This window comes from Variovorax sp. S12S4 (genome assembly GCF_023195515.1).
Taxonomy (GTDB): domain Bacteria; phylum Pseudomonadota; class Gammaproteobacteria; order Burkholderiales; family Burkholderiaceae_C; genus Variovorax.
On the sequence record NZ_JALPKR020000002.1, the window covers coordinates 3,853,684 to 4,305,144 of the forward strand.

Below are 451,461 nucleotides of genomic sequence, written 5' to 3' on the forward strand. Positions count from 1 at the left end.
GCGAAAGTCTGCTTTTGGCCGATGGCCGTCAAATTGCATCTAGAGCCGCGGTTAAATCCCGCGTGCCGTCCTCGCCCCACCAAGGAGCCTCCACCCTGCCGCCGAGGCGCTGAAGCTCGCGCAGCAAATGGAGCAATGATTCGACCTGCGCGTTTGCCCATTCCGCTCCCATCCGGTAATCAATGATGAGCCGGTCGGCAAGAACAAAGATCCCGAGCAAAGGAATTGGGCACTTGAGCCCAACGATGTCTGCAAGGACGACGTGAAATGGCGCTGCGATGCCTGACGCCACCAAGCTTGCGTCACCTGGACCGGTAAACGGCTTCTCCAATTGCGTCTCCGAAATCCGGAGACAGCCGCCACCGTGCGTTACGTTCTTGGCGCCGCGCTCGTACAGATGTCCAAACGCCACTGGGATTGATGATGCGCTGTCAAAGATGACTTCGATCTGAGGAAGCGAGCCGTCATCCGTGTCGAAGTAGTTTGTTAGTACCACGTTTTGAACCAAAGAATTTTGGGAGACAAGCCGTCCGTCAGCCGAGGTGCCCAGGACAGCCGATGACCGCTACTGGCCGAATGTTGCGCTAATCGAAGGGGATGTAGGCACCGTCGTCAGCCTTGTCAAAACGGCTGCCCGGCGCAGCCCCCAGATGAGGGATCACCGCTGGGTCGTAGTTGGCAACCGTGTTCAGGTCGTAAACCCCGTGGTTGCCATCCCTCGCCATGTACGCCTCGTCTTCGTCGCCGGCGAAGAAGCGCCAGCCGCTGTCGCCACCCGCGACAGGCGTCTCCCGGTGCATGTATCCGATGGGGAGCCCGTCGACCATGATTCGGTCCGTCGCCACGCACCAGCCGACCGACTCCACAAGCGGCTTGAGGTCTTCACTTTTGATCCTGAAGTTCTTCGCTGTGCTCGCATTCATCTTCTTCGTGTCCTCATGCCGAAGGTCTGCTCATGGCCGACTGTAGCCGGTCGCGGCCCCGGGCTTTGAGCCTAGGGCGGACGGTGACGCTCTCCCGGAAGCGGACCTACAGGCGCCGCATCACACAACGTCGAAGACGCCCCACCAAGGCTCCATAGTCGGGTCGGGGGCGGGGTTGTGACGCCTGTACTCCCAAGCATCCGCTGAAAGCCGAACCTCAGTCGGCGCGATGTCGCGAAAGGTCACGAACGCATCGCATCCCTGCACCTGCTGTACGAACTCGCCCTGATCACTCGGCGACCACGTGACAAACGACTGACCCACCCCATACGTGGAATGGCGCGAGAGGTATTGAATGACGGTCAGATCCATCTTGTACTGCAACCGGAGCCACAGTCGGATCGCCGGCCATCGATACGCCTCTTCGTCTTCGGGAGGCAAGCGCAACAGGCGATTGATCGCTATCTCAAATCTGGCACCGCGATCCATCGTCCCCAGATGCGCATCGAATGCAAGGCCATCACCGCCGGGCTCAAGCACCGGGTACGCGACGGCCGTAGCGCGAAACTGCGTCGTCGCAGCCAGTGCGCCAGCCAGATTCAAGGTCTTGAGCAGCAGCCGCTGCGCCTTAAGGAATGCGCGGAAGTCCTTCTCGACTTGCGGTGAAGAAATCTGCCCTTGAGCGTTCATCTGGAGGTGGTTGCGTCGAATGTCTGGTCTTGGGAGATTGTTGACCGCCCGATGGTCAGTGCGCACACGCTCTGGATCGCTTCGTTGTGAGGCAGCGACGAAGGTCCGCTCCTGGCCGCATTCTGCCCTTGCTCACTCGCCTGCGGCCAGGCTTCGCAATCGCTCCAGAATCAAGTTGGCAGCCTCGCTCGCGCTGACGAGCGCCGAATCAATGACCAGGCGGGGTGTGGTCCAGGCCTCGTATTCATGGCGAAGGACCGCCTCCCAGGTTGGCAGAGTGTGCTCCGGGATGTCAGCTTTGCGGCTCTCCACACGCCTGCGGTGTTCGGTTGGGTCAGAGCACATGATTTCAACCTCGAGCAAGCCGGAGGATGTGCTGGTTGCCACAGCCCGCCACGCTTCGCGAGTGATCGAGAGCGGATTGACGCAATCGACAACTACTGTCATGCCAAGCGCGAGATTGGACCTCGCAAGCTCGTAGGCAACGATGTAGCCTGCTGGGCCAACCTCCTCGAGAACGCTCACCTTTATGAGCGCTTGCTCAATGGAGTCGATGCGTAGATAGACAGAGGGCGAACGGCCAACAAGCTCGCGCGCTATGGCGGTTTTTCCGGTGCCCGGTAGCCCGCCGAGAACAATCAGCATCGGGTTCTCCGTGATGCGGCCTATTGAACCTGAGTGGCAATGACGAAAGTCCGCCTTTGGCCGACTGTAGCCGGTCGCTGGCTCAGAGCTTCGGGCGAAATATCGTCCGATCTCGCTTTGCACTCGGGAGAGAAGTCGCTTGTCGAGCTGCTAGAGCGACAAAGCGGCGGAGCCTCAGCTCCGGCATGCCTCACCGGAATCTAGATGCAGTCGAAAGGGCTTCCACCCGCCCGGCGGGTCCCACTCGGCATTGCCAAAAATCTGACCATCTCGAACTCTCTGAACAATGACACCATCGACCCCAAGTTCGGACTTCCTCCACAGGAGCTGACCAGTTCCGTCGAAGCGCAACAATTCTGAGGCCGACGCAACCAATACCGAGGAACCAAGTTCCGATGACTCAAGATCACTCGAAGTGAGTAGGTGGCCAAAGTAGCCATCGAGCGAGTGCGACGCCAAGTCGCCTGTCCTGGGAGAGAACACGGCAACTTGCTCGCCATAGCCGATGTAAATCAGTTCGCCAACGCAGCGCACATCCTGAAAGCAGGAATACCCAACGCCTGCGAGTAAATCAACTCGCCATTTAGCCTCTGCCCCTAGGCTGATCCCGACAGCCGCAACGGCAGATGCCGTCGAGCCGGAAAGGCCGCCTAATACAAAGCGATCAACATCTTGCCAGTCGCTAACGTCCTCAGCAGTGATGAAGGTTGCCCGCATGATCATTGCTCCCCAGTCTACCGAGGTGCAATCGATGGGCTGTCAAGGCGGATTGCCCGGACGCTTACGGCGCGGCGAATGGCTGGTTGTGGCCGCGTGCCGCAGTTCACCGTTCAGAGTCGTTCGTCTGTTTCCCAACAACTGCTGAGCCAACGAGCTCAATGACGGTCGACAAACCGAGCATAAAGACGGCGACCCCGGATACGCCGGCAGCGAACAGGCCGAGCGCGACGACGACACAGGCTATCGAAAAGCAATGGATGATTTTCAAGGTCGGCCCTGATTGATGTGTAGCAAATGATTGTCTTGGAATGGAACGTCTGTGCCAACTTCCGCTTTTGGCCGAACTCTGTCAGTCTGGCGCTATCGAGGCTGGGCCTCGAAACGCAACAGTTTGACCCTTGTACCCACCGGCACGTCGGTGTTTGACAGCCCGGCAAATGCAATCACGCCCGGCGCGTGTATGGGGCTGACAAGGGCCACGGACGCGAAGTGCTGGGTAATTGAACCGTCCGGCAACGTCAGTTCGACGCGCAAGCGGGCCGCCTCGCAATGGGGTTTCAGCCTAGGCATTGGCAACGATGAGACAGCGTTCGCCAAGACGAAGTACGGCGAGTCCAACGTCGCCGACAAAGACGAACGGCCTCCGCGCAGCGGCATGGCTTCGGACGCACTGATTCGGAATTGGACGGACATGATGAATGGCTGGTTCTGGCCGACTGTAGCCGTTACAGCGACTGATGCAACGGGCAAAAAGCCGTCATAGGCCCCGCCCAAAGCAGACGCCGCTCAGCCATCAATTTCGAGTACAGCGAGTTCCCCGGTGAACTCAATGGCCTCCCCTATTTGCAAGGAGTGGCTCTTTTCCGTTTCCACACGAATCGCCGGTCCGCCTTTCTGAGATTAGGCAGTGAAAGCTGTAGGCGTCAGGGCTGTCAAGGACCGTGTTTGCGATCGTGCAGCGGGGCGACAAAGCCGTCGGTTGCACAAACGAGGGCCTCACTGGAGAAACTTGCGGACGTATCTCGTTGACAAACTGGATCTTGATCTGAGAGCAGAATCCGCTTCCTTCCACGAAACGCTCAACTTCTCGATTGTTCTCTTGGGACTCGATGGCTCCAATCCAATAAACGGCTCCACCGTCGACCACGACTTCGAGAGTGCGTTCGTATCCGTTGCGAACGATGCGGCTCAGTTTTCCGTTTAACTGCATGTGTTGATCGTAGGGCTGCTTTGGCCGACTGTAGCCGGTCGCGTTGCCGTCGCGAAACGGCCCGAAGCGGCTGTTCATACACCTCCGCATCGAGCCGTCGGAAATCCAAACCCTACAGCTCCAGGACGAACGCGAGACCGTCCCAGGGATACCAGACAAGGTAGCCTGTCGCGACAGCGGCCGCCGCAGCGGAGATTAAACGTCGAGTCGTTGCCCAGTCGATCAGGGACCACGCGAGGCCAGGAAATACAACACACAGCGACCATATCGCCGCCAATTTGATCCTGCGGAGGTCGACTGGCTCAAGGTGGCCGGCAAGGGGATGAGGAATGATCCAAAGGCAGAGCGGCACGAGCCATGGAGCGACGCACAGCAGGATGTGAACTGGGAACCCTCGCTGACTGGACATGTGATTTTCAGTTTCCGCTTCTGGCCGCAAGCCACTGATGCTAGTCGCCGCGAACGCCGACGACGCTACGCAGCCCAACTAGGTCAGGCGGGTCCGATTCGACAAAGAAGAGGTCCTCTGCCACGCCCGTGACGTTATCGGTAATGCCGATGACGAACTCGCGGCCCAAAGCAGAGTGCAGTTTTGCGAGATGCTCGGTGATGCGCGCAACGTCGCCGAACCAACCTTCGGGCTCGTCGCCTGGGTCGGGCAGGACCAAGTTGATGCCAAGCTCCCAGTCAGGCAAATCGTCAGGGTAGCCGCCGATCGCGGTTCTCTTCTGGTTCACCACGGTCGGCCTCGATGCGACCCAGCCTGGCGCTGCGGCAAGCGCCACGAGCGCTTCCTCGATGGGCGCGACGACGTCATCTAGGTCTGAGCCGTCTACGTACGCATACAGAGTGTGTCGTTGCATGGTTCTACTGGAGGCTGAGTGGGAAGATCCGGTTGTGGCCGCCTTCAGAAGTTTACTGAGGTGCGTGGATCGTTTCGTGCTTCGCGACCATTACGCTCTCCTCAAGACGCTCCATTTGCAAGTGGCTCGGGCCGAAGGCAACAGCAGTTATCTTCAATGTTTGCTGGCGCGTCTCCTCGATTGAAACCCGGACCTCGAGCTGAAGTTCTTCGCCTTCCACGTCAACAGTTTTTGAAGTTGGAACGGCGCGGACATGCATCTCAAGGACGTGCCATGGCAGCAGGCGGAACGCCTCTAGCTCAGTTGCAAGTACTGCGTAGGCGCTTGCACGCTTCATGACATTCCTTCAAAAAGTCAGCGACGCTGGAACTGGCAGTACGATGACGGCCGGATTTGGCGCAAGCGGGGGTCCTATTTGGGCAGCCGTCCGGTGTCCATGAGATATCCCACGAAATCATCGTGAAGGCCTTCGCCTACTCTGCTGCCGTGTTCATCAACCACGTAGAGGCGCCCCTTCTCGGCAAGAGCCGTGCCGCCATCCAATGCAACCAGGAATGAATGCCCGAGACCACGAAAGCACTCCGAAAGGACCTTCGCCAGAGTTTCTCTTGGCACCCCAGCGGCGACAAGAGCGTGTTGAATCTCGCGATACGGCTTCTCGTCTTCTACCCAAACAAGGTCGGATTGAGGGTCGGTGAGGGCTTCCGACGCAGCTGTCGACCACGCCTCCAGTGCCCTTGCCATGTCCTCAAAAAGGTCGTTCTTTGTAGCCATAGGATCCATGCGAATTGATGCCGGTGTCGAACGCTCGGTCTCGGCCGATTCTTGCCGCACCGGTGCACCTCGATCATCGATCAAATACGCGTCGCCAATGTGGCGAGCATCTTGGCGAGGCCGGTATCCGCTGAACTGTAGGGATGATCGAAGTGTTCAATTTCCAGCCACTGTGCTTCCTGGCCGGGATGGACGTACTTTTCAAAATCGTCGACCAGCAACACTTGGTGCGGACTTACGCCGGGACAAACTGGAGGTCTTTCGTCGCACCGTGCCACGTGATGTACTCCATCTCCGCAAACCAGGAGGGCGCGATTCTCTCTTCCACCAATAAGCGCGCGATGTTTCTGAATCGCTCTTCCTTGACAGTGGTGAACATGACGATGCGGGGAAAGAGTTCAGCGCAACGATCCAGGAACTCAGCCAAGCCCGGCCGCGGTATCTGGCTCATCGCGTTTGAGATCAAGGTGCCTTCGAGGTCGAGAGCAAGGACGTAGCTGTTCATGAATGGACGTTTGATTGGCCGCGAAGGTCCGGTCTTGGCTGCATTTTGCCTTCGACTGGCGCCCCTCGATCAGGACGCCAACAACCCGTCAGGCTTCCGTCTGCTCGGCCATTTCCAGTGCGTCCTCGACCTCGATGCCGAGGTAACGCACAGTACTCTCGAGCTTGGTGTGGCCGAGCAGGAGCTGCACCGCGCGGAGATTCTTCGTTCGGCGATAGACCAACGACGCCTTGGTCCGGCGCATTGAGTGCGTGCCGTACTCGGCCGAGTCCAGTCCGATCTCCTCCACCCAGCCATCAACAATTCGGGCGTACTGCCTGGTCCCGAGATGCGGCGACGAATGCACCCGGCTCGGGAACAGGAAGTCCTCGGAGCGAAGGTGGGCCAGATTGATCCAGCTGGACACGGCCTCCCGCGTCGGATCGGTGAGCTCAAATTGGACCGGTCGCCCGGTCTTTTGCTGAACCACGTTCGCCCGTGCGGCCGTCCGATCGCCGTTGGCAACATCGCGGACCCGCAGCTTCACCAGGTCGCATGCCCTGAGCTTGCTGTCGATTCCGAGATTGAAAAGTGCAAGGTCTCGCGTACGACGGGACAACTGGAGTCGAGTGCGGATCGCCCAAATTTCCTTGAGCTTGAAAGGCCGCTTCTGTCCCACGAGTTTGTCTTTGTTCCACGGGGGCCGTGGTGCTGAGACGGTGAGAGCGTCCATGTCGATCTCCTATGCAGTTTAGGGATCGAAACTTTGCGCCAGCGGAGGCGCATGGGAGGCGAAGCGGAATTCGAAGGCTCGCGAAAGCAGTCATTGGAGAGAAGCGTCTCGAACGTGCCCCCGCTTCTCCTGCATGGCTCCTTAGGGTCTAATTCCGCCATGATTCAAGATGACGGCCTCGATGATTTCTCTGCGGCTCTAGCGGCTGCGGGAGTGCGGAGCGAACTATTTCATGACTGCATCCACATTCCTTTGTTGGAGGATCAAGGTTTGGTCGAGGTGAAATCTTGGAGCGGCAGAGAGCGCTCCGTGCAGCTCTTCAAAGGAAGAGATTCCCGAGACCTAACGGTGGCGCCAGGGGAATTCGAGTGCGAACCGACTGAGGCGGTAGAGCGCCTACTTCAAAGGCTTACGGAATGCGGGGTGCACGCGCAGCCGATAGGCGAAGAATAGAAGTCCTGCCATGTGTCCGGTCCTGGCCGGCAGCTGGCCTCACACTCGCGCAGCGTCGGAGCGGACGCGCGGCGCGCTGCAAGCGGCGCAGTAGTTCGCGTCGGGAGTGCGAAGCGGCTTCCCGCATTCAGAGCAAGGTGGCCCATAGAGGCTCAGTCGATGATGGTAAAGAGCAAGAGGATTGGTCTCCTTGAAGCCCGTGATGCGCTCATAAATTGCTAGCGCTTTCTCTCCAACGTCGGCCTGTGCCTGAGGTAAGCCAACGCCGGTTTTCTCGCGATATTCCCGTATCTGCTCTATGAAGCTCTTAGGGAAGACCAGTTCATATTCCTCTTCCGTGAGAATCGGGAGATCGATCTTGCATCGCCAGCAATACATGGTGGTGGCCACTGTTCCTCGATCCTTTCTATGAGGGGACAGAACTGCACGTCCGCCCGAACGTCCGGCTCTGCCCGCATTCTGCCTTTCCAGCCGATGCCGAAACGGGGTGCCGAGTTCGAGCACGCTACTTGGAGCTTCCGCCGCCTATAAGGTCCCACGCCAAGCCGACGACCCAGCCGATGCCCACCAACCATGCGCCGGCCTGAACTGTGTCAATGTCGGTGGGCGCGACCCAATGGACGATCATCGCGAGTAGCAACCCGGCAACGGCGCCAAGACAAGACAATGGTGAAACGAGAGCATCAAGCATTTCGGAGGTCTTGGCGAACGTCTGGTTGTGGCCGATTGTGTTGAAAAACTCCGCTGAATTCTAGGAACTGGCTCGCAGTTTGCATGCCCTTCATCATCGATGGAGGTACGCATCATGATGGGTCGGAGCATTGTTCAAGACCAGTTGTTCTACGCATTCAACCTCGAAGACCACGTCCCACACGATCACCTGCGCGGGGCGTTGACCGTTTCCTCGATCTCAGCGAATTGCGCCAACATCTGGCTGCGTTCTACAGCCGCACTGGCCGGCCCTCGATCGATCCCGAACTCATGATCCGCATGCTGGTCATCGGCTACTGCCTGGGCATCCGCTCTGAGCGCCGGCTGTGCGAGGAAGTCCATCTCAATCTGGCCTATCGTTGGTTCTGTCGCCTCGGCCTGGAGGACAGAGTGCCCGATCACTCGACCTTCTCCAAGAACCGCCACGACCGCTTCCGCCAGAGCGACGCGTTGCGCTTCGTCTTCGAGACAGTGCTGCGCCGTTGCATGACCGAAGGCCTGGTTCAAGGCGAAGGATTCGCCGTCGATGCCAGCATCATCAAGGCCGACGCCAACCGCGCGCGCAACGTTCCAGCTTCCGACGTCGCCCAATGGCGCCAGGGCACCCAGTGCAAACGCGCGGTGCGCGAGTACTTGGACGCTCTCGACCGCAGCACCAGGTGGTCCGGCGTTCTACGCCTACTCAACCAACTCCCTTATCGATCTGTCGGCGGGAATCATCATGGACGTGGAGGCCACGCCGGCGCACCGCACGCCGGAGGTCGACTCCACCCGGACGATGATTGAGCGTGTCGAGAAGCGCTTCGACATCAGGCCACGGGGACTCGTCGGTGACACCGCCTATGGCACCGCCCCACTGCTGGGCTGGATGGTCGAAGACAAACAGATCGAACCTCACGTGCCTGTGTGGGACAGGACGGTTCGCAAGGACGGGAGTCTGTCGATCGGCGAGTTCCAGTGGCAACCCGAGCGCAATGAATATGTTTGCCCTGAAGGCCGTGCGTTGCGCAACGACCGGCGGCAGTTCACGACGCCGCGCACCCGCATCACCAAGGCCGACACCGTGATCTATCGGGCGAGCCAGGCAGACTGCGTCGACTGTGAAATGAAGGATCGCTGCTGCCCGAGCACGCCGTTCCGGAAGATCGCCCGCAGCATCCATGAGGGTGCCCGTGAGGTGGCGCGATCCATCGCGAAGACACCGCAGTACAGCCAATCGCGCAGGGAGCGCAAAAAGGTGGAGATGCTGTTCGCCCATCTCAAGCGCATCATGAAGCTGGATCGCCTCCGGCTTCGCGGGCTCAGTGGTGCGCGGGACGAGTTCTTGATGGCTGCCACAGCCCAGAACCTCAGGCGAACGGCGAAGTGGTTGATGCCATCTGAAGCAGTTGCGGCAATGAAGACTGCGTGAGGTGAGCTTGCAGGCTTGCCACGTGCTCTCGCATCGTCAACTCGATCAAGAATTCTGTGTGATCGCCAGCGCAGGCAAGATTCAAGGCGAGTTTTTCAACACAATCGGCCGACTGTAGCCGGTCGCGACCTTGGAGCTTCGGGCCCAGAGCGGCCGTACATGGAGCTCCAGAGCGGTCATTGAAGATCGATCTCGGGCGCTCGCTGCCATAGAGTCTTTCGTCTCAGCCTGACGATCAAACTAATAAGCGGCAACGCGTTTGATGACGGCGTTAGGAAAGTTCCAGGTTGGAATGAGTAGCTGATCCCAATCTATGTCGTCATAGGAATACTTCGCGTCGAACGCGCCATCTCGCGATATTTGAAATTTGCAGCCCGAAAAACGCTGGCGATTGCCGCCTAAAAGATTCTGTCGAAGTTCCCTAAACACTTCATCAAGGCCATCCGGCATAGCTATGCTGACCTCCTCGAGGCCGGCCGGCGCGCGGGTCACGTAGCTACCCACAAAGGAGCTACGCGTCTCATCCACACGGTACTCGATGCAAAGTGCATCCCAGTCGGGCTCCAAAAGATGCGAAATCGAATCGAAGATCGCTCGGAATATGTCAGTTGGGTCTGTCATTGGTGCTACGGTAAATTGCGTTTCTTAGCCAGTCTCGGAGTGTCCGGTTCTGGCCGGATTGTGACCTTTCTCAAGCAGCCTTAGCTACTCCGAGCGAGCCGCTCCCAGATGAATCCAATCCAATAGTTAGTCTCATCAGCCTGCGTGAGGACCGAACTGAGATCGGGAGCCGTTTCGATGAGATGCAGAAGGGACCAAGCCAATCCGAAGCAGTCATCGGGGCCAAACAGCTTTGCGAGCTCCGTTGCCTCGTCTTGAGCAAGGGGACGGGTGATAGCCTCCAACGCAGCTTCAAACCTTTGCAACTGCCCAACTGATGCTCTATCGCTCGCTGGCAGCGGCCTGAGTGCCAGAAGTTCTTTGATCGCGGTTCGCATATTGATGTTGTTCTGAACGACGGCTGTTGGCCGAATTCTGCCCCTCGCGCGAGGGGCCAGCCTCTCGTTGCCAACAGCAGGTGAAGGTCAGGTAAAGCGCTCATAAAACTCGGCGACGTCACTAGTGGCGGTCAGCGCCTGTAGCGGAAAGGCTTCCCAAGGTGCTTCTGTTCTCATCGTGGTCAAGCGGGCTAGGAGCGCGTCACGCATGTCCGGCTTTACCTCCTGACGCCAGTTCAAAACTTGGCCCCAGGTTGAACTGCCGTTCAGATGCAGCGGCACGTCGATTGGTTGAACCGACATCGCATAGGAGCTCGGGAACAGCCTCCTGTAAGCATCGAGGTTGTAGAGCCAGGAGGTGCCGCGAACCGACACAACGCCGCGCTCTGTGCGGAGAACATGGGAGAACAGTTCGCACAGCTCCTGCACTCTGGCACCGATGTTCGCGGAGGCCAGAGGACTTGTGGTTGTCTTCTCTGGAGGGACGAAGTGAATGCAGAGCACGCCGCGGGCGTCGGGCGGATCGAAGGAGAAGCAGCCGAACGACAGCCCCGTGGCGAGGCGTGGACGATCCTCGTACCACTCCATGCATAAGGAAAGCGCATCGCGCCTTCCATTGGTCGAGTGGTCGATCCGAGTGACGAAGTCGTTCCAGCGGTTCGCGCCTGCAGGTCCCCAAAGATTCAGACGCCGCCGCAGGTTTGTGCAGTGTGCGATCGACGCGCCCAAAGGCAAATCCGCAACCGCCGCATAGCGCTCGGCAAAAATCAGCTGCAGGGAAAAATATTCTTCAAGCACTACTATGCCGTCGCGTGGAACGTCTGCTTCTGCCGGATTCTGCAGGACGGGCGAACGACAGGTTCTGACCGACAGATGTCAGTCAGCAATCGACGAGCCCAGCACCAACTCAATCAAAGTCTTAACCTCCGAAGGAGTCGTGATGAACCACTCAGCTCCCGGCGCATCCCTCTTGCGCTTGCCCCGCAGGTTTAGAACAGCGTGGAGAGCGCGTTCGAGGCTTACAACATCGGAGTGCTCATATGTTCCCAGCAGTTCAGGGGGTTCTGGCATCGCCGTCACCTGGTGGGAGATTCGAATGAGGGGGTTATTGCCACGACCGATTTTGATGGGATAGGGACCGTCATCTCGCTTGTATGCGGGGAACGTGTACCAGTAGACCGCAGGAGCGGCCCTGGCTTCAACGTCCTCCGCCTCGTCGTCGAACTCCTCGGCGCTGTCAGCTTCCGTGGCGGCCAAGCCGACGAGGACAACGCCTTCCGTCTTAGTCGCTGTAAACACTCCCGGGCTGCTCTTGACCAAGTTTCCTAGCTGAATCCGCAACTCTTGACGCGCCTTCTTCTCGTTGCCTGAATAGTGCCCTATGAAGTAGGCCTTGTACTGTGGGTATGCAGACCACAGCACGTCCGTAAGGTCGCGATAGCTCAATGCTTCACCGCGTTGCGTCAACACGGCCAGCACCTTCTGCCGGAGGGTTGTCTGTTCTTCTTCCGCCATTTCTATCGCCTCTCTATTGGTAACGCTGAGCATTGTGCGACAACACCAGGCGGCTCCTCTGACGAGGTATGGCGAACCAAGAATGCGGGCCGGGGATAGAGGTGTCAGAGAACAAAGGTCCGCTTGTCGCCGCACCCTGTCATTCAGACGCAGCCGGAGGCGGCCCCAATCAGCCGCTCGCAACCGATCTATATGCGGCGTCCGGAGTCGCTTTAGGTCTGCACATAGCTGTACATCAAGGCATCGTGGGCGATACCCTCAACCCATCGGTACTTTCTCAAGTGACCTTCAAACTCAAACCCTGAACGCTCGAGTACACGCAGGGAAGGTTGGTTACCGCTCAGCACTGTTGCTTGAATTCGAGTGAGCCCCTGCGTCATCGCCCATCCGACGACTGAACGGCACGCAGCCGTGGCAAGTCCCCGGCCCCATTCGTCTGGGTGGAGGTCGTACGCCACCTCGGCGCTTCGATGGGTCATGGAGATCGAGTGAAAACCAACTGATCCAACTATCGTGTCGTCGGCTGTGCGCGCAATCGCGAATCTGACTTGGGGCCCTCTTCTATGCAGGTTTGTTGAATTAACGAACTCGCAAAGTTCCTCTGTGCCCTGAGGGCGCCAGCTGATCCCCGGCGCACCGCGTCTGTTCGCAAGTAGCTTAGCCAGCGAGGGAGATCTGTATCCCGGATGGGGCGTAGATGGGCGATCCCATCTTCAAGTGGAAAATTTAAATCCGGTGCCATGCGATTCGGGGGCATTCCTAGCATCAATGCTCAAGGTCGAATTCTGGCCGCGGACTGTCATCGTGAAGTGAGAGCAATTTCCAATGCCGCTCGCCATTCCTGCGTGATACCAGTGTCTGCCGGGAGGCCATCTGCTAGCAATGACATCGAGCCCACGAGGGCGCCAAGTTCCTCGACTCCAGAGCGATATTGCGCATCAAGAAACGCAAGCATCGCTACGTACGCTTGATGCTCTGAGATTTGCAGCACTGGTTCCCCCTTTCGACGTAGGTCTGCTTCTGGCCGACTGTAGCCTGTCGCAGCCTTGGAGCTTTGGGCCCGAAGTCATCCTACGACTGCTCTGAAGCGGACGCGCGCCACCTATGCCGGAAAGCGCGGCAGTTTCGCGCGCTCAACCGCATCGCGGAAAGCGGAATCCCAAGCGCTCCATTGATGCTCGAAGACTTCACCAAAGATCTGTATGCCAGAAGGCTCGAAAGAGGCCTCGAGGCCTGCGCCCTCGTTCGGGTCACCGAAGTAGTTCATTGAGCCTACTTGCCTCCCCGGCAATTCGAGAAGTATTCGGTCAAGTATCGCCAGCTCGGCGGAGGTCAATCGACCAGTGTAGATCGTATATGTGCCACCAATCTTCAGGAGCGGTCGCGCCGCTACATCGTGTTCGTTCGACTCCTGAAACCAGCCATCTAGACCTTCGATGTGGCTGTCCCACGGCTCCTCCTCAACTCGACTAGCGGCGTCTTGAGCGGCAGCTTTGGGGAGCTTTTTCTTGAAAATTCCCATCATTGCTGATCCTTAAATTCGCGGCAATTCGAACTTCCGCTCTTGGCCGTATTCAGCTTTCCACTGTGTGCGGGCCTCACCCTCTACGCAGCGAGTAGGCGCTGGAAGACAGGCAGCAGTTCCCGATAGCGCTCAAGGTAGTCGTCGTTGTCTCCATGTCGCGAGGCTCGGGCGGCGAGGAAGAGCTCATTGCGAACATCAACCAACGAAGACCGCCGGCGCTCACGGGCCGCGGCAAACGCCGCTTCGCTCGACCCGAAGTGCTCATACCCGTTGAACGTCATTGCGAACGCGAACACCGCCTGTCGGTCCGTCGGGTCTGGGAGCGCCGAAAGCGCCAAAGGAGCGGTTGGGTTCATGTTCTCTAGCGTGCGATGCCAATGGCTGCTTCTGGGCGAATTCTGCCTTGCGGCTGGGTGACTGCTTCTGGCCGAAGGCGGAAGTCTAGCGCTGAGCGACGATAGTCCGCTTCCGCTGCACAGCTGCCGTTCAGCTGGACGGTGTGAGCGGCAGCAACGGGTCGGGACGCCAGTTCCCTCCGAGGGGGAACAACCACCGAGATGGCCCCTGCCCGCTGGCATGAAGGATGCGCTGTCCCGATGGCTTGCCAAGTCCGGCCTATCGAATCAAGTCCTGCGACCGTTCATGCGCTCCGTGATCCACGATTGCACGGCGCTCTCTGGCCATGCTGCGGTGCGCTGTCCGGCTTTCACCGACTGCGGAAAGAAGCCCCTGCGCATTTGTTCGTAGATGGCTGATCTGCGCAGGCCGGTGAGGTGCTCGACTTCAGGCAATCTCAGAAGCCTGTCGGGGGCGCACTTGATCGTTTGCGCCAGCGGCATCGTTGAATCGGAGCAAAGAAGCGTGAGTGCGTCCTGCAGCAGACGAACCGCCAGCATGGCTCGTTGAGCGGTCGGCTCGGCGGCGGTGCACGCACTCAATTCATGGTTGGTTTGGCTTCGCATGGGCATTGCCTTTCGGTTCTTCCGCAGTGCGTTCAGCGCCGTTGCGGGACGTCCATAGATTGCCGGGCATGTCTGCTGAGGCCAACTCGCTGTAGCAATGCGAGGCGTACCGGAGCGGGCAAGTGGAAGTTGAGGAGGGCGTTCAGCGCATGGCAAACGTTCACGGTCGCTGGCCACAGCGGACGTATTGGCTGGTGCCCTTCAACGATCTCCTTTCTTCCTTTGCAGCAGAAACGCCTTGCGCTCGGCTCGCGCTGCGGCCGCTTGCTTCAGTTCGGCATAGGACTTCGCCTCGATAAGTGCTCCGGTGGGATTCTTCACGTTCGGGTTCAAGACGACGCCGTAGTAGGTTGGCGGGGATCTGTGCCCACTATCTCGAAAGATCTGCACCTGCATGCCGCTGTGCATGTACTCTTCGACCACCTGATCATGGTCCGAGGGTTCCGAGTGCGGAATCTGTGCCTTCACACGACGCGCTCCGTCTTCCGCGGCGATAGGGTAGATGTTCAGCTCCAGAACCCGGGCATTCAACCCCACCTGAATGGCCGATCTTGAAGTCGGGAGTCAGGCGGCCGGTAAGCCACATGAGTTCGACGTTGCGTTGGGCTTCGCGCTCCAGTCGGCGACTCGACTGGATGCGATTGAGGTAACCATAGATGTAGAGCTTGAGCAGAACAGACGGGTGATACCTAGGGCGGCCAGTTATTGCAGGGTCGGCGCCTTCGAAGCCGAGAACACTTAGATTCAGTTCGTTGACGAACGCATCGACGATGCGCACCGGGTTGTCTTCGCCGACGTAGTCGTCAAGGCATTCCGGCAACAACGTGACCTGATGTCGGTCTGCGCCTTCGATGAATCGCTTCATGGGCCACCTCGCTGGAAACGGGTGGTCTCATTTTATTTTTGGACCGGCGTTTGAGAAAGGGTTTTCACACGGCCTCGGCCCATAGCCGTCGTCCGATCTTCTCGAAAGCGGTCGCTCGATGCGCGAAGTGGTTGAGCCGGTCGGAGCCACACGGCGCGCTTTTGCCTAAATGCGCGATTGGGATCCGTGCCACTGCAATCGTCCAATCAGGCTGTGGCACCCAGGAAAAGCGCGAATGAAGCCAGATCTACTGCCATCAAACGAGAATCCGCCGAAGAGCTTCTTGGGCACGCAAACCCGATCCTGCCGCCTCACTTTCGCAGCACCGCTGCGCTATTTCGCGCTTAGGCGCTCTGCAATTTTCACGTGCCCAGGGTCCCGCACTAGGCGCAGAGCCGACCGTTGCCGATCGCAGCCGCTTCATGCCTTGAAGAGCGGTTGCTTGCCCGGCTTACACGAGCCCGTCTGCGCAGATCGCATGAGTGGGTATGTGTCATTGCAAGGCATCTATCCAGGCGGTAACTGCCGCATTGAACGCATCCTTTCGGTCAAGCATGATCCAATGGCCTGAGCCTTGCCACAATTCAGTTGTTGATTTCGGCGCCTTGAACCAAGGAGCCACCGTGTCCACACGCGCCTGGGATCGGTGCATGGAGTAGACGGGCATCGTCAGACTGCGGCACAACGCTTCGCTCTTCGGCCCCATGGCAACCTGGTCGGGTCCCAGAAATAGCGGGCCTATGGACTGGCGAAGCACATGAGCCGGCATGCCTTGGATGCGTCGCGTGTGCCAGCGGATTACCGCGCGCTCAGACTCTGACGAGTAGAGCCCGCTGAAAACGGCGGGGATTACCTCCCCAGGGACCCCGGCCTTGATGTCCGAATTTAGCTTCTCGTACGTTGGTTGCGCCCCTGCTGGTACGCCCAAGGTCCCATCGACCGACACGATCGCCTTGACCAGGTCTGGTCGGCTGGCGCCGAGAATCGCGGCGACTTGACCTCCCATTGAGTGACCCACAAGCACGAACTTCTGACCCGCATACTTGTTTTCGATCAGCGCTTCAACATCTGAGGCCAACTCTTGCGGCGTGTATCCCGTTTCAGGCGCGGCTGACCGCCCGTGACCTCGAAAATCGACACAAACAACTCGGTACTTCGACTCGAATACAGGGAGCTGCCAACTCCAGTCATGCGAGTCGCAAGCCCAGCCGTGCAGGAACATGACGTTTTGCCCGGAGCCCACATCGGTATAAAAAAGCTTGGACGACGGAAGCTGTGCTGCACTGCTTGTTCCGCTTGCCGCGAGCGTAGATACAGAGAGAACTCCCGCTGTTCTCATCCAAGCGCGCCGAGAGAGTTGAGCATTGGTGGTCATTGGTACGCTCCTAAAAAGCCGAGCTCGCACGACATGCGCGGGTCATTCTTTCTTCAATTCGATCTGCTGGACCAGCGCCCCGAAGCGCGCGAGATCGCCCCGAGCGCGGGTTGTCGCATCGCTCGGTGAATCGCCTAGAGGCATCCAGCCTGCTTCGATCATCTTCCTGCGCATTTCTGGCTGGGACATGCCCTTGACAATCACTGCGTTGAGTTTGTCGATGATGGCCTGGGAAGTGCCTCTGGGAGCGGCAAGGCCGAACCATCCAGAGGTCACGAAGCCTGGTAGTCCAGCTTCGTCTGCAGTTGGCACGCGCGGCAGCGAGGCGCTGCGTTCCTGGGTCGTGACGAACAACGCGCGGACCTTGCCAGCTTGAACGTTCGCCACTTGGGCGGCTGCGTTGTCGATCATGGCATCAACATGCCCTCCCAAGAGATCGGTGCTGGCCGGCACGCCGCCCTTGTACGGAACGATGTTGGCCGTGATTCCCGCTGCCTTCATGAACATCACCTGTGTCAGATGAGCCTGAGTTCCGATGCCGGCGTTGGCGAAGCTCACCTTGCCAGGATTGGCTTTCGCGTAGGCGATGAACTCCTTCAAGTTCTGCGCAGGAAACGAACTGTTGATGACGACGGTAAACGGAATCTCGGCCAGGATAGTTATCGGGGCGAGGTCTTCGACAGGCTTGTACTTAAGGTTGTAAATGTGCGGATTGACGGCCATGGTGCCACTGGCGGACAGCACCAGCGTGTAGCCGTCGGCAGGTGCCCGCGTGACCATTTCCAAAGCGGTGGATCCCCCTGCGCCAGGTTTGGGATCAACAATCACGGGTTGACCCAGCGACTTTGAGATTACATCGGCGACCTGGCGAGCCAAAGTGTCCGAAGCGCCGCCACTGGCATACGGATAGACGATCGTGATCGGTTTCGTTGGATAGCTGGCTGCGTCATTGGCTTGCGCCCGGGGCGCGAGCGACAGCAGGCCAAGTGCGGCGATGGCCGCGGATGCGGCGTGTCGGCGAGAGATCTTCATGCTTGCACTCCAAAAGAGCGACGAACGAGGAGGGCTGACGCGTAATCCGCGAACAGCATCAGCGGGGAAAGCATTTCGGGGTCGTACCAGCCGCCAACGTGCAGCAGGTTGAGAGAGCCGATGGTGGCTCCTCCTCGGCGCACCGGCACGTTGAGGGCGCATTCGCATCCGAGCGCCTCAATCAGCGCATAGTCTGGAAACGCACGCCGGCATGCCTCGCGGTCGATGCAGATCCGAGCACGGCCTCCAAGGATTACCTCTTGGTAGAACTCGCTGGTTGGAACAAGCGGCTTGGCTCCCCCACAGGGGTAGCTCTCGGGCGCACTGGAGTAGACCCGCTGGTTCTCGTTGCGGGCCCAGTCGATGGCCAGGATGGTGAACAGCCGGTGGCCGGGATAACCTTGCAGCGCCCGGTCCAAAGCGCTTGTCGCAGTCTGCCATCCGGACGTGTCGGGAGGTGCCGCCACATGCAGATCAGCCAGCAATCGCTTGGGATCGACCATGGGAGGCTCAGGAGGAGCTTGCAGCCGACAGACCCAAGGTGCGCCGTGTCAGGTAGCTCGCAATTCGATGACGGAAGTTCTTCTTGCCAATGACCAGTGCCTCGATCCCGGTGGGGACTTGCGTGAGGCAGCGGTAGCCATCGCGCGTTACGAGAACGGTATCGGAATGGCGATAGCCTCCAACGCCGCTGGCATAGATTCCCGGCTCGACGGACACCAGCATGTTCTCGGCCAAGACGTGACTACTGCCAACGGCGATCCACGGCGGCTCATGGTTGCCCAGCCCGAAGCCGTGCCCGCATCGATGCAGCCGAGTCCGAAAATCTCCAAAGCCCTCAGCGTTCAAGAACGCATTGACCGAGGCGTCGATTTCTGCGCAAGCCACGCCGGGGCGAATCATCTTGAAAGCGACCTCTCGGGCGCGAACCATGGTCGCGAAACGCTCGCGCTCCTCCTGCGTCGGGCTGGTAGTGAAGAACGTGCGTTCACACTCGGCCGCGTACCCATTGACCCGCGTCAACACCATCGCCACATGCGGCCCCGCGCCCAGGCGATCATCGATGCGAGGGATCGAGTGGGGCTCGGCGCTCATCGGCGCCGGCCAAGCAGCAGCAATCACTTTGGTGGCAAGCGCGTCCCAGTCTGGGACTTCCCTGATGATCTTGCGCATGAGCGATTGGGTCGGCGCGTAGGTTTCTGCGACGGACCCGCCATTCCAGGCAGCGCGCATGACCTGCCGAACGCCCCAGTCTGCGTATCGGGCGGCGCGCTCGATCTGCTCGATTTCCCACTCGGACTTGACCATTCGAATGTCAGCCAAGACGTCCGATGCGTGGCCGCCGGCCTTGCTCAACACCTGGCCGACCGCAAATGGTGAGCTGTCATCGAACGCGAAGGGTCCGGACAGCAGTTTGCCGTCCAGCAGCCGCTCGGACCATCCTTCGCCACTCGGCGCCGGAAACTCGCGGTAGAAGTGGATGTTTTGCTGATCCAGGCCCCAGGCCTTGCGCATATGGTCCACCTCGAGCACCGGCACCAGCATGTGACGCGATGCATCTGCGCCGACGATCAGGAAAAACGGACGCTCCAGAGGATCGAAAGTGGCGCCGGTGAGATAAAAGATGTTCTCCGAACCGGTGACGACATAGTGCCGCAGGCCCGCTGAGCGCACTGCGTCGACCAACGCCACGTGGCGGCGCCTGAAGTCAGCATCCTGACGCGCATCAAACTTGCGGTCCATCGTCGGTCCTCTTCTACTGCGCGATGCCCAGCCGTTCGATGATGGGCCCCCATGCCGCCGAGTCCCGCTTGGTCATAAGTTGGACGTCTGCGGGCTTCGACTTGATGCCAATCAGCATCTGCCCGTTCAAGCGCTCTTTCATCTCGGCGGTGTCCAACGCCTTGTTGATCTCTGCGTTCAAACGTTCAATCACTTCGGCGGGCACGCCGGTGCGAGTGACGAGCGAGTACCACCCGGGCACTTCCATATCGATACCCAGCTCCTTGAAGGTGGGGACGTCCGGCAGCTGTTGCAGACGCTGGTCACCGGTTACAGCAAGCGCAATCAGCTTGCCGGCCTTGACCTGAGGAACAACGCCTACCGGAACGGTCGTGATCACGGGCGTGTCGCCTGCCATGACGCTGGTCAAAGCATTCGGGCCTCCGGCACCGCTGATCGGGACGTGCTGCATCTGGATGCCCGCGCGGGACTTCAGCAGCTCGGTCGCAAGATGCGTAGAGTTGCCGATGCCTGCGGACGCATAGCTCAGACGGTTCGGCTCGGCCTTGGCCATCTTGATCAGCTCGGGCAGCGTCTTGACGCCCAGGCTGGGCGCGACCGCCGTCACGAAGGGCGTGTTGGCGATCACGGCTATGCCGGCGAAGTCGCGTGCGGGCTGATGAGAGAGCGACTTGTAGAGGTGCGGATTCCACGCCATGTTGGACACGCCCGCCATGAAGAGGGTGTAGCCATCAGCGGGCTGCGAGAGCACGTAGCTTGCAGCGAGCGACCCGTTGGCCCCTGGGCGGTTCTCGACCAAGACGCTCTGGCCAAGGCTTTTCGAAAGCACGTCGCCAAGCGTGCGGGCCAAGGTGTCGGGGCCGGAGCCCGACGGCTGGGGACCACGATTTTGATGGGCTTGGAAGGGAAGCCCTGGGCGAATGCGTTAGTTGCAGACAGCGCAGCTGCTGCGACGAGCCCGAGGAGGACTGTGCGACGAGACGTCATGGCGGGGCCTTGGAGTTGTGTGATCGAGGTGTGCTGACTCAACCAACGGTTGCGTATTCGAGCGATTTCGGGGTCTTCGTGAGCACGCGCGGTGTTGCCCCCACCACGACCGTGTCGTCCAGGCGGAACCCGCCGACGCCGTACATGTACAGACCCGGTTCCGCCGAATAGACCTCGTTGTCCAGCAAGGGCCGTTGGCTGAATGCCATGTCTTCGGGGTATTCGTGGTGCACGATGCCGATGGCATGGCCCGTACGGTGGCGAATGCAGTCGGCGAAACCTGCGCGTTCGATCACCGCCTGAGCGGCAGCATCGATGGAGCACACCGGCCTGCCCGTGACAGCAGCGTCAACGGCCGCTGCCGTGGCGTCTCGGGCTGCGCACCAGAGCGCCTTTTTTCGATCATCCGGGGCACCGCAGAACCACGTGCGCTCGTTCTCGATCGTCAGGCCATTCAGCCGTGGGATAACGATGTTTACCAGCACATCGCCTTCCTTGATCCGGGCACCGCAGGAAGCGCCGTCGCCGTGCGGAGACGCAGAGGCGGGACCGCTCAAGGTCCAGCAACGAATCACTTCGAACTGCTCACCAGGAAAGCGTTCTGCGGCTTCCTGCACGAACAGGCTCGCCATTGCGAAGTCGAGCTCCTGGACCAAGCGGCCGGGCTTGATGTTTTCGCGGTAGCGGTCCTGAACCCAGTCCGAAAGCTCGGCCACTGCCTGCATCACGGCAAGCTCTTCCGCGTGCTTTTGCCAGCGCAAGCTGCGGCATTCCGAAGTCGCCACGCGGACGTGCAGATCTGGAAGCAGGCGCTGGGCGGCCGCCAGAACGCTGCTTCCACCATCGGTCGCGATGCGTGCGCGGTGGAGCCCGGCGCGCTTGAGGCGATCCGCCAACACCTCGGGCAGCTGCGAAATGAGCGGCAAGCGGTTTTGAACCATCGGATGCTCGGCGTAGAACGTCACATCCGTGATCCACACCTTCTGCGCTTCCTTTGAGAACCGCATGTGGTTGGTCGAAAGCTCGTTCATGACCAGGAAACCCTCGCCCTGACGGGGAATGACCGCAAAGATGGGCCGCTCCCAAGGCTGAACGTCCGTGTGGAAGTTGGTCGCGTACTGGAAGAAGTCGGCAGTCGTGAAGACCAGTGCGTCCACAGCAAGCTCGTCCATGAGCTGTGTCATTTTTTCGTACCTGTAGCGCCACACCGCTTGAGTCAACTTTGGCATTCGGTCTCCAAAAGGTTCAGACACGCTGATCGCATCTGGCGCTCTTATTCTATAAACCGACCAGACGGTTTGTAAATGACCTTTGCATATTTTTTCTGCGGTGGGCCGGCGCATTGGCGACCGCTGACAATCCACGTCATGGAAATCACAGAATCCGTCGGAACGCTTCAGAAACCCGGACGGCGCGTGCGGCGCAGTCACGCGGAGCGCAGTGGCGAAACCCGCCAGAAGCTTTGCGAGTCGGCGCTGCAGTTGCTCTCGGATGTGGGCTATGAGCGGGTCACAACCGCATTGATTGCTCAGCACGCGCAAGTCTCGAAGGGCGCGCAGACCCACCACTTTCCCACGAAGGTCGACATTCTGGCCGCTGCATTCGAGCATCTGCTGAATGGCTGGAAAGAGCGCAGAGCCATCCTGATGCATCGAGACGGCAAGCCGACCCTGGACGAAACATTGCGCTACCTGTGGCGCGAGGTTTTCAATCGCCCCGACTACATCGCTGCCATCGAACTCATGCTGGCGGCGCGCCACGACGAGCCGCTGCGCGCCAGACTGCAGGGTTTGCTTGCGACGTGGACGGTCGCGCGTGATGACATGTTCCGGCGCATCGCGGGGTTGGACGGCGACCTCGAAAAGGCTTCGACGTTCTTGAGGCTCAATTTTTGCGTGTTGCGAGGGATGGCGCTCTACGACACCTTGAACATTTCTGATCCCAACGAGCCAGTGCTTGATCTTTGGATATCAATGGCAAAGCGGCACCTGGCGGAGCAAAGCTAGTCGATCGCGATCTCGTTGGCAGAACTATCCAAGTTGGGCGAACCGAAGCGCACGTTGTTCCTTGAACCTGACCCGCGAGTACGCCGCACGGATCAGACCGCCCCGACCGGCGCTAAGCGTTGGCGGCGCCCTGAACTGGCGCGGCAGGCAAGCTCCGCGCATGCGACTTCAGGCAGTCGATGAAATCCATCAGGGTGGCCGAGATGTGCTCGCGATTCCAAACCACGGTGATCGGCCCGAAGCGGATGTGCGAATCAATGGCGATCTTCTTTAGCAGCCCCAGTGAGGCCAGGTGATCGGCCATGGATTCCGCACACACGCCGACATAGTCGCCCTTTTGTAGCAGTGCCTGCATCATGGCCAGCGAGGCGGTTTCTGCCTTGGGCACCAGCCACGATGCTTGTTGCTCGATGAGGTAGGCATCCATCTGGATGCGAGTGAGCGTGCCAAGGGGCGGCATCACCCATTGCTCCCGCAGCACGTCGGCAAAGCACGGCGGCTGCTCGCTGTCCCAGTGCTTGCTGCCTTGGCCGATGACGATGCTCACGTGGTCGTCGAAGAGCACGTGGTGCGCGAGCTGCGGCTGGTGCGCCCTTGCATCCAGAACGCCGATCACGGCGTCCATGGCACGCGTGTCCAGGCCCTTGAGCAGGTCGTCGAACAGCCCATCGTGAATGGACACGGCCACATCGGCATGGCGCTGCTGGAACGCGGTCACGGCTTCGGGCAGGCCGCCGGCGATGCCTGCCCAGACGCTGCCCACGTTCAGACGCGGCACGCGTCCCGCGGCCACCGCATGCATCTCGCGGCCGGTGCGGGCGATGTCGCCCAGCACGGTGATGGCCAGCCGCTTGAGAAGATGCCCCGCAGGTGTCAGCTGCACCTTGCGCCCGCGCACCATCAGCGGCGTGCCGGCCACGCGCTCAAGCTCGGCCAGCCAGTGCGACATGGCTGATTGCGTCATGTGCAGCCGTGCCGCCGCCTCCGTCAGGGTGCCCGCCTCGTCGAGAACCAGGAACGACTCCAGATGCCGCACCTTGATGCCCCGCGCCCAGGAGAGGCCTTCTGCACGCTCGATCATGAGTAAACCTTCATGACTCCATTTTGCATTTTCACTAGGTGGATGGCAGGGTTGTCATGAAAATTACTTCATCTTTTATGTCAGAGTCTCAGAGGAATCACTGTGTCTAGAGCAATCACGAACGTCTACAAGATCCTGATGGGCGTCGCGGTCGCGGCCGCCACGGCCACCACCGTGTACGCGCAGGCCTCCTACCCCAGCCGGCCAGTGCGCCTGGTCGTATCGCAGGCCCCGGGCGGCAGCAGCGACACGATCGCACGCATGTGGGCCGAACACGCAGGCAAGGCCATCGGCGCGACCATCGTGGTGGAGAACAAGCCCGGCGCGGGCGGCATCATTGCCGCGCAGACGGCGCTGAACGCGCCGGCCGATGGCTACACGCTGCTGCTGGGCAGCGTGTCGCTGATGGTGCTCAACCAGTTCACCTACAAGCCGCTGCCCTACAACCCGGAGAAGGACTTCGTGGGCGTGACCATGCTGACCACGGTGCCTTTCGTGCTGTCGGCCAACCCGGCCACGGGCATCAAGACGCTCAAGGACCTGACGGAAAAAGCCAAGGCGGCGCCGGGCAAGCTGAACTTCGCGTCCGCCGGCCTGGGCAACTCCACCCACCTGGCGGTCGAGCTGGTGAGCGATGCCCTGGGCATTTCGATGACCCACATCCCTTACAAGGGCGAGGCGGACGGCATCCTGGCCACCATCGGTGGGCAGACCGAAGTGATGGCACCGGTGTATGGCACGGCGCTGCCCCACATCAAGAACCATAAGCTCAATCCACTGGCCGTGTTGTCGCCGCAGCGCACCCCTGAGCTGCCCGACGTGCCCACGCTGGGCGAACTGGGCGTGAAGGGCTTTGACAACATGGGCTGGAGCGCCGTGGTGGCACGCGCCGGCACGCCGACCGAGATCGTGGAAAAGCTCAACAAGGCGACGGCGGCTTTCCACAACAGCCCCGAGGTGCAGGCCAAGCTCAAGAGCATGGGCGTGATTGCCATGTCGGGGGCTTCCGCGCTCGTCATGGAGACGGCGGCTCGCGATGCCAAGGCCTGGGGGCCCACGCTCGGGTCGCTGAACCTCAGCGCCAAGTAACCCGGCGACCGCGCAACATACCTCATGAAAAAAGAAGCAATGGTGGTCTGCCCGCAGCCGGAGGCAGCCGAATCCGGCATCGACATCCTGCGCGCAGGCGGCAACGCGGTGGATGCCGCCGTGGCTACAGCGCTGGCGCAGACCGTGGTCGATCCGCTGATGTGCGGCATCGCAGGTTTTGGCACCGCCGCCGTGTACCAGCCCGGCGCGCAGGTGCACGAGTATTTCGATTTCCACTCGCCCGCACCACGGGCGGCCAGGGAAGACATGTGGGAGCACCTGCTGGAGGGCGAGACCAAAGACGGCTTCGGTTTCATCCTCAAGGGCCGCGTCAACGACATCGGCCCCCAATCCATCGGCACGCCCGCCACGCTCAAGGGCCTGGAAGCCATGCACCAAGCGCACGGCCGTCTGCCGTGGCGGCAGGTGGTGGAGCCCGCCATCCGCTGGGCGGCCGACGGCTACTTCGTGCGCCCGGGCATGCACGCATTCTGGACCGACGAGCCCACCATGGGCCGCGTCGGCAACCTGGAGCGGCTGCAGTACTGCGAAGACAGCCGCCAGCTGTACTGCCGCCCCGACGGGCGCCCCAAGCCCATTGGTGCGCCGCTGCGCAACGAAGGCATGGCCGCCGTGTTGCGTCAGATTGCCGAGGAAGGCGCGCGCCCGTTCTACGAGGGCGAGCTGGCGCACAAGATGGTGGCGCACCTGCAGTCCCTGGGCGCGTTGATCACGCGCGAGGACCTGGCCCGCTACGAGGTGCAGCGCAACGCGCCGCTGGTGGGCCGCTACCGCGACCGCACCATCACGACCAACCAGCCTCCGGGCGGCGGCGCCATGCTGCTGGAGATGCTCAACATCCTCGAGCACTTCGATCTGGCGAGCCTGGAGCACAACAGTCCCGCCTACCTGCGCACGGTGTGCGAGGCCATGAAGAAGGCCACGATCGACAAGGACCGCTGCATCGGCGATCCGAAGTTCTTCGACGTGCCGCTGGACCACTTGCTGTCCAAGGACATGGCCCGCGACGTGGCCGAGCAAATCCGCACCGGCCGTCGCTTCAACGTGGAGCGCGTGAACCCCGGTGCGGCCGTGCCGCGCGACACCACCCACCTGAGCGTGGTGGACGCCGACGGCAACGCCGTCTCCCTGACCCACTCGCTGGCCATGCCCTCGGGCGTCATCACCCCCGGCATGGGCTTTCTGTACAACGGCTGCATGGGCGTGTTCGACCCGCGGCCGGGCCGCGCCGGCAGCATCCAGCCGGGCAAGAGCCGCTTCACTTCGTCATGCCCCACGATGACCTTCAAGGACGGCGAGCTCGACGTGGTGCTCGGCGCGCCCGGTGGCACGCAGATCGCGATGGGCGTGCTGCAGGTGCTGGTCAACGTGATCGACCACGGCATGGAGATGCAAGCTGCCGTGTCTGCGCCGCGCTTCTCGTCTACCAGCAACTCCATCGACGTGTGCAACCGCATTCCCCGATCCACCACTCGCACGCTGGAAGCACAGGGCTACGCCATCGGCCGCAACCCGTACAACTACACCATCGGCTGGGTGCACGGCGTGCAGGTGCAGGCCGATGGCCTGCATGGCGGCGCCGACCCTGGCCGCGATGGCGTGGCGTACCGGCTGCGCATGGATTCTGCGCGCTGACCGGTTCGGTGCGAATTGCTATTGAGGCGCTGGAGGGAACTGAAAAGCCGCTGATGCTGGCCGATTGTTGTCCGTCGCGTGTCAGTGCGCGCGCGCTTCGGGAACGTCCGGTTCTGGCCGACTGGCCTCAACCCATACGTGCGCCAGCTTCGGCATTTGGGTAGACGACCGCGAAGTCGGCAGGGCGCTCCGCCTCATCAAGCGGTGAAGTTCCGACTGTGGCTGAATCGGCCAACCGGTTCTCATAGATCATTTCGTTCTCTAGGAGTTCGATCACGAAGGGGAGTGCTGCATCCAGGTTTTCGGTGGACAGATAGATGAGCATTGCATCAGTTCCGTCTTCGTAGTCAAAGCCGCTGCCCGTCAGAATTCCGCTCGAAACCTGAGCCAGGCGATTAGGCACAACGTATCGAAGATCAGTATCTGGGTTCTCCATACGGCGGGGGTCAAGACGAATCAAGACTGACGGCATATTCCGCCCTCAAGTGTTTTGGGATGACCGGTTCGTGGCAACTCTGCCCGCATGCGCATTTCCGCTTTTGGCCGATTGTTGTCCTATGGGAGCGGGAGCTTCATCAATCAACTGGTGAAGACTGAAGGCTCTAGCAATTTCACGGCAAGAAGCTCTTGCTCGATTCTTTTGGACAACCCATCTTGCACTGCAATTTGACCAATTTGCGGTAGATATGCCAGCGGCGTAGAGGTTAATGCGTCGGGCTTCAGAACGAGCTTGCTCACATCCCTCATCAAGCCATGTTTGAGCAGCCGCGGATCAAATTTCGACTGAGACAAATCGATTGCCGTTCCCTCCACGGCCAAAACATTGAGCGCGAAGAACTCGCCCGTCAGGCTCGTCTTCTTATAGGTGACTTCTAGAGGAAGAAATTCGCATTGGCACTGATGTGCTTGCAAGAGGAGCGCAAACCGCTGTGAGACGATCCAAAAAGGGACCGTCATGATGAAGTCGGTCAACCCCGCAGGGCCTTCCCGATCATCTCGAAGGGCGACCCTCATCCGCTCCCAGTTCCGTCCGCAAAGCTGACCTTCATTGAGTTCGATGCTCAAGTCGTCAAATATCCTGGCGAGGTCCGCTTGATGAGGAGTCGCTTCTGGTGCCGGGACGTCTCGCCGAAGATTGAGGGTCAGCAGCTTTGTCATTTCGATGTTCGGTGTCTGCTTCTCAAGACAGCTTCGAGATTGGCCGGTTGTACAGCTTGCCGGCAAGGCTCCTGCCGGTGGGCTTGTCACCTGATTCGAATGCTGCAATCATCTTCATCAGATCCGAACCAACCTCCTGAGCCACGTCGCGGTTTCTCAGCCGTGGCTCTGCCAGTGCCCATAGGTCGCGCAAGTCCCTCAAGTGAGTTTCGAATGTCCAACTGCTCCAATCCGGGTATTCGTCAGGCGAGTTGGTCCAGGCGGCCGAGATGGCCCCTTGGAGGTTGTTCAAGGTCTCACGAAGTGACATAGCTTCCCCAAATTCTGCCGTCGACAGCTTCCGGCTCTCGCCAACTGCGGCCTCAACCCATATGCGCGCCCCGCTTTCGGCGCCCCATCATCAGCCCTCTTAGGTAGGATGCAATTTCCGTGTGCCCCTGCGCCTTGGCGAGATCTTCCGGGAGCATTCCTCGGGTCGAACGCAATTCCAAGCTCGCGCCAGCCTTCGTTAGCACGCGCACGATTTCTATCGATCCGGCCCCGGACGCGACGTGCAGCGGTGAGAGCCCACCATACACGCCATCAGCGCAATCAAGATGATTCAGTGAGACGCGATGTTTGACCATGACGCGAATCACGCCTAGGTCTTCTTGAAGAACTGCATGGCATACAGGGCGCAATCCGGCAAGGTCCTTCGCTTCTCCGTCGACGCCATTGGTCAACAGAAAGTCTGCAGCGTCAGCGTGGCCTGAGAAAATTGCAGTGTTCAAGACGGAAGTTTTGGTCAGGGAAGTCACGTTGAAGTTGGTCTTGTAGAGACTCAACAACTTCAGCATCTTCAATGCGTTCTGGCTCGTGTTGGCGTAGTGAGCGACGGCATAGTCGTCGTTCCTGACGCCATTTTGGTAGTTCGGATTTGCACCATGAGCCAGCAGATAGTGAGCTGTTCCCAGATTTCCCGCATCTGCGGCAATCAAGAGTGGCGAATCCCTCCTGATGTCTTGTGTCGGCAAATCGACTGTCGCGCCATGCTCAACGAAAAGCGCAAGCATCTTCGCATCACCGATGCGTGCGGCGACATGCGTTGCCGAAGTACCTGATCCCGAGAATGGCGTGTTTGGAACGAAGCCACGCTGAAGCAGCTTTTCTGCCCGCGAGTAGTTGAGAGTCTCGATGGCCTCCAACATCTCTTGTTCGCTCGCCGATGCTTCGGTCGCTCGTTGTGCAGATGCCGCGCTGGCGTACACCAGCAATACGGAAGCAATAGCGGTGCAGAAAGTTCGTAACAGATTCATTTGCCGTCCAAAATGAACTATCGCGCGAAGCGCCGCAGGATTTCGGGGTCGTTGGCAAGTGCAGTTCGTCCGATCGTTGCCAAAAGCGAATAGATAGCAGCAAGCAGAGAGACTTGAACGCACGGATCTTTTCTCGCGGCCGAAATATTTCGACCCCAGTCCAGAAGCGCGTTCGCATCTTCGAGGCTATGCGTGTACCCATAGAACACCCGAAATCCGCTGATGGTGAGGCCAACATGATCCGGCAGGAGCCTCGCGAATCGCCATCCTTTGCGCTCAACAAAATCGGCAACCTGGTCGAGTCCACGGCGTTCTCCGAAGCAGATCGAACGAAGGCTGATGAGCACGAGCAGCGCCGTACACCGATAGGCGGCCGCATCATCGATTTTTGAGGGCAGATGGCGGCTGACTCCGAGCGAGCCCTGGAATGATTGCTCAGGCAATTCGGCGAGCGCAGCCAAGACTGCAACAAATCCCTCGTTGCCCAGAACCGGATCGAACGCAGATGGCCCTGATTTCCAGCGTGCAAGTATCAGTTGTGCGTCTGACCAGAAGGATTCCTTCCCTTTGAGGGCAGCTTCAGCCATGCCGGCCAAGTACTCGTTGGGATGATCAATGAGTTCGTCTAGATCAAGCGGAGTCGAGCGAACGTTCGCTTGGCGAAGATCGGTCGACTCAAAGGGCAAAAGTTTTTGCACCTTTTGAAAGAGGACCTGCAGTTCACGGTCAGCAAGCAAGGTCATGGCGCTTTGACTTTGGTCTGGTTTTTTTCACCCCGCCAATGTTTGGCGTTGGCGGCATTTTGTCTTCTGCGCCGGCCGACAGTTCATCCACATTAACTTCGCAGGGGCGTAGGAAGCGATTGGGTCGCGGCGGCAAGGACGTAATAGGTAGCCATGGGCTTTCAGTTGCAGCGTATTCAGAGGCGCAGTCGACTGGCCGGTTTTGGCCGCTTGCCGTCCGTTGCTCATTGAGCGCTTTCAAGGGCCGCGATGTATGGCAGGACTTGCGGATGGGCCTGAACCCACTGCTCGCCCAAAAACGTCGATACGGAGCCCAAGCCAGTGACGCTCACGATTGACCCGAACTTCGAAGCGGCCTGCAGCAGGTCGTGCGCAGCATGCATCACGTTCTCACTCGCAGCCGACTCCGGCTCGCCAGCTTCGATGCCCCACTCCTTCTGAATCGCCGCGATGAGCTTGCCGGCGGCGGCCTCGAGAGGTGTTGGTGAACGTGTCATGAGCGCGAATCTAACCTGCTGGTGAAGGTCTGGTTCTGGGCCGGATTCTGCCGTGGACGCTTTGACTTGATCGTGAGCAACCCGGCCAAACTCCGGCATCAAATCAAATGGCCCACATCATTCAACGAAGATCCGAAAGGAGAGGGAGAGCCAGGAGAGCTTGTGGAAGTCGAGCACTAAACGAGTTGTTTTTCATCCACTGGAGGTACGTCTTCCACCCTGGCATAGCGTTTAACTCGCGAAGTTGCTTGCGCTCCTCGATTGACAGCGGGTTCGCGTCACGCGCAGCGAGAATGTCGCCACCATATAGTCGCTGTGAATCAGCGGACATGTAGATGATCTTGTGACCCATGGGGGTCTCAAACGCTTCAGCCATTTCAGTTGCTTCGGTCGGAGAGAGTTCCGCACTAAGCACGTCTACGAAAGCTGGCAGAAGTTCTTCCGGCTTGGCGGCAGCTACTCGCTCCATGAAGAGATGGGTTTGCTCTGCTTCAACACTTGCAGGTGGCCTCTTTGCTACCTTCAGGTAGGCGGCAGCCCGAGCTTGAAACCGCTCTACTGCGCCGAAAGCATGAACAAATCTTTCAATCTCGGGCCGTGGAGTTGGGTCTTCGGCGAACGCCGGTACGTAAGACCCAAAGAAGATGGCAAGCGCAAACAAAGAGATGTAGCGTTTCATTTTTCTAGTACCGAGAAGATCGTTCCATACGGCTGTCTAAGTGCCGGGTCCAACCAACGCCGCCGCAGTCGCCAATGGCCGCTCCTGGCCGACTGTAGCCTCGCGACCGTCCGCGACGAAGGTGAAGCGTTTGCCGACGGCCTCGTCCAGCCTGACCCAACTTGCTCAAGTCCTGGATTGAACCTATTCGTTCCAGTGGATACCCACGGTCGGTCATCGCAACGGCCATCGCTTCGTCACGGCGCTGCAATCTGCGCCAGGTAGCGATCCATCGCCGGCGCCCACAGCGACTGGTCCAAATAAATCGAGTGCCCGTCCAGTCCCGGTGGCGGCGGGTAACTTTCGAAGGTGCCGCGGCCACCGGCCCCGATGAAGGCATCGAAGTTCCTGCGGCTGTGGCGCAACGTGTAGAACGGGTCCTTGTCGCCGTAGAGCCACAGTGTGGGCTGCGCGAAGGCAGCACCGCGTCTGAAGATCACCGGGTTGACCGCATCGGCATGCACGCATCGGTCGCCCACCCAGCCGCCCACGAAGTTCACCACGCCGCGGAACCAGTCCGGATGCGCGCCTGCATAGGCAACGGCGAGAATTCCGCCGCGCGATACGCCGCCGATCAGCATGCGTTGCGGGTTCACGTCGTCGCGCGCACGCACATGCGTCATGACGACATCGAGATCCGCCACCGCACGGTCCAGACCTGGGATCGTGAGTTCGGGCCGGCAGGCGTAGCGTGAGCGGTCGGGCTCAAAGCCCTCGTCGTACAGCCCGTCGGACTGGCCGCGCCCGCGCCGCTGCGCAAACAACACTTGCCAGCCCTTGTCCACGAAATAGCGCGCCACCTCGGGCGCGGTCCACGTGAGCCGGAACCACTCGGGCTTGTCGCCCGTGCCGGTGGAGCCGTGGTTGAAGACCAGGGTCGGGTAGGGTCCCGGCGTGAGCGGCTGGTACACCACCATCTCGAGCGTCTGCTGCCTGCCGTCCTCGGTCCAGGGCGTGGGCACGCGGTCGACGCGGCGGGTGTACGTCGGCTTCAACGGCTTTTGCGTCAGCACGCCGAAGGACAGCAACTGGGTGTCGGGCCGCCACAGGGACATCTCCATGTCACCGCTGCCCTCGCGCAGGCGCAGCACCAGCCTGGCGCCGGTGCGCAGGCGCAGCCGCAGCTCGCCGCCTTCGAATTCGCCGACGGCACGGTCGGTGATCAAGCCCTGCCAGGCATTGGCCCCTGCATAGACCACCGTCGCCTCGCGTTCGCCGACCTGCTCGACCGCAATGCGCACATCGCATTGCGCACGCGGGCAGGCCCAGCCCTGCCACAGCCCGCTGAAACGGGCCTTGTCCGGCACCAGCGCAGGATCGGGCGGCCGCACAGTCACGTCAGTGGGCAGCACCGCGGGAACCGGGCTTTCGGAGACCGAGGGTTTAAAGACGGAAATGGAGGGAGGCCACGCCGTCTGCGCGGGCGCCGTGATGCTCGTGCAAGCCATCCAGCCCCCGCCACCAGCACGCGCCAGAATGCTGCCCTCATTCGTCTCCCTTGTTCGTGAGCGCGCAATGTTACTGCCCGGTGATGCGGGAAAGGGCGCAGGTCCCTGGTGCGGCCCGTTGGCTGGAATGGCGGCGGTTCGCCTTCTTCTTGGCGCGTGGCTGAAGCCGCCGCGTCCCAGCTTTCGATGGACGACATGTCGACGGTGACAAGACATGGCACGTTAGTGAATGTCGGCTTGTGGCCGACCTTAACCGGCGTGCACGCGTGGGCAAGGCCCTACTAGCTGCAAATTGGAGGGGCGTGACGAACTTCCGGTCTTGGCCGACTGTTGTCGCCCGTCTTGAGTAAAGACTAGTTCCGGTGGTCAAGTGCGTTCAGCGTACGTATGGACTGCACGTCGCGCTCTCCTTGAAGACATTGGCGACAGGCTCCTTGTGAATCGAATCATTGATTGACACGAGCCGACTGACAATGGAGAAGCAGCGGCCAGACTCGTACGAGTAGTCAATTTGATATTGTTCACTGGCGCGCGGAGTGAAGGTAACGGGCAGTTTGCAGCTTCGAGCAACTAATGCATCGTGAGGGCCCATCTGCGAGTACAGAACAGTGAATGGTTTGTTCGCATGCGCTCGTACTTCGATGGTTTCAGGCTTTGGCGTTCCGCTACTGCCAAGCATTGCCGGAATAACCCGCTTCGAATCCCCGGCCGCGTTGACGAACCTTGCCCCACCGATGAGTCCGATCGCCCGCGGGCCTTCGCACGCTTCTTTCTCGTATGTGTGAACCATCGCAAAGAGTCTGGCATCAGTGAGGTGCAGGCGGACAAGAGCGCCTCCCTCTTCCGGCTGGATGTATTTGGGTGTGCATGCGGCCAAGGCGAGGCCAGACAGCAACATCGCCGAGGTGGCAGCTGATCGGGAATGGGCAACGTTCATCAAAGTTCTCTTGGTCATTGCAGAAGTGGGATTCAACTGAGGAAATTCTGGCCCCTTTCCCATCGCAGCGACCACAGCCGGGAAATCGGAAGGGCATGTCGAACTTCTGCTTTTGGCCGAATTCAGCCGACGATTCTGTCATCCAGCACGAGCCGCTCGCGAAGCCAAACCGTCGTTTGCCGCCGGCTGAAGCGCTTGCGCGAAACGCCTCGCGGGCGTCCGCGGCCGTCGGGATCTCATCGGTTGCGGTCACCGTCGCGCACGGATTCAATCGCTCCGTTGTAGATGCGAACAACTCCATAGAACGTGCCTGGTCCTCGGTCGTACGTCCACTCCTCCATTGGAACGCATTGATTCGCGAGAATCGCACCAGGACTTCCCGCACGATAGGGCGTCACCACCCAGCCTAGCTGCAGCATTGAGACGCAGACGTTCTGGCGATAGATCGGCTCGCCGCACTTTTGAAGCAGCGAAAGCGGCGAGTCACCCTTGCTCACGAGTGCCCCGTTGCAACCCAAAGATTGAGAAGCTTCAACGGTGGGAATAAATAAGGCTACGAATGCCGCCGTGAGCCAACAAGCCCACCGGGGAGGACGCAATGACTCAGGCGGAGAGGAGAGCTTTTCATGCCGATCATCAAAGGGACGCTTTGCTCGACACTCTATCGCCTCACAGCCGAGGTGTGTTTTCCGATTGCTTTGTGCCGAGCTCGGATGTCCGCTTTCAGCCGCTATCAGACTCGGCCGGCATGTCGCTCGAAGAACAGCTTAGCTTCGGCCAAGGTCGCAGGGTAGTCCACGAGTGATCCACCCGGCTGCTTGTGGATGGATTGAAAGCGAAACCCGTGGCTGACCAGGAACTCGACCTTACGCCACTGCTCAACGTCGGTCATTCTTGGCGCCGAAAATTTCCGACTCAGCATCACCATCGGTCCGTGGCACTGCGGGCAGAGCCGAGCAATCTCCCGCGTTGGTTTCTTGAAGGACTTACGGCACGAGAAGCAGACGTGCGGAAACAGATGCCTCTGCTCCTGGCGCGGCATGGCAAAGTACACGTGGTGTTTGAACTTCTTCATAGCTTCTGGGGCGGCGACCAATAGATGCGAAGGGCAGCTTTTGGCCGAGACCTGCCTGCACATCAGGCTCTGAATTCTCGAATTACCTCGATCAGTCCGACGATGTTTTTGTTGAGTTCCTCGAGTTCTTCCGCGGGAATCCACCATTCAGTGTGGTTCACGCCTCCGACCTTCTGAATCTCGTAACGGTCCATGAACTCCTTTCGGACGTGGAACCGTGTGACACAGCCATACCCACCGGCTTTGACGTTCCAGTCACTGGCAATGTCAACGGCGTACTGCTCGTTGGTCACCGGGTAAAAAATGGGTTGCTCCGGCAGGCGGGGTGGCCACTTGGTAAATCCACTCTCCCGAACAAGGGCGAGTTCTTCTGGCCCGGTCGGGCGATACAAGACAACGGAATCGCTCATGACGTTCGGCCTTCTCTGCTGTGGTGATCACCAGTTGGAGCGAATTCTGACTTAAGTCCAAATGTCCGATCTTGGCCGACTGTAGCCGGCCGTGGGCGAATGCTGACCAAACATCATGCTACCGGTGCGCTCGAGCTTTCCAATGCTACGACGACTCACCTGAGCAACAATCCCAAGTCGCACCAGATTGGGGGAAGTATGAATGTCACTGTTGCAACCCTGCAGGCCTTCGCCGATGCCTGGAACAGGCACGATGTTGAATCGCTCATGAGCTTCATGACGGACGACTGTGTGTTCGAAGCGTCCGCCGGCCCCGAGGTTTGCGGAACCTCGTACATCGGCAGAGAGGCCGTTCAGGCCGGCTTCTCCGACGCCTGGAAGACTTTTCCCGACGCGCGGTGGCTTTACCCTCATCACTTCGTTTGCGGCGACCGCGGGGTGTCCGAATGGACATTCACCGGAACGCGGGCGGACGGCTCGCGCGTCGAGGTCAACGGTTGCGACGTGTTCACTTTCCGGGAGGGAAAGATTGCGGTCAAGAACTCGTACCGCAAGAATCGCCCGCCACTTCCGGCGAGATAGCGCGCACCTTCCACCCTTGCCGGCCGAGTATCCATCGAAGTTGCCTCTAAATTCGAGCAACACCACGCAGGTCCTCCACCGGGCACCTTCTTGGAGAGGCTCATGGACAAACGATGGTGCACCGCTTGCGGCTGCGAATTCCTCCCTCGTGCGCAGGCGCCCCACCAACGCTACTGCGCAGAGCCTGAGTGCCAGCGCGAACGACGACGGCTTTGGCAGCAAACAAAGCGGCGGAGCGATCCCGACTACCTCCAGAACCAGGCGCAGGCCCAGCGCGCATGGTCGAAACGAAATTCCGCCTACTGGTCAGCGTATCGGAAGAATCATCCGGAGTACGCAGCCCGCAATCGCATCGACCAGCGTGGCCGCAACGCCAAGCGCTCCACCGCCGGTATTGCAAAGATGGATGCGTCGAATGGCACGCCATTCTTCGATGATGGCCTCTACGAACTGCGTCCGCTAGAGGGTCTCGGATTTGCAAAGATGGTCGCGTGGACGGTTCAGATCACTGTGCTTTCTCGCCAGCCCGCCTAAGCATGTCGCATTTCGGTGATTGCAAAGAGAGGACTTGATCGATCCCGAGTCACAGGACTGGTACCTTGCCGGTGTGCGGGCACCCGGTGTCGCCAGGCGTTCGCAGCGAAGAATTCGCTTGATCGGACTGGAGGGGTACTCGCATGGACCAGAACCACATCGGGGTTGACGCGGACACAAGTGCCCCCCTGTTTCGCGCCGCGGAATATGTTCGGATGTCGACGGAGCACCAGCAGTACTCCACCCTCAATCAGAACGACAAGATCCGCGAATACGCCGCGCACCGCGGCATCGAGATCGTCAGGACCTACGCCGATGAGGGCAAGAGTGGGCTGAGGATCGACGGGCGGCTCGCGCTGCAGCGCCTGATCCGTGACGTCCAGGCCGGGACGGCCGACTTCACCATCATCCTCGTCTACGACGTGAGCCGGTGGGGGCGCTTCCAGGATGCCGATGAGAGCGCCTACTACGAATACATCTGCCGTCGCGCGGGCATCCAGGTGGCCTACTGCGCGGAACAGTTCGAGAACGACGGCTCTCCCGTCTCCACCATCGTCAAGGGGGTCAAACGGGCGATGGCGGGCGAGTACAGCCGCGAACTGTCGACCAAGGTCTTCGCTGGTCAATGTCGCTTGGTGGAGCTCGGTTTCCGGCAAGGTGGTGCGGCGGGGTTCGGCCTGCGGCGAATGCTGGTGGACCAATCGGGCGCGGTCAAGACCGAACTCCAGCGCGGCGAACAGAAGAGTCTCCAGACCGACCGCGTCATCCTCACGCCCGGGCCGGGAGACCAAGTCAAGACCGTCCAGAAGATCTACGAATGGTTCACCGACGAAGGGCTGGTCGAGTCGGAGATCGCCCGCCGGCTCAACATGATGCACACCCGGACGGACTTGGACCGCGAGTGGACGCGGGCCACGGTCCACCAGGTGCTGATCAACGAAAAATACATCGGCAGCAACGTCTACAACCGCATCTCCTTCAAGCTCAAGAAGCTGCGCGTGGTCAACACGCCGGACATGTGGATCCGCAAGGATGACGCGTTCGAGCCGATCGTCACGCGAGACGTCTTCTACACGGCGCAGGGCATCATCCGTGCCCGCGCACGCCGCTACTCCAATGAGGAGCTGATTGACCGCCTGCTTGGCCTCTACCGGCACCGGGGGTTTCTCTCTGGCCTGGTGATCGACGAAGCGGAAGGCATGCCCTCGTCGGCGGTCTATGCGCACCGGTTTGGCAGCCTGATCAGGGCGTACCAGATGGTGGGCTTCACGCCCGGGCGGGACTACCAGTACCTGGAGGTCAACCGCTTCCTCAGGCGCCTTCACCCGAGAATCGTGGCCGAGGCGGAGTCCGAGATGGAAAGCCTGGGCGGGCGGCTGTACCGGGACCCGGCGACGGACCTTCTGGACGTCAACCACGAGTTCAGCGTCTCCCTGGCTCTGGCACGTTGCCAGACCGGCGAGAACGGCCGTCGTCGCTGGAAGATCCGCTTCGATACAGGACTGCTCCCCGACATCACCGTCGCGGTGCGGCTGGCGCCGGGCAACGACAAGCCCTTTGACTATTACCTGCTCCCGCGGCTCCACTACGCGCAGCCGCGCCTCAGCCTGGCTGAGCACAATGCGGTGGAGCTGGAGAGCTATCGCTTCGACACGCTGGAATACCTCTACGGGATGGCGGCCCAGATTCGCCTGCGGAGAGCGGCATGACCGTCAGGTCCACCGCGGGCGATCTGCGGATGATTCCCATCGATCGCATCGAAGTCCTCAACCCGCGCGATCGCAACGAGGAGGTGTTTGCGGAGATCGTCAGGAACATCGGCGCGATCGGGTTGAAGAAACCGATCACAGTCACGCCGCGGCCGGGCAGCGATGGCGCCGAGCGCTATCTCCTGGTCTGCGGCGAGGGACGGATGAGGGCGTTGCGCAAGCTCGGCGAGACGCGCGTGCCGGCGTTGGTGATACAGATCGACGATGAGGGTGCCTTCATCATGGGCATCGCGGAGAACGTGGCCCGCCGTGTGTACCGGCCTTTGGAGCTTCTGGCGGGCATCACCCAGTTGAAGGTCAAGGGCTACTCTCCGGCCGTGATCGCCCAGAAGACGGGACTCACGCTGCCGTATGTCACAGACATTCTCACGCTGATCGATCAAGGGGAGGAGCGTCTGCTCGTGGCGGTCGAACGCGGCAAAGTCCCCTTGACAATCGCACTTGAGATTTCCCGAGCGGGAGACAGCGACAAGACCGTGCAGGCGGCATTGCAGGAGGCCTACGAAACGGGGCAGTTGCGCGGGAGGCAGCTCATGGACGCTCGACGCCTGGTGCAGAGTCGCCAACACCTGGGCCGTTCGATCGATCGGCATCCGTCGCGCCAGCAATCCGATGTCACATCGTCGAGCCTCGTGCGTACCTATCAGAAAGAGGTCAAGCGGCAGCAATTGATGGTGCGCCGGGCGGCCTTCGCCCAGCAGCGACTTCTCTTTGTCGCCGGCGCCTTGCGGCAGCTCTTTGCCGAAGAGAACTTCGTGACCTTACTGCGGGCAGAGGGTCTGGATGCGCTGCCGAAGTACCTGGCGGATCGCATCGGGTCTCATGGGAGTCTGGGGTGACGACCGTCGAGCTCGGTTTCCTGCCGAAACCCATGATGGTTCCGATCGACAACGTCCTGCCGTCGCGCAAGCCGCCGATCAGACTGCTGGAGACCAAGAAATACCGGATGGTCGTCACTTCAATCCGGGAGATCGGTCTCATCGAGCCGCTTGCCGTCAGCGCGGTCGACCGGAAAACGGGCCAGCACGTACTGCTCGACGGACACATCCGTCTGCTGGCGCTGAAAGAGTTGGGGAACACGGAGGTGCCGTGTCTGGTGGCGACAGACGACGAGTCATACACCTACAACAACCGGATCAACCGCTTGTCGTCTGTGCAGGAGCACTTCATGATGCGCCGCGCCATTGATCGCGGCATCTCCCTGAGCGGTTGTCGAACGCTTTGTGCGTGGATCTGGCCCAGATCAATAAAAAGGTGACCCTGCTCGACGGGGTCTGTCCCGAGGCCGTGGATCTGCTCAAAGATCGCCGATTCTCCCCAGAGATCACGGCGTCGCTTCGGAAGATGAAGCCGACGCGCCAGGTCGAGGCGGTCGAATTGATGATCTCCGCGAACAGCATCACGGTCGCATACGCGCGGGCCTTGGTGATGGCCACCGCCGCAGAAATGCTGGTGAAGGGAAAGGCCGTGCACAAAGGCAGAGGCGTCAGCCAGGAGCAAGTCGATCGGATGGAGCGGGAGATGTCCGGCCTGCAAGACCACTACCGAATGATCGAGCAGACCTTCGGGGAGGACATGCTCAACCTTGTGCTGGCCAGGGGTACATCTCCAAGTTGGTCGACAACAAATCGGTGTTCCGGTACCTGGAGCGCAACCATGGGGCAGTGCTCGAGCAGTTGATGGGGTTGGTCAACGCGACCTCTGCGGATGTTTGAAAGTTGTCGGGGGTAAAACGAGGCCCTCACCCAAGGACGCACTGAGATTTTCCACGCCCACCTTAATCCCTCATCTCTCCGCCAGGGGCCTAATCCCGCCCGGGGGACGCGAGCGCGTACTTGTGCATCGGTTCCGTTAGGCGCCGTCGTCGCTCACATCGAACTTCAATCCGCGGGCTCGCAATGCGGCTTGCAGCGATGTGCCTTCCTCAGGAGTAAATCCATCGAAGTAGATCTGCAGCGTCTTCCCGCAGCTCAGAAACAGATCTCTATCCGGAGCAGCCCAAAGCTGGACACCGTGTCCAACCGCCGCTGTAAGAAAAACGAAGGCCTCCTCTGGAGAAATGAGGCTGATCTCTTCACCTAGATTGCTCCAGCCCGTGATCTCGGCGCTGACGGGATGCTCGAACTCCCACCCCAACGCTTGCAGGGCATCGAGTAGCTGGACGCAGCTTGCCGGGGAAAGGCGAGCAATCTCTTTCGTCATGACCAAATCGTAGCTGCTGCCATCTCACAGAACACGAACGGCGAAATAGGCTTCGTCGGTATCGCCCAGATCGCGAAAGCCCGCAGTCCTGCCCGCGTCGAAAGCTTTGATCCAGCGCTTGGCCAGCGCGATCTCGTCTTTGGTGAGATCGCTCTCGCCCGACTCGCTCGCGTTCTGGAACGCACGCAGCGCCGGCACCACCTCATGGCCCAGTTGCCGGTCGAGCTCGCGCCGGAAGCGCTGCTCCGCCACCTTCACCGCATCGGCCGCCGGATGCGGATAGTCCGCGAGCCGCACGAGGTAGGCCACGCGCGGTTCCGGCTCCACCTCTTCGAACCGGAATGGCACATCGTCATCGCTCGCCTCCTGCGGTGCGACGTCGATCGGTGCCGCAGGCACCGGCCGCGGGAAGAAGAGTTCAGCTTGGTCCATGGTCATCTCCTTGAGCAAGTTCGCAAACGCGCTACGCGCTTCCCCCGACGCTGGAACCGCCGCGGCGCGATGGCCAGCGCTGCAGCGCCTTCGCGATCATTTCCCCGTGGCGCTGCGCCTCCAGTCGGGCCGCCTTCGCATCGGGCGGGGCAGGCCGCGGCACCGGCCGGCAGAACCAGCGCTGCGGGTAGGTGTCCGCCTTGATGTTCTTGAGCGCCCGGCCCCGCGGATTGATCTCGGTGCCTTCGATGAAGAAACCGCCGCGTACCTCGAGCATGGACGCGCGGTTGAGCAACGGGATCACATAGCTCTCCTGGTCGTCGGCCAGCAGCATGGCGATCATCAGGCTGCGCCCTGGGCGCGGATCATGGATGCGGGGCACGTAGAGCAGCTCTCCGATGCGCCGCGTGTGCTTCACCGCCTCCTTGGTGGAAATCGCCTGGCCCTCGAACCGGTATCTAAACACTTCGCAGTACACCTGTATGAATATACAGTAATATGGCGAAATGGAAGACGACATTCCGACCGATCTGTGGATCTACTATTGCGCGCAGCAGCTCAAGCGCCATTGGCGGACGGTGGATCCTGAGCAGCTCGAGGAGCTGGCCACTGACCTGGCTTGCGAGGCGCATCTGCGCGCGCTGTCGCCCAGGGCGGCCGCGCTCAGATGGCTCGAGCCGGTGCTGACGTCAGGAGAGGCCAGATAGCTGGAACGGCACAATGCGCCGATGCCAAACATTGCCTCGATCCTCAAAGCCGAGATCTCCCGCGTCGCTCGCAAAGAAGTGCGCGCCGAGATCGAAACCTTCAAGAAAGCGTCAGTCGCGCATCGCGCCTCGATTGCCGAACTGCGTCGCCAGGTGAGCGCGCTTGAGAAGGAGCTGCGTCGTGTCGCGAAGGGCGCGGCGCGTTCCAGCGCGGTGTCTGGTTCAGACGCTGAAGCGGCAACAGGCACGAAGCGTCGCTTCAGTGCTACCAGGTTGGCAGCACATCGGGCCAAGCTTGGGCTGTCCGCGGCGATCTACGGACAGCTGGTAGGCGTCTCCGGCCAGACGATTTACCACTGGGAACAAGGCAAGGCGCGTCCGCGGACAGCGCAACTCGAAAGCCTTGCGACAGTGCGGGACCTGGGTACACGTGAAGTTGTGGAACGGCTAGCCACGCGATAGCGCGACATGGCGGGGCAGAGTGAGACGTCAGATTCGAAGCTGCGCGCTCCAGTTGCTCATGGGCGGACTCGCATTTGCCGGGCAGCTTTAGGTTCGTTCGCATTTATCGACGTCGCTTACAACGGCACCATCACCATCGCGACTTTTTACTAGGACTTCCAAGCCGACGCTGGCTGAGCGCTCCACGTGAGTGTGTGGATCTGCCGCAGATTGCGCCGCTGTTTCCGCGATTTGGTGGCCTCGATCGCGAGCCAGGTCGCGAGCTTGTCGGCATAGGGATCGAGCTTGCTTGAGCTCGCCCGCTTGGCGTAGCGCGGCGCATCTTCGCCGGCTCGCAAGTACTTCTTTACGGTGTTGCGAGACAGGCCTGTACGCCTGGCTATCTCGCGAATGGACATCTGCTCGCGCAGGGCCCAGCGTCTGATGACACTCAATGTCGCCACGTCTATCACTCCTAGGATCCCCTGCCTTAAAAATGAGCAGGGTAGAGTTTTACGTGGGTCAGTCTTAGACGGAAATTAGTGCGTTAGCCGGGTCAATTTTCGGTGGCAATCAACACAAGAGATGCCTATGAGGGCAAGCGAGTGCGAGATAGGCGCCCTCGAGACCGAGCGCGCCTGATGCGGTTCGTTGGCGTACGCAGCGGCGGTGCGCACCGGGTTGTCTTCACTTACACAGTTCTGGCTTCACCGTGGCGCGGTATCGGTCTGCTGCCGCGAACGATGGATGGATTGCTGCTCTGTCACCGGCGCACAGGCTGCCCGAGTCGCTTGTTCGTGCATCGCAAATGAAATACAATACCTCCGATGAAAACCGCAACGATCCCTTCCGTGCGCGTGGATTCGGAGTTCCGCAAAGAAGTCGAGCAGGTTCTGGGCAAGGACGAATCCCTGTCCCAGTTCGTCGAGGCGGCCGTGCGTGCCTCGGTGCGTCAGCGCAAGGAGCAGCACGAATTCATGGCGCGCGGGTTGCAGTCGCTCGCGGATGCCCGAGAGAGCGGCGAATACTTCGATGCGGGTGAAGTGATGCGGCGGCTTCGGATGAAGCTCAGTGCCGCGAAGGCGCAACGCGCATCGCCTGCCCGGTGACCTACCGCGTCAGGTTCACGAGGGGGCGCTCGAGGATCTGGAGCGCCTGTACGACTTCATTCTCGAGCGCGAGTTGGAGCGAGGGGGCGGCCTGGAACTCGCCGAGCGGGCGTTGGAAGCGATCGAGAACGGCATCGCCACCTTGAGCTTTTCGCCTTTCACGTGCCGCAAGGCAGGTGCCGATCCGTTCATTCGTGAGCTCGTGATTCCGTTCGGGGGCAGCGGCTACGTGGCGCTGTTCGAGATCGAGTCCGCCGACTCGATCGTCGTCGCGGCCGTTAGGCATCAACGCGAAGATGACTACCACTGACCATGGCCAGAGCACCCCTTCAACGACACACTCTCCTGTGAGCCACTGGAGCTTCCGCGGACGCTCTACGCCGGTCCATGCGACCCGAGGAGCAGTGGCCAGAAGGCATTGCCCGTCGGCACCGCTCCACGGTCTTCGCCGTGGTGCGAAAACATCCTTGTAGCCATTCGTCGACCGGCTTGGGGCCGATCTTCAGCACGGGATAGATCGGCCTGTCCGAGTTGTTGTGAATGGCGAGCGTCTTTGGATTGACGATCGTCGGATTGCCGTTGAGGTCTTGACCTCTTCAGGAGGAGGCACCTGCGGAAAGATCAGCGCATTGGGATTCGAGTCGTTGCCGCCTCCGCCTCCGCCGCAGGCGCTCAAAGCGAGCATAAGCAACAATGCACCGGCACATGACGCGGCCGCAGCAGCACGCACTTCTTCTTTTCTGGATGAATGAAGTCGTTGGATGTCATTGAAGTTGATGGGTCACGATCAGCGCGTCAGATCTTTGTGGTGGCCGATGAACCAGTCGAGGTCCATGGCCAGCCTGTTGTCGTTGGGGGCAGGTAGTGATCGGTGCGTTGCCAGAAGCGAAAGCCTCGCTGCGCCCAGGTCGCAGGCAGACGCGGCGCATTGCGTTGCGACCAGTCCGCGATCCATAGCGGGTAGCGCGCGAAACGCTCGTCATCGAGCCACTTCGTCCCCATGTCCCAGTTGGTATAGATCATGGGAACGCGACCTCCCTGCCGCTCCAGCGCTTGCAATGCGCGCAGCAGATCGGCCTGCACCTTCTCCTTTGATGGCGGTGCACCGGGAGGGAAGCTCTCCGCCTCGAAATCGAGCGCGGGGGCGATGTCGCCTTGCTCGGACGCGCCGCCCAGCATGCGAAGGTAGAACTGCGCTTGCTGGTCAGCGTCGATATCGACGCGGTAGAAGTGATAGCTGCCTCGCACCAACCCGTTGCTGCGAACCGCGCTCCAGTGGCGATCGAAGGTGGGATCGGCGGTCAGGCCATCGCTGGCGCGAACGAAGACGAAGCTGATGCCCGCCAGCGATCCTTTCAGCTGGTCCACCCAATTCCCGTTCCATTTGGACACGTCCAGGCCGTACAGAGGGCTCGCAGGTGTCGATGTGGGCGTGACCGTGGAGATGGGGGTCGGCGTGGGCGCGGCAACAGCCGGCGTCGGTGCGCTGATGGAAGCCACCGACGCATGGGTGGCAGGCAAATCTTGTTGCATGGACGGAGGCGCCGTGCGCACTGCGGCGACAGGCGTGGGGCCAGGCCCGGCCGTGCGTTCGCCAGGACGGACTGCGCCACCCAGCTGGATTCCCCCAATGGCGGCGCACACCAACAGGGTCAGCCAGGTCACCACGTTCAGACGAAGCATGGTCCGCGCAACGGCGGCGATGGTGCGAGATCCACCGCTTGGCGCTCTGGCATGCACTGCTTCCACCGGGACGCAAGCAGGGGCCGGTTGCGGTGCTGGACGCACGAGTGCCAGCAGTTCTTCCAGCGCGAGAGACGCATGCAGCGTCCCGCGCGCCCATTCGCGGGCCAGCGTGAAAGCATCGCCTTCAAGGCGCAGCCCCTCATACGCAACTTCGCCGCGGACACTGAGCACCTGGTGCGGCTCGCAGCTGTAGTCGCCTTGCGCGTTGAGCACGACGCGCGAGCGCTCGGGGCGCACGGCGTCGAAGGCCTCGCCGACCACCAGCAGGGGTGGCGCCATGTCGCCCTCGTGGTGTTCGACTGCGAGATAGCCTTCGCGTCGCAGCCACGCCAGCAAGAGCAGCAGCGCCATGAGTGAACGCCGCTCGTCCTGGGCCGCATCGGCCGTGGCCAGATGTGCGGGCCGCACGTAGCAATAGCCGAAGTGTCCGCGTGGCTGAAGGATCAACGCACGTCCCGCGGCGCGGCTGAAATGCAGGCGTGCCAGGAAGGCCGGGGCCGAGATGGGCCCGAGGCGTGCCACCAGCACCAGGCACTCCAGCCAGGCGATTTCCTGTGGCTCGAAGCGGCGCATGGTGTGTCTCCTGTTGCCGAGGCTGCGAGCCGCTCGAGGGAACGCGCAGCGCCCGGCCGATGCGTCATCGGGCCGTGGACGCTGGCCTTCCTGCCGAACTCAGGACAGCACGACGTGGAAATTGAACATGAAGGCGTTCCAGTTGATCAACGTGACGTTGGCCTGGTTCGGATGCGTCGGGTCCGGTCCGCGATAGCCGTACGACCAGTTGCCGTTGGGGCCGCCCGGATGCGTCTGGCACCAGATCCGCAGGTTGTTGGCCTGGGCCGCCGGCATCGAGTAGTTGCCGGTGGGATCCGTTCCGCAGTTGAAGAGCGACTGGCCGGCCTGGATGCTGCAGGTGACCGGCACGACGCCGTTGTTGGTCGTATGGACCTGGATGGTGCCCGCGGTGGGCGGGGTGTGGTCGTACGCGGCGAATGCGGCGTTGATGCAGTCCTGCATGGAGGCGAGGGTGATTTGAGGCATGGCTTGCTTTCGGATGGCTGGTGGAAAGAAAAGGTGGGCGGCTGTCGGCCCACCCGAGGAGCCGCGTGCGCACTCCGCGAATCGCTGCGCTTCACGCGGAAAACTGAAGCGGGTGCGCCTGTGCGGTCGTCTGGTTGCGCCTCACGGGCAGGTGGCCCTGCCGGTGGCTCCCACTCAGAGCGCGCAGCTCTGCGTGCTGGTGGGCCCCGCACCCGGCGGCGCGTCGATGGGACTCGCGCTCCCGCCCAGCAAGTGGTAGTGCTTGCTGCCGAAGTTCCAGTGCGCCCCGTCCCACCAGAGGAAGTTGGTGATCACGCGCTGGTTCATCGGCATCGCCGGCGGCGGCAGTGCGAACGGGTAGTTGTTGGGGTTGTAGTTGCGGACGATGGGCGCTGCGGCCCAGGCGGCTGGTACCGGCCCCGGCTGCACGGCGTCGACATAGGCTGCAAAGTGAATGACGTAGTTGCCCGCGTGCAGCGCCGCCAGGCTGCGGTGCGAGGGGTCGTGCAACACGCGCCAGTGGCCGGCCGCCAAGGCTGGTGCGGCCGGGTCGACGGCGTTGGCCACGAAGAGGGCGCACCCGTTCATGCCGGTGGTGAACAGCAGGTGCGCGTCGGCCGGGCCGGGCGCGATAGGGATGTCCACATAGGGCAACGCGTTCAACGCCACGCCGCCAATGCCGGCATGGCAGTAGTACGCGTCGAGCGTGGCGAGCGGCGCCAGGGGCGGCTGCGGCACCACGCCACCCGGGGGCACGGCGGCCGGCTGCATGCGCAGCCGCGGCAGGCTGCCAGGCGCCGGCGCCACACCGGGTGCGCCGGTGCTCAGGGTGAAACGCGAGCGCTGGTTGTTCACCGGCGGGAAGGCCCCGCCCGGCATGTTCTGTCCGATCTGGTCCAACACGATCGGTGACCCGGCGATGAAGGTCAGGGGTTGGCGAGGAAGGTCGCCGCATTGTCGATGGCCATGGCATTCTCCTGGTTGATGGGGCCGCTCAGGGCACGGAGCCCGTGACGTTCCAGATGGTGCCGCTGTCGAGGCTCTGGTTCAGCGCCGAGATGGCGGCGGCGGCCCCGCCCCTCTGGTTGGCGGCGTCGCCCATCGCCTGGATCGACCCGGCGACGAGTGCGCACGCGGCCGTGCTGTTGCCGATCTGCACCTGCAGGTTCGCGACGCCCGCGGCGTTGTGCCCCTGCATGTCGAGGCGGGCCACGCCCACGGTATGGAGCGTGCCCGGCCCGCGTCCCAGGTCCGCGAACACGAGTTGGGCGATCACGTCCTGGCAGGCATTTCGCTGGGCGGCATTGGGAACGATGATGCCGGCGATGGGGTTGCCGCTGTTGGCTTTGACGATGGGCATGATTTGTCCTTTCTGGTCGACTGATGAAATGGGGGATAGGCGCTCAGGCTGTCGCCGCCTCGGGCGCCGGCGCCGGCGCGGGCGCGGTGCCAGACGCAGCCGGCGTCGAGTCGTCGCCGGCGATCGCGAGGTAGCGGCCGGGGAAGTACTTGGCGACCCACATCTGCGCGAGCTGCACGCGCGTGATCGGCTTGGTGTAGTACATGATCGGCACGCCGATGTTGCCGGCCAGGGCCTTGTTCACGTAGTCCTCGAAGGCGACCATCATCGAGTTGGTGTCGATGATGTTGTTCTGCGAGTTGTCGATGTCGTTCAAGGCCGACAGCGCCGCGGTCACCTTGGCGTTCTGCATCGCCACGAACTGGCCGCCGGTGCGGGCCGCATTGGCCGAGGCATCGACCGAGTCCTGGTCCGCGGCCGTGGCGTTCTGCAGCTTGGCCAGCGCGGCCATGCTGGTGGCGCCGTCGCTGTCGACGAAGCCCTTGACGCTCATCTGCACCTGGTTCGACTTGATCGAAGGGATCGAGCCCATTGCGACCAGGGTGCAATGCGAAGTGATGTTCTGCGCGCTCAGCAGGTTCTTCGCATCGTTGGAGAAGCTGTTCTCCACGCCGAAGCCGCCCTGTTCGTCGGCGAACCAGCCGCCGATCTTGAACGAGGTCTGCAACTTGCTGGCGACCGAGTACATGTCCTCGCTGGAGTCGGTGGTGGTGGTGTTGAGCACGTGCACCATGCCGATGAAGCAGGAGCCGTAGACGGCGCCCGAGAGCAGGGTCAGGCACTTGTCCTGGTCTTTTTCCACCTGCTTGGCGATGGTGGCCAGCGCCGAGGCCGTAGAGGTGTCGATGAAGAGATCCGGGTGGCAGACATTCCAGACCCGGATGGCCTTGTCGACGTCGATGATGAAGGGGGCCAGCAGCTGCGCGTTCTTGTGGGTGCAGGTGGCGCTGATCACCAGCGTGCCGACGATGTCGTGACGCTGGTGCTGGCTGTTGGTCTGGCTCTGCGCGGCCGTGCTCGCGGCGCCGGAGATGGAGTCGCCGAGCCACGATGTTTCGTCGCTGACGAAAGAGGCGATGGTCGCAGCATGGGTCTGGCTGCTCTGCGCATTCTTGTCGAAGGCGAAGTACTGGACGTTCATCTTCATCGAGTCGGCCGAAATCGGCAGCGACTTGATCTGCGTGCGGTTGTAGTCGATCGGGCTCTCGGGCCCCGAGCCCACTGCCTTGATCTTGCGCTTGAGCGGCAGGATGTCCTGCTCGGACTGGATCTTGGCCTTGCTGTATTCCACCGCGGCGGCCGTGATCTGCTTGTTGACCTCGCCGCGCTGCTTGGCCATGTCGGAGGTGTCCACGTCCATGTCCATCAACTCCTGGATGGTCATGTCGAAGCTGCGGCGCAGGGTGATCAGGTCATTGAGGTGATCCTCGGCATCGTCCGCCGGGCTTTGCTTGGCCGCGATCTGCGAAAGCAGATCGAGCCGCTCCTGCGTCACGAGGTTGCCGAGCGCGAGGGTCGGGTCGTAGGGAATGGTGGAAGGCATGGCGTTCTCCTGTTCGTCGAGGTTGGTCGAGCACTGCGCTCGGTGGTTGGGGATCGATGAGCTGTTCGTGAAGTGATCGTAGGAACGGAGTGCTCTAAACGGTTTAAAGTGTTGCTAAACGTTCCTAAAGGGTTCGCACCTGCATGCCGCAAATGCGGCGGTGCTCGTGACGAAACCCATTCGATCGATCAGGCAGGGAGTCGTCTTTCGTTGTCAGCCAGGTCGCCTCGCCAGGGGCGCCAAGGCGCGACCGCACCAGGAGCTTTCAATGGCCGCCTTGCGTCACGTTTGCATTTCCGATTTGCATCTGGGTGCCGACTACAGCCTGCTCACCGGGATCGACGGTGCGGGTCATGTGGAGCCGGGAGCGCGTTGCGAAACCCTGGTCGCGCTGATGGATGCGCTGGCTTCCACGCTGGCGCCGCTTTGCGACGACGAGCATCCAACGCTGGTGTTGCTCGGCGACGTGCTCGACATGGGCCTGTCGCCGATGAACACGGTGTCGCAGGCGTTCCGCATGTTCCTGCGCGAACTGGCGCGCCTGCGCAACCAGGGACTGCGCCTGTCGCCGCGAATACGGGTGGTGCCAGGCAATCACGACCATCACCTGTGGCGCATGGCGCAAGACCAGATCTTCGTAAGCCGTGCGAGATCCGGCGCGAATGCCGACATGCCGCAGATGACGACGCTGATGGATGCGCCGGGTCGCTCGTGGCCGAGCTGCGAGTTGCTCGCCGCGCTGGCGGGCACCGAGCCGGGGCTGGGCGACCTCAGTTTCGAACTGGCCTATCCGAACTTCGGGTTGGTCGATGCGGCCCGGCGCCGTGCGGTGGTGCTGCACCATGGCCACTATGTGGACCCGATGTACCGCGCGATGTCGACCCTGGTCGAGCACCAGACGCCGCGGCCGCCCCATGCGCCGCCGCGGCCGTTGACCGTGGAGCAGATCGAGGCTCGCAACGGCGCGTGGGTGGACTTCCTCTGGTCCGATCTCGGCAACGCCGGTGCCGTGGGACTGGAGTCCGAGAAGCTCTATGAAATCATGCGCGACGCGGGCGCATCGCGGCGCTGGTCGCAGCATCTCGCACGATGGATCACCGAGCGCCTTGGCGACTCCTGGACGTTTCGGCCGTGATGCCGTTGATCCAGGGCGTCACCGTGCAGCAGGCCGTCAGCGGCGTGGTGGACGCCACGCTCGTCCGCGGCGCCGAAGCCCAGCGCGGAGACTACCGACGCTTGGTCACGCTCGACGACGCCGCTCAACTGCGGTGGTACCTCGGGGGCGCGGTGACGACGCAGTTGAAGAGCGAGGGCATCGATCCGCGGGACATGGACCTGCGCTTCGTCTATGGCCACACGCACAAGCCCTTCCAGGACGAGCTGCCCGTGCCCGGGCTGGCGCGTCCGGTGAAGGTCTACAACACGGGCGGCTGGGTGATGGATCAACCCACGATGACGAGCCCGCAGGGCGCGGCCATCGTGCTGATCGATGGCGATCTCAACCTCGCGTCGCTGCGGCTGTTCAATGATCCGGTTCACGGTGCCAGCCCTGCCGTTCACGCTGCTGGCACGGGGACTCCCAGCGACCGTGACAACCCCTTGGTGCTTGCGCTCGATCAGGCCGTGGCGCATCACGCCGGCGATTGGGAGCACTTCACCCGTTGCGCGGTGGCCGCTGCACAGCGCCACGCGCGTGAATTGCTGGACGAGTTCTTCGACCCGTCGGCATGCGGTGGCGATACCGGCCCGTCGCGACAGCACGCTCGGCCACCGGTGGCTGTGAACGGAGGCTCCGCATGAACGGCTACCAGACCATCTCGCGTCCGCTCACCGAGATCGGTGGCAGCTATGACGTGGTCGTCGTGGGCTCCGGCTATGGGGGCGCCATTGCGGCCTCCCGGCTGGCGCGTGCGGGCCAAACCGTCTGTGTCCTGGAGCGCGGACGCGAGATCGCGCCCGGGCACTACCCCAACGACCTGAACAGTGCACAGGCCGATCTGCAGATGGACGGCCCGCGCGGCAGACTGGGGCCGCGCGATGGCCTGTTCGATCTGCGCATGAACGACGACATGCTGGCGATGGTGGGCTGCGGACTGGGGGCACCTCGCTCATCAATGCCAATGTCGCGCTGGAAATGGACCCGCGGCTGTTCGACGACCCGGCATGGCCCGCGCTGTTCCGCACCGAACCTGGCGTGCTGGAGCCCTATGCGCAGCGCGTGCGCTCCGTGCTCGATGTGCAACCCTACCCCGAAGAGGCACCCGTTCTCAACAAGATGCGGGCGTTGCAACAGTCAGCGCAGGCGCTGCGGCGTCCGTTCCGCCGTGCGCCTCTCGCGGTCAATTTCAAGGACCAGCTGAATCCCTTCGGGGTGCCACAGCCGGCGTGCAACAACTGCGGCGACTGCACCAGCGGCTGCAACGTGGGCGCGAAGAACACAACGCTGATGAACTACCTGCCCGATGCGTGCCGTCACGGCGCGCAGGTGTTCACCGGCGCGCTCATCACGCACCTGGAACGGGAGGGCACGCGTTGGCGTGTGCATTTCGAGGCGATCTCGCTGCGTGCGGCACGCGCGGGACTGCCATCCGAGCCCGTCTCGGCCGGCAGCGTCCTGGCCGACATCGTGATGCTGGGCGCGGGGGCGCTGGGTTCGACGGAGATCCTGTTGCGGTCCAAGGCGCGTGGGCTTGCGTTGTCGGATCGCGTCGGCAGCTCTTTCTCGGGCAACGGCGACGTGCTCGCGCTCGGGTACGACAACTTCTGGCGAACCGGCGAACCGGGTCCGAATGGCGAATGCCAACCCGTCCCGGTCTACGGCATCGGCGCGGGCAGCAACAAGCTGCAGCCCGAGCAAATGCCCGGCCCATGCATCACCGGCGTGATCGATGCGCGCCGCGAAAAGAATCCGCGCGAGGGCCTGGTGATCGAGGAAGGGGTGATTCCCGGTGCGCTGGCGTCGCTGATGCCGCCGTTGCTTTTCGCGGCCAGCGCCATGGTCGGGGGCGAGACGCGATACGGCGCCAGCGAGGCCGCCACGCGTCTCGAAAGCGCGCAGGCACTGGGCGACGTGGTGCAGAACCACCCCGACTCCCTCACCGAGCAGTCTTACATCGGCCCGGTCGCCCGCACGCAGACCTACCTGGTGATGAGCGTGGACGACGCCGGTGGCGAGCTCAAGCTGGTCGACGACCGTCTTCGCATCCACTGGCCGGATGCCGGCATGAGTTCCACCATCGCCAACGACCATCGTTGGCTGGCCGAGGCCAACGAAGCGGTGAAGGGTGTGTTCCTGCCCAATCCGCTGTGGAGCCATGCCCTGGGCCACAAGCTCATCACGGTTCACCCGCTGGGTGGCTGTGGAATGGCGGACGATGCGGAGCGTGGCGTGACCAACGCGGACGGGCAGGTCTATGCCGGCACCAGTGGCAGCGGGGTGCACGAGGGGCTTTATGTTTGCGACGGCTCCTTGCTGCCCGCGGCCGCGGGTGTGAACCCGCTGCTGACCATCGGCGCGCTGGCGGAACGCTGCTGCCAGCGCCTGTGCGACACGCGCGGCTGGACGCTGGATCTCACGCTGCCCGCTGCCCGGCCACTGCCTTGCACGACTGATGAAACGGTGGCGCCGGAGAGCGTCACATCCCTGCAGGTGCAAATGGAGGAGGGCGCCGAGGATCTGCTGAAGTCGGCGTTGCAGCACTTGAAAGAAGGTGCGATCGACGCGGCGCGCAAGCTGTTGTCGCACTTGATCTCTGAGCACCCGGAGTACCTCAGCCCGAGCTTTCGGTTCACCGAGCGCATGCAGGGGTTCGTGAGCCTGGAATGCGAAGACGGCCTGGGCGAGGGCCTGTCGCCCAGGCTGGTCAGCCGCTACGAGCTGTCGGCCGCCTGGGGGCGTGCTGCCGGCCACGCGCTGGACTTCGAGCTCACCATTCGCACCGAGGACCTCTACCGCATGATCAGCGATTCTTTGCACGAGGCGCAGATCACCGGACAAGTGACCTGCGCGGCGCTGAGCCCCACGCCCATGCAGGTGCAAAGCGGCCATTTCCGACTGCTGCCTCCTGCGCCGGAAACGGTGGAGACCTGGACCATGCGCTACGAGATGACCCTTGTGCGGCCGGACGCCACACCGCTGCGCTTTGCAGGCTCCAAATGGCTGCACCAGCAGCCCGGGTCCTCGCCGTGGACCGACCTCACCACGCTTTTCGTGGACATCGATGAAGCGGGTCCCACGCCGCGCCGGATCGCGCAGGGCATTCTTTCGCTGGGCCTGGAGGATCTCGTCTGGCAAGCCACCACGCTGTCGACGAGCCCGCCGCACGATCTCGATGGGTACCTCGAGAATCTGCTTCCGGAAGCCAGATCGGCCATCGATCGCGCCTATCTGGCCAAGTTCGCCGGATTCTTCGGCCGCACCGTGTTTCGTGCTTACGGCGGATTGTTGTCGGATCTGGCGGCGGCCACGACAGCATCGACATCGCCCGCACCCCCGATCTCCTCGCGACGCATCCCTAGGCTTCCGGCCGCGCAGGTGTTTCCGCTGGACCTGGCCCATGGCGTGGTGCTGCGGCTCACCCGCTACCAGGCGGGCTCCAAGGGACCGGTGATCCTCGCTGCTGGCGTGGCGATGCGGGCCTCATCCTGGACGGTCACGACGACATCGGAAAGCCTGGCCGAGGCGCTGTGTGCCCAGGGCTACGACGTCTGGCTTTTCGACTACCGTGGCAGCCCCGACGCCGTGGGCTCGCAACAAAGCTTCTGCATCGACGACATCGCGCGCACCGACTGGCCGGCTGCGGTGGACTTCGTGCGCCGTGCGACCCGTGCGGACACGGTGCAGGTGGTGGGGCATTGCGTCGGTTCGATGAGCGTCCTGATGGCGCTGCTGGACGGACTGCGGGGCGTGCGCTCGGTGGTTTCTTCACAAGTCACGCTGCACCCGATGACCTATTGGCTCAACCAGGCCAAGGCCGACATCGGCCTGGAGCGCTTGCTGGAGCACGGTCGGCAGCTTGGCGGCCTCTTCTCCCCGGTGCCGGGCACGACGCAGGCAGACCGCGAGGTGGACGTCATGGCCTGGAGTGTGCCGGTGCCGCGGGGGAGACCTGTAAGAGCCCGGTGTGCAAACGGATCAATGCATTCTTCGGACCGGTGGTCCTGCATGAACATCTGAATGAGGGAACGCATTTCGCCATGGGCGAGATGTTCGGCCCCATCTCCCTGTCCGTCTTCGACCAGCTCGCGCTGATCATGCAGCGCGGACGCGTGGTCGACGCGCAGGGCGGCGACACCTATCTCACGGCCGACAAGGCGCGACGCATGGCCCTGCCCATCAGCTTCATGTCCGGTGGGTTGAATACCTTGTTCAACCCCGAATCGTCGCTTCGCACCGAGGCCTGGCTTGCGCAGCACAACGGGCCGCAGTGGTACCGGCGCCGTGTGATGGAGCGCTACGGCCACCTGGACAATTTCGTCGGGCGCGACGCCGCGCGCGATGTCTACCCCTGGGTGTTGGCGGAGCTGGAGCGAGGAGACGCGTCGCCCTGACGTGCCCGGGCGAGCAACATGCGCAGCGCGTTGCCGGCATCGCCTGCGACTTGCTCGCCGTGTGCCAGCGATGCAATGGCGGCCTCATCCAGTCGCGCGCCATCGGCATACCAGGAAGCCAGCTCGGTCTGGGTGTGGAATTCAAGCACGCGGTCCCGGACAGCCGAAGCCACTTTCTGTTCCAGCCATGGCGTTGCTTCGCCGCGGTGCTTGCGGCCCGCGATATCGGCACCCTGCAGCAAGGCGGCGTCACGCAGGCGCCCCTGTCCCGCCGCGAGGTAGGCCAGGGTGCCGGCGAACTGGCGTGCGCCAGTTGCGCGACGCATGAGCGGCAAGGCTTCTCGCAGGCGCTCCGTCGCGCGCTCCACCGCCTCGCGCTCCACGTCCAGGCGGATCAGGTACGAATGCGCGAAGGCCTCTGAGGCCGCCATCCTGAACTTGGCGCGTGCCTCGCACGAATCCAGGAATGCAAGCAGGCAGCACTCGGCGTCCTCGAGCCGCCCTGCCAGATGAAAGGCGACACCGCGGTTGGTGAGCAGGTAGGCCTCCGTGCGCGAGTCGCCTGCCGCCTGTGCGAGCGGTAGGGCACGTTCGATGCACGCCAACGCCGCGGCCGCATCGCCCTGCCCCAGATGGACGACCGCCGATGGAAAAAGCCAGCGCGCACGCATGGCACCGAGCGCAGGAAACTGGACAAACAAGGGCTCGCATGCATCGAGGTGCTGCTGCGCCTTGGCATATTGCCCGGCGACCGCGCTGATGAAAGCTGTCAGGCAATGCACCGCGACGAGCTTGTCGACCTGGCTGTGCTGCTTGAATACGGCGCCGGCCGAGTTCAGCAGCGCCATGCGCTCGTCGTAGGGCAATGCATAAAGCCCGACGACGGCCAAGCCGAACTCGAAGTTGGCGCGTGTGGCCTCGGGCGTGGCCGGACCGAGCAGCGAGCGCCCGGCCTGGAACCACTGGAGGCATTCGCTGAAGCGGCCGAGCTGGTACATCAGCGGTGCTGCCATTGCCAACAGGTCGAGCGCCAGCGACGGGTCGCCCTCCGGTCCGCTGGTCCATTCGATGGCTGCACGAAGGTTGTCCACTTCGGGGGCGAAGGTCATCGTCCACTCGTCTTGCGTGATGCGCTCGGTCCCCTGTAGCGAGAGGTGGCTCCGAAGGGCCCGTAGCAGGCCTTTCGCGTGCCGAGTGCGCATCGCAGCCAGCTGGTCGTCCTCGGAGAGCTTCTCCAGAGCATAGGCGCGGGCACTTTCGAGCAGATGGAAGCGCGGTCGTGCGTCGCCTTCGACGACCACGAGCGAGCGGTCGACCAGCGCCCCCAGCGCATCGAGCCAGGCGCCAGCGTCCGCCCCCGCCGGCTGCTCGGCAACCTGTTCAGCCAACTCCAGGCCAAAGCCGCCCACCATCACACCCAGTCTCCGGAAGGCACTTTGTTCGCTTTCGGAGAGCAGCGCATAGCTCCAGTCGAGCGTCGCGCGCAGCGTTCGGTGACGCGCGTCGCGGTGGCGTTGTGCGCTCGTCAGTAGGCGAAAGCGCCTCGCAAGCTGGCGATGCACGCCGGCCACCCCCAACAGACCAACGCGACCGGCCGCCAATTCGATGGCCAAAGGCAAGCCGTCCAGTTCGCGGCAGATCTTGATGGCGGTGGCGACGTTGCTGTCATCGATGTCGAAGCGGGAGTTGCTGGCGCGCACGCGATCGCGAAACATGGCGATGGCGCCGGCTCTGCAGGCTTCATCGGCGCCTGTTCCGCTGGCCGGGACCTGAAGTGCGCCGACTCGCAGCACATGCTCGACGTCCAGTCGCAGCGGCTCCTGGCTGGTGGCGAGCAAGTGCACACCGCGCGTGCCGCTCAGCAAGGCCTCCGCGAAGATGGCGGCCTCGTCGATCACATGCTCGCAGTTGTCCAGTACCAGGCAAACCGACTGGTCGCGCAGGCGCTCGGACAGCTCCTCGATGGCCGAACGCGTGCCTGCCAACTGGATGCCCAGCACTTGGGCGGCTTGGCTGGCCAGGTCGGCCGGCGGGCGCAAGCCCACGAGCTCAATGAGCCAAACGCCGTCGGCGAATGAAGCCGACAGCGCGTGGGCAGTCGCGACCGCCAATCGGGTCTTGCCAATACCACCAGGACCCACGACGGTGGTGAGCCGATACTCCGTGGCGACTTGGATCAGCTCAGCCAGTTCCCTGTCGCGGCCCAGCAGCGGCGCGCGAACGTGCGCGATGGCGGCGGAACCGCGCCATGCGGACGGTGGCTTCGGCATGGGTGGGGCTGTTCCGTCCGGCGCGACGACAGGTGCGGGACGGGCGGCGTCAGGCACCGCCACACGATCCACCTGCGCGCTGAGGCGATAACCCCGCCCGGGAATAGTCGCAATCAATTTGGCGCCGAGCACTTTGCGCAGTGCGCTGACCTGAACAGACAAGTTGTTTTCTTCGACCACCAATCCGGGCCAGACGCGATCAAGCAGCTCCTGCTTTGTCAGCAGTTGATCGCGGTGTTGGATAAGTACCAACAGCAGGTCGAAGGCGCGGGCTCCGAGAGCGACCTCCTCACCGTCAAGGAATACCGTGCGTTCGGTAGGGTGCACCTCGGCGAGACCGATTCGATAAATCTCTTGCATGTGAGGGTCGGCTGAGAGTTGAATCCGCGCGCAGTCCTGGCAAGGGCTCCGCGCAGAACGCGGATGACGTTCACGGCGGATCAAGATTGGCACGAATCTTAAGGGAGCCTCTCGCCAACCGCGCATTTTCCGCACGATCCAGACGGACGTAGAAGAGGTCGCCTCGGGAGTACCAGTCTTTTAGGGAAGGTCGTATATGGGCGCCTCCCGATCACAAGCAACTCGTAGCGTGAAGAAGCAGGAGGCAGGGCTGCAGTCTTATATCCGGCCTGTTGTGCAGGCTGATATGCCCGCTGGCCCTGATGGTTTTCGATGACAAGGTTCCCATCTGAACATCGAGCTTGGTGCTCTCATTCCCTATCGGAGTGTCCTCGTCCCGGTACGACCTGTCTGATCCATCATGCGCGTGGTCGCTTGCTCTCCTTCAAACTGGTTGTTGCGTACGCTTTATCGTCCCCGCACAGCCTGCCACGCCTCGCTCCGCCAGGCCTGTCCGCGTGCCAGTACAGCCCAGACCGTTCGCGCCAACTTGTTCGCTACCGCGGCGACAGCCACGCTATACGGCCGACGCTGCAACAGAGCTGCGAGCCATGGCCATGTCGGGCGATCTTTCGACTGATCACGACGGCTCGAGCGCCGTGCATGAGGAGCGTTCGCAGATAGGCATCGCCACGCTTGCTGATCCCGAGCTGCCTGACGCGTCCACCTGTACCGGTCTGACGCGGGACCAATCCGCCCCACGCTGCAAACTCCCGCGCATCCTTGAACGCTGTCGGCGTCCCCATGCTGGCGACCACCGCCGTTGCGGTGAGAAGACCAATGCCGGGGATTTCAGCAACGGCCTTGCACGCTGGCATTTCCCGCATTTGCAGAGAGAGCCTGCGCTCGATGACCCCAATGTCGACCTGCAGCTGCTGGATGGGCGAACTTTTTCTCTCTGCGAAAAGTGGATCAGCCTGGGGCATCGATGAACACCCAGGACGACGGGTGCCGTATGCGCGGCGAGCGAAGGATAGTCGAGCCGTCAATGGCATCCGCGCTCGCAGTCTCTGTCCTTGCGATCCCCAGCCCTTCGGGCTTGGGCGCTGCGCTTGCTCAAAGGCAGGGGAGGGTGGTGGATGGGCTGGCTTGCTGTCCCTTCCATCGTTGCACGCCGTTCTCGCCGTCAAGGTCTGCGCGCAATGGGATTGCGCTTGCGCCCTGGCGGCCGTCTTCGAACCCTGACGGCTGCGCTGCGGCGTGCGCTTTCGGTTTCGGGCAATCCCGCCCGATTCACGGAGCCGACCATGTCGCACGATCTCTTTTCTTCTCTCATTTCCTTCGAGTTTTCCGCTTCCGTTCCCCTGTTCGTCCGCGATGCAGCGGGCGAGTACCGGCCGGCCGAGGCCGACGAGGTGCTGCTCGCGGCCCAGCGGCTGCTGGCCAGGCGGGTGCGCGGCAGAGCCGCGCTGTCTTCGCCTGCGCTCGTGCGGGACTTCCTGCGTCTGCGGCATGGGGCGCTGGAGTGCGAGGTGTTCGCCGTCGTGCACCTGGATGCGCAGAACCGTGTGCTGGACTACGTGGAGATGTTCCGCGGCACGGTGGCACAGACCTCGGTGTATCCGCGCGAGGTGGTGAAGGACGCGCTCGCGCGCAACAGCGCCGCGCTGCTGCTGGTGCATGGGCATCCGTCGGGGTCGACAGAGCCGTCGCCGGCCGATCAGGCGCTCACGCGGACCCTCAAGGCCGCGCTGTCTCTCGTGGACGTGCGGGTGCTGGATCACCTGATCGTCGGCGGCAGCGTCATCTACTCGATGGCGGAGCACGGGCTGATGTAGCCACAGGGGCTTCGGCCCTTTTTTTGATTCCCGTTCATTGCCCGCTCATTGTCCACTTGCATGCGCGCTGCGCGCGTGCACCTGGCCGGCGGCCGCGGTGCCGGCCGATGGCCTCGATGTCCTCTCTCCGGTGGCGGTACCCGCCACCTGCGCGCCGCTGTCTGCGGCTTGCCTGGCCTCTGCGGGCGCTCCTCCCGTCAAGGGCCGCTGCGGCACCCGAGTCCTCGGCTTCGCCTGCGGGCCGCGCCAGCGCCTTCGCTGTTCTCCCTTGACGGCGCACCCGCGCCGGCCCCAGCCGGCCTCCATGGCCGCGAAAGGGCTTCGCGGCCCCTGCGGAGCCCAACACCCAAGGAGAGCGCCTATGCACTTACCCACGCCCTGAATCCAGTTTCGGTTTTCTTTCTTTCCAGTTTTGTTTTCCAACGTCCCGACAGGGACAGGAGTTCGATCATGAATACTGTTGATACGCCAGAAGATTCCACGCTTGAAGCGGCCGTGCCTACGCAGAGCATGGTGCTGGTGCCGCTGTCGCGGCTGCGCGCGCGGCCGTCCAAGCGCAACGTGCGCCGGAAGGCGCGCGCGTCGATTGCTGCGTTGGCTGCAAGCATCCGGCGTCTGGGCCTCCTGCAGAACCTCACGGTGATTTCTTGTGGTGATGACGGGGACTTCGAGGTCGTCGCCGGTGGGCGGCGCCTCGCGGCCTTGAAGCTGCTCGCGAAGAAGCGGCGCATCGCGGAGGATTGGCCGGTGCCTTGCCTGCTCGTGGCCGACGCGCTGGCGCGCACGGCGAGTCTCACCGAGAACGTGCAGAGAGAGGCGATGGGGCCCGTGGAGGAACTGCTCGCATGGAAGTCCCTCGTGGCCGAAGGTCGTTCCGTGGAAGCCATCGCGGCGGACTTCGGCGTGACGCCGCTGGTGGTCAGGCGCCGGCTCAGGCTTGCCAACGTCTCGCCGCGCCTGCTGGCGGACTACCAAGCCGGCACCGCGACCCTCGAACAGTTGATGGCGCTCGCCATCACCGACGACCACGCGGCGCAGGAGGCCGCGTTCTATGACAGCCCGGCGTGGCAGCGCAGCCCCGAGGCGCTGCGCGACCATCTGACCCATGAAGAGATCGATGCGAGCCGCGATGCGCTGGCCCGCTTCGTCGGGCTGGAGGCCTACGAGGCCGCAGGGGGCGGTGTGCGCCGCGACCTGTTCTCGGACGAACGGCAAGGCGGCTATCTCACCGATGCCGGATTGCTGGACACGCTCGCGCGCCGCAAGCTCGCCGCAGTCGTCGAAGAGGTGCAGCTGGAGGGCTGGGGGTGGGTGGAGGTGGCGCCGCGCGCCACGGCGGCCGAACTCCATGTGTTCCAGCGGGTGCGGCGCACGCGCCGCGAGCCGAACAGGACCGAGGCCAAGTGCATCGCGAAACTCGAAGCGAAGCAGAACGCGTTGCAGGACCGGCTCGACGACGAGGATGCGGGCCTGAGCGAGGATGGCGAGCGTGCGCTGCAGGAGGAGCTGGACCGGCTCGGCGACGAGCTGGAAGCCATCGAGCAGACCCTGGTGGTCTATCCACCCGGCGCGATGGCAATGGCCGGTGCCGTGGTGTCGGTGGATCACATGGGCGGCGTGGTGGTGCACCGGGGGCTGCTGCGCGAGGAGGAGGCCAAGGCGCTGCGGGCGCAGGAGCGGCAGGAAGCCGATGCGGCGGGCGAGGAGCGCAGCGGCCACGATGGCGGCTCCGCTGAGACAGGCAAGCCCGGTATCTCGGAGAAGCTGGCAAAGCGGCTGAGCGCCCACCGCACGGCTGCCTTGCAGACCGAGGTCGCCCGACATCCGCAGGTGGCGTTGGTGCATCGGCTCGCGCTGCGCGTGGTCCTGGACAGCTACGGTTCGGGCGGGTCGCCCGTCGACATCGTCGCCACGCCGCAGGATGGGCTCGCGCTGCATGCACCCGATATCGGGGACTCGCCTGCGGCGATGGGCATGGGCAAGGTCCGCGAGGCATGGGCGGCGCGCCTGCCGAAAGAGCCCAAGGCGCTCTTTGCCGAACTGCTGGCCCTGCCGCAGGGCGAGCTGCTGTCGCTGCTGGCGGTGTGCGTGGCCTCCACGGTCGGCGTGCTGGCGTCCCGCGAGGACGAGACGCCTGCCGCCGAACTGGCCGAGGCCGCAGGCCTCGACATGCACGACTGGTGGACGCCGACCGCCGAAGGCTACTTCGCGCATGTCTCCAAGGCGAAGGCGTTGGAGGCGGTGCTGGCCTTTGCACCCGATCACGTGACCCGGCTGTCCAAGCTCAAGAAGGCCGAGATGGCGAGCGAGGCCGAAAGGCTCGCGGCCGGGACCGGGTGGCTGCCGGTGATGTTCAGGGGCAAGGCAGAACCGGGTTCCGAAACACCGAAATCGTCGGGGAGCGAGGCGGTGCTGGCAGCGGATGAAGCCGCTGCCGAAGCCGAAGACCGCGAGGAACTGGCGGCAGTCGCCTAGGCATGAGGCCCCGGTCGGAAGGCCGGGGCCTTGGATGTGCGAGAAGAAACGCGCGCGGCAGGTGTGCCGCGCGCGTTTTCGTTTGCGACGAGGCTAGGGCGATAGACACGCCGTGGCGGCGTTGACCGTCCCAAACCAGCGGAATTTCCTGCGCCGTGGTGCTCCCCGGCATGCCTCGTTAGGTTGGCTGCGCCGACATATCGCGTGAGCATTGTGAGAGTTCCGATGCAGATGCGCAGGCGTCCCTCGGATCCGGAGAGCTCAACGATGTCACCCCTCACATCCTCATGAATCAACAAGGCGTCAGCGAAATCTGCTTTGAAGAAACCTATGCGGTACCGCAGGACCAGACCGCGCGGTCATTGTTTGCGAGGCTGCCGCTCGGCAGCGACTATGCGCAGAGGCTGATCGAATGTCTGGCGACCGGGTACCTTGTGGCGGTTGTCGAATCCGTCTGCATCCGAGAAATCCAGATGTATGTCGACTCGATGGTGGAAGTGGTCGTGGGCCGCGCCGTGCACATCGAGCATCGCGGCCCAGTTCCACCGGCGACACGCCTGCGGCTTCGGGGATGGGTGGAGGGCCTGGGCGAGCGCAGTGCGACGTTCCGTGTCCAGGCCCATGACGACTACGAACTCGTGTTCGACGGCGCGGTCACGCTGGTCGCGGCCCATCGGGCGAGCATCGAGTCGCGCATTGCCGCGAAGTCGATGCGCTTGGGACGGCCCGTGGCGGGCAGCGGGTCTGACAGCCGGGAACGACGGGTCATCCGGCGTCGTGAATAGGCCCATCACCTTGGGTGGCCGATCTCCCCCATGCCGCCGATACCGATCATGTCTTCTACCTCGATGCTGAGGAGCGTTCCGGGGCGCTTTCCTGGCCAGCCGGCTTGGACCTGGACCGCGTCGGGGCCATGCCGGAAGGCCTTTTGCCGCGTCCTCGGGGCCTCGGCCATGCGTCCTTTTCGGGATCAGGTGCACGCCCACGGCCTTGTATGTGCCGTGAATCCTGGCGCGGGCACGGCGGTGCTCTCTTCGTTGCGCTTCGCCTCGGGCTTCCTCGCCGCAACCGTGCGGCCCGACAAATTTCCCCGACCTGCAGTCTTCCTCGCGAGGCAAATTTCTCGGGCCTTCCGGTCCTCCACTCGCGTTGCGGCCTTCGGTGCGACGCGCCCGGACCCGCGCCGTCCGGATCACGCCAAGGCCGCGATGGGCGCGGACCTGGTCAACTTCGAAAGGACTCCATCATGGCCAACATCGGCACCTTCACCGCACAGAACAACGGCTTCACCGGCACGGTTCGCACCCTGACGCTCAACGTCAAGGTCAAGATCGCGCCCAGCGACAAGGAAAGCGAGAACGCTCCGGATTACCGCATCGTGGCGGGCACCGGCTACGAGATCGGCGCGGCGTGGAAGAAGGTCAGCAAGGCGGACCGGCCTTACCTGTCGGTGACGCTGGATGACCCGTCGTTCCCGGCGACCATCTATGCCCGCCTGGTCGAGGGCGATGACGGCGCGCACAACCTGATCTGGTCGCGCAGCAAGGGCGACTGAACGTCGCCCTGGCGCCCCGCCAGCGGGCGGGGCGCTTTGCCTCTGGGTCCATCAACGGCACGCGCTTGTCCCGGGCTGTTTAACTACTGCTGCGAGCCCGTACCGAATTGCGGAAGTACGGATTGTCGTCGGTCCGTACTTCCTGATTTTCTGATCTGTGGATCGCCGCCATTCCGACTTTGCATTTCTACGGAGGCACGGGAAGAAGTGGATGCACGGAAGTGATTCTGCGGATCCGTGGGTTTGTGCAGAGACGCATCGCAGGTTTTGCGAATCGGCGTGCATACGGTCCGGCGGCGAAGACATTCGTGCGTCTCCCGGCGGTGCCGAGCCGGGCTGTCGTGCTGCGCATCGAGCCGCCGGTGGCGTCTCGCCCCTTCGGGTTTCCATCCCTGACGCCTGCGGCCTTCACTGCATTTCCGGCCTGCGCGCTTCGCTTGCCACGGGGCAAGGCAGGGGAGCGGCTGGCTTGCTGTTCCCTTCATCGTTGCACGGCGTTCTCGCCGTCAAGGTCTGCGCGTGCCTTGCACGCTGGCGTCCTGGCGGCCGTCTCTCGAACCCTGACGGCTGCGCTGCGTCGTGCGGCTTCCGGTCTCGGGCAATCCCGCCCGGAATCCTTCCAAGGAGAAAGACCATGACGAAGCTCATCACCGACGAACAACGCGCGCTGCTGCTGGCCAACGGCCGAGAATCGATCGAGAACTCTCACTTCGACCCGCTACCGGTGGTCAAGCTGTTCACGCCCAACGCGGGCGCTACGTGGTTGTTGAGCGAACTCGATTCCGAAGACATCGCGTTTGGACTCTGCGACCTCGGGCAAGGCTTTCCCGAACTCGGCTATGTGAGCCTGACGGAGCTGGAGAGCTTGCGCGGGAGATGGGGTCTGCCGATCGAGCGCGATCTGTACTTCGTTGCTGACAAGCGGCTGAGCGGCTACGCGCGTGAAGCGCGGCTGGCAGGGCGCATCGTGGCGTAGCGTCGAAGGCATCAGCCGCCGATGGCCGGCTGATGCCATTCCTTCGGCAACCTGGCTTCTGTTTCGAGCATCAATTCGCCGGCGCTGCGGCCCAGCGCCCGGGCGATCCTGAGCACCAGAACCAGCGTGGGCATGTGCTCGCCGCGCTCGATCTTGCCCATGTGAGAGCGCTCGATGCCGGCGAGGTGCGCCAGCATTTCCTGGGCGATGCCATCCTCGGTTCTCAGTGCGCGCACCACCGCACCGAACGCCAGCGCCGGCGCGACCTCAAAGGTCGTCGCGCCGGTAGGGCGTCCTCGCTGAATGGCTCGCTTCTGCATGGACAGAAGCGTCTCGTTTCAGCACAATTTAAACCACGTTATCTTTAACTCATATCGTTGTTTTCAGGATCGGGCCGCGCGTAGAAATCCTTCTGCACCTGTCCTTGTGGCATTAGCATTCCGTCATCTTTCGAGGGCCCATGACCTTTCTTACCGAGCAGCAGCGCGCCGAAATGCTGGCCAACGGCGCGGCTCGCGCCCATGGCCGCGCCATCGATCCTCATCCCGTCGTCAAGCTGTACACCTTGGACGCCCCCGCCTGCTGGCTGCTCACCGAGCTCGATGCCGATGGCGATCGCGCCTATGGGCTGACCGATGCCGGCACGGGCTTCCCCGAACTCGGGCATGTGAGCCTTTCGGCGCTCGAGGGCGTGCGCGGCCCCCAGGGCCTGCGCATCGTCGCCGATCCGCATTTCAGGGCGCGGCAGCCGCTGTCCGGCTATGCGGCCGACGCGCAGCGCGACGGGTCGATCAACGACTGAACTTCCTTGGCGGGTCGGGGCGCACGGAATCGTCGCTGCTCGCGCGACAGCGCATCGCCGCAAAAGCCAGCCATGCCGGCCGTGCCTATGGCAGCCTTCGCGCAAGCAAGAAGAAGTGAGTTCTGCCATGACCGACCGCAAGGCCGAAGGCCTGCCGAGCGCGCTCTGGCGCGCGTCGGCGGCCTACCTCTACACGCTCGATCTCGACAGCCCCGCGCTCGCGTGGGAGTACCTGCGCCGCCATCCGCAGTACCAGGCGGACTGGACACGGCGCGCCGCATCGCTTGAACGGTGGGGGTTGCGACAGCGCCGAAGATCCCCGTCTCGATGCGCGCGAAGCGCAGCCGTTCTGGATCACGGCGGCTGACGAGTTGCTGCACGTGCGCGCTTCGCGCGCGCACGATGCGTCGACCCGGCCGACCTTCGACCTCTGGCGCGTGCCCGGCCGCAAGCGCCTGGCGCTCGGCGACTCGGGCCTGGCGTTGCTGATCGACGTATCCGCAAAGCGCCTGCGGATGTCACTGGCCGACGACCTCTCCGATGGCGCGGCCTACATCTGCGCCGTCCCGCTCGGCCCCGGCCTGCGCGGCCAGTTGAATGCGTTCAATGCGCAGGCACAGGTTCTTCAGGGCCATGCGCCTGCAGAGGACTGCATGCGGGCTGTCACCCGGGCCACGCTGCTGCATCTTCGCGCCCTGCAGGCGCTCGATGGCGCGCAGGCCGGCGCCTCGCATCGCGATATCGCCCAAGCGCTGTTCGGTCTCGAAGCCGCGGTGCGCTGGCATGCCGATGGCGAACTGCGCGCCGCAGTCCGGCACCTGCTGCGGCGAGCCGAGGCGTACATGAGCGGTGGCTATCTGAGCCTCGCGGGCATACAGCGCAGTGCAGCCGATGCCCCCGGAGACGAACCGATGCGCTGAATATCTCCCTGCGCAAAAAGGCCCTTGCTCCCGAGACTGCCTCCACTGGGCTGCGAATGGCTCGCGGTCCCGCGACAACGATGGAGGCCCTCATGGCAAGTGCCAGTTCCCCGTTTACCGCCCGCGCTGCAACGGCTGCGCCGCGGCCCCTTTGCGGTGCCCGCCGCGCCGGCCAACCCCGAGTTCTTGACCACCGGCGAGGCCGGCGCCTTTCTGCGCCTGTCGCCGCGCACGCTCGAGAAGCATCGCGTGCTGGGCGGCGGCCCGCGCTTTCGGAAGTTCGGTGCGCGCGTGGTCTACGCGGTCGAGGATCTGCGCGCCTGGGCGAACAGCCGGGCCTATGAAATGACCTCCGATCCCGGTTACGTGCAGCGCGACTCCGTCCGCTGACCGACGCGCAGGGCAGGGGCCTCACCATGTCGAAGCGTCCGAGCGAACGCGAACAGCTGTCGCTGTTTCGCGCGCTGCCGGGAAGTGACATGGCGCTGCGCGATGCGCAGGACCTGATGGCCTATCCGTTCTTCTCGCTCGCCAAGTCGCCGCGCACGGCGCCGATTCGCTTCGAGGCCGGCGGTGTCTCGCTTACCGTCGAGGGCGTGCCGGAGCACGGCATCGCCACGATCTGGGATGCGGACGTGCTGATCTGGGCCGCGAGCCAGATCGTCCAGGCCAAGAAGGAAGGCATCGCGCCTTCGCGCCTGATGGTGGCCACGCCCTACGAGATCCTGCGCTTCGCGCAGCGCGGCACCGGCCGCAGCGACTACCTGGCGCTGCGCGCCGCGCTGGACCGGCTGCAGTCCACCACTGTCGCCACGACCTTGCGCCAGCGGGAGCGTCCGAGCGGCGCGATGCGCGTGCACCGCTTCTCCTGGATCAATGAGTGGAAGGAATACATCCGCTCAGACGGACGCGCCGACGGCATCGAACTGATCCTGGCCGACTGGTTCTTCTCGGGCGTGATGGACGAGGCCTTGGTGCTCACGCTCGATCCCACGTACTTCCGGCTTTCCGGCGGCATCGAGCGCTGGCTGTACCGGCTGGTACGCAAGCACGGCGGGCGGCAGCCCGGCGGTTGGCGCTTCGCCATGCGCCACCTGCACCTGAAGTCCGGAAGCCTGCAGCGCCATTCCGACTTCGCGCTGCAGGTGCGCCATCTGGTGCGGCGTCAGGCGCTGCCGGGCTATCGGCTGTCCATCGAGCGCTGTGGTGGCATGGAATGGTTGGCTTTCCGACCGACGCCGGGCGAACCGTTTCAAAGCGACTTATCCACAGTTTCTGTTGAAGAACCTGTGGATGACGTGGGGACGGGCTCGGTGGATCACCCGCACGACCCTCGGTGGATCACCCGCATAAACATCGGTGGATCGCCCGCACCGATCGGTCCAGAGGCCACGCCCGGCAACGGTTTCGGCACTCCCTAAACATCTAAAGGGATACATAAATGGAAGTCACGCGCGCGCGAGACAGAGCTGCTCAAACAACGGGCAGTGCTTCTGACGAGACAACCCAAGCAGGCCAGACGGCCGAGAACCGCTCGCCAGGCAGCGGGCCCCGGCCGGGCAAGGTGATCGCGCTGCTGAACCAGAAGGGCGGCGCGGGCAAGACGACGCTCGCCACGCATCTGGCCGGCGAGCTGGCGATGCAAGGCGGGCGTGTCACGCTGCTCGATGCCGATCCGCAGGGCTCGGCCTTGGACTGGGCGCAGCGGCGGCTTCAGAACGGGCAGCAGCGGCTGTACGGCGTCTTCGGGCTCGCGAGGGACTCGCTGCACCAGGAGGCGCCGCAGATCGCCTCGCAGGCCGACTACGTGGTCATCGATGGCCCGCCGCGGGTCGCGGCCCTCGCGCGCTCCGCATTGCTGGCCGCTGACCTCGTGCTGATCCCGGTGCAGCCCAGTGCCTACGACGTGTGGGCCAGCCACGAGATGGTACAGCTCGTGATCGAAGCGAGAGTGTTTCGACCGCAACTGCGCGCCGCTTTTGTGATCAACCGGCGTGTGGTGGGGACGGTCATCGGCCGCGACGCGCGTGCGGCGCTGGCCGATCAGCCGTTCGCCGCGCTGCGCGCCGAAATCTCGCAGCGCATCGTGTTCGCCGACAGCGTCGCTGCCGGGCGGCTCGCCTGCGAAGCGGCACCGACGTGCGCCGCGGCGCGCGAGATCGCTGCGCTGGCGCAGGCCGTGCGGGAGATGCTGCGATGACGTCGCGGGCGACTTCCGCGTCGCCGAAGCGCGCGCCGATCGGCCGCAGGCCGGCTGCCGATCCGGCGTCGGCCTGGGTGCGGCGCGCCGACGAACCGGCGGGCGCGGCCACGGCCACGGCGTCGGTTTACACAGCGCGCTTGACCATCGACGTGACGCCGGCGCTGCGCGGAAAGATCAAGGTGATCGCGTTCAAGCGCGACGTCACTGCGGCCGAGATGCTGCGCGAGTTGCTGGAGCGCGAGTACGGTGGAGGTGAACCGTGATGCAGCCGCGGCCGTCTTCTGCGCAGTCCTTGCCCTCAGCCGTCGTATGTCCGGGGACCATGCGCGGGCGTACCCGCATGCGCGTGTCATTGGCGTTCGTCGAGCATCGCGTGAACGTCTGGCTGCGCTTCGGTCGGCCGGCGCGCGAGACCATCCTCGATCGCTGGCGGCGCGTTGCGATCTTCGAGCCGGATGCGCTCTGCTGCCGCGTCAAGTGGATCGGCAATGACTACGGTACGGCGCTGTGGCAGCTGATGGTGCTGCAGGCGCCGATGCCGTCCGACGGCGCGCAGCGCGTTGCCGGTGTACAGCCGGGCGCGCGCATTCTGCTGCGCGCCGATGGTGTGATCCAGGTCAAGGCCGTGCTTGCGGCAATTGACGCGATCGAGGCCTCTGGCATCGACCCGTGCGTGGTGGCCGTCACCTACTGGCGTACGGTCGGCAACCGGCTGGCTGCGCGCCAGCCGCTGCCGGGCTACACCGCCGAGCGGCATGCGGCACATCTGGCGCGCGGGGCGCTGCGATGACGCCGCGCCTGCTCTTCGCTTGCATGGGCGTCGGCCTGGCGGCGCTGTGCGCGCCGGCCGTCATGCCGGTGGGCGCGCGCGACCGCGTGCTCGTGGTCTACAACCCGAGCGACAGCGTGCCGCGCGGCTGGTACCGCATCGGCCGCCTGGACAGCGCAGCCTCGCTGCACATCGGCAGCATCGTGCTGGCACGGCTTCCGGCCGACGTGGCCGCCTTCGCGGCCCAGCGCGGCTACCTGCCGAGCGGCGTGCCGATCCTCAAGCGCATCGGCGCGCTTGCGCCGCAATCGGTGTGTGTTTGCGATCAGCTCGTGCGCATTGGCGGTGCCGTGGTGGCGAGCGTGCGAACGCATGACGGCGCGCATCGCCCGCTGCAAGCTTGGTCGCAATGCCGCCCCCTTGCTGTGGGCGAACTGTTCCTTCTTGGCGACGCAAACCCGGCATCGTTCGACAGCCGCTATTTCGGGCCTATCTCCGTGTCGGCGGTGCTTGGCGTGGCGCGACCTTTGTGGACCTGGGGTGGGCCATGAGGGTCGCCATATCCTGCGACCGAGCATGCAACCGAGCTGCAGCCGGACGTGTGTTCGTGCTGCACCCAGTCGTGCAGAGGGCCCGCCGCCAGCGTGCAGCGCGAGCTGCACCGCCGCTGCCGCTCGGGCAGTGTTGCGCACCTCGTGCGCGGCTGGCGGCAGCTCGGAGCCGGGAGCGGATGCGGGAGGCGAAATCGCCGAGGTGCAGGGAGGGCCAGATAAAAGGGGCGGCACGCCGTCGCCCGCAACGCTCGTCTGCACGTGGGGTGGGCGCGGCACGGCACCTGTCGATGCCGGTGCTGCGCCGATGCGCAACGCCACGTCGCTGCGGCCTTGCGCACGTGCCGCTTTCGATCCCTTGCGCGTCATTGCTCCGGAGTGCCCGCCTTGGCTTCGCGTAAGGAACCGGATGCCGAGCGCTTTCGTATCCGACCGGCGGCACCGAAGTCCCACGCAGGACCGCGCCCGGAGCGCTTCGTGTCCCGGGTGCTCGGGGAAGTCTCGAAGGCCGGCGCTAAAGCGTCCGGCCAGCGGGCAGGGCGGCCCGCCTCGACCTTTGGCCGAGGCCGCGTCGCGGCCGGTATGGCAGTCGATCGCCTGGGCGTGCATGCCCGACGCGTGGTCATCAAGGCCCGCTTCGTGGTGCTCCGGAAAGCCGGCGCGAACTCGGTATCCACGCACCTGCGCTACATCGAGCGCGATGGGGTGACACGTGACGGGCAGCGCGGGCAGGCTTATGGTCCCGAGACCGATGCCGCCGACCTGAAGGCCTTCGAGGAGCGGGGCAGGGGAGATCGCCACCAGTTCCGCTTCATCGTCTCGGCCGAGGACGCGGTCGACCTGGAAGATCTGCGTGGTTTCACGCGGCAACTGATGCAGCGCATGGCGGTGGACTTGGAAACGCCGCTGGACTGGGTGGCCGTCGATCACTGGGACACCGACAACCCGCACACCCACGTCGTCTTGAACGGCCGGACCGCGGGCAAGGAAGACCTCATCATCGCGCCGGACTACATCGCCCGGGGCATGCGTATGCGAGCCAGCGAGATCGCTACCGAATGGTTGGGGCCGCGCACCGAGATCGAGATCCGGCAAAGCCAGCAGCGCGAAGTCGAGCAGCAGCGACTCACCGGCCTGGACCGGGCCTTGATGCGCCAGGCCGTAGCCGATACCGTTGACCTGACTGGCCGGCCCGGGGACCGGCACCGCCAGAACCTGCTGCGGGCGCGCCTGCAGCGGCTCGAAGTCCTGGCGCTGGCCGAGCGGGTCGATGCCAACTGTTGGCGGCTGGCGCCGGACATGGCGCGGACCTTGACCGCGATGGGCGAGCGCGAGGAGGCGCTGGACACCATGCGCCGGGCACTCAAGGGCCAGCAGCGTGAATGCGTGCTGGAGGACGCGTCGACCACCCCCGTCATCGGCCGCATCGCGGGTAAGGGCCTGACCGACGAACTGCACGAGCGAGGCTATCTGGTGGTCGATGGCATTGATGGCCGGGCGCACTATCTGAAACTACCGCCCGGTGCCGATCTGTCGGCGCTGCCGGTGGGCGGCATCGTGGAAGCAAAGCCGCCGGGGCGGGAGCGGGCCGTGGACCGCTCCATTGCGGCCATCGCCCAGGATGGCATCTACAAGACCGCCGATCATCTGGCCCGACTAGAGCAGGCGGCAGACCGCGATCCGCAAGCCACGGTCGATGTCCACGTGCGCCGGCTCAAGGCGCTGCGCCGCAGCGGTTTCGTGGCGCGCGTGGCCGACGGCGTCTGGCAGGTGCCGCCGGACCTGATGCAGAAAGCTCAGCAGTATGACGCGCAGAGAGGCACGGGTCCGACTATCGAATTGCGCTCGCACCTGCCCATCGACCAGCAGGTGCGCGCCATCGGTGCGACCTGGCTGGACAGGCAATTGATCGGGGAGGGCGGCGGGCTGGCGGCGCAGGGCTTCGGCGCGCAGGCACGCGATGCGATGCGCGGCCGCGCGGACTTTCTTGCCGAGCAGGGATTGGCCGAACGCCGAGGCCAACGCATGGTGCTCGCGCGCAACCTGCTTGCCACCTTGCGCGACCGAGAACTGGCGACTGCCGGGAAGTCTTTGCAAGACCAGACCGGCAAGACCTACCGATCGATGCAGGAGGGTGCGCGCGCCAGCGGCGTCTACCGCCGTTCCATCCAACTTACCAGCGGACGCTTCGCCATGCTCGACGACGGGATGGGTTTCAGTTTGGTTCCTTGGCGGCAGGTGATCGAACGTAGCTTGGGCCAACAAGTCTCTGCCGTGGTGCGTGGCCAGTCCGTCACTTGGCAGCTTGGGCGGCAGCGAGGTATGTCCATTTGAGGAGGCCCGATCCCCCGGAGATAAATGCGGCGTTTCCCTGCCGTCAGGGCGGCAAAGAGCGGCTGACTGCAAAGCCGATGCGGGTGCGTCCACTGCCGGAGATCGCCATGGTGTATCCCGAATGCATTCGCGCGATGGCTGCCACGATGGCCAACCCGAGCCCGTGATGAAGGTGCCCGTCCGTGCGCGACTCATCGGTGCGGAAGAACCGATCGAACAGCCGGGGAATATGCAGCGCATCGATGTCCGGCCCTGTGTTTTCAACGGAAATTTCGGCGCCGCCCTCCGCGTTCACACCGATGCGCACCGTAATTGCAGAACCCTTCACCGCGTAGCGTGGCGTTGCCCAGCAGGTTGGACACCGCCCGCTTGAACAGCGGCTGATCGACCGCGATCTCTGCATCGCCCTCGACATGAACACGCAGTTGCGCCTCGCTCAAAGGGCCTTCGTGGAAATCCACGACTTGGCGAACCAGTTCCGCGAGGGGCGAAGCGGCATCGCATCTCGCTGTTGCGCCTCGGTCCGCGCGCGACAGGAAAAGCATGTCATTGACGAGCGCCGCGAGCCGCTGCAACTCTTCGAGGTTGCCGGTCAATGTGTCGCGCAGCGCTTCCACAGGCCGGTCTTCGCGCGACAGTGCGACTTCGGTATGCCCGATGAGTGCGGCCAGCGGTGTCCGCAACTCGTGCGCAACATCGGCGTTGAATGCTTCGAGCTGCACATAGGCCGCCTCCAGCCGGCGCAGCATTGCGTTGAACTGGTCGATCCACGGCTGGAGTTCCGCGACCGGCTCGGCCAAGGACAGCCGCTGCTCCATTCGCCCCGGTGAGATGGCACGCGTCTGGTCTGCCAATGCGCGCAGGGGCTCCATGGTGCGGCGGACCCTCCAGGCGCAGGCGATGCCCGCCGAGATTCCGCCCAAGAGGGTCGCAGTCGCAAGGATCAGTGCCAGCCGTCCGAGCATGCGCGAGTCCTCGGTGATATCGAGCAACAGGGCGCCCTGGACTTCCCCCACCGCGAGAGGCAGTGTGAATTCCATGCGCTGGGCCTTCACATGGTTTGGCAGCACCTCGGGATCTCGATACAGCAGCTCGCCATCCGCCGCACGCAACTCCAGGTAGGTACCGGCTCGACGCGGAATGGCGGCCTGCAGGTGCCTGCGCATTTCCGCCAGGCCGCCAGCACGCTCGGTCGAAATTGCTGCATCGCGCGTCGCGGCCAGTTTTGTCGTCAGCAGCGCACGCTGCTTGTCGATGAACGACCACTCGGTGGCGGCGAAGATGCCGGCGCAGAGCAGGCCCAGTCCCAGCGCCGTTTGCGAGGCGAGCTGGATGGACAAGCGCGTGGCCAATGAATAGCCGGCCTTCTTTTTCATCTGGAGCGTTCCTCCAGCACGTAGCCCATTCCGCGCACCGTGTGCAGCAGGCGTTGCGAGAAGGGGTCGTCCATCTTTGCTCGCAGGCGGCGCACGGCCACCTCGACGACGTTGGTGTCGGAGTCGAAATTCATGTCCCACACCTGCTCGGCCAGCGTGGTGCGAGAAAGTATCTGGCCGCGGCGGCGCAGCAGTACCGTGAGCAGAAGGAACTCCTTGGCCGTCAGCTCCAGGCGACGGCCATCCCTCGTTGCTTTGCGGCCAAGCAAGTCCACCTCGAGTTCGGCCAGCCTGAGCGTGGTGGGATGGTTCGATGCGCCGCCGGAGCCGCGGCGCATCAGTGCGGAGATCCGGGCCAGCAATTCAGAGAACGCGAAGGGCTTGACCAGGTAGTCGTCCGCCCCTTCCTGCAAACCTCGCACGCGGTCCTCTACCTTGTCGCGGGCGGTGAGCATCAGCACGGGGGTGTTGCTGCGCGCGCGCATGGCGCGAAGCACGCCGAAGCCGTCGATGCCCGGCAGCATCACGTCGAGCAGAACGACGGAATAGTCGCCTCCTTCGGCCAGGCGTCTGCCTTCGATGCCGTCGCGCGCCACGTCGACCACATAGCCGTTCTCGGTCAACCCTCTTACGAGGTAGTCGACCAGTCGGCTTTCGTCTTCCACTATCAGCAGCCGCATCGCTTGCCTTCATAAAACACCGCAGACGCGATGATCACAGCAACCCGCCAGGCGGACATTACAAGTTTGTCATCCAACCGGCAACGCCCTGAGGCTTGCAGAAATGTAATGCCATGGTCACTTTCTGGCGTGTTGCCCATCCTCAAATACCTGCAACCCGCCACCGGCGGCAACAGGAGAGATCGCGATGAGCACGCAACTTCAGATCAACGGCCGCCGGGTGCGGGTCGATTCCGCGGCGGACACACCTCTTTTGTGGGTGCTGCGAGACGAGCTGGGCATGACAGGTACCAAATATGGTTGCGGTGTCGGCCTCTGCGGCGCGTGCACGGTCCACGTGGGCAACGATCCCGCGCGCGCATGCATCACGCCCGTCGGCGCACTGGCGCGTCAGCAGGTTCGCACGATCGAAGGCCTTGCGCAGGATCGCATCGGCCGAGCCTTGCAGGCCGCCTGGATCGAGAACGACGTGCCGCAGTGCGGCTACTGCCAATGCGGGCAGCTCATGGGCGCGGCTGTGCTGCTGCGTGCCACGCCGAAGCCGAGCGATACCGACATCACGCAAGCCATGGCAGGCAACATCTGCCGCTGCGGAACCTACGACCGCATCCGGGCGGCCATCCACGAAGCAGCACGCGCGCTGTCTGTCTGAAGGAGCCGCCATGTCGACCACCACCACACCCGCCGCTCGCGCATCCCAAACCTTGCCGCCAGCCGCCCATGGCCTGTCGCGGCGCCAGTTCGGACTGGCCGCAGGCAGCGCCGTGCTGACCGTCGCGATTCCGCTCGGCGCCCAGACACCGCCGCAACCAGCCGCACCTGCGCCGGCCGCCCGGCCGCCGGTGAACCGTGCGCCAGGTTCATTCATCCGCATCGGTACCGATGGCGTCGTCACGTTCCTGCTGCCCACCTGCGAGATGGGCCAGGGCATTCATACGGCGCAGGCCATGATCTTGGCCGAGGAGCTCGGCGCAGACTGGACCCGCGTGCGCACCGCGATGCCCGAACAGGTGACGCCCGATTACCGCCTGCCCATGGGCCAACAACGTTCGGTCGGCTCGTTCGGCGTCCGCTTCTGGCACGACCCATTGCGCCGTGCCGCCGCGCAGACAAGGGAACTGCTGACCTTGGCCGCGGCCGAGCGGCTGTCGGTGCCACCTGCGTCCCTTGCCGCCGAAGACGGCCAAATCATCCATGTGGCGAGCGGCCGGCGTGTGCCATTTGGCGATCTGGTGCAGGCGGCGTCCGCGCTGCCCGTGCCCCAGACGCCGGTCCTGCGGCCGGCGGAACAGCGCAAGCTCGCCGGCAAGACGATGCGCCGGATCGACACCCCCGGCAAGGTCACGGGCCGCGCCCTCTACGCGGTCGACATGAAGGCACCCGGCATGTTGCATGGGGCGGTGCGCCTGTCCCCGGTGTTTCGCGCCGAAGTCGAGTCGATGGATCCGGCCAGCGTGCGCGGCATGCCGGGCGTGGTTGCGGTGGTGCCCGTACCCAACGGCGCGGTCGTCGTCGCACGCAGCTGGTGGCAAGCCAAGCAGGCGGCCGACAAACTCACGATTCGATTCAAGGCCACGCCGAACGACCGCGTCAGCACGCCCGAGCTCGACGAACGCATGCGCGCCGCGCTGGACGGCGGAACGCTGCCGGCTGCCTTGCAGCGCGGCGACATGGACGCAGCCTTTCGTGCGCCGCATCGAATCATGGAAGCCGACTACGCCGTGCCGCTCCTCGCCCATGCGTGCATGGAGCCGATCAACTGCATGGCGCAGGCCGGCCCCGACCGGCTGGACCTCTGGACCGGTACGCAGGCCCAGGACATCCTCCTGCGCGAGTGCGGCGCCGCGGGTGGCTACAAGCCCGAGCAGGTCTACTTCCACAACGCCTATCTCGGCGGTGGCTTCGGTCGCAAGACGCAGGCCGAGTCGGCCATTCAGGCCATGCTCGCGAGCCGCGCCGTGGGCGGCCGGCCGGTGAAGGTACTCTGGTCCCGTGCCGACGACATGCAACAGGGCCAGTACCGCCAGACGATGATGTGCCGCATGCGCGCCGCGCTCGACGCGGACGGCCGCATCCAGGGTCTGCGTGTCCGCGTCGCGGGCCCCCAGATGGGACGTGATAACGGGATACCCCTCACCAACGGCGTGGTCGACGGCATGTCGCTCACGGGCATCATCGACATGCAGTACCAGATCCCGAACATGCTGGTCGACCACGCGGTCGTGCCGATGCCGATGGCGCTGTCGCCATGGCGCTCGATCGCCAACTCCTTCACCGGTTTCTTCGTGGAAGCCTTCATCAACGAATGCGCCGCCGCCGCGGGCAAGGACCCGCTGGAATTCCGCCGCCAGCACCTGCGGGGCCGCCCGCGCATGCTCGCGGTGCTGGACCGCGTCGCGCAAAGTGCGGGCTGGGGAAACCCTGCGCCGGCAGGCGTCGCGCGAGGCCTCGCCGTGGTGGAAAGCTACGGCAGCCCTGTCGCCCAGGTTGTGGAGGCGCGCCTTCGAGACGGCCACGTCAAGGTCGAGAAAGTGCACGTGGCCATCGATTGCGGCCGTGCCATCAACCCCGGCCAGGTCGAATCGCAGATGAGCGGCGGCGTGGTCGATGCCTTGTCCGTTGCGCTGCGCGCCAAGATCACCATCAAGGATGGCCGCGCGGAGCAGTCCAGCTTTGGCGACTACCAGATCCTGCGCATGGGGGAAGAGCCGCAGGTGATCACACATATCGTCGAAATCGGATCGCCGCTCGGCGGCGTGGGCGAGCCTGGCGTGCCGCCTCTGGCGCCTGCGCTCGCAGCCGCGGCCTCGATCCTCTCTGGCAAGCATGTGCGTCGGCTGCCCCTTGCCGACGACGGCCTGGCTTGAGGGGGCTGCCCCCATCTTGCAAGCGGCCATGGCGCCCCCGAGGTGTGCTCGGTACCGGGGTTCTGCGCCAGTTCCAGGGAGGCCGCAACGGCCATTTGGATCGAGGTGCAAATATGCGCGGTGCCCAGAAGCCCACGCACCACGCGGCAATGACCGCGGACGTGATCACGTCACTCGGAAAGTGCTCGAGCGCGAGAACGCGGCAGATGCCTGGGATGGGGGCCAGCGCCCACAAGCATTTGCGCCAGTTCGGCAACACGCGAGCGAGCACGAACGCAACGGCAAATGCCGTGAACGCGTGGCTTGACGGAAACGAATTGAAGGGTGCGCCGGCAAACGGCGCAGCGAAGCCGTAATGTCCGTTCTCCAGAAGCAGGAAAGGGCGCGACCGCGCGACAACATGCTTGAGAACCAGCGTCATGAAGCCGCCTGTCAGCAGAGTCAGGAGCATCAGCAGGCTTGCGCGGACCCAGCGCTCGCAATCGCGTTTCCAGTGCCTTGCCGCCGGTACCGACAATGCAAGAAGACCCGAGGCGTAGATACCCAGCGCAGCGATTCCATAGAAGCGGGCGTCGGCGACATCGCTGACCGTGTCGAAGAGGCCGGAGGACTCCGCTGTCAGAAGCGCGTGGATGACCCGGATCACTGCGGCGTCGAACCAGACCGCCATGACCACGAGGGCGCCAAGCAGCGCGCGGATGGGCTTCAGGATACGAGCAGCCGGAGTGTCATTGCGGGCCCGGTCGCGAGGGCTACCTGTCATTCTGCGAAGCCATCGCTCGGCATCGCTGCTGCGAAGAGGGCGGAGGAGGGCACCGCCGTTTCGGAAAAAAGAACTGAGGACACGCGGGCTCCGGTTGGATCGTGTCCGGATGCTCCGCCCGGTAGCCTTGCTGCATCCTTACCGGATGGGGCCGGCTCGAAGGTGCGATGCCATTCGCCAGGTAAGCCGAGGGTAAGGCTGGCGGGCCGAGCATTCAGGCTTCATCACCATCGGATCTCGTCATGCTGTGTGCCTCTATCGCGCTCGTTCTCTGCGGCCCAGAGGGCTTGCCCACATGAGACCGGCCCCCAAGCTCTTCGCGAAACTCTGCTGGCCCGGACGGCTCGGGACATGGCTGTTTGACACCTGCCTGCTGGACGTCCTGATCGGCCTTGCGCTGATCGCCGCCGTCTTCAAGCTTCAGCTGTTCATTGACCGTGGCGCCATCGCCTTCTGGCTGCTGTTTTGCTTCGAGCACTGAAACCTTGACAGCGCTAAGGCGGTTGTTGCCGTCACGGTGCGAATGCCAGCACAAAGTCCGTTCCGGGCGATGCCGCGTGTGCTGTCAATCGCCAGCCGTGCGCCAGCGCGATCTCCCGGCATATGGCGAGGCCCAGCCCCGCGCCTTCGTCGCGCCGGCCCGCGCCGCGCCAGAAGCGATCGAAAATCATCGGCAGGTCACCAGCCGGAATACCGGCACCTTCGTCGCAAACCGAGATCCGCCGTGCGTCGGCTCTGAGCCGCACCACGCCGTGCGACGGCGAATGCTGGATCGCGTTCTCCAGGAGATTCTTCAACAGCGTGAAGAGTGCACCTCGGTCCGCCTGCCAGGACACCACGTCCGGCGCGACCCGCAAGTCCAGATGAACCTCGCGCCGCGCGGCAAGTCGCCCGAGATAGTCGCCGACTTCGTCCACCAGCGCGGCCGCACCCACTTGGCCGACGTCGTAGTTGCATAACTCCGTCGCCTCGGCCAGGTGCAAAAGCTGGCTCACGTGCCGAGCCATCTGATCCACGTCGCGGATCAGAGCACCGCGATCGAAGGCCGCATCGCTGTCGCCCCCGAGTTCGACCTGGCCGCGGATCAGCGAGAGCGGTGTCTTGAGCTCGTGCGCGGCCGCCGCAAGAAAATCCTGCTGCGCCATGTAGCCGCTTTGCAAACGGTCGAGCGCACGATTGAAGGCCTCGATCAGCGGCAGCATCTCCGAGGGCAGCCCTTGTACGCTCAAGCGCGCACCGAGCGTGCGCGGCGTGATGCGTGCGGCGCTCTCGGAGGCCACACGCAGCGGCCTGAGCATGCGGCCCAGTGTGAAATACATGGCCACGGCGAACACCAGGACCGAGGCGAGGCACGCAACCAGAATGCCCTGTCCGAGCGCCGGCAGCCCGACGCTGCGGTCCATGAGTTCGATGAGGCGTCGGCTCACCGCCACCTGCACATACCACCGGTGCCCCGCATGATCGACGTAATGAGTCGCCGCGCGCACCGGAAGACCGTCTGAAACCGCATCGAAGGTATGCTCGCGCGGCGCGAAGGCCTTGCCCTCTTCGAGCAGTGCTGAAGTGCTCTGCCCGGCGGGCATCACAACGTTGCCGGTCGCATCGAGCACGCGGACGGACGTCTCTTTCCCCATGCCTGAATACAGCCAGGTCGGGAGCTCCGGTTCGTTCAATCCGCTTGGGCGTCCTGTCGCATCGAACTGCAATTGCCGTGCGATCAACCGTGCATGGGTGGATATTCCTTCATTCAAGGTGTCTCCACTCAGAAGCAGCTTGGCGGCACTCACGACTACGATCAGCCCAATGCAGACCAGGATGCCGGCCACGTACGTGGCGAGCAGCCGCGTGCCGAGACTATGTGGCCAGTGGAGCTTCGCAAAGCGCATAGCCACGCCCCCTTACATTGGAAATCTGCAGCTCGGAGCCCACGGCTTGCAGCTTCTTGCGCAAGCGATGCAGCGCGACATCGAGCGCGTTGGGCGTGACAGCCTCCGAAAGGCCCCATGCGGCCGATTCGAGCGCGCTGCGGCGCACGGTCTGGCCGCCGCTGCGCACGAGGCAAAGGGTGATCTGAAGCTCGGCAGGCGCGAGCGTGACGACATCGCAGCCGCAACTCAACGTTCCGCTCTCAGGGTGTACGCAGATGTCGGCATAGGCGGGCGAGAGGCTCTGGAGCTGGGCCGGACGCCGCAGCAGCGCGCGCACGCGCGCGACGAGTTCCTCCATCGGGAACGGTTTGACCAGATAGTCGTCGGCGCCCGACTCCAGGCCACCGACGCGGTCATGCAAGGCATCCCGCGCGGTCAGCATCAGGCACGGCGTGCGCGTGTCCGCTGCGCGCAGCCGCCGTACCAGCTCGAGGCCGTCGCCATCGGGCAGCCCCCGATCGATCACAAGCGCTGCATAGGGCGTGCGTCGCACCGCATGCCAGGCAACATCGAGGCGCCCGAAGACATCGGCCTCGATGCCCGCGCCAACCAACGCCTTGCATATCAAGGTGGCCATCCGGTCATGGTCTTCGATCAGCGCGATGCGGTTCATGTGGCACAGGTTGCGTCAAAAGCGATAGAGATAGCCGACGGAGACCGCTGACTGATTCGAGCGGTCAACCAGCGGGCTGTTCTTGATCTGCTTGCCCAACTGCGTGGCGCTGACATCGACAAACACCGACTGGTGGGGATCGATCGCATAGCCGATGCGAAGTCCGACTTCCGTGTTGACGGTCGAAGCGCCGAGGTATGCCGGACGTCCGGGCCAGCTTTCCTCGGTACGCACGCCGTAGTAGTAGTCGACGTATTTCTTGTCCAGCCAGTGGGCCTCGATGCGCGGTGTCAAGGTGAAGTCGCCCGCGCGAAAATCGCGCTGCACGCCGAGCCGAAACTGCTGGCCCTTGCTCTTGCCCGAGGCGTCGCCGAGCCACTCCGCCGAGACGTCGGCAATCTCGTTGCGCCAAGTGACGCCGGCGCCGAGCCAGACGCTGCTCTTGCGCTCCTGCATGCCTTGCAGAATGGGCGCGTCGCTCGGCTCGTAGCCTCCGAGGCCATACCGGGCGCGCAGGCCGAAGGACAAGGATGAATTGGAGCCCAGCTCAACCTTCGGCAGCTTGAGTTCCGCGCCTGCGCCAAGCACCCGCACATAGCGGTTTTCATAGTAAATGAGGGGAATGCCCTGGCTCTTGGTGCCCGCGCCGGTATATGGCTGCTGCTTGGCACCGGCGGCAATGCCGATGCCCCATCGAGAGGCGTCGGCCGATTGCCCAGGCTGCGACTCCGCGGCAGCCGGGGGTTGATCGAGGCTGCTGTTCTGCGCCCACGCAGCGGGCAAAGCCAGCGCCAGCGAAACACCAAAAAGCAAGGGAGGAAAAACAGGGAAGACAGGAGTCGAAGACGCACGCGGCATGGCGGAGCCAATCAGGGTTGTAAGGGAGGCCCCGATCGTCGACGCGATAGTCTTACCGAACTCTTACCGGCACCGGCGGAGGGCCCCAAGGCCGCTTGCATGCGACTGGCTCGCGAAGCGTGCGAACCCGCAGTTGCACCAGGAATGAGGATCATCCTTGGCCCGAGCCGTAAGCATCGATGTCGTGAATGAGCTTGGCTTCGTACATCCGGTCAAGGTCTTGCTCTTCGTGGCTGAACACGACGCGACTGCGCTCCGATGTCATGTAAGCCATCAGGTACATCACCGTCTTGCCCACATCCTTGCTGACGAGACGTGCAACGCATAGCAGCGGCGAGCCGACCTCTACATGCAAGCTCGCTGCCACATGAGGATCTGCGGCAACAGCAGAAATTTCCTCGGTCACGTATCGAAACCGCACGCCCTCGGACAACAGTATTTCGGTGATCGAACGTCTCTCGAGCGTGTCATTCTTGATGGTGCCCGCGTATTCCGGCATCACCCAGGAGTCGACGAAGAGCAGGGGGACACCGGATATGGAGCGAAGACGGCTGGCGTACATCACCTGCGCATCTTCGGCCAGCCCCATGGCCGCCGCTACCAGGGGTGGTGGCGAGCACTTCGATACCTCCAGAACGGTGACCTTTGTCTGCTTCGACCGTTTCGCCAGCGATTCCGTGAACGTGGAGCCGGTGCGGTTCTGAGGCTTGGCAGCTGTTTGCTTGACGAAGGTGCCTCGTCCGAGGCGCTTCTCCAGCCATCCTTCTTCCACCAGGTCCGCTACCGCGCGCCGCACCGTGATGCGCGAGACACCAAATGACTGGCATAGCTGATCCTCGGTGGGGATCGAGTCGCCTTCCCTGTAGGCGCCGCGCCTGATCTGTTCCCGAAGAGCCAGGAACAGTTGGCGATGCAAGAGGTCACCGCGTTCGCGGCGAAGGATCACTGACATTGTGTCTTCTCGACTCATCTCGTGGCTGAAGGTTGCATTGTCAGGGAGGTCTGCCGCGCGTCTCGATACGCCTCGCAGGCGAGCAGCATGGGCCGTGTGGCCTCGCATCGATCGACGGAGCGGGTTTTTACCAACATGTGATTATGACATCATGCTTGCATAATACCTCCACCGATCTGTGAGCGGCTCAGGCGCTTGGCATTCGGTCCACAAATCCAGATTCGTCCGCCAGAGGAGACACTTTGAAAAACGGAACGATCGGGCGCCGCATGGCGGTCGCGGGGGTGCTACGCTTGCCGTGAGTGGCATTGCATTTGCGCAAATGAGCAGCGTGCAAATCTATGGCCGGATCTCTGCCGGCATCTCGCACACGACCGATCAAACCCGCGCCAGGACCGAGCTCGGCAACTACTTGCTGAATGGGTCCTATCTTGGGTTTCGCGGCAGCGAGGACCTCGGCGGAGGCCTGACAGCGATCTTCCGTCTCGAGACCAATATCGACTCGGACACCGGTGAGGTGGGTTCCCGAGGGAAGTTCTGGCATCGCGAATCGACCGTCGGCCTTGCCAACGAGGCGTTCACGCTCACGCTCGGTCGCCAGTTCCATGCCTCGACGGACCGTGTCACTCGGAGCCTGGATGTCTTCAGTGTCAGCGGGGCGAGCCTGCACGTCACGCCGCTGGCGCTTTTCGGTGTCAACAAGTTCGCAGGCAACGACTCGCGCAGCGACGACGTCATCAAGGTCCGGTGGGCCGGCCCGGCGGGAATCACCGCGGCCTTGAGCGCCGCGCCGAATGAAGGTTCCGGCCGAAGCATGGCTTTCGACCTGGCCCAGATCACCAATGTCTACACCATTGCCCTTTACGGCGTCACCTTCAGGTCGCCGACGCTTGCGGCAACCGGTCGACATCCCGAACACACGGTACTCGGTGCAGGCGGTCAGCTTCGCCTGGGCAGCAGTGCGCGCCTCTACCTGAACGTGGCGCGGGCCACGCTCGACGGTTCTGCGATCGGGCGACCGGAACAGACCAACACGCTGATCACACCAGGCTTCCGATACGACATGGCGCCGTTCATCTTCAAGTTCTCGTACACGCTGGACAACGGCAAGAACGTCAACAACATGGCAGGGCGTGACGGCAAGAAGAAGACCGCGATTGCCGCCGTGGACTATCAACTCTCCCGGCGCACGGCACTGAGCTTTTCGCTCTTCAGCAACTCCTTCTCGGACGGGTACAGGCTCGACCCCGTCAACATTGCCGGACTGAGCCGGGACCCGTCGCGTGCTTCCACTTCCGGCTATGCCATCGGGGTCCGTCACGACTTCTGAGTTCCTTCGTTCGGCCTGAGCGGACAGACCCGCCCAGGGCGAAACGACCTTCCAATCGTTTGAAAAGAAAGACAGTCATGGCCCTGCAAGGCAGTGTGAAAGTAATGGTGCCCTGCGGCTCCCTTTGGGTCAGGGGTCCGCGAGAGCGAAATTGAATACGGGCTTGCCAAGGGCGCCAATGTCATTGCTACGGACGCTGGTTCAACCGACAGTGGCGCAGCCTACCTCGCCCTCGGCAAATCCAAGAACAACCGCGGTGCGGTCAAGCGCGACTTGGGCATCCTGCTGCGCGCGCACGCCAAGACGGGCATCCCGATCATCGTCGGCACGGCGGGCCAGGCGGGCGGAGATCTCAACGTCGACTGGACCCGCGACATTCTTCTGGAGCTCGTGCAGGAGCTCGGCATCTCGCCGAAGATCGCGCTGCTGTACTCCGAACAGGAGAAGGCAAGCCTGAAGGCCTTCAACCGACAAGGCAAGGTGCGGCCATTGCCGCCGCTGGGCCCGCTGGAGGATTCGGCCATCGAAGCCTGCGAGCACATCGTCGGCCTGATGGGCGTGGAGCCTTTCATCGCCGCGCTTGAGGCGGGCGCGGACATCGTCATCGGCGGCAGGTCCACCGACACGGCCGTGCTGGCCAGCTATCCGATCTGGAAGGGCGCGCCGTGGGGAGCCTCGTGGCACGCCGGCAAGATTGCCGAATGCGGCGCGCAGTGCTGTCTCAATCCTGCCGACGGAGCCGGGGTTCTGCTGACCATCGATGGTGGCGGCTTCGAGGTGGAGCCCTTGTCCACGTCCAACCGTTGCACGCCGCACAGCGTGTCCAAGCACATGCTGTATGAAAACAGCGACCCGCACTATCTCCACGAACCCGGTGGGATCCTAGACGTCACCGGAGCGGTGTATGCGCAGCGCGGCGAACGCACGGTCCGCGTGGAAGGTGCCAAGTGGGTGACGCAGCCCTACACGATGAAGCTCGAAGGCGCGGCCGCTGGAAACTACCAGACGCTGATGCTCATCGGCATCCAGGATCCCGACGTTCTCAACAACGTCAACGCATTTCACGACCGCTTGCTGGAGGCGCTTTACGAACGCACCCGCAAGTCGATTCCGGCGGACGAGCTCGGTGAATTCCATATCTCGCTTCGCATGTATGGCTGGAACGCCGTGACTGGCGATGTGCCGGTGAACGTTCCACCGCCACGGGAGATCGGCGTGCTGCTGGTTGCGACGGCCAGGACCCAGGAGCTGGCCAACGCGATCGCTCATGCATGCAACCCCTACTTCTTCCACTATCCGATGGTGATGAACAAGGAACTGCCGAGCTACGGCTTCGCCTTCAGCCCGGCCGACGTTCCTCGCGGCCAGGTCTTCGAATTCAAGCTCAACCATGTTGTCGCCGTCGACGACCCGCTGTCACTGGTCCGCATGGTCTGGCCGGACTACACGGATCGAAAGGCCATTGGGGCCGCAACGGAACCTGGAAGGAACTGAGTCATGCCCAAGCTTCGTGAAGTCTGTCACCACATCCGCTCCAAGGTCGCCGGCCCGTTCTGGGTCACGGTGGACCTGTTCTTCGACGGGGAGGCAAAGTACAGAAAGTACCGCGACTGCGAAGAACTGTCCGCGGACCTCTTCCATCGGCTGTATGGCGTGGACCCGAGCCTGGTCAAGCGCATTCCGGTCGACTCGCTGCATGTCCTGAAGATCTCCTTTCCCCGTGCCAGCCCTCAAGGGGGAATGGTCGAGCGCGACATGCACTCCGGTCAGCAATACGTGCGATTGCTCGACATCGAACTGAACTAGGCGGCAGGCCCGGGAGGCGTGCTGCTCGACGACGTGAGTCCGCGATGACAAGGAAGAAGGAGACAGAGATGAACCAACACCACGCGCAGCAAAGGCGGAAATTCGTTGCGGCTGCGCTTGGCAGCGCGATGCTGGGCACCGCATGGGGTTCAAGCTATCCGGACAAGCCCATCAAGATGGTCCTTCCGGTCTCGCCCGGCTCCGCCATCGACACGACCGCGCGGCGGCTTGGCCCCGTGCTCGAAGGCCCGCTCGGCCAGCCGTTGGTCATCGACAACCGGCCAGGTTCTGCAGGCTTGATCGCGACCGCGCAGTTGGTTCGCAGCCCCGCTGACGGCTACACGCTGGCCATCGTGGCCTCGACCCATTGCATCACGCCGCATCTCTACAAGGCCAGCTTCCATCCTGTTCAGGACGTGCAGCCTGTCGTCGCACTCACCTCGGGTCCGCTGATCTTCGTCGTGCATGCAAGCCTGCCCGCCAAGGACGTCCAGCAGTTCGTCTTGTATGCCCGTTCGCTTCCGGAGAAGCAGTCGGTCGCGATGGGCAACCCCGGCAACGGTACGCCGCTCCACATCGCGGGCGCGCTGATGTCGCTAAAGGGCGGGTTCAAGGCACTCCATGTCGCATACAAAGGCATCGGTGCGTTCTCGACGGATCTGGCTGGCGGCCAGGTCGTGGCGGGGTTCCTTCCGCTGGTGGCCGCGGCGCCGCTGATCAAGTCCGGCCAGATCAGGGCCCTGGGCGTCAGCACGCTCAAGCGGCCGGCGGCATTGCCCGACGTGCCCACGCTGGCGGAGTCCGGGCTTCCAGACTTCGAGGTCGACGGCTGGTTGGCGCTGATTGCGCCGAAGGGAACGCCCTCGGCGATCGTCCAACGCCTCAATGGCGAATTCAACGCCGCACTTCGCACGCCGGAGTTCGAGCGTTTTGTCGCCGACAGCGGTGGTGCCGTCATCGGAGGCACGGTCAAGGACTGCGAGAGCCTGTTCCAGCGCGATTTCGCCGAGTACGGCCGGCTGATCGCCCAAGCCGGCATCAAGGCCGATTGAGCGCTGCGGCATCCGCATCGACCTCGGCAAGTCCACTCGCGACACCATGCCACGCAAGAGAATCCTCCAATGGGCGCTGCTGATGGCGGGCGCGGGCGCGTCTGTCGTGCTGCTGCGCGCATTCCATGTTCCCGGTGCGGTGCTGTTGGGGCCGATGCTCGTGGCCGTCGGTTTTGCGCTGAGCGGGGCGGGCCTGGAGCTGAAGCCCGGCATCTTCCTGCCCGTTCAAGCGGTTCTCGGCTGCATGGTCGCCTCCGTCGTCAGCCGGGACCTGCTGCAGCTGATTGCGGACCACTGGATGGTGGTGTTGGCAGTGAACGTGCTGAGCGTTGTTGCTGCAGGTGTCATTGCCGTGGTGTTCACGCGCAATGGCTGGTTGCCGGGTCAGTCCGCGATATGGGGACTGTCTCCCGGTGCGGCCTCGACCATGATGATGCTGGGAGAAGAGCGAGGGGCAGACCCCGGGTGATCGCCCTGATGCAGCACCTTCGCATCGTCGTCGTGACACTGACGGCCGTCGCGGTTGCGGGGCTTGTCGGGGCGAGTGGCGGACCTGCCGCTTCGCCGCGGGCGACCGTGTTCCTCCCCGGTGCGGTGTCTGCCGATGTGATCGCGATCCTGGCAGCGCTCACCGCCGCAGGCGTTGCCGTCGCCATGGCAACCAAGTGGCGGCAGGCAGCGTTCTGGCTGCCCCTCGTCGTGGGCAGCGGATTGCACCTGGCACACCTGGGCACCGTGCAGATTCCGGTGACCGTCGCGGCCGTCGCGTTCGCCTTCGGCGGCTGCTATGCGGGGCTGCGCTTCAACAGGAAGGTGCTGCTCGACAGCCTTCACCTGATGCCGGCGATGCTCCTCGGAATCCTTTTGATGACCGGCTCGTGCATCGCGCTGATGTGGCCGATTCTTCGCTCGTTCGGAGGCATCGATGCGCTCACGGCCTTCCTCGCCATCATGCCCGGGGGCATCGATGCCGCCGTGGCAGTGGCGCATGGCATGCATGCCTCGGTGCCGGTGATTCTTGCGGTGCAGGTGATGCGGCTCATTGTCGTCACGATCCTCGCGCCCCAGATGGCGCGGCTCGCGTCCAGATGTTGCAAACCCAGGTAACTCGGATGAAGAACAAGAAAAGCGCTCGAGCGTGTCTGGAACTCCCTCTTTGCCACAGGCGCGGCCGCCACCACAACGCTGAAAAGGTATCAAGCAATGGCCACCCGAAATCCTGAAATCAACCGCTTCAACAAGAAGGCTGCGTTCTTCGTGGCACTGGCGATGTTCGCCCAAGAGTCGGTCTGGAACTTCTACGATGCGCAGGTTCCCGCCTCGCTCAGGCAGTACATCAGCAGCGCTGCTGTCATCGGCCTGCTGATGGGCGTGGACAACCTGCTCGGAATCTTCGTCCAGCCCTGGATGGCGCACATGTCCGACCAGCACAAGGTCAAGGGCGGCAACCGCTTTCGCTTCCTGCTCATCGGTGCACCCGTGGCCGCGGTTCTCTTCGCGCTGATTCCCTGGGCCGTCTCCTTCGAGATGCTGCTGGTCGCGATGATCGGCTTCGCATTCGTCGCCAACGGGTTCAAGTCCATCGCGGAGTCGCTCACGGCCGACTACCAGGCACCGAACCATCGAAGCAAGGGCAACGCGGTGGCCCGCATCGGCGTGGCGCTGACGATCCTCGCGTCGGCCGCCATCAGCTTCATCGTGGTGGACAAGGATTTGCGGCTGGCATTCTTCATTCCGGCAGTGCTCCTGGTCATCGGCATGTACATCGCGTGCAGGGGGCTTTCCTCGCAAGTGGCGCACAGCCCGGTGCAGGACGCCGACGATCACGCGCAGCTCAATCTCAAGGAGCTGGTGCTGGATGTCTTCACTTCACCCGACAAGCGCCGGCTGCTGGTCCTGCTTGCCGTGTTCGGCGCGAACGGCACCTGGACCGCGATCCGCTCGCAGCTGACGCCCTATGTGATGGAGGTGCTGGACCTTTCGCGCGGCACCGCGGGCTCCATCGGCTTCCCGGCCGGGATTGCGTTCCTCGTGGCCGCAATACCGGTGGCCATCATTGCCGATCGCACGAGCCGTGCCGTGGTCTGCATGCTCGGCATGATCGTCGTCGCCCTCGGCTGCGTGGCCGTCTTCTTCGCGACGAGCACGGTGCAGGTCGCGGCGGCCATGGCATTGGTCGCGGTCGGATGGGCCGCCTTCGCGATCAATGCGGTCGCGATCCTCTGGAGCATCGTGCCGAACCAGAGATACCTCGGCACCTACACGGGCATGTACTGGACCGCCGCGGCCATCGGCCAGACGCTGATGCCGGCCTTCCTCGGCCTGCTGGTCGACCTGACCGCATGGCGCTACATGATGCTGCATGCCGCCGTGCTGTCTTGCCTGTCCGCATTGCTGATGCTGAAGGTCGTGCGCGGTTCCGCGCCGCGGCCTCGCGAACAGGTGGAGGGCGCCTGAGCCTCGTCATGAAGCAGTTCGAATTCACGACGCTGAAGCTCTTCATGGCGGTCGCCGATGGAGGCAGCCTGACGGCGGCCGCCGACAAGTGCAACATCGCCATTGCCGCGTTGAGCAAGCGGATCTCCGACCTCGAGGCATCGGCCGGCACGCGCTTCTTCGAGCGGCGGGCCCGAGGCATGTCGCTCACGCCGGCCGGCCGGGCGCTGCTGCAGCATGCGCGCGAGATCATCTACGGCGTCGAGCGCATGCAAAGCGACCTGCTGCTCTATTCCCGCGGCATCCACGGACTGCTGCGGATCGCGGCGACCGCATCGGCCGTCGCGGAGTTCCTTCCGCAGGAGCTGCAGTCGTTCTCGCACGCACACCCCGGCGTTGCCATCGACCTGTCGGAAGGCACGAGCCAGAAGGTCGTGGAGGCGGTGCTGGACGGGCGGGCCGACCTCGGGATCTTTCTGGAGCCGGTCGCGGGCAGCGGGTTGGTCACGTTTCCGTACCGCCGCGACGCCCTCTGCATCGTCGTGCCCAGGGGCCACGCGCTCGCGGGGCGGGGACGCGTTCGATTTGCAGACACCCTGGACTACGACCACATCGGCACCCAGACCCAGAGCTCGCTGAGCCAGAAGCTCATGGCCGAGGGCGGTGTGGACTACCGCGTTCGCATCCGTGTCGGCAGCGTCGATGCGGCCTGCAGGATGGTCCATGCGGGGCTGGGAATCTGCATCGCGCCGAGGCTGATCGTCGAGAACTACCAGGACTGCTTCTCGATCGCGCTCATCGAGCTCGACGAGCCCTGGGCCGCGCGCCAGATGCGGGTGGGCGCGCGCTCGAAGCAGGGCCTCAGCGGCGCGGCCCGGGCCTTTCTGCGCTGCTGCGTCGAGGCAGGCGAGGCGGAGCTTTCGCGTAGCGCGAAAGACCTGTCGCACGAAGCTAAACACGCCGGCGCGCCCCATTCCTACGATCCAGTCTTTGCCAATGAAGACCCGGAGACAGCGCATGAATGAGCAAGCAGATGGCATCGATGCCATCACCTTGGAGATCTGGTGGAGCCGGCTCGTGGCGATCGTCGACGAGGGCGCGACCGCGCTTCTTCGCACGGCCTTCTCGACGATCGTTCGGGAGTCCAACGACTTTGCCACCGTGCTGACGAACCTGCGCGGAGAGTCGATCGCCGAGTGCAGCGGCGGCATCCCGGCCTTCGCGGGCATCATCCCGCGGACGGTCCGGGCCATGCTCGAGAAGTTTCCGCTCGGAACATGGCGCGAAGGCGATTGCGTCCTTACCAACAATCCCTGGATCGCCACCGGGCATCTGCCGGACATCACGGTCGTGAGCCCGGTGTTCCACCAGGGGCGCATCGTCGGCTTCGCCGGCTGCGCCGCGCACTCGCCTGACGTCGGCGGCAACCTGTCGGCCACCTGTCGGGATCTTTTCGAGGAAGGCGTGTGCATTCCGCCGATGCATCTGTATAGCGCCGGCGAACGCAACGAGCCCTTCTTGGAGCTGTTCCTGAGCAACGTGCGGCTGCCGGAGCAGGTGCTCGGCGATCTGGAGGCCCAGTGCACGGCGAACCGGGTCTGCTGCGAACGCGCGGCCGACTTCCTGCACGACAGCGGCGAGCCCGACTTCGAACGCCTTGCCGCGGCCGTGCTGGACAAGGCCGACGCGGCGATGCGCAAGGCGATCGCGGCCATTCCCGATGGCCACTATGTCTCGGCCATCAAGGCCGACGGTTTTCCGGGGCATCCGACCCGCATCCAATGCGCGATCACCGTCGCGGGCGACAGCATGGTGGTGGACTACGACGGCACTTCGGCGCAGGTCGACAAGGGCACGAACTGCACGATCAACTACACGCGGGCCTACTCGGTCTACCCGATCAAGTGCGCGGTGGATCCGCTCACGCGCAGGAACGAGGGCTCCTACAGGGCCATCGAGGTACGGGCGCCCGAGCGCAGCATCGTGAACGCGCAATACCCGGCGGCAGTCGCCGCGCGCCACCTGACCGGGCATCTGCTTTCATGCGCGATCTACCAGGCCCTCGGCCAGGTCATTCCGCAACAGGTCATTGCCGACAGCGGCGGCGCACCGGCCTTCCGGCTGGGCTTCGCAGGCGTGAACGATGCGGGCGAGCGCTTCGGCCAGATCCTGTTCGCCAGCGGCGGCATGGGTGCGTCGGTCAGGCAGGATGGCCTCTCCACGACGGCCTTTCCGACCAACTCGGGTGCCGGAAGCATCGAGGCGCTCGAGGCGGTGGTGCCGCTGCTCGTCACGCGCAAGGAGTATCGGCAGGACTCCGGTGGCCCCGGCCGCTTCCGCGGCGGCCTGGGCCAGGAGTGCATCGTCCAGAGCCTTGCGGCGCGGCCCGTGATGATGGGGATGCTCGGCGACCGAGAGTCGCATCCCGCGCTGGGCCTGCACGGCGGCATGCCGGGTGCGGTGGCACAGGTGATCCTGCCCGACGGCTCCTCTGCGAGCCTCAAGTCGCAATTCACGCTGAGGCCCGCGGGCCGCGTGGTGATCCGGTTTGCCGGCGGGGAGGGTTCGGGAATCCGGCGCAGCGGGACATCGCCGCAGTGGTGGCAGACGTGGCGGATGGCTTCGTCTCCGCGGAGCAGGTCCGCGAGGTCTATCCGCAGGCCTCCGGGCAGTTGCATGGAGATGGACGATGAAGCGCAGCACCCGCATCGGGGTCGACATCGGCGGCACTTTCACCGACTTCGTGCTGCACGACGAATCGCGCGGCATCACGCGTATCGGCAAGCGCCTGACCACGCCCGACGCGCCGAGCAGGGCCATCGTGGAGGGCATCGAGCGGCTGCTGGCCGAGACGAACACCGATGCGGCCCAGATCGGCAGCATCATTCACGGGACCACGCTGATTACCAATACCGTGCTGGAGCGCACGGGCGCCAAGGTCGGGCTGCTGTGCACCGAGGGCTTTCGCGATGTTCTCGAAATGGGACGCGAGAGTCGCTACGACGTCGATGACCTCTTCCTGCCCCCGGTGCCCGTCATCGTTGCGCGACGGCTGCGCCGACCGGTGCGCGGCCGGCTGCTGGCCAGCGGCATCGAGCATGAGCCGCTGAACCTCGACGACGTGGTCCGCGAGGTGCGGTGGCTCGTGGAGTCGGAGCGGATCGAAGCGCTGGCAATCGCGTTCATGCACGCGCACCGCAATCCCGTGCACGAGCAGCGCGCGCTTGAGGCGGTCCGCGCGCTCTACCCGCGCCTGCTGGTGACCCTGTCGTCGGAGGTCGCGCCGGAAATCCGCGAGTACGAGCGCACGAACACCGCCTGCGTCAACGCCTACGTGCAGCCTCGCGTCCATGCCTACCTGGGCCGGCTTGCGAGCGACCTGGCAGGCGTCGGTTTCGAGGGCGAGCTCTACATCATGCTGTCCGGTGGTGGCATCACGACGGTCGAGGACGCCCGCCGCTTCCCGGTGCGCCTGATCGAGTCCGGCCCCGCGGCGGGTGCGATGGCCGCGGCGTTCGTCGCGCGCCAGGTCGGCGAAGACCGCATGATTTCCTTCGACATGGGAGGGACCACCGCGAAGATGTGCCTGATCGAGCACGGCAAGCCCAACCTCAAGCATGAGTTCGAAGCCGGCCGCATCCGCAAGTTCAAGCAGGGCTCGGGCCTGCCGCTGAAGCTCACGGTGGTCGATCTGATCGAGATCGGCACCGGAGGCGGTTCCATCGCCGCCATCGATGTCAACGGGCTCATGAAGGTCGGACCGCGAAGCGCAGGCGCGGAGCCGGGGCCGGTCGCCTACGGGCGGGGCGGCACCGAGCCCACGGTCACCGATGCTGATCTGGTGCTCGGCTATCTGAATCCGAAGTTCTTCCTGGGCGGCGAGATGGACCTGTCGCTGGAAGCCGTCAGAAGGGCGATGCAGGAGCGTCTCGGCGACCGTCTCGGCATCGACGCGATGGATGCGGCCCGGGGCATCCAGGCCATCGCCAACGAGACCATGGCTGCGGCAACGCGCATGCACCTCGCCGAGAAGGGCAAGGACCCGCGGGCGCACTCGCTCATTGCGTTTGGCGGTGCGGGCGCCGTGCACGGCTATGCGCTTGCGCGCCTGCTCAAGGTTGCGCGCCTCATCGTGCCGATGGGGGCGGGCGTCATCTCCGCGCTGGGGTTCCTTGTCGCAGCACCTGCCGTGGACGAGGTGCGCGGCTACCTGACACGCCTGGACGGCGCCGACTGGCCGGTGGTGAACGCCTTGTTTGCCCAGATGGAGGCCGCGAGCCGTGATCTGCTGGCCGGCGCCGCGCTCGGCGACGGCGAAATTGCGATCTGCCGGCAGGCCGACATGCGCTATGTCGGCCAGGGCTTCGATGTCACCGTGGACCTTCCCGACGGACCGCTCGATGCCTCCAGGGTCCAGGAGGTCAAGGATGCGTTCAACGCCGCCTACCTCGCGCGCTTTGGCCGTGTGGTCAAGGGCGTGGCCATCGAAGCCGTCAACTGGCGACTCCAGGCATCGCTGCCGGCGCAGGACATCACCTTGGCCTACTCCTGCGTGCAAGGCGAGGCGCTGCGCGGCGAACGGGACGTGTACTTCGACGGTTACGGCTTCAGGAGGGCGCGGGTCTATGACCGCTATGCGCTCGCGCCAGGTGTGCGAATCGCCGGCCCGGCGGTGGTCGAGGAAAGGGAGTCGAGCTGCAGCTTCGGCCCCGACTGCAGCTTCACGGTCGACCGCTTCTTCAACCTGGTCGTCGACATCGACCACGGCCCACGCGCCGCCGCGCAGGCAAAGGCCGAACCGAGCATGGAGGACGCGAGGTGAGCGATCAAGCGAGGCGGACCGTGGTGGTCACGCAGCGGTTCTTCGATGACGAGACCGTTGGCTATCTGAATTCGCACCGATGCGAGGTCCGCCTCGCCGAGCTGCCGCCCGGCGAGGCCGATGGGGAACTCACGGAGGGCGCCCTCGTGCAGATGCTGGCGGATGCCGACGGCTGGATCGTCGGCCATGCGCGGGTCACCCGGCAACTGCTGGGCCGGCTGCCCCGGCTGCAGGTCATTGCACGGCGCGGCGTGGGTCATGAACGGATCGACACCGGGGCCGTGGCCGAGCTCGGCAAGGTCGCCACGATTGCCGTCGGAGGCAACGACGCCTGTGTGGCCGACCATGCGCTGGCCCTGATGCTGGCCCTCAGCCATCGGCTGCGCGAATCGCAGATGCAGATGAACGCGGGCTCCTGGGCCATCCTGACCGGAGCCGACCTCTATCGGAAGACCGTGGGCATCGTCGGGCTCGGCCGCATCGGCCGCGGCGTCGTGCAGCGCCTGCGGGGCTTCGAGGCGCGGATTCTCGCGGTGACGGGAAGCCCCGACGAGGCATGGTCGCGGCAGATGGGCGTCGCGCATGTCGAACTCGACGAGCTGCTGGCCTCGAGCGACATCGTGAGCCTGCATGCGCCGCTCACACGCGCCACGCGCATGCTCATCGATGCCGCGGCGCTCGCGCGCATGAAGCCCACGGCCATCCTCGTCAACACGGCCCGCGGCGGCCTGGTCGACGACGCCGCGCTGCTCGATGCGTTGCAGGCCGGCCGCCTTGCCGGCGCTGGGCTGGATGTGTTCCAGAGCGAGTCCGACCCTTCCTGCATGGGCGTGACCAACGCGCTGATCGCACTGCCCAACGTCGTTGCGACGCCGCATTCGGGCGCATCCACGCGCGAGGGCCTGGTGCGTACGAACCGGATCGCGGCGCAGTGCGTCGTCGCGGTGCTGGAGAGCGGGGCGCCGCCGCCGGGTTGCCTGCTTGCCGACGGGCGCCAGCGCGCGGCAACGACATGAGCCTGCACACCGCTGGAGGCACCGGCAGGCCCGCAACAAGATTCTTCCGAACCAACGATAAGGCCCCTGCATGTCTGACCTGACGCTTGCGCGGCGCATCGCGCGCTATGCCATCGAATTTTCCGCCGACGACATTCCCGAAGCGGTGAATGCCTGTGTGCGCAGGCGGGTCGTCGACAGCCTGGCCTGCATCCTCGGCGCCTATGGCGCCGACCCGGTGAAGACCGCCCTGGCAGTGGCAGCCAGTACGCCGCAGCCGTCGTCCACCGTGTTCGGCACCCGCCTGCGCACGACACCTGAGCTGGCCGCGTTTGCCAACGGTGTCATGGTGCGCTTTCTGGACTACAACGATGGCTACATGGCGCGTGAGCCCGGCCATCCGAGCGACAACATTCCTGCATGCCTAGCAGTGGCGGAGGCCGAAGGAGCGACCGGCAGAGAGCTCATCGCGGCCATCGTGGTTGCCTACGAAATCCAGATGCGGCTGCAGGACGCCGCCAGCCTGAACAAGCGCGGCTGGGACCAGGCGAACTACATCAATGTCGCGATGGCCGCAGCGGCCTCGAGGCTGATGAAGCTCGACGAGGTGCGGACCGAGCAGGCGATCAACATCGCGCTCAGCGCGCACATTGCGATGCGCCAGGTGCGGTCGGGATCGCTGTCCGACTGGAAGGGCTGCTCGGCGGCGAACGCCGCGCGCAATGCGATCTTCGCCGCTACGCTCGCGCGCCACGGCATGACGGGGCCGGCTCCGGTGTTCGAGGGAGAGATGGGGTTCTTCAGGCAGGTGACAGGCGAGTTCGAGCTCGACGTCGGCAACTTCGGCGGCCGCGAGAACGCGCAGTTCGCGATCCTGCGCTCGCTCACCAAGACCTTTCCGACCAACGGTGAACTGCACACCGCGGTATGGGCGGGAATCGATCTGCGACAGAAGATCTCCGACATCGATGCCATTGCTGCGGTTCGCATCGAAACCTCGGAGTTCAACCTGCGGGTGCTCGCCGACACGCCCGAGAAGTGGCGGCCCCGGACACGGGAAACCGCGGACCACAGCCTGCCGTACAACGTGGCACGGGCGCTGCTGGATGGTGATATCACCATCGCGTCCTATTCGGCCGAGCGGATTGCCGATCCGCGCGCGCTTGCGCTCATGAGCAAGACGACGGTCAGCGAGGACGCTGCGCTGACGAAGCTGTTTCCCAAGCACCTAGCGAACCGGGTGACTGTCGAGCTGGCATCGGGTGAGGCATTCACCAGCGAGCGGATCAGCGGCCCCGGATCGCTGGAAACGCCAATGACCGACGAAGACTTCGAGCGGAAGTTTCGCCGCATGGCCGCGCCGCACATCGGCCGTGCCGCGCAGGACCACGTGCTCGAATTCGTCTGCGACCTGGCGAACCAGACGGCCTACGAGCCGCTGTTCGACGCCATGTCCAGCCAGCCCGAGGTGGTCGCTGCGTGGGAACAGGCATGAACGCGAATGCGCCCGACCGAAAGAAGAAAAGTGGTCGCGTCTCTGCGCGGCCGCACGCAATGTCTGCTGCGAGCACGCCTCGTGCCCGCTCGTCTCGTCAGATGATCTTGGGCCTGCTGGCCTTCATGACCGCTGCCGGCGCAGCGCTCGCCCAGGGACGACTGCCCATAGGGCCGGCAGCGGGCGACATGGCGCTGTCTCCCTTCTACCGCGTCGCCGACCTGTTGCCCGAGGCGCCGGGCGTGCTGCTGCGCGAGGAGCCGATGCCCGATCAGCCCGAGATCGATGCGGCCGGTGAAAGCCGGCGCATTCTCTATACGTCCACCGACGTGCGCTGGCAGTCGGGCCGAATTCCGGTCAGCGGCGCGCTCCATCTGCCTGCGGGCGAGGTCCCGGCGGCGGGCTGGCCCGTCGTGGCCTGGGCGCATGGGACCCTGGGCATTGCGGATGTATGTGCGCCCTCGTGGACCGGATTGCGCCCGCGCGACGCCCGGTACATCAACCGATGGCTCAAGGCCGGCTTCGCGGTGGTCGTCACGGACTACCAAGGGCTCGGCGGCCCCGGTCCGCATCCGTATCTGAACTGGCAGGCCGAGGGGCGGTCGGTGCTGGACTCGGTGCGGGCGGCCATCGCCGCGCGTCCTCGCCAGATATCGAACCGCGTCCTTCTCGCAGGCCAGTCCCAGGGCTCCGGGGCTGCCGTAGGGGCGGCGAGGCTCGCGCGGGAATACGCGCCGGAACTGAATGTGCTCGGTGCGGTGGCGACCGGGCTTGTCAGCACGTTCCCCGCCGGGCCGGTTTCGCAGCCGGTACGCAATTCGAGCAACATGTTCCTCGCCTTCGCTGCAGGCGGACTGCGCGACGATGGCCCCCGGATCGACGACATCGTCAGCAACAAGGGGCACCAGCTTCTCGAGGCGGCGCGCAGCGGCTGTACCGGCGACGTCATGAGGCTCGCGCGCAGGCTGCGTGTGGCCGACCTCGGCGAGGCCTTGTCGATCTCCCCGGAGCGCCTCGCAGAACTTCGCCTCCCGCTGACCGACATGCCGATGGGCAACATCGGCGTGCCGCTCTTCGTGGGCACCGGCCTGGCCGATGCCACGATCACCCCGGTGCGGCAGCATGCGGCCGTTGCGGCGCTTTGCGCCGCCGGCAACAACGTGACCTGGAGCCGCTATGAAGGCCACGGGCATGACGGCGCATTGCACGGGTCCTTCGACGACTCGCTGGCGTTCGCGCGTGCAGTTCTGGCGAAGAAGAAAATATCGAGCAACTGCGGGGAGATTGCGCCGCCCGGTGCTCCGGGGAAACGGCGGGAGGATCTCCCATTCAATGACGACTGAAGTCGTGTCAGAGACTCAAGGCGCAGCTGAGAACGGCATCGATGAATGATGCAGGGCGCCCAAGAACGAGAGGCGCGCGGCACGTGCGCTGCACGTCGAGATCAAGGTCGCCGGCTGCGCCGAGGGGTACTCGGAGTCATCAAGCTTGGCATCCGCCGCGGTGAAGACCTCCAGACATTGCTTCTTCAGAATTTTTCCTGATCTTCGAATTCTATGAACGCCTAACAGATTCAAGATGATCGAGTTTCGCCATCTCCGATGCTTCATTGCCGTTGCCGAGGAACTCAACTTTCGCCGTGCAGCTGAGCGGATTCACCTGGACCAGACACCACTCTCACGCACTATCCGCGATTTGGAAAACAAACTGGGCGTGGTGCTGTTCGAGCGGTCGTCGCGCAAGCTGGCTCTGACGCCCTCTGGTGAGAAGTTGCTTGAAGAGGCGAGGAAGCTCTTCATCAGGCTGCAGCGGATCAAGCGCGTTGTGCGCGAAATTGATGCCCGCTACCAAGATCCGCTTCGCATCGGCGTGGCCGATGGCATTGCCCAGCCCAGGCTCGCGGAGTGCTTCGCCAGTTGGCGCGCGCTGGCATCCAATATCCCGCTCGAGATCACGGAGATGCGCGCAGCCGAACTGGTGGCCGCGCTGAGGCGCGAGGAAGTCGATGTCGGGTTTTCTTTCGGCGTTCCGGACGACCACGCAATCGTGCAGGAAGCCGCTTGGTCCTATCCATTAGTGGCGCTGCTGCCGCCGCAGCATGAACTGGCAACGCGCGAGGTGCTTACGGTGTCCGAGCTTCTTGCCTGCCCAATGATCGCATGTGACCTTGGTCGTTTGCCTGGGCTCCGTCTGCAGATGGATGCTGTGCGACGGCAGTACGCAGACAAACCCATCATCGTAGGCGAAGCCCGGACGCTTGCCGGCTATGTCACTCGGGTGGCTACGGGTCTGGGCGTCGGAGTCGCCGACGCCGGCCATATGGCGACCTTGCGCCGCGCCGATATTGTCGTTGTGCCGCTGGCGGAAAGCATACACATCACGACCTGCGTGCTGCACAAGCGTCAGAGCCAGGGAGTGCACGACGCGCTGCAACGCTTCTTAGTGCACGCCAGAACGCTACGCTGATCGATGCGGCGTTCTGCCGCCCGCGAGATGCTGCGTCGCGCCAACGGCGTTGGACAGGCCGTCGATCCTTTGAAATGCTACCCCGCCGCGGGGCGCCGCGATCCTCGCGCATAGCCCTCGACAGGCTCAAGGTCATATCAACACATCCGCCTACGTACGCGGCACCACGCTGCGGTGGGTGTGTGCTGCGGCTAACTGATTTCAGACTTCAGATGGCCGTGCTGCTTCGGCACGCGCACTGGAATGAACACGGAGGTGACTATGCCGAAAGGAGCCAACGGCATCCTGTTTGGACAGATTCTTGTGGTGCTGGGCGTCACGATTGCCGGCGTATGGGTGGCCACGCAGTGGACTGCGCATGCGCTGGACTACCAGCAACAGCTCGGAGCGCCTTGGTCCGTGTCGATTGGCGTGCCGGTCTATGCGCCCTGGAAACTATTCGAGTGGTGGTACTTTTACGACGCCTACGCGCCCCATGTGTTCGAGCGCGGCGGGGCCATTGCCGCATCGAGCGCGATGTCGGCCACAGGCGCGGCCATCGCGATGGCGGTATGGCGCGCTCGGATGGCCAGGCGGGTCACGACTTATGGCTCCGCTCGCTGGGCTGAGCGCGAGGAGATCGCCAAGGCCGGTCTGATGAAGCCGGCAGGCGTATTCCTTGGCAGAACATCGGGCAAGGACGGGGCCTATCTGCGTCACGACGGTCCTGAACATGTGATGGCGTTCGCGCCCACGCGCTCCGGCAAGGGCGTGGGACTTGTGGTGCCCACGCTGCTGTCCTGGCCCGGCTCGGCCGTCATCCACGACATCAAGGGCGAGAACTGGCAACTCACGGCCGGATGGCGCGCTCGCTTCTCGCACTGCCTGCTGTTCAACCCGACCGACGCGCGCTCGGCTGCCTACAACCCACTGCTGGAAGTGCGCCGCGGCGCGCACGAGGTGCGTGACGTGCAGAACATCGCGGACATCCTGGTCGATCCCGAGGGCGCGCTGGAGCGGCGCAACCATTGGGAGAAGACGAGCCACGCGTTGTTGGTCGGTGCGATCCTTCACGTGCTGTATGCGGGCGAGGACAAGACGCTGCGCGGCGTCGCGAACTTCCTGTCCGATCCCGCATGCCCCTTCGAGGTCACGCTGCACCGGATGATGACGACGCGGCACCTGGGCCAGGACATTCATCCGGTCGTTGCCTCGGCTGCGCGCGAGGTGCTCAACAAGAGCGACAACGAGCGGTCCGGGGTGCTGTCCACGGCCATGTCTTTCCTGGGCCTGTACCGCGACCCGACGGTGGCCGAAGTCACCTCGCGCTGCGACTGGCGCATCGCCGACCTGATCTCGGCGAAGTATCCGGTTTCGCTGTACCTGGTCGTGCCGCCCTCAGACATCAGCCGCACCAAGCCGCTGATCCGCTTGATCTTGAACCAGATCGGCCGGCGTCTCACCGAATCGCTCGACGGCTCCGATGGCATCGCGCGCCTTCGTAAGTTGCTGCTGATGCTCGACGAGTTTCCGGCCCTGGGCCGGCTGGACTTCTTCGAATCCGCGCTGGCCTTCATGGCCGGCTACGACCTTCGAGCCTTCCTGATCGCGCAGTCTCTCAATCAGGTCGACAAGGCCTATGGCCCGAATCACTCGATCCTCGACAACTGCCATGTGCGCGTTGCATTCGCCACCAACGACGAGCGCACGGCCAAGCGGATCTCGGAGGCCCTGGGGACGGCTACTGAGCTGCGTGCGCAGCGCAACTACGCGGGGCACCGGCTCGCGCCGTGGCTGGGCCACCTGATGGTCTCGCGCCAGGAGACGGCGCGGCCGTTGCTGACGCCGGGCGAGGTGATGCAGCTGCCACCCGACGAGGCGGTGGTGATGGTCTCGGGCCATCCGCCGATCAAGGTCAGGAAGCTGCGCTACTACCAGGACCGCAACTTCACGCGGCGTGTGCTGCCGCCACCGGCACTGGCTGCGGGCTTTTACGCGGATCGTCCTGCGACACGGCCCGACGATTGGAGCGGACTGGCGCCGCTGATCGCTCCCGAGTCTTTGTCGCCAGTCGATGCGGGTGGCTTTGCCGACGAGGGCGGCCACCAACTCAAGCCCGAGCTGGAGGTCGTGCGCGACACGCAGGTATTGCCGAACGACGACGGGCTGCTGGTGCTCGATGACGAAGACCACGTGCCCCTGCGGCCGCGGGACGTGGACCGTCAGCTCACGCGCACTGCGCGCCTCGCGGCGCTCGACCCTGACGACGGTATCGCGCTATGAGCCGCGCGCGCCTGAACATCTTCATCGAGCCGGAGCACGCCAAGCGGTTGAAGCAGCTGGCGGTGCACAAGGGTGTCTCGAAATCGGCCGTGGTCGCAGCCGCACTGGCTTCGTTCCTGTCGCCCGATGGAGGTGATCAGCGCGAGGCGGCGATCGCGAAGCGTCTGGACCGGCTCTCGCGCCAGTTCGACCGGCTCGAGCGCGACCAGAACGTGCTGATCGAAACGGTGGCGCTCTATGTCCGCTACTTCCTCACCGTCTCGATTCCGGTACCCGAAGGCCAGCAGGACGCCGCCCGGGCGCAGGGGCGCGCCCGCTTTGCTCAATTTATCGAGCAGCTCGGGCGACACCTGCAGCGCGGGCGCAGCCTGGTACGCGGGGTCCATGAGGAGATCGAGCCGGAGGCAGCGCAAACGCAGGCAGGGCAGGGTGAACCGGAGGAGGCCGCCGATGGTCGAGCCATCTGATCGTTCTTCCGGGTCGTCGCCAAGCCCCTCGGACAACGCAGCGGACCGTCGCATTCGCATGCTGCGCACGGCCATGGGGCCGGAGATCGCAGCGGCCCTCGCGGATCCGGAAGTCGTGGAGGTGCTGCTCAACCCCGATGGCTCGCTGTGGGTGGACCGGCTCGGCAGCGGCCGCGCGCCGACCGGCGCGGCGCTGCCGCCACCGGTGGCCGAACGCATCATCCGCCTCGTCGCCACGCACGTGCGTGCCGAGGTGCATGCCGGCACGCCAATCCTCTCGGCGGAGCTGCCCGAGACCGGCGAGCGTTTCCTGGGCGTGCTGCCGCCGGTGGTACGTGCCCCCTCGTTCGCGATCCGCAAGCGGGCGCTGCGCGTCATGAGCCTGGCGCAATACGTGGCCGACGGGATCCTGACGGGGGACCAGGCCGCGTTCCTGCGGCGGGCGGTGCGCGAGCGCCTGAACATCGTGGTGGCGGGCGGCACCAGCACGGGCAAGACCACGCTCGCGAACGCGCTGCTCGACGAGATCGCCGAGACGCGCGATCGCGTGCTGATCCTCGAGGACACGGTGGAGCTGCAATGCCGCTCCGACGACCACGTGGGCATGCGCACCGAACCGGGCGTGACCACGATGGCCGACCTGGTGCGCACCACCTTGCGGCTGCGGCCCGACCGCATCGTGGTCGGCGAGGTGCGCGGCGCCGAGGCGCTGGACCTTCTCAAGGCGTGGGGCACCGGGCATCCGGGCGGGATCGCCACCGTGCACGCAGGCTCCGCGCAGGGCGCGCTCACGCGACTGGAGCAACTGGTGCAGGAAGTCTCCGTGACCGTGCCGCGCGCGCTGATCGCCGAGGCGGTCCACGTCATCGTCTTCATCGCCGGGCGTGGCAGCGCCCGGCGGGTGCGCGAGATCGCGCGCGTCATCGGCCACGACGACAAGGGCTACCAGCTCGATATCTCGGCGGTACCCGGTTTCCCGTTGCTCTCTTCATCCCGTCCTGCCCCGTCAACCCCGTCGTCTTCTGGAGAACCGTCATGACGATTTCACGCAGTTCCGCAAAGCCGCTGCTGCAGGCGGCTGTTGCTGCAATGCTCTTGCTGGCCGCCGCACTGCCCGCGCAGGCGGCCGGCTCGAACATGCCCTGGGAGGCGCCTTTGCAGTCGATCCTCGATTCGATCCAGGGGCCGGTGGCCAAGATCGTCGCGGTGATCATCATCATCGTGACCGGACTGACGCTGGCCTTCGGGGATACCAGCGGCGGCTTCCGCCGGCTGATCCAGATCGTCTTCGGCCTGTCGATCGCGTTCGCCGCGTCCAGCTTCTTCCTGACCTTCTTCAGCTTCTCGGGCGGGGCGGTGCTGGCATGAGTGAGTCGACTGCTTTCTCGCCGGGTGTCGCGCTCGGCTTCGAGATCCCGCTGCACCGCTCGCTGACAGAGCCGATCCTGCTGGGCGGCGCGCCGCGCACCGTGGCGATCGCCAACGGCACGCTGGCCGCTGCGGTCGGTCTCGGGCTGCAGCTCTGGTTGCCCGGTATTTTTCTTTGGCTCGTCGGCCATGCGCTGGCCGTCTGGGGCGCGCGGCTGGACCCGCAGTTCATGCAGGTCTTTGCGCGACACATCAAGCAACGGCCACTGCTGGACGTGTGAGGCAAGCAGGGAGGACACCATGCTGAATCTCGCCGAATACCGCAAGCGCCCGGCGCTGCTGGCCGACTGGCTGCCCTGGGCCGGCCTGGTCGCGCCCGGGGTCGTGCTCAACAAGGACGGCTCGTTCCAGCGCACGGCGCGGTTCCGCGGGCCGGACCTCGACAGCGCCACGCAGGGCGAGCTCGTCGCCACGTCGGCACGGCTGAACAACGCGCTGCGCCGGCTCGGCTCGGGCTGGGCGCTGTTCGTGGAGGCCGAGCGGCGCGAGGCGTCCGGCTATCCCGAGTCGTCGTTCCCGGAGGCGCTGTCCTGGCTGGTCGACGAGGAGCGCCGCGCCGCCTTCGAGGAGGACGCCAGCCATTTCGAGAGCCGCTATCACCTGACCTTGCTGTACCTGCCCCCGAGGAGTCGAAGGCGCGCGCCGCGGGGCTGCTCTATGAGCGTGCCGGGACCGACGTCCAGGATGGATCCGGTGCGACGGACGGGTCGGATTGGAAGGGACGGCTGGAGACCTTCGTCTCCGAGACCGAGCGCTTTTTCGGTCTGCTCGAAGGCGTGATGCCCGAGATCGACTGGCTCGACGATGCGCAGACCTTGACCCACCTGCATGGCTGCGTGTCCACGCGCCGGCATGCGGTCGCGGTGCCCGAGGTGCCGATGCACCTCGATGCGCTGCTGGCCAACGAGCCGCTGACGGGCGGGCTGGCACCGATGCTCGGCAGCCGGCACCTGCGGGTGCTGACGGTGCGCGGCTTTCCGACCGCGACCTGGCCGGGGTTGCTCGACGACCTGAACCGCCTGGGCTTCGCCTACCGCTGGAGCACGCGCTTCCTGTGCATGGACAAGGCCGAGGCGGAAAAGGAGCTCGTGCGCCTGCGCCGCCAGTGGTTCGCCAAGCGCAAGAACATCGTCGCGCTGCTGCGCGAGACCATCTTCCAGCAGGAGAGCGCGCTGGTCGACTCGGACGCCTCGAACAAGGCGGCGGATGCCGATGCCGCGCTGCAGGAACTGGGCAGCGACCAGGTGGCGTTCGGCTATGTGACCGCCACTGTGACGGTGCTCGATGCCAGTGCTGCCGCGGCCGACGAAAAGCTGCGCGCAATCGAGCGGGTCATCCAGGGCCGGGGCTTCGTCACGATCCCCGAGACGCTCAACGCAGTCGAGGCCTGGCTGTCGTCAATCCCGGGCCATGCCTACGCGAACGTGCGCCAGCCGATCGTCTCGACCCTGAACCTCGCGCACATGATGCCAGTGTCGGCCGTCTGGGCAGGTCCCGAGCGCAATGCGCATCTCGATGGCCCGCCGCTGATCGTCACGCGCACCGATGGCGCGACGCCGTTCCGGCTGGTCACGCACATCGGCGACGTCGGGCACACGCTCGTGGTCGGGCCGACCGGCATGGGCAAGTCGGTGCTGCTGGCCACGCTCGCGTTGCAGTTCCGCCGCTATCCCGGCTCGCGCATCCTGGCCTTCGACATGGGGCGCTCGTTGCGGGCCACGATCCTGGGGCTGGGCGGCGAGCACTATGACCTCGGTTCGGATGGCGCCATTGCCTTCCAGCCGCTGGCCCGCATCGACCAGGACGGCTACCGCGCGTGGGCGGCGGAATGGGTGGAAGGACGGCTTCGCCAGGAGGGCCTCGAGGTCGGACCGGCCGAGCGGGAGATGGTGTGGTCGGCGCTGGCCAGCCTCGCCACCGCGCCGCCCGAGCAGCGCACGATGACGGGCTTGGCAGTGCTGCTGCAGTCGAATGCCCTGCGCCAGGCGCTGGCGCCCTATGTGCTCGGCGGTGCGCACGGGCGGCTGCTCGACGCGGACGGGGATCGGCAGGGAGCCTCCTCCATCCAATGCTTCGAGATGGAAGAGCTGATGCACAGCAAGGCGGCCGTGCTGGCCGTGCTGGGCTATCTGTTCGCGCGCTTCGACGAGCGCTTCGACGGCGCGCCCACGCTTCTGATCCTCGACGAGGCCTGGCTGTTCCTCGACGACCCGGTGTTCGCCGCGCGCATCCGCCAGTGGCTCAAGACGCTGCGCAAGAAGAACGTCTCGGTGATCTTCGCGACGCAGTCGCTCGCGGACATCCAGAACTCCAGCATCGCGCCTGCGATCGTCGAGAGCTGCGCGAGCCGGATCTTCCTGCCCAACCCGCAGGCCACTGAGCCGCAGATCCGCGTGATCTACGAGGGCTTCGGGCTCAACCGCCGGCAGATCGAGATCGTCGCCACGGCGCAGCCCAAGCGCGACTACTACTACCAGTCGCGTCTGGGCAACCGGGTCTTCGAGCTCGGGCTCGGGCCGGTGACGCTGGCGTTTGCGGGTGCGGCCTCGCCCGAGGACCAGCGCGAGATCGACCGCGTGCAGGCCTCGGTCGAGGCGTCGCCGTTCGCGCGGATGCCTTCGGTCTTCGCGGCGGCCTGGCTGCGACACCGCGGGCTCGGCTGGGCGGCCGACCTCATTCCGTCGTTTCCATCTGCATCTCCAACTCTTTCTTCCTCAACCCTGCAGGAGCAAATGCCATGAACCTCCCGTCTTCCTTCAAACCCCGGATCGCCGCGCTGGTCGCGATCAGTGCGATCGCCTTCGGCGTGGCGCCGCCGGCGCATGCCATCTTCGGCGTCGGCGACACCGTGTTCGATGCGTCCAACTTCATCCAGAACATGCTGACCGCGGCTCGCGCGCTGGAGCAGATCAACAACCAGGTCGAGCAGCTGCAGAACGAGGCGCAGATGCTGCGCAACCAGGCGAGGAACCTTCAGGGCCTGGACTTCAGTGCGCTGTCCGAGCTCAAGTCGACGCTGGCGGCGACGAACCAGCTGATCCAGCAGGCGCAGGGTCTGGCCTTCAACGTCTCGCGCATGGAGGACGAATTCAAGCGGCTCTACCCCGAGTCGTTTTCTGCGGCGATCTCCGGTGCGCAGATGGCTGGCGATGCGCGCCAGCGCTGGCGCAATTCGCTGGAAGCCCTGCGCACCGCGACGCAGGTGCAGTCGCAGGCGATGCAGAACTTCACCGCCGACGAGCGGGCGCTGACCGATCTCGTGAACCGCAGCCAGTCCGCCACGGGCGCCTTGCAGGCGATGCAGGCGACCAACCAGCTGCTGGCGCTGCAGTCGCGCCAGGCGATCCAGGCGCAGCAGCTGCAGATCACGCAGGACCGGGCCGCGGCGCTGGAGCAGGCGCGGCAGGTGGCGGTTCCAGGAGCGCGCACGCGAGGTGCGCCGGCGCTTCATGGGCAGCGGTACCCCGTACACGCCCTACAACGTGAATTTCTATGGCAGCTGAGGGGACGTCCATGAAGAATCTGTTTCTCATCACCACAGCCGCTTTGGCGCTGGTGCTCGCCGGCTGCGGCAAGTCCGAGCCGGCCCAGCCCGCGATCGAGTCCGTCGAATCCCTCGTTGCCAATCCCGAGCGGCTGAAGGATCTGCGCGCGCAGTGCAAGGCCGACCATGCCCGGATGGGCGACGCGCAGTGCCATGCGGTGGCCGAGGCCACGCGCCAGCGCTTCATGAGCGGGGGCCAGTCGCCGTACGCGAACGACCCGGTGCCGCCGCCGGCCGCACCGGCGTCGCCGCCGGCCGACGCGGGCGCCAAGGACTGACGCGATGGACGATGTCGCGGTCATCGACCGCTTCCTCGACGTCTTCTCGCGCTACATCGATTCGGGCTTCGGGCTGCTGCACGGCGAGGTGGCGTTCCTCACGGCCACGCTGGTCGTGATCGACATGACCTTGGCCGGGCTGTTCTGGGCCATGAGCCAGGCGACGGGGCAGGGCGACGACGTGATCGCTCGGCTGATCCGCAAGGTGCTCTATGTGGGGGCGTTCGCTTTCATCATCGGCCACTTCAACCAGCTCGCCGGGGTCCTGTTCCGCTCCTTTGCCGGGCTCGGCCTGGTGGCGTCGGGCTCCAGCCTGACACAGGCACAGTTCCTGCAGCCGGGCCGGCTTGCGCAGGTCGGCATCGAGGCGGGCCGGCCGATCATGGAGCAGATCGGCGAGATGACGGGCTTTCCCGAGACCTTCGCCCATCTGGACACCATCGCCGTGCTGTTCCTGGCTTGGCTCGTGCTGATTGTGAGCTTCTTCGTGCTCGCGGTGCAGCTCTTCGTCGCCCTGATCGAGTTCAAGCTGACGACGCTGGCGGGCTTCGTGCTCGTGCCCTTCGCGCTGTGGAACAAGACCGCGTTCCTGGCGGAGAAGGTGCTGGGCAATGTGGTGTCTTCGGGCATCAAGGTGCTGGTGCTGGCCGTGATCGTAGGCATCGGCACCGGACTCTTCGCGGAGTTCCGCACGCCGCCCGGCGCCGAGCCGTCCATCGACCATGCGCTGACGATCATGCTGGCGGCGCTCGCGATGCTGGGCCTGGGGATCTTCGGGCCGGGGATCGCGACGGGCCTGGTGTCGGGCGCGCCGCAGCTTGGTGCCGGCGCGGTGGCGGGCACAGCCTTGGGTGCGGTGGGCCTGGCGGTCGCTGGTGGCGCGGCCGTGGCGAGTGCGGGTTCGGCCGTGGCCGCCGGGGCGCGTATGGCGCCCGGCGCGGCGCGTGCGGCCATCGGCGGCGGCGCAGCGGCCGCACGTTCGGCCAGCGGCCTGGCGACCGGTGCGAAGTCGGCCTACCAGGCGGGCGCGGCGGCATCCAGTGGCGGTGGCGTGCGCGCGGCCGGTGCCGGCCTTGCCCATCTCGCGAAAACCGGTGCCGGCACCGTCGGCCAGCGAGTCGCGTCCGGCGCCAGGGCCGTGAAGGAGCGCGTGGCGAACTTCGTGACCGATGCCGCAGCGCCTGCGACTGCGGGGAATGTGGCATCTACCGGTTCGGAAGAGCCTGGCGGACCACCCCCGAACCGGCATGGGCCAAGCAGATGCGCCGCAAGCAGCAGCTGAGCCATGCGGCCTCGACGACGGCGCACGTGCTGCGCTCGGGCGATCACGGTGGCAGCGGCACCGGCCCGAGCCTCCGCGACGACGCCAGCGCCTGATCCGGCTTCCTGAGGAAAACCATCCATGCGATTCAAGCGACCCCAGGTGCGGTACTCGGACACGCCCGAGCCCGTGACCCCTTATCAAGCCGCGGCGCAGGTCTGGGACCAGCGCATCGGCAGCGCGCGCGTGCAGGCGAAGAACTGGCGCTTGATGGCCTTCGGCTGTCTCTCGCTGGCCCTGCTGATGGCCGGCGGGCTGGTCTGGCGCTCGGCACAGTCCATCGTGACGCCCTATGTCGTCGAGGTCGACAGCGCCGGCCAGGTGCGCGCGGTCGGCGAGGCCGCCACGCCCTACAAGCCCAGCGACGCGCAGATCGCGCACCACCTGGCGCGCTTCATCACCGACGTGCGCTCGCTGTCGATCGATCCGATCGTGGTGCGGCAGAACTGGCTCGAGGCCTACGAGTACACGACGGACCGCGGCGCCGCGACGCTGAACGACTACGCACGCGCCAACGATCCGTTCTCGCGCATCGGGGAGAGCTCGGTGGCGGTGCAGATCAACAGCGTGGTGCGCGCGAGCGATTCGTCGTTCCAGGTGCGCTGGACGGAGCGACGCTACGTCAACGGCGAAGCGGCAGGGCTGGAGCGCTGGACTGCGGTGCTGGCGATCGTGCTGCAGGCGCCGCGAACGGAGGAGCGGCTGCGAAGGAACCCGCTGGGCATCTACGTCAACGGTCTGTCCTGGAGTCGCGAGCTCGATGCGACGGACACAGCGAAAGGAACCAAGCCATGAAGACTGATTTCCGTAGAGGCGTATCTGCGCCGATCCTGCTGAGCGTAGTGGCGGTCGTCGCGGGCTGTGCCACGCAGGGCAAGGCACCGCCGGCGATCTCGCTGGACGAGCCGGTGGCCGCCGCCGCGCGGCCGGTGCCCGAGCCGGCCCCGCCCGTCGAGGTGGTGGAGATGCCGAAGCCTTTGCCGCTGCCCGGCCAGATGAAGGCGCTGCCGAGCGCGCAGGAAGCCAAGCCGGCCCCGGAACCCGCCGACGAGAAGGTGCGGGTCTCGCGGGCCAACGAGGAGGCCCGCGTCGTGCCCACGCGCGAGGGCTACGTCAACGCGATCCAGGTCTGGCCGTATGCGGACGGCGCGCTGTATCAGGTCTACACGAGTCCGGGCCGCGTGACCGTCATTGCGTTGCAGGAGGGCGAGGAGCTGGTGGCGGTCTCGGCCGGCGACACGGTGCGTTGGATCGTGGGCGACACGGTCAGCGGCGGTGGAGTGAGCCAGCGTGTCCACGTGCTCGTGAAACCCACGCGCACGGGACTGAAGACGAACCTGGTCGTCACGACGAACCGGCGCACCTACCTGCTCGAACTGTCCTCGACGCCGCAGGCCTGGATGGCGTCGGTGTCCTGGGACTATCCGAAGGACCGGATGCTGGCGTTGCAGAAGCAGGCGAGGGACGCGCAAGTAGCGGCGCCGGTGGATTCGGGCCTGTCGGTGGAGCAGATCCGGTTCCGCTATGCGATCAGCGGCGATGCGCCGTCCTGGAAGCCGCTGCGCGCCTTCGACGACGGGCAGAAGGTCTATATCCAGTTCCCGGGCGGCATCGCGCAGGGTGAGCTGCCGCCGCTGTTCCTGATCGGGCCGCAGGGCGATGGGCAGCTCGTGAACTATCGATTCCGCTCGCCGTACTACGTGGTGGACCGGCTGTTCGGCGCGGCGGAGCTGCGGCTAGGCGGCTTCAAGGACGGCAAGGCCGAGGTGGTGCGTATCGAGCGCACGGATGGCGCGAGCGGCAGCGTTCAGGGTGCACGGAGCGATGGGTCATGAGTGCGGAAGACAGTTTGCCGCCCGAATCGTCCCAGGTCCCGCCCAAGGTTGCGCCGGAGACGGTGGCCCTGCGCGCGCAGCCGCGGCCGGTGGTGCGGCTCAACCGCCGCATGCTGGCCGTCGGCGCCGGCACCCTGGCTGCGGCGGTGCTCGGCGGCACGATGTGGTCGCTGCAGTCGCAGAGACGCGAGCGCAATCCGGCCGCCGAGCTGTACAACGTCGACCGCGTGGCGCGCGCGGATGGGCTGGACCAGTTGCCGAAGGACTATGCCGGGATGCCGCCGGCGTTGCAGCCGGCGCCACCGGTGCTGGGGCCGCCATTGCCGGGAGACCTCGGGTCGGCCATAGCTAAGGCACAGCAGCCGGTGGAGGGGAGGGCGCAGGGCGTCGATCCGGCGCAGGCCGAGCAGTTGGCGGCCGAGGAGGCGGCGCGGTCCTCGGTGTTCTTCCGGCGCAGTGGCGAGGGTGCTGCTGCGAAGCAGGGGGCTGTTGCCGAGCACGCCATGTCCGCAACTGCCGCCAATGTGTCTGGGACGTCGGCGGGTCAGCAGCCGTTCAATCCCTTGGGCGCGATGAGCCCAGCCGTGGCTTCGCCGGCCGATCCTGTGGTGGCGCAGAACCGCCAGGACCGCAAGGAAGCGTTTCTTGCGAAGGCCGGTGACACGGCCACGCGCAATCCCGGGAGCCTGCAATTGCCGGCTTCGCCGTATCAGGTGATGGCGGGCACCGTTATCCCGGCCGCGCTGGTGACGGGTATCAACTCCGACCTGCCGGGGCAGGTGATCGCCACCGTGACCGAGGCGGTCTACGACACAGCCACCGGGCGCCATCTGCTGATTCCGCAGGGGTCGCGGCTGATCGGGCGCTACGACAGCCAGGTGACCTTCGGGCAGCGGCGCGTGCTGCTGGTGTGGACGCGGCTGATTCTGCCGGACACGTCGTCGGTGGCACTGGACCGGTTGCCGGGGATTGATCCCGCTGGCTATGCCGGGCTGGAGGACAGTGTCGACTGGCACTGGAACCGCATCCTCGCCGGTGCGGCGCTGTCGACGCTGCTTGGCGTGGGGGCCGAGTTGGCGGCACCGCAGAGCCGGACGGATCAGGACGGCAATCGCCTCGTGATCGCCGTGCGCGAGGGGGCGCAGGACACGGTGAACCAGGCGGGGCAGGAGATCACGAAGCGCAATGCGAGCATTCAGCCGACACTGACGATCCGGCCGGGGTTTCCGGTGCGGGTAATGGTGAGCAAAGACCTCATCTTGCGGCCGTACCAGCCGCTGTTCTTCCAAAAGGGATCTGGACAATGAGCACGAATAAGCTGCGGCTTGGTCCTTTGCCGAAGGCTGAGACCACCAAGCTCACAGTAACCCTGCCTGCCGACTTGAAGCAGCAACTTGAACGGTACGCGCAGTTGCATAGCCAAGCGCACGGCGAACCGGTTGATGCAGTTGCGTTGATTCCACACATGCTCGCTGCGTTCATCGAACGGGATCGAGCGTTCAAGGCGATGCGGCTCAAGCTTGCGGCTCAATAGAGTTCAAAGGCAGAAGGGAGGTTGTCTCCCAGGATGATTACCTTGGACCACTTGTACCTATCTCGGTGTAGAAGCAAGTTGTTGCGTACCTCGCCCCAATACGCGCTCGTCAGGCCAAAAAACATGGTGTCCACAAGAACCAGCCACCATTCGGGGTGCAGCGATCGATATTGCTCGATTTTTGCCTCTTTCTCGGACATGCAGAGCTGTACGTTCCGAACTGCCTCAGAAACGATAGGTCCGCCTGCGTCGAGGTCACTGATCGACGACAAGCAGAAGAATGCTTCGTATGCTCGCCCGGCAGGATTCAGGCTCAGCTCAAAATTCGGATGAATTTGAAAGCAGGTCGGTTGACCACTGTCGGTTATTTTGAATTCTCGGAGGGCACGAAGAATGGGTTCCCGGAGCTGCTTGAAGTCGGATAGCGGCCTGCGCCACTTTAGTGACACGTACCAGGATTGTCCGTCTCGACCGGGCCCCAACTTGGGAAGCTCCTTGTTGAACCAAGGGACTATCGAGTAGTGAACTTTCTCCATCCCTTGCAGTTTTCCGGTGGCCGTCACGATGTTTTGATTGAGGCGACGTACCTCTACGGCGATGCGTCCATCGATCAGGAAGTCAGGAGGGATATTCCCATGCGGCTCATACTGAACTTGCCCGAGACCGAGCGAAGTCAGATAGTCCATCGCCTGTCTCTCGGTCGAATCCATCTCTCTTCTTGGTCTTTCAGCGGCGCTTGTCTAGGACGTCGTCGATTCTGCTGGAGGTCGCCCCACCGCCGTAGGTACAGTCGGTCAGGATGAACGTCACGTAGCCACTCGGCGACTCGGCAATTGCAAGAGGTAAACGGAAGACCGGACAGCACCGATATTCGCCCCCTTCGGCACGGCGTCACGCCGCTGGCGCATCCCCAGACCGCAGCATTGACATCGCGGCGAGTGCGCTCTTCAAAGAACTCACTGAAGGTCGGGCCCGAGGAATCGAGCTCATAACCGCTAGCCATGCGGAGCAATCGCTCCAGCTTGCGCCGTTCAATAGAAGACATGTCGGCCATGGTTTGTCCGCTGTGCATCAACGGCTCTAGGATGACCGATCATCCCCACGCCTCATGCCGCATTCGCCTTCTCTTGAATCGCGCGGCATTGATGGAGCAGCGCGTCGAACGACTCGACCTCCTCTAGGAACAAACCATCGTCGATCATGTGCTGGTAGTCGGCGGCCAACTTGGCCAAGGCGTCGTCGTCGGGAACGAGGCGAAGACCGCCCGCGACTGCGGTGTGATAGTCGATCAGTCCACCGTCCAGGTTCTTCTCCACGAAGAAGATGCTCTTTTGATCGGCCACAGCCTTCGCCAGCTCCGTATCTGCGATCGCCGAGTCGGCGAAGCCGGCGGCATCGAGCCGCGTCACGTCGTGCCAATGGCGAGCGAATCTATCCCCGCCTCGAAAGGCACCTTGCGCGCAGAAGACGTGAATCGCAGTGGCTTTTTCCCAGAAGGTCCGCTCGGCACGCATCACCTGTGGCGACGCTTCGGGAAACTCGACGCCCCGCAGGTGTGCGGCTGCATCGCAGTGAACGGAGCGCAGTTCGGAAGGCTCGCCGGTGGATCGCGCGCCAAATTCGAGCATGACTGCAGACGGGACATAACTCGTTCCCGAGGTCAAGGGCGTGTAGTCGATGAACACTTTGTCGCCTTCGGTGCGGATCGTGGCGGGCAGGCCATGCTGCCCAAGGTCATGCTGGAGCCGCGGAACGACTTCGGTGGCCACCCATTCAGCCAGACGGGCGCGGATCTCCTTGCTCCACTTCTTCACCTGGCTCTTGCTGGCCGGGAGTGGCGTGCCCGCATCGCCGATCAGATCACCAGCGATGGCGCGGATGTCGTAGGTGAGGTCCACGTCCTCGGAGAAGCGCTGAATGACGCCATAGGCCTTCGAGAGGGATGTGCCGCCCTTGAAGACGAGATGCGGCGCATAGGGCGTGGCGAAGAGATGTTGCAGGGACCACACCACCCAAACGTCTTTTTCCAACAGGTGGGGAGGGCGGCCAGAAGCGTCGGCGGCCTGGACAAGAGCCTCCAAACGCTCATCGGCAGACAGTTCGAAGAACTCAGCCATGCGGTACCAGCGCGCTCACCTCCTGCGCCATCCAAGTCGGCAGGCGCGCACGCGCCGACGCCACTTCCTTCATCTCGGCCGGCGGCAGTTTGGCGCGCAGCGCCCGCAGCGCGGCGCCGGCCTTTTCCGGCCCGAGCCATGCCAGCGCCCGCACCACATCGCCGGCGGCGCGGCCAGGAAAGATCAGCTGCCACACCGGTGCATGCCGCAACTCCACGGTTTGGGCGCCCAGCTTCAGGCTGCGGCTGGGGCCGGACGTCAGGTAGACGGACCGCATCGGCACCTGGGTCGTGAGCCCGAGCGCGTTGGCGGCGGACGCGCCATGCGACACGATGGTTTCCCCGCGCTGACTGGCCAGCCCCTCGACCAACTTGGCGGTCGAGGGCGCACGGGAACCGAAGCGGCTCTCGACCGGCAGGACATAAATGCCGCGGCCCGCGCGAAGCAGGGCGCCCCGCTGCACAAGCCGAGACAGAACCTGGTCCACGGCGGCCCGGTTGCCTAGGTGCAGTAGTTCCTTGGCGACCAAGGGCGAGCCTTCCGGCAATCCGGCGGCGTGCTCCAGAACTTGTTTGGCGAGGGTCTGCATGGCGATAACTTTAGAGGTGGTAGAAGTATGACGTAGTTTCTGACAGTTTTCAAGGCCTCCCTGTTATCGCAGTGATGGGGGCAGTCAGCAGAGCGCTGTTGCTGCCACGGTGAACCGGCCGGCGACGTCAGGCGCCGCCGGCAGGGCCACATCGGTGAGAGCGCCGGAAAAGTGATGCGTAAGGGCCTTCAAGTCTCATGCTTGCCCAAGCATTCAGGCGTCACAGCTGACAAGTACTTACTTTCCGCGTTACATTTGCGGTACATCCTTTGACGAGCTAAGCCATGGAACGAAAGACCGAAACCCTCAACCTCCGGGTTACGCCTGAGCTAAAGGAACTAATTCGGATGGCGGCCGAGCAGGAGCGACGAACGATTGCCAACTTCATCGAAGTGCTGGTCAGACAGCACTGCCGTGCGCAAGGAGTGAACCCAGAAGTCAAGCGGGCTGAGAGCCGCTGAGCCATACAAGGAGCCGACATGGATGTCTTCGAGTTCAGAGAGCACATCGTTAGTGAGTACGAGCAGTTCACTCGTAGCTTCACGCGCATTCGCGCGGATGACATTCGCGACTATGTGGATGGCCAGTACGCCAGTCAAAAATATTGGCCAGAGCCGCTCATCCAAATCAACCCAAACTTCAAATCGGGCGGGACGGTCGATGAGTTCGTTGCAGCTGGTCAGCTAAACGCTCAATGCGCCGACATCTTTCGTCTCGGAAAAACTGCCTCGTCGAAGGGGGTCTCGCTTCCCCTGCACAAGCACCAAGCCGAAGCCATCAGCTTGGCTGCAGCGGGAGAGAGCTATGTGCTGACCACCGGGACGGGCTCCGGCAAGTCCCTGAGCTATTTCATCCCCATCGTTGATGCCTGCCTGAAGGCGAAAGCAGTCGATCCCAAGCCGCGCACGCGGGCCATCGTCATCTACCCGATGAACGCGCTGGCCAATTCGCAGTTGGAAGAATTGAAGAAGTTTTTGGGGTCAGCCCTGGGCGAACGGGCAGTGACCTTCGGGCGCTACACAGGGCAGGAGTCCGACGAAGAGCGGCAGGCCATGGCTGCGAATCCGCCCGACATCCTGCTCACTAACTTCATGATGCTCGAACTGCTGATGACCCGGCAGAACGATATCGACAAGGCGGTGATGCGCAACGCCAAGGGTCTGCGCTTCCTCGTACTCGACGAACTGCACACCTACCGTGGTAGGCAGGGCGCAGACGTTGCGCTGCTCGTTCGCCGCGTAAGGGAGGCGCTGGCCGAAAGCCTCATCTGCATCGGCACATCGGCAACGATGGCCACCGAGGGTACTCAGATGGCGCGCAATGCCGTCGTCGCCGGTGTCGCCTCTCGCCTGTTCGGCACCAGCATCCCAGACCGGAACATCATCACCGAAACGCTGCGCAGGACGACGCCTGAGCAGGATACGCTGACCACTGTTGCGGGAAGGCTTGGAGACGCTATTCGCGCTGGTGTACCCGCAGGATCCGTCTTCCAGACGCTCGCAGCACACCCAGTCTCCGTATGGGTAGAACTGACGCTGGGGTTGACCTATGAAGGCGACAAGCCGCGCCGCGCTCGTCCGCGCACACTCGCAGAAGCCGCCAGGCTTTTGCACGAGGCGTCAGGCGAGACGACGGACACCTGTCTTGACTACCTCCAACGCTTCATGCTGCTGGCCTACGCGGTCACTGACGAGTCGGGCAAGTCGCTGTTCGCGTTCAAGCTGCACCAATTCATCGCTGGTGGCGGCAAGGTTTACGCAACGCTGGAGGCACCGCGTCACCGCGCCATCACGCTCGATGGCCAGCAGTACGTGTCAGGCGACAAGGACCGATTTCGCCGCTACTACCACGTCCATTTCTGCCGAGACTGTGGACAGGAATATTTGCCTGTCTGGGATGCTGAAAGTCCGGAAGGTCGAACTTTCAATGCTCGCAGCATTGAGGAGCGCCAACATGGCGACGATCAAGTCAAGTTCGGCTTCCTGCTCCCCAGTCTGGACGGATGGGACCCTTCTGACCCCGAACGCTACCCAGAGGGCTGGGTGGAAGAGCGCGTGGACGGTGAGTGGCGCGTCAAATCCGACAAACGCAAGTTCATTCCGCAATCCGTCAATGTCCGTGCGGACGGAGTGACAACGACAGAACTCGGGCTCACCGCGTGGTTCATCCCTGGCGCGTTCCGTTTCTGTCTCGCATGTGGCACTGCCCACGCTACCTCTGGCAAGGACGCGCTGCGTCTGACCTCGTTGTCGGGCGAGGGACGCAGCTCTGCCACGACCATGCTGACATTGTCGGCATTGCGCTACTTGTACGAGCAAGACCAGCAGCTCTCGGCAGATGCCAAGAAAGTCTTGGGTTTCTCGGACAACCGCCAGGATGCCGCTCTTCAGGCCGGTCACTTCAACGACTTTCTGCAAGTCCTGTTGACCCGCGCTGCGCTCCTGTCGGCCGTTAACAAGGCCCCGTCCAACGTGCTGAGCGAGAAGGAGGTCGCCAATGCGGTTTTCGAAGCGCTCGGCTTCCACCGCGATGATTTCGCTGTCCGGTCGGAATTCATGCAGCAGCCCGAGGTCAAGGGCAACACTAGACGGCAAGTTCAGGAGGCCATGCGCGGCATCCTTGGTTACCGAAGCTACTTCGATCTGCGTCGTGGTTGGCGATTCAACAACCCCAATCTGGAACAGTTGGGGCTGGTGCGTATCGACTACCAGGACATTGACGACCTAGCCGCCGATGCCGCCGAGTGGGCGAATGCACCGCCGGTGCTGCAAGCCGCCAAGCCGAGCGAACGCGCCTTCGTGTTGCGCGCCTTGTTCGATTTCATGCGGCAGGGGCTGTGTATCGCCACTCGCTACCTTGACCGCACCGAACTGGACCAGCTCCGTACGCAAAGCTACGCCAATCTGTGCGAGCCATGGGGCTTCACGGAGGACGAGCGCCCACAGCCTGCGAAGTGGTTCGTCACGAGCCGGCCCAAGGAAGAAAGCGACCGCAGGGGGCGCCGTGTCAATCTGGATGACTTTCTCGTCATCGGCTCCAGCCGGTCCCGGCTGGGCAGGGACCTGCGCAAGAGTAGCACTTGGGGCGGCGCCAATCCGTATTACAAGCAGGTCAATGACCAAACATACCCGGATGTCATCGCTGCACTGCTGAAGGCCGCCGAATCCTATGGACTGGTCCGCAAAGAAGATACAGATGTCGGTCTCACCGGCTGGCAACTGAATGGCACTGCGTTGGTCTGGGCGCCGGGCTCGGGTGCAAGCCAGCGTCAGGCCAATGACAACACATTCTTCAGAGGCCTCTACAAGAACATCGCAAACCTGCTTGACAGCCCGGTTCACCAGCTCTTCGATTTCGAAGCTCGCGAGCACACCGCTCAAGTCGAGCAGGACGACCGGATGGAGCGCGAGGCCAGGTTCCGTTTCACCGAGAAAGACCGAACGGAATGGCAGAACAAGAACGGCACGCCCCTTGAATGGCTCCCGGTATTGTTTTGCTCGCCCACGATGGAGCTGGGCGTCGACATCTCGTCACTGAACACGGTGTACATGCGCAACGTCCCGCCTACACCGGCGAACTATGCACAGCGTAGTGGCCGAGCTGGCCGGGCAGGGCAGCCAGCGTTGGTCATTACCTACTGTGCCGCCCAGAGCCCACACGATCAGTATTACTTCCGCGACCCCGTCCGGATGGTTCATGGTCAAGTGAACGCGCCGACGCTCGACCTGGCCAACCTGGAACTCATCAAGAGCCACATGCATGCCATCTGGCTGGCAGAAACCGGCAAGAAGCTTGGCAACAGCGTACGCGACTTGCTGGATATGAACCAGCCAGAGTCCCTTCCTGTGACGGAAGAGATGGCGTCGGACTTGGACAAACCCGATGCGAAAAAGCGAGCGCACTCGCGAGGCCTCAAGGTCCTTAGCATGCTCAAGACCGAGCTCACGCCGCAACGTGCACCGTGGTTCAGCGACGCCTGGGCCGAAACCGTCTTCCAGCGTTCATACATCGAGTTCGATGCGGCCCTGCAGCGCTGGCGCGACCTCTATCGTGCCACGGCCCAGGCCATCGACTTGAATTTCAAGATCGAAAACAATCCCGCAGCGAGCGAGCGCGAACGGCGTGAGGCCCAACAACGCCACAACGAAGCCCGCAAGCAGCGTGACCTGCTGCTGGCCGGTGACAGCGCCTTCAACAGCGACTTCTACACCTACCGCTACATGGCCAGCCAGGGCTTCTTGCCCGGCTACAACTTCCCGCGGCTGCCACTGCTGGCTTATCTGCCTGCACGTCGCGGTCATATCGGCCGCGAGAGTTTCCTGTCACGCCCACGCTTCCTGGCACTTGGCGAGTTCGGCCCCTACAGCCTCATCTATCACGAAGGCAGCCAGTACAGGGTCATCAAGGCCCTGCTGACCATTACGGGGCAAGATCAGGTCAGTGACGGCGCACGCCTGCCGACGGATGTTGCCCGCTTGTGCCCCGCGTGCGGCTACGGCCACTTCCGCTCACAGCGCGATGCTGACCGCTGTGTTTCCTGCGGCGCATCGCTGGACGGTGCCCAGGAGGTCAAGAACCTTTACCGAATCGAGAACGTCTCCACCAAGCGGGCCGAGCGCATTACCGCAAACGAGGAAGAACGTGTTCGACAAGGCTACGAGATGCAAACCACGTTGCAGTTCGCCGAATCAGACGGCAAGTTGCAGATGGTGACGACGATCGCGAGTGACGACCAAGGCCCCTTGTTGGAACTGCAATACGGCCCTGCGGCTACGGTGTGGCGCATGAACTTCGGCTGGCGCCGCCGCAAAGAGAAAGCCATTCAAGGCTTCATGATGAACCCAGTCACGGGCCACTGGGTTGGCGGCGTTGACGACGGCAGCGGTGACTCTGAGGCGGAAGGCGATGCCCCACCCGACAAGACACCGCCGCAGCGGATCGTTCCTTACGTTGAAGACCGCCGAAATATCCTCATCGTGCGACCGCACTACCGGCTCGGTGTTCTGTCTGCAGAGACGCTGACCACGCTGCAATATGCCTTGAAACGTGGCATCGAGGCGCTGTACCAGCTCGAAGAGAGCGAGCTGATGGCTGAGCCCCTCCCAACGCGTGACAACCGTCAGTCCATCCTCTTTTTCGAGGCCGCAGAGGGTGGTGCAGGCGTGCTGACGCGTCTGGCAACGGAGCCCACGGCGATGGCTGAAATCGCTGCCAAGGCGCTGGAGGTCATGCACTTCCTGCCACCCGAACCTGGGCAGCCCTGGCTGCGCAAGACCTTGGAAGAGGAGCGTGATACCGACGGTCAGCCGCTGTGCGAGGCAGGTTGCTACCGATGCCTGCTCTCGTACTACAACCAGCCGGACCACACGCTCATCGACCGAAAAGACAAGGATGCCGGCGGCCTGCTGCTGGACATCCTTTGTCGACTGACGTTGGCCAGCACCGAACAAGGTACACAAGGCCGTGCGCCTGAGCAGCACGACGCTGAGCTGTCACGCACGGCTGGCAGCAGCCTGGAGCAGGCATGGCTTGCCCATGTCAGCGACAACGGCCACCGCAAGCCGGACCGCGGCCAACACACGATTGCCACTGCGGGCACTTGCGCGGACTTCTTCTACGACGACCTCCATCTGGCTGTCTTCATCGACGGCCCCCATCATGATGCTGAAGGCCAGAAGCAGAAGGACGCCGACATCAATCGCAAGCTCGATGAACTGGGCTACCTGGTCGTGAGGTTTCCCAAAGAGACCACGGCATGGCCCGACATCTTCAAGAACAACACGGACCTGTTTGGTCCCGGCAAGAACTGAATCGATATGAATGTACCCCTGCCGGAGTTCCTTCCGGGAAGCCTGATTGCCGCTCGTGGCCGCGAGTGGATCGTGCTGCCCGAGTCCGACACCAGCACGCTGCACCTGCGCCCCTTGAGCGGCGGTGAGCGCGACGAAACCCTCATCTTCCTGCCCTTGGAGCGCCTGCCGGTTCAACCGGCAACCTTTCCTTGGCCCACGGTCGGTCAGGCCCGTAATCACTCGGCCAGCCAGCTGCTGCTGGATGCCTTGCAGCTCAAACTGCGCAGTGGTGCGGGCCCGTTCCGAAGCTTCGGCAACATCGCTGTTGAACCACGCGCCTACCAACTCGTGCCGCTGTTGATGGCACTGAAGCTGCCCACGGTGCGTCTTCTGATTGCTGACGACGTCGGTATCGGTAAGACCATCGAGGGAGCTCTCATCGCCCGTGAATTGCTTGACCGCGGCGAGGTCCAGCGTCTTGCCGTGCTCTGCCCGCCTCATCTTTGTGAGCAATGGCAGCGTGAACTGGCCGAGCGCTTCCACATCCACGCGATGGTGGTGCGCTCGAACACCGCCGACCGGCTGGAGCGTGATCTGCCCCCTGGCACGTCTTTGTTCGACGCGCATCCTTTCACCGTGGTGAGCCTGGACTACATCAAGTCCGAACGCCGACGCGAGGCCTTTCAGCGCTTCTGCCCCGAGTTCGTCATCGTGGACGAGGCGCATACCTGCACCCAGGGCGGTCAAGGCCGGCAGCAACGCTATCAGCTCCTCAAGGGGCTGGCCGAGGACGCCGGCCGCCACATGGTGCTGCTGACGGCCACGCCACACAGCGGCGACGAAGAAGCGTTCTTCAATCTCTTGGGTCTGTTGCGTACGGACTTTACGCTGCTGAAGGACCTGCCGAGCACCCAGCGTAGCGACCTGCGCGAGGCGCTGTCGCGCCATTTCGTCCAACGGCGCCGGCCCGACATTGCTGAGTGGCAAGACTCGTCCATGTTCCCGGACCGCAGGACGGCTGAGATAACCTACCGCCTGACCGGTGCCTGGGGACAACTGTTTAATGACGTGCTGGTCTACGCTCGCGAGCTCGTCGAACGCGCCGAGGGGCAGGGCCTGCGTGAGCAGCGCATGAATTGGTGGGCTGCACTGGCCTTGCTGCGCTGCATCTCGTCGTCGCCTGCGGCTGCCGTCAATTCGCTGCGAACACGGCTGCATGGTGTTCAAGCGGACGATGCTGAAGCCGAGACGCTGTCCCTTGAAGAGTTGGAGCTGCAGGCCAGTGATCGGGTGCTGGACGGTGCGGACGACGCACTCTCAATCGACGACATCGAGCCCGGTGCGCAGACCGAAGACTCGCAACGACTCCAGGCACTGATTGCCGCCGCCGCTGCACTGGCCGGCAGTCAAAACGACCCCAAGCTGGCCAAGTTGCAGGAGCACCTGACAGTGCTACTGAAAGATGGCTTTCAGCCGGTCGTGTTCTGTCGCTACATCGCCACGGCACACTACTTAGCAGCCTACCTGTGCAACAAGTTCAAGTCCGCCACGGTCAAGGCTGTGACCGGGGAACTCACACCTGGCGAGCGCGAAGCGGCTGTCGAGCAACTGGGTGAAAGCGAGACCCGCATCCTGGTGGCAACCGACTGTCTCTCCGAAGGTGTCAACCTTCAGAACCTTTTCACGGCAGTCGTTCACTACGACCTAAGTTGGAATCCCACCCGTCACGAACAGCGTGAAGGCCGAGTGGACCGCTTCGGTCAGAAGGCTCGAGAAGTTCGCAGCACCATGCTGTATGGTGAAGACAACCCGGTCGATGGTGCCGTGCTTCAGGTCATCTTGCGCAAGGCCGAGAGCATCCGAAAGGAGTTGGGTGTTCTGGTGCCCATGCCCGATAACGAGGGCAAGCTGACCCAGGCGCTGCTGAACGCTGTGCTGCTGCGCAAGGGCACGGCCATCAATGCACAGTCACAGTTCGATCTGTTTGGCGAACCAGCCAAACAGATCGAACTGGCATGGCAGAGCGCCAAAGAAAAGGCCAAGCTGAATCGCTCTATCTTTGCCCAACGTCGTCTGAAGCCTGAGGACGTGTTGCCTGAGTGGCGCAAATCGGCTGCTGCACTAGGTGGCGAAGATGATGTCGAGCGATTCGTCAGTCGCGCAGCCGTCAAGCTGGGCGCACCGCTGGAAATTGTTCGCGGGCATTTCAAGCTCCTGACCGAGCACCTGCCGCAGCCCATTCGCGAACGCCTTAGTGCGGAGGGCATTGAAGGCACGCTACGCATCGACTTTCATCAACCCGCCGCACAGGGTGCGCTGTTCATTCACCGCACCCACCCGCTGGTGGTGGTGTTGGCGGACACGCTGCTCGAAAGGGCACTCGACGCCACGAACGGCGCGAGTGACGACAGCTCAGTCGCCCGAGCCGGCGCCGCCTTCGTCGGCAACGTCCAGCTCAAGACCACCGTGCTGCTGCTGCGGATGCGCCATCAGCTCAGCGTCACGCACGGCAGCCAGACCCGGCTCATTCTCTGCGAGGAGTCCGTGGCTGTGGCTTCGGCAGGTGCCACCCCGTTTGAGCTGCTGGCCGCCGACCAGGCTCGCGAGCTGTTGGGCTCCGAAGCCACCCGCAACATGCCGCCCCCCTGCGAGACCGTCAATTGCAAACGGCGCTTGATGGATTGCCAGCATGGCAGCCGCAACTGGAAGCCATTGCCAAGGCACGCGCCCAGGATCTCCTGCAAGACCATCGACGTGTGCGCGAAGCGGCTGATGCCAAAGGCACCTACCAAGTGACCGCCAGCCTACCGGTGGATGTGATGGGCGTCTACGTGCTGGTCCCTGCCGCTGCAGCCCATAGCGAGGGAGCCTGACACCATGGCGCGCAAGAAAATCACCACCCTGGCTTACCGCGCGATCCGCATCGAAGGTGGGCTCATCCCCGCAGACGAGCTCGCCCGCCTGACCACCCTCGCCGAGCCGGCTTCAACCGAGCAGACGGAGGCGCAGTACCGGATATCTAAAGGCCTCAAACTGCGCGATGAGATCGGGCGCGACTTCAAGATTGCTCTGAGCCTGTGGAACGACTTCAAGGCGTTGCGCAGACGCACCGACGTCAACGCCCACGATGTGACCGTCCGGGAGTTGCTGCTGCCCTTGATGCGCGAAGTGCTGCACTTCTCAGACATCGGTCGTTGTGCGGCAATCGAAAAAAATGATCATAGCTACGCCATTGGCCATGCCGCCGAGAGCGGCTGCGTGCCCATGTTGTTCGCCGCGCATGACCAGCCGCTGGATACGGCGGCCGAGCGCTTCGGGGAAACCAACCCAGACACGGGCAAGGTTCGCCGGCGCAGCCCCTACATGCTGGCTCAAGAGGCCGTCAATGCCTCCGATGCCTCTTTGTGGGCCATTGTCACCAATGGTTTGACGCTGCGCATCCTGCGCGACAACCCCAGCCTAACCCGGCCGGCCTACATCGAGGTAGATCTGGAAGCGCTCTTCACTGAAGAGCTGCACCCCGACTTCACCGCGTTCTGGCTCCTGGCGCACGCCAGCCGATTTAGCAGCCCCCGGGTGAGCCGACCAATTGCGTGTGGGAACGCTGGCGAGCAACGGGCCAAGCTGCGGGCGTCACCGTGCGAACCAACTTGCGCTTTCAGGTGGCCGATGCTTTGCGTGCTCTTGGAACCGGCTTCCTCTCGCATCCCGCTAACAGTGAGCTACGGGCGGCCCTGCAACGAATGGACGGGGAGGATGGTGCCCTGGGTCGCCAGGCATTCTTTGAAGAACTGCTCCGCTTGGTCTATCGGCTCATTTTTTCTGTCCACGGTCGAAGACCGAACCGATCAGACCAGCGGGCGACGCCTCATCTTCACGCCCGACGCGCCGCCTGAAGTGCAGCAACGCTATCTGTCCGGCTATTCGATGACTTGGCTGCGCGAGCGGGCCTGTGCGGCGCAGCCAGCACGACCGGCACGCCGACCTGTGGCAGGCGCTCGGCATCACCTTCGGCTCATTGGTAAGGGGTGAAGCGCATCTGGGTCTTCCCGCGCTCGGTGGCCTCTTCGATGCGGACCAATGCGCGTGGCTCGATGGCACACAGTTGGAAAACCGTTGGCTACTAACTGCGGTTTTCCAGTTGGGGTGGTTCCGTGCCGACGGCGGCCTGACCCGCGTCAACTACCGAGACATGGGCCCGGAAGAGCTCGGCAGCGTTTACGAAAGCCTGCTGGAACTGGTGCCCGACCTGCAGATGCTGTCACAGCCCTCAGCAGCTCGTCTGGCCTTCGTGGGCGATGGCGACAGCGAAGGCAGCACCAAAGGCAACACTCGCAAGCTGACCGGCAGCTACTACACGCCTGACAGCTTGGTTCAAGAACTCATCAAGACGGCGCTGGAGCCTGTCATTGCGGATACGGTTCGCGCCAACCCTGAGCGGCCTGTAGAAGCCTTGCTTGGCCTGACCATTTGCGACCCGGCTTGCGGCAGCGGCCACTTCTTACTGTCTGCAGCCCGGCGTTTGGCTGACGAAGTGGCCCTGCACCGTGCCGCTGCGGAGCGGGAAGGCGGAGCCCCTGCGCCGGTCGACTACCGCCATGCCCTGCGAGATGTGGTCAGCCACTGCATTTTCGGGGTGGACAAGAACCCCATGGCCATTCAGCTGACCAAGACGGCGCTTTGGCTGGAGGCCTACTCGCCCGACCGACCGTTGAGCTTCATCGACCATCACCTGCGCATAGGTGACGCGCTGCTCGGTGTGCTTGACCCGAAGGTGTTGGAGGATGGTATCCCCGACGAAGCCTATGCCGCGCTTTCCGGCGATGACAAGACAGTGGCTTCGGCACTGAAGAAGCAGAACAAAGCCGACCTAAAGAGCTGGCGTTCAATAGCCAGCGGCGACTTGGTGACTCAAGCTGGCCTAGTCGCCCAGGCCGTGACCGCTGAAACACTGGACGATGACACTACTGAACACTTGGCCGCCAAGCGCCAAGCTTGGCATGAGGTCGATGCCGCAGCTCACCATAGCGGCTTCGCGCGCGTAGCTGATATTTTCGTGGCAGCCTTTCTGACGCCCAAATTGGCGGAGACGAAGGCGACGGTGCCGCTTTCGAGTCATCTATGGAGTGTGCTGAGCAATCAACCCTCCCTGGCTGAGGTGGAAGACGCCGCCCAATCGATATGTCGCCAGCTCGGCGTGTTTCATTGGTGGCTGGCCTTTCCGCAGGTAGCTGCGGCCGGTGGCTTCTCAGTGATGCTGGGGAATCCTCCATGGGAGAGGTTGACTCTCAAAGAAGAAGAGTTTTTCGCGAACCGTAGTCCACTTATCGCGCAAGCCCAAAATAAGGCGGAACGAACGAGGCGCATCAGCTTGCTGGCGCGCGGCATGTTGCTGCATACCGTAGCTCCCGATTTGGAGGCTGCGGAAGGGCTGAGCCCCCTAGCGCGACCGAGCAGGCGCTTTATCACGAGTTCGCATTGGCGCATCGAGCTGCCGATGTGTCGAAGCACTTCTCACGCGAAAGCCGGAGATATGTGCTGACTGGTGCTGGCGATGTCAATACCTATGCACTTTTCGCAGAAACCCTGCTGCAAGCGACGTCTTCGCGCGGCCGTGCCGGGTTCATAGTACCCACCGGAATAGCCACGGACGAGTCGACCTCGGCGTTCTTTTCCCACGTTGCAACGGGTAGCCGGCTGGCGAGTCTGTTCGATTTCGAAAACAGTGATGCGGTGTTTCCCTCCGTCCACCGCAGTTACAAGTTTTCTCTGTTGACGCTTGGCGCCGCGACGCAGTCCGAGTTCGTTTGTTTCGCCACTAAGACGGAACATCTAAACGACGAACGCCGCCGCTTCTTTCTCACCCCGGACGAGTTCGCCCTCATCAACCCGAACAGCCGTACATGCCCGGTCTTCCGCAGCAAGCGCGACGCTGAACTGACCAAGAAGCTATATCGAGCTGCACCTGTTCTCCTTCGAGACGACGAACCGAGCACGAATCCATGGGGCATCGAACTCGGACGGATGCTGCACATGTCCGACGACAGTGATTCGTTTCAGTCGTTGCCGGGAGAAGGATTGGTAGCGCTGTACGAAGCCAAGATGGTTCACCAATTTGACCACCGCTGGGCGACCTACGTCGAGGCGCCCGACAAGCCAGGTGGCCTGGAGACCGTCGACTCGAGCCCTGTACAGAAGGCCGACCCCGCCTTCACCGTGCGTCCGCGCTACTGGGTGCCTGAGCGCGAGGTGCTGGCCCGTGTCGCGCGCGTGCCGACCCGTGTGGCGCGTGCTTGGCTCGCGTGGCATGCAGCGACTGCCCAGGCAGCTACGCAAGACAGCGCGCTGCCCGAGCTGTTGTTGGCCCTCGCGGCCTGGGTGGCTGGAGAGTTGTTCACCCGCGCGACAGGGGAACTCGAGGTAGCAGAGGGCTCGCAAAAGCGTGTTCTTCCCCATATCGCCTCCATCGAAGCGCAGCTCAAAGCCAGTTTCGAGCCCCTCTCCAAAGCTCTGTTGGGTACCGGTCTTACCACCAAGCAGGCCCTGACCGAGTTCCCGAAATGGGCGTTGCAGAACCTCGATGCGCGCATGTCCGATAGCGAACTTGAAGCCATGGGTCAGGTATTCAAGCAGATGCCGATGGAGAAAGCGCTGTTGGACTTAATAGATGAGTGGCTGGATCGACGTAGCCCACAGTGGCTCTTCGGATTCAGAAATATCGCGCGCAGCACCGATGAACGCAGTTTCATCGCCTCGGTGATGCCTAGGCTTGGTGTCGGGCATTCGATGCCGCTTTATCAAGTCTCCACCGCTCCTGAATTGGCCGCCGCACTTCTTGGGATGCTGACATCACTCTCGTTCGACTACGTGGTCCGTCAGAAACTGGGGGGCACCAACATGACTTTTGGCTACGTCGAGCAGTTCCCGACGCTGCTTCCAAAGCACTTTGAGAAAACCGACCTCGATTTCATCGTTCCGCGTGTGCTCGAACTCACTTTTACCGCCCACGACCTGCGGCCTTGGGCTGACGCTCTTGCGGCCTTCGACCCCCGCTCAGCCACCGAACGTGATCAGCCTTTTGCCTGGAATCCCCCACGCCGCGCTCAACTGCGTTCCGAGCTGGACGCCTACTACGCCCGCCTCTACGGCCTGACCCGCGACGAGCTGCGCTACATCCTCGACCCTGCCGACGTGATGGGTCCCGACTATCCCAGCGAAACCTTCCGCGTGCTCAAGAACAGCGAGATGCGAGAGTTCGGCGAGTACCGTACCCAGCGCTTGGTGTTACAGGCCTGGGACAAACTTGGCGCCGCGCCTGTTCAGGTACCGCTGGCTGCTCCAGCCGTCACTTCTCAGTTCTCCGAGCTGGGGATGATTCGCAACGAGGAAGAGGCGTTGCTTGCTGGACTCATCGTTGCGTTGGTCGAGTCCCGACCGGAAGGAAGTTCTGTGTCCGAGCTTCAGTTCCTCGTGGCTCGTTCGGCGAACGCGGCGCAGTACCTGGACCCGTCGGACGCGCGGCGTTTCACGGAGCTTTCCAGCCTTTTGGGCATTTCAAACGCTGCAACGCAGTTGTTGAGCCGCGCTCTCCCTATCGTCCAGCGCCTGGAATCCGTCGGCGTCCTCGCTCGCCAAGCTCGCGCCGGCGAGGCTGCATTCACTCGAGGTGAGGCAGTACCGCCCGGAGACGTCCGTCTGGTTCCGGAGCATGGTGACGTCGCCCGGCTTCTCGTAGCGGCAGAGTCGCGACGTTTGGAATCGGATCGTGCGGGAACGTCGGACAGCGAGCAGCCGTCGAAGTCTTCAGGAACAAGGTGACACATATGACAAAGCAGTGGCTTGAGGGTTACGAACCAGTCCGAAGGCAGCCTCGGATGTGGATCGAGACGCTTTGGCTGGTGGAGTCCCGTGAGCCTTTGTCAGTGACTCGCACGATCGAGCTGCATCCTGGCCTGAACATCGTTTGGGCTCGAGAGTCGACGTCCACGGAGACATCAGGCCTGGCCAGCGCAGGCCACGGGGTTGGGAAGACTTCGCTGTGCCTGCTGATGCGGTACATCCTGGGCGATGATGCGCCAGCCATTTCGACTTTGCGTGAGAAGGCGTCGGCGGGCTTCCCGAAAGGTGGCGTTGCCGCCAAGGTGCATGTGGACGGGACAGCATGGCTGGTGTATCGCCCTTACGGGGCGTACAGCCATTCCCTCGCAGCGCCTTGCGAGGCGTTGGAGTCGCTGGTGCAGGGCGCTGTCCCCAATGAGTTCCAAGAATACCTTGGCGCACTGGAACTGTTTTCGATAGGCCGTCTCGCCGCGCAGTCGCTGCCGGGTACCAACCAACCGCTCCGGTGGCGTCACCTGTTGGCTTGGTGCATCAGAGATCAACGGACGCGCTTTGACGGCTTCTATCACTGGCGAGACGGCGAGGGGCTTGGATTTCTTCGGTCCCGACGTGACCCGCCGCTGTTTGTCGGCTCGGTGCTGGGCTTGGTCGATGCGGGCTTGGACCAACTGCTTCGCGACCTTGAGTCGAAACAGGCGAGGTTCGATAAGTCCAAGGAGCGAATTCCAGAACTGGAACGCGCTCCGATCTATGCTCTTTCACATGCGGAGCGGCAGTTACGTGCCCGTATTCGATCCGGTGAGGACGAGCCTGTGTTCGAAACCATACTGGGTGAATCCATCGAATCTCGTGTTCGAGAAGCTCTCGCTTCAGCAGAGACGTCCGAGGCGGCATGGGAGAGTGATGTCGACCTAGCGGAACAGCTGCTTGCTCAAGAGCAGCTTCATTTGGCGCACCTGAACGATAAGTTGAAGTTGGCCGAAGTTGAGGTGAGTATCGCCAAGGCGCTCGTGGAAGCAAATCAGGCGGACTTTGAGCGCTTGACGAAAGTGCGTGAAAAGTTGGCGTGGCTGGACGGCCGATGTGACCATGGCGACGTTGAATTCTCTGCGTGTCAGCACATTCAAGCTCGCAAGAGCACGGTCAATATGACCTGGTTCCGAGATGGCAAGGAAGTCCAGGCCAACGCGCCCGAACGGGCACGGAATTTTGCCCAGTGCCAGGCAGACCAGGTGCGCGCCGGGTCTGCGGTGACCGCACAGCAGAAGCGGATATCAACTCAACAAGCAGAGCTTCGGCGTCTGCGAGTTCGGGTCGCAACTAGCGACAGTTCTCGTTCGCTCCTCAAGACGTCATGGGCGGAGCTTCAGCTCCTGCACACACAAAAAGAGCAGGGCATCGAGTCCGCAGAATTGGTCAACGCGCGCGGGCTTCTCGCACGGCTGGAAGCTGAACTGAATGGCCTCCGATCAACCTTAGCTAGTCGTCGGTCACAGCAGTCAGCTCGTGCCGACGCCATCAAGGCACTGACAGCACTTGTATCGACAAGGCTTCTTGGGGCGTCGGGCCATGCTCGATTCGTGCAGGATCATGAATATCGACCTTTCGAGGTCGCAAGGGGCGGTGAGGCCTATCAAGTTCTTGAAGTCCTTCTGGGTGACATCGTGTGCTTGCTTGACTCAGCGACATCCGAGGCAAGCAGTCACCCAGGATTTTTGGTGCACGACTGTCCACGTGAAGCCGACATGAGCGATGTGCTCTACCGAGAGTTCTTTCTCGTGGCAGCCGAGGCGGCGGAACAACTCGGTAGAGACAACGGGACGCCATTCCAGTTCATCGTGACAACGACATCGCCACCCCCGAGAAGGTTCGTGGTGGGTCGTATGTCGTGCTCGAACTGGAGCCAGGATCCGACGAGAAGTTGTTGTTCAGGCGCGAGCTTGTGCCGGAGCTCCCAGGCTTCCAGTAATCCGTGAAACGACGCTTTTGCGAAAGCGTGCTTTGAAGAGAAGAATAGCTTGAACAAGAAGAAGGAGGGGGGTACATGTCAGTTATTAAGGATGCGTATCTGGAGCTGGCGCCACACGGTAGCAGCCTTGCCGATGTGGTGGTGCTTTCTCAGGCTTGGAAAAAGTCTCACGCATTCATCCGCCGCCACAACTGGTATGCCGACGTGCTGGAGTTGGATGCATCGACGGTCGATCTCGAGGACCAACTCTTGCGCTGGGGTGCTGATGTCAGTCAAGACAGCTTTCGCCCGCATGAATTGCTTCTGGTGCCCGCCCCGAAGATTGCGAAGTGGGAGTTCAGGCCTACCCCGGTTGTGCAATCACTGGAAGACCTCCTCGACTTCGACATCGACAGCCTCGGCTCTGAGCCCACGTTCGATGACTGGGCGCCCAAGACCAAAGTGACCGAGCCTGGCGCCGATGAGGCCTCAAGCAACCTGACTCAAAAGCTGCGTCCCTTGGCACATCTGTCTATCCGCGACCAGACACTGGCCACGGCCGTGATGATGTGTCTGGCGGAAGCCGTTGAGACGGCTCAGGGCGATACGTCCGTAAAGGACGTACTGACGATGCGCGAGCGGGGCGTGGTGAGCTATGGCAACCGGCTTCAGTGCAATTGGGTCGAGCAGCGCAACGCGCCTTCTCGTGCCAAGTTCTCTTGGGGTAACAGTCGAACCTACCGTCAGTACTTTCAAGACTATCGTGCGTTCCTGGCAAGGCCGCGACGGGTGTGCGCCGAGTTGCTGTCGCAGTTGCCGCCCAGACGCGAGCTGTTTGTGGTTTCTCTCGACATCAAGTCGTTCTTCGACAGGATCGATACGGCGGCACTCTTGCAGGAACTCCGCCTGATTGAAGTGGAGCATCGGCAGGCCTTCGGGCTGCCCGACAGGACGGCGGCGGATGAGGCGTTCTGGCAGCGCGCCGAGCGCATCTTTCGTTGGCAGTGGCGGTCGGAAGATCACAAGCAAGCAGAGCTGATCTACGGGTCTGGTCAAGAAGAGTTGGAACTGGGCCTGCCACAAGGGCTAGTTGCCTCCGGTTTTCTGGCGAATGCGTACCTGCTGAGGCTGGACCGCCAGCTTCAGCAAGCAGCAGCTCAGGCAACCAGCGTCGGTAACGATGTCAAGCTGCTCGACTACTGTCGATATGTGGACGATATGCGCATGGTCGTCGAAGCCCCCAGCGGCACGGGTGGCCTGGGACAAGATGCGATCTTGAGGCTCGCGGTCGCATTTGTCACCGACGCGCTAAAGAGCCACAGCGAACTGCTGAAGGCACAGAAGGTTCTTGAACTGTCGCCCGACAAGTGCGTTGTGACGCCCTACCGCTCGATTTCGGCTCAGAGCAACATGTCTGCCCTCATGGACGTGCTCAATGCGGAACTCAGCGGAACCTTCGACCTGGAGTCGCTGGCCCAGGCTGCTGGCGGGCTCGATGGCCTGTTGTGGATGTCGGACCAGATCGACGATGCTGAGGAGCCCAAGCCCTCGCGCCTGCGTTTAGCCACTGTTGCGGCGCCCAGCACGGACGTACGTGACGACACGGTCAAGCGCTTCGTGGCGACGCGTTTGGCACAGCTGATGCGACATCGTCTGGCGATGACGGATGCCACTGCACACACGTCAGCTGGCAACGTACTCAGCGACCGTGTGACCAATGGCATGGCCCTGGCCCATGAGTTCGAATCCACGGCGCGCAAGCTCATCAAGTGCTGGGCCGAAAACCCATCACTGGCCCTCTTGCTGCGCTGCGGACTGGATCTGTTTCCACATCCCAGATTGTTGTCGCCGGTTGCCGAAGCGCTCAGCGTCAAGTTGTTCTACCCTCAGGTCGGCCTCAATTCAGCTCAGCTGAGGCAGGTTCGGGTCGCCGAGTACGTTCTCGCAGACCTTCTGCGCGCAGGTGCGGTCGAAACTGGCTTTCGTGCAGAGGAGGACTATCCCGAGTCCGTCGATATTGCCGGCTATAGAGAGGATTTGGGCGCACTGGCTCGTCGTGTTGTTCTTGAGCGTGCGGATTCCCCTGGTATCTGCTGCAACAGGCGCATCTGTACCTGTCCTCCATTGGCGATGTCTCGCTGGCGGTGACGGACGAAAGCAGCTTCGCATTGGTCCAGCCTTACAAGGCGCTCAACCGCGCAATGATGTTCGAACCCGCGCATTCCGAAGCGCTGAAGGAGGTGCTTCCGTTGGCGCTTGTCGCCCAGCAGTTGCACCCCAATCCGAGGCGATTCGGCGTCTGGTTGGCGGAAGGCCTGCGGCTGACCAAGGACGACGCCATGCAGGCGGAGGTGGTGACGACTGTCTCGCTTCACCGACCAGATCTCATGTTGGCGGCCTTGAATGGGCGGGGCAGCAGGGCGCCGCGCTGGCGCAGATTTGTGCCACCCGCACTGATAGAGACCAGCAAGCGAACGTCTTCCCGCCGCACCAATGGGGCGCGCCGGAGTGTCCGGCCGCTCCATCACGTCATGATGGAAGCCGACAATGTGTTCGCGCAGGAGAACGGAGTCCTGATGCTTGCCAAGGCACTGCTCGGCGTAGAAGGCATAGAGGCGCACCTGAGTTCAGGCTTGAGCGCGATGGACGTCACGCTCGCGTGCGACGACTGGACACGGGTTCACGCGCTGCCCGACGAGAAGGATTTCTTGTCTGTGCAGCCCTTGGTGCGCACCGAACCGGCAAGTCCTCTGTACGGCAACCCACCTTGGGTCGACGACGATAGTGCGTGGCTATACGGATTGGGCCGGATTCTGCGAGCGGCGCTGACCGGCGAGTTTGACTTCACTAGCCGGCGCTACCTCGTGACTGAGGAGGTAGGTCACTACACCGGTCTTCGGAGCAGCTGGTTCAAGCGCAGATTCGGGCTAATGAACTCTGGGCGCGGACTGCTGGATGAACCGGGGCCTGTGTCTCCGTGGCTGTCGGGGTTGCTTTCCACGTTGCTGCGCTGGCCTGGAGTCGAGTTTCGTGCGCATCACGCAGCCGCGGCAGGGACGGCCCGAACAGCCGATGAGTTGCTTGCTGTATTTGAGGAGCGGATTGCCGTACAGCGGGCCCTGTTCGGAACGCGAAGCAAGACACCCATGTACGTTGTGCCCACCGACGACCACGCGCCGTTACAAGACAGGCCCTTGCGTATCGCCATCGTTCAGCCGATGCGTCCACGCAGGGACGAGTTTGATGTCAAGGACCCGACGCACTGGACCCCCGGTGTCCTCGCTGAACACCGTAGGCATTTGGCGGAGGTTTGCAGGCTGACTTTTCAAAAGCTTAGAACCTGGGCCTCGGCACAGAGCTCAAAGTCGGCCGGCGAAGAAGGGGATGGACCGGTCGTGGATGTCATCTTGTTCCCAGAACTGGCCGTACACCCTGAGCATGTTTTTTTGCTTCGCCGACTGTCCGACAAGCTCGGCGCGAACATCTTCACCGGGCTGACGTTCCAGACGTCCGCCAAGCTGGGCGCACCGATCAACCAGGGGCTGTGGGTGATCCGCACGGAGTCTCCCGGCCACGGACGCAGCATCCAGTACGTCTGGCAAGGCAAGCTTCATCCCATGAAGCTGGAACGGGCCATGGGAGTGAAGGGATATCGGCCACACCTGACGCTGGTCGAGCTGCCGATTGGCTCAAAGACGCGAACACGGATTGCCGCTGCCATTTGCTACGACGCAACAGACCTTGACCTGGTTGCCGATCTTCGGGATCGGTCCGACGTGTTCTTGGTGGCAGCACTCAATCAGGACGTTCAGACCTTTGACAACATGGTTGCGGCGCTTCACTTTCACATGTATCAGCCAGTGGTGTTGGCCAACTCCGGCGAGTTCGGTGGCTCCACTGCCCAGGCGCCGCTTCCGAAGCATGAACGCCTCATTGCACACGTTCATGGCAACAACCAAGTCGCCGTGAGCGTATTCGAGGTTGACCCCGGTCCCTTCAAATCGACCAATCCTGCAAAGACCCCGAAGGAACTCAAAGCACCGCCGGCGGGCTACAAGGGAAGACCTTCATGATGCGACCTTCGGCGGAACGGCTTACCCACTTCCCGCAAAAGCGCGGTGGCGCCTCAGCCTTGGCGCAGATCTGTGCTCAGCGGAGAATGGCCGGCGCGGAGTTCCTGACGACGTGCCGACTGCATGTCGCAGGCGCAGTGCGTGCAGCCAGCCAAAGTTGGAATGGAGGCGCCGCATGACTCCACTAGACCGTCTGCGGTTGGAGAAGGCCGGGGCAGACTGCGGCTTCGAAATGACCCCTCGCGTGACCGGTGATGGTGCGCTGGAGCTGCGGTCGGCGGCATTTCCAGAGACCGTTTGTGTCTCGGTTTCGACCAGTGCGGCTGCTGGTTTCAGGGTGTCGACATCATCCGGTGCGTTGTTGGACCGTGTGGTTGGTGATGCTGTCGAGGTCCATGCATATGGCGAGCTTTACGCCGTCCTGCAACGCGCGTCAGCCGTCGCCAGGACGATGCCAAACCGGGTGGCCGACAAGTTTCGGCAAGAGAAGGCCAAGCTCCCGCAGTCAACCGAGGCAGAGCGCTTCGTTGTTCAACGGGTGGGGCAGGGCTTATTTAGAGACGCTTTGCTCGACTATTGGCAGGGGCGATGCTGCGTTTCGGGTCTGGCGTTTCCCAGCCTGCTGCGTGCTTCCCACATAAAGCCTTGGGGCAAGTGCGTGACCGATGACGAGCGACTGGACGTCTTCAATGGCCTGCTCCTGGCGCCGCACCTGGATGCCCTGTTCGATGGGGGCTGGATTTCGTTTGAAGACGACGGGACACTGTTGACCTCGGCATCACTTCCTGGGGCAGCACGACTGCAACTGGGGCTGTTGGGCGATTGGCGCTTGGATGGCCTGAAGCAAGGGCACGCCGGCTATCTCGCCTTCCATCGGCAACACGAATTCCGGCCGGAGAAAACTGCATCAAGGTCGTCTGACTGGCAATAGAGATTGCCGTGAGCTTGAAGCTCTCCGGCTCGCTGGCTGATCAGGCCATCTGCTAGCCTCGAAAGAACAGCGTCCAGTGCCAAGGAAAGGAAGGCCGAAGATGTGCAGAATGCTGTTACGAGCTTTGGCGATCGTTGACGATTGATGCGCAGGAGTAGCCGCCCCGCAAAACGAGTCCATCTCCCGCGCCAGCAAAAGCGCTCGTTTTTCGACGGTAGAAGTGACGGTAAAGTACCATGTCCCCAACCCACAAAGCTAGCATTCATGCGGGTTTCCGGCCCTCGGAAACCATTGAGTGGGGCCACAGGGGATTTCGGCGCATTCTGGCGAAACAGAGCGTTGTTGGTAACCGCTCATAGAGCCTTTACGCTCGCGACGGCTTTGCGCGGCCTGCGTCCTACGCCGGCTTAGTCGTCGACCGCCTGTTCCGGCGGTGGCAGCACCCAGCCGTCTGATTGCAGGAAGGTGAGTACGTCCTCGTATTTATCGGTGCGACGCATACGATAAACGTGTTGATAAAAGCGATTCCGCGCCTCAGGGGTCGGCTGATCGGCGGGCGTTGCGTTGCGGAGCAACCCGAGAAGGAGCGTATCCGTCTCGGCGGCATCCCAGTTCTGTCCGTTGCTGATGACGGCGTCAAGGACTTGGTCAAGCTGTTGGTTGCTTAGGCGACCGGCGAATGGCGTGATAAGGTCACTAAAGTTCGTCTCTGATCCACGCCAGCTGCCAGATCCTTGATATTCCCCGACTGCCTTGGGCCACAGGTCGGCGAGCGGCTGAGAGGCGATTGCATCGGCCAATTGCTGTCGAGTGAGACCGGTGACTAGGGTCAACAGCGCGGCGCGGAACTGCGGGACTGTCACGCCCGCTAGGATACGGTAGTCAATTGCCGCCGCAGGGCCGGCGTTCTCGATGGTTGCCTGCAAGGCTGTTCGTGTGGGCTCCTGAAGCCGCGGCCAGAAATCCGGAAATGCGGCTATGAACGCGATGGCGCGAGGCCGATTCGGCGGCTCGAGACCGTCCACGAGCCTCACGATCGCCAGAGAGACATCTGCCCAAGCATGAGCAGCGCGGTCGCGCACCGCGACCAGCGATGGGATGATCTTGCGATGCAGTGGTTCCCATTGCGGCGGTACACCCTTGAGAAGAGATTTTGCGAGCACCGTGCCAAAGTTGCGGACGTTCTGAGCTCGGACGCGCGCGAGGTAGCGTTGCTCGACATAGTCGAGTATGCGTTCGTGGGTCGTGGGAAAGCCTGGAGACTGCACGTCGACGTCATAGAGATCGAAGATCGCTTTGCCCTGCAAGGGTTCCTGCGACAGCACGAGATCAACCGCATTGACGAGGTGAAGTCGCACCAGCTCGGGAGATGGTTCGAAGAGATCGGCTTCGGCTGAGAACGCCGGGTGTGCACACAGGTGTCTATCTTCCCGAAGACGGTCTAGATGTGTTCGAGCGATGCGATTGACGACCTGAGTATTGGATGTTGCGTCTTCCAGGATGCTCCCCTCAAGCTGAAGCAGTTTGGGGATGTCTCCTGTGGTGGTCGCGTTATCCCACGACTGAAGAAACCCAGTCGCGGCGGCATCGCCAATAGCGCTCAACTCACGGTACTTGGCGATCAGATCGTAGACCAGAGCAACCCAGGCAGAGGTGAGGGCGCCACGTAACGCTCCCGCCTTGTACGCCTTTACGGCGTCCAGAAAGTACACCTTCGACTGGGGGTGTCGAATTCGTGTGAGGAGTATGTCGAGATCTATGAATCCAGTGTCCACGGTTCAATGTTCTGAGAGTGCGGTGTAGGGAGACAATATCACCTTGGCTCATAACCTCGCGCTCACCACAGCGCATGGACCTGCTCTAAGCTCGGGCGCCAGGCCAGCGGGTAGAGAGCTTTCGAACTCCGAGTACGGGTGCCGGCAGATGATAGGGTGCTTGATAATATTAGTTCTCAGTTGGAATCCTCTCTCTCTCTCTCTCTCTCTCTCTCTCTCTCTCTCTCTCTCTCTACGGTAGAACCTTAATGGCGAATCAAGACTTCGACGATATTGCGCACCAAGCGGCGCGTGAAGCTTGGCAGCGCCAGTGCAACGACGTGACAGAGGCAATGAAAGTGCACACGCGACCGTTCGTAGTGCCGCTGTCAACGGAAGACGAGAGAGAAGTGAGACATGTGGGAACGGGGTCGTTCTTGCGTTGGAATGGAAGCGTCGTCCTTCTGACATGTGAACATGTTGCGGCGCAAAGGCCGACCAATTTGTCTTTCCACGGATCAGACGACGTCTTCTCGGTAGGTCAGCCGTTCGTCGACGAAAAAAACTCGACGCCGCCGTCGTTCCTGTCTCCGAAACCCTTTGGGGCGCTTGCGATCACCGAGCTGACGTGATCCCAACCGACCGGATCGCTGAAAAGCATCAATCCGCGCGCCCGGAAGAATTGTTTTTCTTTCACGGGTTTGCTGGCGAGAATTCGCGCTATGCCTTCGGCATCTTGGAAAGCGCCGCGTCCGCCTACGTAACGCAGCAAAGCGCAGATGCCGTTGAGGACGGCCGTATCTTCGAGCTCCTTTGGGAGCCCCAGCAGACATCCTGGGTCGAGTCCACCAGTGTGGAGATTCGCAGAGCGGTCCGGCTGGATGATGCCGGTGGCTTCAGCGGTTCCCTGGTCTGGAACACTCGGTATCTGGAAGCTAAGGCCGCAGGCCAACTCTGGACCCCCGACTGGGCAGTGGTTTCTGGCCTTCTGAAGCGCTGGGATACTGGCACGAAAACGTTGTTGGTCACGAGGGTTGAGCATGTGCGTAGCTGGCTCGGGGCTGTAATGTCATAGCGGACGCGGCTCGAATAGCCTCGCAGCGGAAACTTAAGCTGGGATTCGTCAGTCGTCCTCAATGGATGACCTCTCAATCATCGAGGACACCTCAGACGTCTAGCCGGACTTCCGCAAGCGGCGTTTCCCAGTGATCTGCCTGTAGGGCCGGCCAGTACTCTTCGGGCGTCTGAGACCGCGTTCGTACCATTACCGCAACCACCGATGCGCCCCCCGTTGGAGAGGCGCCGTATCGACGTTTGCGGCCAGCCGGCCAACGATCTGTCCAGGTCGAGTGGACGAATCGTCCTTTTACCTCGACCGGGTCAATTTTCGGCGGCAATCAACACCTTGCGCCAGATACGTCCCTGCACCCAAGTGCCGTTCTTGACCTTGTGGCGCACGGCATCTTCACTGTAGCCGGTGATTTCGGCTAACCGCTTGATCAATACCCATCGGCTTGGATTGCTGCTCATCACGACCTCTAGATAGCGGACGGGGCCGGTTGAGGTGAAGTGCCGGAGAGTCCTTCATTCAATTTTCCTCGCAGCGGTCGGATTGCGAAACCCAGGTGAGCGAAGCTAGGTGTAGAAAGGGCGTCGGTTGGCCCAGAGGTTCTGACTCTGCTCAGCTTGAACCTCGCCCGTGGAGGCGACTCATATGCCCCACCACCGCTTCCTGGAGACATGGCATCAACACAGGTCCAACAACGGCGGCACCTAGGCCGCCGTTCAAAAGAGACTCCAGCGAGGCGCGATCCAACCCACCAGATTCGACGCGGTCCAACAGGTCCTTCGCAAAGCGATCAAGCGCAAGTGCCAGCAGGCGTTCGGTCTTCCCTGACAAACCACTTGGGGTCGTGGCATCTGACTGGATGAAGCTGTCAATCTCATCACGTACGACGTCTGCCAAATACGATGCTTCAAACTGCTTTGCTAGTCCCGCGGCCGCATACTTCAACAGCATCAAGATTCGCTGCGCTTGGTTGGTCACGATCTTCTGGATGCAGGCAAGGCGCTCACTTTGATCCAACGCCGCGCTCGCCGCTAACACGGGATGGAGCTCATCGAGCAATTGGTCGAGTTCCTTACGCTCTATTTTTGCCAGAAGCTGCCCCAACGCATCAAGGCACTGAGCGGTCACCCGCGCGCGATGGGTTTCCTCGGGGTCCGTAGGATAGGAAGGGCGTTCATGAGAGAAGTCGCGTTGCTCATACCGCATGTCATTCGGTGGATGGGGCGCGGTTGGATCGATTTCGACAATAACTTCTTTGTCGGCAGATACGTCGACGCTGCCCAGATGCATGGAAAAGTCCGCGACCGAGAATAGCGACAATCTCGCGTATGCGGTCTGGGTCGTTTTCGAGACGCCGACGATGATCCAGTGTGAAAAATCGAACTGTGCCGACTCCTTTACTGCAGAAGGAAAAGAGTCCCAACACGCAAAGCGTGTGTTGGCGCCGCCTAATACATAGGTCTTGAACGGCGCCAAGCCGGTTTGACGCGCCTCGCTTGGAAAGTAATGCGCAAAATGAGTCAGCGCCAAGTAGGCGATGGCTCGAATGCCCTCAATGCCACCGAACTCGGAGGGTAGGGAGGGGCGTTGTGTGAGATAGGACTGCCCTGTCTTGCCACGGCCTCCCAAAACGACCTTGCCAGGCTTTTTGACGTTCGCGTTTCAGCCATTGCTGAAACTGTGCTTCATTCGCAAAGCGGTATGTTGGCGGGGATTCATCTTCAGCCTTGGTCGCGACGGGACCAGGCATGGCCGGCGCGATGTTGCCGCCAAATATTGTGTACGCCATTCCGGTACTGGCATCGACAAACGGATACTTCTGAGGTTTGTGGCCGCGATCGTGCAATACGCTTAAGCGCGCGTTGAGTGCGGCAACTTGGTCGGTCAATAACTTGACGAGATCGGAGAACCCCGCATTGTGGTCGCCACAGTAGATGCCTTGGTTCTCACGGCGGCCGCCCAAGGCGGCGGGGAAAAGATGTTCGCCGGTGCGCGTGGGGTTCTCACACAGAATACAGATGTCCGGCATTGACGCTCCTCCGCCGAGTTTGGAAGTCCGAAACCTACCGCAAGTTGCACGTGAGCGGTAGGTGAAGTGCAGAGATTGTGCTGGTCATGCATACATGGTTAGTGCGTCCCGGCGTACCGCCGTCGGGCTCGCGGGCTGCGCCCCGCGCCTCGCGCCTCGCGCCGAGTTGCAGCCATTCGGCTTTGATCCCTGACGCCTTCGGCAGCGTGGCTGCCTGCGCGCTGCGCTTTCCGAAAACCGTTGGGAGAGGGGTGGTCTTGCTGTTCCCTTCAACGTACCACGCTGGTCTCGCTGTCAAGGTCTGCGCGCATGACATGCGCCTGCGTCCTGGCCGCCGTCTACGAACCCTGACAACTGCACGGCAGCGTGCTGGGGCGTCTCGGGCAATTCCGCCCGCAACAGACCGGAGTCCATCATGTCGCAGCTTCCTCTTTGTCTCGATTCTTCCCTTCTCGTTCGTGACGCGCAGGGGCGCTACCAGGCGGCCTCGCCCGAACAAATCCTGGCGGCGGCGCGGCAAGTTGTCGACCGGCAGGTACGGCGCGGCGCCGAATTCACGTCACCGGCTTCGGTCAAGGACTACCTGCGCGCCAAGCTCGCGGGCTACGACCATGAGGTTCTCGCGGTCCTGCTGCTCGATACGAAGCACGCGTCGATCGAGTACGTCGAGATGTTCCACGGCACGCTGGACCAGACATCGGTGTATCCGCGCGAAGTGGTCAAGCTGGCCCTTCGGCACAACGCGGCGGCAATGATCCTGGCGCATCCGCACCCGTCGGGCAATGCCGAACCCAGTCGAGCCGACGAGGCACTGACGCACCGGCTGCGCGACGCGCTGGCGCTGGTCGATGTGCGGGTACTCGATCACATCGTTGTCGCTGGCAACGTCACGACTTCCTTTTGCCGAAAAAGGCCTGATCAATGCCGGGGGCCTTGCCCCTTTTTGCTTCACCTTGGGTGCATGGCGCTCACTGCGTTCGCTTTTTAGTCAGGCATGCTCGCGGCATGCAGGGGCGCTCGCCGCGCGGCGTTTGTTCAGCGCATCTCCTGGCCCCTTGTCCGGGGTGCCGTCTTTCCCCATCGCTCATCCCCATTCCGCGACCGTAGCCAACGCGTGCCGGGCCGTCAAGGCGCACAGGGCCGTGTCCTCGCTGCGCTGCGGGCCGCACCACTCCCTGCGCTTCTTCCTTGACCTCCCGTCCCGCGCCGGCTCCGTGTTTCGCGGGCGATGAACTCAGGAAAGACGGCGGCAACGGCGACCAGCCCAGGACGCTGCGCCGAACAAACCGAAGTCCACACCGGGCTCCGAATCTTGGAATCCGGTGAGCTTTGACACCACAGGAGCGTGCCTATGCAGACATTGAAGCCATGAATCGATCGCGAGTTTTTTCTCTCTTATTTCTTTGTTTCTAACGTCCCCTCACGGGACAGGAGCCAACATCGTGAACACCATCACCGAACACGAAACCTTTGCCTTGCAAGCTGCGATCCCGGCGAAGGACATGCGACTGGTGCCGCTGACACAGCTGTCCAAGCGCAACGTGCGCAAGATCAGCGGCATGTCCATCACCGAACTGGCTGCGAGCATCCTGCGCGTGGGCCTGCTGCAAAACCTCACCGTCATTCTGTGCGCCGATGGCGAACACTATGAAGTTGCTGCCGGAGGGCGTCGTCTGGCCGCACTGAAACTGCTGGCGAAGAAGAAACGTATCGCCAAGGACTACCAAGTCCATGCCTGCTCGTGCCGGATGCCTCGGCGCGTACCGCCAGCCTCACCGAGAACGTGCAACGCGAAGCCATGCATCCGGCGGATCAGTTCGAAGCCTTTGCGGCGCCGATTGATGAAGGCCGTCCTATTGAGGACATCGCCGCCGATTTCGGTGTCACGCCATTGGTGGTGCAACGGCGTTTGAAGTTGGCAAACGTGTCATCACGCCTGATGGCCGACTACCGAGCCGATGCTGTGAGCCTCGATCAATTGATGGCGCTGGCGATCACCGATGACCCTGCGGCGCAGGAGGCCGCGTTCTACGATGCGCCGTACTGGCAGCGCAGTCCGAGCGCGTTGCGGGAGCGGTTGGGGGCGTCGGCATAGCGGCCTCGGATGAGGGCAGGCGATGGCAATACACGCCGCTTGAAATTGCTGTCGACGTAGTAGCGGATCTTCTTGGCACGAATCGGCGCCTGACCCGAGACCATGACGACTTCGTCGGTCACGGGAAGCTGCATCACTTCGCCGGGCGTCAGCAGCGGGCGCGCGGTTTCCTGGCGTGAAACCATCAGATGACCAAGCCACGGCGAGAGTCGATGGCCGGCATAGTTGCGCTGCGCACGCAGCTCGGTGGCTGTTCCGAGCGTCTCCGAGATGCGCTTTGCGGTGCGCTCGTCATTGGTGGCGAACGTGATGCGCACGTGGCAGTTGCCGAGAATCGAATGATTCTGGCCATAGGCCTTGTCGATCTGATTCAGGGACTGCGCGATCAGGAAGGCCAGCAGACCGTAGCCGGCCATTAAGGCGAGGGCGGATTCGAAGAAATCCAGCCGTCCCAACGCAGGAAATTCGTCGAGCATCAACAGCAGCTTGTGCCGGCGTGCCACACCGTCACTGCCATCCAGCGACTCGGTCAGTCGGCGACCGACCTGGTTAAGGATCAGCCGAATCAAGGGTTTGGTCCGGCTGATGTCCGACGGCGGCACGACCAGATACAGGGAGACCGGGTGGTCGGCGGAAATCAGATCCGCGATACGCCAGTCGCAGCGCGACGTGACTTCCGCGACGATGGGGTCGCGGTACAGGCCGAGGAACGACACGGCCGTGGACAGCACGCCGGAGCGTTCGTTGTCGGACTTGTTGAGAACTTCGCGCGCCGCCGAGGCCACGACTGGATGTGGCGTTTTACCCAGGTGGTTTGTCGTCATCATCCGATGCAGCGTGACCTCAAAGGGGCACGATGGGTCGGATAGGAAATTCGCGACACCGCGCAGCGTCTTATCTTGCACGGCATAGAGCACGTGGAGGATCGCACCGACTAGGAGCGCGTGCGAGGTTTTCTCCCAGTGGTTACGGCGCTCCAGCGCGCCCTCTGGATCTACCAGGATGTCAGCGATGTTCTGCACATCTCGCACTTCGTGCATGCCGCGCCGCACTTCGAGCAGTGGGTTGTAAGCCGCGGAACGTGCATCGGTCGGGTTGAACAGCAGACAGTGGGAGAAGCGGGCGCGCCAACCGGCTGTGAGAGTCCAGTTTTCTCCCCTGATGTCGTGGATCACGGCCGAGGCCTGCCACGACAGCAGTGTGGGGACGACGAGGCCGACACCCTTGCCCGAACGGGTCGGCGCGAAGGCCAGGACATGTTCCGGGCCGCTGTGACGGAGGTAGTGTTGCTTGTGCAGACCGAGGAAGACCCCGGTGGGACCGGTCAGGCCGGCTTTGCGGATCTCGATCGCGTCAGCCCAGCGCGCAGATCCGTAGTTTGTGACCAGCCGGGATTGACGTGAACGCCATACCGACATGCCGATGGGGACGATCGCAGCGGCCAGGCCGCTTGCACCAGCGATGGCCCCGCCATGCGCAAAGATGCTGGGTGCGTAGGCGTCGTAGGCGAGCCACCATTCGAACAGGCGCCAGGGGTGGTAGATGGGCGTGCCGAAAGCATCGAACCACGGTGTACCGAGGCGTAGCTGATAGCCCAAGCTGGCGGCGGTCCATTGTGTGGCACTTCACACACCGGCGATCACGATGCCAATGACTGCCACCACTTGGCCGAACAGCACGCCCGATACCTGCACGTTGACCCCCTCTTGAACGTCGCGCGGGCAAAGGTGCGCCGCAGACGTGAAGATGACGGGTCAGTCAAGCAGGGTCAAAGACGAAAATCGGCGTAAATTGGACTTAAGGCAACTGCATGTGGGCTCAGGCGAAATAAATCGCAAGAGCACATGGAGAGGGTAACTTGCGCGTAGAGTGTTTTCGATAAAAAAATAAATAGTTTAGGTTATTAGGTGTCGGACGCAAGGCCCTGCAAATATGTCGAAAACTCTTCAGGCGTTGTCATGATCCTAGTCCCATACAATTGATCCAACCGAATCTGCGGCGCGACAACGACGTTGCGGGTAGCTCGATCTAAGAGCAGGGCGTCGCAGTAACCAATAGCCTGTCCGACTTGAGCGTGGTCCGGCAGGTCGTTGTCGCGTAATTTTTGTGTGCGCATCCAGCGAATCTGTGCGTGGATGGCCGCATATGTAAAGAGTGAGGGCAATTGCAATCTGCCTTCTACAGTCTGCAATGCCTCAACCACCCATGCAATCACAGCTTGGGTTTCGAGTTCTTCATCTGGTGATTCGGCTAAAAAACTTGAAAGTCCAGAAGCGGCTAGTTTTCTGGCTATATGAGGACGGACAGAAGTATGAGTCAATCTACTTGCGAATCGGGCTGCCCCAATGCACTCCGATTCCAACAGCGCGTTGAACGTTTTTATTTCGCCGCGGTGGGCTTCATTGTCGGAATTAAGGCGAGCGACGGTTGCGGTGAGGCTTTCTGTTGGCGTGTGGCCTAAATTTTTGATGAATTTACTGATGGGTGTATTCCAGACCTCATTAAAGCAAGCTTCAAAGAGAGGAAATTGTTCCGGTAGGCTGAATTTCATGTCTAGCAACCGATCTCGCATAAATGTGAGGCAGGTTCTCGTCCAGACAGATAGATCTCTCTCAGGAGATCCAGTTTTTATGCGGGCTTGACGGTCGACCTCAATAATGATTTGTTCGTCCGGGGCGCAAAACCCTATCCCAAGGCTTAGCTCGTCCAGAAGATTTGCAGTGGCTTCGCGAGTGTAGTCGTCAGATTGCTTTAATACTTCACTTACTGTAGTGAAACTGACAGGGCAGAAAATTTGCTGAAAGGCTGTGAGCTGACGAAGTAGTTCCAGAACCGGCAACCATGTCGCGCACGTGGGGTCACCAAACGCCGCTTGACGTAGATGTACCCATCCCTTTGTGTCCAGAAAGATCGCCTTTTTCGCCGTTAACTGGACTGAAAGTTCTTGGTGTCGCTGATGAAAGTACTCATTCAGAAGTTCGGCGTTGGAGAGCGTCATTTTCTAGGGACTCAAAGTTGGCGTCGTTGTGGCGTGAGAACGCCTAAGGTTGATCATCCTGTCCGCCTTGCCTCTGTTCTAGCGCGACCTCGTCGGATCAATCCGCGATCCATCGGGCTAAGCAGCGCGGGATCATAGCTTTTCGTTACATTTGCGGCTAGTATGCCGGCATCGGCTAAAACCGGATCACTCTCGTGCGATAACCATCACAGATAGGTTGTTGTGCCTTTAAAATTTCGTCGGTGGATCAAGCCTAGCCAAATTCTAGAAGACGAAGTCGTGGTTTGGGTCGATGTCGTCAAGGCTGACGAAATGTGGCGGCGCACCGATCCTGGTTGTTATGTTGGCCCCGGTGGTACAGGTCAAGCAACTGATGATCGGTATCAGAGAATCGGAATGGAATTTTCCTCCAACGCATTTATGGAAATGCCTCTTATGAGCATAGATGGAGCCATCCTCGGATTCACAGATGGCCGCCACCGTTTCGCTTGGTGCCGAGACCACGGTGATTGCTGTCTACCCGTTATCACGCCGGCGGAAACCGCGGAAGAACTGGTCGCCTTTGTTGGTGCGGCATGCTGTGGTGGGAGCATAAGAGCGTGATTTAGCTCGTTGCGCTTGGCGAGGAAGAAGCTACTCTGGAAGGCTCGTATTCATAATGAGGCCGATGGCATCCACCTATCACGGTATCTTGGAAAATGACAAATATACAAATTGCTTGGGAAGGTCTTGCGAATGCGATGCGTCTTTACACCGAGAGCAAGTTTAGATTCCAAGAGTTGCTGAAGGTCGATCGAGAGGAAGCCATCAATAACATGGATCGAGCATTTGAAGCGAAGCTTGAAAAATTCCATGCCCTATACGACGTGACAAAAAAGCTTGCGGGTTTCGGCTATTTTGGACACGGGGATACGTCACTTGTAGTCGTACTTCGGAATGCGCTCCATCATCGAGATCACTCGCTGTTTGTAAGTTGGAACGCGCGTATCGGACTGGATGATGGTGCGCGCAGACTCGCCGGTGCCGAGTTTCTACTTGCAAGCGTGACGCCGGAGGCGCAAGAAACCACAACCCGCTTCTACTTTCTCCTTTACGACTTCTACGCTTGCCTCGCAAACCCACGAATCCAGAACCCTGCTGCGCTACGGGCTTTATGGGATATTGAGTTGCAGTTCGCGAGAATGACGCAGGAAGCAGCCGAGCATGGCTACCCTGAAAGCCAAGTGTATGTTGACGTCATGCCAGCCTTTATGGCGGCGGTTCGTAGAGTCTGCGGTTGGCTGGAGGCCAGTGGTTTTCAGCCGCGCGGCTTCGATGGAGACACCTACTTCGAACACTTTCGAAACCTGACGCTTCCTGAGGAATTCGGGTACAAGCGGCTGCGCCTCCCAGCCTGAAGTGTCGGCGCATAAGCTGTGACGGGCGACACACTGCAGGATAGGCCGACTCAAACACGGTTCTCCGGTATCCTTGATGCCGGTTGGCAATGGTGTTGAAAAGGTTGTCGCCCCGTAAATTGCCCAATCTCCCGCGCCAGCAAAAGATGTGCAGTTTTGACGGTAAAAGCGACGGTAAGACGCTACGTTGATCACAGCCAATCCCTTTAACCATGCGGGTTTGCGGGACCTGTTGATGATTGAGTGGGAGGTGCCGTGCGAGTCGAGACGACCCCAACAATGATGCGTAAAAGCAACTTAAATGATGAGCGTCTAGGAGGGGGTACAAAAGGGGGTACAAAGGCTTTTTCGAATCGACCGATGCCAGTATCCATGCGGGGTGCAGTCCATCTTTCGATCGGTTTCACACCACCAATAAAACGTCAAAGGGCGTCCGGTTTCATCACCGGACGCCCTTTTTCATTGGGGAAAACAGGGGGCGGCCTGCAACGCGGGGAAAGCGTGGCATCCCCCTCGGGCAGGATCTGGCGCCCCGGCAGCCGCGCCCGAGCCTCTTCGCCCTCAGCCCGCTTCTGCTGGCCGCGCGTGGCGCGTCAAACTTGCGGCAGTCTCTTGAAGAACCAGCTGCCGATCCGGGTCATCGCTCGCATATGGGCTTGAAAGCAGTTGAGCCATCAGTTGATCGAAGTGATGCCTGACCCTTTCCGGGGCGGGGTGTGCCATGTACATCGCGCGCAGCATCGACACGATCGCGCTGATCCGCGCGTCAAATACTTCGGATTCGCCGATGCGCCCTGCCGCCTCAGAAGCGATCCATTGATCTTCTAGGGTCATGTTGATGCCACCGTTCGCGGCCCTGATGCCTGTGAACCGGCGCTGGTCTGTTGTCGCTTTTGGCGCAGATCGGGCAACCAGTGATCAGTAAAATTAGAACAAAGGAACTACATTTTAGTTCAGCTGGGGCAGGGATTTCAGCCTGTTGTAAATACCACCAAAGCTATAAATTTGCCCTCGATTGATACGAAATGCATCACATCTGATGCCAATGCAAGTACGATCCTGCTGTGAGAAGCATCACACTCGAGGTCATGAATGAACCACTTGCTGGGCAAAGAGGCGGCTGTAGCGATGTTCCGGGAGCTCCTGCATGAAGCGGAATTCGGTTCGCTGAACTGCGTGGCGCTCCGCATCTTTCGCTCGGATGGTGCTGCGGAAGATTTCGTGGTTGGAGGAACGGCGCAACAACAGGCCGGAGCTTCGGTCGAGCCGCAGCGCGAGTTGGCTCAACGATGACGCAAGCTGCTGCCGCGAAGCGCCGGGGCTTCGCGCGGGCCACAATTTCCAGATAGATCAACGGGTTGGCGCCGCACGCTCCAACCCGTTTTCACTGTTTGCTCTGGTCCGGTGTTGTCAGCCGCGCCGGGCCGCCTCGATCGCGGCGATGTCGATCTTTTTCATCTCCATCATCGCGTCGAACGCGCGCTTGGCTGCCGCGGGATCGGGGTCGGCAATAGCGGCAATCAGGACGCGGGGCGTGATCTGCCATGACAGTCCCCACTTGTCCTTGCACCATCCGCACGCGCTTTCCTGCCCGCCGTTTCCGACAATCGCATTCCACAGCCGGTCGGTCTCGGCCTGGTCGTCGGTCGCCACCTGAAATGAAAAGGCCTCGTTGTGCTTGAACGCAGGTCCGCCGTTCAGTCCAAGGCAAGGAATGCCCATCACGGTGAATTCGACCGTCAGGATATCGCCTTGCTTGCCCGAGGGATTGTCACCGGGAGCCCGGAGGACCGTGCCCACCGCACTGTCGGGAAAGGTTTCGGCGTAGAACTTGGCGGCATCCAGCGCGGTGCCGTCATACCAGAGGCAAATCGTGTTTTTGCTGACCATCTTGGTTCTCCTGGGTTGGGGAAAGATCGATGCGACGACGGTCTTCGTCGCATCGGCGGTAGGCACCGGACCATACGCAAGTACAGATCCGATTGCCAGCGGCGCAACTGTTGGCCGCTTTGAGTGACGCCCGCTGGATGGCTGCTGGCGTCGCGAGGAAAAGGCCATTGCTATCATCGAAAAATGCGGCCCGGAACAACCGCCCTCGCGAAGGAAACCATGTGCGGCTCAAGCTGAGAACCAAGACGGCACTGCTGGTCACCTCGCTGGTGCTCGCGCTTGTTGGTGCAACGGAGTGGTGGCAGTACCGCAACCTGTCCGGCGAATATCTCAACCTGATGCGCGACCAGCAGCAGGCCCTGACCGATAGCGCCGCGGCCGATCTCGACTACAAGCTGGGCGTTCACCTCGCCGCCCTGGAGCGCGCGGCCCGGGAGATCGGCGCGCGCGGCTTCGACGACCCTGAAGCGCGGCAGCGCTTTCTCAAGGACCGCGACTTGCTCGCGATGTTCGATAATGCCGCGCTCGCCGGCCCGGACGGCGCCATCGTCGCCATCAACCCGCCTGCCGACCACCCTCCGAACATTGCCGACCGCGACTACTTCCGGCAGGTGCGCGACCTGAGGCAGCCCACCATTTCGGCGCCGCTGCTCACCAAGGACAGCAAACAGCCTGCCGTGGTCATGGCCGTTCCCGTCGACGCACCCGACGGCCGGCTCATCGGCGTACTGGGAGCGGCGTTGAACCTGCAGCGCGCCAACGTGCTCGGCGACATGAGCCGAGCCACCATCGGCCGCGGCGGCTACTACGTGATCGTCACACGCGATGCGTCTCCGCGCGTGGTCATGCATCACGATGCGAGCCTGCTGCTCAAGCCTGCGAGCGCGATGGTGGTCGCATCCGCCGACGACACCGGCAACGACCTGGCGACGCGTGCCATTGTGCGCAGTGCCGACTGGGACCTGCGCCTCGTCGTGCCGGCGGAAATTGCCTACGCACCGCTGGAGCAGGCGAAGCGAAGCCTGCTGCTGCAACTGCTGTGGCTGGGCCTGGGCTGCGCGTTTCTCGTGTGGATGGGTACGTCGTGGGCAATGCGGCCGCTCGATGCGCTCACCAATGCGATTCGCACCTTGCGGCAATCGCCGGACAGCCAGGTCAAGCTCGATGTCGTCGCCACCGACGAGCGCGGCGACCTGGCCCGTGAGTTCGACGCGCTCATGGCCGAGCTGCGCGAGCAGCGGCTCGAGGTGGCCGCGGTCACCGACGCATCGCCGGTGGGATTGTTCCGCTCCGACACCGAAGGCCGCGCGACTTATGTGAACGACGAGTACCTTGCGATCCACGGCCTGGAGCGGAAAGACGCCGCGCTGGGTTGGCTCACGCTGGTGCGCGAAGACATCCGGGAGAAGGTTCTCAAGGAATGGATTCGCCTCGTGAATACGCCCGAACCGTTCAGCGCCACGCGCCGGCTCCACCGCAAGGATGGAACCCGGGTGCTGGTGGCACTGAGAAGCCGCCCCGTGATTGTCGGAGGCCGCGTGCTCGGCCACGTCGGAACGGTGACGGACATCACCGAGCGCACCCGGGCCGAGCAGGCCCTTCGCACGCTCACCGCCGTATTCGACATGACGACCGATTACATCGTGCAGATGGATGCGGCGGGGCGGCTCATCTACATGAACCCGGCCGCGCGCCGCCGCACCGGACTGCGTCTCGACGCGCCGATCGAGCAGCTGAGCGTGAACGACTTCAATCCTCCCAAGACGATCGAACGGTTCAGGTCGGAAGTGGTGCCTGTTGCCGTCGGCAAAGGCATCTGGGTGGGCGAGTCGATGGTGTGGGACGACCAGCGCGAGGAGTTTCCGGTCAGCCACATGGTGATTGCGCACCGCGACAAGCACGGCAAGGTGGAGTACTTCTCGGGCCTGATGCGCGACATCTCGGCGGCCAAGGCGGCCGAGCAAGCGCTGCGCGAGAGCGAACACCGCCTGCGCATGGTGACCGACCACCTGCCCGCGCTGATCTCGTACCTCGACTGGGATCTGCGCTTCCGGTTCGTCAACAAGGCCTACCAGGACTGGTTCGGTGTCGAGCCCGAACAGCTGATCGGCCGCAGCATGCGCGAGTTCTACGGCGACGAGGCCTGGGCCCAGATGGAGCCGCATCTGCGCGCTGCGCTGGCGGGGCGCCAGGTGACCTACGAGCGGAGGGTGGAGGGCCCCGGCGGGCGCCGCGACATCCAGGCCACGCTGGTTCCGGAGCGCAACGAACAGGGCCGGGTGATGGGCCTCTACACGCTGGACAGCGACATCACCGCGCACCACGAGGCGGAAGAAGCCCTCCAGGAGAGCGAAGCCCGCCTTCGCACGGTGGCCGATGCGCTGCCCATGCGCGTCGCCTATATCGATGCGGACGAGCGCTACCGGTTCAACAACCTCGCCTACGAGCGCGAATTCGGGCTCTCGCGGGACCAGATCCAGGGGCACACCGTGCAAGAGCTCCTGGGCGGTGCGGCCTACGAATCGGTAAAGCCTCACATCCGCGCCGCGCTGGCGGGAGAGGTGGTCACCTTCCAGAGCGAAGACACGCAGAGCGACAGCTACAACTGCTACGAGGCCCAGTACATTCCGCAGCCGGCGGCCAATGCCGACACCATCGTCGGCTTCCATGCGGTCATCACCGACATCACGCGCCAGAAGCTCGAGGAGAAGCGCCTGGTCAACCTGGCGCAGATCGATCCGCTCACCGGCCTTGCCAACCGCGCGGGCTTCGAAGCGCGCCTGGCCGAGGCCATGGACCGCAGCCGCGGCGCCGGTGCGCTGATGGCGCTGATGTACCTGGACATCGACGGTTTCAAGCAGATCAACGACCAGTTCGGCCACCAGGCCGGCGACGAGCTGCTGAAGGGGTTCTCGAACAGGCTGTCGCAGGGCCTGCGTTCCAGCGACGTTCGCGCGCGCCTCGGCGGCGACGAGTTCACGGTGATCATGGAAGGCCTGCCCAATGCGGACATCGCCCTTTCCACTGCCGCGAAGCTTGTCGCGACCATGCAGGCGCCGTTTGCCCTGGAGTCGCAGTTGACCATCAGCATCACCGCGAGCATCGGGCTGGCGTTCTACCAGGGCGGCGATGCAACTGCCGCCACGCTGGTCAGGCGCGCGGACGAAATGCTCTACCAGGCCAAGAGGTCCGGCCGCAACAACGTCAAGGCGGCGCTCCTGCCGGTGGAAAACAGCGTGTAGCTCCATGTCGAGCGCTGAGGACGAGCCCTTGTCTCACTTATCCCGCTTAGCCCGCCGGCTGTAGCCGCGGCTGCTTGCCGGCGTGGTCCGTGCGAAGGAAGGTGAGTGCGATGAGCACCGCGCCAAGTCCCACGGCCATCGAGCCGATGTACATCCAGGCGTAGCTGCCGTAGCGGTCGAAGAGCCAGCCGCCCAGCACCGGGCCGAGCGCCATGCCCAGGCTGGACAGCATCGACGCCGCGCCCAGCACGGTGCCCAGGATCCGGGCGCCGAAGTAGTCGCGCGCCAGCACCGCATAGAGCGGCATCACGCCGCCATAGGCGAGGCCGAAAACAATGGCCACGGCATAAAAGCCGCCCAGCTGGTTGACCAGCAGGTAGCTGGCGGCGGCAAAGGCCTGGATCAGCAGCCCGGCAACGAGCACCCGCTTGGCGCCCAGCCGGTCTGCCAGCACGCCGAAGAGCAGGCGCCCTCCCAGCCCGGCCGCGCCTTCCATGCTGTAGATGGTGACGGCCGCGAAGGTGGGAAGGCCGCAGCCGATCGCATAACTGACCGTGTGGAAGATCGGCCCCGAATGCGCCGCGCAGCAGGCAAAGAACGTGATCCCGAGCACGAGGAATGCGCGCGAGCGAAGCGCCTGCCCCACCTTCATTTCCGGCGCCGGTGCTGCGCCTCCGGCAGGCGAAGCGGAAGCGGCTGCGGGCGCCGCGCGAATGAGCCAGACCGCAGGCAGCAGCACGACCCACGCGCCGATGCCGATGATCAGCTGCGCCATGCGCCAGTCGTAGTGCGTCACCAGCCACGCAGCTAGCGGAGAGATGGTCATCGGCGCAACGCCCATGCCGGCCGAGACGAGCGACACCGCCAGGCTGCGATGCCTGTCGAACCACGATGCGGTGGTTGCAATCACCGGCGCGAAGAAGCTGCCGGCGGCAATGCCCATCATCACTCCGTAGAAAAGCTGAAACTGGAGCAAGGTCGACGCACGGCTCGCCAGCACCGTCGAGAGCCCCAGCAGCACCGTGCCCGCCAGCACCACCACGCGCGGGCCGTAGCGGTCGCTCAGCGCGCCCCAGCCGAAGCCGGCCACGCCCATGCTCAGGAAGGCCAGCGTCATGGCGCTTGAAATGCCTGCCCGCGACCAGCCGGTGGCCGCGCTCATCGGCTCCAGGAAAACCGCCAGCGAGAACAGCACGCCAATGGCCACGCAGGTCATCAGCGCGCCGGCGGCAACAATGGACCAGTTCGAATCGAGCGCGTCGGCCGGGCGCGCGGAGGCACGGATGTTCATCGTCTTGCTCCGGAAGAAGTATGGATACAGTGAACCAATTGGTTGACTATAACGGCATTTCTTTTTTGCGCACGCTCCCGGCGCCGGCGCAATGCAGCGGTGAGCTGCGCGGTACTAGTCGGCGGAGGCGGATCGCATGCCGAGCTTGCGCAGCATCCGGTGGAAGTTGCTGCGGTCGATGCCGGCCTCGCGCGCGGCGTTGGCCACATGTCCGTTGTGCCGCGCGAGCGCATCCGCGAGCCATGCACGCTGGAAAGCGGTCGTTGCTTCGCGCAACGTGCCGCCGAAGACGGATACGCCTGCCTGGCCGGTGTCTGTTGGCGTCGTGGCAAGCGGCGGCTGCGCAGCCGCCGCCGCATGGCCGCCGGCAACCGCGGCATCCAGCGCCAGGTGGTGCGGCTCGATCGCCGTCCAGCGCGCGCCGCGGCCCTGCTCCGGGAAGGCCCTGAGCGATGCGCGGCTGATGACATGCTCGAGCTCGCGCACGTTGCCCGGCCAGCCATGTGCAAGGAGGGCGGCCTTCGACGCAGGTGAAAGCCGCAGGTTGCGCGCACCCAGCCGATGCTGGTTTTCTTCGAGGAAGCCGCCGGCCAGCGCCACCACGTCGCGCCCGCGCTCGCGCAGCGGCGGCACCACCAGCGGATAGACCGAGAGCCGGTGGTACAGGTCGGCACGGAAGCGGCCCTGCGCGATGGCGGCGGGCAGGTCGCGGTTGGTGGCCGCAATCACGCGCACGTCGACCTTCAGCGTCCGGTCGCTGCCGGGCCGCTGCACCTCGCCGCTCTGCAGCACGCGCAGCAGCTTGGCTTGCACCGTCAGCGGCAGTTCGCCCACTTCATCGAGAAAGAGCGTGCCGCCGTCGGCAATCTCGAACTTGCCGTTCCTGTCCTGCACCGCGCCGGTGAATGCGCCGCGCTTGTGGCCGAAGAGTTCGCTGTCGGCGAGCGTCTCTGGCAATGCCGCGCAGTTCACCTGCACCAGCGGCTGGTCGCGCCGCCGCGAGCGCGCATGAAGGCGCTGCGCCACCAGGTCCTTGCCCACGCCCGTCTCGCCGAGCACCAGCACAGTGAGGTCCGATGCCGCGACCGTATCGATCTCGCTGCACAGCTTCTTCATGGCGGCACTGCTCCCGAGCAGTTCGCGCGTGGCACCGGGCCCCGAGCGCAACGCCTGCGCCACGGCCTGCTCGCGCATGGCGCGTGCTTCCATCTCCTGGATCGTATGGGCGGATTCGATGCCGGTTTCCACCAGCGCAACGAGCGCGTCGAGCTGTGCCGGGCTCACCGATTCGAACGCGCCGGGCTCCAGCGCATCCAGCGTCAGCAGGCCCCACACGGCGCCGCGCAGGCGAAGCGGCGCCCCCATGCAGTCGTGCACCGGCAGGATGCCCGGCTGGCCCGCCACGAGCCCGTCATAAGGATCGGGCAGGCCGCAGTCGTGCGCAAAGCGCAGGCCTTGCCCGCTCTCGAGCAGGCGCGCAAAGCGCGGGTGCGATGCCACCGGAAACTGCCGCCCCAGGGTCTCGTCGCTCAGGCCGTCCACGGCAAGCGGTCGCAGCACGTCGCCATCGAGCCGCAACAGCGCGGCGGCATCGCACCGCACCAGGCCGCGCGCCGCGGCAAGAAGCGAGCGGTAACGCTGGCCTTCGGAAGCGGCGTCGGGCTCAGTCGTGGTCAGAACGACACTTTGTGTGATCATAAATACAACATGAATGCTGTGGCGAATTTGACCACGCATCGAAAATCCCCAATGGTGGCGGGCACTTGCGCAGCACCTGCGACTGGCACGGATCGTGAGAGAGAAGAAGCATCTCAACTGCCATCGTCGAGCCACAGATGAACCCGCAAACCATCGCCATCGTCAAGGCCACCGTCCCCGCGCTCCAGGCGCACGGAGAGGCCATTACCAGTCACTTCTACCGGATCATGTTCGAAGGCCATCCGGAGGTGAAGGCGTTCTTCAACGAGGCGCACCAGGCCGCCGGCAGCCAGGCGCGCGCACTCGCGGGCGCCGTGCTGGCCTATGCCATGCACATCGACCGGCTCGGCGAAATGGCCGGCGCGCTGCCGCGGATCATCCAGAAGCACGCGGCACTGGGCGTGCTGCCGGAGCACTACCCGGTTGTCGGCGGCTGCCTCCTGCAGGCCATCAAGGACGTGCTCGGCGACGCCGCCACCGACGAGATCATTGCCGCATGGGGCGAAGCCTACGAGTCGCTCGCGGCCATCCTGATTGCCGCCGAAGAAGAGGTCTACCGCAACAACGCCGCACAGCCCGGCGGATGGCGCGGCGAGCGCGAGTTTCGCGTTGCGCGGCGCGAGAAGGAGAGCGAAGTCATCACCTCCTTCTACCTGGAGCCCACCGACGGCGGCCCGCTGCTCGCGTTCTCGCCCGGCCAATACCTCACGCTGGTGCTGAACATCGACGGCGAGCCGCTCAGGCGCAACTACTCGCTGTCCGATGCGCCGGGCAAGCCCTGGTACCGCGTCAGCGTCAAGCAGGAAGAGGGCGGCAAGGCGTCGAACTGGCTGCATGAGAACGCGGCCGTCGGAACGGTCCTGAAGGCGCAGGCGCCCTGCGGCGACTTTGTGCTGCAGCCCGCGGGCGAGCAGTCGCGTCCGCTGGTGCTGGTAACGGGCGGCGTTGGCATCACGCCAGCCATGAGCATGCTCGAATCCGTGGCGCACACCGGCCGGCCGGTGCACTTCATTCATGCGGCGCGGCATGGCGGCGCCCACGCATTCCGCGAGCGTGTCGATGCACTGGCGGCGCAGCATGCCAATGTGAAGCCGCTCTATGTGTACGACACGCCGCGTGAATCCGACCGGCCGCACGCCACCGGCTTCGTCACGCGCGAGTTGCTCGCGCAGCAACTGCCGGCCGACCGCGACGTCGACCTGTACTTTCTCGGCCCCAAGCCCTTCATGAAGGCGGTGTATGCCAACAGCCTCGAACTGGGCGTACCGAGGCAGCAGCTGCGCTACGAGTTCTTCGGGCCGCTCGAAGCGCTGGAGGCGTAAAGGTCAGCACGGCGCGTTCAGCGCCTACCGCAGCACCAGCACGGGCAGCATCGATTGTGCGAGCACATGCTGCGTTTCGCTGCCCAGCAGCAGGCGCTTGATGCCCTTGCGGCCGTGCGAAGCCATCACGATCAGGTCGCTCTTGTGCTTTTTCGCGGCGGCGACGATCGACTCCGCCACGAGATCGGAATTGGCCGTCGCCGTCTTGACTCGCACACCGCTCTGCTCGGCGCGCGACTTGACGGTGTCGAGCATGGCCTGGGCCTTGTCGGCCCACTGCTTCTCTATGAGCGCAATGTCCTCGGGGGAGAACGACATCGCGCCGTCGAAGTAGCCTTTCGGGTAGCGCGGAACCACGTTGAGCGCCACCAGGTCGGCGTCGTGCGTTGCGGCGAGTGCAATGGCGCTCGTCACGGCCTTCTTCGAAAGCGCCGAACCGTCCGTGGCGACGAGGATGCGTTTGAACATGATGAGGGTCTCCGAAAGTCTGTGCCGCGAGCTTAGGGAGGCGGCGGCGCCGGGGGTTGATGCAGATCAACCGGCGCCATGGCGGCCGCCCTTAGCCTTGCGCGATGCAAGCTGCGCTCGCCCCGTTCTCTCCACCTTCATCGCCCATGCCGGCCTCCAGCGAGGCATGGCGGGTACTGGACGATTCCGCCGAATGGCCGGTGTTCGGCCGCTTGCTGGAAGGCGATGCGGGCACGGGCCGGTGGGAGTCGCAGATCGCGGTGGAGGGCATGCATTGCGCCGCTTGCGCATTCACGGTCGAGGCTGCCTTGCTGCAAGTGCCGGGCGTGCTCGAAGCGCAGGTCAATGCCGCGAGCCATCGTGCGCGCGTGGTGTGGTCGGCGGCGGCCACGCGGCCTTCGCGCTGGTTCGAGGCGGCGGCCGCCGCCGGATACCCGCTGTTGCCGGCCTCGAACAGCTCCGCGCGCGAACGTCGTGCAAGGGAACTGCGGCTCGCGCTCTGGCGCTGGCTCGTCTCGGGCTTTTGCATGATGCAGGTGATGATGTATGCCTACCCGGCCTACATCGCGCAGCCGGGGGAGATGACGGCCGACGCTGCGCAGCTGCTTCGCTGGGCCTCCTGGGTGCTGACGCTTCCGGTGCTGTTCTTCTCGTGCGGACCGTTCTTCCGCAGCGCATGGCGGGACCTTCGCCATGCGCGCATCGGCATGGACGTGCCGGTTGCCTTCGGCATCGCCATCACCTTTGCCGTCAGCAGCGCGGCTACCTTCGACACCGCGGGCGTGCTGGGCGGCGAGGTGTATTTCGACTCGCTCACCATGTTCGTGTTCTTCCTGCTCACCGGCCGGTGGCTCGAGGCGCGGCTGCGGGACCGCACGGCCGGCTCGCTCGATGCGGTGATGAACCGGCTGCCCGACAGCGTCGAGCGGCTCGAACCCGGCGGCGACTGGCGGCGCGTGGCCGTAGGGCGCCTGGCGGTGGGCGACGTGGTGCGCGTGCTGCCGGGCGAGGCCTTTCCCGCGGACGGCGTGCTGATCGACGGCAACACTAGCACCGGCGAGGCGCTGCTTACCGGTGAATCGCGCCCGGTGCCCCGGGCCTGCGGCGAGCGCGTGCTCGCGGGCAGCCACAACCTCTCGGCCGCGGTGCAGGTGCGCATCGAGTCGGTGGGCGAGGGCACGCGCTTTGCGCAGATCGTCCGGCTGATGGAAAGCGCCGCATCGAGCAAGCCGCGGCTGGCCCAACTGGCCGACCGCATCGCGCGTCCGTTTCTTGTGCTGGTGCTGTTGTCGGCGGCGGGCGCCGCTGCGTTCTGGTGGCATGCGGACACCGGCAAGGCCCTGATGGTGGCTGTGGCAGTGCTCATCGTGACCTGCCCGTGCGCGCTGTCCCTTGCCACGCCGGCTGCCATGCTCACCAGCGCAGGCGCGCTGGCCCGCGGCGGCGTGCTCACGGCCAACCTGCAGGCGCTGGAAGCACTGGCCAGTGTCGACACGGTGGTGTTCGACAAGACGGGCACCTTGACCGGCGACACGCCGCGACTCGAGCGCGTGTACTGCCGCCAGGGCCTGCGTCCCGGCGATGCGTTGGAGATAGGCGCGGCGCTCGGCGCGCACTCCCTTCATCCGGGGGCACGTGCGCTCGTGAACGCATGGAATGCGCAGTTCCGTACTGCGCCTGCCTGGAACGTGACCCGGCCGGCCGAACTCGCGGGCCTCGGCCTCGAAGGCCTGCTGTGCCGGCGCGCCGGCGACGAAGATGCCGCGCGTCGCGTGCGGCTCGGCTCCGCAAGCCATTGCGGCGTGGCGCCGCTGCAGGTCGATGCACCGCAGGTTCACCTCTGCGACGAGCAGGGCTGGATCGCGAGCTTCGTGCTTGCCGAGGAACTGCGCGCGGACGCCGCCGCCGCCGTGGCCGCGCTGCAGGCGGAGGGCATCACGGTGCGCCTGCTTTCGGGCGACCGCGACAGCGCCGCCCGCGAGATCGCGGCGCGCGCCGGCATCGAGTTTGCGCAGGGCGATTGCGAGCCCGAAGACAAGCTGGAGGCGCTGTGGCGGCTGCAGGCCGAGGGCCGGCAAGTCGCGATGGTGGGCGACGGCCTCAACGATGGCCCTTCGCTGGCACGCGCCAATGCATCCTTCGCCTTCGGAAACGCGGTGCCGCTCTCGCGCGCGCGGGCCGACTTCGTGGTGCTCGGCGATGCGCTCGCGGCCATTCCACGCACCATTGCGCAGGCGCGCCGAACGCTGCGCGTGGTGCGGCAGAACCTTGCGTGGGCTGCCGGCTACAACGCCCTGTGCGTGCCGCTGGCCGTGGCGGGATGGCTGCCCGCGTGGCTCGCAGGCATCGGCATGGCAGCCAGTTCGCTGGTGGTGGTGCTCAACGCCGCGCGGCTCGCCGCCCCGGGCAACGCACCAGCGAGTGGAGCGGGGCGCTGATGGACATCCTCTTCCTGCTCATTCCGCTGTCGGTCATGCTGGTGCTCGTCATCCTCGGCGGGCTGTGGTGGGCCATCGAGCGGGGCCAGTTCGAAGACGTCGACGTGGAGGCCGACCGGATCCTGCGCGGCGATTGATCTGCATCAAACCCCGTGTCGGGTTGCAAAGAGACACTGCCTGCAGTCCACCAACAGGCACCACGATGCAAGAACCCAATTCCCCCGCAGCGGTCTACGACGACACCGTCGTGCGGCAGTTCGCCCTCATGTCCGTGGTCTGGGGCGTGGTCGGCATGCTCGTCGGCGTGATCATCGCCTCGCAGCTGACCTGGCCCGAGCTCAACCTCGGCATTCCATGGCTCGGCTACGGACGGCTGCGCCCACTGCACACCAACGCGGTGATCTTCGCGTTCGGCGGCTGTGCGCTCATGGCCACCAGTTTCCACGTGGTGCAGCGCACCTGCCAGGTCCGGCTGTTTGCGCCGGGGCTCGCATCCTTTGTGTTCTGGGGCTGGCAGGCGGTGATCGTCGCGGCCGCCATCAGCCTGCCGCTGGGCTACACCACGGGCAAGGAATACGCCGAACTCGAATGGCCCATCGACATCCTCATCGCAGTGGTGTGGGTGGCCTACGCGGTGGTGTTCTTCGGCACCATCGGCGTTCGCAAGGTGCGCCACATCTACGTTGCCAACTGGTTCTTCGGCGCCTTCATCATTGCGGTGGCGCTGCTGCACATCGTCAACAGCGCGGAAATTCCGGCGGGCTGGATGAAGAGCTACTCGGCCTATGCCGGTGTGCAGGACGCCATGGTGCAGTGGTGGTACGGGCACAACGCGGTGGGCTTTTTCCTCACGGCGGGCTTCCTCGGAATGATGTACTACTACATCCCCAAGCAGGCTGCGCGCCCGGTGTATTCGTACCGGCTTTCCATCGTCCACTTCTGGGCGCTGATCTTCACCTATATGTGGGCCGGCCCGCACCACCTGCACTACACGGCTCTGCCCGACTGGACGCAGTCGCTCGGCATGGTGTTCTCGCTCATCCTCCTGGCGCCCAGCTGGGGCGGAATGATCAACGGGGTGATGACGCTCTCGGGCGCCTGGCACAAGCTGCGCACCGATCCGATCCTGCGCTTCCTGATCGTCGCGCTCTCGTTCTACGGCATGGCCACCTTCGAGGGCCCGATGATGTCCATCAAGACCGTCAACGCCCTGAGCCACTACACCGACTGGACCGTGGGCCACGTGCATGCCGGCGCATTGGGCTGGGTGGGCTTCATCACCATGGGCTCGCTCTACTACCTGATTCCGCGCATGTACGGCCGGACCGAGATGTACAGCGTCAAGGCCATCGAAGCCCACTTCTGGGTCGCCACCATCGGCATCGTGCTCTACATCGCGGCCATGTGGATCGCGGGTGTGATGCAGGGCCTGATGTGGCGCGCCATCAACCCCGACGGCACGCTCACCTACACCTTCGTGGAGAGCGTGAAGGCCACCTTCCCGTTCTACCTGGTGCGGCTGGTCGGCGGCCTGCTGTACCTCGGCGGAATGCTGGTGATGGCATGGAACGTGTGGATGACCGTCATCTCCGGGCGCTCGGTGCGCGCCGTGATTCCGGCCGCCGCCATTGCCCACGCTTGAGAAATCAGCCATGAATACGAAAACCGAAACCAAGACCGGCTTCACCCACGAGAAGGTGGAGACCAACAACCTGCTGATGATCGTGCTCATTCTGGTGGTGGTCGCCATCGGCGGGCTGGTCGAGATCGTGCCGCTGTTCTTCCAGAAGTCGACCACCGAGCCCATCCAGGGACTGAAGCCGCCCACCGCGCTGCAGTTGGCCGGGCGCGACGTTTACCTGCGCGAGGGTTGCTACAACTGCCACTCGCAGATGATCCGCCCGTTTCGCTCGGAGACGCTGCGCTACGGCCACTACTCGGTGGCGGGCGAATTCGTCTACGACCACCCGTTTCAATGGGGCAGCAAGCGCACCGGCCCCGACCTGCACCGCGTGGGCGGCAAGTACAGCGACGAGTGGCAGCGCATTCACCTGAACAACCCGCGCGACCTGGTGCCCGAGTCGAACATGCCGGCATATCCGTGGCTCGGCAAGACGGTGGTGGATGCCGAGGCCATTCCGCGCCGCATGCGCGCGCTGCGCCATGTCGGCGTGCCGTACACGGACGAAGAGATTGCCGGCGCCGCCGAAGAAGTCCGCGGCAAGACCGAGCTGGACGCCACCGTGGCGTACCTGCAATCGCTGGGCCTCACGCTCAAGTAGGGAGCAACCGAACCATGACCGACATCACCACCCTGCGCGTTGCCGCGACCCTTCTGTGCTTTGCGCTCTTCGTGGGCATCGTGGCGTGGGCCTATGCCCGCCGCAACACGGCCCGCTTCGAGGAAGCCGCCCGGCTGCCGTTCGAGCAAGACTGAAGAAGAGGGCCCCCGATGAGCGATTTCGTCAACAACTTCTGGTCCAACTACATTGCCGCCGGCACCGTGCTGAGCATTCTCGGATGCATGCTGCTGCTGTGGCTCACCGCGCGCAAGCGCGTGCCTTCGGACGCCGACAACACCACGGGCCACGTGTGGGACGAGGACCTTCGCGAAGCCAACAACCCGCTGCCCATGTGGTGGGTCGGCCTCTTCGTGCTGACCATCTTCTTCTCGGCCGGCTACCTGGTGATCTTTCCGGGCCTGGGCAGCTTCAGCGGACAGGCGAACTGGAGCACCGAGTCCGAGTACGGCACCGAAGTGGCCAAGGCCAACAAGGCGCTGGAGCCCGTGTATGCCGCCTACGACAACATGCCCGCGGAAGACATTGCCCGCAACCCGAAGGCCATGGCCATCGGCGAGCGCCTGTTCATGAACAACTGCTCGCAATGCCACGGCTCCGATGCGCGCGGCAGCAAGGGCTTTCCCAACCTGACCGACAAGGACTGGCTGCACGGCGGCACGCCCGAGAAGATTGCCGAAAGCATCACCAAGGGCCGCATCGGCGTGATGCCCCCATGGCTGCGGCAGTGGGCTCGCAAGACGACGTGAAGAACCTGGCGAACTACGTGCTGAGCCTTTCGGGCGAGCCGCACGATTCGGTGCGCGCGGGCCTCGGCAAATCGAAGTTCACGGCTTGCGCCTCGTGCCACGGCATCGGCGGTGTCGGCAACCAGGCGGTGGGCGCGCCCAACCTCAGCGACAAGGTGTGGCTCCACGGCTATGGAGAGGCGGCCATCGTGCAGCTCGTCAACGCCGGCAAGCACAGCGCCATGCCCGCGCAGGAAGGGCGGCTGACCGAGGCGCAGATCAAGCTGCTTTCCGCCTACGTATGGGGCTTTTCCAACGCCCCGGCCGCAGGGCCCTGACGCCGGCGCACCATGGACTCATCCGCACCCGCGAGCCCCGCCTCGCGCAAGATCATTCCGATTGTTCCGGCCGGCGCTGAAACGGGGGGCTTTACGAGGCCACGAAGAAGATCTATCCGCGCAGCGTTCGCGGCGTGTTCGCGCGATGGCGCTGGGCAATGGTCTTTCTGACGCAGCTGGTGTTCTACGGCATGCCGTGGGCGCAGTGGGGCGAGCGGCAGCTGGTGCTGTTCGACCTGGCCGCGCGGCGCTTCTACGTCTTCGGATGGGTGCTGTATCCGCAAGACCTGATCTACCTCTCGGGCCTGCTGGTGGTCAGCGCGCTGGCGCTTTTTCTCTTTACCGCCGTGGCCGGGCGGCTGTGGTGCGGCTACGCCTGCCCGCAGACGGTGTACACCGAAATCTTCATGTGGGTGGAGCACAAGATAGAGGGCAACCGCACCGCACGCATGCGGCTCGACGCCGAGCCGATATCGGCCGAGAAGCTGGTGAAGAAGTGGTTCAAGCACCTGGTGTGGATCGGCATTGCGCTGTGGACCGGCTTCACCTTCGTGGGCTACTTCACGCCCATCCGCGAACTGGGCATGGCCTTCCTGCAGACCCGCATGGGCTCTTGGGAGGTGTTCTGGGTGTTCTTCTACGGCTTTGCAACGTACGGCAACGCGGGCTTCATGCGCGAGCAGGTGTGCAAGTACATGTGCCCGTACGCGCGCTTCCAGAGCGCCATGTTCGACCGCGACACGCTCATCGTCACCTACGACCCGAAGCGCGGGGAGCCGCGCGCGCCGCGCCGCAAGGGTCCCGATCCGCGCGGCATGGCGCTGGGCGACTGCATCGACTGCGGGCTCTGCGTGCAGGTGTGCCCCACGGGCATCGACATCCGCGAGGGGCTGCAATACGAGTGCATCGGCTGCGGCCTGTGCGTGGACGCCTGCGATACGGTGATGAAGAAGATGGCCTATGCGCCCCGGCTGATCCGCTACGACACGCAGAACGGCACGGAGGCCGGCTGGTCGCGCCGCCAGCTGATGCGCCGCGTGCTGCGCCCCCGCGTGCTGGTCTACACCGCCGTGCTGGCGCTGCTGATGGCGGGGCTGCTTGCCAGCCTGGTCACGCGCACGCCGCTCAAGGTCGACGTGGTGCGCGACCGTGCATCGCTCGCCCGCATCGTCGAGGGCGGCCGGCTCGAGAACGTCTACCGCCTGCAGATCATGAATGCCACCGAAGAGCCGCGCGGCTACCGCATTGCCGCGCACGGCATCGAAGGGCTCAGCGTCTCGCCCGACGAGCGCGTCACTGTCGGACCGGCGCAATCGCGATGGGTCGCCGTGCGGCTCCAGGTGCCCTATGGCGCGGCATCGGCCGGCTCGCACCCGGTGTACTTCGACATTCGCGAAGAGGGCGCGGGCGGGGTCCAGGTGTCTGAAAAAGCGGTGTTCCTTGTGCCGCGCTGAAGGAATGGAAATGAACGCAACAAGAAACGAACCGGCGGCGAATGACCGGTGGTGGCGGCACCCTTTGCTGTGGATGGTAATTGGGGGCCGGCGCTGGTGGTGGTCGCGAGTTTCGTGACCTTCTGGTACGCCTGGGGCAGCCCCGACCCGCTGGTGTCGGCAGACTACTACCGCCGGGGCGTCGAGATCAACAAGACCCTGGCGGACAAGAAGCTGATGCCCGCGCTTGCCGGCAGGAATCACGCGGCAACCCCGGCCGAAGCCGTGCCCTTGCCGCGCCGCGAGGCCGCGCCATGAGCGGCTCGCGCCAGCTGATCGGCATTCTGTGGCCTTCGTTCCTGCTGGCCTGCGCCATCGAGATCCTGGTGTTCGCGCTGGTCGATCCGTCCGATCTGCATTGGGGCGGCGAAGCACTGCGGATGTCGCGCCAGGGTGTCTACACCGTGGCTTTCTTTCTTTTCTGGGGCATGGCGGCGGCTTCCAGCGCATTCACCGCGCTGCTGGCCGAGCCGCCGTCCCGCGACCTTCCAGGACGTGCGCAATGACATTGCCTTCCACCGCCTGCGCCGACGTTGCCGACACCGCACCCCTGCCAGCCACCGTGCTGCGGCAGTTCGATGTTGCCGGCCCGCGCTATACCTCTTACCCCACCGCGGACCGCTTCGTGGAGGCCTTCGGCGCGGACGACTACGCCTCGGCGTTGCGCGCGCGGCGCGATGCCGGTGCCTCCGCGCCGCCGCTTTCGCTCTATGTGCATATTCCGTTCTGCGAATCGCTTTGCTACTACTGCGCCTGCAACAAGGTTGTGACGCGGCACCCCGAAAGGGCCGTGCAGTACCTGGCCTACCTGGAGCGTGAAACCCGGCTGCAGGCCGCGCAGCTCGGCCGCCGCGCCACCGTGAGCCAGCTGCACCTGGGCGGCGGCACGCCCACTTTCCTGAGCGATGCGCAGTTGGCAGGCCTTCTTGCCATGCTGCGCGAATCGTTCGACCTCGCTGCCGGCGGCGAGCAGTCCATCGAAATCGACCCCCGCACAGTCGATGCGGCCCGACTCGCGAACCTGGCGGCCCTGGGCTTCAACCGGCTGAGCTTCGGCGTGCAGGACTTCGATGCCGACGTGCAGAAGGCCGTGCACCGCATCCAGCCGGCGCACCAGGTGCTCGGGCTCATGGCCGATGCGCGGGCGCTGGGCTTCGAGTCGATCAACGTCGACCTGATCTACGGCCTGCCGCGCCAGAACGATGCGTCTTTCGCGCGCACGATGGACCAGGTCTGCGAGCTTCGGCCCGACCGGATTGCGCTCTATGCCTACGCCCATCTGCCCGAGCGCTTCAAGCCGCAGCGGCGCATTGCGGCCGAAGAACTGCCCGATGCCGAGACGCGGGTGCGCATGCTCTCCAGCGCCATTGCAACGCTCACCGCCGCGGGCTACGTCTACATAGGCATGGACCATTTCGCACTTCCCGGCGATCCGCTGGCGGTGGCCAAGCGGCAGGGGCGGCTGCAGCGCGACTTCCAGGGCTACAGCACGCAGCCGGAGGGCGACCTGGTGGCGCTGGGTGTTTCCGCCATTGGCCGCGTGGGCGCCACCTACAGCCAGAACGCCAAGACGATGGACACCTACTACGACCTGCTCGACCAGGGGCGTCTTCCGGTGGTCCGCGGCATTGCGCTCTCGCGCGACGACGTATTGCGGCGCGCGGTCATCATGGCGCTGATGTGCAAGGGCCGCGTCGGCTTCGATGCCATGGGCCAAGCACACCGCATCGATTTCCGGCACCACTTCGCGGCCGAGTTCGCGGCGCTTGGGCCGCTGGCCGCGCAGGGCATGGTGCGCCTGACCGACCACGACATCGAAGTCACGCCGCAGGGATGGTTCGTGGTGCGCGCCATCGCGATGGTGTTCGACCGCTATTGCCGCGACAACCGCACCCGCTTTTCGCGCGTGGTCTGAACATGCAGGCCGCGCTTGCCGGTGCCGCTTTGCTGATGGGCCTGGCCGGCGGGCCACACTGCGTGGCCATGTGTGGTGCGGTGTCGGCCGCCGTGATCCGCATCGTGCCGGTTCAGGTTGCGGCTTCGTCCGCAGCCGCAGGTGACACCGCACCGGCTGCGCAGGTGGCATTTCACGTCGGGCGCATCGCAAGCTACGCCGTGGCGGGCGCCGTCGCCGCGGCCAGCGTGAACAGCCTGGCGCTGGCCGGGGTGCAAGTCGCCGCGCTCAAGCCGCTCTGGATGCTGCTGCATGTGTTCGTCTTCGCCTGGGGCGCGACGCTGGCGATCGCGGGGCGGCAGCCGGCGTGGGCACGGCGCGTCGGGCGCACGCTCGAAGCCCGCCTTCGTTCGCACGCGGGAGGCACGCCATGGGGTGTTCTGGCGACCGGCGCGCTCTGGGTGGCCATGCCTTGCGGGCTGCTCTATTCGGCATTGCTGCTTGCCAGCCTGGCCAATGGGCCCGTGCAGGGCGGGGTGGCGATGATGCTGTTCGCCGTGGGCAGCGGACTCTCCCTGGTGCTGGCGCCGTGGCTCTGGCAGCGGCTGCGGTGGAGCGGTGGCGGCTCTCAGGCCTGGGGTGCACGCCTTGCCGGTATCTTGCTCGCGGCCGTGGCGCTGCAGGCGCTCTGGTCCGATCTCGGCCGCCAGATCGAGATCTGGTGCCGCTGAACCCCGTGCGCCGGGGGCGCGCCTTTGTTGACCTGTATCAAAGGCCCGCACGCCACCCGTTCGCAGAATTGCCGCATCTGTCCTAGAGGTGCCAATGCAATCCGTCTTGTTCTCCGGAGTTTTCGATCTTCCATGGTGGGGTGCCGTGCTGGTGGCCTTGGCGCTCACGCACGTCACCATTGCCTCGGTCACCATCTTCCTGCACCGCCACCAGGCCCATCGTGCGCTGGAGCTGCATCCGGTGGCCAGCCATTTCTTTCGCTTCTGGCTGTGGCTGACCACCGGCATGGTCACGAAGGAGTGGGCGGCGGTGCACCGCAAGCACCATGCAAAGTGCGACACGCCCGAAGATCCGCACAGCCCCCAGGTGTTCGGGCTTTCCCGCGTGCTGTGGGGCGGCGTGTTCCTCTACATCCGCGAGAGCAACGTGGCACAGACCATTGCACGCTACGGCCATGGCACGCCGGACGACTGGATCGAGCGCACGCTCTATTCGCGCCACAAGATTCTCGGCATCGTGTTGATGGGCGTGGTGGACATGGCGCTCTTCGGCGCGGTGCCCGGCGGGTTGATCCTGCTCACGCAGATCGCCTGGATTCCGTTCTGGGCCGCGGGCGTGGTCAACGGCATCGGCCACTACTGGGGCTACCGCAACTGGCAGGCACCGGATTCCAGCACCAACATTTCGCCGATCGGCATCCTGATCGGCGGTGAGGAGCTGCACAACAACCACCATGCCTTTCCCAGCTCGGCGAAGCTGTCCAACAAGTGGTACGAGTTCGATGTGGGCTGGCTCTACATTCGCGTGCTGCAGGCGCTCGGCCTTGCCACCGTGAAGCATGTGGCACCGACGGCACGGCTCGCCGCACCCAAGCCAACTGTCGACCTGGAGACCGTGCAGGCAGTCATCCGCTGCCACTACGACGTGCTTTCGAGCTACGGCCGCTCGCTGAAGCAGGCCTATGCCGAGGAGTTCGGCCGGCTGCGCCGCCTTTCTCCACGCGAGGCGCGCTCGCTGCAAGCGGTGAAGCGCTGGCTGCCCAAGGACGAACGCATGCTCGACGAGTCGCGGCGCGTACGGGTTGCAACGGCTTTGCGCGGATCGCATGCACTGGCCACGATGTACTCGATGCGCCGGGAACTGACCGCGCTGTGGAGCCGTTCCGCTGCAACCGGCGAACAACTCGTCAAGCAGCTGCAGGACTGGTGCCATCGCGCGGAAGCCAGCGGCATTGCGCCGCTGGCCGAGTTCTCCAGGCGCCTTCGTTCCTACGCCTGAGCCGGGTGTCCCACAGGAGCCGTTCATGACCCACGCGACCATTCGCATCATTCGCCAGGAGCATGCGGCCCTTGCCGCAATGCTGCGCTCCATCACCATGCTGCTGGAGCAGCACCGCCGCAAGGGAACGCGGCCCGACTTCGCCGCCTTGCGGGCCATGCTGTTCTACGTGGACGAATTTCCCGAGAAGCGCCATCACCGCAAGGAGAGCGAGCTGCTGTTTCCCAAGCTGCGCGCCAGAACGCCGATCTCGCGCGAACTGATGGACCGGCTCGACAACGACCATGCCTGGGGCGAGCGAAAGGTGCGCAACGTCGAGCATGCGCTGCTGGCGTTCGAGATGCTGGGCGAGTCGCGCCGGGCTGCGTTCGAGACGGCCATGGCGCAGTACGTCGAGTTCTACCTGGATCACATGTCGGTGGAAGAGCGCGAGATTCTTCCGCTTGCCGAACGGGTGCTGACTGCCGACGACTGGCGCGAGCTCGACGAGGCCTTCGGCAGGAACCGCGATCCGCTCACCGGCTACCGGCCGGAGCGGGAATACGAGGCGCTTTTCACCCGCATCGTGAACATCGTGCCCGCGCCCATCGGCCTGGGGCCTGCATAGCGCGGCAGCAGACATCCGCTCCTCTTCAAGAAAAACCAACCAAGGAACATCATGAAAATTCTTCTCGCCGTGGACGGCAGCGAATACACCGCCCGCATGCTCGACTACATCGGCGCGCACAAGGAATGGGCGAACGCAGGCCATGCGTTCACCGTCTTCAACGCCGTGGTTCCGGTGCCGCACCGGGCCGCGGCATTCGCGGGGCCCGACCTCGTGCACACCTATTACGAGGACGAAGCCCGCGTCGTGCTGCAGCCGGTGCGCGCCGCGCTGGCCGCGCGCGGCATCGAGGCCGCGTTCGCACACAAGGTCGGCCATCCGGCGGACGAGATCGCCGCTTTTGCGGAGCACGGCAAGTTCGACCTCCTGGTCATGGGTTCGCGCGGGGAGGGGGCGTTGACCAACCTCGTGCTGGGTTCCGTCGCCATGAAGGTGCTGGCCCGCTGCACGGTGCCTGTGCTGCTGGTGCGCTGATACACGCCGGACACAAACCATTCACGGAGCGTTACCCACCGACTCCTGCTGTTGTCACTGTGTTGCCGGGCGCTTCATAGCATCCATCCATCGACCCGCGATGCACACAATAAACAGGAGCGTTCACATGTTCAACCCGTCCCAGACCCAGGCCGCCGTACCCGCAATGAGCGGCTTTCTTGCCGCAGGCGCATTGCCGAAGACCGGCGTGGCGGTCCACGAGCGGGCCAGCCACAAACTGATGGAGACGCAAAAGCTGCTGAAGGAGCGCCTGGACCCGCAACGCCGCGTGGTGCATGCCGGCGACGTGGTCTACCAGGCCGGCGAGCGCTTCGGCAACCTCTACATCCTGAACTCGGGTTTCTTCAAGATCGTGAACCTGTCGGCCGACGGCCGCGAGCAGGTGGTGGGCTTGAAGTTTCGCGGCGACTGGCTGGGCTTCGACGGCATTGCCGGGGGCTGCTACTCGTGCGACGCGGTCGCCATGGACACCGGCGAGGTCTGGGTGGTGTCGTACGAGTCGCTGCTGGCCGCCGCCCTTGCCGAACCCGCCTTGCTGCAGGTGTTCCACACGGCAATGAGCCGCGAGATCGCGCATGACCGCGATTCGCTGATGTCCGTGTGCACGCTGCCCGCCGATGCGCGCGTGGCGGACTTCCTGCGCTACTGGGCGGAGTCGCTGGCCGAGCGCGGCATGCGCGCCGACCAGATCACGCTGCGCATGACGCGCGCCGAAATCGGCAACTACCTGGGCATGACGCTGGAAAGCGTGAGCCGCGCGCTCTCGCGGCTGGCGCGCGACAAGGTGATCGAGTTCGTTGAAAAAGGCCGCCGCGACGTGCAGATTCCCGATGTGGGCGCCTTGTCTGCCTTCGTGCAGCGCTGCCTTGCGCCGGCACCCGCCATGCTGCAGTGACCGTCAACTCCACGGCCTGTTCATACAGAGGGCCGATTCGCATGGGTGTTCGCGCAATCACATCAACCGCAATCCCCGGTTGAACTGCATCAAGGTCTTGATCGGCGCCGGCACATTGCCCATCTTCGCGATCTCGGCACGGCCATCTTCGGTGATGCGGATCACAGTGGCCATGCGCGACGATACGTAGGGCGAGGTCGGCTTGAGCGTCGTGATCTCGGCCTCTATCAAGCCTGTGGCCAGGAGCACCGAGACGTGCCGGATCTCTTCCGGATTGGCGACACGAACCGGTAGCTGCACATGCTGCAGCCTGTTCAAGAACGAAAGCGGCATTCGATTCTCCGATGCAGGTGTTGACCCTTTCGGGGGAACACCTCGGGGGCAATCCATGTGCCCAGCCGCGCCCCCCGGTCGCGGTCTACTGGTTGTAGCATCTGCCCGGGTTATCACCTATGCGCCAAATGGCTACGGTCTGGTGGTAGTAGAAAGACTTACTGCATATATCGCTGCGAATCTTTCCGCCGCGATGTCTGGTACAAAAGGCCGATGACCGTTCCACTCGCGGTTTCCCTCGTCGATCTCCTCTTCGGACTGGCGCTCGGGCCCTCCGGCGGGGCAGCTCGCAACCGCTGCTCGCTCGAAGGCCTCGCCTGGAAAAAGTCCAGCGAGGGAGGCGTGCTCGAGGTCGCTATCCAGGAACTGGAAGCGACCGCGCTGCAGTTTGCGTCGGGACCCTTTGTGCTCGACGTAGGCCGCATCGCCGCGCATGCAATCACAGGCGAGGTGCGCACCACCGAGGCCGGCGTGCTGAGCCTCTCCGCCGTCGAGGCAGCCGAGGCCGAGCTCTCGGGGGTCAGGTTGCAGGGGCCCTTGGTCATGCCGCCGCAAATCCAGACGGCGTTGCATGCCCTGCAGGGCGCCGGCGGCGCGGCGCCCACTGCCGGTGGTGCCACAACGCCCCAGGCGGCGGCCGAAGCCTGGCGCTTAGGCCCGCTCGGGCAGGCCGAGGGCACGATTCGCGGGCGGATCACCGATGCGCACCTGCTGTTCGATGCCGATGTGACGGTGCCCATAGAGCATGGCCAGATCGACTTCAACGACGCGACAGTCGAGCACGTGGGCCCGGATTCGCGCATGGGCGTGAGCCGGCTCGGGCTCTATGTCGATGCGCCGAACGGGCGCAGCTACCTGTACCAGTTCGCTTCGGCGCCGCTTGCCGGCGTGGAGTTCGAGCGCCGCGGTGCCTTGCTGAGCCCGTGGGTTTCCGAGCGCGGCAAGCTGCACTTGCAGGCGTTTGCCGAGGCCATGCTGCGCCAGTGCATGGGCGGCCAGGGCCAGGGATTGACCGAACAGGCGCGCCTGCTGCTCGGCCGCACGGCGATTTCGGGCGAGGTGCAGCTCGGCGATGGGGTTCTTGCCGTGCCGGGTGCGCAGGCGCACATGGAGGGCCGCAGCGAGGGGCGCAACGCCGTCGGCATGCGCTCCGATGCGCTCGGCCAGGGACTGACCGTCGAGATGGCTTCGCTCTCAGCGCGAGATGCGGCCGCGAAGTGGCGGGGAGCGCAGCTGGGCTGCGAGAGGAGTACCGCGCGGCTCAAGCTGCAGCTCCTGATCGAAGGCGCGCAGATGCGCTTCGTGATCGAGATCGAGAACTGCAAGCTCGCAGGGCTGCGGCTCGATCTTTAGGGCCGGCCTGGCTCAGGCGGCCTGCGGAAGGTAGCTGGGCCGCGGCGCCGTCATGCCGCGCTTGACCTGCTGGGTGAGTTCGTCGGCCAGCACTTCGTCGTCGCCCGCTTCGAGCCCGTCGAGCGCACGCCTGACGATTTCTTCAGGGCTGGACTTGGGAACGTCGAACCCTTGTGTCATGCCGGTATCGACATAGGCCATGTGCAGCCCCAGCACCTGGGTCTGCTGCGCCGACAGTTCGCTGCGCAAGGCATTGGTGAGCGACCAGGCCGCCGACTTGCTGGCCGAATAGGCCGCCAGCTCGCCGCCGTTCACCCACGATGCAACCGACAGCACATTGAGCAGCGCGCCGCCGCCGTTGGCCTTGAGAACCGGCGCGAAGGCCTTGCTCATGCGCAGCACCGCGAAGAAGTTGGTCTCGAAAATGCGCCGCGCAACCTCTTCGCTGTCGGCTGCGAGAAAGCCTCCCACCTGGGCGATGCCGGCGTTGTTGATCACCAGCGTCACGTCGGACGCCAGCGCTGCGGCGGCCGCCACGTCTTGCGGGTTATTGACGTCCAGCCGCAGCGCCTGAACGCCCGACTGGGTCACAGCCACGGGGTCGCGTGCGCCGGCATACACCTTGCGCGCCGCCGCGGGCGAGCAGCTCGCGTGCAAACACCAGGCCGATGCCGCGATTGGCGCCGGTGACAAGGGCGACGGAATTTTCGATCTTCATGGGAATCTCCAGGGTGGGGTGGGGGGACGAACGAAGCTCACTTGACCTTGATGACGACCTTGCCCTTGGCACGGCCTGCTTCGACATAGGCCAGGGCTTCATTGGTGGAGTCGAACGGGAACACGCGGTCCATCACGGCGCGGATGGCTCCAGCCTCGATCAGGCCGGTGATCTCGCGCAGCTGGCTCCCGTTCGCCCTCATGAAGAGAAACGAGAAACCGACGCCGCGGCCCTTGGCCCTGCGCCGGATGCCCGCGCTCAGGAGCCGCATGACGAGCTTCACGAAGCCGGGCGCTCCGCTTTGCTTGCCGAACTCGGGGTCGGGCGGGCCGGAGATGGTGATGAGCTTTCCGCCGTGCTTGAGCACGTGGAGCGATTTTTCCAGCGTCTTGCCGTCCTGGCTGTTCAGCACCACGTCGTAGTCCCGCAAGACATCCTCGAAGTCTTGCGACCGGTAGTCGACGACGACATCCGCGCCCAGGCTCTTGACGAGGGCCGCATTGGCCGCGCTCGTCGTCGTGGCGACTGTCGCACCCAGGTGCTTGGCCAGCTGGATGGCAAAGGTGCCCACACCGCCCGAGCCTGCCTGGATGAAGACCTTCTGACCCTTCACGAGCGAGGCTTTCTCGACCAGTGCCTGCCACGCCGTCAACGCCACCAGCGGAATGGAGGCCGCTTCCTCCATCGTCAGGTTGTTGGGCTTGCGCGCGAGCGATGCCTCCTTGACCGGAACGAACTCGGCAAAGGTGCCGATACGGAAATCATCGACGCGCGCATACACCTCGTCGCCCGGCTTGAACTGCCGCACGCGCGCGCCGGCCTTCACGACCACGCCCGCCACGTCATGGCCCAGCACCAAGGGCAGGCGGTAGGGCAGGATGAGCTTGAACTCGCCGTTTCGGATCTTGGCGTCCAGCAGGTTCACGCCGGCGGCATGAACCTCGACCAGGACCTCGTCGTCGCGCAGCTCCGGCGTTGGCATCTCCGCCGCTCGCAGTGGCCGCTTCTTGCCGTACCGGTCAAGAACAAAAGCTTTCATGGTCTTCCTTGTTTCCTGGCGGACCCAGGTTTGCGAACGGCGTCGATGCCGGGATATTCAACTTCATTTCGCATGATGTTCATCATATTTTCAGGCAAAGAAAACAGGCATCGTCTGGTGGTGGATTCAAGCAGCGCCGAGGTGCTTCAGTGCGGCTTCGCGCAGGCTGTCCGACAGTGCCGGCTCGTCGACCGCGCGGGCCAGGAGCAGCGTGCCCACCATGGTGGCGACCGTCACAAGGGCCCGCTCATGGGCACCGGGCCGCCCCCAGTCGGGCGACTGGCGGGCGACAAGATCGATCATTTCCTTGACGTGGCGAGTGGTGGCCCGGCGCACCTCCGGCGCCTGGCGCGGCGTTTCAGAACCCAGCGCGGCAAGGGGACAGCCGAGTTCGACCTGCGCCATGTGCTCAGGGGAGAGATAGGTGCGAAGCATCACCGCCAGCGCCTGCTCGGGCGGCGCACTGGCTGCCACGTTGACGGCCACCGCGGCCGACTCGGCACACGCACGGCTTGCCGCTTCAGCCAGCATGGCCTCGCGGGATTCGAAATGGGCATAGAAGGCGCCGTGGGTCAGCCCGGCTTCCTTCATGATGTCCGCGACGCCGGTTCCGCCGTAGCCGCTGCGGCGGATGGCGCGCGCGGCCGCGGACACGATGCGCTCGTGCGACGCTTCCTTGGCAGAGGTTCTGGTTCCGTGCTTTGCGTTTCGCATGATGCTCATCATACATATTTTTTAGAAGTACGCCCACGACGGGTCCATGCATACCGCGCCCCCGGCGTGACCTCCGTGCACAATCGGCCGCATATCGACCCGCTCTCAGTGAATGCGAATACACGAACTCAAGCAACGGCTGCGAGAAGCCGGCGCAGGCCCCAGCCACGAGCAGCGGATCTTGCGGCTCTGGTCGCACGCGCTGCCCCGCAACAGCGGCAGGCGCCTGCCTGGGAGCTTCTTTCCCTCTTCGCTGCTCGAAGCCCTGCCGTCCATTGAAGCCGAGCTTGCGGGGCTGGCGCGCATTCACACCGTGCACGCCGGCGCGGACGGTTCCGAGCGGCTGCTGGTCGCCCTGGCGGATGGCCAGACCGTGGAGAGCGTGCTCCTGCCTCGCGAAGGCCTGTGCGTGTCTTCGCAGGTCGGCTGCGCCGTGGGGTGCCAGTTCTGCATGACGGGCCGGGACGGCTTGCTGCGCCAAGTGGGGAGCGCCGAGATCATTGCCCAGGTTGCGCTCGCGCGCATGCGCCGGCCGGTGCGCAAGGTGGTGTTCATGGGCATGGGCGAACCGGCCCACAACCTGGACAACGTGCTGGAGGCGATCGAGCTGCTCGGCACGGTGGGCAACATCGGCCACAAGAACCTGGTGTTCTCCACCGTGGGCGACGCGCGCGTGTTCGAGCGGCTGCCGCAAGAACGCGTGCGCCCCGCGCTGGCGCTCTCGCTGCACACCACCAAGGCCGGGCTGCGCAAGAAGCTCCTGCCGCGCGCACCCGGTATGACGCCCGAAGAACTGGTCGACGCAGGCGAGCGCTACGCCAGGGCCACCGGCTATCCGATTCAGTACCAATGGACGCTGCTCGAAGGCGTGAACGACGGACCGGATGAGATCGAAGGCATCGTCAGGCTGCTGTCCGGCAAGTTCGGTGTGCTGAACATCATTCCCTTCAACGCAGTGGACGGCGTGGCCTTCAGCCGCCCATCGTGGAGCGCTGCAAGGAGATGGCACGCACGCTGCACCAGCGCGGCATCCTGACCAAGCTGCGCAACTCGGCCGGGCAAGACGTCGACGGCGGCTGCGGCCAGCTGAGGGCGCGCGTGGGCGAGGTGCCGGTGCGGTTCGAGCGGGCAAACCGCAATCCCGCCAATCTTGTTACTCCCGCCCTTCGGCCCGTGGCGCGAAACTGACTCCTGGCCGCCGACGAGCGGTGAGCAAACAGCGGACGAATCGCGCTTCGGCCACGGGGCAGGGGAGTCCGCCAACCCAGGAGATTCGAGCAATGACTGCATCCACAGAGAACGGACAGAAAGACGCGCGTCCCGCCATGAACACGCCTCCCGTCGTGTCGCCCAAGGCGTGGCAAGCGGCCTACGAGCAACTGCTGGTCAAGGAAAAGGCGAACACCCGCGCGCGCGACGCCCTGGCCGCCGAGCGCCGGCGAATGCCATGGATGGCCGTGGAGAAGACGTATGCCTTCGAAGGGCCGGCGGGCAAGGCCAGCCTGGCAGACCTGTTCGACGGGCGGCGCCAGTTGATCGTTTACCGCGCCTTCTTCGAGCCCGGCGTGTTCGGCTGGCCAGAGCACGCCTGCCGGGGCTGCTCGATGGTGGCCGACCAGGTGGCCCATGTGGCCCACCTCAACGCCCGCGATACCACGCTCGTGTTCGTCTCGCGCGCGCCCCAGCAAGAAATCGCGCGGCTCCAGGCGCGCATGGGCTGGGAGATACCGTGGTTCACGCTCACCGACAGCTTCGACGCCGACTTCGGCGTGGACGAATGGCACGGCACGAACGTGTTCTATCGCGACGGCGGCCGCGTGTTCCGAACCTACTTCCTCAACAACCGCGGCGACGAGCAGATGGGCAACACCTGGAACTATCTCGACATCACGCCGCTGGGCCGGCAGGAGGTGTGGGAAGACTCGCCCGCAGGCTATCCGCAGACGCCCACCTACAAGTGGTGGAACTGGCACGACAGCTATGCCGCCGATGCCGCGTCCGACAAGAAATGGGCCGAGGTGTCGGCCGCCGGCGAGGCGGCGTTCCGGGAGCAGAGCGCACGCGCCAAGCCTTGACGCGGCTTGAAGGGCGCGCTTTTTTCCGCGCTACTTCGACGAGCCTTGCTTGGCCATCCGCGTCCAGCGCTGGTCGGTGTGCCTTCCCGCGTATTCGTTGTCGATCTCGTCGATCAGGGCATCGGCGTTCTTCGGATCCACCGCCGCCAGGATTGCATCGATCTTGGCCTCCATGCGGTCGTCGCCTTCCTTCGATTGCGGAGAGCCGACATACAGAAGAAACGCCAGCCCGCCGATCTGCCAGATGAGCTGCAGGAATTCTGACTGCCAGTTTTCCAGCGTGTCTCTCGACATCTGGATCAAGTAGCCCGACATCTCCGGCGGAGCACCGAAGTTCTTCTGCTCGTCGACATACGCGAACCAGCCGAAGACCCAGTGGCCGATCAGCGACAAGAGAAAGAAGCCGAGGGTGACCCACCCATAGCCGTACAGTTTCCAAATGGATTTCTTCATGTAGTGCTTTCCGCTCGGGTTGCTTTTTCAGAGGCGTCCTTGTGGGCGCGGCGCGCACGTTCACCGCGCGTCTTGTCCAGGGCCGCATGGCTCTTCTTGGCGGCCGCTTCGCACTTTTCGTGCAGCACGGCCAGCTCCTTGTCGGTGAGCTTCTCGATGCCGATGAACTCGTCACCCGCGGCGGACGAGCGAATCAGTTCGTCCAGCTTGGTCTGAAGCGCGACGCCATCGCGGTTTTGCGTGTTCTGGATCAGGAACACCATGAGGAACGTGATGATGGTGGTGCCTGTATTGATGGTCAGCTGCCAGTTTTCCGAAAATTGGAAGAAGGGGCCCGAAACCGCCCAGGCGACGACCAGCGCGATGCAAAGCAGAAAGGCGAATGGACTGCCGGCTGCGCGCGCCGTGGCATTCGCAAAGGTTGCAAAGAACTTGTCCATGCGCAAAGGGTGCTGCATCGGCAGCGGCAGGGCGTCATCCATCGCCCATAAAACGGGGTTGAAAATTCCGCTTGAGCATGTGAGCGGCCAGCCATTTGCGGGGAGTGCTGCGCGGGCGCGTCCCGCGTGTTGGAGTAGGAAAGTACCGACCCGCGCTGGCGGCGGTTGCTGGCGCGGGCGGAAGGTGGTTGTGGCTCACATAACGGGCTCACATAGCGGCTTTCAGCCAATGGAGGTGACCCATGCACGCAAGAGCTCGTCTACTCGGCCATCCGGTACACCAGATGCTGGTGGTGTTTCCGCTCGGGCTGCTCGCCACGGCGGTGGTGTTCGACATCATCTATCTGATCGGAAACAGCCCGGTCATGGCCGCGGTGTCCTACTGGATGATCGCGGCAGGCCTTCTCGGCGGGCTTCTTGCCGCGCCTTTCGGAACCATCGACTGGCTGGGCATTCCGGCAGGCACGCGGGCCAAGCGCATTGGCGCGATGCACGGCGGCGGCAACGTGCTCGTGCTGCTGCTGTTCGCGCTGAGCTTTTTCCTGCGCGACAGGGACTACGCGCCGGGCTTGGCGCAAATGGTGTGGTCCTTTGCGGGTGCGGCCATCGCAATGGTCACCGCCTGGCTAGGCGGCGAGCTGGTGGACCGGCTGGGCATAGGCGTCGATGAAGACGCGAGCTTGAACGCTCCCAGCTCGCTGAACAAGCGGCATGTGGTGGCCGGCAAGTAAAGGCATCAAGCCGGGGTTCGCTCGGCCATATCGGCCGACAGCACGGCTTGCAGCACCTGGGCCTCTTCCACCGGTTTCACGAAGTGGCCATCCATGCCGGCACGCCTGCTCTTTTCGCGGTCTGCCGGCTGGCCGAACCCGGTCAGCGAAAAAATCTTGAGAGGCGCTGCATCCCCCAGTTCTTTTCGCAACAGCGCGGCCAGCTCGTAGCCGTCCATCACGGGCAAGCCGATGTCCAGAAAGACGACCTCCGGCTTGAACGACGAGGCAAGCGCCAAGGCCGCGGCAGGGTCGTAGGCCACCCGCGCGTCGTGCCCGTGCTCCCGGAATATCGCGCCGAGCAGGTCCGCGGCATCTTGGTTGTCGTCGACGATCAGCACCTTGCGGCGAAGCACGGCGCCGCTCGAAAGCGCAAGCGCCTCGGGTGCGATGGCCTTCAACTGGTCGCTGGAGGGCAGCGGCAGGCGAACCGTGAATTTGCTGCCTTGCCCCGGCCCGGCACTGCGGGCTTCTACCGTGCCGTTGTGCGCGGCGACCAGGCTCTTGACCAGCGCCAAGCCCACGCCGAGCCCGCCTGCGGCGCGCTCGATGGTTTGCGCCCCCTGGTAGAACAGGTCGAAGACCTTGGGCAGCGCGTCTTCTTCGATGCCCCGCCCGTTGTCGGTCACGGAGATGACCACGTCGCCTTCTTCCTGCCGTGTTTCCAGATGAATGACGCCGCCCAACGGGGTGTAGCGCGCGGCATTGGTCAGCAGATTGCTGATCACCTGGGCCAGGCGCGTCGGGTCTCCATGCCAGAGCATCGCGCTGTCGGGGTAGACGGCATTCAGCGTGTGCTGGCGCTGCTCCATCAGCACGCTCACCATTTCGACGGCCTTTGCAAGCACCGATGCCAGCTGAACCGTTTCTTCGCGCAGCGTCAACTTGCCCCGGGTCACGCGAGACACGTCCATCAGGTCGTCGACCAGCCGGATCAGGTGTTGAACCTGGCGGTGGATGGCGTCCTGCTCCTTCGAGGTCTTGAGGTCTCCGCGCCGCTTCATCAACTCGAGCGCAGTGACGATCGGCGCCAGCGGATTGCGAAGTTCGTGCCCGAGCACCGCAAGAAATTCGTCCTTCGCGCGGCTCGCGCGTTCGAGATCGCGCAGCAGCGCTTCGCGCTCGGCGCTCGCCCGCTCCTGCCCCCGCCGTGCGGCGACGAGGTCGGTCACGTCCACGGCAATCAGCATCAGCCCGTACAGGCGGTCGACCCGCTTCAACGGCTGCACACTGAGCTTGAAATAGCGTTCATCGAGGCGCCCGCTGCCGGCGCGCTCGACCAGGGTCAGGTGCTCTTCGGCCACGTAGGGGCGGCCCGATTCGAAGGCCTCGTCCAGGATGCGCAGCGTGTCGTCGCGTGCGCAAAGCTCGGGCAGTGCCTGCGCGTAGGTTTTTCCTTCAAGGTCGAACTTGCCCACCATCGCCTTGTAGACATCGTTGGCCAGTTCGAACCGGTGCTCGGCGCCCACCAGCAAGGCCGCGGCAACTGGCGCCTGGCGAAGCAGGTCGTTTCGTTCGCTCTCGGCTTCTTCGCGCGCCACGCGCTCCGTAACGTCGCGCGAAAAGCAGCGCGTGTAGCGCAGCACCCCGTTTTCGAAACGGCCGTTCGACTGGATGAGAACGTGCTTGATGGCGCCGTCCTTGCAGACGAGGCGGGCCGGATAGTTGCGCAGCGTTTCCCCCGCGCTGAGCCGCTTGAGAATGTCCTGGATCACGGGCTGGTCGAGATGAAAACGCGTGATGTGCTGGCCGATGTATTCGTCGGCGCTGTAGCCCAGCAGCTCGAGCTCCGCCCGGTTGGCCCAGAGGATCGTGCCGTCGGCCGCCACCTGGTGCAGGCCTTCCGCGGCGTTCTCAGCAAAGTCGGCCAGGTCGCGCTCGCGCGCACGCGTGGATTCTTCAGCCTGGCGCCGGCGCAGCACTTCGTCGTCCAGCGACAGCACCTTTTGCTGGAGCACCGCGATCTCGGCGGGCGCCATGATGGCCGTGCCGCCGATGGGAATCACCCGGGAATGCGCCTGGCACACATGGCGGAACACGGCGGCGTGCGCCGTGCCCGGGAATACGGAGAGCGGATAGCCGCAGAAAAGCTCGAATTCGCGCCGGGTGGCAAGTCGGTTCCAGTAGCTCTCCAGCAAGAGCGCATCTTCATGCTTGCCGTCCGCGCAAAGAAGAGCGACCAGCTCGCCGTAGATGCGGAGCTTTCCGCGGCCTTGCAGGGTATCGAGCAGGCCTTCGACCAACTGGTTGAACAGGCGTTCGTCGGGCTTGCCGTTCAACACGATTTGCCCCAGCGCTTCCGCGGCGTCCACGAAAACGATGTTGTCGTCGGGGCCAATCCCGGACAGGCGCATGCGGAAATTGCGGCGATGCGCCTCGGTGGCAAGAATCAGGGCGCAACCGCCTTCAGCCAGGGCTTCGGCCAGAAAGTCGGCTGCCGACGCGATCAGGATTTTTTCGTCGTCGTAGAACTGCACCTGGTGGGCGCAAGATGCGCCGGTGTCGCTGGCAGGGAGAAGATGGGCGCTCATGGCGCACATTTTCAGGCCTGCTCGACTCATCGGCATACATCACAGGACACTGTCCGACACGCGCTTTACACGATAGGGCGCTCCGGCCCCCACCGAATGCCGGACGCGCGTGCGTCCGGCGCTTTCCAAATCAGCGGATCAGCAGTTGCCCTTCTTGGCCTGTCCTGGCGGGCATTGCTTTCCGTAGCCGCCACCACCACCGTGTCCCGGGCCGTCGGTGTAGACAGCGCAGCCGCCGAGCACTGCGGTTGCGAAGAGTGCAGCGAGTAGTTTCTTCATGGGGAGCCTTTCGAATTTTTGGAGTTCGAGCTTAGCTGTCTTGCCCTGCCTTCCAACGGTCGCCAGGGGCTTCTCCGTGTAGGACTTCACGACGCGTGGCTCCGATCGGATGCGGAGCGCCGCGCGGCAGGAAACCCCGGGGATCCGGCACATTTCGGCAATCTCGCCCGGAACCTGTTCGGCCGGCCGTGCTTTCCGAAGAAGACCTGCCCGATGATCCGGCCGCACGTGCATGCGGCGCGGAAACGTGTTGCAGCTCTTCGAACAACGCGGGCGTCGGGCCCGCCCACAGGGATGGCCTATGCCGAAACAATCAAGACACGACATCACGCGGAAAAGCGGGCGGCTGGCAAGTCGCCTCGCCGTGCTCGGCGCTTCTGCGGTGCTGGCGGGCTGCGCCGTGGGCGTCGGCTTCGGCATTCCGCTGGCCCCGGGGGTGTCGCTCAGCGTCGGCGTCGGGTCCGGCGGGCCGAGCCTGGGCCTGAGCACCGGCTGGGGGCCGCTCGGTGCGGGCATCAGCGTGAATCCTCGCGGCCAGCTCGTTGGCAGTGCGGGCATCGGCGTGGGTGCGGGGCCGGTGGGCGTCGGGGTCGGCCGCAGTGTGGTGCTGCACGACCCGCAACAGCCGCTGGCCTACGCGTTGCCCGAGGCACCCGCCTATGACATTGGCCAGCCAGGCGATCCCGTGGCGCCTTGAGCGCTACGCGCCCGTTGCGGCTCAGGGCTGGAAGCCGGACCGGCGCACCACCGGCTCCCATTGCTGCCGAAAGGCCTTGAGCATTTGCACGGTCTCGGCCTGCGTGCTGACGATGGGCGTGATGTAGGCGGCGTTGGCGGCCTTCTGCAACGCCGGGTCTTGCATCACTTCGCGAATTGCCGCAGCCAGCAATTGCACCTTGGCGGGCGGCATCGTGGAGGGCGCGAAGAAGGTGTTCCATCCGTCGGCATCGATCTTCATGCCGGCCTCGCGAAAGGTGGGAATGGCCGGCGCGAAGCTCACGCGCTTCTTGCCCGACACGGCCAGGATGCGGATCTTGCCGGCCAAGTGCTGGGCATAGAGCGAGTCGAGCGTGTCTATGGCAATCGGCAGGCTGCCGCCGCTCAGGTCGGCCGACAGCGGCGCCGATCCACCGTAGCCCTTGATCTGCGGCTGCACGCTGAGCGCATCGCCCACCATCAGGCCGAAGAAGTGGGGCAGGCTGCCGGTCGCCGGCACGCCGAACACGGCCTCTTCCGGGTGCGCCCAGAGCCGCCCCACCAGGAACATCGCGCGGTCGAGCTGCAGCTTGTTGCCCACGGCCAGCGCAAAGTCGTAGCTGCTGACCTGCGACACGGGCACAAAGTCCTTGTCGGGGTCGTAGCCGGCGTCCTTGAACACGAGCGGCGCTACCACCATCACCGCGGGGTTGCCTAGCATCAGCACGTTCTGCCCGGCCGGTGCGCGCTTGACCTCCTTGGCCGCCAGCCGGCCGCCTTCGCCCGGGCGGTTTTCCACCGTGGCTGCCACGCCGAGCTTGGGCCCCAGCCGCTCCGCCACCAGGCGGGCAACGCGGTCGGTGCTGCCGCCGGCGGTGTAGCCGACCACGAGCGTGAGCGGGCCATCGAGAGCGGGTGCCTGGGCATGGGCGAGGGGGTGGCACAGGCGCCGAGTGCGAGGCACCATGCCGTGAGCTTTCGGCGGGAAAGAAAAACAGACATGGGTCCTCCTGCTGCGTTATTGGCGAACGGGTGCGCGCAGGTTTTCACGGCGACAATCGCCGGCCCGCTTCGTTTCAACCCGTGTAATTTGTTACTGGGTTATACGCAGGCAACAATCAGTTGATCTAATCCATCAATTGCCAACTGAGGCGTGCGAGTCACACTGCGCCGTCGCCTCATCACACCCGTTAGAACCTTTCCATGCACGGCACGCAAGATAGGCAAGCTTTTCCCGATGCAGGCGCCTTGCGCGCGCCCAGTTCCCTGGACGACCTGCTGCTGTATCGGCTCTCGCGCGCGGTGCGCACCAGCAGCGGCATGGCCACGCGCCTGGTGGAGGGCGGCTTCGGCATCACGCGACGCGAATGGGGAATGATCGCCACGCTCGCGCAGCAGGGCGAAATGCGGTCTTCGGCACTGGCCGCGCACTTGCACCTGGACCGGGTGCGCACCTCGCGCGGTCTGCGTGGTCTCGTCGAAAAGAAACTGGTGGCACGCCGGCAGGACGCCGAAGACCGGCGCGAGGTGCATGTGCGGTTGAGCGCCTCGGGCCGGGAGCTTTACGAAAAGGTGTTTCCGCGCATCGCGGGGCTCAATACCGATCTGCTCGAGGGCATCGAGCCCGCTCACTGGACATCTTCTTGCAGTGCCTGCGGCACCTCGAAGAGCGCGCGAACACGCTGAGCGCACAAGGCGCGGTGGTGGAGAAGGCCAACCGGCGCTCGGGCGGCACGCGGCACCGCTGGCCGGAATCCGGCACGGCTTAGCGGCCCCGGCCCGGCGCGCCTTTGCAGCCGAACCGCGGAGTTCGGCTTCAGCTCTCCGGCACGATAAAGCTGGGATGCCGCGCGCAGATTTCCGGCAGCGAGCTCAGCGTGCCTGAGAGGTGCTCGCGCAGCGCCTTCTGCGCGCCGGCACTGTCGCCTTGCGCAATGGCGCGCACGATGGCGCGGTGGTCGCGAAGAATTGCCTCGGTCTTGCCCGCGGTGGGCAGGTGCAGGCGCCGCAACCGGTCGACGTGGCCTGAAACGCGGCTCACCATGTCCCACAGGCTCGGCACACCGGCGGCCTCGTACATCAGGTGATGAAACTTGCGGTCGGCGCCGACGAAGTCGCTGTATTGCCGTTCCGCCGCCAACGTTGCCTGCAGCGCGATCTGCGTTTTCAGCTGCGCGACAAGCTCGGGCGTGGCCTGTTCGGCCAGCTGATGCACGATCTCGAGCTCGATCGAGCGGCGCAGAAAGTGCGCCTGCCGGGCCGCGTCGATGTCGATGCGGCTCACCAGTGTCGCGTGCTGCGGAAACACATCCACCAGCCCTTCCTCGGCCAGCCGCAGCAAGGCCTCGCGCACGGGTGTCTGGCTCACGCCGAACCTGTCGGCCAGCTCTTGCCGAACCAGCACCGTGCCGGGCACGAGTTCAAGCGAAAGAATGGCATCGCGCAGCTTCTCGAGCACCTGTGGTGCTGCGAGGCGCGTGCGGTCGAGTCGGATCCGGGTGAGGGCGGTCATTCGCTGGAATTCTCGCTTTGCTGAACTGATATATTAGTGTTTTAATGTAGTTGATTCCACAACGGCCGCTGGTTCAGCCATCCGGTTCAGTTCCTCCGATTCAGTCCCTCCGATGCAACGCTCCTACGACACCCTGCGCAGCGCCCGCTGGTTCGCACCCGACGACTTCCGCTCCTTCGGCCACCGCTCGCGCGTGATGCAGATGGGCTACGCGCCCACCGACTGGGTCGGCAAACCGATCATCGCCATCGTCAACACGTGGAGCGATGCCAACCAGTGCCACTCGCACTTCAAGCAGCGCGTGGACGACGTCAAGCGCGGCATCTTCCAGGCGGGCGGCTTTCCGCTCGAGCTGCCTGCCATCTCGCTGTCCGAGAGCATGGTCAAGCCGACCACCATGCTCTACCGCAACTTCCTGGCGATGGAAACCGAAGAGCTGCTGCGCAGCCATCCCATCGACGGCGCCGTGCTGATGGGCGGCTGCGACAAGACCACGCCGGGCCTCACCATGGGCGCGCTCAGCATGGGCCTGCCGTTCATCTACCTGCCGGCCGGCCCCATGCTGCGCGGCAACTGGCGGGGGCAGGTGCTGGGCTCGGGCTCGGACGCCTTCAAGTACTGGGACCAGCGCCGCGCCGGCCAGTTGAGCGACCAGGCCTGGCAAGAGATGGAAGCCGGCATTGCGCGCAGCCATGGCACCTGCATGACCATGGGCACTGCCGCCACCATGATGGGCATTGCCGAAGCCGTGGGCTTTTCGCTGCCAGGTGCCTCGAGCATTCCGGCCGCCGATGCCAACCACGTGCGCATGAGCGCTGAATGCGGCCGTCGCATCGTCGAGATGGTGTGGGAAGACCTGACGCCCGCCAAGATGCTCACGCGCGCCAACTTCGAAAACGGCATCGCCTGCGCCATGGCGATGGGCTGCAGCACCAACGCCATCGTGCACCTGATCGCCATGTCGCGCCGCGCCGGCCATCCGGTCACGCTGGACGACTTCGATGCCGCAAGCCGCCGAGTGCCGGTGGTCGCCAACATCCGTCCTAGCGGCGACACCTACCTGATGGAAGACTTCTTCTATGCCGGCGGCCTGCCCGCGATGCTGGAGCGCATTCGCGGCCACCTGAACACCGAGGCGCGCACGGTCAACGGCCGCACCATCGGCCAGAACATCGAGGGCGCCGAGGTGTTCAACGATGACGTGATCCGGCCGCTCGAGAACCCCATCTATGCCGAAGGTGCGCTCGCCGTGCTGCGCGGCAACATCGCCCCCGATGGCGTGGTCATCAAGCCGAGCGCATGCGCGCCGCACCTTCTGCAGCACACCGGCCGCGCGCTGGTGTTCGACGACTACCCCGCGCTCAAGAAGGCAGTGGACGATCCCGAGCTGGACGTGACTGGCGACGACATCCTGGTGCTGCGCAATGCGGGCCCGCGCGGTGCCGGCATGCCCGAGTGGGGCATGCTGCCGATCCCCACCAAGCTGCTGAAGCAGGGCGTGAAAGACATGCTGCGCCTGTCGGACGCGCGCATGAGCGGCACCAGCTACGGCGGCTGCCTGCTGCATTGCTCGCCGGAGGCGGCCGTCGGCGGACCGCTGGCGCTGGTCAAGACGGGCGACCGCATCTCCGTCGACGTGCCCGCGCGGCGCATTCACCTGGAAGTGAGCGACGAAGAACTGGCCCGCCGCAAAGCCGCATGGACACCGCCGCCGCCGCGCTACGAGCGCGGCTACGGATGGATGTTCGGCCGCCACATCCTGCAGGCCAACGAAGGCTGCGACTTCGACTTTCTCGAGACTGCGTTCGGCAAGCCGGTGCCCGAGCCCGACATTTTCTGAAGACCTCTTCCCCTTCCGAACCAACGCCCAAGCAAACGGAGACCCCGACGTGAATCCCCAAACCCGCGAGAAGCTGATGCAGGTCAGCACCGCCACCCTGTGCACGGCCCTGTTCAAGCGCGGCCTGCGCAACCAGTTCATCCAGAACGTGCATCCGCTCAACCCGTCGCTGCCCAACATGGTGGGCGAGGCCTTCACGCTGCGCTACATGCCCGCGCGCGAAGACCTGAACCCCATCACCGTGTTCAACGACCGCAGCCATCCGCAGCGCCAGGCCGTCGAGCAATGCCCCGAAGGCGCGGTGCTGCTGATGGACAGCCGCAAGGACGCGCGCGCCGCATCGGCCGGCGGCATTCTGGTGAGCCGGCTCATGAAGCGCGGCGTGGTCGGCGTGGTCACCGACGGCGGCTTTCGCGACAGCCCCGACATCGCGAAGCTGGGCTTCCCCGCATACCACCAGCGCCCGAGCGCGCCGACCAATCTCACGCTGCACCAGGCCATCGACATCAACGTGCCCATCGGCTGCGGCGACGTGGCCGTGTGGCCCGGCGACGTGGTGGTGGGCGATGCCGAAGGCGTCATCGTGATTCCGGCGGACATTGCCGACGAAGTTGCGGCCGAGGCCACCGAGATGACCGTCTTCGAAGACTTCGTGCAAGAGAAGGTGCTCGAAGGGCGCTCGATCCTCGGCCTCTATCCGCCGACCGAGGAGCAAAGCCGCACCGAGTTCGCCGCGTGGCGGCAGGTCCGCGGCCGCTGACCGTCAACCTTCATTCGTCAGACAACAAAGAGAGACAAGACCATGCCCTTCATTCATCGCGCCGCGCGGCTGCTGCTCGCTGCATCCGCATTCGCACTGGCACCCACCCTCGCGCTCGCGCAGGCCGAATGGCCCGCCGCCAAGACCATCACCTACGTCGTGCCCTTCACGGCCGGCGGTTCGACCGACATCGTGGGCCGCATCCTGGCCAACAAGCTGCAGGAGAGCCTGCACCAGTCGGTGGTGGTCGACAACAAGCCGGGGCAGGCCGGCGGCATCGGCGCCGCCTATGTGGCCAAGGCCGCGCCCGACGGCTACACGCTGTTCGGCGGCACCATCAGCACGCACGCCATCAACGCCAGCCTCTACAAGAAGCTGCCCTATGACCCGATGAAGGACTTCGAGCCGGTGTCGCTGGTTGGCCGGCTGCCCAACGTGCTGATCGTCAACAGCCAGCTCGGCGTGAACTCGGTGGCCGAGCTGATCGCGCTGCTCAAGAAAGACGAATCGAAGCGCACCTTCGCTTCGTCGGGCGCGGGAACATCGACGCACCTGGCCGGCGAGATGTTCGCGGACATGATCGGCGTGAAGCTCACGCATGTGCCGTACAAAGGCACGCCGCCCGCCATGACCGACGTTGCATCGGGCCTGGTGCCCTTCATGTTCGACCAGGTGACCGCTGCGCTGCCCCTGGTGAAGAGCGGCAAGCTCAAGCTGCTGGCCGTGACCACCGGCAAGCGCATTGCGCTGGTGCCCGAGCTGCCGACCATGATCGAATCGGGCGTGGCGGGTTTCGAGATGTCGTCGTGGCAGGCCGTGTACGCGCCCAAGGGCACGCCCAAGCCCATCATCCAGCGCCTGAACGCCGAGATCGTGAAGGCGCTCAAGCAGCCCGACGTGCAGGCCAAGCTCTCGGGCCAGCTGGCCATGGACATTGCGGCCAGCACGCCCGAGGAACTGCGCGACCACATGGCCCGCGAGATCCCGCGCTGGGCCGAACTGGTGAAGAAGTCGGGCGCCACCGCCGACTGAAACCGCGGCGTCGTGGAACAGGCCCGGGGCTTTGCGGCCCGGGCCGGAATTTCTTTTAAAGTTCCTGAATCCTTCTGGCCATGATGCGCCCTCTATGCAAGAGTCAACATCAACCGGAGTGTTCAACGTGTTCCATCTCAAACGCAATCTGCCCGCCTGGGGGCGAGTCATTCGCCTGTGCCTGGGGGTCTTCGCCGCCGCGGGCGCGTTCTACTTTCTGCCGGCCGGAACGCTTCGCCTCCTGGGGCTTGCCACGGCCGGGGTGCTTGCGTCCACCGCCATCGTCGGCTTCTGCCCGGCCTGCGCGATGCTTGGCCGAAAAGCGCCGGGCGAGGCGAAATGATCCGTGCGTCCGCACCGCTCATCGAGGCTGCGTGCGCGGGAGACGAGCGGGCGCTGTCCCAGTTGCTCTCCGTCTGCCAGCCCGATCTGAAGCGATTCGCGCGCCGGACATGCGCAAACAGCGAAGACGCCGAAGATGCCGTGCAGGTGGCGCTGTGGCAGCTGCACAGAAAGATCGGCGCGCTCGGCACGGTGGCCGCCTTTGCCACCTGGCTGTTCCGCATCGTCGAGCGTGAGTGCTACCGCATCTTCAGGCGCAGCTCTTCAGGCGGCGCTCTATCGGAGCCTTCCGCTGCAGAAGCCGCAGCGCCGCAAATTCCCACCGACCTGCGGCTCGACCTGACGAAGGCCATTGCCGCGCTTCCAGAGGCCTACCGCATCGCGCTGGTCTTGCGCGACGTCGAGGAACTGACCGCCCCCGAAGTCGCGGCACGCCTGGGCCTGAGCGTCGAGGCGGTGAAGAGCCGCTTGCATCGCGCTCGCGCGATGGTGCGGGAAAGCCTGATGAACGGCGGCTACTGGACTCAGGAAGGCTGATCCGACATGCCGCCGTGGTGGAGCACGTATGGGCTTCAGTAGGCCGCGCGAGACGCTGGCTCGGTGGCGGTTGGCGCGCCGCTGAAGTCGGCCGCCAGCTTTCGTGCGGCGCTGGCATACAACAGCAAGTCGACACCCACCGCGACGAAGGTGCAGCCGAGTTCAAGGTAGCGGCGCGCCAGCTTCGGATCCGACGTCAGCGTGCCCGCAGCTTTGCCCGACGCCACGATGGTTCGCATAGCGGTTTCGATTGCAGCCTGCACCTCCGGGTGCCCGGGCCGTCCCCGATGCCCCATCGACGCGGCCAGGTCGGCGGGGCCGATGAAGACGCCGTCGATACCGTCCACGCCGCAGATTTCCGCCAGGTTGGAGAGCGCCGTCACGGTTTCCGCCTGCACAAGCAGGCAGATTTCGTCGTCCGCGATGTCCAGGTAGTCGGTGCGCCCACTCCACTGCGATGCGCGGCCCACCGCACTGCCCACGCCGCGGATGCCCAGCGGCGGATAGCGCGTGGCCGACACCAATGCGCGCGCCTGCTCCGCCGTGTCGACCATCGGCACCAGCAGGTTCTTCGCGCCGATGTCGAGCAGCTGCTTGATGAGAGCCGTGTCGCCCTGAACCGCCCGCACCACGGGCTGGGCGGGGTGCGGCGCCACGGCCTGCAGAGCGGCAAGGGTCGAGCGCAGGTCGTTGGGCGCGTGTTCGCCGTCGATCAGCAGCCAGTCGAACCCGGCGGTGGCACTCACCTCCGCCATGTACGGGTCGGCCATCGAAAGCCAGAGGCCGGTTTGCGGCCGGCGTGCGGCCAATGCTGTCTTGAAGGAGTTGTGGGCGGGCATGGGTGATGTCTCTCTTGTAGGTATTGCTGTGTGAAGCGGAGGTCAGTCCAGCTGGCCCTGGCATACGTACTTGGTGTGCATGTAGTCGTCCAGCCCATGCACGGAGCCTTCGCGCCCGTAGCCGGAATCCTTCACGCCGCCGAAGGGCGCCGCCTCCGCGGCCAATGCGCCTTCGTTGATGCCGACGATGCCGGCCTCCAGCGCGTCGGCCACCCGCCAGATGCGCCGCACGTCGCGCGAATAGAAGTACGCCGCCAATCCGAAAGGCGTGTCGTTGGCCTGGGCCACCACATCGGCTTCGTCGGTGAAGCGCGTCAGGGGAACGACCGGGCCGAAGGTTTCTTCGCAGGCGCAGGCCATCGTTGCGTCGGCGTTCACCAGCACGGTGGGCGCAAAGTAGTTCGGTCCCAATGCCGGCAGCCGCGTGCCGCCGGTGAGCAGGCGCGCACCGCGGGCGAGGGCGTCCTGCACATGCCGCTCGATCTTCTCGATGGCGCGCGCATTGATCATCGGGCCGATCTGCGAGCCCGGGTCGCTGGCCGGACCCACCCGCAAGGCTGAGACACGTGCCGCCAGCAATTCGGCGAAGCTGTCATGCACGGCCTCGTGAACGAACACGCGGTTGGGGCAGACGCAAGTCTGGCCGCCGTTGCGGAACTTGGCCGCCATGAGGCCGTCGACCGCGGCACGCAGGTCGGCATCTTCGAACACGATGAAGGGCGCATTGCCGCCGAGTTCGAGCGACAGTTTCTTCAGCGTGTCGGCCGAACGCCGTGCCAAGTGCTTGCCGACGGGCGTCGATCCGGTGAAGGTGATCTTGCGCACCCGGGCATCGTCCAGCCACACGTCGACGACCTCGGGCGTGCGCTCGCGTGAGGCCGTCACGATGTTGAGCACCCCCGCGGGCACGCCGGCCTCAGCGGCCAGGGCCACCAGCGCCAGCGATGTCAGCGGCGTGTCCTCCGCCGGCTTGCACACCACGGTGCAGCCCGCGGCCAGGGCCGGCGCAATCTTGCGCGCGATCATCGCGGCCGGAAAGTTCCATGGCGTGATGGCTGCGACCACGCCCACCGGCTCTTTCATGGCGAACATGCGCCGGCCGGGCACCGGCGCGGGAATCACGTCGCCGTTGGCGCGCGTGGCCTCTTCGGCAAACCATTCGATGTAGCTCGCCGCATAGGCAACCTCGCCGATGCCTTCGGCCAGCGGCTTGCCTTGTTCGCGCGAGATCAGCCGGCCCAGGTCGTCCTGATGCGCAAGCACCAGGTCGTTCCAGCGCTTGAGTATTTGCGCGCGCTGCTTGGCCGGCGTGCGGCGCCATGCGGGGAAGGCTGCGTGCGCGGCATCGACCGCGGCGCGCGCCGCGTCGGCGCCGGAATCGGGCACGCGCGCAATCAGATCACCGGTGGCCGGGTCGGTCACGTCGAGCGTGCGCCCGGCGGCGTCGCACCATTCGCCCGCGATGAAGTTGGCCGTGCGTTGCAGTTGGGGGCGGGAGAGGGTAAGTGGCATTTGAAAATAGAAGTTCAGCTCACGATGCCGAGGTGCCACGGCACGAACTCATGGTCGCCCAGGCCAAGCGCTTCGCTGCGCGTGCGTTCGCCGGAGGCGTGGCGCAATATCTGCTCGAAGATCTGCTGCCCCAACTCGGGCACAGAGAGCTCGCCGTCGATCACCACGCCGCAGTTGATGTCCATGTCCTCTTCCAGGCGCTTGAACATCGGCGTGTTGCTGGCCAGCTTGATGGTCGGTGCCGGCTTGCTGCCGAACATCGAGCCGCGCCCGGTGGTGAAGCAGATCAGCTGCGCGCCGCTGGCAATCTGTCCGGTCACGGCCACCGGGTCGTAGCCTGGCGAATCCATGAAGACGAAGCCGGTCTTGTCGATGGGCTCCGCATATTCGTACACCGCCTGAAGCGGCGTGGTCCCGCCCTTCATGGCCGAGCCGAGGGACTTTTCGAAGATGTTGGCCAGCCCGCCGGCCTGGTTGCCGTGCCCGACCACGCCGTTGAACTGCGCGTTCTGGCCGGAGGCATAGCGCTCCCACCAGGCCAGCCGGTCGAGCAGCTTCTGTCCGACCTCAGGCGTTGCGGCGCGCCGCGTGAGCATGAACTCCACACCGTGGATCTCGGGCGTTTCAGAGAGGATGGCAGTGCCGCCGTGGCGCACCAGCACGTCCATGGCCGCGCCCAACGCCGGGTTGGCCGTGATGCCCGAGAAGCCGTCAGACCCGCCGCACTCCAGCCCGATCTTCAGGTGGTTGGCGCCCACACGGGTGCGCCGCGCGGCATCGGCCTCGGGCAGCATTTCCTCGATGGCTCGAATGCCCGCCTCGATGGTCTGCCGGGTGCCGCCCACTTCCTGCATCACCATCGTGCGCATCAGCCGGCCCTGCTGGAGCCCCTGCGAGTCGACCAGCGCATCGACCTGGTTGCGTTCGCAGCCCAGGCCCACGATCAGCACGCCGGCCAGGTTGGGGTGGCGCGCGTAGCCGGCCAGGGTGCGGCGCAGCACGTCGAAATGCTCGCTCGGCGAAGACATGCCGCAGCCGCTGGTCTGCGCAAAGGCGGCCACGCCGTCCACGTTGGGAAACGCCGCCAGCCGCTCGGGCGTGAAATGCGCCGCAATGCGCTTGATGACCGTGGCCGAACAGTTGACTGACGACAGAATGCCGATGAAGTTGCGCGTGCCCACGCGGCCGTCGGCGCGCACAAAGCCCATGAAGGTGGCGCGCTCGGCCTCGGGCACGTAGTCCACCGGCCGCACGTCCTGGCAAAAGCCAGGGTCGCGGTACGAATCGACCAGCGTGATGTTATGGCTGTGCACGTAGTCGCCCGCCTCGAGGTCGCGCGACGCCACGCCGATGACGGTGTCGTACTTCTTCACCTGCTCGCCGGCCGCAATGCCGCGCGACGCGATCTTGTGCCCCGCGGGAATCTGCGCCCGCGCCCGCACGCCGAACTCGGCAATCGTCTCGCCCAGGGCGATCGGTGTCTTGGCGACCAGTACGTTGTCGTTCGGGTGCAGGCGGAGCAGGGGGCTGTCGTTCATCAACCCTTCTCCATCAGTTCCTTGAGATTGAGCTTGCGGATCAGGTCGGTCTCCTGGCGATAGACGGCTTCGACGTATTTCTTGTAGTCGGGTCCGTCCTGGTACATCACCGGCGCGTCGATGCTGTCGGCCACCTTCTTGAACTCTTCGCTGTTGACGGCCACGCGGAACGCGTCGCGCAGCTTCTTTTCCACTGCGGGCGGCAGTCCGCGCGGCGCGCCGATGCCGTTGGGCGCCTCCACCACCACGTCGAAACCCAGCTCCTTGAGCGTGGGCGTGTCCTTGAAGCGCGGCGTGCGTGCCTCGCCCCAGGTGGCAAGCAGGCGCAGTTTGCCGCTTTCCACATGCGGGGCCCAGGAGCTGCTGTCCGCCAGCATGTCGACTTGCTCGCCCAGGACATCCTGCAGCGCCGCGGAGCCGCCCTTGTAGGCGATCGCGTTGAACTTGACACCCGCCGCCTGCGCGAACTGCTCCATGCCCACGTGGGTGGCGCCGCCTACGCCGGCGTGGGCATAGCTGATCACGCCCGGCTTGGCCTTGGCCTGCGCCAGCATGTCCCGCAGCGACTTGAAAGGCGAACTCGCCGGCACCGCAACGCCGAAGGTCTGGCCCGAGGTGCGGGCAAGGTAGCTCAGGTCTTTCAGCGGGTCGACCTGCACGGTGCCGATCTGCGCAAAGCGCGTGACCGAGATGGGAATCTGCCCGATGGTGTAGCCATCGGGCTTGGCGGAGGCCAGGGCCTTGGTGCCGATCATTCCCGAAGCGCCGGCGCGGTTTTCCAGCGCAATGGGCTGGCCGAGCTCTCGCGCCGCTATCTGGCAGATGGCGCGCATCGAGCGGTCGGCCGTACCGCCGGCCGGCCAGGGGCAGATGAAGGTGATGGGGCGCTCGGGATAGTCGGCAGCGAATGCGCGGGCGGGCACCGCGGCCAGTGCGGCGGCACCAAGGCCGCCCAGCATCAATTGACGTCGCCGTGGGGAGCGATTGAAGGTCATGTGTGTCTCCGACGATTTGTAGTTCGATGAAAGCAGAGCGCATTCTTCAGTAGACAATCATTGCAATCCAATGAAATAGCGGACTCTCTTCATAGCCTGGAGGTTATGTAGAAGAAAGCCCCGCCACCACCCACCATGAGCCAGATCGACCGCGTCCTGCGTTCCAACCTCAAGCTGCGCCACCTGCAAATGCTGGTGGCGCTCGACCAGTTCCGCCACCTCGGGCGTGCAGCCGAGTTCCTTTCGGTCACGCAGCCGGCGGTCTCCAAGTCGCTGGTCGAAATCGAGCGCATGTTCGGCCTGGCGTTGTTCGAGCGCTCCACGCGTGGTACCGAGCCCACGCCGTATGGCGAGAGCGTGGTGCGCTTTGCACGCTCGGTGCTGGCCGACTACGACCGCACGCGCGACGAGATAGCGGCCGTGGCCAGCGGTGCCGCGGGCCGCACCAGCGTGGGCGCCATGGTGGTGGCCATGCCGGTGCTGATGGCCCGCGCGGTCGAAATGCTCAAGACCCATTCTTCGCAAACCACCGTGCTGGTGGAGGAGGGCGACCTCACCCGGCTGCTGCCCAAGCTGCGCCTGGGCGAGCTCGACCTGTTCGTGGGGCGCCTGGAGCCCGGCTACGCGGCGCCCGACCTCGAAACCGAGGCGCTGCTGGCGGAGCCGATGACCGCGGTGGTGCGGCCCGGGCACCCGCTGGCCGCGAAGCGCCGGCTGAACTGGGCCGATCTGGCGAAGGAGCGCTGCGTGATGCCCCCACCCTGGGCCTCGCTGCGCGTCAAGCTCGACCAGATGTTCTTTCGCGACGGCGTGCATCCGCCGGCCGACATCATCGAGTCCGCTTCCTTCCTGGCGCAGATCAGCTTCCTGCAGAAACGCGACGCCGTGGCATTCATGGCCCGCTCGGTGGCGCGGCATTTCCAGCAGCAGGGCATGCTGCAGGTGCTGTCGCTCAAGGTGCCCATCGAGCTGCCGCCGGTTGGCCTCATCACCATGCGCGCCCGCAGGCGCACGCCCAGCACGCAGCAGCTCATCGAATGCCTGCGGCGCGCGGCCAAGGCAAGGCCGGAGCGGTAGGCGCCCGGCATCCCCAATTTATGGGTACCGCGCGGGTGGCGCTCTCAGGCACCATCCGGGCATGTATCTGCACACGCTGGTCGCCGGTCTGCCGCAGGCGGAGCGCGCGGCATTGGTCCAGGCCACCGAACTTCGCTCCTACCGGCGCAATGAAACCGTCCTTGCCGCCGACGAGTGGACCGACTGCATCTATTGCGTGGCGGGCGGGCTGCTGCGCGTGGTGGCGCATGGCAGCAGCAGCGACGATGTCACCACCGAATTCATACGGCAGGACGATTTCTTCTTCGGTTCTTCTTTCAGCGAAGACCGCTACCAGGTCGCGCAGTCGCTGGTCGCGGCGCTTCCTTCGTCGGTGTACCTGATTCCGGTTTCCGAAATGCGCAGGCTGTGCGCGTTGCATCCAGAAATTTCGCTGAAGCTGCTCGAGCTTGCCATGAAGCGCCTGAGCGCAATGCGCGGCCAGCTCCGGCGGATTTCATCGTTGCCCTCTGAAGACCTGGTGGGCCGCGTGCTGCATCAGCTGAGCCAGCTGGCGCCTTCCACCACCGGCGGCTACGACAAGCGCATCACGCAGGCGGTGATCGCCTCGTATGCGGGGCTTTCGCGCGAGGTGGTCAACAAGGCCATGCGCAACATGGAAGACCGCGGGCTCGTTCGCCGCGACGAGCACGGGTTGCACGTGTCTTCCGACTTTGCCGCCACAGACTTCGAACCGCTGCCTGACGAGCACAGCGGCAGCGGGAATCCGGCCGCTGCATCGGGCCCTGAATCCCCGCCGATTGAAGCCTGGAGCCCATCCGCAGCGGATACGTTGCCGGTTTCCCTCTGCCAGATGTGAACAGAGACACAGCGGCACTACAAAAGCGCGTGCGCGCAAGTGGCGTTTTCCATAGCATCGGGTTTCATCAACGCGCGCGGAGCTTGCAACGTGAAGGTCTTCAGATCCATGTTCCCGAACCCGGCTTGCACGAGCCGCTCGAGCCGACGGTTTTCGGCGGCCCGCCGATGAGCGCCGCCACGGCAGCGGCGGGGGTTGTGCGGCATCTCTTCGCGCAGGCAAACGCAACAGACCTGGCCTTTCTGATGCATTCGATCGAACTCGGCGACTCCCTGTCGGCGTCGCAGATCGCACGCCGCATCCTCGACGGCATTGCCGCGCAACCCGGGGCCAAGCTGACCACTGCCGACGCGCAGCGCGCAGACAAGTTGCTGCGCGCGGAGGGAATCGCGCCGAAGGGGCTGCTGACGCCCCGGGAGCTGAACGTGCTGCGGCTGATCGCGCAGGGCAAGACCAACCGGCAGATTGCCGAGGAAAGCCAGCGTTCGGCCCACACCATCGGCGCCCAGCTCAAGAGCATCTATTACAAGCTGGCCGTCAAGACGCGCACGCAAGCGGTCTGCGAGGCCACGCAGAAGGGCCTTCTCAGCTGGAATGCGTCTTCCTGACGCAGGCCGCGGCGGGCAACCGCTGCGCGCCTATTTCGATGGTGCCGTTGGGGCCGCTGGTGCTGCGGGCGCAGCAGTAGACGGCGCCGTCGTCTGCGGCGCGCTCTGCGTCGGGGTGTCCGGCTTCACCGGACCTTCTTCCCGCGTCTGCGTCAGCAGGTTGTAGAGCAGCGCCAGCAGGAACACGACGATAGCCGCGCCCACACCCCACCGAAAAACCCGCTTGTTGTCGCGCTCGTCACTTCTTGCTTGTTGAGCCTTCATCTCGATCACCTTTCAGTGCAGTGAGCCAACGCTGCATCGCCTCGCGGGCCAAGGGTGTCGGACAGCGACGCGCACCCCTGTCGCGAAACGCCCGAAGCGCCCCCAAGCGCCTGGAAGCGCTTGGGCGCACGTACCGCCGCAGCAATGCGGCGCCGACCTACGTGTTCATGCTCCGCGCCGCACTCGCGCAAAGCACGCAGGCGTCAAAGATTCGGGCATGCAAAGCTGTGAAAGTGAAAAATCTTCCGCCATGGACGCGCCGCCCGCGAGCCGCGCGGCGTCGGCCCTCAAGACCGGCCTGATCGCGGGCGCGTTCGCCAGCGTGGCATCGAGCGTCGCGCTGGCGATCTGCGGGCGCTTCGAGACTGGCAGTTCCACGGCGACCACCAACGCCACAAGCCACTGGGTATGGGACCGCGAGGCCCTGTTCCGCAGGTCGCCATCGCTTCGGCACACGGTGCTCGGCTATGCCATTCATCACGGCTCGGCCACCTTCTGGGCGGTTCTGTATGCATGGCTTCACGCCAATCGGCGCCCCGCCCGGTCGGTGCCGGCCGCGCTGGGAGGCGCCGGCATTGCCGCGGCCACCGCATGCGCGGTCGACTACCTGGCGACACCCCGGCGGCTGACTCCCGGGTTCGAGCATCACCTTTCCAAAGGCGCCATGGCCGCGGTGTACGCCAGTTTTGCCGTCGGCCTGGCGCTGGGCTGCGCGGTGGCCAACCGCGAGCGCATGCGGTGAGGCCCGGCTGGCCGCGGCATGGGGAAAGGCGAACGGTGAGGGTAGTGATCGTCGGCGCATCCGGCTTTCTGGGGCGCGCATTCGCCGAAGCCTTCGCGCACCGCGGGGCCGACCTGCTGTGCACCGCGCGCGACGCGGACAAGGCACGCGCAGAGGCCCGCTGGCCGCAAACCCATGCGCAATGGATTTCGGCAGACCTGGCCGAGGTTCCGCCCGCTTCCTTCTGGACGGAACACCTGCGCCCCGGAGACGTGGTCATCAACGCGGCCGGCGTGCTGCGCGAGCGCCGCGCAGGCGAGTTCGATGCCGTTCACCACCTGGGGCCGGTGCAGCTCTTCGACGCCTGCGCCGCGGTGGGCGTCGCGCTGGTGATCCAGATCTCCGCACTGGGCGCCACGCCCGCCGGGCCCAGCGGCTATTACCGCAGCAAGGGAGCCGCAGACAGGCACCTGCGGCGCTGCCGGGTGGCGTCGGCCGTCGTGCAGCCTTCGCTGGTGTGGGGCGACGAGGGCGCGAGCGCGAACCTGTTCGCCTCACTTGCCGTCATGCCGGTGCTGCTGCTGCCCGGCGGCGGCGGCCAATGGCTGCAACCCGTCCACCTGCATGACGTGGTCGCCGGCGTGCTGGCGCTGGCCGAGGCGCGGCCCGTGGGCAGCCGCACCATCGCCTTCGTGGGCCCCGAGCCGGTGAGTTTGCGCACCTACCTGGCCGATCTGCGCCGGCAGCTCGGCTATGCGCACCAAGCGTGGGTGCTGCCGCTGCCCGAGCGCCTGTTCAGGTGGGGCGCGATGCTGGCGGGCCGGTGGAAGGGCAGCTTCCTGGACGCCGAAACCGCGGGCATGCTGCTGCAGGGCAATGCCGCGCCCGCGGCCGACCTGGAAGGCTGGCTCGGGCGGGCGCCGCGCTCGCACCGGGCCTTCATTCCGGCCCACGGCGTGCCGGCGCTGCGCCGCGCCGCATGGCTGCAATGGATGCTGCCGCTGCTGCGCTGGTCCGTTGCGCTGGTGTGGATCTGGACCTTTATCGTCTCCATCGGGCTCTACCCGCGCGACCAGAGCCTTGCGCTGCTGGCCCGCGTTGGCGCGAGCGGCCTGTGGGCCGAGCTGCTGCTCGACGGCGCCGCGGTGTTCGATCTGACCCTGGGCATCGGCACGCTCGCGCTGCCCGCCGCATGGCGCAGCCGCGTGCTGTGGCCGCTGCAGCTTGCCTTGATTGCCTTCTACACCGCGGCCATCACATGGGCCATGCCGGAGTTCTGGCTGCATCCCTTCGGCCCGCTCTCCAAGAACCTGCCGATGTGCGCGGCCATAGGCCTGCTGTGGGCCATGGAGCCGCCCTCGCGCCGCCGCATGCATGCCGCAGCACCCAAGCCGCCTTGAAAGCCGCACCATGGAATACCTTGTCTTGAAGTACGTGCACGTGATCTCGTCGACCCTGCTGTTCGGTACCGGCATCGGGTCGGCCTTCTACCTGCTGGCCACCACCCTGTCCGGCGACGTGCGGGCGACAGCGGTCGTCTCGCGCATGGTGGTGCGTGCCGACTGGCTCTTTACCGCGACCACGGCCGTGCTGCAGCCGGTCACGGGCCTGTGGCTGGTGCACCGCATGGGCATGCCGCTTTCCACGCCATGGCTTGCCGCTTCCCTGGTCTGCTATGCATTGGCCATTGCGTGCTGGCTGCCGGTCGTCTGGCTGCAGATGCGGTTGCGCGACCTGGCGGCGCAGGCGGCCGAAGGCAATACGCCGCTGCCGCCGCGCTACTGGCTGCTCTTCAAGTGGTGGGTGGCGCTGGGCGTGCCGGCGTTCTTTCTCTTTCTTGCGCTGTTCTGGCTCATGATCGCCAAGCCCGCGCTCGCGCTCGGCGGAGCCTGATCAGGCCATGGCCTTTGCGCGTTCTATGATGCCGCGCACCGTGAACGAAAGGGTGCAAAGGTAGCGGGCGTCGGCCGAGAGCGAGCGGCTCATCGCAAGAGCCAGCTCCTCGAAGTCCCTGTCGGCCGGCCCCTGGCCCGGATCGCCGTTCCACCTGGCAAGCGACTCGGTGATCCGGCTTTGCGCCTGCAGGTAGTCGGCCCGCAGAAGCACGCTGCGCGCAAGGAGCACGTCCAGGTTCAAAAGGTCGAGTGCAGTCATATGGCGTGCCCTTTCTTTACCCCAGCGCGGTGTCCAGCACCATCATCAGCACGAAGCCGACCATCAGGCCGCCCGTTGCAAAGGCCTCGTGTCCCTGGCGGTGCGACTCCGGAATGATCTCGTGGCTGATGACGAACAGCATGGCACCCGCCGCCAGTGCCAGGCCCCAGGGCAGCAGGGTGGCGGTCAGCGTGACCACCGTGGCGCCCAGCACCGCCATGGCCGGCTCTACCAGGCCCGAAGCCACGCCAAGGCCCACCGACATGAAACGCCCGTAGCCCACGCCGCGCAGCGCAAGCGCCACCACCATGCCTTCGGGAACGTCCTGGATCGAGATGCCCGTGGCCAGCGCGGTGGCCGCCACGGGGTCGGAGCCCGCGAAAGCGACGCCGATCGCCAGGCCCTCGGGCAGGTTGTGCAGTGCAATGGCCAGCACGAAAAGCCACACCCGCTTCAGCTTCATGGCCTTGGGCCCCTCGAGGCCCTTCACGAAATGCTCATGGGGAACCATGCGGTCGATGGCCAGCAGCAGCGCCGCGCCGAGCAGCACGCCCCCGCCCACAATGCCTCCGGCGGCCCACGCGCCGGCGCCCTGGACTCGCGCGGCCTCCAGGCCCGGGATCACGAGCGAGAACGAAGTGGCGGCGAGCATCACGCCGGCCCCAAAGCCCAGCATGGTGTCGCAGCTGCGCTGCGAGAACTGCTGCGACAGCGCCACGGGCAGCGTGCCGAGCGCCGTAGCCAACGCCGCCAGGCTCCCGCCCAGAAGTGCCCCGCGCACGCGCGCATCGCCGCGCCAGATCGCCTCGGCCGCCTCGAAGGCCAAGAGGCCCAGGCCCAGTGCAACGATGCAGAAACCAAGCACTCGACGCACGGGTCGCATCCTGGGGCCTCGGGCAAACAGCAGATCAAGAGTGGTCATCTTCGAACAGGGATACGCCCGCAAAAAAGGCGGCGACCACCATGGCCGCCGCCAAACTCGCACCCACGGGAAAAATGGTTGTCGAGCCGGTGTGTTCACCCGGTTGCAGATTCGGGGCGGGCTCGGGTGCCTCGCGTAGGAACGTTTCTCGTGTGGGTGGCAGCGCGGACTACATACGGGGCCTCCCAGGCTGATGCCCTGAGGACTTATGTTCGCAAGCGCTCTGGAGTGGCTTCTCAGCTGCCTGCGAGTTGGTCGCGCAGCGCCTGGGTGTAGCGCTCGCATTGCGACTCGAGGCGCCTTTGCTCATCGTGGCTGCGAGCGTCCTGTGCCGCCAAGCGGTAGTGGCCCAACTGGAAGGCAAGGTAAGCCGGCGCGTAGAAGCTCAGCAGCTCCGCGTCGATCCGGCAGCCGCGCCGCAAGAGGCCGTCGACCAGCCGGTCCAGCTCTTCGGCGGTCAGCCCGAACTCGGTACACGCACCGGCAACATCCCAAGCCGCGTCCTGGCAGCCGATCAGGTCGTGGCCCGCGTGGTGGTCCACCGCATCGGTCTTGAGGATGCGGTTGTCGTCCGCCAGCCATTCCCATGCGTGCATGCGGTTGTCCGTCTTCACCCGGTGCACACGGTCCTCCAGTCGCTCGGCCTGGCGTTGGAATCGATCCCATGCGGTCGCCAGTCCATTGCCAAGCGCCTGGGTGCTGTTGTGCCGCCCCATTTCACACAGCACCCGCAGCGACGCGCCGTTCTCTTCCGGTGCGGGAAAGCTGCGCACGCGACATGCGATGTAGTCCGCAACGCGTTCGACCAGGCGCGCCCTGAGCTCCGTGCATTGCAACCGGGCGAGAGACAGCGGCGCCATCTCATCGTGCCATCGCTCCACCATGAAGCCATGGCACAGGCCCGCGACGGTGGGGGAGAAACCGGCCTCCGCCAATCGCATCGCACAGCCGAAGCGCTGGCGCGCGGCGTGGCCCAGGCCGATGAACTTCACGAGCCACGTGACGTGATGGCTGTGCGCCAGGAACTTGCGCCGCTCCTGCCATGGATGAGCCGGAGGCACATCGCCTTGGCCATTGCCATGTGCGCGGCGCCATGCGCCTCCGGTGATCTCGGCAAGCGGCGCATGAAGCGGCCCGACCAGCGACTCGACCCAGCCCTGCAGCCGATGCGCGGGATGTTCGGCGCGCAAGATCAGGTCGTCGAACCCGACCACGTGCACCGAAGCTTGCGTCCACAGCGCGCGCGTTTCATCGTTGGCCTGCGCGCCCGGGCCGTTTGCGTGCCCGGGAAAGAGATGGATGCGGTCCGCCGGCACGCCTTCATCGCGCAGCCGCCGTATCACGCCCGCGATCGACGATCCCGAGAGCCCGGGCCCTTCGTCGACGATGGCATGGTGCGAGGCGGGTCTTGCAAGCGGCGCGTCGCCCAGCGAAACACCGCGATCGAAGGGATGCCCGACCGGCCTGAGCGTCAGCGGCGCAGGCGCATCGAGCGCCACCGCCGCCATCGCGGCCAGGCTGGTGCCGATGCTGCGAAGGCCGATCACGCGCCAAGGCCGGGGCCGCAGCCGCTTGGCGGCGGTGAAGTGGCCTTCCGGATAGAGCGCGTAGAACGCGTAGCCTTCAGGCTGCTTCACTTCCAGGTCGGCGGAAGCAAGCAGGGCTTCGCATGCGGCGAGCAGGTCTTCCAGCGGAGCTTGCTGCCATTCATGCGCAAAGGCTGTCTCCCACGACTGCGCGCACAGCCTGGCCACCGCCACGGTGAGCGCGATGGCGGCATTCGTCTGGGGCGACGGCGTGTCGCGCTTTCCGGCCGCGAGAAAGTGCGCATCCGCAACGCCCTGAACCAGTTCGCCCGCTTCGATGAGCGCATCGACAAGCAGGCTGTGCCTGCCAAGGCCCGCCGGCGAAGCCCGCGCATCGGCAAGCTGCCCGCGCAGCCGCGCCAGCTTTCGGGCGGCCGGCTCCCGCCGCGTCGCGTCGCCATAGACCAGCATCAGCGAATCCGCATGTGGCGGTATGCAATGGCTTGGAACGCATCGAAATCCGGAACCTCCCACGGCGCGCGGCTCAGCTCGCGATGGCGCGCCAGCCATTCGCTCCAGCACGCGAACTGCGCAGGGGAGGGCGACACCAGCGCCCTGCGGCTTTTCATCTGCTCGAGCGCATCGAGCGGTCGCTCGCCGCGAAACACCATCACGCACAGCGCGAGCGTGGCCGAGCGGCCGATGCCGTGTTCGCAATGAATGAGCACGCGTTCGCCGCGGTCGAGCGCGGCGCTGGCAAAGGCCACGCCTTCATCGAGCTGTTCGGCATCGACGCCGCACATGTCCTCGGTCGGCAAGTGCAGCAGCGTCATGCCGTGCCGGTGCAGCACGGCCTCGTCGTCCTTGGCCTCGTTGCGCAGGTCGACCACCGCACGAATGCGATGCGCGGAGGCGAGCTCTTCGGCGCGCTCCGATGGAAAGCTGCCACCGACGGCAAGCTCCTGCGTGATCCAGCTGAAGTTGGGTGTCCAGGTCGTCATCGTTCGTAGTCGTCGAAAAAAATTCATGGCAACCGGCATGCCCGCGGGGCGCCGCCTCTGTTTTCGATGCGCCACGTTATTTGCGCTCATCAATGCAGTCAACCACGCACCACGGTGCTGTCCTGTTCCTTCGCCGAAAAATTTCTGCTAGGTTTTTTCAACACGCTTACACCACCACGAACATCGGCACTCATCCGTTCTTCCTCCATGAAAATTTCAGTCCTCGGTACCGGCTACGTAGGTCTCGTCACAGGCAGTTGCCTGGCGGAGATCGGCAATGAAGTCGTCTGCTTCGACGTCGATCAACGCAAGGTCGAAATCCTGCAATCGGGCGGCGTGCCGATCCACGAGGAAGGCCTTCCGCAGCTCATCGAGCGCAACGTGCGCACCGGCCGCCTGCACTTCACGAACGATGTGGCCCGGGCCGTGCACCACGGCGACCTGATCTTCATTGCGGCCGGTACGCCGCCCGGCGAAGACGGCAGCGCCGACCTGCAATACGTGCTCGCCGCCGGCCGCAGCATCGGCCGCCACATGCAGGGCTTCAAGGTGGTGGTCGAAAAGTCCACCGTGCCGGTGGGCACCGCCGGCAAGCTGCGCGCCGCCATCGAGGAAGAGCTCTCGGAGCGCCGCAGCAATGGCGACCATGCGGCGGGCAGCGGCTTGCAGGGGCTCCCGGTCGCCATCGTGTCCAACCCCGAATTCCTGAAAGAGGGCGCGGCCGTCGACGACTTCATGCGGCCAGACCGCATCGTGGTCGGCACCGAGCCCGGCGAGGCTGGGCGACATGCCAGGGAAGTGATGACCCGCCTGTATGCGCCCTTCAATCGGCAACGCGACCGCATGATCCACATGGACGTGAAGGCGGCCGAGTTCACCAAGTACGCGGCCAACGCCATGCTCGCCACGCGCATCAGCTTCATGAACGAGCTTGCAAATCTTGCGGAGAAAGTGGGCGTCGACATCGAGCAGGTGCGCCGCGGCATAGGCTCCGATCCGCGCATCGGCTACAGCTTTCTGTATGCGGGGCTGGGTTACGGCGGCAGCTGCTTTCCCAAGGACGTGCAGGCGCTGGTGCACACCGCCGCCACGCACGGCCAGCGCCTGCAGGTGCTGGAGGCGGTGCGCGCGGTGAACGACGCGCAAAAGCAGGTGCTCATAGAAAAGATCGTCCGCCGCTTCGGCGAAGACCTGCGCGGCCGCCGCTTCGGCGTGTGGGGGCTGGCCTTCAAGCCCGACACCGACGACATGCGTGAAGCGCCGAGCCGCCTGGTGATCAAGGCGCTGCTGGTGCGCGGCGCAGAAGTCGTTGCGCACGACCCGGTTGCCATTGCCGAGGCGCGCAAGGTGCTTGCAGGCGACCTGGAGGGCATGCCCGAGCTGATTGCGCGCCTGCGCTACGTCGAGAACCCGATGCAGGCCGTGGAGGATGCGGATGCACTGGTCATCCTCACCGACTGGAAGGCCTTCAAGAGCCCCAGCTTCAGCGCATTGAAGACCGCGCTCAGGCAGCCGCTGATCTTCGACGGACGCAATCTGTACGACCCCGAGATCCGGTCGCAGGGTTTCGACTACCTGGCCATCGGCCGCTGAACAAAGACAGACAAACACACAACAGGAGCTTCGATCATGCGTGTCTACAACTCCCAACGCCGCATTCTCGTGACCGGCGGCGCGGGCTTTCTCGGGAGCCACCTCTGCGAACGGCTGCTGGCGCAAGGCCACGACGTGCTGTGCGCAGACAACTTCTTTACCGGAACGCGGCGCAACGTGGAGCACCTGCTCGGCAATCCGCACTTCGAACTCATGCGCCACGACATCACCTTTCCGCTGTATGTCGAGGTAGACCAGATCTACAACCTGGCGTGCCCCGCCTCGCCCGTGCACTACCAGCATGACCCGGTGCAGACCACCAAGACCAGCGTGCATGGCGCCATCAACATGCTCGGCCTGGCCAAGCGGGTGCGCGCGCGCATCCTGCAGGCTTCCACCAGCGAGGTGTACGGCGACCCCGACGTGCATCCGCAGCCCGAGAGCTACTGGGGCAAGGTCAACCCGATCGGCGTGCGCAGCTGCTACGACGAAGGCAAGCGCTGCGCCGAGACGCTGTTCTTCGACTACCACCGCCAGCACCAGGTCGACATTCGCGTGGCGCGCATCTTCAACACCTACGGGCCGCGCATGCATCCGCGCGACGGGCGCGTGGTGTCCAACTTCATCGTGCAGGCGCTGCGCGGCGACCCCATCACCATCTACGGCGAAGGCCTGCAGACGCGCAGCTTCTGCTTCGTCGATGACCTGGTGGAAGGGCTCAACCGCTTCATGGACGCTTCGGCCGGCGGGCCCGGCCCGGTGAACATCGGCAACCCGGTCGAGTTCACCGTGCGCGAGCTTGCAACCCTGGTCATCAAGCTGACGGGCTCGTCATCGAAACTCGCATTCGCACCGCTGCCTTCGGACGACCCTATGCAGCGCCGGCCCGACATCCGCCTTGCCAAGGAGATGTTCGGCTGGCAGCCCAGCGTGCAGCTCGAAGAGGGCCTGTGCAAGACCATCGAATACTTCGATGGCCTGCTCTCGGCCGGAGAGCTTTCGCCGGCTCAGCTCGCGGGCATGCGCGACGGCGCCGTGGTGCCGGCGGCCGCAAAGGGCAACACCGTACACGCGCGGTTCGACGCATAGCGCCGGACCATGCTCGCGCAGAACTCGGCAAACTCCTCGGGTTGCTGCGGCGGGCTGGTGTGGTGCGGCGCAATGCCGCGGTGCTCGGGCGTGAAGCAGAAGGTGAGCGTCACGTCGAAGTCTTCCAGCGCGCGCATCTGCCGGTCGAACCACCGCTCGGCGTTCGGCCGGAAGCTGTCGGCCCAGCTCAGCCCGGTGCGCAGGTGGCGCACGCCCAGCCGCTCGAGCCAGCGCACCGCGTCGTCGAGCCGGTGGTCTTCGAAGTGGAACCACTGGCAAATGCCCATCGATGGCGTGTAGCTTGCAAATTGCTCGCATGCGAGCTTGGGCGTGCCGTCTTCGCGCAGCAGGCCCATGTGAAAGTGGCGGTAGTAGCTCGATCCCTCGGCTTCGCGGTGCCGCGTGGTGGCCGGCCAGGCCTGGGGAAGGTCGTAGAGCGAATACCAGAAGATGCGCGGCACCCGGCCGATCAGCAGCTCGGCCGTGCGGCGCAGCCCGAACTCCTGCACCTCTTCAGCGCCGAAGGTCGACACGCCCACTTCGGTCACCCACACCGGCAGGTGCGTCACCGCCTCGATCTCCGCGATGCGGCGCGGCCATTCGTGGATCTGCCAGTTGTTCCAGTCCAGCGGAAAGCCGTGCACCGCCACCGCGTCGAGCCCGTCGAGCACGCCCCGGTCGCGGAGACCCGCCATGAAGTGCGCGTCGATGGGTGATATACCGCCCAGCACCTGCGTGAGCGTGCTGTTCTCCGCGCGGACGGCACTCGATGCCAGCTTGACCATCTGTGCGTAAGCAGACCAGTCGGGGTCGAGCTCGAGGTCCCAGTGCGACTTGTTGTTGGGCTCGTTCCAGAACTTGACGGCTTCGATCATGCGAGCTTGCTCCTCTTCGTGTGGCGCGGTGCATGTTCATGCGCGCGGGGTTTGCGTTCGGGCGGCGCGGCGGCTTCGGCGTCGCCGCGAATGAACGCCTCCACCAGTTCGCGGGCCTCGTCGTCGGTGAACTGCTGCGGCGGGGACTTCATGAAATAGCTCGAAGGCGCCAGCACCGCGCCGCCCACGCCGCGGTCGAGCGCGAGCTTGGCGCAGCGCACCGCATCGATCACCACCCCGGCGGAGTTGGGCGAGTCCCACACCTCGAGCTTGACTTCGCACTGCAGCGGCACGTTGCCGAAGGTGGTGCCCTCCATGCGGATGTAGCACCACTTGCGGTCGTCCAGCCACGGCACATGGTCGCTCGGGCCCACATGCACGTCGGAGGCCCTCATGGGATGGCCGAGCTGGCTCGTGACGGCCTGCGTCTTCGAGATCTTCTTGGAAAGCAACCGCTCGCGTTCGAGCATGTTCAAGAAGTCGGTATTGCCGCCGAAGTTGAGCTGGTAGGTGCGGTCCAGCCGGACGCCGCGCTTCCTGAAAAGATCGGTCAGGATGCGATGCACGATGGTCGCGCCCACCTGCGACTTGATGTCGTCCCCGATGATCGGCAGGCCACGCTCGGCAAAGCGCCTCTCCCACTCGGGCCGCGAAGCAATGAACACCGGCACGCAGTTGACGAAGGCGCAGCCGGCCTCCAGCACCTGCTGCGCATACCACTGCGTCGCTTTCTCGGAGCCCACCGGCAGGTACGACACCACCACGTCGGTCTTCGTCTCCTTCAGGATCTTCGCCACGTTCTGCGCCTTGCCGGGCGCAAGCGGCACCACGTCCTTCAGGTAGGCGCCAATGCCGTCGTGCGTGGGGCCGCGGTGCACCTGCACGCCCAGCTTGGGCACATCGGCAAAGCGAATGGTGTTGTTGGGCGCTTCGTAGATGGCTTCGCCCAGGTCGCGCCCGACCTTTTGCGCATGCACGTCGAAGGCGGCACTGAACTCGATGTCGGACGGGCGGTAGCCCGCGAGATCGAGGTGCATCAGGCCGGGAATGAAGTCGGTGCCCTGGGCGTTGCCATAGAAGTGAACACCCTGCACCAGCGAGGAGGCGCAGTTGCCCACACCGACGATTGCGACACGTATCTTGCTCATGTTGGAGACCTTTGCGAGAGCCGCCGCGCGTGCGCAGGGCGGACGTGATTGAACACAAAGCCGAAGCTTTGTTCCTTCGCAATCTACGCTCGTTTGAAGCCTCGCGCGCACGTGAAACACCCTCGATGCACAGACCCAACTCTGCAGTGGCGTAACAGGGCAACGCGCCTACACACAGGTAAGTACCTTCGCACATGAAGGCGGCAATTCTTCGTCGAATTTAGGGCTTCGCCAAGGCGTTGAAAAAGAAGATATCTCCCTCGACGATTCGCCGGCGGCTCAAACAAAAAGGGGTTTCATGTCGCAGCAAATTCTCATTACCGGCGGCGCCGGTTTCATCGGCTCGCATCTCGCAGACGAGCTTCTCTCCCACGGCTATCGCGTTCGCGTTCTCGACAACCTTGCGCCGCAGGTGCATGGCGACAGTGGCCGCAGGCCCGACTACCTTGAGGCCGATATCGAACTCGTCGTTGGCGACGTGTGCGACCCGGCCGCGGTGCGCGATGCGCTCAAGGGCGTGGACGCGGTCTACCACTTCGCGTCGGCAGTGGGCGTGGGCCAGAGCATGTACGAGGTGGCGCACTACACGCGGGTGAACAACCTGGGCACCGCGGTGCTGCTGGAGGCGCTGATCGAGAAGCCGGTGAAGAAGCTGATCGTCGCATCGAGCATGAGCCTGTATGGCGAAGGCCTTTACCGCACCGCAAGCGGCGAGCTCCGCACGGTGCAGGAGCGCACGCTCGAGCAGCTGCGGCGCGGCGACTGGGAGTGGCGCGACGAAGACGGGCTGGCGCTGGTGCCCGCGCCCACGCCGGAAGACAAGGCCCCCGCGCTCGCATCGGTGTATGCGCTCTCCAAGTTCGACCAGGAGCGCATGTGCCTCATGATCGGCCGGGCCTACAACATTCCGACCGCGGCGCTGCGTTTCTTCAACGCCTATGGCCCGCGGCAGGCGCTGTCGAATCCCTACACCGGCGTGCTCGCGATCTTTGCGTCGCGCCTGCTCAACGACAGTCCTCCCAAGATCTTCGAAGACGGGCACCAGCAGCGCGACTTCGTGAGCGTGTATGACATTGCGCGCGCCTCGCGGCTCGCACTCGAAATGCCGGCCGCGGCGGGCGAGGTGTTCAACATCGGCAGCGGCGAGGCCTACAGCGTGCGCGACATCGCACAGCGCGTGGCCGAGGCCGTGGGCAAGGAAAACCTGCTGCCCGAAATCACCGGCAAGTACCGCGTCGGCGACATACGGCACTGCTACGCAGACATATCCAAGGCTCGCCGCGTGCTGGGCTATTCGCCCCGCGTGAGCCTGGAAGACGGCCTGGCCGAGCTCGCGGCCTGGCTGGAGGGGCAAGCGGCGGTCGACCGCGTGGCGCAAGCGAGCGCAGAGCTTTCCGCCCGCGGGTTGGCCATATGAACAGCCGGGACGCAGTACTCACTCCCCGGCGCGCGCTCAACGGCAAGGATCGGGTCACGCTCATCACGGGTGGCGCGGGCTTCGTGGGGGCCAACCTCGCGCACCGGCTGCTGTCCGAAGGCCGCCGCGTGCTGGTGTTCGACAACCTCTCGCGCCCCGGCGTGGAACGCAACCTCGACTGGCTGCAGCAGAACCATGCGACCGGGCTCGACGTGGCGGTGGCCGATATTCGCGATGCCGCCGCGGTGGAGCGCGCGGTTGCGCGGGCCGACCATGTCTTTCATTTCGCGGCGCAGGTGGCAGTGACCACCAGCCTGGTCGACCCGCGCGAAGACTTTGCGGTGAACGCGCTGGGCACGCTCAACGTGCTGGAGGCGGCCCGCGCGCAGCCGGTGCCGCCCTCGGTGCTCATGACCTCGACCAACAAGGTCTACGGCGGCCTGGAAGACGTGGAGCTCAAGCTCGAGGGCCAGCGCTATGGACCGGTGGCGGCCGACATTGCAAGCCATGGCATTTCCGAAGCGCGGCCGCTCGACTTTCACAGCCCCTACGGCTGCTCCAAGGGAACGGCCGACCAGTACGTGCATGACTACGCGCGCAGCTACGGCATGAAGACCGTGGTCTTCCGCATGAGCTGCATCTACGGCCAGCGCCAGTTCGGCACCGAAGACCAGGGCTGGGTGGCCCACTTCCTGTTGCGCGCGCTCGATGGCGAACCCATCACGCTCTTCGGCGACGGCAAGCAGGTGCGCGACATTCTGTTCGTCGACGACCTCGTCGATGCCTTCGTGCTGGCGCAGCGCAATATCGGCAAGCTGGCCGGCGGCGCCTTCAACATCGGCGGCGGGCCGCGCAACGTGATCAGTTTGCTCGATCTACTGGACCAGATCGAAGTGCTCGAAGGCAAGCGCCCCGAGACCGCGCATGAAGACTGGCGCACCGGCGACCAGCGCTACTACGTCTCGGACACGCGCCGCTTCGAGGCCGCCACGGGTTGGCGGCCTGCCATCGACGCGCGGCACGGCATCGAGCGCCTGCACCAGTGGCTGCGAGAGATGCGGGCGCAACCCGCCACCGCACGCAAGAGCGGCCAGCGCCGCCCGGTGCTTGCAGCGGCCGAGAGGTGAGCATGTTCGCCAGTGTCATTGCTTCGCCGGGACAGGCCGTCCTGCGGCAGGTGGATACGCCCGAACCCGCTGCGGGCCAGGTGCTGCTCAAGCTCGAGGGCTCGGGCGTCTGTGCATCGAGCCTGCCGCTGTGGGAGGGCCGCTCCTGGTTCGAATACCCGCAGCCGGCCGGTGCGCCGGGGCACGAAGGCTGGGGCCGCATCGCGGCTGTGGGCGAGGGCGTCACCGGCCTGGCCGTGGGCGACCGCGTGGCCGCGCTCACCTACCGCGCGCATGCCGAATACGACGTGGCCGATGCGGGTTCGGTGGTGCCGTTGCCGGCCTCGCTGGCCGATGTGGCCATGCCCGGCGAGCCGCTCGGCTGCGCGGTCAACATCTTTCGCCGCAGCGACATCCGCGCCGGCCAGACCGTGGCCATCGTCGGCATCGGGTTTCTCGGCGCCGTTCTCACGCGGCTTGCCACGCAGGCCGGCGCTCGGGTCATCGCCATCTCGCGCCGGCCCTTTGCGCTGGAGGTCGCGCGCCAGGCGGGCGCCGCGCACACCATCGTGATGGACGACCATTGGCGCATCCTGGACGAGGTGAAGCGCCTCACCGGCGAGAAGATGTGCGAACGCACCATCGAGGCCGTTGGCCTGCAGTGGCCGCTCGACCTGGCCGGAGAGATCACCGGTGAGCGCGGCCGCCTCGTGATTGCGGGCTATCACCAGGACGGGACTCGCCAGGTCAACATGCAGATGTGGAACTGGCGCGGCATCGACGTGATCAACGCGCATGAGCGCGACCCGCGCATGTATGTGCAGGGCATCCGCGAAGCCGTCGACATGATGGCCGCGGGCGTGCTCGATGCCGAGCCGCTCTTCACGCACCGCCTGCCGCTCGACAGGCTGGGCGAGGCGCTGGAGCTCACGCGCACGCGGCCCGACGGTTTTCTGAAAGCGGTGGTGACCACGTGAGGGCCGCGCACATGGTGAATGCGCTGGAGCCGGGGATGGCGACGGTGTCGTCCGAAGGCATACCGGCCGCGCCGCTTCGAAGGCCCCGGCTCGGTTTTCTCGGCGTGGGCTGGATCGGCAGGAACCGCATGGAAGCCATTGCGAAAGACGGCTCCGCGGAAATCGCTGCAGTGGCGGATGCAGAGGCCGATGCATGCGAAGCCGCATGCGCACTGGCCCCCGGCGCGGCCAGCTTGCGCTCGCTCGACGCGCTGCTCGAGCGCGAACTCGACGGCCTGGTGATCGCCACGCCAAGCGCGCTTCATGCCCGGCAGGCCGAAGCGGCACTCGCGCGCGGCATGGCGGTGTTCTGCCAGAAGCCGCTGGCACGCACGGCCGAGGAAACCAGAGGCGTGATCGACGCAGCGAAGCGCGCGAACCGGCTGCTGGGCGTCGATCTTTCTTACCGGCGCACGGCCGGCATGCAGCGCATTCGCGAGCTCGTGTCCGCCGGCGAGATCGGCGAGGTGTATGCCGTCGACCTGGTGTTCCACAACGCCTACGGCCCCGACAAGCCCTGGTTCCGCGACCCGGTGCTTTCCGGCGGCGGCTGCGTGATCGATCTGGGCATCCACATGGTCGACCTGGCGCTCTGGACCCTGGGCTTTCCGCGCGTCGAGGCGGTGTCGAGCCGCCTACATGCCGGCGGCCGGCGCTTGGCGCTGCCTTCGGCGGTTGTCGAAGACCATGCGGTGGCGCAGATCGACCTCGCGGGCGGTTGCGTGGCGCGGCTCGCCTGCTCGTGGAACCTGCCGGCCGGCCGGGACGCCGTCATCGAAGCCAACTTTCATGGCACGCGCGGGGGCGCCTCGTTCCGCAACGTGAACGGCTCGTTCTACGACTTTGTCGCCGAGCGCTTCGACGGCACGCGTGCAATCCCGCTCGCCTCGCCGCCTGACGACTGGGGCGGGCGCGCCGCTGTGCACTGGGCGCGCGCGCTCGCGAACGGCGGTGCCTTCGATCCCGAGATCGAGCGGCTGACCGAGGTGGCGGCCTTGCTGGACGCGATCTATGAACGCTGAAACACCGCAACAAGCGCCGCGCCATGTGCTGATGACGGCCGACACGGTCGGCGGCGTCTGGAGCCACGCATTGGAGCTTGCCGCTGCGCTCGCCGAGCGGGGCGTGCGCGTTTCGCTGGCCACCATGGGCACGCTGCCCACGCCGGCCCAGCGCGCGCAGGCCGCGTCGCTCCCGGGCCTGGAACTGCACGCGAGCGAGTGGCGCCTCGAGTGGATGGAGAGCCCGTGGGACGACGTGCGCCGCGCCGGCCAGTGGCTGCTGGGACTCGAACACGAACTGGCTCCCGACGTGGTGCACCTGAACCAGTTCGCTTTCGGCGCGCTGCCGTTCGCGGCGCCAAAGCTCGTGGTGGCCCATTCGTGCGTGGCCTCATGGTGGCGCGCGGTGCATCGCCAGCTTGCGCCGGCGAGCTGGGACACCTACCGCCACGCGGTGCGGCGAGGGCTCGACGGGGCGGACCTCGTCGGCGCGCCGACGGAAGCCATGCTCTCGTCGCTTGCGCTCGACTACGGGTACATCCACGGCGGCCTCGTGCTGCCCAACGGCCGCAGCGCGGGCATGTTCGCTCCCGGCGACAAGGAGCCGGTCATTCTCTCGGCCGGCAGGCTGTGGGACGCCGCCAAGAACGTGTCGGCACTGCAGGCCGTGGCCACCCGTTTGCCCTGGCCGTTGTGCGTGGCTGGATCGGCATCGGCACCGGGTGCCGGCGAGAAAAGCATCCAGGCGCCCGGCGTGCTGTGGCTCGGCGAACTGGCTCCCGACGACATGGCCGCGCAGTTCGCGCGTGCATCGATCTATGCCTTGCCCGCACGCTACGAGCCCTTCGGCCTCTCGGCGCTCGAGGCGGCGCTTTCGCAATGCGCGCTGGTGCTGGGCGACGTGCCGAGCCTGCGTGAGGTGTGGGGCGACGCCGCGCTGTATGTGCAGCCGGACGACCACGATGCGTTGCAAGCGGCCTTGATGCGGCTGATCGACGATGCGCCGCTGCGACAGCAGATGGCGCGCCGGGCAGCGGAGCGTGCGCGGCACTTCACGCCGGCGCGCATGGCAGGCGCCTACATGTCAGCCTACGGCCGCTTGCTCGCGCCGGCAGCGTCCCGCGCGGGCGGCGCCGGCCGCGCCCGAAGAAAAACAAAGGAGGCCGCATGCGCTTCGTGATGTTCTGCCATTCGCTCGTATCCGACTGGAACCATGGCAACGCGCATTTCTTGCGCGGCGTGTGCAGCGAGCTGCTTGCGCGCGGCCACGAGCTTGCGGTGTACGAGCCGCACGGCGCATGGAGCCGCACCAACCTCGAGGCCGAGCACGGCCAGGCGCCGCTCGAAGAGTTCGCGCGGGTGTACCCGGAGCTGCACAGCACCACCTATGACCCCGCCACGCTCGATCTCGACGAGGCGCTGCAAGACGCCGACGTGGTGCTGGTGCATGAATGGAACGACCATGCGCTGGTGCGCCGCATCGGCCTTCACCGGCGTGACGGCGGCCGCTACCGGCTTTTCTTTCACGACACGCACCACCGCTCGGTGACCGAAGAAAAGAGCATGGCCGGCTACGACCTCTCGCACTACGACGGCGTGCTGGCCTTCGGCAACGTGATCCGCGACCTGTACCGCAAGAAGGGCTGGGCGCGCCGTGCGTGGACCTGGCACGAGGCGGCCGACATCCGCCACTTCCATCCGATACCGGATGAAGTGGAGGAGGGCGACCTGGTCTGGATAGGCAACTGGGGCGACGACGAGCGCGAGGCCGAGCTCGACGAGTTCCTGCTCCAGCCGGTGCACGACCTGCGGTTGCAGGCGCGCGTGCACGGCGTGCGCTACCCCGACAGGGCGCTCGACCGCCTGCGCGCGGCCCGCATCCACTTCGGCGGGTGGCTCCCCAACTACCGGGCGCCGCGCGTCTTTGCCCGCCACCGCGTCACGGTGCACGTGCCGCGCAGGCCTTATGTGCAGGCGCTGCCGGGCATTCCGACCATTCGTGTGTTCGAAGCGCTGGCCTGCGGCATTCCGCTGGTTTCCGCGCCGTGGAACGATGCCGAGGGCCTGTTCACGCCCGGCCGCGATTTTCTGGTGGCCGAGGACGGCGCCGCCATGCGACGCCACTTGCGCGACGTGCTGCACGACACCGACCTGGCGCGTGCACTGCGTGAGCAGGGCCTGGAAACCGTGCTTGCCCGCCACACCTGCGCCCACCGCGTCGACGAGCTGCTGACCATTCACGCCGAGCTCGAAGACGAGCCCACCCACCTCCGGAGCATTCCCGCATGAAGAAAAAGATGAACATCGCCTTCTTTGCCTCCAGCCTCGTGTCCGCCTACTGGAACGGCGCCGCCACCTATTACCGCGGCATGGTTCGTGCGCTGCACGAGCGAGGCCACCGCGTGCGCTTCTACGAGCCCGATGCCTTCGGCCGCCAGCAGCACCGCGACATGGAAGATCCGGACTGGGCGGAGGTCATCGTGTATCCGGGCGAGGGCGACGCCAATGCACGCCGCATGGTCGAGCATGCACGCGGCGCCGACCTGGTGGTCAAGGCCAGCGGCGTGGGCGTGTTCGACGCGCTGCTCGAAGAGGCCGTGCTCGACTTGCAGGGCCCGGGCACGCGCGTCGTGTTCTGGGACGTCGATGCGCCCGCCACGCTCGACCGGCTGCAGGCCGATGCGGCCGACCCGTTCCATGCGCTGGTGCCGCGCTACGACATGGTGCTGACCTACGGCGGCGGCGACCCCGTGGTGCAGGCCTATCGCCGTGCCGGCGCGCGCGATTGCATTCCGATCTACAACGCGCTCGATCCGTCCACGCATCATCCGGTCGGGCCCGATGCACGCTTCGAGGCCGACCTGGGATTCCTCGGCAACCGCCTGCCGGACCGCGAGGCGCGCGTGGAAGAGTTCTTTCTTCGCGCCGCCAGCCTGCTGCCCGAGCAGCGCTTTCTGCTGGGCGGCAGCGGCTGGGGCGACAAGGCCATGCCCAGCAACGTGCGCTATGTCGGCCACGTCTACACCGCCGACCACAACGCATTCAACCGCACGCCCATGGCCGTGCTCAACGTGAGCCGCGACAGCATGGCGCGCTACGGTTTTTCGCCGGCCACGCGCGTGTTCGAGGCGGCCGGTTCCGCCGCCTGCCTGATCACCGATGCGTGGGAGGGCATCGAGCTTTTCTCGAGCCCGGAAAGGAAGTGCTGGTGGCCGCCGACGGCGAAGAAGTGGCGGCGCATGTGCGCCAGCTCGACGCCGCAAGCGCGCGCCGCATCGGAGAGGCCGCTTACCGGCGCGTGCTGGCGGAACACACCTACGCGCACCGTGCCGCGCAGCTCGAGGCATTGCTCGAAGGCCGCGATGCGGCGCAGGCCCTGGAGGTTGCATGAGCATGCAGGCTTCACCGCTCAAGATCGTCATCCTCGGGCTCTCGATCACTTCTTCGTGGGGCAACGGCCACGCCACCACCTACCGCGGCCTGGTGCGCGAACTGGTGCGGCGCGGGCACGACGTGCTGTTTCTCGAGCGCGACGTGCCCTGGTACGCCGGGCACCGCGACCTGCCCGATCCGCCCTTTGGCCGTACCGCGCTGTACGCCGACGTTGCCAGCCTGCAGCGCGACCATGCGGCGCAGATCGGCGAGGCCGACCTCGTGATCGTCGGCTCCTTCGTGCCTGACGGCGTGGCCGTCGGCGACTGGGTGCAGGCCGAGGCACCGGGGCGCACCGCCTTCTACGACATCGATACGCCGGTTACGCTGGCCGCGCTCGCCCGCGGAGGCACCCCCTACCTGCAGGCGCGGCAGATTGCGGGCTACGACATGTACCTGTCTTTCACCGGCGGCCCCACGCTCGACCGGCTGGAGCGCGAGTTCGGCTCGCCCGCCGCGCGCATGCTCTATTGCTCGGTCGACCCCGAGCTGTATTACCCCGAACCCGTGGCGCAGGATTGCGACCTCGGCTACATGGGCACCTACAGCGACGACCGCCAGCCCACGCTCGAAGCGCTGCTGCTCGAGCCCGCGCGCGAGTGGGCTCAGGGGCGCTTCGAAGTGGCCGGGGCGCAGTACCCGGTCAGCATCGAATGGCCGCGGAACGTGCGCTACACGGCGCACTTGCCGCCGGCCATGCACCGCGATTTTTATAACCGGCAGCGCTTCACGCTCAACGTGACCCGCGCCGACATGATCCAGGCCGGCTGGTCGCCCAGCGTGCGCATCTTCGAAGCGGCCGCGTGCGGCACGCCGATCATCAGCGACCGCTGGGACGGCATCGAATCGCTGCTCGTTCCGGGCGAAGAGATCTTTCTGGCCGATTCGCCCGGCGAAGTGCTGCGGCTCTTGCGCGAACTGCCGGAGGAAGAGCGCCACGCCGTGGGCGAGCGCGCGCGCCGGCGCATTCTTTCGGAGCACACCGCCGCTCACCGGGCCGCCGAGCTCGAAGGCTACGCCCGCACGCTGCTGCAAGTGCGCGAGGCGGCATGAAAAGAGGAGGCATGCACGTGCACAACAACCAGAAGTCAGCGGCCGCCGCCGCAACCGGGCAGGACCAAGATTCCGTTCGCCAGAAGATCGAGGCCCTGGGCCCCTGGTTCCACAACCTGCACCTGCCCGGCGGCGTGCAAACCTTGCCCAAGCATTTTCTCGGCGGCGACTTTCCCAACTTCAAGTGGCAGGAGATCAAGCCCTTTGTGCCGGAAGACCTGAGCGGATGGCGCGTGCTCGACGTGGGCTGCAACGCAGGCTTCTACAGCTTCGAGCTGGCGCGGCGCGGTGCCTCGGTGCTGGGCATCGATGTCGACGCGCACTACCTCGCGCAGGCCCGGTGGGCCGCCGGCCAGCTGGGCATGGAGTCGCAGGTGGAGTTTCGGGAGATGCAGGTGTACGACCTCGCGCGCTCCAGTGAGACCTTCGACCTCGTCTGGTTCATGGGCGTTTTCTATCACCTGCGTTATCCGCTGCTGGCGCTCGACCTGCTGGCCGAGCGCACGCGCCGCATCATGATGTTCCAGACGCTCACCATGCCTGGCGACTCGGTCTATACCGACACGGCGGACTGCAACATCGACAACCGCACGCCGCTGCTCGAGAGCGGATGGCCGCGCATGGCCTTCATCGAACACCGGCTTGCCAACGACCCCACCAACTGGTGGGCCCCCAACCATGCCGGCGTGGAGGCGATGCTGCGCTCCAGCGGACTGCGCGTCGAAGCCCGGCCGGGGCACGAGATCTACCTGTGCGTGCCCGATGCACAGGCGCAGGGTGCACGCGCCATCTATGGTTCGCAATACGAGTCGGCCACGGGAGCGATCCGTGGCGGCGGCTGAACCAGGCCAGGAAGGCCGGGCCGGGGAGCCGCCCGTTGCGGGCGTGGTCGACCGCAACATTGCCGCGCTGGTGCGGCGGCGCCAGCAGAAAAAGATATCGACCGGCCTGCAGGACCGGATCGCCGACGCCATTACCCGCTTTGCCGGCAGCATGAAGTTCGTGTACCTGCACCTGCTGATCTACGGGGGCTGGATCGTCATCAACCTGGGGTGGGTACCCATGGTCCGCGCATTCGACCCGACCTTCGTGGTGCTGGCCATGGTGGCGTCGGTCGAGGCCATTTTCATCTCGACCTTCGTGATGATCAGCCAGAACCGCATGGCCGCGATGGCCGACCAGCGTGCCGACCTCGATCTTCAGATCAGCCTCTTGGGCGAGCACGAGATCACGAAGGTCATCACCCTGGTTACGGAGATCGCAAAGCGCATGGACATTCCGGCGGCCCACGACCCGGAGCTCGACGAACTCCGCGAGAACGTTTCGCCGGAGCGGGTGCTCGACCGCATCGAGCGCCCTTCGAAAGAGCCCGGGCAGCCGGAGGGGTAGGGCGACTCTCCCGGCCGGCTGTTCCTTCCTTCTTACTTCTTGCCGGTGATTCCCTGCGCGGTCGTCAGGTGGCCGTGAACCACGGGCAGCGTCTTGGCTGCATAGGCCTTCAGGTCCGCATCGGCCGCACTGCGCTGCACCTTCTGCAGCATTTCATGCGTCTTCTTGTGGTCGGAAAGGCCCGCCATCGACATGTACTGCTTGTCGAAGGTTTCGCCGCTCAGGGCCTTCAGCGCGGTTGCGGTGGCCTTGTGCTTGGCGTCGGGCTCGGTCGGCAGCTCCACGCCTTTCTTCGATGCGATTTCCTGCAGTTCGCTCAGCGCCTTGGTGTGGTCGTCGACCATGGTCTTGCCGAACTGCTTCACCTCGTCCTTCGAGGCTTTCTCCTGGGCGAGCTTTCCGGTTTCGATCTCGGCGAGATTGGCCTGCGCAATGTCTCTCATCATGCGCTGGTCGCCCTTCGAGGGCTTGCCTGCCTGGTCCGACTTGCCGGCGGCGCTGCGGGTTTCCGTGGCCTGGTCGCCGCGGGAGCTTGCGCTTTGTGCGGCGGCGGGAAGAGTCGCAGCAAATGCGCAAGCGGCCACTGCGGCCATGCCGAAACGGAAGGCAGTGCTCTGGATGGTCATCGATGTACTCCTTGAAGGTGATGATTTCGGGCCCGCCCGTTGGAGCGGGATCCGCTCCTTGCGGGGCAACGCGCATGCCCGGCGCGGTGCGGGCATGCCGCTTGCCGCCCGCGTTTGTCCCTCTTCTTCCCATCATTCTTTTCAACGCCCTGGACGTCCTGTCATGAAAAGATCGCAATCGCGCATGGGCCATGCGAGCGAGTGCTATGAACTGCTTGAATTCCTGTCGCGCCGCCAGATGCCCGTGGTGTGCTCGGAACCCGATGACATTCACAAGATCCTTGCACTGCGCAGCGCGTCGCTGCTGCAGGCGATGACGGAGCCGACGGTGGTGTTGCGCACCGGCGAGCGACGCATCGAGCGCGCCATCGTCACCGCGATCACCGCCGAAGGCCGCGCGGCCTGCATGATGCGCAGCGCCAATGCGCTGACGCCCGGGCGCCGCTGAGGGCGCTTGCCGCCGCTTGTTGCGGCGGATGCTTCAGAGCTGGCCCTGGCCGTCGCCCGTGCGGTCGTGCACCCAGCGCATGGCTTGCTGCTGCGCATGGCGCAGCGCCTCTGCTTCGGTGGCGTAGGCGATCTCGTCGGTGTCGTTGGGCAGCATGGTTTCCTGGGTGGCCGTTCCCTCGCCGAGGCAGACGACCTCGGGGCGGTACACACCCGTGGCCATGCGGCGGGCGCAGTACGCGAAGCGCCAGCCGCGGTAGACGAATTCGTGGCGCTGCTCTTCGTTCATTGCGGGTGCTCCGCCGCGGCTGGTGAATCGTCACCGCGGATCGCGTTCCATCCGGCGGGCGTGAGCGCGCGGACTTCGCCGAACTGCCCGTCACAAGAGTCCGGCGGATAGAAGCGCGCATCCACGTGCCCGGTTGCCGCGAGCCGGCGCAGCACGCGCACCTTGGACGGCCGTGCCACGAAGATGGGAAGGCGCTTGCGGGCCAGTCTTTCGAGATAGCGGTAGGACATGCGGTACCCCTCTCTTTACTGCTGCAACTGCTGCAACTGCTGCAACTGCTGCAATTGCGGATTGGCCTGCACGCCGCGTTTGAAGCTGTCCTCGGGCGCTCCGAGCGCGCTGCGTCCGTCGGGTGTCAAGGCGAGAAAGCGGCCCACCTCGCGGCCCCCGGCATCAAGCTTGAGGGTCAGCGCCGCAACCAGCCCGGCGGCCCGCAGCACCAGCAGGTTGTCGATGTCGTGGGGGTCGGTCAGCGTCGCGGGCGCGGGATGCTTTGCGAGCACACGCAGAAATTCAATGGACATGTTTTCTCCTTTGCGGGCTAGGCCGCAGCTCCCAGTTCTCCCCTTGGGCGCGGCGGCGCTCGAAGGGATCGATGTTCATGCTCTGGCGGTACTTGGTGACGGTGCGGCGCGCAATGCGAAAGCCCTGCTGCGCCAACTGGCGTGCCAGCGCCGCATCGCTCAGCGGCGCCACGGGTTTTTCGACGGCAATGAGCTCGCGGATGAGCCCCTGCAGTGCCACCGGCGCGCTCGCGCCCCCGGCGGCGTGCTCGAGCCCGCGCGAGAAGAAGTGCTGCAGTTCGAAGATGCCGACGGGCGTGGCCATGTACTTGTTGTGCACGGTGCGCGAAACGGTGGACGGATGCACACCCACTTCTTCGGCAATTTCGCGCAGCCCGAGCGGCTTCATGGCGAGCGGCCCATGCTCGAAGAACATCTTCTGCCGCGCGACGATGGCGCGGGCCACCTCCAGAATGGTGGATGCGCGCTGCGACACGCTGCCCACCATCCAGCGCGCTTGCTCCAGGCATTCCTTCATGGCGGCGCACTGGCCGGTGCCGTGTTTCTCTCCATGCTGCTCGAGCATTTGCGCGTAGGCCGCATTCACCTTCACGCGGGGCAGGGCGCTGGCATTGAGCGAGGTCCGCCAGGTGCCGCGCACCTTCTTCACGGTCACGTCGGGTATCACGATGCGCGCCGCCGTTTCGCCGAATTGCCAGCCCGGGTGCGGGTTCAGGCGCCGGATGCAATCGATTGCGCACTGCACTTGCTGCGGCGCCGCGTCGAGCGCCCTGGCCAGTTTGCCGAGGTCATGCGTGGCAAGCAGGCCAATGTGCGCTTCGAGAATACGGCGCGCGAGTTGCCGGATGACTGTTTCCGATTCGTTCGCATGCTTCGGGGAAGCCTCGAGTTGCAGGCAAAGGCATTCGGCCACGCTGCGCGCCGCCACGCCCGCAGGGTCGAGCGCCTGCACGCGGCGCAGGGCCGTGCGCAGCTCGCGTTCGGCATCCGCGCCGGTTTCTCCGAGCGCGGAGCCCACCTCTTCGAGCGAAATGCGAAGGTAGCCGTCGTCGTCCAACGCCTCGACCACGGCGCGCGCAAATGCCATTTCGCGCGCAGAAATGCGCAGTACGCCAAGTTGCCCGTGCAGGTGGGCGCGCAGCGAATCCGGCAGCGGCACGCGCTGCATCAGGTCGAAGCTCTCGTCATGCGACAGGTGCCTGTCGCCCGAGGCCGGGGCCGCGGTAATCCTGTCGAAGGCCGCTGCCGCTTCGATGTCGGCGGCAGCATCGGCCGCGGCCGGCACGGTTTCGGCGATGGATTCGTGGCCTTCTTGCGCGAGCGGTTCAATCTCGAGAAACGGGTTCAGCTCGGCTGCGTCGCGCAGCGCCTGCGCGTATTCCTGCGAGGACATCTGCAGCAGCCGAACGGCCTGCTGCAGGCGGGGGAAAAGATGGGGGCCTGCACCTGGCGGGCCTGCAAAACAATCGATGTGTTCATGTTTCTCCGTAGCGCCTCCGGTTCTCGGGGCGGGATGGCTGCGCAACGGTCGTGCCAGGGTATTTCGCGCTCGCATGGGTCGAAAACTAGTTTTAAAGTACGCATAAAAGGGTTCGCGCGCGCCTTCGGCGCCGGGGTGTTGGAAGCCTTGCGGCAAATCTTGCGGTTCTCCCGGGGCAGACAGGGGTGGTGCGTTTGTCGGAAACTCATGCAATGAAAAATTCATCGGGAGACAGGGGGCAGCCCGCGGCGTGGCCGGCGCTGCTGACCGGCGCTTGCCTTGCCATTGCGGGGATCGCGGGGCTGGGACTCGCGTTTCGGCAGAAAGCCCGCACCGCACGGGCTGCAGAAGAAAAGCTGGCGCTGCATCGGGCGCGCATGGCTCGCCAGGCGCTGTGCGCACAGCGCCTTGAACACGATCTTCGAAGCCCGGTGGGCGCCATGGCCGTGGCCTTGGAGCTTTTGCGGACCTCCGACGACACCGACACCCAACGCGAAGCCCTGGAAGTGCTGGAGCGGCAGGTCGCGCGTATGACGTCTCTGACAGAGCAAGTGCACGAATTCGCACAGGGCTTGAACGATTGAACCGTCCGGCATTTCTTGCGCGGCGGAGCAAAATCTGAAATGAGACATCTACGCGCGAAAGAAATTGCGCGGGAAATTCGAGGCAAGCACTCATTCGCAGTGCAGCACAGGCGTCAAGCCAGGTACGAAGTTGGGCCACACACTTATTGTTGAAGACGACGAAGATTCGGCGCGGATGATTGCCGCCCTGGTCGCGCGCGAGGGGCACACCGTGATGTGCGCGCACTCGATCGCCGCGGCGCGCCGCCTGGTTGCCATGCAGCGGCCCGATCTGCTGCTGCTCGACCTGCACCTGCCCGACGGAAGCGGCTTCGACCTGCTGGACGACCCCGAGATGGTGAGCGACACCATGCTGGTCCTCATGACGGGGCAGGCGAGCCTGGAGACTTCCATCAGGGCGCTGCGTATCGGCGCTGCCGACTACCTGGTAAAGCCGATCAATCCGCAGCACCTGAAGGGGCTGCTCTCACGCCTCATTGCTCCTTCGCAATTGCGCGCTGAACTCGACGAGGTGCAGGAGCTCTGGCGCGAGACCGGGCGCTTCGGCCACCTGATCGGCCGCTCGCAGGCCATGCAGCGCGTGTACCGGCAGATTTCGCGCGTGGCCGGCACCGCGGTGACCGTGTTCATCCACGGAGAAAGCGGCACCGGCAAGGAACTGGTGGCCCGCGCGGTGCACGACCTGAGCCGGCGGCGCGAGCAGCCGTTTCTTGCCGTGAACTGCGGTGCGCTGTCGCCGCACCTCGTCGAAAGCGAAATCTTCGGCCACGAGCGCGGCAGCTTTACCGGGGCGGAGCGCCAGCACCAGGGCTTCTTCGAGCGCGCGCATGGCGGCACGCTGTTTCTGGACGAGGTGACGGAAATGCCGCTCGAGCTGCAGGTAAAACTGCTGCGCGTGCTGGAGAGCGGCACCTTCATGCGGGTGGGCTCCACCCAGGTGCAGCAGACCGACGTGCGCATCATCGCGGCCACCAACCGCGACGCCGGCGAGGCGGTGGCGCGGGGCACCATGCGCGAAGACCTGCTGTATCGCCTCAACGTATTTCCAATCGGGCTGCCGCCCCTGCGCGAACGCGGCGACGACATCGCCCTCATTGCCACCAGCTTCCTGCAAGACCTGGCGCGCCAGGAAGGTGGCAGCAAGCACTTCACGCCGGGCGCGCTGGCGCGGCTGGCGGCGCACCGCTGGCCTGGCAATGTGCGCGAGCTGCGCAACGTGGTGCAGCGCGCATGGGTCATGGCGTCCGGCAACGAGATCGACGAGGAGTGGCTGCCCGCAGCGGGACAGTGCGGGCGCCGGGCCCGAGCCCGAAGCAACGCGCGGCCGAGCGCTCGCGCCCCCTCCGATCAATGGCCAGCGGGATGCCGCTGTGGCACCTCCCGAGGCGGGGGAGGACCAGATCGTGATCGAAGTGGGCACGCAACTCTCGGAGGTAGAACGGCGCGTCATTCTTGCCACCTACGAGCGCTGCGGGCGCCACAAGGAGCGCACCGCCGCGCTGCTGGGCATCAGCATGAAGACGCTCTACAACCGGCTGAAGGAGTACCAGCAATGAGAAGGCGCCTGCGGCTGCGCCGGCGTGTTCCGACGGGAGCATGAGGACGGACCCGCGGCGGAGGACGCGCCGCGCATTCGCGCGCGATAGCGCTCCTTCCAGCCGCGCAGCCGGAACCTGTAGGCCGCGGCGCCTGCGGGATCGAAGTCGGTTCCCAGATAATTCGCCGGGTTTTCAAGTGGATGGCGGGCGAAATAGCTGCTGAGTTCGTTCATGCGTGTCTCCGGGTGCGTGAAGGTTCTCGCTAGGCGAAGGTCTCGCGCAAGGCGTTCACCGTCCGGCAAACTGCGTGCCGAGGTGCCGCCGCCGGGCCGGTACGCCGTTTGCCGGAGAGCAAGTAGGAGAAGCGCATTGGATGAAATGAACCCCGACCATGCCGAGGAAGCGCTGGGCGATCAGATCGACGACGCCGTGCCGTCGCGCGGCTATCGCATGCTGCCCGTTGTCGGGCTTGGCGGCTCGGCGGGCAGCATCGAGGCGGTGGGCGAGTTCCTGGAGGGCATGCCCACCGACACGGGCATGGCCTTCGTGGTGGTGCTCTACCTGCCCGCGGCGCATGAGAACGCACTGGCGCAGGTGCTGGCGCGCTCCACCCGCATGCGGGTGGTGCCGGTCGGCGGCAGGGAGCGCATCGAGCCCGACACGGTGTATGTGGTTCCGCCCGGCAAGACGCTGCGCACCCGCGGCGAGCTCATCGAGCTGGCGGCGCTTCCGCCGGTCCAGGGCCGCCACATGGCGGTCGACTTCTTCTTTCGAACGCTGGCCGATACCCACGGGCCCCACGCCATTGCGGTGGTTCTTTCGGGTGTGGACAGCGATGGCACCATCGGCGTCAAGCGGATCAAGGAGCGCGGCGGCCTGACGGTGGCGCAAGACCCGCAGGAAACCCGCCACAACGGCATGGCGCAGTCGGCCATTGCCACCGGCATGGTCGACTGGGTGCTGCCCGTGCGCGAAATGGGCGCGCGCATTCACGCCTACTACCGCATCGAGCGGCAGCTGAAACTGCCGCCCGAGCAGCTGCCGGACGGCGAAGACGACGCACCGCCCGCGCCCGATGTGGACGAGGCGGCCTTTCGCGAAGTGCTGGCCTTCGTGCGAAGCCGAAGTGGGCGCGATTTTGTCAACTACAAGCGGGCCACCGTGCTGCGGCGCATCGGCCGCCGCATGCAGGTAAACGGCGTGAGCGATCTTGCCGCCTACCTGGACTGCCTGCGCACGCGCCCCGGCGAGGCCGGCGCGCTGCTGCAGGACATGCTGATCAGCGTGACTAATTTCTTTCGCGACGGCGAATGCTTTTCGGCGCTGGAAGGCATGGTGCACGAGCTGTTCCGCAGCAAGACCTCGGCCGACACCATCCGCGTGTGGGTGGTGGCCTGCGCCACGGGCGAAGAGGCCTATTCGATTGCGATGCTGCTGAGCGAGCACGCCCGCATGCTGGAAAGCCCGCCGACCATCCAGATATTTGCCACCGACCTGGACGAGGACGCGGTGCGCGCCGCCCGTGAAGGCATCTACCCCATGGTCAGCGAGGCGGATGTTTCGGAAGAGCGGCTGCGGCGCTTCTTCATCCGCGAGCAGCGCGGCTACCGCGTGCGCCGCGAGTTGCGAGAGATGGTGCTGTTCGCGGTGCACGACGTGCTGAAGGATTCGCCGTTCTCGCGCATCGACCTGGTCACCTGCCGCAACCTGCTCATCTACCTCAACCGGGAGGCGCAGGCCCGCGTGTTCGAGACGCTGCACTTTGCGCTGGTGCCCGGCGGCCGGTTGTTCATCGGCGCATCGGAGGCGGTGGACGAAGACAGCCCGCTGTTCGCTGTGCTCGACAAGAAGCACCGCATCTACGCGCACCGCCATGCGCCCAAGGCCGCGTTGCCGGTGCCCACCGGCCGCAGCAGCACCGCGCTGGCGCTCGACGCCAAGCGCGCGCTGCCCGTGATTCCAGGGGCGGCCTTTGCGCAGCTGCAACGCAGCGCAATGGCGCCGCTCTCCGATGGCCGCAGCATGACCTGGGGCGAGCTGCACCTGCGGCTGCTCGACCGGCTGGCGCCGCCTTCCATCCTGCTGGACTCGGACCACGAGATGCTGCATATCTCGCCCGCGGCAACGCCGTTCCTGCACTTCAGCGGCGGCGAGCCGTCGCGCAACGTGCTGCGCGCCATCGTGCCCGACCTGAAGGCCGAGCTGCAGACCGCGCTCTACCACGTGAACGAAAGGCGCCAGCCGGTGGAGGTGGCGCCGGTGCGCGTGCGGCTGAACCATGGCGAAGCCGAGGTCTCGCTCCACGTGATGCCGGTGGAAGAAATCGGCGGCGGCCTGCTGGTGCTGCTGCGCCAGGCCGACCCCGCGAGCGCGCGCGGCAGCATCGTGGTTCCGCGCGTGGATGCCGAGCCCCTTGCCGAGCACCTGGAGCGCGAGGTGACGCGTTTGAAGTCGCAGTTGCGCGAAACCGTGGAGCAGTACGAGACATCGACCGAGGAACTCAAGGCGAGCAACGAGGAACTGCACGCCATGAACGAAGAGCTCCATTCGGCGACCGAAGAGCTCGAAACCAGCCGCGAAGAACTGCAATCCATCAACGAAGAGCTCACCACCGTCAACCACGAGCTCAAGAGCAAGGTGGACGATCTCGGCCAGGCCAACAGCGACATGCTGAACCTGATGGACGCGACCGCCATTGCCACGGTGTTTTTGGATCGCGAGTTCCGCGTGACCCGCTTCACGCCCAGCGCGGTGGCCATCTTCAAGCTGATTGCAACCGACGTGGGGCGGCCGCTCTCCGACCTGACCACGCCGCTGGACTATCCGCAGCTTGCGGCGGATGCACGCAAGGTGCTACAGACGCTGCAGCCTTCGGAGCGCGAAGTGGGCGACGCCGCCGGCAACTGGTACCTGGCGCGCGTGCGGCCGTACCGCACCATCGAAGACCGCATTGCGGGCGTGGTGCTCACCTTTGTCGACATCACCGAGCGGAAAGAAGCGCAGGAGTCGCTGCGGCAGTCGCAGGAGCGCTTCAGCGCCATCGTCAACCAGGCCTCGGTGGGCGTGGCGCAAACCCGCCTCGACGGCGAAATTACCTTTGCCAACACTTGCTATCACCAGCTCATGGGCTACGGCGAGAGCGAGCTCGCCGGCGTGAGCGCGCTCGACCTGGTGCACGCCGCCGACAAGCCGGCCATTTCGGCGCTTTTCGCGCGGCTGGCACAGCATGGCGAGCCGTTCCAGAGCGAGAGCCGCAATGTCCGCAAGGACGGCTCCTTCATCTGGCTGCACAAGAGCGTGACCGTGCTCACCAATGCGGGCGGAAAGCCCGACTCCGCGCTCATCGTGTGCAGCGACATCAGCGAGCGCAGGGCCGCTGAAGAAGCGCTGCGCGAAAGCGAGGAGCGCTTCCGGCTGATGCTCGAAAACGCGGTCGACTACGCGATCTTCTCGGTCGACATGGAGCGCTGCGTGAAAAGCTGGAACACCGGGGCCGAGCGGCTCCTGGGCTATACCGAGGCCGAAATCCTCGGCCGTTCGGCCGACATCATCTTTACCGAGGAAGACCGCGCGGCGGGCGCCCGCAGGAAGAGGCGCGCACCGCGCTCACCGCCGGCCGGGCGGCCGACGACCGGTTGCACCAGCGCAAGGACGGCTCGCGCTTCTGGGCCAGCGGCGCGCTCATGCCCATGCACAACGGCGAGGGTGCGGTCGTCGGCATGGTGAAGGTGCTGCGCGACCAGAGCGAGCAGCGCGCGGCGCAGCAGGAGGTGGAGCAAAGCCGCGGCGAACTGCTCGACGCGCTGCGCGCCAACGAGGCCGCGCGGCAGGCGCTCGAGGCCGCCGATGCCGCCAAGGACCGCTTTCTGGCCGTGCTTTCGCACGAACTGCGCAACCCGCTCGCATCGATCAGCGGCGCCGCCGAACTGCTGGCGCCCGAGGAGCTTCCCACGCAGGAGCAGGCGCGTGCCGCGCGCGTGGTGCGGCGCCAGGCGGCGGCCATGAAGGTGCTGTTGGGCGACCTGCTCGACGTGTCCAGCCTGCGCCGCGGCCGGCTGGTGCTTCGCCGCGAGAGGGTCACGGCGCAGAGCATCGTCGATGCGGCGCTGGAGGCCACCCGCCCGCTGATGGAGCAGGGGCGCCACAAGCTCGAACTCGACATCTTCGCCGCCGAGATTCCGCTCGACGCCGACCCGATGCGCCTGACGCAGGTGATCTCGAACCTGCTGTCCAACGCGGCCAAGTACACGCCGGAAAGAGGCGAGATCCAACTGGCAGTGCATGCCGATGCGGATGCCGGCCATGCGATCTTCACCGTCACGGACAACGGCATCGGCATGGACCCGGACACGGTCGACACGATGTTCGAGATGTTCACGCAGAGCGTGCACGCGCACGAGCGCTCGGCGGGCGGGCTGGGCATTGGCCTGGCGCTGGTGCGCAACATCGTCGAGCTGCATGGCGGCACGGTCACCGGCGAGAGCAGGGGCTCGGCCATGGGAGCCGGTTCACCGTGCGTATTCCGCTTGCGGAGCCGCTTGCATCCGACACCGTGGCGGGGCAGGTGAAATCCGAGCCTGGCTCGTCGGCTGCTGCGTCAGAGGCCGCTCCGCAGCGCGTGCTGCTCGCGGACGACAACGTGGACGCCCTGTGGGGCATGGCGCGCATGCTGTCGATTTCCGGCTTCAGCGTCAAAACCGCCGACAACGGGGTCGATGCACTACGGGTGGCGGAGCACTTCCGGCCCGATGCGGCCGTGCTCGACATCGGCATGCCCGGGCTCGACGGGCACGAGGTGGCGCGCCGGATTCGCGCACAGCCCTGGGGGCGCGGCATGCTTCTTGTGGCGGCCACGGGGTGGAGCCAGCCTGAGGACAAGCTTGCCGCACTGGAGGCGGGGTTCGACGAGCACCTGGTGAAGCCGGTGGCCGCGGCAGACGTCCAGCGCCTGCTGCGGGCGCGCGACGGGGCAGCAGCCGCAGGCGGCTAAAGGGGCGGCTAGCGGGCGCGCAAGCCGGGCACGCCGCTTGCCCTGCAGGAAGACAACGTACTTATTCGTGTACTTCTGCTGCTCAGGAATGCTGAACTCTGTTCCCCAAAACCAAGCCATCTTTATTGGCGCTTCCGTAGGCGGCGTCTATGCAATGCTCGATCTGGTCGCTGAATTGCCGGCCGACTTTCCCGCGCCGATTTTCTTCGTGCAGCACATCGGCGCCCACCGCAGCCACCTTGCGTCCCTGCTCAACGACCGCGGGCCGAACCGCGCCGTGGAGGCGAAGCAGGGCGATGTGGCCGCACCGGGCACCATCTACATCGCACCGCCCGACCACCACATGCTGCTCGAGGGCGGCGTGGTTCGCCTGACCCGCGGACCCAAGGAACACCATGCCCGCCCCGCCATCGATCCGTTGTTCCGTTCCGCCGCGCTGGATTGCGGCCCCCGCGCCGTGGGCGTGGTTCTTACCGGCAGGCTCGACGACGGCAGCGCCGGCCTGCGTGCCATCAAGGACTGCGGCGGCATTGCCGTGGTGCAGGACCCGGCCGAAGCGCACGAGCCCAGCATGCCGCAAAGCGCGATGGCCGCGGTGCAGGTGGACCACGTCGTCGCGTTGCGCGGCATGGGCAAGCTCCTGTTCCAGTTGGCGCAACCGAGGCCCGACCTGCCGGCCTTCGAAGCGCCTGCCGCGCTGCGCCGCGAATATGCCGTGGGCCTTGGAGACCGCACCGTGGAAAACCTGAAGGTGATCGGCGAGCCCTCCATGTTCAGCTGCCCCGACTGCGGGGGCGTGCTGTTCGAGCTGCACGACAAGCACCCGGTGCGCTACCGCTGTCACACGGGCCACGCCTTCAGTGCACGCAGTCTTGCGGCCACGCAGGAAGAGGTGACCGACGCCGCGCTATGGACCAGCCTGCGCGCCATGCAGGAGAAGGAAGCCATGCTGCGGCGGCTGGCCGAGGTCCAGAAGGCGGACGGCGTCGGCAACGCCGAGAACTCGCTGCGCGAAGCCGACGAACTCGCGGCGGTGAGCGCCGCATTGCGCAAGCTCACCGTGAGAGCGCCCAGCCCAGCCAGTTTCGACGCGAGCTGAGCGGTTCAGGCACGCGCGCTACTTCTTCGGCATTGCCGGCCCGTTGGCGCCGCTGGCGCCGTCGGCCAGCGCCGGGCCTTCGCCCATGCCCAGCTCCGCGCCCGTGAGCGGATCGCCGTCGGGGCGCGACTGCGTGCGCGCCGCCATCTGCTGCAGCACCGGTGCATCCGCGTCGCTGAGCTCCACCGTGGCCAGGCCGTCGCCGCCGTCCACCGGCCCCGACTCTTGCGTGACGGGCACGAAGTCCCACCGCTCGCCCTGGTTCCAGGGGCCGCGCAGGTCCGCATCGCTCTTGGACATGCGGAAGTACACGTTGGTGAAGCGCGGGTCGCCGGGCAGCTTGCCCGGCGGGAAGTTGGGCTCGATGGAATACAGCGCCTTCTCGAAAGACTTCTGGTGCGCGATCTCGCGCGTCATCAAGAAGGTCAGCGCGTCCTTCACGCCCGGATCGTCGGTGAGGTTGATGAGGCGTTCGTACACGATCTTGGCGCGCGCCTCGGCCGCGATGTTGGAGCGCAGGTCCGCCGTGGGCTCGCCGATGGTGTCGATGTAGGCGGCCGTCCACGGCACGCCGGCCGAGTTGACCAGCGGCGGCCCGCCGCCGTAGAGCACCTGCGTGATGTGGCTGTCGTTGCCCGCGCCGGTGATGGTGCGGTACATCTCGCCTTGCTCTTCCACGCCTTCGGCGAGCCGCCCCTTGGCGCCCTTGTTGAGCATGCCGACGATGGTGCCGATGATCTCGAGGTGGCTCAGCTCTTCGGTCGAGATGTCGAACAGCATGTCCTTTCGCCCGGGGTCGTCGTCACCGAGCGCCTGGGTGAAGTAGCGGCATGCCGCGGCCAGCTCGCCTTGCGGGCCGCCGAACTGCTCGAGCATGAGGTTGGCGAGGCCGGGATTGGTCTCGCTCACGCGTACCGTGTATTGCAGTCGCTTGTTGTGAGAAAACATGGGGACTCCTTGCGTTGGGTTGGGTCTGGGTCTGTTGAACGAACGGCCGCGCCCTTCGGCACCACCGCGCTTTTCTTGCGGCAAGCGGCGTGCCCCCACGCGTGCGGCAAAGACTGACAAGGCGTTGCGAAGCAGCCTTGCTTGGCCCCTGTGCACGCACCACAAACATCGGCCTTGTTTCTTCCACCAACTCGTTTTTTCAGGAACCAACATGCCCGTCAAAAGCCTCTCCGATCTTTTCATTCACGAGCTCTCCGACACCTACAGCGCAGAAAAGCAGATGACGCGCTCGCTGCCCAAGCTGGCCCGCGCCGCCACCGACGAGGGCCTGGCCTCGGCCTTCGAAACGCACTTGGAAGAGACGCGCGGCCAGGTCGAGCGCATCGAGGAGATTGCCGAGCTGCTGCAGATCAAGATCAAGCGCATCAAGTGCGAAGGCATGGCCGGCCTAGTCGAGGAAGGCGATTCGCTGATCGACCAGATCGAGAAGGGCCCGGTGCTCGACGCCGCCTTGATCGGCGCGGCGCGCAAGGTGGAGCACTACGAGATCGCGGGCTACAACTCGCTGTGCACGCTGGCCAAGAAACTCGGGCACACGGAAGCCGTGTCGCTGCTCGAAGCCTCGCTGGCCGAGGAAACAGCCACCGACGGCAAGCTCAGCGCGCTGGCCGAGGCGCAGGCCATGGAAGAGGCCATTGCCGAGGAGTGAGCCGGGAGCCCGCTTTCCTGCCCGCAGCCCGCCGAAGAGGCGGGCACGCCGTTTGCCCCGAGTGAGGTCGGCGCGCAACGGTTGCGCGCACAGGCCCGCACTGTGTTCGCGGAGCGAAGGAAAGCATTCAATGAACGATCAAGAAGGGCGCATTCGCAGCCGGCGCGGCTTTGCAGGAATGGACCCCGAACGCCAGAGAGAGATCGCCAGGAAGGGCGGGCGCACCGCCCACGAACTGGGGCTCGCCCATGAATTCACCCCCGAGGAAGCCCGCAATGCGAGGGCCAAGAGCCTGAGCGCGCGGGCGCAGGGAGCCGCCGCGGCCACGCCGCAGCAGGAGTAAGTAGATTAGATAGCGGACCGCCGCGGTCAGGCGATTGCGGCGCGCAGGGCGGCGGGCTCGAAGGTCCTTGCAAGCACGGCATCGAACCCGGCGATTCCACCCTTGTCCTGCTGGTCTTGCGCCAGCGGTGAACCCCACACGGCCACCATGCGGCCTTCGAAGCCGGCGTCTCGCGCGCGCCGGCCCATCGCCAGCCCCGAGCCGGTCGAGGTCCGCACGTCGACCACCGCGATTTCAGGCGCTCGCTTCATGAGGGCGTTGTAGCCGCCGTCGCTGCTCGCGGCAAGGTCGACCTTGTAGCCCGCGTCCGAAAGAAGCCCACTCAGCACCGCCAGCAGCCTGGCATCGTCCGACACCACCAGTGCTCGGCCGGGTTCGCCCGCGGCCCGCTGCGCGTGGACGACGAGTTCGCTCATCCGGGCCGAGAGCTGGCGGACCTGCCTCGACACCACGACCGCCGCTTCGTGCAGCACGTCGTGCGGAAGTTCGACCCGGGCGAGCACCTCGCTCGCGGACGAGATCGCGGCCAGCGCATTGCGCGCGTCGTGCACGCAGCGGCTCAGATCCTTCGAGTCGTCGACCATGGAAGATTGGGACATGTGAATCTGGAACATTGAAGGCGACACTTTCCATGGCATACGGCGTGCCCGGCGCAAGGGCAAGGGCAAGGGCCGCCGCGCGTTCCGCTATTTGCCGCAAGTTTTGCAAGCGCCGGAAAGCACGGGAAGCGGCTTACAGCGGCCTCGGCGCCAGGACGACAAGGTGCGCCGCGGTGTCGGCCATCATGAATCGCAAACCCGCTGTGCAACGCCGCCGAGCCGGTATCCAGGAGTAAAGAATGACCCGTCCTCCCGAACAATCGCCCGTGAACATCGACCAGAACCGCGCCGTGGGGCAAGACAGCCCTGAAGAGGGAAGCGAGATCGGCCGCGAGGCGAACAAGCGCCACGGCTATCCGGGCTCGCGCGACATCGGCACCAATGCCTCGCAAAGCATGCAGGTGGGCGAGAAGCCTCCGCCGAGGGACGCGCCAAAACCGCACAAGGGCGAAACCGATCCGGACGCGCGCCGCTAGGGCGCACTGGCAACCCCTGGGTCAGCCGACCACGGCCTCCAGGAATTCGATCAGCGCCTTCGACGGATCGTCGCGCGCCAGCGGGATCATCTCGATGCCCCACTGCGCGAGCACGGCCTGCTGCACCTCGTTGGCCGAGGGCGAGAAAAGGTACGAAACGGGCTGCGCCACGTCGGGCACCGACTGCTTCCACAGCCGCGAGAGCTTGTAGAACAGGTAGCGGATGTTCACGTCCGCCAGGCTGTACCCGATGAAGACCACCGAGCGCCCGAGCACGTCGGCGCGCAGCTTGATGTCCAGCGGCGACTCGAAGTCGAGCCGGGCGAAGTAGCTGCTTTCGTCGAGCACGATGGAGGCGTCGTCCTCCAGGTCGCCGTGGAACTTGATGATCTGCGTGACGCCCGGGTGCAGCTTGGCAAGGTCGGCAACGCTCACGATCTTGGTGTACTTCACCTTGTGGCGCTCGAAAGCGGTCTCCAGCCAGCGGTCGTAGTTGGTGGTGTAGATGATCGGGAAGCGGCCCTTGGCCAGCAGCTCATGGATGCGCGAGCTTTCCACCCGAACGTCGCCGCTGTGCCACTCGCGGTCCATCCAGCTGCGCAGCGGGCCGATGCTGCCGTGCCGGAGGCGGAAGTATTCGGCCAGCGTGAGATAGCCGCCCTTGTCGCCGAAGGAGTGCGCATCGATGCCGAGCTCGCGTGCCATGTGCTCGATGAGCGCCGACCACGGCGGCAGGCCCAGCCCCATCGAGATGCCCGCGCCCACGAACAGCACGACCTTGCCGCGCCGGTGGGCTTCGCGCAGCTGGGCGAGCTTTTCGTCGTCGGGCTTTTGCACCACGATGCGCGGTGCGGCGCGCGCACCCGTGCTTGCGCGCCTGTTGGCACTCGCGCGCTTGGCGGTGCCTCGCTTCGTCTTTGCTGCCGGCGGCACGGTTCAGCCGACCACCCGGGTGGCGGTGCTGTCCAGCCGGGGCGGGGTCTCGAAGGTATGGAAGGGGGCGGGCGAAGGCACTTCCCACTCGAGCCCCTCGGCGCCTTCCCACGGTTTGGCGGGCGCGGGTTGCCCGCGCTTCCTCATCGCACGCAGCACGATGAAGAAGACGAAGTAGGCCTGTGCCAGCCCGAAGACGAAGGCGCCGATGCTGGCGATATGGTTGAAGTCGGCAAACTGCATCGGATAGTCCGCATAGCGGCGCGGCATGCCCGCGAGCCCAAGAAAATGCAACGGAAAGAAGCCCACGTTGAAGCTCGTGATCGACACCCAGAAGTGAATCTGGCCGCGAAGCTCGTCGTACATCACACCGGTCCATTTGGGCGACCAGTAGTAGTAGCCCGAAAACATCGCAAAGAGCGAGCCCGCCACCAGCACGTAGTGGAAGTGCGCCACCACGTAGTGCGTGTCGTGCACCTGGATGTCGATGGGCGAAATGGAAAGAATCACGCCGCTGAGCCCGCCGATCGAAAACACGAAGATGAAGCCCAGCGCAAAGAGCATCGGAGTTTCGAGCGTCAGCGACGACTGCCACATGGTCGCGATCCAGTTGAACACCTTCACCGCCGTGGGCACGGCCACCAGCATGGTGGCGTACATGAAGAAGAGCTGCCCCGTCACCGGCATGCCGGTGGTGAACATGTGGTGCGCCCACACGATGAACGACAGGATGGCGATGGACGCCGTGGCATAGACCATCGACGCATAGCCGAACAGCCGCTTGCGCGAGAAGGCCGGCACCACCTGGCTGATGATGCCGAAGGCCGGCAGGATCATGATGTAGACCTCCGGGTGGCCGAAGAACCAGAAGATGTGCTGGAACAGCACCGGGTCGCCGCCGCCCGCGGGGTTGAAAAAGCTGGTGCCGAAGTGCCGGTCCGTGAGCAGCATGGTCACCGCGCCGGCCAGCACCGGCATCACCGCAATCAGCAGGTAGGCGGTAATGAGCCAGGTCCAGCAGAACATCGGCATCTTCATGAGGGACATGCCGGGCGCGCGCATGTTCAAGATGGTGACGATGATGTTGATGGCACCCATGATCGAACTCGCGCCCATGATGTGCACCGCAAAAATGCCGGCGTCCATGGCCGGGCCCATCTGCAGGCTCAGGGGCGGGTAGAGCGTCCAGCCCGAAGCGGCCGCGCCGTCGGCCGTGAAGAAGGGCGCAATCAGCATCAGCCCGGCCGGCGGCAGCAGCCAGAAGCTGAAGTTGTTCATGCGGGCAAAGGCCATGTCCGATGCGCCGACCTGCAGCGGAATCATCCAGTTCGCAAAGCCCACGAAGGCCGGCATGATGGCGCCGAAAACCATGACCAGCCCGTGGATGGTGACGAACTGGTTGTAGACCTCTGGGTTGAGCAGTTGCAGCCCCGGCTGGAACAGCTCGGCGCGAACGCCCAGCGCGAGCACCCCGCCCACCATCAGCATGGTGAGGCTGAACAGCAGGTACAGCGTGCCGATGTCCTTGTGGTTGGTGGCCAGCACCCACCGACGCCAGCCGTAGGGCATGGCGTGGTGCTCGTCATGCGCGTCCGCGGCCGGCAGCGCATCGTTTGCCGCGGCCAGGGAAGAAAATTGATGCGGGGTGGAGCTCATGGTGGCGGCGCGTGGGTTGAAGGGCACTCGCGTTCGGCAAGCCGCATGCCTGGTACGACGACGCGCTACGAGGTGCAATCGGCCGTGCCCGGCGTGCGATCGACCGTGCCCGGCATGCGGGCGCTGGCGAGCATGCGGCCGAACTCCGCGGCAAACCGGCGGCGCTGCGGCTCCGCCAGGTACACCGCCACGGGCACGCGGGTGCGGCCGCTGCACAGCGTGGGCGGCTCGGCGCCCGCCGTGCATTCGAGCCGCGTCCAGCAAGGGTCGAGGCGAACGGTGTGCGAGCGAAAGCCGCGCGTGCATCGCACTTCGAGCGCATCGCCGGTGAGCACGAGCTGCTCGCCGTCGAGCGCGTGAACCGCGTAGTGAACCATGGCCACCAGCAGCGCCAGGGCCTGGCAGGCACAGAAGGCCAGCACCAGCGGATAGCCTGCAATGCAGAACCCGACGCCGATTGCGCAGCTGATGCCGGCCGCCGCGCCGATGTGCAGCATGAAGACGCGCGGCTTCATTGCGATATTGCGCCGGAGGTTCCAGCGCCCTGCGGCGTGCGCGTTGTCCGCCTCGGGTGCCTGGGCGTTTGCGCGGGCAATCTCGGGGGCGGTGGTGGTGCGGTCAATGGGGCCTGGCAATTTCTTCTCCGGCTGCGGGCCGTGCGGTGGAATACCGGCGATGCGCCGACGCGTTTTCGGCAATCGGCATGCCCATGCGCGGTGCGGCCGCGGGCTGTGGGCGCTATCCGACGGGGCCTGTGGGCGTCTGCTGGCGCGGCGCGCTTGCATGCAGCCGATGCTTGCTGCCGTGTTCCACTTCTTGGGGTGCAGACAGGCATGAACAAAGATTCGGTCAAAGAGATCCGGCCTGGCGCGTTTACGGAATCGGTTGCAGGCGAGGAAGACCCGGGCGCATCCATCGACCTGGTGCAACCCCCGCCCATGCAGCCCGGCGACGAGGCTCCGCCCGGCGCGCCCGGTACCGGCGAAACCGTGTGCCGCCTGTGCGGCGGCAGTGGGCGCCGTAACAGCGGCGAAAGCTGCCCCGAGTGCGGCGGCACGGGCAAGGTGAACGTGGGCGTTGGCGGCGGCTGATCGAGAGGCCGCGGGCGTCAGCCGCCCCGCTCGTCCGGCGCCAGCCGCGCCACCCACGAGCCGATGCGCCCCCGTGAATAGGCCAGTGCGTGGTAGAGCGACAGCGCACCGCGCGCCCAGTGCACGTAGAGCGAACGGCCGCCCACCCGTCGCGTGGCTGCGAACAGCTGCCGGCTCCAGCGGGTGATGGTGGCGCGCATGCGGTAGATGAGCTTTCGGCGCCAGGGCAGCGCCCGGCCGGGGCGCACCCGTTTGACGGGCTGCAGAACGCCTCTCCGCCAGCCGCGCCGCCGCCAGCTGAGGCGATAGGCCAGGCCTTCGCGCCGCTGGCGAAAACCCGCGGCCTGCGTTTGCGCAAGAAACGCCGCATCGACCGGCGTCAGTTTCAGGCGCGCGGCGGCCATGGCGTTGGCAACGAGTTCGTGCAGCACCGGCGAACGGACGATCACCACATTGGTTCCGCGGCCGTCCGACGCGTAGGGCTCCACCCATGCATCGCCGAAGGAGATGTCCGCCGTTTCTGAAACCACGTCGTCGCAGAAATTGCAGGCCTCGTTCTGGAAGAACCCCGATCCCCAATCGCCCTCCGCCAGGTGGAACCAGTCGCGCTGCACGCTGCGGCCATCGCGCAGCACGAACTGCGCGGTGTACCAGTTGGCGGGCCGCCGCTCGTCTTTCAGCCGGTATTCCACGCTGCGGATGTCCGCGACGTTCACGCCCATCTGATAGGCGAAGCTCTCGACCAGGCGCGCGCTTTTCATGTGGCCGCAAAACAGGCCCAGCGTGAATGCAATGCGCTCGCGCATCAGCGGGTCTTCGCGCCGCAGCAGCTGCACGGCCTTGATGAAGCAGGGCACGCCGACCACGGCATAGCGGCCCGGAACGGAGCGAATCGTCTCGAGCACTTCCGACATTTCGACCGGGTAGTAGCGCGACTTGGCGCCGGTGCCGATCTCCTCGGGCGTGCGCGACAGGCCGTAGCGAAAGAAGCGGTCGCCGCCGGAAGGCAGCACATGGGCCACCGCATCGACAAGCCCGGCGCGCAGCAGCTCCGCAGCGGTCCAGCTGACCATGCCGCCGGAACTGCCTTGCGCACGAAAGTCTGCTTCGTCGGCATGTCCCACGTAGGCACCGTCGAAGCGGCCCACCAGCGGGTCGTCATGACCGGCACCGGGGAACAGGTCGGCCGCGAGTTCGGTTTCGTTGCGTGCCAATGGAGAGAAAGGGCAGGTGCGAGAGAAGGCCGAGGGGCCCATGCGCAGCCACGCCGCGGGGCCCTGGGGCTTGAGTTCGCCGTACCCGTCGAGCCGCATGCGGGGCGCCTCGCTGCCGGTCGCCAAGGGCGCCGGCTCCGCGCTGCGCGACTGCGCGACGCAGCTGCCGCACCCGATGCAAAGGCCCGAGCGCACGATGCTGGCGGGTGTCGGCTGCAGCCGCCGTTCATGCATGGGCGCGCTCCCGTGCGGGCGCACCCGATTCCTCCCGCAGCGCCTGGTGGAGGAAGCCTGCCGACGAGTCGCGCAGGGCCGCGATGCGAGCCTCGACCGAAGGCGCGAGCGGTTCGGACAGCACTGCGTCGCAGTGCGAAGCCGGCGTGCCGGCATCCGCCAGATGGTGCTGCGCGCCGAGCGCAAACAGCAGGTCGCGGATCTTGATGGCGCGGTAGGCCGAGTTCTCGCAGAGAAAGGGCTTGCGGTTTCGCAGCGCGAAGACGCAGCCGTGAAAGAAGTTGGTTGCCACCGCGTCCGCGTCGGCCATGAAGCGCGCGAAGTCTTCGGGGCCGGCGGTGAGCCACTGGGTGTCGGCCCAGTCATTGCGGTAGCCGATGCTCACCAGGCGCATGTTGCGCTTGCGCGCCCACTCGCGCATGCGCACCACGAACCAGTCGCTGAAGTTGTGGCCATACACGGCCACATGGCGCGGCGCCTGCCCGCTCTTGCGGGGCCGCTCGCCGGATGCCGGCGGCGCGAACTGCAGGCAAGGGTCGAGCACCAGTTCGGGTGCGTGCCCCAATGCCTTGCCCAGCAGCGCGCGCGAGTTGGCGTCGCGCACCGACACGCTGTGAAATTTGTGCAGCATGCTTGCCCACTGTTGCGGCAAACCTTGCTCGGCCGGGTAGTTGCCGAAGCTCGCCGCATAGGAAACTAGCCGCCTGGCGCGGATCCTTTCGCCGAAGAAAAGCGGGCAGCGCCCATACCAGGGATGGGAGAGGTTCCACACTTCGTCGCTGCCGACCACCACAGTGTCGAACGCCTCCATGTCCTGCGGGTTCTCCAGCACAAATGGGCGCGAGAGCGGGAGCGAGGCGATCGACGCCAGGAACTTGCGCGTCTTGTGCGCATAGAGCTTGCGGTCCGCACCAGAGACCGGGGTGGGCAGCACCGGCTGAAGGGCGCAGCGCCATTCGGCCATGTTCACGCGGTGCGAGTGATGGTCGAGCAGCACGGCGCGGTGGCCCATGTTCCGAAGCGCTTCTGCCAGCAGGCGCGCCTGCCAGTACGAGCCGTAGTTGATGCAGCGATGAAAGGTGAGCACGCCGATGTTCATCGGCTGCGCTGCGGGAGGCGCCGGCGCATGGGCTGACGAATCGAAGGCAAGGACAAGGGAGGTGAGGGCGGGCGGTTGCATCGCTCCGAAGCTAGGCATTGCATCGCGAGCGATACGTCGGACGACGTGCCGTCGGCCGGTGCGAGCACCCTGTGGCGATGGCAGTCGTCCTACTTGCCGGGGGCGGTGCCCCGTGCCCAGCGTGGGGCTCGGCGCCCGTGGGGTCCGCAAGCTGCACCGCCTTGCCGTTTTGCCAGCTGTCCGCGCCTTCGGCAATGGCGGGAGCGGGTATGTCCTCGCGGTTCTTTTTCTTCTCCGCGGAATCGACGCCGAAGCGCTTGTCGCGCTGCGCCACCATGTCGGCGTTGGCTTGGCCGTCGGCGGTGAATCCCATCATGAGCTGCGGCACGCCGGTAGGGAGTTCCTTGTGCATGTCTGTGTGCCAGGTGTGAAAGGTCTTGCCGTAGGTGCCGACGAGTTTCTTCATGAGCTCGTGCTCGGCGGCCTGCGGAATGCCGGGCGCGATGAGCTGCCCGGACTTCACCTCGTGCACATGGCTGTGCCACAGGGCCTTTTCCTGCGGCGGAAGCGACTTGAAGAGCCGCTCGCTCACGATGTATTCGACGCCCATGATCCTCGCGTTCTTCACGTTGCCGTCGTAGATCACGCACTGGATCAGCTCTTCGTTCAGCACCGAGCAGTAGTGGTGCGCCTCCATCTGGGCCTGCATGTTGCCGCTGTAGAAATGAAAGCCGTCCAGGTACGCGTTCAACGCATCGAGCGGCGGCTTGTCCTGCAGGGCGGCGGCGCCGGCTTCTAGCGTGGCGGTTTTTGCGCTCTTGCCGGCACCCGGCGATTCGACGCTGGAACCGGTGTTGCTGCCGCCGCAGGCCGTGAGCAGTGCGCCCAGGGCAAGCGGAAGGAGAAATCGCAATGGCATGGCTTGCATGGTGGGTTCTCAAGAAGGAGAAGAGAAAACCGCGACCATGCGCCGCGGGCGCCCGTCGGCGGCAAGATGCGGCCGACGCGGTGTGTAGGAACAGCGCGAAAACCCTGCCGTCTGCGGGCTTGCCCGGCCCGCACGGTGCAAACCGCGAAAATCAGGGAAAAAAACCGACCGCAAATCCGGAATATGGCGGCCACAAGGGGCAGAATTTCAGGATCGAATGCCGCCGCGCGGCAGGCTCCGGGGCTGCGGCTCCCGCAATGACATCCCAATGCCCAAATCGAATCCGCCTTCGCCTTCCTCTGCCGATGAACGCAAGCTCACGCCCAGCACGCTGAGTTTTCCGGTCGTCGGCATCGGCGCCTCCGCGGGCGGGCTGGAGGCGCTGATCCGTTTCTTCGAGCAGATGCCGGCCGACGCGGGCATGGCCTTCGTCGTCATCCTGCACCTGTCGCCCACGCATGAAAGCAATGCGGCCGCCATACTGCAGCGCTCCACGCAAATGCCTGTGATGCAGGTCACGCAGCCGGTGCCGGTCGAGGCGGACCATGTGTACGTGATTCCGCCCGGCGTCGACCTGACGATGAACGACGGCCACCTGCAGGCCACGCCCAGCGAGCGGATCAAGGGCCTGCACCTGGCCGTGGACGTGTTCTTTCGCACCATGGCCGAAGTGCACAAGGAGCGGGCCGTCTGCATCGTGATGTCGGGCACCGGCAGCGACGGCGCGGTGGGGCTCACGCGCGTGAAGGAGCACGGCGGCATTGCCATGGCGCAGTCGCCCGAAGACGCGGCGCATGACGGCATGCCGCGCGCCGCCATTGCCACCGGCATGGTCGACATCGTGCTGCCCGCGGCCGAGATGGGCGAGCACCTGGTCCAGCATTGGCTCAACGCACAGCGCATTCGCATGCCCTACGACGGGCATGCGGAACTCGTCCAGGAGCCCGACACGGGCGAAGCGGCCAAGCGGGCCGAGAAAGCGCTGCAGGAGATCATGGGCCTGCTGCGCACCTATACGCGGCACGACTTTCGCCACTACAAGCGCGCGACGGTGCTGCGCCGCATCGAGCGCCGGCTGCAGGTGAACCGCCTGGCCGACCTGCCGGCCTACCGCAACTTTTTGCACGACCATCCCGAAGAGGCGACTCCGTTGCTGCAGGACATGCTCATCAGCGTGACCAATTTCTTTCGGGACCCCGAAGCCTTCGAGGCGCTCGAGCAGGATGCGCTTCCGGGGCTGATCGAGAGCAAGCAGCCCGGCGAGCAGGTGCGCGCCTGGGTGGCAGGCTGCGCCACCGGCGAGGAGGCGTATTCGCTGAGCATCCTGCTGCGCGAGCAGATCGACAAGCAGGCCAAGCCGCTGGACATTCAGATCTTTGCCACCGACATCGACGGGCGGGCCATTACCACGGCGCGCAGGGGCCTGTATGCGCAGGGCATCGCCGAAGACATTTCGGCTTCGCGGCTGCAGCAGTTCTTCGTGCCCGAGCAGGACCAGTACCGCGTGACGACCACGGTGCGCGAGCCGGTGCTCTTTGCGCTGCACAACCTCTTGCGCGACCCGCCGTTCTCGCGGCTGGACATCATCTGCTGCCGCAACCTGCTGATCTACCTGGACCGCGCGGCGCAAGCGCATGTGCTGGAGATGTTCCGCATTGCGCTGCGGCCGGGGGCTACCTGTTCCTGGGCACTTCGGAATCGATCGACGCGGTGGGCAGCCTGTTCACCGCGGTCGACAAGAAGAACCGCATCTACCGCGCAAACCCAGAGTTGCCGAGCGGGCGCCACATGCCGCTCATCAGCGATGCGCCGTTCAAGCCGGGCGCGCCCAGCCCCATGGAAGCGCTGCGCTCCCCCAAGCGCGCCGAACGCCTGAGCTTTGCCGAGCTGCACCAGCGCGCGCTCGAGCAGTTCTCGCCGCCCAGCGTGCTCATCAACGGCGAGTACGAGGTGCTGCACCTGTCCAGCGGTGTCGGCCGCTTTCTGGAGCGCGCCGGGGGCGAGCCGTCGAACAACCTGCTGAACAACGTGCGGCCCGACCTGCGGCTGGAGCTGCGCACCGCGCTCTTCAAAGCCGCGCAAACTTCAGGCAGCGTGGAAACGCGCCTGGTGCAACGCCGTGACGATGGGCGGCAGGTGTTCCTGAACATCACGGTGCGCCCGCTTCAACAGGGCGACGGTGAAGACAAAGACGCACCGCGGCTTACGCTGGTGGTGTTCGACGAGGTCGAAGACAGCGTGCGTCCCGAGGGCGCCGAGACGGCCGATGCGGCGCGCGAGCTGCTCATCGGCCAGATGGAAGACCAGATCCGCCAGCTCAAGCTGCACCTGCAGGAAACCATCGAAGGCGCCGAAACCTCGACCGAGGAACTGAAGGCCTCCAACGAGGAGCTGCAGGCCATCAACGAAGAGTTGCGCTCCGCCACCGAAGAGCTCGAGACCAGCAAGGAAGAGCTGCAGTCGATGAACGAGGAACTCGTGACGGTGAACTTCGAGCTCAAGATGAAGGTGGAAGAGCGCGGGCACATCAACGACGACCTGCAGAACCTCATTACGTCGTCGGAGATTGCAACGGTGTTCGTGAGCCGCGGCATGCACATCAAGCGCTACACGCCGCACGCGAGCAAGCTGTTCAACCTGATTCCGTCGGACCTGGGGCGCTCGCTGTTCGACATCACGAGCCGGCTCAACTACCCGGAGCTTGCGGAAGACACGGCCGCGGCCTTCAAGGACCTGCGCATTACCGAGCGGCACGTTGCCAGCGTGGACGGGCGCCACTTCATGGCGCGAATACTCCCGTACCGCACGGCAGAAGACAAGATCGAAGGCGCGATCCTTAACTTCTTCGACATTACCGAACTGCGTGCCGCGGAAGAGAAGGTGCGCGCGGGCGAAGAGCGGCTGCGCATGGTGGCCGCCACCACGCGCGACTTTGCCATCATCACCTGCGACGAGCAGGGCCAGATCACCACCTGGAACGCAGGCGCCCAGCGCATCTTCGGCTACAGCGAGGAAGAGATGATCGGCCGGCCGCTGGCGGTGATCTTCACCGCCGAAGACCAGGCCAACGGCGTGCCCGAGCGCGAGATGCGCCGCGCGGTGGAGCTTGGCCGGGCCGAAGACGAGCGCTGGCACCAGCGAAAGGACGGCAGCCGTTTTTTCTGCAGTGGCGTGACCACGCCGATGGAACCCGCCGCGGGCGGTGGCTTTGCCAAGATCGCGCGCGACATGACGGGCACCAAGCAGCATGAGCTCGCCCAGGAGCACCGGCTCTTCAAGGAGAAGAAGGCCAGCCTCAGCGCGCAGGCGGCCAACGAGCTGAAAGACAAGTTTTTGGCGGTGATGTCGCACGAGCTGAAGCAGCCGCTCAATCTCATCCAGATGAATGCCGAGTTGCTGATGCACATGCCGGCCACCGCGGAGGTGCCGGCGGTGCGGCGGCTGGGCGAAACCATCAAGCGCGCCGTGGCCAGCCAGACGCGCATCATCAACGACCTGCTCGACCTTTCGCGCATCCGCACCGGCAAGCTGCGGCTGAATCGCGTGCCCGTCGACCTGGGCGAGCTGGTGCAGACCACGGCGCAGGCCGCGGTGAACGATGTGGCCGGCAAGAAGCTGACGCTGGACGCGAGCTGCGAAGCCGGCGTGCTGTGCAACGGCGACCGCATACGCATGGAGCAGATCGTGTGGAACCTGCTCAGCAACGCCGTGAAGTTCACGCCCGACGGCGGCCGCATCACGGTGCGCGTTGCGGCCGACGAGAACTTCGGCAAGCTGATCGTGGCCGACACCGGCTGCGGCATTGCGCCGGAGTTTCTGCCGCACGTGTTCGGCATGTTCAACCAGGCCAGCAGCGATGTGACGCCCCCCAACGGCGGGCTGGGCATCGGCCTGGCGCTGGTGCATGAACTGACGCGGGCCCACGGCGGCCGCGTCGAAGTGCATTCACCGGGGCTGGGCCTGGGGGCCGAGTTCAGCGTGTGGCTGCCCCGCGTGGGGGCGGCGGTCGAAGCGGTGGTGGAAAAAGCCCCGGCCGAAGTGAGCCTGCGCGGCTGGCGCGTGCTTGCGGTGGACGACTATGCCGACGCGCTGGCCCCGTTTGCCGAGGTGCTGAGGCTCGAGGGCGCGATCGTCGATATTGCGCCAAGCGCAAAAAAGGGCCTGGAGCTGCTCGAATCGAATGCCTACGACCTGCTGGTGTCCGACCTCGGCATGCCCGAGATGGACGGCTACCAGTTCATTGCCGAAGTGCGGCGGCGGCCGGAGACCCGCGAGCTGCGCTCCATTGCCATGTCCGGCTTCGGCCGGCGTGCCGACGCACGCCGCGCGCTGGAGGCAGGCTTCAATGCGCACTTGCCCAAGCCCGCCTCCATCGACGAGCTCAAGGCGGCCATCGGCAAGCTGCAGTGAGCGTGTGCAGGTGTGCGCGGGTCAGGCACCGTGCCGCAGCAGGAAGCCGCTGGCAGGCGCAATCCATTCGACCTCGTTGCCGGCATGCACGGCGGTTGGGTCGGCTGCGCCGGTGAACAGCGTGCGTTCCTCGGGCAGCAGAAACTGAAGCGCGGGAGCTGAGGTGCCGCCGGGGCCGGGAAGGGCCACCAGCGTGGCGCCGCCCAGGTCGAGCGATTCGCCAGGAGCAGGCCACAGCACCACGGCGCCAGGCCACGATGATCGCAGGCTTTCGAGCGCTTCCTCGGCCGCCTCTGTGCGCGGTGCGGTCGAGAGCAGCCATCGCACCTCTCCCGGCGCCGCTTTGCGCAGCAACTCGTTCGCCGCCGTGCCGTGGGGCAGCGGGTCGATCAATGCCCACGGGCCCCTTTCGCCGCCGACGAAATAGCTGTTCGATCCCGGCTCCGCCGACGACGCGCCGGCGCCCGTGATCCGCCGCACGCGCGCGGACAACTGCATGGCCAAGCCGGCCTCGAGCGCATAGCGCGCTTGGCCGTTGCCGTGCGGGTCGAGGCGGCCGATTTCCTGATAGGCCGCCTCGTCGATGTTCACCGCGCGGCGCCCCGCGGGTCCGTCGGCCAGGCGAGGCATGTTCAGCACAATGCCGGCCAGGCCGCGCGCATGCGCCATGCAGCTGGCGGTGCTCTCGAATGCGGCGAGCTGCTCGAGCGTGCGGCGCGTCACGTTCATCAGCTTGAGCCCGCGGTCTGGGTGCACCGCATCGGCCGGCTTGAGCCACATGTGCTCGACGGTCTCGCGGCCGTCCGGCTTCACGCTTTGCCCGGCGGGCATCTCCGCGATGAAAAAGCGGGTGTCGAAACGGCGCGGCATGCCGGGCGGCGTGAGCCAGTGGCTGAAGTAGGCGAGCCGGTCGACCGCGAGACGCCAGCCTTGCGCGTCGCACATGGCCAGCAGCGCGTCGGTGCCTTGCTCGGCGGCATGCCGCATGGCCTCGAGGCGCGAGGCGGGCAGCCTGTCGAGCTCGACCACGCGGTCTTCGGCGTCGCAGGCGAACAGCACGCCCGCTTCCTCGAAGCATTCGCGTACGGCGGCGGCGTAGTAGTCGAGCCCGCCTTCGGCCACGCCCAGCCGCCTGCTCGCGCCTGCGTCATCGAGCCCCTTGCACATCAGGTGCAGGCTGCGGTCGTGCGTGTCGACCACGCCGCCGGGGAACACGCTGGCGCCGCTGTTCTGGTCGTCGGCCTTGTCCGCGCGGCGAAGCAGCAGCACTTCCATGCCGCTGGCGCCGTCGCGCAAGAGAATCAACGTGGCCGCAATGCGGATGGGGCGGGGCGCTGGCTGCGGCGGGGTCGCCGGGGCCGCTGCCGATGGCTTGGCATTCATGGGCGCCGATTGTCGGCCAACGGGCGCCCGGCTTTCCTCTTCAGTCCTTGGGTGTCAGCTGACCGGCTGCGCCGCCGGCGGAAGAGTTGGCGGACTTGCCGAGCGATGCGCCTTCGTTGACCTTGGGCGTGGCCACCGGGCCTTCGGATTTCTTCGTGGCCGGCGCCCGCTGGCTTGTTGCGGGCTGAACGGTGCGCGGGGTGCGGGTCTGCTTTTGCTTCGATGGGCTCATTCATGCCTCCTGAACGGACCCACCTTAACTACGCCTCTGCATGCTGATGTCGGACAGCCTGCATGCCGGCGTAGGACGCGGCGCGAACAGAGTGGCCTATATCGCGCGCTGGTTCACCCGCTTGGCAAGCTCTTCGGCGCTTTCCCGGCGCTCGCTGTAGCGGTCGACCAGGTAGCCGGCCGCGTCGCGCGTGAGCAGGGTGAACTTCACGAGCTCTTCCATCACGTCGACCACCCGCTCGTAGTACGAAGAGGGCTTCATGCGCCCGGCTTCGTCGAACTCGAGAAAAGCCTTGGCAACGGAAGACTGGTTGGGAATGGTGAGCATGCGCATCCAGCGCCCGAGCACGCGCAGCTGGTTCACCGCATTGAACGACTGCGAGCCGCCCGACACCTGCATGACTGCGAGCGTCTTGCCCTGCGTGGGCCGGACGGCGCCCATGCTCAGCGGAATCCAGTCGATCTGCGCCTTCATGATGCCGGTCATCGAGCCGTGGCGCTCGGGCGAGCACCACACCATGCCTTCGGCCCATTGCGCCAGGTCGCGCAGCTCCTGCACCTTGGGATGGTCGTCGGGGGCGCTGTCCGGCAGGGGCAGCCCGGCGGGGTTGAAGATGCGTGTCTCGCCGCCCATGGCCTGCAGCAGGCGTGCGGCTTCCTCGGTCAGCAAGCGGCTGTAGGAGCGGTCGCGCAGCGATCCGTACAGCAGCAGAAAGCGCGGCGCGTGGCGCGCCGGTGCGCTGCCGGAAAGGCGCTCGAGCGAAGGCCGGTCGAACAGGGCGGCATCGATGTTCGGAAGCTCAGGCAGCGGGTTTGACACGGCGGCCCTCCGCATCGATGACAACTTCGCCGTCTTCCTTGGTGAACGGGCCTTTTTGCGGCGAGGGAAGAATGTCGAGCACTTCTTCGGAAGGGCGGCAGAGCCGGGTGCCCAGGGGCGTGACCACGATGGGCCGGTTGATCAGGATGGGGTGCGCGAGCATGAAGTCGACCAGTTGTTCGTCCGTCCACTTTGGATCGGCCAGCCCGAGTTCGGCATAGGGTGTTCCCTTTTCGCGCAGCAGCGCGCGGGGCTGCATCTTCATGGCGGCGAGCAGCTCGAGCAGCGTCTCCTTGCCGGGCGGCGTCTTCAGGTATTCGACCACCCGGGGCTCTTCGCCGCTGTTGCGGATCAGCGCCAGCGTGTTGCGCGAGGTGCCGCACGCGGGGTTGTGAAAGATGGTGATGGATGGGTTGGGCGATTGCATTCTTGCGATTATGCAACTATTATTGAATTATGGAAGAACAAGACATCGTCAAGTCGCTGGCCGCGCTGGCCCAGCCCGTGCGCCTTCAGGTTTTTCGCGCGCTGGTGGTGGCGGGCCCAGCGGGGCTTACGCCCGGTGCGCTGGTCGATGCGCTGGACGTGCAGGCCACCAGCCTCTCGTTCCACCTCAAGGAACTGACCCATTCCGGTCTTGTGACGCAAGAGCGAAGCGGCCGCAACCTGATTTACCGCGCCGCCTTCGAGCGGATGAACGCGCTCATCGGCTACCTCACCGAGAACTGCTGCCAGGGCGAGGCTTGCCTGCCCGCGGCGGCCCAGGCATGTGCGTGCTGAGATGAGCACCCATACCGCTACGGCCCTTGCATCGTCCGCACCGCGCCCCGCCATCGGCTTCTTCGAGCGCTACCTCACGATCTGGGTCGCGCTATGCATCGTTGTAGGCATTGCGCTGGGCCAATGGCTGCCCGGCGCGTTCCGGGGCATCGCCTCGCTGGAGGTAGCGAAGGTCAACGTGCCGGTGGGCGTGCTGATCTGGGTGATGATCATCCCGATGCTGCTGAAGATCGACTTCGCGGCGCTCGGGCAGGTCAAGGCGCATTGGCGCGGCATCGGCGTCACGCTGTTCATCAACTGGGCGGTCAAGCCGTTCTCGATGGCGCTGCTGGGCTGGATCTTCATTCGCCATGTGTTCGCGCCACTGCTGCCGCCATCGCAGCTCGACAGCTACATCGCGGGCCTCATCCTGCTGGCGGCCGCGCCGTGCACGGCCATGGTGTTCGTATGGAGCCAGCTGTGCAAGGGCGATCCGTACTTCACGCTCTCGCAGGTGGCGCTGAACGACGCGATCATGGTGGTGGCCTTCGCGCCGGTGGTTGCGCTGCTGCTCGGGCTCTCGTCGATCACCGTGCCCTGGGACACGCTGCTGACGTCGGTCGGCCTGTACATCGTGGTGCCGGTAATCATTGCGCAAGTGCTGCGCAAGCAGCTGCTCAAGAAGGGCACGGCGCACTTCCAGGCCGTGGCGGCACGGCTCGGGCCGTGGTCGATCTCGGCGCTGCTGCTCACGCTGGTGCTGCTGTTCGCATTCCAGGGCGAAGCCATCATCGGCCAGCCGCTGGTGATTGCGCTGCTCGCGGTGCCCATCCTCATCCAGGTGTTCCTGAACTCAGGGCTGGCCTACCTGCTCAACCGCAAGCTGGGCGTGGCGCACTGCGTGGCCGGTCCGTCGGCGCTGATCGGCGCCAGCAACTTCTTCGAGCTTGCGGTGGCCACAGCCATCAGCCTGTTCGGCTTTCAATCGGGCGCTGCGTTGGCCACCGTGGTGGGCGTGCTGATCGAGGTGCCGGTGATGCTGCTGGTGGTAGCCGTGGTCAATCGGTCGCAGGGGTGGTACGAAAAAGGTGCCAAGGCGCGCTGACGGGCAAGGGCAGGCAGCGCACGTCTCCATCGCAGGGCGTGTTCTCCGACAAGATGAAGGCGGCTTTCGGGCCATGATTCGCCGACTTCGTTCTTGTTTCATGCAGCGCCCGTGAAGATTGCGACTTTCAACGTCAACGGCATCAACAGTCGGCTTCCACGCCTGCTCGAATGGCTCGAGGAGTCCCGCCCCGACGTCGCCTGCCTGCAGGAACTGAAGTCTCCCGACGCCAACTTTCCCGCGGCGGCGATCCGCGAGGCGGGCTACGGCGTGCTGTTCCATGGCCAGCGTTCATGGAACGGCGTGGCCATCCTCGCGCGCGGAAGGGAGCCGATAGAAACCGGCCGCGGGCTCGACGGAAACTCCGAAGACAGCCAGAGCCGCTACCTCGAAGCCGTGGTGAACGGCGTGGTGATCGGTTGCCTGTACCTGCCCAACGGCAATCCGCAGCCAGGGCCCAAGTTCGACTACAAGCTCGAGTGGTTCGAGCGGCTTAATGCCCACGCGCAGCGCCTCTACGGCTGCGGGCTGCCGGTTGTGCTGGCCGGCGACTTCAACGTGGTGCCGACCGACGCCGACATCTACAACCCGGCCTCGTGGCGCAATGACGCGCTGCTGCAGCCCGAAAGCCGCGCCGCCTTTGCGCGCCTGCTCGCCCAGGGGTGGACCGACGCGATCCGTAACCGCCACCCCGGCGAGGCGATCTACACCTACTGGGATTACTGGCGCAACCGCTGGCCGCGCAATGCGGGGCTGCGCATCGACCACTTGCTGCTGAACGAAGAGCTCGCGCCTTTGCTGGTCGATGCCAATGTGGACCGCGAGGTGCGCGGCCGTCCGGGCGCGAGCGATCATGCGCCGGTGTGGATCGAACTCGACTTGCCCTCCTAGAATTCTCGCCAATGCCAAAAGGTGTTCCCAACCCAGCGCCCATGTACGGGATCTATGCCCGCCCGTGGGGCTTCGAGGTTTCCATCGTCCGGCGCGGGGTCCGGTATTTCCAGCAGTTCGGCAACGGCAGCTACGGCGGCGCCGAGCATGCGCTGCGGCAGGCGCAGGAATGGCGCGATGCCGTCGTGCGGAGCGTGCCACCGGCCACGCGGCGCGAGCGGGCGGAAAAGCAACGGGCGAACAACACCACCGGCGTGACGGGCGTTTTCTGCCTCGTGTCGCCCGACGGAAGAGGGCTGTCGTGGCTTGCCAAGACCTACGTCGCGGCCGACGAAATACTGCGCGCCAACTTTCCGATTCACAACTGGGGCGATGCGGCGCGCACCATGGCCATCGAGGAGCGGGCGAAGCAGTTGCAGCACATGACGGGCCTGGCGGCCCTGCATCCCGCCGAAGAGTCGATCCGCAAATCCGCAAGCGCGCCGACCGCGACTCCCGCACCGCGCAAGCGCTCCCGTTCCGAGATCCTTCGCAAGTCGAACTCCAGCGGCGTGAGCGGCGTGCACTACAAGCAGCCCCGCCACGACCACCCCGGTTATTGGCTGGCCATTACCTACACCGCAGGCAAGGGCAGCGTGAGCAAGGCATTCTCGATCAAGGCCCACGGCTACGATGAAGCCAAGAGGCTCGCCATCGCCGAACGCACTCGCCAGTTGGCTCAAAAGGGTATTGGCTGATGGGCGGGTTACATTTATACGCTATCGTCCGCGTTGTAGGTAAAAGTAATTAACATCACTCTCCCCGCGAGAATCCACACCAGTGACTACCCAAACAGCGGCCAATGCCAGCTTTCCCGGCTCCGATGCCGGGTTTGTGATGGCTTTCCAGCCGATCGTGGATTTCGAGCGACGCGAGATCTTCGCGCACGAGGCGCTGGTGCGCGGCATGTCTGGGGAAGGCGCGGTCCAGGTGCTTTCACGCGTGAGTCCGCGGCACCGGTTCGCGTTTCACGAGGCCTGCCGCATCAAGGCCATCGAGACGGCTTCCGCGCTGGGCATGGAATCGAGGCTCAGCCTCAACGTGTGGCCCAACGATCTCACCGAGCGCACCGAGTGCTTCCACACCGCCATGGACACGGCCCGGCGCTGCAACTTTCCGGTGCACCGCCTGATGTTCGAGATTGCCGAGTGCGAACACGTGGCCGATCTGCCGGGGCTTGCCGCCGCCTTTCATGCCCACAAGGCCTTCGGCTTCACTTCCGCCATCGACGACTTCGGCGCCGCCTATGCCGGCTTCGAACTCCTGGCCGGCTTCCAGCCCGATGTGGTGAAGGTCGACATGGGCCTGGTGCGCAACATCCACACCGATCCCGTCCGGCTCAGCATCGTCAAAGGCTTTGTCGGCACCTGCAGCGAACTCGGCATCCGGGTGGTGGCCGAGGGCGTCGAAAGCTCCGACGAAGTGCACGCACTGCAGGCGCTGGGCGTGGGCCTCTTCCAGGGCTTCCTGTTTGCCCGGCCCGCCGTGGCCATGCTGCCGGCGGTGGCATGGGATGCCGCCTGAAGCGAACAGCCATGCCCTGACGGGCCGCTGCCGCACGCGGCGCTGACTCAGACGTTGCTGGTCGCGCGGACCTCCTCGATGGTGGTCTTTCCGGCCAGGACCTTTTCGATGCCGTCCTGCCGCAGGGTGCGCATGCCTTCGCGCAGCGCCGCTTCCTGCAGCTCTTCGGCACGGGCGCCGCCCTGCACCAGCCGCCGCAGCGTTTTCGAGATCACCATCAGCTCGTGAATGCCCACGCGGCCACTGAAGCCGGTGTTGTCGCAGTGCTTGCACCCGGTGCTTGCATACGCGAGCAGCTGGCCGTCCTGCCCGTAGTGGCGGTGCCAGCCGTGCCGCACTGACTCGCGCTCGGCCGGGGTGTCGTGCGCGCCGAACGAATGCATGTAGTCGGACAGCAGTTCCTCGACCTCTTCGGGGCGCATCGGCCGGCTGGTCACGCAGTGGCTGCAAAGGCGGCGCACCAGGCGCTGCGCCAGCACCGCCAGCAGCGAATCCGCGAAGTTGAACGGGTCCATGCCCATGTCCAGCAGCCGGGTCACGGTTTCGGGCGCGCTGTTGGTGTGCAGCGTCGAGAGCACCAGGTGGCCCGTCAGCGAGGCCTCGATGGCGGTCTTGGCGGTTTCCTCGTCGCGGATTTCGCCGACCATGATCACGTCCGGGTCCGCGCGCACGAAAGCGCGCAGCGCCTTGGCAAAGGTCCACTCGATGCGCGGGTTGACCTGCACCTGCCGCAGGCCCGGCTGGGTGATTTCGATGGGGTCCTCGGCCGTCCAGATCTTTCGTTCCGGCGTGTTGATGTGCATGAGCGCCGAATGCAGCGTCGTGGTCTTGCCCGAACCGGTGGGGCCCACGCACAGCACCATGCCGTAGGGGCGCTCCACCGCCTTGGTGAACTCCGACAGGTTGCGCTGCGACAGGCCGAGTTGGTCCAGCTCAATGGGTTTTGCCGAAGCCAGGATGCGCATGACCACGTCTTCCAGGCCGTTGCTGGTCGGAATGGTTGCCACGCGCAGCTCGATGCGGTGCTGCGGCGAGTACTTGGCAAAGTTGATCTTGCCGTCCTGCGGCTTGCGCTTTTCGCTGATGTCCAGGTCGCACATGATCTTCACGCGCGCGACCACCGCGTTGCGGTAGCTGGCCGGCAGCTCCAGGTGGGTGCGCAGCCGCCCGTCGCGCCGAAAGCGGATGCGCGTCTTTTCCTTGCCCGGATAGCTTTCGATGTGGATGTCGGACACGCCCTCGCGGTGCGCGTCGACGATCATGCTGTTGATCATTCGCACCAGCGAGTTGTCCGACTGCTCGATGCTTTTTTCTTCTTCGAGCGCGGGAGTGGGGCGTTCCTTCTCGAGCGTGACCAGGAGCTCGCTGGTGGCGGCCGGCTCGAAGTCGAGCGGGCGCGACGGATCGTGCACGATGGTCGGGTCCAGCACGGTGTCGCTGCCGATCTTTCCGTAGGCCTTGTAGAGCACCGTGTCCAGCACAAGGCATTCGCCGATCACCGGCACCACCTTCATCTGCGAGATGAACTCCACTTCGTCGATGGCGGCATGGCGGCTGGCCGGATCGTCCATTGCAAGGACGAGTCGGCCCTGGTGGATCATCAGCGGCATGACCTGCAGGCGACGCGCAACGCCGTGGCTGATGGTGCGCAAGGCGTCGATGGCGACCGGAAACAGGTGCAGGTTGACCAGCGGGTAACCCATCTTTCGTACCAGCGCGGCCTTCAGCTGCTCCCGGGTGACCACGCCCATGCGGACCAAGGTTTCGCCCAGCGGCACGCTGCGGTCGAGCTGCTGCTGCGCCAGGCCCTCGCGCAACTGCTCCTCGGTTACCGCGCCCAGGGCCATCAGCGCCTGGCCGATCCGCAGGATCGGCATGCGGCTTTGAACTTCCAGGGCGTGCAGCAACTGCTCGGGCGTGACGACTTCGGTGGGCGACATTGAATTGAATCTCCTGTTGCGGTGATTCTGGGGTGCCCGGGCAGGCTTGTCAGCAGGAGCAGACCTCGTGCGAAGGCTCGCTGCAATGCCGCGTCACTACCAAAGTTCTCAATTTCTCAATTGAAGCGCCTCAATCGGAAAAACCGTAGGTATTGCGTCCCGCGGACTTCGCGCGGTACAGCGCGGCGTCGGCGCGCGCGAGCAACTCCGACGGCGTGGCGGGCGCTTCGTCCGCCGGGTGAAATGCCACGCCGATGCTGGTGGTGACGCGAAGGCGCTGCCCGTCGAGTTCGAACAGCGCGCCGCCGATCTGATCGACGATCTTCCGCGCAATGGCGGCGGCCGCTTCTTTCGCCTGCAGGTTTTCGAGCACCACCACGAATTCGTCGCCCGCAAGGCGGGCCACGGTGTCGGTGGCTCGCACGCTCGCCAGCAGGCGGCGGGCGTATTCCACCAGCACGCCGTCGCCCGTTGCATGGCCGAGCGTGTCGTTGATGGTCTTGAAGCGGTCGATGTCGAGAAACAGCACCGCCAGCGCGCTTTGCGTGCGCTGCGCGCGGGCAATGGCACCGGGCAGGAACTCGTTGAACGCAAGCCGGTTGGCCAGGCCGGTGAGCGTGTCCACCCGCGCCAGGTCGATCAGCTTGCGCTCCACCGCTTTCAGCGCGCTGATGTCCAGGCTCAGCGAAAAGATGCCGCGCGTGACGCCGTCGGCCCCGGTGTCGGGCACATAGCTCACGCGCGTGACGCGCTCGCCTCCCTGCGTGAGGGTCTGGGCCTCGAACTCGACCCGCTCGCCCGCCAGCGCGCGCTGGATCATGGGCTTGCGCGAGAGATACAGGTCTGGGCCCGCGACGTCGCTGATGTGGTGGCCCAGGATGGCGGACGGCTCCACACCCAGCCATTCGCGATAAGTGGCGTTGGCGAAGGTGATCTTCTCGTCTCGGTCGATGTAGGTGATGAGCGCCGGCAGGTTGTCCGTGATGGTGCGCAGGCGCATCTCGCTTTCGGCCTGCCGCACCTCGGCCTTCTTCAGCGCGGTGATGTTGAAGGTCATGAGATAGAAGCCCAGCACCTTGCCTTCCAGGTCCTTGTCGGGAATGAGGTTGACCTGGAAGTAGCCGGTCTTGCCATGCAGCGGCGTGCGCACCGGAAACCTCACCGCCTTGCCCTCGCGCACCATGGGAAGGTAGGGCTGCTGCTGCCGGTACACCGTGTCGCCCACGGCCCTGTGCAGGTTTACGCCGGTGAGCGGGCCGTCGTCCAGGCCCGCCATCCGCCGTGCCCGCACGTTCGCGAAAAGGCAGTTCTCGTCGTTGTCGAAGTAGCCCACCAGCGCGGGAATGTTGTCGGTCACGTCGCGCAGCCGCTTCTGCTGTTCGGTCAGGGCTTTGCGGATGTTCACCTCGTCGGTGATGTCGAAGGTCATGGCGAACACGCCTTGCACCACGCCGTCCGCGTCCCGGTCTGGGATGTAGTGCGCCTTGAAAGTGCGGTGGCCGATGCCCAACGAGGGATCGCCGGATTTTTCGATGACCACAGTCTCGCCGGCAAGCGCGCGCTGGTAGGAGTCTTCGACGACGGCGAAGTCCTCGGCGCCGCGCACCTCGGGCATCGAACGGCCGATCATGGCCCTGTCCTTGTGCAGCGCCTTGACCTTCGCATTCACGAAGGTGTATCTCAGGGAGGAATCGACATGCGAGACCAGGGCGGGGATGTTGTCGGCAATGATGCGCACCTGCGCTTCGCTGTGCGCAAGGCTCACCTCGATGCGTTTGCGCTCGGTCACGTCGAAGGTCATGGCGTAGTAGCCCCGCACCTGCCCGGCCTGGTCGCGGTCGGGAATCAGCTCGGTCTGGAAGAAGCGGTCTTCCTCGCCAAGGCGTGCGTCGCCCCGGCTTTCGAAGCTGACCGCCTCGCCGGCAAGCACGCGCTGAACGGCGGCGTCCACCGCTTCGTTCTCGCCAATCGGCTGCGCCGTGCGACCGATCAGCTGCGCCGCGCCGCGATCGAGCTTTCTGCAGAGCGGGGCGTTCACGAAGGTATAGCGGCCCTGCGCATCCACGTGCGACACCAGCGCGGGCAGGTTGTCGGTGATGTCGCGCAGGAACTTCTCGCCCGTCTTGCGCTGGCGCATCAGTTCGTCGAAGGTTCGCGCAATGTCGCCTATCTCATCGTTCGGATAGGTGCGGGGCAAGGTTCTTTCGAGCGCCGCGTTGTCCACGTCCAGCATGTGCCGGTGCAGGTAGCGCAGCGGCCTGAGCTGCCAGCTCACGACCGTGAGCGCCACGGCCCCGGCAATGACCGCGAGCACCAGCGCGCCCACCCAGGCTGCGCGTTCGATGGCATCGATGCGCGCAAACGCTTCCGCGGTCGGGTACATCGCGCCGATGACCCAGTTCGTCTGCTGTATGCGCTTGAAGGAATAAAGGCCTTGCACGCCCGCGTGGTTGACGCCTTCCGCGGCGCCCTCGTAGCCCTCCATCGGGCGGTCGATCTCGGGGTTGCCGGCACCCTTCAGGCCGGTCTGGTTGATGATGAGTTCGGTGCGCGGGTGGTCGATCACCACGCCCTCCGTGCTGGTGATGAACAGGTAGCCGGTTTCGCCGAACTTCACGTCGGCCAGTTCGCCCAGCAGGTTGCGGTCCTTCAGGTTCAGGGCGCCCGAGATCACGTACTTCACGTTGTTGGCCGGGTCCAGCACCGGCTCGGTAATGGCGATCTGCGCCAGGCCGCTCAGCCGGTTGAGGTAGGGCTCGGAGATGACGCTGGCCTTGGACGCAAGCGTTTTCTGGAAATAGGGGCGGTCCTTGATGTTCACCCTGCCGGACTGCTGCGCACCATTGAGGCTGGCGATCAGGTCGCCCTCGGCGGTGAAGAACGCCACATTGCTGAAAGCCTTGTGCAGCGGCTGGTGCTTTTCAAGAAAGGCCTGCAGTGCCTCCGGGTCCTGGAAGTCGTTCGATTCCACGCTGGTGGCAAAGGTCTCGAGCAAGATGCGCCGGCTGACGAACTTCTGGTCGACCGTGTTTGCAACGGCCGACAGTCTCGCGAACTCTTCGCTTTCGATCGAGGCCCTCATGCTGGACTTGACCAGCTGCAATGCCACCGTGCCGATGGCGGCCGTGGCTGCCAGCACCACCGCGGCAACGCCGATGCCGAGGCGCGTATTCAAGTTGATGCGAATCTTCCGGAGACCTGATGTGTTCATTGTCGTGGACAGGCATCGCGAAGGAATCCGCGTTGCGCATGTAGTGTGTCAGAAGCAGGGTCCCGGGTACTTCGCGCAATCCCCCATGCCTCGCTGCGTTACCGGGGCGGGGCTCACATCTCGTCTCGCTTGAGCAGGTAGTCCAGCGCGCCCACGCGAAACCACCGGTAGCCGTACGACTCGATCACCATGCAGTGCTTTCCTTTCGAGTTGGCGCGGCTGTGCGCGTTCGACAACAGGTTGATGAGTTGCCCGCCGTGCTTGCCCAGCGCCTTGGCATCGAGCTTGATCTCCAGCGGGTTCGCATCGAAATTGTGGACGAAGACCACCGCGTTGCCGCGCCATTCGTAGCGCACCACCAGCACCGCGTGCTCATCGTTGGGAATGACCGTGAAGTCGCCCCAGCCGATCTCGGGCACCTCCTTGCGCATGCGGAACACGCGCTCCATCCAGTTGAGCAGCGAGTCGGGGTCGCGCCGCTGCGCCGCCACGTTCACATGCTCGAAGCCGTAGGCGCCGCCCGTGACCACCGGGAGCACCGGCTTGGACGAGGTGGTGAACCCGCCCTGGCGCTCCGTCGACCACTGCATGGGCGTACGCGCGCAGTTGCGCTCCGGCAGGCTCAGGTCGTCGCCCATGCCGATCTCGTCGCCGTAGCGCATGACCGGCGTGCCGGGCAGGGTGAGCATCAGGCTGTAGGCCAGCTCGAGCCGGCGCCGGTTGCCGCCGAGCATCGGCGCCAGGCGGCGGCGTATGCCGCGGTCATAGAGCTGCATGTCCTTGTCGGGCCCGAAGGCCTCGAACACGCGCTTGCGCTGCGCGGGGCGCAGGCGCCCGAGGTCGAGCTCGTCGTGGTTGCGCAGGAACATGACCCACTGCGAAGTGGCGGGGCGCTCCCGCGTGGCCTCAAGCGCCTTGACCAGCGGCCGCGTGTCCCCCACGGCCATGGCATAGAACAGGTTCTGGTTGACCTGGAAGTTGAACATCATGTGCAGCCGCTCGCCCTCATCGCCGAAGTACGCCATGTTGGTCTTGGGCAGCACGTTGGCTTCGGCCAGGATGATGGCGTCGCCCCGTCGCCATTGAAGCAGTTCGCGAAACTGCCGCAGCATGTCGAACCGCTCCGTGGGGTACACGACCTTCGGCCCCTTGGCGCCGATCACGAAGGGCACCGCGTCCATGCGGAAACCCGACACACCCAACTGCGTCCAGAAACCCATGATCTTCAGGATCTCGGCCTGCACATGCGGGTTGGCCGTGTTCAGGTCGGCCTGGAACTCGTAGAAGCGATGAAAGTACCAGCGCCTTGCGACCTTGTCGAAAGTCCAGGTCGACTTCTGCACGCCCGGAAAGACCACACCGTCGGTGGAGCGGGGCGGCTTCTTGTCTGACCACACATACCAGTCGTGGTATTTTGATTTCCGGCTCTTGCGCGCTTCCTGAAACCAGGGGTGCTGGGTCGAGGTGTGGTTGACCACCAGGTCCATCAGCACGCGCATGCCGAGCTGCTCGGCCGAATGCGTGAACTCGACGAAGTCGCCGAGCGTGCCGAAGCGAGGGTCTACGTTGTAATAGTCCGAAACATCGTAGCCGTCGTCACGCCCCGGCGAAGGGTGGAACGGCATCAACCACAGCGTGGTCACGCCAAGGCCGTGAAGGTACTCCAGCCGCCGCGTCAGGCCCTCGAAGTCGCCGCAGCCGTCTCCGTTGGAATCCATGAAGGTTCCCACCGAGAGGCAATACACCACGGCGTTCTTGTACCAAAGGTCGTTGATCATGCCCGGGGAACCTCCTAAAAATGGAAGCCTCGCAACACAGAACACGAAAGGAAAACTCGATGTCGGCCGATGCTTGGTGGAAGAACGGAATCGTTTATCAGATCTATCCGCGTTCGTTCCAGGACAGCGACGGAGACGGCATCGGCGACTTGCGGGGCATACAGAAGCGGCTTGATTATCTGGTCGAGCTCGGCGTGGACGCTGTCTGGATATCGCCTATCTACCCCTCACCAATGGCCGACTTCGGGTACGACATTTCCGACTACTGCAACATCGATTCGCGCTTTGGCACGCTGCAGGACTTCGATGCGCTGGCCGCCGAGTGCAAGGCGCGGGGCCTCAAGCTGGTGCTGGACTTCGTGCCCAACCATACGTCGGACCAGCACCCGTGGTTTGTGCAAAGCCGGGCCTCGCGCAACAACCCCCGGCGCGACTGGTACCTGTGGCGCGAACCGGCTCCGGGCGGCGGCCCGCCCAACAACTGGCTCAGCAATTTCGGCGGGCCGGCATGGACCTTCGACGAGGCCAGCGGGCAGTACTACTGCCATTCGTTCCTGAAGGAGCAGCCCGACCTGAACTGGCGCAACCCCGAAGTGCGCAAAGCCATGTACGACGTGCTGCGCTTCTGGCTGCGGCGCGGGGTGGATGGTTTTCGCATCGACGTGCTGTACCACCTCATCAAGGACGAGCTGTTCCGCGACAACCCGCCGAACCCGGCCTTCCAGCCGGGGCAGGACCCTTCGCACCGCCTGCTGGCGCTCTACACCACCGACCGCCCGGAGATGCAGGACATCGTCGCCGAGTTGCGCCGGGTGGCGGATGAGTTCAGCGATGAAAGCTCGGCGCGCGTATTGATCGGCGAGCTTTATCTGCCGCTCGAACGGCTCATGGCCTACTACGGCGCCACCTCCGAAGGCCTGCTGCAGGGCGTGCAGCTGCCGTTCAACTTCCAGCTCATTACCGCGCCATGGCATGCGTCCGAGATCGACCGCATCGTGCGCAACTACGAAGCGGCGCTGCCGCACGGCGCGGCGCCCAACTGGGTGCTCGGCAACCACGACAAGCCGCGCATCGCGAGCCGCGTGGGGCAGGAGAGGGCGCGGCTCGCGGCCATGCTGCTGCTCACGCTGCGCGGCACGCCCACGCTCTACTACGGCGACGAGATCGGCCTGACCGACGTTCCCATTCCGCCCGAGGAAGTGCAAGACCCCTTCGAGAAGAACGAGCCGGGCAAGGGCCTGGGGCGCGACCCGCAGCGCACGCCCATGCAATGGAGCCGCGCGCACGCCGCGGGCTTTACCGACGGCACGCCCTGGCTGCGGCTCGGCGGCGACTGGCACATGCGCAACGTGGAAGTGCAAATGGCCGATCCCGCCTCGATGCTGCAGCTCTACAAGCGGCTGATTGCGCTGCGCCGCCATGAGCCCGCGCTGCACGAGGGCAGCCACGAGCAGCTCGATGCCGGCGCCGACGTGCTGGCCTATGCAAGGACCTCGGGCACGAGGCGGCTGGTGGTGCTGCTGAACTTCGGCATCACGGAAACGCGGGTTCGCGCCGACCTGCTGCCGCACGAAGTCGTGGTGCTGGCTTCGACCCATGCCGACCGGACCGGCGCGGTGAAGGGCGCGCTGACGCTGCAGCCGCTCGAGGGCGTGATCGTCGCCCAGTAGCGAGCATGCGGCCCGGGGGCTAGGAGGCTATTTGCCGGATGGATAGGTTTCGGGCACGCCCACGTCGTCCGGCGGGGCAGGGCTGTCCAGCGGAACCACCGCCTGGGTACGGTCGATGTGCAGCAGCGCATCGAACTGCACCGGCAGCCGCGCGAAGAAGTAGTGGCTCTGCCGCTCGGTGTCGGGCCGGTAGATGACGCCGATGGCGCGTTCGAGCCGCTGCTCCCGCAGCGCGAAATAGTGGCTGCCTTCGCCGCGCAAGGGCAGCATGAAGCGCTCGAGTCCGGTCTCGTGCATCAAGGCCTCGTAGCTGTCCGGCCGCGAAGGCAGAACGTGTTTGCGCTCGCCGGCGGCGCCCCAGTCGGAGGCCGCCATCACGGTGCCGGTGTGGGTGGTAAAGCCCACCAGCACCGCGTCGCGGCCCTGGCGTTCACGCACCAGTTGGCCGACGTTGAACTCGCCGCGTTCCTCGCCCATTTCGGTCGCCCGCGCATCGCCCAGGTGCGAGTTGTGGGCCCACACCACGATCTTCGGGCGCTCGCTGCCGCGCCAGAGGTGCCGCTCCACTTCGCCCAGCGTCTCGACCATGTGCCGGTCGCGCAGGTTCCACGATGAAACGTCGCTCAGGTACATCGAGCGGTAGTACGCCTCGGCATTTTTCACGAGGCGCGCGTTCTGCTCGGCATTGAACGCGTCTTCCTCGTTGGCCGTGTTGCCGCTGCGCCAGGCCTCGCCGGCGGCCCGCCGCATCTCGAGCAGCATGTCGACCACCGCCTGCTGGCAAGAAGCCGTGTTGCCGACGCCGGCCATCAGCCCGTACATCTGGCCGCGGTCGCCGAAGCGGTCGAAGCAGCCGTAGCGTTCGCGCGCGAGGCGGGCCGCCTCGGGATCGGTCCGCTCGAAGTACGCGAGCACGGCTTCCATGGAGCCCGAGAGGCTGTACAGGTCGAGTCCGTAGAAGCCCGTTTTTCCTTGCGGCGGCGCGGAGTCGTTGAAGGCGCGCTGCCATTCGACGAAGCGCGCCACCTCTTCGTTGCGCCACATCCAGGTGGGAAATCGCCGGAAACCGGAGAGTGCCTCGGCCGCGCTGGCGTCATCGCTGGCCGCCCTGACGTAGCGGTTCACGCGGTAGGCGTCGGGCCAGTCGCCTTCGATGGCCACGGCGTTGAAGCCCTTTTCGGCCAGCAGGCGCCGCGTGATGCTGGCGCGCTCGGCATAGAACTCCTGCGTGCCGTGCGAGGCCTCGCCAAGCAGCACGTAGTGCGCATCGCCGATCAGGTCCAGCAGGGCGTCGTGGTCGCAGGGGTTTCCTTCCATCGGGTGCGCCGCCGAGCGCAGCGCCTCCGCTTCTTTCGAAATATCGGATGGGTTCATCGTGCAGGGTCCTCGGGCTGGTGCGCGCGGCGGGGGCGGTTCGCTTCGTCGAGCAGGCGGCACACCTCCTCGTCGCTGGTCTGCGAAAAATCGAGGTACCAGCGGCCGACGCCGAGAAAGGAATCCGGAATCTCGGCGCAAACGACGTCGTCCGCCTCGCCGTGCAAGAGCGCGCAGGCTTCGGGCGATGCGACGGGCGCCGCAACGACCACGCGGGCCGGTTCCTGCCTGCGTACAGCGCGCACGGCCACGCGCATGGTGGCACCGGTGGCAAGCCCGTCGTCGACCAATATGACGATGCGGCCGGCCAGGTCGGGCGCGGGGCGGTTGCCGCGGTAGGTACGCTCGCGCCGCTCGAGCTCATGCTGTTCGTTGCTCACCACTTCATCGACCGCCTCGGCGCCGATGCCGAGTTCGCGCACAAGCTCTGCGTCGAGCACCTGCTCGCCGCCGCTTGCAATGGCGCCCATGGCGTATTCCTCATGGCCCGGTACGCCCAGCTTGCGCACCACCAGAACGTCCAGCGGCGCCTGCAGCGCCTGGGCCACTTCGTACGCCACCGGCGTGCCGCCGCGCGGCAGGGCCAGCACGATCACGTCGGGCCTTACAGCATAGATGGCCAGCTCCTGGGCGAGCACGCGGCCTGCGTGCTGCCGGTTCCTGAAATACTCGAATCCCATTTCGGTGTCCTTGCGGCCACCTTAGGTTTGCTCGAGCGCCGGCGCTGTAGGGGGATGCTCACATCCGCGTAGGCGTGCTCTGCCCCGGCCCGGAGCGATAGCGCTGCGCCGCCTCCCAGGCCTCGACGATCAACGCACGGGCCTTCGGGTGCTCGGGGTCTGTCACCACCCATTCCGGGTACGCGTGCGGAAGGCTGGAGGCCGTCACGCGGATCGCATCGAATTCGGTCGGAGGGAGCGGCTGCGTTGCGCTGGCGCGGTGGGTCAGCGTCTTGCGCAAGCCCGCCTTCCATGCATCCGGCAGGTGATCGACGGCGGGCAGGAGCGCCAGCGCGATGTGGGCCGCGCGCGGGCTCAGGGCTTCGGCGTCGGCGCGCAAACGCGCCAGGCACTCGGTACCGCTCATTCCTCACCTCCGGAGCATGTGCTCATGGCGGGCTGCTTCATGCGGCCTGGATCTCGATGCGCCGCGGCTGGGCGTGCTCGGCCTTCGGAATGCGCAGCTTCAGCACACCCTGCTTCAGTTCAGCCGAGATCGCGGCCGTGTCCAGCTCCTTGCTCAGCGTGAACACGCGGCGGAAGCGGCCGAGGCCCACCTCCGTGTGGCTGGATTCCAGCCCCTCCGGAACGGCCAGGTCGGACTCCGCCTCGATGGTCAGCGTGTCGGAGGCCACGTGCAGGCCGAGCTTCTCGCGCGAAACGCCGGGCAGGTCGGCAAAGAGCGTGATGCCGCCGCTGTCCTCGATCACGTCGACCGGCGGCGTCAGGGCGGCGTCGCTGTAGCGTGCGCCCTCCTTGCGGGCGAGCTCCTTCGATTCGGCGACGCGAGGCGATGTGTTGCTGTTCATGATCGTCTCTCCTTTCTCTGCTTGTCACTGAACGGTGATGCGCCTTGGCTGCGACGAGGCACGCCGCTGCACCGTGATGTGCAGCACGCCGTCGCGGTACTTGGCCTGCACGGCGTCGGGGTCGGCGTCGTCGGGCAAGGTCAGCACCCTGCGGAAGCTGCCCTCGAAGCGCTCGTTGATGTGAACGGCCGCCTTGGCATCGCCCTGGGGCAGCGTGTTGCTGCGCGTACCGGCGATGCTGAGCAGGCCGCGCTCCAGGTTGACTTCCAGGCTGGACGGATCGACACCCGGCGCAAACGCGTAGATCTCCACGGTCTGCGGCGTGCCGCCGACGTTCAGGGCAGGGAAGCCGTTGCGGCCGAAGCCGCGGATGGTGGGCGACAGATCGAAGGCCTGCTGCATCTCGCGCTGCAGGCGATCCATCTCGGCGAACATGTCGCGCGGAAACAAGGATCGGTACATGGCGAAAACCTCCATTCGAAAGTTGAACAGGGCGCCGGAGGCCTCTCCGGCGCTTCCGATCAGCGAAATAGGCGCGGCCATGCTTTTTTCAAGAGCCCTTTTTCAGCTGCCGCAGCGGCAGAAACCGATGCTATGAACCTGCCCCGCGCGATAAAAAAGACCTTCCGACGGACCCCTTGAAGCGCGGCAAGGCGGACCTAACTCGAACGTCGTCGAAATCGTCAGTCGTCATTCCAAACCTAGAGGAGATTTGTCATGTCGATAGACCTGCTCAAGCAGATTGCCGCATCCCGCCTTCCCATGTCTTTCCGGACGCCCAAGGAGATCGACGAGGTCAGGATTCTTCGCCAGGCCGGGCTCGTGATCGCCTTTGTTCCGGCTCCCGCCGACCCGCTGAAACTGTCGGGCGCGGAGCCCGCGGCGCAGGTGCTTGCCATTACCGAAAAAGGGCGTGAGGAACTGGCGCGGGTGCGCTATCCGGGCGAAGCGCCGGGGCGCAGCAAACCGCGCCACATGGGCCTGAAGAACTGGCTCGCCGCCGGGCGCCACGGGCGCGGATTGCAGCAAGGTTTGCTGCATCAAAGTCGCGATTCACGGCCTTCGCAAAGCTTGTAGGCCGCATCCTTCCTGAACATGCGCGGAAGTCCATGACAGCGCATGCGTGCTTCCGCGCTGAATCCGTTTCGCCACTACACAAGAGACAAGCGAGAACAGGAGACAGACATGGACTTCGAAGGCATCTACTGCTTTGACACGGCGAGCGTCCGCTTCGCGATTTATCCGGACGGTCCCGACGGCGCGCGGATCATCGCGCAAATTTCAGAAGAAACCCTGCACGACGTGTTCGGCACCAGGAACCTCGGCGACCAGTTGCTCGACACCTGCAGGACGCACTTCGACGACATTGGCGCCGCCGCGCTCAAGCGGTACCGGGCCAACCCCAACCAGGCCATCAACCTGACCGTGGATGACTTCTCCCGGCGCATTCTTCCGCGCGCCGCGGGCGTGCAGGGCGCATGGCCGGCAGCCTCGCTCGCGGCCTGAAATAGCCGCGCCCGGCGCGCGGCCATTTTTCGTCCCTCATCGCGTTATGGGGAACTCTCCGACACGGCAAGGAGGCTTCAGCCTTACCCGCCGGGCCCGAATTCTTTGCAAATTGTGAGCTCAGGCCGTTGGGTTGACGAGAGCGTGTTCCTTTGAACACCCGGTCGCTGGCCTTCAAGCAAGCAAGGAACACCGGTGCCAGTGACTCAGCAGCTACCCGAGCCCGAGGCGCAAGACGCCTACCTGTTCCGCGAAGGAACGCATTCCCGCTTGTACGACCTGATGGGTTGCCACCTCTCCAAAGAGGGCGGCGCCCGCTTTGCGGTGTGGGCGCCCAATGCGGAGTCCGTTGCCGTGGTCGGCGACTGGAACCACTGGTCCGGCGACGCCGACCCGCTGTCACCCTCGCCGGACGGCACGGGCATCTGGCTGGGCCATGCGCCCAATGCGGCGCTCGGCCAGACCTACAAGTACCGCATCCGCTCGCGCTTTGGCGGCTACACGGTCGACAAGGCCGACCCCTTTGCCTTCTGCGCCGAGCATCCGCCCGCCACGGCCTCGCGCATATGCGAGCTTTCGTATGAATGGAACGACGGCGAATGGATGGCCACGCGCGCCGCGCACAACGCGCTGGATGCGCCCATGTCTGTCTACGAGGTGCACCTGGGCTCCTGGCGGCGGCGCGACGGGCACTTCATGGGATACCGCGAAATCGCGCATGAGCTTGCAGAGTATGTGAAGCACATGGGCTTCACGCACGTGGAGCTCATGCCCGTGACGGAGCACCCGTTCTACGGCTCCTGGGGCTACCAGACCACCGGCTACTTTGCACCCACCGCGCGCTTCGGGTCTCCGCAGGATTTCATGTACCTGGTCGACCACCTGCACCAGAACGGCATCGGCGTGCTGCTGGACTGGGTGCCTTCGCACTTTCCCACCGATGAGCACGGCCTTGCGTTCTTCGACGGCACGCACCTGTATGAGCATGCCGATCCGCGCCAGGGCTTTCATCCGGAGTGGAATTCGAGCATCTTCAACTACGGCCGCGCGGAGGTGCGCAGCTTCCTGGTGTCGTCGGGGCTCTTCTGGCTCGACCGGTACCACCTGGACGGGCTGCGAGTGGATGCGGTGGCGTCGATGCTGTACCTCGACTACGCGCGCAAGCACGGCGAATGGATTCCCAACCGCCACGGCGGCCGCGAGAACCTCGAGGCGATCGACTTCTTGCAGACGCTGAACCGCGCCGTGTACCGCGAGCACCCCGACACCATTACCGTGGCCGAGGAATCGACCGCATGGCCGCGCGTTTCGCGCCCCACCGACATGGACGGCCTGGGCTTCGGCGAGAAGTGGAACATGGGCTGGATGCACGACGTGCTCGCCTACATGAAGGAAGAGCCCGTCCACCGCAAGTACCACCATCACAAGATGACGTTCTCGCTGGTGTATGCCTTCCACGAGAACTTCGTGCTCCCGCTCTCGCACGACGAGGTGGTGCACGGCAAGGGCTCGCTGCTCGGCAAGATGCCCGGCGACCCGTGGCAGCAGTTTGCCAACCTGCGCGCGCTGTTCGGCTTCATGTGGGCGCACCCGGGCAAGAAGTTGCTGTTCATGGGCGGCGAGTTCGGCCAGCGGCGCGAATGGACGCATGACGGCGAGCTCGAATGGTGGGTGTGCGACCTCGAAGGGCACTCGGGCCTGCAGCGGCTGGTGTCGCAGCTCAACCGGGTGTACCGCGGCGCGCCCGCGCTCTACCAGCAGGACTTCACGCCGTCGGGCTTCGAATGGGTGGTGGCGGACGACGCCGAGCGCAGCGTGCTCGCGTTCGTGCGCAAGGCGCGCGATGGCCATCCGCCGCTGCTGGTGGTCAGCAACCTGACCCCGGTGCCGCGCACCAACTACGTGCTGGGCGTGCCGCAAGGCGGCTACTGGCGCGAACTCATCAACACCGACGCGGTGGAGTTCGGCGGATCGGGCTGGGGCAACCTAGGCGGCGTGGAGTCCGCACCGGTGCGCTCGCACGGCCGCATGCAGTCGGTGTGCATGACCTTGCCGCCGCTTTCCACGCTGATTCTCGAGCACCGGCCATCATGAAAAAATTGTTCGCAACCCCGCAGACGCCCGCAGCTTCGAGAATCCCCGAGATGAGCGACGGCAACCGCCGCGCCGTGGTCGATGCCGTCTTGCCGGCGGTGGACAACGGCCGCTTCCCGGTGAAATGCATCGTGGGCGAAATGGTGCATGTGAAGGCGCACTGCTTTACCGACGGCCACGACGTGCTGCGCGTGGTGCTTTGCTGGCGGCCGCACGACAAGACCGAGTTCCGCGAAGTGCCGATGAAGCCGCTCGTCAACGACGTGTGGGAGGCCGCGTTTTCGCCGCCCGCGCTGGGGCGCTACTTCTACACCGTGGTTGCATGGGTCGACCCCTTCGAATCGTGGCGCAGCGAAATGGCGCGGCGTGTGGACGCCGACGACGTGCGCATCGCATCGCAGGTGGGCGCGCTCGAGGTGGCCGCGGCCGCCGAGCGGGCCGAGGGCACGGACCGGCAGGCGCTTGCGCGCTGGGCCACCGAGCTCGATGCCGTGGCCGCGCACCCGGCCACGGAGGTGTCGACCCTGAAGGCACTGGCGCTGGACGAAGAGCTGGCCATGCTCGCGCGCCGCCACCCCGACCGCCGGCACCAGGTGCGCTATGCGGTCGAGCTGCCGCTGGAGGCCGAGCGCGAGCGTGCGCGCTTCAGCACCTGGTACGAGCTGTTCCCTCGCTCCGCCGGCACCACGCCCGGCGTGCACGGCACCTTCAAGGACGTGGAGGCCCGCCTACCGGCCATCGCGGCCATGGGCTTCGACGTGCTTTACTTTCCGCCGATTCATCCGATCGGCCGCGTACAGCGCAAAGGCCCCAACAATGCGCTGACCAGCGGCCCCGACGACGTGGGTAGCCCCTGGGCCATCGGCGCCGCGGAGGGCGGGCACAAGTCGATTCTTCCCGCGCTTGGCACGGCGGAAGATTTTCGGCACCTGTATGCGCAGGCCACCGCGCACGGGCTGGAGATTGCACTGGACATCGCGTTCCAGTGCGCGCCCGACCACCCCTATGTGAAGGCGCACCCCGACTGGTTCCGGTGGCGGCCCGACGGCAGCGTGCAATACGCGGAGAACCCGCCCAAGAAGTACCAGGACATCTATCCCTTCAACTTCGAAAGCGAAGACTGGCGCGGCCTGTGGGTGGAGCTGCGCAGCGTGATCGAGCACTGGATCGGCGAGGGCGTGCGCATCTTCCGGGTGGACAACCCGCACACCAAGGCCTTTCCGTTCTGGGAATGGGCCATCGGGGAGATACGGCGCGAGCATCCCGAGGTGATCTTCCTTGCCGAGGCTTTCACGCGGCCCAAGGTGATGCACCGGCTGGCAAAGCTGGGCTTTTCGCAGTCGTACACCTACTTCACCTGGCGCAACACCAAGCAGGAGCTCACCGAATATTTCACCGAGCTTTCGACCGCGCCGGGCGTCGACTACTTCAGGCCCAACGTGTGGCCGAACACACCCGACATCCTGCACGAGCAATTGCAGGGCGGAGAGCCCTCGGTGTACATGGCGCGGCTGGTGCTGGCCGCCACGCTGTCGGCCAACTACGGCATCTACGGGCCGGCTTTCGAACTGCGCGAGCACCTGCCGCGCTCGCCCGGCAGCGAGGAATACCTCGACTCCGAGAAATACCAGCTGCGGCACTGGAACCACGACGACCCCGGCAGCCTGGCGCCCTTCATCGCCCGGGTGAACCGCATCCGCCGCGAGAACCCGGCGCTGCAATGGGACCGGAGCCTGCGCTTTCTGCAGATCGACAACGACCAGCTGCTGGCCTATGCCAAGGTGTCCGAGAGCGGCGACAACGTGATCGTGACCGTGGTGAACCTGGACCCGCACAACGTGCAGTCGGGCTGGCTCCAGTTCGATCCGCAAAGCGCCGGCATCGACAGTTCGCGCGCGTTCCAGATGCATGACCTGCTGAGTGGGCAGAGGTTTACCTGGCAGGGTGGATGGCACTACATACGCCTCGATCCGCACAGCGTGCCCGCGCACATCTTCGTCGTCCGGCGGCGCCATGGCGACGAGCGCGACTTCGACTACTTTCTGTGAGGCCGCCACCATGAATGCACCTGTCTCCCACATTGCGCTTGAAACGGTCGAGATCGACATCAGCGACGACCCGCTGTGGTACCGGGACGCGGTGATCTACCAGCTCAACGTCAAGGCCTTCTTCGACTCCAACAACGACGGCATCGGCGACTTCAAGGGCGTGACGGCCAAGCTCGACTACGTGAAGGAGCTGGGCGTCAACACCATCTGGCTGATGCCGTTCTATCCCTCGCCGCTGCGCGACGACGGCTACGACATCTCGGCCTACGAAGACGTGAACCCGCAGTACGGCACGCTGGACGACTTTCGCGAGATGCTCGACGCCGCGCACGAGCGCGGGCTGCGTGTGATCACCGAGCTGGTCATCAACCACACATCGAGCGACCACCCCTGGTTTCAGGCCGCGCGCCGTGCGCCCGCGGGCTCGCCCGAGCGCGACTTCTACGTGTGGAGCGACACCGACCAGATCTACCAGGGCACGCGCATCATCTTCACCGACACCGAGACGTCGAACTGGGCCTGGGACCCGGTGGCCAAGGCCTACTACTGGCACCGCTTCTTCAGCCACCAGCCGGACCTGAACTTCGACAACCCGGCGGTGCTGGAGGCCATCTTCAAGGTGATGCGCTTCTGGCTCGACATGGGGGTGGACGGTTTCCGGCTCGATGCCATTCCCTACCTGGTGGAGCGCGACGGCACCAGCAACGAGAACCTGCCCGAGACGCATGCAGTGATCAAGAAGCTGCGCGCCGCCATCGACGCGCAGTACAAGAACCGCTTTCTGCTGGCAGAGGCCAACATGTGGCCGGAAGACGTGCGCGAGTATTTCGGCGACGGCGACGAATGCCACATGGCGTACCACTTTCCGCTGATGCCGCGCATGTACATGGCCATTGCGCAGGAAGACCGGCACCCCATCGTCGAGATCATGCAGCAGACGCCGGACATTCCGGAGGGCTGCCAGTGGGCGATCTTCCTGCGCAACCACGACGAGCTGACGCTCGAGATGGTGACCAGCAAGGAGCGCGACTACATGTACACCATGTACGCCGCCGACCTGCGCGCGCGCATCAACCTGGGCATTCGCCGCCGCCTTGCGCCGCTGATGGAAAACGACATTGACCGCGTGAAGCTCATGAACGGCATGCTGCTGTCGATGCCGGGCTCGCCCATCATTTATTACGGCGACGAGATCGGCATGGGCGACAACGTGTTCGTGGGCGACCGCAACGGCGTGCGCACGCCCATGCAGTGGAGCCCCGACCGCAACGCCGGCTTCTCGCGCGCCGACCCGCAGCGCCTGTACCTGCAGCCCATCATGGACCCGATGTTCGGCTACGAGGCGCTGAACGTGGAGGCACAGGCGCGCGACAGCAGTTCGCTCCTCAACTGGACCAAGCGCATGCTGGCCGTGCGCAAGACCAGCCACGCCTTCGGCCGCGGCAAGCGCCGCTTTCTGAAGCCGGGCAACCGCAAGATCCTCGCTTACCTCAGCGAGTACGGCGACGACATCATCCTGACGGTGTTCAACCTCTCGCGGGCCGCGCAGCCGGTGGAGCTCGACCTTTCGGCCTTCAAGGGCAGGGTGCCCATCGAGATGCTGGGCCGTGCGCCGTTTCCGCCCATCGGCGAGTTGCCGTACCTGCTCACGCTCTCGTCGTACGGGTTCTACTGGTTCAGGCTCACGTCCGACGCCGAGATGCCCAGCTGGCACCAGGAAGGCGTGGCGCTGCAGGAGTGGCCCACGCTGGTGCTGTTCGACGGCTGGACCAGCTTCTTCCGAGACAGGGTGATGCCGTGGCGCATCGGCATGTCGGAGCGCATGCGCGCGCAGTTCGAGCAAGAGGTACTGCCGCGGCACATCGAAATCCAGCGCTGGTATGCATCGAAGGGAACCACCATCGAGCGGGCGCGGCTGGCGGACCATGCGGTGTGGGAATCCGGCTCGCAAAGCTGGATGCTGCCCCTGCTCGAACTCGACGGCCCGCACGGCGGCGCCACCTATTTCATGCCGCTGGCACTGGCTTGGGAAGAGCGCGATGAAGAGCGCATGGCCGGCGTGGCGCAGGCCGCGGTGGCCAAGGTGCGGCAGCAGGCGCAAGTGGGCCTGATGGGCGACGCCTTCTACGACGAAGCTTTTTGCCGAGCGCTGCTGCACGCCATTCGCAACGGCATGGACCTGGACACCGCACACGGGCGGATGCGTTTCCGCCCCACGGCGGCGTTCGCGGCCGTCAAGGCAGACATCGACAGCCTGCCGGTCGGGCGGCCGAGCGGCGTGAGCAGCAACACGGTGGTGACGGTGAACGAAACCCTGTTCCTCAAGGGCTACCGCCACCTGCGCGAAGGCCTGAACCCCGAGCTGGAGATGGGCCGCTTCCTGACCGAAGTGGCGCACTACCCGCACTGCGTCCCGGTGCTGGGCGCGCTCGAATACACGGCCAACGACGGCCGCACCATGACGCTGGCCATGGTGCAGTCGTATGTGTCCAACCAGGGCGACGGTTGGGACCACACGCTGGGCTACCTGGAGCGCTTTTTGCGCGACTTTGCCACCACCAACGGCGCGCTGCCCGACCCGCTGGCCGCGCACGGCGGCTTTCTCGCGCTCATGGCTACGCTGGGCAGGCGCACCGCCGAGCTGCACAAGGCCCTGGCAATGCGCACGGGCGCCGCGGCCTTCGAGCCCGAGCCGCTGCTGGCCGAAGACATCGCCCGCTACACGGCGCAAGCCCGGGCCGACGTTGCCACCACGCTTTCGCTGTTGCGCGACAGGCTGGGCCAGTTGCCGGCGCCGGCGCAGATCGACGGCCAGGCGCTTCTCACCATGGAAGACGCACTGCAGGCTTCGATTGCGGCGCGCAAGCCGCAAACGCAGGGCGGCATCAAGAGCCGCTACCACGGCGACTTTCACCTGGGCCAGGTGCTGGTGCGCGACAACGATTTCGTCATCATCGATTTCGAGGGCGAGCCGGCCCGCAGCTTCGACGAGCGCCGGGCCAAGGGCTCGCCGCTGCGCGACGTGGCCGGCATGCTGCGCTCCTTCAACTACGCGCGCTGGTCGGCCCTGCGGCGGGTGGCGCAGAGCGTGGAAGAAGCCGCCTACCTGGCACCACCCGCCGCCGCATGGGAGCAGGCCACGCGCCAGGCCTTCATGGACGGCTATTCGCAGGCGGCCGGAGGCGACGGCAACGCGCAGATCGACACCGAACTGCTCGCGCTGTTCGAACTGGAAAAGGCGCTGTACGAGCTGCGCTACGAGCTCAACAACCGCGCCGACTGGGCCCAGGTGCCGCTGAACGGCGTGCTGGCGCTCCTGCAGGCAGAGCGGCCCGGTTGATGCTTGCATCGCATTCGCCGCTTTTGTCCGCAACCGCATTCACGCACCGGAGAGACTCATGGACCGATTTGGCATTCACCTGGAGCCGCTGAACGCAATGCTCTACCAGGTTGGGGCCTTCGTGCCTCGCCTGGCCATTGCACTCGTCGTGGTGCTCGCCGGCTGGCTTATCGCCAAAACTGTGCGCTTTGCCGTTACCAAGGCATTGCGCGCCATCAACTTCAACGTGCTGACGGAGCGCGCCGGGCTGGACAACTTCTTGCGCCAGGGCGGGTGGGGCGGCGACACCAGCAGCCTGTTCGGCGTGCTGGCCTACTGGCTCGTCATTCTTGCGGCACTGCTGGTGGCGTTCAACGGCCTGGGGCTGAGCTACATCGCCGACCTGCTCGGGCGCGTGGTGTGGTTTGTGCCGAACCTGTTCGTCGCCTTGCTGGTGCTGGCCTTCGGATCGTATTTCGCCCGCTTCGTGGGAGAGGCGGTGTCGAGCTACTTTCGCGGCGCGCAGATGCGCGATGCCGTGCTGCTGGGGCAGATTGCGCGCTATGCGGTCATGGCCTTCGTCATCTTGATTGCGCTGGACCAGATCAAGGTGGGCGGCGACATCGTGCGCGAGAGCTTCCTGGTGGTGCTGGCGGGCGTGGTGTTTGCGCTGGCCCTGGCCTTCGGGCTGGCGGGCAAGGACTGGGCCGCGGCGCAGATCGAGCGCTGGTGGCCGCGCACGCCCCAGGACAAGAGCACCACCACCACGACAACACCGACGATCGTCGTCGAGCCCAGCAAAGGCAGCTCGCCGGGCGAGCGGCCGCCGCGCTGAGCATCTCTCGCACCTCGCTTTTCTCCTCCGCCTCTTTCTCCCACATTCGAATTGATGACACGCAGCAAACGACCTTCCATCACGGCCGTGTGGCCGGGCCGCCCTTATCCGCGCGGCGCCAACTGGGACGGGGAGGGCGTCAACTTCGCGCTCTTCTCCCAGCATGCACAGGGCGTTGACCTGTGCCTTTTCGACGAGAAGGGCCGCCACGAAATCCAGCGCATCCCGATCCGCGAGCGCACCGATGGCATCTGGCACTGCTACCTGCCCGAGGCCCGCCCAGGTCTTGCCTACGGCTACCGCGTGCACGGGCCGTACAAGCCCGAAGAAGGGCACCGCTTCAACGCGCACAAGCTGCTGGTCGACCCCTACGCGAAGGACCTGGTCGGCGAGCTGCGCTGGGGCGATGCGCTCTACGGCTACACCGTGGGCAGCAAGCGCGAAGACCTGTCGTTCGACCGCCGCGACAGCGCACCGCTGGTGCCCAAGGGCCGTGTGCTCGAAACCGCCTTTACCTGGGGCGACGACCGCCGCCCATCCGTCCCCTGGCAGGACATGGTCATCTACGAGCTGCACGTGCGCGGCTTCACCATGCGCCACCCCGACGTGCCAACCGAACTGCGCGGCACCTACGGCGGCCTGTGCTGCGCGCCGGTGGTCGACTACCTGAAGCGGCTGGGCGTGACCACCGTGGAGCTCTTGCCGGTGCACAGTTTCCTGAACGACAGGCACCTGGCCGAAAAGGGCCTGCAGAACTACTGGGGCTACAACTCGCTGGCCTACTTCGCACCCGAAATGCGCTACAGCGCCTCGGGCAAGGTGAAGGAGTTCAAGACCATGGTGAAGACGCTGCACTCTGCAGGCATCGAGGTGATTCTCGACGTGGTCTACAACCACACCTGCGAAGGCAACCAGCTGGGGCCGACGCTTTCGATGCGGGGCGTGGACAACTCCTCTTACTACATCGTCAACGCCGAGAACCGGCGCTATTACGACGACTTCACCGGCTGCGGCAACACCGTCAACCTGGAGCATCCGCATGCGCTGCAGCTGGTGATGGATTCGCTGCGCTACTGGGCCGAGGAAATGCACGTCGACGGGTTCCGCTTCGACCTGGCTTCTGCGCTGGCACGCGAGTCGGGCAAGGTCGAGAACCTGGGCGGCTTCTTCGACGCGATACGGCAAGACCCAACGCTCAACCGGGTCAAGCTCATTGCGGAGCCTTGGGACCTGGGCCACGGCGGCTACCAGGTCGGCAACTTTCCGCTGGGCTGGGCTGAATGGAACGACCGCTACCGCGACGGCATGCGCGGCTTCTGGAAGGGCGACGCAGGCTTGATCGGCGAGGTGGGCAAGCGGCTCACCGGCTCTGAAGACCTGTATGGCTGGTCGGGCAAGCAGCCCACGGCAAGCATCAACTTCATCACCGCGCACGACGGCTTCACGCTCAACGACCTGGTCTCTTACAACGACAAGCACAACGAAGCGAACGGCGAAGACAACCGCGACGGCAACAGCCACAACATCTCGTGGAACTGCGGCGCGGAAGGGCCGACCGACGACCCCGAGATCGTGGCGCTGCGCGAGCGTCAAAAGCGCAACATGCTGGCCACGCTGCTGCTCTCACAGGGCGTGCCCATGCTGCTGGGCGGCGACGAGCGCGGCCACACGCAGAACGGCAACAACAACGTCTACTGCCAGGACAACGAACTCGGCTGGATCGACTGGACCCCCACGCCCGAGCGGCAGGCGCTGGTCACCTTCGTGGAGCGCGCCATCGCACTCAGGCGCGCGCATCCCTCGTTTCGCAGGCGCAGCTTTTTCGCCGGCAAGCCGAGCGAGGCCGAGAGCGTGACCGACGTGCTCTGGCTCAGGCCCGACGGCGCAGAGATGCGCCCCGAAGACTGGGGCGACGCCAACGCCAGGTGCTTTGCCATGTACATGTCGGGCGGCGGCATCGTCGACCGCGGGCCGCGCGGCGAGGCGCAGCACGACGACGACTTTCTGGTGCTGTTCAACGCGCATCACGACGAGATCAGGTTCACGCTGCCGCCCGCGCCCTACGGCGCATGGCGGTTGCTGCTGGACACCGCCAGCGGTTCGCCGCCGCCCGCCACCGAAGACGTGGCCGCGCTCGCGCCCGCGTGGTCGGAGCCCGCTTACCCGCTGCAGTGCCGCTCGCTCGTGGTGCTGAGCCGGCCGGATGTGCGGCCATGAAGCGTGCTCATCGCATGCCTTTCGGGGCCACCGTAAGCAGCGACCGCGGCGTCGACTTTGCACTTTGGGCGCCCTCGGCGGACGGCATCACGCTGGTGCACGCGCCGGATGGAGGCGCGGCTGCGTCGCACGCTATGCAGCGCGATGCGGACGGCTGGCACCGCCTCACGCTGGCCAATGCGCGCCACGGCGACAGCTATGCCTACCGGCTGGCCGACGGCCTGACCATTCCCGACCCGGCCTCGCGCTACAACCCGGACGACGTTCATGGCCCGAGCCGCATCGTCGACCCGGGCCGCTTCGAATGGACCGACACGGACTGGCGCGGCCGACCCTGGCATGAAGCCGTGGTCTACGAACTCCACGTGGGCACCTTCACCGAAGAGGGCACCTTCCAGGCTGCGCGCGAGCGCATCGGCGAACTGGCCGAGCTGGGCATCACCGCCATTGAGCTCATGCCGCTGGCGGACTTTCCGGGCGCGCGCAACTGGGGCTATGACGGCGTGCTGCAGTTCGCGCCCGACGCCAGCTACGGAACGCCGGACGACCTCAAGGCGCTGGTCAATGCCGCGCACGGGCTCGGCCTCATGGTGCTGGTCGACGTGGTCTACAACCACTTCGGGCCGGAGGGCAACTACCTGCACGCGTGCTGCCCCGAGTTCTTCAACGCGGCGGAGCGCACGCCCTGGGGGCCGCCATCAACTTCGACGGCGACCAGTCGCGCACCGTGCGCGACTTCTTCATCCACAACGCGTTGTATTGGATCGAAGAGTTCCACATCGACGGCCTGCGCATGGATGCGATCCACGCCATTCGCGATTCGTCAGAAAAGCACATCGTCCAGGAAATCCGCGAGGCGCTGAACAACGGCCCCGCACGCGAGAGGCGTGTGCACCTGGTGCTGGAGAACGACGCCAACCTGGCCTCGCTGCTGGCGCGCGACGGCGCTGGCCTGCCGGTGGCGGGCACCGCGCAATGGAACGACGACCTTCACCATGCGGCGCATGTGCTGACGACCGGCGAGCGCGACGGCTACTACGCGGACTATGCCGACGACCCCGCGTGCCGCCTTGCGCGCGCGCTGGCCGAAGGCTTCATCTACCAGGGCCAGCCGTCGGCCTTCCGCGGCGGGGAGCTGCGCGGCGAACCCAGCACGCAGTTGCCCTCGACCGCTTTCGTGTCTTACCTGCAGACCCACGACCAGGTCGGCAACCGTGCATTCGGCGAACGCATCCATGCCATGGGCGACCCGGCGCTGGTGCGTGCCGCGTTTGCCTGCGTGCTGCTATCGCCGCATGTGCCGATGCTCTTCATGGGCGATGAATTCGCGGCCTCGTCGCCGTTCCTGTACTTCTGCGATTTCGGTCCGGAGCTGGCTTCCGCCGTGGCGGAGGGGAGGCGCTCGGAATTCGGCGGCTTTGCCGCGTTTGCCGACGAAGCGGCGCGCGCCCGCATTCCCGACCCGAATGCCGAGGAGACCTTTGCCGCCTCGAAGCTCCGGTGGCGCGAGCGCGGCACGCAACCGCACTTCGCGCGGCTGTGCGAAATGCAGCAACTGCTCGAGGCGCGCCACCGCATGCTGGTGCCGCACCTGGCCGGTGCCCGCCACGCCGGAAGCCATCGCTGCGAAAACGGCGTCGTGCAGGTGCAGTGGGATCTGGCGAGCACCGTGGCCGGCGAGCCGGCCAAGCGCCTTCACCTGCTGGCCAACTTCGGTGCGCAATCCGCCACGCAAGCCGCGGCACCGCCCGGTGCGGCGGTCTACAGCTCAGGGGCTGCTGCGGAGGCGACGGGCCTGCGGCTGGAGCGCGGCGCCGTGCACGCAACGCTGGAGGACGTGGCCGGTGGTTGATTCGACCCAGTGGTCCGCCGATGCGCTGGAACGCCTTTGCAGGCACTACGGCATCTCCGCCACCTATTTCGACGCTTTTGGAACGCAGCGCCACGCCACGCCCGAGAACCTTGCCGCATTGCTGGCCGAGTTTGGTGTGCAGGCGGGTGCGGCACCGGGCGATGTGGCCGAGCCGGCCATACCGCCCGTGCTGGTTGTCGCGGCGCAGGCGCCGCACTGGAGCGTGCACCTGCCGCGGCAAGGCCATCTTGCGGGCAAGCTTCGCTGGCAATTGCGCGATGAAGAAGGCCGCCTGAGTGATGGCGAAGCCGATGCGCACGCACTGCACGACGGCGGCTGCGTCCTGCACCTGGGCGAGTCGCTCGCGCCCGGCTACCACTGGCTGCGGATCGATGGCCTGGACGGCGAAACCATGGTCGTCGCGTCTCCCGGGCGCTGCTACCGCCCGCCGGCTGTGCGCGACGGCGGCCGTGTGTGGGGGCCGGCGGTGCAGCTGTATGCGCTGCGCTCGCCGCGCAACTGGGGCATCGGCGATTTCACGGACCTGGACACGCTCATCGACAGCATGGCCGGGCAGGGCGCCGATGTGGTCGGGCTGAACCCGCTGCATGCGCTGTTCCCTACAGACCCGCAGCGCGCCAGCCCCTACAGCCCTTCGTCCCGGCAGCGGCTCAACGTGCTGTACATCGATGTCGAGGCGGTGGATGATTTCGCCGCCTGCGAGCCCGCGCGCCGCCGTGTGGAATCGCCCGAGTTCCAGGCGAGGCTGGCCGCGCTGCGCGAGGCGCCGCTGGTGGACCATGCCGGCGTGGCCGCTGCCAAGTTCGAAGTGCTCGAGCTGCTTTTCGATCACTTCCAGAACGCACCATCTTTTGCGCGCCGGTGGCCCGGACGCAGCGGGCAAGGCCCTTCTCGACTTCGTTGCCGAGCAGGGCGAGCCGCTCCGTCGCCATGCGCTGTTCGAAGCGCTGCAGGCCCACTTTGCGGCGGCAGACCCGCAATGCTGGGGTTGGCTCGTGTGGCCGGAGGCCTACCGTGACATCGGCTCGCCCGCGGTGCAAGAGTTTGCGGCCCAGCATGCCGACCGCCTGCAGTACCACCAATACCTGCAATGGTTGGCCGAGCGCCAGCTCGCGCGCGCGGGCGCTCGCTGCGAGGCGCTAGGCATGGGCATCGGCCTGTACCTGGACCTGGCCGTTTCAGTAGATCGCGGCGGCTCCGACGCGTGGGGCGCGCAGCATTGCTTTGCCGTGGGTGCCAGCATCGGCGCGCCGCCGGACGAGTTCAACCCGGCCGGGCAGAACTGGGGCCTGCCGCCGCTGCGGCCGGACCGCCTGCGCGCCAACCACTACCAGCCCTTCGTGCAGATGCTGCGCGAGAACATGCGCCATGCGGGCGCGCTGCGCATCGACCACGTCATGGGGCTGATGCGCCTGTTCTGGATTCCACCAGGCCGCACCGCCCACGACGGCGCGTACGTGCGCTACGCGGTCGATGAGATGCTCGCCATCGTGGCCCTGGAGAGCCATCGGCACCGCTGCATGGTCGTCGGCGAAGACCTGGGCACGGTCGAAGACGCAATGCGCGATGCGCTCGCGCGTGCCGACGTGCTGTCTTACCGGCTGCTCTATTTCGAAAAGCAGGGCAGCGGGTTCACGCCGCCCGCGGCATACCCGCCCGCGGCATTGGTTGCCATCAGCACGCACGACCTTGCCACGCTCACAGGCTGGTGGTCGGGGCACGACCTTCGGCTGCGGCTGGCGTTGGGCCTTTTTCCCGACCCCGGGCTGTTCGACAAGCAACTGCTCGACCGGGCGCAGGAACGCATCCGGCTGATGCTGGCGGTGCGCGAGGCGGGGCTGCTGTCGGACGACGAGGCCGCGCAGGCACTGGCGTTCGCAACGCCTTCGCCGCGGGCCATGCAGGCAATTCATGCGTTCCTGGCGGCGGCGCCTTCGGCGCTGATGGTGTTCCAGCTGGAAGACGTGGCAGGCGAAGTCGAGCAGGCCAACATGCCCGGCACGGTCGATACGCATCCCAACTGGCGACGCAAGCTTTCGTCGCCGGTGGAGGCGCTGGCCGCGAGCGATGCCATGCAAGGCCTGGCCGGGCACCTGCGCGCGGCGCGGCCTAGACGCAGCGCAAGCGCGGAGCCGGCGCCGCTTCTGCAGGCGCGCGTGCCGCGGGCCACCTACCGCCTGCAGTTCCACAAGGGCTTCAGCTTCGACGATGCCATTCGCGTGCTGCCTTACCTGGCGCAGCTCGGCGTGAGCCATGTGTACTGCTCGCCCATTCAGCGGGCCCGCGCGGGCAGCACCCACGGCTACGACGTGGTGGCCCATGCGGAGATCAACCCCGAGCTTGGCGGCGCCGAAGGCTTCGCGCGCTTTGTCGAGGCGCTGCAGGCCAACGGCCTCGGGCAGCTGCTCGACATGGTGCCCAACCACATGGGCGTGCTCGGTGCCGACAACGCGTGGTGGATGGACGTGCTGGAGAACGGCCCGGCCTCGCTCTTCGCGCAGTATTTCGACATCGACTGGCAGCCGCTCAACGAGGAGCTGACCGGCAAGGTGCTGCTGCCGGTGCTAGGCGGCCACTACGGCGAGGTGCTCTCCAGCGGCGACCTGGTGCTGCATTTCGAAGCGGCGCAGGGGGAGCTTTGCGCTGCGCTACTTCGACCACCGGTTTCCGCTCGCGCCCGAAAGCTATCCGGTGGTGCTGGGCCGCGCGCTGCCGCATCTCAGAGACCCGGCGCTTGCGGCGGAGCTCGCCAGTCTTGCGACAGCCTTCGGCCACCTGCCGGCCCGTCATGCGAAAGCGCCTTCAGAGCGCACGGAGCGCGTGCGCGACAAGGAGCTGTTCAAGGCCCGCCTTGCGCAGCTGGTGCAGGCGCATCCCGCGCTGGCGCGCGCCGTGCTCGCTGCGGTGGCCGAACTCAACCTGGCATCGGACAACGCGCGCGACGAGCTGCACCGGCTCATCGAGGTGCAGGCCTACCGGCTTGCGTACTGGCGTGTGGCGGCAGACGAAATCAACTACCGGCGCTTCTTCGACATCAACGACCTGGCGGCGGTGCGCATGGAGCGCGACGAGGTCTTCGAGGCCACGCAGTCCTTTGCGCTGGACCTGGCCGCGGCCGGCGTGGTGGACGGCCTGCGCATCGATCACCCCGACGGGTTGTACGACCCCGCGCGCTACTTCAGGCAACTGCAGGAAGGCTACGCGCGCCGCGCCGGCATCGTGCTGCCGGCCCCGGGGGCCGACGGCAGGCCTCAGCGCCCGCTGTATGTGGTCGCCGAGAAAATCGCCGCCTCCGAAGAAGAAGTGCCCGTTGAATGGCATGTGCACGGCACCACCGGCTACCGTTTTGCCAACGTGGCCAACGGCGTGCTGGTGGACACGGCCGCGGCTGACGCGCTGCGGCAAACCTGGCACCGCTTCACCGGCGATGCGCAAGATTTCGATGCCGTGGCCCGCGCAGGCAAGCACGAGGTCATGCGCAGCGCGCTCGCCTCGGAACTGAACGTACTCTCCACCGAGCTGCTGCGAATTGCGCGCGCCGACCGCACCACGCGCGACTACACGCTCAACGCGCTGCGCCGCGCACTGGCCGGCGTGGCGGCATGCATGCCGGTGTACCGCACCTATATCGTCGATGCGCCATCGGTGCAGGACGCGCATTTCATCGATGCCGCTACGGACGCCGCCGAACGCCAGAGCCTCGATGCCGACCGTTCCATCTTCGCCTTTGTGCGCCGCTCGCTGCGCGGCGAGGCCGCCGAGCGTGCAACCCCGGCACTGGCCGAGCGCGTGCGCCGGTTCGCGGTGCGCTTTCAGCAGTTCAGCGCGCCCGTCGCGGCCAAGGGCGTGGAAGACACCGCCTTCTACCGCTACTTTCCGCTCAGTGCGCTCAACGAGGTGGGCGGCGAGCCCGATCAGTTCGGCTTCGATGTGGATGAGTTCCATACGCTCAGCGCCGACCGTGCGCGGCACTGGCCGCACACCATGCTCGCCACTTCGACGCATGACAACAAGCGCTCGGAAGATGTGCGCAACCGCATCGACGTGCTCTCGGAAATGCCGGACGAGTGGCGCGAAGCGCTGGCGCGTTGGCATGCGCTCTGCTGTGGCGGGAACGAGGCTGCGGCGCCTTCGCGCGCGGACGAGTACCTGCTCTACCAGACCCTGCTCGGCACCTTGCCCTTCGGCGGACTCAGCGCCGAAGCTGCGCCGGCGTATGAACAGCGCGTGCTGCAGTACATGCAAAAGGCCGCACGCGAATCCAAGTCGCACACGCGCTGGACCCAGCCCGACGCGCAGTACGAAGAGGCGCTGGAGGCCTTGGTACGAAAGATTCTTTCCGATCGTTCGCAAGGCGGCTGCCTTGCCGACATCCAGCGCATGGCCGATCGCCTCTCATGGTTCGGGGCGTGGAACGGCCTGACGCTGACGCTGCTGAAGTACGCCTCGCCGGGCGTGCCCGATCTGTATCAGGGCAGTGAGCTCATCGACCTGAGTTTGGTCGACCCCGACAACCGGCGGCCGGTGGACTATGAACTGCGCAGCAAGCGGCTCGATCAGCTTCAGGCGATGGCCGGCGAAGCCGATCTGCCGGCGCGGGTGCAGTCGCTCGCCGAGGCACCGCACGATGGGAGCGCAAAGCTCTGGTTCATCTGGCGGATGCTGTCGCTGCGGCGTGAGCATGCGGAGCTTTTCCGCGACGGCAGCTATGAAGGGCTCACGGTCGAAGGGCCGCTGGCCCGGCATGTGGTGGCCTTTGCGCGGAGGCATGAAGGGCGGATGCTGGTGGTGATTGCGGGGCGGTTGTTTGCGGGTGTTGCGCGGGGTGAGGGGCAGGGTGGCGCACCGGTGCTTCCCGGGGCGGATGCGTGGCGCGGGACGAAGGTTGTGTTGCCTGAGGGGTTTGGAAGTGCGGGGTTGGAGAACGTGTTGAGCGGCGAGTCGCTGGCGGTGAACGGCAATGTGGTTGTGCTCGACGAGGCGTTTGCCCGGATGCCTTGGGCTGCGTTCAGAGGCTGAGCAACCCAGTTCCGACAACCGCGCGACTTGCTGACTCCCAATGAACCGACCACCTTCCCGGCATCTGTCCGACATCCTCTCTCCCCAAACTCGCAGACCGTGCCATGAAGAAACTTTCAGGAGAATCTCATGGCTGAATCTCACCAACCAGTCGACAAGAGCGGATCTCATAGCCCCGGTCACCCCGCGCCTTCGCCGGCAGACTTGAAACAAGCCGCCGACGAATTCACCGAGGGGCCGAACGTCGAGGCAAGTCCCTGGGAGCTCCAAGCCGCGCGCGGAGAAACACCGCTCGAAGGCAGCCGGGCGGAAAATGCTCTCGACTGGGACGAGTTCCTGGCGCGCTACGAAGAGTGGAAGGACGCGACCGTTCGCTTCGAGGCCGCCGTTCGCGAGATGAAAGCAGGCTCGGAGCAAGGCCGCTCGCAAGCACAGCAACTTGCGCGCGAGCTTGCCCGCCTGCACCACGCGTTCATGGAGTCTTCGCAGCCTTACTTCCAGGCGTCGAAGGTCGATTGAGGGGCTTCTCTCTGTCGCCCCATGGCTCGGCGGGTGCGCCCGCCGAACCCCTCTAGCTCTTTACAGCCCGTAGTACTTGTCCACCGTGCCGCTGTATTTGTCGTCGTAGTCCGGCACGCGGTCGCTCGCATACTTGGGCGCGCCTTCGAGCTGTGCCTTGTCCAGCGGCACCACATACCCATCTTGCGCGGTGTCGTACTTCAGCATGGGCCACGGAATGGGATAGCGGTCGGTGCCCATGCCCAGGAAGCCGCCGAACTCCATCACGGCGTAGCGGACCTGGCCTGAAACCTTGTCGATCATGAGGTCGTCGATGGTGCCGAGTTTGTCGCCCGCCGCGTTGTAGACGGCAGTCCCCTCGACACGCTCTGAAGAAATAACCGGATTGGCGCTTGTCATGGAAGGATGTCTCCGGCCGGCATTTCTGGGGATGACGGCGTTGAATGTTGCAATGCCCAGAGATGCAACTTTCGGCCTGCAAAAATTCCGGCGCATCGGCCAGGCGATGATCGTGCTGTAGGAGTCCGCCCGCGCAATGGCGCAGGTCAGATCAAGATCAGCAGCGCCAGCCCGACGGTGGTCAAGCCCATGCCGAGCATCTCGGCTGGGGACATGCTGCGCAGCCGCCGCACGGTGATGGTGGCCAGCGGCAGCAACAGCACAAGGCCGATCCAGCGGTCCAGCGGCGCGAGGCAGATGCGTGCAAGGGCCCACAACCAGGCGCAGTGCGCGACAAAGCCCCAGAACTCGGCGCGGCTGGTGGCGGAGCCCAGGTCGAGCGTCTTGCGCCAGCCTTTGACCACGGTCTCCCACCAGGTGGTTCCTTCGTCATCCACCAGCTTGTGCATGCCATGCAGCGCCAGCACGCCCAGCAGAACGGGGCCGAAGTACACACTCCATATGCCGATGCCGGTGTACAGCGGATGGGCATAGCCCGTGCCACCGCGGCCCAGGCTGGCGGCGGCCAGTGCCGTCATGCCAAGGCCGGCCAGCAACGTACCCGCGGCCACGGCGAACTTCGGCATGCCGACGCGCAGCAGGCCGCGCCCCGCGGCAAACAAGCCAAGCGCGAGCACGGTGGCCGCCATGAAATTCTTCAGCGCCTCGGCAGACGACTTCCAGCCTTTGTGCGGGCCCACGGCCCAATGGCTGGACACGGGTGGCTCCAGCGGGTTTGCGCCGGGCGCCCATTGCCGCGCCGGTTCCTGCTGCGCAATCAGCCGCCGCCGGCCCCAGGTTTCGTCTTGCGGCGCAAGGTCCCTCAGGGCGAGTTCGAGGTGATACACGCGCCGGGCGTTGTCCATGTCGTGCGGCACCAGGAGCGGCTTTGCGGCGGCATCGCCGCCGGCCGTCATGAGCGCCGGCAACTGCTCGCGCCAATGCATGGGGGCTGGCTGCGCCTCGCAGGCCAGCGGTTCGGACGCCGCGCCGGGCTGCACCATGGTCACAGCGTTGGCCTGCATTTCGCTCAGGTTTTGTTCCGGGCGATCCCAGGTGCACGCAAACGCCAGGCCGCCCAGAACGATGTCGGGCCGGAAGACGGGGAGCGGCCGCGTGGAGGTGTTGGCCAGGCGCAGCGCCAGCATCAGGCGAACCCTGCCGCCGCTCGTCGGTGCGGCCCACAGGCCGGGTGCGACGGGTTCCATGTCGCGCATCATGATGGTGAAGAAGGGCGCGCGCGGCGCCAGTCTCCCAGCGCGGAATCAGCCCGTGGTTGAGCGCCCCTTGCCAGGCGGCGCGAAAGGAAGCGTCGAGCACGTCGCTTCGCGTGTGGCCGCGTGCAATTGCGGCGGCCACGGTGTCTTCAGGGGCGGATGCCATCCAGGGCAAGCGGCGCTTGAAGGATTCCCACGCGCCCGGCCGGGGCGCGGGTGGAGCGGCCGGGCTGGTGACCTGCGCCACATACGCATGCAGGAGTTCGCGGCGCAAGGCATCGACGTCGGCGCGGGGCGCCCCCGCGCTACGCAACTGGCCGACGAGGAAGAAAGCCTGCGCTGCGTTGTCGCCTACCGTTGTTTCGCGCAGGGCGGCGGCAAATCGGGACGGCTCCGAGGCCAAGGCCCACACCGGCAGGCACAGCAAGACACAGAGAACGCGGCGCAGGTAATGCGTCATGGGCAATGCAAGGCCAGTGGCCGAGTTCAGGAGCGGGCGGATCTTAGTGCACTTGCCTTGGGCGAACGCTTGGCCGCCCCGGACGCCGCAGCCCGCAAGATGCGTTGGAACGTCGGGCATTCCATGTGGCTGGGCGCGGGGCAGGCGGCGGCATGGCGCAGGCCGTCCCGCATGGCGCTGAGCTTGCGAATGGTCTTGTCGAGCTCGTCGGCCTTGGCCGCGAGCATCTGCCTGTCGATGCGCGGTATTCCGCCGGGCGCGAACATGCGGCCGATCTCTTCGAGCGAAAAGCCGGCGGAGCGACCCACCGCGATCAGCGCCAGCCGCTCGAGCACGCCCGCATCGAACAGGCGGCGCAAGCCGCGCCGGCCGGTGGAGGCGATGAGCCCTTTCTCTTCGTAGAAGCGCAGCGTCGATGCGGGAACGCCGGATTGCTGCGCCACTTCGGCAATGTCCAGATGAGTTGCTGCCACCACTTGACCTCAAGTCGACTTGAAGTTGCAAAGTCTAGCTTCCGCCCGTTCGGGCATGCAAGGAAAACGATCATGAAGATCAAGCAGTACACGGAAGACAACGAGCAAGCCGCACTCTGGAACGGTCGCGCGGGGCGCGCCTGGGTCGATGCGCAGGAGTCGCTCGACCGGTTGTTCACGCCGTTCGAACACCTGCTCGTGAATGAGGTGCGCACCGCGCACGGGCGCCGGGTACTCGACGTAGGCTGCGGCACAGGTGCGACAACGCTGGCCATTGCACGTGCGCTCGGCACGGAGGGCGGCTGCACCGGCGCCGATATTTCAGAGCCGATGATTGCCGTCGCGCGGGCACGCGCCGGGCGCGAAGGCGCACCGGCAAGCTTTGTGTGCGGCGATGTGCAGAGGCACCCGTTCGAGCCGGCGAGCTTCGACATGATCGTTTCGCGCTTCGGCGTGATGTTCTTCGACAGCCCGGTCCAGGCTTTTTCCAACCTGCTGAATGCGGCCAAGGGCGGCGCGAAGCTTCGGGCCATTGCATGGCGCGGCGCCGCGGAGAACCCGTTCATGACCACGGCCGAGCGCGCCGCGGCACCGTTGCTGCCGAACCTTCCGGCCCGCAAGCCGGGCGCTCCTGGGCAGTTCGCTTTTGCGGACCGGGACCGGGTCGCTTCCATCCTGGAAGAGAGCGGCTGGGCCGGCGTCGACATCCGGCCCATCGATGTGGAATGCACTTTGCCCGAGAGCGATCTGAAGGGCTATATCACGCGGCTCGGCCCGGTCGGCCTGGTGCTTCAGGACGAGACGGACGAGCGCAGGCGGGCGCAGGTTGTAGCGACCGTGCGCGCGGCGTTCGAACCCTATGTGCGCGGCAGCGAGGTTCGCTTCACCGCGGCCTGCTGGATGATTGGTGCAGAGGCGCCGGCTGCGTAGCGGCTCAACCCAGCAGCCGCGGCACCAGTTGCACAGTCAGCACACCGATGATTCCCTGCGCTGTGACGCAGTGCCACATGAGCCCGGTGTTGTCGATGGTCGCGCGCGCCGTGGGCAGCAGCCGGCCTGCCCAGGAGCGCACCAGCACGTAGCCGCCCATCAGCATCAGCACGGCGATGTGAAAGGCTTGGTAGCCCAGCAGCATGCCGACCGATGCGCTCCAGCCTTGCGCACGCGGGTCGAGCGCCGCCAGCAGATGGCCGCCGATGTCGAGCGCGGCTGAGGCTGCAGCGCCGGCCATGGCGAGCGCCACGAGCACGCGCAGCCAGCGCTGGCCGCGCGCCTGTGAGGCGCGAACCATGCGCGTGGCCGCCAGCATGGCGCCCGAGCTGGCCGCGAGCAGCAGGGCCGCAGCCAGCGGCCAGCGCATGGCCGGCAGCGCGGCACCGGGCGGAGGGCACACATCGCTTGCCATTGCCAGGTGCACGTGGGTGTAGAGCAGCGAGACGAAGATCGTCATGTCCACCGCAATCAGAACGATCATCGCCCACCATGAATGCGACGTGCTGCCATGCGCGCCGACCGGCAGGCGCACGCCCCGGCCCACGTCCACCGTCGCAACCGGCGGCGGAAGATCCGAATCCCACAACCAGCGCAGGATGAACGCCACCGCGAGCACGCCGCATGCAAACGCAGGGATGGGCTGCGAAACCGTCAACAGAAGAAAGAAGCCCGCCGTGCCCGCGGCCGCTCCCAGCGGCCACCAGCTGTCCGTGGGCAGGCGCAGCAGGTGCAGCGGCCGTGCGTCGCGCAGGCTGGTCATCAGCGTTTCCCGGCCGCCGAACACCGTGCCGGGCAGCCAGTGGTGGCCGGCCTCGACCTCCTGCGGGAGCGCGGGGTTGTTCCACAGCGGATAGGCCGAATCGACCTGCGGAATGCTGCGCGCGCCGTATTCGCGCGGCGGCAGCCATTCGAGCGTGCCCGCGCGCCAGGGATTGCCGTGGTCGGTGGACGGCCGCCGCAGCGTGCGGAACGCATCGATGAAAAAGAGCAGCACGCCGGCGGCCAGGATGTAGGCGCCCACGGTCGACAGCATGTTGAGCGCGTTCCAGCCCAGGCTGCCGTCATAGGTGTACACGCGCCGCGGCATGCCGAGCATGCCCGCAACGTGCATCGGAAAGAACGTGAGGTTGAAGCCGCCGAACATGAGCCCGAACACCCAGCGGCCCCAGCGCTCCGAGAGGCAGTGGCCATTGAAGAGCGGTGCCCAGTAGTAAAACCCCGCGAACACCGGAAACACCATGCCGCCGATCAGCACGTAGTGCAGGTGCGCAACGATGAAGTAGCTGTCGTGCGCCTGCCAGTCGAAGGGCAGCACCGCCACCATCACCCCGGTGAGGCCGCCCAGCACAAAGATGAAATGAAAGCCCAGCAAAAACAGCGTGGGCGCGTTCAGCGCCACGCGGCCGCGCCAGAAGGTGGCAATCCATGCGAACACCTGCACGCCGCTCGGTATGGCAACGATGAAGCTCGCTGCCGACACGATCAGCAGCGAGAGGTTGCCCAGGCCCGCGGTAAACATGTGGTGCGCCCACAGCGCAAAGCTCACCACGCCCACGCCGATGAGCGCCAGCACCACGGCCCGGTGGCCCACGAGCGGCGTGCCCGCCAGCGTGGCCACCATCATCGAGACCATGCCCGCTGCTGGCAGGAAGATGATGTAGACCTCCGGGTGGCCGAAGAACCAGAACAGGTGTTGCCACAGCAGCGGATCGCCGCCGCGCGCGGGAATGAAGAAGGGCCAGTCGAACGCGCGTTCCAGCTCCAGCAGCATGGTGGCGGCAATCACGGCCGGAAACGCGATGACGATCATGAGCGCGCTCACCAGCATGGCCCAGGCAAAGATGGGCATGCGCATCAGCTTCATGCCCGGCGCGCGCGTGAAGAGAATGCCCACGATTAACTCGATGGCGCCCGCAATGGCCGAGATTTCGATGAACCCGATGCCCAGCAGCCACCAGTCTGCGCCGCGCCCGGGAGAAAACTCCTTGCCGGTGAGCGGCGGGTACATGAACCAGCCGCCGTCCGGAGATTCGCCGAAGAAGATGGTGCAGAAGAAGGCCAGGCCGCCGATGAAGTAGGCCCAGAACGCATAAGCCGAGAGCAGCGGAAACGGCAGGTCGCGCGCACCGAGCATGCCGGGCAGCAAGTAGATGGCCACGGCCTCGACGATGGGCACCGCAAACAGGAACATCATCACGGTGCCGTGCATCGTGAAGAGCTGGTTGTAGGTGTTGGCGTCGATCAGGCCGTTGCCGGGCACCGCCAGCTGCGTGCGCATCAGCAGTGCCAGGATGCCGGCCAGCACAAAGAACAGCATGGCCGCGGCAATGTAGAACACGCCGATGCGCGTGTTGTTGACGGCCGAAAGCTGGCGCCAGCCGGTGGGCGGCTCCCAGGCTCGCTCCAGCGCCTCGCGCTCTCCCTCGGGGCGCGGCGGCAGGTTTGCAACGTCGTTCGCAGCGTGGATCATTTCAGTTGCGCGAGCCAGGCCGCGATCAGTTGAAGGTCGGCCTCGCCGATGCGATTACTGGACGAAGGCATGCGTGCACCCGGCTTGAGCTGCTGCGTGTGGGCCACCCACGCGGCCAGTTGGGCGGGGTCGTTGGGCACGGTGCCGGCGCCCAGGTGCAGCCGGCTGCCGACGTGGGTGAGGTCGGGGCCAAGGCGGCTTTCTTCGCTCACGCCGCGCACGGTGTGGCAGGCGTTGCAACGGTGCGCAAGAAAGGCTTCGCGGCCGCGCTCGACCTCGCGCGGCAACGCGGGCGAAGTGGCTGAAGTGGCTGAAGTGGCCGCGGGTTTTGCCTGCGCCGCAAGCCAGGCATCGAAGGCCGCGGGCTCCTCAGCCACCACGTGCAGCGCCATGCGCGCGTGCTGCTCGCCGCAATATTCGGCGCACTGGCCGCGCCAGGTGCCGGGCCGGTCGGCCTGCAGCTGCAGGTGCTGCACGCGGCCCGGCACCATGTCCATCTTGCCGCCGAGCGAAGGCACCCAGAAGCTGTGGATCACGTCGGCGCTGCCAAGCCCAAAGTAGACGGGCCGCCCCACCGGAATGCGGATTTCGTTTGCTGTGACCACTTCGGCGCCGGTGGCCGGGTCGCGGTAGCGCACCTCCCACCACCACATGTGGCCCGTCACGCCCACGATCAGCGCGCCGGGCGGTGGAATCGGCCGCCACGGCGGCCGGTGCCATTCGCTGTAGAAGAAGAGCGCGGTGAGTACCACCGTCGGAAACACCAGGCCGCCGCCAATCAGCCACCAGCGCGCGTTCACGGTGCCCTTGCGGCGCCGCATGGCTAGCACCAGCAGCAGCATCACGCCGGCGAAGATCAGCGTGCCGCCCACCACCAGCACGCCGCTCACCTCGAGCAGCGTCTCGGCGACCGGCCCAGCGGCCCGGAGTGCGGATTGCGGCGGGCCTTCGCTCATTCGAGTGAGAGCAGGTAGGCCGCCATGTCGCGCGCATCATCGGGCGAAACGCCCATTGCCGGCATGAGGGTGCCAGGCACCAACGCCCCCGGTGCGACGATCCAGCGGACGAGGTGCTCGGGTCCGTTCGGCACATGTCCCGCGATGTAGCTGCGGCGCCCGAACGAGGCCAGCGTCGGCCCCATGCGTCCGCGGGCCGCCTGCACGTCGGGAATCGCATGGCAGCTGCCGCACTGGTATTGCGCGAGCAGCAGTCTTCCTCTTTCCACCTGCGCCCGCGGCGCATGGTCGAACGCAGGGCCGCTCTCCTGCGACGTGCACGCGCCCGAGAGCAGCGCCAGCAACAGCAGGGCGAGCGGGTGTACGGCGAACGGGAACACGGCGCGGTACGGCAGGGCGGCCAGCATGCCGCGATTGTGCGGACAGGAACGCGGCTTGCGCCGACACGGCGGCGCCGGTGCGCGTCGGACAATGCCGCCAATTGAATGTTGCCGATGGGTGCACCCAAGACCGTTCTTCTCACCATTGCCGCGCTGGGCCTTGCAGGCGCGGCGGCGGGCGCGCTGGTGGTGTACGGCGGGCTGTACAACGTGGCCGCCACGGTGCAGCACACGCAGCCTGTGTATTCGCTGCTCGAAACCGCCATGCACCAGTCGGTCAAGCTGCGGGCCCGCAACATCGAGACGCCGAAGCTCGACGACGAGCTGCTGGTGATGCGCGGCGCGGCGTGCTTTCGCGACAAGTGCGTTCAGTGCCACGGCGCGCCGGGCGTGGCGCAGGGCGACATCGGAAAGAGCATGCAGCCGCTGCCCGGCCCGCTGGTGGACGCACGGCACCACTGGAAGCCGCGCGAGCTGTATTGGCTCACCAAGCACGGCATCAAGATGAGCGGCATGCCGGCCTGGGAATACCGGTTGTCGGAGGAAGAGCTGTGGTCGGTGGTGGCGTTTCTTGCGCGGCTTCCCGATTTGACGCCGCAGCAATATGCCGAAGCCACGCGCTTCGACGCGACCGGCGCGCAGGGCGCATCAACGGGTTCGGCATGCGGCGCGGCTCCGGATGGCGCATCGGTTCGCGTGGGCGATGCCGACCGCGGCAAGCGGGCGCTTCACCAGTACGCCTGCAGCGCCTGCCACACCATTCCGGGCGTCACCAGCTCGTCTCCACACGTCGGCCCGCCGCTCGCGGGAATAGGGGGCGCACCCTCATTGCCGGAAAGCTGGCCAACACGCCCGACAACATGGTGCGCTGGCTGCGGCATACAAAAGAGGTCGATCCGCTGACGGCCATGCCGGAACTGGGCGTGACCGAGCAGGACGCGCGCGACATCGCAGCGTACCTTGCAACCTTGCGCTGAGGGCGGCTGCCAGGCTAGAACTTCGCGGCAGTGCGTTCGTCGTCGACAGTGGCAATGCGCAACCGAGCGCGCTCGTGCTTGATGACGAGCTCGGCGCATCGCTCCTGCATGGAGGCATCGGCCGGCGGTTGTTCCCTGCAGTCCACAAGGAGCTGCGACTCGTCGAAGTCCAGCCCATGAAGAACCTCCTGGCCATGCGAATTGATGGCCAGGAGATTTTCGGCGGACAGCTGCGTGCGCAGGGTCTCGGAAATGGCGAGCGTTTGCACGGGCTTCACCGCTTCGTCGTCCCGGCGCAGGCTTGTGGAATGACTCCCGTCACTTGGGTGTCACTTCTTCATGGCCTTGATCTCGGCCTTGCCCTTTTCCTGGTCGGCCTTGGCTTGCTTCACGCAAGCGTCCTTGGCGTCGCCCTTCTGGTCGTCGCACTTTTCCTTGGCAACCTCATAAGCTACTTCCACCTTGGCTTCGGCCACCTTGCGGGCATTGCCGTCGCTGGGCTTCTGCTTCTGGTCGAGTTCGGCCTTGGCAATCTTTTCCTTGCCCTTGGCTTGTTCCATGCAGACGTCCTTGGCGTTGTCCTTCATGGCGTCGCAGGCCGCCTTGTCGGCCTTGTAGTCGGCCGAGATCTTGTCGCGGGCCGCCTTGAATTCGGCCATGGCCGGATCGGTTGCCGCCGAGGGGGTCGTGTTCACCTGCGCGTGCACCTGGACCATTCCAAGGCACGATGCCGCGGCGCAAATCACTAACAGCTTCTTCATGATGATCTCCTTGACGCCGGTGGTTGTTCTGCAAGAAAGGATTCGGCGTCTGAAATCAATATAGAAGTCGCCCGAGCCGCACCGGTAGGACGCGTCGCGAAGCATCCGTAAGCACATGCTGACGCTCCCCGGGGGAATTGCCGAGGGTGCTGCGCGTCGGCGGCGCCCCCGGGAGGCTTGGGCGCACGTCCTACCGGCCGGGCCGATGCGGCGCCCACACTGGCTGAACGCGAACGTACAGGAGATTGCCATGCAAACCATGCAACACGAGCTTTACGCGTTGTTCGCTGCCGCACTGCTGTGGGTTGTCGCAGCCGCGGCAAGTGCGCAAGACACCCGGCCGCACCCGGCCGAGATCGATCCGGCCATGGTCGAATACGGCGCCGCGCGCGAACGCATCGGCGCCAACCTCAAGGCGGCGCTGGGCCAGTGCGAAACCCAGGCCGAACCCGCACGAACCGTCTGCATCAAGGAAGCCCAGGGCCGCGAGAAGATCGCGACGGCCGAGCTCGACCATCAGCGCAGCCCCAGCGATGCGAGTGCCCGCCGCCTTGCCGAAACCAGAGTGGCGGTGAACTACGAGGTGGCCAGGGAGAAGTGCAACCAGCGTCAGGGCGGCGACAAGGCCGCATGCCTCTCGCGCGCCAGCGAAGAAGAATCGAAGGCGAGGGCGGGCATCCGGACCGGCGGGTAGTGGGTCAGCGGCGCAGCGGCTCAGGCCGTTGCGCTGGCCCAGTATTCCCGCGCGGCGGCCTTGATGGTGCGCATCGCCTCGGGGTCCCCATGCCAAAGCGCCGAGAGGTAGGCCTTGGCCTGCGCAAGCGACACATCGGGCGGCAGCGGCGGCACGGCCGCGTCGGTCACCATCTCGAGCAGCATGGGGCGGTCGGCCGAAAAGGCGGCATCCCATGCGGGGCCGATCGCTTCGGGCGTGTCGACACGCATGGCGCCCAGGCCGAGCATTTCCGCGAAGCGCGCGTACGGAAAATCAGGCAGCACCTGCGAGGCTTCGAACTTCGGATCGCCGCCAAGCACGCGCTGCTCCCAGGTCACGAGATTGAGGTCGCGGTTGTTGAGCACCATCACCACCAGGCGCGGGTCGGCCCAGTCGCGCCACATGCGCGCGAGGGTGATGAGCGCGTTCAGGCCGTTCATCTGCATGGCACCGTCGCCCAGCATGGCAACCACCGCCCGGTCCGGGTGAACCAGCTTGGCCGCGATGGCGTAGGGAACGGCGGGCCCCATGGTGGCCAGGCCGCCCGAAAGGCTGGCCTTCATGCCGCGGCGCAGCTTGACATCGCGGGCATACCAGTTGGCCGCCGTGCCGCTGTCGCACGTGAGCACCGCCTGTTCGGGCAGCCGCGGGGAGAGCTCCCAGAACACGCGCTGCGGGTTGAGCGGCGATGCCTCCACATGGGCGCGTGCCTCGAGCACCCGCCACCATTTGGACACCTCGGCCTCGATGCCGCGGCGCCACGGGCCGTGTTCCTTGTGCTCCAGCAGCGGCAGCAGGGCGGCAAGCGTGGCGCGGCTGTCTCCGACCAGGCCCAGTTCCGTGGGGTAGCGCAGGCCGATGGCGCGCGGGTCGGTGTCGATCTGCACGCAGCGCGCGCGGCCCTCGGGCGGCAAAAACTCCGCATACGGAAACGACGAGCCCACCATCAGCAGGGTGTCGCAGTCTTCCATCATTCGCGAGCTCGGCCGCGTGCCCAGCACGCCGATGGCGCCGGTCACGAAGGGGAGGTCGTCAGGCACCGCGGCCTTGCCGAGCAAGGCCTTGGCAACGCCCGCGCCAAGGCGCTCGGCCACGTGGATCAATTCGTCGGTAGCGTGCAGGGCACCCGCACCCGCGAGGATCGCGACCTTGCTTCCGGCATTGATGATTTCGGCCGCGCGCTGCAAGGCGGGCGATTCGGGCACCACCGCGGTGGCCGTGGCGCCGATGCCGCTGTGCACGGTGCCGTGCTCGCGCGGCGGCACCGGCACGGCGGGCAGGTCCTGCACGTCGTTGGGAAAGATCACGCAGGTTACCGCGCGGCGGTCGCGTGCGATGCGCATCGCGCGGTCGATCAGGTGGCGGGCCTGCTCCGCGCTGGAGGCCATCTGCACGAACTCGTGCGCCACGTCCTTGAACAGCGAGACAAGGTCCACCTCCTGCTGGTAGTCGCCGCCCAGGGCGCTGCGTTTCTGCTGGCCGACGATGGCGACCACGGGCTGGTGGTCCAGCTTCGCATCGTAGAGCCCGTTCAGGAGGTGGATTGCGCCGGGCCCCGATGTGGCCAGGCACACACCCACCTCGCCCGAGAACTTGGCGTGCGCGCAGGCCATGAAGGCGGCAAGCTCCTCATGCCGGCTTTGAACGAATTCGATGGAGCCGTCGGCCCGGTCGAGCGCGCCCATCAGGCCGTTGATGCCATCGCCGGGGTAGCCATAGATGCGCCGCACGCCCCAGTCGTACAGGCGTTGCACCACGAAATCGCTGACTGTCTGCTTCATTGAAACTCCATCTGCCGGACGCGCCGGCGTTTGTCGGTTGCTATGGATGCGGTGGGTTGCTATCGGTTGCGGATGACGCTGATCTTTCCGTCGGCCTCGAGCAGCGCGACCCGGACCAGGCCGAGATCGTCGATGCCGTGTTCCCGCAGCTTGGCCATCAGTTCGTCGACGCTGATGCGCTCCTTGCGCAGCGTGCGGGCCACCAGCCGTCCGTGGCGCACCAGCGGCTCGGGCGGGGGAGCCAGCACCCTTGCCACCCACGCGTAGCGGTAGCCGAGCAGGTCGAGCAGGTAGTTCCATCCGATCAATGTGGCCAGCAGCGTCACACCGTTGGTGACAGACCTGTATTCGCCCTGCATCGCATTGCTCGACGCGTCGGCCACGAGCACGATGAACAGCAGGTCGGCCATGCTCATCGAGCCCACGTCGCGTCGCAGCACGAAGCGAAAGACGATCAGGAGAAACCAGTAGATCGCGCTGCCTCGGATCACCATTTCAAGCAGCGGCTGGTCGGGGGAGAAAAGATCGGACAGGTTCATCATCGATGCGCCCTTCGGTGGCGAGGGGCGGCCACCACCACCCCATGTTCGGCGGGTGCGGGCGCAGCGGGTGTCGTGCAATCGGCTTCAGGAGGCGTCGGCGCAATCCCACAGCGGCATGGCGTTGCGCGGCGCTGCGCCGCCGCCAGACTGCTCCCACGCGCAGGTCCTGCGTCCTCCGACCCACGGCGCAGAGGGCAGGCGCACGATGCAGGGCATCTTCACCCTTCAGGAGAAAGCAATGCCACGAGGTGACAAGTCGTCCTACACGGACAAGCAGAAACGCAAGGCCGAGCACATCGAGGAAAGCTACGAGCACCGCGGTGTCGGCAAGGCCGAGGCCGAAAAGCGTGCCTGGGCCACCGTCAACGCCGAGACCGGCGGCGGCAAGAAGAGCGGCAGCGGCCGCGGCAAGGCCGAGAACCACGCCCCGTCGCGCAAGGGCGGCCACAAGGGCGGCGCTGCGGCAGCATCGCGAACCGCCGCCGAACGTTCCGCATCCGCCAAGAAGGCCGCTGCAACGCGCAAGCGCAACGCCGAGCACCGTAGCGGCTGACCCCAGGCAATCAAGGAGATCCGCAATGACCCGAGTTTCCGAACGGATGACCCGCGGCGTACGAACCCTTTCGCCCGCCGATTCGGTGGCACTGGCCGCCCAGGCGATGGACGAGCTGGACATCGGCGCCATTCCGGTGTGCGACGGCCAGCGCCTGCTGGGCATTGTGACCGACCGCGACATCGTGCTGCGCGTGGTGGCGCAGGAGCGCCCCTGGACACTTCTCTGTCAGAGGTGATGACGAAGGACGTCAAGTGGTGCACCGAAAGCGACAACGTCGAAACGGTGATGAATGAAATGGCCGGCTACCAGGTGCGCCGAATGCCGGTGGTAGACCGCGACCGGCGGCTCGTGGGCATGCTGTCGCTGGGCGACACGGCCGCCAAGGGCGACATCGGCAAGGCGGGCGATACGCTCAACATCATTTCGCAGCCGGCCGAGCCGGACCGCTCCAAGCAGTCCGCCGCGAGCGGGCCCAGCGGCGGCGGCGCCTCTTGAACTTCTGACGCCGGCCCGCTCAGCGTTTCGCGGGCAGGCGGATGCGCGGGCCGGGTGTGGTGCGAACCAGCAGCGCTTCTTCCGCCTGGCGCAGAAACCGTTGGTTGCGCTCCGGTGTTTGCGAAGCAACGCAATCGCGGGGTGCCAGCGCTTCCAGGTCGCGCATGCCCGCATCGGCCAGCGTGGCCCAGATGCATTGGTCGCTGGCCACGCCGGTCACGATCAGCCGCCTTGCGTTCAGGTAGGCGAGCAGCAACTCGAGCGGGGTCGCGAAGAAGGCGGACTGCTTGGGCTTCAGCACAAAGTAGTCTTTTTCGCCCGGCAGCAGCGCCGATGTGATTTCGGCGCCGGCCCCGCCGGAGGCCAGCGACATCTCCACCAGTTTCGGAAAGTCGGAGCGCCAGCGTCCGCGGTTGTCGTTGACGTAGATGGTGGGCGCCCCGGCGCGGGTGCATCGCGCCTTCAGGGCAGCGATGCGTCCAGCAATGGCGTGCGCGCCGGGCAATAATTTTTCCGCATCCGGAAAATCCCAGCAGCTGATCATGTCGATGATCAGCAGGGCGGTGTGACCGGCGGCGGGCGCGGAGGCGAGGGTGGGGGCGGGGAGGAAGAAGGTGAGGCCATGGGCCGGCAAAACTCCAGTCAGCGGGAAGCCTCACGATTTCCCAAAGCGCATGGCCGAGCCCGTAGGAAAGCTGCGCGTGGCCGCGAAAGTCGCCGCCGAGTTCTCCGGTGCTTGGGCGGCGCGTAGGAGGCCTCTTTCACAACGACGCGCGTTATCCCGCTGCGCCGGATCGCAAGGTGTTCGACCATGGGCGGGAGCTGTCGACATGCACGGTTTGCTTCCGTGCGCCCCCGCCAATCGTTCACAAGGAGTTATTCCGATGAACACTTCCCCGATGAGCACTTCCGCTTTCACGCGGCCCTTCGCCATCGTGACCGGCGCTTCGTCCGGCATAGGGCTGGAACTGGCGCGCTGCTGCGCCAATGAGGGTTTCGATCTGCTGATTGCGGCCGATGAGCCCGAGATCGAGGACGCCGCGGTTCAACTGCGCCGCCTGGGCGTGGAGGTGCAGCCCGTGCTTGCCGATCTTTCCACCACCGACGGGGTCGACCGCCTGCTGGCGGCGGCTGGGCAGCGTCCGGTCAATGCGTTGCTCGCCAATGCCGGGCGAGGGCTCGGCCATGCCTTTCTCGACCAGAACTTTGCCGACGCGCGGCACGTGCTCGACACCAACATCACCGGCACGCTGTACCTGATTCATGCCATAGGCGGCGGGATGCGCGCGCGCGGGCAGGGGCGCATTCTCATCACCGGCTCCATTGCGGGCTTCATGCCCGGCAGCTTCCAGGCGGTTTACAACGGCACCAAGGCCTTCCTGGACTCGTTCTCCTTTGCGCTGCGCGAAGAGCTGAAGGACAGCGGCGTGACGGTGAGCTGCCTGATGCCCGGGCCGACCGACACCGAGTTTTTCGACCGTGCCGACATGCTCGACACCAAGGTGGGCCAGGACGACAAGAAGGCCGACCCGTCCAAGGTGGCGAAGATCGGCTTCGAAGCGATGATGAACGGCGAAGGCGACGTGGTCGCGGGCTGGAAGAACAAGCTCCAGGTCGCGGTTGCCAACGTCACGCCATCGGCGTTGCTGGCCAAGCAGCACCGCAGGATGGCCGAACCCGGAACGGCGGACCCACGCTAGGCCGGGAGCGCAAGCCATGGACACTTCTTTCAGCTCGGGAGTCGCCCTCGTGGACACCGTCCTCAAGAGCACCGGCGGCAGCGTGGTGGTGTGGAGCGCCGATCCGCAGGCCTACGGCAGCGAACACGAACGCGCCACGCGCAGCAACTTCGCCCAGCGCCTTGCGGCGCTGAAGCAGTTTCGCTTTGCCGGCGAATACGACGCCTCGCGCGCGCACGAGAACACGCCGTTGTACTTCGTGCCGAGCGACACCGTGCCCAGCACGCAGCAGGCGCGGTCGCTCGGCATCTCGACGCTGCACGACCTGTTCGGGGGCGTGGTTCCATACCCTTTCGTGGCCACCAAGGCCATCACGCATCCGCTGGTCGGACGGGCGGCCGCCTGCCCTGAAGGGTGGGCGCCCGGATTTGCGGCCGACATCTCGCATGCAGCGCTCGACGGGTTCTCGGCCTTCTCTGCCGAGGATGCGCGATGGGCCGGGCGCCGCCTGCTCGAGAACGGCCCGGTGCGGGTGAAGCCGGTATGCGCCACCGGCGGACGGGGGCAGACGATGGTCACCGGCGCCGATGCGCTGGACCGCAGCCTGGCCGCCATGGACGAGAGCGAGATCGCGCTGCACGGCGTGGTGATCGAAGAGAACCTCGAGCGGCCCGACACCTTCAGCGTGGGGCAGGTGATGGTCGACCACATGATCGTGAGCTATTTCGGCCGCCAGCGCATGACGACCGACAACGCAGGCCAGAGCGTGTACGGCGGTTCCGACCTGACGCTGGTGCGCGGCAACTTCGACGCGCTGCTTGCCAAGACCAGCCCCAGCCCGGCGCTGTGCCTGGCCATCGAGCAGGCGCGGCGCTACCACCAGGCGGTGATCGACTGCTTTCCCGGCTTTCTTGCGTCGCGCGTGAACTACGACGTGGCGCAGGGCGTGGGCGCCGGGGGCGCGTGGCGCTCGGGTGTGCTGGAGCAGTCGTGGCGGGTGGGGGCGCAACCGGCGCCGAGATGATGGCGCTCGAGAGCTTCTGGCGCGACCCGGCGCTGGAGCGCCTGCGCGTCTCGTGCTTTGAGGCGTATGGCGCGGCGGCGTCCATTCCTTCGGATGCGGCGGTGCACTATCGTGGCATCGACAGCCAGATCGGCGCCCTGACCAAGTACGCATTGATCCAACCGTATGCCAGCGACACGACATAACGTTATCGATATTCCCGTAGACGGCCAGCACATTGCCGGAACGCTGGTCGCCGCTTCGACGATGGTGCCCGGCGTCCTGCTCGTGCACGGCTGGGATGGCAGCCAGGAGCAATACATTGCGCGCGCGCACGACATTGCCGCGCTCGGCTGCGTATGCCTCACCTTCGACCTGCGCGGCCACGCGCGCCACGCGGCGCTGCGCAAGGAGGTTACGCGGGAAGACAACCTGCGCGACGTGCTCGCGGCCTACGACACGCTGGTGAGCCACCCCACGGTCGATCCGAACGCAATTGCCATCGTCGGCAGCAGCTACGGGGGCTACCTGGCGGCGCTGGTCAGCGCCATGCGGCCGGTGCGCTGGCTCGCACTGCGCGCGCCGGCGCTCTACCGCGACCGCGAGTGGCTGGCGCCCAAGGGGCAGCTGAGCAGGTCCGACCTGGTGGCCTACCGCCGCACGCTGGTGGGGCCGCGCGACAACCGCGCACTGGCCGCCTGCGAGGCCTTCACGGGCGACGTGCTGATCGTCGAATCGGAGCACGACCAGATCGTGCCGCACCCCGTCATCGAGAACTACCTGGGCGCGTTCAAGCGCGTGCGTTCCGCCACCTACCGCGTCATATCGGGCGCCGACCATGCGTTGTCGAAGCAGTCGTCCCGCCAGGCGTACGGGCAGCTCCTGGTGTCCTGGATGACGGAAATGACGCTTGGCGCCAGGGCCACCGGCGCCATGACGCGGGCAGTTTCAGAAAGCCCTGCATAGAGGTTTCCACATGAACACAAGCAAACGACTCGTGCCGGTGCTGCGTACCGGCCTGATTGCCGGAACCTTCGCCAGCCTTGCCTCGACCGTCGCGCTCATGCTGTGTGCCCGGCGCGAGGCCGGCAGCGCCGTTGCGCCCACCAATGCCACCAGCCATTGGCTCTGGGGCGATCAGGCCCTGCAGGTGTACCGGCCCACGCTGCGGCACACGGCCCTGGGCTATGCCACCCACCATGCGAGCGCTATCTTCTGGGCGGTGCTCTACGCCTGGCTGCATGCCGAGCGGCGCCCGCCGCAATCGGTGCCTGCCGCGCTGGCCAGTGCCGGCGCCGCAACGGCGGTGGCCTGCACGATCGACTACACGATCACGCCGCGCCGGCTCACGCCCGGCTTCGAGCACCATCTTTCGAAAGGCTCCATGGCCGTGGTCTACGGCCTCTTTGCAGTGGGGCTGGCAGCCGGGTGCCTTCTTGCGCAACGTGGGCGCGAGTAGTGGGCGCTGCTACGCGCACACAGGCAGCTTTCCTACGTCGCGGTGTTTCGAGCCCCCCATCGTTCAGCTTCCACCAACCTTATTCGGAGCCCCACGATGCCCACCTCTACCAAGCGAGCAGCACCCGATGCATGCAGCCTTCTCGATACCGACCACCGCAACGTCAAGAAGTTGTTCAAGGAGTACGAGGAACTGACCCATTCGCGGGCCGCCAGCGCGCAGCAGAAGAAGCGCGAACTCGCAACCCAGATCTGCACCGAGCTGACCGTGCATGCGCAGATCGAAGAAGAAATTTTCTACCCCGCCTTGCGCGAAGCGCTCAGCGAGACCGATCTCCTGGACGAAGCCGAAGTCGAGCACGCCAGCGCCAAGGAACTGATTGCGCAGATCGAATCAGCCGCCGATGTGGACGACAAGTTCGACGCCAAGGTCATCGTGCTGGGTGAATACATCGACCACCACGTGAAGGAAGAGCGCAACGAGATCTTCGTCAAGGCGCGCGCCGCCAAGGGGCTCGACCTCGTGGCCATGCGCGACCAGCTTGCGGCCCGCAAGGAAGAGCTGATGGAAGAACTCACCGGCGCAACCGCCTGACCCGCCAGGGTTGCAGGCTGCCTAGCCACCTCAACGGCACCCGGCCGCCCGCCGGCCGGGTGCCATGCTTTTTCGATCGGCCTTGGAGGTCACCCATGACAAATTTAGTCTCCCGGCTTTTCCCCACGGCGACCAACATGATTCGCCTGGATCACACGCACGTGCTTTCCACCTTTCACCAGTACAAGGCGAGCGCGCCGAGCCGCGTGAAAAAGGGGCTGGTCAACACCATCTGCACGGCGCTCGAAATTCACGCGCAGCTCGAGGAAGAAATCTTCTACCCCGAGATGCGCAAGATCGACGATGAACGCATTACCGAAGCCATCCACGAGCATTCCGAAATGCGCAGGCTCATCGGCCTGCTTCGCACCATGGAGCCCGAGGCCCGCGACTATGACGAAACCCTGTCGGCGCTGATGCGCGACGTGATGCATCACGTGGCCGACGAGGAAACCATCTTGCTGCCCGCGGCCGAAAAGCACCTGGCAGACAAGCTGGGTGACCTGGGTGCGCAAATGACCAAGCGCAGGCTGCAGCTCGCAGGCCCGCGCACGGGCGAAATTGCGCTCGACATGGGGCGGGCCGCTTCGGGCAACACCGCGGCCATTGCCGTGGTCGGCCTGGCTGCGGCGGGGCTTCTGCTGGCACGGCGTTCCGGCCATCTGCGCTGGCACGCGCGCGCCTGACCTGGGGAACACGGCTTCATGCCCGAAGACACAAATATTCCGTTGCCGTCCGCGCCTGAATCTTCGCGCGCTGCTTTCCAGGCTTTGGCCGAGCGCGTGGGAGTGCTTGCGCCCGGGGCACCGCTTTCGGACGAGCTCATGAAGTTCGCCGAAGGCGTGTTGCAGCTTGCCGCCGAGGGCAAGGTTCCGCGCGGGCGCGAGGCTTCGTAGCCGGGCGCCGGCCTGGGCGGATCTACATCAGGTCGCGCATTCGGTAGTACATCATCCCCAGCACGAGCGCGGGGGTGCGAAGCAGTGTGCCGCCAGGAAAGGCCAGGTGCCCGATGCGGGCGAACAGGTCGAAGCGCTCCGCCTGCCCCGCAATGGCCTCGGCCACCAGCTTGCCCGCCATGCCGGTCAGCGCCAGGCCATGGCCGGAGAAGCCTTGCAGGTAGTAGATGTTGCTGCCGATGCGCCCGAAGTCAGGCGCCTTGTTCATGGTGATGTCGACGAAGCCGCCCCATGCGTGGTCGATGCCAAGGTCTGACAGCTGCGGAAACACCGCGAGCATGCTCTTTCTGATTTTTTCGATCAAGTTGCGCGGGGTGCGGGCGCTGTAGCTGTCGCCCGAGCCGAACAGCAGCCGGTGGTCGGCGCTCAGGCGGAAATAGTCGAGCACGAAGTTCGTGTCCGAAGCGGCCGGCCGGCCACGCATGAGCGCATCCGCGCGCGCCTGGTCCATCGGTTCGGTCGCGATCATGTAGGTGCCCACGGGCATGATGCGCGACGACACTTCGGGCGCCACGTCGTCGCCGTATTCCGCAAGGTAGACGTTGCCCGCCAGCACCACGAAGCTGCACCGCACCTCGCCCTGCGCGGTCTTCACCACGGGCCGCGTTCCGCGCTCGATGACCTGGGCGGCCGAGTTCTCGTGCAGCTGCGCACCGGCCGCCCGCGCCGCGGAAGCCAGGCCCAGCGAATACTTGAGCGGATGCAGGTGGCCCGAAAATGCATCGAAGGTGCCGGCGTCGAAGCGCTTGCTGTCGACCCATTGCGCGATTTCCGCGGGCCCCAGCCATTGCAGCGGATAGCCATAGACGCGGCCTACATGCTCCATCCATTGGCGAAGTGCACGCGACTTCGACGGCTTGACCGAAAGGTTCAGGTAGCCGGGCTGCCAGTCGCAATCGATGGCATGGCGGGCCATGCGGTCGCGCAGCAGGTTCAGCCCTTCGACCGAAACATCCCAGGCGCGGCGCGCGTCCTCGGGTGTGAATTGCTTTTCGATGGCCGCTTCGCCGTCGGAGCCGAAGCCGACGATGGCCTGCCCGCCATTGCGGCCCGAGGCGCCCCAGCCGACGCGCTGCGCTTCGAGCAGCACCACGGCATAGCCGCGAGAAGCCAGCTCCAGCGCCGCGGAAAGGCCCGCGAGGCCGCCACCCACCACGCAGACATCGGCGGTGGCAATGCCTTCGAGCGGGCGCGCAGCTTCGAACCGCTCGGCGCGCTGCACGCTCGCTTCGTAGTAGGAGTTCTCGACGACGCCGAGTTCTTTTCGCAGCAGCAATCAGGCCACCCGGAAGTTGAGAAACTGCCAGGGGTCTTCTTCATCCTTTTCTTCATCGAAGAGCGGGCTGCGGTCTTTGAGCGGCGTCCAGTCGCCATACACGCCCGCGACCTCTCCCAGGTAGGGCGTTGCGGCTTCCAGAACCACGCGGTGATCGAGGTCGTCGGGCTCCACCAGCCCGGCATCGGGGTTGCGCAACGCCCAGAGCATGCCGCCCAGGATGCCGGCCACCACCTGCAGGCTGGTGGCGCTGTTGGCGGGCGCCAGTTCGCGCGCCTGATCGATGGTCAGGCGGGAGCCGTACCAGTAGACCCCCTTGGGATTGCCCATCAGCAGCACGCCGAGTTCGTCCATGCCTTCGGCGATTTCGTCGCGGATGATTTTCTGGCGGTGCTGCAGGCGCCAGTTCTTTCCGGCCACTTCGTGCAGCGAGAGCACGGCGTCGTCGCAGGGGTGATAGGCGTAGTGCACCGTGGGGCGGTACACCACCTCGCCGTCCTTGCGCAGCGTCAGGTGGTCGGCGATGGAAATCGATTCGGCATGCGTCACCAGAAAGCCGTGGTAGGGCCCTTCGAGCGGGGTCCAGCTGCGCACCCGCGTGCCGATGCCGGGCCGGCCGAGATAGATGGCCGCGTCACTGCCGAAGCCGTGGCGCGCCGCATCGGCCGGCCAGTGCCGCTCGTGCGTGCCCCATCCCAGCTCGGCGGGTTGCAGGCCCTCGTCGACGAAGCCCCGCACCGACCAGGTGTTGACGAATTCGTTCCGCTGCTTGCGCTGCCTTGGCGCCTGGGTGTCGCGCTCGGCAATGTGAATGACCTTGATCTCCAGCTGCTTGGCGAGCGCCGCCCAGTCCTCGTAGCTCGTGGGCATCGATTCGAGTTGCGCATGCGTGTCGGCCGCAATGTTGAGCAACGCCTGCTTGAGCAGCGCGGACACCAGCCCCGGATTGGCGCCTTGCGTGATCACGGCCGTGGGCCCGCTGCGCTTGTCGAGGCGCCAGGCCAGCACTTCTTCGCGCAGGCTGTAGTTCGAGCGGCGGGAAGGCGGCACGCCGGGGTCGTCGTAGCGCCCGGGCCAGGGTTCGTTGCAGGTGTCCAGATAGAAGGCGCCGCGTTCGCGGCAGAGCTTGATGAGCGCAAGGCTCGAAACATCGACCGACAGGTTGACCAGGAAGTCGCCCTTGGCCAGCAGCGGCTCGAGCACGGCGGCGAAGTTGCCTTCTTCGAGGCGCGCAGGAATGACTTCGACGCCCAGTTCCTTTGCGAGGCCGCTTCGGTCTTCGCCCGGCTTCACGATCCTGATGTCGGAGGCCTTCAGGCCGAAATGGCGCAACAGCAGCGGCAGCAGCGCCTGGCCGATGGAGCCGAAGCCGACCATCGTGAGCCTGCCGTCGAAACGCGCCAGCAATTCATTCTTCTTGGTCATCCGCAACCTCGCTGAGTGGCACCGGCGCTGGCCGCCGGGCTGACTGCTACCTGGTTTTCCGTTCGTGTTCAAAAATGTGGTGCTACCGGTTGCGTCCACGCGTCAGCTTGCCTTTGCCGATGGTGTAGGAGGACTCCATAAACGGTCGTTTTCGCTGGCTCATGGTAGAAACCGGCCACCCTGCGCGCATCGCGCATCGCACCGTCCGATGGCAGCAAACTCCAACCCCAGAATTTCAGGAATTTCCGACAAGCCAGCCGGCACCAGCGTGCGCAACGCCTGGCCGCTTTGGCTGGTGCTGGGCATGGCGTTGCTGCTCCTGGGCGGCTGCGCGGGCCTGCCGTCGGGTGTGGAACGCAAGCCGTCGATGGCCATCACCAACGGCACGGACACGATGCTCGGGCGCCTTGTCACGGCGGCTTCACCGCCGGAGCGGGGCTTCAGCGGCTTTCGGCTGCTGCCCATGGCGCAGTTTTCGCTGCATGCACGCATCGAGCTGGCAAAGCGCGCGCAGCGCTCCATAGACGTTCAGTACTACCTGGTGCAGAACGACGAAACGGGCCGCTACCTGCTTCGCACATTGCGCGACGCGGCGGAGCGCGGCGTGCGCGTGCGCCTTCTGGTGGACGACCTCTACACCGCGGGTGCCGACCCGCTGTTCGCTGGCCTGGCGGCGCATCCCAATGCCGAGGTGCGGATGTTCAATCCGTTTCCCGCCGGGCGCGAACGCCTGGGCACGCGCTGGGCCTCGTCGCTGCTCGACTTCGACCGCGTGCACCGCCGCATGCACAACAAGCTCTTCGTGGTGGACAACGTGATGGCGGTGATGGGCGGGCGCAACATCGCCAACGAATACTTCCTGCGCGACGGCGGCTCCAACTTCATCGACATCGACACGCTGGTGGCCGGCACCGTGGTGCCGCGGCTTTCGTCGCTGTTCGACATGTACTGGAACAGCCCCTACGTGTACCCCGTTGAGTCGCTGGTGTCGACCGGCGGGGCCACGCCGCAGCAGTTGCGCGACCGCTTCGAGCAGCTGACCGGCGGGCCGGACACGCTGCACCCCGATCCGCTCGCTTCCACCGACCTGCTGGGCAACAACGCGCTGGCCAAGGACCTGGACGAAGGCGCGCTTTCGCTCGTGTGGGCGCGCGCAGAAGCCTACGCCGACGCGCCCGCCAAGGCGCTCGGCCCCACGGAGGAGGCCCGCGGGCTGCCCGCCGACGAGTCGACCGACAGCGTGCTCTACAACGTGCGGCGCTACATACGCGGCGCGGAACACGAGATCCTGCAGACCACGCCTTACCTCATTCCAGGCCGCGGCGGCATGGAGTCGATGCGCATCGTGCGGCAGAAGGGCGTGAGCTACACCATCGTGACCAATTCGCTCGCGGCCACCGACGAATCACTGGTGCACATCGGCTATCGGCGCTACCGGCCTGAGATGCTGCGGCTGGGGGTGGCGCTGTACGAACTGAGCCCCAAGCGCGTGGAAGAAACCAAGCGCTTCGGCATCTACGGTTCGGCGAGCGGAAGGCTGCACGGCAAGTCGGCCGTGATCGACCGCAACATCGTCTTCATCGGTTCGATGAACTTCGATCCGCGCTCGATGCTGCACAACACCGAGGTCGGCATTTTCATCTTCAGCCCGCAGATCGCGCAGCAGCTCACCAGCCTGATTGGCTTCATGCGGCTCGACGGTGCCTACCAGCTGCAGCTGGGGCCGCGCGGCGGCATCGAATGGGTGAGCCCGGCCTCGGGCGACGGCGCCGACACCATCCTGCACGTGGAGCCCGAAACCGATTTCTGGTCGCGCTGGAAGCTGGAGCTGTTTGCCCCGCTGGTGCCCGAGAGCCTGCTTTAGCGGCGCGCCTGCGCCGCCACCGGGTGCCTAGTGCTGCAGGCGCCCGCTCAGGTAGGGCTCGGGATCGACGGCGGTGCCGTTCTTGCGGATTTCGAAATGCACCTTCACGCGGTCGGTGCCGCTCTTGCCCATTTCGGCAATTTTCTGGCCCTGGCGCACCACCGCGTTTTCCTTGACGACGATGTTTTCAGCGTGGGCGTATGCGGTGAGGAAGGTGTCGTTGTGCTTGACGATGACCATGTTGCCGTAGCCGCGCAGTTCGCCGCCCACGTACACCACGCGCCCGTCGGCCGAAGCCACGACCGGATCGCCAAGGTTGCCGGCAATGTCCAGCCCCTTGTTGCGCACGCCGTCGAAGCGGGCAATGGTGGTGCCGCTGGCGGGCCGGATGAACATGGCCTGCGGCTGCTGGACGGGCGGTGGCACGTTCACGCCGGCCCGGGGAGGCGGTGCGGGCGTGGTGCAGGCTGCAAGGCCGGCCGCTACGAATAGCGCGGCGCCGGTACGGGAAACAAAAGTCTGAAGGTGCTGCATGGTTCTCTTTGGAACGAATTCGTTGCTGAGGGTTCCTTCGGCTCGGCACGCCGGGCGAGTTACCGCCGGCATGCTAGCAAACTCGCAGGGCGCGGCAGGCGCGGGCCGCGGGAGAAGGAGTGAAGGGCTGGCGGTGCCTGCTTTTTGTTACTTGAGCGGAATGGGCGTGCCGCGGTCGATCGGCACCGCCGTCACGCTGTTCTTCGGCGAGCCGTCGATCAGCAGGTCGGAGTAGGTGAGGTAGACGAGCGTATTGCGCCGGGCGTCGACCATGCGCACCACGCGCAGCCGCTTGAAGAGAATCGACAGCCGCTCGGTGTAGACCTCTTCGCGCTTGGGCAGCGGCTGCGTGATGCTCACGGGGCCGACCTGGCGGCAGGCGATGGAGGCTTCGGACTTGTCCTCAGCAACGCCGAAGGCCCCGGCCAGCCCGCCCGTCTTGGCGCGCGAGACATAGCAGGTCACGCCGCTGACCTTGGGGTCGTCGTACGCCTCGACCACGATCTTGTGGTCCGGCCCGATGAGCTTGAACGCGGTGTCGACGTCGCCCACGACTTCTGCCTGCGCCGCCGGCGCCAGCGCGAGGCCCAGGCCGACGGCAACGGTGGATGCGAGCGCCGCACGGAAGAGGGCGGTGGCCCGCAATGCCTGGATGGTCATGTGTTTCAAACGATGCTGAGTTCGTGCACGCGATCGAAGCTGCCGCGCCGCCGGTCTTCGAAGAAGTGTTCCAGCGCCTCGCGCACAGTGCGAAAAGCGATTTCTTCCCAGGGAATTTCTTCCTCCGTGAAAAGCCGGGCCTCGATGGTTTCGTGGCCCGGGTCGAAGCGGTCGTCCAGCAGGCGGGCGCGGTAGAACAGGTGCACCTGCCCCACGCGCACCACGCTGATCACCGCGAAGAGGCCCTGCATTTCGTAGTTGGCGCCGGCCTCTTCGTCGGTTTCGCGCGCCGCGCCCTGGGCCGCGGTTTCGCCAAGCTCCATGAAGCCCGCCGGCAGCGTCCATTTGCCCCAGCGCGGCTCGATGTTGCGCTTGCACAGCAGCACCTTGTCGCCGAGCACGGGGATGGTGCCCACCACGTTCAGCGGGTTCTCGTAGTGGATGGTGCTGCAGGCGGGGCAGACGGCGCGTTCCTTGGTGTCGCCATCGTCCGGAATGCGGTAGACCACCGCGGTGCCGCAGTTCTTGCAGTGCTTGATGGGGACGCGCAGGATCATGAAGCGTTGGAGCGCAGGGCTTCAGACGATCTTGACCGTCAGCTTGGGCAGGCCGGCCACTTCGCCGACCAGCGTGTCGCCCGCCACCACCGCCGCCACGCCTTCGGGCGTGCCGCTGTAGATCAGGTCGCCGGGCTGCAGCTCCCAGGCGGCCGAAAGATGCTCGATGGTTTCGGCCACGTTCCAGATCAGCTTGCTCACGGTGCTGCGCTGGCGGTCGGTGCCGTTGACCTGCAGCGAGATTTCGGCGTTCTCGGCATCGCCGGCCTGCGCCACCGGCACGATGGGGCCGATTGGCGCGCTCTGCTCGAAGCCCTTGCCGATGTCCCATGGGCGGCCCTGCTTCTTCATCTCGCCCTGCAGGTCGCGGCGCGTCATGTCCAGGCCCACGGCGTAGCCGTAGATGTGCTTGTGCGCGTCGGCGGCCAAGATGTTCTTGCCGCCCGTGCCAATGGCCACCACGAGTTCGATCTCGTGGTGCAGGTTCTTGGTGAGCGTGGGGTAGGCCATGGTGCCGGTCTGGCCTGCATCGACCACCACCAGCGCGTCGGCCGGCTTCATGAAGAAGAACGGCGGCTCGCGGCCGGTAAAGCCCATTTCCTTGGCGTGATCTTCATAGTTGCGGCCCACGCAGTAGATGCGGTGCACCGGAAAACGGGCGGGCTGCCCGACCACCGGAACCGAAACGGTCGCGGGCGGGGCGAAAACAAACTCGGAAGCCATTGCGTCTGTCCTTTTCAGCGGAACGGAGAAAAACGGCAGTGTGCCAGAGGCAGGCCAGGGTTGTTCGCGAGCGCTATGCTTGCGCAATGATGAAGCTGCATAACTACTTCCGCTCCTCGTCGTCCTTCCGGGTGCGCATTGCGCTCAACCTGAAGGGCCTGGACTACGACTACGTGCCGGTGCACATTGCCCGCGGCGACCATCGCACGGGCCCCTATTCGGCCATTTCGGCCGACATGCTGGTGCCGCTGCTCGAAGACGAGGGCGAGCGCTTTTCACAGTCGATGGCCATCATCGAATACCTGGACGAGACCCACCCCGAGCCGCCGCTGCTGCCGCACGACCCGGTCGGCCGGGCACACGTGCGGGCGCTGGCCCAGTCGATTGCCTGCGAGATCCACCCGCTGAACAACCTGCGCGTGCTCAAGTACCTGGTGAAGGAGCTCAAGCTCGACGACGAGGCCAAGAACACCTGGTACCGCCACTGGGTGCGCGACGGCATGCTGGCCTTCGAGCGGCAGCTTGCGCAGCACCCGGGCGGCACCTTCTGCTACGGCAACACGCCCACGCTGGCCGACTGCTGCCTGGTGCCGCAGATCTTCAACGGCAGGCGCTTCGACTGCGACTTCAGCGGGCTGCCGCGCACCATGGCCGCCTTCGAGGCCTGCATGGCGCTGGACGCCTTCCAGCGCGCCCAGCCTTCGCAGGCGCCCGACGCGGAAGCCTGAGCGGCATGAACCCCGGCATGGACCCGAGCTGGCTCGTGCCCGACTGGCCGGCGCCGCAGAACGTGCGGGCGCTGTGCACCACACGTAGCGGCGGCGTTTCGGTGGGGCGCTATGAAAGCCTGAATCTCGGCGACCACGTGGGCGACGAGCCGGCGCACGTCGCGGCCAACCGCACGCGTCTGCGGCAGGCCATCGGCGTGCGGCCGGTCTTCCTGCAGCAGGTGCATGGCAGCGAGGTCGTGGAGCTCGAGGGCACCGGCAATTCGTTGCCGGACGGGGCCGCCGCCGACGCCTGCACCACCGGCGATAGCGGCCTGGCCTGCACGATCATGGTGGCCGATTGCCTGCCCGTACTTTTCACCGATACCTCAGGGCGCCGCGTGGCCGCCGCGCATGCGGGCTGGCGCGGCCTTGCCGGCGGCGTGCTCGAAGCAACGGCCGGGGTTTTGCCCCGGAGCAGGGCAAGGTGCTGGCATGGCTCGGCCCCTGCATCGGCCCAAAGGCCTTCGAGGTCGGCGCCGAAGTCAAGGCCGAATTCGAGGCGCATGCGCCGGAGGCCGCGGGGTGCTTTCAGCCTGCGCAATCGGCCGGCAAATGGCTGGCGGACCTGCCGGCGCTTGCACGCCAGCGCTTGCGCGCGGCCGGCGTGGAAGCCGTGTATGGCAACGACGGCACCGACGGCTGGTGCACCGTCGGCAACCCCTCACGGTTCTTTTCGCACCGGCGGGACGGCGTCAGCGGGCGCTTCGCCGCCCTGGTCTGGAAGGCCTGAATCCTTGCGTGTTGCTTCGGTTGAGGCCGCGGCGGCGCGGCGTGCGGCCTCCTGCGCCTCGGCCTCGCGCTGCCTGATCGCGCGGCGGCGGCCCGGGGTTCCCATCAGGTAAACCACCAAGGCCACGGGCGCCAATCCGTACAAAAGAAATGTGAAGATGGCACCCAGCACGGTGCCTGTGGTGCTGGTGGCTTCGGCCACGGCCATCATCACGGCAACGTAGAGCCAGCCGATCACGATCAGGTGGATGAACACAACAAGTTTCAGTCGGTAAGTAGGTGGGCGGCGTTATGAAGGCCTTGTGAAATGCAGCATACTCAAAACACGAGCAGCCATCTGTACCGACTCAGGCGAGGACCAGGAGACACCATGAAGCAACAAGCCACGGGGGCCGATGCGTTCGCGCCCTTCCAGCAGGCACTGTCAGAGGGATGGAACAAGGCGCTGGAATCGTTCCAGCAATCCGCCGCGCAGGGGGCCTCTGCCTTCGTCGGCGGCACGCCGCTGTGGCAAATGCCGCAGACGGCCAAGATGCCCGAGCTGCCCAAGATCTCCATCGACCCCGAAAAGCTTCAATCGATCCAGCAGCAATATGTTGCCGAGGCGACCGAGCTCTGGCGCCAGGGCTTTGCCGCCAAGCCCGAGGGCGACAAGCGCTTTGCGTCCGACGCCTGGGGCGGCAATCCGCTCGCTGCCTTCTCGGCGGCCGTGTACCTGCTCAATGGCCGCACCATGCTGAACATGGCCGACGCCATCGACGCCGACGAGAAAACCAAGGCCCGCCTGCGCTTTGCCGTGGAGCAGTGGATGGCGGCCTCGTCGCCGAGCAATTCGCTGGCGCTGAACGCCGAGGCGCAGAAAAAAGCCATCGAAACCCAGGGCGAGAGCATTGCCAAGGGCATTCAGAACCTGCTGCACGACATCAAGCAGGGCCACCTCAGCATGACCGACGAAAGCGCCTTCGAAGTGGGGCGCAACGTGGCCACCACCGAAGGCGCGGTGGTGTTCGAGAACGAGCTGTTCCAGCTGCTCGAATACAAGCCGCTCACGGCCAAGGTGTACGAGCGGCCCTTCTTGCTGGTGCCGCCCTGCATCAACAAGTTCTACATACTCGACCTGCAGCCCGAAAACTCGTTGATCCGCTATGCGAACGAGCAGGGCCACCGCGTGTTCGTAGTGAGCTGGCGCAACCCCGACGAATCGTTGGCCAACGCCACCTGGGACGACTACATCGAGAACGCCGCAATCAAGGCGATTCACACGGTGCAGGAAATCAGCGGCAGCAAGCAAATCAATGCGCTTGGCTTCTGCGTGGGCGGCACCATCCTGAGCACCGCGCTGGCCGTGCTTGCGGCACGCGGCGAAAAGCCGGCGGCCTCGGTCACGCTGCTCACCACGTTCCTTGACTTCAGCGACACGGGCATTCTCGACATCTTTGTCGACGAGCCGATGGTGCAGTACCGCGAAATGCAGCTCGGCAAGGGCGGGCTGCTGCCGGGCGGCGACCTGGCCTCGACCTTCAGCTTTTTGCGCCCGAACGACCTGGTGTGGAACTACGTGGTCGGCAACTACCTGAAGGGCGAAACCCCGCCCCCGTTCGACCTGCTTTACTGGAACAGCGACGCCACCAACCTGCCGGGCCCGTTCTACACCTGGTACCTGCGCAACACGTACCACGAGAACAAGCTCGCCAAGCCCAATGCGCTCACGGTGTGCGGCCAGAAGGTGGACTTGAGCAAGATCGACATCCCGGCCTATATCTACGGCTCGCGCGAAGACCACATCGTGCCGATTGGCGGGGCTTATGCATCGACGCAGCTGCTGCCCGGCAAGAAGCGCTTCGTCATGGGCGCTTCAGGCCACATTGCCGGCGTGATCAACCCGCCCGCCAAGAAAAAGCGCAGCCACTGGATTCGCGAGGACGGCAAGTTTCCCAAGACGCAGGCCGAATGGCTGGCCGGCGCCACCGAGCACCCCGGCAGCTGGTGGACCGACTGGGCCCAGTGGCTCAAGGGCCATGCGGGCAAGCATGTTCCCGCGCCGAAGACCTACGGCAACGGCAAGACGTACAAGGCCATCGAGCCCGCGCCGGGGCGCTACGTCAAGGCCCGCGCCTGACATAGCCCAAAGCAGCAGCCGACAGCCGCACGCACAATCCCACGCACCCGCTTCATTCAAATCACTTCAACGGAGAACCTCATGGAAGACATCGTCATCGTTTCGGCTGCACGCACGGCGGTCGGCAAGTTCGGCGGCTCGCTCGCCGGCATTGCGGCCACGGAGCTGGGCGCCCTCGTGATCAAGGAAGTGATTGCACGCGCGAACCTCACGGCCGAGCAGGTCGGCGAAGCCATCATGGGCCAGGTGCTGGCCGCCGGTGCGGGCCAGAACCCCGCGCGGCAGGCGTGGCTCAAGAGCGGCGGCGCCAAGGAAACCCCCGCGCTCACCATCAATGCGGTGTGCGGCTCGGGCCTGAAGGCCGTGATGCTGGCGGCGCAGGCCGTGGCCACGGGCGACAGCGAAATCGTGATTGCCGGCGGGCAAGAGAACATGAGCATGGCGCCGCACGTGCTGCCAAACTCTCGCAACGGGCAGCGCATGGGCGACTGGAAAATGGTCGACACGATGATCGTCGACGGCCTGTGGGATGTGTACAACCAGTACCACATGGGCATCACGGCCGAGAACGTGGCCAAGAAGTTCGGCATCGACCGCTCCGCGCAGGATGAGCTCGCACTCGGCAGCCAGACCAAGGCCGCGGCCGCGCAAGATGCCGGCAAGTTCAAGGACGAGATCGTGCCGGTGAGCATCGCCCAGAAGAAGGGCGACCCGATCGTTTTCGACAAGGACGAGTTCATCAACCGCAAGACCAGCGCCGAAGGCCTGGCGGGCCTGCGCCCCGCGTTCGACAAGGCCGGCGGCGTGACCGCGGGCAATGCCTCGGGCCTGAACGACGGCGCCGCCGCCGTGATGGTGATGACGGCCAAGAAGGCAGCCGCCCTGGGCCTGAAGCCGCTGGGCCGCATCGCAAGCTATGCCACCGCGGGCCTCGACCCGGCCATCATGGGCATGGGCCCGGTGCCCGCGTCGACCAAGGCGCTGCAGCGCGCCGGCTGGAAGGCGGCCGACCTCGACCTGCTCGAAATCAACGAAGCCTTTGCCGCTCAGGCCTGCGCTGTGAACAAGGAAATGGGCTGGGACGTGAACAAGGTGAACGTGAACGGCGGCGCCATCGCCATCGGTCACCCCATCGGCGCGTCGGGTTGCCGCATTCTTGTGACGCTGCTGCACGAAATGCAGCGGCAGAACGCCAAGAAGGGCATTGCGTCGCTGTGCATCGGCGGTGGCATGGGTGTGGCGCTGACTATCGAGCGCTGAGTTTCCTTCGGGGGTGCCTCGGTCGAGCGGGCGCTCTTGGTTTTGTGCGCTGCCTCCTGTTCGTTCAGGGCGGCGCCCCCGCCGACGGGGTACCTTTCTCCGCGAATGTCCCCCGGCCTGCGGCCTCCTCCTTTATTTCGCTGCGCAAGGCACCCCATCAGCGGGTGCTTTGGGCAGGGCTGTGGTTGATCAGCGGAACACCAGCGGCGTGCCCCGGTGCACAGGGCATCGGGTGCTCCGCGCAGCGAAATAAAGGAGGAGGGGCGCAGCCCCGGGGGACATTCGCGGAGGGGAGTACCCGGTGGCCTTTGCACACGCCCCGAACAGCAGACGCCCGACAGGCAGACGCCACCTTGTTCACCGCCCAAATTTTCAGCAAACTGACTATTCTCCTTATAAAACAACAACTTAAATCGCGTTTACAAGGAAGCACATCAGTTATCCCCAAAGTTGTCCACGGAAAATGGGGACGGCACCGGCTTCTTCACAATCCGCTCGCAAGTCCTTGTTTTATCGGCCCGCGGAGCCGGAATTCAGTCAAACAGCAGCCTGCTCACCCGCATAGTGCCGGCACAGCGTTTCGACCAGCGCCTGTGCATAGATCGGCAACGCCGCCCGGTCTCGCACCAGCAGGTACCGCTCCCGCACACACCACGCGTCGCTCAGGTCGATCAGTGCGAGCTGCATGCTCTCCTGATTGCGCCGTGCAGCCGATTCGGGCACCACGCCAATGCCCACGCCGCTGCCGATCATCCGGCACATCGCGTCGAAGCTCCCGAGCTGGATGCGCAGCTTCTGCCGCTTGCCGAGGTTGTCGGTAATTTGCGCTAGAAAAGTCTGCAAGGTGCTGCCTTGCTGCATGCCGATCGCGTCTTCGTCCAGCGTCTCGGCAAATGAAATCTTTCGGCGCTTTGCGAAGCGGTGTTTGCGGGATGTGACGAGCACCAGCCGGTCGGTGCTGAAGTGGATGGCTTCAAGGCCCAACGTGTCGACGCGGCCGGCCACGATGCCGATGTCGGCGCGGCCGTCGAGCACGCCACGCGGGATCTGAGCATTCGGTTTTTCCTGAAGGTCGACGTTGATGCGCGGGTTGTGCGCAAGGAAGCCGGGCAGTATTTCGGGCAGGAAATCGGTCACAGCCGTGGTGTTGGCGAACACGCGCAGGTGGCCGCGCAGACCGCCGCCGTATTCGAGCAAGTCGGCGCGCAGTTGCTCTGTTTGATGCAGCACCAGGCGGGCGTGGTGCAAGAAGGCTTCGCCCGGAGGTAGCAGTCGCACGCCGCGTGCCTCGCGCTGCAGCAATTGCAAGCCCGCCTGTGTTTCGAGCGCCTTGATGCGCGCACTGGCCGCCGCAAGCGACAGGTGCTGCCGCTCGGCGGCTCGCGTGAGGTTGCCGAGTTCGGCCGTGGCAACGAAAAGGCGCAGGTCGGTCAGGTCGAAAAGCATGTGCCATCGTACCCAAGCCTTCGGTAATTCAGAAGGCTGGGTTCCGAAATCGCAGATTGCGCGCAGGGGTGGGGCGGAACACCATGCGGCCATGGAGACAAAGACATGAGATTTCGCATACTGGCCCTTCTTTCGTTCGCCGCCGCATTGATTGCCGCAGGCCCTGCAACCGCGCAGCCATACCCCTCGCGCCCGGTCACGCTCATCGTCCCGCAGGCCGCGGGCGGCACCAACGACATCGTCGGCCGCCTCGTGGGTCAGAAGATCGGCGAGGTGATGAACGCCAGCGTGGTGGTCGACAACCGGCCCGGCGCGGGCGGCAACATCGGCACGCAGCTGGTCGCCAAGGGCCCGAAGGACGGCTACACGCTGCTCATGACCATCAGCAGCAGCCAGGCCATCAACCCGGCGCTCTACAAGAACCCGGGTTTCGACCCAGTGAAAGACTTCAAGCCCGTGGGCCTGATCGGCGCGGTGCCCAACGTGCTGCTGGTCAACCCCTCGTTTCCTGCAAAGGATCTCAACGAGTTCCTGAAGCTCGCGCGGCAGAAGGGCGCCAACTACCAGTACGCCTCCGCCGGCAACGGCACGCTCAACCACCTGCTCGGCGAAATGCTCAACAGCATGGCCGGCATCTCTTTGCAGCACGTGCCGTACAAAGGCGTGGCACCCGCGCTGAATGACGTGCTCGGTGGGCAACTGCCCATCGTTTTTGCCAGCCTGCCTTCAGCGCTTTCGCACATCAAGGCCGGCAAGCTGCGCGCATTGGCGGTGAGCGGCGACAAGCGCTCGCCGGTGCTGCCGGACGTGCCCACCATCGCCGAGGCGGTGCCGGGCTACAACGGCACGCTCTGGATCGGCCTGTTCGCGCCCGCGGGCGTTCCGCCTGACGTGCTCGTCACGCTGCAAGACGCCACGCGCAAGGCGCTGGCGGCAAAGGACCTGCGCGACAAGCTCGACCAGCAGGGCGTCGAGATTGCGGCGCCCACCACGCCGGAGCAGTTTTCGAAGCTGCTGCAGGACGACCTCGCCAAGTGGGCGCGCATCGTCAAGGCATCGGGCGCCGCAGTGGATTGATGAACTGGCATAGAAAAAGAACCATGAACAATCACGCGCCGGAAAATTCCTCTCCGCTGATCGGCGGCGACACACTCGCAAAGCTCCAGTCATGGCAGGGCCGCAGCGAAATGCTGGCCGACGAGATCACCGCCGCGCCCGTGCGCGCACTCTCCGCCACGCTGGACCGCGACGACCCGCTGCCCGCCGCCGGCACGCGCCTGCCCGAGCTCTGGCACTGGCTCTACTTCTTGCCTCACCATCGCCAATCCGAAATCGGCGAAGACGGCCATGCCAAGCGCGGTGGTTTCCTGCCGCACGTGCCGCTGCCGCGCCGCATGTGGGCCGGCGGACGGCTGGTGTGGGAGAACGGCAACCCGCTGCAAGTCGGCGACACGGTCGAGCGCACCTCGACCATCGCTTCCGTCACGCACAAGGCTGGCCGCACCGGCGAGCTGGTGTTCGTGCTCGTGCGCCACGAGGTACGCAATGGACGCGGCCTTGCGCTCACCGAAGAGCACGACATCGTCTACCGCGCCGCGGCCAGGCCCGATGAGAAAACTCCGCCGCCCACACCCGCGCCCAAAGACGCCGCCTTCAGCCGCGACATCGTGCCCGACGACGTGCTGCTGTTCCGCTACTCGGCGCTCACCTTCAACGGCCACCGCATTCACTACGACCGCCGCTACGTGACGCAGGTCGAGGGCTATCCGGGCCTGATCGTGCACGGCCCGCTCATCGCGACGCTGCTGGTCGACCTGCTGCGCCGGAACGTGCCGGGCGCGCAGCTCGCGCGTTTCGAATTCCGCGCGGTGCGGCCCACCTTCGACATTGCGCCGTTCCGCGTGCACGGCAAGCCCGTCGAAAGCAGCGCCGACGGCAAGACCTTCAGCCTGTGGGGCGAAGACGCCGACGGCTGGCTCACGATGCAGGCCACGGCCGTGCTCGCATGAACACAGGGAGAAAAAACGCATGACAAGACCCCTCGACGGCATCACCGTCGTTTCGCTCGAGCACGCGATTGCGGCACCGTTCTGCACCCGGCAACTGGCCGACCTTGGCGCCCGCGTCGTCAAGGTGGAGCGCCCCGGCGTGGGCGACTTCGCGCGTGCCTACGACGCTCGCGTGGGCGGCGAGGCCTCGCACTTCGTGTGGGTGAACCGCTCGAAGGAAAGCCTCACGCTCGACCTCAAGCAACCCGCCGCGCTCGCAGTGCTGCAGGAGCTGGTGGCCGATGCCGACGTGCTGGTGCAGAACCTCGCGCCCGGTGCCGCCGCCCGCATGGGCTTGGGCGCCGAAGCGCTGCAGGCGAAGAACCCGCGGCTCATCGTGTGCGACATCTCGGGCTACGGCGAAGACGGCCCGTACCGCGACAAGAAGGCCTACGACCTGCTGATACAGAGCGAAGCGGGCTTCCTGTCGGTGACGGGCACGCCGGAAGATCCGTGCAAGTCCGGCAACTCCATCGCCGACATTGCGGCGGGCATGTACGCGTACACCGGCATCCTCGCGGCGTTGCTGCAGCGTGGCAAGACCGGCAAGGGCTCGCACATCGACGTGTCGATGCTCGAATCTCTGGCCGAGTGGATGGGCTACCCGATGTACTACGCCTACGACGGCGCACCTCCGCCGCCGCGCAGCGCCGCATCGCACGCGACCATCTATCCGTACGGCCCGTTCCCTGCCGGCGACGGCGGCACGGTGATGCTGGGCCTGCAGAACGAGCGCGAATGGCGCGTGTTCTGCGAAAAGGTGCTGCTGCAGGCGGAGCTTGCCACCGACGCGCGCTTCGACAGCAACGCGCGGCGCAACGAGAACCGCGATGCGCTGCGCGCGATCATCGTGGAGACCTTCGCCGCGCTCGGCACCGTACAGGTGGTCGAGCGCCTCGATGCCGCGCAGATTGCCAATGCGCGCATGAACGACATGGCCGGGCTGTGGGCGCATCCGCAATTGCAGGCGCGCGACCGGTGGCGGCAGGTGGGGTCGCCGGCCGGCGCTATTCCGGCCCTGCTGCCAGCGGGCCGCCAGAGCGCGTTCGACTACCGCATGGACCCCGTGCCTGCCGTGGGCGAGCACACTGAATCCATTCTGCGCAGCCTGGGCCGGAGCGATGTCGACATTGCGGCCCTTCGAGAGGCGGGGGCGGTGTGAGCGCGACGGATGCGACTTCGCGGCTGGCGTTGGCTCGCACCTTCCTGTTCGTTCCAGCGGACCGGCCCGAGCGCCATGCGCGCGCGTTGGCCAGCGGCGCAGGCGGCGTGATCGTCGATTTGGAAGACGCCGTTGCGCCCGATCGAAAGTCGGAGGCGCGTGCGCAGCTGAGGGCTTCTTTCTCTGCCTTGAGCGTGGCGCAGCAGCAGCGCCTGCTGGTGCGCATCAACGCCTGCGGAACGCCGTGGCACGGAAGTGACCTCGCCGAGGTAAGCGAACTCGCCGCTCAAGGCCTGATCGCCGGCGTGATGCTGCCGAAGGCCGAGCGTGCGACCGACCTGCAGCGGCTCTCTGCCGCCCTCGGACTGAAAAGCCTGATCGTGCCGTTGATCGAATCGGCCGCGGGCCTGGAAGCCGCCCGCGAACTCGCGGCGGCGCCGCAGGTGCTCCGGCTCGCATTCGGCAACCTCGATTTCCAGGCCGACCTGGGGCTGGCCTGCGATACGGACGAAGCCGAGCTGGTGCCCGTGCGCCTGGCACTGGTGCTCGCCTCGCGTCGCGCTGGCCTTGCAGCCCCAATCGACGGCGTCACGCCCGATTGGCGGAATGCGGCGCGGCTCGCCGCCGATGCCGCTCGCGCCCGGCGCGGCGGCTTCGGCGCCAAGCTTTGCATTCACCCGGACCAGGTCGCGCCCGTGCATGCCGCCCTCGGCCCAAGCGCGGACGAGCTCGCATGGGCGCGCCGCGTGCTGGATGCAACCCAGGCCGCGGGCGGTGGCGTCGTCAGCCTCGACGGGCGCATGGTCGACGCGCCCGTGGTGCGGCTCGCAGAGCGACTGCTGGCACTCGAATCGCAAGCTCCGCCCTGAAGGCGGCGGGGCTTCGGACATACCAGATCAATAACCTCAAGGAGACAACGAAGTGAAAGCAACAAAGAACTGGAAGACACGCGCCGTAATCGCGGCATCGCTGGGCGCCTGCCTGCTGGCCGTTCAAGCACCAGCCACCGCACAGGCACCCTGGCCCGACAAGCCCATCACCATGGTCGTGCCGTATTCGGCCGGCGGGCCTACCGACGTGGTCGCGCGCATGCTGGCCATTCCCATGGGCAAGTCGCTTGGGCAGACCGTCGTGGTCGAGAACACCGTCGGCGCGGGCGGCACCATCGCGCCCGGGCGTGTGGCCAAGGCGGCGCCCAACGGCTACACCATCCTGATCCATCACATGGGCATGGCGACCGCGCCCGCGCTCTACAAGAAGCTCAGCTACGACCCGCTGAAAGACTTCGAATACGTCGGCCAGGTGATGGACGTGCCGATGACGCTGCTTTCGCGCAAGGACTTTCCGGCCAACAATTTTCAGGAGCTGCTGGCCTACGTGAAGGCCAACAAGGACAAGGTCACGCTCGCCAACGCCGGCATCGGCGCGGTGTCGCAGCTGTGCGGCATGCTCTTTGCCCACCAGATCGGCGTGCAGCTCACCACCGTGCCCTACAAGGGCGCCGGCCCCGCGCTCAACGATGTGATGGGCGGGCAGGTCGACCTGGTGTGCGACCAGACCACGCAGACCGCCCCGGTCATCAAGGACGGCAACCGTGTCAAGGTGTTCGGCGTGACCACGCCCAAGCGGCTGTCGAGCATGCCCAACATCCCGACGCTGGACGAGCAGGGGCTCAAGGGCTTCGACGTGAAGGTGTGGCACGGCATCTACGCGCCCAAGGGCACGCCGCCTGCCGTCATGCAAAAGCTCAATGTGGCGCTGCGTGCCGCGCTTCAGGACGAAACGGTGAAGCAGCGCTTTGCCGACCTGAGCACCGAGGCTGTGCCCATGGACAAGGTCACGCCCGAAGCCCTGCGCACCCACCTCGCGGCCGAAACCGAGAAGTGGGGCAAGGTGATTCGCGCGTCCGGCGTGCAGGCGGACTGAGCCCTGCTGCGCCGCGCAAAGTCGCTCATCAGACCAGGTTGAAAGGCATCTGGCGCAGCGGCTTGCCCGTCAGCCGCGCGAGCGCGTTGGCGAATGCCGGCGCCAGCGGCGGCAGGCCGGGCTCACCGATGCCGGTGGGCGCATCGGCGCTCGGCACCACGTGCACCTCGAACTCCGGCATGTGGGTGATGCGGGCCACGGCAAAGTCGCCGAAGTTGCTTTGCTGCACTTCGCCGTCCTTCAGCGTGATGGCGCCGCCGGGTAGGCACATCGACAGGCCCATGACCGCGGCACCCTGTACCTGCGCCTCGACGCTGCGCGGATTCACGGCCAGGTTGCAGTGCACGCCGGCGGTCGCGCGGTGCAGCACCGGCTGGCCGTCTTTCACCGAAGCCTCCACCACATAGGCCACCACCGACTCGAACGACTCGTGCACCGCCACGCCCCAGGCGCGGCCCTGTGCCAGCTGCTTCTTGCCGTAGCCGCTCTTGTCGACCGCCATCTGCAGCGCGGCGCGATGGCGCGGATGCTTGTCGCCGAAGAGCTGCATGCGGTAGGCCACAGGGTCTTGCTTGGTGCTGTGCGCGATTTCGTCGATGAGCGTTTCCATCACGAATGCGGTGTGCGTGGAGCCCACGCTGCGCCACCACAGCACCGGCACGTTGACCTTGGGGTGGTGCACGGTCAGGCGCATCGGCAGCGGATACGGTTCACGCATGCCCTCTGTGGCTGACGCGTCGATGCCGTCCTTGACCTGGAACGACTCGAACACCGTTCCCGTGAGGATCGACTGGCCCACGATGACGTGGTCCCACGCCAGCACCTTGCCGCGCTCGTCGAAGCCGATGCGGGCGCGGTGCAGGTGCATGGGGCGGTAGTAGCCGCCCTTGATGTCGTCTTCGCGGCTCCACAGCAGGCGCACCGGCGCAGTCAGACCCGCGGTGCGCGCGGCCTTGGCGATCTGGCAGGCCTCGACCACATAGTCGCTCGAGCCCACGAAGCGCCGGCCGAAGCCGCCGCCCGCCATTTGCACATGCACGCTCACCTGCTCGGGCTTGAGGCCCAGCACACGTGCCGCCGCGACGGCGTCCAGCCCGGCGCTCTGTGTGCCGACCCAGAGCTCGGCGCGATCGGCCGACAGCTTCACGGTGCAGTTCAGCGGCTCCATGGGCGCATGGGCCAGGTAGGGGAACACGAATTCGGCTTCGAGCTGTTTGGGCGCCTTGGCGAGCGGTGCCATGTCGGCGTCGAACTTGCGCGGGCCGGGCTTGGCGGCCAGTTCGCGGTACTGCACCAGCTGCTTTTCGCTGTCGACCTTTTCGACGGCGGAGGTGTCCCACTGCAGCTTCAGCGCATCGCGGCCCATCTTGGCCGGCCAGTAGCCATCGGCCACCACCGCCACGCCTTCGGCGCCACGGTCGAGCGGCACGCGCAGCACCGCCTTCACGCCCTTGACCGCGCGCGCCGCGCTGTCGTCCACCGACTTCAGGCGCGCACCGAACACCGGCGGATGGGCCACCACGGCGGTGAGTTGCCCGGGCTGCTTGACGTCGATGCCGAAGTCTTGCCGGCCGCTGCTCTTGGCACGCGCATCCAGCCGCGTGGTGGGGCGGCCGATGATCTTGAAATCCTTCGGGTCTTTCAGCGTGACCTTCTCGGGCACCGGCAGCGCCATGGCGGCTTCGGCCAGTTCGCCATAACTCGCCTTGCGTCCGCCCGGGCCCAGCACCGTGCCGGCCTGCGTGCGCAGCGTGGCGACATCGACGTTCCATTTTGTGGCGGCAGCCGACAGCAACATGGCCCGCGCACGCGCGCCGAGCTCGCGGTACTGCGTGAAGCTGTTCTTGATGGAGTTGGAGCCGCCGGTCAGGTGCATGCCGAACACGGGGTCGTGGTAGGCGGCATCGTTGGTGCCGCTCTTGCTGCGCACCAGGCTCCAATCGGCATCGAGCTCTTCGGCCAGGATCATCGGCAAGCCCGTCTGCACGCCTTGGCCGAATTCAAGCCGGTTGTGGGTCACGGTGACTTCGCCGTTGGGGGCAATCTGCACGAAGGCGAGCGGCTGCTGCGACGGCTTCAGTCCGCCAGCCGGCTTGGCCGCACCGTCGGCCTGCGCCATGGCCATGTGGGGAAACGCGCCGATCGCCAAACCGCCGACGCCGGCAAGCTTCAGGAAGCTGCGGCGGGGCAGGGCGGCGGCGCCAGCGCCGGGCTCAGGCTGGCTTGCGGCCATCAGGCGCTGCAGGGCGCGCGGCAGTTCGCTCGGATCGATATGGGTGGGCAACATGTCGGGTGCTCCTTCAGGCGAGGGTCTTGGCGGCATCGGCCACCGCGGCCCGAATGCGGGCATAGGTGCCGCAGCGGCAGATGTTGCCGGCCATGGCCGAGTCGATCTCGTCGGTGCTCGGCTGCTTGCCGGGCGGGAGCGATTTGATGAATGCCGTGGCGCTCATGATCTGGCCGCTCTGGCAGTAGCCGCATTGCGCCACGTCGTGCTTGACCCATGCGGCGTGCACGGCCGCGCCCACGCGGTCGCTGCCGTCGGTGGCGGCTTCGATGGTGACGATCTTCTTGCCTTCGGCCGCCGAGATGGGCGTGATGCACGAGCGGATGGCCTGGCCGTCCAGGTGCACGGTGCAGGCGCCGCACAGCGCGGCGCCGCAGCCGAACTTGGTGCCGGTCATGCCCAGCGTGTCGCGCAAGGCCCAGAGGATGGGGGTGCCGGGATCGGCGTCGACCGTGTGTTCACGGCCATTGACGTGGAGCGCGCTCATGTTCTTTTCTCCGCAGGTGGGGGTGATGATTTTTTGTGACTACTTGGCGCCGTCGAGCAGCCATTGCGCGAGCAACTGTGCGTCGGCATCGGGAACCTGTGCTTGCGCGGGCATCGGCATCGACCCCCACTTTCCGGAGCTGCCGGCCTTGATGCTTGCGGCCAGTTGCGCGGCCGTTCCCTTGCCGTCGCCGTACTTTGCGCCGATGTCTTTCCAGGAGGGCCCCACGACCTTTGCCGTGGCCTGGTGGCATGCAACGCATGCGTACTTTTGGGCCAATGCCTGGCTGGCCGCGGCAGGAGCGGGCCAGGCAATGCCTGCAGCAATGCATGGCACCGCCACGAGCGAGGCCAGCAAGGCGCGCGGGATGGTGGTGATGCGGCCAGGGCCGCGTTGCGGTTTCCGGTCTTCGTTCATTTCTTTCAGGCCCCTTGTGTTGCGGCGCTCATCGTGTGATGCGCGACTTTAGAGACGAGGGTCTGAAAGAGATAGTGGCCAATACAGCATGCCTTTTGAAGTCGCACTTCAAAATGCAAGGCCGCCACGGGGCCGGGAGGCCCCCAGGATCAATTCCGCGGGCGCGCCGAGGCCGCCCGCGGGAGCACGCTCAAAGGCCGCCCTGGCAGAGATACTTGGTGTGCATGTAGTCGTCGAGGCCGTGCACCGAGCCTTCGCGGCCGTAGCCCGACTCCTTCACACCGCCGAAGGGCGCGGCCTCGGCGGCCAGCGCGCCCTCGTTGATGCCGACGATGCCGGATTCGAGCGCCTCGGCCACGCGCCAGATGCGGCGCACGTCGGTCGAATAGAAGTACGCAGCCAGGCCGAAGGGCGTTTCGTTTGCGGCGGCGATGACCTCGGCCTCCGTCTCGAAGCGCGTGACCGGCACCACGGGCCCGAAGGTTTCTTCGCAGCTGCACTCCATGGACGAATCGGCATTCACCAGCACGGTGGGTGCGTAGTAGTTGGGGCCGTTGCAGCGCGCCGAACGCAGGCGCTCGCCGCCCACCACGACGCGCGCCGCCGCGAGACACGGCGTCGCGCACATGGCGCTCGATCTTGTCGACCGCGCGGGCATTGATCATCGGGCCGATCTGCGAATCGGGCTCAGTTGCAGGGCCGACCTTGAGCGCGCCGACGCGCGCCGCGAGCTTGTCGACGAACGCGTCGTGCACCTTCGACTGCACGAACACGCGGTTCGGGCTCACGCAGGTCTGGCCGCCGTTGCGGAACTTGGCGGCCATGAGGCCGTCGACCGCGGCATCGACGTCGGCATCTTCGAACACGACGAAAGGCGCATTGCCGCCAAGCTCGAGCGACAGCTTCTTGAGCGTGTCGGCCGAAGCGCGCGCCAAGTGCTTGCCCACTGGCGTGGAGCCGGTGAAACTGATCTTGCGCACGCGCGAGTCGGCCAGCCACACGTCGACCACTTCAGGCGTGCGCTCGCGCGAAGCGGTCACGATGTTGAGCACGCCCGGCGGCACGCCGGCTTCCTCGGCCAGCTTTACCAGCGCGAGCGAGGTGAGCGGCGTGTCTTCGGCCGGCTTGCACACCACGGTGCAGCCCGCGGCAAGGGCCGGCGCGATCTTGCGCGCGATCATCGCGGCCGGAAAATTCCACGGCGTGATTGCGGCGACCACGCCCACGGGCTCTTTCAGCGCGAGCATGCGGCGGCCCGTGACCGGTGCCGGAATCACGTCGCCGTTGGCGCGCGTGGCCTCCTCGGCAAACCACTCGACGTAGCTCGCTGCATAGGCCACCTCACCACGGCCCTCGGCGAGCGGCTTGCCTTGTTCGCGCGAGATGAGGCGGCCCAGGTCTTCCTGGTGCGCCAGCATCAGGTCGTTCCAGCGCTTGAGGATCTGCGCGCGCTGCTTGGCGGGCACAGCGCGCCACGTGGGGAAGGCAGCGTGGGCGGCAGCCACCGCAGCGCGCGCATCGGCGGCGGTGCCGTCGGGCACGCTCGCGAAGACGCTGTCGGTGGCGGGATCGGTCACGTCGAGGCGGCGGCCGTCGCTGGCGTCGCGCCATTCACCGCCGATGAGCTGGCGGCCGGGCAGCAGGTTCTGGCGTTCAAGTGTCAGAGTCATGTTCGATGAAAGTGGTCGTAAATGGGGTTGTGAAGGCTCAGGCGGCGGCGACACGTTCGGCAATCGCCATCCCAATTTCGGTGGTCGATGCCGTGCCGCCCAGGTCGCGGGTGCGCGGCCCGTCGCGCAGCACCGCCTCGATCGCGCCAAGGATGGCGTCGTGCGCGGCGCGGCCCGCGCCCTGGCCCTGAGTGAGGAAGTCCAGCATCAGCGCGCCCGACCAGATCATCGCGATCGGATTTGCAATGTTCTGACCGTAGATGTCGGGCGCCGAGCCGTGCACCGGCTCGAAGAGCGACGGAAACTTGCGGTCCGGATTCAGGTTGGCCGAGGGCGCAAGGCCTATGGTGCCGGTGGTGGCCGGACCGAGGTCGGAGAGGATGTCGCCGAACAGGTTGCTTGCCACCACCACGTCGAAGCGCGTGGGCTGCAGCACGAAGCGCGCCGAGAGAATGTCGATGTGCTGCTTGTCGACCGTCACCTCGGGGTAGTCGCGGCCGATGGCGTCGGCGCGGCCGTCCCACCACGGCATGCTGATCGCGATGCCGTTGCTCTTGGTGGCCACTGTGAGGTGCTTGCGCGCGCGGCTTTCGGCAAGCTCGTAGGCATAGCGCAGCACGCGGTCGGTGCCGTGGCGCGAGAAGACCGATTCCTGGATCACGATCTCGCGCTCGGTGCCTTCGTACATCACGCCGCCGAGCGAGGTGTATTCGCCCTCGGTGTTCTCGCGCACCACCAGGTAGTCGATGTCGCCTGGCTTGCGGCCGGCCAGCGGGCAGGGCACGCCCTCGAACAGGCGCACCGGGCGCAGGTTCACGTACTGGTCGAACTCGCGGCGAAACTTGAGCAGCGATCCCCAGAGCGACACATGGTCGGGCACCGTTTCGGGCCAGCCGACGGCGCCGAAGTACAGGGCGTCCACGCCGCGCAACTGCTCTTTCCAGTCGTCCGGCATCATCTGGCCGTGCTCGGCGTAGTAGTCGCAGCTGGCCCAGTCGATGGTGCGGCAATCGAGCTCGAAGCCGAAGCGCTCGGCCGCCGCCAGCACCACGCGCAGGCCCTCGGGCATCACTTCCTTGCCGATGCCGTCGCCGGCAATCAGCGCAATCCGGAATGTCGGGGTCATGCGTGTATCTCCCTGTTGGCGTGGGCTGCTGCCGCGGCCGCGTGGTCCATGTCGTCGAGCCAGCCGCGGCGCAGTTCGGGCACCGATCGCGCGAGCAGCTGGTAGTAGGGGTGGTGCGGCCCGCGGTCGTAGTCGGCGCGCGCCACTTGCGAGAGCTTGCGGCCGTGCTGCATGACCACGATTTCGTCGCACACCGAGCGCACGGTGTGCAGGTCGTGGCTGATGAAGAGGTAGGACACGCCCAACTCGCGCCGCAGCTCGGCCATGAGGTCGAGCACCGCCGCCGCCACCACGGTGTCCAGTGCAGAGGTCACCTCGTCGCACAGGATCAGGTCGGGCTCGGCCGCCAACGCACGTGCCAGGTTCACGCGCTGCTTCTGCCCGCCCGAGAGCCCGCCCGGCAGCCGGTCAGCCACCGTGCGCGGCAGCTTCACCAGGTCGAGCAGCTCGAAGATGCGCTGCTTGAGCGGTTCGCCGCGCAAGCCCTTGTAGAACTGCAGCGGCCGCGCCAGGATGCGCCAGATGGTCTGCGAGGGGTTCAAGGCCGTGTCGGCCATCTGGAACACGATCTGGATGCGGCGCAGCTCTTCGGGGCTGCGCTGCTGCAGCGTGGGCTTGAGCGCGTGCCCGTCGAACGTGATGCTGCCGTGGCAGGGCTTGAGCAGGCCCGCAACTGCGCGAGCGAGCGTGGTCTTCCCGGAGCCCGATTCGCCGATCACGCCGATGGCCTGCCCGCGGTACAGCTTGAGGTTGATGTCCTCGAGGATGAGCTTGGCCGGCTGGCCCTTCGAATCCACCGCGCCGTAGCCGCACGAAAGCTCGCTCACGTGAAGCAGCAGCGCCGAATCGCCCGAGGCCTGGCCCGAGGCGCGCACGGCGGGCCGCGCCGCCGCCAGCAGGCTCTTGGTGTAGTCGTCCACCGGGGCAGAGAGGATCTGCTCCGTGGCGTTCAGCTCGCTCATCTTGCCGTTGCGCAGCACCAGGATATGGTCGGCCATTTGCGCCACCACGGCCAGGTCATGGCTCACGTACACGGCGGTGGCGCGCCGCTCGCGCACCACGCGGCGAAAGGCGCGCAGCACCTCGATCTGCGTCGTCACGTCCAGCGCGGTGGTCGGCTCGTCGAGAATCACCAGGTCAGGGTCGCCGATCAGCGCCATGGCCGCCATCAGCCGCTGCAGCTGGCCGCCCGAAACCTGGTGCGGATACCGCGCGCCGATGTTTTCCGGATCGGGCAGCGCCAGCTCGCGGAACAGCTGCACCGCTTTTGCTTCGGCCTCGGCCCGCTTGCACAGGCCATGGATGACGGTCGGTTCGACCACCTGGTCCATGATCGTGCGCGAGGGATTGAAGGAGGCGGCCGCGCTCTGTGCGATGTAGGAGACCGTGCGGCCGCGCAGCGAGCGCTGCCGCGCCGCATCGAGTGCCAGCACGTCGGTGTCGCCGATCTGCACGCGGCCGGCCGAGATGCGGCAGCCGCTGCGTGCATAGCCCATCAGCGCCAGCGCGGTGGTGGTCTTGCCGGAACCCGATTCGCCGATCAGCGCCAGCACTTCGCCGGGCTGCACGGAAAAGCTCAGGTCATCCACCAGCGTGGTGTCACCAGCCACGATGCGCAGGCCCTGGACAGTGAGTGGTGCGCCCATCAGCGTGCTCCTCTTTCGCGGGCGGCGCGGCCCGGCAGGTTGTCGATGACGAGATTGACCGCGATGGTCAGGCTCGCGATGGCCAGCGCCGGCACGATGACCGAGGCGCCACCCACGGCCAGCGCACCGATGTTCTCGCGCACCAGCGAGCCCCAGTCGGCCGCGGGCGGCTGAATGCCGAGCCCAAGGAAGCTCAGGCTCGCCAGCAGCAGCACGACGTAGACGAAGCGCAGGCCCAGGTCGGCCAGCATCGGCCCCAGGATGTTGGGCAGGATCTCGCGCAGCATGATGTAGAGCGTGCCTTCGCCGCGCGTGCGTGCCACGGTCACGTAGTCGAGCGCGTTGATGTTGACGGCCAGCGAGCGCGCCATGCGGTAGGCGCCCGGCACGTAGATGATGGCCGCCGTGACCACCAGCATCGGCACCGCGGAGCCGAAGCCCGCCACCATGATGAGCGCGAACATCTTGCTCGGGATTGCAGTGAGCGTGTCGAGGCCACGGCTCAGCACCGCGTCGATCCAGCGGCCGGTGGCGGCGGCCAAGAGCGCCAGCACGGTGCCGGTTCCGCTTGCGAGCAGCGTGGCCAGCAGCGCGACGCCGATCGTGTAGCGCGCCCCCTCGATGATGAGCGCCAGCATGTCGCGGCCGAGGTAGTCGGTGCCCAGCCAGTGCTTCGCGCTGATCGGCTCGAAGACGTTCGAGGTGCCCGCGGCCGCCGTGCCGTGCGAGAGCATCCAGGGGCCGAGCAGCGCCGCGAGCAGCCAGAACAGCAGCACCGCGAGCCCGAGCAGGCCGGATGGGCCGAAGCCGGCGAGCCAGCGCAAAGGCCCGCCTCGGCGTTCTTGGGGAACCGGCGCCAGCAAAGCCGCGGCGCTCGCGACCGTTGAAGTTGTGGACGTTTCCATGAAGCTTCCTTCCTTCAGCGGTGCCGCAGCCGCGGGTTGGCGAGAATGCCGAAGATGTCGGCCGTCGTCACCAGGATCAGATAGGCACAGCAGAAGATCATGGCGCAGGTCTGCACCAGCGGCATGTCGCGCTGCGAGACGCCGTCGACCATCAGCTTGGCGATGCCCGGGTAGTTGAAGATGGTCTCGACGATGATCACGCCGCCGAGCAGGTACGACAGGCTCAACGCCACGGCGTTGGCAATCGGCCCCACCGCATTGGGCAGCGCGTGCGCCAGCACCATGCGCATGGGCGAGGCGCCCTTGAGCCGCACCATCTCGATGTAGGGCGCCTCAAGCTGGTCGATGACCGCGGCGCGCGTCATGCGCATCATCTGCGCCACGATCACGCAGCACAGCACCAGCACCGGCATTGCAAACGCGCGCAGCAGCTGGCCCAGCGACTCGATGTCGTTGACGAACGAGAGCGCCGGCAGCCAGCGCAGCTTGACCGCGAACACCAGCACCGCCAGCGTTGCCACCAGGAACTCCGGCACCGACACCACACCCACCGCCGTCGTCGAAGCCGCCCGGTCGAACCACGAGCCGCGCCATACCGCCGAGGCGATGCCCAGCGCCAGCGCAATCGGCACCGAGAACAGGGCAGTGACGGCGGCCAGCAGCAGCGAGTTGGGCAGGCGGCTGGCAACCAGTTCAGCCACCGGCATCTGCGTGGTCGCGGAGCGGCCGGGGTCGCCCTTGAGCATGCCGACGAGCCACTTGGCGTAGCGTTCGGGTGCGGGCACGTCCAGGCCCATCTGGGCGCGCAACGCGGCCACGGCTTCGGGCGTGGCGTCCTGGCCGAGCTGCTCCTGCGCGGCATCGCCGGGCAGTACCGCGGTGATCGAGAACACGACCACCGACACCGCCAGCAGCGACAACAGCGCCAGCGCGATGCGCTGGGCCAGAAGCTTCAGGATCACATGGTTCATGTCGATGCTCCTGGAGACGAAGCGGACGACCGCGGACGCGTTATGCCTCCAGCCATACGTTCTCTGCGAAGTTGTAGCCCATGAGGCCGCCCAGCGGAATGGGCGACAAGCCCTTGAGCTTGGAGCTGTGGCCGTCGATGCTCGACAGGAACAGCGGAATGCCGATGCCGGCGTCCTGGTGGATCATGGTCTGCATGTCCGCATACATCTGCTTGCGCTTGGCCACGTCGGTCTCGGCGCGCGAGGCGAGCAGCAGCTGGTCGAACTTCTCGCTCTTCCAGCGCGATTCGTTCCATGCCGCACCCGACTGGAAAGAACTGCGTCAGCAGCACGTCGGCGCTCGGGCGCGGGTTCACGTTGCCGAAGCCCACGTGGCTGTTGAGCCAGTGGTTCGACCAGTAGCCGTCGGCGGGCATGCGCTTGATGTCGATCTCCAGCCCTGCGCGCTGCGCCGTCTGCTGCAGCAACAAGGCCATCTCCACCGAGTACAGCGCCGCGGGCGACGCCACCATCGGCACCTTGCCTGTGATGCCGGACTTCTGCAGGTGGAACTTCGCCTTGTCGAGGTCGAAGGGGCGCTGCGGCAGGCCGGCGAAGTAGAAGCGGTTGGTCGGGTCGACGGGCTGGTCGTTGGCGACCACCGCGTAGTCGAGCGCAATGGTCTTCTTCATCTGCTCGCGGTCGAACAGGTGCTTCATGCCGAGCACGAAGTCCGGGTTGGCGCCGGGGCCCACGTCCTTGCGCATCACCAGGTCGGAGTACTGGCCCGACTGGGTGACGAATATGCCGAAGCCGGGCGTGTCCTTCACGCGCGCCACCGAACGCGGGTTGACCGAGCCGACCAGGTCCAGGCCGCCTGAGAGCAGCGCGTTGACGCGCGCGCTCTCGTCGCCGATGCCCACGAACTCGATCTCGTCGAGGTAGGGCTTGCCGGGCTTCCAGTAGGCGTCGTTGCGCACCATGAGCGAGCGCACGCCGGGTTTGAATTCCTTGAGCTTGTAGGGACCGGTGCCGATGCCGGCATTGAAGTCTGTGGTGCCTTCCTTGACGATGTGGAAGTGGAAGGTGCCCAGGATCACCGGCAGGTCGGCGTTCGGCGCGGTGAGCACGAAGGTCACCTCGCTCGGGCCGGTGGCCTTGGCGCTTTCGATCTGGTCGGCAAGGATCTTGGCCTTGGAGGCGGTGGCCGCATCCTTGTGGCGCATGACCGAAAACACCACGTCGGCGGGCGCGAGCGCTTTGCCGTCGTGAAAGGTCACGCCCTTGCGTAGCGTGAAGACCCAGGTCTTGGCGTCCTTGGTGGTGAACGATTCGGCCAGCGCGGGCTGCGGCGTGAGGCTGGCGTCCAGCGAGGTCAGGCCGTTGTAGATCATGTTGCAGCGCGAGTAGTCGGTCTGGTTCGACTGCTTGGCCGGATCGAGCGTGTCGGTGGCGGCGGCAGTGGCGCCCGCCACGCGGATTCGGCCACCCTTCCTGGGCGTTTGCGCGTGGGCGGACACCGCCATGCCTGCCAGGCTGCCGGCGAGCGTGGCCTGCATGCCGCCCGCCACCAGCATCGTGAGGATGTCGCGCCGCGATGCGCCGCGTTTCAGCGATGCCATCACGCGAAGGCTTTCGTCGGGACCGACGAGGTTTTCGAACCTCTTGTTGCTGCTGTCGCTCATGGTGGGGTACTCCTGTGGGCCGGTGGCTGAAGGTTGTGGAACAAACAAGAAACGGAAACGGCGGGCTTGCGGGCACTCAGGCCAGCTTGTCCTTGAGCGAGTAATAAAGCCCCACCGCCGGCAAGAACCAGGGCGGGCCGAAGTGGCCGGGAATGGCAGGCCAGTCGCGGCCCTGCCAGGGGTTGGCGCCGGCGTCGCCGTTCATCAAGGCGGCCATGCGCTCGCCCATGTGAACCGACATCTGCGTGCCGTGGCCGCTGTACCCCATGGCGTAGTAAAGGCCGTTGCGCTCGCCGGCGTGAGGCAGGCGGTCTTGCGTCATGTCGACCAGTCCGCCCCAGCAGTAGTCCAGCCGCACGGCGCCGAGCTGCGGAAAGGTTTCGGCCAGCCCGGCGCGCAGGATTTCGCCGCTGGCCATATCCGATTGGGGGCTGGAGACGGAGAAGCGCGCGCGTCCGCCGAACACCAGCCGGTGATCGGCCGTGAGCCGGAAATAGTGATGGATGTTCGCGACCGTGGTGTAGGTGCGCCGGGCCGCGAGCAGCGCCTGCGCGCGCTCGGCACCCAGCGGCTCGGTGACCACGATGAAACTGCCGATGGGCACGATGCGCCGGCGCAGCCAGCCGAAGCTGCCGTAGCCGCCGTGCCGCGTGGCGCCGGTGGCCAGCAGCACCTGCTGCGCGGTGACGATGCCGCCGGCGGTGTGCAGCCGGTGCGCGCGGCTTTGGCCCAGCCGCTCGATGCGGTTCACCTGCGTGCCGGTGTGAATCTGCGCGCCGTGGCGCTCCGCGGCCGAGGCCAGGCCCTGGGCGAAGCGGCCCATGTGCATCTGGCCGCTGCGCTTGTAGAGGAGGCCGCCGTGGAAGCGCTCGCTCTGCACCTCGCTGCGCACCTGCGCCGCATCGAGCACTTCGACATCGGTGTCCACGCCGTCGCCGATCAGGCGCTGCGCACTGCGTTCGAGCGCGGCCATCTGTTGGGCGCGCGTGGCGAGCTTCAGCTTGCCGTGACGCATGAAGTCGCAGTCGATGGCTTCATCGCGCACCAGCCGCGCCACGGTGTCTACCGCATCGTCGTAGGCGCGGTACCAGGCACGGGCCTTTTCAATGCCGACCTTGGCGGCCACATCGGCATAGTCCACCGCCAGCCCGTTGTTCACATGGCCGCCATTGCGCCCCGATGCTTCGGCGGCCACGCGCGTGCCGGCCTCCAGCACCGCGACGCGCGCACCGCGCTTGGCCAGCGCCAGCGCCGCCGAAAGGCCCGTGAAGCCGCCGCCCACGATCGCGACGTCGACCTGCGCCGGCAGCGCATGCACTGCGGGAGCGAAGGCCGGCGCGGAATCGGTCCAGTAGGAGTCGAGCTTCATGGCGTGGGGCGTTTCAATCTAGAAGATCAGAGCCCGACGACGCCGGGCAGGCCGCCGATGTCCTTGATCTCGGTGTAGCGGTAGGCCGGGTTGCCCGGGCCGTGGCCGCGGTTCACGAACACCTTGTTGACAATGCCGATGTCGTCGGCCGACATCAGGTCGTAGCGCAGGCTGGAGGACACGTGCAGCACGTCTTCCGGGTTGCAGCCGAGCGAGTCGAGCATGTATTCGAAGGCCTGCAGGCGCGGCTTGTAGGCCTGGGCCTGCTGCGCGGTGTACACGCGGTGGAACGGCGCGCCGAGCATGGCCACGTTCTTCTGGATCTGGTCGTCCGATGCGTTCGACAGAATGACCAGCGGAATTTCCTTGGCCACCTTGGCAAGGCCCGCGGCCACGTCGTCATGCGGGCCCCAGGTGGGCACGGCGTCGTAGTACTTCTGGCCGTCGCTGTCGAAGTACTGGATCTTCCATTTCTTGCACAGGCGGCGCACTGCATTCTTCAGCACCACCTCGTAGGGCTGCCACGCGCCCAGCACTTCGTCGAAGCGGTAGGCCGTGAAGTCAGTGACGAACTGGTCCATCTGCTCGGGCTTGATGCGGTCGGCGAAGAGGTCGACGGTCAGCTCCTTCATGCGGAACCGGGTGAGGGTGCCGTAGCAGTCGAAGGTCACGTATTTGGGACGGAAAGTCATGGTCTCGGTTCCTGTTCAAGGGGTGGCAAATGCGACAAACTCATTACGAAGTCATTACGAAGCGATTGCAGCACGCACTCGCTCGAGGTATGTAGGGAAAAACGGCGCCTGGCGAAACGAAGCTGCGGTTTGCGATGCCGGCGACGGCATGGCGTGCGGTGTGCCCTGCGTGCGTGCGGCCATGCACCGTGGTGCGTCGCGGCAAAGCCGATTGGCACGCTTTTGAAGCGCGCATCAGCTTGGCGGATGAAAGGGCGTGCATGGCGTAGGTGGCAAGGAAGTGGCGGTCGATCCTAGGCACGATGGCTCAGCATTTGTGTGCGTATGCAGGCGCTGCGCCGCAGCGAATTGCAAAACCGGGGTGCTCTGCAACCGAAGCTTGCAAGTTGCGAAATGGGTCGATTTCGGTCTGGTGCGGGGCCGCAATGTCGTCCAAGATGGATGCGCCATTCCGCTGAAACCGAGAGTTTTCCCTATGCCTGAACCCATTTCGAACGCACCCGCCATGGACGGCGTGGTGCTCAGACCGATGACGGCCGCCGACCTTCCGCATGCGCATGCGCTCTCGGCCGAACTGCGCTGGCCGCACCGTCCCGCCGACTGGGAGCAGATGTTCTCGCATGCCGAAGGCGTTGCCGCCGAGCGCGACGGCGAACTCATCGCCACGGGCTTGCGCTGGCTATGGGGCAAGACCCACGCCACCATAGGTTTGGTGATCGTCTCGCCCGCCTGCCAGGGCCGCCGCATCGGGCACCGGCTCATGAGCGCATTGCTCGACGGACTGGACGATCGCACGGTGCTGCTGCATGCCACGGCTGAGGGGCGGGGGCTTTATGAGCGGCTCGGCTTTGTGCGCACCGGCGAGATGCGGCAGCACCAGGGCCTTGCACAGCCGGCACCGCTGATTGCGCTGCAGCCCGGCTGGCGTCTGCGGCCCGCGGGCCTCAACGAATTGCCCGCGCTTCAATCGCTCGATGCGGCGGCACGAGGCATGCCGCGCGACGCGCTGATTGCCGAGCTGCTGCAAACCGCCGACGCCTGCGTGGTGCTCGACCATGACAACGAGCCGAAAGGCTTTGCCATGCTGCGGCGCTTTGGCCGCGGCCATTCCATCGGGCCGGTGGTCGCGCCAGATGCCGAGGGCGCGAAGGCGTTGATTGCGCACCTTGCGGGGTTGAACGCCGGCAACTTCACGCGCATCGACATCGACTTCGACAGCGGGCTGGCCGAATGGCTCGAGAGCATCGGGCTGCTGCGCGTGGATGCGCCGACAACGATGGTGCGGGGTGAGGCGCCTGCTGTGCCTGTGGGTTCGCCCTCGTTGTTTGCCATCGTTACGCAGGCTGTGGGCTAGGTTTCGGGTCTTCGCGTTGGGTGTTGCGCGCCGTCTTCAGGGCGGCGCACCCGCCGACGGGGTACCTTGCTCCGCGAATGTCCCCCGGCCTGCGGCCTCCTCCTTTATTTCGCTGCGCAAGGCACCCCGCTAGCGTGTGCGTTGCAAAGAGCAGTCGTTGATCAGCAGTACACCAGCAGCGTGTCCCAGTGCACAGGGCATCGGGTGCTCCGCGCAGCGAAATAAAGGAGGAGGGGCGCAGCCCCGGGGGACATTCGCGGAGGGGAGTACCCGGTGGCCTTTGCACAAGCCCTGAACAGCAAAGCAAAAAACACAAACACATCTGAATCATGAAAACCACCTTCCTCTACAAATCAGACCCCGTACGCGGCCGCCAGTGGGCCGAAGTGTTCAGCCAACTTCGCCCCGACATCGACTTCCGCATCTGGCCCGACATAGGCGACCCGGCGCATGTGCGCTTTCTCGCGGCATGGGAGCCTCCGAAGGACATTGCCGAACTGTTCCCGAACCTGGAGGTGTTGTTCTCCTCTGGCGCGGGTGTCGACCAGTTCGACTTCACGGCATTGCCGCCCGCATTGCCCGTGGTGCGCATGGTCGAGCCAGGCATCGTCAACGGCATGGTCGAGTACGTGACGCATGCGGTGCTCGGGCTGCACCGAGACATGCCGCAGTACCGCCGGCAGCAGCAGGAAGGTCAGTGGAAGCCGCTGCCGGTGCGGCCTGCGAACGAGCGGCGCGTGGGTGTGCTGGGACTCGGATCGCTCGGCCAGGCCGTGCTGGCACAGCTTGTCTCATTGGGTTTCGACTGCGCCGGCTGGAGCCGCTCGCGGCATGAAGTGCAGGGCGTGCAATGCCACGCCGGTGCCGACGAGCTGCCCGCGTTTCTTGCGCGCACCGACATCCTCGTGTGCCTGCTGCCGCTCACCGATTCGACGCGCGGTTTTCTCGATGCGAAGCTGTTCTCCATGTTGCCCGTGGGCGCTGGGCTGGTGCACGTGGGCCGCGGGCCGCATCTGGTTGAACATGATTTTCTGGAGGCACTCGCCAGTGGCCGCATCGGCGATGCCGTGCTCGACGTGACCGACCCCGAACCGCTGCCGCCCACGCATGCCTTCTGGCGCCATCCGCGCATTCAGCTCACGCCGCACATTGCCAGCATGACGCAGCCACTGAGCGCCGCGCAAGCCGTGCTCGACAACCTGCGCCGCTTCGAAGCCGGAGAGCCCATGGTCGGCCGGGTGGACCGCGCCAAGGGCTACTGAGGACCGTTGAAAGGCCCGCCGCATGATGTGCTGTGGCAAGGCGCATAACCGCAGCGTGCTTTGCGCAGACCCCCAAAGCAGCACCACGCCATGCGGCACGCCGCCTAAGCTGAGGGCATTCGAAAGCTTCCTTCGCTCTCGCTTAACCCACACAGCCATGACGCATCCCACCGCATTGCCGCAACTCGCCGCGCTCGACGCCCTCGACCGCGCCCACCTCATTCATCCCGTGTCGCCGTGGCGCACCCACGAGCAGCGCGGCCCCACCGTGCTGGCCTCGGCCCGCGGCGCATGGCTCACCGATGCGAACGGGCATGAACTGCTCGACGCGTTTGCAGGCCTCTGGTGCGTGAACGTGGGCTACGGCCAGGAGAGCGTGGTGCAGGCTGCGGCCGACCAGATGCGGCGTCTGCCGTACGCCACCGGCTACTTTCACTTCAGCAGCGAGCCGGCCATCCGCCTGGCCGAGAAGCTGGTACAGATCACGCCCGCTTCGCTCACCCGCGTGTACATGACACTCGGCGGCTCCGAAGCCGTCGATGCCGCGGTGCGCTTCATCGTGCAGTACTACAACGCCATCGGCAAGCCGTCGAAAAAGCAGTTCATCGCGCTGGAGCGCGGCTACCACGGTTCTTCGTCGACCGGTGCGGGCCTGACGGCCTTGCCGGCCTTTCATCGCGGCTTCGACCTGCCGCTGCCCACGCAGCACTACATTGCGTCGCCCAACCCGTACCGCCACGCCGAAGGGGCTGACCCGCAGGCGCTGATCGCCGCGTCCGTCGCCTCGCTGCGCGCCAAGGTGGCCGAGCTCGGCGCCGAGAACGTGGCCGCATTCTTCTGCGAGCCGATCCAGGGCTCGGGCGGCGTGATCGTGCCGCCGAAGGGCTGGCTCAAGGCCATGCGCGATGCGGCGCGCGAACTCGACATTCTCTTCGTCGTCGACGAAGTCATTACCGGCTTCGGCCGCACCGGCCCCATGTTCGCCTGCGAGGCGGAAGGCGTGGAGCCCGACTTGATGACCATGGCCAAGGGGTTGACGTCGGGCTATGTGCCGATGGGCGCGACCATGATGTCCGAGAAGATCTATGCAGGCATTGCCGACGGAGCACCCGCGGGTGTTTCGGTGGGCCACGGCGCCACCTACTCGGCCCACCCGGTGAGCGCGGCGGTTGCGCTCGAAGTGCTGCGTTTGTACGAAGAGGGGGGGTGCTCGCCAACGGCCAGCGCGTTGCGGCGCATTTTGCCGCGGGGCTCGATGCGCTGCGCGCGCATCCGCTGGTGGGCGATTCGCGCCACCGCGGCCTGCTGGGCGCGCTGGAGCTGGTGAGCGACAAGCAGAGCAAGCGCGGCTTCGATGCATCGCTCGGGCTGGCGGACCGCATCTTTGCCGCGGGCTACCGCAACGGCCTGGTGTTCCGCGCTTTCGGCGACAACATCCTGGGCTTTGCGCCGGCGCTCACCTTCACCGAAGACGAGTTCGCCCAGATGTTCGTGCGCCTGAAGAAAACGCTCGACGACGTGCTTGACGCCGCCGACGTGCGCGCGGCGCTGGCGGGCTGACCGGGAAAGCACTGCCTCAGGGCTCCGCCGGCAAAGCAGAATCGGACTTTCTCTTCGTTACTCAGGACCGCTATGTCTGAAGCTTTCAAGATCGACCGACTCGACCTGCGCATCCTGGCCCAGCTGCAGCAGAACGGGCGCATGACCAACGTCGACCTGGCCGATGCGGTCGGCCTGTCGCCCAGCCCCTGCCTCATTCGAGTGAAGCGGCTCGAGCAGGCCGGCTACATCGCCGGCTACGGCGCACACCTGCGGCTCGAAAAACTCGGAGACACGCTCACCGTGTTCACCGAAGTCACGCTGCAAGACCATCACCGCGAAGACTTCGTGCGCTTCGAGGCCGCGATCCGCGAGGTGGACGAGGTGCTCGAATGCCATCTGGTGAGCGGCGGCTACGACTACCTGCTGCGGTTTCTGACGCGTGGCGTCAACCACTACCAGGAAGTGATCGAGGAACTGCTCGAGCGCAACATCGGAATTGCGAAGTACTTCAGCTACATCGTCATCAAGTCGCCGTTCATCAAGACGCACTGCCCGATCGAGCGGCTGTTTCCCCACCCGCGCTGATCGCGTCCGAAGGGCAGGGCTTGCCCTGGTTGCACCCCGGCCCGCACAAGCAGTCGTGCGCCCACGCACAAGTGCGGCGGCGGCGCAGCTCCTACGCTCACATGGTGCGGTGCAGCAGGCTGGCGTGGTGCCAGCCGGTTTGCGCCGTCTCCACAGGAGCCTCGGACCATGCAAACCCTTCCCCTCCCGGCCGGACGCTGCGTCCGGCGCGCGCTCGCACTGGCCGGCATGCGCGCTGCGGCCATCGCGTCGATCGGCCTCTCGGCCCTTGCGCTGACTGCCGCGCCCGCGCACGCCGAGGCCGCCAAGGCGCCGGCGGAGTGCGCGGCACTCCAGGCCAAGTACCCGCAATTCAAGGGCAAGACCCTGGTCAACGCGATCAACCCGCACACGCCCGGCTACGAAACCATCGACCCCAAGGATCCGAGCAAGTACATCGGCTTCGACATCGACCTGGGCGAGACCATTGGCGGTTGCCTGGGCTTCAAGCTCACCTACAAGCCCGTGACCTTTGCGGCGCTGCTGACAACGCTGCAGGCCGGCCAAGCCGACATCGTCATCTCGGACATCTACGCCACCGAAGAGCGCGCCAAGGCGGCCGACTTCATCACCTATTCGAAGGTGTTCGACGGCGTGCTGGTGGCCAAGGGCAACCCGAAGAAGATCACCGGCATCAACACCTCGCTGTGCGGCACGGTGGCGGCCGAGAACACCGGTTACGTCGAGGTGCCGCTCATCCAGGCGCTCGCGCCGCAGTGCAAGGCCATGGGCAAGCCCGAGCCCGAGGTGCAGCTCTACGACAACAACCAGAACTGCATCCAGGCCATTCTTGCGGGCCGTGCGGACACCTACATCAACGACGTCAATACGGTGGACAGCGCCGTCAAGGCCTATCCGGACAAGCTGGAGAAGGCGGCCGCGGTGACGCTGCCGTACTCGGTGGGCATCGCGGTGCCAAAAGGCAAGCCGGAGTTCCGCGACGCGGTGATGGCCGCGCTGGTGGCCATACAGAAGGCCGGGATCCAGACCGAGCTGCTCAAGAAGAACGGCCTGCCGGTCGAGAACCTCGAGGCGCCGCGCCTGCTCGTGGTGAAGTGAAATGAGGCCCCCACGCTCACTCCGTTCGCTGCCCCCGAGGGGACTGTCAGTACCTTCGGAACGGCCGGGCGGTACTGACATGGAGCTCTTCCTCCATTACCTCTCCATGCCCTACCTGATCCAGGGCATCGTCTTCACGCTTGCAGCCACCGGCATCGGGCTGGCGGGCGGGGTGGTGGTGGGGCTGGTGCTTGCGGCAATGCAGCTCAGCCGCTTCAAGCCGCTGGCCGCGTTTGCCCGCGGCTATGCGGTGATCTTCCGCGGCACGCCGCTGGCACTGCAGATGATCTTCTTCTACAACGCGCTGCCGCATGTGGGCATCGTGCTGCCCGGGCTCCTGGCCGCCGGCCTGGCGCTGGCGTTCAACGAGGCCACGTTCATTGCCGAGATGTTCCGTTCGGGCGTTGTCGGCGTGGACCGCGGCCAGGTGGTGGCTGGCCAGGCGCTGGGCATGACGCCGCGTGTGCTCATGCGCCGCATCATCGCGCCGCAGGCCCTGCGCTCGATGATTCCCGCGATGGGCAACGAGGCGGTGAGCACGCTCAAGAACTCCTCGCTCGCCTCGGTGATCGCGGTGCAGGAACTCACGTTGCGCAGCTCGCAGTTGGCTTCGTCCACCTTCGATTTCTTCTCGGTGTTCTTCGCCTCGGGGCTGATCTACCTGGTGCTGACCGGTGCGATCAGCCTGGTGCAGCTGGCGCTCGAAGCGCGCTTCGACCTGGACCGCCGGCAGGCGCTGCGCGGATTCGCGCTGTGGCTGCCGTGGCGCCGTGCCGCGGTACCTTCCGCTGGACCTTCAGCTTCGAAAGAAGAAGCGGGAGCAGAAGTTCCAGCGGTCGAGCCCGAGGAGGCGGCTCCCGCTGTTCGGCCGCTTCCCGCCGCATCGTCCATCGAACGCACGGCCCGCGCTTCCCAGCTGGCCGATGCGCCCGTGGCCTTGCGCATCAACGGCGTGTCCAAGGCCTATGGCCAGCAAGCCGTGCTCAAGGACCTGAGTCTGACGGTGCACGCGGGCGAAGTGGTTGCGCTGTTGGGCCCGAGCGGCTCTGGCAAGAGCACGCTCCTGCGCTGCATCAACCATCTCGAAAGCTGGGACGCGGGGCAGGTCCATGTCGGCGGCCAGCGCCTGGGCTACCGGCCCGACGGCCAGCTCATGACCCCGAGCGACCTGACCCGCGAGCGCGCGCGCCTGGGCGTGGGCATGCTGTTTCAGCAGTTCAACCTGTTCGCGCACCTGACGGCGCGCGAGAACGTGGCCGGCCCGCTGCGCTGGGTGCACGGCTGGACTGCGGAAGACGCCGAACGGCGCGCACGTGACCTGCTGATGCGGGTGGGCTTGGCGCACCGCACCGAAGCGCTGCCGCGCCACCTGTCCGGCGGCCAGCAGCAGCGCGTGGCCATTGCACGTGCACTGGCGCCGGGGCCGAGCGTGCTGCTGCTCGACGAGCCCACGTCGGCACTCGACCCCGAATTGGTCAACGAGGTGCTGGAGGTGATCCGGCGCCTGGCCGTCGAGGAAGGGCTGACGATGGTCATCTCCACCCACCAGTTGCGGTTTGCGGCCGAGGTAGCCGACCGCGTGGTGTTTCTTTCCGGCGGCCGCATCGTCGAAAGCGGCCCCGCGCTTGAGGTACTGCAGCACCCGCGGCAGCCCGAAACCGCCCGATTCCTGAGCGTGATGTCGGCCGACGTGCTGCCGGCCGCTTCGACACCCATGCCCGCCTGAGCCTGCCCCTATAGGACCCCATGAAACACCACATCCTGTCCGTCTCTCCCCAGACCATCCACTGGGGCTACTTCAGCAAGGCGGTTGCGCCGTCACTGGTCGTGAAGTCCGGCGACCGCGTGACCATCGAGACCCTGACGCACCATGCCAACGACGATCACGAACGCATGATTGCCGGCGACCCCGGCGCCGAATCGGTGTTCGCGTGGACGCGCGAGCACAAGGCCGTGCCGCGCCGCGGCGCCGGTCCGGTAACCGGGCCCTTCAAGCTCGGCGAGGGCGAAGGCGTGGGCGTGCACCTGCTGACCGGCCCGGTCGTCATTGAAGGCGCCGAGCCGGGCGACGTGCTGGAGGTGCGCATCCTCGACGTGCGGCCGCGGCCCAGCTGCAACCATTGCTATGCGGGCCGTTGCTTCGGCTCGAACGCGGCCGCGTCGTGGGGCTTTCATTACCGCGACCTGATCGAAGAGCCCAAGCCGCGAGAGGTGGTGACGATCTTCGAGCTCGACACCTCGGGCGAGCCCTTCGCACGTGCCGTGTACAACTACGTGTGGACGCCGCAGACCGACCCCGACGGCGTGGTGCATGCCACCATCGGCTACCCCGGCGTGCCGGTCGACCACACGCTGGTGCGCAAGCGGGAAGACATCTTGCGCAACGTGAAGGTGCCGGCGCGCCTGCATTTCGGCACCATGGGCCTTGCGCCTTCGGAGTCCGATTTCGTCAGCTCCATTCCGCCCAGCTACACCGGCGGCAACATCGACGACTGGCGCATCGGCAAGGGCGCGCGCATGTACTACCCGGTGGCCGTGCCCGGTGCGTTTTTCTCGGTGGGCGACCCGCACGCCGCGCAGGGCGACAGCGAGCTGGGCGGCACGGCCATCGAGACCTCGCTGACGGGAGACTTCGAATTCATTCTCCACAAGCAATCCGAACTGGGCGGCACCTTGCTCGAAGGCCTGGACCATCCGCTGCTGGAGACCGAGGAGCAGTGGTCGGTCTACGGATTTACCTACCCAAACTACCTGGCGGCGCTCGGGCCCGATGCGCAGACGGCGATTGCCGGCAAGTCGTCGCTCGACCCGGCCATGCGCGATGCCTTCCGCAAGCTGCGCCGCTTTCTGATGACGGTGCACCGCCTCAGCGAAGATGAAGCCATTGCATTGCTGTCGGTGGCGGCCGACTTCGGCGTGACGCAGGTGGTGGACGCCAACTGGGGCGTCCATGGTTCGATCCGCAAGAGCGTCTTCACGGACCGGTGACTGCGGGGCTCGGTGTGGTGTTTCATTAGGAACGGAATTCTTCACTGAGCTTGGAACTGCAGCTACTGCTGGCACCCCGCCACCCAGGGCGGTCCTCGACAGGAGCGCCCTGTACTCCAGTCGACCGCTGGACCGTCTCGGGGTGTCTTGCTCGCCGCATCGCTGCGCCAGCCGCTGCGCGTGCGTGCGTGCTGGGCTGGCCACCGGCGCGGGCCGCAGACACGGCAGAATGCGAGCGACAACTGCATTCGGCCGGAAGCGGGCGGTCATGTCCTCGGCACAAACCCGCCTCAGCCAGAATTTGCCCGCTCCGCATTCCAGCAGATTGCCCAAATGGAAAACATCGCCATCACCCCCGCCTCGCCCGAGGAACTCCGCTCTGGCGAACTCGGCCGCAAGCTGCGCCACTACAACTACGGCGTCGTCGGCGAGTATCCAGAGCAGCAGTACATCCGGCTCAGCGCCAGAGACGGGAACGGCCGATTGCTCGGCGGCCTGCGAAGTTTCGTGTTTCTCCGCTGGCTCAACATCGAAGTGCTGTTTGTCGAAGCCGACGTGCGCGGCTCGGGCCTGGGCAGCCGCCTGCTCGCCGAAGCCGAGCGGCAGGCCATCGAGTTGGGTGCCAGAAATGCGAAGCTCGACACCTTCGAGTGGCAAGCGCCCGAGTTTTACCGAAAGCATGGCTATGAGGAGTACGCGCGCATCGACGACTATGCGCCTGGCTTCTACCTGGCTTCCATGAAAAAATCGTTAGCGCGCTGAGCAGCGTTGCAAGCTTGCTTCGGCTGCCGGTGAAGAACGTCCACCCGAGTAAACTCCGCGGCTTTTTCGTTTCTGCAGAGGAGCGACTTGCGATGGCTGTCTCGGACACCGGCCCTTACTTCCACGGCACGCGGGCGGACCTCCAGGTGGGCGACCTGCTCACCGCAGGCTTCCGCTCGAACTATGACGGGGAGGTCGTCATGAACCACATCTACTTCACCGCTTTGTCAAAGGGCGCCGGGCTGGCCGCCGAAATGGCGAAGGGCGACGGCCGTTGCCGCGTCTACATCGTCGAGCCCACGGGCGCCTTCGAGGACGACCCCAACGTCACCGACAAGAAGTTTCCGGGCAATCCCACGCGCTCGTACCGCAGCCGGGAGCCGCTTCGGATCGTCGGCGAACTCGAGAGCTGGGAACCCTTTGACGCGGAGTACATCCGGCAGCTCAGGGAGCGCGTACGCGCAGGCATGGGAGAGATCATTAACTGAATCCGGCCTGCCGATACCGCGTTGGGTAGCAATCGGAAATGGACGCGGATGTTGGCCGCTTTGGGCATTGCGGCTGTGCGGCAGAATTCGGCCGAGGCTGTGTGAAAACGCTTCGCCGTCGGCACTGACCTAAATAAAATCATGGCACCCGTTATCAGCGAGGTGCCCATGAAGCGATTCATCGAAGGCGAAGACCGACAGCAGGTCGCGTTGTTGCCGGAATGTCTGGATGACTATATCGGCGAAGACAACCCGGTGCGAGTGGTCGACGCCTTTGTCGAGGAACTGGATCTTCAGGCCCTCGGCTTCAAAGGCATGGACCCAGCTGCCACCGGTCGGCCTGCGTACCACCCGGCGGTGCTTCTGAAGCTCTACATCTACGGCTACCTGAACCGCATCCAGTCCAGCCGGCGCCTGGAGCGCGAGGCCCAGCGCAACGTCGAGCTGATGTGGCTCACTGGCCGGCTTGCCCCGGACTTCAAGACCATCGCCGACTTCCGTCACGACAACGGCGCGGGCATTCGCAATGTCTGCAAGCGCTTCATCGTCATGTGCCGGGAGCTCAAGCTGTTCACGCAGGCCATCGTGGCCATCGATGGCAGCAAATTCAAGGCGGTCAACAGCCGAGACCGCAACGTCACGCCGGCCAAGATTGATGCGCGCCAGCGGCAGATCGAGCAGAGCATCCAGCGCTACCTCGATGCGCTGGAGACTACCGACCGCACCCAGCCCTCGGAGGTCGAGGCCAAGACCGAGCGGCTGCAGGACAAGATCAAGAGGCTGCGCGAACAGATGCGCCAGCTCGACGAGACCAAGGAACAACTGAAGCACGAGCCGGACGGTCAGCGCTCCACCACCGATCCCGATTCACGCTCGATGAACTCGCAAGCCAAGGGCTCGGGCCTGGTGGGCTACAACGTCCAAACGGCGGTCGATGCGAAGAACCACTTGATCGTGGCGCACGAAGTCACGAACATCGGCAGCGACCGCTCGCAGCTGAGCAAGATGGCAATGGCAGCACGCGATGCAATGGGAAAGGCCAAGCTGCAAGCACTGGCCGACCGTGGGTACTTCAACGGCACTGAACTCAAGGCCTGTGAGGACGCGAGCATTGCGACTTACGTGCCCAAGCCGATGACCTCGGGCGCCAAGGCCCAGGGGCGCTTCGACAAGAGCGACTTCATCTACATCGCCAGGGAGGACCAGTACCAGTGCCCAGCAGGCGAACGCGCCATCTATCGGTTCAACACGGTCGAGAGAAATGGCTTGAACGCACGCGTCTACTGGACCAGTGCTTGCCCTGGTTGCGCCATGAAAGATGAGTGCACGACCAGCGACTACCGGCGCATCCGTCGGTGGGAGCACGAAAAGGTTCTGGAGCGCGTCCAGCGGCGCCTGGACAGGAAGCTTGACGCCATGACCGAGCGACGACGCACCGTGGAGCACGTGTTCGGCACGCTGAAGCACTGGATGGGGTCCACCCACTTCCTGACGAAGACGCTGGCGCACGTCAGCACCGAGATGAGCCTGCACGTGCTGGCGTACAACCTCAAGCGGGTGATGCGAGTCCTGGGGATCGCGAAGACGATGAAGGCGATGCAGTTGGTGGGAGCGTGAGCTTCTCAAATGCATCTTTGCCGACATGCGGCGCTTCAGAGCGCATCAAAACGCAGTCATTCTCGACAACCCGCCTACTGGCCGTCTATTGAGGCCCACCAAGCATCGACAGCACCAGAGTTCGGCATACTGGCGCGACGAAGGTGTTTCCACACAGCCTCGGCCAAGACCGGACCGTCGCACTTGGCGTCCAATAGCGGGCCATAGCAGTTCTCTATATACACACTCTGATGAAGACAGTCGTTGTCGGGAACAGCGGTAGCGGCAAGACATGGCTGGCGACGAAACTTGCAATGGGGTCGTCGGTGCCCGTCGTGCACTTGGACGAGCTCTTTTGGCAGCCCGGCGGCTTCGACCAGAAGAGGCAGCCAACGGAAACCGCCTCGCTCATCAAATCCGCCCGGCGCGGCGTCGGCTGGGTTGTTGAGGGCGTGTTCGGAGAGCTGGCAGCGGAGTTCTTGGTTGACGCCGACGTGCTCGTCTGGCTCGACCTAGACTGGGCTATTTGCCAAGCCCGATTGCTCGCTAGAGGGTCGGAAAGCAAAGCACATATGGCGCGAACTCAATCGGAAGCCGGGCTTGCGAAGCTGCTTAATTGGGCCGCAAACTACCGGTGTCGAGAGGACACCCGCTCTTTTTCCGGCCATCTCGCGCTCTTCAATGCGTTTGACAGGGACAAAGTTCACATAAGGAGAGAAAGTGAAGTCGACGCACTACTCGAGGCGTCTCGAAGGGATGGCTTGGTCGAAGCGATACGAACCTTGGGCGCCGGCCGGTGAGTGCGACCGGTTGAATCCGCCACCGGGAGCGGACGGTCACGGCCGGCTCCAATCCACTGGGCCTGCACAATAGCCACTCAATCATGTTGCTGGTGGAACAGATGACCCCGACCTCCGAACGCCCCGCTCGTTCCCAGATCATCAAAACCGAGAAGGAACTACGCGACCTTATCGGTGAACCCGCCGACCTGACCCGTGCCAAGGTCAGCAATCGACTTAACTCGATGACTCGCTTGTTCGTCGAACGCTCGCCTCTCGTTTGCGTTGCCACAAGCGATGCCGCAGGCAACTGTGACCTCAGTCCTAGGGGCGATCCGGCGGGATTCGTACGCATCCTGGACGATCGCACGGTGCTCATTCCGGAACGCCCCGGAAATCGCCTCGCGGATTCACTGCGCAACATTCTGGCGAACCCACGGATAGGGCTGCTCTTCATCGTGCCCGGTATCACTGACACATTTCGTGTGAACGGTCATGCCGCGATCACCGTCGATGCAGATTTGCTCACGCCATGCGCGGTCGAGGGCAAACAGCCCTTGCTCGGCATCCTGGTCGACATCGACGAGGCTTACACGCAATGTTCAAAGGCGTTTCTGCGCTCCCACCTGTGGGATCCGGAGCGCTTTTTAGCGCCAGCGACGATGCCCACAGGTGGTCAGGTCCTTCGAGCCATTCAGGGTGAGCAGTTCGATGCTGCCCAGTACGACGACGAACGCGCGGAGCGCTACCGTCGCCGAGTTGGGTTCTATTGAACTGCGGCCTGGGCACAGAGGCTAGGACGTCCGCTTTCGGAAATCGCGACTGGCTACTTCGGGCCCGAAGCTCCATTTGGAGTGCGTTGGTACAGAGTCGTCGAACCTCACAGTCCGCGTGCCAAGACGGGCCGCCCGCCTTTTGCCATCGAAACGATGCGGCGCATTCACTGCCTGACTCTCGATTTCTGTGTGTCCGAGTACGCTCTTCGTCACAAGCGGGTTTCACCCGTTTACGCGGCGCGCATACATGGGAAGGATTTGTCTTCTAACCAAACAGATGGAGACAAAATGACCGTTACACGGCGCCAGCTTGCCTTGTCCGCCTTTGGAACCGCCTTCCTCGCCGGGTGTACAAGCGTGCCGACCATGCCACGTCCTGCAGTGTCTTCGGACCGACTGAGGCGCATCGCTCCGGCCCTGAACGCGCAGGTCGGCGCTGGCACTTTTCCAGGCGCCGTGTCCCTTGCCTCGCACGAGGGAAAGCTGGTGCACCATGAGGCGGTTGGCTTCCTTGACGCTGCCAAGACCAAGCCCATGCCGCGCGACGCCATTTTCCGCCTCGCCTCCATGACCAAGCCATTGACCTCCGTCGCCACAATGATGCTGACGGAGCAGGGTGTGATGAAGCTCAACGACCCGGTCACGAACTGGCTGCCCGAACTCAATAATCTGAAGGTCGAGACGCCGGCGGGCGACGTGCCGCTGTCTCGTCCAATTACCGTGCAAGACCTGCTTATGCATACGGCAGGCTTCGTCTATGGTCCAGCCAGCCCGTCGCCGCGCATCGGCAAGATGTACGCAGACCTGGGTATCGAATCGCTGGAGACCGACATCACCGGCGAAGAGATGCTCAGACGCCTGGGCACCATCCCGCTGGCATACCAGCCGGGCACGACTTGGTTCTATTCGATTGCTACCGACGTGCTGGGCTTGCTGTTGGAGCGTGCGACAAAAAAACGTCTGGATGTGCTGATGCAGGAGATGCTGATCGGCCCGCTGGGAATGACCGACACCGCCTGGTGGGTGCCACCGGCCAAACGCAGTCGTCTGGCAGAGGCGCTGGAAAGTGACGCGCAGAAGGCATCGATGCTGCGCGCCTACCGCCACGACACCGACCCAGCGCCACGCACCTATCTCAAAGGCGGCGCCGGATTGGTTGGTACGGGCGCGGACTACCTGAAGTTCGCGCAGATGGTGCTGAACGGTGGAACCGGCGGCCAGACCCGATACCTGTCGCGCAAGACCGTGGAATTCATGCTGTCCGACCATCTGATCGGCAAGGCCGGTGTGCCCAATGCGACCACTGGTCCGGGATACGGCTTCGGGCTGGGATGGGGCGTTCGCCTGTACGACGGCGTGGGCTGGACGCCAGGCAGCGTGGGCGATGCAATGTGGGCCGGCGCCTGGGGAACGAGCTTCTGGATCGACCCGCGCGAGCAACTGGTCGGCGTGCTGATGGCGCAGTGTCCCTCCAACCGGATTCACACACGGATGTTGTACAAGAATCTGGTCTATGGAGCTGTGTCTTGACGGGGGGCGACCAGGCTAGCCAATAGCTGTTTCCGCAGCCCGTCGGATCACCGGCGCTTCGGCTGAATATCAAGGGCGTGGGCCAACGCGCGCGTTCAGTCTATTGCGTCGCGCCATAAGCCTGTATCGGTGATTTGCTGCAGCTGCGAAAACTGCATGCCAACTCAAATAAAACAGCGGCCCCAAGCGCAGTGATTGATCAGCCCGTATCACCCAGCGGCCGTTGCCGGCCGGCAAACAGCGATTTGCGGATGACCGCGTGCACGCCCCAGTTGCCGTCGACGACTTGCGTCACGCCGAAGTCGACGGCCACCGACATCAGCGAAATCGCCTCGTCTTCGCTCAGCCGCATGGCGGTCATCAGAAAGCGCCGGGTCTTGCGGAAGGCATCGCGCATGGCCGGGTCGAGCGAAGACTTTTCGTAGATCGCGCTGCGTGCCTTGTCTCCGAATTCCTTCAGGTAGTTGGGGTGGCTGAAGCCGTGGATCACCCACTCGTCGGCAGTCTCCACCAGCGGGTAGTCGATGTCGGCATAGGGCTCGCCGTGCAGCTGATCGGCCTTGTGCAGCACGATCTGGAAGACGCCGGTCAGCGAGCATTCGATGGCCGTGCCGCACAGTTCGCTGTCGCCCTGCGAAGCGTGCGGATCGCCCACCGACAGCAGCCCGCCGTCGACCCCGACCCGCAGGTAGACGGTGGCGCCCTTGGCAATGCGCCAGTTGTCCAGGTTGCCGCCGAAGCATGAGGGCGGCACCGAGTCGACGAGGCCGGTCTCTGCGGGCGCGACCGCGATCACGCCGAAGTGCGGGCGCACCGGGATGGTCACGCCCCGGAGCACGCCGTGGTTCTCGACGATCGATGCGCGGTCGACCGGAATGCCGGGGTAGTCGATGGTGGGGTGCAGCACGCCGTTGGGGTCGAGCTGCGGCGTCCAGCGAAAGTTGTAGACGGCGTGGGCGCACGCATGTCCCTGGCTGCAGTCGACCTCGTAGATGGTCACTACTTCGCGCTGCCGGGGCTCCTCGATCAGGTCGTCGTAGTGAAAGCCCCACCAGGCCGCGGCATTGCTGCCGAAGGCTCGGCCCTCGTACTTGGCATCGGCCGCCAGGCGCGGCGCAAGGTCGAGGATGCGTACCTCCAGCACGTCGCCGGGCTGCGCGTCCTTCACGTAGATGGGCCCGGTGCAGATGTGCACGCCAAAGCCCTCGCCGCTACCCCGGCCGTAGATCGATGCATCGGTGGGACCGGCGCCGCGGCGGTCTACGGCCTTGTGCTCGCGCGTCCAATGAAAAACGCTTTCGGCGCCGGAGTCGCCCTTGATCATTCGCTCGTGGTCGTCGTAGGCGTGCTGGGTCAGCGTCTCGATGGTCACGATGTCACCGGAGGCAATGGTCAGCACAGGCGGAATCGAGCGGCCGAAGTAGCCCCAGTGAATGGTTTGCGCGGTGGCCGGCAGATGGTGGTGATGGCCTGTCGCGGCACTGGTGTCGAGCGGCGCGGCTGTTGTTGCTTGCGCGGCAATTCCGGTAGTGCCGGTTGCATCGCCGGCCGTTGCACGCGCGTCGATGCGCGCGGTGAAGGGCACCGGGTCTTCGGCCGGAGACTCGAAATAACCCGAAGGCCAGCCGCGCCGGATGCGCTTGCGCAGCGACTGCTGGCTGACCTCGTTGGCCTGCTGCCGGTATTGCCGTGGCGACATGCTGTAGCGGTCGCGGAAGCAGTGGCTGAAATGCGCCGGGTCGTTGAAGCCCCAGCGAAAGCAGATGTCCGAGATCGACAGATGCCCATACTGGCGGTTCGCGAGGTCGGCGCGGCATCGTTCGAGGCGGCGCTGGCGCACATAGGCGGTAAAGGTCTGGCCAAGGCCCTCGAAGAGCTTCTGCACCAGGCGCTCCGACACGCGCCCGTGGGCCGCCACCGCCGCCAGCGACAGCGATGCGTCGCTCAGGTTGGCATCGACGTACTGGCAGAGCCGGTGCACCGTGGCAGCCTGGGTGCTGCTGATGGCGGGCAGGGCGGTGTCCCGTTGTGCGGCGAGGCTGGTTGCGATGAACTCCGACAAGGCGGACTCGACCGGTGCGACGTCGTCATCGCTCAATGTATCGAAGGCGTCGGCCAGCGCAGTCAGCGTGCCCGCGAACATGCGGCCCAGGCCCGCCCGGCCCGGCAAGTGGCCGAGCGCGAAGCCGGGGTTGCCGGGCAGCCGCGCCTTCAGGCTGGCGCGCGGCATGGACACCATGAACTGCCGGAAGTTGGAGCGGAAATCCAGCCCGGCCTGCGCCTGGGCCGGTCCGAAGACGATGTCACCCGGAGCCAGTTCGATGGTCCGCTGGCCGTCGTGCAGCGCGGCTTCGCCGCTCAGGTGCAGCGCGAGCCAGATGGCGTCGGCCGTGTCGCCAAGCCGCTGGATGGTCTGCGGCGACGAGGTGATGCGCGCCATGCCCACCCCGCGCGCGGTGCGCCCTGCCGTCAGGGTGCCATACAGGGGTGCCGTTGCGGGCGCCATTTCGGGCCTGAGGCGGTGCAGATGCAGGGCATCGCGCCAGGCGTGGGGCCGCTGGTGCACCGGATAGGAGTCGGTCGAGAACTGTTCGAACTGCACGGCGGCGCTTTCTGGTTGCTTGCGCAGGGTGCGCAAGACACGTGCCACGCGCCATGCCCGACGTTGGCACGCTACTGGCTTGCCGCAGATGCATGTCGAACTCCGAGGCTTAGGGCGGCAGCCGCATCGACAACGGCTGCCGCGGCCGCCTCAATTTGCCGCGATGTCTCCCATCTTTCACATGATTGCCGGTGCACCAGACCCGGTCGCTCCTTTCAGCCACGCGGTCGAAACCGACGGCTGGGTCTTCGTTACCGGGCAGATGCCTTTTGCGGGCACCTCGCTGGATGAGCCTTATCCAGAAGGCATCGAGGCGCAGACGCGGCAGGTATTGAGGAACCTGCAGACGGTTCTGGCCGGTTGCGGGCTCGGCCTGGAACACGCGCTTTCAGTTCGCGTGTATCTGACACACTTCGACGAGGACTACGAGGCGATGAACGCGGTCTACGCCAGCCATTTCGCGAGCGGCCGAAGGCCCGCCCGCACCTGCATAGGCGTGACCGGCCTGGCCAAGGGCGCGCGCATCGAGATCGATCTCGTGGCGCGGCGCGGTTAGCGCGCCGCGTCGACCGCGTCCGCCAGTTCCGCGAGCGTGCGGAAGTGGTAGTCGGGTTCGGTGCGCTTGGATTCGATGGTTCCGCCCGAGCCTTTTTGCGCATGGCGCCGCTCGATCCAGCAGGTGGCAATGCCCAATTCCTTCGAGATGCCGATGTCGTGGTACTGGCTTTGCGCCACGTGCAGGTTGTCGGCCTGCTTGTAGCCCCAGGCGCCTTCGAAGCGGCCGCGGGCGTAGGCGAAGTAGCGCGCGTCGGGCTTCTCGCACAGCGCATCGTCGCAGCTCAGCAGCATGTCGAAGGGCGATCCCAGCGTCTTGTCGAGATGGGCGAGCGCCCAACGCTGCGCGTTGGTCATCGTGACCAGCTTGAAGCGCTTGTGCAGCCGCTTGAGGGCTTCCACTGAATCTGGAAAAGCAGGCCATTGCGCGACCGAATCGCGCAAGCCTTGCGCCAGCACTTCGGTATCGGGCAGTCCCAGCTTGGGTGCAATGACATGCCAGCAGCGCTCCAGGTCGTCCGGATACCAGCCGGCGTTGCCGTCGGCGCGAGCGCTTCTGTAAGCGGCCAGGAATTCGTCGTCGCTCACGCGCGTATCGGGCACCGCCGAGCGAAGGTAGGCGAGCATGCCTCCCTCGAAGTCGATCAACGTGCCGACGACGTCGAACGTAAGAACCTTGAAATCTTGCAGGGACATGCGAATAGCTCCAATCGGTGCGGACAAGGCAAGAGATGCCGTTCGTCGATGAGCATAGGAGCGCTATCGGCCTTGTCCGAACCGAAGTGGGCGGGTGAATCAGCACGGTATTTCGCAATCGATGCCGTGCCGGCATCTTCTTTCGCAGAGGCGTCCAGACGTTCCTTTCCTTGCCGAAACACTAATTACATCTCGACGCAAGCTTGGGTATTTGGCTGCGTTTTTTCCTCCGCCGCGGCGCGATTTGCGTGCGGTTGCCTTTGTTGACTGAGGCGGCGCGGTGCGTTCCGCCGCTCGCTGACCTGCCTCAAACGAGGTACCCGATGGGGTATGTCACGAGTTAGTACGTCTGTTTACATTGACCCTGCGGAACGGGATCCGGGTCAGTGGAGGCAACTTTTCAAAACGCCTGCCTGGATGCGGTCGCAAGAACTTAAGCATTAAGGATGAGGCTGTGAACAAGACTATTCGCGTTTTTTGGAATTCCCCTGCCGGCACGCCCCCGTGCGAGCCGTGACCGACCTTCCCCTGCACGCCATCGCCCTGTCTGTGCTGCTGCTGGGCGCAGCCCTGGCCCTGCCCGCGGGCGCGGCCGGCGGTACCGGTGGCCAGCCCGTGGGTGACACCACCCTGCACGCCGGCGACGGCGGCAGCGACGGCCAGGGCGGCACCGGCGGGCTCAACGACACCAGCGTCAACGCCCGCGGCGGCGATGGCGGCGCCTCCACCGAGAGCGGCCCCAGCGCCGGCAGCGCCGCCGACATCGGCAGCTTCGGCGGTGCCACTCCCGGCGCGGGCGGTGCCGCCGGTGCCTCCACCACCGAGCTCTCGCCCGGCGTGTGGCAGGGCGACGCCGGCATCGCCGGCCAATCGCAGACCGGCGACTTTGCCAATGGCAACGGCTATGGCGGCGGCGGCGGCGGCGGCCAGATCGGCAACGCCATGAGCCCCGCCACCACCGCGGCCAGCTTCTCCGCCACCGGCGGTGCGGGCGGCGCCGGCGGCCACGGCTACTGGGCCGCGGGCGGCGGCGGCGCAGGCGGCCACGGCGCCACGCTGCTCGACCCCTGGCCGATGTCGCTGCCAGCGGCGTCTTCACCGGCGGCGCGGGCGGCGCGGGCGGCGATGCCTTCTCCCAGGCCGGCGGCGGCGGCAGCGGCGGCAGCGGGCTGTGGCTGCGCAGCGCCACCCCGGGCCTGACCTTGACCCACAGCGGCACCTCGGCGGGCGGGACTGGCGGCGCGGGCGGCTCGGAGCTGCTGCCGGCGCGCAGCAACGCCTCGGGCGGCGGTGGGGGCGCCGGCGGGGCCGGCCTCACGCTCGCGGGCAGCACCGCGCTGACAGTGATCAACACCGGCCAGCTCCTGGGCGGTGCCGGGGGCGCGGGCGGCACCGGCGGCGGCGGGGCAGGCGGCACCGGCACCCCGGGCAACGGCGGCGACGGCGGGGCCGGGCTGGCCTCGGCCGGTGCGGGCGGCGTGATCGTCAACAGCGGCACCATCGCCGGCGGGGCGGGCGGTGCGGGCGGCGCCAGCAGCAACGGCGGGCCCGCAGGTCTTCCAGGAGCCGGCGGGGCCGGGATAACGGGCGCGGACCTGGATGTCACCCACAACGGCGGCACCCTGGCCGGCGGGCTGGGCGGCGACGGCGTCACACGCGCGCCGGCGGTGGCGTTCACCGGCGGCAGCAGCAACCGCCTGGTGCTGAACGCGGGCGGCACGATGCTCGGTGCGGTGGCCATCGACAGCGGCGCGAGCGCGCGCCTCGTGGCGGGCGCGGACGGATTGGACCTGGGCAATGCGCTGCTGCTGGGCGGCACGGGCACCATCGACAGCAACGGCCATGGCCTGGGCTGGTCGGGCCCGATCTCGGGCGCGGGCGAGCTGGTGAAGGTGGGCGCGGGCACCTTGACCCTGAGCGGGGCGAACACGTACACGGGCGCCACCCGGGTGGCGGCGGGCAGCCTGCGCGCGGGGGCGGCAGGCACCTTCAGCAATGCGAGCGCGTTCACGGTGGACGCGGGGGCGGTGCTGGACCTGGCGGGGCACAGCCAGACCATTGCGGGCATGGCCAGCGCGGGCACGGTGTCGCTGCTGAGCGGCTCGCCGGGGGCGACGCTGACGGTGCAGGGCCCCTGGGTGGGCAATGGCGGCACGCTGCGCCTGGGCACGGCGCTGGGGGGCAGCGGGAGCCTGAGCGACCGGCTGATCCTGAGCGGCTGCACGGCGATTGCCAGCGGCACGACGAACATCCAGATCACGAACCTGGGCGGGCTGGGGGCGCTGACGGTGGGCAGCGGCATCGAGGTGGTGACGGCGATGAACGGGGCCACGACGACGGCGCAGACCACGCGCGATGCGTTCCGCCTGGCCGGTGGCCATGTGGATGCGGGGGCCTACGAGTACCGGCTGCATGCGGCCGATGCCTCGGGGGCGGGGGAGAACTGGTATTTGCGGTCCACCACCACCGTCGTTCCCCCGGGGAAGGCGGAGGCAACCCGCCGACCGAAGGCGGCGGCGCCGCCGCACCGAGCGGAGAGGGCCTTGCCGCCCCCGGACCCGTGTTCGGCATCATCGTGCCCACCTACCGCGCCGAAGCCTCGCTGTATGCGGCGCTGCCGAGCCAGTTGCGGCAAGGAAACCTCGCGATGATCGGCGACCTGCACAAGCGCATAGGCGACGACGATGCCAAGGGCGCCGCTGCAACTTCGACAAACCCGGCAGGCCCGGAACGCCGCGCCTGGGCCCGCGTGCTCTCCACCGACATCGACATTCGCCAGGGCGGCACCGTCTCGCCTTCCAGCAAGGGCCGCCTCACGGGCTTCCAGGCCGGCACAGACCTGATGGCCGCAACCAACTGGCGCGCCGGCCTCTACGTGGGCCAGCTCGACGGCGACGGGCGAGTCAGCGGCTTTGCCAGCGGCCTGCAGAACCAGCACGTGGGCCGCAACGACTTGCGCAGCCAGTACTTCGGCATCTACGGCACCTACACCGGCAACGGCGGCTTCTATGCCGACGCGGTGGTGCAGTCGGGCCGCCACCGCTACACGGTGGAGCCGGTGCTGGGCGCGGGAGTCGAAGGCAAGGGCCGCAGTTTGCTGGGCTCCATCGAAGTGGGCCAGGCCTTTGCGCTGGGCGCCAGCGGCTGGAGCGTCGAGCCGCAGCTGCAACTGGTGCACCAGCACATGGACCTCGACAACTCGGTCATCTCTGGCGCGGTCGTGCAGCCCGGCGCCGACAGCGGCTGGATCGTGCGTGCGGGTGTGCGTGTCAAGGGCACGATTGCGACCGGCCTGGGCACGCTGCAGCCCTACGGGCGCTTCAACATCTACCGGAGCTCGAGCGGCGCGGACGTCGCGCGCTTCGTCAACGGCGCGACCCGCACCGACATCGCATCGTCCACCGGCGGCACGAGCACCGAGCTGGCCGGCGGCTTCACCCTGGCGCTGGGCGACAGGACGAGCGTCTACGGCGAAGTGGGCAAGCTGTGGGCCACAGGCGGAGACACCAGGGTGAAGAGCTCGATCAATGCATCGGTGGGCGTGCGCGTGAAGTGGTGAGGAGGGCACCGCCGCGTGCGCTGGTGCAGTGGCCGGAATCCGACTGCGCCAGCACACCGACGCGGTGTCTACCTACAACAAAGCCTGCATGAAAGAGCCACGTTCGGCGTGCAGGCGGGCGAGGGCGCGCCTGGCATCCAACATCGACATTGATTGGGGCCGGCCAATGTCCACCATGAACAAGCTCAAGCATCTACCCCGCCTCTTCAAGGAGGCGGCCATGGCCTGGATCGACGATTTCGCGCCCAGCATGGGCGCGGCGATCTCGTACTACACGATGTTCTCGCTGGCGCCGTTGCTCGTGATCGTGATCGCGGTGGCGGGCGCACTCTTCGGCACCGAGGCCGTGCAGGGCCAGATTGCCGCGCAGCTGTCGGGATTGATCGGCCAGGAGGGCGCGCAGGCGGTGCAGGCCCTGGTCAAGAGTGCCAACGAGCCGTCTCGCGGATTGATTGCCGGCGCCATCAGCGTGGTGGTGCTGATCGTCGGCGCCACCACGGTGTTTGCCGAACTGCAAAGCGCGCTCGACCGCATCTGGCATGTGCCCGAACGCGCGAAGCCCAGCGGCGTATGGGGCATTCTGCGTGCCCGGGTGCTGTCGTTCGGCCTGATTCTGGGGCTTGCCTTTTTGCTGATGGTGTCGCTGGTGGTCAGCGCCGTGCTGGCGGCGGTGGGCAACTGGAGCAGCGGGCTCTTTCCGGGGTGGGAGCTTTTGCTGCAGGTTGCCAACGCGCTGGTCACGCTGGGCATTCTCACGCTGCTGTTCGCGATGATCTTCAAGCTGATGCCGAGCACGCCCATCGCATGGCCCGACGTGTGGATTGGCGCGGCGGTAACGGCGGTTCTCTTCGAGGTCGGCAAGGTGCTGATCGGCCTGTACCTCGGAAAAAGCAGCGTCAGCGAATCGTTTGCGGCGGCCGGCTCGCTGGTGGTGCTGCTGGCCTGGGTGTACTACGCCGCGCAGATCTTTCTGTTGGGCGCGGAGTTCACCAAGGTCTACGCCAATGCCCAGGGCTCGGTCGCCGCCTCCAGGGCGCAGGCCGCGACAGAGGCCGCGGCGGAGCAGGCCCGCATGGGCACGGACAGCGCCGCTGCACGGCAGCCCGGAACGGAGAAGCTCGAGGCCGTCGAGAAGATGGAAAACGCGCAGCGGACCCTCGAGGTGCGCACAAGGAAGGCCACTGCCAAGCTGCTGCAGCAGGCCATCGGCCTGTTTGCGATCAGCGTGACGACCACGCTGCTTGCGCGGCGGCGCAAGCAGCGCCGCCGCCATGCCGCGCGCATGCAACGGGAAATTCGCCGCACGGGGTGAGGCGGGATCAGGTGCTCCAGCTATGGCTTGCGGCGGCCCTCACTTGGACCGCGTAAGCCCGAAGAAGGAATCGAGTATGTGGAAGTGATCGTCATGGAACTGGTCTTCCATGCCGGCCAGCTTTGCAATGGGCACCCACTCGGCGGATGACGCATCGTCGCCGGCCGTCAGCTCCGGCGGGCGACGCGGGCCCAGGTCGAACCAGTGCGCGTGGGTGATGACGCGGCCCTTCTGGCTGCGGTCCGGGTTGTCGAACACCTGCACCGCCTTGAATGCGCTTTGAATGTCGCTGTCGAGCAGGCGCAAGCCGGTTTCCTCGTCGAGCTCGCGCAGGGCCGACTGCCATACCGTTTCTCGCGGCTCGAGATAGCCGCCCGGCACTGCCAGCATGCCCTTGCCCGGCGAGCGGCCACGCCGGATCAGCAGCACCTGGTCGCCGCATTGCACCACCGTGTCGACCGTGACGAAGATGACAGGGTAGGGCGTGCATGCCCACATGGCCTTGTCCTGGCGCAGACTCTCCCATTCCTGCACCAGCGCGGCATAGTGCGGCAGCTTCGCCCAGGCGCTCAAGAACTGCAGCGTGCTGGCGGGCGCCTGGTTCACCAATGCAGCCAGGGCCGGCTCCAGCGACCCATCGGCCGCCGCTCCAAAGTAGGCGTCGCGCAAGGCGCTCGCATGAATGTCGCCCTGCAAGCCAGTGTCGTCGAGCGTCCATTGCGGGAAATCTCGCAGGTACACGCTGGTCGCGTCCTTCAGGTGGCCCACCAGCACCACCGACGGCTGACCGGAATACATCTCGGCCACGCCCTGCTTCACGGCGGCCACCCAGCGCGCCTGGTCGTAGTAGTCGCGCACAGGCAAGAACTTCACCCGCTCCCGGTCCGCTTGCGGAAGCGCGAGCCGGATCATTTCCGCACGCTCTTCCCACGTAAAAGGATTGCGCGGCGTGCGGGCCTGAAAAGACGAGCCCAACACCACGACGCACTCGGGCGCAGCGGCCAGCGCGCGCCGCAGCAGCGCCAACTGCGCGTTGTGGAAGATCTGGAACCGCCCGATGTAGACGGCGACGTCGTGTGCTTTGGCTTGGGTTTGGATTTGGGTTTGGCTTGTCATTGGGTTCTCAAGGCAGTTTGGCTGCAATCGGCATCTGGCGTCCGGAGCCGAAGGCTCGCGCTCTGACCCGGACGATGGGCGGCGATTGCCGCCGCTTGTATTCGTTGCGCGCGACCATGCCGCGGATGCGCTCGACAAGCGCTTCGCCGGAAGCTTGCCCCCGCAGCGTGTCGACGAACGTGCGCGCCTCTTGGTACTCGTGCTGGGCGAGGCGCTGGCCTTCGATCAGCAGCTTGAGGATCTGGTCAAGCACGGGGTAGGGCGGCAGGCTGTCGACATCCTTCTGGCCAGGTGCCAGCTCGGCCGAGGGCTCCTTGTCGATGATGGCGTGGGGAATGATCTCTCGCCCCGCCGTTTCGTTCAAGTGCCGCGAGAGGGCGAAGACCTCGGTCTTGTAGAGGTCGCCGATGAGCCCCAGGCCGCCGTTGGTGTCGCCATAGAGCGTGCAATAGCCGACCGAGATCTCGGACTTGTTGCCCGTGGTCAGCAGCAGGTGGCCGAAGCTGTTGGAGTACTCCATGAGAATGGTGCCCCGCACGCGCGCCTGAAGGTTCTCCAGAGCCACGCCGCGCAGCTCGCCGCCCAATGCCGATTCGAAACCTTGCGTGAACTGCGACACGATGCCCGCGATGGCATGGTGCTTCAGCGGTACGCCCAGGTTGCGGCACAAAGCTTCGGAGTCGCTGACCGATCCCTCCGATGAAAAGATTGACGGCATCGTGATGCCGACCACGTTCTCTGGCCCCAGCGCTTCGACCGCCAGCGCCAGTGTCAGCGCCGAGTCGATGCCGCCCGACGAGCCGACGACGGCCTGGCGAAACCCGCAGCGCCGCGCATAGTCGCGCAAGCCCAGCACGATCTGCTGGCGGTAGAACTCCAGCGCGGGCAAGCCCTCGGGTGCCACCGGCGGCGGGGCCTTGCCGGCCAGCGTCAGAAAACGGCCCTTGTCGAAGCAGAGCGTGCTCACATCTTCCGCAAAGCGGCGAGCCTCGTACACCACACCGGCCTGCGGCTCGACCGCGAAAGAGGCCCCGTCGTACACGAGCTGGTCATGGCCTCCCACCTGGTTGACGTAGAGGATCGGCAGGCCGTTCCGGCGGCTGGCCGAGCCGAAGATCTGGTGCCGCTGCTCGCGCTTGCCGATGTTCGACGGGCTTGCGTTGATCGACACCACCAGGTCGGGCGCCGCATCGCGCATGCGTTCGAAGGGGTTGACGACGTAGTCCTGGCCCTCGTCGTTCCAGCCGTCCTCGCAGATCAGCAGCCCCACCTGAAAGTCGCGGATGCGAAGTACGCGCGCGACGTCGGGCCCCGGTTCGAAGTGCCGGCGCTCGTCGAAGATGTTGTAGGTGGGCAGCAGCTGCTTGGCGTATTCGAGCAGCACTTCGCCCCCGCGAATGACGCGCAGCACGTTGCGAAGCTTCTTGCCTGCGCCTTCGCGCCGGGCTGGCAACCCCACGGCCCAGTGCAGCGCCGGCATCTGGCGGGATGCCGACAGCAGCTCCTGAAAAGCGGCCTCCACGCGGTCCATGAAGCCTTCCTCTTCCAGCAGGTCGGCCGGGTAGTAGGCGGTGAGCGACATCTCGGAAAACACGACCAGGTCGGCCTCTTCAGCCGACGCATTGCGTGCAGCCTCGATCATTCGCGCGGCATTGCCGCGCAGGTCGCCGATGGTGTAGTTGAGTTGGGCGGCGGTGATTCGGAGCATGGCTCTCAACTTTCTATGTGAAACACCTGGCGCAGATAGGCCAGGAAGGTCTGGTCTTCGCACAGCGTCTTGCCCGGGCTGTCGGACAGCTTGGCAACGGGTTGGCCGTTGCACCCGGTGAGCTTCATCACGATGTTCAGCGGCGTAAGGCCGACGTCGTTGGTCAGGTTGGTGCCTATGCCAAAGCCGGTCTGCGTGCGATCCGCGAAGGTGCGGTACAGCCGGATGGCCGTCTGCAGATCCAGGCCGTCGGAGAACACCAGCCGCTTGGTGTGCGCATCGATGCGCAGCCTGGTGTAGTGCGCCAGTGCCTTTTCGCCCCAAACGACCGGGTCGCCGGAGTCGTGCCGAAGGCCGTCGAACAGCTTGGCAAAGTACAGGTCGAAGTCGGCCAGGAAGGCGTCCATGCCGACCACGTCGGTCAGTGCCACACCCAGGTCGCCGCGGTACTCCTGCACCCAGCCTTCGAGCGCCGCGTTCTGGAAGTCGCGCAGCCGCACGCCCAGTGCCTGGTAGGTCTGAAGGTATTCATGCGCCATGGTGCCGATGGGCACCAGCTCCAGCTCCTTGGCCAGCAGCACGTTGGAAGTGCCCTTGAAGTACATGGGCACCTCGCGCTTGAGCGTGGTGACCACCTCCCGCTGCCAGTCGCGTGAAAAGCGGCGGCGCACGCCAAAGTCGAAAAACTCGAAAGGGTGCCGGGCCGCCGGCTCCTGCGCAAAGCCGCGCAGCAGCTCGATCTTGCCCTGCAGGCGCTTGCGGCCCTCGGCCAGAGCGGCCTCCGCATCGAAGCGGCGGAAATACAGCTCGTTGACCATGGCGAGAACGAAGATCTCGAAAGCCATGGTGTGGACTTGCGGCCCGACCGCCCGGATGTGCAGTGCATCGCCTTCGACCGTGGCCGAGATGAACTCGCGCTGAAAGCTGAAGATGCGCAGGAAGTCGACGAAGTCGCTCTTGATGTAGCGCAGGCTTCCCAGGTAAGCGAGTTCGCCGGGTGCAAAGCGCAGCGTACAGAGGTGGTCGAGCTGCTCGTTGACGTCCGGGAGCAATTCGGCCAGCGGATAAGCGGGCTGGTTGCGGCAGACGAAGGTGTACTCGGCCTGCGTTTGCGGGTGGCTGTGCAGCATGGCCTGCCACATGGTGAACTTGTACAGGTCGGTGTCCAGCAGGCTGTGGATGATGGGTTGCATGGTGCGGTCCTTCGCTGTTCGTTCGGTCAGGCGTTGGCAGTCAATATGGAAAGCACTTCGGCGCTGGTGAGAAGCCGGGCGCCGCGGTTGCCCATGTCTTGCAGGAACGCCTTGTGTTGCGCCTCGAAGCCGGTCACCGGGCTCATGCAGTCGGTAACGAGCACCAGCTTGGCAGGATTGCCGGAGGGCAGGTTGGCGGCAATGTGCTCGGTGGTGGCCTTCACGCAGTGGCTGCTGGCTTCGCCGGCAATCACGATCAGGTCGGCGCGGTCGAGCGACTCCACGAGCCGCATGTTGAGCAGGGTAGCGGGGTCGTCCTCGTCCGGCACTTCGGCCTGAATGGCGCTGTAGTGCTCGGTCCAGGGGTTGCTCCCCTTGCCGACCTTTTCCACCACGCGCAGTTGCTCGTCCTCCCAGGTGTTGTAGGCGGCCTTGACGGCGGCGTGCACGTTGTGGCCCCAGCTGCCGATCTCGCAATGCACCGGCCACACCATCAGCGTGTAGCGGCCGCGGCGCTCGAGCTCGTCGATGTAGGCCAGCGCCCGGGGCAGGGCAGCGGGGTCGCGCGGACGGTAGTCGCCGGCATTGACCTGGGCCGCGGTGATCGAGGTGAAAGGCTGCACACCGGCGCCATCGCGCGCTTGCCAGAACGTGGGGTGCGCAATGTCGAACCTGTGGTGCGAATCCAGCGTAACGGTGATGCCCGCAATGCCTTGCGCCCCCTCGCGGATGAGTTGGGCCACCCGCAGCATGTCGGCATGGGCACCCGCAACCGGCAGTGCCGGCTGCAACTGCGCGCCCGTGGCTGCGTCTGCCGGAAGCCAGCTGGCCGGAAGGTCGCAGAAGTCGTTTTGCGGATCGATCAGGAGAAGTTGGATGTTCTGCTTCATGGTTTTCTCTTGATTGAGTTGTACTGTGCAACTATATGGGTTGCATAGTACAACTTACTCGAAGGATGTCAAGCGCCAGGCTCCGAGGAGTCGCGCGGGCTGAAGGTGCGGGGGAACAGGGCCGCCTGGGACCGGTCGCGCAGGCGGTAGCCCATGGCCGGCCGGCCGAAGGTGCCTTCCACGGTGCCGGCTTCCTCCATGAAGCCGGCGTCGAGCATCCGCTTGCGAAAGGCGCTCTTGTCGACCGGGCGGCCCAGCACGACCTCGTAGGTGTGCTGCAACTGCGGCAGTGTGAAGGGTTCGCTCAGCAGAAAGGCGGGCAGCGAGGTGTATTCGACCTTGCTGCGCAGGCGGGCGATGGCGGCTTCGAGGATTTCTGCGTGATCGAAGGCCAGGCGCTTGCGGGCGGCCGCGGTGGCCTCGATCCATTCCACCTGCGCGGCGTTCGCTCCTTTCTCGAGCACCAGGTCCTGGCTCGGCACGAGGGCGAAAAACGCGTGCGTGGTCGACCAGCCCCGCGGGTCACGGCTTGCGCCGCCCCAACTGCCCAGTTGCTCCAGGTACGGCGCGGAAACACCGGTTTTTTCCTGCAGCTTGCGCAAGGCGCAGCCGAGCAGGCTGGCGTCCTTGTCGACGTCGATGAACCCTCCCGGCAGGGCCCAGCGGCCCGGAAACGGCTCGTGAGCATCGCTGAGGCGGCGCATCAGCACGACTTTGAGTTCATCTTCCAGCACGGTGAAGATCACGACGTCGACGGTGACCAGCGGCCTGGGGAATTTCAACTCGGCCTGTGTGTTGGAAGGTTTCAAGACCGGCCTCCTTTCTAAAGAGGTTGTACTGTACAACTCCAATGGGCCGGCCGACAGGCCGGGTTAACCTCCGCGACCTATGGATTCCCTGATCGCCGCCTCCGCGCGGGCGCTTGCCGCCGGCGACGCGCTCGGTGCCCTCAAGCGGGTCGCCTTGCGCGACGACCCGCCTGCGCTGGCCCTGCGCGGCATTGCCATGGCGCAGCTTGGCGAGCATCCACGTGCGCGCGAGCTCCTTCGGCGAGCCGCCCGAGGCTTTGGCGCCCATGAGGAACTGGCGCGCGCCCGCTGCCTTGTTGCCGAGGCCGAGGTGGCGCTCGCGATGCGCGACCTTGGCGGATCGCCGCGCTCTCTTGCCGCGGCAGCCGCCACGCTCGAGGCACATGCCGACCATGGCAATGCGCTGCAGGCGCGACTGATTGCGGCGCGCAAGTTCCTGCTGCTCGGCCGCCTCGACGAGGCGGCGGCCACGCTGGCGCCGCTCGATGCGCGCGGCCTGTCACCGTCGCTTGCGGCGGTGGCCGAGCTCACTGCCGCCGAGCTGGCGCTCCGATCGCTGCGCACCGGCGTTGCGCAGGCGGCACTCGACCGCGCACATGAGGCGGCCGAACGCGCGCGTGTGCCGGCGCTGCTGGCCGAGGTGGCGGAGGCGCGGGCCGCGCTCGATCGTCCCGCCGCGCGGCGCCGCTCCGCCGGCGGCGAAGAGACGTTGCGCCTGCACGAGGTGGAGGCGCTCCTTGCCTCGGACGCGCTGGTGGTCGATGCATGCCGCCGCGGTGTCGGCGCGGGCGATGCATGGCGGCCGCTGGCGCGCAGGCCGGTGCTGTTCGCACTGGCGCGCGCGCTGGCCGAGGCGTGGCCCGGCGATGTGGATCGCGAAGCGCTGATTGCCTACGCCTTCAACACCCGCTACCCCGACGAAACGCTGCGAGCGCGCCTGCGGGTCGAAGTCGGCAGGCTGCGCGCGCTCGTTGCGCCGCTGGCAGGCATCGAGGCGACGGCGCGGGGTTTTGTCCTGAAGCCGCACGGCGGGCGCGAGGTTGCCGTGCTGGCGCCACCCATCGACGGCGACCAGGCGTCGCTGCTGGCGCTGCTTTCCGACGGCGCGGCGTGGTCCACCTCGGCCCTGGCGCTGGCATTGGGCGCCAGCCAGCGCACTGTGCAGCGCGCGCTCGCCGAGCTGGAGACTGCCGGGCGTGTGCGCGCCATCGGGCGGGCGCGGGCTCAGCGCTGGCTTTCGCCGCCGCTGACCGGATTCACGACGATCTTGTTACTCCCCGCCGCGCTGCCGATTGAATAGAGTTGTCTCCAAGGCCCCGATCCCCGGGCGCAAACAAGGAGCAGCAATGAGCACTGGCAGCAAGACAGGCAAGGACCAGACCCCCGTGACGGCGCGCGCAGCCGAGATCGTTCGCGAGTACGGCCCCTTGGCCGGCGAGGCGAGCGTGGGCGGCGTGACCCACGACGGCCAACGCGTCTGGGCCGCCACGCGCGACGGGCTGATTGCCTTCGATCCCGTGAGCGGCGAGACCACGCGCACGCTGGCTTGCGCCGGAGACGCCGGCACCGCCTTCGACGGCACTCATCTGTATCAGATCACCGAGGCGCGCATCGACAAGATTGACCCGGTCACGGGCACCGTGGTCGCATCGATTCCCGCTCCGGGCAACGGCAGCGACTCGGGGCTCACCTGGGCCGAGGGCAGCCTGTGGGTGGGCCAGTACCGCGACCGCAAGATCCGCCAGATCGACCCGGCCACCGGCGCCGTGTTGCGCACCATCGAGTCCAACCGCTTCGTTACCGGCGTGACCTGGGTTGACGGCGAGCTGTGGCACGGCACCTGGGAGGGCGACGAGAGCGAGCTCCGCCGCATCAACCCCGAAAGCGGCGCCGTGCTCGAGCGGCTGGAAATGCCGCGCGGCACCGGCGTGAGCGGGCTCGAATCCGACGGGGGAGACCTCTTCTACTGCGGCGGCGGGGGCAGCGGAAAAGTCCGCGCCGTGCGGCGCCCCAAGGCAGCCGCCAGGGCGTGAGCGCATCCGCCCGCGAAACGATTCATCGAGCCAAGGAGCACATCGCCATGAACACCACTGTTGCCGAAACCGGCATTGCCGATCATCCCGTCGTTGCCAAGGACCGTTGGCTCGCCCAGCGCAAGACGCTGCTAGCGCGCGAAAAGGAGCTGACGCGCCTGCGCGACCAGATCGCCCGGGAGCGCCGCGCCCTGCCGTGGACCCGCGTCGAGAAGAACTACACCTTCGACACGCCCGACGGCCCCCGCGCGCTTGCCGACCTGTTCGAGGGCCGCCGCCAGTTGCTGGTGCAGCACTTCATGCTCGGCCCCGATTGGGAGCAGGGCTGCCCGAGCTGTTCCTACATGGCGGACCACGTCGACGGCATGAAGGTGCATCTCGAGCACCGCGACGTCACGCTGCTGGCTGTGTCCCGCGCGCCGCTCGACCAGATCGAGCGCTTTCGCCGGCGCATGGGCTGGCAGTTCAAGTGGGTGTCGGCCTTCGGCAGCGATTTCAACTACGACTTCGGCGTGAGCTTCAAGTCGGAGGAATGGGCCGAGGGCCAGGGCGAGGTCTACTACAACTACAGCGTGCGGCCCTTCCCGGCGGAGGAGGCACCCGGCATCAGCGTGTTCTACAAGAACGACGCGGGCGAGATCTTCCACACCTATTCGACCTACGAGCGCGGCGTTGAAGTGATGATGGGCACGTACAACCTGCTCGACCTCACCCCCAAGGGCCGCGACGAGCACAACGCGGTCTACACCATGGACTGGGTGCGCCACCACGACCGCTACGAGCCCGCGCCAGCCAGCAAACCGGCGGCCCATGCCTGCTGCCATCCGTCGAACTGACCGGCAACCTGGCTGAACGCGAGGTCATGCAGTGGAAAGCCTCTGGCCCTGGCTGGTGGTGGCGGGTCTCGGCGCCATCCATGGGCTGAACCCGGCCACCGGCTGGATGTGGGCCGCGGCCTGGGGCGTCCGGTCGAAAGATCGGGGCCAGGCGCTGCGGGCCCTGGTGCCCATTGCGGTCGGGCACGCCGCGTCGGTCGCGCTGGTGGCGGCCGCAGTGGCGTTCGGCGTATCGATGGACCGAACGGTGATGCAAGTGGTGGCGGGCGGGCTGGTCGTCGTCTTCGTGGTGCTGCACCTCTCGGGCCGCACACCCAAGGCGGTGCGTGCGCCGGCGGGGCATGCCGGGCTGGCGCTCTGGTCTTTCATGATGGCCACCGCGCACGGCGCCGGGTTGATGCTGGTGCCGGCGCTGGTTCCGCTCTGCATGGGCGACACGCCGGCCCTGGACGTTGCCGCATCGGGCACGCTGATGCTGGCGCTTGCGGCGGTTGGCGTTCACACGGCGGCCATGCTTGCCGTGACGGCGCTGGTCGCCAGCGGAGTGTGCCGGGGGCTGAAACTCATACTTTCGAACTCGTGAGGTGCTGCGAAAGGAGCAACAAGGTACAGACTTGCGCATCTGGTTGCACATTGGCGGTGCCCTGACAGCTGGTTGCAAGCTTGGCTCAGTGTTTTCCTCAGAGAACGATGGCTTGAAACTCGCTAGAGTGAAGGCGGCCGTTCAGGCTTTTGCGTCGCACACATCAAGGAAAATTTCATGAGCAAGAAAGTTGCATATGTCACCGGAGGCATGGGTGGCATCGGAACTGCCATCTGCCAACGCCTCTTCAAGGACGGCTTCACTGTCGTCGCAGGCTGCGGCCCCACGCGCGACCATGCCAAATGGCTGGCCGAGCAAAAAGCCCAGGGCTTCGAGTTCCACGCATCGGTCGGCAATGTCGGCGACTGGCAATCCACGGTGGAGGCGTTTTCCGCTGCCAAGGCGGCGCACGGCCCCATCGACGTGCTCGTCAACAACGCCGGCATTACCCGGGACCGCATGTTCCTGAAGATGACACCGGAAGACTGGAGCGCGGTGATCGAGACCAACCTCAACAGCATGTTCAACGTCACCAAGCAGGTGGTGGGCGACATGGTCGAGAAGGGCTGGGGCCGCATCATCAACATCAGCTCGGTCAATGGCGCCAAGGGCCAGGCGGGGCAGACCAACTACTCGGCGGCCAAGGCCGGCATGCACGGCTTCACGATGGCGCTGGCGCAAGAGCTGGCGAGCAAGGGCGTCACGGTCAACACCGTGAGCCCGGGCTACATCGGCACCGACATGGTGAAAGCCATCCGCCAGGAAGTGCTCGACAAGATCGTGGCCACCATTCCCGTCAAGCGCCTGGGCGAACCCAGCGAAATCGCCTCCATCATTTCGTGGCTTGCCACGGACGAGGGCGGCTATTCCACCGGGGCCGATTTCTCGGTCAACGGCGGGCTTCACATGCACTGAGCATGCTGACCGGAACCTGATCGAAAAACCCGCTTCGGCGGGTTTTTTTGTTTCCAGCGATGTGGCTTCTACGAATGGAAAGCCGCGAGAACAGCCATAAAGTTTCGCACCCCCTGGAGGCACGACATGGCAGACACAACAATCACACCGACCCAGAAACTTCCTCTCTACCGCTCGCTTTATGTTCAGGTGATCACCGCGGTGGTCATCGGCGTGCTGCTCGGGCACTTCTATCCCGCCATCGGCGAAGCCATGAAGCCGCTCGGCGACGGCTTCATCAAGCTCATCAAGATGATCATCGCGCCGATCATCTTCTGCACGGTGGTGGTCGGCATTGCTGGCATGGAAGACATGAAGAAGGTGGGCAAGACCGGCGGCCTGGCGCTGCTCTACTTCGAGATCGTGAGCACCATCGCGCTCGTGGTCGGGCTGCTGCTGGTCAACGTGCTGAAGCCCGGCGCGGGCATGAACATCGACCCGGCCACGCTCGACACCAAGTCGATCGCCGCCTACACCGGCCCCGGCAAGATGACCGGCACGGTCGACTTTCTGCTGAACGTCATTCCCAGCACGGTGGTCGATGCCTTTGCCAAGGGCGAAATCCTGCAGGTGCTGCTCATCGCGGTGCTGTTCGGCTTTGCGCTGCACCGCTTCGGCGGGCGCGGCACGCTGGTGTTCGACGTGATCGAGAAGGGCTCGCACGTGCTCTTCGTGATCGTCGGCTACATCATGAAGCTCGCGCCCATCGGCGCCTTTGGCGCCATGGCGTTCACCATCGGCAAGTACGGCCTGGGCAGCCTGTTCTCGCTCGGCAAGCTGATGGGCACGTTCTACCTGACCTGCCTGCTGTTCATCTTCGTGGTGCTGGGGCTCATTGCGCGCTTCCACGGCTTCAGCATCTGGAAGTTCATCAAGTACATCAAGGAAGAGCTGCTGATCGTGCTGGGCACGTCGTCGTCCGAATCGGTGCTGCCGCGCATGATGGAGAAGATGGAAAACCTGGGCGCGAAGAAGGCCTGCGTGGGCCTGGTGATTCCGACCGGCTATTCGTTCAACCTGGACGGCACTTCCATCTACCTGACGATGGCGGCGGTTTTCATTGCGCAGGCCACCAACACGCCGATGACGCTGACACAGGAGATCACGCTGCTGGCCGTGCTGCTGCTCACTTCCAAGGGCGCAGCGGGCGTGACCGGGAGCGGCTTCATCGTGCTGGCCGCCACGCTGTCGGCCGTGGGCCACGTGCCGGTGGCCGGCCTTGCGCTCATCTTGGGCATCGACCGCTTCATGTCCGAGGCGCGTGCGCTGACCAACCTGATCGGCAATGGCGTGGCCACCATCGTGGTGGCAAAGTGGACCAACGAACTCGACACCGAGCGGCTGAAGGCCGGGCTCAACAATGAAAGCTGGGTCGAGTCGCAGGAGCCTGAAGTGCTCGAAGGTGCGCGCGTCAGCAAAATGGCCGACTGAATGCCCCTGAAGGCCCGACGAAGGGCCGGGTGAAGTAAAGGGCCATGCATCGTTCCTGCAAAATGGAACGATGCCCCACAGCGTTTCCCTCATCAACACCATCGCCGCCGGCCTGGGGCTGGCGCTCGTGTTCGGCTTTCTCGCAGTGCGCCTGCGGTTGCCCGCGCTGGTGGGCTACCTGCTGGCGGGGGTGATCATCGGGCCCTTCACGCCGGGCTTCGTGGCCGATGCGGGCATTGCGGCGCAGCTGGCCGAAATCGGCGTGATGCTGCTGATGTTCGGCGTGGGCCTGCATTTTTCGCTGGACGATCTGCTGGCCGTACGCAAGATCGCCTTGCCCGGAGCGCTGGCGCAGATTGCGGTGGCCACGCTGCTCGGCGGTGCGCTGGCGCTCTGGTGGGACTGGTCCTGGGGCGAGGCGCTGGTCTTTGGGCTGGCGCTGTCGGTGGCAAGCACGGTCGTGCTGCTGCGGGCGCTCGAAAGCCTGGGCATTCTCGATTCGTTCACCGGCCGCATCGCCGTGGGCTGGCTGGTGGTCGAAGACTTGGCGATGGTGCTGGTTCTGGTGCTGATGCCGCCGCTTGCGGGAGCCTTGGGCGGCCATGCCGCCGATGCGGCAGGTTCGGCGGACCCGCTGTGGCAGACGCTCGGCCTCACCCTGCTGCAGGTGGGCGGCTTTGTGGCGCTCATGCTCGTGGTCGGAAGGCGGGCCTTTCCCTGGATTCTCTGGCAGGTTACGCGGACCGGCTCACGCGAGCTCTTCACGCTGTGCGTGATTGCGGCAGCCGTCAGCATCGCTTTCGCATCGGCGGCGCTGTTCGGGGTGTCGTTTGCGCTAGGCGCATTCTTCGCGGGCATGGTCATGCGCGAATCGGAGTTCAGCCACCGTGCCGCGCAAGAATCGCTGCCGCTGCGCGACGCCTTTGCGGTGCTGTTCTTCGTGTCGGTGGGCATGCTGTTCGACCCCTCGGTGCTCATCGAGCGTCCGCTGCAGGTGCTGGCCGTGGTGGGCGTGATCGTGCTGGGCAAGTCGCTTGCCGCCTGCGCGCTGGTGCTGGCTTTCCGCTATCCGCTGGGTACGGCGCTGACGGTGAGCGCGAGCCTCGCGCAGATCGGGGAGTTCTCGTTCATCCTGGCGGGGCTCGGCGTATCGCTTGGTGTGCTGCCAGTCGAGGGCCAGAGCCTCATCCTTGCCGGCGCGCTGATCTCCATTGCCACCAATCCGCTGTGGTTCAGCCTGATCGGGCCGTTGCAGAAGTGGCTGCATGCCCGCCTGCCGGTGGCGCGCGGGCTCGAATCGCGCGACCATCCGTTGGCCGAGCTGCCGACCACCACCGAGGCCAGATACCTCTCCAGGCAGGTGGTGCTGGTGGGCTACGGCCGCGTCGGGCGGCGCATTGCGGCCGAGCTGGAGGCCAACGACATTCCCTATGTGGTGGCCGAGCAGAACCGCGAGCTGGTCGAGAAATTGCGCGAAGCCGGCGTTGCCGCGGTGTGGGGCGATGCGGCCGACCCGGCGGTGCTGATCCAGGCGCACATTGCGCGAGCCCGTGTGCTGGTGGTCGCAACGCCCGACGCCCTGAACGTGCGCCAGATGATGGAAACCGCGCGCACGCTCAACCCCGGAATCGACACTGTCATTCGCAGCCACAACGAAGACGAAGCCGAATTGCTGACCCAGCAGACGGCGGCAACGGTATTTCTTGGCGAACAGGAACTGGCGCAGGCGATGGCGCGCGACGTTGTTCGGCGCGCCGCGGCAGCGGCGTGAACCGCCGGGGGCAAGCGGTTCAGAGGTCTTCGATGACGAGCGTGCGGTAGCGCTGCGCGATCGAATACGGCACGGCGCGCACCACCTCCATCAGGCGGTTCGCTTCCTCTTCGTTCTTCGTCCTGACGAGCAAGGCCGTGTGGCCTTCGCGCGCGAGCTTGGTGTAGGCGCGCACCGTGGCGGCGTCGGTACCCGCCGAAGGCAGCGGGTCGTCGGATTCCTTCACCGTCGGCGTGATCTCCTCGAGCACCGTTTGCGGCGGGATCAGGTAGATCTCATCGCCGCTCACGCCCTTCTCGAGCAACTGATGGCCGATGCGATTGGCGTCTTCCGCGCTCGGAAACATCACCATCGAGTAGCCGCTCGGGTAAAAGGCGCCCCCAATGGTTGCTCGCATGCGGGGTTCTAGGACGAAGTTCTTCATGGTGCTGCCTCCAGGTGATGCAGTTCTTTGCTTTGCCCACCACGCTAGGCCTCCGGCGGCCCGTGCGCTGTAGGCCTGCTCCCTATATTTCCGCAGGTTGGCACGGCAAAGCGTGCGCAATGCCCCGGCAGGCTCCTGTACACTGCGCCTTCTCATGTCTTGCTGCCTTTTCCCCACCGCCGATTGCGCCGCCTCCATGGCCCGCATGATGCCGCCTGCCTTTGCGCGGGCGAATGGGGCATTGGTTGCACGAATGATTACCACCATTACCACCGCGGCCACCTGAGCACGCGCAGGTGGCCGTTTCGGCAGCCACCTGGTGTATCGCTCTTCTCTCCGAATGATTGAAACCCAGCTCTGGCAGCTGGGTTTTTGTTTTTTCATCCGGAGATTTCCATGTACCGCGATCCAGTCCAGTTACTCGAACCCTTGCCCAGCCGCAGCGCGGCTCCCCACGCATTGCGCGTGGGCATGATCGGCATTGGCACAGTCGGCTCGGGCACGTTTCGCGTGCTGGCCCGCAACCAGGCCGAGATTGCCGGCCGCGCCGGGCGGCCGATCGAGGTGGTGATGGTCGCGGCGCGCAACCTGGCGAGGGCCGCCGCCGTCGTGGGCGGGAACGTTCCGCTGACGGACGACCCGCTGCGCGTTGCCACACACCCCGACGTCGACGTGGTGGTCGAAGTGGCCGGCGGTACCGGCCCGGCACGCGACTGGCTGCTGGCCGCCATTGCCCACGGCAAGCATGTGGTCACCGCCAACAAGGCCCTGCTGGCGGTGCACGGCACCGAAATCTTCGCGGCCGCCCGGGAGCATGGCGTGGCCGTGGCCTACGAGGGTGCGGTGGCGGTGAGCATTCCCATCGTCAAGGCGCTGCGCGAAGGGCTCACGGCCAATCGCATCGAATGGGTGGCGGGCATCATCAACGGCACCACCAACTTCATTTTGAGCAAGATGCGCGATGAAGGCCTGGACTTCGGCGCCGCGCTCGCCGAGGCCCAGGCGCTAGGCTACGCGGAAGCTGACCCGGCTTTCGACATCGAGGGCGTCGACGCCGCGCACAAGCTCACGCTGCTGGCCGCCAATGCGTTCGGCACGCCGGTGCGCTTCGATGACGTGCAGATGGAAGGCATCACGGCGCTGCAGCGGGTGGATGTGGCCTGCGCCGAGCAACTGGGCTACCGCATCAAGCTGCTGGGCGTGGCGCGGCGGCGGGAAGAGGGCATGGAGCTGCGCGTCCAGCCCGCGCTGGTGCCGGCCTCGCACCTCATGGCGCATGTGAACGGGTCGATGAACGGCATCATGGTCAAGGGCGACGCGGCCGGCGTGACGATGTACTACGGTGCGGGCGCCGGCTCGGAGCAGACCGCGTCGGCGGTGATTGCCGACCTGGTCGATGTCGCACGCCTGGCGGGCACCAGCGCCGCGCAGCGCGTGCCGCACCTGGGTTTTCATGCGCATGCAATGAACACTCTGCCTGTGGTCTCTCGCGCCGACGTGTGTTCGTCGCACTACCTGCGAGTGCCCGTGCATGCAGCGAGCGGCATCGAGGCGGTGGCAGGCTGGGCTGCTGGCCGGCAACTGCCGGTGCGGCAAGTCGCGCTTGCGGCCGGGCAGGCCGGCACTGCCCCGCAGGTGCTGGTGCTGACCCAACCGGTGCGGCAAGCCGCGATGGACCTGGCCCTGGGCGCACTCCAGGCGCTCCCGGCGGTGGCGGGAGCAATCACGGCGCTGCGGGTGGAGGAACTGGCGTGAAGCGCTTCCTTCTAACTGGGACAGAATGCGCCCGAACGCGGGCGCCTGCACCGCACATGCAATGGGAGCCGCAATGGATGTCTATGGGTTGGATGAGCTTCAAGCCCGCGAGGGAAACCGCGCGTGAAGCGCTGGTTCATGGCTATCGCGCTGGCTTGGGCAGCTCCCGTTTTTGCCCAGCCGGTAGAGCAGGCCAAGCAAGCGGAAGGTGCGTCCTGCGAGGCGGAAGAAGCCGCGCTCGAGCGTGAGATGGACCTTGCGCGCTCCCGGGGCCAGATGCTGCGCCGGCGGCAGCTGGCCGAAACCCTGGCCGCGCTGCGCACGCGTTGCCACGGCTCGGAAACTCAGCAGAGCCGCGCGGCCCGCATCGACAAGCTCGAGCAGGAGATCCGCGCGCTTCGCTCGGAACTCGAACGCGCCGAAGATCAACTGCGCGACCTGAGAAACCAGCGGCCATGACAGGCTGCCCTGCGAGGCGCCAAGCTGCCGGCTAAAGACGCGGCAGCTGCATGCGCACCCGGCGCGCCGCTTCTTCCTCGCGTGCATCGTCCACTTCGCGCATCACATTGCCCAGGTCGACAGGGCCGGTGTCGCGCACGTGCGTGCCGGTCAGCACCGATTCGACGCGCAGCAGGCCGCGCTCATACAGGTGCCAGATCTCGTCGCCATAGTGCGTGCCCAGCAGCTCCGGCGCAAACTGGCCGAAGAAGTTGCGCAGGTTCTCCACGTCGCGCAGCAGCATGCGCCTGGCGTGGTTGTTGCCCGCCGCATCCACCGCCTGCGGCAGGTCGATGACCACCGGGCCGTCGGCCGACAGCAGTACGTTGAATTCCGACAGGTCGCCGTGCACGACCCCCGCGCACAGCATGCGCACCACCTCCTTCAGCAGGCTGCCGTGGTGGCGCACTGCCTCTTCAGGCGTAAAGGCCACATCGTTGAGCCGCGGCGCCGCGTCGCCGTTGGCGTCGGTCACCAGTTCCATCAGCAGCACGCCTTCAAGAAAGTTGTAGGGCACCGGCACGCGCACGCCGGCTGCCGCAAGCCGGTAGAGCGCATCGACCTCGGCGCTTTGCCAGATGGCCTCGGTCACCTGGCGGCCGAAGCGCGTGCCCTTGGCCATGGCACGCGTTTCGCGCGAATTGCGCACGCGGCGGTTCTCGGTGTAGTCGACGGCTTGACGAAAGCTGCGCTTGTCGGCCTCCTTGTAGACCTTGGCGCAACGTGTCTCGTCGCCGCAGCGCACCACGTACACCATGGCTTCCTTGCCGCTCATCAGCTGGCGTACCACCGTGTCGATCAGGCCTTCGTCGACCAGCGACTGCAGTCGTGGCGGTGCTTTCATTGATGTTGCTCCCTCGGGGCCAGCGGGCGGATCGAGAGGAAGGCCCTCAGGCTTTCCGGGCCGATCTGGTAGGCCGCATCATGCCTGTGCGCGGCAAAGCCCAGCCGTCGGTTGATGGCGAGCATGGGAGCATTGACCTCGGCGTTGTGCGTCACGGCCATCATGACGGCGGGATGGCGCTCGCGCACCAGCTGCAGCATGACGGCCTTCACGCCCTTGGCCAGGCCCTTTCCGCGCCAGAGAGGAGCCACGGCTGTGAGCCGCTGGAACATGCGGTCGGGGTACAGCTGGTTCCAGCTGGCGTCGCACACCGCGGCCACTTCGTCGCCGTCGAGCAGCAGCACGAGGAAATGCTCGCCGCCGCGCCGGTCGATTTCGGCATACCAGGCGCGAAAGTCCTCGAGCTCATAGCGCATGGGCGGGCGCTCGAGCTGGCTTGTGGGGGCGTCGTTCAGCAGCGCGGACAGCGGCGCCATCAGCGTCCCAAGGCGCTCGAAGGGCACGCGGCCGGCGTGGATTTCCAAGCGCAACCCGCGGCCCGCTGCGAGCGCATGGGCTCGCCAGCGAGCGAGTTCGGCGTCATCGAGATCGGCGAACACCATGCGGTTCTCGATGCTGCGGTGCTTCTCGGCCGCACCGATGGCCGCGAGAAATGCTTGCCCCTCGGGAAGCGAGGCCTGGATGGTCGCCATTGTCTTGCCGCGCTCTTTCATGGCGGCAAGCAGCGCGCGCATCAGCATGGTGGCAATGCCTTGCCGCCGATGTGACCGAAGCACACCGCCCCACACATCCATGAAGGGCGCATAAGCCTGGTAATCGGGCGTGCCTTCGCGGCGAAAGCTCATGTTGAGGCTGCTGACGATGCTGCCGCGGCCATCCAGCGCAAAAATGCGATGCACGACCTGCAGGGGCGTGTGCTGGCGCACGTTCTGCATGGTGTCTGCATCGCTCGGCCAGGGTTCGCCCGGAAAGTCCTGCTCGTTGCGGAGGCGCCAGTAGGCAAGGGCCTTCCTCCACTCTTCAGCGGATGCCTGCTGGGGATCGAAAACAGAAGTTGCGAAATGCCGCACATTGGCGGCACGGGGTTCAAGCATGGTGAGCCTTGATGATTCTGGAAACGGGCAATCGCGGCCGGCACCTGCATGCCGACGGCGGCGTTTGAATCTCGGGCGGTTTGTCGCTGCGGCAGCAGTGCCGCAATGGTCGAACCGGCTGTGCCCGTTCAGGGCTGGCGCTACGGGAGAAAGCGCGTCAGCAGGCCATTGAAGAATCGACAAACCGGCCGGGAGTGGGGCGTTGAATAGCTGTGTCTTCCATCGCGCACCTCCGGTCTGGTTGTTTGTCGAAGCGTCGAATGTAGCGGCCTTGTTGCGCAATGTGAAGTGACTTGTGGCATCCGCACTGCTGAGCCATACCAGCTTTCGCGCGTCATTTCAAAAGCCGGCGCATTGTTTCCACGTCGCGGTTGCCGGGATTCCATTCGCCAAGGGTTTGTACTTAGATGTGGTCGCAGAATTGATTTCACGGACCTGCGCATCAAGCAAGAACGGTTCGAAGCATCTCCAACCCATTTCAAGCTATTGAACAAAGGAACCTGAATGACCGCCTCCAAGCTTTTTTCCGCCGCTGCATTGGCCCTGGTAACCGCTGCTGGTGCCGCCCATGCCGAAACCTATGAAGGCGTCCATCCCCTGACCTCCGCCGAAAGCCGCGCCGACGTGGCCGCCGGCGCTGTGGTTGCCGCGCGTGTGGGCAATCCCTACGCCACCGGTGCCGATTCGGGACCAACCTCTGCGCCGGTCGCCATGAACAGCCGCGAAGCCGTACGCGCCGAAGCGGTGGCCACGGTTCGCAACGCCGATCCGTACGCCGAAGGCGCCTCGTCGGGTGTCGCCCCGATGGTGGCGGGCGCGGTAGACCGTGCAACGGTGCGTGCCCAAGCCTATGCTGCCGCGCGCGGCGACGCCTTGCCGCTGTAATTGCCTGGCAGCCGCACACCTCGTCTGCAAGGACGATGCACCGAAGGCCGGTCCTGCGAAAGCAGGCCGGCTTTTTCTTTGGGCACGCCAGCGGCGCAATGCTGAGCTAAGGTAGCCGGTCGGCTCAAGCCAGGATCTTGAAAATGAACAACAGGGGCAAGCTCGCCGTATTCCTTCTCGCATGCGCAATGAGCCTGGCTGCCCAAGCACAGGAGTGGCCGGCAAAGCCTGTGCGCGTGATCGTTCCCGCGCCGCCGGGCAGCTCGCTCGACCTGATCGCGCGCACGTTGGCCGACCGGCTGCGAACAATGTGGAAGCAGCCCGTCGTGATCGAAACCAAACCCGGCGCGGGCGGCCTGATCGGCATGGACGCGGTGGCGAAGGCGCCGCATGACGGGTACACGCTGGGCATCGGCTTCAACGGGCCGATTGCCTTCGGCCCCTACATGTACAGCCGCATGCCGTATGCACCCGCGCGCGACCTGGTACCCATCGTGCTCGCGACCTCGCAGCCCAACGTGCTGGCAGTGCAGGCCGGCAATCCCGCGAACACATTGCCGAAGTTCGTGGCGTGGGCGAAGAAGCAGGGCAACGGGTTCAGCTATGCGTCGGTGGGAGCGGGGAGTTCATCCCATCTCACGATGGAGCTGTTTCGCAGCACTGCGGGCATAGAGGCCGTGCATGTGCCTTACGCGGGCTCGCCGCCGGCCGGGCTTTCGGTGGCGGCGGGCGATACGCAAGCGCTGTTCACCGTGGCGCCGGCGCTGCTGCCGCTCATCCAGGGCAAGCGCATCAAGCTGCTGGCGATCACCAGCGCAAAGCGCTCCGAGCTCATGAAAGACCTGCCCACGGTCGCGGAGTCCGGTTACCCCGGTTTCGAGGCGCTGGCCTGGAACGGCCTGTTCACCGCAAGCGGCACGCCGCCAGAGGTGGTGCGCCGCATCAATGCCGACGTGAACACCGTACTGCAGGAGCCGGCCGTGCGGGAGTTGCTGGCTGGTCAGGGGCTTGTGACGGGAGGCGGCTCGCCTGAAGAATTCAGGTCCTTCATCGACAGCGAGGGACGCAAGTGGGGGCCACCATCGGCAAGGTCGGCATCCGGCTCGAGCAATGATCCGGATTTTGGATCAATCGATTTGAATTTTCGATTTTACGGATGAAGGCGAGCTGCCTAAAGTCCGCCTCGATGAACGCCATTGCCTCGCCCCCACTGCTGATCGGCTGCGCTGCCGGCTTTTCCGGCGACCGCACCGACGCGGCCGGGCCGGTGGTCGATACGCTGATCGCCCGGCTGCAAGGCGGCCCGACGGAGCAACGCGCTTTCCTGATCTTTGAGACGCTGGCCGAGCGCACGCTCGCGCTCGCCCAACTGCGCCGACGCGACAACCCCGACGCCGGCTACGAACCCTTGCTCGATGCCATGCTGCGGCCCGTGCTGGCGCGTTGCCTCGTGCACGGCATTCGCATCGTAAGCAACTTTGGCGCGGCCAACCCGCGCGCTGCGGCCCGCCACATCGCCCGCATGGCGCGCGAGCTCGGGGCCGCTGCGCCGCGCATCGCGGTGGTGGAAGGTGACGATCTCTCCGGCCCCTCGAATCTTGCGCTGTTGCACGAAGCGCTTGGCGCGCAGATGGACGGCCTGCGCATCGTCAGTGCCAACGCCTACATCGGCGCCGAGCCGATTGCCGAAGCGCTCGACGCGGGCGCGCAGATCGTGGTGTGCGGCCGCGTGGCCGACCCGTCGCTCACGGTAGGCCCGGCCATGTCGCACTTCGGCTGGCGCGCCGACGATTGGCACCGGCTGGGCCGAGCCACCATGGCCGGCCACTTGCTCGAATGCGGCGCGCAGGTCTGCGGCGGCTACTTTGCCGACCCCGGTTACAAGGATGTGCCAGGCCTCGAAGAAGTGGGTTTCCCGATTGCGGAGATCGATGCCGACGGTCACTGCACCATCGGCAAAGCCGACCGCACCGGCGGCCTCGTGAGTGAGGCCACGGTGAAGGAGCAGCTGCTGTATGAGGTGCATGACCCGAGCGCCTACCTCACGCCCGACGTGGTGGCCGACATTGCCGAAGCCGAGGTAATGCAGCTGCCGGGCGCGGCGAATCGCGTGGCGTTGTCGGGCGTGCGCGGCCATGCGCGGCCGAGCCACTACAAGGTGAATGTGTGCCACGAAGGCGGCTGGCTGGCCGAGGGCGAAATTTCCTATGCGGGCCCGCGCGCCGAGGCGCGTGCGCGGCTCGCGGCAGACGTGCTGCGCAAGCGGCTAGGCAGCCTTGCGCTGCGCGTGGACCTGATCGGTGCACTGAGCATTCTTGGCGACGACGCCGGCCGCATGCTGGCCGATACGCCCGACACCGGCCTGCGCGACGTGCGCCTGCGCGTTGCGGCCTCGCATACCGACCGTGCGCAGGCCGAGCGCCTCACGCGCGAAGTCATGGCGCTCTATACCTGCGGGCCTGCGGGCGGCGGCGGTGTGCGCACCGCGCTCACGCCGCGGCTCAATACCTTGTCGTGCCTGCTGCCGCGCGAAGCGGTGCCGGTGAGCTTCGAACTGCTTGGCGCGGAGGCCCTGGCATGAACACGCCGACAGACTTCATCGAAGTGCCGCTCTACCGTGCCGCCCATGGCCGCACCGGCGACAAGGGCGATCGCTCCAACATCAGCGTGATCGCCTGGCATCCGGACCTTTACCCGCTGCTGGCCGAGCAGCTCACGCCTGAACGCGTGGCCGCGCAGTTTCGCCACCGCGAGCCCTCGCGGGTGCAGCGCTTTTTGCTGCCCAGGCTGCATGCGATGAACTTCGTGCTCGATGCGGTGCTCGACGGCGGCGTCAACGATGCGCTGAACCTCGATGCGCACGGCAAGGCGCTCTCGTTCCTGTTGCTGGACATGCCCATTCGCGTGCCGCGCCCGCTTGTGCCGCTGCTGGCGGGGCCATAGCGGCAATCCGATTTCTTTTTCCCACCCATCCATCCGGAGACAAAACAATGAAACGACGTTCCCTTACCCTTTCGGCCGCCGCTCTGGCCCTGGCGCCGCTGCTTGGCCATGCGCAGCAGGCCTTTCCGGACAAGCCCATCACCTTCGTGGTGCCCTTTGCGGCCGGTACCGCCACGGACCAGATCGCACGCGCGCTGGGCAACAGCATCACGGCGGAAACCAAGCAGCCCGTGGTCATCGACAACAGGGCCGGCGCCAGCGGCTTCATCGCCTCGCAGCAGGTCGCCAAGGCCGCGGCGGACGGCTACACCGTGCTGATCACCACCAACACCACGCATGCGGCCAACGAGCACCTGTTCAAGAAGCTGCCGTACGACCCGGTGAAAGACTTTTCGCCCATTACCGCGCTGGGCAAGGGCGGGCAGATCATGGTGGTGAACCCCTCGTTCCCGGCCAAGAGCGTGGCCGAGTTCGTGGCGCTCGCGAAGAAGGAGCCGGGCAAGTACAGCTTTGGCAGCGGCAGCTCGTCCAGCCGCATGGCCGGCGAACTGCTGCAGCAGATGGCCGACATCAAGCTGCTTCACGTGCCCTACAAGAGCAACACGCTGGCAGTGACCGACCTGCTGGGCGGGCAGATCCACATGATGATCACCGACGCGGCCACCGGCCTGCCGCAGGTGAAAGGCGGCAAGCTGCGCGCGCTGGGGGTGTCGAGCGCGGCGCGCTCACCGTTGGCACCCGATGTGCCCACCATTTCCGAAGCCGGCGTGAAGGGCTATGAAATGGGCTACTGGTTCGCGGCCTATGCACCCGCGAAGACGCCGCCGGCCGTGGTCAAGCGCCTCAACGAACTGCTGGTGAAGGCCGCGAAGAGCGAGTCTGCTAAGACCGCGTTCTACGAACCGACGGGCACCGAAGTGTTCACTACCTCGGCTGAAGAGCTCGCCAAGTTCCAGACGGCGGAGTCGCAGAAATGGGGCCGCATCGTGAAGGCCGCTGGCATCGAAGCCGAGTAACCGGGAAAGGCGGCGGCCGCTGCTAGCGCACGTTCGCGCCCTTCTTCGGAGCAGTGTGCGCCGCAAAGCCTGATTCACCCGGCGCGATCTCGTCGCGCAGCGTGAGCGCCGGAATGTCGTAGTCGCCGAAGTTCTGCGGACGGAACGGAATCGGGTCCGTCGTCCACAGCGTGTTGAGGCGGTGGCCGAGTTCTTCGGTGATTCTTGCGTAGGCGCCTGCATCCACCTTGCCGGTGCGGTAGACCACGTAGGGCGGCAGCACCTCGAAGCCGGGGTAGTAGAGCACCCCGTGGTGAATGGGAAACAGCAGGTCGTCCATTGGTCCGTTGATGCCTCTGGCGCTGTAGTGCGAAGCCCAGCCACCGGTGCTGACCACCAGCATGGCTCGCTTGCCGCTCATCACGCCTTGGCCGAAGCGGTCGCCCCAGTGCGAGTCGGAGTGCTCGCCAACGCCGTAGGCAAAGCCGTAGGCATAGACGCGGTCGATCCAGCCCTTGAGGATGGCCGGCATCGTGTACCACCACAGTGGAAACTGGAAGATCACCGCGTCGGCCCACAGCAGCTTGGCCTGCTCGGCCGCGACCTCGTCGCGCTGGGTGCCGGCCTCGAATGCGCGCAACGAGTCGGTCACCGGGTCGAAGTGCGCGCCGGGCTCGATGTGCGGGAAGTCGTCCGCGTCGAGCGTGGCCTTCCATCGCATGGCGTAAAGGTCGGACACGCGCACTTCGTGTCCGGATTGCACGAGGCGCTCCACCATGAACTGCTTGAGCGATCCGTTGAGGGAGCGGGGCTCGGGGTGGGCATGAACAAGAAGAATTTTCACGGCTGCATGTTGCGTTGAATGACGATGCATGCAGGTTAGGTACAGCCGAGCTATATTGGAAATGAATATTCAAAATTCCAGGAATAGCGTTGAACAATTTCAATCGGCTCGACCTCAACCTTCTGCTCACGCTCGATGTGCTGCTGGCAGAGCGCAGCGTCACCCGCGCAGCCGAGCGCCTTAACCTTTCGCAGCCCTCGGTAAGCGTGCAGCTCGCCAAGCTGCGCGAGGTGTTCGGCGACCCGCTGCTGGTGCCCGCGCAACGCGGCATGCGGCCGACCGCCCGCGCCGATGAATTGCGCGAGCCGCTGCGTGCAGCGCTGGAGTCGCTGGGCCGCGCCGTGGCGCCTACCGGACCTTTCGACCCCGCCGAGGCCACCACCACCTGGCGCGTGGCCGCAGCCGACTATGCCGAGTCGGCGATTCTTCTGCCTACGCTTGCCGGGCTGCGCGCGGCAGCGCCGAACACCCGCCTGGCCGTGGTGGAGGCGGTGCCTTCGCGCATGCCCCGGCAGCTGGAGCAGGGAGAGATCGACCTGTTCTTTCATACCAGCGTGGGTGCGCCCCCGGGCTGCACCGGCGGGTGCTGTTCCACGAGCGCTATGTGCTTGCCGGGCGCACAGGCCATCCGCGCCTGAAGCGCCGGCCCACACTGGCGCAGTTCTGCGCGCTGGAGCACGTGGTGGTGTCGCAGGGCGGCGGCGGCTTTATCGGGCCCACGGACGAGGCGCTCGCGAAGAAAGGGCTCGAGCGCCGCGTGGCATTGTCGGTGCCGCACTTCCTTTTCATGATGTCGGTGCTGGCCAGTACCGACATGGTCGCGATGCTGCCCGAGCGGCTGGCGCGCGGCGCGCCGGGGCTTCGCGTGGTCGATGCGCCGCTGGAGGTGCCGGGCTACGAAATGGCCATGCTGTGGCATGAGCGACGGCACCGCGACCCGGCGCACCGATGGCTGCGGGAGCGGATTGCCGAAAGCCTGTGAACGGCAACCGCTTGCAGAAAAACTACTTTCGCAGAATTTTCTCCATTGCCTTGCCTTTGGCGAGCTCATCGATCAGCTTGTCCAGATGCCTGACCTTCTGCATCAGCGGATCGTCGATGTCTTCCACGCGAACCCCGCAGACCACGCCCTTGATGAGCGAGCTGTTCGGATGAATGGCCGGAGCTTGGGCGAAGAAGGTCTCGAAGTTGTTCGCCTGTTCGATTTGCCGCTGCAGCCCGGGCATGTCATAGCCCGTCAGCCAGCAAATGATCTGATCGACTTCTTCCTTCGTCCGTCCTTTGCGTTCGGCCTTTTGAACGTACAAGGGATAGACCTTCGCAAAGGCCATCGTGGAGAACGACTGCCGGGCTGCCATCGTTTGTCTCAACCCGCAATCTCGGGCTCGACCAGCTGAGCCAGTGCAACCAGCGATTCCTGCCAGCCCAGGTAGCACATCTCGGCAGGAATCACGTCGGGAATGCCTTCCTGCACGATGGAGATTTCGGTGCCGCAAGACACACGCGTCAGCGTGACGCTGGTCTTCATGGTGCCCGGCAGGTTGGGGTCATCGAAGGCCGCATCGTAGGCAATGCGCTCGCCGGGTACGAGCTCGAGGTATTTGCCGCCGAACGAGTGGCTGTGGCCGGTGCCAAAGTTGGTGAACGACATGCGCCAGGCGCCGCCGACCACCGGCTCCATGCTGTGGACCTTGCCGGTAAAACCGAAGGGTGGCAGCCAGCGCTCGAAGGCGGCGGGCTCGGTAAAGGCGCGGTAGAGCCGGTCCGGCGGAGTGCGCAGTACGCGGTGCAGGCGAATGGTGTTGGTAGCCATGGATGTGTTCTCCTGAAGTGCAGAGGACGACCCTCTACTGGCACGACGAACGAGCCGCCGGGAAATCGACACGACGCTCTGTTTTTTAGACCCGACCGGCGGCCGGCCGATAGTACCGATTCGAGCCCGCGTTGTGCCGGTCAGATCACAGGCACGCTGGTTTCCTTCAGCACGCGCAGCACGAAGTGCGACTTGCTGTGGCGTATGCCCGGAATCTTGTAGAGCTTTTCGCGCAGCAGCCGCTCGTAGTCGCGGGTGTCGCGCACCGCGATGCGGATGTAGTAGTCGTAGTCGCCCGAGACCAGGTAGGCCTCCTGGATCTCGGGGATGGTGGCGAGCGTGCGGCCGAAGTCGTACAGGGTTTCGTCGGTATGGCTTTCGAGTGTGACCTGCACGATGACCGAGTCGTGATAGCCGAGCTTGGCCGGGTCGACGTCGATGGTGTAGCGCTTGATCACGCCAGTGGCTTCGAGCTTCTTGATGCGCGTCCAGCAGCTGGTGGGCGACAGGCCGACCTCGTTGCCGATTTCCTGCAGTGTCTTGCGGGAGTCGAGCAGCAACACGCGCAGGATCGCCAAATCGGTCTTGTCGAAAGATCCTTCTTCGTTATTGCCGGTTTGACGATTGGTTTTCATGAATTAAGCCGAATGAGCCAAAAGAAAGATGCAAATTCTGCATCAAAGCCGGAAGAATCGACGGCATGCGACTGCTCGACCTTCCTTCCGCTTCTTCTCCACCCCTGCCGCCCGGCCCGGTTCCCCGCGTTCGCAACGGCGCCGAGGCCCTGCTCGACACGCTGGTCGAATGCGGCGTCGACACGCTTTTTGGCTACCCCGGCGGCGCTGCGCTGCCGCTCTATGACGCGCTTCATGGCGAGCCGCGGCTGCGCCATGTGCTGGTGCGGCACGAGCAGGCGGCGGTGCATGCGGCTGAAGGCTATGCGCGCACCACGGGGCGGGTGGGCGTGGTGCTCGTCACTTCGGGGCCCGGCGTGAGCAACACCATCAGCGGCTTGCTCGACGCCATCAGCGATTCGGTTCCGCTGCTGTGCATCAGCGGCCAGGTGGCAACCGGGGTGATCGGCACGCAGGCTTTCCAGGAGAGCGATGCGCTCGGTATGTCGCGCCCGGTGACCAAGTGGAACCAGCAGGTGCGCGAGCCTGACGAGGTGCCGGCGCTGGTGCGGCGTGCACTAGAAATCGCCGCATCGGGGCGGCCCGGGCCGGTGTTGCTCGACGTACCCAAGGACGTTCAGCTTGCGCGGCTGGGCCATGGCGCCGCACCCCGGCCGATGCGCGCATTGCGCACAGGGAGGGCGGCGCTGCCCCCACGCGCCATGCTGCAGCGCGCGGCCGACCTGATTTCAACGGCGCGCCGGCCGGTGCTCTATGGCGGCGGCGGGTTGATCAACTCGGGCCCTGCCGCGTGCGAGGCCTTTGCACAGCTGGTGCACCGGCTGCACGCGCCTTGCACACTCACGCTCATGGGGCTCGGCGCCTTTCCTGCGTCGGACCCCAAGTTCATCGGCATGCTGGGCATGCACGGCACGCTTGAGGCCAATCTTGCAATGCATGAGGCCGACCTGGTGGTGTGCGTAGGTGCGCGCTTCGACGACCGCGTGACCGGCAAGCTCGATGAGTTCTGCCCGCAGGCGCGCAAGATCCATATCGACATCGACCCGGGCAGCATCAACAAGGTGGTGAAGGTCGACGTGCCGATGGTGGGCGATTGCGGCGCCATCGTCGATGCCCTGCTTTCAATGCAGCCCGCCGAAAGCTTTGCGCCGGAGCGGCTCGCGCCCTGGTGGCAGCGCATCGAGCGCTGGCGTGCGGAAGATTGCCTCGGCTTCGAGCCGCGAAGCGATGCAATCTTGCCTCAGCAACTGATGGCGTCGCTGCAGCAGGCCATCGACGGGCGAGACGCGATCGTGTCGACCGACGTGGGCCAGCACCAGATGTGGGCTGCGCAATATCTGCGCTTCGAGCGGCCGCGCCGCTGGCTTACCTCGGGCGGTGCCGGCACCATGGGCTACGGACTGCCGGCGGCCATTGGCGCGCAGGTGGCGCACCCGGAGGCGCTGGTCGTGTGCGTGAGCGGAGATGCCTCGGTGCTCATGAACATCCAGGAGCTTTCAACCGCCGTGCAGCACCGCACGCCGGTAAAGCTGGTGCTGTGCAACAACGGCTACATGGGCATGGTGCGCCAGTGGCAGGAGCTCAACCACGGCAACCGGCTGAGCCACAGCTGGAACGAGGCGCTGCCCGATTTCGTGGCGCTGGCCAAGGCCTTCGGTTGGGGCGCACGGCGGGTGTCGGACCCTGCCGAGCTCCAGGCCGCGCTGAATGAATGCCTTGAGAGCGACGGTCCATTCTTTCTCGACGTGCAGGTCGCGCCGCAGGAGAACTGCTTTCCGATGATGCCTTCGGGGCACGGGCATCACCGCGTCATGCTTGGGAAAGACCGCTGGTTCGAGGAGCGCTGAGCGGCCATGATGCACGAGGTACGCGCAGTGATCGCCCGGTCTGCAGACTTCCGTCTTCAGGAGTGGCCGTCTACCCGCATCTGAAAGAGGAAGTAGGGCGGAATGCATGCGCCGCGACCTTCGGATTGGCCTTCTGCCTGCGCGCAGATGAAGTCGTCGCGGCAGGGTTGCTGCGCCGAGCAGCTTCGCAGGTTGCCGGGCCGCGTGTGCTTGCTCAGGCATTCGCCAAATGGTTTGTTCGCGGCCAGGCACTGGTTGAAGTCGCTCAAGATCGCGATGCCGCCGCAGGTGCCGTTCTTGTCACGCGGGTCGCACGGTCCGGAGCACATGCCGCCCGGAAAACCGACCGAGGTTTTCTCGCAGACGGAAAGGGCGCCTTCGCAGGCGATGCGCGGCAGTTTCTCTGCGCGATCGAGCCAGGGATTGGCCGACTGTGTGATGCGGGTGGGTTCGCAACTTGCGCCGACTGTTGCTTCTTTCACCGTGCCGTTCGCGTCGTCTGGTTCGGCCAGCGGGCGGAAAGGATCGGGCTGAGGTGTCGACAGGGCCGCATGCACATAGCGGCCGCGCCGCAAAAGTTCGTCTTGCAGGTGTGGCGAGTGCGGCAGTGCAAGCGCATTGCCCGCTGTGAAGGTGCGCGATGCGCCGCGCCGGTCGATGCCCAGCAGGTGAAAGCCCGCGACCGCGCGGCTCTGGTGGCAGCCCGCGCAGCTGAGATCGTCGAGCCGGCGCAGTATCGCCTGCGGCGATTGAAGCGTGCGGCTGCCGGGCACGGGTTGCCATTCGCCGGACGGAAAGACTTGGGCAAAGGGCCGATTTGCCAGCCGTTCAAGGCCGCGAGGTGCTACGGAGACGGATTCAGTCGCCAGGAACTTCTCGGGCAACTGCAGCGTGGCTTCATCCAGCGCGCGCATGTTGGCAGGCTGCTGCAGCCACTGCCGCAGCTCGTTGCGCAACGGAGCGTTGGCCTTGAGTCGTGCGACGTCGGGCGTGTTTTCGAGCGGCGCTACGTCGAAGCGTTGTGCGCCTGCGTTCCAGCGGAAGGCGCGCAGCATGTATTCCGCGTGGCCACCCAAGTCGGGCCTAACCGCGGAGGGCCAGCGCACGCTCTGCAGGTTGGTGGTGATCTGCGCAATGCGCGCGGTCGCCAGGCGCTCCGGCGCAAGCGGACCGTCGGGCGACACCAGCCAGCGGCCGAGCGCTTCGTCAGTCATCGAAGTCTTCGGCGGTTGCCAGCGCCGCACGGCGCGCGCGCAACTACCGCCCGCATCGGGCGCATCGCCACGGAGTTCGACATTGACGGTCATCGGCAGGCGGGACTGCATTGCGGGCGTGCGGTAGGCGAGCCGGTACACGAGCCGCGTCTCACCGCATGCGCCGCTCTGGAACGGCCGCCGGTCCATGCGGTTGGCGACGCCCACGAGTTCGAAAAACGCATCGGGGCTCGCGAGCCAGCGTGCGTCGAACAGCCGGTGCGGATAGCGCGAGATCCCGACACCGGCCTGCTTGTCGCTGCGCTGGATGCGCGTGAGGCTTTCGCTCAACGGGCGCGCGATGGATTGCCACGCCGGCGAAGCCATCAGCTTGTGGTTGGTGACGGTTCCGTCGCCTGACGCGGGCATTTCGCCGAACCATCGAGTGAAGCTGGCGCCTGATTTTTCGGCGGCCTGCAGGGTTGCCGGCGAGGTGACGAGAAGCAGAGGCTCATTCGCCTTGGCAACGGGCATGCCGAAAGCCAGAGCCAGCGGGAGGACGGCAAGCAGTTTGTCTTTGAAGAGCGGCACGCGGCCGATTGTGCCGCGCCGCTCACGCAAACCGACGGCCAAGCCGGCTCGAAGGCGCCGCCCGGCCATGCGAAGCTGATAATTCCGATTGTCATGAACAAGAGACCCAGGGAGATCGAATGCGCCTGATCAAAAAGCTCAGCACTGGATGGTTGCTGGTTGCGTGTGTCGCCTCGTTCAACAGCTACGCCATGCCGAGCGCCCGCAAGGCGGACATGGACGCCGTTGTAAAGAACGCAGCCGAAGACGCCATGCGGCAGCACGGCATTCCCGGTCTGGCCATTGCGATTGCCGCGGGGGCGAGCAGTGGTTCTACAGCTACGGTGTGGCTTCCAAGAAGACGGAGCAAAAAATCACAGAAGACACGATCTTCGAAATCGGGTCGGTCAGCAAGACATTCACCGCCACGTTGGCAACCTACGCCCAGGCCAACGGCCAGCTTTCACTCACTGACAGCCCGGGCAAGTACTTGCCTCAGCTTCGAGGCACCAGCCTCGACAAGGTCACGCTGGTCAACCTGGGAACTCACACCGCTGGAGGCTTTCCCCTGCAGGTTCCCGACGCCATCGGGAACACGGGGCAGCTGATGGACTATTTCAAGGCATGGCAGCCCGCGCATGTTGCAGGCACCGAGAGAAGCTATGCCAACCCCAGCATCGGAATGCTCGGTGTGGTCGTTGCAAAAAGCATGCAGATGCCCTTTGAAGAAGCGATGGAGCAGCAGCTTTTTCGCAGGCTTGGCATGTTCGACAGCTTCATCAATGTGCCAGCGGGCAAGATGCCGCTTTACGCCCAGGGCTATAACAGGAACGACGAGCCGGTCATGCGCGGCAGCATTACCGGCAACGGACCTTACGAGGCTTTTGTGGAGTTCCCTGCCGGCAAGAACAACCCGCCGCACGTCCATACGCAAAGCCTGCCCACCGTGGTACTGAGCGGCGTCTTCTAGGCGAGGCGCAAGCCGACGTCGAAGCCTTCTTCGATCAGATCGACGACCGATCGAGTTCGACCTGGCGATGGAGCTTTTTCGCAATATCGACAGGCCGCTGACCCGTGAGTGGCTTTGGTCCGCCGTGTGGGAGAGGGGGTTCGACCTGCAATCGAGATCGCTCGACACCAACATGTCGTGCCTTCGCCGAAAGCTTGGCTTGCACACGGGCAAGCATGGGTTGAGCTTGCAGTCGATCTGGGGCACGGGTTACCAGTTGAGCCAGGCGGCCAGGGCGCTCTAGCAGTCAGCCAAGCCGTTCGCGGCATGCATTGAAAGAGGGGAGGCAAATATGCTGAAAACTGAAGACGAGAAATTCAGCCGTCCGATGGATCTGCCGATCCTGATCGGCGAGGAATGCAAATATGTTCCGGTGATTGCCGCTTTTCGGTTCATGCCAAGCGACAACATCGACAACTGGCTCGTTTCCAACGGAAAGCCGCGCAGCGACCGCGACCTGGCGGCCGAGGTTCTGCTTGAAGTCCGGGGCTTGCCAAGTGCCGATGGACGCCTGCAAGGGCGCCACTACAGCGTGCTCCAGGTACTTGAATTCGAGCGTGCCGCGGCGCTGGTCGTTTCGATGTTCCTGTCGGAACTGCCGCGACCCGAAGGCCGGCCCAGGGCCGAACCCGAGCGGTTTCGCAGCCGTTCGAGCCGGCGCTACAGCACGGGTTTGCGGTGAACGCTGATGAAAGCGCGTCTGTAGCTGCCAGTGTGCGAAATGACCGATTTCCGGCTTCTTCCAATTCGTACGCGGTACGCGTTTTCGTTCGGGACAGCGTTGCTCTCCAGATCGAACGCCCATCCCAACGAAACGCCATGAAAAGTCTGGTCCACACTTCAAGAACCGCTCGCCGGCAAAAGCCTGCTGAAACCCGCTCGCTGTGGGCCAGCATCTCGCGCAGCCTTGCAAGGCTCAACGGAACGCGGCGCACGAACGAAGAGCGCGTGCTCGAGCGAATGCAGCAATTGGAGCGGTTGGATCGGATGGATTTCGACCAGCGCGTGCGCGAAACGGGCGAGTGGTGAACCAACTTTCGTCGTTGTGGCGCGGAAATATCGACGCGATTCCGTTCTTTCGCACCTGGCGAACAACCCTTGCGGGTGTGCTGATCGGCTTTCTGGCCGGCCAAGCCATAGCTCTGACGTGGCTTGCCAAGTCCCCGGCACCGCGAAATGCTGCGGCGCAATGCGTCAAATTGGCTTCGCAAGAGGCGAAAAGCAACTGCTGAAGCCGCCAGACGGCTGGGAAGTCCCGCGCGGCTCTATAGATTAGATGCACGGGATCAGAAGATGCCCGGATTGCAAACTGTTAACAGTTGCCAAATAATCCCGCAGGCCCAAGCCACCATGGACGAAAAACCCTCCGCCATCTTGCGCATCGACACCGATGCGCTGTCGGCGCGCGACAAGTTTGCGTTCTGGGCCGAGGAGATGGGCACCAAGCGCGGCTTCACGAGCTACGACAGCCCCGAGCGCGACACCTTCCGCCAGGAACTGTCGGTCGTCAATTCGAATGGCGTGACTTTCATGCGGGCTCGTGGAAGCCCGCTCGACGTGTACCGCGGCGTGCCCAGCCGCATACAGGAAGCCGCCGAGTACCCTTTTCATCTTCTGGTGAAGCTGAACAACGGCTTCACCACCAGCGAGCAGCAGGGCCGCAGCGCCACCATCGGTGTCAACGACATGTTGATCATCGATTCGAACGAGCCCATGCGGCTGTGCTCGCATCACGGTACCGATGCCTGGATCATCGGCTTGTCGCAATCGCTTGTGGCGCGCTGGCTGCCCGATGCGAGCAACGCCGCCGCTGTTGCGCTCAAGGGCGACAAGGGGTGGACAAGCGTGCTGGCAGGTTACCTGCGCGCCATGAGCCTGGAGCATCTGAATGCCGCGGCCAGCGCGTTCGAGCGCGAACTGGTCGGTGAGCATGTGCTGTCCATGCTGTCGATGGCGCTTTCGCAGAACAAGCTCGTGCACGACGCGGAAGCGGTGTCGGCGCGCGATCGTGCATTGCACGCCCGCATGCGCATGTGGATTCGCGATCACTATGCCGACCCGGAGGTCAGCGCGGCCAAGCTCGCGGCCGACTTCAACGTCTCGGTGCGCTACGTGCACAAGGCCTTCGCAAGCGCCGGACGCGGCATGACCTTTCTGGATGCGGTGCTGCACGAACGCATGGAGGCCGCCATGCGGATGCTGCGCACTTCCAGCATCTCGAACACCCAGATCTCGCAGGTGGCCTACAGCTGCGGCTTCACGGATCCTGCCTACTTCGGGCTGGTGTTTCGCAAGCACAGGGGCTGCTCGCCCGGTGCGTTCGCAAAGATGCACGGCCTGAGGTTCGAGCCGATTTCGCTGGCCGACGCTGCCACGCCGTCGGGCCTGGTGCTTCTCCGATAGCACCGCCGCCGCACTGCGGCAGCCATCCTCCTTGCCTTGGAAAAGGCGTGACACATTGTCACGCTCCTGGGACATCGCCCGCACTCACCGCACGCGAGCCCGCGTGCGCCGCCCTGTGGACGCGCAGACGGAACGGCCCTTGCTATGACATGCAAGTCCATGACTTCGTCCCGCCGCCCGAATCCACCCATGACCTCCGCCGACTTCGCCGTTGCTCCGCGGCACGACCTGAGCTTTCGCACAGTGGGCGTGAGTGCTCCCGGGCGCCTGCACCTGGGCTTTCTCGACCCTTCTGGTTCACTGGGGCGCTCGTTCGGCAGCCTCGGGGTGGTCATCGACGGGTTCACCACCGAGGTCGAACTGACGGCATCCGACGCTGACCGCCTAGCAGCCGACACCCCGGCCGCGGGGGCGGAGCTCGACCGGGCCGCAGCCCATCTCCAGCGGCTGAAGCAGCGCAGCGGCTGCCACGCGCCGCTTTCGCTTCGATTGCGGCAGGTGTTGCCGGCACACGCGGGCTTTGGCTCGGGCACGCAGCTGGCGTCGGCCATCGGGCGAGCCTTTGCCAAGTGGCATGGTCTCGATCTGGGCACTGCCACATTGGCGCATTGGCTTGGCCGCGGGTTGCGTTCGGGCATCGGAATCGCAGGCTTCGACGCGGGCGGCCTGCTGCTCGACGGCGGCCCCGGTCCGGATGGCCTGCCCGCGCCGCTTTTGTCGCGCATTGCATTCCCGCCGGCATGGCGCATCGTCGTCGTGCAGGATCCCGCGCACCGCGGGCTTTCAGGCGGAGAAGAGAAAAAAGCCATCGCAGCCTTGCCGCCGTTGCCGCAAGCGGCCGCTGCAGAAATTTGCCACCAGGTCTTGATGCGCGTTCTGCCCGCCGCCGCCAGCGCGGAGTTCGCACCGTTTGCCGCAGGCATCAACCGCATGCAGCAGTTGCTCGGCGAGCACTTCGCGCCGGCGCAGGGCGGCATCTTCACCAGCCCGGCGGTCGCGCGGCTGATGCAATGGTTCGCGGACGCGAGCCGCTCAGGCGGCGCCGCCATCGGCCAGAGCTCCTGGGGGCCGACCGGCTTTGCCGTCGTGCCCACGGAAGCACAGGCGCAATTGCTTGTGGATGCCGCGCGCGCATCCGAACGCGCCGCGCCGCAGCTGGAACTGCACATTGTCTCGGGCCGCAACAGCGGCGCGGCGGTGCACGACCGCATCGTGCAGCCGCGCACCCGCTGAATTCATCGCTCTCGTCCCAACCCGACGCCACTTCTTCCACACCACGCAGGCCCTCATGGAACGTCCCCGCATTCTTCACATGTTCACCCCCGGTCCGCAGATGAGTCCTTTCGACATCAACATGGCGGCGGACGCGGGCTACCAGATCATCGTGCCTTACTGCGATGTGGCGATCGACCGCATCACAGGGCTCACGCAAGACACCATCTTTTCGCGCGGTCCCAAGGGTGTTGCGCGAACGGGCATCTTCATTGGCGGGCGCGATGCCCAATTGGCCGCCGACATGCTCGAGCGCGCAAGAACCTCGATGGTCAAGCCCTTCGTCGTCTCAGTCATGGCCGACCCCAGCGGCGCCTACACAACCGCCGCGGCCATGGTGGCCTGCGTGGAGGCCGCCTTGAAGCGCCACCATGCCCAGGGCCTCGAGGGCCAGCGCGTGGTGATCCTTGGTGGTACCGGTCCGGTGGGGCGCGTGGCCGGCGTGATCGCGGCGCAGGCCGGCGCCGACGTTTACCTCTCCAGCCGTAACGGCATCGACGCGGCGCAAGAAGCGGCGGACGAAACCGGCCAGCGCTTCGGCGTGAAGCTGCACGGCCTCTCGGGCGGCGACCCCGATGCCGTGCGGCGCTCCATCGCGGATGCCGACGTGCTGCTGGCCTGCGCGGCCGCGGGCGTGCAGGTGGTGTCCAGCGAAGCGCTCGGCGCCGCCACGCGGCTCAAGGTTGCCGCCGATGTGAACGCCGTGCCGCCCGAAGGCATTGCGGGTGTCGGCGTGATGGACGACGCCAAGCCGATCGCGGGCACGCAGGCCGTGGGCATCGGCGCGCTGGCCGTGGGCAACGTCAAGTACCAGACGCAGCATCGGCTGCTGGTGCAGATGTGCGAGGCCGAGAAGGCGCAGGTGCTGAGCTTTGCCGAAGCCTTTGCGGTGGCGCGCGCATTCCTGGTCGAGCAGGCCGCGAAGGCGTCTTGACAGCCACGCCTGTCCGCGAGATGCAGACCATTGCCGTCGCCGCCATCTCCGCGCGCGCCATGGCCGAGGCGGCGGCGAACGACGGCTTCAACGTTGTTGCGCTCGACCTTTTCGGCGACCTCGACACGCGCCGCGCCGCATCGCGCTGGTTGCCGATCGGCACGCCCGGCAGTTTGCAGATCGATGCGGCGAGCACGCTGGCCGCATTGCGCCAATTGGCCCAAGAAGGCGAGGGCGGCGACCCGGTGGTGGGCTGGATCGCAGGCAGCGGCTTCGAGGGCGAGCCTGGCTTGCTCGAACAGGGCGCGGCTGTGCTGCCCCTGATCGGCACCGCGCCCGATGCCGTGCGCCGCCTGCGAGACCCGGCCAGCTTCTTCGGATTTCTTCGCGCACGCGTGATGCCCTACCCGCAGGTGCTGCTGGACGCTCCCGAAGACCCCGCCGGATGGTTGATGAAAGACGCGCACGGCTGCGGCGGCTGGCATGTTCGCCACGCGCCGTGGCCGGTGGAAGAGCCGCTGTCTTCGCATGACTACTTCCAGCGCGAAATGCCGGGCCAGCCGATGTCCGCCACCTTCGTCGCCAATGGGCGCGAGGTCCATGTGCTCGGCTTCAATGAAATGACCGTCCGGCCCTTCGGCGCGCGGCCTTTCGTGTTCTGCGGTGCGGTCGGCCCGGTGCCTGTGCCGCAGAACATTGCCGCGCGTGTGACCGGGATCGCACGCGCATTGGTCGCGGAGTTCGAACTGCGCGGCTTGTGCAGCCTCGACTTCATGCGCGATGGCGACGCCGTTGGCGTGCTCGAAGTGAACGCCAGGCCGCCGGCCAGCATGAGCCTTTACCGCTCGCCGGCCGGAACGCCTGGCCTCATGCACGCGCACCTGCGCGCCTGCCTGCACGGCGAGCTGCCAGCGATGTCTGCGCATGCGCAAGACATTGAAGGCATCGAAATCGTCTTCGCGCCGCGACCCATGCAACTCGATGAAGTCGCGGCGCGGCAACTCGCGGAATGGCCGGGCATCCGCGACATTCCCGGCGCAGGCCAGCGCTTCGATATCGACGACCCCCTGTGCACCCTCACCGCGTGCGGCACCAGCGCGGACGAGGTGCGCGCCCGCCTCACCGAAAGCCGCGAGCGGTTGTTCAAATCACTGGAGACATCGGCATGAGCAACACACCACCGCCCGCCTTTGCCGAGGGCCTGAGCGTCAACCGCATGGCACGGCCTTTGGTCGAACGCCTGCTGAACGATGCCGATGCGCTCGGGCTGCACGTGCGCCGCGACGAGAGCGGCGTGCACATCGTCGATGCCGGCATCGAGGCGCCGGGCAGCATCGAGGCCGGCCTGCGCGTCGGCGAAATCTGCATGGGTGGGCTGGGCCATGTGCACTTGCGCAGCGGCAACGATGCCGAGGGTTGGCCTACATGGCTCGACGTGCGCAGCTCGCAGCCCGTGCTGGCTTGCCTCGGCAGCCAGTACGCCGGCTGGAGCCTTTCGGCGACCAAGGAAGAAACCGGCGGCAAGAAGTTTTTCTCACTCGGCTCCGGCCCCGCACGCGCACTGGCGGTCAAGGAAAAGCTCTTCGCCGAACTGGACTATCGCGATCACGCAGAGTGCGGCGTGCTGGTGCTGGAAGTCGATCGCGCACCGCCAAAGGTCGTGATCGACAAGCTGCTGCGCGATTGCAACCTGGCGGCCGACGCGCTCACGCTGATCCTCGCGCCCACCACCAGCCTTGCAGGCACCACGCAGGTGGTGGCGCGCGTGCTCGAAGTGGCGCTGCACAAGTCGCACGAGCTTGGTTTCGCGCTCGCCAATATCGTCGATGGCGCAGGCACCGCACCGCTGCCTTCGCCCAGTGCCGATGGCGTCGAGGCGATGGGGCGCACCAACGATTCCATTCTCTACGGCGGCCGCGTGCACCTCACGGTTCGAGGCGACGATGAGGCCGCACGCGAACTGGCCCGTGCATTGCCGTCGCGCAATTCACGCGACCACGGCCGCTCGTTCGCCCACATCTTCAAGGAGGTCGAATACGACTTCTACAAGATCGACGGTGCGCTGTTTGCGCCCGCCGAAGTGTGGGTGAGCAACATCGACAGCGGCAACACATGGCACGGCGGCGCGCCCGACATGGCGCTGCTGCAGCGCCTGTGGCTGCAGCAAGCATGAGGGCCGCACGATGACCACGCGTATCGCCATCATGACGGATGAGATCGGCTGGCATACCCGCCAGTTGCAAGCCGCATTGCGCGCACGCGGCGCGGTGGGCCGCTGCGTCGACCTTGCCGATTGCAATATCGACACCACCGCTGCGTGGCACGGCCTGGTCATTCCCGGCTACGGCCGCGAACTGCCCGACGCGGTGCTGGTGCGCGGCATTGCCGGCGGAAGCTTCGAGCAGGTGACCAAGCGCCTCGGCGTGCTGCATGCATTGCGCGAGCTCGGTGTGCCGGTCTACAACGATGCGCGCGCCATCGAGCGCTCGGTCGACAAGTCGATGACCAGCTTGCTGCTCCATGCCGCGCGCATTCCCGCACCCGCCACATGGGCCACCGAGTCTGCCGCGCAGGCCAGGCGCATCGCCATGCGCGAAACGGCAGCGGGGCACGCGCTGGTGATCAAACCCTTGTTCGGCTCGCAAGGCAAAGACCTGCAGCTCGTGGGCGAGGTAGACGGCGTACATCACCCCATGCCCGACACCGACGCGCGCTATGCGGGCCTTGCCTACCTGCAGCGCTTTGTGCCGCCGATGGGCTCGCCCGGTTTCGACTGGCGCGTGCTCGTGGTCGGCGGGCGTGCCATTACTGCGATGCGGCGTGTCAGCACGCACTGGGTTCACAACGTGGCCCAGGGCGCGCGCTGCGAGCCCGCCCAACTCGAACCGGCACTCGCGCAAATGGCCGAGGGCGCGGCCCATGCACTCGACATGGACTACGCAGGTGTAGACCTCATCGCCGCCGCCAGTGGCCCGAAGATCCAGGTACTGGAAGTCAACGGCGTGGCAGCCTGGCAGGGGCTGCAGCGCGTCACGGACTTCAACATCGCACGCGCCATCGTCGATGACCTGCTCGACCGCAAGATGGCTCAGACCCACAGCCGTGTGCAGGAGAGCCTGCCTCCGGAGCGCCGCGCCTGATGAACGCGCGGCAGGCGGCCATCGAACGGGCGCGTGCCTGCTTCCTGCGCGCCTGCTGGCTCGATGTTGCAGTGCGCAAACCGGGCAACGTCAGCCGCGATTCGCCCGGCCATCGCATGCAGGCGTCGATGTTCATCGAGAGCGCCAGGGCCGCGGCAGGCCCGCTGTTCGCGCCCGGGCTGCGCGTAGGGGAACGCATCGAAGCCGCTGTAGAGGCCACTTGGGCGGTCGCGGGCTGCAACACCAACCTTGGCATTCTCTTGCTGTGCGCACCCATTGCGCTGGCCGTGGAGCAGAACCCCGCCGCAGCAACCCCGGCTGCGTTGCGTGCCGCTGTGGAGTCCGTGCTGGCCACCCTCGACATCGACGATACCCGCGCAGCCTACCGGGCCATCGCTCGTGCGCACCCAGGTGGCCTTGGAAGCGCGCCGAAGGAAGACGTGCACGGCGCCCCAACGGTCGACCTGCGTGCAGCCATGGCGCTTGCGGCCGACCGCGATCTCATCGCGCGCCAATACCGCGACGGCTTCGCGGACCTGTTCGCGCTGGCGTTCCAGATGCCCGTGTATCAAGCGGGCCCGGGCAACGCGCCGGCCGACGTCGAGGCACATCCCGATGCGGCCACTGTGGCTTCCGTCCAACGGCTTTACCTGGCTTGCCTGGGCGCCTTTCCCGATTCACACATTGTTCGAAAACACGGCGGGCGCGTGGCACAGACTGTCATGACGGCGGCGCAGGCCTGGCGCGAGCGCGCCGGCGACGGCGTGGTGCTCGATGCGGACCCCGAATTCGCGGCATGGGACGTTTCACTGAAGGCTGCCGGCGTCAACCCGGGGACCAGCGCCGATTTCACCGTGGCGGCGTTGCTGCTTTCGGGCTGGATCCGCTCGTGCGCGGCGCCCGCGCGCGGCCCCGCAGGCGGATGGCACGGATCGTGATAACCATGGCATTGCGCTGGTCGTTCTGACCGGTGTCGTAATGACCCTAACCACCTTGGACCTCTAAGAGGAGACCCGAAACCATGGCAAAAATAGATCGACTGATGGTGGGCGAATCGCTCGTCGGCGACGGCAACGAAGTAGCCCATATCGACCTGATCATCGGACCGCGCGGCAGCGCTGCCGAGACCGCCTTCGCCAACGCGTTGACGAACAACAAGGACGGCTTCACTTCGCTGCTCGCAGTGGTGGCGCCCAACCTGCTGACCAAGCCGGCCACCGTGATGTTCAACAAAGTGACCATCAAGGGCGCCAAACAGGCGGTGCAGATGTTCGGGCCGGCGCAGCGCGCCGTGGCACTGGCAGTGGCCGACAGCGTAGAAGACGGCACCATTCCCATGGCCGAGGCCGACAACCTGTTCATCTGCGTGGGCGTGTTCATCCACTGGCTTGCCGACGACGACAAGAAGATCCAGGACTACAACTATCAGGCTACGCGCGAAGCCATTCAACGCGCAGTGGCCGGCTCGCCGACCGCGGCTGAAGTGGTCGACAAGAAGGGCACCACGGCACACCCGTTCGCTGCGCACCTCTGATGAAAACCTGAAAGGAAGAAGCCGACGCGTGAACCGGTCGGCTTCTTTTTCGTGCTCGGTATTTCGTTCAGTGTTTCGCAGGCACCATGCCGCTGGCGAGAAACTTCAGCACGGTTGCGCTGTGGGCCGGCTTCGAAGCGCGATGCGTTGCGGCGTGGCGCTCGATCTGCACACCTACCGCCTGCACATCGTCGAACTTGCGCGGCTTCACGACCTTGACGCGCACCCAGCTGGCGTTGAACTCGTCGATCAGGATGTCGGCGATGGCCTCTGCAAAGGCCTCCAGCAGCTGAAGCCGGTGTTCCGCCATGAGGCGCAGCAGCCGCTCGCGGACCACGCCGTAGTCGATGGTGTCGCCGATGCGGTCAGTGTCGCAGGCGCGCGCGCGGGGCAGGCCGGCATGCACGTCGATCACCAACGGCTGCGCGTGGTGAAGTTCCGACTCGTGAATGCCAATGACCGTGTTGCCTTGAAAGCCCTCGATGAAGATCAGGTCCATGGGCGTTGCACCCGCGGAGGCACTGGAGGCATGAGGAACATTCGAAGCAAAGTGGCCGACGGAAGGGCTCTGGCTGGTGTTCAAGCGATGTCTCCAGTGGATTCGAATGTGTTTGAAAGTGTGTCTGCCGGCGAGCCGATGCCCCCAGGCAGGATTCATCAACGCAAAATGCAGGCCAGAGAGAGCGGATCCACTGCGGCGCTTTTCACTGCTTGGTGTTTCACCGGGTGTGCAGCGTGTCGGCAAGTACAACAATGGACCGACCAAGGAGACACGATGGAACGCGCTGGAGACATCCAATGACATTGACGCTGCGACAAGGCGACAGGCACGCCGACCGGGTGCTCGACGTGGTGAGGCGGGGCTTTCACGAAGAAGGCAACGACCTGGTCACCCGCTCCTGGAGCCGTTGCCTCAACCAGTACCAGCTCGATCCGGGCCGTCCGCGCGAACCGGTGGTCATTGCGTCTTCGGCCTTGCAGAGCCGGCGCAACCAGCATGCCGACGTCATCGAATGCGCACGCTACGAGATGACCACGCTCTACCAGCAGTTGGCAGATGCGGAATCCGCCGTGGTGCTGACCGATACCGACGGCGTCATCGTGCACATGGTGTCGTCGCCGGAGTTTGCCGCCGAAGCCGAGCCCATGGGCCTGCGCGCAGGCGGCATGTGGGGCGAGGCTGAAGCCGGCACCAACGGCATGGGCACTTGCCTTGCGGCCGCGCACCCTATCTCCGTGCGGCGCGAAGAGCATTTCTTCAGCCACTTCACGCAGCTCACGTGTTCGGCGGTGCCGGTGTTCGATCCGTCCGGCGAGATCATCGCGGTGCTTGACGTGACCAGCCGCTCCAGCCTCATGCAGCAGCACGTGCTCGTGCTGCTTGGCATGACGGCGCGCATGATCGAGAACCGCCTCATCGACAAGCGCTTCTCGAACGCGCACCCGCTGCACTTCCACAGCCGGCCGGAGTTTGTCTACACACTGCACGAAGGCAAGCTTGCCGTCGGTGACGACGGGCGCATTCTTGCGGCCAACCGCAGCGCCTTGTTCCAGCTTGGCGTGCAAACGATGGACGAGATCCGCACGCAGCGCATCGACGACCTGTTCCAGACGTCGCTCGAAGACATCGTGCAGCGAAGTCTTTCTTCTTCGTTCCACCCGGTGGTGGCGTACCGGGCCAACGCCGCGCTGCGCTTCTTTGCGGTGGCGCGTCGTCCCGCTTCCGATGCAGCCACGCCGGCGCGTGCGCGTGCCGCGGGTGCCATCACGGCGCCCATGGCGGCGGAGGCGGGTGCCGACGCGTTTCGGGCGCCGCTGCGGCCCGCCGCAACGCGTGCGCCCGGCATTCGCACATTCAAGGATGCGCGGCTCGTGGCGCACCTGGACACCGCGCGCCGCGTGGTGGCGCGCCGAACCCCCGTGCTGCTGTGCGGCGAAACAGGTTCGGGCAAAGAGGTGTTCGCGCGCGCCATCCACGAAACCAGTCCGCATGCCGAAGGCGCGTTTGTCGCGGTCAACTGCGCAAGCCTGCCAGAGACGCTCATTGAATCGGAGCTCTTCGGCTACAAGGCCGGCGCCTTCACCGGTGCGCAGCGCAGCGGCCGGCGCGGCAAGATCCTGCAGGCCGATGGCGGCACGCTGTTCCTCGACGAAATTGCCGACATGCCGCTGGAGCTGCAGGCCCGCCTGCTGCGCGTGCTCGACGAGCGGCAGGTCACGCCGCTGGGCACCGAAGAAACGCACCCGGTCGACTTCCAGCTCGTGAGCGCGAGCCACCAGCACCTGCCAAGCCTGGTGCGGGAAGGCCGCTTCCGCGAAGACCTTTACTACCGCCTGGCCGGCATCGAGCTCGACCTGCCCGCGCTGCGCGACCGCACCGACAAGCGCGAGCTGATCCACGACGTGCTGAAGGACGAGGGCGGCAGCGACTGCAGGCTTGGCGAAGATGCCGAGCGCATGCTCATGGCCTATCCGTGGCCGGGCAACCTGCGCCAGCTGCGCCACGTGCTGCGCAGCGCGGCCGCGCTCGCAGACGGCAAGACCATCACGCGGGAGCACCTGCCTTCGCTTGTCGCAAGGGCTGCACCTTCGCCCGCACCGGCCTATGCATTACCTGCCGCAGCCATCGAGACGGCGGACGCGCAAGGCGAAGCCGCTGCTTCCGATGCGCCCCCGGCCGTCAAACTCAACCCGATCCAGGCCAACGAGCGGCAGGTGCTGCTGCAGATGCTTGAGCAGCACCGCTGGAACGTGAGCAACGTCGCCAAGGCGCTCGATGTCAGCCGCAACACCTTGTACCGAAAACTCCACAAGCTTCACATCGAGATATCTCCACCCGATTGAGCCGCAGGCTCGACAGACATGATGAACGGAGGCTCATCGGGTACCGACAAGATCGATCCGCGCGGCGCGGCCCTGGCAATGGAAGACGGCGAGCCGCCGTTGCCTGCAGCGCCGCCGCGCTCGCGGCTGGCCTGGTGCGTCACGGGCTCCGGCCACTTTCTCGAAGAATCATTGGCCCTTGCGCGGCGGCTGCCTTCGGTGGACCTGTTCCTTTCGGCCGCGGCAGAAGAAGTGCTGCCCATCTACAAGCTGCACATCGAGGCGCTGAAGTCGCGCTTTCGGGTGTTCCGCGACAAGACGGCCAGCGGCGTGCCCGTGGGCATGCTCTACGACGACATCTATCACACCGTGGTGGTGGCGCCGGCCACCAGCAACACGGTGGCCAAGTGCGCATTCGGCATCAGCGACTCGCTGCCGACCAACATGTTTGCCCAGGCCGGCAAGCTCGGCATTCCTGGCATCGTGTTTGCATGCGATACGGAACCGGTGGTGGTGACCAAGTCCCCGCATGACTGGGTCACGCTGCGTCCGCGGCGCATCGAGCTGGACAACGTCGAGCGGCTGCGCGGCATCGATTTTTGCCAGGTGGTCTCGTCGCCCGCCGAACTCGAAGCCGTGCTCGATGCACGCATGAAGGAACTCTCTCTCGCATGGAACACATCGTCTTCCTGACCGGGCGCCTCGCCCAAGCCAGCCTCTCGCGGGTGCTGGCCGGCATAGAGGCGGCACCGTTCACATGGGAAGTACGGGAGATCGGGTTGCAGGTTGCGGCACTGATGACGGCCGACATGATCCGCCGCCGCGTTGCGGCACCGGTGATTACCGAGGCTGATGGCGAGGGCACCGCGCCACGCCGCGCCGACCGCATCATGGTGCCGGGCCGCTGCCGCGGCGATGTCGAGGCCTTGAGCCAATACTTCGGCGTCCCGGTGGAGCGCGGGCCGCAAGAGCTGAAGGATCTGCCGCGCCACTTCAACCGCAGCGCGCGCGCTGTCGACCTGAACGAGTACGAGGTCGCGATCTTTGCCGAGATCGTCGATGCGCCGCGGCTCACGGTGGCGCAGATCGTCGAGCGAGCACGTCAGCTTGCGGCCGACGGGGCCAACGTCATCGACCTGGGCTGCCTGCCCGAGACCCGCTTCGACCATCTGGCCGAAAGTGTGCAGGCGCTCAAGGCCGCGGGCTTTCAGGTGAGCGTCGATTCGAGCGACCCGAAAGAGCTGCTGCTCGGCGGCAAGTCCGGCGCCGACTACCTGCTGAGCCTGACGCTCGACAGCCTGTGGATTGCCGACGAAGTGGCCGCAACCCCGGTGCTCATACCGCGCGTGCCGGCCGACGAAGAATCGCTGTACGAAGCGGTGGCGCAAATGCAGCAGCGTGGCCGCCCGTTTCTGGCCGATTCGATTCTCGACCCGATACCCTTCGGCCTGACCGCCTCCATCGTGCGCTACCACCGGCTGCGCGAGCGTTTTCCCGATGCGCCGATCATGCTTGGCGTGGGCAACGTCACCGAGCTGACCGAGGCCGACACCAGCGGCATCAACGCGGTGCTGTTCGGCATTGCCGCCGAGCTGAACGTGGCGGCAGTGCTGACCACGCAGGTGAGCCAGCATGCGCGCCGCGCGGTGAGCGAGGCCGACTGGGCGCGCCGCATCATGCATGCGGCGGCCCGCAATGCCACGCTGCCCAAGGGCATGAGCGATGCGTTGATGACGGTGCATGCCAAGCATCCGTTCCCCGATACGCCGGAAGAAATCGGCGAGATCGCCTCGCAGGTGCGCGACCCCAACTTTCGCGTGCAGATATCGCCGCTGGGCCTGCACGTGTACAACCGCGACGGCTTGCGCCTGGGGCAGGGCGCCTTCGAACTCTGGCCGCAGCTCAAGCTGCAGGACGATGCCGACCATGCGTTCTACATGGGCGTGGAGCTTGCCCGCGCCGAGATCGCTTGGCAGCTTGGCAAGCGCTATGTGCAAGACCAGCCGCTCGACTGGGGCTGCGCCGCGCCGCGGCCCGCCGAAGACCTTGCGCGCTGGTGCGCACCGGGCACCACCATGAAGACATCGAAGAACATCGCGCAAGAGCCTGGTGCCGTGAACACGGCCGCCGCGCCATCACCCACATGAACGACCAGATCTTCGAAGCCGTGGTCACCACCGTCGCGCCCGGCGGCAAGTCGCACGTGGCACCAATGGGCATTCGTTACCGCGAAGACGGCATCCTGCTGATGCCGTTCAAGCCCTCGACCACGCACGACAACATCGTGGCCACCGGCCATGCGGTGCTCAACATCGTGTGCGACACCCGCGTGTTCGCGGGCTGCGTCACAGGCCGCAAGCTGTGGCCCACGCTGCCCGCCGAACGCATTGAAGGCGTACGGCTTGCCGCGGCACTGCGCCACGTAGAGCTTGAACTGGCCGAGCAGCGCGACAACGTGCAGCGGCCGGTGCTGCGGATGGTGGCGGTGCACGAGGCCACCCATGCGCCCTTCGTCGGCTTCAACCGGGCACAGGCCGCGGTGATCGAAGGCGCCGTGCTGGTCAGCCGCCTGCACATGCTGCCCCCCGAGAAAGTGGAAACCGAAATGACCTACCTGCAGATTGCCATCGACAAGACCGCCGGCCCCGAAGAGCATGAGGCCTGGGAGTGGCTGCGCGCCGCCGTCGCGCAGCACCGCAACGGCACACCGGAGCGCGCATCGTGACCCGCATGCTGGTGAGCGTGCGCAGCGTGGATGAAGCCTTGATTGCCGCGCGCGGCGGCGCCGACTTCATCGACCTGAAGGAACCGAGCGACGGCGCACTGGGCGGCTTGCCCGTGGCGACCATCGGCGCCATCGTGAGTGCATTGCGCGCGAACGGCATCGGCCTGCCCGTGAGTGCCACGATCGGCGACTTGCCCATGCAGGCGCTGGACAGCATCCTTGCGCAAGTCGATGCGGTCGGTGCTTGCGGTGTCGACTACGTGAAGGTCGGCATCGAGCGCGGGACCGAGGCCTTTGCGGTGCTCGACGCGCTCTCCGCCTGCGACTGGCCGGTGGTGCCGGTCTTCGTTGCAGACCATGGCATCGACGCGGCGCTGGTCGCGCATGCATGCACGCTCGGGTTTCCGGCGCTCATGGCCGACACTGCCGACAAGCTGGCCGGCAGCTTGTTCGATGCCGTGCCGACGGCGGACCTGCGCGCCTTTGCCGCCCGTGTGCGCGCTTCGGGCCGGCTCGTCGGACTGGCGGGCGCACTGCGCATGGCGCACGTTCCCTTGCTGCGATCGCTGGCGCCCGACTTCGCGGGCTTTCGCAGTGCTGTTTGTGTTGCCGACCGCAAGACGGCGCTGTGCCCGGAGCGGCTTGCAGTCTTGGCCGCATCGTTGCATGGCGAGGCTGTGGAGCCTGCAGCCGCCTGAGCCCCCGGCGTGCGCGGCCATATCCGGGCTGCAGCTTCAACGCGGAACGAAGGTGGCTTCGCCCAGCAGCAGCGCTCGCATGGTCTCCAGCTGGTTCTTGTGAAGCAGCGTGATCGGAAAGGCTGCATCGCCGGAGCGATCGGCAAACTGCTGGTCCACCACGCCGGCGTCGCCAAGCTCGCCCAGCGTCATCTGCGGATCGATGGCGCAAGACTTGACCAGCACCAGTTGCTCGGCATTGAGATGCTTTGCCAGGTCGAGCGCAATCGTGTCCGAGGTGGCCTCCCAGCCGGTGCGCGAATCAGGCTTGTCGCGCCGCAGTTCAAGCGGCAGCCACAGCGCGGTTTTTCCGCGCCGCAGCAGGTCGGGAATCTCGGTCTTGCGTGTTGCGAGCTGCAGCGCCGGGTTGAGCGCATGCAGCTGATAAGCCGTCTGCGCCATGGCCAGCACCGCCATGTTGTGGGCGGCCAGGTCGTTGAACTGCCAATGCGCCTGCACGCGCCGCACTTCGTCCGCAAAGGTGCCGCCGCCGCAGACCACCGTTACGCGTCCGCCGCCGATCTGCGTCAGCAGATCGAGCCACTGCGGCAGCACCGGGTCCGAGCAAAGGCTGCCGCCGATCTTGACGACCCACATCAGTCGTGCTCCCTTTCGAAAAGCGCCGCCACCGCCACGCTGGGTGCGCACACCTGCGCCCAGGCGGTCGTGCCTGGGGTTGCATGGCGGGCCACGTTGGCGACGTCGCCGCCATAAGAAGCAAAGCGGTGCGGTGCGGAAGCGGCTGTTGCCACCGCCGCCGCAAGGTCCGGTACCAGGAACGCACCGCAGCCCGCACTCACGATCACGGCCTCGCGCGAAAGCGCATGCGCCGCCAGCACGCGGCGCAGCTGCGAACCGATGGCCTCGACCTGCGCGGCGCGCCATGCACGCGCAAGCTCCAGCCATTCTTCCGCGGAGGCATCGCGCTCGTCCAGGCCCACCATGCGCGCAAGCCGCTGGCGTGTCGCGGCCAGGCTCTTGGCCGCGTTGTCGGCGCTCGGGTACAGGTCGTGCGCCGGGTCGAGCTCGCCGCACAGCCGGTAGACGTCGGCCGTGGTGGCGAAGAACTCGTTCATCACGTGGCTTGCCCGGCCGCGCCATTCGATGCGCTGCGTCAGCGCGCACACGGGCGTGCGCACCACGCCGTGGTAGGCAAGCTCTCCGCTCACCAGGCGTTCGGCGTCGGTGCGGCTGGTGGCCAGCACGCGCTCGTTGCCGAAGCCGATCAGGTCGGTGGTGGTGCTGCCGATGTCGACCAGCACGCCTTGCGAAAACACCAGCGCCGCATGCCGCGCGGTGGCCAGCCAGTTGGCCGACGCAATGTGCTCCCAGTGACGAGTGACCTGCGCGGGGTTGCACCAGCCGGCGTCTCCGGCAAAGAAATGCAAGGCGCCTGGCCGGGAGGGAAGCGCGGCCGCCAGCGCGGCCGCAATGCCCCGCACGCCGGCTTCGCGGTCGGGGAACAGGTCGACCATTTCGCCCGTCATGGTCACGGCGTGGCGTGCCGTATCGAAAGCCGGCCAGCGCGTTCGCGTGGCTTGCAGTGCGCGCGCCAGATGATCGAGGCCTTGCCAGAGCGGGCAACCCCATTGCGCCACGTCGACCACCTCGCCGCCTTGCAGCAGGCAGGCCTTCACATGCGCGCCGCCGATGTCCCACCCGATGGTGGTGCGTTCAGGCGTCGGCACGTGCAAGTTCCCGTTCGGCGAGTTCGCCGCCCCCGCGGTCCGCCAGCAGTTCGGCTGCAAGATTGCGGCCCAGCGCGGCCGAGAGGCCGACATAGGCACAGGTGACGCGCGGGTTCACCTCGATCACCACCGGCCCGTGCCGCGGATGCCACACCAGGTCGATACCCGCGAACCCGCGCAGCCCCGGGATGGCGCGGGCCACCTGCATAGCCAGCTCGGCCAGCGGCTGACGGCGCGGGTCGCCCCGGCCCACCGCATCGACGCTCACACCGTCGAACGACAGGCTTCCCTGCGAGTCGATCGAAATGCACTGGCGGTTGATGCTCAGCATTTCGGCATTCTGCTCCGTGCACAGCAGCGAGAGGCTCAGGGCTTCGCCTTCGATCCATGGCTCCAGCGTCAAGGTGGCGCCGGCCCGCGTGCGCCGGGCGTGGTCTTCGAGTGCGCCTGCGTGGCGCGTGTGCACATGGGTGGCCACGCCGCCGGCGCCGTCGTCGGGCTTGACAACCCAGCGTTCTATCTCGGGCGCATCGGCAAAGGCCAGGGGCGTTGGCACGCCATGGGCCGCCAAGTGCGCGAGCGTGGCCTTCTTGCCCGCCGTCAGCTCGATGGCATCGGCGCTGCAGCCGAGCCAGCGCGCGTTGCCAACCGTGCGTTGGAACCTGGCCAGCAGCCCGTCCGTCTCGGGCGCGACCAGCCACACCACATCGTGCAGCACGCTCTGGCGCGCCACGAAGTCGAAAGCCGATTCGTTGGCAAGCGGCCGCAGCGGCGCCGCTCCGGCGGGCAGGGTGTTCCCCGGTTCGCAGACCGCGGCCGAGACCGAACAATCGGCCACGCGCATCAAGTCGGCCACCATGGCGTCTCGCATCGAGAGGCCCAGCGGCAGCAGCTCATCGGCGGCCGCATCGTCGCCGTAGTCGCTCCAGCCGCCACCGCTGAGATACTCGTAGACAAACACGCGTGTCGTCATTTCATCATCCACTTTCCGGGTACGTTCCCCATCACTTCCCAATGACTTCCGAACTGAACCTGATCCCCGTCGTCGACTTGCTGCAGGGCCAGGTGGTGAGGGCAGTGCGCGGCGACCGCAAGTCGTACCGGCCGATCGTTTCGGCGCTGTGCGCCAGCAGCGATCCGGTGACGGTGGCGCGCATCCTGTGCGAGCACTGCGCGGCGCGGCAGCTGTACGTGGCCGACCTCGATGCGCTGCAAGGCGGCGCGGCGCAGATCGCCGTGCTGACCGATGTGCTCGAGGCATTGCCCCATATCGAACTCTGGCTCGACGTGGGCCTGGCGGACGCCGCGGCTGGCGAGGCAGTGCGCAAGCAGCTGGCGCCTTTCGCGTCCCGCATCGTGCTCGTCTTCGGCAGCGAATCGCTGCGCTCGCGCGAAGCCCTTGAGCGCTGTTTCGAAAACGCGAACGGCGAGGCTGAAGCGGGCGTGCCCGGCGCCGCGCTCTCGCTCGACCGCCGCGACGGCCGGCGGCTCGACCAGGCCGGCTGCTGGGACGCGGTGGACCTGTGGCCGCGGCGGCTGATCGTGATGACGCTCGAGCGTGTCGGCTCCGGCGCCGGGCCCGACCTGGAAACCTTGCAAGAGGTGCGGCGGCTGGCGCCGGGGGCCATGGTCATCGGCGCCGGTGGAATCCGCAGCCCCCAGGACCTGGCGCTTGCCAGTGCCGCCGGTGCCGACGCCTGGCTGGTCGCCAGCGCATTGCACGACCTTCAGTTGCCGCGGGTGCACCGCTGATCCGGCGGGTCCGGCGCAACGAGGGTGGGTGAGGCATGCCATCAACCCGCCGCACACACGAACCGTGCCATCCCAGCGGGGGCTTGCAAGTACTGCCGATGGCCTCTGCCGGCACGCATTGACCGCCAAAATCGCAACACTGTGTCTCAAACGCGTGTGTCATGAAGGCCTTCCTGTAGCTGTCCGGCCGAGACGCCGCTAGGCAGGCCCCGCCCGGGCGGTGAATGGCACATGGCTTGCGTGGTCGCCAGCCCATGAGCGAACTCGATCCCGCCGCCGCGCAGCCCGGCCACCTTCCGTGGACCTGCCCGTTCTGCCCCCTGTTGTGCGATACCTTCGGCGTCGATGTCGGCCCGCCCGGCACGCCGCTGAAGCTTGTCGGCAGCGACTGCCCGCGGGCCAACGCTGCGCTGGCCGAGTTCAACGGTGCCCCCGTCGCGTCGCAGCCACAGGTTGATGGCAGCGACTGCGACTTCGACACGGCCATTGCTGCCGCTGCCTCCGTGCTCGCAGCCAGCCATCAGCCCCTGTTCGGCGGCCTTGGGACCGATGTGGCGGGTGCCCGCGCGCTGTACGCGCTGGCCTGCGAAACCGGTGCCATCTGCGACCCCGCGCAAGGCCAGGCCATGATGCACGGCCTGCGCGCGCTGCAAGACCGCGGCGGCTTCACCACCACGCTGGCGGAAGCAAGAACGCGCGCCGAGCTGATCGTCTGCATGACAGGCGACCCGACGGCGCAATATCCGGAGTTCTTCCGCCGATGCGGTGTAGGCGAGCGGGATGACCTGCAGATCGAAATGCTGCCCATGGCAGGCGACATGTTCGATACCGTGGGCTTGCTCGCGGCTTTGGTGGCGGGCCGCATCTCGCCAGACGACGCGCGCGTGCCGGCCGAGCTGGTTGCCCTGTCTGTGCGGTTGCGGGCGGCGCGCTACTCGGTGCTGGTGTACGAGCCCGGCCGCCTGCCGGCGCAGGGCGCGTTGATTGTCGAAGCCATCCAGCGCATCGTCGCCACGCTCAACCGCAGCACGCGCGCGGCGTCGCTCTCGCTGGGCGGCGGTGACGGCGCTGCCACCGTCAACCAGGTGTTCACCTGGCTTTCGGGCCTCCCGCTGCGTTCGCGTGCCGGGCCGCTGGGCCTGGAGCACGAGCCGCTGTGCTTCGATGCCGGCCGTCTGCTGGCCGACGACGCAGTCGACGCGCTGCTGTGGGTGTCGAGCTACGGCCCCGAGCCCGCGCCGCCCTTGGCCGATATGCCGCGCATTGTGCTCGGGCATCCGGGCATGCGGCCGCAGGGTGGGGGGCGAGTGCGCGCAAGCAGGTGTTCATCCCCGTCTCGACACCCGGCATCGGTTGCAGCGGCCATCTGTTCCGCACCGACGGCTCGGTGCTGTTGCCCCTGCGGCCGTTGTACGAAGACGGACTGCCCAGCGTCGACGACGTCGTCAGGCGCTTGACGCAAGCCGTGAAAGCGCTGAAGCGGGAGCGTGCGCAATGACGACGCTGCGCCTGCGCGGTGGCCGCGTCATCGACCCCACGAATGGCCGCGACGAGGTGTGCGACCTGTACGTGCGCGATGGCCGCATCGTCGACCTGGCGCCGCACGAGGCCGCCACCGAAGAGATCGACATCGGCGGCTGCATCGTCATGGCCGGCGGCATCGACATGCACACCCACATCGGCGGCGGCAAGGTCAACCTTGCGCGCATGCTGCTGCCCGAAGACCATCGCGCCAACGCCAACCCCCTGGCGCTGCCGGACAACCTGCTGGAGCTTGCATCGTGCGGCGGCTGCGCGCCCGGCACGCTGGCCACCGGCTACCGCTATGTGGAGATGGGCTACACGGCGGCCTTCGAGCCGGCCATGATGGCTTGCAACGCGCGCCACACGCACATGGAAATGGGCGACACGCCCATCCTCGACCATGGCGCGTACGTGATGCTCGGCAACGACGAGCTCTTCTTGCGCATGCTGGCCGAGGGCTGGGACTTCGAGCGCATTCGCGACTACGCGGGCTGGACCATCAACGCCAGCAAGGCGATGGGCGTGAAGGTGGTGAACCCGGGCGGCATCTCGGCCTTCAAGTTCAACCAGCGCAAGCTCGATGTCGACGAGAACCATGTGCACTGGCAGGTCACGCCCAGGCAGGTGGTGCACACGCTGGCGCGCGCGCTGCGCGAGCTTGGCGTGCCGCATCCGCTGCACATTCACGGCAGCAACCTGGGGGTGGCGGGCAACATCCAGTCGACGCTCGACACCATTGCCGCGCTGGACGGCTTGCCCGGGCACCTCACGCACATCCAGTTCCATGCCTACGGCACCGAGGGGCCGAAGAAATTCTCTTCCGCCGCGCTGCAGCTTTCTGAAGCGGTGAACGCCAACAAGAACGTGAGCATCGACGTCGGCCAGATCATGTTCGGCCAGACCGTGACGGCCTCGGGCGACACCATGCGCCAGCATGCGCAATCGGGCCTGGCCGATCCGCGCAAATGGATCGGCGCCGATATCGAATGCGAAGCCGGCTGCGGCGTGGTGCCGTTCCGCTACCGCGAGCAGAGCTATGTGAACGCGCTGCAGTGGGTCATCGGGCTAGAAATTTTCTTGCTCGTCGACGATCCGTGGCGCGTGGTGCTGACCACCGACCATCCCAACGGCGGGCCGTTTACCAGCTACCCGCATCTGATCCGCCTGCTGATGGACCGCAGCTTTCGCGAGGAACAGCTGGCCAAGCTGCACCCCGAGGTGGCGGCGCAGGCCGCGCTGCGCTCGATCACGCGCGAGCTTTCGCTCTACGAGATTGCCATCATGACGCGCGCCGGCCCCGCGCGCCTGCTCGGCCTGCGAGACCGCGGCCACCTGGGCGCGGGCGCCGCGGCCGACATTGCCGTGTACCGCGAGAACGAGAACCGCGAGGCCATGTTCGCCACACCGGAATACGTGTTCAAGGACGGCGTGCTGGTCTCGCGCGCCGGGCGAGTCACGGCGGTGCCCACGGGCGGCACGCACTTTGTGGCGCCTGAGTACGACCGCGGCATCGAGCAGCGGCTGCGCCGGCACCTGGCGGCGCACGGCTCGGTCAACTTCGACCACATTGCCATTGGCCACGACGAGCTTTGCCGCTGCTGCAACGGCGGGCGCCTGCTGCCGGCCGAGTGCTTCCAGGAGGCGTCGTCATGAGGAAGGCGTGTGCGGCATGACGGACCTCTCATCCGTTCAGCGCAACGGCGTCGTCATCGACCAGACCTTCGCCGAGGCCTTTCCGATGAAGGCGACCCGCATCGTCATCACGGCGCACACGCTCGAGTGGGCGCGCCATGCGGCGGTATCGGCCACGGGCTTTGCAACCTCGGTGATCGCGTGCGGCTGCGAGGCGGGTATCGAGCGCGAGCTGGGCCCGCACGAAACACCCGACGGCCGGCCGGGCGTGAACGTGCTGATCTTCTCGATGTCGGGCAAGGAGCTGGGCAAGCAGCTGGAGCGCCGTGTCGGCCAGTGCGTGCTGACCTGCCCGACCACGGCGGTGTTTGCCGGCCTGCCGCGCACGGCCGGCGGCGACGTGGCGGCGCTTGGCAAGAACCTGCGCTTCTTCGGCGACGGGTGGCAGATTTCGAAGGTGATCGACGGTGTGCGCTACTGGCGCGTGCCGGTGATGGACGGCGAATTCGTGGCGCAGGAAGACACGCCCGTGGTCAAGGCCGTGGGCGGCGGCAACCTGCTGCTGCTTGCACTCGACACCGACGGCGCACTGGCCGCCGCCGAGGCCGCCGTGGCCGCGATGAAGCGGCTGCCCAATGTGGTCATGCCGTTTCCGGGTGGCGTGGTGCGGTCGGGCTCGAAGGTAGGGAGCCGCTACGCAAACCTGAACGCATCGACCAATGATGCGTTCTGCCCGAGCCTCGTCGGGCTGGTGCCTCACAGCGAGCTGGCAAGCAATGGCGGCACGCACGCAGCGCAGATCGGTTGCGTGATGGAGATCGTGATCGACGGCCTGACCGAAGCCGATGTGGCTGCCGCCATGCGCGTGGGCATGGAAGCGGCCATCGGCATTGGCCCGGCCGGTGGCTTGCTGCGCATTTCGGCGGGCAACTACGGCGGCAAGCTGGGCCCGTTTCACTTTCATCTGCACAAGCTGCTCGGCGCGGGAGATGCGCCATGAGCGGATGGAACCTCAGGCTGCGGCAAGTGCCTGCGTTGCGCGTGGACTTGCGCGGCATCACGCCGTCGGCGCTGGCGGAGCTCTCGGCTGCGCAAGTCGAACAGCTGCCCGTGGGCCATGGCAACGAGATGCTCCCGCTGGCCGAACTGTTCGCCATTGCGCCAGACAAGGAAGAGGGCGCGCTTCGCTTCGAAGGCAACCTCGAGCGCTTCGACCGCATCGGCTGGCAGATGGACGCCGGCCGCATCCGCATCGAAGGCCATGCCGGCCACTATGCGGGCGGCTGCATGCGCGGCGGCGAGCTGCGCATCGAAGGCCGCGCCGGCCTGTTGGCCGCCTGCGAAATGGCCGGCGGCACCATCGACGTGAAGGGCGACGTCGGCGACTTTGCCGCCAGCACCTTGCCCGGCAGCATGGATGGCATGCGCGGCGGCATCTTCGTCGTTCATGGCAACGCGGGCGAGCGTTTTGGCGACCGCATGCGCCGCGGCACCGCGCTGGTCCATGGCGGGGCGGGCGCCTTCCTGGGCTCGCGCATGGTGGCCGGCACGATTGCCGTGGGCGGCAGCGTCGGCGCGCATGCCGGCTATGGCATGCGCCGCGGCAGCATTGTTTTCGCGGAGGCGCGGGCAGCCTTGCCCGAAGGCACCCGGTCGGCGCCGACCTTCGTGCCGAACCGCGCCGCGACGCCGGTCTTCTGGTCGCTGCTGGCGCGTGACCTTGCACGCCATGGCGGGCTTTTCAGCGACTTGCCGATGCGCCGCATCGAACGCCACCTGGGCGACCTTTCCGCCGACGGCAAGGGCGAACTCATCGTGTGCCTGTGACCCGCTTCCTCACGTTTCTTCATAAACCCTCCTGCCAAATCTTCCTTTGATATGACGCATCCTTATATATTTCACGCCGGCGAAGCCACCGTTCTTGCGAGGGAAGGGCAGTTCACCGACGCCATGCCCGAAATCCTGATCGGCGCGACCGACGGCCCGGTGGGCCATGCCTTCGCGGGCATGATGGCCCAGAGCAAGGGCCACACCGCCATGTTTGCGATTCGTGCCTGCAACCAGCTCGTGCGGCCCGCGACCATCATGGTGCCCAAGGTCACGCTGAAAGATTCGGCAAACATCGACCTGTTTGGCGGGGTGGTGCAAAGCGCAACGGCCGACGCGGTGGTCGACTGCCTGATCGATGGCATCATTCCCAGGAACCTGGCCAACACGCTGTGCATCATCAGCCTGGTGTGGATCGATCCGCGCTGCGCCAAGGACGAGAATCTCGACAAGAAAGACATGTACCGCACCAACTACGAAGCCACCAAGCTCGCCATTCGCCGTGCGCTCAGCAACGAGCCCTCGGTGGACGAGTTGATTGCCAACCGCCACCGCATCAAACACGACATGGACGACTGGAGCTGAATTTGTCCGCCTTCGCGCTTCTCGACGACTGCGGCTCCACGGCCGAGCGGCCGACCAGCCGGCTGCACACCGGGTTCGTCCGCGAACACCGGTGCACAGACGCGGCCCGGCTCGACGAGGTGTGGGCGCAGGTCGATGCCGACTTGCGCCAAGGCCTGCACGCAGTACTGCTGGCCGACTACGAATGGGGCGCCAAGCTGCTTCACGCGGGGCAGGCGCGGCTTTCTCCGGACGACGCTTCGGCACTGCGCGTGCTCATGTTCCGCGAATGCGCCCGGCTCTCGGCCTGCGAGGCGGGTGCCTGGCTGGCAAAGCTCGAACAGCACGAGGCTGGTGAACCGCATGCAGCTGGCCAGCCGCAGCCCGCCGGCGTGATGGACCTGCACCCCAGCATCGACGAAGCCGCCTTCACCGAGGCCATCGCTCGCATTCACGAGGCCATTGCCGCGGGCGAGACCTACCAGGTCAACTTCACCTACCGGCTGCATGGCCGAAGCTACGGCTCGCCCGTGGCCCTCTACCGGCGGCTGCGCGAGCGGCAGCCCGTGGCCTATGGCGCGCTGATCGCCTTGCCGGAAAGCACCGGCAAGGCCGGCGAGAGCGATGCGACCCACGTGCTCTCTTGCTCGCCGGAGCTATTTTTGCGCCACGACGCGGGCGTGCTTACCGCGCGCCCCATGAAAGGCACCGCCGCGCGCGCCGATGCCCCCGAAGGCGACAGCGAAATGGCGCGCCTGCTTTCGGTCGACACCAAGAACCGCGCCGAGAACGTGATGATCGTCGACCTGCTGCGCAACGACATCGGCCGCGTGGCGGAGGTCGGCTCGGTCAAGGTGCCCACGCTCTTTGCTGTCGAACCCTACGCCACGGTGTTCCAGATGACTTCGACGGTGCAGGCAAGGCTGCGTGCGAACGTCGGCATGCCCGAGCTGCTGCGCGCGGTGTTTCCCTGCGGCTCCATTACCGGCGCGCCCAAGCACCGCACCATGGAATGGATTGCGGAGCTCGAGAGCACGCCGCGCGGCCTTTATTGCGGCGCGATCGGCTGGATCGATGCGCCGGGCCAGGGCGCATCGATCGGCGACTTCTGCCTCTCGGTGGCCATTCGCACGCTCACGCTCGGCGACGAGGCCGAAGGCCTGCGTCCGCTGCGCCTGGGTGTCGGTGCGGGCATCGTGCAAGACAGCATCGCGGCCGACGAGTTCGAAGAGTGCTTGCTCAAGGCGCGCTTCCTCACCGCGCTCGACCCCGGCTTCGAGCTCTTCGAGACCATGCTGGTCACGCCGGGCGAAGGCATCCGCTACCTGGACCGGCACCTGGGGCGGCTGGCGGGCAGTGCGCGCGTGCTCGGCTTCAGGTTCAATAGCGACGCTGCGATGGAGGCACTGCGAGACGCGTTGCCCACGCTTGCGCCCAGCCAGCCTTCACGCCTGCGCCTGGCGCTCGCGCACGACGGGCGCATCGGCATCACGCACTCGCCGTTGCCGCCTCTGCCTCCCGGCGCGGTAAAGCTCATCGTGGCCGACCAGCGCCTGCCCAATGCCAGCCCGTTGGGCGCGTTCAAGACAACCGTGCGCCAGCACTACGACGCCGGCGTGCGCGCCGCCGAACGCGCCGGCGCATTCGACAGCCTGTTCTTCACCGAAGACGGCCGGCTCGTCGAAGGCGGGCGCAGCACGCTCTTCGCACGCATCGACGGACGCTGGTGGACGCCGCCCGTTTCCGACGGCGCACTGCCCGGGGTAATGCGCGGCGTGCTCATCGAAGACTCCATCTGGGAGGCCGCCGAACGCAGCCTGTACCTGCAAGACCTGCACGTGGCGCAGAAGCTCGTGGTGTGCAACGCCTTGCGCGGCGTGCTGCCGGCGCAGCTGGTCATGCAAGCCGAGCGCCAGCCGCACGAGGCTTCGGCCGCCTGACGCACCAGGGTGGCAGGCGGCCCCGCTCGCACGCAGGCATGCAATGAAACTGGCGCTCTTCGACCTCGACCACACGCTCATTCCGTTCGACAGCGGCATGGCGTGGACGCGATTCCTGGTGGCGCGAGGCGTGCTGCCGGCGGATGCCGAAACGGTCTACCTCGGCTATTGCCAGCAATATGTGGACGGCACGCTCGACATTCGCGAGCTGCACCGCGTGAGCGTTGCGCCGCTGGCAAGCTTCGGCATGGCGACGCTAAGAAAGTGGGCGGCCGAATTCGAAGCCGAGATCGAGCCCAGGGTGCCCGAGCAGATGCGTGCGCTGGTGCGAAAGCACCAGGAGGCCGGCCACGTCTGCGCCATCGTGACCGCCACCACCCGCTTCATCGCCGAACCCTTCGGACGGGTGTTCGGCGTTGCCGATGTGCTGGCCACGCGCTCACTCGTGATCGACGACACGCTCGACGGCGGTATCGACGGCGACCCATGCTTCGGCGTTCACAAGCTTGCGCATGTGAACGAATGGCTTGCGCTGCGCGATACGCGGCTCGATGCGCTGGAGCAGTCGTGGTTCTATTCCGATTCGGCGAGCGATCTGCCTCTGCTGGAGGCGGTGTCGGACCCGGTGGCCGTGGCGCCGGACGAGCGGCTGCGCGCCCGTGCTATTCAATGCGGTTGGCCGGTTATCGAGCGCGGCTGAGCCGCGCTAAACCTGAATCAACCCCCACCTCAGCGCCACCCACGTCAGCTCGGCCTGATTGGTGGCCCCCAGCTTCTGCTTCACGCGGTACAGGTGCGAACCCACCGTGCTGAGCGAAAGGTTCAGCGTGCTCGCAATCTGCGCCACCGTCATACCGCGCGCAAGCTGGATGAAGACCGAGAACTCGCGCTCGCTGAGCAGGTCGGCGGGGTTGGCCTCACCCTCTATCTGCGCCGTGGCCAATGCTTGCGCGGTGTTCGCGTCGATGTAGCGCTCGCCGCGCGCCACCGCCTTGACGGCGGCAATCAGCGCTTCGGGCGCGCTGCGTTTGGCCAGGTAGCCCAGCGCACCCGCGCGCAGCACGCGGCGCGGATGAATCGTGTCCTCGTGCGCCGAGAGCGCGAGCACGCGCGCCTTCGGGTCGTGGGCCAGCAGGCGCCGCAAGGCTTCGAGGCCGCCCATCCCGGGCATCGAAAGGTCCATCACCACCAGGTCGGGCCGCACCTGCGGGTAGTCCTGGCAGGCCTGTTCGCCGGTATCGGCTTCGGCCGCCACTTCGATCTGCGCGTCGGCCAGCAGCATGCGAAAGCCCATGCGCACCAGCGCATGGTCGTCCACCAGCATCACTCGAATCGGCTGGGCCGCCTGAACTGCCTGGGTCATGTGTTCGTGTTCTCCGCTTCGTCTGCCCGCATGGGCAGCCGCACCGTCAATCGGGCGCCGCTGGGCTCGGCGGGTTCGAGGCGCAATTCGCCGCCCAGGCTGTCGATGCGCTCTGCGAGCCATCGCAGGCCATAGTGCCCTGTGCTGGTTTCCCTTGCAGCCTCAGGGCCGGGCAGGCCGCGACCGTCGTCGGTGAGCGTGAGCTTGACCGATTGCTCTTCGCCCTGCAAGGCCAGCACGATGCGATGCGCCTCGCCGTGGCGCAGGGCGTTGGTAATGCCTTCCTGCGCGGCGCGGTACAGCACCAGCGCGGTGTCGGTGTCGAGCCGCAGGCGGTCGAGCTCCAGCTCCTGATGCCATTCGACCTGCACGTCGCCATGGCTGTTGCGCGTGCGCTCCACCAAGTCTTCGAGTGCCGCCACCAGGCCGAACTTGTCGAGCACCAGCGGCGTCAGGCGGGGAATCATGCCGTGCATGGCGGTGTAGAGCCGGCCCGATTCTTCGGCGATCAGGCGTGCGGCCTGCTCGGCCTGTGGATCGAGCGCCTGCACGCGTTGCGCAATCGAAAGCGCCATGCTGCGCATTGCGGTGACCGATTGCCCCAACTCGTCGTGCAACTCACGCGCGATGAGGCGGCGCTCCTGTTCGATCTTCTGGTCGACCCAGCGGCCGAGCTCGCGGCTTTCCGAAAGGCGGCCTTCGGCCCGCACGGCCCGCCGCTCGGTTTCGATGTGCTGCTGCAGCATGCCGACCATGCGGTTGAATGCGGCGCCGATGGCCGCGGCTTCGGTGCCGGGCAGGGCGCGCAGCGCGACATCGAAGCGCCCGCTTTCGAGCTGGTTGAGGGCATGGACGATGTCTGCGAATGGCCGGGTTGCACGCCCCACGAGCCAGAACACGCCCGCATTGACGACCGCCAGCAGGCCCAGCGCGCTGAGCATCAAAAGAACGAAGTCGTCCCATGCGTCGAGCACCGCGCGCGATGCGTTCGAAAGCACCATCAACCGCCCGCCCGGAAACGCGATGGACAGCTGCGACGGCGGTGGCGAGACCAGGCCGGCAAACCAATCCGGCGCATCGCGCCCGGCCTTGTAGACCGAGGTCGGCGAGCTGTACAGCACGCGGTCGTCGTTGTCGAGCAGCGTGATGTCGTTGGAGCGCACGCGCCCCACACCTTGCAGAAACGACAGCATGGCCGGCGTGCCCTGCGCCGCGTAGAGCCAGGCGGTGCGGTTGAGCAACTGCGCGGCCACGCGATTGGCAGCCACGACTTCTTCATGCACCGACTCGCGCATGGCGCGCACCTGCAGCGCGAGCATGGCCGCAACGAACAGCAGCGTAAGCAGGCTGACGATCAGGTTGATCTTCAGGCGCAGCGTCATGGCACGGGGCTGTCGCCGAAGTGGCCATGCAGCGCATAGCTGTCGAGCGCGGCGACCATGGCCGACACCATTGCCGGATGCGAAGGGTCGTGGCCCGCGCCGTCGACCCAACGCAGCTGGCTGTGCGCGATGCGCTCGTGCACCGCCTGTGCGCCTTCGGGGCGGCAGATGCGGTCATCGCGCGAATGCAGCAGCAGGGTAGGTACCTGGGGAGCGCGTCAAGCCGTTCGAGAAGGGGAGGCGAATCGAGCCAGCAGCGATGCAGCAGGTAATGGCTCTGCACGCGGTAGCGATCGACCAGCGCGTCGAGCGTTTCGCGGTTGGGTTGCGGTTCTGCGTTCGATACGGGCTGGCCGCCAACCAGCGTTCTCTCCCACTGCCACCAGGCGAGCGCAAGCCGCCGGGGTAGGTCCGCATCGCCTCTGGTGACGGGCTCCTGAAGACCTTGTGCCAGATACGCCAGCATGTCATGGCGTTGATCTGCGGGCACCGCTGATGCGAACCGCGCCCATGCGTCCGCCGCGCGGCCCTCAGTGTCCTGAAAGAAATCTTCGATGTATTCGGCGCTCGGCAGGAACACCGCGCGCAGCAGCAAAGCTGCGACTGCCTGCGGCTCGAACGCCGCATACGCGAGCGCGAGCGTGGCGCCCCAAGAACCGCCGACAACCAGCCAGCGAGGCACTTCCAGCCGCTCGCGCACAAGGCGCAAATCCTCGAGCAGATCCTTTGTGCGGTTATGGACGGTCGCACCCCGCGGCCGGCTCCGGCCGGCACCGCGCTGGTCGATGCTGATCACGCGGTACCGCGCAGGGTCGAAGAAGCGGCGCAGCAGCGGCGAGCTGCCCGAGCCGGGCCCGCCATGCAGCACCACGGCGCAGATGCCGGCCGGATCACCACTTTCTTCTACATGCAGCACGTGGCCGTGCGGCACCTCGATGGCGTGGGTGCGCCAGGGCTGGGTTTCTGGGTACAGGCCGGTAAAAAGCACGAGGGCCATGGTACGCGGTGGCAGTCATGGTCGATCACACCTAGCGGAAACCCCGAGGCCTTCGCTTCGTTGCCAAGAATTGGCGCGAGAACTATGTGGCACTTTCCAATCGAATCTGAACCGGATTGCGCGCGTTCATGTTTGTTGACGATTTTTGTGCGCATTCAATCCCAGAATCCGCGTTCACTAGGCGCCGATCTCCCTAACCCTCAGATCGCAGACGCCGGAATGCCCAGCCAGACGGCGCGGAACTCACCGGGCTGATTGACTGAAAAACCGTCATGCCCGCGCTTGATTTCTCCAGCCTTTTTGTACAAGCCATCCAGACCCGGACTTGAGAGCGCCATGGCCCACACGACTCCTTGCGAACAATGCGCCCAAACCGGGCTGCCCATTCTTTTCACGCGCTATGCCGCCGCGTACAGCGCGACAAGCGAAGGCAAAGCCGCGCTCGATGCGCTCAAGCCCGGCGGCAAGCTCAAAGCCGAACCCGGTGGCGTGAGCCTGAAAACCGCCAGGTACAACGTGCGCATGCTGCGCGCCGGCTATTTGTACCTGCGGCTGGAATCCGAGTACCGGACGCCCGAATGGCTCGCCTTTGTCGTGCATCCGCATGGCTACCTCACCAAGATCGATATCAACCACCCGGAGCAGACCACCGGCGAAGCCGCTTGCCGGCCCAACGAATGGGGCGCCAACAGGAGCCTGGTGTGGATCAAGGACGCGGAGAACATCACCAAGCTCCATTTCATGTTTCATCCCGACCCGGTCGATCCCCAGCACCTGAAAACGGTCATCGGCAAGGAGCCCGACAAGTACATGCAGACCTTCAAGGTCTCCGCATGGGTCAAGGGTTCGACCGCGCAGGACGACACCCTGCAGCCCGAGCAGCTCGACGCCAAGGTGCTCGAGTTCAAGGCACTGCCCAACAACGCGCTTCAAACAGCAGCCACCGAACAAGTCTTCGGGCTCATGGGTCGCAGCCCTCAGGAGCGCGGCTGGGGCGACTACAGCGAAGTGCGCGAGGGCCGCCACTTCGCTGGCCAGCACGATGAATCCAGAGACGTCGACGGAACCGTCAGCCGCAGCGACAACCCCGGCTTGTCGGGCGCCATCAGCACCGGCTCCTACGTGGCCCACGTGCGGGGCTTCCCTACGACCAGGCCCACGGCCCGCGCCTGCGCCAGATGGTCGAGTTCCTGAAAACCAACAAGGGCGCCGTCGTCGCCTGCGACGACCCCTGGGCATCGCCATGGAATTGAGCCTGCACCATCTCACGGCGGCCACCCCCTATGTGGATTGGCTCAAAGCAACCGACGACAAAGGCATCAGCAACCAGTGGAAGCAGGCCGCCAGCGAAAGCGTGCGCACCATGCGCCTGGCACTGGCCCACAAGGCGGTAGAGGCTTATGACGACGCCACAGACCGACTGCGCGACACGAAGGAAGCGCTCTCGGGCAGCTACCCCGGCTCGGACTCCCATCAGCCCGTCAAGCTGCGCCGCGCCGATGGCACGTACGAAGAAGTCTCGATCGCCGAGCTCAACCGGCGCCGCGCGGCTGAGCTGGACACACGCATCGGCGCCCGCGAAAGCGACCGCTCAGTCCTGGGCAGCCAGGCCGCCAGCGCAGACGCGCTGGCGCGCATCGCCGGGTATTGCGACGTGGGCGCCGTCGCCGCCTTCGACGCGCTGCACAAGACCGAACTCGGCAAGCGCGACGAGTTGATGGACAAGCTCGCCATCGACCTGCACGCCTGGCTCAAGGCCGACGCCCTCACCGAGAGGGCGCTGGGGCGCTACAGCGACAAGGCCGGCATCGACTCGGGCGACGGTGCGCGCTGTGCCGGGCAGTTGTGCGCCATCCTGCTGCAGATCGACAGTGCCCCCAAAGGCCGCCAGTGGTACGCCGCGCTCGACCCGTTCACGCCGGGCAGCAAGAACCTCGTGTGGCGCATGCTGAGCCTGAACAACGCCGAAATCAGCACAGAACTGCATGCCGCGCTCGAATTGCTCACCGTCCCGTTGCCGCCGGCCGGCCTTGAAGTGCACAACGCCGAGGAAAATGCCCGCCAGCAAAAGTCCTATGCCACCGTGCTGGCCGCGCTGGGCCAGCTTGGCAAGACCCTCGGCGCGAGCGACAAGATCAACAAGGGCCTGCCCAAAGTGCTCGATTCAGGCCTCAAGCGGCTGGAGCGCTTGCAGGCCGGCGGCGAACTGGCCAAGGTGGTCTACGACAGCCCGCACGCCGTGCTCGGCGCTGCTGCAATGGCGCGCTTCAAGGCCCTGCCCGCCGCCCGCGCCGAAAGCTTCATCGCCAAGGCGCAACTGATGCTGCTGGCCCGTGGGCTGGGCCAGCAGGCCATGGCCTTCACCCGGAACCAGCAAGCCAACGCACTGACGAAAGCGACCGCCAAGCAGGCACGCTACACGCAGCGCCGGATCGAAAAGGCCATCCAGAGCCAGATCGCCGAAACGGCGGGCAAGGACATGCGCCTGCCCAACGTGCTGCTGGGCTTGAACGCCCTCGCCATCCTGCCGGCACTGGCCAATGCCAACACCCGGCGCGACGAGCGCACCACCACCGAACTGATGGGCACGATGGCGGGGCTGGTGGGCAGCATGCGGCAGTGGCGAGCCGATTTGTACGAGAAGGCGCTGTTCAAACAGTTGCCCGATGCGGTCTACAAGACCCACAAGGCGGGCATGACGAAGGCGACGCAGGCCGAGTTGCTGGCGATGAAGGCGGGGGCGGCGCACTTCGTGGTGGCGGGGGCTGTCGTGGGGGTGGCTTGGGATGCGATGGATGCAGTGACCGCAAGTAAAGAGCAAGAGAACTGGCTTTCACGAGCATATATGGCTCGCGCTGCGACTGGCGGTGCCACCATCTTCGGCGCTATCGTTGGTGCCAGTTATCTTGAAGCCCCACTCTGGCTGGTGCGCTTCAACTTCGTGACGGCAATTGCCGCTGGCGCATTGACCATCGCCATCGGCAAGCTCAAGGGCGATGCTTGGGCCAACTGGCTGCAAGCCCAGCCTTTCCATCAGGCCAACAGCGGGAAGATGCCTCACAAGAGCGAAAAAGAGACGATGAGCAAACTGGCCAATGCCTTGGCGGAAATCGAATAAGGGGCCGGTATGTTCAATTGCGAATCTGGCTTCCTCGTTCATCGCAAGAAGCACGGGCAGCGTGAAGCTGTCGAACTGATTGCAGACATCAACCACTACACGAAGCTTCAGTCGCCCAAAGACAAGCCGAAGAAGAAGAGCGGGGACGCGCAGCCTGCGCTCGACTGGCAGCGCACATTGTTTGATCGCAACGAGCATTTCATCGAACTGTCCAACATGGGGGAGGAGGACAGGTCGTTGATGTTGATATCGTCAGTTTTTTTGCTGGTGGGGCTCTTCGGACTAGCCGTTCTTGCTTGGACACTCGAATTAGTCGGTGGGCATGCCTCTGCGATCGATTGGTACTGGGGAATACTGTTTGCATTCGGTATGACGGCCTTTGCCCTCTGGCTCAACTACATGCTCTGGCCCCTCCAGTACGCCCCCAACTTCTTCACGCTCCTGCGCGCGCGCTACCGTTTCAACCGAACCACCCGCAAGGTCTACGTGCTGCGCCCGGCCCGCTACGGAGGCAACGTGGTGCTGGACTGGGACCGCGTGCAGGCCCATGTGAACTGGTGCGCCCCGCGCGGGATGACCCATGATGACCTGCGCGACCCGGTGGCGCGCCAGGCCCGCCAGGACAACCGCGGCGGCCAGTTCGGCATCTGCGGCCTCGTTCTGTACTGGCCGCCTCTCGATCCTGCCGACAAGGAGCGCGCAGGCGAAGAAGTCCTGTGGGTCGGCCCTAAGCTGGCCGGAGAAAACCTCTGGCAGTACATCCGCACCTTCATGGAAGAAGGCATGGATGCGGTGCCCGAACCTGCGGAGTACGAGTGGCTGCGCAAGGGCTTTCATACGGTGGGGCAGCATGTCGAGGAAACCGTGCTCGGGCCATCCCGCGTGCTCGACCGCGTGGGGGGGCGGGCCGGCGAAGGCGGGGCGTCCATCCAGACCAGCTTCAACTTCATGCTCAACGCGGTGTGGGCGCCGCTGCACTGCTTGGCCGAACGGCTTTGTTCGTGGCCCACCTTCCCCGCGGAATGGAACAGCGACTGCGGCCAGAAGCGGCGCGAGAACGGTCTCGGGCCGGAAGAGCCGCTGCGGTGGACGGCCCGATGAAGCTTTGCCGCGACCAGGTGGCGCCTGCTTGCCCACGCAACCTTTCTCGGACGACCCCATTGCCGCTATTCATGAAAATCATGAAGTCCCATTCATGATTTCACGGCTAGGTTGCGGCGGCGCATCGGTTCAATATGCGTTCTGGAGCACTCGAAGTTCCCGCAGCCGCCACGTGGCGCTGTGCCATCTTTCAGGAGACACAATATGAAATGGGAAACCCCGACGGCAACTGATCTTCGCTTCGGCTTCGAGATCACGATGTACGTCAGCGCACGCTGATTGCGCGCCTCTTCACAACCCGCCCCGGCTCGCCCGGGGCGGGTTGTTTCGAACCCCTTTCTTCCTCATTCGATGCGCATCACCGTTCTGGGCCTGCGGCCGGCGGCGGCTTTCCGCAATGGAACTGCAACTGCCCCAACTGCGCCGGTGTGCGCGCGGGCACGGTGCGCGCCAAGCCGCGCACGCAATCGTCGATCTTCGTACGGCCTGACCATGGCGAGGACGGCGTGCTGTTCAACGCGTCGCCCGACATCCTCGAGCAGATCCGCAGCAGCCCGGTACTGCAACCGGGGCGCGCGCTGCGCGACACCGCCATTGCCGGCGTGGTGCTGATCGACGGACAGGTCGACCATGCCACGGGGCTTTTCATGCTGCGCGAGCGCGGCACGCCGCTGCCGCTGTGGTGCACCGACCCGGTCGCCGAAGACCTGAGTCAGGGTAATCCCGTGCTGCGCGTGCTGTCGCACTATTGCGGCGTGGCGCGTCACCCGATTGCGCTCGACGGCAATGCCTTCGAGGTGCCGGGCGTGCCCGACCTGAGCTTTCGCGCGATGCCGCTCACCGGCAAGGCCGCGCCGTATTCGCCGCACCGCGAACAGCAGGTGCCGGGCGACAACATCGGCGTGACCCTGTTCGACCGCAAGAGCGGCAAGAGCCTGTTCTATGCGCCGGGCCTGGGCGCGATCACGCCGCCCGTGTTCGACGCCATGGCAACGGCCGACGCGGTCATGGTCGACGGCACCTTCTGGACCGACGACGAAATGGTGCGCCTGGGCGTGAGCGGCAAGCGCGCACGCGAGATCGGCCACCTGCCGCAGTCCGGCGAGGGCGGAATGATCGAATGGCTCACGCGGCTGCCCGCGGCCACGCGGCGCATGCTCATTCACATCAACAACACCAACCCCATCCTCGACGAAGACTCCGACGAGCACGCACTGCTGCGGCGCGCGGGCATCGAGCCCTGCGAGGACGGCATGACGATTCAACTCTGAAGCCAAGCGCCGGGCCCACCACCATGCACGCCGACAGAATCCAGGATCCGTTTCGACCGGCCGCGGGCGGCGAAAAGAACGCGCCGGCATGGACGCGCGAGGAATTCGAAGCCAAGCTGCGCGAGCGCGGCCGCAGCTATCACATCCACCACCCGTTCAACGTCATGCTGAACAGCGGCCGCGCCACGCCCGAGCAGATCCGCGGCTGGGTGGCCAACCGCTTCTACTACCAGATCGCGATCCCCATCAAGGACGGCGCGGTGATCTCGAATTGCCCCGATCCGGCGGTGCGGCGCGGTTGGGTGCAGCGCATCCTCGACCACGACGGCTTCGAGCTCGGCGGCATCAAGGACGAAGGCGGCATCGAGGCCTGGCTGCGCCTGGCCGAAGCCGTGGGCCTGTCGCGCGAAGAGGTGACCGACCTGCGCCATGTGGTGCCGGCCATGCGCTTTGCAGTCGATGCCTACGTGAACTTTGCGCGCCGCGCGCCCTGGCAAGAGGCGGTGTGTTCGTCGCTCACCGAGCTTTTCGCACCCGAAATCCACAAGCAGCGCCTGGCCACCTGGCCGGAGCACTATAGCTGGATCGAGCCGGGCGGCCTGAGCTACTTTCGCAACCGCGTGAGCCAGGCACGGCGCGACGTGGAGCAGGGCCTGGCCATCACGCTCGACCACTTCGACACCCGTGCGCTGCAAGAGCGCGCACTGGAGGTGCTGCAGTTCAAGCTCGACATCCTGTGGGCAATGAACGACGCCATGGCAACGCGCTACGGGGTCAGCAGCACATGACAGCGAACAAGGCCATGCTCACCGCCGAAAGCAAACCCCGTGTCGGCCCCGGCTTTCGCCTGCAATGGGAGCCGGCGCAAGACTGCCACGTGCTGCTGTACCCCGAGGGCATGGTGCGGCTCAACGGCAGCGCGGGCGAGATCATGAAGCGCTGCGACGGCGAGCGCAGCGTGGCGCAAATCGTGGCCGACCTGGAACAGGCCTTCGACACCACCGGGCTCGAGCCCGAGGTGCGCGGCTTCGTCGAAATGGCGGCGCAGCAGAACTGGCTGCGCTGGGACGCCCAATGACGAACGCAGCACCTCGCCCCGGACCCCCGCTCTGGCTGCTGGCCGAGCTGACCTACCGTTGCCCGCTGCATTGCGTGTTCTGCTTCAACCCGGTCGACTTTGCGCAGCAGGAGAACGAGCTGGGCACGGAAGATTGGCTGCGCGTGCTGCGCGAAGGCCGCGAACTCGGCGCCGTGCAGTGCGGCCTTTCAGGCGGCGAGCCGTTGCTGCGCGACGACCTCGAAATCATCATTGCCGAGGCCGCGCGCCTGGGCTACTACACCAACCTGCTGACCTCGGGTGTCGGCCTCACGGCGCAGCGCGCCGCCGCGCTCAAGGCCGCGGGTCTGGACCACGTGCAGCTGTCGTTCCAGGATTCCACGCGCGAGATGAACGACTTTCTCTCGCACACCAAGACCTTCGAGCTGAAGAACCGGGTGGCAAAGATCATCAAGGACCAGGGCTGGCCGATGGTGCTGAATGTGGTGATCCACCGCATGAACATCGACCACATCGACCGCATCATCGAGATGGCGCACGAGATGGGGGCCGAGTACCTCGAGCTTGCCAACACCCAGTACTACTCGTGGGCCTTCGTCAACCGCGACCAGTTGCTGCCCACGCACGAGCAGCTGCGGCATGCGGAGGAGGTGACCGACGCCTGGCGCAAGCGCCTGGGCGAGCGCATGCGCATCTTTTTCGTCGCACCCGATTACCACGAAGGCAAGGCCAAGAAGTGCGTCAACGGCTGGGGCAGCATGTTTCTTACCGTGGCGCCGGATGGAACCGCGCTGCCTTGCCACACCGCCAAGATGCTGCCGGGCCTCGAGTTTCCGAACGTGAAGGCGCAGGGCCTCCGCGACATCTGGTTCGACTCCGAAGGCTTCAATCGCTACCGCGGCACCGGCTGGATGAAAGAGCCTTGCGCCAGCTGCGACCAGCGCGAGCAGGACCTGGGGGCTGCCGTTGCCAGGCCTACCTGCTCGCACAGGACGCGGCCGCGGCCGACCCGGTGTGCGCGAAGAGCCCGGACCATCACCGCGTGGTCGAGGCGGTGGAGCGTGCCGCCGCGCGAGACCCCTCGGCGCCGGTGGAGCATCCGCTGGTGTTTCGCGATCCGGCCAATTCGCGCCGGCTTTCCGCAGCGCTCGTCACGCCGGACGCGTGAGGCCGCGCGGCGGCAACTGTTCAGCCGCCTTCTTGTTTCGCGCCTTCGGCTGCTGCTCGCGCTTCCAGCCAAAATCCGGCGCAAACCGCCACGCGAGCAACAGCAGCGCGAGCAGGGCAGGGATCCAGCGCAGATCCGCATCCGTGGGTAGGTACTGCGCATAACGGCGGTCGAGCATCGCCGTTTTCAATGCATCGGTTGTCTGGAGGCGTCGGTAGTTCACACCCACCAGTTCGGCCAGCGATCGCAGGTGGTCTTGCCGCAGTTCGGAAAGATGCTCATGGTTCAGCGTGCCGCCGATGGCCGAGCCTTGCACCACCTCGTCCGCCCGCCAGTAGCCGGCGGGCTCGCCGGTGCTGCCGGTCTTGGGAATGGGCACCGGCACGTCGCCGCCTACGCCGATCAGCCATCCCTTCACATCGCCGGGCTTGATGTCCGTCATCGGCGGCGTTTCGTTGATGCGCAAGGGCGGTGATTCCTGCCCGTCGCTGATGAAGACAAAGCTGGTGTCGGGCCCCACGCTGCGGGCGCCACGCACCGCCCAGGTCACGCCCTTGCTCACATTGCTGGCGTTGGCCCAGCGCATGCGGCCGTCGATGCGTTCGAGCGAGGCCAGCAGTTCTTCGTAGTGGCTGCAGACCTCCACAGGCGCAAGAATCACCAATGAGCGGTAGTCCGAAAAAATGCTCCAGCCCACCCTGGAGCCGCACGGCAGTCCGCCCAGCACGTCACGCATCGCGGCTCTCGCCAGCGCCAAGCGGCTGACGGCCACATGGTTCAGTTCGACATCTTCGACATTCATGCTCTGCGTGATGTCGAAGCTGACCTGCCAGTTGAACACCGGGCGCTGCAGCTGCACGCGCGGCGGCCAGACGGCCAGCGCCAGCAGCACAAAGGCGAGCAGCAGCGGCCCATTGCCCGTGCTGCCGCCGAAGCGCCGAAAAGCAGACAGCCATCGCGCGGGCAGCAAGCGCAGTCTCACGGCAGGTCTCCGGCGACGAAGCCCGGCACCCGGACCCGGCGCTGTTCATGCGCCGGCTGCTGCTCGGCCGAAAAGGCTTCCTGGTCTTCGGGCGCGAGGCGCAGCGCACGCTCCAGGTTGTAGCGCGCGTCCCAGTCCTGCGGCGCGGCGCGCAGCAGGTCGCGCAGCCGCTGCTTGCCCAGTTCGAACAGCGGCAGCGCGCCGGCCTCTTGCGCCATGCCCTGGCGCAGGTACATGTTGCCCAGGTTGAACAGCGCCTGCCGTGCGACAGGGTCGCGTTCTCCGCTCTGGATCAGCGCCGCATAGCCCTTGAGCGCGGCATCGTGCGCGCCCGCTTTCGAAAGGGCCAGCGCCTGCGCCAACTGCAGTTCGCGCGGGGCCGAAAGCGGAGCCGGTGCGGCGTCCTTGCCCGCGGGCGTGTCCGCGATGCGGGCGATCTCGGCGTTCAGGCCGGCCGTGCGGTGCAGGCGCAGCCCACGCTCGCAGGCGACGCCCACGCAGCACAGGCTCAGCACGCCAAACACCAGGTGAATCGTGCGCCGCTTCATGTGCTCTTTCGCCAGCTTTGCAGTTGCACCGAGCGGCACGCGAGCAGGCCCGCGCAGCACAGCATGGCCGCAAGATAGAAGGCCGCGCCGTGGTCGCGCCGCGGCACCCGCTCGTGAATGGTCAGCGGAAAATTCTGCTGGCGGTCGATCTCGGCCATGGCGGCCGCCATGGCATTGGAGTCGTCCACCTGGTAGAGCCGGTAGGGCGTGGCCAGCGTCTTGAAGAACTTGTGCAGCGCCAGTTCCTCGCCAAGGCCGTAGGCAGATACCGTCTCGGTGTTGAGGTTGGGCGAGTTCGGGCCGCTGCGCACGTAGATCCAGTAGAGGCCGATCTTCTCGCGCGCGAGGCCGGCATGAATGCGCTCGCGCGTCGCCTCGTCGAGTTGCGCGCCGCCGTCCGAAACGATCAGGATCACGCGGCTGCCCGAATAGCTTCGGCCTTCGAATTCCTCGATGGCGGCGAGCAGCGCCACGCCCATGCGTGTTTCGGGCAGGCCGCGGCCGATGGCGGTGGCTGCGAGCGCGGCCTGCACGGTGTCGGTCTTCTGCGTGAACGGCACCACCGCGACCGGCACCGTGCTGAAGGTCATGAAGGCGAAGCGGTTGTCGGGCCGCTTGGCGACGAACTCGCTCAGCAGGTCTCGCACCACCTTGGCCTTGGGTTCCTGCGACATGCGGCCCGCGGTCTGCAGGCCGTTGGTGTGCACTGTCGCGTCCATGCTGCTGCTGCGGTCCATGAGAATGAGCACCTCCGCGCCGCGCCCGGCACGCTCGACCACCGCGCCCGATTGGCCCGGCCCGGCAAGGCCCAGAACGGTAAAGGCCATGGCGCCGACCGCGAACGCGCGCCACATGAAACCGACAAGGCGGCCGACCCGATCCGTCGGCAGCCACGCGACGTAAGAAAAGCCCAGCGTGTCGCTGCGCCTGCGCAAGAGCGGCAGCAGCGCGAGCGGCAGCAGGGCGAGCATCCAGGGCTGGGCGAGATCGAAGCGCATGGCTCTGCTCCCGTCAATGCCGATGGCGCTTTTCCGCGTCACGCAGGGCCCGGCACAGCGGCCGGAGCGGGTAGGCCCCCTCGGGCTGCGTGGCCGCGGCAACGCTCTCGGCAAAGAAGAAGCGCCGTGTCGATTCGCGATAGAACTCCTCCAGGCGCGGCTGCAACGGGCGCAGGTACGGCGCCTCGGCCATGAGCTGCGGCAGGCTGGCGTGGTGAACCACGCGGCCGGCGCTCCGATTGAGCGCGCGATGCAGCACGCGCCAGGCTTCCGGGCTCGCGGGATCGCCGATCCGCTTCAGCTCGCGCCAGGCGCTTGCGAACGGAAGCTGCTGCGCTTCGCGCCGGTTGCGCCACGCCCACCAGCCGAGCCAGGCCACAAGCACGGCCAGCAGCGCAAGAACCGAGAACTTCAGCTGTTGGCCGAGCGCGTAGGTGGGAAGCGGGGCCACGGCGCGGTCCGGCCGCAGCGGCTGCAGATCGCCTTGCCCCGGCACTTCGAGCGGCGTCAGCGGGCCGATGCTGATCGGCCAGGCCGGCAGCGCCAGCGGCACGCCCGATGCGGTCGCAATGCTGAGCGCCGGCAGCGAAACGGCGGTGAGCGCGCGCGGCGCGTTGATCACCTGGTAGTCGATGGCCAGCCAGCGCCGCCCCTCGGCATCGGTCTCGATGCGCGAGGGCCTCCTTTCGAGCCACAGGTCGATGCGCGCGGCGCTGGGCAGCGCGCCGGGCTGCAGGGGCCGGCCCGCTTGCTCGAGCAGCACGCGCTGCGTGAGAACGTCGCCGATCACATGTCCGAAGGCGCGCGGCTGCTCGACCGTCGCGGCGCTGGCCGTGCCGGCCGCGACGGCGAGCGCCAACAGGGCTGCCAGGCGCCGGTTCATGCCGTGGTCTCCATGAAGTACCGCGTGAGCGCCTCGGCGTCGAAGCGCCCATGCAAGTGAAAGGGCGGCATGCCGTGCGCGTTGAACAACTCAGTGAGCTCCGCCCGCCGCGCTGCGACGGCATGGCGCCACCGCGTGCGCAGCGAATCGCGCATCCACAGGCTGCGTCGGCTTCCGGTTTCGGCATCGCTCAGCGCCACCAGCGCGCGCGCATCCGGCGGCTCGGTTTCGGCCGGGTCCCAGACCACCAACGGAACGACGCAGGCCGGCGCGAATTGCGGAAGCAGCTCGCCGAGCGCTGCAATGGGCCAGTGAAAATCGGAAGCAAGAAACACCAGCCCCCGCGGCCGACCAGTCGCTCGGTGGCACGCCGCAGGCCCGCCAAGGCGCTGTCGTCGGATGGCGCCGCGCCCGGCGTCGCGCGGCAGTCTCGCAGCATCTTGGCCATCAGGCTCCCGTTGCCGCGGCTGTGGCGCGCTGGCACGAACAGTTCTTCGCGCTCCCGCTGGTCGAAGGCCAACAGGCCGACGGTGTCGCCCGCCCGAAAGGCGCTGTAGCCCAGCGCCTCGACCAGGTCGGCCACCACGTCGAGCTTGCGCCGCTCGGCGCCGAAATGCATCGACGCCGACACGTCCACCACCACGTGCACGGGGATGGCCACGCGGAGCCGATGGATGCGGACCAGCCAATCGCCGCGGCCGTCGCGCACGCTGGCACGCAGGTCGATGCGGCGCGGATCGGGATGGTCGAACAACCGGCGATGCGCGGCAAATTCCTGCCCGCTGCCCTGGCTCAGGCCGCGCTGCGCACCGGGCCGCCAGCCGCCGAAGCGGCGCGGCAGCTGGTAGTGGAATTCGTCGACGCGGTCCACGGTCAGTTTTCCAACGTGATAGCACCGGCCAGCGCAGCGAAGCCCATTCGGGAGCACCCGCGGAACCGGCTTTGCCGGGCCGCTGGGTGCGCCCCCAGTGGGGGAGGCGCCGAAGGCGCTTCGGGGGCGTTCATGGTTATGGCGCTGCGATCTTGTCCATGATCTGCATCACCAGCGCTTCCGACAGCTCGGCGCGGCGCAACTCGTACACCGGCGTAAAGAACACGCGGTGCCCAAGCACCGAAGGCAGCACCGCCGCAAGATCGGCGGGCTCCAGGTGCGAGCGGCCTTCGAGCCATGCCACGGTGCGCGCCGCGCGCAGCAGCGCGCTCATGCCGCGCGGGCTTGCGCCGGCAAGAATCAGCCGGTCCATGTCGACGTTGTCCAGGCGTATGCCGAACTTCTGCGGCGCTTCGGTGGCTTCCCACACATCGAGCACATAACGCTCGATGGTTTCGCTGGCGCGCACGCTGCGCTGCACCTCCGCGGCAATGGCGTTGAGCCGGTCCCACGGCAGGATGGCCGGCGCCACCTTGTCGATGAGCCCTTCGGTGTCGTGGTAGGCCGTGTCGAACACCAGCGACTGGCGGATGGCGCGGTCGCTCGGCTTGGGCATGTTCAGCTCGAACATGAAGCGGTCGCGTGCTGCGGAGGCCAGCTCGAAGGTCTCTTCGCGCTCGACCTTGTTGCGGTCGGCAAACACCGTCATGTGCGGAAAGCTGTACTCGCGGTCGAAGGCCGACACGGTGCGCTCGGCCATGGCGCGCAGCAGCAGCGACTGCACCTGCGGACGGGCCCGGTTGATCTCGTTGAAGAAGAAGGTGACCAGCCGCTCGCCGTGGCGCAGCAGCGGCCGGGGATCGATGCGCGGCCGGCCTTGCGCATCGACATAGGTGTGATAGACAAGGTCGCCCGGCATCAGGTCGACCGTGCCCTCGACGCGTTCGAAGTCGCCGCCGATGGCGCGCGAGAAGGCGCGCAGCACCGTCGTCTTGCCGACGCCCACGTCGCCCTCGAGCAGCACGTGGCCGCGCGCGAACAGCGCCACGTTGATGAGGCGGATCGTCTCCGCCTGCCCGATCACCGCCTTGGCGACTTCGCTTTCCACGCGCAGCGCAAGGCGCCGCCAGTCTTCGAGTTGTTCCTGGGAGCCCATGGTGGTGCCATCGAAGCCCGCCGGGGCTACTTCGACTCCATCATCTTCTTCAGGTGGGCGAGCCCGCCCTTGTAGACGCCGGTCACCGCCTTGAGCGCGGCTTCGTCGTTCTGCTCCGGCGGCGGGTTGTTGTTGGGAAAGCCGCGGTAGAAGGCGCCGCGCCATTCGACGACCGACTTGCCGCCGTCCGCCACCACGGAGAGGATGGAGGTGTAGTTGGTGACCGGCAGCGCGCCGCCGTCCTTGGCGCGGTAGCTGTATTTCTTTTGCGCGTCGTCGTAGCTTTCGAGCGTTTCGACCAGCGTGCCGCCGTCCTTGAGCTTGACGGTGCGAACCGAGCCTTCGGCGTTGCCCTTGTCGGCCGGACTGTCGGCCACCGCGGGGTGCCACTCCTTCAACGCGTTGAAGTTCTTGACCTTGGCCCATACCGCATCGGCGGGCGCTTCGATGGTGACTTTCTCGCTCACTTTCTGGCGCGTCGGCCCGTGGGCGAGGCTGGAGGCCGATGCGGTGAGCAGGGCGGATGCGAGCAGGACGGAGAGAGTTCTTCGGCTGAAAGGTTGAGTCGGCATGGAAAACGTCCGTGATGAAGGAGAAAAGAAAGGTCGGGAAAAGATTCAAGGCTCCACGGGCGCGCCGATGAAGGCGCCGAACCCGCGGCTGTTCTGCCCCGTGGCGATGGTGGCGAGCTTCTGCCCGCTCGCGGCGTCCAGCACCTGCACGTTGTCGTCCATCCAGTTCACGACATACACGCGGTCGCCATGCGCGGCAACGCCCTCGGGGTAGGCAAAGCCGGGCAGGGTGCGCAGCACCTTCAGCGAGGCGGCGTCGATCACGCTCACGGTGTCTTCGTGCTGGTTGGTCACATACAGAAGCGCGCCGCCCTGCGCCAGCGCGGCGCCGTAGGGCGCCTTGCCCACTTTCACGGTGGCGACGAAGGCGGGCCTGCGGGTGTCGCGCACATCGACCACCGTAACGTCGTTGCTTTGCACGTTGAGTGCATAAAGCCGAGCGCGCGGAGCGTCGTAGAGCAGCGCGAACGGATGGCTGCCGACGCGCACGCGCGCAGCCACCCGGCGCGTGGCGGTGTCGACCACGGCCACGCTGTCGTCGTCGCGCTCGGCCACGAACACCGTGGCGCCGTCGGAATGCGCGGCCACGCCCGCCGGCGCACGGCCGACGGCAATCGAGGCCAATGGCTTCGAGGCTTTGTCAGCCAGTGCATCGAACACCAGCAGACGGCTGCTGTACCAGTCAGCCGCGTATAGGTGCTTTCCGTCCCCGGAGATGTCGATGCCCACCGGCCCGTCGCCCGCGGGCAGCGTGTTCACCACCTTCTGCTGGCGCATGTCGATGACCGAGATGGTCTTGCTGTCGGGGTTGGAGACGAAGGTGCGGCCCGCGCGACTGGACGCGACCACGCCGGCCGGCGACTTGCCCACCGGAATGCTGGCGACCACCCGTTGCGTCGCAAGGTCGATCACCGACACGTCATGGCTGCCCTGGTTGGTGATGTAGGCGAACGGCGCGGCCCCGGCCGAGGTGCAGAAGAGCAGCAGGGCGGCAAGCATCAGGCGCGCAGGGGGTGCGGTGGCCGTCATGGCAGCTTGCCCTGGGTGATGTGACTCAGCGTGCGGTCGGCGGGCCGATGAAGCAGCCCTTGGTCACCTTGGCCTGCAGCGCCTTGTAGCGCTTGATGTCGGCCTGCAGCTTTTCCGAATCGCGGATGTAGCCGCCGCGCTCGCCGCCGATGGTGGTTGCCTTGGCCGCGGTGCTCAGCTGCACGTAGTCTTCGTACTTGATCTCCTTGGCGAGCGCGTCGAGCGCGCAAGAGCATTTGTTCGTCATCTCGAAGTTGCCCGCGTCCGGATGGGCGGCGATGCACTCCTGCACGTACAGCACGCGGTCCACCGTGGGAAAGTCGTTGTTCGTGCGCGGAGCGCCGTGCACGCCCATCGGCAGGGCCAGCAGGCAAAGAATGCGGAGAATGTTTTTTGTCATGGCTTTCGCGGGAAATTCGAAAAAGCGACCTTAGCGTGCCGGCGCCTTGGCACCGTCGATGAGCAGCTCTTCGACGAGCAGGGGCTGCGCCGCAGCGCTCTCGCCCGGTGTGGAGGTGCGAATGCCGTACACGCCGCCCGGCACGGCATCGGACAGCGTGAAGCGGTAGCTCTTCTTCGCAAACCTTTCGTACTTCGGCCGGTTCGGGTCGTCCAGGAAGGGGCTGAACGCAATCTCCTTGCCCTTGACCGTGCGGCCCTGGTAGCGCAGTGACACGTCGCGTACATCGGCGGCCTGGTAGATCGCCATGCGAATGCGCTTGCGAAAGTGGTAGTCGGAGCCGCGCGTGAGCCGCTTCATCTCGCGAACATCGTGTTCCAGAAAATAGAGGATCACGGGGTTGCCCTCGGCCGCAGGCACGTCGGGCACCTGGACCTTGCGCGCGTCGCTCAGGAACACGCCCTTGGCGTCGCAGCAGCGGCCGTCGGCCTTGGCGCTCAGCGCCACGGTCACGCTGTCGTCGAAGTTCTGCTCGAAGGTGCCGGTCTTGCCGAAGGTGTAGCGCAGCAGCATGGGCGCCTGCAGGCCCTTGAGCTGCGGCGTCATGAAAAGCAGCCGCTCGGCCTGCGAGAAGTCGCGCTTGTCGGTCTCGGCATGCGGACCGATCGGGGCAAGGAGCAGGGCGCAGAGCAGGGCGCGCAGCGGGAAGGCAATGGCGAAGCGCATGAAAGACCCGATCAGTTGTTGGGCGCTCCGAAAGATGCATCGACCAGCGGAACGCCGTACTCCTTCAGGATGGCCTGGATCTCGGGCGCCTTGGATTCGATCAGCCCCTCGATCTGCTGCTTCCATTCGCGCTCGCCGTAGCGCACGCCCATGGCCATCTGGTAGTCGAGCTTGAGGCCCTTCTCGGACTTCAGCGGCACCACGACGAGATTCGGCGTCTTGACGCGCTTGGCGAAGAAGCCCGCAATCGGCCCCCACACGACCACGGCGTCGAGCTTGCCTTCGGCCAGGTCCCGCTCGACGATCTCGCCCGGGTACTGGGCGGGGTCTGCGCTCATGAGCTTGTAGGGAATGCCCTGCTCCAGCAGGCCGTGCCGGTTGAGCCATTGCGATGCCGGCGAGCGGTCGTAGATGCCGATGCGCAGCGACTTGAGCTTGGCCGGATCGAGCTTCAGGAAGTCTTCCGCCGAGGCCACGTTGTCCATGCCCTTGCCCTTGGGAAACACCAGCGCGTAGGTCGAGCGGTAGTAAGGCTTGGTGACCGAAACCTCGTCGAGCCCGACGGGCACGCCCATCACGATGTCGCACGGATAGTCTTGCCCCGGCAGCTTGTAGCGCAGCGTGTTGCGAAAGAAGGCCAGCCGCTGCGGAAACGAGTAGTAGGTTACCGGCAGCCCCAGCGCCTTGCCGAACAGCTCGGCAATGCGGTTCTCGATGCCTTCTGCCTTGGCGTTGGAGAAGGGCATGTTGTTGGGGTCCTGGCACACGCGCAGCGCCTTGCGCGGCGGCGTTTCCTGGGCCATGGCCACCGCCGGAACCAGCGCGCAGCAGCATGCCGCGCCCGCCAGCACCGCCCCGAGGCGTGCGCCGAAAGCCACGGGCCTGCCAGCGCGCGGCCGGGCGGTCATTTGTTTTCTTCCACGCGGGCGCGCGTGATGGCGCCGTCGGACCGGCCCTTCAGGTAGGCATAGAGCTGGTTGATGTTTTCCATCACCGCCGGGTTGTTGCCGAAGCTCTGCATGCCCTTGTCCAGCCGTCCGTCACGCACGACCTTGATGAATTCTTCCTTCTTCAGGGTCTTCAGGCTGGTGATGAGGGAAGGTCCCACCATGCCTTCCTGGTTGGGCCCGTGGCAGCGGTCACAGGCCGCGGAGCGCCAGGTACGGAAGCCCTTCATGGTCTCAGGGTCGACCTTGTAGCCATCGGTCACCTTGTAGGGCGCCGGGTCCGGCGCTGCAACGGCCAGGGTGCAGGCCACGCCTGCAATCAGAAAAAGGGAAGACAGCAACGCTGACGTACGGAATTTCATGGCTCCAGGGTCTCCGATATTGTGGGAAATACAAGGGAGAGCCCTCTCGTGAGTGCGCTCTCCCGGCCCCGCGTTTCATCTCTCGCGGGTTGCGGTCTCGTCAGTTCTTCGGCAGCGCGAACACCGTCAGCGAACCACCGAGCTCGGTGTACTGGCTCAGCTCCTTGTAGCCGCCGACTGCGCCCAGGCCTTCGGTGCTCTTCTCGGGGTCGATGCCCGCGGCCATGCCGATGCCGGCCCAGCCGCCAATGCCCGAGAACACGCCGATGTACTGCTTGCCCTTGTGCTCATAGGTGAACACATTGCCGATGATGCCGGACGGCGTCTTGAACTTGAACAGCTCCTTGTTGATGTCCTTGGCGTCCACGCACTTCAGGTAGCCCTCCAGCGTGCCGTAGCAGGAGATGCCGCCGGCGGTGTTCAGCGAGCCGCTCCACACCGAGAACTTCTCGGCCTTGGTCTGCACGATCTTGCCGGTGCCCGCATCCCAGGTGATGAAGTTGCCCATGCCGCCATGGCTGCCCGGCGTGGGGTACATCGACAGCGTGGCGCCCACGTACGGCTGGCCCGCGGTGTATTCGACCTTGAACGGCTCGTAGTCCATGCAGACGTGGTTCGTCGGCACGTAGAAGAGTTTGGTGTTGGGATCGAAGGAGGCGGGTTGCTGGTCCTTGCTGCCGAGCGCCGCGGGGCAGATGCCCTTGGTGTTCACGTCCGCGCCGTTCTGCGCCGTGGAGTACTTGGCAACCACCTGCGGGCGGCCCGTCTTCATGTCCACGTGGGTGGCCCAGTTCACCTTGGGGTCGTACTTCTCGGCCACCAGCAGCGCGCCGGTCACGCGGTCCAGCGTGTAGGCAAAGCCGTTGCGGTCGAAGTGCACCAGCGCCTTGGTCGGCTTGCCCTTGACGTTGATGTCCGCCAGGATCATTTCATTGATGCCGTCGAAGTCCCATTCGTCGAAAGGCGTCATCTGGTAGACCCAGTTGACCTTGCCCGTGTCCACGTCGCGCGAGAAGATACTCATCGACCACTTGTTGTCGCCGGGACGCTGCGAGGGGTTCCAGGTCGACGGGTTTCCGGTGCCGTAGTACACGGCATTGGTCGCCTTGTCGTAGCTGTACCAGCCCCAGGTGGTGCCGCCGCCGATCTTCCACTGGTCGCCCTTCCAGGTCTTCAGCGAAGAGTCCTTGCCCACCGGCGCGAGCTTGCCGTCGGTCCAGGTCATGGTCTTGGCCGGGTCCATCAGCATTTCTTCGTCGGGGCCCGTGCTGAAGCCCTTCCACGCCAGCTTGCCGTCCTTGATGTTGTAGGCGGCCAGGAAGCCGCGCACCCCGAACTCGCCGCCGCTGATGCCGGTGATGACCTTGTCCTTGAAGACGTGAGGGGCGTTGGTGTTGGTGGCGCCGACCTTCGGATCGCCGTTCTTCACCGTCCACGCCACCTTGCCGGTCTTCGCGTCGAGCGCCACCAGCGTGGTGTCCGCCTGTTGCAGGAAGACCTTGCCCTCGGCATAGGCGAGGCCCCGGTTCACGGTGTCGCAGCACATGACGGCAATGACCGACTGGTCCTGCTTGGGCTCGTACTTCCAGAGGATCTTCTGGGTTTCTATGTCGAGTGCGTACACCTTGTTGGGAAACGGCGAGTGCAGGTACATCGTGCCGTCGACCACCAGGGGCGAGCCCTCGTGTCCGCGCAGCACGCCGGTGGAGAACGTCCACGCGACCTGCATCTTGCCCACGTTGCTCTTGGTGATCTGATTCAACTTGCTATAGCGCTGGTTGAACATATCGCCCGCTTGCGTGGCCCAGTTCTTGGAGTTGGCGATGTTTTTCTCCACGTCGGCATTGGCTAGCGCCAAAGCCGGGAGAGCCAACACCGCGACGCCGATATGCCGTACGAGACGGCCGGCGATCTGCCTGGAAAACTTCATATATGTCTCCTCACATTTCAGTGGGTTTGGAACACGGATCTGGCAGCAGCCAGCGGATCTTTCGATCGCTTTGGCGAATGCTGCGGTCCGCAACATCCATGCCTGCCGTTTTCAGCCGTGCCCGGCCCACGTTGCATCGCGCGCCGGTTGCCAAGGCCTCAGGCTTCACTCGCGGGGACGCCTGAGCAGTGTGTCAGCGCGCAGCTTGCGACGGCGTACCGCAAGGCGCATCGGACCTAGGGAAATCCCGGGCCGTTCGAAGCATTGCGCAGCGCAGCACAACACGCATGCGCTTGCGTGCGCCTTGTGTGCGCATCCAAATTTGACGCAAAGTGTCTCGTGCAAAGTACGCATGCCCGGCGTGGATGAGCAGCAGGGGCCGCTTGCGCGGGCAAATGAATAGGGACGCATCACAGTGAAAACCCTTGCCGGCCAGAGGCACAGAATTTGCGGCTTGATCAGCAAACGGCCCATACCATCGAAGCCCGGACAGCTCGACAAATCTCACCGATCTACATGCTGCGAACCATCGACTTAACCAAGCGCTATGGAACGCGCACGGCGCTTCGGTCGTTGTCGCTGCAATTGCCGGCGGGCCAGTTCGTGGCGCTGCTCGGCCCCAACGGCGCGGGCAAGTCGACCCTGTTCCAGGTGTTGACGGGCATGTTCGCGGCCGATGAAGGCGAGGTAGAGGTCGCCGGCCATTCGCTGCGCCGCTCGGCCACTGCTGCACTGCGGCACATCGGCGTGGTGTTCCAGCAGATGTCGCTCGACCTGGACCTGAGCATCCGGCGCAACCTGCTGTTCCAGGCCGACCTGCACGGCCTGCCGCGGCGGCTCGCGCAGGAGCGCATCGCATCGGCCTGCGATCGCCTGAACATCGACGCCGACCTCGACCGCAAGGTGCGCGAGCTGTCGGGCGGCAACCGCCGCAAGGTCGAGCTTGCGCGCGCCGGGCTGCACCGGCCCGCCGTTCTGCTGATGGACGAAGCCACGGTGGGGCTCGACCCGAAATCGCGGCAGGACCTCCTGGCGGCCTTGCGCGCGGACGTGCGCGAACGCGGCGTGTGCGTGCTGTGGGCAACGCATCGGGTCGAAGAGGCCGAGGAGGCCGACCGCGTGCTGGTGCTGCACAAGGGAGCGCTGCTGGCGGACGGCACGCCCTCGCAGGTCACCGGGTTGCTGGGCGGCGCCACGCTGGAGGCGGGCTTCATCGCACGCACGGCCTGAAACAAGAAGAATTCGAGTCAAAGAAAAATGGAGACATCGCATGCCGCAACTTTCTTTCCTTCAGGGCCCTGGCGCGCTGCTTCGCACGGCCGCTGGCGCGCTCGCACTGGCCGCGAGCGGCGCCGCGCTGGCGCAGGGAACGGCCTACGTTTCGAGCGAGAAGGACAACGCGTTGACCATGATCGACCTGGCAACGCTGACCGTGAAGGGCACCATTGCCACCTGCAAGCGGGCTCGCCACATCCAGCTGACGCCCGAGCGCCAGATCATGGTGGCCTGCACCGACTCCAACCAGGCCGACCTGATCGATCCGGCCAGCGGAAAGTCGGTGCGGCGCATTTCGCTGGGCGACGAGCCCGAGGCCTTCGATCTCTCGCCGGACGGCAAGGTCATCTACGTTTCGAACGAAGACGCGGGCGAAGCCAGCTTCATCGACACGGCCAGCGGCAAGAAGCTGCGCTCGGTGAAGGTGGGTGCGGAACCGGAGGGCGTGAAGGTAAGCGCCGACGGGAAGACCCTGTATGTGACCTCCGAGGTGGCCAGCCTCGTGCACGTGATCGACACTGCCACCGGCAAGGTGGTGAAGAACATCAAAGCCGGCAAGCGCCCGCGGCGCATGGCGATCACGCCTGACGGCAAAGAGCTGTGGATCACCAACGAGCTGGGCGCCAGCGTCAGCATCGTCTCGACCGCCACGAACGAAGTGATCGACACGCTGAAGTTCGAAGTGAAGGGCGCGCGCGCCGAAGACATCACGCCTGTGGGCATCCAGATGACGAGCGACGGCAAGCGGGCCTTCGTGGGCCTTGGCCGCGCCAACCACGTGGCCTTCGTCGATGTGCCGAGCCGCAAGGTGGGCTCGCTGGTGCTGGTGGGCAAGCGGGCCTGGAACGTCACGCTCGACAAGGCGCAGGCGCGGCTCTACGTGGTCAACGGCCTGAGCGACGACGTGACCGTGGTCGACGTGGCCGGCGCCAAGGCCATCAAGAGCGTTCCGGTAGGGCGCGTGCCCTATGGGCTCGTGATCGTCGAATGAGGATGCGCGCACCGGCACAAAGATCAGCGGGCGCCTGGTTGACGGCTGCGGCGCTCGCGTCGTTCGTGGCGCCGGTGGCGGTGAGCGCGGCCGTGCTCAAGGCCACGCTGATCACGCCCGACGACGACCCTCGCATGGAACGCTCGCGGCTCGAGCGGGCCTACCTCGGCCATCCGGGCGGGCCGCTTTCCGACGGGCTTGAGGTGGCGCTCGAGGAAGCGAAGTTCGAGCTCGAGGCCGCGGGAACCGAGGTGGCGCTTTCCACTGCGCCGGCCGCTTCCATAGCGGCGGCACGCGCCGCGGCGGTGGCGGCCGAGAAAGCCGGCGCTGCGGTGCTGCTGACCGACCTGCCCGCCGACTGGACGCTGGCCGTGGCCGATGCCGTGAGGCTGCCGGTGCTGAACCTGGGCGACGCATCCGACCGCCTGCGCCAGCAGGATTGCCGCGCTCGCCTGTTCCACCTGATGCCCAGCGAGCGCATGCGCAGCGATGCGCTGGCGCAGACGCTGGTGTCGCGCAAATGGAGCAAGCTGCTTCTGCTGGTGGGCGGCAGCCCGCAAGATGCATTGCGCGCGGCCACCGCGCAGGCGTCGATCAAGCGCTACGGCCTGCAGGTGGTGGCCACCAAGCCGTTCAAGCTTTCGGCCGATCCGCGCGAGCGCGACCTGGCCAATCCGCTGCTGCTCACGGCCGGCAACAGCTACGACGCCGTGTGGGTGGTCGACAGCGACGGCGAGTTCGCCCGCACGCTGCCTTACCGCACCGTGCTGCCGCGCCCGGTGGTGGGCGACGGCGGGCTGGTGGCGCTGGCGTGGCATGCGCAGTTCGAGCGCTACGGCGCGCCGCAGGTCTCGCGGCGCTTTGCCAAGGCAGCCAAGCGGCCGATGACGGCGCACGACTGGTCCGCCTGGATGGCCGGAAAGACCCTGACGGCCGTCGCCATTGCTGCGCCCAAGGGCCCGAACGCGGCCTGGGCGCAGGCCATTGCGAAAAGCGCGCTCGACGGCTCCAAGGGCACCGGCCTGAGCTTTCGCGCCTGGGACGGCCAGCTGCGCCAGCCCATGCTGCTGACCGACGGCCAGGGCGTGATTGCGCAGGCGCCGGCCGAAGGTGTGCTGCATGCCCGCAATGTGCTCGACACGCTGGGTGCCGATGCGCCGGAGAAGCTATGTCCGAACGGGCGCTGAAAACCGAAACGCCCGCAGGCGGCCACGCCGAGCCGGCCGCCCGGCAGGGCCTTGGCCACGCGCTGCAGGCGATGCGCGCCATCGTGCTGCGCGAGCTCTACAAGTTCTCGCAGCAAACCGGCCGGCTGGTGTCGGCGCTGGTGCGGCCGTTGCTGTGGCTGGCGGTTTTTGCGGCGGGCTTTCGCAACGTGTTCGGCGTGGCGATCGTCGAGCCCTACGACACCTACATTCCGTACGACGTCTACATCGTGCCGGGGCTGGTCGGCATGGTGCTGCTGTTCAACGGCATGCAGTCGTCGCTTGCCATGGTGTACGACCGCGAGATGGGGCTGATGCGCCTGCTGCTGACGGCGCCGCTGCCGCGGCCCTGGCTGCTGTTTTCCAAGCTGTGCGCCACCGCGCTGCTGTCGGTGCTGCAGGCGCTGGTGTTCGTGATCGTGGCGGCGCTCATCGGCACCGAGTTGCCGCTGCTGTCGCTTGCCGGGCTGCATGCGCTGGTGGCGCTGGCGGCCGGGGCGCTCATGCTGGGTGCGCTCGGCCTGCTGCTGTCGGTGCATATCAAGCAGCTCGAGAATTTTGCGGGCACGATGAACTTCGTCATCTTTCCGATGTACTTCCTGTCGACCGCGCTTTACCCGCTGTGGAAGCTGCAGGAGTCCGGGGCCGAATGGGTGTACCAGCTGGCGCGCTTCAACCCGTTCACCTACGCCGTGGAGTGGATCCGCTTCGCGCTCTATGGCAAGGACCCGGGCCTCGCGCCCTATGTGGTGCTGGGCTGCCTGATCGTCTTCTTCGGCTTTGCCTGCTGGGGCTACGACCCGCAGCGCGGCTTCGGCGGCCTGACCAAGCGCGGAGGAGGCGGGCCGTGAGCGGGCAGGGCGGCTCCACCCGGCGCCGCTGGCTGCGCGATGCAGCCGCGTTGGCGCTGGGCGCGCTGCCCCTGGCGCGCGCCGGCGCTTCGACCGAGCCCTTTCCCTCGCGCCCCATCACGCTGTGGGTGCCGTGGCCTGCTGGCGGAGCCACCGACATTTCGCTGCGGCTCCTTGCCGAGCTGGCCTCAGTGCCGCTGGGCCAGACGGTGCTGACCGAGAACCGCGGCGGCGCCGGCGGCACGCTGGCCATGCCGGTGCTGCAGCAGGCGCGGCCCGACGGCTACACCATCGCGCAGATGCCGCAGCCGGTCTTTCGCGCACCGCACACGCAAAAGGTGCTGTGGGACCCGATCCGCGACGTGACGCCGGTCATCCAGGTGTCCAGCGTCACCTTCGGCATGCTGGTGGCGGCGGGCAGCCCGGTGCGCTCGCTCGAAGACCTGTTCGTATTCGCGCGTGCGCGGCCCGGCGAACTGACCATTGCCACCAACGGCATCGGCACCACGCCGCACATGGTGCTGGAAGAGCTGTTCACGGCGCGCGGCCTGCGCTACATCCACGTGCCGTACAAGGGCACGGCCGAGCAGCTGAACGCGATAGCGGGCGGGCAGGTGATGGCGGGCGTCAACTCCACAGGCTTCGGCCCGGCGGTGGATGCCGGCACGCTGCGGCTGCTGGCGATTTTTTCAGGCGAGCGGTCGAAGCGCTGGCCGCAGGTGCCCGTGCTGCGCGAACTTGGCTTCGACATCGTGGCCAAGTCGCCCTATGGGCTGGCCGGGCCGCGCGGCATGCCGCCGGCCGTGGTGAAGGTGCTGCATGACGCCTTCAGGAAGGCCATGTTCGACCAGCGCTTCAAGGACGAACTGGCCAAGTACGACCAGGAAGTCGACTACCTGGGGCCGGAAGCGTATGCGCAGTCTTGCCGGGAAATCTTTGCGCAGGAGCGCGCCATGGTGGAAAAGCTGGGGCTTACGCGCACCGGCACCTGAAGAGGAGGAGCATTCGTGAGCCGACCGAGCAAGCAGCTCAAAAAGAACACCCGCCGGCTGATCGGCCTTGCCGTGGCCGCCGCAGCGTGCCCGATGCCGGGCCAGGCGCAAGAGGCCGCGGCGCAGCCGGGCAGCCTGCCGGCCGTCGAAGTGGTCAGCACCACGCCCGTGCCGGGCATCGAGGTGCCCAAGGACCAGATCCCGTCGAACGTGCAGACGGCCGATGACCGGAGCCTGCGCCGCGCGCAGAGCCTGAATCTGCCCGACTTCATGTCCACGCAGCTGCCGAGCGTGAACGTGAACGAGATCCAGGGCAACCCGTACCAGGTGGATGTGAACTACCGCGGTTTCACCGCGAGCCCGGTGCTGGGCACGCCGCAGGGCCTCTCGGTGTACCAGGACGGCGTGCGCGTGAACGAGCCCTTCGGCGACGTGGTGAACTGGGACTTGATTCCGAGGGCGGCCATCTCGAGCATCACGCTCTTGCCGGGCTCCAACCCGCTGTTCGGGCTGAACACGCTCGGCGGTGCGCTGTCGCTGCAGACCAAGCGGGGAGACACGCACCCCGGCACCGAGCTGGAGCTGCAGGCCGGCTCCTTCGGCCGCGTGAGCACCGAGCTCACGCACGGCCGCAAGCTGGGCGAAAGCGGGCACCTGTTTCTCGCGCTTGGCGGGCTCAACGAAGACGGCTGGCGCAACTACTCGCCCTCGCGCGTGCGCCAGCTGTTTGCCAAGGTGGGACAAGACAGCGGAAAGCTCTCGTGGGACCTGAGCTTTACCCACGGCGACAACCGCATGATCGGCAACGGCCTGCTGCCCGAGTCGATGCTGGCGCAGAACCGCAGGCAGGTGTACACGCGGCCAGACCGCACCGACAACCGCATGTCGATGCTGACGCTCAATGCCAGCTACCGGCTGAGCGATGTGCAGACGATTTCCATGACGGCCTACACGCGGCGCTCGCGCTACAGCACGCTCAACGGCGACCTCAACGACGATTTCGAACCGCCCGAGGTCGAAGAAACAGGCGTGGAGAACCGCACCTACACGCGGCAGCGCGGCGAGGGCGTGGCGCTGCAGTCGACCTACACGGCCGGCATTCACCAGCTGACCTTCGGCGCCTCGGTGGACCGCGCGCGCACGCACTTCCTGCAGACCGAAGCGGAAGGCTTTCTTGACGGCACGCGCGCCGTGGTGCCGCAGGAAGAAGCCGAGGCCGACGCGCTGCTCGCGGGCAAGAGCCGCACCACGAGCATTTATCTTTCAGACCTGATCACGCTGCGGTCGAACCTGCAGCTCAGCCTTTCGGGCCGCTACAACGACACACGTGTGTCCACCCGCGACGACGGGCGCGCCTTGCTCGGGCTCTCGACCCAGCTCGACGGCGAAGGCCGCTACAAGAAGTTCAACCCCGCCGTCGGCCTCACGTGGCAGGCCACGCCGCGGCTCACGGCCTATGCCGGATGGAGCCAGGGCAGCCGTGCGCCAAGCCCCATCGAGCTGGGCTGCTCCGACCCGGCCAACGCCTGCGTGCTGCCCAATGCGCTGCAGTCCGATCCGCCGCTCAAGCAGGTGGTTTCGCAGACCTTCGAAACCGGGTTGCGCGGCACGCTCGACCATGGGCTGCGGTGGAACGCATCGGTGTTCCGCACCGTCAACAAGGACGACCTGCTGTTCGTCAGCAGCGGGCTCTCTCGCGGCTACTTCAGCAACTTCGGGCGCACCCTGCGCCAGGGCGTGGAGCTCGGCCTTTCGCAGCAGAGCGATCGCGTCGATTGGTCGCTGTCTTACAGCTACCTGCGCGCAAGGTACGACTCGCCGGCGTGCCTGGTGTCCGAATCGAACAGTACCGAGGAGGCCAGCCCCGCCTGCACAGGCGAAGGCGAGATCGCGGTGCGCCCCGGAGACCGCTTGCCGGGCCTGCCGGCGCACTCGCTCAAGCTCAACGTCGACTGGCGGATCACGCCCAGCTGGAGCCTGGGCGCGCATTACCGCTTGTATTCGCGGCAGACGGTGCGCGGCAACGAGAACGGCCTGCACATGCCCGACGGGGCGGACTTCAGCGGCAGCGGCCGCATCGGCGGCTATGCGTTGCTCGACCTCACCACGCGCTGGAAGCTCGGCCGCAACGTGGAGCTTTTTGCCAAGGTGGCCAACGTGTTCAACCGCCGCTATGGCACCGCGGGGCAGTTGGGCCACAACGGCTTTGACGCGAGCGGCGCGGTGGCGTCTCCGGATGCGTGGCGCAACTCGCAGTTCGTGGCACCGGGCGCGCCGCGGGCGGTGTGGGTCGGCATGCGGGTGCAGCTCGGCGTCTGAGCCCGCGACACCAAAGGCTCAGGCGGCGCGCCGTGCGCTGCGCTTCTTTGCCGGCGCGCGCGCCGCAGGCAGCGAACCCAGCTGCTGCTGGATCTGCGCCTGGCCATGCATGCGCAGGTATTCCTCGAAAGCCAGCGCCACCTGAGGCAGTTGCCGCGACGCAAGGTGCATCACGTACCAGTCGCGCACCACCGGGTTGCCGGGCACGGGCAGCACGCCCAGCAGGCCGGCGTTCATCTCGAGCACGCAGGTGTGCATCGACAGAAAGGCGATCCCGAAGCCCGCGGCGCACATCTGCTTGATGGCCTCGTTGCTCGACAGCTCGGAGCCGATGCGAAGCGGCAGCCCCTGGTCCTTGAAGAAGCGCTCGACCGTGGTGCGCGTGCCCGAGCCGCGCTCACGCACCAGCATGCGCGTGTCCGAGAGCATGGCAAGCGTGGGCTTGGGCGCCGACATCAGCGGATGCCTCGGCGCTGCGAGAAAGGCCATCGGATGCTTGGCGAAGGCGCTGGAGTTTGTCTTCAGCTCGGCAGGCGGTCGGCCCATGATGGCGATGTCGATCTCCTGCCCCGCGAGCATGCGCACGATCTCGTCGCGGTTGCCCACCTGCAGCTTCACCTTCACCTTCGGATGCTCCTTGGCGAAGTTCACCAATATGGGCGGCAGCAGGTATTCGGCCGTGGTGATGGCGCCCACGCGCAGCGTGCCCGAGAACACGCCCTGCAGCATGGCCATTTCGTCGCCCGCCTCGCGCCACAGGTCGAGGATGCGGCCCGCATAACCCGCCAGCAATTCGCCCGCTTCGGTCAGCCGGATGCCGCGGCCCGTGCGCTGCAAGAGCGGCGTACCGGCCGATTCCTCCAGCGTGCCGATCTGGATCGACACCGCCGGTTGCGTTAGGTGCATTTCATCCGCCGCAAGCGACACGCTGCCGAGCCGCGCCACGGCGTGAAAGGTGGCGAGCTGGCGAAAGCTCGCGTGCTTGGAAAGAGGCATGACGGTGATATTAGGTTTGGCAAATGTGAATGTCAAAAGATTTAATTTTTCTTAATCTTTCACGCGGCCTACATTCACTTCACCAGACAGCACCAAACCACTTCTTTTCGAGAGGCACTCCATGGGCAACATGAACGAAGCAATCCAGATCACCGACGCCAAGAAGCGCTATTCGGCCGGTGTGCTGAAGTACGCGCAAATGGGCTACTGGGACGGCGACTACGTGCCCAAGGACTCCGACATCCTCGCGCTGTTTCGCATCACCCCGCAAGACGGCGTGGACGCCATCGAAGCCGCCGCGGCCGTGGCCGGCGAATCGTCCACCGCCACCTGGACGGTGGTGTGGACCGACCGCCTCACCGCGTGCGACATGTACCGCGCCAAGGCCTACAAGGTGGAGCCGGTGCCCAACAACCCCGGCCAGTATTTCTGCTACGTGGCCTATGACCTCTCGCTGTTCGAAGAGGGCTCCATCACCAACGTGACCGCCTCCATCATCGGCAACGTCTTCAGCTTCAAGCCGCTGAAGGCGGCGCGGCTGGAGGACATGAAGTTTCCGGTGGCCTACGTCAAGACCTTTGCCGGCCCGCCGACGGGCATCGTCGTGGAGCGCGAGCGGCTCGACAAGTTCGGCCGGCCCTTGCTGGGCGCCACCACCAAGCCCAAGCTGGGCCTCTCGGGCCGCAACTACGGCCGCGTGGTGTATGAGGGCCTGCGCGGTGGGTTGGACTTCATGAAGGACGACGAGAACATCAACTCGCAGCCGTTCATGCACTGGCGCGACCGCTTCCTCTTCGTGATGGATGCGGTCAACAAGGCCAGCGCCGCCACCGGCGAGGTGAAAGGCAGCTACCTGAACGTCACCGCCGGCACCATGGAAGAGATGTACCGCCGCGCGCAGTTTGCCAAGGAGCTCGGCTCGGTGATCGTGATGATCGACCTGGTGGTCGGCTACACGGCCATCCAGTCGATGAGCCACTGGTGCAGGCAGAACGACATGATCCTGCACCTGCACCGCGCGGGCCATGGCACCTACACGCGCCAGAAGAACCACGGCGTGAGCTTTCGCGTCATTGCCAAGTGGATGCGCCTTGCGGGCGTGGACCACATCCATGCGGGCACGGCCGTGGGCAAGCTCGAGGGCGACCCGATGACCGTGCAGGGCTACTACAACGTGTGCCGCGACACCCACACCAAGGTCGATTTGCCGCGCGGCATCTACTTCGACCAGGACTGGGGCGCGCTGCGCAAGGTGATGCCGGTGGCTTCAGGCGGCATTCACGCGGGCCAGATGCACCAGCTGCTCGACCTGTTCGGCGACGACGTGGTGCTGCAGTTCGGCGGCGGAACCATCGGGCATCCGCAGGGCATCCAGGCCGGGGCCACGGCCAACCGGGTGGCGCTCGAAGCCATGGTGCTGGCCCGCAACGAAGGGCGCGACATTGCCAACGAGGGCCCGCAAATATTGCGCGACGCGGCCAAGTGGTGCACCCCGCTGGCGGCCGCGCTCGACACCTGGGGCGAGATCTCCTTCAACTACGCCTCCACCGACACGTCGGACTACGTGCCCACGCCGTCGATGGCCTGAGGCCGCCCGTTCACCTTTTTCCTGGAGCAACCGACATGCGAATCACACAAGGCACTTTTTCCTTCTTGCCCGACCTGAGCAACGAGCAGATCAGCCGCCAGGTCGAGTATTGCCTGGACAAGGGCTGGGCCATCGGCCTCGAATACACCGACGACCCGCACCCGCGCAACACCTTCTGGGAGATGTTCGGCAACCCCATGTTCGACATCAAGGATGCGGCCGGCGTCATGCTCGAGCTCGCGGCCTGCCGCAAGACTTTTCCGCAGCAGTACATCCGCGTGACGGCGTTCGATTCGACGCACGGCACCGAGTCGGTCGTGATGTCGTTCATCGTCAACCGGCCGTCCAATGAGCCGGGCTTTCGCCTCATTCGCTCGGAGGAGCCGGGCCGCACGATCCGCTACAGCATCGAAAGCTATGCGGTGCAGGCGCGGCCCGAAGGCAGCCGGTACTGATCGAACCCCGCCGCACGCGCATTGCCAGAGGCACGCATGGACGCCACCGAAACTCCCGTCACCCCGGCCGTCGCCACCGCGCCGAAGCAGCTCTTCGAGTCGTCGGGCGTGAAGGCGCTGCTCGATCAGCTCGATGCCGAGCTGATCGGCCTGGCGCCGGTGAAGGGCCGCATCCGCGACATTGCGGCGCTGCTCCTGATCGACAAGCTGCGCCAGGAGCAGGGGCTGCAGTCGCAGCCGCCTTCATTGCACATGTCGTTCACCGGCAACCCGGGCACCGGCAAGACCACGGTGGCCATGCGCATGGCCGAGGTGCTCAAGCAGTTGGGATACGTGCGCAAGGGCCATCTGGTGGCGGTGACGCGCGACGACCTGGTGGGCCAGTTCATCGGCCACACGGCGCCCAAGACCAAGGAAGTGATCAAGAAGGCCATGGGCGGCGTGCTGTTCATCGACGAGGCCTACTACCTGTACCGGCCCGAGAACGAGCGCGACTACGGGCAGGAGTCGATCGAGATTCTGCTGCAGGTGATGGAGAACCAGCGCGACGACCTGGTGGTGATTCTTGCGGGCTACAAGGACCGCATGGAGACCTTCTTCAGCAGCAACCCGGGCATGGCTTCGCGCATTGCGCACCACATCGATTTTCCGGACTACAGCGAAGCCGAGCTCATGCAGATTGCGCAGCTCATGCTGGGGCGGCTGAACTACAGCTTTGATGACGGCGCGGCCTCCACCTTTGGGCGCTACGTGAGCCTCAGGCGCAGCCAGCCGCACTTTGCCAATGCGCGATCGATCCGCAATGCGCTCGACCGCATCCGGCTGCGCCATGCCACGCGCCTCTTCGGCAGCGAGCAGGCCCTGACGCGCGAGCAGCTTTGCACGCTCCAGGCGCAAGACATTCTGGCCAGCCGCGTCTTCAACCCGCCGGCCAGTTCAACGCCGGCAGAAGGAGCAAGCAAATGAGCATCGAAGCCCTTGTATTCGACGTGGACGGCACCCTGGCCGACACCGAGGAAGTGCACCGGATGGCCTTCAATCTCGCGTTCGACCAGCTGGGGCTCGGCTGGCACTGGGAGCAGGCGGAGTACCGCTCGCTGCTGGCGGTGACGGGCGGCAAGGAGCGCATGAAGGCCTATATCGACTCGCTGCCCCTGGGCACAGCCGAGAAAAAGCGCCTGCACGAACGCGTGCCCGAGATCCACGCCGCCAAGACACAGCACTACACCGACATTGCGCGCCGCGGCGGCATTGCGCTGCGCCCCGGCGTGCTGCGCTTTCTTGAAGAGGCCCAGAACGCCGGCTTGCGGCTGGCCATTGCCAGCACCACCACCGCCGTCAACATCGACGCGTTGCTGCAGGCCACGCTGGGTTCGCGCGGCCTCACGATGTTCGACGTGATTGCCTGCGGCGACCAGGTGCGCGCAAAGAAGCCGGCTTCCGACATATACCTGCTGGCGCTCGACACGCTGGGCGTGCCGCCCGAGCGCGCCATCGCCATCGAAGACTCGCCCAATGGCTTGCGCTCCGCCCTTGGGGCCGGCCTCTGGACGCTGGTCACGCCCACCTTCTGGACCGAAGGCAGCGACTTTCGCGGCGCGGGGCTGGTGCTGCCCGGGCTGGGAGACACCACCGATCCGCTGCCCGGCGAACCTGGCGGCCAGCTCCAGCGTGCGCCATGGCTGGAAATCGAGGAACTGCTGGCCATGGCCTCCACGGCGCCGCAGCTCAATGCGGTGCAGGCGCTCTACCGGGAGGGCTGTTGACATGCAGAACCCGAAAACCGCTCCGCCCCGGTCCGGCCAGCCGATGCGCATCGCACCCAGCCTGCTGTCCGCCAATTTCGCGCGGCTCGGCGAAGAGGTGTCGGCGGTCATCGAGGGCGGCGCCGACCTGATCCATTTCGATGTCATGGACAACCACTATGTACCGAATCTGACAATCGGACCGCTGGTGTGCGAGGCCATCAAGCCCTACGCAACGGTGCCGATCGACGTGCACCTGATGGTCAAGCCGGTCGATGCGCTGATCCCCATGTTCGCGGAGGCGGGCGCCTCGATCATCTCTTTTCACCCCGAAGCCACCGAGCACATCGACCGGACGATCCGCCTCATCACGGCCAGCGGGTGCAAGGCCGGGCTGGTGCTCAACCCCGCGACGCCGCTGCAGGTGCTCGACCATGTGCTGGACCAGCTCGACCTGGTGCTGCTGATGTCGGTAAACCCCGGCTTCGGCGGGCAGAGCTTCATCGAGAGCGTGCTGCTGAAGATCGAGGCGGTGCGCCGCCGCATCGATGCGAGCGGGCGCGACATCTGGCTAGAGGTGGATGGCGGCGTGAAGCCCGGCAACGCGGCGCGCATCGGCGCGGCGGGCGCCGACACGCTGGTGGCTGGCTCCGCGGTCTTCAGCGGCGGACGCTACCGCGAAGCCATCGACGCAATCCGCGCCCAGGCACTGCAGGGACGGCATGCCGTGGAAGGGTGTCCCGCATGACGAAAGACCTGCGCGGCATCGACGCCATCGCCTTCGACCTGGACGGCACCCTGGTCGACAGTGCGCCCGACATTCGCGAGGCGCTGAATGCCGCGCTTCAACAGGAAGGACTGGCCCGCTTCGACCTGGACACCGTGCGCGCGTGGATCGGCGACGGCCCCGACGCGCTCATCGTGCAGGCCCTGCGCCGGCAAGGCGTGCCGGGCGACGAGGCACTGCGCCTGCGGCTGCGCCGCGCGTTCGATGCCGTCACGCTGGCGGCGCCATTGCAGTTCGGCGGCGTGTTCGAAGGCATTGCGGAACTGGTCGCCAGGCTGCGCCGCACGCTGCCGATGGTGGTGGTGACCAACAAGCCGACGCCGCTGGCACGCGCCGTGCTGGATGCAGCGGGTCTGCTGCCGGCGATGGCGGGGGTCTATGGCGCCGACGCCGCGGCGCAGCGCAAGCCCGCGCCTTTCCTGTTGCAGGCTGCGGCGCACCAGTTGGGTGTGGAACCCGCGCGGCTGCTGATGGTGGGCGACGGTCCGGCCGACCTGCTGGCTGCGCATGCGGCCGGCTGTCCGGCGGCGCTGGTGGCATGGGGCTATGGCGGCCATGCGGCAGCGGCCGGCGCGGCGCCGGCTTGGCGCGTTGCCACGCCGCAGCAGCTGCTGCTGACGGTGCGCGAGTCGCACCCCGTGCGCCGCGATGAAGAAGCGACGACGACGGCAACGACCAGAGTTTGAAAAATCCAACAGGAGACGATCATGCCCATTGCAGGCAAGGCCACGCTGACCCAGTACATCATCGAGGAGCGCCGCCGCCACCCCGGTGCCACGGGCGCGCTCAACGCGCTCATCACCGACGTCTCGCTGGCCTGCAAGGCAATCTCGCGCAAGGTGGCGCTCGGTGCGCTGGGCGATGTGCTGGGCAGCGCCAGCACGCAGAACGTGCAGGGCGAAGAGCAGAAGACGCTCGACGTACTGAGCAACGACATGTTCCTGCGCGCCAACGAGTGGGGCGGCCATGTGGCGGGCATGGTGTCCGAAGAAATGGAAGAGCCTTACCTTCCGCCGCAGCAGTACCCGCGCGGCAAGTACCTGCTGCTGTTCGATCCGCTGGATGGGTCTTCGAACATCGATGTGAACGTGGCGGTGGGCAGCATCTTCTCGATACTGCGCGCGCCGACGCTCGACGCCGATGCGAAGCCCGAAGACTTTTTGCAGCCGGGCACGGAACAGGTGGGCGCCGGTTATGCGATCTACGGCCCTTCGACCATGCTGGTGCTCACGCTGGGCAACGGCACGCATGCGTTCACGCTCGATCCGCAACTGGGCGAATGGGTGCTGAGCCACCCGAACCTGAGCATTCCGCGGCAAACCAGCGAGTTTGCAATCAACGCATCGAACAGCCGCTTCTGGGAGCCGGCGGTGAAGCGCTATGTCGATGAATGCCTGGCCGGCAAGGAGGGGCCGCGCGGCATCGACTTCAACATGCGGTGGATCGCCTCGCTGGTGGCCGAGACGCATCGCATCCTGATGCGCGGCGGCGTCTTCATGTACCCGCGCGACAGCAAGGAATCGGGCCGCGACGGGCGCCTGCGGCTGCTGTACGAGGCCAACCCCATTTCATTCTTGATCGAGCAGGCCGGCGGCATGGCCAGCACCGGAAGGCGGCGGTTGATGGCGGTGGAGCCGGAGTCGATTCACCAGCGCATCGGTTTCGTCTTTGGCTCGTCGGAAGAAGTGGCGCGCGTGGAGGCCTACCACAGCGAAGACCCGCAGGACACCTACCAGGCGCCGCTCTTCGGCAAGCGCGGACTCTTTGCGACCGCGGCCTGAGCGGTTGCGAATCGATTGCAAAGCGGTTGCACCACAGCTTTTTTTATCTCTCCAAGGCCACCATGTCAGCCAAACATCCCATCGTTGCCATTACCGGCTCGTCCGGCGCGGGCACCACGTCCGTCACGCGAACCTTCGAGAACATCTTTCGGCGCGAGAGCGTCAAGGCGGCCATTGTGGAAGGCGACAGCTTTCACCGCTACGACCGCAATTCGATGAAGGTGGCCATGGCCGAAGCCGAGGCCGCGGGCAACCGCAACTTCAGCCACTTTGGCGAAGACGCGAACCTGTTCGCGGAACTGGAGGCGCTGTTTCGCGACTACGGCGAATGCGGCGCCGGCCGCAGCCGCAAGTACCTGCACGACGCACAGGAAGCAGCGCCCTTCAAGCAGGAGCCCGGCACCTTCACCGAGTGGGAAACGCTGCCCGCCAGCGAACTGCTGTTCTACGAAGGCCTGCACGGCGGCGTGACGACGGAGAAGGTCGACATTGCGCGCCATGTCGACCTGCTGATCGGCGTGGTGCCGGTCATCAACCTGGAGTGGATCCAGAAGCTGCACCGCGACAAGAACACGCGCGGCTATTCGACGGAGGCCGTGACCGACGTGATCCTCAGGCGCATGAACGAGTATGTGCACTACATCTGCCCGCAGTTCACGCGCACGCACATCAACTTTCAGCGCGTGCCGGTGGTGGACACCTCCGACCCGTTCATTGCGCGCACCATTCCAAGCCCGGACGAAAGCCTGGTGGTGATCCGCTTCGCCAACCCGATCGGCTTCGACTTTCCATACTTGCTGAGCATGCTGCACGACTCGTTCATGTCGCGCGCCAACACGCTGGTGGTGCCGGGCGGAAAGATGGAACTGGCCATGCAGCTGATCTTCACGCCGATGATCCTGCGCCTGATGGAGCGCCGCAAGAAGGCCTATGCGATCTGACGCGCCGCGCACTCCCTGCACACCGCACAACACCATCAACAGGATCTTCGGCATGACGATTGAAAACCTTGCCTTGCGCACGCAGTGCGCCAACGCGATTCGCGCGCTGGCCATGGACGCCGTGCAAGCCGCCAATTCGGGCCACCCCGGCATGCCGATGGGCATGGCCGACATCGCGGAGGCCCTGTGGCGCCACCGGCTGCGGCACGACCCGGCCGACCCGCGCTGGATGAACCGCGACCGATTCGTCGTTTCCAACGGCCACGGCTCGATGCTGCTCTATGCGCTGCTGCACCTGAGCGGCTATGCGCTGCCGATGGACGAGCTTCGGCGCTTTCGGCAGTTGCATTCGCGCACGCCGGGGCACCCGGAGTTTGGCTTGACGCCCGGCGTGGAAACCACCACAGGGCCGCTGGGGCAGGGCATCAGCAACGCGGTGGGAATGGCGCTGGCCGAGAAGCTGCTGGCAGAAGAATTCAACCGGCCCGGGCATGAGGTGATCGACCACCGCACATACGTGTTTCTGGGCGACGGCTGCCTGATGGAGGGCATCAGCCACGAGGCGTGCTCGCTCGCTGGCACATGGCGGCTCAGCAAGCTGGTGGTTTTTTACGACGACAACGGCATCTCGATCGACGGCGAGGTGGGCGGCTGGTTCAGCGACGACACGCCGGGCCGCTTCGAAGCCTATGGCTGGACCGTGCTGCGCAATGTCGACGGCCATGACGCCGCGGCGCTCGATGCGGCCATTGCCAAGGCCGTTGAGGCGGACCGGCCGGTGCTGGTGTGCTGCAAGACGCGCATCGGCCAGGGCTCGCCGAACCGCGCCGGCACGGCCAAGGCGCATGGCGAAGCATTGGGCGATGCAGAAATAGCGCTGACGCGGGAAGCGCTCGGCTGGAGCGCCGCGCCCTTCGAGGTACCGCCTGCGGTTGCCCAGGCCTGGTCGGCACGCGAGAAGGGCGCCGCATTGCACCAGGCGTGGCAAGAGCGCTTTGCGGCCTATGCGCACGAGCACCCGGTGCTTGCGCGCGAGCTGCTGCGGCGCCATCGCACCGATGCGCCGCTCACCGCGCAGGTCGAAGACGCGTTGGCTTCGGCCGCCGCGGGCGCGGAACAGCGCAAGGCATCGGTCGCCACGCGCAAGGCCTCGCAGCAGGTGCTCGACGAGGTCGGCCCCACCATGCCCGAGCTGATCGGCGGCTCGGCCGACCTGACCGGATCGAACCTCACCGACTGGAAGGGCCACCGCGCGCTCAAGGGCACGGGCACAGGCAACCATGTGCACTACGGCGTGCGCGAGTTCGGCATGGCGGCCATCATGAACGGGCTTGCGCTGCACGGCGGCTTTCGTCCGTTCGGCGGCACGTTTCTGACTTTTTCCGACTACGCGCGCAACGGCGTGCGCATGTCGGCGCTGATGAAGCTGCCGGTCGTCTATGTTTTCACGCACGACTCCATCGGCCTCGGCGAAGACGGCCCGACCCACCAACCCGTGGAGCATGCATCGAGCCTGCGGCTGATTCCCGATGTCGATGTCTGGCGGCCTGCCGATGCGACCGAAACCGCGGTGGCCTGGCGTGAGGCGCTGCGCCGCATAGACGGGCCGAGCTGCCTGCTGCTCACGCGCCAGGCGCTGCCGCATGCGGGTGAAGATAGCGCGCGCATCGAATCGATTGCGCGCGGCGCCTACGTGCTGCGGCGTCCGCAATCGGAATGCGTGGCCTTGCTGGCAAGCGGCTCCGAGGTCGGCGTTGCGCTGGCCGCCGCGGCGTTGCTGGCAAAGGAGGGCATCGAGGCCCGCGTGGTCTCGGTGCCGTGCATGGACGTGTTCGAGCGCCAGGACGCCGCGTGGCGCCATGCGGTCATTCCGCGCCACCTGCCGCGCTTGGCGGTGGAGGCCGGCAGCACCGGCCTGTGGTGGAAGTTTGTCGGCGAATACGGCGACGTGGTCGGGCTCGACCGCTTCGGCGAATCGGCCCCGGCCGACGAACTGTTCAAGCTGTTCGGCCTGACCGCGGAGGTGGTGGCCGAGCGTGCGCGCCGCCTGCTGGCCGCCGAGGCCCTGCAGGACGACCGCCGCTGACCTCATCCATTTGCATTCCCCACATCCACAGGAGCTTTCCATGGCCATGATTTCGCTGCGTCAGTTGCTCGACCACGCGGCCGAGCACCAGTACGGCGTGCCGGCGTTCAACGTCAACAACCTGGAGCAGATCCAGGCCATCATGCAGGCCGCGAAAAAGACCGACAGCCCGGTCATCCTGCAGGCCTCGGCCGGTGCGCGCAAATACGCC

General features: G+C 65.5%; 416 protein-coding genes and 37 pseudogenes (1 of these 453 only partly in view). 264 read left to right on the forward strand and 189 right to left on the reverse strand.

The genetic code is table 11. The features are described 5' to 3' along the window. Positions 1–28 precede the first annotated feature (28 nt). From M0765_RS18975 to M0765_RS19000, 6 genes are all read right to left on the reverse strand, one after another. Positions 29–508: a hypothetical protein gene (locus M0765_RS18975; RefSeq protein ID WP_258505370.1), complete on the reverse strand. Its 480-nt coding sequence runs from the start codon at positions 506–508 to the stop codon at positions 29–31. A 76-nt stretch (positions 509–584) separates the two neighbouring features. Next, the gene (locus M0765_RS18980) at positions 585–923 is read right to left on the reverse strand and encodes a DUF2185 domain-containing protein (protein WP_258505371.1); all 339 of its coding nucleotides are present in this window, start codon (positions 921–923) and stop codon (positions 585–587) included. A 120-nt stretch (positions 924–1,043) separates the two neighbouring features. Beyond that, the gene (locus tag M0765_RS18985; RefSeq protein WP_258505372.1) at positions 1,044–1,613 is read right to left on the reverse strand and encodes a hypothetical protein; all 570 of its coding nucleotides are present in this window, start codon (positions 1,611–1,613) and stop codon (positions 1,044–1,046) included. 132 nt (positions 1,614–1,745) lie between these two features. Then, entirely contained in the window at positions 1,746–2,258 is a 513-nt protein-coding gene (locus M0765_RS18990; RefSeq protein WP_258505373.1) for an AAA family ATPase, read from the reverse strand. 174 nt (positions 2,259–2,432) lie between these two features. Continuing rightward, complete coding sequence (locus tag M0765_RS18995) at positions 2,433–2,975, reverse strand: hypothetical protein (protein ID WP_258505374.1); 543 nt, start codon at positions 2,973–2,975, stop codon at positions 2,433–2,435. A gap of 106 nt (positions 2,976–3,081) precedes the next feature. Further along, complete coding sequence (locus tag M0765_RS19000; RefSeq protein ID WP_258505375.1) at positions 3,082–3,246, reverse strand: hypothetical protein; 165 nt, start codon at positions 3,244–3,246, stop codon at positions 3,082–3,084. Between the two features lie 123 nt (positions 3,247–3,369). Here M0765_RS19000 and M0765_RS19005 point away from each other — a divergent pair, with 123 nt between their 5' ends. After that, a complete protein-coding gene (locus M0765_RS19005; RefSeq protein WP_258505377.1) occupies positions 3,370–3,741 on the forward strand; it encodes a hypothetical protein in 372 nt (123 codons plus the stop codon). A gap of 896 nt (positions 3,742–4,637) precedes the next feature. Here the strand turns inward: M0765_RS19005 and M0765_RS19010 are convergent. The 7 genes from M0765_RS19010 to M0765_RS19040 all read right to left on the reverse strand — a co-directional run bounded on the left by M0765_RS19010 (position 4,638) and on the right by M0765_RS19040 (position 7,885). Further along, entirely contained in the window at positions 4,638–5,051 is a 414-nt protein-coding gene (locus M0765_RS19010) for a hypothetical protein (protein ID WP_258505378.1), read from the reverse strand. Between the two features lie 52 nt (positions 5,052–5,103). After that, complete coding sequence (locus M0765_RS19015) at positions 5,104–5,388, reverse strand: hypothetical protein (RefSeq protein ID WP_258505379.1); 285 nt, start codon at positions 5,386–5,388, stop codon at positions 5,104–5,106. A 74-nt stretch (positions 5,389–5,462) separates the two neighbouring features. After that, positions 5,463–5,909 carry a hypothetical protein gene (locus M0765_RS19020; RefSeq protein ID WP_258505380.1) on the reverse strand — a complete coding sequence of 149 codons (447 nt, stop codon included), beginning with the start codon at positions 5,907–5,909 and terminating at the stop codon, positions 5,463–5,465. Beyond that, positions 5,906–6,049 carry a hypothetical protein gene (locus M0765_RS19025; protein ID WP_258505381.1) on the reverse strand — a complete coding sequence of 48 codons (144 nt, stop codon included), beginning with the start codon at positions 6,047–6,049 and terminating at the stop codon, positions 5,906–5,908. The genes M0765_RS19020 and M0765_RS19025 overlap by 4 nt, the downstream gene beginning before the upstream one ends. A gap of 11 nt (positions 6,050–6,060) precedes the next feature. Continuing rightward, positions 6,061–6,330 (reverse strand): NIF family HAD-type phosphatase, encoded by a 270-nt coding sequence (locus M0765_RS19030; RefSeq protein ID WP_258505382.1) that lies wholly within the window; start codon positions 6,328–6,330, stop codon positions 6,061–6,063. Between the two features lie 88 nt (positions 6,331–6,418). Next, positions 6,419–7,042, reverse strand: coding sequence for a site-specific integrase (locus M0765_RS19035; protein WP_258505383.1), 624 nt, complete (start codon positions 7,040–7,042; stop codon positions 6,419–6,421). A 492-nt stretch (positions 7,043–7,534) separates the two neighbouring features. Further along, complete coding sequence (locus tag M0765_RS19040) at positions 7,535–7,885, reverse strand: hypothetical protein (RefSeq protein WP_258505384.1); 351 nt, start codon at positions 7,883–7,885, stop codon at positions 7,535–7,537. Positions 7,886–8,300: 415 nt separating this feature from the next. Here M0765_RS19040 and M0765_RS19045 point away from each other — a divergent pair. Then, a pseudogene (locus M0765_RS19045) lies at positions 8,301–9,617 on the forward strand (transposase). Between the two features lie 240 nt (positions 9,618–9,857). Here the strand turns inward: M0765_RS19045 and M0765_RS19050 are convergent. The 15 genes and pseudogenes from M0765_RS19050 to M0765_RS19115 all read right to left on the reverse strand — a co-directional run bounded on the left by M0765_RS19050 (position 9,858) and on the right by M0765_RS19115 (position 21,848). Beyond that, entirely contained in the window at positions 9,858–10,238 is a 381-nt protein-coding gene (locus M0765_RS19050; RefSeq protein WP_258505385.1) for a hypothetical protein, read from the reverse strand. Positions 10,239–10,702: 464 nt separating this feature from the next. Continuing rightward, positions 10,703–11,413 carry a hypothetical protein gene (locus tag M0765_RS19055; protein ID WP_258505386.1) on the reverse strand — a complete coding sequence of 237 codons (711 nt, stop codon included), beginning with the start codon at positions 11,411–11,413 and terminating at the stop codon, positions 10,703–10,705. A gap of 78 nt (positions 11,414–11,491) precedes the next feature. Continuing rightward, positions 11,492–12,130: a GIY-YIG nuclease family protein gene (locus M0765_RS19060; RefSeq protein ID WP_258505387.1), complete on the reverse strand. Its 639-nt coding sequence runs from the start codon at positions 12,128–12,130 to the stop codon at positions 11,492–11,494. A 212-nt stretch (positions 12,131–12,342) separates the two neighbouring features. Then, positions 12,343–12,795: a GNAT family N-acetyltransferase gene (locus M0765_RS29490; RefSeq protein ID WP_446751601.1), complete on the reverse strand. Its 453-nt coding sequence runs from the start codon at positions 12,793–12,795 to the stop codon at positions 12,343–12,345. Positions 12,796–13,232: 437 nt separating this feature from the next. After that, positions 13,233–13,655, reverse strand: a complete 423-nt coding sequence (locus M0765_RS19065; RefSeq protein WP_258505388.1) for a hypothetical protein — start codon at positions 13,653–13,655, stop codon at positions 13,233–13,235. Positions 13,656–13,735: 80 nt separating this feature from the next. Beyond that, positions 13,736–14,011 (reverse strand): hypothetical protein, encoded by a 276-nt coding sequence (locus M0765_RS19070; RefSeq protein WP_258505389.1) that lies wholly within the window; start codon positions 14,009–14,011, stop codon positions 13,736–13,738. 267 nt (positions 14,012–14,278) lie between these two features. Then, complete coding sequence (locus M0765_RS19075; protein WP_258505390.1) at positions 14,279–14,617, reverse strand: helix-turn-helix transcriptional regulator; 339 nt, start codon at positions 14,615–14,617, stop codon at positions 14,279–14,281. 201 nt (positions 14,618–14,818) lie between these two features. Continuing rightward, a complete protein-coding gene (locus M0765_RS19080) occupies positions 14,819–15,040 on the reverse strand; it encodes a hypothetical protein (RefSeq protein ID WP_258505391.1) in 222 nt (73 codons plus the stop codon). 127 nt (positions 15,041–15,167) lie between these two features. Beyond that, a pseudogene (locus tag M0765_RS19085) lies at positions 15,168–15,482 on the reverse strand (transposase); the annotation flags it as partial. A gap of 493 nt (positions 15,483–15,975) precedes the next feature. After that, complete coding sequence (locus M0765_RS19090; protein WP_258505392.1) at positions 15,976–16,857, reverse strand: alpha/beta fold hydrolase; 882 nt, start codon at positions 16,855–16,857, stop codon at positions 15,976–15,978. 42 nt (positions 16,858–16,899) lie between these two features. Further along, a complete protein-coding gene (locus tag M0765_RS19095) occupies positions 16,900–17,889 on the reverse strand; it encodes a Bug family tripartite tricarboxylate transporter substrate binding protein (RefSeq protein WP_258505393.1) in 990 nt (329 codons plus the stop codon). Further along, positions 17,886–18,392: a GAF domain-containing protein gene (locus M0765_RS19100; RefSeq protein WP_258505394.1), complete on the reverse strand. Its 507-nt coding sequence runs from the start codon at positions 18,390–18,392 to the stop codon at positions 17,886–17,888. Before M0765_RS19100 ends, M0765_RS19095 begins: the two co-directional genes overlap by 4 nt. Positions 18,393–18,399: 7 nt before the next feature. After that, positions 18,400–19,632: a M24 family metallopeptidase gene (locus tag M0765_RS19105; protein WP_258505397.1), complete on the reverse strand. Its 1,233-nt coding sequence runs from the start codon at positions 19,630–19,632 to the stop codon at positions 18,400–18,402. A 13-nt stretch (positions 19,633–19,645) separates the two neighbouring features. Continuing rightward, on the reverse strand, positions 19,646–20,482 hold the full coding sequence (locus tag M0765_RS19110) for a Bug family tripartite tricarboxylate transporter substrate binding protein (RefSeq protein ID WP_258505398.1): 837 nt from the start codon (positions 20,480–20,482) through the stop codon (positions 19,646–19,648). A 175-nt stretch (positions 20,483–20,657) separates the two neighbouring features. Next, complete coding sequence (locus M0765_RS19115; protein ID WP_258505399.1) at positions 20,658–21,848, reverse strand: M24 family metallopeptidase; 1,191 nt, start codon at positions 21,846–21,848, stop codon at positions 20,658–20,660. Between the two features lie 138 nt (positions 21,849–21,986). On the opposite strand from M0765_RS19115, the gene M0765_RS19120 reads away from it, so the two are divergent. Next, positions 21,987–22,625: a TetR/AcrR family transcriptional regulator gene (locus tag M0765_RS19120; protein WP_258505400.1), complete on the forward strand. Its 639-nt coding sequence runs from the start codon at positions 21,987–21,989 to the stop codon at positions 22,623–22,625. 112 nt (positions 22,626–22,737) lie between these two features. Here M0765_RS19120 and M0765_RS19125 read toward each other — a convergent pair whose 3' ends face one another. Then, positions 22,738–23,706 carry a LysR family transcriptional regulator gene (locus tag M0765_RS19125; RefSeq protein WP_258505401.1) on the reverse strand — a complete coding sequence of 323 codons (969 nt, stop codon included), beginning with the start codon at positions 23,704–23,706 and terminating at the stop codon, positions 22,738–22,740. A 102-nt stretch (positions 23,707–23,808) separates the two neighbouring features. Here M0765_RS19125 and M0765_RS19130 point away from each other — a divergent pair, with 102 nt between their 5' ends. Together M0765_RS19130 and ggt are read left to right on the forward strand one after the other, a co-directional pair. Next, complete coding sequence (locus tag M0765_RS19130) at positions 23,809–24,795, forward strand: Bug family tripartite tricarboxylate transporter substrate binding protein (protein WP_258505402.1); 987 nt, start codon at positions 23,809–23,811, stop codon at positions 24,793–24,795. A 24-nt stretch (positions 24,796–24,819) separates the two neighbouring features. Further along, the gene (gene ggt / locus M0765_RS19135) at positions 24,820–26,451 is read left to right on the forward strand and encodes a gamma-glutamyltransferase (protein WP_258505403.1); all 1,632 of its coding nucleotides are present in this window, start codon (positions 24,820–24,822) and stop codon (positions 26,449–26,451) included. 127 nt (positions 26,452–26,578) lie between these two features. Here ggt and M0765_RS19140 read toward each other — a convergent pair whose 3' ends face one another. The 12 genes from M0765_RS19140 to M0765_RS19195 all read right to left on the reverse strand — a co-directional run bounded on the left by M0765_RS19140 (position 26,579) and on the right by M0765_RS19195 (position 34,732). Continuing rightward, positions 26,579–26,776, reverse strand: coding sequence for a hypothetical protein (locus M0765_RS19140; protein WP_258505404.1), 198 nt, complete (start codon positions 26,774–26,776; stop codon positions 26,579–26,581). A gap of 254 nt (positions 26,777–27,030) precedes the next feature. After that, entirely contained in the window at positions 27,031–27,609 is a 579-nt protein-coding gene (locus tag M0765_RS19145; protein WP_258505405.1) for an imm11 family protein, read from the reverse strand. 22 nt (positions 27,610–27,631) lie between these two features. Beyond that, entirely contained in the window at positions 27,632–27,901 is a 270-nt protein-coding gene (locus M0765_RS19150; protein WP_258505406.1) for a hypothetical protein, read from the reverse strand. 70 nt (positions 27,902–27,971) lie between these two features. Beyond that, a complete protein-coding gene (locus M0765_RS19155; protein ID WP_258505407.1) occupies positions 27,972–28,904 on the reverse strand; it encodes an ankyrin repeat domain-containing protein in 933 nt (310 codons plus the stop codon). Between the two features lie 17 nt (positions 28,905–28,921). Further along, the gene (locus M0765_RS19160) at positions 28,922–29,647 is read right to left on the reverse strand and encodes a hypothetical protein (protein WP_258505408.1); all 726 of its coding nucleotides are present in this window, start codon (positions 29,645–29,647) and stop codon (positions 28,922–28,924) included. Between the two features lie 224 nt (positions 29,648–29,871). After that, positions 29,872–30,144 carry a hypothetical protein gene (locus tag M0765_RS19165; protein WP_258505409.1) on the reverse strand — a complete coding sequence of 91 codons (273 nt, stop codon included), beginning with the start codon at positions 30,142–30,144 and terminating at the stop codon, positions 29,872–29,874. 121 nt (positions 30,145–30,265) lie between these two features. Continuing rightward, positions 30,266–30,823: a hypothetical protein gene (locus tag M0765_RS19170; protein ID WP_258505410.1), complete on the reverse strand. Its 558-nt coding sequence runs from the start codon at positions 30,821–30,823 to the stop codon at positions 30,266–30,268. Between the two features lie 236 nt (positions 30,824–31,059). Beyond that, a complete protein-coding gene (locus M0765_RS19175; protein ID WP_258505411.1) occupies positions 31,060–32,214 on the reverse strand; it encodes an alpha/beta hydrolase family protein in 1,155 nt (384 codons plus the stop codon). Positions 32,215–32,686: 472 nt separating this feature from the next. Beyond that, on the reverse strand, positions 32,687–33,265 hold the full coding sequence (locus M0765_RS19180) for a hypothetical protein (RefSeq protein WP_258505412.1): 579 nt from the start codon (positions 33,263–33,265) through the stop codon (positions 32,687–32,689). A gap of 218 nt (positions 33,266–33,483) precedes the next feature. Then, positions 33,484–33,846, reverse strand: a complete 363-nt coding sequence (locus M0765_RS19185) for a DUF2845 domain-containing protein (protein WP_342456023.1) — start codon at positions 33,844–33,846, stop codon at positions 33,484–33,486. 134 nt (positions 33,847–33,980) lie between these two features. Beyond that, positions 33,981–34,322 (reverse strand): hypothetical protein, encoded by a 342-nt coding sequence (locus M0765_RS19190; protein ID WP_258505413.1) that lies wholly within the window; start codon positions 34,320–34,322, stop codon positions 33,981–33,983. Between the two features lie 62 nt (positions 34,323–34,384). Next, on the reverse strand, positions 34,385–34,732 hold the full coding sequence (locus M0765_RS19195) for a hypothetical protein (protein WP_258505414.1): 348 nt from the start codon (positions 34,730–34,732) through the stop codon (positions 34,385–34,387). A 198-nt stretch (positions 34,733–34,930) separates the two neighbouring features. Here M0765_RS19195 and M0765_RS19200 point away from each other — a divergent pair, with 198 nt between their 5' ends. The 6 genes from M0765_RS19200 (at position 34,931) to M0765_RS29030 (ending at position 39,297) form a co-directional block, all read left to right on the forward strand. Further along, the gene (locus tag M0765_RS19200) at positions 34,931–35,314 is read left to right on the forward strand and encodes a nuclear transport factor 2 family protein (protein ID WP_258508338.1); all 384 of its coding nucleotides are present in this window, start codon (positions 34,931–34,933) and stop codon (positions 35,312–35,314) included. A 102-nt stretch (positions 35,315–35,416) separates the two neighbouring features. Then, positions 35,417–35,848, forward strand: coding sequence for a hypothetical protein (locus M0765_RS19205; protein ID WP_258505415.1), 432 nt, complete (start codon positions 35,417–35,419; stop codon positions 35,846–35,848). Positions 35,849–35,991: 143 nt separating this feature from the next. Next, complete coding sequence (locus M0765_RS19210) at positions 35,992–37,557, forward strand: recombinase family protein (protein WP_258505416.1); 1,566 nt, start codon at positions 35,992–35,994, stop codon at positions 37,555–37,557. Next, positions 37,554–38,456, forward strand: a complete 903-nt coding sequence (locus tag M0765_RS19215) for a plasmid partitioning protein RepB C-terminal domain-containing protein (RefSeq protein WP_258505418.1) — start codon at positions 37,554–37,556, stop codon at positions 38,454–38,456. Before M0765_RS19210 ends, M0765_RS19215 begins: the two co-directional genes overlap by 4 nt. Next, positions 38,453–38,875, forward strand: coding sequence for a ParB/RepB/Spo0J family partition protein (locus tag M0765_RS29025; protein ID WP_342456024.1), 423 nt, complete (start codon positions 38,453–38,455; stop codon positions 38,873–38,875). Before M0765_RS19215 ends, M0765_RS29025 begins: the two co-directional genes overlap by 4 nt. Further along, positions 38,872–39,297, forward strand: coding sequence for a plasmid partitioning protein RepB C-terminal domain-containing protein (locus M0765_RS29030; RefSeq protein WP_342456025.1), 426 nt, complete (start codon positions 38,872–38,874; stop codon positions 39,295–39,297). Before M0765_RS29025 ends, M0765_RS29030 begins: the two co-directional genes overlap by 4 nt. 171 nt (positions 39,298–39,468) lie before the next feature. Here the strand turns inward: M0765_RS29030 and M0765_RS19225 are convergent, their stop codons facing one another. The 3 genes from M0765_RS19225 to M0765_RS19235 are packed head-to-tail and all read right to left on the reverse strand — an operon-like array spanning position 39,469 to position 40,771. Further along, positions 39,469–39,819, reverse strand: coding sequence for a hypothetical protein (locus M0765_RS19225; protein WP_258505419.1), 351 nt, complete (start codon positions 39,817–39,819; stop codon positions 39,469–39,471). Positions 39,820–39,843: 24 nt separating this feature from the next. Continuing rightward, positions 39,844–40,251, reverse strand: a complete 408-nt coding sequence (locus M0765_RS19230) for a hypothetical protein (RefSeq protein ID WP_258505420.1) — start codon at positions 40,249–40,251, stop codon at positions 39,844–39,846. Between the two features lie 31 nt (positions 40,252–40,282). Then, positions 40,283–40,771, reverse strand: coding sequence for a hypothetical protein (locus M0765_RS19235; protein ID WP_258505421.1), 489 nt, complete (start codon positions 40,769–40,771; stop codon positions 40,283–40,285). On the opposite strand from M0765_RS19235, the gene M0765_RS19240 reads away from it, so the two are divergent. Then, positions 40,758–40,958, forward strand: a complete 201-nt coding sequence (locus tag M0765_RS19240; RefSeq protein ID WP_258505422.1) for a hypothetical protein — start codon at positions 40,758–40,760, stop codon at positions 40,956–40,958. The genes M0765_RS19235 and M0765_RS19240 overlap by 14 nt on opposite strands. A gap of 21 nt (positions 40,959–40,979) precedes the next feature. Continuing rightward, positions 40,980–41,420 carry a helix-turn-helix domain-containing protein gene (locus M0765_RS19245; protein WP_258505423.1) on the forward strand — a complete coding sequence of 147 codons (441 nt, stop codon included), beginning with the start codon at positions 40,980–40,982 and terminating at the stop codon, positions 41,418–41,420. A gap of 194 nt (positions 41,421–41,614) precedes the next feature. Here M0765_RS19245 and M0765_RS19250 read toward each other — a convergent pair. Next, positions 41,615–41,872, reverse strand: a pseudogene (locus M0765_RS19250) (helix-turn-helix domain-containing protein); the annotation flags it as partial. Between the two features lie 354 nt (positions 41,873–42,226). Here M0765_RS19250 and M0765_RS19255 point away from each other — a divergent pair. After that, positions 42,227–42,508, forward strand: a complete 282-nt coding sequence (locus M0765_RS19255; protein WP_258505424.1) for a YlcI/YnfO family protein — start codon at positions 42,227–42,229, stop codon at positions 42,506–42,508. After that, positions 42,471–42,818: a type II toxin-antitoxin system RelE/ParE family toxin gene (locus tag M0765_RS19260; RefSeq protein WP_342456026.1), complete on the forward strand. Its 348-nt coding sequence runs from the start codon at positions 42,471–42,473 to the stop codon at positions 42,816–42,818. The genes M0765_RS19255 and M0765_RS19260 overlap by 38 nt, the downstream gene beginning before the upstream one ends. A 485-nt stretch (positions 42,819–43,303) precedes the next feature. On the opposite strand, the gene M0765_RS19265 is transcribed toward M0765_RS19260, so the two are convergent. The 5 genes from M0765_RS19265 to M0765_RS19285 form a co-directional block, all read right to left on the reverse strand. Further along, a complete protein-coding gene (locus M0765_RS19265; RefSeq protein ID WP_258505425.1) occupies positions 43,304–44,827 on the reverse strand; it encodes a glycoside hydrolase family 25 protein in 1,524 nt (507 codons plus the stop codon). Positions 44,828–44,926: 99 nt separating this feature from the next. Further along, complete coding sequence (locus tag M0765_RS19270) at positions 44,927–45,295, reverse strand: hypothetical protein (RefSeq protein ID WP_258505426.1); 369 nt, start codon at positions 45,293–45,295, stop codon at positions 44,927–44,929. Between the two features lie 174 nt (positions 45,296–45,469). Continuing rightward, a complete protein-coding gene (locus tag M0765_RS19275; protein WP_258505427.1) occupies positions 45,470–46,198 on the reverse strand; it encodes a hypothetical protein in 729 nt (242 codons plus the stop codon). 91 nt (positions 46,199–46,289) lie between these two features. Next, the gene (locus M0765_RS19280) at positions 46,290–46,655 is read right to left on the reverse strand and encodes a hypothetical protein (protein WP_258505428.1); all 366 of its coding nucleotides are present in this window, start codon (positions 46,653–46,655) and stop codon (positions 46,290–46,292) included. Between the two features lie 43 nt (positions 46,656–46,698). Beyond that, positions 46,699–48,198, reverse strand: coding sequence for a hypothetical protein (locus M0765_RS19285; RefSeq protein ID WP_258505429.1), 1,500 nt, complete (start codon positions 48,196–48,198; stop codon positions 46,699–46,701). 268 nt (positions 48,199–48,466) lie between these two features. On the opposite strand from M0765_RS19285, the gene M0765_RS19290 reads away from it, so the two are divergent. The 5 genes and pseudogenes from M0765_RS19290 to M0765_RS19305 all read left to right on the forward strand — a co-directional run bounded on the left by M0765_RS19290 (position 48,467) and on the right by M0765_RS19305 (position 53,748). After that, positions 48,467–49,333: a metallophosphoesterase gene (locus M0765_RS19290; protein ID WP_258505430.1), complete on the forward strand. Its 867-nt coding sequence runs from the start codon at positions 48,467–48,469 to the stop codon at positions 49,331–49,333. Continuing rightward, positions 49,333–49,998 carry a hypothetical protein gene (locus M0765_RS19295; RefSeq protein WP_258505431.1) on the forward strand — a complete coding sequence of 222 codons (666 nt, stop codon included), beginning with the start codon at positions 49,333–49,335 and terminating at the stop codon, positions 49,996–49,998. Before M0765_RS19290 ends, M0765_RS19295 begins: the two co-directional genes overlap by 1 nt. Further along, positions 49,995–50,108: pseudogene (locus M0765_RS29495) on the forward strand (hypothetical protein); the annotation flags it as partial. The gene M0765_RS19295 and the pseudogene M0765_RS29495, both read left to right, overlap by 4 nt. Positions 50,109–50,284: 176 nt before the next feature. Further along, positions 50,285–53,374, forward strand: a complete 3,090-nt coding sequence (locus M0765_RS19300) for an alpha/beta fold hydrolase (protein WP_342456069.1) — start codon at positions 50,285–50,287, stop codon at positions 53,372–53,374. A 29-nt stretch (positions 53,375–53,403) separates the two neighbouring features. Beyond that, positions 53,404–53,748, forward strand: a complete 345-nt coding sequence (locus M0765_RS19305) for a hypothetical protein (protein ID WP_258505433.1) — start codon at positions 53,404–53,406, stop codon at positions 53,746–53,748. On the opposite strand, the gene M0765_RS19310 is transcribed toward M0765_RS19305, so the two are convergent. After that, on the reverse strand, positions 53,700–56,378 hold the full coding sequence (locus tag M0765_RS19310) for an ATP-binding protein (protein ID WP_258505434.1): 2,679 nt from the start codon (positions 56,376–56,378) through the stop codon (positions 53,700–53,702). The two genes, M0765_RS19305 and M0765_RS19310, sit on opposite strands and share 49 nt — an antisense overlap. Before the next feature lie 447 nt (positions 56,379–56,825). After that, positions 56,826–57,298 (reverse strand): annotated as a pseudogene (locus M0765_RS19315) (transposase); the annotation flags it as partial. 366 nt (positions 57,299–57,664) lie between these two features. Between M0765_RS19315 and M0765_RS19320 the strand changes: the two are divergent. The 5 genes from M0765_RS19320 to M0765_RS19340 all read left to right on the forward strand — a co-directional run bounded on the left by M0765_RS19320 (position 57,665) and on the right by M0765_RS19340 (position 63,201). Continuing rightward, complete coding sequence (locus tag M0765_RS19320) at positions 57,665–58,195, forward strand: JAB domain-containing protein (protein WP_258505435.1); 531 nt, start codon at positions 57,665–57,667, stop codon at positions 58,193–58,195. 450 nt (positions 58,196–58,645) lie between these two features. Next, complete coding sequence (locus M0765_RS19325) at positions 58,646–60,670, forward strand: ParB/RepB/Spo0J family partition protein (protein ID WP_258505436.1); 2,025 nt, start codon at positions 58,646–58,648, stop codon at positions 60,668–60,670. Positions 60,671–60,957: 287 nt separating this feature from the next. Further along, the gene (locus tag M0765_RS19330) at positions 60,958–61,455 is read left to right on the forward strand and encodes a thioesterase family protein (RefSeq protein WP_258505437.1); all 498 of its coding nucleotides are present in this window, start codon (positions 60,958–60,960) and stop codon (positions 61,453–61,455) included. A gap of 461 nt (positions 61,456–61,916) precedes the next feature. Continuing rightward, positions 61,917–62,225, forward strand: a complete 309-nt coding sequence (locus M0765_RS19335) for a DUF736 domain-containing protein (protein WP_012747205.1) — start codon at positions 61,917–61,919, stop codon at positions 62,223–62,225. A gap of 634 nt (positions 62,226–62,859) precedes the next feature. Further along, on the forward strand, positions 62,860–63,201 hold the full coding sequence (locus M0765_RS19340) for a DUF2958 domain-containing protein (protein WP_258505438.1): 342 nt from the start codon (positions 62,860–62,862) through the stop codon (positions 63,199–63,201). A gap of 11 nt (positions 63,202–63,212) precedes the next feature. Here M0765_RS19340 and M0765_RS19345 read toward each other — a convergent pair whose 3' ends face one another. After that, positions 63,213–63,521, reverse strand: a complete 309-nt coding sequence (locus M0765_RS19345) for a helix-turn-helix domain-containing protein (RefSeq protein ID WP_153283297.1) — start codon at positions 63,519–63,521, stop codon at positions 63,213–63,215. A 140-nt stretch (positions 63,522–63,661) separates the two neighbouring features. Here M0765_RS19345 and M0765_RS19350 point away from each other — a divergent pair, with 140 nt between their 5' ends. The 10 genes and pseudogenes from M0765_RS19350 to M0765_RS19395 all read left to right on the forward strand — a co-directional run bounded on the left by M0765_RS19350 (position 63,662) and on the right by M0765_RS19395 (position 70,780). Further along, a complete protein-coding gene (locus M0765_RS19350; protein WP_258505439.1) occupies positions 63,662–64,003 on the forward strand; it encodes a DUF2958 domain-containing protein in 342 nt (113 codons plus the stop codon). A 127-nt stretch (positions 64,004–64,130) separates the two neighbouring features. Then, positions 64,131–64,370, forward strand: a complete 240-nt coding sequence (locus M0765_RS19355) for a transcriptional regulator domain-containing protein (RefSeq protein WP_258505440.1) — start codon at positions 64,131–64,133, stop codon at positions 64,368–64,370. Between the two features lie 13 nt (positions 64,371–64,383). Next, positions 64,384–64,923, forward strand: a complete 540-nt coding sequence (locus tag M0765_RS19360) for a DUF2285 domain-containing protein (protein WP_258508340.1) — start codon at positions 64,384–64,386, stop codon at positions 64,921–64,923. 135 nt (positions 64,924–65,058) lie between these two features. Further along, positions 65,059–65,313: a helix-turn-helix transcriptional regulator gene (locus tag M0765_RS19365; protein WP_446751602.1), complete on the forward strand. Its 255-nt coding sequence runs from the start codon at positions 65,059–65,061 to the stop codon at positions 65,311–65,313. 26 nt (positions 65,314–65,339) lie between these two features. Next, a pseudogene (locus tag M0765_RS19370) lies at positions 65,340–66,164 on the forward strand (replication initiator protein A); the annotation flags it as partial. A gap of 200 nt (positions 66,165–66,364) precedes the next feature. After that, entirely contained in the window at positions 66,365–67,123 is a 759-nt protein-coding gene (gene parA, locus M0765_RS19375; protein ID WP_258505441.1) for a ParA family partition ATPase, read from the forward strand. Continuing rightward, entirely contained in the window at positions 67,120–67,389 is a 270-nt protein-coding gene (locus M0765_RS19380) for a chromosome partitioning protein ParB (RefSeq protein ID WP_258505442.1), read from the forward strand. The genes parA and M0765_RS19380 overlap by 4 nt, the downstream gene beginning before the upstream one ends. Then, the gene (locus M0765_RS19385; RefSeq protein ID WP_446751603.1) at positions 67,389–67,916 is read left to right on the forward strand and encodes a DUF2840 domain-containing protein; all 528 of its coding nucleotides are present in this window, start codon (positions 67,389–67,391) and stop codon (positions 67,914–67,916) included. The genes M0765_RS19380 and M0765_RS19385 overlap by 1 nt, the downstream gene beginning before the upstream one ends. Further along, positions 67,913–68,446 carry a S26 family signal peptidase gene (locus tag M0765_RS19390; RefSeq protein WP_258505445.1) on the forward strand — a complete coding sequence of 178 codons (534 nt, stop codon included), beginning with the start codon at positions 67,913–67,915 and terminating at the stop codon, positions 68,444–68,446. The genes M0765_RS19385 and M0765_RS19390 overlap by 4 nt, the downstream gene beginning before the upstream one ends. Before the next feature lie 582 nt (positions 68,447–69,028). Then, on the forward strand, positions 69,029–70,780 hold the full coding sequence (locus tag M0765_RS19395) for a DUF3363 domain-containing protein (RefSeq protein ID WP_258505446.1): 1,752 nt from the start codon (positions 69,029–69,031) through the stop codon (positions 70,778–70,780). A gap of 43 nt (positions 70,781–70,823) precedes the next feature. Here M0765_RS19395 and M0765_RS19400 read toward each other — a convergent pair whose 3' ends face one another. From M0765_RS19400 to M0765_RS19410, 3 genes are read right to left on the reverse strand one after another with little or no spacing between them, the layout of a single operon-like run. Beyond that, positions 70,824–71,075 (reverse strand): ATP-binding protein, encoded by a 252-nt coding sequence (locus tag M0765_RS19400; RefSeq protein WP_258505447.1) that lies wholly within the window; start codon positions 71,073–71,075, stop codon positions 70,824–70,826. Next, positions 71,041–72,156: a histidine kinase dimerization/phospho-acceptor domain-containing protein gene (locus M0765_RS29265; protein ID WP_258505448.1), complete on the reverse strand. Its 1,116-nt coding sequence runs from the start codon at positions 72,154–72,156 to the stop codon at positions 71,041–71,043. Before M0765_RS29265 ends, M0765_RS19400 begins: the two co-directional genes overlap by 35 nt. Beyond that, positions 72,153–72,836: a heavy metal response regulator transcription factor gene (locus tag M0765_RS19410; RefSeq protein WP_258505449.1), complete on the reverse strand. Its 684-nt coding sequence runs from the start codon at positions 72,834–72,836 to the stop codon at positions 72,153–72,155. The genes M0765_RS29265 and M0765_RS19410 overlap by 4 nt, the downstream gene beginning before the upstream one ends. 187 nt (positions 72,837–73,023) lie before the next feature. On the opposite strand from M0765_RS19410, the gene M0765_RS19415 reads away from it, so the two are divergent. Beyond that, a complete protein-coding gene (locus tag M0765_RS19415; RefSeq protein WP_258505450.1) occupies positions 73,024–73,488 on the forward strand; it encodes a (2Fe-2S)-binding protein in 465 nt (154 codons plus the stop codon). 10 nt (positions 73,489–73,498) lie between these two features. Beyond that, complete coding sequence (locus M0765_RS19420) at positions 73,499–75,703, forward strand: xanthine dehydrogenase family protein molybdopterin-binding subunit (protein WP_258505451.1); 2,205 nt, start codon at positions 73,499–73,501, stop codon at positions 75,701–75,703. A 121-nt stretch (positions 75,704–75,824) separates the two neighbouring features. Here the strand turns inward: M0765_RS19420 and M0765_RS29500 are convergent. After that, positions 75,825–76,466, reverse strand: a pseudogene (locus M0765_RS29500) (phosphatase PAP2 family protein); the annotation flags it as partial. Between the two features lie 295 nt (positions 76,467–76,761). Here M0765_RS29500 and M0765_RS19425 point away from each other — a divergent pair. Then, positions 76,762–76,947 (forward strand): hypothetical protein, encoded by a 186-nt coding sequence (locus M0765_RS19425; protein WP_258505452.1) that lies wholly within the window; start codon positions 76,762–76,764, stop codon positions 76,945–76,947. A 31-nt stretch (positions 76,948–76,978) separates the two neighbouring features. Here the strand turns inward: M0765_RS19425 and M0765_RS19430 are convergent, their stop codons facing one another. The 4 genes from M0765_RS19430 to M0765_RS19445 form a co-directional block, all read right to left on the reverse strand. Next, a complete protein-coding gene (locus M0765_RS19430) occupies positions 76,979–78,352 on the reverse strand; it encodes a sensor histidine kinase (protein ID WP_258505453.1) in 1,374 nt (457 codons plus the stop codon). Continuing rightward, positions 78,321–79,007 carry a response regulator transcription factor gene (locus tag M0765_RS19435; protein WP_258505454.1) on the reverse strand — a complete coding sequence of 229 codons (687 nt, stop codon included), beginning with the start codon at positions 79,005–79,007 and terminating at the stop codon, positions 78,321–78,323. The genes M0765_RS19430 and M0765_RS19435 overlap by 32 nt, the downstream gene beginning before the upstream one ends. Before the next feature lie 15 nt (positions 79,008–79,022). Further along, positions 79,023–79,820 carry a MipA/OmpV family protein gene (locus M0765_RS19440; RefSeq protein ID WP_258505455.1) on the reverse strand — a complete coding sequence of 266 codons (798 nt, stop codon included), beginning with the start codon at positions 79,818–79,820 and terminating at the stop codon, positions 79,023–79,025. Between the two features lie 196 nt (positions 79,821–80,016). Then, positions 80,017–80,817 carry a GntR family transcriptional regulator gene (locus tag M0765_RS19445; RefSeq protein ID WP_258505456.1) on the reverse strand — a complete coding sequence of 267 codons (801 nt, stop codon included), beginning with the start codon at positions 80,815–80,817 and terminating at the stop codon, positions 80,017–80,019. Between the two features lie 298 nt (positions 80,818–81,115). On the opposite strand from M0765_RS19445, the gene M0765_RS19450 reads away from it, so the two are divergent. The 26 genes and pseudogenes from M0765_RS19450 (at position 81,116) to M0765_RS19575 (ending at position 109,888) form a co-directional block, all read left to right on the forward strand. After that, positions 81,116–82,147, forward strand: a complete 1,032-nt coding sequence (locus tag M0765_RS19450; protein WP_258505457.1) for a porin — start codon at positions 81,116–81,118, stop codon at positions 82,145–82,147. A 273-nt stretch (positions 82,148–82,420) separates the two neighbouring features. Beyond that, on the forward strand, positions 82,421–83,641 hold the full coding sequence (locus tag M0765_RS19455) for a DUF1446 domain-containing protein (RefSeq protein ID WP_258505459.1): 1,221 nt from the start codon (positions 82,421–82,423) through the stop codon (positions 83,639–83,641). A gap of 3 nt (positions 83,642–83,644) precedes the next feature. Then, entirely contained in the window at positions 83,645–83,953 is a 309-nt protein-coding gene (locus M0765_RS19460; RefSeq protein WP_258505460.1) for a DUF4387 domain-containing protein, read from the forward strand. Between the two features lie 128 nt (positions 83,954–84,081). Next, complete coding sequence (locus M0765_RS19465; RefSeq protein WP_258505461.1) at positions 84,082–85,005, forward strand: Bug family tripartite tricarboxylate transporter substrate binding protein; 924 nt, start codon at positions 84,082–84,084, stop codon at positions 85,003–85,005. Between the two features lie 154 nt (positions 85,006–85,159). Continuing rightward, positions 85,160–86,112: pseudogene (locus M0765_RS19470) on the forward strand (AbrB family transcriptional regulator). Between the two features lie 96 nt (positions 86,113–86,208). After that, positions 86,209–87,462 (forward strand): MFS transporter, encoded by a 1,254-nt coding sequence (locus M0765_RS19475; protein WP_258505462.1) that lies wholly within the window; start codon positions 86,209–86,211, stop codon positions 87,460–87,462. A gap of 8 nt (positions 87,463–87,470) precedes the next feature. Next, positions 87,471–88,466, forward strand: coding sequence for a LysR substrate-binding domain-containing protein (locus M0765_RS19480; protein WP_258505464.1), 996 nt, complete (start codon positions 87,471–87,473; stop codon positions 88,464–88,466). After that, positions 88,459–90,000 (forward strand): annotated as a pseudogene (locus M0765_RS19485) (hydantoinase B/oxoprolinase family protein); the annotation flags it as partial. The gene M0765_RS19480 and the pseudogene M0765_RS19485, both read left to right, overlap by 8 nt. 130 nt (positions 90,001–90,130) lie before the next feature. Continuing rightward, the gene (locus M0765_RS19490; RefSeq protein WP_258505465.1) at positions 90,131–92,263 is read left to right on the forward strand and encodes a hydantoinase/oxoprolinase family protein; all 2,133 of its coding nucleotides are present in this window, start codon (positions 90,131–90,133) and stop codon (positions 92,261–92,263) included. Then, positions 92,260–93,279 (forward strand): phosphoglycerate dehydrogenase, encoded by a 1,020-nt coding sequence (locus tag M0765_RS19495; protein ID WP_258505466.1) that lies wholly within the window; start codon positions 92,260–92,262, stop codon positions 93,277–93,279. Before M0765_RS19490 ends, M0765_RS19495 begins: the two co-directional genes overlap by 4 nt. 70 nt (positions 93,280–93,349) lie before the next feature. Beyond that, positions 93,350–94,753 (forward strand): MmgE/PrpD family protein, encoded by a 1,404-nt coding sequence (locus tag M0765_RS19500; RefSeq protein WP_258505467.1) that lies wholly within the window; start codon positions 93,350–93,352, stop codon positions 94,751–94,753. A gap of 101 nt (positions 94,754–94,854) precedes the next feature. Next, on the forward strand, positions 94,855–96,096 hold the full coding sequence (locus tag M0765_RS19505; protein ID WP_258505468.1) for a lipase family protein: 1,242 nt from the start codon (positions 94,855–94,857) through the stop codon (positions 96,094–96,096). Positions 96,097–96,331: 235 nt separating this feature from the next. Then, positions 96,332–97,219 carry a LysR family transcriptional regulator gene (locus M0765_RS19510; protein WP_258505469.1) on the forward strand — a complete coding sequence of 296 codons (888 nt, stop codon included), beginning with the start codon at positions 96,332–96,334 and terminating at the stop codon, positions 97,217–97,219. A gap of 261 nt (positions 97,220–97,480) precedes the next feature. Then, entirely contained in the window at positions 97,481–99,481 is a 2,001-nt protein-coding gene (locus M0765_RS19515; protein WP_258505470.1) for a conjugal transfer protein TraG, read from the forward strand. Then, positions 99,478–99,948, forward strand: coding sequence for a CopG family transcriptional regulator (locus M0765_RS19520; protein ID WP_258505471.1), 471 nt, complete (start codon positions 99,478–99,480; stop codon positions 99,946–99,948). Before M0765_RS19515 ends, M0765_RS19520 begins: the two co-directional genes overlap by 4 nt. Further along, positions 99,932–100,987 carry a P-type conjugative transfer ATPase TrbB gene (gene trbB / locus M0765_RS19525; RefSeq protein ID WP_258505472.1) on the forward strand — a complete coding sequence of 352 codons (1,056 nt, stop codon included), beginning with the start codon at positions 99,932–99,934 and terminating at the stop codon, positions 100,985–100,987. The genes M0765_RS19520 and trbB overlap by 17 nt, the downstream gene beginning before the upstream one ends. Next, positions 100,984–101,316 (forward strand): TrbC/VirB2 family protein, encoded by a 333-nt coding sequence (locus tag M0765_RS19530; protein WP_258505473.1) that lies wholly within the window; start codon positions 100,984–100,986, stop codon positions 101,314–101,316. Before trbB ends, M0765_RS19530 begins: the two co-directional genes overlap by 4 nt. Next, positions 101,313–101,597 (forward strand): VirB3 family type IV secretion system protein, encoded by a 285-nt coding sequence (locus M0765_RS19535; protein WP_258505475.1) that lies wholly within the window; start codon positions 101,313–101,315, stop codon positions 101,595–101,597. The genes M0765_RS19530 and M0765_RS19535 overlap by 4 nt, the downstream gene beginning before the upstream one ends. A 19-nt stretch (positions 101,598–101,616) precedes the next feature. Further along, positions 101,617–104,117: pseudogene (gene trbE, locus M0765_RS19540) on the forward strand (conjugal transfer protein TrbE). Further along, positions 104,114–104,879: pseudogene (trbJ, locus tag M0765_RS19545) on the forward strand (P-type conjugative transfer protein TrbJ). The pseudogenes trbE and trbJ overlap by 4 nt, the downstream one beginning before the upstream one ends. Positions 104,880–104,889: 10 nt before the next feature. Then, positions 104,890–105,198 (forward strand): EexN family lipoprotein, encoded by a 309-nt coding sequence (locus M0765_RS19550; RefSeq protein ID WP_258505476.1) that lies wholly within the window; start codon positions 104,890–104,892, stop codon positions 105,196–105,198. Between the two features lie 4 nt (positions 105,199–105,202). Beyond that, positions 105,203–106,575 (forward strand): annotated as a pseudogene (gene trbL / locus M0765_RS19555) (P-type conjugative transfer protein TrbL). A 25-nt stretch (positions 106,576–106,600) separates the two neighbouring features. Further along, entirely contained in the window at positions 106,601–107,314 is a 714-nt protein-coding gene (trbF, locus tag M0765_RS19560; RefSeq protein WP_258505477.1) for a conjugal transfer protein TrbF, read from the forward strand. Next, on the forward strand, positions 107,311–108,354 hold the full coding sequence (gene trbG, locus M0765_RS19565) for a P-type conjugative transfer protein TrbG (RefSeq protein ID WP_258505478.1): 1,044 nt from the start codon (positions 107,311–107,313) through the stop codon (positions 108,352–108,354). Before trbF ends, trbG begins: the two co-directional genes overlap by 4 nt. Then, positions 108,351–109,661: a TrbI/VirB10 family protein gene (locus tag M0765_RS19570; RefSeq protein ID WP_258505479.1), complete on the forward strand. Its 1,311-nt coding sequence runs from the start codon at positions 108,351–108,353 to the stop codon at positions 109,659–109,661. The genes trbG and M0765_RS19570 overlap by 4 nt, the downstream gene beginning before the upstream one ends. Then, entirely contained in the window at positions 109,658–109,888 is a 231-nt protein-coding gene (locus tag M0765_RS19575; protein ID WP_258505480.1) for a DUF2274 domain-containing protein, read from the forward strand. The genes M0765_RS19570 and M0765_RS19575 overlap by 4 nt, the downstream gene beginning before the upstream one ends. Here the strand turns inward: M0765_RS19575 and M0765_RS19580 are convergent. The 3 genes from M0765_RS19580 to M0765_RS19590 all read right to left on the reverse strand — a co-directional run bounded on the left by M0765_RS19580 (position 109,882) and on the right by M0765_RS19590 (position 112,594). Continuing rightward, entirely contained in the window at positions 109,882–110,574 is a 693-nt protein-coding gene (locus M0765_RS19580) for a hypothetical protein (RefSeq protein ID WP_258505481.1), read from the reverse strand. The two genes, M0765_RS19575 and M0765_RS19580, sit on opposite strands and share 7 nt — an antisense overlap. 420 nt (positions 110,575–110,994) lie before the next feature. Then, complete coding sequence (locus tag M0765_RS19585; protein ID WP_258505482.1) at positions 110,995–112,005, reverse strand: nucleotidyl transferase AbiEii/AbiGii toxin family protein; 1,011 nt, start codon at positions 112,003–112,005, stop codon at positions 110,995–110,997. Continuing rightward, positions 111,998–112,594: a DUF6088 family protein gene (locus M0765_RS19590; protein WP_258505483.1), complete on the reverse strand. Its 597-nt coding sequence runs from the start codon at positions 112,592–112,594 to the stop codon at positions 111,998–112,000. The genes M0765_RS19585 and M0765_RS19590 overlap by 8 nt, the downstream gene beginning before the upstream one ends. A 284-nt stretch (positions 112,595–112,878) precedes the next feature. Here M0765_RS19590 and M0765_RS19595 point away from each other — a divergent pair, with 284 nt between their 5' ends. The 10 genes from M0765_RS19595 (at position 112,879) to M0765_RS19640 (ending at position 133,177) form a co-directional block, all read left to right on the forward strand. Further along, positions 112,879–113,055 carry a type II toxin -antitoxin system TacA 1-like antitoxin gene (locus M0765_RS19595; protein WP_258505484.1) on the forward strand — a complete coding sequence of 59 codons (177 nt, stop codon included), beginning with the start codon at positions 112,879–112,881 and terminating at the stop codon, positions 113,053–113,055. Positions 113,056–113,073: 18 nt separating this feature from the next. Further along, positions 113,074–118,404 (forward strand): DEAD/DEAH box helicase, encoded by a 5,331-nt coding sequence (locus M0765_RS19600; protein WP_258505485.1) that lies wholly within the window; start codon positions 113,074–113,076, stop codon positions 118,402–118,404. Between the two features lie 6 nt (positions 118,405–118,410). Further along, entirely contained in the window at positions 118,411–121,182 is a 2,772-nt protein-coding gene (locus tag M0765_RS19605) for a DEAD/DEAH box helicase (protein ID WP_258505486.1), read from the forward strand. Between the two features lie 81 nt (positions 121,183–121,263). Continuing rightward, positions 121,264–122,418, forward strand: a complete 1,155-nt coding sequence (locus M0765_RS19610; RefSeq protein WP_258505487.1) for a hypothetical protein — start codon at positions 121,264–121,266, stop codon at positions 122,416–122,418. Continuing rightward, the gene (locus M0765_RS19615; protein WP_258505488.1) at positions 122,339–123,928 is read left to right on the forward strand and encodes an Eco57I restriction-modification methylase domain-containing protein; all 1,590 of its coding nucleotides are present in this window, start codon (positions 122,339–122,341) and stop codon (positions 123,926–123,928) included. The genes M0765_RS19610 and M0765_RS19615 overlap by 80 nt, the downstream gene beginning before the upstream one ends. After that, positions 123,886–126,204: a hypothetical protein gene (locus M0765_RS19620; RefSeq protein ID WP_258505489.1), complete on the forward strand. Its 2,319-nt coding sequence runs from the start codon at positions 123,886–123,888 to the stop codon at positions 126,202–126,204. The genes M0765_RS19615 and M0765_RS19620 overlap by 43 nt, the downstream gene beginning before the upstream one ends. Before the next feature lie 56 nt (positions 126,205–126,260). Next, positions 126,261–128,201 carry a hypothetical protein gene (locus tag M0765_RS19625; protein WP_258505490.1) on the forward strand — a complete coding sequence of 647 codons (1,941 nt, stop codon included), beginning with the start codon at positions 126,261–126,263 and terminating at the stop codon, positions 128,199–128,201. A gap of 68 nt (positions 128,202–128,269) precedes the next feature. Then, the gene (locus M0765_RS19630; RefSeq protein ID WP_258505491.1) at positions 128,270–130,321 is read left to right on the forward strand and encodes an RNA-directed DNA polymerase; all 2,052 of its coding nucleotides are present in this window, start codon (positions 128,270–128,272) and stop codon (positions 130,319–130,321) included. Between the two features lie 20 nt (positions 130,322–130,341). Beyond that, the gene (locus tag M0765_RS19635; protein ID WP_258505492.1) at positions 130,342–132,246 is read left to right on the forward strand and encodes a hypothetical protein; all 1,905 of its coding nucleotides are present in this window, start codon (positions 130,342–130,344) and stop codon (positions 132,244–132,246) included. A 175-nt stretch (positions 132,247–132,421) separates the two neighbouring features. Further along, positions 132,422–133,177: an HNH endonuclease gene (locus M0765_RS19640; RefSeq protein WP_258505493.1), complete on the forward strand. Its 756-nt coding sequence runs from the start codon at positions 132,422–132,424 to the stop codon at positions 133,175–133,177. Positions 133,178–133,584: 407 nt separating this feature from the next. On the opposite strand, the gene M0765_RS19645 is transcribed toward M0765_RS19640, so the two are convergent. Further along, positions 133,585–134,952 (reverse strand): hypothetical protein, encoded by a 1,368-nt coding sequence (locus tag M0765_RS19645; protein WP_258505494.1) that lies wholly within the window; start codon positions 134,950–134,952, stop codon positions 133,585–133,587. Positions 134,953–135,200: 248 nt separating this feature from the next. Between M0765_RS19645 and M0765_RS19650 the strand changes: the two genes are divergently transcribed. Together M0765_RS19650 and M0765_RS19655 are read left to right on the forward strand one after the other, a co-directional pair. Further along, positions 135,201–135,563 carry a hypothetical protein gene (locus M0765_RS19650; RefSeq protein ID WP_258505495.1) on the forward strand — a complete coding sequence of 121 codons (363 nt, stop codon included), beginning with the start codon at positions 135,201–135,203 and terminating at the stop codon, positions 135,561–135,563. Next, entirely contained in the window at positions 135,560–136,006 is a 447-nt protein-coding gene (locus M0765_RS19655) for a hypothetical protein (protein ID WP_258505496.1), read from the forward strand. The genes M0765_RS19650 and M0765_RS19655 overlap by 4 nt, the downstream gene beginning before the upstream one ends. A 305-nt stretch (positions 136,007–136,311) precedes the next feature. Here M0765_RS19655 and M0765_RS19660 read toward each other — a convergent pair whose 3' ends face one another. From M0765_RS19660 to M0765_RS19670, 3 genes are all read right to left on the reverse strand, one after another. Further along, complete coding sequence (locus M0765_RS19660) at positions 136,312–136,461, reverse strand: hypothetical protein (RefSeq protein ID WP_258505497.1); 150 nt, start codon at positions 136,459–136,461, stop codon at positions 136,312–136,314. Between the two features lie 151 nt (positions 136,462–136,612). Further along, positions 136,613–137,530, reverse strand: coding sequence for a hypothetical protein (locus M0765_RS19665; RefSeq protein ID WP_258505498.1), 918 nt, complete (start codon positions 137,528–137,530; stop codon positions 136,613–136,615). Between the two features lie 22 nt (positions 137,531–137,552). After that, on the reverse strand, positions 137,553–138,029 hold the full coding sequence (locus M0765_RS19670) for an HNH endonuclease (protein ID WP_258505499.1): 477 nt from the start codon (positions 138,027–138,029) through the stop codon (positions 137,553–137,555). A gap of 415 nt (positions 138,030–138,444) precedes the next feature. On the opposite strand from M0765_RS19670, the pseudogene M0765_RS19675 reads away from it, so the two are divergent. Further along, positions 138,445–138,949 (forward strand): annotated as a pseudogene (locus M0765_RS19675) (JAB domain-containing protein); the annotation flags it as partial. A gap of 582 nt (positions 138,950–139,531) precedes the next feature. Continuing rightward, positions 139,532–140,109: pseudogene (locus tag M0765_RS19680) on the forward strand (ParB/RepB/Spo0J family partition protein); the annotation flags it as partial. Here M0765_RS19680 and M0765_RS19685 read toward each other — a convergent pair. Together M0765_RS19685 and M0765_RS19690 are read right to left on the reverse strand one after the other, a co-directional pair. Next, positions 140,109–141,818 (reverse strand): annotated as a pseudogene (locus tag M0765_RS19685) (conjugal transfer protein TraG); the annotation flags it as partial. The pseudogenes M0765_RS19680 and M0765_RS19685 overlap by 1 nt on opposite strands. A gap of 209 nt (positions 141,819–142,027) precedes the next feature. Further along, the gene (locus M0765_RS19690; protein ID WP_258505501.1) at positions 142,028–143,122 is read right to left on the reverse strand and encodes a hypothetical protein; all 1,095 of its coding nucleotides are present in this window, start codon (positions 143,120–143,122) and stop codon (positions 142,028–142,030) included. Between the two features lie 698 nt (positions 143,123–143,820). Here M0765_RS19690 and M0765_RS19695 point away from each other — a divergent pair. After that, positions 143,821–144,519 (forward strand): hypothetical protein, encoded by a 699-nt coding sequence (locus M0765_RS19695; protein ID WP_258505502.1) that lies wholly within the window; start codon positions 143,821–143,823, stop codon positions 144,517–144,519. A 561-nt stretch (positions 144,520–145,080) separates the two neighbouring features. Here M0765_RS19695 and M0765_RS19700 read toward each other — a convergent pair. After that, complete coding sequence (locus M0765_RS19700; protein WP_258505504.1) at positions 145,081–145,353, reverse strand: hypothetical protein; 273 nt, start codon at positions 145,351–145,353, stop codon at positions 145,081–145,083. Between the two features lie 258 nt (positions 145,354–145,611). Here M0765_RS19700 and M0765_RS19705 point away from each other — a divergent pair, with 258 nt between their 5' ends. Further along, positions 145,612–145,812 (forward strand): hypothetical protein, encoded by a 201-nt coding sequence (locus M0765_RS19705; protein ID WP_258505505.1) that lies wholly within the window; start codon positions 145,612–145,614, stop codon positions 145,810–145,812. Positions 145,813–145,929: 117 nt separating this feature from the next. On the opposite strand, the gene M0765_RS19710 is transcribed toward M0765_RS19705, so the two are convergent. Beyond that, positions 145,930–146,409, reverse strand: a complete 480-nt coding sequence (locus tag M0765_RS19710) for a VOC family protein (RefSeq protein WP_258505506.1) — start codon at positions 146,407–146,409, stop codon at positions 145,930–145,932. 221 nt (positions 146,410–146,630) lie between these two features. Here M0765_RS19710 and M0765_RS19715 point away from each other — a divergent pair, with 221 nt between their 5' ends. Beyond that, the gene (locus M0765_RS19715; protein WP_258505507.1) at positions 146,631–149,651 is read left to right on the forward strand and encodes a PAS domain-containing protein; all 3,021 of its coding nucleotides are present in this window, start codon (positions 146,631–146,633) and stop codon (positions 149,649–149,651) included. Positions 149,652–149,697: 46 nt separating this feature from the next. Here M0765_RS19715 and M0765_RS19720 read toward each other — a convergent pair whose 3' ends face one another. Together M0765_RS19720 and norR are read right to left on the reverse strand one after the other, a co-directional pair. After that, positions 149,698–150,942 carry an MFS transporter gene (locus M0765_RS19720; protein WP_258505508.1) on the reverse strand — a complete coding sequence of 415 codons (1,245 nt, stop codon included), beginning with the start codon at positions 150,940–150,942 and terminating at the stop codon, positions 149,698–149,700. A gap of 114 nt (positions 150,943–151,056) precedes the next feature. Further along, positions 151,057–152,640: a nitric oxide reductase transcriptional regulator NorR gene (gene norR / locus M0765_RS19725; RefSeq protein WP_258505509.1), complete on the reverse strand. Its 1,584-nt coding sequence runs from the start codon at positions 152,638–152,640 to the stop codon at positions 151,057–151,059. Positions 152,641–152,777: 137 nt separating this feature from the next. Between norR and hmpA the strand changes: the two genes are divergently transcribed. After that, the gene (hmpA, locus tag M0765_RS19730) at positions 152,778–153,962 is read left to right on the forward strand and encodes an NO-inducible flavohemoprotein (RefSeq protein ID WP_258505510.1); all 1,185 of its coding nucleotides are present in this window, start codon (positions 152,778–152,780) and stop codon (positions 153,960–153,962) included. Positions 153,963–153,986: 24 nt separating this feature from the next. Here the strand turns inward: hmpA and M0765_RS19735 are convergent, their stop codons facing one another. After that, the gene (locus M0765_RS19735) at positions 153,987–154,430 is read right to left on the reverse strand and encodes a universal stress protein (RefSeq protein WP_258505511.1); all 444 of its coding nucleotides are present in this window, start codon (positions 154,428–154,430) and stop codon (positions 153,987–153,989) included. A gap of 104 nt (positions 154,431–154,534) precedes the next feature. Here M0765_RS19735 and M0765_RS19740 point away from each other — a divergent pair, with 104 nt between their 5' ends. The 15 genes and pseudogenes from M0765_RS19740 to M0765_RS19810 all read left to right on the forward strand — a co-directional run bounded on the left by M0765_RS19740 (position 154,535) and on the right by M0765_RS19810 (position 167,628). Beyond that, entirely contained in the window at positions 154,535–156,868 is a 2,334-nt protein-coding gene (locus M0765_RS19740) for a heavy metal translocating P-type ATPase (protein ID WP_258505512.1), read from the forward strand. Next, a complete protein-coding gene (gene ccoS / locus M0765_RS19745; protein ID WP_258505513.1) occupies positions 156,868–157,005 on the forward strand; it encodes a cbb3-type cytochrome oxidase assembly protein CcoS in 138 nt (45 codons plus the stop codon). Before M0765_RS19740 ends, ccoS begins: the two co-directional genes overlap by 1 nt. A 65-nt stretch (positions 157,006–157,070) precedes the next feature. Next, positions 157,071–158,510: a cytochrome-c oxidase, cbb3-type subunit I gene (ccoN, locus tag M0765_RS19750; RefSeq protein ID WP_258505515.1), complete on the forward strand. Its 1,440-nt coding sequence runs from the start codon at positions 157,071–157,073 to the stop codon at positions 158,508–158,510. Positions 158,511–158,520: 10 nt separating this feature from the next. Then, positions 158,521–159,150 carry a cytochrome-c oxidase, cbb3-type subunit II gene (gene ccoO, locus M0765_RS19755; protein WP_258505516.1) on the forward strand — a complete coding sequence of 210 codons (630 nt, stop codon included), beginning with the start codon at positions 158,521–158,523 and terminating at the stop codon, positions 159,148–159,150. 14 nt (positions 159,151–159,164) lie between these two features. After that, on the forward strand, positions 159,165–159,305 hold the full coding sequence (locus tag M0765_RS19760) for a cbb3-type cytochrome oxidase subunit 3 (protein WP_258505517.1): 141 nt from the start codon (positions 159,165–159,167) through the stop codon (positions 159,303–159,305). A gap of 15 nt (positions 159,306–159,320) precedes the next feature. Continuing rightward, positions 159,321–160,234, forward strand: a pseudogene (ccoP, locus tag M0765_RS19765) (cytochrome-c oxidase, cbb3-type subunit III). 12 nt (positions 160,235–160,246) lie between these two features. Next, positions 160,247–161,688 (forward strand): annotated as a pseudogene (gene ccoG, locus M0765_RS19770) (cytochrome c oxidase accessory protein CcoG). Positions 161,689–161,739: 51 nt separating this feature from the next. Further along, positions 161,740–161,985 (forward strand): FixH family protein, encoded by a 246-nt coding sequence (locus M0765_RS19775; RefSeq protein WP_446751564.1) that lies wholly within the window; start codon positions 161,740–161,742, stop codon positions 161,983–161,985. Continuing rightward, positions 161,982–162,233 carry a hypothetical protein gene (locus M0765_RS19780; protein ID WP_258505518.1) on the forward strand — a complete coding sequence of 84 codons (252 nt, stop codon included), beginning with the start codon at positions 161,982–161,984 and terminating at the stop codon, positions 162,231–162,233. The genes M0765_RS19775 and M0765_RS19780 overlap by 4 nt, the downstream gene beginning before the upstream one ends. Continuing rightward, on the forward strand, positions 162,230–163,642 hold the full coding sequence (gene hemN / locus M0765_RS19785) for an oxygen-independent coproporphyrinogen III oxidase (RefSeq protein ID WP_258505519.1): 1,413 nt from the start codon (positions 162,230–162,232) through the stop codon (positions 163,640–163,642). The genes M0765_RS19780 and hemN overlap by 4 nt, the downstream gene beginning before the upstream one ends. A gap of 2 nt (positions 163,643–163,644) precedes the next feature. Continuing rightward, positions 163,645–164,352: a sulfite exporter TauE/SafE family protein gene (locus tag M0765_RS19790; RefSeq protein WP_258505520.1), complete on the forward strand. Its 708-nt coding sequence runs from the start codon at positions 163,645–163,647 to the stop codon at positions 164,350–164,352. 94 nt (positions 164,353–164,446) lie between these two features. Beyond that, on the forward strand, positions 164,447–165,631 hold the full coding sequence (locus tag M0765_RS19795; RefSeq protein WP_258505521.1) for a DesA family fatty acid desaturase: 1,185 nt from the start codon (positions 164,447–164,449) through the stop codon (positions 165,629–165,631). A gap of 25 nt (positions 165,632–165,656) precedes the next feature. Further along, the gene (locus tag M0765_RS19800; RefSeq protein WP_258505522.1) at positions 165,657–166,238 is read left to right on the forward strand and encodes a hemerythrin domain-containing protein; all 582 of its coding nucleotides are present in this window, start codon (positions 165,657–165,659) and stop codon (positions 166,236–166,238) included. A 51-nt stretch (positions 166,239–166,289) separates the two neighbouring features. Beyond that, on the forward strand, positions 166,290–166,712 hold the full coding sequence (locus M0765_RS19805) for a universal stress protein (protein ID WP_258505523.1): 423 nt from the start codon (positions 166,290–166,292) through the stop codon (positions 166,710–166,712). A 127-nt stretch (positions 166,713–166,839) separates the two neighbouring features. Then, a complete protein-coding gene (locus M0765_RS19810; protein WP_258505525.1) occupies positions 166,840–167,628 on the forward strand; it encodes a Crp/Fnr family transcriptional regulator in 789 nt (262 codons plus the stop codon). Between the two features lie 57 nt (positions 167,629–167,685). On the opposite strand, the gene M0765_RS19815 is transcribed toward M0765_RS19810, so the two are convergent. Further along, entirely contained in the window at positions 167,686–167,961 is a 276-nt protein-coding gene (locus M0765_RS19815) for a hypothetical protein (protein ID WP_258505526.1), read from the reverse strand. Between the two features lie 213 nt (positions 167,962–168,174). Between M0765_RS19815 and M0765_RS19820 the strand changes: the two genes are divergently transcribed. Further along, complete coding sequence (locus M0765_RS19820) at positions 168,175–169,314, forward strand: hypothetical protein (protein WP_258505527.1); 1,140 nt, start codon at positions 168,175–168,177, stop codon at positions 169,312–169,314. 12 nt (positions 169,315–169,326) lie between these two features. Here M0765_RS19820 and M0765_RS19825 read toward each other — a convergent pair. The 3 genes and pseudogenes from M0765_RS19825 to M0765_RS19835 all read right to left on the reverse strand — a co-directional run bounded on the left by M0765_RS19825 (position 169,327) and on the right by M0765_RS19835 (position 171,797). After that, positions 169,327–170,032 (reverse strand): annotated as a pseudogene (locus M0765_RS19825) (SDR family oxidoreductase). Between the two features lie 37 nt (positions 170,033–170,069). After that, positions 170,070–171,071, reverse strand: a complete 1,002-nt coding sequence (locus M0765_RS19830) for an NADP-dependent oxidoreductase (RefSeq protein WP_258505528.1) — start codon at positions 171,069–171,071, stop codon at positions 170,070–170,072. Positions 171,072–171,197: 126 nt separating this feature from the next. Continuing rightward, complete coding sequence (locus tag M0765_RS19835; RefSeq protein WP_258505529.1) at positions 171,198–171,797, reverse strand: TetR/AcrR family transcriptional regulator; 600 nt, start codon at positions 171,795–171,797, stop codon at positions 171,198–171,200. A gap of 100 nt (positions 171,798–171,897) precedes the next feature. Between M0765_RS19835 and M0765_RS19840 the strand changes: the two are divergent. Together M0765_RS19840 and M0765_RS19845 are read left to right on the forward strand one after the other, a co-directional pair. Beyond that, positions 171,898–172,973, forward strand: a pseudogene (locus M0765_RS19840) (RNA methyltransferase). A 92-nt stretch (positions 172,974–173,065) separates the two neighbouring features. Then, positions 173,066–173,860, forward strand: a complete 795-nt coding sequence (locus M0765_RS19845) for a DUF899 domain-containing protein (protein ID WP_258505530.1) — start codon at positions 173,066–173,068, stop codon at positions 173,858–173,860. A gap of 30 nt (positions 173,861–173,890) precedes the next feature. Here M0765_RS19845 and M0765_RS19850 read toward each other — a convergent pair whose 3' ends face one another. Both M0765_RS19850 and M0765_RS19855 read right to left on the reverse strand, forming a co-directional pair. Next, positions 173,891–174,313 carry a DUF6766 family protein gene (locus M0765_RS19850; RefSeq protein WP_258505531.1) on the reverse strand — a complete coding sequence of 141 codons (423 nt, stop codon included), beginning with the start codon at positions 174,311–174,313 and terminating at the stop codon, positions 173,891–173,893. After that, complete coding sequence (locus tag M0765_RS19855) at positions 174,310–174,753, reverse strand: low affinity iron permease family protein (protein WP_258508342.1); 444 nt, start codon at positions 174,751–174,753, stop codon at positions 174,310–174,312. The genes M0765_RS19850 and M0765_RS19855 overlap by 4 nt, the downstream gene beginning before the upstream one ends. 242 nt (positions 174,754–174,995) lie before the next feature. Between M0765_RS19855 and M0765_RS19860 the strand changes: the two genes are divergently transcribed. After that, positions 174,996–175,484: a DUF2231 domain-containing protein gene (locus M0765_RS19860; RefSeq protein WP_258505532.1), complete on the forward strand. Its 489-nt coding sequence runs from the start codon at positions 174,996–174,998 to the stop codon at positions 175,482–175,484. Positions 175,485–175,489: 5 nt separating this feature from the next. Here the strand turns inward: M0765_RS19860 and M0765_RS19865 are convergent, their stop codons facing one another. Both M0765_RS19865 and M0765_RS19870 read right to left on the reverse strand, forming a co-directional pair. Beyond that, positions 175,490–178,054 carry an ATP-binding protein gene (locus tag M0765_RS19865; RefSeq protein WP_258505533.1) on the reverse strand — a complete coding sequence of 855 codons (2,565 nt, stop codon included), beginning with the start codon at positions 178,052–178,054 and terminating at the stop codon, positions 175,490–175,492. Positions 178,055–178,192: 138 nt separating this feature from the next. Continuing rightward, positions 178,193–178,333, reverse strand: coding sequence for a hypothetical protein (locus M0765_RS19870; protein WP_258505534.1), 141 nt, complete (start codon positions 178,331–178,333; stop codon positions 178,193–178,195). A gap of 364 nt (positions 178,334–178,697) precedes the next feature. Here M0765_RS19870 and M0765_RS19875 point away from each other — a divergent pair, with 364 nt between their 5' ends. After that, positions 178,698–179,030: a hypothetical protein gene (locus M0765_RS19875; RefSeq protein WP_342456029.1), complete on the forward strand. Its 333-nt coding sequence runs from the start codon at positions 178,698–178,700 to the stop codon at positions 179,028–179,030. Positions 179,031–179,051: 21 nt separating this feature from the next. Here the strand turns inward: M0765_RS19875 and M0765_RS19880 are convergent. Further along, positions 179,052–180,031 (reverse strand): annotated as a pseudogene (locus M0765_RS19880) (tripartite tricarboxylate transporter substrate-binding protein). Between the two features lie 201 nt (positions 180,032–180,232). Here M0765_RS19880 and M0765_RS19885 point away from each other — a divergent pair. Further along, a pseudogene (locus M0765_RS19885) lies at positions 180,233–180,798 on the forward strand (MarR family winged helix-turn-helix transcriptional regulator). A gap of 47 nt (positions 180,799–180,845) precedes the next feature. Here M0765_RS19885 and M0765_RS19890 read toward each other — a convergent pair. Further along, positions 180,846–181,541: a GntR family transcriptional regulator gene (locus tag M0765_RS19890; RefSeq protein WP_258505536.1), complete on the reverse strand. Its 696-nt coding sequence runs from the start codon at positions 181,539–181,541 to the stop codon at positions 180,846–180,848. A 112-nt stretch (positions 181,542–181,653) separates the two neighbouring features. On the opposite strand from M0765_RS19890, the gene araD reads away from it, so the two are divergent. The 5 genes from araD to M0765_RS19915 all read left to right on the forward strand — a co-directional run bounded on the left by araD (position 181,654) and on the right by M0765_RS19915 (position 186,052). Then, positions 181,654–183,381: an L-arabinonate dehydratase gene (araD, locus tag M0765_RS19895; RefSeq protein WP_258505537.1), complete on the forward strand. Its 1,728-nt coding sequence runs from the start codon at positions 181,654–181,656 to the stop codon at positions 183,379–183,381. Between the two features lie 49 nt (positions 183,382–183,430). Continuing rightward, complete coding sequence (locus tag M0765_RS19900) at positions 183,431–184,141, forward strand: ribonuclease activity regulator RraA (protein ID WP_258505538.1); 711 nt, start codon at positions 183,431–183,433, stop codon at positions 184,139–184,141. A 42-nt stretch (positions 184,142–184,183) separates the two neighbouring features. After that, positions 184,184–185,173, forward strand: coding sequence for a Bug family tripartite tricarboxylate transporter substrate binding protein (locus M0765_RS19905; protein ID WP_126748940.1), 990 nt, complete (start codon positions 184,184–184,186; stop codon positions 185,171–185,173). Between the two features lie 118 nt (positions 185,174–185,291). After that, positions 185,292–185,516 (forward strand): YgaP family membrane protein, encoded by a 225-nt coding sequence (locus M0765_RS19910; protein ID WP_258505539.1) that lies wholly within the window; start codon positions 185,292–185,294, stop codon positions 185,514–185,516. Next, on the forward strand, positions 185,513–186,052 hold the full coding sequence (locus M0765_RS19915; RefSeq protein ID WP_258505540.1) for an RNA polymerase sigma factor: 540 nt from the start codon (positions 185,513–185,515) through the stop codon (positions 186,050–186,052). The genes M0765_RS19910 and M0765_RS19915 overlap by 4 nt, the downstream gene beginning before the upstream one ends. Before the next feature lie 35 nt (positions 186,053–186,087). Here the strand turns inward: M0765_RS19915 and hpaI are convergent, their stop codons facing one another. From hpaI to M0765_RS19935, 4 genes are read right to left on the reverse strand one after another with little or no spacing between them, the layout of a single operon-like run. Beyond that, on the reverse strand, positions 186,088–186,891 hold the full coding sequence (gene hpaI / locus M0765_RS19920) for a 4-hydroxy-2-oxoheptanedioate aldolase (protein ID WP_258505541.1): 804 nt from the start codon (positions 186,889–186,891) through the stop codon (positions 186,088–186,090). Positions 186,892–186,933: 42 nt separating this feature from the next. Then, positions 186,934–188,403, reverse strand: a complete 1,470-nt coding sequence (locus M0765_RS19925; RefSeq protein ID WP_258505542.1) for an NAD-dependent succinate-semialdehyde dehydrogenase — start codon at positions 188,401–188,403, stop codon at positions 186,934–186,936. 14 nt (positions 188,404–188,417) lie between these two features. Further along, positions 188,418–189,941: a UxaA family hydrolase gene (locus tag M0765_RS19930; protein ID WP_258505543.1), complete on the reverse strand. Its 1,524-nt coding sequence runs from the start codon at positions 189,939–189,941 to the stop codon at positions 188,418–188,420. Continuing rightward, positions 189,941–190,936, reverse strand: coding sequence for a tripartite tricarboxylate transporter substrate binding protein (locus M0765_RS19935; RefSeq protein ID WP_258505544.1), 996 nt, complete (start codon positions 190,934–190,936; stop codon positions 189,941–189,943). Before M0765_RS19935 ends, M0765_RS19930 begins: the two co-directional genes overlap by 1 nt. Before the next feature lie 135 nt (positions 190,937–191,071). Between M0765_RS19935 and M0765_RS19940 the strand changes: the two genes are divergently transcribed. The 3 genes from M0765_RS19940 to M0765_RS29270 all read left to right on the forward strand — a co-directional run bounded on the left by M0765_RS19940 (position 191,072) and on the right by M0765_RS29270 (position 193,459). Further along, positions 191,072–192,013, forward strand: coding sequence for a LysR substrate-binding domain-containing protein (locus tag M0765_RS19940; protein ID WP_258505545.1), 942 nt, complete (start codon positions 191,072–191,074; stop codon positions 192,011–192,013). Between the two features lie 61 nt (positions 192,014–192,074). Continuing rightward, positions 192,075–192,851 (forward strand): Crp/Fnr family transcriptional regulator, encoded by a 777-nt coding sequence (locus M0765_RS19945; RefSeq protein WP_258505546.1) that lies wholly within the window; start codon positions 192,075–192,077, stop codon positions 192,849–192,851. Positions 192,852–192,880: 29 nt separating this feature from the next. Beyond that, a complete protein-coding gene (locus tag M0765_RS29270) occupies positions 192,881–193,459 on the forward strand; it encodes a helix-turn-helix transcriptional regulator (RefSeq protein WP_258505547.1) in 579 nt (192 codons plus the stop codon). Between the two features lie 30 nt (positions 193,460–193,489). Here M0765_RS29270 and M0765_RS19955 read toward each other — a convergent pair whose 3' ends face one another. Then, positions 193,490–193,723, reverse strand: a complete 234-nt coding sequence (locus tag M0765_RS19955; RefSeq protein ID WP_258505548.1) for a hypothetical protein — start codon at positions 193,721–193,723, stop codon at positions 193,490–193,492. 250 nt (positions 193,724–193,973) lie between these two features. On the opposite strand from M0765_RS19955, the gene M0765_RS19960 reads away from it, so the two are divergent. Genes M0765_RS19960 through M0765_RS19970 form a run of 3 tightly spaced genes read left to right on the forward strand, consistent with a single transcriptional unit; the run spans position 193,974 to position 196,337 of the window. Next, positions 193,974–194,465: a hypothetical protein gene (locus M0765_RS19960; protein WP_258505549.1), complete on the forward strand. Its 492-nt coding sequence runs from the start codon at positions 193,974–193,976 to the stop codon at positions 194,463–194,465. 35 nt (positions 194,466–194,500) lie between these two features. Then, positions 194,501–195,844 (forward strand): SDR family oxidoreductase, encoded by a 1,344-nt coding sequence (locus M0765_RS19965; RefSeq protein WP_258505550.1) that lies wholly within the window; start codon positions 194,501–194,503, stop codon positions 195,842–195,844. 10 nt (positions 195,845–195,854) lie between these two features. Next, the gene (locus M0765_RS19970; protein WP_258505551.1) at positions 195,855–196,337 is read left to right on the forward strand and encodes a DUF2269 family protein; all 483 of its coding nucleotides are present in this window, start codon (positions 195,855–195,857) and stop codon (positions 196,335–196,337) included. Here M0765_RS19970 and M0765_RS19975 read toward each other — a convergent pair whose 3' ends face one another. From M0765_RS19975 to M0765_RS19990, 4 genes are all read right to left on the reverse strand, one after another. Then, positions 196,338–196,598 carry a hypothetical protein gene (locus M0765_RS19975; protein WP_258505552.1) on the reverse strand — a complete coding sequence of 87 codons (261 nt, stop codon included), beginning with the start codon at positions 196,596–196,598 and terminating at the stop codon, positions 196,338–196,340. 16 nt (positions 196,599–196,614) lie between these two features. Further along, a complete protein-coding gene (locus M0765_RS19980; RefSeq protein ID WP_258505553.1) occupies positions 196,615–197,481 on the reverse strand; it encodes a ZIP family metal transporter in 867 nt (288 codons plus the stop codon). Positions 197,482–197,756: 275 nt separating this feature from the next. After that, a complete protein-coding gene (locus M0765_RS19985; protein WP_258505554.1) occupies positions 197,757–199,517 on the reverse strand; it encodes a hypothetical protein in 1,761 nt (586 codons plus the stop codon). After that, positions 199,517–200,047, reverse strand: a complete 531-nt coding sequence (locus M0765_RS19990; protein ID WP_258505555.1) for a protein-tyrosine phosphatase family protein — start codon at positions 200,045–200,047, stop codon at positions 199,517–199,519. Before M0765_RS19990 ends, M0765_RS19985 begins: the two co-directional genes overlap by 1 nt. A gap of 207 nt (positions 200,048–200,254) precedes the next feature. Here M0765_RS19990 and M0765_RS19995 point away from each other — a divergent pair, with 207 nt between their 5' ends. Together M0765_RS19995 and M0765_RS20000 are read left to right on the forward strand one after the other, a co-directional pair. Beyond that, positions 200,255–201,640 carry a UDP-glucose dehydrogenase family protein gene (locus tag M0765_RS19995; protein WP_258505556.1) on the forward strand — a complete coding sequence of 462 codons (1,386 nt, stop codon included), beginning with the start codon at positions 200,255–200,257 and terminating at the stop codon, positions 201,638–201,640. 36 nt (positions 201,641–201,676) lie between these two features. Beyond that, positions 201,677–202,729, forward strand: coding sequence for a UDP-glucuronic acid decarboxylase family protein (locus M0765_RS20000; RefSeq protein WP_258505557.1), 1,053 nt, complete (start codon positions 201,677–201,679; stop codon positions 202,727–202,729). On the opposite strand, the gene M0765_RS20005 is transcribed toward M0765_RS20000, so the two are convergent. Together M0765_RS20005 and M0765_RS20010 are read right to left on the reverse strand one after the other, a co-directional pair. Next, entirely contained in the window at positions 202,648–203,604 is a 957-nt protein-coding gene (locus tag M0765_RS20005) for a glycosyl hydrolase (RefSeq protein WP_157613243.1), read from the reverse strand. The genes M0765_RS20000 and M0765_RS20005 overlap by 82 nt on opposite strands. After that, positions 203,601–204,752, reverse strand: coding sequence for an inositol-3-phosphate synthase (locus tag M0765_RS20010; RefSeq protein WP_258505559.1), 1,152 nt, complete (start codon positions 204,750–204,752; stop codon positions 203,601–203,603). The genes M0765_RS20005 and M0765_RS20010 overlap by 4 nt, the downstream gene beginning before the upstream one ends. A 298-nt stretch (positions 204,753–205,050) precedes the next feature. On the opposite strand from M0765_RS20010, the gene M0765_RS20015 reads away from it, so the two are divergent. From M0765_RS20015 to M0765_RS20065, 10 genes and pseudogenes are all read left to right on the forward strand, one after another. Then, entirely contained in the window at positions 205,051–206,169 is a 1,119-nt protein-coding gene (locus M0765_RS20015) for an NAD-dependent epimerase/dehydratase family protein (RefSeq protein ID WP_258505561.1), read from the forward strand. After that, positions 206,166–207,296, forward strand: coding sequence for an NAD-dependent epimerase/dehydratase family protein (locus tag M0765_RS20020; protein ID WP_258505563.1), 1,131 nt, complete (start codon positions 206,166–206,168; stop codon positions 207,294–207,296). The genes M0765_RS20015 and M0765_RS20020 overlap by 4 nt, the downstream gene beginning before the upstream one ends. Before the next feature lie 2 nt (positions 207,297–207,298). Further along, on the forward strand, positions 207,299–208,252 hold the full coding sequence (locus M0765_RS20025; protein ID WP_258505565.1) for an MDR/zinc-dependent alcohol dehydrogenase-like family protein: 954 nt from the start codon (positions 207,299–207,301) through the stop codon (positions 208,250–208,252). Then, complete coding sequence (locus M0765_RS20030) at positions 208,249–209,313, forward strand: Gfo/Idh/MocA family protein (RefSeq protein WP_258505566.1); 1,065 nt, start codon at positions 208,249–208,251, stop codon at positions 209,311–209,313. Before M0765_RS20025 ends, M0765_RS20030 begins: the two co-directional genes overlap by 4 nt. Beyond that, a complete protein-coding gene (locus tag M0765_RS20035; RefSeq protein ID WP_258505567.1) occupies positions 209,303–210,472 on the forward strand; it encodes a glycosyltransferase family 4 protein in 1,170 nt (389 codons plus the stop codon). Before M0765_RS20030 ends, M0765_RS20035 begins: the two co-directional genes overlap by 11 nt. Further along, positions 210,460–211,581: a CgeB family protein gene (locus M0765_RS20040; protein ID WP_258505568.1), complete on the forward strand. Its 1,122-nt coding sequence runs from the start codon at positions 210,460–210,462 to the stop codon at positions 211,579–211,581. The genes M0765_RS20035 and M0765_RS20040 overlap by 13 nt, the downstream gene beginning before the upstream one ends. Before the next feature lie 431 nt (positions 211,582–212,012). Next, positions 212,013–212,683, forward strand: a pseudogene (locus M0765_RS29505) (CgeB family protein). 143 nt (positions 212,684–212,826) lie between these two features. Beyond that, positions 212,827–213,777: a CgeB family protein gene (locus tag M0765_RS20055; protein ID WP_258508345.1), complete on the forward strand. Its 951-nt coding sequence runs from the start codon at positions 212,827–212,829 to the stop codon at positions 213,775–213,777. A 17-nt stretch (positions 213,778–213,794) separates the two neighbouring features. Continuing rightward, the gene (locus M0765_RS20060) at positions 213,795–214,619 is read left to right on the forward strand and encodes a TIGR04290 family methyltransferase (protein ID WP_258505570.1); all 825 of its coding nucleotides are present in this window, start codon (positions 213,795–213,797) and stop codon (positions 214,617–214,619) included. Next, positions 214,606–215,166 (forward strand): DUF1003 domain-containing protein, encoded by a 561-nt coding sequence (locus M0765_RS20065; RefSeq protein ID WP_258505571.1) that lies wholly within the window; start codon positions 214,606–214,608, stop codon positions 215,164–215,166. Before M0765_RS20060 ends, M0765_RS20065 begins: the two co-directional genes overlap by 14 nt. Before the next feature lie 32 nt (positions 215,167–215,198). Here M0765_RS20065 and M0765_RS20070 read toward each other — a convergent pair whose 3' ends face one another. Continuing rightward, a complete protein-coding gene (locus tag M0765_RS20070) occupies positions 215,199–215,792 on the reverse strand; it encodes a DUF4142 domain-containing protein (RefSeq protein WP_258505572.1) in 594 nt (197 codons plus the stop codon). Between the two features lie 163 nt (positions 215,793–215,955). Here M0765_RS20070 and M0765_RS20075 point away from each other — a divergent pair, with 163 nt between their 5' ends. Next, positions 215,956–216,240 (forward strand): hypothetical protein, encoded by a 285-nt coding sequence (locus M0765_RS20075; protein ID WP_258505573.1) that lies wholly within the window; start codon positions 215,956–215,958, stop codon positions 216,238–216,240. Positions 216,241–216,273: 33 nt separating this feature from the next. Here M0765_RS20075 and M0765_RS20080 read toward each other — a convergent pair whose 3' ends face one another. The 4 genes from M0765_RS20080 to rpoN are packed head-to-tail and all read right to left on the reverse strand — an operon-like array spanning position 216,274 to position 218,523. Continuing rightward, positions 216,274–216,528: a hypothetical protein gene (locus M0765_RS20080; protein ID WP_258505574.1), complete on the reverse strand. Its 255-nt coding sequence runs from the start codon at positions 216,526–216,528 to the stop codon at positions 216,274–216,276. Next, positions 216,525–216,758 (reverse strand): hypothetical protein, encoded by a 234-nt coding sequence (locus M0765_RS20085; protein ID WP_258505575.1) that lies wholly within the window; start codon positions 216,756–216,758, stop codon positions 216,525–216,527. The genes M0765_RS20080 and M0765_RS20085 overlap by 4 nt, the downstream gene beginning before the upstream one ends. A gap of 15 nt (positions 216,759–216,773) precedes the next feature. Continuing rightward, positions 216,774–217,052 (reverse strand): hypothetical protein, encoded by a 279-nt coding sequence (locus M0765_RS20090; RefSeq protein ID WP_258505576.1) that lies wholly within the window; start codon positions 217,050–217,052, stop codon positions 216,774–216,776. Further along, a complete protein-coding gene (rpoN, locus tag M0765_RS20095; RefSeq protein ID WP_446751604.1) occupies positions 217,042–218,523 on the reverse strand; it encodes an RNA polymerase factor sigma-54 in 1,482 nt (493 codons plus the stop codon). Before rpoN ends, M0765_RS20090 begins: the two co-directional genes overlap by 11 nt. A gap of 197 nt (positions 218,524–218,720) precedes the next feature. Between rpoN and M0765_RS20100 the strand changes: the two genes are divergently transcribed. From M0765_RS20100 to M0765_RS20130, 7 genes and pseudogenes are all read left to right on the forward strand, one after another. Further along, a complete protein-coding gene (locus tag M0765_RS20100; RefSeq protein WP_258505578.1) occupies positions 218,721–219,116 on the forward strand; it encodes a histidine kinase dimerization/phospho-acceptor domain-containing protein in 396 nt (131 codons plus the stop codon). 175 nt (positions 219,117–219,291) lie between these two features. Next, a pseudogene (locus M0765_RS20105) lies at positions 219,292–220,353 on the forward strand (sigma-54-dependent transcriptional regulator); the annotation flags it as partial. Further along, complete coding sequence (locus M0765_RS29510; RefSeq protein ID WP_446751605.1) at positions 220,313–220,672, forward strand: helix-turn-helix domain-containing protein; 360 nt, start codon at positions 220,313–220,315, stop codon at positions 220,670–220,672. The pseudogene M0765_RS20105 and the gene M0765_RS29510, both read left to right, overlap by 41 nt. 360 nt (positions 220,673–221,032) lie before the next feature. Then, positions 221,033–224,380 (forward strand): CheR family methyltransferase, encoded by a 3,348-nt coding sequence (locus M0765_RS20115; protein ID WP_258508346.1) that lies wholly within the window; start codon positions 221,033–221,035, stop codon positions 224,378–224,380. Beyond that, a complete protein-coding gene (locus tag M0765_RS20120; RefSeq protein ID WP_258505581.1) occupies positions 224,338–225,222 on the forward strand; it encodes a sensor histidine kinase in 885 nt (294 codons plus the stop codon). Before M0765_RS20115 ends, M0765_RS20120 begins: the two co-directional genes overlap by 43 nt. Then, on the forward strand, positions 225,219–225,644 hold the full coding sequence (locus tag M0765_RS20125) for a response regulator (RefSeq protein ID WP_258505582.1): 426 nt from the start codon (positions 225,219–225,221) through the stop codon (positions 225,642–225,644). The genes M0765_RS20120 and M0765_RS20125 overlap by 4 nt, the downstream gene beginning before the upstream one ends. 88 nt (positions 225,645–225,732) lie before the next feature. Continuing rightward, complete coding sequence (locus M0765_RS20130; protein ID WP_258505583.1) at positions 225,733–226,743, forward strand: chemotaxis protein CheB; 1,011 nt, start codon at positions 225,733–225,735, stop codon at positions 226,741–226,743. 18 nt (positions 226,744–226,761) lie between these two features. Here M0765_RS20130 and M0765_RS20135 read toward each other — a convergent pair whose 3' ends face one another. After that, positions 226,762–227,691: a manganese catalase family protein gene (locus M0765_RS20135; RefSeq protein WP_258505584.1), complete on the reverse strand. Its 930-nt coding sequence runs from the start codon at positions 227,689–227,691 to the stop codon at positions 226,762–226,764. 211 nt (positions 227,692–227,902) lie between these two features. Here M0765_RS20135 and M0765_RS20140 point away from each other — a divergent pair, with 211 nt between their 5' ends. Both M0765_RS20140 and M0765_RS20145 read left to right on the forward strand, forming a co-directional pair. After that, positions 227,903–228,400, forward strand: a complete 498-nt coding sequence (locus M0765_RS20140) for a YciE/YciF ferroxidase family protein (RefSeq protein ID WP_258505585.1) — start codon at positions 227,903–227,905, stop codon at positions 228,398–228,400. Between the two features lie 130 nt (positions 228,401–228,530). Further along, the gene (locus M0765_RS20145; RefSeq protein ID WP_258505586.1) at positions 228,531–228,743 is read left to right on the forward strand and encodes a KGG domain-containing protein; all 213 of its coding nucleotides are present in this window, start codon (positions 228,531–228,533) and stop codon (positions 228,741–228,743) included. Positions 228,744–228,769: 26 nt separating this feature from the next. Here M0765_RS20145 and M0765_RS20150 read toward each other — a convergent pair whose 3' ends face one another. Then, positions 228,770–229,342: a response regulator gene (locus tag M0765_RS20150; protein WP_258505587.1), complete on the reverse strand. Its 573-nt coding sequence runs from the start codon at positions 229,340–229,342 to the stop codon at positions 228,770–228,772. A 239-nt stretch (positions 229,343–229,581) separates the two neighbouring features. On the opposite strand from M0765_RS20150, the gene M0765_RS20155 reads away from it, so the two are divergent. Beyond that, complete coding sequence (locus M0765_RS20155; protein WP_258505588.1) at positions 229,582–229,818, forward strand: hypothetical protein; 237 nt, start codon at positions 229,582–229,584, stop codon at positions 229,816–229,818. 21 nt (positions 229,819–229,839) lie between these two features. Here M0765_RS20155 and M0765_RS20160 read toward each other — a convergent pair whose 3' ends face one another. From M0765_RS20160 to M0765_RS20170, 3 genes are all read right to left on the reverse strand, one after another. After that, the gene (locus M0765_RS20160) at positions 229,840–230,751 is read right to left on the reverse strand and encodes an SIR2 family NAD-dependent protein deacylase (protein ID WP_258505589.1); all 912 of its coding nucleotides are present in this window, start codon (positions 230,749–230,751) and stop codon (positions 229,840–229,842) included. A 3-nt stretch (positions 230,752–230,754) separates the two neighbouring features. Continuing rightward, positions 230,755–232,320, reverse strand: coding sequence for a cytochrome c oxidase subunit I (gene ctaD / locus M0765_RS20165; protein WP_258508347.1), 1,566 nt, complete (start codon positions 232,318–232,320; stop codon positions 230,755–230,757). A gap of 152 nt (positions 232,321–232,472) precedes the next feature. After that, positions 232,473–233,042 (reverse strand): DUF2244 domain-containing protein, encoded by a 570-nt coding sequence (locus tag M0765_RS20170; protein ID WP_258505590.1) that lies wholly within the window; start codon positions 233,040–233,042, stop codon positions 232,473–232,475. A 198-nt stretch (positions 233,043–233,240) separates the two neighbouring features. Between M0765_RS20170 and M0765_RS20175 the strand changes: the two genes are divergently transcribed. Next, on the forward strand, positions 233,241–233,498 hold the full coding sequence (locus tag M0765_RS20175) for a hypothetical protein (RefSeq protein ID WP_258505591.1): 258 nt from the start codon (positions 233,241–233,243) through the stop codon (positions 233,496–233,498). Positions 233,499–233,515: 17 nt separating this feature from the next. On the opposite strand, the gene M0765_RS20180 is transcribed toward M0765_RS20175, so the two are convergent. Genes M0765_RS20180 through M0765_RS20190 form a run of 3 tightly spaced genes read right to left on the reverse strand, consistent with a single transcriptional unit; the run spans position 233,516 to position 236,985 of the window. Further along, positions 233,516–234,946: a Coenzyme F420 hydrogenase/dehydrogenase, beta subunit C-terminal domain gene (locus M0765_RS20180; RefSeq protein WP_258505592.1), complete on the reverse strand. Its 1,431-nt coding sequence runs from the start codon at positions 234,944–234,946 to the stop codon at positions 233,516–233,518. After that, complete coding sequence (locus tag M0765_RS20185; RefSeq protein ID WP_258505593.1) at positions 234,939–236,126, reverse strand: polysaccharide pyruvyl transferase family protein; 1,188 nt, start codon at positions 236,124–236,126, stop codon at positions 234,939–234,941. Before M0765_RS20185 ends, M0765_RS20180 begins: the two co-directional genes overlap by 8 nt. A 10-nt stretch (positions 236,127–236,136) precedes the next feature. Next, positions 236,137–236,985, reverse strand: a complete 849-nt coding sequence (locus M0765_RS20190; RefSeq protein ID WP_258505594.1) for an OBAP family protein — start codon at positions 236,983–236,985, stop codon at positions 236,137–236,139. Between the two features lie 277 nt (positions 236,986–237,262). On the opposite strand from M0765_RS20190, the pseudogene M0765_RS20195 reads away from it, so the two are divergent. After that, positions 237,263–241,404 (forward strand): annotated as a pseudogene (locus tag M0765_RS20195) (chemotaxis protein CheB). Between the two features lie 21 nt (positions 241,405–241,425). Here the strand turns inward: M0765_RS20195 and M0765_RS20200 are convergent. The 4 genes from M0765_RS20200 to arsC all read right to left on the reverse strand — a co-directional run bounded on the left by M0765_RS20200 (position 241,426) and on the right by arsC (position 244,265). Beyond that, positions 241,426–242,787: an NUDIX domain-containing protein gene (locus M0765_RS20200; protein WP_258505595.1), complete on the reverse strand. Its 1,362-nt coding sequence runs from the start codon at positions 242,785–242,787 to the stop codon at positions 241,426–241,428. 40 nt (positions 242,788–242,827) lie between these two features. Further along, positions 242,828–243,019, reverse strand: coding sequence for a hypothetical protein (locus M0765_RS20205; protein WP_258505596.1), 192 nt, complete (start codon positions 243,017–243,019; stop codon positions 242,828–242,830). Positions 243,020–243,115: 96 nt separating this feature from the next. After that, entirely contained in the window at positions 243,116–243,853 is a 738-nt protein-coding gene (gene arsH, locus M0765_RS20210) for an arsenical resistance protein ArsH (protein ID WP_258505598.1), read from the reverse strand. Beyond that, positions 243,819–244,265, reverse strand: a complete 447-nt coding sequence (gene arsC / locus M0765_RS20215) for an arsenate reductase (glutaredoxin) (protein ID WP_258505599.1) — start codon at positions 244,263–244,265, stop codon at positions 243,819–243,821. The genes arsH and arsC overlap by 35 nt, the downstream gene beginning before the upstream one ends. Before the next feature lie 29 nt (positions 244,266–244,294). Between arsC and M0765_RS20220 the strand changes: the two genes are divergently transcribed. The 5 genes from M0765_RS20220 to M0765_RS20240 all read left to right on the forward strand — a co-directional run bounded on the left by M0765_RS20220 (position 244,295) and on the right by M0765_RS20240 (position 248,156). Then, positions 244,295–244,618: an ArsR/SmtB family transcription factor gene (locus M0765_RS20220; protein ID WP_258505600.1), complete on the forward strand. Its 324-nt coding sequence runs from the start codon at positions 244,295–244,297 to the stop codon at positions 244,616–244,618. 1 nt (position 244,619) lies between these two features. Then, positions 244,620–245,702 (forward strand): ACR3 family arsenite efflux transporter, encoded by a 1,083-nt coding sequence (arsB, locus tag M0765_RS20225; protein WP_258505601.1) that lies wholly within the window; start codon positions 244,620–244,622, stop codon positions 245,700–245,702. A gap of 111 nt (positions 245,703–245,813) precedes the next feature. Next, complete coding sequence (locus tag M0765_RS20230) at positions 245,814–246,593, forward strand: exodeoxyribonuclease III (RefSeq protein WP_258505602.1); 780 nt, start codon at positions 245,814–245,816, stop codon at positions 246,591–246,593. A gap of 11 nt (positions 246,594–246,604) precedes the next feature. Beyond that, entirely contained in the window at positions 246,605–247,330 is a 726-nt protein-coding gene (locus M0765_RS20235) for an AP2 domain-containing protein (protein ID WP_258505603.1), read from the forward strand. Positions 247,331–247,412: 82 nt separating this feature from the next. Beyond that, a complete protein-coding gene (locus M0765_RS20240) occupies positions 247,413–248,156 on the forward strand; it encodes an EAL domain-containing protein (protein WP_258505604.1) in 744 nt (247 codons plus the stop codon). 47 nt (positions 248,157–248,203) lie between these two features. Here M0765_RS20240 and M0765_RS20245 read toward each other — a convergent pair whose 3' ends face one another. The 3 genes from M0765_RS20245 to M0765_RS20255 all read right to left on the reverse strand — a co-directional run bounded on the left by M0765_RS20245 (position 248,204) and on the right by M0765_RS20255 (position 255,085). Then, complete coding sequence (locus tag M0765_RS20245) at positions 248,204–250,096, reverse strand: GspE/PulE family protein (RefSeq protein ID WP_258505605.1); 1,893 nt, start codon at positions 250,094–250,096, stop codon at positions 248,204–248,206. Positions 250,097–250,226: 130 nt separating this feature from the next. After that, the gene (locus M0765_RS20250; protein WP_258505606.1) at positions 250,227–253,271 is read right to left on the reverse strand and encodes a sensor domain-containing diguanylate cyclase; all 3,045 of its coding nucleotides are present in this window, start codon (positions 253,269–253,271) and stop codon (positions 250,227–250,229) included. A 149-nt stretch (positions 253,272–253,420) separates the two neighbouring features. Continuing rightward, complete coding sequence (locus tag M0765_RS20255; RefSeq protein ID WP_258505607.1) at positions 253,421–255,085, reverse strand: alpha-amylase family protein; 1,665 nt, start codon at positions 255,083–255,085, stop codon at positions 253,421–253,423. Positions 255,086–255,144: 59 nt separating this feature from the next. On the opposite strand from M0765_RS20255, the gene M0765_RS20260 reads away from it, so the two are divergent. Beyond that, the gene (locus M0765_RS20260) at positions 255,145–256,755 is read left to right on the forward strand and encodes an alpha-amylase family glycosyl hydrolase (RefSeq protein ID WP_258505608.1); all 1,611 of its coding nucleotides are present in this window, start codon (positions 255,145–255,147) and stop codon (positions 256,753–256,755) included. 27 nt (positions 256,756–256,782) lie between these two features. Here M0765_RS20260 and M0765_RS20265 read toward each other — a convergent pair whose 3' ends face one another. The 5 genes from M0765_RS20265 to M0765_RS20285 are packed head-to-tail and all read right to left on the reverse strand — an operon-like array spanning position 256,783 to position 260,119. Then, positions 256,783–258,129 carry an erythromycin esterase family protein gene (locus tag M0765_RS20265; protein ID WP_258505609.1) on the reverse strand — a complete coding sequence of 449 codons (1,347 nt, stop codon included), beginning with the start codon at positions 258,127–258,129 and terminating at the stop codon, positions 256,783–256,785. Beyond that, positions 258,126–258,809 carry a phosphoribosyltransferase gene (locus M0765_RS20270; RefSeq protein WP_258505610.1) on the reverse strand — a complete coding sequence of 228 codons (684 nt, stop codon included), beginning with the start codon at positions 258,807–258,809 and terminating at the stop codon, positions 258,126–258,128. Before M0765_RS20270 ends, M0765_RS20265 begins: the two co-directional genes overlap by 4 nt. A gap of 58 nt (positions 258,810–258,867) precedes the next feature. Continuing rightward, positions 258,868–259,215, reverse strand: a complete 348-nt coding sequence (locus tag M0765_RS20275; RefSeq protein ID WP_258505611.1) for a hypothetical protein — start codon at positions 259,213–259,215, stop codon at positions 258,868–258,870. Positions 259,216–259,252: 37 nt separating this feature from the next. Then, positions 259,253–259,657, reverse strand: coding sequence for an Hsp20/alpha crystallin family protein (locus M0765_RS20280; RefSeq protein WP_126748660.1), 405 nt, complete (start codon positions 259,655–259,657; stop codon positions 259,253–259,255). A 24-nt stretch (positions 259,658–259,681) separates the two neighbouring features. Then, complete coding sequence (locus M0765_RS20285; RefSeq protein ID WP_258505612.1) at positions 259,682–260,119, reverse strand: Hsp20/alpha crystallin family protein; 438 nt, start codon at positions 260,117–260,119, stop codon at positions 259,682–259,684. A gap of 255 nt (positions 260,120–260,374) precedes the next feature. Here M0765_RS20285 and M0765_RS20290 point away from each other — a divergent pair, with 255 nt between their 5' ends. The 12 genes and pseudogenes from M0765_RS20290 (at position 260,375) to M0765_RS20350 (ending at position 279,087) form a co-directional block, all read left to right on the forward strand. Then, entirely contained in the window at positions 260,375–260,734 is a 360-nt protein-coding gene (locus tag M0765_RS20290; RefSeq protein WP_258505614.1) for a hypothetical protein, read from the forward strand. A gap of 108 nt (positions 260,735–260,842) precedes the next feature. Continuing rightward, a complete protein-coding gene (locus M0765_RS20295) occupies positions 260,843–261,163 on the forward strand; it encodes a hypothetical protein (protein WP_258505615.1) in 321 nt (106 codons plus the stop codon). Between the two features lie 195 nt (positions 261,164–261,358). Further along, positions 261,359–263,257 carry a 1,4-alpha-glucan branching protein GlgB gene (gene glgB, locus M0765_RS20300; RefSeq protein ID WP_258505616.1) on the forward strand — a complete coding sequence of 633 codons (1,899 nt, stop codon included), beginning with the start codon at positions 261,359–261,361 and terminating at the stop codon, positions 263,255–263,257. Next, positions 263,254–265,305 (forward strand): alpha-1,4-glucan--maltose-1-phosphate maltosyltransferase, encoded by a 2,052-nt coding sequence (locus tag M0765_RS20305; protein ID WP_258505617.1) that lies wholly within the window; start codon positions 263,254–263,256, stop codon positions 265,303–265,305. The genes glgB and M0765_RS20305 overlap by 4 nt, the downstream gene beginning before the upstream one ends. A 10-nt stretch (positions 265,306–265,315) precedes the next feature. After that, the gene (gene treS, locus M0765_RS20310) at positions 265,316–268,645 is read left to right on the forward strand and encodes a maltose alpha-D-glucosyltransferase (RefSeq protein ID WP_258505618.1); all 3,330 of its coding nucleotides are present in this window, start codon (positions 265,316–265,318) and stop codon (positions 268,643–268,645) included. Positions 268,646–268,703: 58 nt separating this feature from the next. After that, on the forward strand, positions 268,704–269,459 hold the full coding sequence (locus tag M0765_RS20315) for a mechanosensitive ion channel family protein (RefSeq protein WP_126748653.1): 756 nt from the start codon (positions 268,704–268,706) through the stop codon (positions 269,457–269,459). Between the two features lie 54 nt (positions 269,460–269,513). Next, positions 269,514–271,676, forward strand: a complete 2,163-nt coding sequence (gene glgX / locus M0765_RS20320) for a glycogen debranching protein GlgX (RefSeq protein WP_258505619.1) — start codon at positions 269,514–269,516, stop codon at positions 271,674–271,676. Continuing rightward, a pseudogene (gene treZ / locus M0765_RS29515) lies at positions 271,673–273,528 on the forward strand (malto-oligosyltrehalose trehalohydrolase). The gene glgX and the pseudogene treZ overlap by 4 nt, the downstream one beginning before the upstream one ends. Continuing rightward, positions 273,521–274,567, forward strand: a complete 1,047-nt coding sequence (locus M0765_RS29280) for a 4-alpha-glucanotransferase (RefSeq protein WP_258505621.1) — start codon at positions 273,521–273,523, stop codon at positions 274,565–274,567. The pseudogene treZ and the gene M0765_RS29280 overlap by 8 nt, the downstream one beginning before the upstream one ends. Beyond that, positions 274,485–275,996, forward strand: a pseudogene (gene malQ / locus M0765_RS20340) (4-alpha-glucanotransferase); the annotation flags it as partial. The gene M0765_RS29280 and the pseudogene malQ, both read left to right, overlap by 83 nt. Positions 275,997–276,192: 196 nt before the next feature. Beyond that, positions 276,193–278,568, forward strand: a complete 2,376-nt coding sequence (gene treY, locus M0765_RS20345) for a malto-oligosyltrehalose synthase (RefSeq protein ID WP_258508351.1) — start codon at positions 276,193–276,195, stop codon at positions 278,566–278,568. Between the two features lie 204 nt (positions 278,569–278,772). Then, positions 278,773–279,087, forward strand: coding sequence for a hypothetical protein (locus tag M0765_RS20350; RefSeq protein WP_258505622.1), 315 nt, complete (start codon positions 278,773–278,775; stop codon positions 279,085–279,087). Positions 279,088–279,147: 60 nt separating this feature from the next. On the opposite strand, the gene M0765_RS20355 is transcribed toward M0765_RS20350, so the two are convergent. The 3 genes from M0765_RS20355 to M0765_RS20365 form a co-directional block, all read right to left on the reverse strand. Then, complete coding sequence (locus tag M0765_RS20355) at positions 279,148–279,486, reverse strand: PRC-barrel domain-containing protein (RefSeq protein ID WP_258505623.1); 339 nt, start codon at positions 279,484–279,486, stop codon at positions 279,148–279,150. A gap of 146 nt (positions 279,487–279,632) precedes the next feature. Further along, positions 279,633–280,733: a hypothetical protein gene (locus M0765_RS20360; RefSeq protein WP_258505624.1), complete on the reverse strand. Its 1,101-nt coding sequence runs from the start codon at positions 280,731–280,733 to the stop codon at positions 279,633–279,635. A 495-nt stretch (positions 280,734–281,228) separates the two neighbouring features. Next, a complete protein-coding gene (locus M0765_RS20365; protein WP_258505625.1) occupies positions 281,229–281,675 on the reverse strand; it encodes a helix-turn-helix domain-containing protein in 447 nt (148 codons plus the stop codon). A gap of 72 nt (positions 281,676–281,747) precedes the next feature. Here M0765_RS20365 and M0765_RS20370 point away from each other — a divergent pair, with 72 nt between their 5' ends. After that, the gene (locus M0765_RS20370) at positions 281,748–282,605 is read left to right on the forward strand and encodes a class I SAM-dependent methyltransferase (RefSeq protein ID WP_258505626.1); all 858 of its coding nucleotides are present in this window, start codon (positions 281,748–281,750) and stop codon (positions 282,603–282,605) included. Between the two features lie 4 nt (positions 282,606–282,609). Here M0765_RS20370 and ctaD (M0765_RS20375) read toward each other — a convergent pair whose 3' ends face one another. The 3 genes from ctaD (M0765_RS20375) to M0765_RS20385 are packed head-to-tail and all read right to left on the reverse strand — an operon-like array spanning position 282,610 to position 286,501. Further along, positions 282,610–285,138 carry a cytochrome c oxidase subunit I gene (gene ctaD / locus M0765_RS20375; RefSeq protein WP_258505627.1) on the reverse strand — a complete coding sequence of 843 codons (2,529 nt, stop codon included), beginning with the start codon at positions 285,136–285,138 and terminating at the stop codon, positions 282,610–282,612. Beyond that, on the reverse strand, positions 285,135–286,094 hold the full coding sequence (locus tag M0765_RS20380; protein ID WP_258505628.1) for a cytochrome c oxidase subunit II: 960 nt from the start codon (positions 286,092–286,094) through the stop codon (positions 285,135–285,137). Before M0765_RS20380 ends, ctaD (M0765_RS20375) begins: the two co-directional genes overlap by 4 nt. Further along, on the reverse strand, positions 286,091–286,501 hold the full coding sequence (locus M0765_RS20385) for a c-type cytochrome (protein ID WP_258505629.1): 411 nt from the start codon (positions 286,499–286,501) through the stop codon (positions 286,091–286,093). The genes M0765_RS20380 and M0765_RS20385 overlap by 4 nt, the downstream gene beginning before the upstream one ends. Before the next feature lie 87 nt (positions 286,502–286,588). On the opposite strand from M0765_RS20385, the gene M0765_RS20390 reads away from it, so the two are divergent. Beyond that, positions 286,589–287,377: a c-type cytochrome gene (locus M0765_RS20390; protein WP_258505630.1), complete on the forward strand. Its 789-nt coding sequence runs from the start codon at positions 286,589–286,591 to the stop codon at positions 287,375–287,377. Next, complete coding sequence (locus M0765_RS20395) at positions 287,335–287,451, forward strand: c-type cytochrome (protein WP_258505631.1); 117 nt, start codon at positions 287,335–287,337, stop codon at positions 287,449–287,451. Before M0765_RS20390 ends, M0765_RS20395 begins: the two co-directional genes overlap by 43 nt. 14 nt (positions 287,452–287,465) lie before the next feature. Here M0765_RS20395 and M0765_RS20400 read toward each other — a convergent pair whose 3' ends face one another. Then, the gene (locus tag M0765_RS20400) at positions 287,466–287,729 is read right to left on the reverse strand and encodes a hypothetical protein (RefSeq protein WP_126748642.1); all 264 of its coding nucleotides are present in this window, start codon (positions 287,727–287,729) and stop codon (positions 287,466–287,468) included. A 51-nt stretch (positions 287,730–287,780) separates the two neighbouring features. Next, positions 287,781–288,212 (reverse strand): hypothetical protein, encoded by a 432-nt coding sequence (locus M0765_RS20405; protein ID WP_258505632.1) that lies wholly within the window; start codon positions 288,210–288,212, stop codon positions 287,781–287,783. 250 nt (positions 288,213–288,462) lie between these two features. Between M0765_RS20405 and M0765_RS20410 the strand changes: the two genes are divergently transcribed. Further along, a complete protein-coding gene (locus M0765_RS20410; RefSeq protein WP_258505633.1) occupies positions 288,463–288,906 on the forward strand; it encodes a hypothetical protein in 444 nt (147 codons plus the stop codon). A 20-nt stretch (positions 288,907–288,926) separates the two neighbouring features. On the opposite strand, the gene M0765_RS20415 is transcribed toward M0765_RS20410, so the two are convergent. Together M0765_RS20415 and M0765_RS20420 are read right to left on the reverse strand one after the other, a co-directional pair. Beyond that, positions 288,927–290,708 carry a thiamine pyrophosphate-requiring protein gene (locus tag M0765_RS20415; RefSeq protein WP_258505634.1) on the reverse strand — a complete coding sequence of 594 codons (1,782 nt, stop codon included), beginning with the start codon at positions 290,706–290,708 and terminating at the stop codon, positions 288,927–288,929. A 59-nt stretch (positions 290,709–290,767) separates the two neighbouring features. After that, the gene (locus M0765_RS20420) at positions 290,768–291,250 is read right to left on the reverse strand and encodes a DUF421 domain-containing protein (RefSeq protein WP_258505635.1); all 483 of its coding nucleotides are present in this window, start codon (positions 291,248–291,250) and stop codon (positions 290,768–290,770) included. Between the two features lie 238 nt (positions 291,251–291,488). Between M0765_RS20420 and M0765_RS20425 the strand changes: the two genes are divergently transcribed. Together M0765_RS20425 and M0765_RS20430 are read left to right on the forward strand one after the other, a co-directional pair. Continuing rightward, positions 291,489–291,803, forward strand: coding sequence for a plasmid stabilization protein (locus tag M0765_RS20425; protein WP_157613337.1), 315 nt, complete (start codon positions 291,489–291,491; stop codon positions 291,801–291,803). Between the two features lie 25 nt (positions 291,804–291,828). Next, positions 291,829–292,301: pseudogene (locus M0765_RS20430) on the forward strand (CBS domain-containing protein). A 19-nt stretch (positions 292,302–292,320) separates the two neighbouring features. On the opposite strand, the gene M0765_RS20435 reads toward M0765_RS20430, so the two are convergent. Further along, positions 292,321–292,935, reverse strand: a complete 615-nt coding sequence (locus M0765_RS20435; protein WP_258505636.1) for an isochorismatase family cysteine hydrolase — start codon at positions 292,933–292,935, stop codon at positions 292,321–292,323. Between the two features lie 250 nt (positions 292,936–293,185). Here M0765_RS20435 and M0765_RS20440 point away from each other — a divergent pair, with 250 nt between their 5' ends. The 7 genes and pseudogenes from M0765_RS20440 (at position 293,186) to M0765_RS20470 (ending at position 297,932) form a co-directional block, all read left to right on the forward strand. After that, on the forward strand, positions 293,186–294,001 hold the full coding sequence (locus M0765_RS20440) for an SDR family NAD(P)-dependent oxidoreductase (RefSeq protein WP_258505637.1): 816 nt from the start codon (positions 293,186–293,188) through the stop codon (positions 293,999–294,001). A 16-nt stretch (positions 294,002–294,017) separates the two neighbouring features. Then, positions 294,018–295,189 (forward strand): annotated as a pseudogene (locus M0765_RS20445) (DUF3182 family protein). Beyond that, entirely contained in the window at positions 295,170–295,949 is a 780-nt protein-coding gene (locus M0765_RS20450) for an alpha/beta hydrolase family protein (RefSeq protein ID WP_157613341.1), read from the forward strand. The pseudogene M0765_RS20445 and the gene M0765_RS20450 overlap by 20 nt, the downstream one beginning before the upstream one ends. Before the next feature lie 10 nt (positions 295,950–295,959). After that, a complete protein-coding gene (locus M0765_RS20455) occupies positions 295,960–296,442 on the forward strand; it encodes a hypothetical protein (protein ID WP_258505638.1) in 483 nt (160 codons plus the stop codon). Between the two features lie 96 nt (positions 296,443–296,538). Continuing rightward, positions 296,539–297,036 (forward strand): hemerythrin domain-containing protein, encoded by a 498-nt coding sequence (locus tag M0765_RS20460; RefSeq protein ID WP_258505639.1) that lies wholly within the window; start codon positions 296,539–296,541, stop codon positions 297,034–297,036. Between the two features lie 95 nt (positions 297,037–297,131). Beyond that, positions 297,132–297,722, forward strand: coding sequence for a hemerythrin domain-containing protein (locus tag M0765_RS20465; RefSeq protein ID WP_258505640.1), 591 nt, complete (start codon positions 297,132–297,134; stop codon positions 297,720–297,722). 18 nt (positions 297,723–297,740) lie between these two features. After that, the gene (locus tag M0765_RS20470) at positions 297,741–297,932 is read left to right on the forward strand and encodes an aminoglycoside phosphotransferase (RefSeq protein WP_258505641.1); all 192 of its coding nucleotides are present in this window, start codon (positions 297,741–297,743) and stop codon (positions 297,930–297,932) included. A gap of 22 nt (positions 297,933–297,954) precedes the next feature. Here M0765_RS20470 and M0765_RS20475 read toward each other — a convergent pair whose 3' ends face one another. After that, positions 297,955–299,268: an NAD(P)/FAD-dependent oxidoreductase gene (locus M0765_RS20475; protein WP_258505642.1), complete on the reverse strand. Its 1,314-nt coding sequence runs from the start codon at positions 299,266–299,268 to the stop codon at positions 297,955–297,957. Further along, positions 299,269–300,693: a homospermidine synthase gene (locus M0765_RS20480; RefSeq protein WP_258505643.1), complete on the reverse strand. Its 1,425-nt coding sequence runs from the start codon at positions 300,691–300,693 to the stop codon at positions 299,269–299,271. Positions 300,694–300,997: 304 nt separating this feature from the next. Here M0765_RS20480 and M0765_RS20485 point away from each other — a divergent pair, with 304 nt between their 5' ends. Then, a complete protein-coding gene (locus M0765_RS20485; RefSeq protein WP_446751606.1) occupies positions 300,998–302,557 on the forward strand; it encodes a phospholipase D family protein in 1,560 nt (519 codons plus the stop codon). Positions 302,558–302,584: 27 nt separating this feature from the next. On the opposite strand, the gene M0765_RS20490 is transcribed toward M0765_RS20485, so the two are convergent. The 4 genes from M0765_RS20490 to M0765_RS20505 form a co-directional block, all read right to left on the reverse strand. After that, positions 302,585–303,091, reverse strand: a complete 507-nt coding sequence (locus tag M0765_RS20490; RefSeq protein WP_342456031.1) for a murein hydrolase activator EnvC family protein — start codon at positions 303,089–303,091, stop codon at positions 302,585–302,587. A 147-nt stretch (positions 303,092–303,238) separates the two neighbouring features. Beyond that, positions 303,239–303,751, reverse strand: a complete 513-nt coding sequence (locus tag M0765_RS20495) for a CreA family protein (protein WP_258505645.1) — start codon at positions 303,749–303,751, stop codon at positions 303,239–303,241. 5 nt (positions 303,752–303,756) lie between these two features. Continuing rightward, on the reverse strand, positions 303,757–304,308 hold the full coding sequence (locus M0765_RS20500; protein WP_126748626.1) for an NUDIX hydrolase: 552 nt from the start codon (positions 304,306–304,308) through the stop codon (positions 303,757–303,759). A 21-nt stretch (positions 304,309–304,329) separates the two neighbouring features. Next, positions 304,330–305,031, reverse strand: a complete 702-nt coding sequence (locus tag M0765_RS20505; protein ID WP_126748625.1) for a fumarylacetoacetate hydrolase family protein — start codon at positions 305,029–305,031, stop codon at positions 304,330–304,332. Positions 305,032–305,120: 89 nt separating this feature from the next. Between M0765_RS20505 and maiA the strand changes: the two genes are divergently transcribed. After that, the gene (gene maiA / locus M0765_RS20510) at positions 305,121–305,759 is read left to right on the forward strand and encodes a maleylacetoacetate isomerase (RefSeq protein ID WP_258508352.1); all 639 of its coding nucleotides are present in this window, start codon (positions 305,121–305,123) and stop codon (positions 305,757–305,759) included. Between the two features lie 17 nt (positions 305,760–305,776). Further along, positions 305,777–306,531 (forward strand): annotated as a pseudogene (gene pgeF / locus M0765_RS20515) (peptidoglycan editing factor PgeF). Here the strand turns inward: pgeF and M0765_RS20520 are convergent. Next, positions 306,463–306,786 carry a hypothetical protein gene (locus M0765_RS20520; RefSeq protein WP_258505646.1) on the reverse strand — a complete coding sequence of 108 codons (324 nt, stop codon included), beginning with the start codon at positions 306,784–306,786 and terminating at the stop codon, positions 306,463–306,465. The pseudogene pgeF and the gene M0765_RS20520 sit on opposite strands and share 69 nt — an antisense overlap. Positions 306,787–306,900: 114 nt before the next feature. Between M0765_RS20520 and phaC the strand changes: the two genes are divergently transcribed. Further along, positions 306,901–308,649, forward strand: a complete 1,749-nt coding sequence (gene phaC / locus M0765_RS20525; protein ID WP_258505647.1) for a class I poly(R)-hydroxyalkanoic acid synthase — start codon at positions 306,901–306,903, stop codon at positions 308,647–308,649. Between the two features lie 81 nt (positions 308,650–308,730). Continuing rightward, a complete protein-coding gene (locus M0765_RS20530) occupies positions 308,731–309,909 on the forward strand; it encodes an acetyl-CoA C-acetyltransferase (RefSeq protein WP_258505648.1) in 1,179 nt (392 codons plus the stop codon). Positions 309,910–310,446: 537 nt separating this feature from the next. Here M0765_RS20530 and M0765_RS20535 read toward each other — a convergent pair. Beyond that, positions 310,447–311,355: a LysR family transcriptional regulator gene (locus tag M0765_RS20535; RefSeq protein ID WP_258505649.1), complete on the reverse strand. Its 909-nt coding sequence runs from the start codon at positions 311,353–311,355 to the stop codon at positions 310,447–310,449. Between the two features lie 105 nt (positions 311,356–311,460). Between M0765_RS20535 and M0765_RS20540 the strand changes: the two genes are divergently transcribed. From M0765_RS20540 to M0765_RS20560, 5 genes are read left to right on the forward strand one after another with little or no spacing between them, the layout of a single operon-like run. Further along, positions 311,461–312,432, forward strand: a complete 972-nt coding sequence (locus M0765_RS20540) for a tripartite tricarboxylate transporter substrate binding protein (RefSeq protein ID WP_258505650.1) — start codon at positions 311,461–311,463, stop codon at positions 312,430–312,432. Between the two features lie 23 nt (positions 312,433–312,455). Beyond that, positions 312,456–313,364 (forward strand): FAS1-like dehydratase domain-containing protein, encoded by a 909-nt coding sequence (locus M0765_RS20545; protein WP_258505651.1) that lies wholly within the window; start codon positions 312,456–312,458, stop codon positions 313,362–313,364. 19 nt (positions 313,365–313,383) lie between these two features. Next, complete coding sequence (locus M0765_RS20550) at positions 313,384–314,565, forward strand: CaiB/BaiF CoA transferase family protein (RefSeq protein WP_258505652.1); 1,182 nt, start codon at positions 313,384–313,386, stop codon at positions 314,563–314,565. Then, positions 314,562–315,434: an HpcH/HpaI aldolase/citrate lyase family protein gene (locus tag M0765_RS20555; protein ID WP_258505653.1), complete on the forward strand. Its 873-nt coding sequence runs from the start codon at positions 314,562–314,564 to the stop codon at positions 315,432–315,434. Before M0765_RS20550 ends, M0765_RS20555 begins: the two co-directional genes overlap by 4 nt. A 52-nt stretch (positions 315,435–315,486) precedes the next feature. Continuing rightward, positions 315,487–316,491: a tripartite tricarboxylate transporter substrate-binding protein gene (locus M0765_RS20560; RefSeq protein WP_258505654.1), complete on the forward strand. Its 1,005-nt coding sequence runs from the start codon at positions 315,487–315,489 to the stop codon at positions 316,489–316,491. Between the two features lie 28 nt (positions 316,492–316,519). On the opposite strand, the gene M0765_RS20565 is transcribed toward M0765_RS20560, so the two are convergent. From M0765_RS20565 to M0765_RS20615, 11 genes and pseudogenes are all read right to left on the reverse strand, one after another. Beyond that, positions 316,520–318,778 carry a xanthine dehydrogenase family protein molybdopterin-binding subunit gene (locus M0765_RS20565; RefSeq protein ID WP_258505655.1) on the reverse strand — a complete coding sequence of 753 codons (2,259 nt, stop codon included), beginning with the start codon at positions 318,776–318,778 and terminating at the stop codon, positions 316,520–316,522. 13 nt (positions 318,779–318,791) lie between these two features. Further along, positions 318,792–319,265 (reverse strand): (2Fe-2S)-binding protein, encoded by a 474-nt coding sequence (locus M0765_RS20570; RefSeq protein WP_258505656.1) that lies wholly within the window; start codon positions 319,263–319,265, stop codon positions 318,792–318,794. A 39-nt stretch (positions 319,266–319,304) separates the two neighbouring features. Continuing rightward, positions 319,305–319,682, reverse strand: a complete 378-nt coding sequence (locus M0765_RS20575) for a c-type cytochrome (protein WP_258505657.1) — start codon at positions 319,680–319,682, stop codon at positions 319,305–319,307. Positions 319,683–319,872: 190 nt separating this feature from the next. Continuing rightward, positions 319,873–321,352: pseudogene (locus tag M0765_RS20580) on the reverse strand (NAD-dependent succinate-semialdehyde dehydrogenase). A 37-nt stretch (positions 321,353–321,389) separates the two neighbouring features. Next, complete coding sequence (locus M0765_RS20585; RefSeq protein ID WP_258505658.1) at positions 321,390–322,478, reverse strand: tartrate dehydrogenase; 1,089 nt, start codon at positions 322,476–322,478, stop codon at positions 321,390–321,392. Further along, positions 322,475–324,124: an ABC transporter ATP-binding protein gene (locus M0765_RS20590; protein WP_258505659.1), complete on the reverse strand. Its 1,650-nt coding sequence runs from the start codon at positions 324,122–324,124 to the stop codon at positions 322,475–322,477. The genes M0765_RS20585 and M0765_RS20590 overlap by 4 nt, the downstream gene beginning before the upstream one ends. Next, a complete protein-coding gene (locus M0765_RS20595; protein ID WP_258505660.1) occupies positions 324,124–325,029 on the reverse strand; it encodes an ABC transporter permease in 906 nt (301 codons plus the stop codon). The genes M0765_RS20590 and M0765_RS20595 overlap by 1 nt, the downstream gene beginning before the upstream one ends. 14 nt (positions 325,030–325,043) lie before the next feature. After that, positions 325,044–326,000: an ABC transporter permease gene (locus tag M0765_RS20600; protein WP_258505661.1), complete on the reverse strand. Its 957-nt coding sequence runs from the start codon at positions 325,998–326,000 to the stop codon at positions 325,044–325,046. Positions 326,001–326,040: 40 nt separating this feature from the next. Continuing rightward, positions 326,041–327,664 (reverse strand): annotated as a pseudogene (locus M0765_RS20605) (ABC transporter substrate-binding protein). A 76-nt stretch (positions 327,665–327,740) separates the two neighbouring features. Then, positions 327,741–329,033, reverse strand: a complete 1,293-nt coding sequence (locus M0765_RS20610; RefSeq protein ID WP_258505662.1) for an NAD(P)/FAD-dependent oxidoreductase — start codon at positions 329,031–329,033, stop codon at positions 327,741–327,743. A 26-nt stretch (positions 329,034–329,059) separates the two neighbouring features. Continuing rightward, positions 329,060–329,725: a haloacid dehalogenase type II gene (locus M0765_RS20615; RefSeq protein WP_258505663.1), complete on the reverse strand. Its 666-nt coding sequence runs from the start codon at positions 329,723–329,725 to the stop codon at positions 329,060–329,062. 475 nt (positions 329,726–330,200) lie between these two features. Here M0765_RS20615 and M0765_RS20620 point away from each other — a divergent pair, with 475 nt between their 5' ends. From M0765_RS20620 to M0765_RS20680, 13 genes and pseudogenes are all read left to right on the forward strand, one after another. Continuing rightward, positions 330,201–331,079: a GNAT family N-acetyltransferase gene (locus M0765_RS20620; protein ID WP_258505664.1), complete on the forward strand. Its 879-nt coding sequence runs from the start codon at positions 330,201–330,203 to the stop codon at positions 331,077–331,079. Positions 331,080–331,408: 329 nt separating this feature from the next. Further along, positions 331,409–332,341 (forward strand): 2-hydroxyacid dehydrogenase, encoded by a 933-nt coding sequence (locus M0765_RS20625; RefSeq protein WP_258505665.1) that lies wholly within the window; start codon positions 331,409–331,411, stop codon positions 332,339–332,341. A 157-nt stretch (positions 332,342–332,498) separates the two neighbouring features. After that, a pseudogene (locus M0765_RS20630) lies at positions 332,499–333,901 on the forward strand (aminotransferase class III-fold pyridoxal phosphate-dependent enzyme). 72 nt (positions 333,902–333,973) lie between these two features. After that, the gene (locus tag M0765_RS20635; RefSeq protein WP_258505666.1) at positions 333,974–334,468 is read left to right on the forward strand and encodes an Lrp/AsnC family transcriptional regulator; all 495 of its coding nucleotides are present in this window, start codon (positions 333,974–333,976) and stop codon (positions 334,466–334,468) included. 168 nt (positions 334,469–334,636) lie between these two features. Continuing rightward, positions 334,637–335,566: an ABC transporter substrate-binding protein gene (locus M0765_RS20640; RefSeq protein WP_258505667.1), complete on the forward strand. Its 930-nt coding sequence runs from the start codon at positions 334,637–334,639 to the stop codon at positions 335,564–335,566. A gap of 79 nt (positions 335,567–335,645) precedes the next feature. Then, positions 335,646–337,292 (forward strand): amino acid ABC transporter permease/ATP-binding protein, encoded by a 1,647-nt coding sequence (locus M0765_RS20645; protein WP_258505668.1) that lies wholly within the window; start codon positions 335,646–335,648, stop codon positions 337,290–337,292. Positions 337,293–337,315: 23 nt separating this feature from the next. Beyond that, positions 337,316–338,554: pseudogene (locus tag M0765_RS20650) on the forward strand (acetamidase/formamidase family protein); the annotation flags it as partial. A 147-nt stretch (positions 338,555–338,701) separates the two neighbouring features. Continuing rightward, positions 338,702–339,316, forward strand: a complete 615-nt coding sequence (locus M0765_RS20655) for a GNAT family N-acetyltransferase (protein ID WP_258505670.1) — start codon at positions 338,702–338,704, stop codon at positions 339,314–339,316. Positions 339,317–339,408: 92 nt separating this feature from the next. Then, the gene (gene arr, locus M0765_RS20660) at positions 339,409–339,804 is read left to right on the forward strand and encodes an NAD(+)--rifampin ADP-ribosyltransferase (protein WP_258505671.1); all 396 of its coding nucleotides are present in this window, start codon (positions 339,409–339,411) and stop codon (positions 339,802–339,804) included. 168 nt (positions 339,805–339,972) lie between these two features. Further along, positions 339,973–341,421, forward strand: coding sequence for an IS1182 family transposase (locus M0765_RS20665; RefSeq protein ID WP_258508354.1), 1,449 nt, complete (start codon positions 339,973–339,975; stop codon positions 341,419–341,421). Between the two features lie 230 nt (positions 341,422–341,651). Further along, a complete protein-coding gene (locus M0765_RS20670; protein ID WP_258505672.1) occupies positions 341,652–342,200 on the forward strand; it encodes an adenylate kinase in 549 nt (182 codons plus the stop codon). Between the two features lie 83 nt (positions 342,201–342,283). Then, positions 342,284–342,952 carry a pyridoxamine 5'-phosphate oxidase family protein gene (locus M0765_RS20675; protein WP_258505673.1) on the forward strand — a complete coding sequence of 223 codons (669 nt, stop codon included), beginning with the start codon at positions 342,284–342,286 and terminating at the stop codon, positions 342,950–342,952. Positions 342,953–343,243: 291 nt separating this feature from the next. Next, entirely contained in the window at positions 343,244–344,485 is a 1,242-nt protein-coding gene (locus tag M0765_RS20680) for a serine hydrolase domain-containing protein (protein ID WP_258505674.1), read from the forward strand. A 199-nt stretch (positions 344,486–344,684) separates the two neighbouring features. On the opposite strand, the gene M0765_RS20685 is transcribed toward M0765_RS20680, so the two are convergent. Next, positions 344,685–347,087: an acetamidase/formamidase family protein gene (locus tag M0765_RS20685; RefSeq protein ID WP_258505675.1), complete on the reverse strand. Its 2,403-nt coding sequence runs from the start codon at positions 347,085–347,087 to the stop codon at positions 344,685–344,687. Positions 347,088–347,268: 181 nt separating this feature from the next. Here M0765_RS20685 and M0765_RS20690 point away from each other — a divergent pair, with 181 nt between their 5' ends. Further along, on the forward strand, positions 347,269–347,643 hold the full coding sequence (locus tag M0765_RS20690) for a RidA family protein (protein ID WP_258505676.1): 375 nt from the start codon (positions 347,269–347,271) through the stop codon (positions 347,641–347,643). Here M0765_RS20690 and M0765_RS20695 read toward each other — a convergent pair. Continuing rightward, the gene (locus tag M0765_RS20695; RefSeq protein WP_258505677.1) at positions 347,640–348,338 is read right to left on the reverse strand and encodes an HAD-IA family hydrolase; all 699 of its coding nucleotides are present in this window, start codon (positions 348,336–348,338) and stop codon (positions 347,640–347,642) included. The genes M0765_RS20690 and M0765_RS20695 overlap by 4 nt on opposite strands. A 513-nt stretch (positions 348,339–348,851) precedes the next feature. On the opposite strand from M0765_RS20695, the gene M0765_RS20700 reads away from it, so the two are divergent. From M0765_RS20700 to M0765_RS20715, 4 genes are all read left to right on the forward strand, one after another. After that, the gene (locus tag M0765_RS20700; protein WP_258505679.1) at positions 348,852–349,538 is read left to right on the forward strand and encodes a hypothetical protein; all 687 of its coding nucleotides are present in this window, start codon (positions 348,852–348,854) and stop codon (positions 349,536–349,538) included. 2 nt (positions 349,539–349,540) lie between these two features. Beyond that, positions 349,541–350,989: an autotransporter-associated beta strand repeat-containing protein gene (locus tag M0765_RS29060; RefSeq protein WP_274708802.1), complete on the forward strand. Its 1,449-nt coding sequence runs from the start codon at positions 349,541–349,543 to the stop codon at positions 350,987–350,989. Next, entirely contained in the window at positions 350,899–351,897 is a 999-nt protein-coding gene (locus tag M0765_RS20710) for an autotransporter outer membrane beta-barrel domain-containing protein (RefSeq protein WP_258505680.1), read from the forward strand. Before M0765_RS29060 ends, M0765_RS20710 begins: the two co-directional genes overlap by 91 nt. A gap of 175 nt (positions 351,898–352,072) precedes the next feature. Continuing rightward, positions 352,073–353,209, forward strand: coding sequence for a YihY/virulence factor BrkB family protein (locus M0765_RS20715; protein ID WP_258505681.1), 1,137 nt, complete (start codon positions 352,073–352,075; stop codon positions 353,207–353,209). 39 nt (positions 353,210–353,248) lie between these two features. On the opposite strand, the gene M0765_RS20720 is transcribed toward M0765_RS20715, so the two are convergent. The 5 genes from M0765_RS20720 to M0765_RS20740 all read right to left on the reverse strand — a co-directional run bounded on the left by M0765_RS20720 (position 353,249) and on the right by M0765_RS20740 (position 358,925). After that, on the reverse strand, positions 353,249–354,325 hold the full coding sequence (locus M0765_RS20720; protein WP_258505682.1) for an NUDIX domain-containing protein: 1,077 nt from the start codon (positions 354,323–354,325) through the stop codon (positions 353,249–353,251). A gap of 7 nt (positions 354,326–354,332) precedes the next feature. Further along, on the reverse strand, positions 354,333–356,033 hold the full coding sequence (locus M0765_RS20725; RefSeq protein WP_258505683.1) for an NAD+ synthase: 1,701 nt from the start codon (positions 356,031–356,033) through the stop codon (positions 354,333–354,335). A gap of 5 nt (positions 356,034–356,038) precedes the next feature. Beyond that, complete coding sequence (pncB, locus tag M0765_RS20730; protein ID WP_258505684.1) at positions 356,039–357,226, reverse strand: nicotinate phosphoribosyltransferase; 1,188 nt, start codon at positions 357,224–357,226, stop codon at positions 356,039–356,041. A gap of 26 nt (positions 357,227–357,252) precedes the next feature. After that, a complete protein-coding gene (locus tag M0765_RS20735; protein WP_258505685.1) occupies positions 357,253–358,116 on the reverse strand; it encodes a cysteine hydrolase in 864 nt (287 codons plus the stop codon). Between the two features lie 68 nt (positions 358,117–358,184). Further along, complete coding sequence (locus M0765_RS20740; RefSeq protein ID WP_258505686.1) at positions 358,185–358,925, reverse strand: NUDIX hydrolase; 741 nt, start codon at positions 358,923–358,925, stop codon at positions 358,185–358,187. Positions 358,926–359,004: 79 nt separating this feature from the next. Here M0765_RS20740 and M0765_RS20745 point away from each other — a divergent pair, with 79 nt between their 5' ends. The 7 genes from M0765_RS20745 to ybaL all read left to right on the forward strand — a co-directional run bounded on the left by M0765_RS20745 (position 359,005) and on the right by ybaL (position 366,533). Next, a complete protein-coding gene (locus M0765_RS20745; protein WP_258505687.1) occupies positions 359,005–360,225 on the forward strand; it encodes a helix-turn-helix domain-containing protein in 1,221 nt (406 codons plus the stop codon). A gap of 46 nt (positions 360,226–360,271) precedes the next feature. Further along, positions 360,272–360,958 carry a Vgb family protein gene (locus M0765_RS20750; RefSeq protein WP_258505688.1) on the forward strand — a complete coding sequence of 229 codons (687 nt, stop codon included), beginning with the start codon at positions 360,272–360,274 and terminating at the stop codon, positions 360,956–360,958. Positions 360,959–361,005: 47 nt separating this feature from the next. Further along, the gene (locus tag M0765_RS20755; RefSeq protein ID WP_258505689.1) at positions 361,006–361,794 is read left to right on the forward strand and encodes a DUF899 domain-containing protein; all 789 of its coding nucleotides are present in this window, start codon (positions 361,006–361,008) and stop codon (positions 361,792–361,794) included. Between the two features lie 31 nt (positions 361,795–361,825). Then, a complete protein-coding gene (locus M0765_RS20760) occupies positions 361,826–362,377 on the forward strand; it encodes a hypothetical protein (RefSeq protein ID WP_258505690.1) in 552 nt (183 codons plus the stop codon). Positions 362,378–362,554: 177 nt separating this feature from the next. Then, positions 362,555–363,292 (forward strand): acetoacetyl-CoA reductase, encoded by a 738-nt coding sequence (phbB, locus tag M0765_RS20765; protein WP_126747179.1) that lies wholly within the window; start codon positions 362,555–362,557, stop codon positions 363,290–363,292. Positions 363,293–363,418: 126 nt separating this feature from the next. Beyond that, complete coding sequence (locus M0765_RS20770; RefSeq protein ID WP_258505691.1) at positions 363,419–364,762, forward strand: dicarboxylate/amino acid:cation symporter; 1,344 nt, start codon at positions 363,419–363,421, stop codon at positions 364,760–364,762. A gap of 70 nt (positions 364,763–364,832) precedes the next feature. Next, entirely contained in the window at positions 364,833–366,533 is a 1,701-nt protein-coding gene (gene ybaL, locus M0765_RS20775; RefSeq protein ID WP_258505693.1) for a YbaL family putative K(+) efflux transporter, read from the forward strand. 19 nt (positions 366,534–366,552) lie between these two features. On the opposite strand, the gene M0765_RS20780 is transcribed toward ybaL, so the two are convergent. Continuing rightward, positions 366,553–366,957: a hypothetical protein gene (locus M0765_RS20780; protein WP_258505694.1), complete on the reverse strand. Its 405-nt coding sequence runs from the start codon at positions 366,955–366,957 to the stop codon at positions 366,553–366,555. A 396-nt stretch (positions 366,958–367,353) separates the two neighbouring features. Here M0765_RS20780 and M0765_RS20785 point away from each other — a divergent pair, with 396 nt between their 5' ends. Then, positions 367,354–368,712, forward strand: a complete 1,359-nt coding sequence (locus tag M0765_RS20785) for a homoserine dehydrogenase (RefSeq protein ID WP_258505695.1) — start codon at positions 367,354–367,356, stop codon at positions 368,710–368,712. 123 nt (positions 368,713–368,835) lie between these two features. Then, on the forward strand, positions 368,836–369,171 hold the full coding sequence (locus tag M0765_RS20790; RefSeq protein ID WP_258505696.1) for a DUF1090 family protein: 336 nt from the start codon (positions 368,836–368,838) through the stop codon (positions 369,169–369,171). 31 nt (positions 369,172–369,202) lie between these two features. On the opposite strand, the gene M0765_RS20795 is transcribed toward M0765_RS20790, so the two are convergent. Further along, positions 369,203–370,054, reverse strand: a complete 852-nt coding sequence (locus tag M0765_RS20795) for a PA4780 family RIO1-like protein kinase (protein WP_258505697.1) — start codon at positions 370,052–370,054, stop codon at positions 369,203–369,205. Further along, a complete protein-coding gene (locus M0765_RS20800) occupies positions 370,051–371,148 on the reverse strand; it encodes a GNAT family N-acetyltransferase (RefSeq protein WP_258505698.1) in 1,098 nt (365 codons plus the stop codon). The genes M0765_RS20795 and M0765_RS20800 overlap by 4 nt, the downstream gene beginning before the upstream one ends. 504 nt (positions 371,149–371,652) lie before the next feature. Here M0765_RS20800 and M0765_RS20805 point away from each other — a divergent pair. The 5 genes from M0765_RS20805 to M0765_RS20825 all read left to right on the forward strand — a co-directional run bounded on the left by M0765_RS20805 (position 371,653) and on the right by M0765_RS20825 (position 375,992). Then, entirely contained in the window at positions 371,653–372,033 is a 381-nt protein-coding gene (locus tag M0765_RS20805; protein WP_258505699.1) for a helicase SNF2, read from the forward strand. 143 nt (positions 372,034–372,176) lie between these two features. Next, the gene (locus tag M0765_RS20810; RefSeq protein WP_258505700.1) at positions 372,177–373,193 is read left to right on the forward strand and encodes a Bug family tripartite tricarboxylate transporter substrate binding protein; all 1,017 of its coding nucleotides are present in this window, start codon (positions 372,177–372,179) and stop codon (positions 373,191–373,193) included. 26 nt (positions 373,194–373,219) lie between these two features. After that, positions 373,220–374,614, forward strand: a complete 1,395-nt coding sequence (locus M0765_RS20815; protein WP_258505701.1) for an acyclic terpene utilization AtuA family protein — start codon at positions 373,220–373,222, stop codon at positions 374,612–374,614. Next, positions 374,611–374,976 (forward strand): AtuA-related protein, encoded by a 366-nt coding sequence (locus M0765_RS20820; protein WP_258505702.1) that lies wholly within the window; start codon positions 374,611–374,613, stop codon positions 374,974–374,976. The genes M0765_RS20815 and M0765_RS20820 overlap by 4 nt, the downstream gene beginning before the upstream one ends. A gap of 47 nt (positions 374,977–375,023) precedes the next feature. Beyond that, positions 375,024–375,992, forward strand: coding sequence for a Bug family tripartite tricarboxylate transporter substrate binding protein (locus tag M0765_RS20825; protein WP_258505703.1), 969 nt, complete (start codon positions 375,024–375,026; stop codon positions 375,990–375,992). A 22-nt stretch (positions 375,993–376,014) separates the two neighbouring features. Here M0765_RS20825 and M0765_RS20830 read toward each other — a convergent pair whose 3' ends face one another. After that, positions 376,015–376,815 (reverse strand): NAD(P)H-dependent oxidoreductase, encoded by an 801-nt coding sequence (locus tag M0765_RS20830; RefSeq protein ID WP_258505704.1) that lies wholly within the window; start codon positions 376,813–376,815, stop codon positions 376,015–376,017. Positions 376,816–376,904: 89 nt separating this feature from the next. Between M0765_RS20830 and M0765_RS20835 the strand changes: the two are divergent. Beyond that, positions 376,905–377,797 (forward strand): annotated as a pseudogene (locus M0765_RS20835) (LysR family transcriptional regulator). Positions 377,798–377,819: 22 nt separating this feature from the next. On the opposite strand, the gene M0765_RS20840 reads toward M0765_RS20835, so the two are convergent. From M0765_RS20840 to M0765_RS20850, 3 genes are all read right to left on the reverse strand, one after another. Next, positions 377,820–378,173, reverse strand: a complete 354-nt coding sequence (locus M0765_RS20840) for a DUF2200 domain-containing protein (RefSeq protein WP_258505705.1) — start codon at positions 378,171–378,173, stop codon at positions 377,820–377,822. 8 nt (positions 378,174–378,181) lie between these two features. Then, the gene (locus tag M0765_RS20845; protein WP_258505706.1) at positions 378,182–378,628 is read right to left on the reverse strand and encodes an SRPBCC family protein; all 447 of its coding nucleotides are present in this window, start codon (positions 378,626–378,628) and stop codon (positions 378,182–378,184) included. 140 nt (positions 378,629–378,768) lie between these two features. Continuing rightward, a complete protein-coding gene (locus M0765_RS20850; RefSeq protein ID WP_258505707.1) occupies positions 378,769–379,263 on the reverse strand; it encodes an Lrp/AsnC family transcriptional regulator in 495 nt (164 codons plus the stop codon). 65 nt (positions 379,264–379,328) lie between these two features. Between M0765_RS20850 and ilvB the strand changes: the two genes are divergently transcribed. Further along, the gene (ilvB, locus tag M0765_RS20855) at positions 379,329–381,110 is read left to right on the forward strand and encodes a biosynthetic-type acetolactate synthase large subunit (protein ID WP_258505708.1); all 1,782 of its coding nucleotides are present in this window, start codon (positions 379,329–379,331) and stop codon (positions 381,108–381,110) included. Between the two features lie 56 nt (positions 381,111–381,166). On the opposite strand, the gene M0765_RS20860 is transcribed toward ilvB, so the two are convergent. Continuing rightward, complete coding sequence (locus M0765_RS20860) at positions 381,167–382,894, reverse strand: hypothetical protein (RefSeq protein ID WP_258505709.1); 1,728 nt, start codon at positions 382,892–382,894, stop codon at positions 381,167–381,169. Positions 382,895–383,219: 325 nt separating this feature from the next. Here M0765_RS20860 and M0765_RS20865 point away from each other — a divergent pair, with 325 nt between their 5' ends. The 13 genes from M0765_RS20865 (at position 383,220) to fae (M0765_RS20920) (ending at position 393,165) form a co-directional block, all read left to right on the forward strand. Further along, a complete protein-coding gene (locus M0765_RS20865; protein WP_258505710.1) occupies positions 383,220–383,843 on the forward strand; it encodes a serine hydrolase in 624 nt (207 codons plus the stop codon). Positions 383,844–383,892: 49 nt separating this feature from the next. Further along, positions 383,893–384,126, forward strand: coding sequence for a winged helix-turn-helix domain-containing protein (locus M0765_RS29520; protein ID WP_446751607.1), 234 nt, complete (start codon positions 383,893–383,895; stop codon positions 384,124–384,126). 48 nt (positions 384,127–384,174) lie between these two features. Beyond that, complete coding sequence (locus tag M0765_RS20870; protein ID WP_258505711.1) at positions 384,175–384,564, forward strand: hypothetical protein; 390 nt, start codon at positions 384,175–384,177, stop codon at positions 384,562–384,564. Continuing rightward, entirely contained in the window at positions 384,561–384,911 is a 351-nt protein-coding gene (locus M0765_RS20875; RefSeq protein WP_258505712.1) for a hypothetical protein, read from the forward strand. Before M0765_RS20870 ends, M0765_RS20875 begins: the two co-directional genes overlap by 4 nt. Further along, complete coding sequence (locus M0765_RS20880; RefSeq protein ID WP_258505713.1) at positions 384,908–385,114, forward strand: hypothetical protein; 207 nt, start codon at positions 384,908–384,910, stop codon at positions 385,112–385,114. Before M0765_RS20875 ends, M0765_RS20880 begins: the two co-directional genes overlap by 4 nt. A gap of 118 nt (positions 385,115–385,232) precedes the next feature. Further along, positions 385,233–386,285, forward strand: a complete 1,053-nt coding sequence (locus M0765_RS20885) for a helix-turn-helix transcriptional regulator (protein ID WP_258505714.1) — start codon at positions 385,233–385,235, stop codon at positions 386,283–386,285. Between the two features lie 189 nt (positions 386,286–386,474). Further along, positions 386,475–387,518, forward strand: a complete 1,044-nt coding sequence (locus M0765_RS20890) for a beta-ribofuranosylaminobenzene 5'-phosphate synthase family protein (RefSeq protein ID WP_258505715.1) — start codon at positions 386,475–386,477, stop codon at positions 387,516–387,518. Positions 387,519–387,573: 55 nt separating this feature from the next. Next, positions 387,574–388,491, forward strand: a complete 918-nt coding sequence (locus M0765_RS20895; RefSeq protein WP_258505716.1) for an NAD(P)-dependent methylenetetrahydromethanopterin dehydrogenase — start codon at positions 387,574–387,576, stop codon at positions 388,489–388,491. Then, the gene (locus tag M0765_RS20900; protein ID WP_258505717.1) at positions 388,488–389,660 is read left to right on the forward strand and encodes an ATP-grasp domain-containing protein; all 1,173 of its coding nucleotides are present in this window, start codon (positions 388,488–388,490) and stop codon (positions 389,658–389,660) included. The genes M0765_RS20895 and M0765_RS20900 overlap by 4 nt, the downstream gene beginning before the upstream one ends. Continuing rightward, on the forward strand, positions 389,657–390,664 hold the full coding sequence (gene mch / locus M0765_RS20905; RefSeq protein WP_258505718.1) for a methenyltetrahydromethanopterin cyclohydrolase: 1,008 nt from the start codon (positions 389,657–389,659) through the stop codon (positions 390,662–390,664). The genes M0765_RS20900 and mch overlap by 4 nt, the downstream gene beginning before the upstream one ends. 10 nt (positions 390,665–390,674) lie before the next feature. Beyond that, entirely contained in the window at positions 390,675–391,631 is a 957-nt protein-coding gene (locus tag M0765_RS20910) for an ATP-grasp domain-containing protein (protein ID WP_258505719.1), read from the forward strand. Further along, positions 391,631–392,569 carry a triphosphoribosyl-dephospho-CoA synthase gene (locus M0765_RS20915; protein ID WP_258505720.1) on the forward strand — a complete coding sequence of 313 codons (939 nt, stop codon included), beginning with the start codon at positions 391,631–391,633 and terminating at the stop codon, positions 392,567–392,569. Before M0765_RS20910 ends, M0765_RS20915 begins: the two co-directional genes overlap by 1 nt. Before the next feature lie 83 nt (positions 392,570–392,652). Further along, the gene (gene fae / locus M0765_RS20920; protein WP_012748178.1) at positions 392,653–393,165 is read left to right on the forward strand and encodes a formaldehyde-activating enzyme; all 513 of its coding nucleotides are present in this window, start codon (positions 392,653–392,655) and stop codon (positions 393,163–393,165) included. 67 nt (positions 393,166–393,232) lie between these two features. Here fae (M0765_RS20920) and M0765_RS20925 read toward each other — a convergent pair whose 3' ends face one another. Continuing rightward, on the reverse strand, positions 393,233–393,664 hold the full coding sequence (locus M0765_RS20925; RefSeq protein WP_258508358.1) for a dihydroneopterin aldolase: 432 nt from the start codon (positions 393,662–393,664) through the stop codon (positions 393,233–393,235). Positions 393,665–393,963: 299 nt separating this feature from the next. On the opposite strand from M0765_RS20925, the gene M0765_RS20930 reads away from it, so the two are divergent. The 5 genes from M0765_RS20930 to M0765_RS20950 all read left to right on the forward strand — a co-directional run bounded on the left by M0765_RS20930 (position 393,964) and on the right by M0765_RS20950 (position 399,411). Next, positions 393,964–396,009 (forward strand): sigma-54-dependent Fis family transcriptional regulator, encoded by a 2,046-nt coding sequence (locus M0765_RS20930; protein ID WP_258505721.1) that lies wholly within the window; start codon positions 393,964–393,966, stop codon positions 396,007–396,009. A 78-nt stretch (positions 396,010–396,087) separates the two neighbouring features. Then, positions 396,088–396,681, forward strand: coding sequence for a flavoprotein (locus M0765_RS20935; RefSeq protein ID WP_258508360.1), 594 nt, complete (start codon positions 396,088–396,090; stop codon positions 396,679–396,681). Further along, on the forward strand, positions 396,660–398,135 hold the full coding sequence (locus tag M0765_RS20940; protein ID WP_258505722.1) for a DUF6513 domain-containing protein: 1,476 nt from the start codon (positions 396,660–396,662) through the stop codon (positions 398,133–398,135). The genes M0765_RS20935 and M0765_RS20940 overlap by 22 nt, the downstream gene beginning before the upstream one ends. Next, positions 398,132–398,713 (forward strand): DUF447 domain-containing protein, encoded by a 582-nt coding sequence (locus M0765_RS20945; protein WP_258505723.1) that lies wholly within the window; start codon positions 398,132–398,134, stop codon positions 398,711–398,713. The genes M0765_RS20940 and M0765_RS20945 overlap by 4 nt, the downstream gene beginning before the upstream one ends. Positions 398,714–398,718: 5 nt before the next feature. Beyond that, on the forward strand, positions 398,719–399,411 hold the full coding sequence (locus tag M0765_RS20950; protein ID WP_258508361.1) for a (5-formylfuran-3-yl)methyl phosphate synthase: 693 nt from the start codon (positions 398,719–398,721) through the stop codon (positions 399,409–399,411). 36 nt (positions 399,412–399,447) lie between these two features. Here M0765_RS20950 and M0765_RS20955 read toward each other — a convergent pair whose 3' ends face one another. The 3 genes from M0765_RS20955 to M0765_RS20965 are packed head-to-tail and all read right to left on the reverse strand — an operon-like array spanning position 399,448 to position 402,111. Beyond that, complete coding sequence (locus M0765_RS20955) at positions 399,448–400,047, reverse strand: amino acid kinase family protein (protein WP_258505724.1); 600 nt, start codon at positions 400,045–400,047, stop codon at positions 399,448–399,450. Continuing rightward, positions 400,047–401,138 carry a hydantoinase/oxoprolinase family protein gene (locus M0765_RS20960; protein ID WP_258505725.1) on the reverse strand — a complete coding sequence of 364 codons (1,092 nt, stop codon included), beginning with the start codon at positions 401,136–401,138 and terminating at the stop codon, positions 400,047–400,049. The genes M0765_RS20955 and M0765_RS20960 overlap by 1 nt, the downstream gene beginning before the upstream one ends. Then, positions 401,125–402,111: an ATP-grasp domain-containing protein gene (locus M0765_RS20965; RefSeq protein WP_258505726.1), complete on the reverse strand. Its 987-nt coding sequence runs from the start codon at positions 402,109–402,111 to the stop codon at positions 401,125–401,127. The genes M0765_RS20960 and M0765_RS20965 overlap by 14 nt, the downstream gene beginning before the upstream one ends. Positions 402,112–402,152: 41 nt before the next feature. Here M0765_RS20965 and M0765_RS20970 point away from each other — a divergent pair, with 41 nt between their 5' ends. The 8 genes from M0765_RS20970 (at position 402,153) to M0765_RS21005 (ending at position 411,077) form a co-directional block, all read left to right on the forward strand. Beyond that, a complete protein-coding gene (locus M0765_RS20970) occupies positions 402,153–402,890 on the forward strand; it encodes a HisA/HisF-related TIM barrel protein (RefSeq protein ID WP_258505727.1) in 738 nt (245 codons plus the stop codon). A 254-nt stretch (positions 402,891–403,144) separates the two neighbouring features. Next, entirely contained in the window at positions 403,145–404,347 is a 1,203-nt protein-coding gene (locus tag M0765_RS20975) for a formylmethanofuran dehydrogenase (RefSeq protein ID WP_258505729.1), read from the forward strand. Positions 404,348–404,384: 37 nt separating this feature from the next. After that, entirely contained in the window at positions 404,385–406,067 is a 1,683-nt protein-coding gene (locus M0765_RS20980; protein ID WP_258505730.1) for a formylmethanofuran dehydrogenase subunit A, read from the forward strand. Positions 406,068–406,083: 16 nt separating this feature from the next. Beyond that, the gene (fhcD, locus tag M0765_RS20985; RefSeq protein WP_258505731.1) at positions 406,084–407,046 is read left to right on the forward strand and encodes a formylmethanofuran--tetrahydromethanopterin N-formyltransferase; all 963 of its coding nucleotides are present in this window, start codon (positions 406,084–406,086) and stop codon (positions 407,044–407,046) included. Beyond that, positions 407,043–407,873 carry a formylmethanofuran dehydrogenase subunit C gene (locus M0765_RS20990; RefSeq protein WP_258505732.1) on the forward strand — a complete coding sequence of 277 codons (831 nt, stop codon included), beginning with the start codon at positions 407,043–407,045 and terminating at the stop codon, positions 407,871–407,873. Before fhcD ends, M0765_RS20990 begins: the two co-directional genes overlap by 4 nt. A 51-nt stretch (positions 407,874–407,924) precedes the next feature. Beyond that, positions 407,925–408,458, forward strand: coding sequence for a formaldehyde-activating enzyme (gene fae, locus M0765_RS20995; RefSeq protein WP_258505733.1), 534 nt, complete (start codon positions 407,925–407,927; stop codon positions 408,456–408,458). Between the two features lie 2 nt (positions 408,459–408,460). Continuing rightward, positions 408,461–410,377, forward strand: coding sequence for an aminodeoxychorismate synthase component I (pabB, locus tag M0765_RS21000; protein WP_258505734.1), 1,917 nt, complete (start codon positions 408,461–408,463; stop codon positions 410,375–410,377). A gap of 43 nt (positions 410,378–410,420) precedes the next feature. Further along, positions 410,421–411,077, forward strand: coding sequence for an HAD family hydrolase (locus tag M0765_RS21005; RefSeq protein WP_258505735.1), 657 nt, complete (start codon positions 410,421–410,423; stop codon positions 411,075–411,077). 6 nt (positions 411,078–411,083) lie between these two features. On the opposite strand, the gene M0765_RS21010 is transcribed toward M0765_RS21005, so the two are convergent. The 5 genes and pseudogenes from M0765_RS21010 to M0765_RS21030 all read right to left on the reverse strand — a co-directional run bounded on the left by M0765_RS21010 (position 411,084) and on the right by M0765_RS21030 (position 414,457). Then, a complete protein-coding gene (locus tag M0765_RS21010) occupies positions 411,084–411,740 on the reverse strand; it encodes a response regulator (protein ID WP_258505736.1) in 657 nt (218 codons plus the stop codon). Continuing rightward, positions 411,737–413,122: a histidine kinase gene (locus M0765_RS21015; protein ID WP_258505737.1), complete on the reverse strand. Its 1,386-nt coding sequence runs from the start codon at positions 413,120–413,122 to the stop codon at positions 411,737–411,739. The genes M0765_RS21010 and M0765_RS21015 overlap by 4 nt, the downstream gene beginning before the upstream one ends. Next, the gene (locus tag M0765_RS21020) at positions 413,119–413,319 is read right to left on the reverse strand and encodes an alpha/beta fold hydrolase (protein WP_342456071.1); all 201 of its coding nucleotides are present in this window, start codon (positions 413,317–413,319) and stop codon (positions 413,119–413,121) included. Before M0765_RS21020 ends, M0765_RS21015 begins: the two co-directional genes overlap by 4 nt. 125 nt (positions 413,320–413,444) lie before the next feature. Next, positions 413,445–414,119 (reverse strand): annotated as a pseudogene (locus M0765_RS21025) (alpha/beta fold hydrolase); the annotation flags it as partial. Positions 414,120–414,319: 200 nt separating this feature from the next. Further along, positions 414,320–414,457, reverse strand: a complete 138-nt coding sequence (locus M0765_RS21030) for a hypothetical protein (RefSeq protein ID WP_258505738.1) — start codon at positions 414,455–414,457, stop codon at positions 414,320–414,322. On the opposite strand from M0765_RS21030, the gene M0765_RS21035 reads away from it, so the two are divergent. The 8 genes and pseudogenes from M0765_RS21035 to pqqE all read left to right on the forward strand — a co-directional run bounded on the left by M0765_RS21035 (position 414,456) and on the right by pqqE (position 421,834). Further along, positions 414,456–415,313, forward strand: a complete 858-nt coding sequence (locus tag M0765_RS21035; protein WP_258505739.1) for a T6SS effector BTH_I2691 family protein — start codon at positions 414,456–414,458, stop codon at positions 415,311–415,313. The two genes, M0765_RS21030 and M0765_RS21035, sit on opposite strands and share 2 nt — an antisense overlap. A gap of 49 nt (positions 415,314–415,362) precedes the next feature. Further along, positions 415,363–417,237, forward strand: a complete 1,875-nt coding sequence (locus tag M0765_RS21040; RefSeq protein ID WP_258503330.1) for a T6SS effector BTH_I2691 family protein — start codon at positions 415,363–415,365, stop codon at positions 417,235–417,237. A gap of 9 nt (positions 417,238–417,246) precedes the next feature. Beyond that, on the forward strand, positions 417,247–418,338 hold the full coding sequence (locus tag M0765_RS21045) for an MFS transporter (protein WP_258505740.1): 1,092 nt from the start codon (positions 417,247–417,249) through the stop codon (positions 418,336–418,338). A 204-nt stretch (positions 418,339–418,542) separates the two neighbouring features. Continuing rightward, the gene (gene pqqA / locus M0765_RS21050) at positions 418,543–418,617 is read left to right on the forward strand and encodes a pyrroloquinoline quinone precursor peptide PqqA (protein WP_010100094.1); all 75 of its coding nucleotides are present in this window, start codon (positions 418,543–418,545) and stop codon (positions 418,615–418,617) included. A gap of 149 nt (positions 418,618–418,766) precedes the next feature. Continuing rightward, a complete protein-coding gene (pqqB, locus tag M0765_RS21055; protein ID WP_258505741.1) occupies positions 418,767–419,609 on the forward strand; it encodes a pyrroloquinoline quinone biosynthesis protein PqqB in 843 nt (280 codons plus the stop codon). A gap of 23 nt (positions 419,610–419,632) precedes the next feature. After that, positions 419,633–420,397 (forward strand): pyrroloquinoline-quinone synthase PqqC, encoded by a 765-nt coding sequence (gene pqqC, locus M0765_RS21060; RefSeq protein ID WP_258505742.1) that lies wholly within the window; start codon positions 419,633–419,635, stop codon positions 420,395–420,397. Then, positions 420,394–420,687: a pyrroloquinoline quinone biosynthesis peptide chaperone PqqD gene (gene pqqD, locus M0765_RS21065; RefSeq protein ID WP_258505743.1), complete on the forward strand. Its 294-nt coding sequence runs from the start codon at positions 420,394–420,396 to the stop codon at positions 420,685–420,687. The genes pqqC and pqqD overlap by 4 nt, the downstream gene beginning before the upstream one ends. Beyond that, positions 420,684–421,834 (forward strand): annotated as a pseudogene (gene pqqE / locus M0765_RS21070) (pyrroloquinoline quinone biosynthesis protein PqqE). The gene pqqD and the pseudogene pqqE overlap by 4 nt, the downstream one beginning before the upstream one ends. Here the strand turns inward: pqqE and M0765_RS21075 are convergent. The 13 genes and pseudogenes from M0765_RS21075 to M0765_RS21135 all read right to left on the reverse strand — a co-directional run bounded on the left by M0765_RS21075 (position 421,818) and on the right by M0765_RS21135 (position 433,238). Next, positions 421,818–422,816, reverse strand: coding sequence for an MxaL protein (locus M0765_RS21075; protein WP_258505744.1), 999 nt, complete (start codon positions 422,814–422,816; stop codon positions 421,818–421,820). The pseudogene pqqE and the gene M0765_RS21075 overlap by 17 nt on opposite strands. Continuing rightward, the gene (locus M0765_RS21080) at positions 422,813–423,364 is read right to left on the reverse strand and encodes an MxaK protein (RefSeq protein WP_258505745.1); all 552 of its coding nucleotides are present in this window, start codon (positions 423,362–423,364) and stop codon (positions 422,813–422,815) included. The genes M0765_RS21075 and M0765_RS21080 overlap by 4 nt, the downstream gene beginning before the upstream one ends. Beyond that, positions 423,361–424,362, reverse strand: coding sequence for a vWA domain-containing protein (locus tag M0765_RS21085; RefSeq protein ID WP_258505746.1), 1,002 nt, complete (start codon positions 424,360–424,362; stop codon positions 423,361–423,363). The genes M0765_RS21080 and M0765_RS21085 overlap by 4 nt, the downstream gene beginning before the upstream one ends. A 13-nt stretch (positions 424,363–424,375) precedes the next feature. Then, positions 424,376–425,245 carry a calcium incorporation protein MxaA gene (locus M0765_RS21090; RefSeq protein WP_258505747.1) on the reverse strand — a complete coding sequence of 290 codons (870 nt, stop codon included), beginning with the start codon at positions 425,243–425,245 and terminating at the stop codon, positions 424,376–424,378. Next, positions 425,242–426,116, reverse strand: a pseudogene (locus M0765_RS21095) (DUF58 domain-containing protein). Before M0765_RS21095 ends, M0765_RS21090 begins: the two are co-directional and overlap by 4 nt. Positions 426,117–426,252: 136 nt before the next feature. Further along, complete coding sequence (locus tag M0765_RS21100; protein WP_258505748.1) at positions 426,253–427,272, reverse strand: AAA family ATPase; 1,020 nt, start codon at positions 427,270–427,272, stop codon at positions 426,253–426,255. Positions 427,273–427,298: 26 nt separating this feature from the next. Next, positions 427,299–427,844 (reverse strand): SRPBCC family protein, encoded by a 546-nt coding sequence (locus tag M0765_RS21105; protein WP_258505749.1) that lies wholly within the window; start codon positions 427,842–427,844, stop codon positions 427,299–427,301. A 45-nt stretch (positions 427,845–427,889) separates the two neighbouring features. Continuing rightward, positions 427,890–428,873, reverse strand: coding sequence for a YncE family protein (locus tag M0765_RS21110; protein WP_258505750.1), 984 nt, complete (start codon positions 428,871–428,873; stop codon positions 427,890–427,892). Positions 428,874–428,898: 25 nt separating this feature from the next. After that, a complete protein-coding gene (locus M0765_RS21115) occupies positions 428,899–429,273 on the reverse strand; it encodes a hypothetical protein (RefSeq protein WP_258505751.1) in 375 nt (124 codons plus the stop codon). A gap of 30 nt (positions 429,274–429,303) precedes the next feature. After that, the gene (locus tag M0765_RS21120) at positions 429,304–429,999 is read right to left on the reverse strand and encodes a hypothetical protein (protein WP_258505752.1); all 696 of its coding nucleotides are present in this window, start codon (positions 429,997–429,999) and stop codon (positions 429,304–429,306) included. Between the two features lie 11 nt (positions 430,000–430,010). Then, positions 430,011–430,907 (reverse strand): substrate-binding domain-containing protein, encoded by an 897-nt coding sequence (locus M0765_RS21125; protein ID WP_258505753.1) that lies wholly within the window; start codon positions 430,905–430,907, stop codon positions 430,011–430,013. Further along, complete coding sequence (locus tag M0765_RS21130) at positions 430,904–431,308, reverse strand: c-type cytochrome (RefSeq protein ID WP_258505755.1); 405 nt, start codon at positions 431,306–431,308, stop codon at positions 430,904–430,906. The genes M0765_RS21125 and M0765_RS21130 overlap by 4 nt, the downstream gene beginning before the upstream one ends. Positions 431,309–431,408: 100 nt before the next feature. Next, positions 431,409–433,238, reverse strand: a complete 1,830-nt coding sequence (locus M0765_RS21135; RefSeq protein WP_258505756.1) for a methanol/ethanol family PQQ-dependent dehydrogenase — start codon at positions 433,236–433,238, stop codon at positions 431,409–431,411. 516 nt (positions 433,239–433,754) lie between these two features. Here M0765_RS21135 and M0765_RS21140 point away from each other — a divergent pair. The 6 genes from M0765_RS21140 to M0765_RS21165 are packed head-to-tail and all read left to right on the forward strand — an operon-like array spanning position 433,755 to position 440,871. Next, positions 433,755–434,468 carry an ABC transporter ATP-binding protein gene (locus M0765_RS21140; RefSeq protein WP_258505757.1) on the forward strand — a complete coding sequence of 238 codons (714 nt, stop codon included), beginning with the start codon at positions 433,755–433,757 and terminating at the stop codon, positions 434,466–434,468. 40 nt (positions 434,469–434,508) lie between these two features. Next, the gene (locus M0765_RS21145; RefSeq protein WP_258505758.1) at positions 434,509–435,504 is read left to right on the forward strand and encodes a PQQ-dependent catabolism-associated beta-propeller protein; all 996 of its coding nucleotides are present in this window, start codon (positions 434,509–434,511) and stop codon (positions 435,502–435,504) included. After that, complete coding sequence (locus tag M0765_RS21150) at positions 435,501–436,691, forward strand: branched-chain amino acid ABC transporter substrate-binding protein (protein WP_258505759.1); 1,191 nt, start codon at positions 435,501–435,503, stop codon at positions 436,689–436,691. The genes M0765_RS21145 and M0765_RS21150 overlap by 4 nt, the downstream gene beginning before the upstream one ends. Next, positions 436,673–437,560 (forward strand): ABC transporter permease, encoded by an 888-nt coding sequence (locus tag M0765_RS21155; RefSeq protein WP_258505760.1) that lies wholly within the window; start codon positions 436,673–436,675, stop codon positions 437,558–437,560. The genes M0765_RS21150 and M0765_RS21155 overlap by 19 nt, the downstream gene beginning before the upstream one ends. Continuing rightward, positions 437,557–438,552, forward strand: a complete 996-nt coding sequence (locus tag M0765_RS21160) for a tripartite tricarboxylate transporter substrate binding protein (RefSeq protein WP_258505761.1) — start codon at positions 437,557–437,559, stop codon at positions 438,550–438,552. Before M0765_RS21155 ends, M0765_RS21160 begins: the two co-directional genes overlap by 4 nt. A gap of 15 nt (positions 438,553–438,567) precedes the next feature. Continuing rightward, positions 438,568–440,871, forward strand: coding sequence for a TonB-dependent receptor (locus tag M0765_RS21165; RefSeq protein WP_258505762.1), 2,304 nt, complete (start codon positions 438,568–438,570; stop codon positions 440,869–440,871). An 18-nt stretch (positions 440,872–440,889) separates the two neighbouring features. Here the strand turns inward: M0765_RS21165 and M0765_RS21170 are convergent, their stop codons facing one another. Further along, positions 440,890–441,867 (reverse strand): LysR family transcriptional regulator, encoded by a 978-nt coding sequence (locus M0765_RS21170; RefSeq protein WP_258505763.1) that lies wholly within the window; start codon positions 441,865–441,867, stop codon positions 440,890–440,892. Between the two features lie 121 nt (positions 441,868–441,988). Here M0765_RS21170 and M0765_RS21175 point away from each other — a divergent pair, with 121 nt between their 5' ends. The 10 genes from M0765_RS21175 to fba all read left to right on the forward strand — a co-directional run. Then, positions 441,989–443,455: a form I ribulose bisphosphate carboxylase large subunit gene (locus M0765_RS21175; protein WP_258505764.1), complete on the forward strand. Its 1,467-nt coding sequence runs from the start codon at positions 441,989–441,991 to the stop codon at positions 443,453–443,455. Between the two features lie 35 nt (positions 443,456–443,490). Further along, the gene (locus tag M0765_RS21180) at positions 443,491–443,910 is read left to right on the forward strand and encodes a ribulose bisphosphate carboxylase small subunit (protein ID WP_258505765.1); all 420 of its coding nucleotides are present in this window, start codon (positions 443,491–443,493) and stop codon (positions 443,908–443,910) included. 36 nt (positions 443,911–443,946) lie between these two features. After that, positions 443,947–444,876 (forward strand): CbbX protein, encoded by a 930-nt coding sequence (gene cbbX, locus M0765_RS21185; RefSeq protein WP_258505766.1) that lies wholly within the window; start codon positions 443,947–443,949, stop codon positions 444,874–444,876. Then, positions 444,873–445,676 (forward strand): HAD-IA family hydrolase, encoded by an 804-nt coding sequence (locus tag M0765_RS21190; protein WP_258505768.1) that lies wholly within the window; start codon positions 444,873–444,875, stop codon positions 445,674–445,676. The genes cbbX and M0765_RS21190 overlap by 4 nt, the downstream gene beginning before the upstream one ends. A 1-nt stretch (position 445,677) precedes the next feature. Continuing rightward, on the forward strand, positions 445,678–446,403 hold the full coding sequence (gene rpe, locus M0765_RS21195; RefSeq protein WP_258505769.1) for a ribulose-phosphate 3-epimerase: 726 nt from the start codon (positions 445,678–445,680) through the stop codon (positions 446,401–446,403). Beyond that, complete coding sequence (locus tag M0765_RS21200) at positions 446,400–447,128, forward strand: HAD-IA family hydrolase (RefSeq protein ID WP_258505770.1); 729 nt, start codon at positions 446,400–446,402, stop codon at positions 447,126–447,128. Before rpe ends, M0765_RS21200 begins: the two co-directional genes overlap by 4 nt. Before the next feature lie 21 nt (positions 447,129–447,149). Continuing rightward, positions 447,150–448,223, forward strand: coding sequence for a class 1 fructose-bisphosphatase (locus tag M0765_RS21205; RefSeq protein WP_157613465.1), 1,074 nt, complete (start codon positions 447,150–447,152; stop codon positions 448,221–448,223). Positions 448,224–448,285: 62 nt separating this feature from the next. Next, positions 448,286–449,164 (forward strand): phosphoribulokinase, encoded by an 879-nt coding sequence (locus tag M0765_RS21210; protein ID WP_157613466.1) that lies wholly within the window; start codon positions 448,286–448,288, stop codon positions 449,162–449,164. 52 nt (positions 449,165–449,216) lie between these two features. Beyond that, the gene (gene tkt, locus M0765_RS21215; RefSeq protein WP_258505771.1) at positions 449,217–451,250 is read left to right on the forward strand and encodes a transketolase; all 2,034 of its coding nucleotides are present in this window, start codon (positions 449,217–449,219) and stop codon (positions 451,248–451,250) included. 40 nt (positions 451,251–451,290) lie between these two features. Next, positions 451,291–451,461, forward strand: partial view of a class II fructose-bisphosphate aldolase gene (gene fba / locus M0765_RS21220; protein ID WP_258505772.1) — the start only. It continues 843 nt past the right edge of the window; only the first 171 of its 1,014 coding nucleotides appear in the window; it begins with the start codon at positions 451,291–451,293; its stop codon lies off the right edge, out of view.

What these genes read in the sequence shown, in the direction of transcription:
- M0765_RS18980 (WP_258505371.1), bottom strand. Translation starts at nt 923, where the DNA reads ATGAATGCGAGCACAGCGAAGAACTTCAGGATCAAAAGTGAAGACCTC.
- M0765_RS18985 (WP_258505372.1), bottom strand. Translation starts at nt 1,613, where the DNA reads ATGAACGCTCAAGGGCAGATTTCTTCACCGCAAGTCGAGAAGGACTTC.
- M0765_RS18990 (WP_258505373.1), bottom strand. Translation starts at nt 2,258, where the DNA reads ATGCTGATTGTTCTCGGCGGGCTACCGGGCACCGGAAAAACCGCCATA.
- M0765_RS18995 (WP_258505374.1), bottom strand. Translation starts at nt 2,975, where the DNA reads ATGCGGGCAACCTTCATCACTGCTGAGGACGTTAGCGACTGGCAAGAT.
- M0765_RS19010 (WP_258505378.1), bottom strand. Translation starts at nt 5,051, where the DNA reads ATGCAACGACACACTCTGTATGCGTACGTAGACGGCTCAGACCTAGAT.
- M0765_RS19015 (WP_258505379.1), bottom strand. Translation starts at nt 5,388, where the DNA reads ATGAAGCGTGCAAGCGCCTACGCAGTACTTGCAACTGAGCTAGAGGCG.
- M0765_RS19030 (WP_258505382.1), bottom strand. Translation starts at nt 6,330, where the DNA reads ATGAACAGCTACGTCCTTGCTCTCGACCTCGAAGGCACCTTGATCTCA.
- M0765_RS19035 (WP_258505383.1), bottom strand. Translation starts at nt 7,042, where the DNA reads ATGGACGCTCTCACCGTCTCAGCACCACGGCCCCCGTGGAACAAAGAC.
- M0765_RS19050 (WP_258505385.1), bottom strand. Translation starts at nt 10,238, where the DNA reads ATGACAGACCCAACTGACATATTCCGAGCGATCTTCGATTCGATTTCG.
- M0765_RS19060 (WP_258505387.1), bottom strand. Translation starts at nt 12,130, where the DNA reads ATGGCGGAAGAAGAACAGACAACCCTCCGGCAGAAGGTGCTGGCCGTG.
- M0765_RS19065 (WP_258505388.1), bottom strand. Translation starts at nt 13,655, where the DNA reads ATGATGGGAATTTTCAAGAAAAAGCTCCCCAAAGCTGCCGCTCAAGAC.
- M0765_RS19070 (WP_258505389.1), bottom strand. Translation starts at nt 14,011, where the DNA reads ATGAACCCAACCGCTCCTTTGGCGCTTTCGGCGCTCCCAGACCCGACG.
- M0765_RS19075 (WP_258505390.1), bottom strand. Translation starts at nt 14,617, where the DNA reads ATGCGAAGCCAAACCAACCATGAATTGAGTGCGTGCACCGCCGCCGAG.
- M0765_RS19090 (WP_258505392.1), bottom strand. Translation starts at nt 16,857, where the DNA reads ATGACCACCAATGCTCAACTCTCTCGGCGCGCTTGGATGAGAACAGCG.
- M0765_RS19095 (WP_258505393.1), bottom strand. Translation starts at nt 17,889, where the DNA reads ATGAAGATCTCTCGCCGACACGCCGCATCCGCGGCCATCGCCGCACTT.
- M0765_RS19100 (WP_258505394.1), bottom strand. Translation starts at nt 18,392, where the DNA reads ATGGTCGATCCCAAGCGATTGCTGGCTGATCTGCATGTGGCGGCACCT.
- M0765_RS19105 (WP_258505397.1), bottom strand. Translation starts at nt 19,632, where the DNA reads ATGGACCGCAAGTTTGATGCGCGTCAGGATGCTGACTTCAGGCGCCGC.
- M0765_RS19115 (WP_258505399.1), bottom strand. Translation starts at nt 21,848, where the DNA reads ATGCCAAAGTTGACTCAAGCGGTGTGGCGCTACAGGTACGAAAAAATG.
- M0765_RS19120 (WP_258505400.1), top strand. Translation starts at nt 21,987, where the DNA reads ATGGAAATCACAGAATCCGTCGGAACGCTTCAGAAACCCGGACGGCGC.
- M0765_RS19125 (WP_258505401.1), bottom strand. Translation starts at nt 23,706, where the DNA reads ATGATCGAGCGTGCAGAAGGCCTCTCCTGGGCGCGGGGCATCAAGGTG.
- ggt (WP_258505403.1), top strand. Translation starts at nt 24,820, where the DNA reads ATGAAAAAAGAAGCAATGGTGGTCTGCCCGCAGCCGGAGGCAGCCGAA.
- M0765_RS19140 (WP_258505404.1), bottom strand. Translation starts at nt 26,776, where the DNA reads ATGCTCATCTATCTGTCCACCGAAAACCTGGATGCAGCACTCCCCTTC.
- M0765_RS19145 (WP_258505405.1), bottom strand. Translation starts at nt 27,609, where the DNA reads ATGACAAAGCTGCTGACCCTCAATCTTCGGCGAGACGTCCCGGCACCA.
- M0765_RS19155 (WP_258505407.1), bottom strand. Translation starts at nt 28,904, where the DNA reads ATGAATCTGTTACGAACTTTCTGCACCGCTATTGCTTCCGTATTGCTG.
- M0765_RS19160 (WP_258505408.1), bottom strand. Translation starts at nt 29,647, where the DNA reads ATGACCTTGCTTGCTGACCGTGAACTGCAGGTCCTCTTTCAAAAGGTG.
- M0765_RS19165 (WP_258505409.1), bottom strand. Translation starts at nt 30,144, where the DNA reads ATGACACGTTCACCAACACCTCTCGAGGCCGCCGCCGGCAAGCTCATC.
- M0765_RS19170 (WP_258505410.1), bottom strand. Translation starts at nt 30,823, where the DNA reads ATGAAACGCTACATCTCTTTGTTTGCGCTTGCCATCTTCTTTGGGTCT.
- M0765_RS19180 (WP_258505412.1), bottom strand. Translation starts at nt 33,265, where the DNA reads ATGACCAAGAGAACTTTGATGAACGTTGCCCATTCCCGATCAGCTGCC.
- M0765_RS19190 (WP_258505413.1), bottom strand. Translation starts at nt 34,322, where the DNA reads ATGAAGAAGTTCAAACACCACGTGTACTTTGCCATGCCGCGCCAGGAG.
- M0765_RS19195 (WP_258505414.1), bottom strand. Translation starts at nt 34,732, where the DNA reads ATGAGCGATTCCGTTGTCTTGTATCGCCCGACCGGGCCAGAAGAACTC.
- M0765_RS19200 (WP_258508338.1), top strand. Translation starts at nt 34,931, where the DNA reads ATGAATGTCACTGTTGCAACCCTGCAGGCCTTCGCCGATGCCTGGAAC.
- M0765_RS19205 (WP_258505415.1), top strand. Translation starts at nt 35,417, where the DNA reads ATGGACAAACGATGGTGCACCGCTTGCGGCTGCGAATTCCTCCCTCGT.
- M0765_RS19210 (WP_258505416.1), top strand. Translation starts at nt 35,992, where the DNA reads ATGGACCAGAACCACATCGGGGTTGACGCGGACACAAGTGCCCCCCTG.
- M0765_RS19215 (WP_258505418.1), top strand. Translation starts at nt 37,554, where the DNA reads ATGACCGTCAGGTCCACCGCGGGCGATCTGCGGATGATTCCCATCGAT.
- M0765_RS19225 (WP_258505419.1), bottom strand. Translation starts at nt 39,819, where the DNA reads ATGACGAAAGAGATTGCTCGCCTTTCCCCGGCAAGCTGCGTCCAGCTA.
- M0765_RS19230 (WP_258505420.1), bottom strand. Translation starts at nt 40,251, where the DNA reads ATGGACCAAGCTGAACTCTTCTTCCCGCGGCCGGTGCCTGCGGCACCG.
- M0765_RS19240 (WP_258505422.1), top strand. Translation starts at nt 40,758, where the DNA reads ATGGAAGACGACATTCCGACCGATCTGTGGATCTACTATTGCGCGCAG.
- M0765_RS19235 (WP_258505421.1), bottom strand. Translation starts at nt 40,771, where the DNA reads ATGTCGTCTTCCATTTCGCCATATTACTGTATATTCATACAGGTGTAC.
- M0765_RS19245 (WP_258505423.1), top strand. Translation starts at nt 40,980, where the DNA reads ATGCCAAACATTGCCTCGATCCTCAAAGCCGAGATCTCCCGCGTCGCT.
- M0765_RS19255 (WP_258505424.1), top strand. Translation starts at nt 42,227, where the DNA reads ATGAAAACCGCAACGATCCCTTCCGTGCGCGTGGATTCGGAGTTCCGC.
- M0765_RS19265 (WP_258505425.1), bottom strand. Translation starts at nt 44,827, where the DNA reads ATGCGCCGCTTCGAGCCACAGGAAATCGCCTGGCTGGAGTGCCTGGTG.
- M0765_RS19270 (WP_258505426.1), bottom strand. Translation starts at nt 45,295, where the DNA reads ATGCCTCAAATCACCCTCGCCTCCATGCAGGACTGCATCAACGCCGCA.
- M0765_RS19280 (WP_258505428.1), bottom strand. Translation starts at nt 46,655, where the DNA reads ATGCCCATCGTCAAAGCCAACAGCGGCAACCCCATCGCCGGCATCATC.
- M0765_RS19285 (WP_258505429.1), bottom strand. Translation starts at nt 48,198, where the DNA reads ATGCCTTCCACCATTCCCTACGACCCGACCCTCGCGCTCGGCAACCTC.
- M0765_RS19290 (WP_258505430.1), top strand. Translation starts at nt 48,467, where the DNA reads ATGGCCGCCTTGCGTCACGTTTGCATTTCCGATTTGCATCTGGGTGCC.
- M0765_RS19295 (WP_258505431.1), top strand. Translation starts at nt 49,333, where the DNA reads ATGCCGTTGATCCAGGGCGTCACCGTGCAGCAGGCCGTCAGCGGCGTG.
- M0765_RS19305 (WP_258505433.1), top strand. Translation starts at nt 53,404, where the DNA reads ATGTTCGGCCCCATCTCCCTGTCCGTCTTCGACCAGCTCGCGCTGATC.
- M0765_RS19310 (WP_258505434.1), bottom strand. Translation starts at nt 56,378, where the DNA reads ATGCAAGAGATTTATCGAATCGGTCTCGCCGAGGTGCACCCTACCGAA.
- M0765_RS19320 (WP_258505435.1), top strand. Translation starts at nt 57,665, where the DNA reads ATGTCGCACGATCTCTTTTCTTCTCTCATTTCCTTCGAGTTTTCCGCT.
- M0765_RS19325 (WP_258505436.1), top strand. Translation starts at nt 58,646, where the DNA reads ATGAATACTGTTGATACGCCAGAAGATTCCACGCTTGAAGCGGCCGTG.
- M0765_RS19330 (WP_258505437.1), top strand. Translation starts at nt 60,958, where the DNA reads ATGAATCAACAAGGCGTCAGCGAAATCTGCTTTGAAGAAACCTATGCG.
- M0765_RS19335 (WP_012747205.1), top strand. Translation starts at nt 61,917, where the DNA reads ATGGCCAACATCGGCACCTTCACCGCACAGAACAACGGCTTCACCGGC.
- M0765_RS19340 (WP_258505438.1), top strand. Translation starts at nt 62,860, where the DNA reads ATGACGAAGCTCATCACCGACGAACAACGCGCGCTGCTGCTGGCCAAC.
- M0765_RS19345 (WP_153283297.1), bottom strand. Translation starts at nt 63,521, where the DNA reads ATGCAGAAGCGAGCCATTCAGCGAGGACGCCCTACCGGCGCGACGACC.
- M0765_RS19350 (WP_258505439.1), top strand. Translation starts at nt 63,662, where the DNA reads ATGACCTTTCTTACCGAGCAGCAGCGCGCCGAAATGCTGGCCAACGGC.
- M0765_RS19355 (WP_258505440.1), top strand. Translation starts at nt 64,131, where the DNA reads ATGACCGACCGCAAGGCCGAAGGCCTGCCGAGCGCGCTCTGGCGCGCG.
- parA (WP_258505441.1), top strand. Translation starts at nt 66,365, where the DNA reads ATGGAAGTCACGCGCGCGCGAGACAGAGCTGCTCAAACAACGGGCAGT.
- M0765_RS19380 (WP_258505442.1), top strand. Translation starts at nt 67,120, where the DNA reads ATGACGTCGCGGGCGACTTCCGCGTCGCCGAAGCGCGCGCCGATCGGC.
- M0765_RS19385 (WP_446751603.1), top strand. Translation starts at nt 67,389, where the DNA reads ATGCAGCCGCGGCCGTCTTCTGCGCAGTCCTTGCCCTCAGCCGTCGTA.
- M0765_RS19390 (WP_258505445.1), top strand. Translation starts at nt 67,913, where the DNA reads ATGACGCCGCGCCTGCTCTTCGCTTGCATGGGCGTCGGCCTGGCGGCG.
- M0765_RS19395 (WP_258505446.1), top strand. Translation starts at nt 69,029, where the DNA reads ATGGCAGTCGATCGCCTGGGCGTGCATGCCCGACGCGTGGTCATCAAG.
- M0765_RS29265 (WP_258505448.1), bottom strand. Translation starts at nt 72,156, where the DNA reads ATGAAAAAGAAGGCCGGCTATTCATTGGCCACGCGCTTGTCCATCCAG.
- M0765_RS19410 (WP_258505449.1), bottom strand. Translation starts at nt 72,836, where the DNA reads ATGCGGCTGCTGATAGTGGAAGACGAAAGCCGACTGGTCGACTACCTC.
- M0765_RS19415 (WP_258505450.1), top strand. Translation starts at nt 73,024, where the DNA reads ATGAGCACGCAACTTCAGATCAACGGCCGCCGGGTGCGGGTCGATTCC.
- M0765_RS19420 (WP_258505451.1), top strand. Translation starts at nt 73,499, where the DNA reads ATGTCGACCACCACCACACCCGCCGCTCGCGCATCCCAAACCTTGCCG.
- M0765_RS19425 (WP_258505452.1), top strand. Translation starts at nt 76,762, where the DNA reads ATGAGACCGGCCCCCAAGCTCTTCGCGAAACTCTGCTGGCCCGGACGG.
- M0765_RS19430 (WP_258505453.1), bottom strand. Translation starts at nt 78,352, where the DNA reads ATGCGCTTTGCGAAGCTCCACTGGCCACATAGTCTCGGCACGCGGCTG.
- M0765_RS19435 (WP_258505454.1), bottom strand. Translation starts at nt 79,007, where the DNA reads ATGAACCGCATCGCGCTGATCGAAGACCATGACCGGATGGCCACCTTG.
- M0765_RS19445 (WP_258505456.1), bottom strand. Translation starts at nt 80,817, where the DNA reads ATGTCAGTGATCCTTCGCCGCGAACGCGGTGACCTCTTGCATCGCCAA.
- M0765_RS19460 (WP_258505460.1), top strand. Translation starts at nt 83,645, where the DNA reads ATGCCCAAGCTTCGTGAAGTCTGTCACCACATCCGCTCCAAGGTCGCC.
- M0765_RS19465 (WP_258505461.1), top strand. Translation starts at nt 84,082, where the DNA reads ATGCTGGGCACCGCATGGGGTTCAAGCTATCCGGACAAGCCCATCAAG.
- M0765_RS19475 (WP_258505462.1), top strand. Translation starts at nt 86,209, where the DNA reads ATGGCCACCCGAAATCCTGAAATCAACCGCTTCAACAAGAAGGCTGCG.
- M0765_RS19480 (WP_258505464.1), top strand. Translation starts at nt 87,471, where the DNA reads ATGAAGCAGTTCGAATTCACGACGCTGAAGCTCTTCATGGCGGTCGCC.
- M0765_RS19490 (WP_258505465.1), top strand. Translation starts at nt 90,131, where the DNA reads ATGAAGCGCAGCACCCGCATCGGGGTCGACATCGGCGGCACTTTCACC.
- M0765_RS19500 (WP_258505467.1), top strand. Translation starts at nt 93,350, where the DNA reads ATGTCTGACCTGACGCTTGCGCGGCGCATCGCGCGCTATGCCATCGAA.
- M0765_RS19505 (WP_258505468.1), top strand. Translation starts at nt 94,855, where the DNA reads ATGATCTTGGGCCTGCTGGCCTTCATGACCGCTGCCGGCGCAGCGCTC.
- M0765_RS19510 (WP_258505469.1), top strand. Translation starts at nt 96,332, where the DNA reads ATGATCGAGTTTCGCCATCTCCGATGCTTCATTGCCGTTGCCGAGGAA.
- M0765_RS19515 (WP_258505470.1), top strand. Translation starts at nt 97,481, where the DNA reads ATGCCGAAAGGAGCCAACGGCATCCTGTTTGGACAGATTCTTGTGGTG.
- M0765_RS19520 (WP_258505471.1), top strand. Translation starts at nt 99,478, where the DNA reads ATGAGCCGCGCGCGCCTGAACATCTTCATCGAGCCGGAGCACGCCAAG.
- trbB (WP_258505472.1), top strand. Translation starts at nt 99,932, where the DNA reads ATGGTCGAGCCATCTGATCGTTCTTCCGGGTCGTCGCCAAGCCCCTCG.
- M0765_RS19530 (WP_258505473.1), top strand. Translation starts at nt 100,984, where the DNA reads ATGACGATTTCACGCAGTTCCGCAAAGCCGCTGCTGCAGGCGGCTGTT.
- M0765_RS19535 (WP_258505475.1), top strand. Translation starts at nt 101,313, where the DNA reads ATGAGTGAGTCGACTGCTTTCTCGCCGGGTGTCGCGCTCGGCTTCGAG.
- M0765_RS19550 (WP_258505476.1), top strand. Translation starts at nt 104,890, where the DNA reads ATGAAGAATCTGTTTCTCATCACCACAGCCGCTTTGGCGCTGGTGCTC.
- trbF (WP_258505477.1), top strand. Translation starts at nt 106,601, where the DNA reads ATGCGATTCAAGCGACCCCAGGTGCGGTACTCGGACACGCCCGAGCCC.
- trbG (WP_258505478.1), top strand. Translation starts at nt 107,311, where the DNA reads ATGAAGACTGATTTCCGTAGAGGCGTATCTGCGCCGATCCTGCTGAGC.
- M0765_RS19570 (WP_258505479.1), top strand. Translation starts at nt 108,351, where the DNA reads ATGAGTGCGGAAGACAGTTTGCCGCCCGAATCGTCCCAGGTCCCGCCC.
- M0765_RS19575 (WP_258505480.1), top strand. Translation starts at nt 109,658, where the DNA reads ATGAGCACGAATAAGCTGCGGCTTGGTCCTTTGCCGAAGGCTGAGACC.
- M0765_RS19580 (WP_258505481.1), bottom strand. Translation starts at nt 110,574, where the DNA reads ATGGACTATCTGACTTCGCTCGGTCTCGGGCAAGTTCAGTATGAGCCG.
- M0765_RS19585 (WP_258505482.1), bottom strand. Translation starts at nt 112,005, where the DNA reads ATGGCTGAGTTCTTCGAACTGTCTGCCGATGAGCGTTTGGAGGCTCTT.
- M0765_RS19590 (WP_258505483.1), bottom strand. Translation starts at nt 112,594, where the DNA reads ATGCAGACCCTCGCCAAACAAGTTCTGGAGCACGCCGCCGGATTGCCG.
- M0765_RS19595 (WP_258505484.1), top strand. Translation starts at nt 112,879, where the DNA reads ATGGAACGAAAGACCGAAACCCTCAACCTCCGGGTTACGCCTGAGCTA.
- M0765_RS19600 (WP_258505485.1), top strand. Translation starts at nt 113,074, where the DNA reads ATGGATGTCTTCGAGTTCAGAGAGCACATCGTTAGTGAGTACGAGCAG.
- M0765_RS19605 (WP_258505486.1), top strand. Translation starts at nt 118,411, where the DNA reads ATGAATGTACCCCTGCCGGAGTTCCTTCCGGGAAGCCTGATTGCCGCT.
- M0765_RS19610 (WP_258505487.1), top strand. Translation starts at nt 121,264, where the DNA reads ATGGCGCGCAAGAAAATCACCACCCTGGCTTACCGCGCGATCCGCATC.
- M0765_RS19625 (WP_258505490.1), top strand. Translation starts at nt 126,261, where the DNA reads ATGTGGATCGAGACGCTTTGGCTGGTGGAGTCCCGTGAGCCTTTGTCA.
- M0765_RS19630 (WP_258505491.1), top strand. Translation starts at nt 128,270, where the DNA reads ATGTCAGTTATTAAGGATGCGTATCTGGAGCTGGCGCCACACGGTAGC.
- M0765_RS19640 (WP_258505493.1), top strand. Translation starts at nt 132,422, where the DNA reads ATGACTCCACTAGACCGTCTGCGGTTGGAGAAGGCCGGGGCAGACTGC.
- M0765_RS19650 (WP_258505495.1), top strand. Translation starts at nt 135,201, where the DNA reads ATGGCGAATCAAGACTTCGACGATATTGCGCACCAAGCGGCGCGTGAA.
- M0765_RS19660 (WP_258505497.1), bottom strand. Translation starts at nt 136,461, where the DNA reads ATGAGCAGCAATCCAAGCCGATGGGTATTGATCAAGCGGTTAGCCGAA.
- M0765_RS19670 (WP_258505499.1), bottom strand. Translation starts at nt 138,029, where the DNA reads ATGCCGGACATCTGTATTCTGTGTGAGAACCCCACGCGCACCGGCGAA.
- M0765_RS19690 (WP_258505501.1), bottom strand. Translation starts at nt 143,122, where the DNA reads ATGACGCTCTCCAACGCCGAACTTCTGAATGAGTACTTTCATCAGCGA.
- M0765_RS19695 (WP_258505502.1), top strand. Translation starts at nt 143,821, where the DNA reads ATGACAAATATACAAATTGCTTGGGAAGGTCTTGCGAATGCGATGCGT.
- M0765_RS19700 (WP_258505504.1), bottom strand. Translation starts at nt 145,353, where the DNA reads ATGACCCTAGAAGATCAATGGATCGCTTCTGAGGCGGCAGGGCGCATC.
- M0765_RS19705 (WP_258505505.1), top strand. Translation starts at nt 145,612, where the DNA reads ATGAACCACTTGCTGGGCAAAGAGGCGGCTGTAGCGATGTTCCGGGAG.
- M0765_RS19710 (WP_258505506.1), bottom strand. Translation starts at nt 146,409, where the DNA reads ATGGTCAGCAAAAACACGATTTGCCTCTGGTATGACGGCACCGCGCTG.
- M0765_RS19720 (WP_258505508.1), bottom strand. Translation starts at nt 150,942, where the DNA reads ATGAACATCCGTGCCTCCGCGCGCCCGGCCGACGCGCTCGATTCGAAC.
- norR (WP_258505509.1), bottom strand. Translation starts at nt 152,640, where the DNA reads ATGATCACACAAAGTGTCGTTCTGACCACGACTGAGCCCGACGCCGCT.
- hmpA (WP_258505510.1), top strand. Translation starts at nt 152,778, where the DNA reads ATGAACCCGCAAACCATCGCCATCGTCAAGGCCACCGTCCCCGCGCTC.
- M0765_RS19735 (WP_258505511.1), bottom strand. Translation starts at nt 154,430, where the DNA reads ATGTTCAAACGCATCCTCGTCGCCACGGACGGTTCGGCGCTTTCGAAG.
- M0765_RS19740 (WP_258505512.1), top strand. Translation starts at nt 154,535, where the DNA reads ATGCAAGCTGCGCTCGCCCCGTTCTCTCCACCTTCATCGCCCATGCCG.
- ccoS (WP_258505513.1), top strand. Translation starts at nt 156,868, where the DNA reads ATGGACATCCTCTTCCTGCTCATTCCGCTGTCGGTCATGCTGGTGCTC.
- ccoN (WP_258505515.1), top strand. Translation starts at nt 157,071, where the DNA reads ATGCAAGAACCCAATTCCCCCGCAGCGGTCTACGACGACACCGTCGTG.
- ccoO (WP_258505516.1), top strand. Translation starts at nt 158,521, where the DNA reads ATGAATACGAAAACCGAAACCAAGACCGGCTTCACCCACGAGAAGGTG.
- M0765_RS19760 (WP_258505517.1), top strand. Translation starts at nt 159,165, where the DNA reads ATGACCGACATCACCACCCTGCGCGTTGCCGCGACCCTTCTGTGCTTT.
- M0765_RS19780 (WP_258505518.1), top strand. Translation starts at nt 161,982, where the DNA reads ATGAGCGGCTCGCGCCAGCTGATCGGCATTCTGTGGCCTTCGTTCCTG.
- hemN (WP_258505519.1), top strand. Translation starts at nt 162,230, where the DNA reads ATGACATTGCCTTCCACCGCCTGCGCCGACGTTGCCGACACCGCACCC.
- M0765_RS19790 (WP_258505520.1), top strand. Translation starts at nt 163,645, where the DNA reads ATGCAGGCCGCGCTTGCCGGTGCCGCTTTGCTGATGGGCCTGGCCGGC.
- M0765_RS19795 (WP_258505521.1), top strand. Translation starts at nt 164,447, where the DNA reads ATGCAATCCGTCTTGTTCTCCGGAGTTTTCGATCTTCCATGGTGGGGT.
- M0765_RS19800 (WP_258505522.1), top strand. Translation starts at nt 165,657, where the DNA reads ATGACCCACGCGACCATTCGCATCATTCGCCAGGAGCATGCGGCCCTT.
- M0765_RS19805 (WP_258505523.1), top strand. Translation starts at nt 166,290, where the DNA reads ATGAAAATTCTTCTCGCCGTGGACGGCAGCGAATACACCGCCCGCATG.
- M0765_RS19810 (WP_258505525.1), top strand. Translation starts at nt 166,840, where the DNA reads ATGTTCAACCCGTCCCAGACCCAGGCCGCCGTACCCGCAATGAGCGGC.
- M0765_RS19815 (WP_258505526.1), bottom strand. Translation starts at nt 167,961, where the DNA reads ATGCCGCTTTCGTTCTTGAACAGGCTGCAGCATGTGCAGCTACCGGTT.
- M0765_RS19820 (WP_258505527.1), top strand. Translation starts at nt 168,175, where the DNA reads ATGACCGTTCCACTCGCGGTTTCCCTCGTCGATCTCCTCTTCGGACTG.
- M0765_RS19830 (WP_258505528.1), bottom strand. Translation starts at nt 171,071, where the DNA reads ATGAAAGCTTTTGTTCTTGACCGGTACGGCAAGAAGCGGCCACTGCGA.
- M0765_RS19835 (WP_258505529.1), bottom strand. Translation starts at nt 171,797, where the DNA reads ATGATGAGCATCATGCGAAACGCAAAGCACGGAACCAGAACCTCTGCC.
- M0765_RS19845 (WP_258505530.1), top strand. Translation starts at nt 173,066, where the DNA reads ATGACTGCATCCACAGAGAACGGACAGAAAGACGCGCGTCCCGCCATG.
- M0765_RS19850 (WP_258505531.1), bottom strand. Translation starts at nt 174,313, where the DNA reads ATGAAGAAATCCATTTGGAAACTGTACGGCTATGGGTGGGTCACCCTC.
- M0765_RS19855 (WP_258508342.1), bottom strand. Translation starts at nt 174,753, where the DNA reads ATGGACAAGTTCTTTGCAACCTTTGCGAATGCCACGGCGCGCGCAGCC.
- M0765_RS19860 (WP_258505532.1), top strand. Translation starts at nt 174,996, where the DNA reads ATGCACGCAAGAGCTCGTCTACTCGGCCATCCGGTACACCAGATGCTG.
- M0765_RS19865 (WP_258505533.1), bottom strand. Translation starts at nt 178,054, where the DNA reads ATGAGCGCCCATCTTCTCCCTGCCAGCGACACCGGCGCATCTTGCGCC.
- M0765_RS19870 (WP_258505534.1), bottom strand. Translation starts at nt 178,333, where the DNA reads ATGAAGAAACTACTCGCTGCACTCTTCGCAACCGCAGTGCTCGGCGGC.
- M0765_RS19890 (WP_258505536.1), bottom strand. Translation starts at nt 181,541, where the DNA reads ATGACCGCCCTCACCCGGATCCGACTCGACCGCACGCGCCTCGCAGCA.
- araD (WP_258505537.1), top strand. Translation starts at nt 181,654, where the DNA reads ATGCAACGCTCCTACGACACCCTGCGCAGCGCCCGCTGGTTCGCACCC.
- M0765_RS19905 (WP_126748940.1), top strand. Translation starts at nt 184,184, where the DNA reads ATGCCCTTCATTCATCGCGCCGCGCGGCTGCTGCTCGCTGCATCCGCA.
- M0765_RS19915 (WP_258505540.1), top strand. Translation starts at nt 185,513, where the DNA reads ATGATCCGTGCGTCCGCACCGCTCATCGAGGCTGCGTGCGCGGGAGAC.
- hpaI (WP_258505541.1), bottom strand. Translation starts at nt 186,891, where the DNA reads ATGCCCGCCCACAACTCCTTCAAGACAGCATTGGCCGCACGCCGGCCG.
- M0765_RS19925 (WP_258505542.1), bottom strand. Translation starts at nt 188,403, where the DNA reads ATGCCACTTACCCTCTCCCGCCCCCAACTGCAACGCACGGCCAACTTC.
- M0765_RS19930 (WP_258505543.1), bottom strand. Translation starts at nt 189,941, where the DNA reads ATGAACGACAGCCCCCTGCTCCGCCTGCACCCGAACGACAACGTACTG.
- M0765_RS19935 (WP_258505544.1), bottom strand. Translation starts at nt 190,936, where the DNA reads ATGACCTTCAATCGCTCCCCACGGCGACGTCAATTGATGCTGGGCGGC.
- M0765_RS19940 (WP_258505545.1), top strand. Translation starts at nt 191,072, where the DNA reads ATGAGCCAGATCGACCGCGTCCTGCGTTCCAACCTCAAGCTGCGCCAC.
- M0765_RS19945 (WP_258505546.1), top strand. Translation starts at nt 192,075, where the DNA reads ATGTATCTGCACACGCTGGTCGCCGGTCTGCCGCAGGCGGAGCGCGCG.
- M0765_RS19955 (WP_258505548.1), bottom strand. Translation starts at nt 193,723, where the DNA reads ATGAAGGCTCAACAAGCAAGAAGTGACGAGCGCGACAACAAGCGGGTT.
- M0765_RS19960 (WP_258505549.1), top strand. Translation starts at nt 193,974, where the DNA reads ATGGACGCGCCGCCCGCGAGCCGCGCGGCGTCGGCCCTCAAGACCGGC.
- M0765_RS19970 (WP_258505551.1), top strand. Translation starts at nt 195,855, where the DNA reads ATGGAATACCTTGTCTTGAAGTACGTGCACGTGATCTCGTCGACCCTG.
- M0765_RS19975 (WP_258505552.1), bottom strand. Translation starts at nt 196,598, where the DNA reads ATGACTGCACTCGACCTTTTGAACCTGGACGTGCTCCTTGCGCGCAGC.
- M0765_RS19980 (WP_258505553.1), bottom strand. Translation starts at nt 197,481, where the DNA reads ATGCGACCCGTGCGTCGAGTGCTTGGTTTCTGCATCGTTGCACTGGGC.
- M0765_RS19985 (WP_258505554.1), bottom strand. Translation starts at nt 199,517, where the DNA reads ATGCTGGTCTATGGCGACGCGACGCGGCGGGAGCCGGCCGCCCGAAAG.
- M0765_RS19990 (WP_258505555.1), bottom strand. Translation starts at nt 200,047, where the DNA reads ATGACGACCTGGACACCCAACTTCAGCTGGATCACGCAGGAGCTTGCC.
- M0765_RS19995 (WP_258505556.1), top strand. Translation starts at nt 200,255, where the DNA reads ATGAAAATTTCAGTCCTCGGTACCGGCTACGTAGGTCTCGTCACAGGC.
- M0765_RS20000 (WP_258505557.1), top strand. Translation starts at nt 201,677, where the DNA reads ATGCGTGTCTACAACTCCCAACGCCGCATTCTCGTGACCGGCGGCGCG.
- M0765_RS20005 (WP_157613243.1), bottom strand. Translation starts at nt 203,604, where the DNA reads ATGATCGAAGCCGTCAAGTTCTGGAACGAGCCCAACAACAAGTCGCAC.
- M0765_RS20010 (WP_258505559.1), bottom strand. Translation starts at nt 204,752, where the DNA reads ATGAGCAAGATACGTGTCGCAATCGTCGGTGTGGGCAACTGCGCCTCC.
- M0765_RS20015 (WP_258505561.1), top strand. Translation starts at nt 205,051, where the DNA reads ATGTCGCAGCAAATTCTCATTACCGGCGGCGCCGGTTTCATCGGCTCG.
- M0765_RS20020 (WP_258505563.1), top strand. Translation starts at nt 206,166, where the DNA reads ATGAACAGCCGGGACGCAGTACTCACTCCCCGGCGCGCGCTCAACGGC.
- M0765_RS20025 (WP_258505565.1), top strand. Translation starts at nt 207,299, where the DNA reads ATGTTCGCCAGTGTCATTGCTTCGCCGGGACAGGCCGTCCTGCGGCAG.
- M0765_RS20035 (WP_258505567.1), top strand. Translation starts at nt 209,303, where the DNA reads ATGAACGCTGAAACACCGCAACAAGCGCCGCGCCATGTGCTGATGACG.
- M0765_RS20040 (WP_258505568.1), top strand. Translation starts at nt 210,460, where the DNA reads ATGCGCTTCGTGATGTTCTGCCATTCGCTCGTATCCGACTGGAACCAT.
- M0765_RS20070 (WP_258505572.1), bottom strand. Translation starts at nt 215,792, where the DNA reads ATGACCATCCAGAGCACTGCCTTCCGTTTCGGCATGGCCGCAGTGGCC.
- M0765_RS20075 (WP_258505573.1), top strand. Translation starts at nt 215,956, where the DNA reads ATGAAAAGATCGCAATCGCGCATGGGCCATGCGAGCGAGTGCTATGAA.
- M0765_RS20080 (WP_258505574.1), bottom strand. Translation starts at nt 216,528, where the DNA reads ATGAACGAAGAGCAGCGCCACGAATTCGTCTACCGCGGCTGGCGCTTC.
- M0765_RS20085 (WP_258505575.1), bottom strand. Translation starts at nt 216,758, where the DNA reads ATGTCCTACCGCTATCTCGAAAGACTGGCCCGCAAGCGCCTTCCCATC.
- M0765_RS20090 (WP_258505576.1), bottom strand. Translation starts at nt 217,052, where the DNA reads ATGTCCATTGAATTTCTGCGTGTGCTCGCAAAGCATCCCGCGCCCGCG.
- M0765_RS29510 (WP_446751605.1), top strand. Translation starts at nt 220,313, where the DNA reads ATGTGCGCGAGCTGCGCAACGTGGTGCAGCGCGCATGGGTCATGGCGT.
- M0765_RS20115 (WP_258508346.1), top strand. Translation starts at nt 221,033, where the DNA reads ATGAACCCCGACCATGCCGAGGAAGCGCTGGGCGATCAGATCGACGAC.
- M0765_RS20120 (WP_258505581.1), top strand. Translation starts at nt 224,338, where the DNA reads ATGCCCATGCACAACGGCGAGGGTGCGGTCGTCGGCATGGTGAAGGTG.
- M0765_RS20130 (WP_258505583.1), top strand. Translation starts at nt 225,733, where the DNA reads ATGCTGAACTCTGTTCCCCAAAACCAAGCCATCTTTATTGGCGCTTCC.
- M0765_RS20135 (WP_258505584.1), bottom strand. Translation starts at nt 227,691, where the DNA reads ATGTTTTCTCACAACAAGCGACTGCAATACACGGTACGCGTGAGCGAG.
- M0765_RS20140 (WP_258505585.1), top strand. Translation starts at nt 227,903, where the DNA reads ATGCCCGTCAAAAGCCTCTCCGATCTTTTCATTCACGAGCTCTCCGAC.
- M0765_RS20145 (WP_258505586.1), top strand. Translation starts at nt 228,531, where the DNA reads ATGAACGATCAAGAAGGGCGCATTCGCAGCCGGCGCGGCTTTGCAGGA.
- M0765_RS20150 (WP_258505587.1), bottom strand. Translation starts at nt 229,342, where the DNA reads ATGTCCCAATCTTCCATGGTCGACGACTCGAAGGATCTGAGCCGCTGC.
- M0765_RS20155 (WP_258505588.1), top strand. Translation starts at nt 229,582, where the DNA reads ATGACCCGTCCTCCCGAACAATCGCCCGTGAACATCGACCAGAACCGC.
- ctaD (WP_258508347.1), bottom strand. Translation starts at nt 232,320, where the DNA reads ATGCCCTACGGCTGGCGTCGGTGGGTGCTGGCCACCAACCACAAGGAC.
- M0765_RS20175 (WP_258505591.1), top strand. Translation starts at nt 233,241, where the DNA reads ATGAACAAAGATTCGGTCAAAGAGATCCGGCCTGGCGCGTTTACGGAA.
- M0765_RS20180 (WP_258505592.1), bottom strand. Translation starts at nt 234,946, where the DNA reads ATGCATGAACGGCGGCTGCAGCCGACACCCGCCAGCATCGTGCGCTCG.
- M0765_RS20185 (WP_258505593.1), bottom strand. Translation starts at nt 236,126, where the DNA reads ATGCAACCGCCCGCCCTCACCTCCCTTGTCCTTGCCTTCGATTCGTCA.
- M0765_RS20190 (WP_258505594.1), bottom strand. Translation starts at nt 236,985, where the DNA reads ATGCCATTGCGATTTCTCCTTCCGCTTGCCCTGGGCGCACTGCTCACG.
- M0765_RS20200 (WP_258505595.1), bottom strand. Translation starts at nt 242,787, where the DNA reads ATGAATGCCAAGCCATCGGCAGCGGCCCCGGCGACCCCGCCGCAGCCA.
- M0765_RS20205 (WP_258505596.1), bottom strand. Translation starts at nt 243,019, where the DNA reads ATGAGCCCATCGAAGCAAAAGCAGACCCGCACCCCGCGCACCGTTCAG.
- arsH (WP_258505598.1), bottom strand. Translation starts at nt 243,853, where the DNA reads ATGCGGAGGGCCGCCGTGTCAAACCCGCTGCCTGAGCTTCCGAACATC.
- arsC (WP_258505599.1), bottom strand. Translation starts at nt 244,265, where the DNA reads ATGCAATCGCCCAACCCATCCATCACCATCTTTCACAACCCCGCGTGC.
- M0765_RS20220 (WP_258505600.1), top strand. Translation starts at nt 244,295, where the DNA reads ATGGAAGAACAAGACATCGTCAAGTCGCTGGCCGCGCTGGCCCAGCCC.
- arsB (WP_258505601.1), top strand. Translation starts at nt 244,620, where the DNA reads ATGAGCACCCATACCGCTACGGCCCTTGCATCGTCCGCACCGCGCCCC.
- M0765_RS20235 (WP_258505603.1), top strand. Translation starts at nt 246,605, where the DNA reads ATGCCAAAAGGTGTTCCCAACCCAGCGCCCATGTACGGGATCTATGCC.
- M0765_RS20245 (WP_258505605.1), bottom strand. Translation starts at nt 250,096, where the DNA reads ATGTCGCCCACCGAAGTCGTCACGCCCGAGCAGTTGCTGCACGCCCTG.
- M0765_RS20255 (WP_258505607.1), bottom strand. Translation starts at nt 255,085, where the DNA reads ATGATCAACGACCTTTGGTACAAGAACGCCGTGGTGTATTGCCTCTCG.
- M0765_RS20260 (WP_258505608.1), top strand. Translation starts at nt 255,145, where the DNA reads ATGTCGGCCGATGCTTGGTGGAAGAACGGAATCGTTTATCAGATCTAT.
- M0765_RS20265 (WP_258505609.1), bottom strand. Translation starts at nt 258,129, where the DNA reads ATGAACCCATCCGATATTTCGAAAGAAGCGGAGGCGCTGCGCTCGGCG.
- M0765_RS20270 (WP_258505610.1), bottom strand. Translation starts at nt 258,809, where the DNA reads ATGGGATTCGAGTATTTCAGGAACCGGCAGCACGCAGGCCGCGTGCTC.
- M0765_RS20275 (WP_258505611.1), bottom strand. Translation starts at nt 259,215, where the DNA reads ATGAGCGGTACCGAGTGCCTGGCGCGTTTGCGCGCCGACGCCGAAGCC.
- M0765_RS20280 (WP_126748660.1), bottom strand. Translation starts at nt 259,657, where the DNA reads ATGAACAGCAACACATCGCCTCGCGTCGCCGAATCGAAGGAGCTCGCC.
- M0765_RS20285 (WP_258505612.1), bottom strand. Translation starts at nt 260,119, where the DNA reads ATGTACCGATCCTTGTTTCCGCGCGACATGTTCGCCGAGATGGATCGC.
- M0765_RS20290 (WP_258505614.1), top strand. Translation starts at nt 260,375, where the DNA reads ATGTCGATAGACCTGCTCAAGCAGATTGCCGCATCCCGCCTTCCCATG.
- M0765_RS20295 (WP_258505615.1), top strand. Translation starts at nt 260,843, where the DNA reads ATGGACTTCGAAGGCATCTACTGCTTTGACACGGCGAGCGTCCGCTTC.
- M0765_RS20305 (WP_258505617.1), top strand. Translation starts at nt 263,254, where the DNA reads ATGAAAAAATTGTTCGCAACCCCGCAGACGCCCGCAGCTTCGAGAATC.
- treS (WP_258505618.1), top strand. Translation starts at nt 265,316, where the DNA reads ATGAATGCACCTGTCTCCCACATTGCGCTTGAAACGGTCGAGATCGAC.
- M0765_RS20315 (WP_126748653.1), top strand. Translation starts at nt 268,704, where the DNA reads ATGGACCGATTTGGCATTCACCTGGAGCCGCTGAACGCAATGCTCTAC.
- glgX (WP_258505619.1), top strand. Translation starts at nt 269,514, where the DNA reads ATGACACGCAGCAAACGACCTTCCATCACGGCCGTGTGGCCGGGCCGC.
- M0765_RS20355 (WP_258505623.1), bottom strand. Translation starts at nt 279,486, where the DNA reads ATGACAAGCGCCAATCCGGTTATTTCTTCAGAGCGTGTCGAGGGGACT.
- M0765_RS20360 (WP_258505624.1), bottom strand. Translation starts at nt 280,733, where the DNA reads ATGGAACCCGTCGCACCCGGCCTGTGGGCCGCACCGACGAGCGGCGGC.
- M0765_RS20370 (WP_258505626.1), top strand. Translation starts at nt 281,748, where the DNA reads ATGAAGATCAAGCAGTACACGGAAGACAACGAGCAAGCCGCACTCTGG.
- ctaD (WP_258505627.1), bottom strand. Translation starts at nt 285,138, where the DNA reads ATGATCCACGCTGCGAACGACGTTGCAAACCTGCCGCCGCGCCCCGAG.
- M0765_RS20380 (WP_258505628.1), bottom strand. Translation starts at nt 286,094, where the DNA reads ATGAGCGAAGGCCCGCCGCAATCCGCACTCCGGGCCGCTGGGCCGGTC.
- M0765_RS20385 (WP_258505629.1), bottom strand. Translation starts at nt 286,501, where the DNA reads ATGCTGGCCGCCCTGCCGTACCGCGCCGTGTTCCCGTTCGCCGTACAC.
- M0765_RS20390 (WP_258505630.1), top strand. Translation starts at nt 286,589, where the DNA reads ATGGGTGCACCCAAGACCGTTCTTCTCACCATTGCCGCGCTGGGCCTT.
- M0765_RS20395 (WP_258505631.1), top strand. Translation starts at nt 287,335, where the DNA reads ATGGTGCGCTGGCTGCGGCATACAAAAGAGGTCGATCCGCTGACGGCC.
- M0765_RS20405 (WP_258505632.1), bottom strand. Translation starts at nt 288,212, where the DNA reads ATGAAGAAGCTGTTAGTGATTTGCGCCGCGGCATCGTGCCTTGGAATG.
- M0765_RS20410 (WP_258505633.1), top strand. Translation starts at nt 288,463, where the DNA reads ATGCAAACCATGCAACACGAGCTTTACGCGTTGTTCGCTGCCGCACTG.
- M0765_RS20415 (WP_258505634.1), bottom strand. Translation starts at nt 290,708, where the DNA reads ATGAAGCAGACAGTCAGCGATTTCGTGGTGCAACGCCTGTACGACTGG.
- M0765_RS20420 (WP_258505635.1), bottom strand. Translation starts at nt 291,250, where the DNA reads ATGATGAACCTGTCCGATCTTTTCTCCCCCGACCAGCCGCTGCTTGAA.
- M0765_RS20425 (WP_157613337.1), top strand. Translation starts at nt 291,489, where the DNA reads ATGCCACGAGGTGACAAGTCGTCCTACACGGACAAGCAGAAACGCAAG.
- M0765_RS20440 (WP_258505637.1), top strand. Translation starts at nt 293,186, where the DNA reads ATGAACACTTCCCCGATGAGCACTTCCGCTTTCACGCGGCCCTTCGCC.
- M0765_RS20450 (WP_157613341.1), top strand. Translation starts at nt 295,170, where the DNA reads ATGCCAGCGACACGACATAACGTTATCGATATTCCCGTAGACGGCCAG.
- M0765_RS20455 (WP_258505638.1), top strand. Translation starts at nt 295,960, where the DNA reads ATGAACACAAGCAAACGACTCGTGCCGGTGCTGCGTACCGGCCTGATT.
- M0765_RS20460 (WP_258505639.1), top strand. Translation starts at nt 296,539, where the DNA reads ATGCCCACCTCTACCAAGCGAGCAGCACCCGATGCATGCAGCCTTCTC.
- M0765_RS20465 (WP_258505640.1), top strand. Translation starts at nt 297,132, where the DNA reads ATGACAAATTTAGTCTCCCGGCTTTTCCCCACGGCGACCAACATGATT.
- M0765_RS20470 (WP_258505641.1), top strand. Translation starts at nt 297,741, where the DNA reads ATGCCCGAAGACACAAATATTCCGTTGCCGTCCGCGCCTGAATCTTCG.
- M0765_RS20480 (WP_258505643.1), bottom strand. Translation starts at nt 300,693, where the DNA reads ATGACCAAGAAGAATGAATTGCTGGCGCGTTTCGACGGCAGGCTCACG.
- M0765_RS20485 (WP_446751606.1), top strand. Translation starts at nt 300,998, where the DNA reads ATGGCGTTGCTGCTCCTGGGCGGCTGCGCGGGCCTGCCGTCGGGTGTG.
- M0765_RS20490 (WP_342456031.1), bottom strand. Translation starts at nt 303,091, where the DNA reads ATGCAGCACCTTCAGACTTTTGTTTCCCGTACCGGCGCCGCGCTATTC.
- M0765_RS20495 (WP_258505645.1), bottom strand. Translation starts at nt 303,751, where the DNA reads ATGACCATCCAGGCATTGCGGGCCACCGCCCTCTTCCGTGCGGCGCTC.
- M0765_RS20500 (WP_126748626.1), bottom strand. Translation starts at nt 304,308, where the DNA reads ATGATCCTGCGCGTCCCCATCAAGCACTGCAAGAACTGCGGCACCGCG.
- M0765_RS20505 (WP_126748625.1), bottom strand. Translation starts at nt 305,031, where the DNA reads ATGGCTTCCGAGTTTGTTTTCGCCCCGCCCGCGACCGTTTCGGTTCCG.
- maiA (WP_258508352.1), top strand. Translation starts at nt 305,121, where the DNA reads ATGAAGCTGCATAACTACTTCCGCTCCTCGTCGTCCTTCCGGGTGCGC.
- phaC (WP_258505647.1), top strand. Translation starts at nt 306,901, where the DNA reads ATGAAGCAACAAGCCACGGGGGCCGATGCGTTCGCGCCCTTCCAGCAG.
- M0765_RS20530 (WP_258505648.1), top strand. Translation starts at nt 308,731, where the DNA reads ATGGAAGACATCGTCATCGTTTCGGCTGCACGCACGGCGGTCGGCAAG.
- M0765_RS20535 (WP_258505649.1), bottom strand. Translation starts at nt 311,355, where the DNA reads ATGCTTTTCGACCTGACCGACCTGCGCCTTTTCGTTGCCACGGCCGAA.
- M0765_RS20540 (WP_258505650.1), top strand. Translation starts at nt 311,461, where the DNA reads ATGAGATTTCGCATACTGGCCCTTCTTTCGTTCGCCGCCGCATTGATT.
- M0765_RS20545 (WP_258505651.1), top strand. Translation starts at nt 312,456, where the DNA reads ATGAACAATCACGCGCCGGAAAATTCCTCTCCGCTGATCGGCGGCGAC.
- M0765_RS20550 (WP_258505652.1), top strand. Translation starts at nt 313,384, where the DNA reads ATGACAAGACCCCTCGACGGCATCACCGTCGTTTCGCTCGAGCACGCG.
- M0765_RS20565 (WP_258505655.1), bottom strand. Translation starts at nt 318,778, where the DNA reads ATGTTGCCCACCCATATCGATCCGAGCGAACTGCCGCGCGCCCTGCAG.
- M0765_RS20570 (WP_258505656.1), bottom strand. Translation starts at nt 319,265, where the DNA reads ATGAGCGCGCTCCACGTCAATGGCCGTGAACACACGGTCGACGCCGAT.
- M0765_RS20575 (WP_258505657.1), bottom strand. Translation starts at nt 319,682, where the DNA reads ATGAACGAAGACCGGAAACCGCAACGCGGCCCTGGCCGCATCACCACC.
- M0765_RS20585 (WP_258505658.1), bottom strand. Translation starts at nt 322,478, where the DNA reads ATGACCCCGACATTCCGGATTGCGCTGATTGCCGGCGACGGCATCGGC.
- M0765_RS20590 (WP_258505659.1), bottom strand. Translation starts at nt 324,124, where the DNA reads ATGGGCGCACCACTCACTGTCCAGGGCCTGCGCATCGTGGCTGGTGAC.
- M0765_RS20595 (WP_258505660.1), bottom strand. Translation starts at nt 325,029, where the DNA reads ATGGAAACGTCCACAACTTCAACGGTCGCGAGCGCCGCGGCTTTGCTG.
- M0765_RS20600 (WP_258505661.1), bottom strand. Translation starts at nt 326,000, where the DNA reads ATGAACCATGTGATCCTGAAGCTTCTGGCCCAGCGCATCGCGCTGGCG.
- M0765_RS20610 (WP_258505662.1), bottom strand. Translation starts at nt 329,033, where the DNA reads ATGAAGCTCGACTCCTACTGGACCGATTCCGCGCCGGCCTTCGCTCCC.
- M0765_RS20615 (WP_258505663.1), bottom strand. Translation starts at nt 329,725, where the DNA reads ATGACTTTCCGTCCCAAATACGTGACCTTCGACTGCTACGGCACCCTC.
- M0765_RS20620 (WP_258505664.1), top strand. Translation starts at nt 330,201, where the DNA reads ATGCCTGAACCCATTTCGAACGCACCCGCCATGGACGGCGTGGTGCTC.
- M0765_RS20625 (WP_258505665.1), top strand. Translation starts at nt 331,409, where the DNA reads ATGAAAACCACCTTCCTCTACAAATCAGACCCCGTACGCGGCCGCCAG.
- M0765_RS20635 (WP_258505666.1), top strand. Translation starts at nt 333,974, where the DNA reads ATGTCTGAAGCTTTCAAGATCGACCGACTCGACCTGCGCATCCTGGCC.
- M0765_RS20640 (WP_258505667.1), top strand. Translation starts at nt 334,637, where the DNA reads ATGCAAACCCTTCCCCTCCCGGCCGGACGCTGCGTCCGGCGCGCGCTC.
- M0765_RS20645 (WP_258505668.1), top strand. Translation starts at nt 335,646, where the DNA reads ATGGAGCTCTTCCTCCATTACCTCTCCATGCCCTACCTGATCCAGGGC.
- arr (WP_258505671.1), top strand. Translation starts at nt 339,409, where the DNA reads ATGGCTGTCTCGGACACCGGCCCTTACTTCCACGGCACGCGGGCGGAC.
- M0765_RS20665 (WP_258508354.1), top strand. Translation starts at nt 339,973, where the DNA reads ATGAAGCGATTCATCGAAGGCGAAGACCGACAGCAGGTCGCGTTGTTG.
- M0765_RS20670 (WP_258505672.1), top strand. Translation starts at nt 341,652, where the DNA reads ATGAAGACAGTCGTTGTCGGGAACAGCGGTAGCGGCAAGACATGGCTG.
- M0765_RS20675 (WP_258505673.1), top strand. Translation starts at nt 342,284, where the DNA reads ATGTTGCTGGTGGAACAGATGACCCCGACCTCCGAACGCCCCGCTCGT.
- M0765_RS20680 (WP_258505674.1), top strand. Translation starts at nt 343,244, where the DNA reads ATGACCGTTACACGGCGCCAGCTTGCCTTGTCCGCCTTTGGAACCGCC.
- M0765_RS20690 (WP_258505676.1), top strand. Translation starts at nt 347,269, where the DNA reads ATGATTGCCGGTGCACCAGACCCGGTCGCTCCTTTCAGCCACGCGGTC.
- M0765_RS20695 (WP_258505677.1), bottom strand. Translation starts at nt 348,338, where the DNA reads ATGTCCCTGCAAGATTTCAAGGTTCTTACGTTCGACGTCGTCGGCACG.
- M0765_RS20715 (WP_258505681.1), top strand. Translation starts at nt 352,073, where the DNA reads ATGAACAAGCTCAAGCATCTACCCCGCCTCTTCAAGGAGGCGGCCATG.
- M0765_RS20720 (WP_258505682.1), bottom strand. Translation starts at nt 354,325, where the DNA reads ATGACAAGCCAAACCCAAATCCAAACCCAAGCCAAAGCACACGACGTC.
- M0765_RS20725 (WP_258505683.1), bottom strand. Translation starts at nt 356,033, where the DNA reads ATGCTCCGAATCACCGCCGCCCAACTCAACTACACCATCGGCGACCTG.
- pncB (WP_258505684.1), bottom strand. Translation starts at nt 357,226, where the DNA reads ATGCAACCCATCATCCACAGCCTGCTGGACACCGACCTGTACAAGTTC.
- M0765_RS20735 (WP_258505685.1), bottom strand. Translation starts at nt 358,116, where the DNA reads ATGAAGCAGAACATCCAACTTCTCCTGATCGATCCGCAAAACGACTTC.
- M0765_RS20745 (WP_258505687.1), top strand. Translation starts at nt 359,005, where the DNA reads ATGGATTCCCTGATCGCCGCCTCCGCGCGGGCGCTTGCCGCCGGCGAC.
- M0765_RS20750 (WP_258505688.1), top strand. Translation starts at nt 360,272, where the DNA reads ATGAGCACTGGCAGCAAGACAGGCAAGGACCAGACCCCCGTGACGGCG.
- M0765_RS20755 (WP_258505689.1), top strand. Translation starts at nt 361,006, where the DNA reads ATGAACACCACTGTTGCCGAAACCGGCATTGCCGATCATCCCGTCGTT.
- phbB (WP_126747179.1), top strand. Translation starts at nt 362,555, where the DNA reads ATGAGCAAGAAAGTTGCATATGTCACCGGAGGCATGGGTGGCATCGGA.
- M0765_RS20770 (WP_258505691.1), top strand. Translation starts at nt 363,419, where the DNA reads ATGGCAGACACAACAATCACACCGACCCAGAAACTTCCTCTCTACCGC.
- ybaL (WP_258505693.1), top strand. Translation starts at nt 364,833, where the DNA reads ATGCCCCACAGCGTTTCCCTCATCAACACCATCGCCGCCGGCCTGGGG.
- M0765_RS20780 (WP_258505694.1), bottom strand. Translation starts at nt 366,957, where the DNA reads ATGAAGAACTTCGTCCTAGAACCCCGCATGCGAGCAACCATTGGGGGC.
- M0765_RS20785 (WP_258505695.1), top strand. Translation starts at nt 367,354, where the DNA reads ATGTACCGCGATCCAGTCCAGTTACTCGAACCCTTGCCCAGCCGCAGC.
- M0765_RS20795 (WP_258505697.1), bottom strand. Translation starts at nt 370,054, where the DNA reads ATGAAAGCACCGCCACGACTGCAGTCGCTGGTCGACGAAGGCCTGATC.
- M0765_RS20800 (WP_258505698.1), bottom strand. Translation starts at nt 371,148, where the DNA reads ATGCTTGAACCCCGTGCCGCCAATGTGCGGCATTTCGCAACTTCTGTT.
- M0765_RS20805 (WP_258505699.1), top strand. Translation starts at nt 371,653, where the DNA reads ATGACCGCCTCCAAGCTTTTTTCCGCCGCTGCATTGGCCCTGGTAACC.
- M0765_RS20810 (WP_258505700.1), top strand. Translation starts at nt 372,177, where the DNA reads ATGAACAACAGGGGCAAGCTCGCCGTATTCCTTCTCGCATGCGCAATG.
- M0765_RS20815 (WP_258505701.1), top strand. Translation starts at nt 373,220, where the DNA reads ATGAACGCCATTGCCTCGCCCCCACTGCTGATCGGCTGCGCTGCCGGC.
- M0765_RS20820 (WP_258505702.1), top strand. Translation starts at nt 374,611, where the DNA reads ATGAACACGCCGACAGACTTCATCGAAGTGCCGCTCTACCGTGCCGCC.
- M0765_RS20825 (WP_258505703.1), top strand. Translation starts at nt 375,024, where the DNA reads ATGAAACGACGTTCCCTTACCCTTTCGGCCGCCGCTCTGGCCCTGGCG.
- M0765_RS20840 (WP_258505705.1), bottom strand. Translation starts at nt 378,173, where the DNA reads ATGGCAGCCCGGCAGTCGTTCTCCACGATGGCCTTTGCGAAGGTCTAT.
- M0765_RS20845 (WP_258505706.1), bottom strand. Translation starts at nt 378,628, where the DNA reads ATGGCTACCAACACCATTCGCCTGCACCGCGTACTGCGCACTCCGCCG.
- M0765_RS20850 (WP_258505707.1), bottom strand. Translation starts at nt 379,263, where the DNA reads ATGAAAACCAATCGTCAAACCGGCAATAACGAAGAAGGATCTTTCGAC.
- ilvB (WP_258505708.1), top strand. Translation starts at nt 379,329, where the DNA reads ATGCGACTGCTCGACCTTCCTTCCGCTTCTTCTCCACCCCTGCCGCCC.
- M0765_RS20870 (WP_258505711.1), top strand. Translation starts at nt 384,175, where the DNA reads ATGCTGAAAACTGAAGACGAGAAATTCAGCCGTCCGATGGATCTGCCG.
- M0765_RS20885 (WP_258505714.1), top strand. Translation starts at nt 385,233, where the DNA reads ATGGACGAAAAACCCTCCGCCATCTTGCGCATCGACACCGATGCGCTG.
- M0765_RS20890 (WP_258505715.1), top strand. Translation starts at nt 386,475, where the DNA reads ATGACCTCCGCCGACTTCGCCGTTGCTCCGCGGCACGACCTGAGCTTT.
- M0765_RS20895 (WP_258505716.1), top strand. Translation starts at nt 387,574, where the DNA reads ATGGAACGTCCCCGCATTCTTCACATGTTCACCCCCGGTCCGCAGATG.
- mch (WP_258505718.1), top strand. Translation starts at nt 389,657, where the DNA reads ATGAGCAACACACCACCGCCCGCCTTTGCCGAGGGCCTGAGCGTCAAC.
- M0765_RS20910 (WP_258505719.1), top strand. Translation starts at nt 390,675, where the DNA reads ATGACCACGCGTATCGCCATCATGACGGATGAGATCGGCTGGCATACC.
- M0765_RS20915 (WP_258505720.1), top strand. Translation starts at nt 391,631, where the DNA reads ATGAACGCGCGGCAGGCGGCCATCGAACGGGCGCGTGCCTGCTTCCTG.
- fae (WP_012748178.1), top strand. Translation starts at nt 392,653, where the DNA reads ATGGCAAAAATAGATCGACTGATGGTGGGCGAATCGCTCGTCGGCGAC.
- M0765_RS20925 (WP_258508358.1), bottom strand. Translation starts at nt 393,664, where the DNA reads ATGGACCTGATCTTCATCGAGGGCTTTCAAGGCAACACGGTCATTGGC.
- M0765_RS20930 (WP_258505721.1), top strand. Translation starts at nt 393,964, where the DNA reads ATGACATTGACGCTGCGACAAGGCGACAGGCACGCCGACCGGGTGCTC.
- M0765_RS20935 (WP_258508360.1), top strand. Translation starts at nt 396,088, where the DNA reads ATGGAAGACGGCGAGCCGCCGTTGCCTGCAGCGCCGCCGCGCTCGCGG.
- M0765_RS20940 (WP_258505722.1), top strand. Translation starts at nt 396,660, where the DNA reads ATGGAACACATCGTCTTCCTGACCGGGCGCCTCGCCCAAGCCAGCCTC.
- M0765_RS20945 (WP_258505723.1), top strand. Translation starts at nt 398,132, where the DNA reads ATGAACGACCAGATCTTCGAAGCCGTGGTCACCACCGTCGCGCCCGGC.
- M0765_RS20950 (WP_258508361.1), top strand. Translation starts at nt 398,719, where the DNA reads ATGCTGGTGAGCGTGCGCAGCGTGGATGAAGCCTTGATTGCCGCGCGC.
- M0765_RS20955 (WP_258505724.1), bottom strand. Translation starts at nt 400,047, where the DNA reads ATGTGGGTCGTCAAGATCGGCGGCAGCCTTTGCTCGGACCCGGTGCTG.
- M0765_RS20965 (WP_258505726.1), bottom strand. Translation starts at nt 402,111, where the DNA reads ATGACGACACGCGTGTTTGTCTACGAGTATCTCAGCGGTGGCGGCTGG.
- M0765_RS20970 (WP_258505727.1), top strand. Translation starts at nt 402,153, where the DNA reads ATGACTTCCGAACTGAACCTGATCCCCGTCGTCGACTTGCTGCAGGGC.
- M0765_RS20975 (WP_258505729.1), top strand. Translation starts at nt 403,145, where the DNA reads ATGAGCGAACTCGATCCCGCCGCCGCGCAGCCCGGCCACCTTCCGTGG.
- M0765_RS20980 (WP_258505730.1), top strand. Translation starts at nt 404,385, where the DNA reads ATGACGACGCTGCGCCTGCGCGGTGGCCGCGTCATCGACCCCACGAAT.
- fhcD (WP_258505731.1), top strand. Translation starts at nt 406,084, where the DNA reads ATGACGGACCTCTCATCCGTTCAGCGCAACGGCGTCGTCATCGACCAG.
- M0765_RS20990 (WP_258505732.1), top strand. Translation starts at nt 407,043, where the DNA reads ATGAGCGGATGGAACCTCAGGCTGCGGCAAGTGCCTGCGTTGCGCGTG.
- fae (WP_258505733.1), top strand. Translation starts at nt 407,925, where the DNA reads ATGACGCATCCTTATATATTTCACGCCGGCGAAGCCACCGTTCTTGCG.
- M0765_RS21005 (WP_258505735.1), top strand. Translation starts at nt 410,421, where the DNA reads ATGAAACTGGCGCTCTTCGACCTCGACCACACGCTCATTCCGTTCGAC.
- M0765_RS21010 (WP_258505736.1), bottom strand. Translation starts at nt 411,740, where the DNA reads ATGACCCAGGCAGTTCAGGCGGCCCAGCCGATTCGAGTGATGCTGGTG.
- M0765_RS21015 (WP_258505737.1), bottom strand. Translation starts at nt 413,122, where the DNA reads ATGACGCTGCGCCTGAAGATCAACCTGATCGTCAGCCTGCTTACGCTG.
- M0765_RS21035 (WP_258505739.1), top strand. Translation starts at nt 414,456, where the DNA reads ATGGCCCACACGACTCCTTGCGAACAATGCGCCCAAACCGGGCTGCCC.
- M0765_RS21030 (WP_258505738.1), bottom strand. Translation starts at nt 414,457, where the DNA reads ATGGCGCTCTCAAGTCCGGGTCTGGATGGCTTGTACAAAAAGGCTGGA.
- M0765_RS21040 (WP_258503330.1), top strand. Translation starts at nt 415,363, where the DNA reads ATGGAATTGAGCCTGCACCATCTCACGGCGGCCACCCCCTATGTGGAT.
- M0765_RS21045 (WP_258505740.1), top strand. Translation starts at nt 417,247, where the DNA reads ATGTTCAATTGCGAATCTGGCTTCCTCGTTCATCGCAAGAAGCACGGG.
- pqqC (WP_258505742.1), top strand. Translation starts at nt 419,633, where the DNA reads ATGCACGCCGACAGAATCCAGGATCCGTTTCGACCGGCCGCGGGCGGC.
- pqqD (WP_258505743.1), top strand. Translation starts at nt 420,394, where the DNA reads ATGACAGCGAACAAGGCCATGCTCACCGCCGAAAGCAAACCCCGTGTC.
- M0765_RS21080 (WP_258505745.1), bottom strand. Translation starts at nt 423,364, where the DNA reads ATGAAGCGGCGCACGATTCACCTGGTGTTTGGCGTGCTGAGCCTGTGC.
- M0765_RS21085 (WP_258505746.1), bottom strand. Translation starts at nt 424,362, where the DNA reads ATGCGCTTCGATCTCGCCCAGCCCTGGATGCTCGCCCTGCTGCCGCTC.
- M0765_RS21090 (WP_258505747.1), bottom strand. Translation starts at nt 425,245, where the DNA reads ATGAACCGGCGCCTGGCAGCCCTGTTGGCGCTCGCCGTCGCGGCCGGC.
- M0765_RS21100 (WP_258505748.1), bottom strand. Translation starts at nt 427,272, where the DNA reads ATGGGCTCCCAGGAACAACTCGAAGACTGGCGGCGCCTTGCGCTGCGC.
- M0765_RS21105 (WP_258505749.1), bottom strand. Translation starts at nt 427,844, where the DNA reads ATGCCGACTCAACCTTTCAGCCGAAGAACTCTCTCCGTCCTGCTCGCA.
- M0765_RS21110 (WP_258505750.1), bottom strand. Translation starts at nt 428,873, where the DNA reads ATGACGGCCACCGCACCCCCTGCGCGCCTGATGCTTGCCGCCCTGCTG.
- M0765_RS21115 (WP_258505751.1), bottom strand. Translation starts at nt 429,273, where the DNA reads ATGACAAAAAACATTCTCCGCATTCTTTGCCTGCTGGCCCTGCCGATG.
- M0765_RS21120 (WP_258505752.1), bottom strand. Translation starts at nt 429,999, where the DNA reads ATGCGCTTCGCCATTGCCTTCCCGCTGCGCGCCCTGCTCTGCGCCCTG.
- M0765_RS21125 (WP_258505753.1), bottom strand. Translation starts at nt 430,907, where the DNA reads ATGACCGCCCGGCCGCGCGCTGGCAGGCCCGTGGCTTTCGGCGCACGC.
- M0765_RS21130 (WP_258505755.1), bottom strand. Translation starts at nt 431,308, where the DNA reads ATGAAATTCCGTACGTCAGCGTTGCTGTCTTCCCTTTTTCTGATTGCA.
- M0765_RS21135 (WP_258505756.1), bottom strand. Translation starts at nt 433,238, where the DNA reads ATGAAGTTTTCCAGGCAGATCGCCGGCCGTCTCGTACGGCATATCGGC.
- M0765_RS21140 (WP_258505757.1), top strand. Translation starts at nt 433,755, where the DNA reads ATGCTGCGAACCATCGACTTAACCAAGCGCTATGGAACGCGCACGGCG.
- M0765_RS21145 (WP_258505758.1), top strand. Translation starts at nt 434,509, where the DNA reads ATGCCGCAACTTTCTTTCCTTCAGGGCCCTGGCGCGCTGCTTCGCACG.
- M0765_RS21150 (WP_258505759.1), top strand. Translation starts at nt 435,501, where the DNA reads ATGAGGATGCGCGCACCGGCACAAAGATCAGCGGGCGCCTGGTTGACG.
- M0765_RS21155 (WP_258505760.1), top strand. Translation starts at nt 436,673, where the DNA reads ATGTCCGAACGGGCGCTGAAAACCGAAACGCCCGCAGGCGGCCACGCC.
- M0765_RS21170 (WP_258505763.1), bottom strand. Translation starts at nt 441,867, where the DNA reads ATGCCTCTTTCCAAGCACGCGAGCTTTCGCCAGCTCGCCACCTTTCAC.
- M0765_RS21175 (WP_258505764.1), top strand. Translation starts at nt 441,989, where the DNA reads ATGGGCAACATGAACGAAGCAATCCAGATCACCGACGCCAAGAAGCGC.
- M0765_RS21180 (WP_258505765.1), top strand. Translation starts at nt 443,491, where the DNA reads ATGCGAATCACACAAGGCACTTTTTCCTTCTTGCCCGACCTGAGCAAC.
- cbbX (WP_258505766.1), top strand. Translation starts at nt 443,947, where the DNA reads ATGGACGCCACCGAAACTCCCGTCACCCCGGCCGTCGCCACCGCGCCG.
- M0765_RS21190 (WP_258505768.1), top strand. Translation starts at nt 444,873, where the DNA reads ATGAGCATCGAAGCCCTTGTATTCGACGTGGACGGCACCCTGGCCGAC.
- rpe (WP_258505769.1), top strand. Translation starts at nt 445,678, where the DNA reads ATGCAGAACCCGAAAACCGCTCCGCCCCGGTCCGGCCAGCCGATGCGC.
- M0765_RS21200 (WP_258505770.1), top strand. Translation starts at nt 446,400, where the DNA reads ATGACGAAAGACCTGCGCGGCATCGACGCCATCGCCTTCGACCTGGAC.
- M0765_RS21205 (WP_157613465.1), top strand. Translation starts at nt 447,150, where the DNA reads ATGCCCATTGCAGGCAAGGCCACGCTGACCCAGTACATCATCGAGGAG.
- M0765_RS21210 (WP_157613466.1), top strand. Translation starts at nt 448,286, where the DNA reads ATGTCAGCCAAACATCCCATCGTTGCCATTACCGGCTCGTCCGGCGCG.
- tkt (WP_258505771.1), top strand. Translation starts at nt 449,217, where the DNA reads ATGACGATTGAAAACCTTGCCTTGCGCACGCAGTGCGCCAACGCGATT.